Source organism: Nocardia brasiliensis ATCC 700358 (assembly GCF_000250675.2).
GTDB lineage: Bacteria > Actinomycetota > Actinomycetes > Mycobacteriales > Mycobacteriaceae > Nocardia > Nocardia brasiliensis_B.
In genome coordinates this window covers 460556-921928 of record NC_018681.1, presented here as the reverse complement: position 1 = coordinate 921928, position 461373 = coordinate 460556, and the positions used below count along the sequence as shown (strand labels likewise).

General features: G+C 68.0%; 412 protein-coding genes, 6 tRNA genes, 6 pseudogenes and 1 riboswitch (2 of these 425 only partly in view). Of the genes and pseudogenes, 192 read left to right on the top strand and 232 right to left on the bottom strand.

Annotation, left to right across the window (positions count from 1 at the left end):
• The 4 genes and pseudogenes from O3I_RS04145 to O3I_RS04130 all read right to left on the bottom strand — a co-directional run.
• Positions 1–8592 (bottom strand): annotated as a pseudogene (locus O3I_RS04145) (amino acid adenylation domain-containing protein) (its annotated part extends 3600 nt beyond the left edge of the window); the annotation flags it as partial.
• A 226-nt stretch (positions 8593–8818) separates the two neighbouring features.
• Entirely contained in the window at positions 8819–16087 is a 7269-nt protein-coding gene (locus O3I_RS04140; RefSeq protein ID WP_014981638.1) for a non-ribosomal peptide synthetase, read from the bottom strand.
• Between the two features lie 321 nt (positions 16088–16408).
• Entirely contained in the window at positions 16409–17395 is a 987-nt protein-coding gene (locus tag O3I_RS04135) for a LuxR C-terminal-related transcriptional regulator (RefSeq protein WP_014981637.1), read from the bottom strand.
• Positions 17396–17554: 159 nt separating this feature from the next.
• Positions 17555–18382, bottom strand: coding sequence for a M23 family metallopeptidase (locus tag O3I_RS04130; RefSeq protein WP_014981636.1), 828 nt, complete (start codon positions 18380–18382; stop codon positions 17555–17557).
• Between the two features lie 253 nt (positions 18383–18635).
• Between O3I_RS04130 and O3I_RS04125 the strand changes: the two genes are divergently transcribed.
• Positions 18636–19682, top strand: coding sequence for a nitronate monooxygenase (locus O3I_RS04125; protein ID WP_014981635.1), 1047 nt, complete (start codon positions 18636–18638; stop codon positions 19680–19682).
• A 63-nt stretch (positions 19683–19745) separates the two neighbouring features.
• Entirely contained in the window at positions 19746–20138 is a 393-nt protein-coding gene (locus O3I_RS04120) for an SCO5389 family protein (protein WP_014981634.1), read from the top strand.
• A 60-nt stretch (positions 20139–20198) separates the two neighbouring features.
• On the opposite strand, the gene O3I_RS04115 is transcribed toward O3I_RS04120, so the two are convergent.
• The 5 genes from O3I_RS04115 to O3I_RS42370 form a co-directional block, all read right to left on the bottom strand.
• On the bottom strand, positions 20199–21836 hold the full coding sequence (locus O3I_RS04115; protein WP_014981633.1) for a long-chain fatty acid--CoA ligase: 1638 nt from the start codon (positions 21834–21836) through the stop codon (positions 20199–20201).
• Between the two features lie 30 nt (positions 21837–21866).
• Positions 21867–23162 (bottom strand): serine hydrolase domain-containing protein, encoded by a 1296-nt coding sequence (locus tag O3I_RS04110; protein ID WP_014981632.1) that lies wholly within the window; start codon positions 23160–23162, stop codon positions 21867–21869.
• 169 nt (positions 23163–23331) lie between these two features.
• Positions 23332–24399 (bottom strand): cation diffusion facilitator family transporter, encoded by a 1068-nt coding sequence (locus tag O3I_RS04105; RefSeq protein WP_014981631.1) that lies wholly within the window; start codon positions 24397–24399, stop codon positions 23332–23334.
• A 33-nt stretch (positions 24400–24432) separates the two neighbouring features.
• On the bottom strand, positions 24433–24822 hold the full coding sequence (locus tag O3I_RS04100) for an ArsR/SmtB family transcription factor (protein WP_041563370.1): 390 nt from the start codon (positions 24820–24822) through the stop codon (positions 24433–24435).
• A gap of 351 nt (positions 24823–25173) precedes the next feature.
• Positions 25174–26136, bottom strand: a complete 963-nt coding sequence (locus tag O3I_RS42370) for an extracellular catalytic domain type 1 short-chain-length polyhydroxyalkanoate depolymerase (protein ID WP_014981629.1) — start codon at positions 26134–26136, stop codon at positions 25174–25176.
• A 39-nt stretch (positions 26137–26175) separates the two neighbouring features.
• On the opposite strand from O3I_RS42370, the gene O3I_RS04090 reads away from it, so the two are divergent.
• The 12 genes and pseudogenes from O3I_RS04090 to O3I_RS46195 all read left to right on the top strand — a co-directional run.
• Entirely contained in the window at positions 26176–27318 is a 1143-nt protein-coding gene (locus O3I_RS04090) for an acyl-CoA dehydrogenase family protein (RefSeq protein WP_014981628.1), read from the top strand.
• Between the two features lie 82 nt (positions 27319–27400).
• Positions 27401–28870: a flavin-containing monooxygenase gene (locus O3I_RS04085; RefSeq protein WP_014981627.1), complete on the top strand. Its 1470-nt coding sequence runs from the start codon at positions 27401–27403 to the stop codon at positions 28868–28870.
• 75 nt (positions 28871–28945) lie between these two features.
• A complete protein-coding gene (locus tag O3I_RS04080; protein ID WP_014981626.1) occupies positions 28946–29785 on the top strand; it encodes a hypothetical protein in 840 nt (279 codons plus the stop codon).
• Between the two features lie 80 nt (positions 29786–29865).
• The gene (locus tag O3I_RS04075; RefSeq protein ID WP_014981625.1) at positions 29866–31227 is read left to right on the top strand and encodes a S41 family peptidase; all 1362 of its coding nucleotides are present in this window, start codon (positions 29866–29868) and stop codon (positions 31225–31227) included.
• A 104-nt stretch (positions 31228–31331) separates the two neighbouring features.
• Positions 31332–32213 carry an SAM-dependent methyltransferase gene (locus O3I_RS04070; RefSeq protein ID WP_014981624.1) on the top strand — a complete coding sequence of 294 codons (882 nt, stop codon included), beginning with the start codon at positions 31332–31334 and terminating at the stop codon, positions 32211–32213.
• 124 nt (positions 32214–32337) lie between these two features.
• Positions 32338–32410 (top strand) — tRNA-Arg (locus O3I_RS04065).
• A 775-nt stretch (positions 32411–33185) separates the two neighbouring features.
• A complete protein-coding gene (locus O3I_RS44680) occupies positions 33186–33653 on the top strand; it encodes a hypothetical protein (protein WP_141691822.1) in 468 nt (155 codons plus the stop codon).
• Complete coding sequence (locus O3I_RS43535) at positions 33653–35866, top strand: DEAD/DEAH box helicase family protein (RefSeq protein ID WP_141691821.1); 2214 nt, start codon at positions 33653–33655, stop codon at positions 35864–35866. The genes O3I_RS44680 and O3I_RS43535 overlap by 1 nt, the downstream gene beginning before the upstream one ends.
• A gap of 178 nt (positions 35867–36044) precedes the next feature.
• Positions 36045–38174, top strand: a complete 2130-nt coding sequence (locus tag O3I_RS43530; RefSeq protein WP_081593889.1) for an AAA family ATPase — start codon at positions 36045–36047, stop codon at positions 38172–38174.
• A 15-nt stretch (positions 38175–38189) separates the two neighbouring features.
• Positions 38190–38744 (top strand): hypothetical protein, encoded by a 555-nt coding sequence (locus tag O3I_RS04045; RefSeq protein ID WP_167829099.1) that lies wholly within the window; start codon positions 38190–38192, stop codon positions 38742–38744.
• 224 nt (positions 38745–38968) lie between these two features.
• Positions 38969–40001, top strand: a pseudogene (locus O3I_RS04035) (IS3 family transposase).
• 62 nt (positions 40002–40063) lie between these two features.
• Positions 40064–40525 (top strand): annotated as a pseudogene (locus tag O3I_RS46195) (transposase); the annotation flags it as partial.
• Positions 40526–40712: 187 nt separating this feature from the next.
• On the opposite strand, the gene dndE reads toward O3I_RS46195, so the two are convergent.
• The 4 genes from dndE to dndB are packed head-to-tail and all read right to left on the bottom strand — an operon-like array spanning position 40713 to position 45726.
• Positions 40713–41111, bottom strand: coding sequence for a DNA sulfur modification protein DndE (gene dndE, locus O3I_RS04030; protein ID WP_041562405.1), 399 nt, complete (start codon positions 41109–41111; stop codon positions 40713–40715).
• Complete coding sequence (gene dndD, locus O3I_RS04025; RefSeq protein WP_041562404.1) at positions 41101–43095, bottom strand: DNA sulfur modification protein DndD; 1995 nt, start codon at positions 43093–43095, stop codon at positions 41101–41103. The genes dndE and dndD overlap by 11 nt, the downstream gene beginning before the upstream one ends.
• Entirely contained in the window at positions 43082–44602 is a 1521-nt protein-coding gene (dndC, locus tag O3I_RS04020; protein ID WP_051066477.1) for a DNA phosphorothioation system sulfurtransferase DndC, read from the bottom strand. Before dndC ends, dndD begins: the two co-directional genes overlap by 14 nt.
• The gene (dndB, locus tag O3I_RS04015) at positions 44599–45726 is read right to left on the bottom strand and encodes a DNA sulfur modification protein DndB (protein ID WP_051066476.1); all 1128 of its coding nucleotides are present in this window, start codon (positions 45724–45726) and stop codon (positions 44599–44601) included. Before dndB ends, dndC begins: the two co-directional genes overlap by 4 nt.
• An 85-nt stretch (positions 45727–45811) precedes the next feature.
• Between dndB and dndA the strand changes: the two genes are divergently transcribed.
• Positions 45812–46945: a cysteine desulfurase DndA gene (dndA, locus tag O3I_RS04010; RefSeq protein WP_041562403.1), complete on the top strand. Its 1134-nt coding sequence runs from the start codon at positions 45812–45814 to the stop codon at positions 46943–46945.
• A 646-nt stretch (positions 46946–47591) separates the two neighbouring features.
• On the opposite strand, the gene O3I_RS04005 is transcribed toward dndA, so the two are convergent.
• On the bottom strand, positions 47592–47861 hold the full coding sequence (locus O3I_RS04005) for a hypothetical protein (protein ID WP_141691819.1): 270 nt from the start codon (positions 47859–47861) through the stop codon (positions 47592–47594).
• 100 nt (positions 47862–47961) lie between these two features.
• Between O3I_RS04005 and O3I_RS42360 the strand changes: the two genes are divergently transcribed.
• Complete coding sequence (locus O3I_RS42360; protein ID WP_014981611.1) at positions 47962–48921, top strand: HNH endonuclease; 960 nt, start codon at positions 47962–47964, stop codon at positions 48919–48921.
• Positions 48922–48941: 20 nt separating this feature from the next.
• On the opposite strand, the gene O3I_RS03995 is transcribed toward O3I_RS42360, so the two are convergent.
• The 3 genes from O3I_RS03995 to O3I_RS03985 are packed head-to-tail and all read right to left on the bottom strand — an operon-like array spanning position 48942 to position 53518.
• Positions 48942–51098: a 3-hydroxyacyl-CoA dehydrogenase NAD-binding domain-containing protein gene (locus O3I_RS03995; RefSeq protein ID WP_014981610.1), complete on the bottom strand. Its 2157-nt coding sequence runs from the start codon at positions 51096–51098 to the stop codon at positions 48942–48944.
• Between the two features lie 4 nt (positions 51099–51102).
• Positions 51103–52317 carry an acetyl-CoA C-acetyltransferase gene (locus O3I_RS03990; protein WP_014981609.1) on the bottom strand — a complete coding sequence of 405 codons (1215 nt, stop codon included), beginning with the start codon at positions 52315–52317 and terminating at the stop codon, positions 51103–51105.
• A 40-nt stretch (positions 52318–52357) separates the two neighbouring features.
• Positions 52358–53518, bottom strand: coding sequence for an acyl-CoA dehydrogenase family protein (locus O3I_RS03985; protein WP_014981608.1), 1161 nt, complete (start codon positions 53516–53518; stop codon positions 52358–52360).
• Between the two features lie 209 nt (positions 53519–53727).
• On the opposite strand from O3I_RS03985, the gene O3I_RS03980 reads away from it, so the two are divergent.
• The 6 genes from O3I_RS03980 (at position 53728) to O3I_RS03955 (ending at position 58327) form a co-directional block, all read left to right on the top strand.
• On the top strand, positions 53728–54315 hold the full coding sequence (locus O3I_RS03980; protein ID WP_014981607.1) for a TetR/AcrR family transcriptional regulator: 588 nt from the start codon (positions 53728–53730) through the stop codon (positions 54313–54315).
• A gap of 48 nt (positions 54316–54363) precedes the next feature.
• Entirely contained in the window at positions 54364–54699 is a 336-nt protein-coding gene (locus tag O3I_RS03975) for a YciI family protein (protein ID WP_014981606.1), read from the top strand.
• Complete coding sequence (locus tag O3I_RS03970) at positions 54696–55913, top strand: RNA polymerase sigma factor (protein ID WP_014981605.1); 1218 nt, start codon at positions 54696–54698, stop codon at positions 55911–55913. Before O3I_RS03975 ends, O3I_RS03970 begins: the two co-directional genes overlap by 4 nt.
• Before the next feature lie 101 nt (positions 55914–56014).
• On the top strand, positions 56015–56506 hold the full coding sequence (locus tag O3I_RS03965; protein WP_014981604.1) for an SRPBCC family protein: 492 nt from the start codon (positions 56015–56017) through the stop codon (positions 56504–56506).
• 94 nt (positions 56507–56600) lie between these two features.
• The gene (locus tag O3I_RS03960; protein ID WP_014981603.1) at positions 56601–56963 is read left to right on the top strand and encodes a PadR family transcriptional regulator; all 363 of its coding nucleotides are present in this window, start codon (positions 56601–56603) and stop codon (positions 56961–56963) included.
• A 2-nt stretch (positions 56964–56965) separates the two neighbouring features.
• The gene (locus O3I_RS03955) at positions 56966–58327 is read left to right on the top strand and encodes a permease prefix domain 1-containing protein (RefSeq protein WP_014981602.1); all 1362 of its coding nucleotides are present in this window, start codon (positions 56966–56968) and stop codon (positions 58325–58327) included.
• Positions 58328–58370: 43 nt separating this feature from the next.
• Here the strand turns inward: O3I_RS03955 and O3I_RS03950 are convergent, their stop codons facing one another.
• A complete protein-coding gene (locus tag O3I_RS03950; RefSeq protein WP_014981601.1) occupies positions 58371–59246 on the bottom strand; it encodes an alpha/beta fold hydrolase in 876 nt (291 codons plus the stop codon).
• 103 nt (positions 59247–59349) lie between these two features.
• On the opposite strand from O3I_RS03950, the gene O3I_RS03945 reads away from it, so the two are divergent.
• The 5 genes from O3I_RS03945 to O3I_RS03925 all read left to right on the top strand — a co-directional run bounded on the left by O3I_RS03945 (position 59350) and on the right by O3I_RS03925 (position 66603).
• A complete protein-coding gene (locus O3I_RS03945; RefSeq protein WP_014981600.1) occupies positions 59350–62604 on the top strand; it encodes an AfsR/SARP family transcriptional regulator in 3255 nt (1084 codons plus the stop codon).
• Positions 62605–62901: 297 nt separating this feature from the next.
• Positions 62902–64068 (top strand): alpha/beta fold hydrolase, encoded by a 1167-nt coding sequence (locus tag O3I_RS03940; protein ID WP_041562401.1) that lies wholly within the window; start codon positions 62902–62904, stop codon positions 64066–64068.
• 147 nt (positions 64069–64215) lie between these two features.
• Entirely contained in the window at positions 64216–64710 is a 495-nt protein-coding gene (locus O3I_RS03935; protein WP_014981598.1) for a hypothetical protein, read from the top strand.
• 87 nt (positions 64711–64797) lie between these two features.
• Positions 64798–65805, top strand: a complete 1008-nt coding sequence (locus O3I_RS03930) for an adenylate/guanylate cyclase domain-containing protein (RefSeq protein ID WP_014981597.1) — start codon at positions 64798–64800, stop codon at positions 65803–65805.
• Between the two features lie 54 nt (positions 65806–65859).
• Entirely contained in the window at positions 65860–66603 is a 744-nt protein-coding gene (locus tag O3I_RS03925) for an RluA family pseudouridine synthase (RefSeq protein WP_014981596.1), read from the top strand.
• A 12-nt stretch (positions 66604–66615) separates the two neighbouring features.
• Here the strand turns inward: O3I_RS03925 and O3I_RS03920 are convergent, their stop codons facing one another.
• Entirely contained in the window at positions 66616–67263 is a 648-nt protein-coding gene (locus O3I_RS03920) for a TIGR03086 family metal-binding protein (protein WP_014981595.1), read from the bottom strand.
• 86 nt (positions 67264–67349) lie between these two features.
• Here O3I_RS03920 and O3I_RS03915 point away from each other — a divergent pair, with 86 nt between their 5' ends.
• The 3 genes from O3I_RS03915 (at position 67350) to O3I_RS03905 (ending at position 69482) form a co-directional block, all read left to right on the top strand.
• A complete protein-coding gene (locus O3I_RS03915; RefSeq protein ID WP_014981594.1) occupies positions 67350–67787 on the top strand; it encodes a MarR family winged helix-turn-helix transcriptional regulator in 438 nt (145 codons plus the stop codon).
• Positions 67788–67951: 164 nt separating this feature from the next.
• The gene (locus O3I_RS03910) at positions 67952–68731 is read left to right on the top strand and encodes a metallophosphoesterase (protein ID WP_014981593.1); all 780 of its coding nucleotides are present in this window, start codon (positions 67952–67954) and stop codon (positions 68729–68731) included.
• A gap of 73 nt (positions 68732–68804) precedes the next feature.
• Positions 68805–69482: a hypothetical protein gene (locus tag O3I_RS03905; protein WP_014981592.1), complete on the top strand. Its 678-nt coding sequence runs from the start codon at positions 68805–68807 to the stop codon at positions 69480–69482.
• Positions 69483–69494: 12 nt separating this feature from the next.
• Here the strand turns inward: O3I_RS03905 and O3I_RS03900 are convergent, their stop codons facing one another.
• Entirely contained in the window at positions 69495–70553 is a 1059-nt protein-coding gene (locus O3I_RS03900; protein ID WP_014981591.1) for an AraC family transcriptional regulator, read from the bottom strand.
• A gap of 273 nt (positions 70554–70826) precedes the next feature.
• Between O3I_RS03900 and O3I_RS03895 the strand changes: the two genes are divergently transcribed.
• From O3I_RS03895 to O3I_RS03875, 5 genes are all read left to right on the top strand, one after another.
• Positions 70827–72287: a flavin-containing monooxygenase gene (locus tag O3I_RS03895; RefSeq protein ID WP_014981590.1), complete on the top strand. Its 1461-nt coding sequence runs from the start codon at positions 70827–70829 to the stop codon at positions 72285–72287.
• Between the two features lie 32 nt (positions 72288–72319).
• Entirely contained in the window at positions 72320–74449 is a 2130-nt protein-coding gene (locus tag O3I_RS03890) for an ABC transporter ATP-binding protein (RefSeq protein WP_014981589.1), read from the top strand.
• A 34-nt stretch (positions 74450–74483) separates the two neighbouring features.
• A complete protein-coding gene (locus O3I_RS03885; RefSeq protein ID WP_014981588.1) occupies positions 74484–75224 on the top strand; it encodes an energy-coupling factor transporter transmembrane component T family protein in 741 nt (246 codons plus the stop codon).
• A gap of 55 nt (positions 75225–75279) precedes the next feature.
• On the top strand, positions 75280–75951 hold the full coding sequence (locus O3I_RS03880) for a hypothetical protein (RefSeq protein ID WP_014981587.1): 672 nt from the start codon (positions 75280–75282) through the stop codon (positions 75949–75951).
• Between the two features lie 220 nt (positions 75952–76171).
• On the top strand, positions 76172–76825 hold the full coding sequence (locus O3I_RS03875) for a hypothetical protein (RefSeq protein WP_014981586.1): 654 nt from the start codon (positions 76172–76174) through the stop codon (positions 76823–76825).
• A gap of 166 nt (positions 76826–76991) precedes the next feature.
• Here the strand turns inward: O3I_RS03875 and O3I_RS03870 are convergent, their stop codons facing one another.
• The 6 genes from O3I_RS03870 to O3I_RS03845 all read right to left on the bottom strand — a co-directional run bounded on the left by O3I_RS03870 (position 76992) and on the right by O3I_RS03845 (position 83442).
• A complete protein-coding gene (locus O3I_RS03870; protein ID WP_081593888.1) occupies positions 76992–78284 on the bottom strand; it encodes a lipase family protein in 1293 nt (430 codons plus the stop codon).
• A gap of 377 nt (positions 78285–78661) precedes the next feature.
• Positions 78662–78841, bottom strand: coding sequence for an antitoxin (locus O3I_RS03865; protein ID WP_014981584.1), 180 nt, complete (start codon positions 78839–78841; stop codon positions 78662–78664).
• A gap of 100 nt (positions 78842–78941) precedes the next feature.
• Positions 78942–81257 carry an ATP-dependent DNA ligase gene (locus tag O3I_RS03860; RefSeq protein WP_014981583.1) on the bottom strand — a complete coding sequence of 772 codons (2316 nt, stop codon included), beginning with the start codon at positions 81255–81257 and terminating at the stop codon, positions 78942–78944.
• A gap of 51 nt (positions 81258–81308) precedes the next feature.
• Positions 81309–81533 carry an antitoxin gene (locus O3I_RS03855; protein WP_014981582.1) on the bottom strand — a complete coding sequence of 75 codons (225 nt, stop codon included), beginning with the start codon at positions 81531–81533 and terminating at the stop codon, positions 81309–81311.
• 38 nt (positions 81534–81571) lie between these two features.
• Positions 81572–82714, bottom strand: a complete 1143-nt coding sequence (locus O3I_RS03850) for an MBL fold metallo-hydrolase (protein ID WP_014981581.1) — start codon at positions 82712–82714, stop codon at positions 81572–81574.
• Positions 82714–83442, bottom strand: a complete 729-nt coding sequence (locus O3I_RS03845) for an enoyl-CoA hydratase (protein ID WP_041562399.1) — start codon at positions 83440–83442, stop codon at positions 82714–82716. Before O3I_RS03845 ends, O3I_RS03850 begins: the two co-directional genes overlap by 1 nt.
• Positions 83443–83532: 90 nt before the next feature.
• Between O3I_RS03845 and O3I_RS03840 the strand changes: the two genes are divergently transcribed.
• Positions 83533–84648 (top strand): NAD(P)-binding domain-containing protein, encoded by a 1116-nt coding sequence (locus tag O3I_RS03840; RefSeq protein WP_014981579.1) that lies wholly within the window; start codon positions 83533–83535, stop codon positions 84646–84648.
• Positions 84649–84761: 113 nt separating this feature from the next.
• On the opposite strand, the gene O3I_RS03835 is transcribed toward O3I_RS03840, so the two are convergent.
• The gene (locus tag O3I_RS03835) at positions 84762–85619 is read right to left on the bottom strand and encodes an aldo/keto reductase (protein WP_014981578.1); all 858 of its coding nucleotides are present in this window, start codon (positions 85617–85619) and stop codon (positions 84762–84764) included.
• A gap of 228 nt (positions 85620–85847) precedes the next feature.
• Here O3I_RS03835 and O3I_RS03830 point away from each other — a divergent pair, with 228 nt between their 5' ends.
• Positions 85848–86177, top strand: a complete 330-nt coding sequence (locus tag O3I_RS03830) for a FitA-like ribbon-helix-helix domain-containing protein (RefSeq protein ID WP_141691817.1) — start codon at positions 85848–85850, stop codon at positions 86175–86177.
• Positions 86177–86599 (top strand): type II toxin-antitoxin system VapC family toxin, encoded by a 423-nt coding sequence (locus O3I_RS03825; protein ID WP_014981576.1) that lies wholly within the window; start codon positions 86177–86179, stop codon positions 86597–86599. Before O3I_RS03830 ends, O3I_RS03825 begins: the two co-directional genes overlap by 1 nt.
• Before the next feature lie 69 nt (positions 86600–86668).
• On the opposite strand, the gene O3I_RS03820 is transcribed toward O3I_RS03825, so the two are convergent.
• From O3I_RS03820 to O3I_RS03800, 5 genes are read right to left on the bottom strand one after another with little or no spacing between them, the layout of a single operon-like run.
• Positions 86669–88297, bottom strand: coding sequence for a carboxyl transferase domain-containing protein (locus O3I_RS03820; protein WP_014981575.1), 1629 nt, complete (start codon positions 88295–88297; stop codon positions 86669–86671).
• 52 nt (positions 88298–88349) lie between these two features.
• Positions 88350–88952, bottom strand: coding sequence for a GTP-binding protein (locus O3I_RS03815; protein ID WP_014981574.1), 603 nt, complete (start codon positions 88950–88952; stop codon positions 88350–88352).
• Entirely contained in the window at positions 88933–89307 is a 375-nt protein-coding gene (locus O3I_RS03810; protein WP_014981573.1) for a DUF742 domain-containing protein, read from the bottom strand. The genes O3I_RS03815 and O3I_RS03810 overlap by 20 nt, the downstream gene beginning before the upstream one ends.
• 7 nt (positions 89308–89314) lie before the next feature.
• Positions 89315–89728 (bottom strand): roadblock/LC7 domain-containing protein, encoded by a 414-nt coding sequence (locus tag O3I_RS03805; protein ID WP_011207200.1) that lies wholly within the window; start codon positions 89726–89728, stop codon positions 89315–89317.
• Positions 89725–93390, bottom strand: a complete 3666-nt coding sequence (locus tag O3I_RS03800) for a sensor histidine kinase (RefSeq protein ID WP_081593887.1) — start codon at positions 93388–93390, stop codon at positions 89725–89727. Before O3I_RS03800 ends, O3I_RS03805 begins: the two co-directional genes overlap by 4 nt.
• A gap of 316 nt (positions 93391–93706) precedes the next feature.
• Here O3I_RS03800 and O3I_RS03795 point away from each other — a divergent pair, with 316 nt between their 5' ends.
• The 5 genes from O3I_RS03795 (at position 93707) to O3I_RS03775 (ending at position 99633) form a co-directional block, all read left to right on the top strand.
• Positions 93707–95743: an AMP-binding protein gene (locus O3I_RS03795; RefSeq protein WP_014981571.1), complete on the top strand. Its 2037-nt coding sequence runs from the start codon at positions 93707–93709 to the stop codon at positions 95741–95743.
• Positions 95744–95886: 143 nt separating this feature from the next.
• A complete protein-coding gene (locus tag O3I_RS03790; protein ID WP_014981570.1) occupies positions 95887–96279 on the top strand; it encodes a hemophore-related protein in 393 nt (130 codons plus the stop codon).
• Positions 96280–96306: 27 nt separating this feature from the next.
• A complete protein-coding gene (locus O3I_RS03785) occupies positions 96307–97020 on the top strand; it encodes a response regulator transcription factor (RefSeq protein WP_014981569.1) in 714 nt (237 codons plus the stop codon).
• A complete protein-coding gene (locus tag O3I_RS03780; protein WP_014981568.1) occupies positions 97017–98390 on the top strand; it encodes a sensor histidine kinase in 1374 nt (457 codons plus the stop codon). Before O3I_RS03785 ends, O3I_RS03780 begins: the two co-directional genes overlap by 4 nt.
• Before the next feature lie 73 nt (positions 98391–98463).
• Positions 98464–99633, top strand: coding sequence for a membrane protein (locus O3I_RS03775; RefSeq protein WP_014981567.1), 1170 nt, complete (start codon positions 98464–98466; stop codon positions 99631–99633).
• 54 nt (positions 99634–99687) lie between these two features.
• On the opposite strand, the gene O3I_RS03770 is transcribed toward O3I_RS03775, so the two are convergent.
• The 4 genes from O3I_RS03770 to pdxH form a co-directional block, all read right to left on the bottom strand.
• Positions 99688–100047, bottom strand: a complete 360-nt coding sequence (locus tag O3I_RS03770) for an FKBP-type peptidyl-prolyl cis-trans isomerase (RefSeq protein WP_014981566.1) — start codon at positions 100045–100047, stop codon at positions 99688–99690.
• Between the two features lie 44 nt (positions 100048–100091).
• A complete protein-coding gene (locus O3I_RS03765) occupies positions 100092–101405 on the bottom strand; it encodes a citrate synthase (protein ID WP_014981565.1) in 1314 nt (437 codons plus the stop codon).
• 192 nt (positions 101406–101597) lie between these two features.
• A complete protein-coding gene (locus tag O3I_RS03760; RefSeq protein ID WP_014981564.1) occupies positions 101598–102878 on the bottom strand; it encodes an MFS transporter in 1281 nt (426 codons plus the stop codon).
• Between the two features lie 70 nt (positions 102879–102948).
• On the bottom strand, positions 102949–103677 hold the full coding sequence (gene pdxH, locus O3I_RS03755) for a pyridoxamine 5'-phosphate oxidase (protein ID WP_014981563.1): 729 nt from the start codon (positions 103675–103677) through the stop codon (positions 102949–102951).
• 124 nt (positions 103678–103801) lie between these two features.
• On the opposite strand from pdxH, the gene O3I_RS03750 reads away from it, so the two are divergent.
• Both O3I_RS03750 and O3I_RS03745 read left to right on the top strand, forming a co-directional pair.
• Positions 103802–104950 carry a citrate synthase 2 gene (locus tag O3I_RS03750; protein ID WP_014981562.1) on the top strand — a complete coding sequence of 383 codons (1149 nt, stop codon included), beginning with the start codon at positions 103802–103804 and terminating at the stop codon, positions 104948–104950.
• A 70-nt stretch (positions 104951–105020) separates the two neighbouring features.
• Entirely contained in the window at positions 105021–105923 is a 903-nt protein-coding gene (locus O3I_RS03745; protein ID WP_237748249.1) for a polysaccharide deacetylase family protein, read from the top strand.
• A gap of 10 nt (positions 105924–105933) precedes the next feature.
• Here O3I_RS03745 and O3I_RS03740 read toward each other — a convergent pair whose 3' ends face one another.
• Entirely contained in the window at positions 105934–106614 is a 681-nt protein-coding gene (locus O3I_RS03740; RefSeq protein WP_014981560.1) for a hypothetical protein, read from the bottom strand.
• 179 nt (positions 106615–106793) lie between these two features.
• Between O3I_RS03740 and serC the strand changes: the two genes are divergently transcribed.
• From serC to O3I_RS03725, 3 genes are all read left to right on the top strand, one after another.
• Positions 106794–107918, top strand: coding sequence for a phosphoserine transaminase (serC, locus tag O3I_RS03735; RefSeq protein ID WP_014981559.1), 1125 nt, complete (start codon positions 106794–106796; stop codon positions 107916–107918).
• A gap of 211 nt (positions 107919–108129) precedes the next feature.
• Positions 108130–109209, top strand: coding sequence for a septation protein SepH (gene sepH / locus O3I_RS03730; protein WP_041562397.1), 1080 nt, complete (start codon positions 108130–108132; stop codon positions 109207–109209).
• Between the two features lie 438 nt (positions 109210–109647).
• The gene (locus O3I_RS03725; RefSeq protein ID WP_014981557.1) at positions 109648–110391 is read left to right on the top strand and encodes a DUF6928 family protein; all 744 of its coding nucleotides are present in this window, start codon (positions 109648–109650) and stop codon (positions 110389–110391) included.
• Here the strand turns inward: O3I_RS03725 and O3I_RS03720 are convergent, their stop codons facing one another.
• Together O3I_RS03720 and O3I_RS03715 are read right to left on the bottom strand one after the other, a co-directional pair.
• Entirely contained in the window at positions 110392–110676 is a 285-nt protein-coding gene (locus O3I_RS03720; RefSeq protein WP_014981556.1) for a DUF2537 domain-containing protein, read from the bottom strand. It lies immediately after the preceding gene.
• The gene (locus O3I_RS03715; RefSeq protein ID WP_014981555.1) at positions 110673–111473 is read right to left on the bottom strand and encodes a TrmH family RNA methyltransferase; all 801 of its coding nucleotides are present in this window, start codon (positions 111471–111473) and stop codon (positions 110673–110675) included. Before O3I_RS03715 ends, O3I_RS03720 begins: the two co-directional genes overlap by 4 nt.
• A 185-nt stretch (positions 111474–111658) precedes the next feature.
• Between O3I_RS03715 and O3I_RS03710 the strand changes: the two genes are divergently transcribed.
• Together O3I_RS03710 and O3I_RS03705 are read left to right on the top strand one after the other, a co-directional pair.
• Positions 111659–112864, top strand: coding sequence for a GNAT family N-acetyltransferase (locus tag O3I_RS03710; protein WP_014981554.1), 1206 nt, complete (start codon positions 111659–111661; stop codon positions 112862–112864).
• A gap of 68 nt (positions 112865–112932) precedes the next feature.
• Positions 112933–113325, top strand: coding sequence for a YccF domain-containing protein (locus O3I_RS03705; RefSeq protein ID WP_235211108.1), 393 nt, complete (start codon positions 112933–112935; stop codon positions 113323–113325).
• A gap of 1 nt (position 113326) precedes the next feature.
• Here O3I_RS03705 and O3I_RS03700 read toward each other — a convergent pair whose 3' ends face one another.
• The gene (locus O3I_RS03700; protein ID WP_041562396.1) at positions 113327–113764 is read right to left on the bottom strand and encodes a MarR family winged helix-turn-helix transcriptional regulator; all 438 of its coding nucleotides are present in this window, start codon (positions 113762–113764) and stop codon (positions 113327–113329) included.
• A 107-nt stretch (positions 113765–113871) separates the two neighbouring features.
• Between O3I_RS03700 and O3I_RS03695 the strand changes: the two genes are divergently transcribed.
• Positions 113872–114123 carry a DUF2530 domain-containing protein gene (locus O3I_RS03695; protein WP_014981551.1) on the top strand — a complete coding sequence of 84 codons (252 nt, stop codon included), beginning with the start codon at positions 113872–113874 and terminating at the stop codon, positions 114121–114123.
• A 3-nt stretch (positions 114124–114126) separates the two neighbouring features.
• Here the strand turns inward: O3I_RS03695 and O3I_RS03690 are convergent, their stop codons facing one another.
• Complete coding sequence (locus O3I_RS03690; RefSeq protein ID WP_014981550.1) at positions 114127–116184, bottom strand: neutral/alkaline ceramidase; 2058 nt, start codon at positions 116182–116184, stop codon at positions 114127–114129.
• Between the two features lie 125 nt (positions 116185–116309).
• Here O3I_RS03690 and O3I_RS03685 point away from each other — a divergent pair, with 125 nt between their 5' ends.
• The gene (locus O3I_RS03685) at positions 116310–116924 is read left to right on the top strand and encodes a TetR/AcrR family transcriptional regulator (RefSeq protein ID WP_226887073.1); all 615 of its coding nucleotides are present in this window, start codon (positions 116310–116312) and stop codon (positions 116922–116924) included.
• 85 nt (positions 116925–117009) lie between these two features.
• Here O3I_RS03685 and O3I_RS03680 read toward each other — a convergent pair whose 3' ends face one another.
• Together O3I_RS03680 and O3I_RS44410 are read right to left on the bottom strand one after the other, a co-directional pair.
• Entirely contained in the window at positions 117010–119907 is a 2898-nt protein-coding gene (locus O3I_RS03680) for a sacsin N-terminal ATP-binding-like domain-containing protein (RefSeq protein ID WP_014981548.1), read from the bottom strand.
• Between the two features lie 938 nt (positions 119908–120845).
• A pseudogene (locus tag O3I_RS44410) lies at positions 120846–121664 on the bottom strand (DUF3027 domain-containing protein); the annotation flags it as partial.
• Positions 121665–121681: 17 nt separating this feature from the next.
• Here O3I_RS44410 and O3I_RS03670 point away from each other — a divergent pair.
• The 3 genes from O3I_RS03670 (at position 121682) to O3I_RS03660 (ending at position 125069) form a co-directional block, all read left to right on the top strand.
• Positions 121682–122461: a glutaminyl-peptide cyclotransferase gene (locus O3I_RS03670; protein WP_014981546.1), complete on the top strand. Its 780-nt coding sequence runs from the start codon at positions 121682–121684 to the stop codon at positions 122459–122461.
• A 162-nt stretch (positions 122462–122623) separates the two neighbouring features.
• Complete coding sequence (locus O3I_RS03665; RefSeq protein WP_014981545.1) at positions 122624–124492, top strand: MFS transporter; 1869 nt, start codon at positions 122624–122626, stop codon at positions 124490–124492.
• 64 nt (positions 124493–124556) lie between these two features.
• A complete protein-coding gene (locus O3I_RS03660; RefSeq protein WP_014981544.1) occupies positions 124557–125069 on the top strand; it encodes a DUF2771 domain-containing protein in 513 nt (170 codons plus the stop codon).
• A 350-nt stretch (positions 125070–125419) separates the two neighbouring features.
• On the opposite strand, the gene O3I_RS03655 is transcribed toward O3I_RS03660, so the two are convergent.
• Entirely contained in the window at positions 125420–125842 is a 423-nt protein-coding gene (locus O3I_RS03655; RefSeq protein ID WP_014981543.1) for a cold-shock protein, read from the bottom strand.
• Positions 125843–126043: 201 nt separating this feature from the next.
• On the opposite strand from O3I_RS03655, the gene O3I_RS03650 reads away from it, so the two are divergent.
• Both O3I_RS03650 and O3I_RS03645 read left to right on the top strand, forming a co-directional pair.
• Positions 126044–126274, top strand: coding sequence for a hypothetical protein (locus tag O3I_RS03650; protein WP_041562395.1), 231 nt, complete (start codon positions 126044–126046; stop codon positions 126272–126274).
• 405 nt (positions 126275–126679) lie between these two features.
• A complete protein-coding gene (locus O3I_RS03645) occupies positions 126680–127312 on the top strand; it encodes a resuscitation-promoting factor Rpf1 domain-containing protein (RefSeq protein WP_014981541.1) in 633 nt (210 codons plus the stop codon).
• A gap of 74 nt (positions 127313–127386) precedes the next feature.
• Here the strand turns inward: O3I_RS03645 and O3I_RS03640 are convergent, their stop codons facing one another.
• Positions 127387–127575 (bottom strand): hypothetical protein, encoded by a 189-nt coding sequence (locus O3I_RS03640; RefSeq protein ID WP_014981540.1) that lies wholly within the window; start codon positions 127573–127575, stop codon positions 127387–127389.
• A 100-nt stretch (positions 127576–127675) separates the two neighbouring features.
• Here O3I_RS03640 and O3I_RS03635 point away from each other — a divergent pair, with 100 nt between their 5' ends.
• Entirely contained in the window at positions 127676–130078 is a 2403-nt protein-coding gene (locus O3I_RS03635; RefSeq protein ID WP_081593886.1) for a helicase-associated domain-containing protein, read from the top strand.
• A gap of 9 nt (positions 130079–130087) precedes the next feature.
• Here O3I_RS03635 and O3I_RS03630 read toward each other — a convergent pair whose 3' ends face one another.
• Entirely contained in the window at positions 130088–130597 is a 510-nt protein-coding gene (locus tag O3I_RS03630) for an LppU/SCO3897 family protein (RefSeq protein WP_237748248.1), read from the bottom strand.
• Positions 130598–130911: 314 nt separating this feature from the next.
• On the opposite strand from O3I_RS03630, the gene O3I_RS03625 reads away from it, so the two are divergent.
• Positions 130912–131730 carry a hypothetical protein gene (locus tag O3I_RS03625; RefSeq protein ID WP_014981537.1) on the top strand — a complete coding sequence of 273 codons (819 nt, stop codon included), beginning with the start codon at positions 130912–130914 and terminating at the stop codon, positions 131728–131730.
• Between the two features lie 16 nt (positions 131731–131746).
• On the opposite strand, the gene O3I_RS03620 is transcribed toward O3I_RS03625, so the two are convergent.
• The 5 genes from O3I_RS03620 to O3I_RS03600 all read right to left on the bottom strand — a co-directional run bounded on the left by O3I_RS03620 (position 131747) and on the right by O3I_RS03600 (position 136995).
• Positions 131747–133150 carry a M1 family metallopeptidase gene (locus tag O3I_RS03620; protein WP_014981536.1) on the bottom strand — a complete coding sequence of 468 codons (1404 nt, stop codon included), beginning with the start codon at positions 133148–133150 and terminating at the stop codon, positions 131747–131749.
• Between the two features lie 73 nt (positions 133151–133223).
• Positions 133224–133862, bottom strand: a complete 639-nt coding sequence (locus tag O3I_RS03615; RefSeq protein WP_014981535.1) for a LysE family translocator — start codon at positions 133860–133862, stop codon at positions 133224–133226.
• Positions 133863–133925: 63 nt separating this feature from the next.
• The gene (locus tag O3I_RS03610; RefSeq protein WP_014981534.1) at positions 133926–134594 is read right to left on the bottom strand and encodes a DUF3239 domain-containing protein; all 669 of its coding nucleotides are present in this window, start codon (positions 134592–134594) and stop codon (positions 133926–133928) included.
• Between the two features lie 41 nt (positions 134595–134635).
• Positions 134636–136294, bottom strand: a complete 1659-nt coding sequence (locus O3I_RS03605; RefSeq protein ID WP_041562393.1) for a DNA repair helicase XPB — start codon at positions 136292–136294, stop codon at positions 134636–134638.
• 98 nt (positions 136295–136392) lie between these two features.
• Positions 136393–136995, bottom strand: a complete 603-nt coding sequence (locus O3I_RS03600) for a GNAT family N-acetyltransferase (protein ID WP_014981532.1) — start codon at positions 136993–136995, stop codon at positions 136393–136395.
• 107 nt (positions 136996–137102) lie between these two features.
• On the opposite strand from O3I_RS03600, the gene O3I_RS03595 reads away from it, so the two are divergent.
• The 3 genes from O3I_RS03595 to O3I_RS03585 all read left to right on the top strand — a co-directional run bounded on the left by O3I_RS03595 (position 137103) and on the right by O3I_RS03585 (position 139855).
• Entirely contained in the window at positions 137103–138011 is a 909-nt protein-coding gene (locus O3I_RS03595; RefSeq protein WP_014981531.1) for a sigma-70 family RNA polymerase sigma factor, read from the top strand.
• Positions 138012–138079: 68 nt separating this feature from the next.
• Complete coding sequence (locus tag O3I_RS03590; protein WP_014981530.1) at positions 138080–139252, top strand: pyridoxal phosphate-dependent aminotransferase; 1173 nt, start codon at positions 138080–138082, stop codon at positions 139250–139252.
• Positions 139253–139306: 54 nt separating this feature from the next.
• A complete protein-coding gene (locus O3I_RS03585) occupies positions 139307–139855 on the top strand; it encodes a dihydrofolate reductase family protein (protein WP_014981529.1) in 549 nt (182 codons plus the stop codon).
• Between the two features lie 6 nt (positions 139856–139861).
• Here the strand turns inward: O3I_RS03585 and O3I_RS03580 are convergent, their stop codons facing one another.
• Together O3I_RS03580 and O3I_RS03575 are read right to left on the bottom strand one after the other, a co-directional pair.
• On the bottom strand, positions 139862–140554 hold the full coding sequence (locus tag O3I_RS03580) for a trimeric intracellular cation channel family protein (RefSeq protein ID WP_014981528.1): 693 nt from the start codon (positions 140552–140554) through the stop codon (positions 139862–139864).
• Between the two features lie 63 nt (positions 140555–140617).
• Complete coding sequence (locus O3I_RS03575) at positions 140618–141262, bottom strand: LysE family translocator (RefSeq protein WP_014981527.1); 645 nt, start codon at positions 141260–141262, stop codon at positions 140618–140620.
• Here O3I_RS03575 and O3I_RS03570 point away from each other — a divergent pair.
• Entirely contained in the window at positions 141168–141920 is a 753-nt protein-coding gene (locus tag O3I_RS03570; protein WP_237748247.1) for an SAM-dependent methyltransferase, read from the top strand. The two genes, O3I_RS03575 and O3I_RS03570, sit on opposite strands and share 95 nt — an antisense overlap.
• A gap of 56 nt (positions 141921–141976) precedes the next feature.
• Here O3I_RS03570 and O3I_RS03565 read toward each other — a convergent pair whose 3' ends face one another.
• The 3 genes from O3I_RS03565 to O3I_RS03555 all read right to left on the bottom strand — a co-directional run bounded on the left by O3I_RS03565 (position 141977) and on the right by O3I_RS03555 (position 144752).
• Positions 141977–143068 carry a 3-deoxy-7-phosphoheptulonate synthase gene (locus O3I_RS03565; protein ID WP_041562391.1) on the bottom strand — a complete coding sequence of 364 codons (1092 nt, stop codon included), beginning with the start codon at positions 143066–143068 and terminating at the stop codon, positions 141977–141979.
• A gap of 182 nt (positions 143069–143250) precedes the next feature.
• Positions 143251–143721, bottom strand: coding sequence for a carboxymuconolactone decarboxylase family protein (locus tag O3I_RS03560; RefSeq protein ID WP_014981524.1), 471 nt, complete (start codon positions 143719–143721; stop codon positions 143251–143253).
• A 152-nt stretch (positions 143722–143873) separates the two neighbouring features.
• Complete coding sequence (locus O3I_RS03555) at positions 143874–144752, bottom strand: oxidoreductase (protein WP_041562390.1); 879 nt, start codon at positions 144750–144752, stop codon at positions 143874–143876.
• Positions 144753–144921: 169 nt separating this feature from the next.
• Between O3I_RS03555 and O3I_RS03550 the strand changes: the two genes are divergently transcribed.
• Positions 144922–146535, top strand: a complete 1614-nt coding sequence (locus tag O3I_RS03550; protein ID WP_014981522.1) for a (2,3-dihydroxybenzoyl)adenylate synthase — start codon at positions 144922–144924, stop codon at positions 146533–146535.
• A gap of 47 nt (positions 146536–146582) precedes the next feature.
• Here O3I_RS03550 and nbtS read toward each other — a convergent pair whose 3' ends face one another.
• On the bottom strand, positions 146583–147896 hold the full coding sequence (nbtS, locus tag O3I_RS03545; protein ID WP_014981521.1) for a nocobactin biosynthesis salicylate synthase NbtS: 1314 nt from the start codon (positions 147894–147896) through the stop codon (positions 146583–146585).
• Positions 147897–147998: 102 nt separating this feature from the next.
• Positions 147999–148763: a DUF2127 domain-containing protein gene (locus O3I_RS03540; RefSeq protein WP_014981520.1), complete on the bottom strand. Its 765-nt coding sequence runs from the start codon at positions 148761–148763 to the stop codon at positions 147999–148001.
• A 297-nt stretch (positions 148764–149060) separates the two neighbouring features.
• Between O3I_RS03540 and O3I_RS03535 the strand changes: the two genes are divergently transcribed.
• The 3 genes from O3I_RS03535 (at position 149061) to O3I_RS03525 (ending at position 153582) form a co-directional block, all read left to right on the top strand.
• Positions 149061–151523, top strand: coding sequence for a glycerol-3-phosphate 1-O-acyltransferase (locus O3I_RS03535; protein ID WP_014981519.1), 2463 nt, complete (start codon positions 149061–149063; stop codon positions 151521–151523).
• Positions 151520–152992, top strand: coding sequence for an HAD-IB family hydrolase (locus tag O3I_RS03530; RefSeq protein WP_014981518.1), 1473 nt, complete (start codon positions 151520–151522; stop codon positions 152990–152992). The genes O3I_RS03535 and O3I_RS03530 overlap by 4 nt, the downstream gene beginning before the upstream one ends.
• 152 nt (positions 152993–153144) lie before the next feature.
• Positions 153145–153582 carry a DUF6069 family protein gene (locus O3I_RS03525; protein WP_014981517.1) on the top strand — a complete coding sequence of 146 codons (438 nt, stop codon included), beginning with the start codon at positions 153145–153147 and terminating at the stop codon, positions 153580–153582.
• 64 nt (positions 153583–153646) lie between these two features.
• Here O3I_RS03525 and O3I_RS03520 read toward each other — a convergent pair whose 3' ends face one another.
• From O3I_RS03520 to O3I_RS03480, 11 genes are all read right to left on the bottom strand, one after another.
• Entirely contained in the window at positions 153647–154348 is a 702-nt protein-coding gene (locus O3I_RS03520) for a polyprenol monophosphomannose synthase (RefSeq protein WP_014981516.1), read from the bottom strand.
• Between the two features lie 286 nt (positions 154349–154634).
• Positions 154635–154802 carry a hypothetical protein gene (locus O3I_RS45350; RefSeq protein WP_014981515.1) on the bottom strand — a complete coding sequence of 56 codons (168 nt, stop codon included), beginning with the start codon at positions 154800–154802 and terminating at the stop codon, positions 154635–154637.
• 70 nt (positions 154803–154872) lie between these two features.
• Positions 154873–155538 (bottom strand): GAP family protein, encoded by a 666-nt coding sequence (locus O3I_RS03515; RefSeq protein ID WP_014981514.1) that lies wholly within the window; start codon positions 155536–155538, stop codon positions 154873–154875.
• A gap of 90 nt (positions 155539–155628) precedes the next feature.
• Positions 155629–156120 (bottom strand): SRPBCC domain-containing protein, encoded by a 492-nt coding sequence (locus O3I_RS03510; protein ID WP_014981513.1) that lies wholly within the window; start codon positions 156118–156120, stop codon positions 155629–155631.
• Positions 156117–156437: an ArsR/SmtB family transcription factor gene (locus O3I_RS03505; RefSeq protein ID WP_014981512.1), complete on the bottom strand. Its 321-nt coding sequence runs from the start codon at positions 156435–156437 to the stop codon at positions 156117–156119. The genes O3I_RS03510 and O3I_RS03505 overlap by 4 nt, the downstream gene beginning before the upstream one ends.
• 688 nt (positions 156438–157125) lie before the next feature.
• A complete protein-coding gene (locus O3I_RS45345; protein ID WP_156161923.1) occupies positions 157126–157290 on the bottom strand; it encodes a hypothetical protein in 165 nt (54 codons plus the stop codon).
• 299 nt (positions 157291–157589) lie between these two features.
• Positions 157590–158000 (bottom strand): hypothetical protein, encoded by a 411-nt coding sequence (locus O3I_RS45340; RefSeq protein WP_014981511.1) that lies wholly within the window; start codon positions 157998–158000, stop codon positions 157590–157592.
• A 722-nt stretch (positions 158001–158722) separates the two neighbouring features.
• Positions 158723–158796 (bottom strand) — tRNA-Phe (locus tag O3I_RS03495).
• A gap of 58 nt (positions 158797–158854) precedes the next feature.
• Positions 158855–158928 (bottom strand) — tRNA-Asp (locus tag O3I_RS03490).
• 29 nt (positions 158929–158957) lie between these two features.
• Positions 158958–159030: transfer RNA gene (locus O3I_RS03485), tRNA-Glu, on the bottom strand.
• A 95-nt stretch (positions 159031–159125) separates the two neighbouring features.
• Positions 159126–159791 carry a TetR/AcrR family transcriptional regulator gene (locus O3I_RS03480; protein ID WP_041562388.1) on the bottom strand — a complete coding sequence of 222 codons (666 nt, stop codon included), beginning with the start codon at positions 159789–159791 and terminating at the stop codon, positions 159126–159128.
• An 861-nt stretch (positions 159792–160652) separates the two neighbouring features.
• Between O3I_RS03480 and O3I_RS03475 the strand changes: the two genes are divergently transcribed.
• The 4 genes from O3I_RS03475 (at position 160653) to O3I_RS03460 (ending at position 164131) form a co-directional block, all read left to right on the top strand.
• Positions 160653–160725, top strand: a tRNA-Lys gene (locus O3I_RS03475).
• Positions 160726–160888: 163 nt separating this feature from the next.
• Positions 160889–161482 (top strand): DUF937 domain-containing protein, encoded by a 594-nt coding sequence (locus O3I_RS03470; RefSeq protein ID WP_014981509.1) that lies wholly within the window; start codon positions 160889–160891, stop codon positions 161480–161482.
• Between the two features lie 282 nt (positions 161483–161764).
• The gene (locus O3I_RS03465; protein WP_014981508.1) at positions 161765–162733 is read left to right on the top strand and encodes an acyl-ACP desaturase; all 969 of its coding nucleotides are present in this window, start codon (positions 161765–161767) and stop codon (positions 162731–162733) included.
• Positions 162734–163264: 531 nt separating this feature from the next.
• Positions 163265–164131, top strand: coding sequence for an SDR family oxidoreductase (locus O3I_RS03460; protein WP_014981507.1), 867 nt, complete (start codon positions 163265–163267; stop codon positions 164129–164131).
• A gap of 38 nt (positions 164132–164169) precedes the next feature.
• On the opposite strand, the gene O3I_RS03455 is transcribed toward O3I_RS03460, so the two are convergent.
• Positions 164170–165213 carry an AraC family transcriptional regulator gene (locus O3I_RS03455; RefSeq protein WP_167829098.1) on the bottom strand — a complete coding sequence of 348 codons (1044 nt, stop codon included), beginning with the start codon at positions 165211–165213 and terminating at the stop codon, positions 164170–164172.
• 127 nt (positions 165214–165340) lie between these two features.
• Here O3I_RS03455 and O3I_RS03450 point away from each other — a divergent pair, with 127 nt between their 5' ends.
• From O3I_RS03450 to O3I_RS03410, 9 genes are all read left to right on the top strand, one after another.
• On the top strand, positions 165341–166225 hold the full coding sequence (locus tag O3I_RS03450) for a MaoC/PaaZ C-terminal domain-containing protein (RefSeq protein ID WP_014981505.1): 885 nt from the start codon (positions 165341–165343) through the stop codon (positions 166223–166225).
• The gene (locus tag O3I_RS03445) at positions 166222–167421 is read left to right on the top strand and encodes a lipid-transfer protein (protein WP_014981504.1); all 1200 of its coding nucleotides are present in this window, start codon (positions 166222–166224) and stop codon (positions 167419–167421) included. Before O3I_RS03450 ends, O3I_RS03445 begins: the two co-directional genes overlap by 4 nt.
• Before the next feature lie 15 nt (positions 167422–167436).
• On the top strand, positions 167437–167871 hold the full coding sequence (locus tag O3I_RS03440) for a type II toxin-antitoxin system Rv0910 family toxin (protein WP_014981503.1): 435 nt from the start codon (positions 167437–167439) through the stop codon (positions 167869–167871).
• 28 nt (positions 167872–167899) lie between these two features.
• The gene (locus O3I_RS03435; protein WP_014981502.1) at positions 167900–168778 is read left to right on the top strand and encodes an SDR family oxidoreductase; all 879 of its coding nucleotides are present in this window, start codon (positions 167900–167902) and stop codon (positions 168776–168778) included.
• Between the two features lie 183 nt (positions 168779–168961).
• Positions 168962–170104 carry a tRNA dihydrouridine synthase DusB gene (dusB, locus tag O3I_RS03430; protein WP_014981501.1) on the top strand — a complete coding sequence of 381 codons (1143 nt, stop codon included), beginning with the start codon at positions 168962–168964 and terminating at the stop codon, positions 170102–170104.
• A 242-nt stretch (positions 170105–170346) separates the two neighbouring features.
• Positions 170347–172566: an LCP family protein gene (locus tag O3I_RS03425; protein WP_014981500.1), complete on the top strand. Its 2220-nt coding sequence runs from the start codon at positions 170347–170349 to the stop codon at positions 172564–172566.
• 102 nt (positions 172567–172668) lie between these two features.
• Positions 172669–173331 (top strand): phosphate signaling complex protein PhoU, encoded by a 663-nt coding sequence (phoU, locus tag O3I_RS03420; RefSeq protein WP_014981499.1) that lies wholly within the window; start codon positions 172669–172671, stop codon positions 173329–173331.
• A 167-nt stretch (positions 173332–173498) separates the two neighbouring features.
• Complete coding sequence (locus O3I_RS03415; protein WP_014981498.1) at positions 173499–173789, top strand: hypothetical protein; 291 nt, start codon at positions 173499–173501, stop codon at positions 173787–173789.
• Positions 173786–175303, top strand: coding sequence for a hypothetical protein (locus tag O3I_RS03410; protein WP_014981497.1), 1518 nt, complete (start codon positions 173786–173788; stop codon positions 175301–175303). Before O3I_RS03415 ends, O3I_RS03410 begins: the two co-directional genes overlap by 4 nt.
• A gap of 48 nt (positions 175304–175351) precedes the next feature.
• Here O3I_RS03410 and pstB read toward each other — a convergent pair whose 3' ends face one another.
• The 6 genes from pstB to O3I_RS03380 all read right to left on the bottom strand — a co-directional run bounded on the left by pstB (position 175352) and on the right by O3I_RS03380 (position 181428).
• Positions 175352–176128, bottom strand: a complete 777-nt coding sequence (gene pstB, locus O3I_RS03405; protein WP_014981496.1) for a phosphate ABC transporter ATP-binding protein PstB — start codon at positions 176126–176128, stop codon at positions 175352–175354.
• Positions 176129–176147: 19 nt separating this feature from the next.
• On the bottom strand, positions 176148–177047 hold the full coding sequence (gene pstA / locus O3I_RS03400; protein WP_014981495.1) for a phosphate ABC transporter permease PstA: 900 nt from the start codon (positions 177045–177047) through the stop codon (positions 176148–176150).
• Positions 177047–178021, bottom strand: a complete 975-nt coding sequence (gene pstC, locus O3I_RS03395; RefSeq protein WP_014981494.1) for a phosphate ABC transporter permease subunit PstC — start codon at positions 178019–178021, stop codon at positions 177047–177049. Before pstC ends, pstA begins: the two co-directional genes overlap by 1 nt.
• Positions 178022–178121: 100 nt before the next feature.
• Positions 178122–179234 carry a phosphate ABC transporter substrate-binding protein PstS gene (gene pstS, locus O3I_RS03390; protein WP_014981493.1) on the bottom strand — a complete coding sequence of 371 codons (1113 nt, stop codon included), beginning with the start codon at positions 179232–179234 and terminating at the stop codon, positions 178122–178124.
• 243 nt (positions 179235–179477) lie between these two features.
• Complete coding sequence (gene mshD, locus O3I_RS03385; protein ID WP_014981492.1) at positions 179478–180428, bottom strand: mycothiol synthase; 951 nt, start codon at positions 180426–180428, stop codon at positions 179478–179480.
• A 235-nt stretch (positions 180429–180663) separates the two neighbouring features.
• Entirely contained in the window at positions 180664–181428 is a 765-nt protein-coding gene (locus tag O3I_RS03380; protein WP_014981491.1) for a winged helix-turn-helix transcriptional regulator, read from the bottom strand.
• Positions 181429–181622: 194 nt separating this feature from the next.
• On the opposite strand from O3I_RS03380, the gene O3I_RS03375 reads away from it, so the two are divergent.
• From O3I_RS03375 to O3I_RS03345, 6 genes are all read left to right on the top strand, one after another.
• Positions 181623–182423 carry a DUF2993 domain-containing protein gene (locus tag O3I_RS03375; protein ID WP_014981490.1) on the top strand — a complete coding sequence of 267 codons (801 nt, stop codon included), beginning with the start codon at positions 181623–181625 and terminating at the stop codon, positions 182421–182423.
• Complete coding sequence (locus O3I_RS03370; RefSeq protein ID WP_014981489.1) at positions 182420–182896, top strand: thioredoxin family protein; 477 nt, start codon at positions 182420–182422, stop codon at positions 182894–182896. The genes O3I_RS03375 and O3I_RS03370 overlap by 4 nt, the downstream gene beginning before the upstream one ends.
• A 299-nt stretch (positions 182897–183195) precedes the next feature.
• Positions 183196–183714: a DUF4395 domain-containing protein gene (locus tag O3I_RS03365; RefSeq protein ID WP_014981488.1), complete on the top strand. Its 519-nt coding sequence runs from the start codon at positions 183196–183198 to the stop codon at positions 183712–183714.
• Positions 183715–183743: 29 nt separating this feature from the next.
• Complete coding sequence (locus O3I_RS03360; RefSeq protein ID WP_014981487.1) at positions 183744–184577, top strand: sulfurtransferase; 834 nt, start codon at positions 183744–183746, stop codon at positions 184575–184577.
• A gap of 2 nt (positions 184578–184579) precedes the next feature.
• Positions 184580–184885, top strand: coding sequence for a DUF1416 domain-containing protein (locus tag O3I_RS03355; protein WP_014981486.1), 306 nt, complete (start codon positions 184580–184582; stop codon positions 184883–184885).
• A 270-nt stretch (positions 184886–185155) separates the two neighbouring features.
• Entirely contained in the window at positions 185156–185863 is a 708-nt protein-coding gene (locus O3I_RS03345) for an FABP family protein (protein WP_014981484.1), read from the top strand.
• A gap of 1075 nt (positions 185864–186938) precedes the next feature.
• On the opposite strand, the gene cydC is transcribed toward O3I_RS03345, so the two are convergent.
• The 5 genes from cydC to O3I_RS03315 all read right to left on the bottom strand — a co-directional run bounded on the left by cydC (position 186939) and on the right by O3I_RS03315 (position 194271).
• On the bottom strand, positions 186939–188633 hold the full coding sequence (cydC, locus tag O3I_RS03335; RefSeq protein ID WP_014981482.1) for a thiol reductant ABC exporter subunit CydC: 1695 nt from the start codon (positions 188631–188633) through the stop codon (positions 186939–186941).
• Positions 188630–190603 carry an ABC transporter ATP-binding protein/permease gene (locus O3I_RS03330; RefSeq protein ID WP_014981481.1) on the bottom strand — a complete coding sequence of 658 codons (1974 nt, stop codon included), beginning with the start codon at positions 190601–190603 and terminating at the stop codon, positions 188630–188632. The genes cydC and O3I_RS03330 overlap by 4 nt, the downstream gene beginning before the upstream one ends.
• A gap of 4 nt (positions 190604–190607) precedes the next feature.
• Entirely contained in the window at positions 190608–191630 is a 1023-nt protein-coding gene (gene cydB / locus O3I_RS03325) for a cytochrome d ubiquinol oxidase subunit II (RefSeq protein ID WP_014981480.1), read from the bottom strand.
• Between the two features lie 9 nt (positions 191631–191639).
• Positions 191640–193139, bottom strand: coding sequence for a cytochrome ubiquinol oxidase subunit I (locus tag O3I_RS03320; RefSeq protein ID WP_014981479.1), 1500 nt, complete (start codon positions 193137–193139; stop codon positions 191640–191642).
• 211 nt (positions 193140–193350) lie between these two features.
• On the bottom strand, positions 193351–194271 hold the full coding sequence (locus tag O3I_RS03315; RefSeq protein WP_014981478.1) for an aminodeoxychorismate lyase: 921 nt from the start codon (positions 194269–194271) through the stop codon (positions 193351–193353).
• A 183-nt stretch (positions 194272–194454) separates the two neighbouring features.
• Between O3I_RS03315 and O3I_RS03310 the strand changes: the two genes are divergently transcribed.
• The 4 genes from O3I_RS03310 (at position 194455) to O3I_RS03295 (ending at position 197748) form a co-directional block, all read left to right on the top strand.
• Complete coding sequence (locus O3I_RS03310; protein ID WP_041562385.1) at positions 194455–195567, top strand: YgfZ/GcvT domain-containing protein; 1113 nt, start codon at positions 194455–194457, stop codon at positions 195565–195567.
• A gap of 107 nt (positions 195568–195674) precedes the next feature.
• Positions 195675–196415, top strand: coding sequence for an MOSC domain-containing protein (locus tag O3I_RS03305; RefSeq protein WP_014981476.1), 741 nt, complete (start codon positions 195675–195677; stop codon positions 196413–196415).
• On the top strand, positions 196412–197365 hold the full coding sequence (locus O3I_RS03300; RefSeq protein ID WP_014981475.1) for an asparaginase: 954 nt from the start codon (positions 196412–196414) through the stop codon (positions 197363–197365). The genes O3I_RS03305 and O3I_RS03300 overlap by 4 nt, the downstream gene beginning before the upstream one ends.
• Positions 197366–197541: 176 nt before the next feature.
• Complete coding sequence (locus O3I_RS03295) at positions 197542–197748, top strand: DUF3073 domain-containing protein (RefSeq protein WP_014981474.1); 207 nt, start codon at positions 197542–197544, stop codon at positions 197746–197748.
• A 134-nt stretch (positions 197749–197882) separates the two neighbouring features.
• Here the strand turns inward: O3I_RS03295 and O3I_RS45335 are convergent, their stop codons facing one another.
• From O3I_RS45335 to purF, 7 genes are all read right to left on the bottom strand, one after another.
• Positions 197883–198026 carry a hypothetical protein gene (locus tag O3I_RS45335; RefSeq protein WP_167829097.1) on the bottom strand — a complete coding sequence of 48 codons (144 nt, stop codon included), beginning with the start codon at positions 198024–198026 and terminating at the stop codon, positions 197883–197885.
• Positions 198027–198897: 871 nt separating this feature from the next.
• Complete coding sequence (gene purM, locus O3I_RS03290) at positions 198898–199974, bottom strand: phosphoribosylformylglycinamidine cyclo-ligase (protein ID WP_014981473.1); 1077 nt, start codon at positions 199972–199974, stop codon at positions 198898–198900.
• A gap of 225 nt (positions 199975–200199) precedes the next feature.
• Positions 200200–201912 carry an ABC transporter ATP-binding protein gene (locus O3I_RS03285; protein WP_014981472.1) on the bottom strand — a complete coding sequence of 571 codons (1713 nt, stop codon included), beginning with the start codon at positions 201910–201912 and terminating at the stop codon, positions 200200–200202.
• Positions 201909–202904: an ABC transporter permease gene (locus O3I_RS03280; RefSeq protein ID WP_086006260.1), complete on the bottom strand. Its 996-nt coding sequence runs from the start codon at positions 202902–202904 to the stop codon at positions 201909–201911. Before O3I_RS03280 ends, O3I_RS03285 begins: the two co-directional genes overlap by 4 nt.
• Before the next feature lie 92 nt (positions 202905–202996).
• A complete protein-coding gene (locus O3I_RS03275; protein ID WP_237748346.1) occupies positions 202997–204007 on the bottom strand; it encodes an ABC transporter permease in 1011 nt (336 codons plus the stop codon).
• A gap of 122 nt (positions 204008–204129) precedes the next feature.
• Entirely contained in the window at positions 204130–205746 is a 1617-nt protein-coding gene (locus O3I_RS03270; RefSeq protein WP_014981469.1) for an ABC transporter substrate-binding protein, read from the bottom strand.
• Between the two features lie 518 nt (positions 205747–206264).
• Complete coding sequence (gene purF, locus O3I_RS03265; RefSeq protein WP_014981468.1) at positions 206265–207845, bottom strand: amidophosphoribosyltransferase; 1581 nt, start codon at positions 207843–207845, stop codon at positions 206265–206267.
• Between the two features lie 234 nt (positions 207846–208079).
• Between purF and O3I_RS03260 the strand changes: the two genes are divergently transcribed.
• Both O3I_RS03260 and O3I_RS03255 read left to right on the top strand, forming a co-directional pair.
• On the top strand, positions 208080–209348 hold the full coding sequence (locus tag O3I_RS03260) for a YhgE/Pip domain-containing protein (protein ID WP_014981467.1): 1269 nt from the start codon (positions 208080–208082) through the stop codon (positions 209346–209348).
• Positions 209349–209375: 27 nt separating this feature from the next.
• Complete coding sequence (locus O3I_RS03255; RefSeq protein ID WP_014981466.1) at positions 209376–210389, top strand: acyl-CoA dehydrogenase family protein; 1014 nt, start codon at positions 209376–209378, stop codon at positions 210387–210389.
• A gap of 428 nt (positions 210390–210817) precedes the next feature.
• Here O3I_RS03255 and O3I_RS03250 read toward each other — a convergent pair whose 3' ends face one another.
• From O3I_RS03250 to O3I_RS03235, 4 genes are all read right to left on the bottom strand, one after another.
• Complete coding sequence (locus tag O3I_RS03250; RefSeq protein ID WP_014981465.1) at positions 210818–211210, bottom strand: sterol carrier family protein; 393 nt, start codon at positions 211208–211210, stop codon at positions 210818–210820.
• Positions 211211–211259: 49 nt separating this feature from the next.
• Complete coding sequence (locus O3I_RS03245) at positions 211260–212696, bottom strand: serine hydrolase domain-containing protein (RefSeq protein WP_014981464.1); 1437 nt, start codon at positions 212694–212696, stop codon at positions 211260–211262.
• 192 nt (positions 212697–212888) lie between these two features.
• Complete coding sequence (locus O3I_RS03240; RefSeq protein ID WP_014981463.1) at positions 212889–213569, bottom strand: CPBP family intramembrane glutamic endopeptidase; 681 nt, start codon at positions 213567–213569, stop codon at positions 212889–212891.
• On the bottom strand, positions 213566–215305 hold the full coding sequence (locus tag O3I_RS03235) for an alpha/beta hydrolase (RefSeq protein ID WP_014981462.1): 1740 nt from the start codon (positions 215303–215305) through the stop codon (positions 213566–213568). The genes O3I_RS03240 and O3I_RS03235 overlap by 4 nt, the downstream gene beginning before the upstream one ends.
• A 234-nt stretch (positions 215306–215539) precedes the next feature.
• Here O3I_RS03235 and O3I_RS03230 point away from each other — a divergent pair, with 234 nt between their 5' ends.
• On the top strand, positions 215540–215830 hold the full coding sequence (locus O3I_RS03230; RefSeq protein WP_014981461.1) for a YiaA/YiaB family inner membrane protein: 291 nt from the start codon (positions 215540–215542) through the stop codon (positions 215828–215830).
• Between the two features lie 64 nt (positions 215831–215894).
• Here O3I_RS03230 and O3I_RS03225 read toward each other — a convergent pair whose 3' ends face one another.
• Both O3I_RS03225 and purL read right to left on the bottom strand, forming a co-directional pair.
• A complete protein-coding gene (locus O3I_RS03225; protein ID WP_051066475.1) occupies positions 215895–217652 on the bottom strand; it encodes an alpha/beta hydrolase in 1758 nt (585 codons plus the stop codon).
• Positions 217652–219946: a phosphoribosylformylglycinamidine synthase subunit PurL gene (gene purL / locus O3I_RS03220; protein ID WP_014981459.1), complete on the bottom strand. Its 2295-nt coding sequence runs from the start codon at positions 219944–219946 to the stop codon at positions 217652–217654. Before purL ends, O3I_RS03225 begins: the two co-directional genes overlap by 1 nt.
• Before the next feature lie 199 nt (positions 219947–220145).
• Here purL and O3I_RS03215 point away from each other — a divergent pair, with 199 nt between their 5' ends.
• Positions 220146–221471, top strand: a complete 1326-nt coding sequence (locus tag O3I_RS03215; RefSeq protein ID WP_014981458.1) for a glycosyltransferase 87 family protein — start codon at positions 220146–220148, stop codon at positions 221469–221471.
• Here O3I_RS03215 and O3I_RS03210 read toward each other — a convergent pair.
• A complete protein-coding gene (locus tag O3I_RS03210) occupies positions 221420–222718 on the bottom strand; it encodes a M18 family aminopeptidase (RefSeq protein ID WP_041562383.1) in 1299 nt (432 codons plus the stop codon). The genes O3I_RS03215 and O3I_RS03210 overlap by 52 nt on opposite strands.
• Positions 222719–222881: 163 nt before the next feature.
• A complete protein-coding gene (locus O3I_RS42355) occupies positions 222882–223274 on the bottom strand; it encodes a hemophore-related protein (protein ID WP_014981456.1) in 393 nt (130 codons plus the stop codon).
• A 417-nt stretch (positions 223275–223691) separates the two neighbouring features.
• Between O3I_RS42355 and O3I_RS03200 the strand changes: the two genes are divergently transcribed.
• Positions 223692–224687 carry an alpha/beta hydrolase gene (locus O3I_RS03200; RefSeq protein WP_014981455.1) on the top strand — a complete coding sequence of 332 codons (996 nt, stop codon included), beginning with the start codon at positions 223692–223694 and terminating at the stop codon, positions 224685–224687.
• A gap of 737 nt (positions 224688–225424) precedes the next feature.
• Here O3I_RS03200 and O3I_RS46755 read toward each other — a convergent pair.
• Both O3I_RS46755 and O3I_RS03195 read right to left on the bottom strand, forming a co-directional pair.
• Complete coding sequence (locus O3I_RS46755; RefSeq protein ID WP_256656707.1) at positions 225425–225553, bottom strand: hypothetical protein; 129 nt, start codon at positions 225551–225553, stop codon at positions 225425–225427.
• Between the two features lie 1181 nt (positions 225554–226734).
• Entirely contained in the window at positions 226735–227166 is a 432-nt protein-coding gene (locus tag O3I_RS03195) for a MarR family winged helix-turn-helix transcriptional regulator (protein ID WP_014981454.1), read from the bottom strand.
• A 52-nt stretch (positions 227167–227218) separates the two neighbouring features.
• Here O3I_RS03195 and O3I_RS03190 point away from each other — a divergent pair, with 52 nt between their 5' ends.
• A complete protein-coding gene (locus O3I_RS03190; RefSeq protein WP_014981453.1) occupies positions 227219–228295 on the top strand; it encodes a substrate-binding domain-containing protein in 1077 nt (358 codons plus the stop codon).
• 7 nt (positions 228296–228302) lie between these two features.
• Here the strand turns inward: O3I_RS03190 and purQ are convergent, their stop codons facing one another.
• Complete coding sequence (gene purQ / locus O3I_RS03185) at positions 228303–228980, bottom strand: phosphoribosylformylglycinamidine synthase subunit PurQ (protein WP_014981452.1); 678 nt, start codon at positions 228978–228980, stop codon at positions 228303–228305.
• Positions 228977–229213, bottom strand: coding sequence for a phosphoribosylformylglycinamidine synthase subunit PurS (gene purS, locus O3I_RS03180; protein WP_014981451.1), 237 nt, complete (start codon positions 229211–229213; stop codon positions 228977–228979). The genes purQ and purS overlap by 4 nt, the downstream gene beginning before the upstream one ends.
• Positions 229214–229342: 129 nt before the next feature.
• Here purS and O3I_RS03175 point away from each other — a divergent pair, with 129 nt between their 5' ends.
• Positions 229343–229987, top strand: coding sequence for an MBL fold metallo-hydrolase (locus tag O3I_RS03175; RefSeq protein WP_014981450.1), 645 nt, complete (start codon positions 229343–229345; stop codon positions 229985–229987).
• Here the strand turns inward: O3I_RS03175 and O3I_RS03170 are convergent.
• Complete coding sequence (locus O3I_RS03170; protein WP_014981449.1) at positions 229984–231357, bottom strand: dipeptidase; 1374 nt, start codon at positions 231355–231357, stop codon at positions 229984–229986. The two genes, O3I_RS03175 and O3I_RS03170, sit on opposite strands and share 4 nt — an antisense overlap.
• Before the next feature lie 150 nt (positions 231358–231507).
• On the opposite strand from O3I_RS03170, the gene O3I_RS03165 reads away from it, so the two are divergent.
• The gene (locus tag O3I_RS03165; RefSeq protein ID WP_014981448.1) at positions 231508–232911 is read left to right on the top strand and encodes a glutamate decarboxylase; all 1404 of its coding nucleotides are present in this window, start codon (positions 231508–231510) and stop codon (positions 232909–232911) included.
• 55 nt (positions 232912–232966) lie between these two features.
• Here the strand turns inward: O3I_RS03165 and O3I_RS03160 are convergent, their stop codons facing one another.
• From O3I_RS03160 to O3I_RS03150, 3 genes are all read right to left on the bottom strand, one after another.
• Entirely contained in the window at positions 232967–233668 is a 702-nt protein-coding gene (locus tag O3I_RS03160) for a DUF2334 domain-containing protein (RefSeq protein WP_041563342.1), read from the bottom strand.
• 120 nt (positions 233669–233788) lie between these two features.
• Positions 233789–235999, bottom strand: a complete 2211-nt coding sequence (locus O3I_RS03155) for a S9 family peptidase (protein WP_014981446.1) — start codon at positions 235997–235999, stop codon at positions 233789–233791.
• Between the two features lie 86 nt (positions 236000–236085).
• Positions 236086–236484, bottom strand: a complete 399-nt coding sequence (locus tag O3I_RS03150; RefSeq protein ID WP_014981445.1) for a MerR family transcriptional regulator — start codon at positions 236482–236484, stop codon at positions 236086–236088.
• A 46-nt stretch (positions 236485–236530) separates the two neighbouring features.
• Between O3I_RS03150 and O3I_RS03145 the strand changes: the two genes are divergently transcribed.
• On the top strand, positions 236531–237619 hold the full coding sequence (locus tag O3I_RS03145; protein ID WP_014981444.1) for an alkene reductase: 1089 nt from the start codon (positions 236531–236533) through the stop codon (positions 237617–237619).
• A 101-nt stretch (positions 237620–237720) separates the two neighbouring features.
• On the top strand, positions 237721–238764 hold the full coding sequence (locus O3I_RS03140) for a DUF2330 domain-containing protein (RefSeq protein WP_014981443.1): 1044 nt from the start codon (positions 237721–237723) through the stop codon (positions 238762–238764).
• Positions 238765–238768: 4 nt separating this feature from the next.
• Here O3I_RS03140 and O3I_RS03135 read toward each other — a convergent pair whose 3' ends face one another.
• Positions 238769–239002, bottom strand: coding sequence for a hypothetical protein (locus O3I_RS03135; RefSeq protein WP_014981442.1), 234 nt, complete (start codon positions 239000–239002; stop codon positions 238769–238771).
• 179 nt (positions 239003–239181) lie between these two features.
• On the opposite strand from O3I_RS03135, the gene O3I_RS03130 reads away from it, so the two are divergent.
• Both O3I_RS03130 and O3I_RS03125 read left to right on the top strand, forming a co-directional pair.
• Positions 239182–240384, top strand: coding sequence for a sensor histidine kinase (locus O3I_RS03130; RefSeq protein ID WP_014981441.1), 1203 nt, complete (start codon positions 239182–239184; stop codon positions 240382–240384).
• Positions 240381–241052: a response regulator gene (locus tag O3I_RS03125; protein ID WP_014981440.1), complete on the top strand. Its 672-nt coding sequence runs from the start codon at positions 240381–240383 to the stop codon at positions 241050–241052. The genes O3I_RS03130 and O3I_RS03125 overlap by 4 nt, the downstream gene beginning before the upstream one ends.
• Before the next feature lie 24 nt (positions 241053–241076).
• On the opposite strand, the gene O3I_RS03120 is transcribed toward O3I_RS03125, so the two are convergent.
• From O3I_RS03120 to O3I_RS03095, 6 genes are all read right to left on the bottom strand, one after another.
• On the bottom strand, positions 241077–242009 hold the full coding sequence (locus O3I_RS03120; RefSeq protein WP_014981439.1) for an alpha/beta hydrolase: 933 nt from the start codon (positions 242007–242009) through the stop codon (positions 241077–241079).
• Positions 242010–242164: 155 nt separating this feature from the next.
• Positions 242165–242587 (bottom strand): HIT family protein, encoded by a 423-nt coding sequence (locus O3I_RS03115; protein WP_041562381.1) that lies wholly within the window; start codon positions 242585–242587, stop codon positions 242165–242167.
• 257 nt (positions 242588–242844) lie between these two features.
• Positions 242845–243438, bottom strand: a complete 594-nt coding sequence (locus tag O3I_RS03110) for a hypothetical protein (RefSeq protein WP_141691810.1) — start codon at positions 243436–243438, stop codon at positions 242845–242847.
• A 63-nt stretch (positions 243439–243501) separates the two neighbouring features.
• On the bottom strand, positions 243502–244923 hold the full coding sequence (gene purB, locus O3I_RS03105; RefSeq protein ID WP_014981436.1) for an adenylosuccinate lyase: 1422 nt from the start codon (positions 244921–244923) through the stop codon (positions 243502–243504).
• 6 nt (positions 244924–244929) lie between these two features.
• On the bottom strand, positions 244930–245568 hold the full coding sequence (locus O3I_RS03100; protein ID WP_014981435.1) for a TetR/AcrR family transcriptional regulator: 639 nt from the start codon (positions 245566–245568) through the stop codon (positions 244930–244932).
• A 128-nt stretch (positions 245569–245696) separates the two neighbouring features.
• Complete coding sequence (locus O3I_RS03095; RefSeq protein ID WP_041562380.1) at positions 245697–246815, bottom strand: pyridoxal phosphate-dependent aminotransferase; 1119 nt, start codon at positions 246813–246815, stop codon at positions 245697–245699.
• Between the two features lie 183 nt (positions 246816–246998).
• Between O3I_RS03095 and O3I_RS03090 the strand changes: the two genes are divergently transcribed.
• Positions 246999–247988, top strand: a complete 990-nt coding sequence (locus O3I_RS03090; RefSeq protein ID WP_014981433.1) for a M23 family metallopeptidase — start codon at positions 246999–247001, stop codon at positions 247986–247988.
• A gap of 5 nt (positions 247989–247993) precedes the next feature.
• Here O3I_RS03090 and purD read toward each other — a convergent pair whose 3' ends face one another.
• On the bottom strand, positions 247994–249307 hold the full coding sequence (gene purD, locus O3I_RS03085; protein ID WP_014981432.1) for a phosphoribosylamine--glycine ligase: 1314 nt from the start codon (positions 249305–249307) through the stop codon (positions 247994–247996).
• Between the two features lie 161 nt (positions 249308–249468).
• On the opposite strand from purD, the gene O3I_RS03080 reads away from it, so the two are divergent.
• Positions 249469–249846 carry a PH domain-containing protein gene (locus tag O3I_RS03080; protein WP_014981431.1) on the top strand — a complete coding sequence of 126 codons (378 nt, stop codon included), beginning with the start codon at positions 249469–249471 and terminating at the stop codon, positions 249844–249846.
• 30 nt (positions 249847–249876) lie between these two features.
• The gene (locus O3I_RS03075) at positions 249877–250302 is read left to right on the top strand and encodes an HIT family protein (RefSeq protein ID WP_014981430.1); all 426 of its coding nucleotides are present in this window, start codon (positions 249877–249879) and stop codon (positions 250300–250302) included.
• Between the two features lie 465 nt (positions 250303–250767).
• Here the strand turns inward: O3I_RS03075 and O3I_RS03070 are convergent.
• From O3I_RS03070 to O3I_RS03060, 3 genes are all read right to left on the bottom strand, one after another.
• Positions 250768–250839, bottom strand: a tRNA-Thr gene (locus tag O3I_RS03070).
• Positions 250840–250959: 120 nt separating this feature from the next.
• Complete coding sequence (locus O3I_RS03065) at positions 250960–251202, bottom strand: MbtH family protein (protein WP_011207082.1); 243 nt, start codon at positions 251200–251202, stop codon at positions 250960–250962.
• Positions 251203–251372: 170 nt separating this feature from the next.
• On the bottom strand, positions 251373–252206 hold the full coding sequence (locus tag O3I_RS03060; protein ID WP_014981428.1) for an alpha/beta fold hydrolase: 834 nt from the start codon (positions 252204–252206) through the stop codon (positions 251373–251375).
• Positions 252207–252372: 166 nt separating this feature from the next.
• Between O3I_RS03060 and O3I_RS45330 the strand changes: the two genes are divergently transcribed.
• The 4 genes from O3I_RS45330 (at position 252373) to O3I_RS03040 (ending at position 256457) form a co-directional block, all read left to right on the top strand.
• On the top strand, positions 252373–252543 hold the full coding sequence (locus O3I_RS45330) for a hypothetical protein (protein ID WP_014981427.1): 171 nt from the start codon (positions 252373–252375) through the stop codon (positions 252541–252543).
• Between the two features lie 90 nt (positions 252544–252633).
• Positions 252634–254187 (top strand): alpha,alpha-trehalose-phosphate synthase (UDP-forming), encoded by a 1554-nt coding sequence (locus O3I_RS03050; protein ID WP_051066882.1) that lies wholly within the window; start codon positions 252634–252636, stop codon positions 254185–254187.
• A gap of 69 nt (positions 254188–254256) precedes the next feature.
• Positions 254257–254994 (top strand): response regulator transcription factor, encoded by a 738-nt coding sequence (locus O3I_RS03045; protein WP_041562379.1) that lies wholly within the window; start codon positions 254257–254259, stop codon positions 254992–254994.
• Positions 254991–256457 (top strand): sensor histidine kinase, encoded by a 1467-nt coding sequence (locus tag O3I_RS03040; RefSeq protein WP_014981424.1) that lies wholly within the window; start codon positions 254991–254993, stop codon positions 256455–256457. Before O3I_RS03045 ends, O3I_RS03040 begins: the two co-directional genes overlap by 4 nt.
• Here O3I_RS03040 and O3I_RS03035 read toward each other — a convergent pair.
• From O3I_RS03035 to O3I_RS02980, 12 genes are all read right to left on the bottom strand, one after another.
• The gene (locus tag O3I_RS03035; protein ID WP_014981423.1) at positions 256444–256923 is read right to left on the bottom strand and encodes a hypothetical protein; all 480 of its coding nucleotides are present in this window, start codon (positions 256921–256923) and stop codon (positions 256444–256446) included. The two genes, O3I_RS03040 and O3I_RS03035, sit on opposite strands and share 14 nt — an antisense overlap.
• A gap of 2 nt (positions 256924–256925) precedes the next feature.
• Entirely contained in the window at positions 256926–257789 is an 864-nt protein-coding gene (locus O3I_RS43515) for a hypothetical protein (RefSeq protein WP_014981422.1), read from the bottom strand.
• Positions 257786–259213: an MCE family protein gene (locus tag O3I_RS03025; protein ID WP_014981421.1), complete on the bottom strand. Its 1428-nt coding sequence runs from the start codon at positions 259211–259213 to the stop codon at positions 257786–257788. Before O3I_RS03025 ends, O3I_RS43515 begins: the two co-directional genes overlap by 4 nt.
• Positions 259210–260448: an MCE family protein gene (locus O3I_RS03020; RefSeq protein WP_014981420.1), complete on the bottom strand. Its 1239-nt coding sequence runs from the start codon at positions 260446–260448 to the stop codon at positions 259210–259212. Before O3I_RS03020 ends, O3I_RS03025 begins: the two co-directional genes overlap by 4 nt.
• Positions 260445–261701 (bottom strand): MCE family protein, encoded by a 1257-nt coding sequence (locus O3I_RS03015; protein WP_014981419.1) that lies wholly within the window; start codon positions 261699–261701, stop codon positions 260445–260447. The genes O3I_RS03020 and O3I_RS03015 overlap by 4 nt, the downstream gene beginning before the upstream one ends.
• Positions 261698–262765: an MCE family protein gene (locus tag O3I_RS03010; protein WP_014981418.1), complete on the bottom strand. Its 1068-nt coding sequence runs from the start codon at positions 262763–262765 to the stop codon at positions 261698–261700. Before O3I_RS03010 ends, O3I_RS03015 begins: the two co-directional genes overlap by 4 nt.
• Positions 262762–263787, bottom strand: a complete 1026-nt coding sequence (locus O3I_RS03005; RefSeq protein WP_014981417.1) for an MCE family protein — start codon at positions 263785–263787, stop codon at positions 262762–262764. Before O3I_RS03005 ends, O3I_RS03010 begins: the two co-directional genes overlap by 4 nt.
• On the bottom strand, positions 263784–264980 hold the full coding sequence (locus O3I_RS03000; protein ID WP_014981416.1) for an MCE family protein: 1197 nt from the start codon (positions 264978–264980) through the stop codon (positions 263784–263786). The genes O3I_RS03005 and O3I_RS03000 overlap by 4 nt, the downstream gene beginning before the upstream one ends.
• A 4-nt stretch (positions 264981–264984) precedes the next feature.
• On the bottom strand, positions 264985–265836 hold the full coding sequence (locus O3I_RS02995) for an MlaE family ABC transporter permease (RefSeq protein ID WP_014981415.1): 852 nt from the start codon (positions 265834–265836) through the stop codon (positions 264985–264987).
• A 4-nt stretch (positions 265837–265840) separates the two neighbouring features.
• Positions 265841–266605: an MlaE family ABC transporter permease gene (locus tag O3I_RS02990; protein ID WP_014981414.1), complete on the bottom strand. Its 765-nt coding sequence runs from the start codon at positions 266603–266605 to the stop codon at positions 265841–265843.
• Positions 266606–266953: 348 nt separating this feature from the next.
• On the bottom strand, positions 266954–267859 hold the full coding sequence (locus tag O3I_RS02985) for a 3-oxoacyl-ACP reductase (RefSeq protein ID WP_041562377.1): 906 nt from the start codon (positions 267857–267859) through the stop codon (positions 266954–266956).
• A 45-nt stretch (positions 267860–267904) separates the two neighbouring features.
• The gene (locus O3I_RS02980) at positions 267905–268093 is read right to left on the bottom strand and encodes a ferredoxin (protein ID WP_014981412.1); all 189 of its coding nucleotides are present in this window, start codon (positions 268091–268093) and stop codon (positions 267905–267907) included.
• A 155-nt stretch (positions 268094–268248) separates the two neighbouring features.
• Between O3I_RS02980 and O3I_RS02975 the strand changes: the two genes are divergently transcribed.
• Both O3I_RS02975 and O3I_RS02970 read left to right on the top strand, forming a co-directional pair.
• A complete protein-coding gene (locus tag O3I_RS02975) occupies positions 268249–269442 on the top strand; it encodes an acyl-CoA dehydrogenase family protein (RefSeq protein WP_014981411.1) in 1194 nt (397 codons plus the stop codon).
• Between the two features lie 21 nt (positions 269443–269463).
• A complete protein-coding gene (locus tag O3I_RS02970) occupies positions 269464–270567 on the top strand; it encodes an acyl-CoA dehydrogenase family protein (RefSeq protein ID WP_014981410.1) in 1104 nt (367 codons plus the stop codon).
• A 115-nt stretch (positions 270568–270682) separates the two neighbouring features.
• Here the strand turns inward: O3I_RS02970 and O3I_RS02965 are convergent, their stop codons facing one another.
• Positions 270683–272332: an acyl-CoA synthetase gene (locus O3I_RS02965; protein WP_014981409.1), complete on the bottom strand. Its 1650-nt coding sequence runs from the start codon at positions 272330–272332 to the stop codon at positions 270683–270685.
• 60 nt (positions 272333–272392) lie between these two features.
• Here O3I_RS02965 and O3I_RS02960 point away from each other — a divergent pair, with 60 nt between their 5' ends.
• Complete coding sequence (locus tag O3I_RS02960; protein ID WP_014981408.1) at positions 272393–273175, top strand: crotonase/enoyl-CoA hydratase family protein; 783 nt, start codon at positions 272393–272395, stop codon at positions 273173–273175.
• A 53-nt stretch (positions 273176–273228) separates the two neighbouring features.
• Here the strand turns inward: O3I_RS02960 and O3I_RS02955 are convergent, their stop codons facing one another.
• A complete protein-coding gene (locus O3I_RS02955; protein ID WP_014981407.1) occupies positions 273229–273645 on the bottom strand; it encodes a VOC family protein in 417 nt (138 codons plus the stop codon).
• 183 nt (positions 273646–273828) lie between these two features.
• Between O3I_RS02955 and O3I_RS02950 the strand changes: the two genes are divergently transcribed.
• Complete coding sequence (locus tag O3I_RS02950) at positions 273829–274827, top strand: sigma-70 family RNA polymerase sigma factor (protein ID WP_014981406.1); 999 nt, start codon at positions 273829–273831, stop codon at positions 274825–274827.
• Positions 274828–276361: 1534 nt separating this feature from the next.
• Here O3I_RS02950 and O3I_RS02945 read toward each other — a convergent pair.
• Complete coding sequence (locus O3I_RS02945) at positions 276362–277921, bottom strand: acyl-CoA synthetase (protein WP_014981404.1); 1560 nt, start codon at positions 277919–277921, stop codon at positions 276362–276364.
• 18 nt (positions 277922–277939) lie between these two features.
• On the bottom strand, positions 277940–278977 hold the full coding sequence (locus O3I_RS02940; RefSeq protein WP_014981403.1) for an LLM class F420-dependent oxidoreductase: 1038 nt from the start codon (positions 278975–278977) through the stop codon (positions 277940–277942).
• 150 nt (positions 278978–279127) lie between these two features.
• Here O3I_RS02940 and O3I_RS02935 point away from each other — a divergent pair, with 150 nt between their 5' ends.
• From O3I_RS02935 to O3I_RS02915, 5 genes are read left to right on the top strand one after another with little or no spacing between them, the layout of a single operon-like run.
• Positions 279128–280096 carry a Zn-ribbon domain-containing OB-fold protein gene (locus tag O3I_RS02935; RefSeq protein ID WP_041562376.1) on the top strand — a complete coding sequence of 323 codons (969 nt, stop codon included), beginning with the start codon at positions 279128–279130 and terminating at the stop codon, positions 280094–280096.
• 10 nt (positions 280097–280106) lie between these two features.
• Positions 280107–281147, top strand: coding sequence for a lipid-transfer protein (locus tag O3I_RS02930; protein ID WP_041562375.1), 1041 nt, complete (start codon positions 280107–280109; stop codon positions 281145–281147).
• Positions 281144–282310, top strand: coding sequence for a thiolase domain-containing protein (locus O3I_RS02925; RefSeq protein WP_014981400.1), 1167 nt, complete (start codon positions 281144–281146; stop codon positions 282308–282310). Before O3I_RS02930 ends, O3I_RS02925 begins: the two co-directional genes overlap by 4 nt.
• A 5-nt stretch (positions 282311–282315) precedes the next feature.
• Positions 282316–283206 carry a TIGR03619 family F420-dependent LLM class oxidoreductase gene (locus O3I_RS02920; protein ID WP_041563335.1) on the top strand — a complete coding sequence of 297 codons (891 nt, stop codon included), beginning with the start codon at positions 282316–282318 and terminating at the stop codon, positions 283204–283206.
• Positions 283203–283622, top strand: a complete 420-nt coding sequence (locus tag O3I_RS02915; protein WP_014981398.1) for a nuclear transport factor 2 family protein — start codon at positions 283203–283205, stop codon at positions 283620–283622. The genes O3I_RS02920 and O3I_RS02915 overlap by 4 nt, the downstream gene beginning before the upstream one ends.
• 74 nt (positions 283623–283696) lie before the next feature.
• Here O3I_RS02915 and O3I_RS02910 read toward each other — a convergent pair whose 3' ends face one another.
• Entirely contained in the window at positions 283697–284998 is a 1302-nt protein-coding gene (locus O3I_RS02910) for a cytochrome P450 (RefSeq protein WP_424769574.1), read from the bottom strand.
• 97 nt (positions 284999–285095) lie between these two features.
• Here O3I_RS02910 and O3I_RS02905 point away from each other — a divergent pair, with 97 nt between their 5' ends.
• Both O3I_RS02905 and O3I_RS02900 read left to right on the top strand, forming a co-directional pair.
• Positions 285096–286259 carry a steroid 3-ketoacyl-CoA thiolase gene (locus O3I_RS02905; RefSeq protein WP_014981396.1) on the top strand — a complete coding sequence of 388 codons (1164 nt, stop codon included), beginning with the start codon at positions 285096–285098 and terminating at the stop codon, positions 286257–286259.
• A 362-nt stretch (positions 286260–286621) separates the two neighbouring features.
• The gene (locus O3I_RS02900; RefSeq protein WP_011207048.1) at positions 286622–287038 is read left to right on the top strand and encodes a helix-turn-helix domain-containing protein; all 417 of its coding nucleotides are present in this window, start codon (positions 286622–286624) and stop codon (positions 287036–287038) included.
• Between the two features lie 325 nt (positions 287039–287363).
• Here O3I_RS02900 and O3I_RS02895 read toward each other — a convergent pair whose 3' ends face one another.
• The 5 genes from O3I_RS02895 to O3I_RS02875 all read right to left on the bottom strand — a co-directional run bounded on the left by O3I_RS02895 (position 287364) and on the right by O3I_RS02875 (position 291990).
• Complete coding sequence (locus O3I_RS02895) at positions 287364–288374, bottom strand: hypothetical protein (protein ID WP_014981395.1); 1011 nt, start codon at positions 288372–288374, stop codon at positions 287364–287366.
• Positions 288371–288886: an ImmA/IrrE family metallo-endopeptidase gene (locus O3I_RS02890; RefSeq protein WP_041562374.1), complete on the bottom strand. Its 516-nt coding sequence runs from the start codon at positions 288884–288886 to the stop codon at positions 288371–288373. The genes O3I_RS02895 and O3I_RS02890 overlap by 4 nt, the downstream gene beginning before the upstream one ends.
• Before the next feature lie 164 nt (positions 288887–289050).
• Entirely contained in the window at positions 289051–289923 is an 873-nt protein-coding gene (locus O3I_RS42345; RefSeq protein WP_014981393.1) for a hypothetical protein, read from the bottom strand.
• Between the two features lie 331 nt (positions 289924–290254).
• Positions 290255–291166, bottom strand: a complete 912-nt coding sequence (locus tag O3I_RS02880) for an SDR family oxidoreductase (RefSeq protein WP_014981392.1) — start codon at positions 291164–291166, stop codon at positions 290255–290257.
• A gap of 32 nt (positions 291167–291198) precedes the next feature.
• Positions 291199–291990 carry an SDR family oxidoreductase gene (locus tag O3I_RS02875; RefSeq protein ID WP_014981391.1) on the bottom strand — a complete coding sequence of 264 codons (792 nt, stop codon included), beginning with the start codon at positions 291988–291990 and terminating at the stop codon, positions 291199–291201.
• Positions 291991–292072: 82 nt separating this feature from the next.
• On the opposite strand from O3I_RS02875, the gene O3I_RS02870 reads away from it, so the two are divergent.
• The 5 genes from O3I_RS02870 to O3I_RS02850 all read left to right on the top strand — a co-directional run bounded on the left by O3I_RS02870 (position 292073) and on the right by O3I_RS02850 (position 296178).
• Positions 292073–292837 carry an enoyl-CoA hydratase family protein gene (locus O3I_RS02870; protein WP_014981390.1) on the top strand — a complete coding sequence of 255 codons (765 nt, stop codon included), beginning with the start codon at positions 292073–292075 and terminating at the stop codon, positions 292835–292837.
• A 14-nt stretch (positions 292838–292851) separates the two neighbouring features.
• Entirely contained in the window at positions 292852–293736 is an 885-nt protein-coding gene (locus O3I_RS02865; RefSeq protein WP_081593881.1) for a CoA transferase subunit A, read from the top strand.
• Complete coding sequence (locus O3I_RS02860) at positions 293733–294518, top strand: CoA-transferase subunit beta (RefSeq protein ID WP_014981388.1); 786 nt, start codon at positions 293733–293735, stop codon at positions 294516–294518. Before O3I_RS02865 ends, O3I_RS02860 begins: the two co-directional genes overlap by 4 nt.
• Positions 294515–295585 carry an NAD(P)H-dependent flavin oxidoreductase gene (locus tag O3I_RS02855; RefSeq protein WP_014981387.1) on the top strand — a complete coding sequence of 357 codons (1071 nt, stop codon included), beginning with the start codon at positions 294515–294517 and terminating at the stop codon, positions 295583–295585. The genes O3I_RS02860 and O3I_RS02855 overlap by 4 nt, the downstream gene beginning before the upstream one ends.
• A gap of 263 nt (positions 295586–295848) precedes the next feature.
• Positions 295849–296178, top strand: coding sequence for a heavy metal-binding domain-containing protein (locus O3I_RS02850; RefSeq protein WP_202804956.1), 330 nt, complete (start codon positions 295849–295851; stop codon positions 296176–296178).
• Between the two features lie 79 nt (positions 296179–296257).
• On the opposite strand, the gene O3I_RS42340 is transcribed toward O3I_RS02850, so the two are convergent.
• From O3I_RS42340 to O3I_RS02820, 6 genes are all read right to left on the bottom strand, one after another.
• Positions 296258–296644 carry a DUF6188 family protein gene (locus O3I_RS42340; RefSeq protein ID WP_014981385.1) on the bottom strand — a complete coding sequence of 129 codons (387 nt, stop codon included), beginning with the start codon at positions 296642–296644 and terminating at the stop codon, positions 296258–296260.
• A gap of 119 nt (positions 296645–296763) precedes the next feature.
• Complete coding sequence (locus O3I_RS02840; protein ID WP_014981384.1) at positions 296764–297957, bottom strand: acetyl-CoA C-acetyltransferase; 1194 nt, start codon at positions 297955–297957, stop codon at positions 296764–296766.
• A 28-nt stretch (positions 297958–297985) separates the two neighbouring features.
• Positions 297986–298600, bottom strand: coding sequence for a TetR/AcrR family transcriptional regulator (locus O3I_RS02835; protein WP_014981383.1), 615 nt, complete (start codon positions 298598–298600; stop codon positions 297986–297988).
• An 81-nt stretch (positions 298601–298681) separates the two neighbouring features.
• Positions 298682–299425 carry a hypothetical protein gene (locus O3I_RS02830; RefSeq protein ID WP_014981382.1) on the bottom strand — a complete coding sequence of 248 codons (744 nt, stop codon included), beginning with the start codon at positions 299423–299425 and terminating at the stop codon, positions 298682–298684.
• Between the two features lie 250 nt (positions 299426–299675).
• Positions 299676–300470 carry an SDR family oxidoreductase gene (locus tag O3I_RS02825; RefSeq protein ID WP_014981381.1) on the bottom strand — a complete coding sequence of 265 codons (795 nt, stop codon included), beginning with the start codon at positions 300468–300470 and terminating at the stop codon, positions 299676–299678.
• Complete coding sequence (locus tag O3I_RS02820; protein WP_272944302.1) at positions 300467–301672, bottom strand: acyl-CoA dehydrogenase family protein; 1206 nt, start codon at positions 301670–301672, stop codon at positions 300467–300469. Before O3I_RS02820 ends, O3I_RS02825 begins: the two co-directional genes overlap by 4 nt.
• Before the next feature lie 86 nt (positions 301673–301758).
• On the opposite strand from O3I_RS02820, the gene O3I_RS02815 reads away from it, so the two are divergent.
• The 5 genes from O3I_RS02815 to O3I_RS02795 are packed head-to-tail and all read left to right on the top strand — an operon-like array spanning position 301759 to position 307406.
• On the top strand, positions 301759–303312 hold the full coding sequence (locus tag O3I_RS02815) for a FadD3 family acyl-CoA ligase (RefSeq protein WP_014981379.1): 1554 nt from the start codon (positions 301759–301761) through the stop codon (positions 303310–303312).
• The gene (locus O3I_RS02810) at positions 303312–304190 is read left to right on the top strand and encodes an enoyl-CoA hydratase (RefSeq protein ID WP_014981378.1); all 879 of its coding nucleotides are present in this window, start codon (positions 303312–303314) and stop codon (positions 304188–304190) included. The genes O3I_RS02815 and O3I_RS02810 overlap by 1 nt, the downstream gene beginning before the upstream one ends.
• Complete coding sequence (locus O3I_RS02805) at positions 304190–305332, top strand: acyl-CoA dehydrogenase family protein (protein WP_014981377.1); 1143 nt, start codon at positions 304190–304192, stop codon at positions 305330–305332. The genes O3I_RS02810 and O3I_RS02805 overlap by 1 nt, the downstream gene beginning before the upstream one ends.
• On the top strand, positions 305329–306351 hold the full coding sequence (locus O3I_RS02800; protein ID WP_014981376.1) for an acyl-CoA dehydrogenase family protein: 1023 nt from the start codon (positions 305329–305331) through the stop codon (positions 306349–306351). The genes O3I_RS02805 and O3I_RS02800 overlap by 4 nt, the downstream gene beginning before the upstream one ends.
• The gene (locus O3I_RS02795; protein WP_014981375.1) at positions 306348–307406 is read left to right on the top strand and encodes an acyl-CoA dehydrogenase family protein; all 1059 of its coding nucleotides are present in this window, start codon (positions 306348–306350) and stop codon (positions 307404–307406) included. Before O3I_RS02800 ends, O3I_RS02795 begins: the two co-directional genes overlap by 4 nt.
• 111 nt (positions 307407–307517) lie before the next feature.
• On the opposite strand, the gene O3I_RS02790 is transcribed toward O3I_RS02795, so the two are convergent.
• From O3I_RS02790 to O3I_RS02770, 6 genes are read right to left on the bottom strand one after another with little or no spacing between them, the layout of a single operon-like run.
• Positions 307518–307808, bottom strand: coding sequence for a hypothetical protein (locus O3I_RS02790; protein ID WP_014981374.1), 291 nt, complete (start codon positions 307806–307808; stop codon positions 307518–307520).
• A gap of 9 nt (positions 307809–307817) precedes the next feature.
• Positions 307818–307964, bottom strand: coding sequence for a hypothetical protein (locus O3I_RS45325; protein ID WP_167829087.1), 147 nt, complete (start codon positions 307962–307964; stop codon positions 307818–307820).
• 59 nt (positions 307965–308023) lie between these two features.
• Positions 308024–308275 carry a hypothetical protein gene (locus O3I_RS02785; protein WP_014981373.1) on the bottom strand — a complete coding sequence of 84 codons (252 nt, stop codon included), beginning with the start codon at positions 308273–308275 and terminating at the stop codon, positions 308024–308026.
• Between the two features lie 18 nt (positions 308276–308293).
• A complete protein-coding gene (locus tag O3I_RS42335; RefSeq protein ID WP_014981372.1) occupies positions 308294–309808 on the bottom strand; it encodes an ADP-ribosyltransferase in 1515 nt (504 codons plus the stop codon).
• Positions 309805–310113: a WXG100 family type VII secretion target gene (locus O3I_RS46190; RefSeq protein ID WP_014981371.1), complete on the bottom strand. Its 309-nt coding sequence runs from the start codon at positions 310111–310113 to the stop codon at positions 309805–309807. The genes O3I_RS42335 and O3I_RS46190 overlap by 4 nt, the downstream gene beginning before the upstream one ends.
• 29 nt (positions 310114–310142) lie before the next feature.
• A complete protein-coding gene (locus O3I_RS02770) occupies positions 310143–310457 on the bottom strand; it encodes a WXG100 family type VII secretion target (RefSeq protein WP_014981370.1) in 315 nt (104 codons plus the stop codon).
• Between the two features lie 152 nt (positions 310458–310609).
• Between O3I_RS02770 and O3I_RS02765 the strand changes: the two genes are divergently transcribed.
• From O3I_RS02765 to O3I_RS02755, 3 genes are all read left to right on the top strand, one after another.
• A complete protein-coding gene (locus tag O3I_RS02765) occupies positions 310610–311083 on the top strand; it encodes a MarR family winged helix-turn-helix transcriptional regulator (protein WP_014981369.1) in 474 nt (157 codons plus the stop codon).
• Positions 311080–312330, top strand: coding sequence for an MFS transporter (locus tag O3I_RS02760; protein ID WP_051066473.1), 1251 nt, complete (start codon positions 311080–311082; stop codon positions 312328–312330). Before O3I_RS02765 ends, O3I_RS02760 begins: the two co-directional genes overlap by 4 nt.
• Before the next feature lie 73 nt (positions 312331–312403).
• Positions 312404–313156, top strand: a complete 753-nt coding sequence (locus O3I_RS02755; RefSeq protein WP_014981367.1) for a DUF427 domain-containing protein — start codon at positions 312404–312406, stop codon at positions 313154–313156.
• A 7-nt stretch (positions 313157–313163) separates the two neighbouring features.
• Here the strand turns inward: O3I_RS02755 and O3I_RS02750 are convergent, their stop codons facing one another.
• On the bottom strand, positions 313164–314111 hold the full coding sequence (locus tag O3I_RS02750; RefSeq protein WP_014981366.1) for a phosphotransferase family protein: 948 nt from the start codon (positions 314109–314111) through the stop codon (positions 313164–313166).
• A gap of 426 nt (positions 314112–314537) precedes the next feature.
• A complete protein-coding gene (locus tag O3I_RS02745) occupies positions 314538–315458 on the bottom strand; it encodes an AraC family transcriptional regulator (RefSeq protein WP_014981365.1) in 921 nt (306 codons plus the stop codon).
• A gap of 240 nt (positions 315459–315698) precedes the next feature.
• Between O3I_RS02745 and O3I_RS02740 the strand changes: the two genes are divergently transcribed.
• Positions 315699–316109, top strand: a complete 411-nt coding sequence (locus O3I_RS02740; RefSeq protein ID WP_014981364.1) for a cupin domain-containing protein — start codon at positions 315699–315701, stop codon at positions 316107–316109.
• Between the two features lie 221 nt (positions 316110–316330).
• Here the strand turns inward: O3I_RS02740 and O3I_RS02735 are convergent, their stop codons facing one another.
• The 4 genes from O3I_RS02735 to O3I_RS02720 all read right to left on the bottom strand — a co-directional run bounded on the left by O3I_RS02735 (position 316331) and on the right by O3I_RS02720 (position 319238).
• Positions 316331–317266 (bottom strand): NAD(P)H-dependent flavin oxidoreductase, encoded by a 936-nt coding sequence (locus O3I_RS02735; protein ID WP_014981363.1) that lies wholly within the window; start codon positions 317264–317266, stop codon positions 316331–316333.
• A gap of 141 nt (positions 317267–317407) precedes the next feature.
• Positions 317408–317599, bottom strand: a complete 192-nt coding sequence (locus O3I_RS02730) for a hypothetical protein (RefSeq protein ID WP_041562373.1) — start codon at positions 317597–317599, stop codon at positions 317408–317410.
• Between the two features lie 95 nt (positions 317600–317694).
• On the bottom strand, positions 317695–318024 hold the full coding sequence (locus O3I_RS02725; protein WP_014981361.1) for a hypothetical protein: 330 nt from the start codon (positions 318022–318024) through the stop codon (positions 317695–317697).
• Positions 318024–319238: a Rieske 2Fe-2S domain-containing protein gene (locus O3I_RS02720; RefSeq protein ID WP_014981360.1), complete on the bottom strand. Its 1215-nt coding sequence runs from the start codon at positions 319236–319238 to the stop codon at positions 318024–318026. The genes O3I_RS02725 and O3I_RS02720 overlap by 1 nt, the downstream gene beginning before the upstream one ends.
• Before the next feature lie 197 nt (positions 319239–319435).
• Between O3I_RS02720 and hsaA the strand changes: the two genes are divergently transcribed.
• The 4 genes from hsaA to hsaB are packed head-to-tail and all read left to right on the top strand — an operon-like array spanning position 319436 to position 323011.
• Positions 319436–320599 (top strand): 3-hydroxy-9,10-secoandrosta-1,3,5(10)-triene-9,17-dione monooxygenase oxygenase subunit, encoded by a 1164-nt coding sequence (gene hsaA, locus O3I_RS02715; protein WP_014981359.1) that lies wholly within the window; start codon positions 319436–319438, stop codon positions 320597–320599.
• A gap of 8 nt (positions 320600–320607) precedes the next feature.
• On the top strand, positions 320608–321486 hold the full coding sequence (gene hsaD, locus O3I_RS02710; protein ID WP_041562372.1) for a 4,5:9,10-diseco-3-hydroxy-5,9,17-trioxoandrosta-1(10),2-diene-4-oate hydrolase: 879 nt from the start codon (positions 320608–320610) through the stop codon (positions 321484–321486).
• Entirely contained in the window at positions 321486–322391 is a 906-nt protein-coding gene (gene hsaC / locus O3I_RS02705; protein WP_014981357.1) for an iron-dependent extradiol dioxygenase HsaC, read from the top strand. Before hsaD ends, hsaC begins: the two co-directional genes overlap by 1 nt.
• Positions 322392–322444: 53 nt before the next feature.
• Complete coding sequence (gene hsaB, locus O3I_RS02700) at positions 322445–323011, top strand: 3-hydroxy-9,10-secoandrosta-1,3,5(10)-triene-9,17-dione monooxygenase reductase subunit (protein WP_014981356.1); 567 nt, start codon at positions 322445–322447, stop codon at positions 323009–323011.
• A 76-nt stretch (positions 323012–323087) separates the two neighbouring features.
• On the opposite strand, the gene O3I_RS02695 is transcribed toward hsaB, so the two are convergent.
• Positions 323088–323813 carry an SDR family oxidoreductase gene (locus O3I_RS02695; protein WP_014981355.1) on the bottom strand — a complete coding sequence of 242 codons (726 nt, stop codon included), beginning with the start codon at positions 323811–323813 and terminating at the stop codon, positions 323088–323090.
• A gap of 91 nt (positions 323814–323904) precedes the next feature.
• On the opposite strand from O3I_RS02695, the gene O3I_RS02690 reads away from it, so the two are divergent.
• From O3I_RS02690 to O3I_RS02675, 4 genes are all read left to right on the top strand, one after another.
• Positions 323905–324333, top strand: a complete 429-nt coding sequence (locus O3I_RS02690; RefSeq protein ID WP_014981354.1) for a MarR family winged helix-turn-helix transcriptional regulator — start codon at positions 323905–323907, stop codon at positions 324331–324333.
• A 112-nt stretch (positions 324334–324445) separates the two neighbouring features.
• A complete protein-coding gene (locus O3I_RS46750) occupies positions 324446–324547 on the top strand; it encodes a type II toxin-antitoxin system VapC family toxin (RefSeq protein WP_141691805.1) in 102 nt (33 codons plus the stop codon).
• A gap of 185 nt (positions 324548–324732) precedes the next feature.
• Complete coding sequence (locus O3I_RS02680) at positions 324733–325440, top strand: NADPH-dependent F420 reductase (protein ID WP_014981352.1); 708 nt, start codon at positions 324733–324735, stop codon at positions 325438–325440.
• Positions 325441–325487: 47 nt separating this feature from the next.
• A complete protein-coding gene (locus O3I_RS02675; RefSeq protein WP_014981351.1) occupies positions 325488–325853 on the top strand; it encodes a YdeI/OmpD-associated family protein in 366 nt (121 codons plus the stop codon).
• 50 nt (positions 325854–325903) lie between these two features.
• Here O3I_RS02675 and dmpG read toward each other — a convergent pair whose 3' ends face one another.
• Genes dmpG through O3I_RS02655 form a run of 4 tightly spaced genes read right to left on the bottom strand, consistent with a single transcriptional unit; the run spans position 325904 to position 330287 of the window.
• Positions 325904–326941: a 4-hydroxy-2-oxovalerate aldolase gene (gene dmpG / locus O3I_RS02670; RefSeq protein WP_014981350.1), complete on the bottom strand. Its 1038-nt coding sequence runs from the start codon at positions 326939–326941 to the stop codon at positions 325904–325906.
• An 11-nt stretch (positions 326942–326952) separates the two neighbouring features.
• Positions 326953–327864, bottom strand: coding sequence for an acetaldehyde dehydrogenase (acetylating) (locus O3I_RS02665; RefSeq protein ID WP_014981349.1), 912 nt, complete (start codon positions 327862–327864; stop codon positions 326953–326955).
• A 10-nt stretch (positions 327865–327874) separates the two neighbouring features.
• On the bottom strand, positions 327875–328660 hold the full coding sequence (locus O3I_RS02660; protein ID WP_014981348.1) for a 2-keto-4-pentenoate hydratase: 786 nt from the start codon (positions 328658–328660) through the stop codon (positions 327875–327877).
• A gap of 1 nt (position 328661) precedes the next feature.
• On the bottom strand, positions 328662–330287 hold the full coding sequence (locus O3I_RS02655; protein WP_014981347.1) for an FAD-binding protein: 1626 nt from the start codon (positions 330285–330287) through the stop codon (positions 328662–328664).
• A gap of 107 nt (positions 330288–330394) precedes the next feature.
• Here O3I_RS02655 and kstD point away from each other — a divergent pair, with 107 nt between their 5' ends.
• Together kstD and O3I_RS02645 are read left to right on the top strand one after the other, a co-directional pair.
• On the top strand, positions 330395–332104 hold the full coding sequence (gene kstD, locus O3I_RS02650; RefSeq protein ID WP_041562371.1) for a 3-oxosteroid 1-dehydrogenase: 1710 nt from the start codon (positions 330395–330397) through the stop codon (positions 332102–332104).
• 22 nt (positions 332105–332126) lie between these two features.
• Positions 332127–332990, top strand: a complete 864-nt coding sequence (locus O3I_RS02645; protein WP_014981345.1) for a MaoC/PaaZ C-terminal domain-containing protein — start codon at positions 332127–332129, stop codon at positions 332988–332990.
• 39 nt (positions 332991–333029) lie between these two features.
• Here O3I_RS02645 and O3I_RS02640 read toward each other — a convergent pair whose 3' ends face one another.
• From O3I_RS02640 to O3I_RS02595, 10 genes are all read right to left on the bottom strand, one after another.
• The gene (locus O3I_RS02640; protein WP_014981344.1) at positions 333030–333476 is read right to left on the bottom strand and encodes a hypothetical protein; all 447 of its coding nucleotides are present in this window, start codon (positions 333474–333476) and stop codon (positions 333030–333032) included.
• Positions 333473–334747, bottom strand: a complete 1275-nt coding sequence (locus O3I_RS02635) for a DUF58 domain-containing protein (RefSeq protein ID WP_014981343.1) — start codon at positions 334745–334747, stop codon at positions 333473–333475. Before O3I_RS02635 ends, O3I_RS02640 begins: the two co-directional genes overlap by 4 nt.
• Positions 334744–335706 (bottom strand): AAA family ATPase, encoded by a 963-nt coding sequence (locus O3I_RS02630; protein WP_041562370.1) that lies wholly within the window; start codon positions 335704–335706, stop codon positions 334744–334746. The genes O3I_RS02635 and O3I_RS02630 overlap by 4 nt, the downstream gene beginning before the upstream one ends.
• Before the next feature lie 29 nt (positions 335707–335735).
• On the bottom strand, positions 335736–336224 hold the full coding sequence (locus tag O3I_RS02625) for a hypothetical protein (RefSeq protein ID WP_014981341.1): 489 nt from the start codon (positions 336222–336224) through the stop codon (positions 335736–335738).
• Between the two features lie 25 nt (positions 336225–336249).
• The gene (locus O3I_RS02620) at positions 336250–337164 is read right to left on the bottom strand and encodes a DUF4129 domain-containing protein (RefSeq protein ID WP_014981340.1); all 915 of its coding nucleotides are present in this window, start codon (positions 337162–337164) and stop codon (positions 336250–336252) included.
• A 179-nt stretch (positions 337165–337343) separates the two neighbouring features.
• The gene (gene zapE, locus O3I_RS02615) at positions 337344–338318 is read right to left on the bottom strand and encodes a cell division protein ZapE (protein ID WP_014981339.1); all 975 of its coding nucleotides are present in this window, start codon (positions 338316–338318) and stop codon (positions 337344–337346) included.
• A 78-nt stretch (positions 338319–338396) separates the two neighbouring features.
• A complete protein-coding gene (locus O3I_RS02610) occupies positions 338397–338828 on the bottom strand; it encodes a type II toxin-antitoxin system VapC family toxin (RefSeq protein ID WP_014981338.1) in 432 nt (143 codons plus the stop codon).
• Complete coding sequence (locus O3I_RS02605) at positions 338828–339085, bottom strand: type II toxin-antitoxin system Phd/YefM family antitoxin (protein ID WP_014981337.1); 258 nt, start codon at positions 339083–339085, stop codon at positions 338828–338830. The genes O3I_RS02610 and O3I_RS02605 overlap by 1 nt, the downstream gene beginning before the upstream one ends.
• Positions 339086–339137: 52 nt before the next feature.
• On the bottom strand, positions 339138–339581 hold the full coding sequence (locus tag O3I_RS02600; RefSeq protein WP_014981336.1) for an NUDIX hydrolase: 444 nt from the start codon (positions 339579–339581) through the stop codon (positions 339138–339140).
• Positions 339578–340159 (bottom strand): TetR/AcrR family transcriptional regulator, encoded by a 582-nt coding sequence (locus O3I_RS02595; RefSeq protein WP_014981335.1) that lies wholly within the window; start codon positions 340157–340159, stop codon positions 339578–339580. The genes O3I_RS02600 and O3I_RS02595 overlap by 4 nt, the downstream gene beginning before the upstream one ends.
• A gap of 93 nt (positions 340160–340252) precedes the next feature.
• Here O3I_RS02595 and O3I_RS02590 point away from each other — a divergent pair, with 93 nt between their 5' ends.
• Positions 340253–341386: an agmatine deiminase family protein gene (locus O3I_RS02590; protein ID WP_041563327.1), complete on the top strand. Its 1134-nt coding sequence runs from the start codon at positions 340253–340255 to the stop codon at positions 341384–341386.
• A 47-nt stretch (positions 341387–341433) separates the two neighbouring features.
• Here O3I_RS02590 and O3I_RS02585 read toward each other — a convergent pair whose 3' ends face one another.
• Genes O3I_RS02585 through O3I_RS02560 form a run of 6 tightly spaced genes read right to left on the bottom strand, consistent with a single transcriptional unit; the run spans position 341434 to position 348393 of the window.
• Positions 341434–342612, bottom strand: coding sequence for a lipid-transfer protein (locus O3I_RS02585; RefSeq protein WP_014981333.1), 1179 nt, complete (start codon positions 342610–342612; stop codon positions 341434–341436).
• On the bottom strand, positions 342612–343028 hold the full coding sequence (locus O3I_RS02580; protein WP_014981332.1) for a MaoC family dehydratase: 417 nt from the start codon (positions 343026–343028) through the stop codon (positions 342612–342614). Before O3I_RS02580 ends, O3I_RS02585 begins: the two co-directional genes overlap by 1 nt.
• Complete coding sequence (locus O3I_RS02575; protein ID WP_014981331.1) at positions 343025–343963, bottom strand: bifunctional MaoC family dehydratase N-terminal/OB-fold nucleic acid binding domain-containing protein; 939 nt, start codon at positions 343961–343963, stop codon at positions 343025–343027. The genes O3I_RS02580 and O3I_RS02575 overlap by 4 nt, the downstream gene beginning before the upstream one ends.
• Before the next feature lie 33 nt (positions 343964–343996).
• Positions 343997–345166 (bottom strand): acyl-CoA dehydrogenase family protein, encoded by a 1170-nt coding sequence (locus O3I_RS02570; RefSeq protein WP_014981330.1) that lies wholly within the window; start codon positions 345164–345166, stop codon positions 343997–343999.
• Positions 345151–346215 (bottom strand): acyl-CoA dehydrogenase family protein, encoded by a 1065-nt coding sequence (locus tag O3I_RS02565; RefSeq protein ID WP_014981329.1) that lies wholly within the window; start codon positions 346213–346215, stop codon positions 345151–345153. Before O3I_RS02565 ends, O3I_RS02570 begins: the two co-directional genes overlap by 16 nt.
• Before the next feature lie 24 nt (positions 346216–346239).
• Entirely contained in the window at positions 346240–348393 is a 2154-nt protein-coding gene (locus tag O3I_RS02560; protein ID WP_041562369.1) for an acyl-CoA dehydrogenase, read from the bottom strand.
• A 145-nt stretch (positions 348394–348538) separates the two neighbouring features.
• Between O3I_RS02560 and kstR the strand changes: the two genes are divergently transcribed.
• The 7 genes from kstR (at position 348539) to O3I_RS02525 (ending at position 357316) form a co-directional block, all read left to right on the top strand.
• Positions 348539–349174 (top strand): cholesterol catabolism transcriptional regulator KstR, encoded by a 636-nt coding sequence (gene kstR, locus O3I_RS02555; protein WP_014981327.1) that lies wholly within the window; start codon positions 348539–348541, stop codon positions 349172–349174.
• Positions 349175–349591: 417 nt separating this feature from the next.
• Positions 349592–352162, top strand: coding sequence for a trehalose-phosphatase (otsB, locus tag O3I_RS02550; RefSeq protein WP_014981326.1), 2571 nt, complete (start codon positions 349592–349594; stop codon positions 352160–352162).
• Between the two features lie 178 nt (positions 352163–352340).
• Positions 352341–353222 (top strand): metal ABC transporter solute-binding protein, Zn/Mn family, encoded by an 882-nt coding sequence (locus O3I_RS02545; RefSeq protein WP_014981325.1) that lies wholly within the window; start codon positions 352341–352343, stop codon positions 353220–353222.
• 11 nt (positions 353223–353233) lie between these two features.
• Complete coding sequence (locus tag O3I_RS02540) at positions 353234–354166, top strand: metal ABC transporter ATP-binding protein (protein ID WP_051066880.1); 933 nt, start codon at positions 353234–353236, stop codon at positions 354164–354166.
• A 29-nt stretch (positions 354167–354195) separates the two neighbouring features.
• Entirely contained in the window at positions 354196–355032 is an 837-nt protein-coding gene (locus O3I_RS02535; protein ID WP_086006258.1) for a metal ABC transporter permease, read from the top strand.
• A 247-nt stretch (positions 355033–355279) separates the two neighbouring features.
• On the top strand, positions 355280–356458 hold the full coding sequence (locus tag O3I_RS02530; protein ID WP_014981322.1) for an acyl-CoA dehydrogenase family protein: 1179 nt from the start codon (positions 355280–355282) through the stop codon (positions 356456–356458).
• A 48-nt stretch (positions 356459–356506) separates the two neighbouring features.
• Entirely contained in the window at positions 356507–357316 is an 810-nt protein-coding gene (locus O3I_RS02525) for an enoyl-CoA hydratase/isomerase family protein (protein ID WP_014981321.1), read from the top strand.
• A 3-nt stretch (positions 357317–357319) separates the two neighbouring features.
• Here O3I_RS02525 and O3I_RS02520 read toward each other — a convergent pair whose 3' ends face one another.
• From O3I_RS02520 to carD, 6 genes are all read right to left on the bottom strand, one after another.
• A complete protein-coding gene (locus O3I_RS02520; protein WP_014981320.1) occupies positions 357320–357598 on the bottom strand; it encodes a DUF4190 domain-containing protein in 279 nt (92 codons plus the stop codon).
• A gap of 129 nt (positions 357599–357727) precedes the next feature.
• Entirely contained in the window at positions 357728–358711 is a 984-nt protein-coding gene (gene rlmB, locus O3I_RS02515) for a 23S rRNA (guanosine(2251)-2'-O)-methyltransferase RlmB (protein ID WP_014981319.1), read from the bottom strand.
• Positions 358711–360141, bottom strand: a complete 1431-nt coding sequence (gene cysS / locus O3I_RS02510) for a cysteine--tRNA ligase (protein WP_014981318.1) — start codon at positions 360139–360141, stop codon at positions 358711–358713. Before cysS ends, rlmB begins: the two co-directional genes overlap by 1 nt.
• Positions 360142–360206: 65 nt before the next feature.
• A complete protein-coding gene (ispF, locus tag O3I_RS02505; RefSeq protein WP_041563325.1) occupies positions 360207–360674 on the bottom strand; it encodes a 2-C-methyl-D-erythritol 2,4-cyclodiphosphate synthase in 468 nt (155 codons plus the stop codon).
• 8 nt (positions 360675–360682) lie between these two features.
• The gene (ispD, locus tag O3I_RS02500; protein ID WP_014981316.1) at positions 360683–361408 is read right to left on the bottom strand and encodes a 2-C-methyl-D-erythritol 4-phosphate cytidylyltransferase; all 726 of its coding nucleotides are present in this window, start codon (positions 361406–361408) and stop codon (positions 360683–360685) included.
• A gap of 2 nt (positions 361409–361410) precedes the next feature.
• Positions 361411–361899, bottom strand: coding sequence for an RNA polymerase-binding transcription factor CarD (gene carD, locus O3I_RS02495; RefSeq protein ID WP_011206964.1), 489 nt, complete (start codon positions 361897–361899; stop codon positions 361411–361413).
• A 359-nt stretch (positions 361900–362258) separates the two neighbouring features.
• Between carD and O3I_RS02490 the strand changes: the two genes are divergently transcribed.
• Together O3I_RS02490 and radA are read left to right on the top strand one after the other, a co-directional pair.
• A complete protein-coding gene (locus O3I_RS02490) occupies positions 362259–362999 on the top strand; it encodes a hypothetical protein (protein ID WP_041562368.1) in 741 nt (246 codons plus the stop codon).
• Positions 363000–363139: 140 nt separating this feature from the next.
• Positions 363140–364552 carry a DNA repair protein RadA gene (radA, locus tag O3I_RS02485; protein ID WP_014981314.1) on the top strand — a complete coding sequence of 471 codons (1413 nt, stop codon included), beginning with the start codon at positions 363140–363142 and terminating at the stop codon, positions 364550–364552.
• On the opposite strand, the gene O3I_RS02480 is transcribed toward radA, so the two are convergent.
• Positions 364549–365229, bottom strand: coding sequence for a hypothetical protein (locus O3I_RS02480; RefSeq protein WP_041562367.1), 681 nt, complete (start codon positions 365227–365229; stop codon positions 364549–364551). The genes radA and O3I_RS02480 overlap by 4 nt on opposite strands.
• 131 nt (positions 365230–365360) lie before the next feature.
• Complete coding sequence (locus tag O3I_RS02475) at positions 365361–365984, bottom strand: carbonic anhydrase (protein ID WP_014981311.1); 624 nt, start codon at positions 365982–365984, stop codon at positions 365361–365363.
• 90 nt (positions 365985–366074) lie between these two features.
• On the opposite strand from O3I_RS02475, the gene O3I_RS02470 reads away from it, so the two are divergent.
• Positions 366075–366965, top strand: a complete 891-nt coding sequence (locus O3I_RS02470) for an A/G-specific adenine glycosylase (RefSeq protein ID WP_014981310.1) — start codon at positions 366075–366077, stop codon at positions 366963–366965.
• A gap of 175 nt (positions 366966–367140) precedes the next feature.
• Here the strand turns inward: O3I_RS02470 and O3I_RS02465 are convergent, their stop codons facing one another.
• The gene (locus tag O3I_RS02465; protein ID WP_014981309.1) at positions 367141–367884 is read right to left on the bottom strand and encodes an alpha/beta fold hydrolase; all 744 of its coding nucleotides are present in this window, start codon (positions 367882–367884) and stop codon (positions 367141–367143) included.
• 85 nt (positions 367885–367969) lie between these two features.
• Between O3I_RS02465 and mhuD the strand changes: the two genes are divergently transcribed.
• The 4 genes from mhuD to O3I_RS02445 all read left to right on the top strand — a co-directional run bounded on the left by mhuD (position 367970) and on the right by O3I_RS02445 (position 370109).
• Positions 367970–368284 carry a mycobilin-forming heme oxygenase MhuD gene (mhuD, locus tag O3I_RS02460; RefSeq protein WP_014981308.1) on the top strand — a complete coding sequence of 105 codons (315 nt, stop codon included), beginning with the start codon at positions 367970–367972 and terminating at the stop codon, positions 368282–368284.
• 285 nt (positions 368285–368569) lie between these two features.
• Positions 368570–368764 (top strand): CbtB domain-containing protein, encoded by a 195-nt coding sequence (locus tag O3I_RS02455; RefSeq protein ID WP_014981307.1) that lies wholly within the window; start codon positions 368570–368572, stop codon positions 368762–368764.
• A complete protein-coding gene (locus O3I_RS02450; protein ID WP_014981306.1) occupies positions 368755–369576 on the top strand; it encodes a CbtA family protein in 822 nt (273 codons plus the stop codon). The genes O3I_RS02455 and O3I_RS02450 overlap by 10 nt, the downstream gene beginning before the upstream one ends.
• A gap of 35 nt (positions 369577–369611) precedes the next feature.
• Entirely contained in the window at positions 369612–370109 is a 498-nt protein-coding gene (locus O3I_RS02445) for a hypothetical protein (protein WP_014981305.1), read from the top strand.
• A gap of 62 nt (positions 370110–370171) precedes the next feature.
• Here the strand turns inward: O3I_RS02445 and O3I_RS02440 are convergent, their stop codons facing one another.
• The 3 genes from O3I_RS02440 to O3I_RS02430 all read right to left on the bottom strand — a co-directional run bounded on the left by O3I_RS02440 (position 370172) and on the right by O3I_RS02430 (position 371758).
• Positions 370172–370612: an OsmC family peroxiredoxin gene (locus O3I_RS02440; RefSeq protein WP_014981304.1), complete on the bottom strand. Its 441-nt coding sequence runs from the start codon at positions 370610–370612 to the stop codon at positions 370172–370174.
• 176 nt (positions 370613–370788) lie between these two features.
• Entirely contained in the window at positions 370789–371109 is a 321-nt protein-coding gene (locus O3I_RS02435) for a DMT family transporter (RefSeq protein WP_014981303.1), read from the bottom strand.
• Between the two features lies 1 nt (position 371110).
• The gene (locus tag O3I_RS02430) at positions 371111–371758 is read right to left on the bottom strand and encodes an FMN-dependent NADH-azoreductase (protein ID WP_014981302.1); all 648 of its coding nucleotides are present in this window, start codon (positions 371756–371758) and stop codon (positions 371111–371113) included.
• A gap of 135 nt (positions 371759–371893) precedes the next feature.
• On the opposite strand from O3I_RS02430, the gene O3I_RS02425 reads away from it, so the two are divergent.
• On the top strand, positions 371894–372508 hold the full coding sequence (locus O3I_RS02425; RefSeq protein WP_014981301.1) for a TetR/AcrR family transcriptional regulator: 615 nt from the start codon (positions 371894–371896) through the stop codon (positions 372506–372508).
• Between the two features lie 81 nt (positions 372509–372589).
• Here the strand turns inward: O3I_RS02425 and O3I_RS02420 are convergent, their stop codons facing one another.
• On the bottom strand, positions 372590–373441 hold the full coding sequence (locus O3I_RS02420; protein ID WP_014981300.1) for an ABC transporter permease: 852 nt from the start codon (positions 373439–373441) through the stop codon (positions 372590–372592).
• Positions 373438–374331 (bottom strand): ABC transporter ATP-binding protein, encoded by an 894-nt coding sequence (locus tag O3I_RS02415; RefSeq protein WP_014981299.1) that lies wholly within the window; start codon positions 374329–374331, stop codon positions 373438–373440. Before O3I_RS02415 ends, O3I_RS02420 begins: the two co-directional genes overlap by 4 nt.
• Positions 374332–374493: 162 nt before the next feature.
• Between O3I_RS02415 and O3I_RS02410 the strand changes: the two genes are divergently transcribed.
• Positions 374494–375948 (top strand): sensor histidine kinase, encoded by a 1455-nt coding sequence (locus O3I_RS02410; protein ID WP_141692257.1) that lies wholly within the window; start codon positions 374494–374496, stop codon positions 375946–375948.
• Positions 375945–376607 (top strand): response regulator transcription factor, encoded by a 663-nt coding sequence (locus O3I_RS02405; RefSeq protein WP_014981297.1) that lies wholly within the window; start codon positions 375945–375947, stop codon positions 376605–376607. The genes O3I_RS02410 and O3I_RS02405 overlap by 4 nt, the downstream gene beginning before the upstream one ends.
• Before the next feature lie 9 nt (positions 376608–376616).
• Here the strand turns inward: O3I_RS02405 and O3I_RS02400 are convergent, their stop codons facing one another.
• Positions 376617–377258 carry a vWA domain-containing protein gene (locus O3I_RS02400; protein WP_081594270.1) on the bottom strand — a complete coding sequence of 214 codons (642 nt, stop codon included), beginning with the start codon at positions 377256–377258 and terminating at the stop codon, positions 376617–376619.
• Between the two features lie 251 nt (positions 377259–377509).
• Between O3I_RS02400 and O3I_RS02395 the strand changes: the two genes are divergently transcribed.
• Positions 377510–378301 (top strand): LLM class flavin-dependent oxidoreductase, encoded by a 792-nt coding sequence (locus O3I_RS02395; protein ID WP_014981295.1) that lies wholly within the window; start codon positions 377510–377512, stop codon positions 378299–378301.
• A gap of 57 nt (positions 378302–378358) precedes the next feature.
• Here the strand turns inward: O3I_RS02395 and O3I_RS02390 are convergent.
• Positions 378359–378676: pseudogene (locus O3I_RS02390) on the bottom strand (NDP-hexose 4-ketoreductase); the annotation flags it as partial.
• A gap of 5 nt (positions 378677–378681) precedes the next feature.
• Between O3I_RS02390 and O3I_RS02385 the strand changes: the two are divergent.
• A pseudogene (locus O3I_RS02385) lies at positions 378682–380961 on the top strand (ATP-dependent Clp protease ATP-binding subunit); the annotation flags it as partial.
• Positions 380962–381416: 455 nt separating this feature from the next.
• On the opposite strand, the gene O3I_RS02380 reads toward O3I_RS02385, so the two are convergent.
• Positions 381417–382961 carry an MFS transporter gene (locus tag O3I_RS02380; protein ID WP_014981292.1) on the bottom strand — a complete coding sequence of 515 codons (1545 nt, stop codon included), beginning with the start codon at positions 382959–382961 and terminating at the stop codon, positions 381417–381419.
• Positions 382958–383842 carry an SDR family NAD(P)-dependent oxidoreductase gene (locus O3I_RS02375; protein ID WP_014981291.1) on the bottom strand — a complete coding sequence of 295 codons (885 nt, stop codon included), beginning with the start codon at positions 383840–383842 and terminating at the stop codon, positions 382958–382960. The genes O3I_RS02380 and O3I_RS02375 overlap by 4 nt, the downstream gene beginning before the upstream one ends.
• Positions 383843–384105: 263 nt before the next feature.
• Here O3I_RS02375 and O3I_RS02370 point away from each other — a divergent pair, with 263 nt between their 5' ends.
• The 3 genes from O3I_RS02370 to O3I_RS02360 are packed head-to-tail and all read left to right on the top strand — an operon-like array spanning position 384106 to position 393748.
• Positions 384106–391245 (top strand): amino acid adenylation domain-containing protein, encoded by a 7140-nt coding sequence (locus O3I_RS02370; RefSeq protein WP_014981290.1) that lies wholly within the window; start codon positions 384106–384108, stop codon positions 391243–391245.
• Between the two features lie 5 nt (positions 391246–391250).
• A complete protein-coding gene (locus O3I_RS02365) occupies positions 391251–392435 on the top strand; it encodes an FAD-dependent monooxygenase (RefSeq protein WP_041562364.1) in 1185 nt (394 codons plus the stop codon).
• Positions 392435–393748 (top strand): phthiocerol/phthiodiolone dimycocerosyl transferase family protein, encoded by a 1314-nt coding sequence (locus O3I_RS02360; RefSeq protein WP_014981288.1) that lies wholly within the window; start codon positions 392435–392437, stop codon positions 393746–393748. The genes O3I_RS02365 and O3I_RS02360 overlap by 1 nt, the downstream gene beginning before the upstream one ends.
• Positions 393749–393793: 45 nt before the next feature.
• On the opposite strand, the gene O3I_RS02355 is transcribed toward O3I_RS02360, so the two are convergent.
• Positions 393794–394732 carry an esterase/lipase family protein gene (locus O3I_RS02355; RefSeq protein ID WP_014981287.1) on the bottom strand — a complete coding sequence of 313 codons (939 nt, stop codon included), beginning with the start codon at positions 394730–394732 and terminating at the stop codon, positions 393794–393796.
• 202 nt (positions 394733–394934) lie between these two features.
• Between O3I_RS02355 and O3I_RS02350 the strand changes: the two genes are divergently transcribed.
• Both O3I_RS02350 and O3I_RS42330 read left to right on the top strand, forming a co-directional pair.
• Positions 394935–395432, top strand: coding sequence for a hypothetical protein (locus O3I_RS02350; protein ID WP_014981286.1), 498 nt, complete (start codon positions 394935–394937; stop codon positions 395430–395432).
• 9 nt (positions 395433–395441) lie between these two features.
• The gene (locus tag O3I_RS42330) at positions 395442–396578 is read left to right on the top strand and encodes a DUF6545 domain-containing protein (RefSeq protein WP_141692272.1); all 1137 of its coding nucleotides are present in this window, start codon (positions 395442–395444) and stop codon (positions 396576–396578) included.
• Positions 396579–396649: 71 nt separating this feature from the next.
• Here the strand turns inward: O3I_RS42330 and O3I_RS02340 are convergent, their stop codons facing one another.
• The 17 genes from O3I_RS02340 to ftsH form a co-directional block, all read right to left on the bottom strand.
• Positions 396650–397246 carry a DUF1772 domain-containing protein gene (locus O3I_RS02340; RefSeq protein ID WP_014981284.1) on the bottom strand — a complete coding sequence of 199 codons (597 nt, stop codon included), beginning with the start codon at positions 397244–397246 and terminating at the stop codon, positions 396650–396652.
• A gap of 128 nt (positions 397247–397374) precedes the next feature.
• Complete coding sequence (locus O3I_RS02335) at positions 397375–397935, bottom strand: FHA domain-containing protein (protein WP_014981283.1); 561 nt, start codon at positions 397933–397935, stop codon at positions 397375–397377.
• Between the two features lie 295 nt (positions 397936–398230).
• Complete coding sequence (locus O3I_RS02330) at positions 398231–398590, bottom strand: histone-like nucleoid-structuring protein Lsr2 (RefSeq protein ID WP_014981282.1); 360 nt, start codon at positions 398588–398590, stop codon at positions 398231–398233.
• A 115-nt stretch (positions 398591–398705) separates the two neighbouring features.
• The gene (lysS, locus tag O3I_RS02325; RefSeq protein WP_014981281.1) at positions 398706–400205 is read right to left on the bottom strand and encodes a lysine--tRNA ligase; all 1500 of its coding nucleotides are present in this window, start codon (positions 400203–400205) and stop codon (positions 398706–398708) included.
• A 298-nt stretch (positions 400206–400503) separates the two neighbouring features.
• The gene (locus tag O3I_RS02320) at positions 400504–400926 is read right to left on the bottom strand and encodes a rhodanese-like domain-containing protein (RefSeq protein WP_029900679.1); all 423 of its coding nucleotides are present in this window, start codon (positions 400924–400926) and stop codon (positions 400504–400506) included.
• Between the two features lie 8 nt (positions 400927–400934).
• Entirely contained in the window at positions 400935–401558 is a 624-nt protein-coding gene (locus O3I_RS02315) for a cysteine dioxygenase (protein WP_041562362.1), read from the bottom strand.
• 183 nt (positions 401559–401741) lie between these two features.
• Positions 401742–402539 (bottom strand): type III pantothenate kinase, encoded by a 798-nt coding sequence (locus tag O3I_RS02310; RefSeq protein WP_014981278.1) that lies wholly within the window; start codon positions 402537–402539, stop codon positions 401742–401744.
• A gap of 18 nt (positions 402540–402557) precedes the next feature.
• On the bottom strand, positions 402558–402980 hold the full coding sequence (gene panD, locus O3I_RS02305) for an aspartate 1-decarboxylase (RefSeq protein ID WP_014981277.1): 423 nt from the start codon (positions 402978–402980) through the stop codon (positions 402558–402560).
• A 25-nt stretch (positions 402981–403005) separates the two neighbouring features.
• Positions 403006–403935, bottom strand: coding sequence for a pantoate--beta-alanine ligase (gene panC, locus O3I_RS02300; RefSeq protein WP_014981276.1), 930 nt, complete (start codon positions 403933–403935; stop codon positions 403006–403008).
• Complete coding sequence (locus O3I_RS02295; RefSeq protein ID WP_081593879.1) at positions 403935–404936, bottom strand: DUF2520 domain-containing protein; 1002 nt, start codon at positions 404934–404936, stop codon at positions 403935–403937. Before O3I_RS02295 ends, panC begins: the two co-directional genes overlap by 1 nt.
• Before the next feature lie 392 nt (positions 404937–405328).
• Complete coding sequence (locus O3I_RS02290; protein ID WP_081593878.1) at positions 405329–406372, bottom strand: DUF6779 domain-containing protein; 1044 nt, start codon at positions 406370–406372, stop codon at positions 405329–405331.
• 70 nt (positions 406373–406442) lie between these two features.
• A complete protein-coding gene (locus O3I_RS02285; RefSeq protein ID WP_014981273.1) occupies positions 406443–406919 on the bottom strand; it encodes a DUF3180 domain-containing protein in 477 nt (158 codons plus the stop codon).
• Positions 406916–407458, bottom strand: coding sequence for a 2-amino-4-hydroxy-6-hydroxymethyldihydropteridine diphosphokinase (gene folK / locus O3I_RS02280; protein ID WP_014981272.1), 543 nt, complete (start codon positions 407456–407458; stop codon positions 406916–406918). Before folK ends, O3I_RS02285 begins: the two co-directional genes overlap by 4 nt.
• Complete coding sequence (gene folB, locus O3I_RS02275) at positions 407455–407892, bottom strand: dihydroneopterin aldolase (protein ID WP_014981271.1); 438 nt, start codon at positions 407890–407892, stop codon at positions 407455–407457. Before folB ends, folK begins: the two co-directional genes overlap by 4 nt.
• On the bottom strand, positions 407889–408767 hold the full coding sequence (gene folP / locus O3I_RS02270; protein ID WP_014981270.1) for a dihydropteroate synthase: 879 nt from the start codon (positions 408765–408767) through the stop codon (positions 407889–407891). The genes folB and folP overlap by 4 nt, the downstream gene beginning before the upstream one ends.
• 85 nt (positions 408768–408852) lie before the next feature.
• Positions 408853–409458 (bottom strand): GTP cyclohydrolase I FolE, encoded by a 606-nt coding sequence (folE, locus tag O3I_RS02265; RefSeq protein WP_171904449.1) that lies wholly within the window; start codon positions 409456–409458, stop codon positions 408853–408855.
• 222 nt (positions 409459–409680) lie between these two features.
• On the bottom strand, positions 409681–412086 hold the full coding sequence (ftsH, locus tag O3I_RS02260) for an ATP-dependent zinc metalloprotease FtsH (RefSeq protein ID WP_014981268.1): 2406 nt from the start codon (positions 412084–412086) through the stop codon (positions 409681–409683).
• A gap of 451 nt (positions 412087–412537) precedes the next feature.
• Here ftsH and O3I_RS02255 point away from each other — a divergent pair, with 451 nt between their 5' ends.
• Positions 412538–413392: a hypothetical protein gene (locus O3I_RS02255; protein WP_237748244.1), complete on the top strand. Its 855-nt coding sequence runs from the start codon at positions 412538–412540 to the stop codon at positions 413390–413392.
• Between the two features lie 84 nt (positions 413393–413476).
• Here the strand turns inward: O3I_RS02255 and O3I_RS02250 are convergent, their stop codons facing one another.
• Positions 413477–414313: a DUF1266 domain-containing protein gene (locus O3I_RS02250; protein WP_041562361.1), complete on the bottom strand. Its 837-nt coding sequence runs from the start codon at positions 414311–414313 to the stop codon at positions 413477–413479.
• Positions 414314–414441: 128 nt separating this feature from the next.
• Between O3I_RS02250 and O3I_RS02245 the strand changes: the two genes are divergently transcribed.
• Positions 414442–414702: a DUF2277 domain-containing protein gene (locus O3I_RS02245; protein WP_014981265.1), complete on the top strand. Its 261-nt coding sequence runs from the start codon at positions 414442–414444 to the stop codon at positions 414700–414702.
• Here O3I_RS02245 and O3I_RS02240 read toward each other — a convergent pair whose 3' ends face one another.
• The gene (locus O3I_RS02240) at positions 414703–416025 is read right to left on the bottom strand and encodes a PucR family transcriptional regulator (protein ID WP_014981264.1); all 1323 of its coding nucleotides are present in this window, start codon (positions 416023–416025) and stop codon (positions 414703–414705) included.
• Positions 416026–416181: 156 nt separating this feature from the next.
• Between O3I_RS02240 and O3I_RS02235 the strand changes: the two genes are divergently transcribed.
• From O3I_RS02235 to O3I_RS02225, 3 genes are all read left to right on the top strand, one after another.
• Positions 416182–417789 carry an aldehyde dehydrogenase family protein gene (locus O3I_RS02235; protein ID WP_014981263.1) on the top strand — a complete coding sequence of 536 codons (1608 nt, stop codon included), beginning with the start codon at positions 416182–416184 and terminating at the stop codon, positions 417787–417789.
• Positions 417786–418619 (top strand): SDR family oxidoreductase, encoded by an 834-nt coding sequence (locus tag O3I_RS02230; RefSeq protein WP_014981262.1) that lies wholly within the window; start codon positions 417786–417788, stop codon positions 418617–418619. Before O3I_RS02235 ends, O3I_RS02230 begins: the two co-directional genes overlap by 4 nt.
• 426 nt (positions 418620–419045) lie before the next feature.
• Positions 419046–419942: a LysR family transcriptional regulator gene (locus O3I_RS02225; protein ID WP_014981260.1), complete on the top strand. Its 897-nt coding sequence runs from the start codon at positions 419046–419048 to the stop codon at positions 419940–419942.
• On the opposite strand, the gene O3I_RS02220 is transcribed toward O3I_RS02225, so the two are convergent.
• Positions 419943–421418, bottom strand: a complete 1476-nt coding sequence (locus O3I_RS02220) for an amidase (RefSeq protein ID WP_014981259.1) — start codon at positions 421416–421418, stop codon at positions 419943–419945.
• A 126-nt stretch (positions 421419–421544) separates the two neighbouring features.
• On the opposite strand from O3I_RS02220, the gene O3I_RS02215 reads away from it, so the two are divergent.
• The 3 genes from O3I_RS02215 to O3I_RS02205 are packed head-to-tail and all read left to right on the top strand — an operon-like array spanning position 421545 to position 427380.
• Positions 421545–424175, top strand: a complete 2631-nt coding sequence (locus tag O3I_RS02215) for a serine/threonine-protein kinase (protein ID WP_014981258.1) — start codon at positions 421545–421547, stop codon at positions 424173–424175.
• The gene (locus tag O3I_RS42325) at positions 424172–426664 is read left to right on the top strand and encodes a protein kinase domain-containing protein (RefSeq protein ID WP_014981257.1); all 2493 of its coding nucleotides are present in this window, start codon (positions 424172–424174) and stop codon (positions 426662–426664) included. Before O3I_RS02215 ends, O3I_RS42325 begins: the two co-directional genes overlap by 4 nt.
• The gene (locus tag O3I_RS02205) at positions 426661–427380 is read left to right on the top strand and encodes a cyclase family protein (RefSeq protein ID WP_014981256.1); all 720 of its coding nucleotides are present in this window, start codon (positions 426661–426663) and stop codon (positions 427378–427380) included. The genes O3I_RS42325 and O3I_RS02205 overlap by 4 nt, the downstream gene beginning before the upstream one ends.
• Before the next feature lie 10 nt (positions 427381–427390).
• Here the strand turns inward: O3I_RS02205 and hpt are convergent, their stop codons facing one another.
• The 4 genes from hpt to dacB form a co-directional block, all read right to left on the bottom strand.
• Complete coding sequence (hpt, locus tag O3I_RS02200) at positions 427391–427942, bottom strand: hypoxanthine phosphoribosyltransferase (RefSeq protein ID WP_014981255.1); 552 nt, start codon at positions 427940–427942, stop codon at positions 427391–427393.
• 51 nt (positions 427943–427993) lie between these two features.
• Positions 427994–428995 carry a tRNA lysidine(34) synthetase TilS gene (gene tilS, locus O3I_RS02195; protein WP_014981254.1) on the bottom strand — a complete coding sequence of 334 codons (1002 nt, stop codon included), beginning with the start codon at positions 428993–428995 and terminating at the stop codon, positions 427994–427996.
• A gap of 94 nt (positions 428996–429089) precedes the next feature.
• Positions 429090–430169, bottom strand: a complete 1080-nt coding sequence (locus O3I_RS02190; protein WP_041563314.1) for a zinc-dependent metalloprotease — start codon at positions 430167–430169, stop codon at positions 429090–429092.
• Positions 430170–430232: 63 nt separating this feature from the next.
• Positions 430233–431684, bottom strand: coding sequence for a D-alanyl-D-alanine carboxypeptidase/D-alanyl-D-alanine endopeptidase (dacB, locus tag O3I_RS02185; RefSeq protein WP_014981252.1), 1452 nt, complete (start codon positions 431682–431684; stop codon positions 430233–430235).
• Positions 431685–431845: 161 nt separating this feature from the next.
• On the opposite strand from dacB, the gene O3I_RS02180 reads away from it, so the two are divergent.
• A complete protein-coding gene (locus O3I_RS02180) occupies positions 431846–432337 on the top strand; it encodes an inorganic diphosphatase (protein WP_014981251.1) in 492 nt (163 codons plus the stop codon).
• A 75-nt stretch (positions 432338–432412) separates the two neighbouring features.
• Here O3I_RS02180 and O3I_RS02175 read toward each other — a convergent pair whose 3' ends face one another.
• Positions 432413–435463: an AfsR/SARP family transcriptional regulator gene (locus tag O3I_RS02175; protein WP_014981250.1), complete on the bottom strand. Its 3051-nt coding sequence runs from the start codon at positions 435461–435463 to the stop codon at positions 432413–432415.
• Positions 435464–435813: 350 nt separating this feature from the next.
• Between O3I_RS02175 and O3I_RS02170 the strand changes: the two genes are divergently transcribed.
• Positions 435814–437001, top strand: coding sequence for a serine hydrolase domain-containing protein (locus O3I_RS02170; RefSeq protein WP_063632231.1), 1188 nt, complete (start codon positions 435814–435816; stop codon positions 436999–437001).
• A 62-nt stretch (positions 437002–437063) separates the two neighbouring features.
• Entirely contained in the window at positions 437064–438578 is a 1515-nt protein-coding gene (locus tag O3I_RS02165) for an alpha/beta fold hydrolase (RefSeq protein WP_041563312.1), read from the top strand.
• Between the two features lie 41 nt (positions 438579–438619).
• Here the strand turns inward: O3I_RS02165 and O3I_RS02160 are convergent, their stop codons facing one another.
• The 5 genes from O3I_RS02160 to O3I_RS02140 form a co-directional block, all read right to left on the bottom strand.
• Entirely contained in the window at positions 438620–439264 is a 645-nt protein-coding gene (locus tag O3I_RS02160; protein ID WP_029896826.1) for a response regulator transcription factor, read from the bottom strand.
• Positions 439252–440508, bottom strand: a complete 1257-nt coding sequence (locus tag O3I_RS02155; RefSeq protein WP_051066470.1) for a sensor histidine kinase — start codon at positions 440506–440508, stop codon at positions 439252–439254. Before O3I_RS02155 ends, O3I_RS02160 begins: the two co-directional genes overlap by 13 nt.
• Before the next feature lie 34 nt (positions 440509–440542).
• Positions 440543–442357: an MDR family MFS transporter gene (locus O3I_RS02150; RefSeq protein WP_014981245.1), complete on the bottom strand. Its 1815-nt coding sequence runs from the start codon at positions 442355–442357 to the stop codon at positions 440543–440545.
• The gene (locus O3I_RS02145; RefSeq protein WP_014981244.1) at positions 442354–442860 is read right to left on the bottom strand and encodes a MarR family winged helix-turn-helix transcriptional regulator; all 507 of its coding nucleotides are present in this window, start codon (positions 442858–442860) and stop codon (positions 442354–442356) included. Before O3I_RS02145 ends, O3I_RS02150 begins: the two co-directional genes overlap by 4 nt.
• An 88-nt stretch (positions 442861–442948) precedes the next feature.
• On the bottom strand, positions 442949–443770 hold the full coding sequence (locus tag O3I_RS02140; RefSeq protein WP_014981243.1) for a crotonase/enoyl-CoA hydratase family protein: 822 nt from the start codon (positions 443768–443770) through the stop codon (positions 442949–442951).
• Between the two features lie 219 nt (positions 443771–443989).
• Between O3I_RS02140 and O3I_RS02135 the strand changes: the two genes are divergently transcribed.
• From O3I_RS02135 to O3I_RS02125, 3 genes are all read left to right on the top strand, one after another.
• Complete coding sequence (locus O3I_RS02135) at positions 443990–444304, top strand: 2-oxo-4-hydroxy-4-carboxy-5-ureidoimidazoline decarboxylase (RefSeq protein WP_237748242.1); 315 nt, start codon at positions 443990–443992, stop codon at positions 444302–444304.
• 34 nt (positions 444305–444338) lie between these two features.
• Positions 444339–444815: a YbaK/EbsC family protein gene (locus tag O3I_RS02130; protein ID WP_014981241.1), complete on the top strand. Its 477-nt coding sequence runs from the start codon at positions 444339–444341 to the stop codon at positions 444813–444815.
• 126 nt (positions 444816–444941) lie between these two features.
• Positions 444942–445490 (top strand): flavin reductase family protein, encoded by a 549-nt coding sequence (locus O3I_RS02125; RefSeq protein ID WP_014981240.1) that lies wholly within the window; start codon positions 444942–444944, stop codon positions 445488–445490.
• 4 nt (positions 445491–445494) lie between these two features.
• Here O3I_RS02125 and O3I_RS02120 read toward each other — a convergent pair whose 3' ends face one another.
• The 3 genes from O3I_RS02120 to O3I_RS02115 are packed head-to-tail and all read right to left on the bottom strand — an operon-like array spanning position 445495 to position 447601.
• Positions 445495–446094, bottom strand: coding sequence for a Uma2 family endonuclease (locus O3I_RS02120; protein WP_014981239.1), 600 nt, complete (start codon positions 446092–446094; stop codon positions 445495–445497).
• Positions 446091–446228 (bottom strand): hypothetical protein, encoded by a 138-nt coding sequence (locus tag O3I_RS45320; protein WP_167829096.1) that lies wholly within the window; start codon positions 446226–446228, stop codon positions 446091–446093. The genes O3I_RS02120 and O3I_RS45320 overlap by 4 nt, the downstream gene beginning before the upstream one ends.
• 53 nt (positions 446229–446281) lie before the next feature.
• Positions 446282–447601 (bottom strand): aminotransferase class V-fold PLP-dependent enzyme, encoded by a 1320-nt coding sequence (locus O3I_RS02115; protein ID WP_041563309.1) that lies wholly within the window; start codon positions 447599–447601, stop codon positions 446282–446284.
• 48 nt (positions 447602–447649) lie between these two features.
• Positions 447650–447763, bottom strand: a riboswitch (SAM riboswitch).
• Between the two features lie 98 nt (positions 447764–447861).
• Between O3I_RS02115 and O3I_RS02110 the strand changes: the two genes are divergently transcribed.
• The 3 genes from O3I_RS02110 (at position 447862) to O3I_RS02100 (ending at position 454085) form a co-directional block, all read left to right on the top strand.
• On the top strand, positions 447862–448500 hold the full coding sequence (locus O3I_RS02110) for a LysE family translocator (RefSeq protein ID WP_014981237.1): 639 nt from the start codon (positions 447862–447864) through the stop codon (positions 448498–448500).
• Between the two features lie 339 nt (positions 448501–448839).
• Complete coding sequence (locus O3I_RS02105; protein WP_041562360.1) at positions 448840–452757, top strand: Pls/PosA family non-ribosomal peptide synthetase; 3918 nt, start codon at positions 448840–448842, stop codon at positions 452755–452757.
• Entirely contained in the window at positions 452757–454085 is a 1329-nt protein-coding gene (locus O3I_RS02100; RefSeq protein WP_014981235.1) for a M1 family metallopeptidase, read from the top strand. The genes O3I_RS02105 and O3I_RS02100 overlap by 1 nt, the downstream gene beginning before the upstream one ends.
• Here the strand turns inward: O3I_RS02100 and O3I_RS02095 are convergent.
• Both O3I_RS02095 and O3I_RS02090 read right to left on the bottom strand, forming a co-directional pair.
• A complete protein-coding gene (locus tag O3I_RS02095; RefSeq protein WP_041562359.1) occupies positions 454082–454270 on the bottom strand; it encodes a hypothetical protein in 189 nt (62 codons plus the stop codon). The two genes, O3I_RS02100 and O3I_RS02095, sit on opposite strands and share 4 nt — an antisense overlap.
• A 55-nt stretch (positions 454271–454325) precedes the next feature.
• Entirely contained in the window at positions 454326–454790 is a 465-nt protein-coding gene (locus O3I_RS02090) for a DUF2752 domain-containing protein (protein WP_014981233.1), read from the bottom strand.
• Positions 454791–454946: 156 nt separating this feature from the next.
• On the opposite strand from O3I_RS02090, the gene O3I_RS02085 reads away from it, so the two are divergent.
• From O3I_RS02085 to O3I_RS02065, 5 genes are all read left to right on the top strand, one after another.
• Positions 454947–455243 (top strand): hypothetical protein, encoded by a 297-nt coding sequence (locus tag O3I_RS02085; RefSeq protein WP_014981232.1) that lies wholly within the window; start codon positions 454947–454949, stop codon positions 455241–455243.
• A gap of 227 nt (positions 455244–455470) precedes the next feature.
• Positions 455471–456523 carry an alpha/beta fold hydrolase gene (locus tag O3I_RS02080; protein WP_014981231.1) on the top strand — a complete coding sequence of 351 codons (1053 nt, stop codon included), beginning with the start codon at positions 455471–455473 and terminating at the stop codon, positions 456521–456523.
• A 136-nt stretch (positions 456524–456659) separates the two neighbouring features.
• Positions 456660–456947, top strand: coding sequence for a putative quinol monooxygenase (locus O3I_RS02075; protein WP_014981230.1), 288 nt, complete (start codon positions 456660–456662; stop codon positions 456945–456947).
• Positions 456948–457026: 79 nt separating this feature from the next.
• Positions 457027–457479, top strand: coding sequence for a nuclear transport factor 2 family protein (locus tag O3I_RS42320; protein WP_081593877.1), 453 nt, complete (start codon positions 457027–457029; stop codon positions 457477–457479).
• Positions 457480–457528: 49 nt separating this feature from the next.
• Positions 457529–458929: a hypothetical protein gene (locus O3I_RS02065; protein WP_014981228.1), complete on the top strand. Its 1401-nt coding sequence runs from the start codon at positions 457529–457531 to the stop codon at positions 458927–458929.
• 126 nt (positions 458930–459055) lie between these two features.
• On the opposite strand, the gene O3I_RS02060 is transcribed toward O3I_RS02065, so the two are convergent.
• Positions 459056–460333, bottom strand: a complete 1278-nt coding sequence (locus O3I_RS02060; protein ID WP_014981227.1) for an RNA polymerase sigma factor — start codon at positions 460331–460333, stop codon at positions 459056–459058.
• Positions 460334–460348: 15 nt separating this feature from the next.
• On the bottom strand, positions 460349–460768 hold the full coding sequence (locus tag O3I_RS02055; protein ID WP_014981226.1) for a YciI family protein: 420 nt from the start codon (positions 460766–460768) through the stop codon (positions 460349–460351).
• 288 nt (positions 460769–461056) lie between these two features.
• Between O3I_RS02055 and O3I_RS02050 the strand changes: the two genes are divergently transcribed.
• Positions 461057–461373: the 5' end (the start) of an ATP-binding protein gene (locus tag O3I_RS02050; RefSeq protein ID WP_014981225.1), read on the top strand. It continues 625 nt past the right edge of the window; the window shows 317 of its 942 coding nt (coding positions 1–317); the start codon lies at positions 461057–461059; its stop codon lies beyond the right edge, outside the window.

The following is a 461373-nucleotide window of genomic DNA, read 5'->3' as shown; positions in this document are numbered from 1 at the left end:
GTAGTCGGCGTCGTCGATCTGGAACAGCCGGGCCCGGAACGGCACCTCGGTGGTGACGTCGAAACCCGTGGCGACCACGCGGTATACGGCGTCGGCAACCTCCGCCCCGCTGATCCGCGTCGGGGCGAGATCCACTGCGACGTCCGGTACCGCGGCGATGGACTGCACCGGGCCGAGTCCGGATTGCGGATAGGTGGTGCGCAGGATCTCGTGCCGGGCGACCAGATCGGTCACCGCCGCGCCCAGCGCGGCGACGTCGAGGTCACCGGCCAGCCGGATCGCGGCCGGGATGTTGTACACCGAGGATGCGGTGTCGAACTGGTTGAGGAACCACATGCGCTGCTGAGCCAGCGACAGCGGAATCTGTTCCGGCCGTGGGCCTGCCACCAGCGCCTTGCGGCCGCCGCTGCCCGCCTGCTGTGCGACCTTGGCCGCGAGTCCGGCGACGGTGGACGCCTCGAACAGGGTGCGCACCGGGACCCGGGCATCCAGTGCGGCGCCGAGCCGAGCCGCGACCTGGGTCGCCAGCAGCGAATTACCGCCGAGACCGAAGAAATCGTCATCCGCGCCGACCTGCTCGGCACCGAGCACCTCGGCGTACACCGTCGCCACGATCTCCTCGATCGGCGTCGACGGGGCACGGTAAGCCTGTGCCTCGAATTCGGGCTCCGGCAAGGCTTTCCGGTCGAGCTTGCCGTTCGCGTTGAGCGGTAAGGCATCGAGCAGAACGAACGCCGAAGGCACCATGTACGAGGGCAGTTCGGTGCCGAGCGCGGACGTCACCTGCGCCGCATCGACTTCGCCGTCCGCAGGCACCAAGTAGGCCACCAGTCGGTCACCAGTCGTCGGGTCGGACTTCGCGACGACTACAGCCTGCGTGATCTGCGGCAAAGCCAGCAGCGCGGCCTCGATCTCACCCAGTTCGATCCGGAAACCACGGATCTTCACCTGGAAATCGGTGCGGCCCCGGTACTCCAACTCGCCCGCGGCATTCCAGGCCGCCAGATCGCCGGTGCGATACATCCGCACGCCCGGCTCGAACGGGTTGGCCACGAACCGATCTGCGGTCAGATCCGGGCGACCGAAGTAACCGCGCGCCAACTGCGCACCGGCCAGGTACAACTCACCGGACACGCCTACCGGCACCGGCCGCAGCCGCGCGTCCAGCACGAACACGTGGCTGTTCCACGCCGGTCCGCCGACTGGCACCGAAGCCTGATCGTTACGACCGACCCGGTGACTGGTGATCGACACCGCCGCCTCGGTCGGGCCGTACAGGTTGAACAGCTCCACGCGCGGATAGTCGCGCAGGAATCGCTGTGCCAGCCCGCCGGGCAGCGCCTCACCAATCGCCAGCACCCGCCACAGCGAGGTCGGGAAGTCGTTGTTGGCCAAGGCATCCAGCATCGAGGGGACGACGTGCAGCGTGGTGACCCACTCCCGGGCCATCAACTCGTTCAGATACGCCGGATCCTGATGACCATCCGCAGCAGCGATCACCAAACGACCACCACACACCGCCGCCGACCAGAACTCCCACACCGAAAGATCGAACGTCGCCGCAGTCTTCAACAAAATCGCATCAGCAGCATCCAGACCGAACTCGGTCACCTTCCACTGCAACTGATTCGCAATCGCCCCATGCGAAACCGCAACACCCTTAGGACGACCCGTCGAACCCGACGTGAAAATCACATACGCCGTATTCTCCGCACGCAACGGCACGACCCGCTCCGCATCCGTGACCGGCGTGGCAGCGAAACCATCCAGCTCCAGCTCATCGATGCGCACCAAAGGCGCTACATCAGTAACGAACTCAGCCGCGGCATGGGTCAGCACACACACCGGAGCAGCGGTCTCGAGGATGTAGCCCGTGCGCTCCGCCGCGTGATCCGGATCCACCGGCACATACGCACCACCGGACTTCGCCACCGCATACATCGCCACGATCAGATCCACCGAGCGCCGCAACGCCAGCGCAACCCGCGACTCCGGACCCACACCGACCGAAATCAAATACCGCGCAAGACGATTCACCCGCGCATCCAGCTCACCATAAGTGACCTTCTCGCGCCCCCCGTCGGGCAGATCGGTCACCAGCGCGACAGCGCGCGGATCGGCGGCCACCGATGCGTCGAGCAGCGAAGCCAAGGTGGCCGACTCGTCGACCTGCTGTTCGGTGGCGTTCCACCGGGCCAGCACCTCGTCGCGCTCGGCCGCGTCGAGCAATTCGATATCGCCGACCGGCGTCGTCGCGTCCGCGACTACGGCGGCCAGGATTCGGGTGAGCCGCTCGGCGAAGCCCTGCACCGTGGCGGCGTCGAAAAGATCGGTGGCATAGGTGAAGAAGCCACCCATGCCCGCGGGCACGCCGGACTCGTCATAGCTGTCGCCGACGATCAGATGCAGATCGAACTGCGACACCGCGAGATCCGCGTCCAGCCCCTCGACGGCGAGACCGGGTAACTCCAGCGCGGTGCGCGCGATGTTCTGGAACGACAAACCCACCTGGAACAGCGGATGATGCGCCGTAGAGCGCGGCGGATTCAGCACCTCGACCAAACGCTCGAACGGAATATCCGCGTGCGCGAACGCCTGCAGATCGGATTCGCGCTGCCTGCCGAGCAATTCGACGAACGACTCGTCCGATTCGAAGCGGGTCCGGAACACCACGGTGTTGACGAACATGCCGATCAGATCGTCGAGTTCGCGCTCACCACGACCGGCCAGCGGCGTGCCGATGGCGACGTCCGAGGAGCCGGACAGACGGGCGAGCAGCACCGCGAGCGCCGTGTGTACGACCATGAACAGCGTCGCACCGTGCGCCCGGCCCAGCTCCAGCAATCCCGCATGAGTAGCCGCATCGACCCGCACATCCACCCGCGCGCCCGCCATGGACGCGATCGCCGGACGCGGCCGATCGGCAGGCAACTCCAGCCGATCCGGCAGACCCGCCAAGTGCGTACGCCAGAAATCGATCTGTTGCGCCGCAATAGATTCCGCATCGGACTCGTCACCCAGCACCGCACGCTGCCACAACGCGTAATCCGCGTACTGCACCGGCAACGGAGCCCAGCCGGGCGCCTCGCCCGCAGTCCGCGCCGCGTAGGCGACCATCACGTCACGCACCAGCGGACCCATCGAAGAGCCGTCCGCGGCGATGTGATGCACGACGACGGCGAAGACGTAGGTGTCGGCCGTGCCGTCGATCCGGTACAGCGCGACCCGCACCGGAACCTCGTCGGTCACGTCGAACGGACGCGCGGCCAGCGCGTAGACCGCGGTGGCCACCTCGGCCTCGGTCAGCACCTGCGGCGTGACGTCCAGCACGGCACTGCTCGGCGGCAGCACCACCTGGATCGGGCCCGCGTCGGTCGCCGGGTACACGGTGCGCAGCATCTCGTGCCGCGCCACCACATCGCCCAGCGCCGCACCCAGCGCCTCGACATCCAGCGCACCGGTCAACCGCAGCGCGAACGGCAGGTTGTAGGCGGCCGAACCGGCCGAACCGTCATCGGACTGATCGAACCGGTTGAGGAACCACATCCGCCGCTGCGCCAGCGACAGGGGCAGTTCCGCCGGACGCTCGATGCTGCCGAGCGCGACGCCGGGGCGACCGTGCACCTGCGAATCGACCACGGCGGCAAGGCCGGCCACGGTCGGCGCCTCGAACAGCGTGCGCACCGGCACCCGGCCGCCCACCGCGGCGCCGAGCCGCGCGACGACCTGGGTGGCGATCAGCGAATTGCCGCCGAGGGCGAAGAAATCGTCATCGGCGCCGACCCTGGTCAGGCCGAGTACCTCGCCGAACACGCCCGCCACGATCTCCTCGATCGCGGTCGAGGGCGCACGGAATTCCCGTGCGGTGAACATCGGCTCCGGCAGCGCCTTGCGGTCGAGCTTGCCGGACGGGTTCAGCGGGAACTCGTCCAGGACGACGACCGCGGCCGGAACCATATAGGCGGGCAGCGTTTCCGCGACAGCGGTGCGCAGTTCCTGCGGGTCGATCCGGGCGCCCGGCACGGGCACCGCATAGGCCACGAGCTGGTCGCCCAGCGTCGACTGGCTGACCAGCGCGACCGCCTGACTCACCGAAGGCTGTGCCAGCAAAGCGGTTTCGATCTCGCCCAGCTCGATCCGCTGACCCCGGAACTTGACCTGGAAGTCGGTGCGACCGAGGTAGTCGAGCACCATCTCGTCATCGGTCTCCGCGCCGGCGGCCTTGCGCCACAGCACCAGATCACCGGTGCGGTACATGCGCTGTCCCGGGCCGAACGGGTTGGCCACGAACCGATCCGCGGTCAGATCCGGCCGCCCGACGTAACCGCGCGCCAGCTGATCACCCGCGAGGTACAGCTCACCGGCCACGCCCTCGGGCACCGGACGCAAGCGGGCATCGAGCACGTAGACCCGAGTGTTCCACTGCGGCAAGCCGATCGGCACCGAACCGGTGTCCGAGCCGTCCGCGGGCCAGTAGGTCACCGACACCGCGGCCTCGGTCGGGCCGTAGAGGTTGTGCACGTCCGCGTCGGTGACCGCGAACACCGCGTCGACCGTCGCCGGCGGCAGCGCCTCGCCGATCACGAAGATCTGTGCCAGCGTCGGGCACGCGCCCTTCGCGGTGTGCGCCGCGAACATCGTCAGCATCGACGGCACGAAGTCGGTCACCGTCACCGACTGCGCGGCAATGGTTTCCGCGACGTAGGCCGGATCGCGATGGCCGTCCGGGGTCGCGACGACCAGCTTCGCGCCCACCCGCAGCGGCAGGAAGAAGCCCCACAGCGATACGTCGAACGTCGTCGCGGTCTTCTGGAAATAGACGTCGTCGCTGGTCAACGGGTACTCGGCGAGCATCCACACGAGCTGGTTGACGATCGCCGCGTGCGAGACGGCGACACCCTTGGGCCGCCCGGTGGAACCGGAGGTGAAGATGACGTACGCGGGATTCAGCGGCGAGACGGGGCGCAGCAGTTCCGCCGCGCCGACCGGACTGCCCGGGAAGGCCGTGAGGTCGGCAATATCGAGAGCCACGGTGGCCACGCCGTCCGGCAGCGCGGCCGCATCGGCGGAAGTCGTGACCACGCAGACGGGCTGGGCGGTGTCGAGGATGTGCGCGATCCGCTCGGCCGGATGATCCGGATCCAGCGGCACATACGCCCCGCCTGCCGTCACGATCGCGTACATGCCGACCACGAGGTCGACCGAACGCCGAATCGCCAAGCCGACCAGCGACTCCGCGCCCACACCCTGCGAGATCAGCAGGCGGGCGAGCCGATTGACCCGCTCGTCGAACTCCCGATACGTGAGCGTGGTGTCTTCGTCGGCCACCGCGACCGCGTCCGGGTGGGCGCCGACCGCGCGCCGGTAGCCGTCGAGCAGCAGCTCCGGCGCGAGTCGCTGCCGGGTCTCGTTCCACTCGAACAGAATTCGGTCACGCTCGACCAGCGACAGCAGTTCGGCGTCGCCGACCGGGCGGCCGGGGTCGGTCGTCACCGCGCGCAGCAGCCTGCGCAGCCGGGCCGCGAAGCGGGCGATGGTCGCCTCGTCGAACAGGTCGGTCGCGTAGGTGAACATGGCCGACAGACCCGCGTCCGCGCCCTCGTGCGGGGTCACCGTCAGTTGCAGATCGAATTTGGCTGCCGCGCCGTCCAGTTCGAGCGCCGACGCGGACAGCCCGGGTAGTTCCAACGCGGGCTTGTCCATGTTCTGGAAGAACAGCGCCACCTGGAACAGCGGATGATGCGCCTGCGAGCGCACCGGATCGAGCACCTCGACCAACCGCTCGAACGGCAGCTCGACATGGGAGAACGCCGCGAGGTCCACCGTTTTGGCGGCGGCGACCAGCTCGCGGAACGACGCGCCCGGATCGATCTCGGTGCGCAGCACGAGCATATTGACGAACATGCCGATCAGGTCGTCCAATTCGGCTTCGCCACGGCCCGCGACGGGGGTGCCGACGGCGATATCGGTGGTGCCGGACAGCCGGGCCAGCAGGGCCGCGAACGCCGCGTGCACCACCATGAACAGCGAGGCGCCGGTGTCCTGCGCGATCGCGTCCAATCCGGCGCGGATCCGGGCGTCCACCTCGAACACGTGCACGCCGCCCCGACCGGAGGCCAGCGCGGGACGCGGCCGGTCCGTGGGCAATTCGAGCCGGCCGGGCAGTCCGGCCAGTGCGCCGCGCCAGTAACGGATCTGCTCGGCCGCCACGGAGGCCGGATCGTTCTCGTCGCCGAGCATGGCGCGCTGCCACAGCGCGTAATCGGCGTATTGCACCGGCAGCGGGGGCAATTCGGGTGCGTTGCCCGCGCTGCGGGCGAAGTAGGCGAGGGTCAGGTCGCGCGCCATCGGCGCCATCGAGGTGCCGTCGGCCGCGATGTGGTGCGCCACCACGGCGAGCACGTAGTCGTCGGCGCCGACCTCGAACAGCGCCATGCGCAGCGGCACCTCGGCCGCGACGTCGAAACCGGCCACCGCGAATTCGGCCAGTCTGGCCGGCAGGTCGGCGGCCGCGACCTGGGTCACCGCCAGCTCCGGAGTCGCCTGCGCCGCAGGCAGAATCACCTGGTGGCCGGTGCCGTCCAGCGCGGGATAGACCGTGCGCAGGGTCTCGTGCCGCTCGACCAGATCGGCCACCGCCGCACGCAGCGCCGCCACGTCGAGCGCGCCGGTCAGCCGGATCGCGAACGGAATGTTGTTGGCCGCCGAGGCCGTATCGAACTGGTTCAGGAACCACATCCGCTGCTGCGCGAGCGACAGCGGAATATGTTCCGGCCGTGGCATTCGCGTGAGCGCGGCGCGCCCGCCCGCCCCGGCCAGCGGAGCGAGCCGCGCTGCCAGAGCGGCGACGGTCGGCGCCTCGAACACGGTCCTGGCCGGTACCCGGGCGCTGATCTGCGCACCGATGCGGGCCACGACCTTCGTCGCGATCAGGGAGTTGCCGCCCAGCTCGAAGAAGTCGTCGTCGGCGCCGACCGGGACATCGCTGTCCAGCAGCTCGCCGAAGATGTCGGCGACCAGCTGTTCCCATTGCCCGCTCGGCGCCCGGAACTCCTTGGTCTGCAACTGCGGTGCGGGCAGTGCGCGCCGGTCCAGCTTGCCGACCGGGGTCAGCGGGATCTCGTCGAGCATCGTGATCGCGGTCGGCACCATGTGCGCGGGCAGGCTGCGCTCGGCGAGCGCGACGAGTTCGGCGACCTCTACCGCGGCGCCCGGGGCGGCCAGCACGTAGGACGCGAGAATCGTCGACCCGTTCTCCAGCTGATGACCGACGGTGACCGCGAAATCGATGCTGTCGTGCGCGGCGAGCACGGCGTCGATCTCGCCCAGCTCGATCCGGAAGCCACGCACCTTCACCTGGAAGTCGTTGCGGCCCGCGTACTCCAGCCTGCCGTCGGCCACCCAGCGGACCAGATCGCCGGTGCGGTAGAGCCGAGCACCGTTGGGATCGAAGGGGTTTGCCACGAAGCGGGCCGCGCTGAGCCCGGGCCGCTGGTGGTAGCCACGCGCCACCTGCGCGCCCGCGATGTACAGCTCGCCGATGACGCCGTCCGGCACCGGCGAAAGCCGCTCGTCCAGCACGTATTCGGTGATCGCGCGGATCGGCCCGCCGATGGTGACCAGCTCGTCCGGCACCAGCGGCGCACTGATATTCGTCATGATCGTGGTCTCGGTGGGGCCGTACCCGTTGAAGAACTCCCGGGTCCGTCCGTTCGCCACCGGAATAACCCAGCGCCGCACCAACTCCGGCGGGCACGCCTCGCCACCCGCGACCACGACCCGCAATTCGTCCAACCCGGCAGGCTCGACCGACGCCAGCGCGGCAGGCGTGATGAACGCGTGCGTCACACCTGTTCGACGCAGCAGAGCGGCCAATTCTTCGCCGCCGAACACCGTCGGCGCCGCGATCACCATCGTCGCCGCGCCACCCACCGCGAGCAGCAACTCCAGCACCGACGCGTCGAACGAAGGCGACGCGAAATGCAGTGTCCGCGAAGCACTGACGACCTGGTATCGCTCGCGCTGTTCGTCGCAGAAACTCGACAGACCGGCCTGCGTGACGACCACGCCCTTCGGTCTGCCGGTGGAACCGGACGTATAGATGACGTACGCCGGATGTTCGGCATGGAGACGGCCGAGCCGATCCGCGTTGGTGATCGGCTCGGTGGAATAGCGCTCGAGCGAGCGCAGGCAGGACTCGTCATCGATGGCCAGCCACTCGACCTGGCCGGGCAGCTGCGCGGCGGCCGCGCGCGTGGTCAGGCCGAAGACCGCACCGGAATCCTTCACCATGTGGTCGATCCGGTCGGCCGGATAGTTCGGGTCCACCGGGACGAAACCGGCGCCCGACTTGGCCACCGCCCAGACGGCGGTCACCGACTCGATCGAGCGGGGGATGCCGATGGCGACCAGATCTTCCGGCCCGATCCCGCGGTCGATGAGCAGCCGGGCCAACCGGGTCGACCGCTCGTCCAGCTCCGCGTAGCTCAGTTGCGACAGTGTCGCCGTGGCGTCCGCGTAGGTCAGCGCGATGCCGTCGGGGTTCGCCTCCGCGGCGGTCGCCATCAGCTGGGGCAGCGTGATGACCCGCGGTCGTCGGGTTCTGGCGGGGCGGACACGAGTTGGGCGCGTCATGCTCGCACCAACAGGAGTGCCTCTTTTTCCTTGACGTCCCCCACTACGCGAACCATGAAACTCTGCTCATCCTGCCTGTCGAACATGTGAAACCACACCACCATCGGGTGTCGGCGTCGGACAACCCGATCTGAGTGACCATAGTCATGTTTTTTGGGGCTTGCACCCCATACCCGTCGGTCTGCTACCCGACATTCAGAAGATCGCCGAGAGTGGCCACGGTCACCTGCGACCATGCACCACCCGGAATCGGTCCGTCGGCGACCACCACGGCCCGCAGATCTTCCAGGGCCGCCGGGTCAAGGGTATCGAGGCCCGCGGAGTCGGTCAGCAGGTGGCTGACCCACTCGTCCGCGAGCGCCTCGGTCGGCTCGGCGCCGGCCGGGGTGAGCACGATCGCAGCCCCGGACGAACCGGCGGCCACCGCCTCGAGCACCGCGAGTTCGGCGGGCCCGCCGAGCCGGCAGGTCCGTGACTCGAAGGTCAGGTCGGTGCGGGTGCGCAACCGGTCCACCGCCGCGGCCAGCTCGTCGTAGCCGACGGTGCGCGCCCCGACGAAGGCCGGGTCCGAGCCACGCAGCACCCGGGTGCGGTGCGCGTAGGTCACCGGCCGCGGTGATTCGGCCGCGATCTGCGCGGCCACCGCGCGATCGCTCAGTACGAGCCAATCGATCTCGCCCGACTCGTGCACCCGGACGTCGGTGAGGCCCACCTTGACGACCAGCTGTGCCGGCATCGGGTCGTCGACCGAGGACACCGGAACAACTGCGGCCCCGGCCTTGAGCACGGCCCACGTCGCGACGACCGCGTCCACGCCCCGGTCGAGCCGGACCGCGACACCGTCGCCGGGGCCGCAGCCGCGAGCCGCCAGCACCCGGGCCAGGCGCGAGGACCGCGCGTCGAGTTCTTCGTAGGAGACCGCGTCCTCACCGGAGACCAGCGCGGGACCGTCCGGATCGTCCTCCACCACCGCGGTCAGCGCCTGGGTCAGCGCGGTGCCGGTGGTGGTGGGCGCGCCGTCGGCCCGGAACTCGGGCGAGGACTCCGCCGCCGTCCGCACCCGCTCACGCTCCTGCTCGTCCAGCAGGTCGATATCGCCGACGCGCACCTGCGGGTCGGCGACCACCACGGTCAGGATCCGTTCCAGCCTGCGGCACAGCGCCTGCACCGTCGACTCGTCGAAAAGGTCTGTGGCATAGGTGATCGCGGTGATCAGCTCGTCCGGCGAGCCGTCCGGGCGGTGCCGCGGATCGACGTTCACCTGCAGGTCGAACTTCGCCGCGATCTCGCCGCTGTCCAACCCGGCGATGGTCAGGCCCGGCAGCTCCAGCGTCGGCTGCTCGTTGTTCTGGAACGACAGCACGACGCCGAACAGCGGGTTGTACACGGTCGCGTGGCCGGGCAGGACCACCTCGACGATGCGCTCGAACGGGATATCGGCGTTGGCGAACGCCGCCAGGTCGGTCTCGCGGGCCCGATCCACCAATTCGGCGAAGGTCGAGCGTGATTCGACCGCGGTGCGCAACGTGAGCGTGTTGACGAACATGCCGACCAACTCGTCCAGCGCCCGCTCGCCACGGCCCGCGATCGGCGTGCCGATGGCGATATCGGTGCTGTTCGACTGGCGGGCGAGCAGCACCGCCAGCGCGGCGTGCACCACCATGAACAACGTCGAATTGTGTTCGCGCGCAATCCGGACCAGCGCGGCGTGCACGTCGGGCGAGACCGCGAAACCGGTCGAGGCGCCGCGCATCGAGGGCACGGCGGGACGCGGCCGGTCCAGCGGCAGGGTCAGCTCACCGGTCAACCCGTCGAGCTGCCTGCGCCAGTAGGTCAACTGCTGCGCCGCAATGGATTCCGGATCATCGTCGGTGCCGACGACGGCACGCTGCCACAGCGCGAAGTCCGCGTACTGCACCTCCAGCGGCGACCAGCGCGGTGAATTGCCGCCGACCCTGGCGAGATAGGCGGTCACCATGTCCCGGGCCAGCGGCGCGATCGAGGCGCCGTCGGCCGAGATGTGATGCACGACGAGCGCGAGCAGATGCTCGTCCGGCCCGACCGCGAGCAGCAGCGCGCGCACCGGAACCTGCTGGGTCACATCGAATCCGGCGGACAGCAGCGCGGTGATCCGGGCGATCGGATCGGTGGTCTCGACAACCTCGAGCCCACCGGGCAACGCCTCGCCGACCGAGACGATCTGCTGGTAGGCCACCCCCGACGGGTCCGCGGGGTAACGGGTGCGCAGGGCCTCGTGCCGCTCCAGCACATCCGCGACGGCGTTGCGCAGCGCGGGCACGTCGAGCACGCCGCTGAGCCGGATCGCCATCGGAATGTTGTACGCGGGCGAGTCCGGATCGAACTGGTTGAGCACCCACATCCGTTGCTGGGCAAGCGAAAGCGGCACGCGTTCGCCGCGCTGCACCCGGGCCAGCGGCGGGCGGGCGCCCGCGGCCTTGGCGGCGCCGGGCACCACCCGCGCGGCCAGCGCGGCCACGGTGGGCGACTCGAACAGTTCCCGCACAACGAGATTCGCGTCGAGCGCCTCGTTGATCCGGGCGACCACCCTGGTGGCGAGCAACGAGTTGCCGCCGAGCCCGAAGAAGTCGTCGTCCAGGCCGATCTCCTGCGCGCCGAGCAGACCGCCGAACACCTCGGCGACCGCCTGCTCGACCGGCGAACTCGGCGCGCGGAACGCGGCGGTGCTCGCGAATTCCGGTGCGGGCAAAGCCGTCCGGTCCAGCTTGCCGTTGGGGGTCAACGGCAGCGCGTCGAGCACGACCAGCGCGTCCGGAACCATGTAACCGGTCAGGAATTCGCCTACCTGGCCGCGCAATTCGAGCGGGTCGAGCTGCGCGCCGGTGTCGGGCACGACGTAGCCGATGAGCCGATCGCCCGCGTGCTCGTCCGCGCGCACCAGCACCACCGCCTGGCTCACGCCGGGGCAACGCAGCAACGCCGACTCGATCTCGCCGAGCTCGATGCGGAAGCCGCGCAACTGCACCTGCTGGTCGCCGCGGCCCGCGTACTCGAGCGTCGCCTGGCCGCCGAAGCCGACCCAGCGGCCGATATCGCCGGTGCGGTACATCCGGGATCCCGGCGTACCGAACGGGTTCGCGACGAACCTGCTCGCGGCGAGCCCGGGACGACCGAGGTAACCGCGGGACAGCTGCGCGCCCGCGACATAGATCTCGCCCGCGACGCCCACCGGCGCCGGGTGCGTCCGATCGTCGAGCACGTACGCGTCCAGGCCGGGCAGCGCGCGGCCGATGACGCTGGCCGCGTTGTCGGCCATCTGCTCGTCCAGCGACAGGAACGACACGTGCACCGTCGTCTCGGTGATGCCGTACATGTTGACCAGCCACGGCGCGTCCACCGCGTGCCGCTCGTACCAGCGCTGCAACTGGCGCAGGTCCAGCGCCTCACCGCCGAACACCACGTAGCGCAGCGCGAACTTCGCCTGGTCGCCCGGCTGCGCGGCGCGGTCGGCCTCGGCGAGCTGGTAGAACGCCGACGGAGTCTGGTTGAGCACGGTGACCTGCTCGCGAATCAGCAACTCGCGGAACAGTTCCGGCGACCGGGAGGTCAGGTAGTCGACCACGACCACGGTGCCGCCGTTGGCCAGCGCACACCACAGCTCCCAGACCGAGAAGTCGAAGGCGAACGAATGGAACAGCGTCCAGACGTCGGTCTCGTCGAACTCGAACATCATCTGCGTGTTCGCGAACAGCTGCACCACATTGCGGTGCGCGACACCGACGCCCTTGGGCACACCCGTCGAACCCGAGGTGTAGATGACGTAGGCCAGGTTGTCCGGCCGCAGCGGCGCGAGCCGCTCGCCGTCGCGCACCGGCGCGTCGGCGAAGTCGCCGGTCTCCTCCAGCAGGATGACCGGGATATCGCCCGCGGGAATGGATTCCAGCTCGCTCGCGGTGGTCAGGATGCACGCCGGAGCGGCGTCGCCGAGCATGAATTCCAGGCGCTGCGTGGGATAGGTCGTATCGATCGGCAGGTAACCCGCGCCGGCGACGAGCACGCCGAGCAGCGCGACCGGCAGCTCCTCGGTACGTGGAATGGCAACGGCCACCAGAGATTCCGGACCCGCGCCGCGCGCGATCAGGGCCCGCGCGACCCGGTTGGCCCGGCGCTGCAATTCACCGAAGGTCAGCGTGGTGTCGCCGAAGCGGATGGCGCCCGCGTCCGCACGCCGGCGGGCCTGCGCACCGATGAGATCGACCAGCGTCACCTCGGGCACCGCGACGCCGGGGCTGTTCCATTCGTGCAGCACCAGTTCGCGCTCGCCCGGGGCGAGCACATCGATATCGCCGACGGTCACCGTGGCGTCGCTCGCGACCGCGGCCAGGATCCGGCCGAAGCGGTCGGCGAAGTCCTGCACGGTCGCCTCGTCGAACAGGTCGGTGGCGTAGGTGAAGGCCGCGGACATGCCCTCCGGCGCACCGTGCCGGTCGATTCGCTCGACCAGTGCGAGCTGCAGATCGAACTTGGCGAGCGGCATCGCGAGCTCGACCGCCGAGACCGAAAGGCCGGGCAACTCCAGCTCGGTGCGCGCCAGGTTCTGGAAGGTCAGCATCACCTGGAACAGCGGATGCCGGGCCGCCGAACGCGCCGGATCCAGCAGCTCCACCAGCCGCTCGAACGGCACGTCGGCGTGCCCGAACGCCTCGACGTCGATCCGGCGCACCTCGCGCAACAGCTCGTCGAAGGTCGCGCCGGAATCGATATCCGTCCGCAGCACAAGGGTATTGACGAACATGCCGATCAGGTCGTCGAGCGCGGCCTCGCCGCGGCCGGCCACCGGCGTGCCGACGGCGATGTCCCTGGTGCCGGACAGGCGCGACAGCAGCACCGCCAATGCCGCGTGCACCACCATGAACAGCGTCGAATTATGGCTGTGCGCAAGGCGGCTCAGCGCGGCGTGCACCGTACCGTCGATCTCGAAGGCGAGCGTGGCGCCGTGGTTCGACGCCACCGCGGGACGCGGCCGGTCCGCGGGCAGCTCCAACTGCTCGGGCAGCGCGGCCAATTCGGTCCGCCAGTAGGCGATCTGCTTGGCCAGCACCGATTCCGGATCGTCCTCGGCGCCGAGGATCTCGCGCTGCCAGAGCGCGTAGTCGGCGTATTGCACCTCGAGCGCGGGCCATTGCGGCGCGCCGCCGCGAATCCGGTCCAGGTAGGCGGCCATCAGGTCGCGCGTCAGCGGCGCCATCGAGAAGCCGTCGCCCGCGATGTGGTGCACCACGCAGATCAGCACGTGCTCGGTCTCGCCGAGGACGAGCACCCGCACCCGCACCGGTGGTGCGGCGGTCACGTCGAAGCCCGCGGTCACCGCGGCGGCGACCAGTTCCGGCAGACGGTCCTCGGTGGCCTGCTCGACCACGAATTCCGGGACGGCCTGCGGGTCGCCGGCCGGCAGCACCTGCTGGTAGCCCTCGCCGTCGACATCCGGGTACCGCGTGCGCAGCACCTCGTGCCGTTCCGCGAGGTCACGCACGGCCGCGCGCAACGCGTCGAGATCGAGCCGGCCCGAAAGTCGTACGGCGGCCGGAATATTGTTGACCGCGCTGGCCGGATCGAACCGGTTCAGGAACCACATCCGCTGCTGCGCATAGGACAGTGGCACCCGCGCCGGGCGCGGGCGGGCGTGCAGCGCCTGCCCGGCGGCCGAACCCGCGTGCCGCTCCACCCGTTCGGCGAGCGCGGCCACGGTGGTCGCTTCGAACAGCAGCTGCACCGGCACCCGCACGTTCAGCGCCGACCCGATCCGGGCGGCGGCCTGGGCGGCGAGCAGCGAATTGCCACCGAGTTCGAAGAAGTCGTCGTCCGCGCCCACCCGGCCGTCGTCGCCGGCCATGAGCAAGGCGGCGAACACGTCGGCGACGATCTCCTCGACCGGCGTGGACGGCGCGCGAAAAGCCTTGGCGGCGAACACGGGTGCGGGCAGCGCCGCACGGTCCAGCTTGCCGACCGGGGTCAGCGGGATCTCGTCGAGCACCATGATGGCGGCCGGAATCATGTACGCGGCCAGGGATTCTCCGAGGAATTCGGCGAGTTGCCCGGTGTCCACGGTGGTTCCGGCCCGCGGCAGCACGTAGGACACCAGCGCGGTCGCGCCGGAGGGCAGCGTCTTGCCGAGCGTCGCCGCGTAGTCGATGTCCGGGTGCGCGGTGAGCGCGTTGTCGATCTCGCCCAATTCGATTCGGAAGCCACGGATCTTGACCTGGAAGTCGGAGCGGCCCAGGTACTCGATGGCCCCGCCGTCCTCGCCGCGGCGCACCAGGTCGCCGGTGCGGTAGAGCCGCACGCCGGGGTTACCCGTATCGGCGCCGAACGGGCTGGCCACGAAGCGTTCCGCGGTGAGACCCGGGCGGCCGAGGTAGCCCTGGGCCAGCGCGGGCCCGGACAGGTACAGCTCGCCGACCACCCCGGCCGGCACCGGCCGCAGCCGCGAATCCAGTACGAACGCACCGACTCCCGGGATCGCGGTGCCGATGGTGATGAGCTCGTCCGGGGCCAGCTGCGGGGTGCTCGTGGCCAGGATCGTGGCCTCGGTGGGGCCGTAGCCGTTGTAGAACTCGCGCTCGCCCGCCCAGCGGTTGAGCAGTTCCGGGCCGAACTTGTCGCCGGCCACCACCACAACCCGCAGGTCGTCCAGATCGGTCGGCTCGACCGACTCCAGCGCGCCCGGTGTGATCAGCATGTGCGTGACCCGTTCGCGCCGAAGCAGATCCGCGAGTTCGTAGCCGCCGAACACCGAGGGCGGCGCGATCACCAGCGTCGCACCCGCGGAGAACGCGAGCAGCAGCTCCAGCACCGAGACGTCGAAGTTCGGCGAGCACACGTGCAGCACCCGCGAGTCGGCGGTGACGTCGTAGTGTTCGCGCTCGGCGGCCACCAGACCGGCCAGACCGCTGTGGGTGACCACGACGCCCTTGGGCCGTCCGGTCGAACCGGAGGTGTAGATGACGTAGGCCGGGTGCCGCTCGTCCAGCGGGCGCACCCGGTCGGTGTAGGAGATCGGGTGCTCGGGGCGGGCCGCGATGCGCGCGGACTGCACCGGGTCGTCCAGCTCGATCCAATAGACGCCGGTGCCCAGCACCGGGCGATGCGCCGAGGTGGTGAGCCCCACCTTGGCTCCGGAGTCGGACAGGATGTGGTTGATCCGGTCGGTCGGGTAGGCGGGATCCACCGGGACGAACGCCGCGCCCGTCTTCGCGATCGCCCACACGGCGACGACCGATTGCAGGCTGCGGGCGATGCCGATGGCGACCACATCGCCGGGTCCGACGCCGCGCTCGATCAGTTCCCTGGCCAACCGGGACGACTGGGCGTCGAGCTGGCCGTAGGTGAGCTGACGGTCGTCGTCGGGCAGGCCCGACGGATTGAACCGGATGGCGACCTCGGCGGCCGCGGATTCGACGGCGGCGGTCAGCAACTGCCCGAACAGCGGGCTGCCCGACCTGCGGCGACGGCTACCACGAGCGGAACGACGGGCAGTTTCCATTCGAGTGCATTCACCTCTCGCGTCGAGCTAGGACCCGGCCCTGCCCATAACAAGGGCGTATCGTCCGGGGCCAGCGCGGTACCGAGCAATCATATAAGGGACTGATCGGTGTCCACGCGTGCTGTCTTGGATTGATACGGCCCGCCTGGCAGCGGTCCGCGCGCCCCTGGAAGCGCTGTCTTGCCAGATGCCAGGAGTTATATCGGTATCCGACCGGTCTTGTTGCAGGAGTACCCGGATCGGTGAACTAGTTCACAGCCAACCCCGCCGGGTCGCCTGCACCCCGGCCTGGAATCGGGTACTCGCGCCGAGCCGCTCCAGCAGTCGCGCGGTCCGGCGGACCACAGTACGCCGCGACATGCCGAGCCTGCGGGCGATGGTGTCGTCGGTCGCACCGAGACCCATCAGGGTCAGGATCGCGCGGTCGCGTTCGTCGAGGGCCTCCGCCGTCGGGTTCACCGATATCGGGGCGGCCAGGGACCACAACACATCGAACGTTTTGATCAGCAGGTCCAGCGCGGGTGAGCCGGTGATCCGCAAGCCCATGGGGTCCGGGCGACGTTCGTCGACGTGCAGCACCAGGCTAGCGCGTTCGTCGTCACTGATGATGAGTTTGAACGGCGGCTCGGGCAACGTCCGCGCCTGTGCCCCACTGGCATTGGTGGACAGCGCGTGCCGCAGCCGCTCCGGATCCTGATAGATGGTGTCCTGGTAGAGCGTTTGGTAGCGGATGCCTTCGCCGAGCCGACTGCGCTTGAGCTGGAACAACTGTCGCTCACGGTCGAGATCGCTGAGATAGGGCCCGCGCTCGACGACCTTGACGCAGGTGCGCGCGCTGGTCTGCATCTCCTCGAAATCGGCCAGCATTTCCAGCCGTTCGAACACCGGCACCACCGCGCCGTTGCTGCGCGGCGAGCGCCGCACCGAACGGAACGTCTCGCTGAGCCGCGCTGCGGCCGTGTGCATCTGGTTGATCTGCTGCTGCCTGCGCCGAGCTTCGGCCTCCGACAACGATTCCGGGGCGTGGGCGTCCCAGACCACCGGTTCGCCATCGGCCGCTGGCACCCGCACGGCGGCGCGCAGCTCGCACAGCACGTCCAGCGAGGCCGCGGCGGAGTCCTCCGAAACGCCCAGATACTGCGCGATATCGGCGAGGTTCGACCGCGGATGATGCACCAGCACGGCGTAGGTGCGGCCGTGCGGCGATCCCGGCTCGAAGATGTCGCCCAAATCACTCACGGCCGCACCTCGCGCACACTCGGCGCCGCCGTGACCGGACGTGCTGCACTCCACGCTCCCTCGCTCACGAATCGAGCCTAATGACCGATTGGGTCTCGTGGGGAACCCTGCCCGGCAATGGCCGGCGGGAGCGCTGGAATATCAAGCCGGACAGTGGAATCAGTGGGCCGAAGGTCCCCACTGCAGCGGCACGCCCTTGGCCGCGAGATACGGCATCGGGTCGATCTTGCTGCCGCCCCGGTCCCAGATCTCCAGGTGCAGATGCGGTCCGGTGGACTGGCCGCGATTGCCGACGGTGGCGATCACGTCACCGGCATTGACCCGCTGGCCCTCCTGCACGAGCATCTCGTTCACGTGGCCGTACACCGCGGTGGTGCCGTCGTCCTGCAGCACGCGCACCCACAGACCGAAACCGGACGCGGGGCCCGCCTCGATCACGGTGCCGTTGCTGACCGAGTGGATCGGTGCGCCGAGATTGTCGGCGAAATCGAGACCGTAGTGGAATTCGCCCCAGCGGCTACCGAATCCGGAGCTGATCGCGCCGGCGACCGGCCGGACCGCGACCTGCGGGGCGGGCGCGACCTGCTGCTGCACACCCTTGAGGATCTGCTCGGCCTGGGCCAGCGGACCGGCCACCTCCGGCGGCAGATTCTGCAGGCCGAACGGAGCGGCGGCGATGGGCGCGGCGACCTGACTGGCGACCGGCACCTCGGGAGCGGGCGCCTCGGGCGCCGGAGCGGCGGCCTTGGCCTGTGCGATCGGCAGGATGCCGGTGCCCTTCACCACGATGGGGGCGTCTGCCTCGTCACCGTCGTGCGCGCCGGGGAGCAGCGGGCTGGCGACCGCGGGGGCGACCTGGCTCACGGTGCCGATCAGGGCGCCCGCGGCGACCGCGACACCGGCGGCGACCTTCACGCGATCGGCCGCGGTCGACTCGGCGCGATGCCGCGTCGGCCGACCCGAAATATCATCGCCGATGAGGCTCATGACGGTAATGGAACTGGGGCCTACCCGGTGGTGCGACACAGCTGCGTCCTTGCGTCCGAAGAACAGTGGTTCAGCGGAGCCGGGCCGGTCGCGGGGGCCGCCGGTTCGGTAACGATCCGGTGAAGCTTGCGATGTAACGGTTTGGCATCCGTTGTGACGGGAACTCTACCCCGGCGTGACCATTCCGCAACCTTCTGCGCAAAAGACGCAGGTAAACAACGGGTCGGACGTCCAGTAAGCAACACTGGAAGCCGTGATCATCGATGACTTGACCATCCCGATCGTGCTCGCTCCGATGGCCGGCGGCCCCTCGACGCCCGAGCTGACCGCCGCCGTCACCCGGGCCGGCGGCTTCGGCTTCCTGGCCGCCGGTTATCTCAGCGCGGCCGATACCGCCGCCCGGATCGCCGCGACCCGCTCCGCTACCGACGCCCCCTTCGGCGTGAATCTCTTCGTGCCGGGCCCCGCGACCCCCGCCGCCGAGTTCGCCGACTATCTCACCGAGCTCGCCCGCGACAACGAGGTCGGGACCGCCAAGTACGACACCGACGACTGGGACGCCAAACTCGACCTGCTCGTCGCCGACCCGGTCGCCGCCGTCTCCTGCACCTTCGGCTGCCCCACCGCCGCGGAGATCGCCCGGCTGCACGACGCGGGCTCGGAGGTCTGGGTGACCGTGACCTCGCCCGCGGAGGCCGCGATCGCCGTCGAGCGCGGCGCGGACGTGCTCGTCGCGCAGGGCGCGGAGGCGGGCGGGCATCGAGCCACCTTCGTCGACCGGGTCGCCGACGACGCCACCGATCCGCTCGGCCTGATCGCGCTGCTGCAATTGCTGCGCGCGGCGACCGACCGCCCGATCGTGGCCACCGGCGGCCTGAGCACCGGGGCGGGCATCGCCGCAGCACTCGCCGCGGGCGCGGCCGCCGCGCAGCTGGGCACGGTGTTCCTGCGCTGCCCGGAGGCGGGCACCAATCCGGTGCACCGCGCCGCGCTGACGGCGTCGACGCCGACCATGCTCACCCGCGCCTTCACCGGCCGCCGGGCACGTGGCCTGCGCAACGAGTTCATGGCAGAGCACACCGCGACCGCGCCGGTGGCCTACCCGGAGATCCATTACGCCACGGCGCCTTTGCGCGCGGCGGCGCGGTCGGCGGGCAACCCGGACAAGGTGAACCTGTGGGCGGGGCAGACCCATACCCTGGCCCCCGAGCTACCGGCCGGCGAACTGGTCCGCACCCTGGCCGCCGAGACGAAAACCGCACTGAATGCAGCACTTTCGCGGCGAATCCAGGATTGTTGACAACGACTTTCGATTAGAATCGAGACGCATCGCATCAGCCATCCACCCTCGGAGGAGAGCGCTATGTCCCTCGATGTCCCCACCGCACTGCTCGAACGCGCCGAACGCGGCGAAGTCGACGACGCCGATTTCGTCGAATGTGTCCGCAACTCGCTGCCCTACGCCTGGGAAGTCGTCAGCCGGGTCGCCGGTGAACTGCACTCCGGCACAGCCGAATACGCCGACAACGTGGTGCCGCCACCGGACGAGGTGGCCCGGGGCCAGCTGCTGCGCGCCATGGCCTCCGACGCGATCCGCGGCGGGCTGGAACGGCACTTCGGGGTGAAGCTGGCCTTCCAGAACTGCCACCGGGTGGCGGCTTTCCCGATCGCCGCGGTCGGCGGCGAGACCTACAGCACGTTCATCGGCACCAGGGCCCAGCTGCTCAATCAGAGCCCGGAACTGCGTAACTGCTGATCCGTCCGCACAACAGCCCGGCGCGGCAGGCGATTTCGCCGCACCGGGCTGCTGCGGCGTTCAGGACAGGGTGGTGACCGTCAGGTCGCCGTCGGCGTACTGTGCGCGCAGGCGCTTCTTGTCGAACTTACCGACGCTGGTCTTGGGCACCTCGGCGATGAACGTCCACCGTTCCGGCAGTTGCCATTTCGCGAACTTGCCGGACAGGAAGTCGCGCAGTTCGTCGGGCTTGGCCTCCGCACCCTCGGCCAGCACGATCGCGACCAGGGGCCGCTCGTCCCACTTCTCGTCCGGCACGCCGATCACCGCTGCCTCGGCGACGGCGGGATGACCCATCACGGCGTTCTCCAGATCGACCGACGAAATCCATTCGCCGCCCGACTTGATCACATCCTTGGACCGGTCGACCAGGGTGAGATAGCCGTCCGGGCCGATCCGGCCGACGTCGCCGGTGCGCAGCCAGCCGTCGTCGAACTTGTCCGGGTCGACCACCGCGCCGTCCGGTGCGTAGTACGAGCCGGTGATCCACGGCCCGCGAACCTCCAACTCGCCCAGCGCCACTCCGTCGTTGGGCAGCACCGTGCCGTCGTCACCGACCAGCCTGGCCTGCACACTGGCCGGGAACCGGCCCTGGGTGTAGCGGTACTCCCATGCCTCGTCACCGGTCGCGCCGGTCGGCGGGTGCGCCACGCTGCCGAGCGGTGAGGTCTCGGTCATGCCCCAGGCGTGCAGGATCTTCACGCCGTGCTTCTCCTCGAACGCGCGCATCATCGACGGCGGCACGGCCGAGCCGCCGACCACGGCGGTCCGCAGATGCGTGATGTCCTGCGGGTGCGCGGCGAGGCCGGCCAGCACGCCGCCCCAGATCGTCGGCACCGCGGCGGCGAAGGTCGGGCGCTGGTCGGCCATCATCTCCAGCAGCGGACCCGGCTGCAGGAAGCGGTCGGGCATCAGCACATTCGCACCCGACATCAGCGCCGCGTAGGGGATGCCCCAGGCGTTGGCGTGGAACAGCGGCACGATGGCCAGCACCGTGTCGTTGCCGGAGAAGCCCATGCCGCTGGGCGAGCACACCTGCATGGCGTGCAGCCAGTTGGAACGATGGGAGTAGACCACGCCTTTCGGGTCGCCGGTGGTGCCCGAGGTGTAACACATCGCGGCGGCGGAGCGTTCGTCGATCACCGGGAAGTCGTAGGTATCCGGTTGTCCGGCAAGAAGTTCGGTGTAGGAGTGCACCTGCACGCCGTCGGGGGCGGCCAGCGTCGACGCGTCGCCGTTCACCACGATGACGTGGCGCACCGTCTTCAGGTTCGGCAGATACTGGGCGAACATCGGCACCAGGGTGCCGTCGACGAGCACCACCTGGTCCTCGGCGTGATTGGCCACGAAGACGAGCTGATCGGGGAACAACCGGATATTCAGCGCGTGCAGCACAGCACCCATCGCGGGCGCCGCGATGTAGGCGACCATGTGCTCGTTGTTGTTCCACATGAAGGTGCCGACTCGATCGCCGACGCCGATGCCCAGCCCGCGCAAGGCGTTCGCCAGCCGCGCCGCTTCCGCGCCGAGTTCGCGATAGGTCATGGTGCGCACGCCCGTACCGGTCCAGGTGGACACGGTCGAATCGCCGACAAACGTCGATGCGTAGCGCAGCAACGTCGCCAGCGACAAAGGCTCGTCCTGCATAGTGCTCAACATCGGAACTCCTTTTTCTTCAGTGACTTCCACTCAGAAAGCCAAGTCTGTTGCGGGCACCTTCGGAGTCTCCGATGTGATGCCGTAGAGCAGCCCGACCCAGCGCACCAGTTCCGGGTACAGAATCGGTTTGCCGCTGGTGAGCACGGCACACGAGAGCGCGCGTTCCGGGTCGGCCCAGGCGGCGTTGTTGGTGAAACCGAGATGCCCGAAGGCGCGCCGGGTGTCGGGGCCGTACAGGCTCACCACCCGGCCGCCGAGCATCGGGCCGTACCCGAAGCCGAAGTTCATCCCGAGCGAGAGATCGGGTTCGATTCGCGACTGCGGAACCAGCGCCGCCGCAATCGTTTCCGGCCGCAGCACGCGAACGCCGTCGAGTTCGCCGCCGCGCCGGAAGATCTCGTAGAAGCGCGAGAGCTCGTTGGCGGTGCTGACGATATTCGCCGAGGGCGCGACGATACCGAGATAGGCGGGGTCGTTCCCGATCTCGACCGCCTCGGCGAAGGGCATGCCCAGCAACCGTTCCAGCGCCGACGACAACGGTGGCAGCGGCGTCAAGCCGGTCCGGTAGTTCTTCGCGAGCAGCGGGAAATCCGCCGCTGATACACCGTAATTGGTCCAGCGGAAGGACAACGGGCGCAAGATCTCCGTCGCCAGCACGGTGCGGATATCGGTGCCGGTGACGCGGTGCACCACCTCGCCGAGAATGAAGCCGCCGGACAGTGCGTGATAGGACTGGAACCGGCCGGGCGGCATGGTAGGCCGGACCGCGCACAGATTCCGTACCAGCAGTTCACGATCCGCGACAGCCGCGGCGGTCAGCGCATCACGGGGCAGGTTCGCCACCCCGGAACGATGCGCGAGTACCTGCCCGACGGTGATGGATTCCTTACCGTGGCAGCCGTATTCGGGAATGTAGGCGCAGACCGGGGCGTGCAGGTCGATCAGGCCGCGTTCCACGAGCAGATGCACGACGAACGCGGTGACCCCCTTGGAGGCCGAGTAGGTGACGAACGGGGTGCTGGGTGTCGCGAGCACCTTAGGTGCTTCCGGTGCGTCCTCGGGTCCGTTGCCGTGCGCATGACCGAGCGCCCGATCGAAAACGACCTCACCGTGCCGGCGCACACAGACCTGAATGGCGGGATGCACGCCGCTGCGGTAGACCACCTGCATCCGCCGCCAGATGCGCTCCGCGTAATCGGGAGGCAGCCCGAGATCACCCGGATCCGCCTCCGCGCCGATGGTGGCGACCGACTCCGGCTCGTCCGGAATCCGGCTCCGATGGAGCAGGTCAGGCAGCTTCGGGAGGTTCCGGACGCGCGTCAGCATGGTTCACCTAATTCCGACCATGAGCCGCATCACATCGCGAATGCTACCCAACGGTAAACATCCGAGGGCAGTGCTCATCGGGAATGTACTCGGGAGACCAATCGGACAGCACCCGCCTTCAGTTTCGGCAGGTCAGCCGAGACGCGCCGAGCTGACGCCCACGGACCGCTCAGCTCGCGTGCGCCGGATAGGCGTGCACGAGCGCGGTGTCGAGCTTGGGCACGACATGGGTGAGGGTGTGCTCGGCCTCGTGCGCGACCCGATGGGCCTCGGCAAGGGTGATGGTCGGGGCGACGTCCAATTCGACGTCGGCGTGCAAGCGGTGGCCGATCCAGCGCATCCGCACGCTGCGCACACCCTGCACCGCCGGCTCGGCGGCGAGCGCCCGCTCGGCATCGGTCACCAGCCCCGGCTCGACCGCGTCCATCAGGCGATGCAGCACGTCCCTGGCCGCGGTTCGCAGCACCGCGAGGATTGCGACCGTGATGAGCAGACCGATGATCGGGTCGGCGAGCGGGAACCCCAGCGCGACGCCACCGGCCCCGAGCAGCACGGCCAGCGAGGTGAAGCCGTCGGTACGCGCGTGCAAGCCGTCGGCGACCAGCGCGGCCGAGCCGATCCGCCGGCCGACCCGGATGCGATACAGCGCGACGATCTCGTTGCCGAGAAAGCCGATCAATCCCGCGGCGGCGACCCAGCCGAGATGCCCGATCGGCACCGGCTCGAGCACCCTGCGCACCGCTTGATAACCCGCGATCAGCGCGGACAGGGCGATCATCGCCACGACGAACAGCCCCGCGAGATCCTCGGCGCGCCCGAAGCCGTAGGTGTAGCGCCGGGTCGCGGCGCGGCGCCCGAGCGCGAAGGCGATCCAGAGCGGGACCGCGGTCAACGCGTCGGAGAAGTTGTGAATCGTGTCGGCCGCCAAGGCAACCGAGCCGGACACGGCCACCACGAGCACCTGCGCCACGGCCGTCACGCCGAGCACCACGAGGCTGATCTTCACCGCTCGGATACCCACCGCACTGGCGGTCAGGGCATCGTCGACACGGTCGGCGGGATCGTGACTGTGCGGCACGAAGATCTCGCGCAGTACGCCGCGCAGCCCCTTCGGATGCTCGTGCGAATGCGGGCCGCGATCATGCCGATGGCCGAAAGCGGCGGTATGCGTACGTGATTCGCCGTGGTGATGGTGTGGGTGCTGGTCACCGAGTCCGTGCCGGTTCGCGGTATGCACTGCGTCACGCTCCGAGATCTGTTGTTCGGTAACTTATTTCGCTTCGGTTCCGGTCTCCGGCAGCTCGCGTACGACGTCGCCGCGGTGATGCGGCGGGATCCCCGGGCCCGCGTGCTCGGCGTTGTGCACCGCGTCCACCACCAGTTGCCGGACGTGTTCGTTCTCCAGGCTGTAGTAGATGGTCGTGCCGGCGCGGCGAGTGCTGACCAGGCGCGCCATCCGCAGCTTGGTCAGATGCTGCGAGACGGACGGCGCGGGTTTGCCGATGTAGTCGGCCAGGTCGTTGACCGACAGCTCACGGTCGACGAGAGCCCACAGCACGCGAACCCTGGTGGCGTCGGCCAGCATCCGGAAGACCTCGACAACCAGGCCCACCTGATCGTCCGCGAGACGCAGGCGCGGTTCCTGGCTATCTGCATTCATACGCAGATAATAGACCAAGCGAATGCCGCACGGCCACAGGGCATCATCGAGGCCCACCGGACCGGAATGGCGGCGACACCCCCTGCGTGGCCGCCGACATGCCGGTCCGTCCCCTATCGAACCGATAACTGTCTAGTCGCTATGGCGCTAGTGCGCCAGGCGACCGGCCGATCAACACCCTAATGAGACAATCCTGGTCGGCGCGCCGCCTTTCACGGCATCGCAACAAAGCCTGTGACCTGCACGAATACGCCTGTGGCGCACGGCAGTACATACCCCCGGAATGTGCGCTCATCTGCACGTGCATCGCAGGCCGACCGGTCGTCTACGCCCGTTTTCCTGCGATTTCGCTCAACCGCACGCCTGCCGCGGAGCGCCCAACCGGTGTGCCAGCAGGAAACTCATCAACTGCCGTTGCAGGTCGAGACCGCGGGCCGACTGCATCAGCAAACCTCCGCCGATGTGATCCGGCCCGATCGGCGTGCGGAATTCGGCGAGCAGACAGTCGCCCGCGGCGTAGCGCTCGATGGTGGTCGGTACCGGATCGGCGGACGCGGTGACCGTACTCGGCACCGCGGGTACGGCCACGTCACCCGCTCGCGCGTAGGCGCCGAGCCATTGCGTCAGATTGGCCCGCCCGATCGGATACAGGCTGGTCTGATCGGCCAGGTCTTGGAGGAAGAAGCCCGGGACCGGGCGGGCTCGGGCACCCATCGCATCGACGATCGATGTACCGCTCAGATCGGCGGCGAACGTCTTCAGGTCAATTCCGTAGGGGCCGCCCGCCATCGGCGCGATCGCCGCGTACAGGTCCGGATAGCCGGCCGCCAGCACCGTGGACATCGCGCCGCCCGCGGAATACCCGCCGACGTACACCCGTGTGCGATCCAGCCCGAACTCCGCGATCAAGGCGTTGGTGAGATCGGCGATGATCGACGATTCTCCTTGTCCGCGTGACTGATTCGCCGGGTCGAACCAGTTCCAGCAGTACCGTTCGTTGGCTGCCGCGGTCTGGATCGGATAGGCCAGCACGAAACCGAACTCGTCCGCCATCCGGGTCAGCGAGAAGCCGGTGTCGGCCAGCTGACTCTGCGGATCGGTGCAGCCGTGCAGGTAGATCATCAACGGCTTGCCCGCCGTATCTCCCGGCGGCACATGTAGGTAGTAGTCGCGCGTACCCGCCGCGTTGGTGAAGGTCCGCTCAAACGGCGCGGCCTGCGCGGCGGGCGCCGCGGCGATCAGGAACTGCAGACCCAGCGCGAGCAGGGCGAGCAGCACGACCGACAGCCTGCCGCAACGAATACCGCGCACCATCGAGTTCCTTCCGGCCGATCTGGCGTTAGCGTAGGGGGCATGCCAGTGGATCGAATGCTGCCGACGTCCGAGGCTCGGGACCTGCTCGAGCTGACCCGCGATATCGCCGACAAGGTGCTCGAGCCGCGGGTGGTCGAGTGCGAGAAGACGGGCACGTTTCCGGACGGCGTCTTCCCCGCGCTCGGCGCGGCCGGTCTGCTCAGTCTGCCGTATCCGGAAGAGTTCGGTGGCGGCGCCCAGCCCTACGAGGTGTATCTGCAGGTGCTGGAGGAGCTCGCGGCGCGCTGGGCCGCGGTCGCGGTGGCGGTGAGCGTGCACAGCCTGTCCTGCCATCCCCTGTTCACCTTCGGCACCGCGGAACAGCAACAGCGCTGGCTGTCGACCATGCTGTCCGGCGAAACCATCGGCGCCTACAGCCTTTCCGAGCCGCACGCGGGCTCCGACGCGGCCGCGCTGCGCTGCCGGGCCACGAAAGTCGATGGCGGATACCGGATCAACGGCGCGAAAGCCTGGATCACCAATGGCGGCAAGGCTGATTTCTACACACTCTTCGCCCGGACCGGCGAAGGATCACGCGGCATCTCGTGCTTCCTCGTACCGCGCGACACCGAGGGCCTGAGCTTCGGCAAACCCGAAGAGAAGATGGGCCTGCGCGCCGTGCCCACGACCACCGCCGCCTACGACGACGCATTCCTCCCTGCCGAACGACTGGTCGGCGAAGAGGGACAAGGACTTTCGATCGCGTTCAGCGCGCTGGATTCGGGTCGGCTCGGCATCGCCGCCGTCGCAACCGGTTTGGCGCAGCGCGCGCTCGACGAAGCGGTCGCCTACGCCAAGGAGCGGGAAGCATTCGGTCGCCACATCATCGACCACCAGGGCCTGGGCTTCGTGCTCGCCGATATGGCCGCAGCCGTGGATTCGGCCCGCGCCACCTACCTCGACGCGGCCCGCCGCCGCGACGCCGGACTCCCCTACTCCCGTCAGGCCAGCGTCGCGAAGCTGGTCGCCACCGACGCCGCCATGAAGGTCACCACCGACGCCGTCCAGGTCTTCGGCGGCTACGGCTACACCCAGGACTTCCCCGTCGAGCGCTACATGCGCGAAGCCAAGGTCATGCAGATCTTCGAAGGCACCAACCAAATCCAGCGCCTGGTCATCGCCCGCCAACTCGCGGGCAACTGAGCCGCGGCCAACTGGCCGAAAATGTTGATTCGTTGACCGCGGATGTCTTCGGAACTGGGCATTCGAGTCATACGCTCGGAGTATGACTACGCCGTCCATCATCATCATCGGGGCCGGGTTCGCGGGGCTCGGCCTGGCTTTGGAGCTGCGGCGGGCCGGGGTGGACAGCTTCACGATCCTGGAGAAGGCCACGGATCTGGGCGGCGTCTGGCGGGAGAACACCTATCCGGGCGCCGCGTGTGACGTGCCGTCGCCGCTGTACTCGTGGTCGTTCGCACCGAAATCGGATTGGCCGCGCCGCTTTTCGGAGCAGCGCGATATCCACGCCTACATGCGCGCGGTCGCGGACGAGCACGAACTGACCCGGTTCATCCGATTCGGCACCGAGGTGACCGACGCCGAATTCGACGAGTCGACCGGCCAGTGGCAGATCAGCACCGCCGACGGCGCCGAGTTCAGCGCCGACGTCTTCGTGCCCGCCGTCGGCCAGCTCTCCCGGCCCGCCATGCCGAACATCCCGGGCATCGACACCTTCGCGGGACCGGCGTTCCATTCGGCGGAATGGGACCACAGCGTGGAGCTGACCGGCAAGCGCATTGCCTGCATCGGCACGGGAGCCAGTGCGATCCAATACATTCCGCGCATCCAGCCCACGGCCGCGCACCTCACGCTGTTCCAGCGTTCCGCGGCGTGGGTGCTGCCCAAGTTCGACACCGAGTACAGCGATACGCACAAGGCGGTTTTCAAGTATCTGCCGCCGACCCGGCTCGCCGAACGGTTCGCGATCTGGTCGCTGTTCGAGGTGCTCGCCCTCGCGTTGACCGACATCCCGGGCATGAAGACACCGGTGATCGCGCTGGCCGATCGGCACCGGGAACGGCAGGTCCCCGACCCCGAGCTGCGCGCGAAACTGACACCCGACTACGCGGCGGGGTGCAAGCGCGGCCTGTTCTCCAACGAATACTTTCCCGCATTGGCCGAGCTGAACGTCACGGTGGAGACCACCGCGATCGAGGCGATCACGCCGACCGGCATCCGGACCGCCGACGGCGTCGAGCACGAGGTCGATGTCATCGTCTACGGCACGGGTTTCAAAGGCACCGAATTCCTGGCGCCGATGAACATCTACGGCGTCGGCGGTCGCAAGCTGGCCGACGTCTGGGGCGACGCAGGCGCACGCGCCTTCCTCGGCCTGTCCGTGCCGCATTTCCCGAACCTGTTCATGATGTACGGCCCGAACACCAATGTCGGCTCCGGCTCGATCATCTACATGCTGGAATCGCAGGCTCGCTACATCCGTCAGGTGGTGCAGTACCTCACCGACCGGCCGGGCCGGTATCTCGCGGCCCGCGCGAGCACCGAACAGGCCTGGGACGACTGGTTGCAGCGCCGGCTGAAAGATACGCCGTGGAACTTCTGCTCCAGCTGGTATCGCAACGCGGCGGGCCGCATCACCAACAACTGGCCCGGGGCCACCGTGCTGTACCGCTGGAAGACAAGGACTTTCGACACCGCCGACTACGACGAGGCACAGGCCGCGGCGGTGCGCTAGCCGCCACCGCTTTCAGCTGAGTCTCAGCAAGCGCCCAGTAAACTGGACGGTATTCGCCGACCGGCTACAGAAGAGGTGCGCACCGTGTTATGGCTCCTGATCGTCGTGGTCATCGTGGCGGTGGGCGCGCTCGTCTTCGTGCAGGCCCGGCAGCGCACCCAGCGCGCGGCGACCGAACTCGCGGACGCGCTGGCCGACGCCCGCCAGGTCAACGAGCGGCTCGGCGGGCAGATCTACAACCTCAGCGGCACCAACGACGCCGCCAAACAGGCCCTCGTCGACGCCTCCGAGCGGCACGTCGCCGCCGGATCACAACTCGACCAGGCCCGTACACCGGCCCAGGCCCGGCTCGCCAAGCAGACCGCGCTGGAAGGGCTCTACTACACCCAGGCCGCGCGCAGCGCGATGGGCATGGACCCCGGCCCCGCCATCCCCACCCTCGACGGACAGGACACGGCGGGCAAGGTCAGCGAGAACCGGGTCATCGAGCACGAGGGCCGGGAGATCGCGGCCTCGCCGAATCCGTCCGCGGCCACGCCCAACTACTTCCCCGGTGGTCGCGTCGCCGGTCGGCCGGTCCCCGCGGGCTGGTACTCCGAGCCGTGGTGGAAGCCCGCGTTGATCGGCGGAGCGTGGGGCCTCGGGTCAGCCTTGCTGTTCTCGTCGCTGTTCTCCGGGATGTCCGGGATCGGTTATGGCTCACAGGGATTCGAGAGCGGATACGGAGACGGGTATCAGGACGGGTTGGCGGCGGGCGGCGGGCTCGATGCCGGTCCGGGCGGATTCGAAGACGCCGGGTATGACTCGGGGGGCGAATATGGTGGTGACACAGGGGGATTCGACGGGAGCGGTTTCGACGGCGGCGGATTCGATGGGGGTGGGTTCGATGGGGGCGGGTTCGACGGCGGGTTCTGAGCGACGGTAGGGCTGGCTACACCCGGGGACACCTGTCTGCACGGTTGTGATCGAGCGGTCCGATGCCGGACCGTGGTCGAATGACCATGCAGCGCAATCGAACCGCGGCTGTCACGGCCGCGCTGGTGGCAACGGGCGCGATCAGCGCGGCATGCGGACCGGACGACGCGACCGAGTTTCCAGCCGGTTTCTGGCAGGTCGCCGACTACGGCACCACACTCTCGATCCACGGCGACGTGCTCGAAACCTTTCAGGTGACCTCGCTCAGCTGTCTGAAAGACGAGACCGCCACCCGTACGGACGATCCCGCGACCTTTGTCACCGCAGGCAAAGATGTGCTCACCGTGCGCGCGGCAGGCTCGCCCGATCGAGCCGCCCTTCATATCGACGGTTCACCCGGCGACCGCACGCTGCGCCGCCTACCTGTGCTGCCGACGCTGTGCAACGACCCGCAGCAACCGCCCGCCTTCGACGTGTTCTGGCAGACGTTCCAGGAGAACTACCCGTTTTTCGCCGCGAAAGACGTTGACTGGCAACAGGTCCGGGATCGGTTCCGGGATCGCGCGGTGCGCGCCGAACGGCAGGGCGATGACGCCGAACTGTTCACCGTCTTCCGCGACATGATCGCGCCGCTGCACGACGCACACGTGGCGGTCTCCGCCGGTAACCTCGGATTCTTCGGTACCACCCGGCCCGGCACCACGATGCCCGGTCCGTCATTCGACCAGCAGGTCAAGGAACTCGTCCAGCGGCGCGACCTCGCCGACCACCGGCTGACCGAATACGCCAACGGACGCATCAGTTACGCCGACATACCCGGACAAGACCACGGCTACCTGCGAATTTCCGCCTTCAGCGGATACACGGCCGAACGCACCTTCGCCGCCGACAGTGCCGAGCTCGCCCACGCCCTCGATGCGATCTTCACACCGGACAGACTGAGCCGACTGCGCGGACTGGTCCTCGACCTGCGCATCAACGGCGGCGGCTCAGACAGTTTGGGCCTGCAACTGGCCGCTCGCCTCACCGATAGCCCATACTTCGCCTACGCGAAGAAGACACGCAACACCGACCCGCAGCCACTGCGCGTCGAGCCGGCGCCCAACGCTTTCACCGGTCCCATTGCCATACTCACCGGCGGTTCCACCATCAGCGCAGGCGAGACCTTCACCCAGGCGATGCTGGAACGCCCTTCGCGCACAACGCGAATCGGCGAGCCGACGCAGGGCGTCTTCTCCGATGTCATGCAGCGCAGACTGCCCGGCACAAGATACGCGGATTGGTGGTTCGGCCTGCCCAACGAAGAATTCCTGACCTCGGACGGACAGACCTTCGACGGGTCGGGCATCCCGCCCGAGCTGAGCGAGCCCGTCTTCACCGACGAGGAGTTCGCGCGGAATCTCGACTCCGCCTTCGATCGCGCGCTGCGCTGGCTCGGCTGATCTGTCGAACTGCGCAGTCTGCTCTTGACGCCCTGCCGACAACTGTCTCAGACTGTTGATATCGAGATCGGCCGGTGCTTGCCGGCCGCACGTCGGGAGGTTCCATGACGCTGACCACCGCCGATATCCCCGTCGAGGACTTCGGGACCCGATCGTTGCGCTGGGCCCGCGAATGCTACGAATGGGCGAAGGTGCCGCTGCTACCGTCGGGCCAGCGGGTGGGCCGGGTGTACGACGTGCTCGGCCCGCAGAACCTGTTCGGCGAGGACTCGCTGTTCATCAATCTCGGCTATTGGCGCGACAATCCGGCCACCCTCGACGAGGCGAGCCGCGACCTGGCGCGCCTGGTCGGTCGCGAAGCCGAACTCGGCCCCGACGACATCCAGCTCGATATCGGCTTCGGCTACGGCGACCAAGACTTTCTGTGGGCACAGGAATTCGCGCCGCAACAGATCATCGGCATGAACATCGCCGTCGAACAGATCGAGATCGCGACCAGACGCGCCGCCGAACTAGGCCTGACCCAACGCATTCGATACGAATACGGCTCCGCGATCGATCTCCCCCGCGACAACGAGTCCTGCACCAAAGTCACCGCCTTGGAATCGGCCTTCCACTTCCCGTCCTACCCCAAGTTCTTCGGCGAAGCCCACCGCGTCCTACGCCCCGGCGGCAAACTCGTCACCGCCGACATCGTCCCCCGCACCGCTTTCCCGAACCTCGGCGACCACCCACCGTTGGGCAACGTCTTCGACATCCACCGCTACCACCACGCCCTGCAAGCCGCAGGCTTCACCGACGTAGTCACCTACTCCATCCGCCGCCACGTATACACCCCCCTCGCCGACTACCTCACCAAACGCCTCCGCGACCCCGACATGCGCCGCGTCAACCCCGCCCTCCGCCTAGCCTTCAGCCGCCCCGCCCTCACCCTCTGGGGCCCGTGGACCGACTACATCATCGCCGTCGGCGTCAAACCCTCATGATCAGGTGGAACTGGTGGCGCACCCCACTCGCACAACGCCGCCCCCAGTTCCCCCTCGCCAGCGGATGCGGCGTCTCCCACCCCCACCCGGTAGACTCCCGAACGTCCGGGAGCCATCCCGGCCAGCCCTCGTAGCTCAGGGGATAGAGCACCGCTCTCCTAAAGCGGGTGTCGCAGGTTCGAATCCTGCCGAGGGCACAGCAGGGACAGTCATTCCCGCCGGTCGGGCACGGTTTCTGAATTGGTCGAAAATCAGTGGTGACACAAATCCCCAGGTCGCGTGTCGCAGGTTCGAACCATAGGGGGTTGCTGCCAACTAGCACCCCACCTCAGAGCAACTTTTCGAAGTTGCTCGCCAGCCAGTCCGAACCTCCGGCACAGCGCCGTGGATGTTCCAGTGGCCGCTATATCGGCCACCGCGGGTTGATCTTCGCTCGACCCGCGGTGGCCGGTTCAGTCAGCGCGGTATGTGGTGCGGCATTATGGCGCGAGCGGTCCCCGACGAGGTTGTGCGTCCTCTTGTCCACCAACTCATGAACGCCTTCCGGTGCGACCCATCGTCGCGGAAGCGATGGCGTGGGGGAACTTATCCAGATCACAGCGTTCCGCTGGTACTGCCGTGCGGCCCCTTTAGCGAGGGCTATGTGCGAGACGACGCCGGTCCGATGCGATCGTGCGTGGCTGGCTGGCTCCCCTACTCTGACCGCTAAGAATGCGCGTGTCTGCTACGTCCCCGGATCGTGACGCACTGGGTGGTCGACAGACCATGAACACCAACAGTTCGTGCAGCGGCTGCCTCGGCCATGTTGACATCCTCCAGCGCGAGGGTCTGGTTGTTGTCCAACGCGGCCAGATCTACACACTTTCTGCAGGTCTCAGCTAGGACAAGTGGTTGGCCGGGAACGTGATTGTTGGGAATCTGTCGGTGCCAGGGTTTAACATTCATACGTCGCAGAGTGGGAGGGAGCAAGCAGTGTACGAGCAGGCCATCACGGACATATGCGCAGCTGTCGAGACCGCGCGCTCGGGCACAGCCTCGACCTGGGCCGAGATCCTCGCATCCGTCGACTCAGACGATCCCCTTTGTGTATTGCTTGGCGATGTCAAGGTCACCGATCACAATGTCGAGTCGCGCTGCCGTACTAAGCGCGCCCGAAACCTCCTGCGTGCGAACGGCCTCAGCCGACTCGATCGACTGACGGCATTGTCAATACGCGAAGTATGGGCACTGCGAGGATGCGGTCGTCAGAGTGCCATTGATATCTTGGCTGCGGCGCTGATGACACTTGTCGACAACCAACCCGTTCCTGTCGGGGCAGATGTTCCTCTGCCTGGAATGGGCGTCGAAATGGAACTGTCCGAGCGCATCGAGCCTCGTGGTAACGAGATAAACCGTACGTCCGTTTCGGATCCACTACTCCACCTTCTAAAGGGGAGATAGTGGCCGACAACCTGCCTTCATGGGACCCGAATTGGAAACGTCGGTACAATTCCCCTCCCGACGATCTGATCAATAGCTTCTACATACCAGCCTTCGCGCGCTCGCGCAGCTACGACCGCGCCGTCGGGTTCTTTTCTGCGAGCCTTTTGGCTGCTATCGCACCATCAATTGATCGCTTTGTGCTTAATGACGGAGTGATGCGCCTAATAACATCGCCGGCCCACTTGAATGACGACGAACTTGAAGCGATGGGCAAAGGTGAGAATCTGAAGAACGTTCTTAGAGAGGATCTGCGTCGAGCGATCTTGCAACCAATTCCGAACCCTGTGCTGAAAGACCGACTCAAACTCTTGACCTGGATGGTGGCCAAAAGCAGGCTTCAGGTGCGTATCGCTCTACGAAAACATGCGAGCGGGTACGGCCTTTTTCATGAAAAGATTGGTGTTTTCACCGACCATCACGGCAACTGGATGACCTTCACTGGTAGTCCAAACGAAACCATCGGTGGCGCTCGTGTGCATTCGGAATCGTTTCCCCTTCATCGAAGCTGGGCAAACGAGGATCAACTCGCATACGCCGACGAGGAACGATCTCGCTTCGATCAGGTTTGGAACGAACAGGTCGATGGAATCGTGACTTGGAAAGTAAATGAGTGGATCGAAGAGCCGATGCGATCCACTTTCGGGGTACGCGAACCATCGGTTACCAAGGCACGCACAGACGCCATGGACGTGTTGTTCTCTTCGGAGGCGCTGCTCGATGACGTCACATTCGTTCCCTCCTTGCCGGAGGATCTACCGCTGCGTGACTATCAGAAGAAGGCAGTCAATGACTGGCTCCTGGCTGGTGGGCGTGGTACATTCGCAATGGCGACTGGGACAGGCAAGACAGTTACAGCGCTGGCTGCGGCGACTCAGGCTGCGAATCACATCGCAGAGTCAGACCGACCTCTGCTTATCCTAGTGATTGTTCCTTCAGTTGATCTCGTGAGTCAGTGGCGTAACGATGCGGAGAGATTTGGGTTCCGGCCAGCTATCTGTCACGGAGCGCTCAATAGAGGGCAAGAGGAGCACCTGAAGTCGGTATTTTCCGCGGCGCGCTCCCGTCATGGCCGACGGACAGAAATGGTCATCACAACCGCCGACAGTCTGACACCGCGGAACGGGTACGTCGGATCTGCGTCTGATCACTTTCTGCAGCGTCAGTTCGCCCGCCACGGTGGGCACCTGCTAGTTATCGGAGACGAGATGCATTCGCTAGGAACCCCAGCCCGCCTCGCCGCGCTACCAAAGAATGCGACACTTGCTCTGGGACTTTCTGCCACTCCCAAGCGGCACGGCGATGAAGATGGAACCCAGGCTCTCCTAGAATATTTCGGCGATCCAGTGATCTCGATCAACATCAAGCAAGCTATCTATGAGTACAAGGCACTAGTTCCATACGATTACATGCCGTCGCAGATTGAGTTGACCGACGAGGAAACCAAGAAGTATCGACTGATATCGCAAAAGATTGCGACGGCTTTCACTGGCGGTGACGACCAGGCGGCCGAGGCGCACATTCGGGCAAGGACACGACTGATCCAACATGCCACCAATAAGCAACGCTGCCTGCGTGAACTTATGGCCAGTGGCCTCAAGGATCAAACCCACCAAATCATCTACATAGCTGAGGGTAGAGATCCAGAATCCGACTTCTTTCAGCTCGATGAGACGGACAGGATGCTTCGGGAAGAATTCGGCATGCGAGTCGAGCGCTATTACGGCGAGACCGATAGCGGCCGACGTGAAGTACTTCAATCTCGCCTCGCTAGCGGAGATGTTCAGGCACTGCTTGCCATGAAATGCCTCGATGAAGGAGTTGACATCCCGTCCGCCCGTATCGGGATTATCACCGCGTCAACCCAAAACCCTCGTCAATTCGTCCAGCGGCGTGGGCGCCTCCTGCGCCGCGATCCTGAAAATCCGAAGTCGCACGCGATGATCTACGATTTTATCGTGATGCCACCCCGCCCCGACGGAGAACTGTCCGACTCCGAAAAGCGACTCATCGGGGCGGAGCTTTCCAGAGCAGCTGAACTTGCCGAGGCTGCACGTAATCGAGAAGTACTATATGCCGTGATCTCTTGGGCGTATGAATATGGTCTTCACCCTACCGACTATACATGGATGAACCTCACAGATGACGGCGAAATGGAGGAGTGGGTCCAGTGAGCGCCTTTGAGGAGCGCATGTCACAAATCGCTTCGGAACTTAGCCCCGAAGCAAAGGAATTAGCAGCGTTAGTCATTGATGCCGAGCACAAGCGGCGATTCTCAGAGGACCGGAGCGTCCTCCCCGATGAGTTTGCCCACCGAGCCTTGCAACTCGCAAAGGCAAAGGAGGAAGCCCAGTGCAGTTCACCTCGCTAGTGCTTCGGAACTGGCGACCGTTCCATGGAAATCACCGTATCGATTTCTCGGTCGATTCCGAGAAGCCAGTCACCTTGATCCTAGGTCCGAACGGTGCCGGAAAGACCGCTTTACTCAATGCGTTCACATGGGTGCTGTACGGAGAATTCACCGATGGTTTCCAGCAGCCGGAAAGTCTAGTCAACTTCGAAGCAGTCAATGCCGACGCAGCCGCTCAAACATCGGTTGAACTTGTTCTCAAACACGAAGGCGATGAATACTGTGTACGCCGACAAACCGACGCTCATCGTCAAGCTTCCGGCGACTACAGCCTGACGGTAACAAAGAACGGTGAACGTACAGTCGAGGACGATCTTTACCGTATTCTTCCCAAACCTCTCAAAGATCTATTCTTTTTCCCTGCGGAGACATTCGGCAGCGCCAGTGTCCTCGAAGGCGAACGGCCCGGTGAGGGCGCGTCATTGGACATTGGAACGGCAATCCGCTCGCTCCTTGCGGGAGATATTTATGATCGGGCTGTCGATGACCTCCGTCAGGCAATAACCAGCGACGCACTGAAGCCACCGAGGAACTATACAGACAACACCGTCGAGACTGCGCGCAAGAACTGGGAGCAGGCACAAGCCGATCTCAGCGCCTTGGAGGAACGCCGCGATCAACTCCCCTCGATATTGGCTCAGGCACGGGATCAGGCCAGCAAAGCCAAGCATGAGGCAGAAAAATACAATCCGGATGAAATAAAGAAATGGGAACTTGAACTCAGCCGACTCAAGGATCAAGTAGGACAGGCTGAGCAAAGCGTTCGACGGGCCAGTGCCCTGTATGTGGAGCTTTCTCGAAAGGGACATTTCTACTTCAGTCAATATGCAGTAGAACATGCGATCTCTCGACTAGGTGTCGCAGAGAAGTTTGGTCTAATGCCACCAAGGATACACGAGTCCGTATTGAATCAATCGTTGGTGGATGGACATTGTAGCTTGTGTCAGGTAGAACTTACTGATCATGGTCGGGATCGCGTTCATCAGTTGCTCAACCATGTGACGGAGGCGCGGGTCGCTGTCTTGGGTCTAGAAACCAGGACAATGCTTAGGCAATATTTGGAGCGGAGCTCTCGAGAGATCGCAAACCTGCGCGAACAGGTTGGCGCACTCGCAACCGACCTGGTTGTTCCCGGGCCACAACACGATGCAGACATGAGGATGATCCAGTCCGTGCTGCGCATGTGTACTGAGGTGGCAGATCGACGGCTCACAAAAGCAACACGGGAGTTCAGAGAATTCTCGGAGTCCACAGATGTTGCGAGACCTTCGGACGGCGGCAGCCCGATCGAGATTGCGCTCACTCGACAGCGGGCCGTGGTTCTTCTTGAAACCGAGAGCAAAGGCGTTGCTGCCAGGATTGAGGAACAGGCAGAACTTGCGAAAGGATATTTCGAAGACTATACAAAGAAGTCATCAAAATCGGACAGACATAAACGAAAAACTTCGGCGATCGAGATCCTCAATGAGGTGAAGCAGTTCTTTGAGCAAGCTCGTGCGGGATTAAATGAATTCGGCCGTGAAGACTTCCAAAAAGCGATCAATGACACATACTCTGACCTGATAGCTAAACCGTTCGAGATCCGCGTTGGTGACGATTTTGGGATCGCCGTGGGGGCAGCGGGTAAGGGCAACTCTATGCCCGTCTCTCAGTCTGAGAAGGTATTACTCCTGATTGCCTTCCTTGGCGCAATCGCGCGCCTTGCACCACAGTACGAAGAAATCGCGCGCAACAACCAGCAATTACAACGGGCTGGCGTTGTTAGAACGTCTCGGAAGAACGGTTTCCCGGTGGTTCTCGATTCCCCGACCAGCGCGCTGGATACCGAGTATGAAGCCGAGGTCGTCAAAGCCCTGCCCAAACTTCTGCCGCAAGTCGTCATAATCGTCTCTGCTAAGTCGGTCGAAGCATGGGAATCGATTTCTTCGCAAATTGGATGTGTCAGCATCATGGAGTTGACGTCGCACGTGACCAACAATCGAACCGTATCCTGGAGCGGAAAGGATCACCTGTACGGAATTCAGGACGACGGTGTAGATCCCGCGAGGACGCGAATAAACAAGATCGGATAGGAGGGGACTCTTCGGATGGCAAGCGTGTACGTTTATCCCGATCATAAGGATATTCTCGATATTTTGGTAACCACAGGTAAGGCCAAATCTGTGGCCGCGGCAACTAAAACGGGCCCATTCAGCGATATGCGCGATGCGTATGTCTTTGCCGCATCGCTAGCTATCGCAATGAATCGCCGGACCCCATTTGATGAGATGCCGAAATCCAGAAGGGATGCAACTGAGATTCAAGATCGGGTATTCCTTAGGGCGGAAGGAGCGGACGAGATCGCCGGTGCCGTTTCATTGACGAGTGCTGACGCCGACGACATGACCAGGGAGATGCTTCACTCTCAGCTGGACCTCCTCTCGGAGGAGAAAAAGACCGAAAGATTGGCCCTATTGGATCAATATGCGCATGCTGGATTCGATTGGCTTAAAGAACATGCGCGAGACGAGAGTGGTGTACACGATTTGATACTATCGGCCGTTGAGGGCGTGGGGCGTATAGAAAGAGAAATGGGTGATGAGTCCCTGGTGCAAGATCCATTATTGCCCCTCCTAAAGCTGGGTACAGCGGTCATCGAATAGTGATTAGGTCGCAAGACAGTTGCAATTAGGGACTATTCGGTCAGTGTCAACCGATGGCACCGCAGTGATACGGATGCGGCCGCAAGAGTCGCGTTCCATCTCTTCAGTGTCCCGATACGTTCCGGGTGTTCGTATAAGCCAGCACGAACCTCAGAAGGGACTGCTCCCGGTGTGGTTGGTTCCTGATCCGTGAGGACTTCGTCCTCGCTGGAAGGATGTCCACCATGCCCAAGCCGTATCCGGAGGAGTTTCGCCGTGATGTCGTCGCGGTCGCCCGCAAGGGCAACGCGCCGATGAAGCAGGTCGCCAGGGATTTCGGGATCTCAGAAGCGTGCCTTCACAACTGGCTCAAAGAAGCCGACATCGAGGACGGGAACAAGCCCGGCCTGACCGAGGAAGAGTCCGCGGAGCTGCGTTAACTGCGCAAACGGACCTCCTGGTCCTCGAACTGGACTGCCGGGTGCTCGGATTCACTCCACAAGCGTTCTACAGTGGAAGCCGCCTGTCTCACAGCGTGATAGGGATGATGCCCATCTGATCGATGCTGCCCTCGGCATCCATGCCGACGACCCCGCGTTCGGCTACCGCTTCATCGCCGACGAGCTCGGTGATCGCGGCATCCGTGCGGGTGAAAATTGGGTGCGGCGACTGTGCTAGCAGCAGCAGATCTGGTAGATATTCGCCCGCAAACGCGGGCTCAACAGGCGTGCGGGCCCGCCCGTCCATGACGATCTCGTCGCTCGCGCGTTCACCGTGGCAGCCCCGAATCGATTGTGGCTCACCGGTATCACCGAACATCGAACAGAGGAAAGGAAGCTCCATCTTTGCGCGATCAAGGGCTGCCGTTCCAATCGGGGCGTCGGCTACTCGATCGACGAGCGCATTACCGCAGCCCTGGCGGTCGCGGCTCTGCGCAACACGGTCGCGATGCGCGCACCGGTCGCCACCGTGGTCTACTCGGTCAGAGGCAGTCAATTCGTTCTCGACAGTTCGTGGATGGTTTTGTTGGCCACCGGATTACGAGGGTCGATGAGGCGAGTTGGGACATGCGGTGACAACGCCGCGATGGAATGGTTCGTCGCGCTGCTGCAACGCAACGTCCTCGACCCTCGGCACTGGGCGACCCGAGAGGAGCTGCGCATCGCCATCGTCATCCGGATCGAACGGACCTACCACCGCCATCGACGGCAACGCCGACTCGGCCGCCGGACACCAATCGAGTTTGAGACAATCGATCAGTCCGCACTCGCGGCCTGAAACACCCACCCCGCGAGTCAACCGAACTCGGGGCAGTCCCTTACCGAAAACCTGGACTCAGTGAAGGCAAGCGGTATTTGTGTGCGGTCAAGGATGTTTTCTCAAACCGGATCATCGGTTACTCGATCGATTCGAGGATGAAAGTCGCGACTCGCGGTCACCGCGGTGAACAATGCCGTCGCCCGCCGCGGAGATGTCACCGGCTGCATTCTGCACACCGACCGCGGAAGCCGGTTTTGTTCAAGGAGCTTCGTTCACGCGCTCAACCGTTACCGCATGGTCGGATTCCATGGGCCGCGTCGCTGCGGCCGGCGACAACGCCGCGATGGAAAGCCTTTTCAGCCTGCTGCAACGCAACGTGCTGTACTGGCAGCGCTGGGACACCCGCGAACAGTTGCGGATCGCGATTGTCACCTGGATCGGAGCGCACCTACCATCGTGGGCGCCGCTAGGCCCGACACGGCCGGTTGACCCCGATCGAATTCGAGATCATCATGTCCCCAGCGGCCCGGCAAGCTGCATAACCTCCGTCACTCGATCCTGCAGCAGCCCCGATAAGTGGGTTGGGCTGGATATCGGTGCCTGTCAGCTCTCACCCGGCCCCGTCAGGAGGCCGACCCTGACGGGGGCCTCCTGACGGATGAAGATAACCTTGTGGTCCACCGCTCTGGTGCGTAATGGGTGAATGATCCTGCGTGACAGCCTATTTCGCTATCCGGTGGGAGCCGGCTGCTGAGCCATCGCCAGGCCGACGAGCCCGCTTATCGTGGCAAGGTCATCACGTCCGGCAAGATACCCGATCCCGCGGTGTAGGTGCACAGTTAGCACCTGACTCAGCGCTTCTTCTGTATCAGGCAGGCCGTCGCCGGCGCAGCGGGCCTTCAACAATGCCAGATACAGATCGCTGTGTTTGCCGCCGAACACCTTCCAGGTCATTTCGACGTTGGAATCGGTGTTAACCTCGCGAACAAGTGGTGTAGTTGGGTCCTGAAGCGATAGCGCTAATGCCCAGCGGCACAGGACATTCCAGTTCACGATGCCGGTAGTGCGTTTGACTTTGACGAGTTGATCTTTGGCAGGCTGGGACAGGCGCACTGTATTAGGCGACATGGCTCGCTCCTGCGTTCCACCAGTACCCGGGTTCGATTCGGGTTATGAGCTCTTGGTCGTCGTGTACCAGGGTGTAGGTATGGGCAACCGCTGGCTCCAGTTTGCTCAGTAGGTACTCGTCGATCTCTTCATCGGTCGACAACAGCAGCACTTGGTGACTCACATGAGGGAAATAGCGTTCGACGAGGTGCTCACGGTGCCGACTGTCGAGCCGACCAAGAGGTGTATCGATGACGGTCGGTAGTTGGTTGCCGGCGACGCGCGCCAGGCCCCACAGGAGTGCGATTGCCAACAGTTGACGCTCACCGGCGCTCAACCGTGCCGAGGGCATCGGTTCGCCGTCTGCGCCGATGAGGGTGAGTGTGAACTGTTCGGTATCTATCCGAAGGTCTTGCACAAGGCGATCTTTCCGCATCAGCTGGGTGAAGCTGTCCAGCATCGCTACTTCCAGACGGCTGATGTGGCGCTTGAGCAGCGCGTCCCCGAACTGTTCCAGGGTCGCACGGGCGCGTTCGGAGTAGCTGATGATACGGGTGGTGTCCTCTGTCTTGAGAAGAGCCTCGACTCGAGCTTTGTGGGCACGGTCGAGTTCGGTGTCAAGCTGCTCTAGACGATGCCTGCTACGAGCGTGGGTGTCGGTGAGCGCGCGTTCCTTCGACTCCAGTGTGGCGATATTGCGCATGGCGTCGTCGCGGGCGTTCAACACGTCTGCGACTGCTTTTTCATCTGGGACCCCAGTCAGTTGGCGCGCCAAGTCCTCAAGATTTCGTGCCAGATCTTCTTGCTGTGCAAGTAAGTTGCTAGCTTGAGTGTGCTCGTGATCGAGGATCCGATCGACTGTGGCGAGTTCGTCGAATGCTTCTTTCGACAATCGAAGTACAGGATCTACAGCAGCGAGATCGCTACGCTTCTTCCGATCGGTGCTGAGTTTTCGGCGCAGTGAGGTCAGTTCCGTGGTGGGTAGTGTCTCCCCGAGCAGTTCGAGCAGCCATTTGTCCCGGTGAGCAAGTACCTCTCCCACCTGCGCGGCGTTGGCCGACTCTTGTTCGCGGCTTGCCTGCATGCGGACAGCCTCGATCTGAGAGGTCAACAATGCCAATGGCAACGCGCCGGCGGCAAGGCCGCGCAGCTCGTCTTCAACAGCCTTCAGCTTGTTCTTGGTCTCTGTGTGCGTTAGTTCGAGTTCCGTGCGCCGCCGGAACAGTTCGCCGCCTTCCTTGACAAAGGCATTGTTCGCCTTGGTGAGTCGGGCTTTCGCCGAGCTCAGTTGCGCCCGTACGGATCCAGCTTCCTGATAAGCCCTGTCCGAATCGCTCTCGGCAGCGTCACGCTCGCGCTGCAACTCTGCGATGCGCTCAAGAGTCCTCTTGTCATCTTCGTCGGTCCGGCGTTGGCGACGCTGCAAAGCCAGCAAGTCGGTACGAAGCTGCTCCACCGCATTGACACCCAGAAGGGAGTGGACAGCTGATTCGATGACCGACGAGGCCCGATCGGGGTCAGCCAATGTTTCGATCTTTTCGCCGTCGAAGAAGAATAGCGAAGCAACCTCCAACGACAGGATGTCCTCGACGTGATCGGCCCATCCTTCGCTAGAAACCTTACTGTAAACGCCATCGACCAAAACGGCGACAAACTCCCGAACGGACTTACCGGTCACTCGCCACTGCCGCGAAACCTCAAAAATGCGGGGCTCTCCGTCGACGATTGTGGAGAACTCGATTGTCAATCCAGCTCCGTCTGCAGGGTCGGCCTCGCGATTGATTGACTGCCGCAGATACGTCTCATAGGCCAGATTGCCGCGGCCGCTACACCGCGCGCGACTACCATACAACGCTAGTTGGATAGCATCGAGCAGCGTAGTTTTCCCGCATCCATTGAGACCGCCGATTAGCACGATTGGGCGCTGATCAGTAGTGGCCAGTTCGATTGACTGAGTACCGCGATAAGCGCCGAAATCCTGCAGCTTCAAGCTATGCAGAAGCATCGGCGTTCACCTCCATCAACGGAAGCAGCTGCTGGGCTTCAGCGCGTAACTGTGGTCGGTCACGGTTCTCCATGCGCAGCCGATCCCGGTTACGTGCGTAGTCGAGTGCATCGTCTGCATCGGCAAAGTAACCTTTGCGCACGACCTTTTCCAGCGCCTCGAACAGCCCTGACCGTCGTGACATTGTGCGATATCGGCGTTCCACAGACAGGAGCTCCCTCATGGTCGTGAAATGAGTGTCATCGTCCTCACAAAGCTCACGCAGCAATTCCATCTCGTCTGCACCCAGCGTCAGATACGCGTCGAGAGGTTTTCCTGGGAATTTCTCGCCGGTCTCGTCCTCGTAAATTTTTGGCAGAATATCTTCAACCTCATGTTTTTCGAAGATCCAGATTCGGCGAACCTCATGCAATTCGTCCATCGAGATCAATTCGATGTTTCGCAAACCTTCTGGTGCACGCTTGCGAACTTTCGTTTGAGCCTTGAGAAGCTCCCGCAGCCACTTCTCACGGGCCTTCTGGGTGTATGGTCCGTGTACAATTTTGTCTTTGAAAAGCTGAATCGTGCCGTTCATTTTCCGGTATTCCCGATCCTCTTTGTCATCGGGGTTATCCAGATTGTTACGTAAATCCAGCAGCGGTTTCATCCATTTATGCTCGGCGCTGTTATGCACCATCGCGGCCATGGATTTGTCTTGTTCGACGAGCGTGCACGTCCAGCAACCGAAGCGGCTATCCCCACAAGAGGGGGTTGTGCTGTCTACGACGAGCGGGCACTCGGAATCGGCCGAGGCGCCCTGGTACATCGTTAAGAGATCTTTATTTGAGACGCCCCACGGATTGGCGTACTGCATCAAGAACATCCACACCTCGTCGGTGTCCCAGTCCTCGATCGGGCTGTACACCAGAGAGTTTGGCAAATTTCCGTTGGGCGACAGACGATCTCGAACCCGTCGTTTTTCATGCTTCGCCATCACGCGCGCTCGAACTGCACTTTCCTGCTTACGGATTCCCAGCACGAGGATCGCTTCGCCGTGCTGACGCACGACACTTCGGATAAACGCGTTAGATGGCTTGATCTTCAATCGCTCAGTGCACCATCGGAACTTCGGTCGCGGTGCTGGGTAGCCACGGCCGATCAGTCCCACCCAGAATGTGTCTTTGACCTGGGGTGTCAACCGGTGCGAATCGACCGGCAATCCTTGGCTAGCGGCGCTTGAGCGCATCGTGTCCAACGAGGCGGCAACCCAACTTGCTACGACAGGGTTCTCCACGAGCGTGTCTGTACTGATCACGTGCACGGGCTTGGTGCGCTGATCCTCAGGCAGGTCCTTCAACGCAAGCCAGACGAGCTGAAGGACTGCGGTGGAGTCCTTTCCACCGCTGTAGCCGACCACCCAAGGCACTTGATCGGCCGTATACAGTTCACGGATCTCGGCGGTCAGCTCGTCGACAACCTCAGTGAGAGTGCGCCCTTGAAACGGTGCGGGTGTCGCCGAGATAGTCATCGGTCTCCTCGTTCGTCGGCGTCGGATGTGGCGGGTGCCAGCGCATCCATGGATAAGTCGAGGCGCTGACAGAGATATTCCACTGTGGCTACGACATTTTGACGGCCCTTCGAAACGCGGCCGCCTATGATTGCTCTTCCGTTCCAGTCAGAGTTGGAACGGGTCCAGTCCACTTGGCCTAGTGGAGCCAGCCGCGAACTCCACTCATCTGGTTCGAGCGACTCTCGTAACAGATGGTTGCCGACCTCCCCGATGGCATGCAACGCAAGACTGTGGCTGTGTATGAAATCACGGCGCACCTCCGGAGCGGCCAGCTTGCGTTCGCGGACCAGCGCCCACTCCGGGATCAGTGCATCGACACTTTGCCAGAACTGCTCGACCACTTGTCGAGCGGCATCTTGGTCTAGGTCCAGCCCCGCCAACAGTGACAGGTTGCCGGTATGAAGAGCGCTGAGGGTGAACAGCTTCCGAGATCGCGCCGACAGTGTGCTGGTCTCCAGCTCGACATGCCCTTTGAAGACTGGTGACTGGAACGCCAGCAGGCGAGTCAGATACGCCACGCTGTCCCGCTGGTCGTACAGCACACTCAGCGAACGGTCTGGGCGGACGGCGTGACGATTGAGATCAGCGAACATCTGTTGACAGCGCTGCAGACCTGCATCGTGGAAGAACACCACGGCAATCGTATCGTCACCAAGATCTGGGTTCTCTCGCAGGGCTAACTCGATTGCCGCACGCCTGTGCTGGCCGTCATTTATGAGGAACCGTGCAGCCATAGGGATTCGGATCTGGCCGGCACGCATGCCAGTACCTGCATCGGTGATGCTCTCGAAGCACATGTCGCCGTCGATCGACGCGGTCAGCGCGCTGAATACGTAGTCGTCGTGATTGTCCACTAGGTAGCGGACCAGGGCGGGAAGTCTGCCCTTATTGAGCACTCGCTGCGCTCGGACCTCCGCGGGCAGCTCCTCGTCGTCGAACAAGAAGATCTTGGGGATCAGGCGTAGCGGACACATCGACACGTAGTACTCGCGTCCGGCCTGCACACCGCGAATGGCTGGGAAAACGTATTCGAAACCACTCGACGTGGCTGTCTTCACCGCCAGAGGCGTACGTGTGTTCACGCACGTACCCTAACGCACGGCGGACACGTACCTTCGCGATTGCTGTACGTGCCACTGACGGCGTTCGGCACGTACAGTTGCGTGCATGCTCCCGTACCTGGACGCCGCTGCCACCTCACCTGTCGCCCCAAGCGTCGCCGACGTGGTACTGCACTGGATGACCGAAGACTTCGGCAACGCTGGCAGTCGAACCCATGAGTACGGCACACGAGCAAAACGGGAGGTAGGACAGGTGAGGGAGTTGTTGGCCGGACAACTCAACGCCGGGCCTGACGAGCTCATCTTCACCAGCGGTGCTACCGAGAGCAACAACATCGCTATCCTCGGCCTTGCTCCCCATGGCATCGCGACTGATCGACGGCATATTATCGCCTCGGCCATCGAGCACAAAGCTGTCCTGGAGCCCCTTGCCCACCTTGAGTCCCAGGGCTTCGACATCGATCTCGTACAACCCGAACCCGGCGGGCGAATCAGTGCGGAAGCAGTTGCCCAAAGGCTGAGGCCTGACACGCTGTTGGTTTCATTGATGCACGTAAACAACGAGATCGGCACGATCCAACCGGTTGCTGAGCTTGCCGATCTTCTACGTGCGACGCCTACCTACTTCCACGTTGATGCTGCACAGGGCTTCGGCAAGCTCACTGCAGACCTTGTTGGCCCTATCGACATGATCAGCATCAGTGGCCATAAGATCGGCGCCCCCAAAGGGATCGGCGCGCTACTCCTTCGTGAACGCGACTTTGACCAGGTCCCGTTGACCCCGTTGATGTACGGCGGAGGCCAAGAGCAGGGGCTGCGACCGGGAACTCTGCCCGTTCCGTTGATCGCTGGCCTAGGCAAAGCCGCCGAAATTGTCGCTGACGACAACGAGAAGTGGATGGCCTCGGCTCAAGCGTTTCGTCTCCGTCTTCTCGATGCGCTGTCGCGTACTCGCTATCACCTGAATGGCGACCCTGATCACACTGTTCCCCACATCGTCAATGTCTCTTTTGACGCGGTCGACGCGGAAGCGCTGATAGTACGGCTTAAGAATATTGCCGCTGTTTCGACGGGCTCGGCGTGCACCAGCGCTTCGTACACGCCCAGCCATGTACTGGCGGCCCTCAATCTGTCTGACCACGCAGCCAGCAATGGGTTACGGCTGTCGTGGATCCCTGGCCACGTCCAGGATTTTGACCCGGAACCCCTCGCCAACGCCATCCGGGAGTTTCAGGGTTAAACAATCGCGGCGCAAGGACCGAATATCCGTTTCTGTGTGTAACGAAGGCCCGTTGCCAACTGGCACCGCCCCGCTCGACCTTGGATCAGTGGACCCGTGGTCGAAGATCACCGGGAGGAGTCGGTCTGAACGCACACCGATTGAAGGACACCTATCGATGATCGCGGAGCCCGTCTGCGGATCAGCCGATGAAGTCTGAAATCGGACCAACGGCGGAGTTCGAATACCTGATCGTCGACGGCGGCGAGGGCGAGATCCTTGCACGCCGCCAAGCCGATGTGTTGTAGGAGGTCACGAAATGGTGGGCCGCACAGCAGCAGGAATAGAGCATCCGCTGCCCTGGACGGTACTCATGCTAGAAGGCGGATAGCCTCCTGGCGCCTACCGTTGCTCAGGGCAAAATCGGCTTTGATCACCAGTCTTCTTCCACCAAGAAAATACTGGTCAGGCCCGTTCCCACGCTTTCGTGCCCTGCCGAGGGCACAGCGAACGGCTTGCCCCGCCGAATAGCGGACATGGCGTGACAGCATCGCTGACACGCCATGTACTCGTTTCGCATGATGGCTCCCCCAAACCCCCGCGGTTACCATCGCCGGTAGCTCGACCGAATCATGTCGCCTGCCTGGTCATTCGCAGGCGAGTCCCCTTAGATCGAGCGGATCCACAGTTGCCAGCCGCTGCCCTGCTGACCGTAGACGCAGTCAGGCCGGGTGTCGGAGCTGCCGTACCACGCTTGCCACTTTTCCCCCTCGCGCACGCACTCCCCGTGAGTCTGATACTCGCCGATGAACATGCCTTCGGCATTCGCGTTGCCTGCCACCACCCCGACCACAACCAACGCCGCGGCGGAGGCTGCAAATGATCTCCATACATTTCGCATGCCGACCACCATGCCAGAGGCGGGCACCGAATCCATGACCCCAAGATTGGGAGATATTGTCCCATCGGGACGTGGCTAGGCGCTTGCATCGCCGACGGGCCTGGCGGTGTCGGTGCGACGGTCTACAGTCCGCGGTATGGAAGCAGTCGACGCCTCCAGCAGCGTCATCGAAGATTCCGTTGCCATCGGACGGGCCGTGCGCCGTCGTGCTGAGGGGGCTGATGGCAAGCAGCTCAATGCTGAGTTCTCGGTGGTGGCCGACGGGGATGCGTTCTCGCTGATCATCGAGAGTGCCGGTGGCCGGGTCATCGGTAGCGACTTACCGCGCAACAGCGACTACGTGCCGCTGTTCGAACTGTTGCTCGGGCGGTTGCGTGAGCTGGAGGCAGTGATGTCGGGGGCGGAAGTCGTGTCGGCGAACGCGACCAGACTCGAAGCTACTGAACGTCAGCTGATCAGCAGTCCGATCGCGATGGCGAACGTCTCCGACATCGCCCGATTGCGGCTCGACCTCACTCGGGCGCAAGGGCGGGTCGGGCTCACATCGGCCTCGAAAAAGGAGGGCAACAACCGCAAACGGGTGCTGTTGCGCATCACCGTCCCGGACTACGCTGCGTCCGACGCCGAGCAACTCGCGACCGACCTCTCCCGGTCGGGGGCCGCGCTCGTGGCCGAAGCACCGGTGGGCGAGACCGACGGCCATGCCCGCGTCAAGATTCGACGCGAGCAGGCACGACTTCGTCGAATCCTGTGTGGTCCAGGCAAGACCGGTGTCTGTGCACTCTGCGGACACGAGTTCCCGACGGGACTACTGGTTGCCGCGCACATCAAGAAACGGCAGCATTGCACGCCCGACGAACGCCGCGACCTGTCCAACGTGGCGATGCTCGCGTGCACCTTCGGTTGTGACGCGCTGTATGAGGACGGATGGGTCTCTGTCGACGACAGCGGCCAGTTGCTGATCAGCGACGCGGCGACCACACCCGCGGTTCGTGACCGTCTGGCAGCGCTGATGGGTTTGGCCTGCGGTGCACACAAAGTCGGTTCGGAACCGTACTTTGCGTGGCACCGCAGCACCGTTTTCCGCCGCGGGTGAGCGCGCTGGGCGCGTGACCTCTATTCGGTCCGCAGGCTTTCTGGTGCACGGAACCGCGCACCGTAGCGGTCGGCCAACGCCTCTGTGCGGGTGAGGAATTCAGAACGCCCACCCGGATACCCCTGGATGAACTGGCGCACCCCGCCGGTCCAGGCCGGAAAGCCGATGCCGAAGATGGAGCCTATGTTGGCGTCGGGGTCGGCGGAGATGACGCCCTCGTCGAAGCACTTCTGGGTTTCGAGGGCTTGGATGAACATCAGGCGGTCTTGGAGGTCGGTGAAAGGGACGGAAAGTTCGCGGGTGGTGTGGAATTCGGTGCGCAGGGTGTCCCACAGGCCGGTGCGTTTGCCGTCGGTGTAGTCGTAGAAGCCTGCGCCGGCGAGCTTTCCGTTGCGGTCGAAGCGGTCCATGAGGGTCACGATGACCTCGCGGGCGGTGGGGATGGATTCGGCGAGGGTGCGACCTTCGGTTTCGGCTGCGGCGATGGATTCGTCCATGATCTTGCGGATGGTGCCGAAGGACAGTTCGTCGGCGACCTGTAAGGGGGCGGCCGGGTAGCCGGCTTGGAAACCGGCCTGTTCGATGATGGCGGGGTCGATGCCCTCGGCGAGCATGGTCATGGCCTCGAGCAGCCACATGGAGAACACGCGGGTGGTGAAGAAGCCGCGGCCGTCGTTGACGACGATCGGGTACTTCTTGATCGCCAGGGTGTAGTCGATCGCGCGGGCCAGGGCGGCGTCGGAAGTCTTTTCGCCCCTGATGATCTCGATCGGCTGCATGGATTCGACCGGTGAGAAGAAGTGGATGCCGATGAAGTCGGCGGGACGCTGCACCCCCTCGGCCAGGCCGGTGATGGGCAGCGACGAGGTGTTGGAGCCGAGGACCGCGCCGGGCTCGACGATGCCCTCGATCTCCTGGAACACCTTGTGCTTCAGCTCAGGGTTCTCGAAGACCGCCTCGACGACGAAGTCCACGCCGGCGAAATCGGCGGCGTCGGCGGTCGGGGTGATGCGGTCCAGCAGGGACTTCGACTTCGCTTCGGTGGTACGGCCTTTGGCCAGTGCTTTGGCTTCGAGGTTGGCCGAATAGGTCTTGCCCTTCTCGGCCGCTTCGAGCGAAATGTCTTTCAGCACTACCTCGATGCCGGCTTTGGCGGTGACGTAGGCGATGCCCGCGCCCATCATGCCCGCACCGAGAACGCCGACCTTCTTGATCGGCTGCTGCTCGATGCCGGCGGGCCGGGCCGCGCCGCGCTCGACCTGTTGCAGGTCGAAGAAGAACGCCTGGATCATATTCCGGGCCACCTGGCTTTTCACCAGGGAAACGAAGTAGCGCGATTCGATCTTCTGGGCGGTGTCGAAGTCGACCTGTGCGCCCTCCAGCGCGGCGGCCATGATGGCGCGCGGGGCGGGCATCTGATTGTTGCCCTTGAGCTGTTTGCGCAGGTTCGCCGGGAACGCGGGCAGATTGGCGGCGAACGCCGGCGTGGCCGGGGAGCCGCCGGGAAGCTTGTAGCCCTGCACATCCCAGGGCTGGGCGTTCTTGTCCGGGTTGGCCTGGATCCATGCCTTGGCGGCAGGCACCAATTCCTCGACGCTGCCGACGATTTCGTCGACCAATCCGACCTTCAGCGCTTTGGCCGGAGTCATCCGCGCGCCGGTGAGCAGCACCTGCATGAGCGCGTTCTGGATACCGAGCAACCGCACCGCGCGACCGATACCGCCCGCGCCGGGCAACACACCGAGCAGCACCTCGGGCAAGCCGATCTGGTTGCCACGCACCTCCGCCGCGATCCGATGATGGGTGGCCAGCGCCAGTTCGAGGCCGCCGCCGAGGGCCGCCCCGTTGATCGCCGCCACCACCGGCTTGCCGATCGTCTCCAAGCGGCGCAGCTGGCTCTTGAATTCGGTAGTGATCGCCAGTATCTCGGCGGGCTCGGCCGGAACGAGCTGTTCCAGCAGGACATTCAGGTCCATGCCCGCGAAGAAGGTCTTCTTGGCCGAGGTGAGGACGACACCGCTGATGTCGTCGGATTCCGCGTCGATCCGGTCCAGCGCCGCGGTGAGCGACGACCGGAAAGCATCGGTGATGGTGTTGGCCTGGTGGTCCGGTGCGTCCAGGGTCAGCGTGACGATGCCGTCCGCATCCCGGTCCCAGCGAATCGTGTTCTCGGACATGGGTTCAGACCCTCTCGATGATGGCGGCGACACCCATGCCGCCGGCGACGCAGAGTGTGATCAAGCCGTAGCGGCCGTTACTGCGCTCGAGCTCGTCGAGCACGGTGCCGACCAGGATGGCGCCGGTCGCGCCGAGCGGGTGGCCCATGGCGATGGCGCCGCCGTTGACGTTGTACTTGTCGTCGGGAATCCCGAAGTGCCGCTGCACCTTCAGGGCGACCGCGGCGAATGCCTCGTTCATCTCGAACACATCGATCTGGTCGACGGTCAACCCCGCGAGCGCAAGGGCCTTGTCCACCGCCGGAATCGGGCCTTCGAACATGAGCACCGGGTCTGCGCCGCTGGTGACGTAGGAGACGATCCGCGCCCGTGGCACCAGGCCGCTCGCCTCACCCGCGGCCTTGCTACCGACGAGAACGAGCGCGGCGCCGTCCACGATGCCGGAGCTGTTGCCGCCGGTGTGCACATGGTTCACCTGCTCCACGAACGGATACTTCTGCGCGGCAACGGCATCGAAGCCACCGAACTCGCCGATGCCCGCGAACGCGGGCACCAGCTTGCCCAGGTCGGCGACGGTGGTGTCGCTGCGCACATGCTCATCCCGATCGAGAATCGTGACGCCGTTCTGATCGCGCACCGGCACCACCGATTTGGCGAAGTACCCGCCGTCCCACGCCGCCGCCGCGCGCTGCTGCGAGCGCACCGCGAACTCGTCCACTTCTCCGCGCGAGTACCCCTCGATGGTGGCGAGCAGATCGCACGCCACACCCTGCGGGACGAAGTAGTTGTCGTAGGCGGTGGCCGCGTCGTAGGCCATCGCCCCACGGTCGCTGCCCATTTCGACCCGGGACATGGACTCCACGCCACCCGTGATGACCAGCTCCTCGAAACCGGAACGCACACTGGCGGCGGCCATCCCGACCGCCGAGAGTCCCGAACCGCAGAACCGGTTGATCTGCACGCCGCCGACCGTGTCGGGCAGCCCGGCCAGATTCACCGCCGTGCGGGCGATATCCATGCCCTGATCACCGATCGGCGTGACGCAGCCGAGCACCACGTCGGAGATCCGGTTCTCGTCGAGGTCGGGAAACCGCACGCGCAGCTCCTCGATCAGGCCCACCACCAGGGAGATCGGCTTGACCTCGTGCAGCGAGCCGGTGCGCTTGCCCTTGCCGCGCGGGGTACGGATGGCCTCGAAAACGTATGCCTCGGTGGTCATGCCGAGATCCCTTCGATGTCTGATGCGGAGCCGGGGCGCGTCACAGCGACCGCGAGATGATTTCCTTCATGATTTCGCTGGTGCCGCCGTAGATACGGTTCACCCGGGAACCGGTGTACATGGCGGCGATCGGGTACTCCATCATGTAGCCGTAGCCGCCGAACAGCTGCAGGCAGCGATCCACCACCTTGTCGCAGGTCTCGGCCGCGAACAGCTTGGCCATCGACGCGGTGGCCGGATCGTTCTTCCCGTCGATGTACTGCTGAATCGCGTGGTCGACAAGGGTTTTGATGGCCAGCGCCTCGGTCTTGCACTCGGCGAGGGTGAACGCGTTGTGCTGGAACTTGCCGATGGGCCGCCCGAAGGCCTCGCGCTCCTTAGAGTAGCGCAACGCCTCTAGCACCGCCGCCTCGGCCAGCGCCGAGCACAGACTGGCGATGATCAACCGCTCCCGGGCGAGCTGCTCCATCAGCTGGTAGAAGCCCAGGCCCTCTTGCGCGCCAAGGAGATTCGCGACCGGCACCCGCATATCGGAGAAGAACAGCTCACGGGTGTCCTGGGCGTGCTGCCCCATTTTCGCCAGCACCCGGCCCCGTTCGAAGCCGGGCAGATCCTTGGTTTCGGCGACGATGAGCGAGACTCCGGCCGCGCCTTGCGACGGATCGGTCTTGGCGATGATCACCAGCAGATCGCAGTGGGTGCCGTTGGAAATGAACGTCTTCGAGCCGTTGATGACGTAGTGATCACCCTCGCGAATCGCGGTGGTGCGCACCGATTGCAAGTCAGATCCGGTGCCGGGCTCGGTCATGGCGATGGCCAGCACCAACTCGCCGCTGATGATGCCGGGCAGCCAGCGCTGACGCTGTTCTTCGTTGCCGTAGGTGTAGATGTAGTGCGACACGATCGGCGAGTGCACCGAGAAGCCGAAGCCGTTGTCGTGCGCGTAGACCAACTCTTCCTGCACCACGGCCTGCAAGCCGAAATCGCCGCCCGCGCCGCCGAATTCCTCCGGCAGGTCCAGGCCGAGCAGGCCGGCCGCACCGGCCTGGTTCCAGAACTCGCGGTCGACCATGTGCTGCTCGGTCCAGCGCTCACGGTTCGGCACGATCTCTTTGCGGAAGAACTCGGCGGCGTGCTTGCGCAGTTCACGATGCTGATCGGTTTCCCAGGTGGGGCGGTAGTCGGGGAAGAGTGCGGACATCGTTGTTCTCTCTACTTTCCGATCGAGGGAGTTGCGTCATCGCGACAGCCGTTTCCCGGCACGATACATGTGTATCGTAACCCTGTCGGTTGTACTCGCATCTATGTCAGTGGCCGACTTCACACCACACGCGCCGCCGCGTGGCGGAGCGGGCAGCCGGTGCCATTACCCGACGTAAGATCTGCGGACAGTCGACGAACCGAGAGCTGATGCTGAACCCACGGGCAACCAACGATGACCTGACCGCCAAGGCGCGCATCCGCAACGCGGCCATGGATCTGTTCGCCCAGTACGGCGAATCCCGGGTCTCGCTGCGCGCCATCGCCGCCGAGGCCGGTGTCACCCTCGGCCTGGTCCAGCATCATTTCAAGACCAAAGCGGGGCTACGCGACGCGGTGGACCAGCTGGTCGGCGAGTACTTCTATCAGGCCGTGCACTCGATTCCGGGCAGCGGCACGCCCGCCGAGGTGGCGTCCGCGCGCGACGAGGCGGTGCGGGAGATGCTGCGGGAGAATCCCGCCGTGGTGAACTATCTGCGCCGGGCCCTTCTCGAACCGGAGCCCGCGCAGTCACAATTCCTGGAGCGACTGGTGGAACTCGTTCGCTCCGAAGTGGTTTCGCTGCGCGAGGCCGGGCTCGCCTCCACCCGGCGGCGCGAATCCACACAGGTGATCGCGATCCTGGTGCGCCAGCTCGGCGAGCTCTTGCTGGCCCCGCTGATCGACGCGGTCTGGGATCGGGTCGCCGCCCCGGGCGACAGCGCCAAGCCGCACCTGTCGATCACCATCGAGGATTGATCCACGTCTTCCGACGCTGGAACCGGGCGGGTCGGGCATATTGAGGACATGAAATATGTGTTGCTGATCTGCGACGACGAGAGCTCCGCGCCGAGCATGGCCGAGATCGCGGCGGATCCGGCGCATCAGGCCTTCTCGGCGGAGGTCGCGCGGCGCGGTCGCAGCCTGGGCGGCGCGCGGCTGCGACCGGTGGCGACTGCGACGACCGTGCGGGTGCGCGAGGGCGAAACGCTGGTGTCCGACGGCCCGTTCGCCGAAACGAAGGATTTCATCGGCGGCATCGACATCATCGAATGCGCGGATCTGGACGAGGCGATCGAACTGGCGGCGCTGCACCCGTACGCGAGCCGGGGCTGCATCGAGGTCCGCCCCGTGTGGGAATGACTGCGCCGCAAGAAGTTCGGGCCGCGGTTGCCGCGGCTTACCGCGACGAGTGGGGCCAGGTGGTGGCCACGCTCATCGGCTGGACCGGGGACTGGGATCTCGCCGAGGACTGCGCGCAGGACGCGTTCGCCACGGCGCTGACCACCTGGCCGCGCGACGGGATCCCGAGCCGCCCGGGGGCCTGGCTCACCACGACGGCGCGCAATCGCGCGACGGACCGGCTCCGGCGCAACACCGCGACAGCCACGAAGGTGCGCGAGCTCGCGGTGCTGGCCAGGGATCCGCTCGAACCGCACCCGGAAGCAGTGCCCGACGAGCGGTTGCGGTTGATCTTCACCTGTTGCCATCCGGCGCTGCCGTTTCCGGCCCGGGTCGCCCTCACCCTGCGCACGCTGATCGGCCTGACCACCGCGGAGATCGCGAAGGCCTTTCTGACCGCCGAGTCCACGATGGCGCAGCGCCTGGTCCGGGCCAAACGCAAGATCGTCGAAGCCGGTATCCCGTACCGGGTTCCGCCCGCGGAGTTGCTCCCGCAGCGGCTCGCCGCCGTCCTCGCGGTGCTCTATCTGATCTTCAACGAGGGCTACGACGACGCGGACGGTCACCGCGGACTGACCGCCGAGGGCATCTACCTGACCCGGGTCCTGGTCCGGTTGCTGCCCACCGAGCCGGAGGCGCGCGGACTGCTCGCCCTGATGCTGCTGCTCGAGGCGCGGCGCGCGCAACGCACCGACGACGGAATGCTGGTCACGCTCGAACACCAGGACCGGTCCGGGTGGGATCACGCGCTGATCGCCGAGGGCGTGCGGACACTGGACGAAGCCTTGGCTGCCCGGCGACCAGGGCCGTATCAGGTGCAGGCCGCGATCGCCGCCTGCCACGCGACCGCACCCGACGCGGCGGCCACCGATTGGCCGCAGATCGCGGCGCTCTACGGCGAACTCGCCCGGCTGGCGCCGTCACCGGTGGTCGACCTCAATCGCGCGGTGGCGGTGGCGATGGCGGACGACATCCCGGCCGGGCTCGCCCTCATCGAGGAGATCGACGCGTCCGGTCGGCTGGACGGCTACTACCTGCTGCCCGCCGCCAGAGCCGATCTGCTGCGCCGGGACGGCCGCGCCGCGGAGGCCGCCATCGCCTATGAGGCGGCCCTGAAACTGGCTCCGACCAGCGCGGAACGCCGTTACCTGGCCGACCGGCTGCGCACGCTCTGAGACCGCCGCAAAAGATTTCGGAACTTTTTTCGCGCCGATGTCGATCCGGCGCGACCTCCTTCGTCGGTGGGGCGAAACCACCCGATAAGAGAGGTAAGACAATGTCGAACACCGAGCACATGACCGCCACCATGTCCGTCGACCGGACGCCGGACGAGGTCTTCGCCGCCATCACCGATGTGCGCGGCTGGTGGAACGCGAACATCATCGGCGATACCGCCGCATTGCACGACGAGTTCATCTTCAACGACGACTTCGCGTACGCGGGGGAAACCGTCAAGGAGAAGAAGGGCATCCGCTTCAGCCGATTCCGGATCACCGAGGTCGTGCCCGGCCGGCGGATGGTCTGGCACGTCGTGGATTCGTGCCTCACCTTCGTCGATGACCAGCACGAGTGGACCGACACCCATGTCGTCTTCGACCTCGTCCCCACCCCCGGCGGCACCACGCTGAACTTCACCCACGAGGGCCTGAACGCCGAATCCGAATGCTTCGAGTCCTGCTCGCGCGGCTGGACCTTCTACATCACCACCAGCCTGCCGCAACTGATCACCACCGGCACCGGCCAACCCATCCTGCGCTACCACTCCTGACCCCACCTCCGACGCCGCGCCGGGACAATTCCTGGCGCGGCGTCATACCTAGAGCTACTATCCCTAGCAGATCTAGGGTTAGGAGGTGGGTGGCGTGCACATACCCAAGGATTTGGTGGCGGCCTCGGCGACGCCGCTGGTACTGGGCATCTTGGCGCGGCAGGAGAGCTACGGGTACGCGATCCTGAAGCAGATCAGCGAGCTGTCCGGCGGGGAGCTGGAGTGGAGTGACGGGTTGCTGTACCCGCTGCTACACCGGCTGGAACGAATCGAGCACATCGAATCGTTCTGGGACACACCCGAGGGCGGCCGACGGCGGAAGTACTACCGCATCACCGAGCAGGGACGCCGGGAACTGGTCCAGCATCGACGGCAGTGGGCGGCGGTGGTCGAGGCCCTCGACGGGATCTGGCAGCTGGCCCAGGGACCGATGACCGCACGTCCGGCGGAGGCGTAACCATGAGCGCGGACAGCGAACTCGAAGCGCAGATCGCGCAGTGGCGCGGCTACATGCGGCGCAGGCGGGCGGTGGCCACGACCGACACCGACGAGCTGGAAGACCACCTGCGCAGCACCATCACCGAGCTGACCGGTCTCGGCCTGAAACCGGACGAAGGATTCCTCGTCGCGGTGAAGCGGATGGGCAGCCAAGACGAACTGTCCCGGGAATTCGCCCGCGAGCACTCGGGGCGATTGTGGAAACAGCTTGTGCTGACGCCTGATTCGGACTCACCGACCGCGACGGGAGACCGGACGACACTGCTCACCATGGTGGGGTGCGCGGCGGCCGCCGCGGTCGCCATCAAAGTGCCGTCCCTGTTCGGCGCGGGCTTCGACGAGAACCCGGAACTCTATGCCAGAAATATCGCGCTGTTCGGACTCGCGCCGCTCGCAGCGTATTTCGCGATCCGGCGCCGGCTCGATCCGCGCATCGTCGCGGTACTGGCACTGGTGTTCGTGATCGGCGCGGTCGGCGCGAACGCCTATCCGTTGGACAGTTCGTCACAGTCGTTGGTACTCACCGCCATTCACCTGCCGCTGGCACTGTGGCTGGTGACCGGCGTCGCGTATATGGGCGGCGACTGGCGGTCGGACCGCAGGCGAATGGATTTCATCCGCTTCACCGGCGAATGGTTCGTCTACTTCGTGCTCATCGCGCTGGGCGGTGGCGTGCTGACGGCGTTCACCGTCGGCACTTTCAACGCCATCGGTGTCGACGCCGAGGACTTCGTCTCGATGTGGCTGATGCCGTGCGGCGCCGTCGCCGCGGTCGTCGTCGCGGCCTGGCTGGTGGAGGCGAAGCAGAGCGTGGTCGAGAACATGGCGCCGGTGCTCACCAGGGTGTTCACGCCGCTGTTCACGGTCGCGCTGCTGGCGCTGCTGATCGGAATCGGGTTGAGCAGCACCGGGATCGATGTGGATCGCGACGTGCTGATCCTGTTCGACCTGCTGTTGGTCGTCGTGCTCGGGTTGCTGCTCTACGCCATCTCCGCCCGGGATCCCGAAGCCGCGCCGGGATTGTTCGACAGGCTGCAATTGGCGTTGGTGGTCAGTGCCTTGATCATCGATGTGCTGGTGCTCGCCGCCATCACCGGCCGCATCACCGAATACGGTTCCACCCCCAACAAGATCGCGGCGCTCGGCGAGAACGTCATCCTGCTGACCAACCTCGCCTGGTCGGCCTGGCTGCTGTTCGGGTTCCTGCGGCGCAAGCAGACGTTCGCGCGACTGGAACGCTGGCAGACGAGATACCTTGCGGTGTACCTCATCTGGGCCTGGGTCGTGGTGCTGGTGTTCCCGCCGCTGTTCGATTTCCTCTAGTGCCCGGCGAGGTCCGCGCCCGGCGCGCGGACCTCGCCGCGGGTCAGCGGGTCAGCAACGCGCGCAGGGCCGCGGTGACGGTGGCCGGCGACTCTTCGGCCATGAAGTGACCGCAGCTCACGGTGGTGTGCTGCAGGTCGGGAGCCCAAGCGCGCCACAGTGCTTCGGCGTCGAAGCCGAGCGCAGCGCCCCAATCCTGTTGCAGGACCGCCACCGGCATACGGAGCAGGTTGCCCGCGGCACGATCGGCGCGATCGTGTTCGAGGTCGATGCCGGCCGAAGCCCGATAGTCGGCGACGATGCTGGGCACCGCCGCCGCGCACGCACGCAGATAGACCTCGCGGATCGCCGGCGGGATGGCGGCCGGATCCCGCGTCCACGCATCGAGGAAGTACCCGAAGAAGTCGTCGGACGTGGCGGCGATCATCGCCTCGGGCAGGCCCGGCGGCTGCGCCATCAGAAAGAGATGGAACCCGACCGCGGCCGTCACCCCGTGCATGACGTCCCACGTGTCGAGCAGCGGCAGCACGTCGAGCGAGGCGAGGTGGGTGACGGCCTCGGGGTGATCCAGACCGGCCCGGATGGCGACGAACGCGCCGCGGTCGTGCCCCGCCACCGCGAATCGTTCGTGGCCGAGCGCCCGGGCCACGGCGACGACATCCGCGGCCATGGTGCGCTTCGAGTACACGCCGCCGGTCTCGGCCGGCTTGTCGCTGTCGCCGTAACCGCGCAGGTCAGGGCAGATGACGGTGTGATCGGCCGCCAGGTCGGCCGCGACGTGCCGCCACATCAGGTGGGTCTGCGGGAAGCCGTGCAGCAGCACGATCGGACGGCCCGCACCGCCCACCGCGACGTTGAGTTCGACCCCGTCGCCGACGGCGATGCGGCGGTAGTCGAATCCGGTAATCTCCGATGTCATGAGGTGTCCTTCCGATGGTCGCTGGTGACGCCGGACAGTCTTTGCGCCCGCGCTCAGCACCGAATCAGCGTCGACTGAGCGCGGCCGTCGCCGGACCGGTCGCGTGACGCGGCTCAGCTTCCGCGTGCTCGGCCCCATCGGCGCCGAGCGGGCGGGCGAACCGTTACCGCTGAAGGGCCCGCGGCATCGGGCCGTGCTCGCCCGGCTGCTCGTCGCGCACGGGCGCATGGTCACCACGGATCAGCTGATCGATGACCTGTGGGAGCACCCGCCGCGGGGCGCGGTGGGTGCGCTCCAGACGTTCGTCGCAGAACTGCGGCGGCTCCTCGAACCGGGCCGCGCGCCGCGCAGCCCGGCGACGGTGCTGGTCACCGCCACACCGGGCTACGCACTACGCGCCGACACGGTGGACGCGGACGATTTCGGCGCCGCGGTCGGCCGGGCCGCCGAATTGCTGGCAGCCGGCGACAGCGCCGACGCGCTGACGACCCTCGACGGCGCGCTCGCGCTGTGGCACGGCCCCGCCTACGCCGAATTCGCCGAGCAGGGTTGGGCGCGTGCGGAAATCGATCGCCTGGACGGCCTGCGGCAGCTCGCCGCCGAGCACCGTGCGGCCGCGCTGATCGACCTCGCTCGGCCCGCCGAGGCGGTGTCCGGCCTGCATGCGCTGCTCGCCGCACATCCGCTGCGGGAACACGCCTGGCAGCTGCTCGCCCTCGCGCTGTACCGGTCGGGCAGGCAGAGCGATGCGCTGGCCGCGCTGCGCCACGTCCGCGGGCTCTTGCGTACCGAACTCGGTGCGGACCCGGGCCCCGGCCTGCAACAGCTGGAGGCGGACATTCTGGCGCACGCCCCACAGCTGCGGCCCGCCCCTGCGACGATTCGAACTCCCTCGCCCGGAACAGGTTTCCTCGGCCGGAAAGCCGAAATCGACACTTTGCGCAATGCCGCCGCAGTGGTGCGGCGCCGCGGCGTTACCCACCTCGCGCTGCTCTCCGGCGAAGCCGGTTCCGGCAAAAGCTCTCTCGCCGAGACGCTTTCGTCCCTACTGGCCGATGCCGGCTGGCGTGTCGCGCTCGGCGAGAACCCCGCGGATACCGGCGTCCCACCGGGCTGGGCGTGGACGAGGATCCGTGCAGCACTGGCGGACAGCCGATCCGATCCGGATCTGGCAGCGAGCAAGGACGAAAACGGCCCCGCGCCAATGGAATCGGAGACCGATCGGTCGCGCCCTGCCTTCGCGGGGGCCGATCCGGTCGAGGCTCGGTTCCTGTTCCACCGTGCCGCCGCTGCGGAACTGGCGGACGTGGCGCGCCGCGCGCCCGTGCTCTTGGTCTTCGACGACCTGCACAATGCCGGTGCCGAGACACTCGACCTGCTCGCCGCTCTGACCACCAGCCGAACAGCGGGCCCGGTACTCGTCCTGGCGACCTACCGCAGCACGGAGATCGGCACCGAACTCACCGCCCTGCTCGGGAAGGTGGCCCCCACCGAGCCCGTACGGATCTACCTGGGCGGGCTGTCCGAGGCCGACACCGTCGCGCTGGTGCGCGAGATAGCCGGACCAGAGGTCGCGGACAGCCATGGCTCTCGAATTCACCGGCGCAGCAACGGCAATCCGTTCTTCGTCCGCGAACTGGCGCGACTGCTGCGCGACGAAGGGACCACCGCGTTCGACGCGGTACCCGCGGGCGTCCGTGCGGTCATCCGGCATCGGATGGCCGCACTGCCGCCGGCCACGCAGACCGTGGTGCAGCAGGCCGCCGTGCTCGGCGCGGACATCGATCGAGAGGTCCTCCTCGAGGTGTTCGGGGACGCGGAGTCCGCGCTCGACGCGCTGGACCAGGCCATAACCGTCGGGCTGCTCACCGAACTGCCGGACGGCTCCCTGCGCTTCACCCACGAACTGGTCCGCGACACCGTCTACCACGAGATCAGCGGCCCACGCCGAGCCCCGTGGCACGGCGAGATCGGCAGCTTGCTCGAAAAGACCGGCACCACAGACGTTTCCGTCTTGGCGCACCATTTCATCCGAGCACAGAGCCGGGCGACCGCCGCGAGTGCCGCCGCGTACGCGAGCGCCGCCGCCCGCGCGGCCGAACAAGGCTTCGCGCTGGCGGAGGCAGTGCGGCTGTGGCGGGCGGCCCTGGCGGCCTTCGACCGATCGCCTACCCCCGATCTGTCCGCCCAACTGGCCGCGACGACGGGACTCGCGCGGGTGCTGGCGATCACCGGTGCGCTGGATGAGGCGCGGACGTTCCGCCGCCTCGCCATCACCCGTGCCGAACAGCGGGGCGACCCCGCCCTGACCGCAGAGATCCTGAGCGCGTTCGACATTCCCGCCGTGTGGACGACCAACGATGATCCCGAACTCGCCGGGCACATCGTGGCCGCCGCCGAGCGCGCGCTCACGGGGCTGCCCGCCGAGCGTCGCGAGTTGCGGGCCCGGTTGTGTACCACGCTGGCGCTGGAACTCCGTGGCACCACCGATGACCGGGGCGTACGCGCGGCCGCGGCGGCGGAGCGGATCGCCCGGGAACTCGACGATCCCGCGCTGCTGGCCTTCGCCCTCAACGGCCGCTTCATGCACACCTTCCAGCGCACCGGCCTCAGCCCGGAACGGGGCCGGATCGGCGACGAACTCGTGGCGCTCGGCGGCGCACACCGGCTGATCTCCTTCGAGGTTCTCGGCCACCTCATCGCCCTCCAATCGAGCTGTGCCACAGCTGATCTCCGAGCGGCCGCGGATCACGCGGCCGCGGCGGATCGGTTGGCGACCGAATACGAACTACCGATGGTCGGCGTGTTCACGGAGTGGTTCGCGGCCCTGCGTACCGCCCTCACCGGCAGTCCGGCCCAGGCCGAGGCTGCTTACCGCGCGGCGGCCGAAAGCCTCGGCGGCAGCGGCATGCCCGGAGTAGAACGGGGCCTGCTCCCCCTCGCGCTCTGCTGCCTGCGGCTGCGCCACGGACTGCCTATCGACCCGACCGCCACCGAGCAGTACGGGCCATATGAACCGTGGATTCGACCAATAGCCCTGTTGGACAGCGGACTTCACGAGGAGGCCACCAGCGCACTGCTGGCGACACCGGACTCGCCGCACGACCTGCTCTATGAACTCCGCACCTGCCTCACCGCGCGCGCCGCACTCGCCCTGGGCGAAGAAGTGACCATGCTCCGCTGCTACGACCAATTACTACCCGCCGCAACCGAACTCGCGGGCGCGGGTAGCGGAATGGTCACCCTGGAACCCGTCGCGCACTACCTTGCGAACCTCGCGACCGCACTCGGCCGTCCAGCGACAGAGCATCAGCGGCAAGCCCGAGTGCTGGCCGGGCGCATTCAGCAGCAGACCTGACGCGACCGCACAGACAAACGCCGTGCCCGCACGCGCCCACCGTGGGCACGATTCAGTGCACAAGCGACCGGGCGCATCGGTCCCCTGCTGCCGCGTTTGCCCGGCACCTACGACCATCGGACAACCCCGTGGCGCGGCGCGATACCGCACACTCCGGCGCGTTCGAGTCCGCTCGGCACAGCCGCACAGGTAGCGTGGGTTTGCTTACAGTTCGCCATCACACGATGTGGTAGATACACAACCGGCCTAACCTGATCTTCAACTGGACGGTCGTCCAACAAGGTGGAGAGGGTTTCGATGCGCGTTATTCGTGGTTGGAAAAGTTCCGTCGCGGTTGCCACGGCGGCGGCCTGCACCGCACTCGCCCTGCAAGCCACTCCGGCGGTTGCGGAAGCTCCGGGGATGCTGATCCAGGTGACACCGCAGGCCGACGGCTGGCACGGCATGGCCGATGGGTCGGCGATCAGCTACTGGATGACCGGCTCCGACGGCACCCCGAAGCCCGCCAGCGGTGCGCTGTTCGTCCCGCAAGGCACCCCTCCCGCGGGCGGCTGGCCGATCGTCGCATTCGACCACGGCACCACCGGACTCGGGCAGGGGTGCGGCGGCGAATCCGATCCCGGCACCGCGCCCGCCTCGCACTGGCACGAGGAAGAAGACGGGATCATGCAGCATCTCGTCGCCCAGGGCTTCGCCGTCGTGGCGCCCGATTATCTCGGTCTCGGCCTGTTCGACACCGGCCCGCACCCGTACCTCGAGCTGCGCACCGAGGCCACCGCCACCCTCGATCTGCTGCGCGCCGCCCGCTCGGCCCGGCCGGAGCTGTCCGAGACCTGGTCCGTGCTCGGCCTCTCGCAAGGCGGGCAAGCAGCCCTTGGCACCGGCCACCTGCAATCGACCTACGCGCCCGAACTCGACTTCCGCGGGACCGTCGCAGTAGACCCGGAATCCGATGTCGAGAAGGTACTTCCCATTGCGGGGCCGGGCATTCCGACGCTGCCCGGCACCAGCGAAACGCTCGGCTTCTTCTCCAGCATCCTGGCCGGACTACGCGCCGCTCGGCCAGATGTCGACGTGAATCAGTTCCTCAGCCCGCTGGGGCGCACCGTGATCGACGAGATCGGCACCATGTGCAAACCGGAGATCGAAGCCAGGGTGGACGGCCTGGGCATCGGCCAGCTGCTCTCGAAGTCGTTGTCCGACAGCACCCTTCGTGCCGCCTACGACGACTACCTGACGGTGCCGACCGCCGGCTACGACGCCCCGATCCTGCTGCTGGTCAATCTCACCGACACGACGGTCCCGTCCCCGTTGCACGGGACGCTCGCCGCTCAGCTCGCCGCGAACGGAGCCGACTTCCGCACCGTCACGGGCACCGGCACGCACACCCAGCTGAACCCCCAGATGTGGTCTGCCCTCGATGCTTTCCTCGACCACATCAAGGCCACCCCGGCCCAGCGATAGCGGACGTCGCAAGAGCGCCACTGCCCTGCCGGCGCAGGTGATTCGTGCTGAGCACCGCGCTTGGGTAATGTGCTGCGGTTGCGCCGCGTCCGGCGCGACATCGGTTGTCGCACAACCGGTTGTGTGCACCATGGGGAGGACCTCGGCATGCGGAATTTCGCTGCACCGGCCACGGTGGCGCTCGGCGCCCTTTCGATCACTTGCCTCGTCGGCTCGGGAATCGCGGCGGCCGTGCCGGATTCGGTCGAGTCGCTGGAAGTCGGCGACTGCATCAACTATTCGGATCGCTCCGGCACACCCGCCGACTGCGGTTCACTGGAAGCCAACTACCGGCTGGTGGAGAAGACCTACGGCGAATGCAGCGATCCGGCGGCCGACGTGGAGTTCTCCACCGGTGACCGCAATGGCGATGTGTCGCCGACCTATTGCTTCGTCTTCGATTGGCGGGAGGGCACCTGCTACGACTTCACCGGCAACGGCCCGTATCACAAGGTGGACTGCGCGGTGCCCGGCAACGAGATCGGCAGGGTCACCGCGATCCATCAGGGTGTCGCCGATTCCGGTCTCTGCGGGGAACGTGAAGACGCCGTGACGAACCAGCGGTTCCAGCTGACGATCTGCTACGTGCCGCCACGGCGCTGACCGACGCCGCGGCCCGGCCGCTGTGAGGTCACCCAATTGCGACGGCGTTCACACCGGCCGCGGCCGGGCCCGTCGTAAGGTACGGACATGGTGCCCACCGAGAAGTCCGAGCTGGTGCAGGCGGTTGTCGAGGCGTATCTGCTCGACGGCCCGCGGCAGTACACCCGCACCCAGGTCGCCGAGCAGTCGGACAGCACCACGACGCTGACCAAGCGGCTGTGGACCGCGCTCGGCTTCCCGGCCGGACTGGACGACGACGCCGTCGACTACACCGACGCCGATATCGCGGCGGTGGAGAACTTCCGCACCCTCGACGTCCTGTCCTCCGCCGACGCGCGGCAGCAGGCGGCGACGGCGCGCACCCTCGGCCAGGGCATGGCGCGATTGGCGGAATGGCAGGTCGATCTGGTGCTCGCCGAGATCGGCGCACGCATCGCCGCCGCGGATCCGAACGCGGACCCCATCGAAACCGTCCGCGCCGCGACCGAAGGCACCATCGCCACGCTCGAACAGCTCAACAGTTACGCCTGGCGTCGCCACCTCGCCGCGGCGCTGTCGCGTTCGCTCGACCCCGGCACCTCGGCCGGCGAGACCGTGCGCGATCTGGCGGTGGGCTTCGCGGACATGGTCGGCTACACCCGGCTGACCAGGCATCTGCACCCCGACGAGCTGTCGCTGCTGCTGGAGTCGTTCGAGTCCACCACCACCGCCGCGATCACCGAGAACGGCGGCTGGGTGGTGAAGAACGTCGGCGACGAGGTGATGTTCGCGGCCACCAGCGCTGCCGACGCGGCCCGCATCGCGCTGGCCATCCAGGAGTCGACCATGATGGTGGGCGGCACCCCGGAGCTGCGGGTCGCGGTGGCGTACGGGCCGGTGCTGCAACGGTTCGGCGACCTGTACGGCTCGGTCGTGAACATCGCGTCCCGGCTCACCGGTGTCGCACGGCCGGGCACGGTGATGATCGACGACGAGGCCGCCAACGCGCTCGACGGCGAGCCGGAATTCATCGTCAAGAACCTGCGCAGCGTGCGGGTGCGCGGATTCAACCGGCTCCGCCCGCATGTGCTGCGGCGCAACGAGAAGAAGAGCTGAGCCGGGCGCGCAACGGTCCGGCGACCGGCCGTCCGTATCCTCATCCCGGTGGAAATGGACTGGTCCGAGCTGCGCACCCGCTGCCTCGTCGCGGAGGACGACGCGATTCTGGCGTTGCACAAGCCCGCCGGCATCTCGGTCACCGGCGAGCGACACGACACCGATCTCGTCGAACTGGCGGCCGCGGCGGGTGAAACGCTCTACCCGGTGCACCGGATCGACAAGGTGACCTCCGGCCTGATCTTGTTCGCCAAGGAACTCGGTGCGCACGGCCAGTTGACCAGACAGTTCAACAAGCAGACCGCGGACAAGGCGTATCTGGCCATCGTCGAGTCGGCCGGGCTGCCCGAGACCGGGACGCTGGAGCTACCGCTCAGTGTCGGGCGCAAGAACCGGGTGCGGATCGCGGCCCCGCGCGAGTGCATCCAGCGAGTCGGCGACCGCTGGTTCGTCGACGACGCCGACCTGCTCGACACCAAGTCGTACCCGTCCACCACGCAGTTCACCACGGTGCTGCGGCGGGCGGAGCGCACGGTGCTCGCGCTGCGCCCGATCACCGGACGCCGGCACCAGATCAGGGTGCAACTGGCCTGGATCGGCCACCCCATCGTCGGCGATCCCCTCTTCGACAAATCGGGTATCCACGAGCGCACCTATCTGCATTCCTGGCGGCTCGGACTGACCGCATCCTGGCGTACGCCACCGGAACTCGCGCTCGAGGCGACACCGGACGCCGAGTTCTGGCTCCCGGTCGAGGCGACACCCGACGAGGCCGGCCGCATGCTCGCCACCCTTTAGCCACCGCCCGGATCAGTCGCGCGGCCACCGCGGGGAGCGTCCGAGCATGGCGACGATCCGGTCGAGCAGGTCCGTGGTGGACCACGGAACCGCAGGGGCGAAGGCGGCGCCGGGCGCGAGGCGGATCTCGCCCCCGGGAACGGCCGCGGCGACGGAGTAGGCGGCGTCGAGCAGGTCCGCGTCGAACTGCACGGGCAGCCCCAAAGTCTTTGCCACGTCCCAGGAATGGACGACGTAGTCGATGAAATGAAAGCTCACCGCCTGCGCGCCGGAGAACTGGAACTCGGCGCTGAATTCGGCGAGCAGAATCTTCCGGTCGAGCACCGCCGGTTCGGCGAACGCGGCGAGGACGTCCGTCGCGGCGGCCTGATAGCTCGCCACCGGGTCGGCACCGAGCGCGCGGGTCTTCCACACGGCCGGGTCGCCGTCCCCGCGCATCGCCGCGGCGAAACCGTGGTGCTGGGCGATCATGTGCGTCAGCAGGCCGTGCAGGGTCCAGTCGGCGCACGGTGTCGGCTTCCGGAGATCGGCGCCGGTCACCCGCTCGACCAGGGCGACACTGGCCCGCACCGCCTGCGCGTCCAAGGCGACGAGGTCGACCTCCTGCACCAGCGCGTCGAGGGTGCGCAATTCCGTACGGGTATCCGGATCGATGGACATCTCGGCTCTCCTCGCAGATTTCAATTGATAAGCTCATACATATCGTATGCGTGAGCTTATTATCTCGCAAGCAGTACTTTCTACCCATGTCCGAAGCACGCCGACCCGACCTCGCCGCGATGATCGCGCCACTCGGCCGCGCGCTGATGGCGGCGGAACTGCCTGTCCTGCAACGCCATGAGCTGTCGATGTGGGCGTACGCCGTCCTGCTCGGGCTCGGCCGCGAGCCCGTCTACACGCAGGCCGCACTGGCCAAGGCGATCGGCGCGGACAAGACCCGGATCATCGGCGTGCTCGACGAGTTGCAGCAGCGCGAACTCATTCGGCGTGAACCGGATCCGGCGGACCGCCGGGTGAATCTGGTGTCGCTCACCGCCGCCGGACGCGAGCTGCGCGACCGCGCCCAGCGCGATATCCAGGAGCAGGAAGAACACTGGTTGAGCCAGCTGCCCGCGGCCGACCGCCGGGTCTTCCTCCGCTCGTTACAGCGGTTGGCAGCCCTGGTCACCGACGAGCCGAACTGAACGCCGCTATGACCGCCGACACAGACCACCGCGCACGTTTTCGCTGGTGGTGAGCCTCATGGCGACGGTTAAGCCGCAGGTCAACTAGCCTTGTACCGTGTCGCGCACGGGAGGCGGGCACACTCTGACGCAACGGAGCGATCCCCCAGAGAAAGCGAACACCGATGATCTTGGTGGCTCAGGTCAGCGACACCCATTTCGATCTCGGCGCCCGCAACGCCGCCCGGGTCGAGCGGGTGATGGCCTTTCTCACCGGCCTGCGCCACAGGCCGGACGCGATCCTGGTGACCGGCGATGTCACCGATTCCGGCAAACCCGAACAGTACGAGCAGGCCAGGCGCGCCTTCGAACTCGATATCCCGGTGTACGCCATCCCGGGCAACCACGACGATCGCGCGACGTTCCGCAGCGTCCTGCTGGGCACCACTGCCTCGACCGCGCCGATCAACCAGAGCCATCGGATCGGGGATCTCACCGTCGCCCTGCTGGATTCGAGCATTCCGGGTGAGCCGAGCGGCCTGCTCACCGAGGACACCTACGCCTGGCTGCGCGACGTGCTCGCGGCGGCGCCGGCGAACAAGCCGGTGCTGGTGGCCCTGCATCATCCGCCCGCACACCTGTTCAGCCCGATCGTCGACGAGATCGCGCTGGCGGAGCCGGAGAAGCTCGCCGAGCTGGTCGCGGGCGACGATCGCATCATCGCCGTGCTCACCGGTCACGCGCATTCCGCGGCCACAACGACATTCGCGGGCCGCCCGCTGCTGGTCGCACCGAGCACCGCGTCCGTGCTCGGCGGCGAGTGGGAACTGGACCCGCCGGACCACGTGATGGACTACGCGCCGGACCCGGCGATAGCCCTGCATATCATCGACGAAAAGCACGGCCTGACAACCCATTTCCGCAGCGTGCCGATGGGCGGCCGGGTCGGCGTGCCGCCCAGCTGAACCGACGCCGTTTAGCCGCGCCGGGTCCGGGCAGTCGAGGGATAGCAGTGTCCCTCGAGCAGAAGGAACTCCGATGCCGGATCTTGCCGCGTCAGCAGTACGTACCGCCTTCGCCGCCGGAGCCCGGTTGCGGCGGGCCAGGGTCTTTCATCCGAACGGCCTGGCGCTGTCCGGGCGGCTGCGTGCCGAGGGTGAATTCACCACCCTGTTCGGCGAGGGTGACCGCGCCGTCATCGCCCGGCTGTCCAAAGGCGTCGGCACGCCGGGCGGGCTGCCCGATGTGCTCGGCTTCGCCTTCCGGGTGCTCGACAGCCAGGACCGGCCTTGGGATTTCGCGTTGGCGACCACGGGGCGCGGCGCGCTCGGCCGGTTCGTCATCACGCCGGCCCGCGGCTGGGCGCACGCGCGGTACGGCAGCCTGATGCCCTACCGGATCGGAAGCTCGGCGCCCACTTGGTTTTTCGCCGAACCCGACCCGGATCAGCCCACTACGGCCTCGCTGGCCGAACTGCGGGAGTACCTGCGCGACAATGCCCTTTCGTTCGATTTGACGGCCAGCGGCCTCGGCACGCCGACCTTCCGCTTGGCGGAGCTGACCCTGCGCCTCGCCGAACCGCAGGAACATCGGACGGACTTCTACGATCCGATGCTCAACGCCCCGGATGGTGTGGACCTGGTACCCAAAGCCGTGGGCAAGGTACGCGAATTCGCTTACGCGGGAAGCAGAGGCGGTCGCGGCGAAGAGTCCTGACCAGGGCGCAGCTCAGCGACGCAGAGCGCGTTCCCGGCGATAGGCGGCCGGAGTCGCACCGGTCCAGCGTTTGAACGCGTAGATGAAGGTGGACGACTCGGCGTAGCCGAGCCGGATCGCCACATCGCTCACCGAAAGCGGTGTGGTGGTGAGCATTTCCTCGGCCAGCGCGCGACGCACCTCGTCGAGCAGAGCGCGATAGCTGGTGCCCGCCGCGTCCAGGTGACGACGCAGAGTGCGCGTGCTGATATTGAGATCGCGGGCGACGGAATCGATTCCGGGTGGCGCGGTGAAGCCCTCCGACCCGCCGGGCACGAGCAGCGCACGCACCTCGGCGGCGATGCCGGTGCGGGCGCGCCTGCGGTGCACCAGATCCCGGCATTGCGCCAGGCACATGGCCCAGGTCTGCTCGTTCGCCTGGGGCAGCGGCTGATCCAGCACGGCCGGGTCGATGGCGAACAGATTGCGCGGCCGCCCGAAACGCGGACGCACCACCGTGACCTCTTCGATCCGGTCCGCGTATGCCGGTTCCGGGAACCGGAATTCGGCCCTGGCCAGAGGCAACTGCCTGCCGAGCAGATCGCTCATCACCTGATGCATCGCGGTGACGTCGCGCTCCACCAGGAACTGGCGCACATCGGCGGGGATCAGCTCGTCGTGCACCCACGCCACGAATTCGCCCTCGCGCCACTCGGCGACCGGCAGGCAGAAGGTGAAGCTCAGTTCGAGATAGCGCAGCGCGAACGAGATCGCCTCGCCGAGGGTCGGGCTGCTGACGCACGCGAAGCCGAAGATGCCGAAGGTGGTGATCCGATAGCGGCGGCCCACCTCCACCCCCACCGCGGGGCGCGCGGCGAGTTCGCGCACCAGATTGCGGATCACCGCGAGTTCCACATGCGCGGCGATCTGCGCGTCCGGGTCGCGCAGCAACGATTCGGTGAGCCCCGTCCCGGCGAGCATGCGCCCCGCGGGCACGCCGCGCTCCCCCGCGTACGCGACCATCAGCGCCACGCTGGCTATCCCGCGCGGAAAGTTCCAGTCACGGATCCCCGGATCCTGCACCCGTTCCACAGCGCCACACTATGCGGCCTCGCACATCCGTGACTCGCAAGCGCTCCCAGCGGCCTCGCATATTCATGACTCGCAAGCGCTCTAAGCGGCCTCGCACATACGTGACTCGCAAGCGCTCCCAGCGGCCTCGCGCATTCGCGGCTCGCAAGCGCTCCCAGCGGCCTCGCACATACGTGGCTCGCAAGCGCTCTGGACTCTGTGGCCGAATTTGTCGATCGGGTGGGTGGCGGGGACTTAGAGTGGAAGTAACTGCATTCCCGTGAGGAGTGTCACATGGCAGCAGGGCGGCAGCCGTCGGTGGTGATCATCGGCGCGGGGTTCGGCGGGATCGGGATGGCGATCGAGTTGCGCCGCAACGGTTTACCCGACATCACCATTCTGGAGCGGGCCGCGGACCTCGGCGGTGTGTGGCGCGAGAACACCTATCCCGGCGCCGCCTGCGACGTGCCGTCCCCGCTGTACTCGTTCTCCTTCGAGCCGAAGCCGGACTGGCCGCAGCGCTATTCCGGACGCCTCGCCATCCACGACTACCTGCGCGGTGTGGCGGCCCGCAACGGCGTGCTCGACAGCATCCGATTCGGCGCCGACGTGACGCACGCCGAGTTCGACGACGCGACCGGCCGCTGGACGGTACACACCGCGGACGGCACCGCGCGCACCGCGGACGTGCTGATCCCCGCGGTCGGACAGCTGTCCCGGCCCGCCCTGCCGGATATCGCGGGCCTCGACACGTTCGCGGGCCCGGCGTTCCACTCCGCGGAGTGGGACCACACGGTCGAACTGAGCGGCAAGCGGGTCGCCTGTATCGGCACCGGCGCGAGCGCTATCCAGTTCGTCCCCGAGATCCAGCCGCGGGTGGCCGAATTGACGCTGTTCCAGCGCACACCGGCCTGGGTGATCCCCAAGTTCGACACCGATTACTCGCCGGTCCAGCACCGGTTGTTCGCCCGCCTGCCCGGCGCGCTGCTGGTCGAGCGGTTCGGCTGGTGGGCGATCGCGGAGTTCGTCTCGCTCGGCCTGGTGGAGTTCCCGGCCATCGCCCGGCTGGTGGCCCGCATCGCCGAACGGCATCTGCGCAAGCAGGTCGCCGATCCGCGGCTGCGGGCCGAGCTCACCCCGGACTACCCGATCGGCTGCAAGCGCGCCTTGTTCTCCAACGACTACTACCCGGCCCTCACCCAGCCGAACGTGCACGTCGAGACCACCGCCATCACCGAGGTGATGCCCGAGGGCGTACGCACCGCCGACGGCACCGTGCACCCGGCGGACGTGATCATCTACGGCACCGGTTTCAAGGGCACCGAATTCCTCTGGCCCATGGACATCTACGGCCGCGCGGGCCGCAAGCTGTCCGATGCCTGGGCCGAGGGGGCGCACGCGTTCTACGGCATCGCCGTGCCGGACTTCCCCAACCTGTTCCTGGTCTACGGCCCGAACACCAACCTCGGGGTCGGCTCGATCATCTACATGATCGAATCGCAGGCCCGCTATATCCGTCAGGCGGTCGCGCTGCTCGGCGACGGGCGGCGGCTCGAGGTGCGTGCCGACCAGGAGCAGCGGTTCAACGACGCGCTGCAGCAGCGGCTGTCCCGAACCCCGTGGAACTTCTGCTCGAGCTGGTATCGCGACGCCGCGGGCCGGATCACCAACAACTGGCCCGGTTCGCAGACCAGCTACCGCCGTCACCTCCGCAAGCTCGACCCGGCGGACTACACCCTCACCTCCGCAGGCTGAGGCGGGTCGGCGCGGGGTGGCAGACTTGTGCCGTGAGTGGACTGCCGACAGCTGACAAACCGGCCGAGCACGGGCCGTTGCGTCCGATCGAGCTGGCCACCGGCGCGGTGCTCGGCGGCGCCACCGTCGGGCTGGTCACCGTCGGGTCGGTGATCCCGATGGCCGCCGCGCTGAATCTGGTCGCGGCGGTGCCGATGGGGATGATCGCGCACCGGTTCCGGTTGCGCGCACTGCTCACCGCCGCCATCGCGGCGACCCTGGTCACCTTCGTCGCGACCGGGCTGCTCGCCACCATCGGGCTGCTGATGACCTCGACGATCGCGGGCATCATCGGCGTGCAGAAGCGCCGTGGCGGCGGATTCGTGACCGTGTTCGGCCTCTCGGTGCTGGCCGGGCTGATCTGGGGCGCGTTCTCGGTCGGCTTCCTGCAGGTGGTCACCGCGACGCGCAACCTGGTGTTCGACAACATCCGCAACGCCTCACGCGGCATCCAGGATCTCGCGGCGCGCCAATCGCAACTGGAACCGCTCGGCCGCGCCGCCGCGGATATCACCGATTCGGTGCTGCGGTGGTGGTGGCTGTGGGTCGGCGGCGGCGCCGCGCTCGGCATCGTGACCACGACGCTGTTCTCCTGGTTCGTGCTCGGCTCGGTGCTGGACCGGCTGGCCTGGCTGCCCGGCCACGACCGGCTCGACGCGCCGCCGGACGACCGGCCGATCGGGCCGCTGCCGGTGACCTTGCAGGGCGCCGGATTCCACTACCCGGATGCGCAACGCGCGGCGCTGCGCGATATCGACCTGACCGTGGACGTCGGCGAGTTCGTCGCGGTGGTCGGGCACAACGGCTCCGGCAAATCGACGCTGACCCGGCTGCTCGCGGGCCTGCCGCCGACGACCGGCACCGTGCGCCGGCCGGGCTCAGCGGGCCTCGGGCATCCCGGCGGCACCGCGCTGGTCATGCAGCGGCCGGAGAGTCAGACCCTCGGCGTGCTCGTCGCCGACGACGTGGTGTGGGGCCTGCCACCGGAACTCGCGGCCGAGGTCGACGTCGAGGCGCTGCTCGGCGAAGTCGGTTTGGCGGGCATGGGCGCCAAGGAGACGGCGACGTTGTCCGGCGGGCAGCAGCAGCGGCTCGCGGTCGCCGCGGCACTGGCCCGCAGACCCGCACTGCTCATCGCCGACGAGGCCACCTCGATGATCGATCCCGACGGGCGCCGCGAACTCGTCGAACTGCTTGCCGCGCTGCCGAAACGACACGGCATGGCCGTGGTGCTGGTGACCCACCACGAGGCCGACGCCGACGCGGCCGACCGGGTGGTGCATCTCGCGGACGGGCGCGCGGTGGACAGCCTGCCCGCCTGGCCCCGGCCGGCCCGCGCGGACCGGCGCAGGCCGATGGGCGAGACCCTGCTCGAATTACGCGGCGTACGACACACTTACAACCGCGGCACCCCGTGGGAGGCGGCGGCGCTCGACTCCGTCGACCTCACCGTGCGCCGCGGCGAGGCCCTGCTGGTGGTCGGCGGCAACGGATCGGGCAAGTCCACCCTCGCCTGGATCATGGCCGGATTGATCGAACCCAGTTCCGGCCGTTGCGAACTCGGCGGCAAGTCGATCACCAAGCAGATCGGCCGGGTGGAACTGGCCTTCCAGCATTCCCGGCTGCAATTGCAGAAGCAGACGGTCGGCGCGGAGATCGCGGACTGGGGCGGACGGGCCACCGGCTCGGGCGCGGTCGGGCGGGCGCTGGACGCCGTCGGCCTCGATCGCTCGCTGGCGGCCCGCTCGATCGAGGAGCTCAGCGGCGGCCAGGCCAAGCGGGTGGTGCTCGCGGCCATCGTGGCCAGCCACCCGCAGGTGGTGGTACTGGACGAGCCGCTCGCCGGCCTCGATCCCGAAGGCCGCGCCGATATCGTGGAACTGCTTGCACGGCTACGCGATTCGGGCTTGACCCTGATCGTCATCTCGCACGATGTCGAGGACATGTCCGCGGTGTGCGACCGCACGGTGCACCTGCGGTCCGGGCGGCTGCTCGCCACCGAATCGGCGACGGACGTCGCGCCGGTACCGAAAACCCTCGCGCCCCACCCTGATCCGCACCCGGCCGGGCCGGCGTCGCGACCGGGCGACGCGGCGTGGGGTCTAGAGCACGGAGGTCGATGATGGACTACGCCACGACGCGTGCCGAGGTGTGCGGATGAGCCTCGTGCTGTTTCGTCAGGTGCCCGTGGAGAGCCCGGTGCACCGGCTCTGGGCGGGCACCAAGATGATCGCGACCTTCCTGATCAGCCTGCTGCTGATGGTCCTGCCGACCTGGCCGGTGCTCGGCATCCTGATCGCCTTCCTGATCTTCATCGGCGTGGTCGCCCGGCTGCCGCTCGGCACCCTGCCGCGGCTGCCCTGGTGGTTCTGGGCGCTGCTCGTCGCGGGGGCGCTGATCAACCTGCCGGTCGGCGGTCAGGCCCTGCTGCGCTACGCCCAGGTGACGATCTTCGGCCTGATCATGGTGGCCGCGTCCTTCCTCGTCGCCTGGACGACGCCGATGAGCGATATCGCGCCCGCACTCGCCAAACTCGGTGCGCCGCTGCGCAAACTCCGGGTGCCCGTCGACGAGTGGGCGGTAGTCGTCGCGCTCACCCTGCGCGGTCTGCCGCTGCTGATGGACGAGATCCGGGTGCTGCGCGCCGCGCGCAAACTCCGGCCCAAAGACGGCGCGCTCTATCTGGCCACCGAGAACGTGCTGATCGATATCCTCACCGCCGCCATGGCCGTATCCACCCGCCGCGCGGGCGAACTCGGCGAAGCGATCTCCGCGCGCGGCGGCACCGGCGAACTCGCCGCCCATCCCAGCTCGCCGGGACGACGCGACGCCATCGCACTGGCCGTCGTATTCGCCGTGTGCGGCGGCGCGTTCGCCCTCGGCCTCGCGCTGCTCTGAGCGGGCCCGCCCCGCCTCCCGGAAGACGTTGCGCCGACGGGTGATACTGGCCCGAATGAGTGACGACGCGGTACCGGCTTGGCAGCGACGGACCGCCCGGGAGTCCCGGGCGGCGATGTCGGTGGCCGTGCTGGCCATGATCGGGTTGCAGCTCGCGTTGCCGGACCGGTTTCTGCCGGCGCCTGGATGGTTGCTGCCGGCGCTGGAAGGTTTGCTCGTGGTCGTGCTGGCGGTAGCCGATCCGCTGCGCCGCGACCGGGAAGAGAACTGGTTGCGCTGGGGCGGGCTGATATTGGTCGGCCTGCTCGCGATGGCGACCGCGTATTCGGCCTATCACCTGGTCATGGGACTGATCGACGGGACGCTCAGCGACGACCCGGCCCGGTTGCTCGGTTCCGGCGCGGCGATCTGGCTGACCAATGTGGTGGTGTTCGGGCTCGGCTATTGGGAGTTCGACCGGGGCGGCCCAGGCGCCCGGGCAAACGCGCGAAAACCGTTGCCGGACTTCTTGTTTGTCCAGATGCAGAACCCCGAACTGGCAGACCCGGAATGGGAGCCCCAGTTCATGGACTACCTCTACCTGTCCTTCACGAACGCCACGGCCTTCAGCCCGACGGACGTGATGCCGATGACGCGGTGGGCGAAGGCGATGATGATGGCGCAGCCGGGGATCTCGCTCGTGCTCGCGGCCCTGGTCATCGCCCGTGCGGTCAACGTGCTGCACTGAGCCGGAATTGAATAGCCAACGGCTATAACATAATCCGCGTATTTTAAACCGAAAGAATACCCCCTATTTTTGGGGCCAAACGCCTCCGGGGCGGTACAGTTATCTGTGGAGTAGCTGTTGTTTGAATCACATGGTGTCTGCGCACCGCAGTGGGGGAAGGAAATTCGGCGTGCGCAGCGTTCTCCAATGCTTGAAACCTGATGAAGATGGGAACACCCGAATGATTCTCCGCAAGATCACCGCGGCTGCCATTCCTCTCGTCGCGGCGGTCGCCGTCGGCGCGGGCACCTCGTACGCAGCGCCGGCCGCCCCGGCCGCCAACGACATCGGCTATGCGTCGAACCTGGTGGGCGACAAGATCATCACCACGCTCACCGGCGGCTCGTTCGAGGTCGCGGGCGATGCGGTCGCGGTGAAGGACGAGGCAGGCAACACCGTGGTGACCATGCCGCTGGCCTTCCGGCAGGACGGCCTGGAATACCCGCTACCGCACGCGGTGAGCGACGCGGGCCGCACCCTGGAACTAACCGTGGTCAAGGACGCGGCGAAAGCGCGTCCGGTACCCGCGACGGAAATCGCCTCGCCGTATGAGAATCAGCGGGCCCAGGACGCATTTCTCTCGCAATTCGGCATCGCGACCGCGGTCGGCGGTTTCATCGGCACCGCGATCGGCGCGCTGGTCGGCCTGACCGGCATCCTCGGGGGTCCGACGGTGATCGCCAGCGTCCTGGCGGGCGCCGCGATCGGTGGCATCATCGGCACCATCGTCGCCGGTGGACCCACCCTGATCGTCGCGGGCATCGACCTGATCGGCACCCTGACCGCGCCGCCGGGCACCACCAAGTGGATGAACGACGGCAGCCCCAAGAACTGACGCGCACCCACCACGGCGCACATCGGCCCGCTCGGCCGGTGTGCGCCGTGCTGTTTTGCGCGGCAGCGGCTTTCAGTGCGGGCGCGACGCGCACCTTTTCGTGCCAGCAGCGGCGCGTCGCTCGGCGCGTCCGTGCGCGGCACGCGAAAAGGTGCGCGGCAGCCGGCTAGCGCGCGTGGCAACCCCGCGGCACGGGAGCGCCGGCCACCCGGTCGGCGAGGTAGGCCATGGCGCCGAGCGCTTCGCCCGCGGCGGCCGGATTGTGGCCGGGGAGCGGCGAATTCAGATACGTGATGTCGGCGCCCTGTGCGCAGTAGCGGCCCACCAGGTCGGTGAAGCCCGCCGGGGGGATCACGTCGTCGGTGGTGCTGTGGTACAGGTACAACGGCACCGTCGGGGCGGGGTCGCCCAGCTCCTGGCCTGCGGTGGCGGCACGAAAACTGGGGTGGGACAGCAGGTCCGGGACGGCGGCGTAGTCGTCGACGCGGGCGCCCATGTACTTCAGCACCAGATCGGGACCACAGGCGTTCCCGTCCGCGGCCAGCATCGCTCGACCACGATCGTTGAGCAGGTCGGCGACACCGGCGCTCGGCTGGTCCTTGATCGCCGCGAGCAGGATGAGCATGGCCAGGCCCGCCTGGCCGGTACCGTCCACGTGCTTCGCGATGGCGGGCCAGTTCGACGGCAAGCCGCCCGCGGCGATGCCCGCGAATTGGACGTCCGGCGCGTACTGCGGCTGCATCTGCGCCGCCCACAGCGTCGCGAACGCCCCACCCGAATAACCCCATGCGGTGATCGGCGTCTGCGGGCCGAGACCGGCCGCGGGCAACGCGCGCGCGGCCCGGATACCGTCCAGCACACCGTGACCCGCGTTGACCCCGTCCAGGAATCGCGCCTGCGGGCCCTCGTGATCGCTGGTCACCACCGCCCAGCCGCGGCGCAGCGCGTCGGCCATGAACGGGGTGTCGATCAGGGCTTGCGCGCCACCGAGATCGCCGCCGCCGCGCAGCGCGTAGGACGGCGCGCACCGGCTGCCGAGGCTGTCCTCGGCGATCTGATACGACAGCAGCGGCCGCGGTCCCGGCCCGAACCAGGGCAGCATCGGCACCATGACGGTGGCGACGTCCGCGATGGCGGCGCCGCCCGCGTCGGTGCTGCGGTACTTCACCTGCCAGGTCGAAACCGGTAGCGGCAGCCCGAACAACGCGATCTGGCGCGAGTCCACGATCGCGCCCTCGGCGTAGGCGGCGAGGTCGGCAGGGGCCGCGTAGAAGGGGTCGGCGTCCGGGGGCGGAATCTGGGCGTGCGCCGTCCCCGACGGGACGATCGGCGTCGCGGTCAGCAGCGCGGCGGCGGCCACCGATAAGCCGAATCTGAGCAGGGCCGCTCTCCGGGTTCGGGTGGATGTTGCCGCGCCGACGAACGTTGCCCCACTACCGATTCCGCTCGGAGTCGCCATGGCAGGCAACCTACCCTGCCCGCGCTCGCCCCGGCCGGTACTCGCCGGATGTTTCGCCGAAACCCCTAATTCGTTGCCGGACCGACATATTCGGCCGACCGGCCGCGATAGACCGGACACGCCGCGCTCGGCGGCAGCAGGATGGTCGCGCACAGGGCCTCCCCGGGTTCGCCCGGGCGCACTCGCGCACCAGCCGTGACCTGCGCCGATTCACTCGAGCCCCGGGTTGTCCACGGTACTTGCCGGGCGCGGGGCCGGGCAACGGGCATCCTCGGTCAAGGCCGCCGCCGCGCGTGTCCGCCGCCGAAAGATGCTTCGCCCCAACGGGTTCGATGCCGCTTCGGCTGCAGAACGAACTGGACGCCCCGCAGCCGGTCTCAGCCCTCCTTGCGCAGGGCCTTCTTCGCCGCCTCCTGCGCGGAGTCCACCTGCCCCGCGAACTTACCGCCGGTTTTCTGGTCGACGATATCGCCCGCCTTCTCGATGACGGTCTCCACCTTGTCGGCGTTCTGCTGCGCCAGGTCGAGCGCCTTGCCTGCCAGGTTCTTGAAGTCCACCGTGCACTCCTCGTTCTCGCGCTGAGTTCAACCGCGGACTCACCCTACCGAGGCGAACACGTGCCGCGACGGCACGACGAGCGCGAAAACGGTCACACCGTCAGTCCTGCGCGCCGAGCCAGGCCGGGTGCCACAGCCGGCCGGTCTCGGTCCAGTTCATGAACCGCACCGAGCCGCGCAGTTTCGGTGTCACCCACACCGCTTCCTTGCGTTCCTCGGCGGTCAGGTCGTTGTCGAACGGGTTCGTCTTGCGTTCGAGCTTCGCCAACCGTCCCGCCAGCCCCTGCATGTCGGCATCGTTGAAGCCGGTGCCGACCCGGCCGACGTAGATCAGCCTGCCCTCGTACGGAATGCCGACGAGCAGCGACTTGAACTCGCGCGCTTCGCTGCGCCGCCAGCCGCCGACCACCACGTCCTGGGTTCGCCAGTTGCGTTGCTTCACCCAGGAGTGCCCGCGCTTACCCGGCAGATAGACCGAATCCCTGCGTTTGGCGATCACGCCTTCCATACCGTGGTCCTGGCTGTAGCGCACCGCGTCGGCGCCCTCGCCGTCCAGTCGCGGCGGCACCCGCAGCGACGGCGCGGTACCGGCGAGCGCCTCCAGCACCCGGCGCCGGTCCGAATACCGTTTCCGGACAAGCGAAGTGCCGTCCAGGTACAGCACGTCGAAGGCCACGAACACGGCCCGCGCCGCATCCGCTTGCAACAGGCCGAGATTGGCGACACCGTGATCGTCGAACACCACCGCCTCACCGTCGAGCACCACCTCGTGCCCGGCCAGTTCGTCGGCCAGCGGCCCGATCCCCGGGTACCGCGCGGTCACCACGTTGCCTTTGCGGCTACGCAAAGTCATTGTGCCGGAGCTGATCTCCGCGATCAGCCGGAAGCCGTCCCACTTCGTCTCGAAGCACCACTCGTCGGTGTGCAGATCCGCGACGTCGCCGGGGGTCGCGAGCATCGGCGCCAGTCCCCGCGGGAACGGCGCCGGACCGCTGGACACCCTGATGATCCGCCCGGTCGAGGCCGTGTCCGCACCGTTCGGCTCGGGCTCGGCCGCGTCGCCGTGCTGTTCCCGCATCAGGTGCATCAGCCACTGATTGCCGTTGGTCTGGATCAGCGCATAGCGCCCGTTGAGGCGTTCGCCGTGGAATCGGACGATCACCTCGTCGTCCCGCCATTTCTCGGTGACGTAGGTGCCGGAGTCCCAGATCGTCATCTCGCCCCCGCCGTACTGCCCCTTCGGGATCGTGCCGTGGAAATCCAGGTACTCCAGCGGGTGGTCCTCGGTGTGCACGGCGAGGCGGTTCTGCTTCGAGGAGGTGGGCGGTCCCTTCGGCACGGCCCAGCACACCAGCACGCCGCCCCGCTCCAGCCGCACGTCCCAATGCAGCCGCCGGGCATGGTGCTCCTGCACGACGAAGCGACTGTCCTCCCCCGGCACCGGCCGGTCGGCCGGCACGGGCTCGGGAGTGCGCGCCGGATCACGCATCGACCGGTACTTCGCCAAGGCGTCGGGGCCCGACTCCGCCGAGGCGGTATTACGCTGCGGCAGCGCCGGATCCAGCTCGGCGAGCAGGTCGCCGTCGGACTGCCAGCGCGCGAGGACTTCGTCGAAACGCAGGTGCCGCAGCTTTTTCCGGCTCTCCAATTCCCGCCAGCTACGGGGCGCCGCCGCATTCGGCTGCTCCCGCCCGCGCAGCGAATAGGGCGCGATGGTGGTCTTGGACGGGTTGTTCTGGCTCCAGTCGAGGAATACCTTGCCGCCGCGGACGGATTTCGACATGGTGGCCGTCACCAGATCGGGATGCAGCTTCTCCAGATTGCTCGCGACCTGCTTGGCCACCGTCGACGCGCCGCTGCCGCGCAACTCCCGATCCAGCGGGACATAGAGATGAATTCCCTTGCTACCGCTGGTCACCGGGAACGCGCGCAGGCCGATGCCCTCGACCATATCGCGTACCGCCAGCGCGACCTTCGCGCATTCGGCCAGCCCGGCGCCGGGCCCGGGATCCAGGTCGAACACCAGCCGGGTGGCCGGCCCTCGCTCGTCATCGTCGAAACGCCATTGCGGCACATGAACTTCCAGGGCCGCCTGCTGGCCGAGCCAGGCCATCCCCGCCTCGGATTCGATCAGCGGGTAGGTGACCGTGCGATCGGAGTGCCGGACGGTGCGTCGCTCGATCCAGGACGGCGCGTGCGACGGAAGGTTCTTCTCGAAGAAGGAGGGTTCGTCGACGCCGTTGGGCCAGCGCTTCCTGGTGACCGCTCGACCGGCGATATGCGGCAGCATGGCGGGCGCGATCGCCGAATAGTAGGCGATGACTTCACCTTTGGTGGTGCCGGTGGCTGGATACAGCACTTTGTCGAGGTTGCTCAGCTCAACCTCGATACCCCCGAAGTTCCGGCGGGCGGCCATGACAACGAGTTTAGAGGCGGGGACCGACAGAAACCGGGTCCCCGCCGCTCATCAGCCCTGCGGACCCGGCTGCTCGGGGGTACCCGGCTGTTCCGGCGGGACCGCCTTCTTGGCGGCCTCCTTGCCCTTCGCGATCTTGTCCGAGTACTTGCCCTGCGTCTTCTGGTCGATGAAGTCACCGCCCTTGTCGATCGCGTCGTTGATCTTGTCGGCGTTCTTGGCTGCCGCGTCCTTGCCCTTGCCGACCAGGCCCTTCAGAGTATCGGCGAAGCTCATAGCGTTCGATCCTTTCCGTAGCCCACTAGCACGAGTGTTCACCCCACATCTTCCCACCACGAATCCCGTGCGGGTGCCCCATCGGGATCGACCCGCTGACCAGGCATCGGAACGGCGATCGTGGTGCCGGCCCGCTCCGCCGCCGCGACCATCCGGCGCACCGGCTCGGACCAGCCGTGGAAGGCGAGGTTGAAGGTGGCCCAGTGAATCGGCACCAGCAGGCCGTAACCCGCGTTGCCGACGCACAGATCGGCGTGCGCGCGTACCGCCTCCTCCGGATTCATGTGCACGTCACGCCACCGCTCGTCGTAGGCGCCGATCGGCAGCAGCGTCAGATCGAACGGGCCGAGCGCGGCACCGGCGTCGGCGAACGCCTTGGTGTAGCCGGTGTCGCCGCCGAAGTACGCCCGCCGGGTCGGGCCGACGATCGACCACGACGCCCACAGCGTGGTGTTGCGTATCAGTCCGCGGCCGGAGAAGTGCCGCGCTTCGGTGCAGGTGATGGTCAGATCCGCGTCCGCGTGCGCCCGGCCCAGCGCGGACATCGAAACCGAACCGCCCCAATCCAATTCGATGATCCGATGCTCGGGCACGCCCCAGTGCCGCAGATGCGCGCCGATGCCGATCGGCACCAGGAACGGTGCGGTCTGGCGCAGCACGAGTTCGCGGACGGTGTCCTTGTCCAGGTGGTCGTAGTGATCGTGCGAGATGATCACCGCGTCCACCGCGGGCAGGGCGGACAGCGGCGTCGGCACCGGGTGCATCCGAGTCGGCCCGACCAGGGCGGACGGCGAAACCCGTTCGCTCCACACCGGATCGGTGAGCACCCGGTAACCGTCCACCTCGATCAGCGCGGTGGCGTGCCCGTACCAGGTGACGGCCAGTTCGGCGGCCGCCGCGGGCAACTGCGGTGTCTGCAACGGGATCACTCCGGTCGGCCGGCCCGCGTTGCGTTTGGTGAGCGCCGAAACCAGCAGGGACGGCGCCGATCCCGCCGCGATCTGACTACTCGGCTCGGTGTTGTGGAACTGGCGGTCGCGGTAGGTGGTCGCGCCCGTCGCGTACGGCTGGATGGCCGAGATCGAGGCGCCCATCGCGGAGGGGATACCCCACGCCGCGCGCACCACCCAGGTGAGACCGAGCGCCCCAGCCGCCCAACCCATGATGCCGCGAATGCTCATCATCGCCCCACAAATTTCGCGGCACGCTTCTCTTGCCTGGCCAGGCGCCCCTCCTGGGCGTCGGCGCTGCTCCACGCCGCCTCCAGGGCGGCGCGCTGCTGCGCGGTGTCCGGCGCCCTGGTGCCGTCGTCGTTGAGCACCAGCTTCATGTGCCGCAGCGACAGCGGCGCCAGCGCGGCGATCTGCTTGGCCCAGGACTGCGCGTCGGCGAGCGAGCCGAGCCGGTTCGCGAAGCCGAACGTGTAGGCGTCGGCCGCGGTCACCGAGTCCGCGCCGAGCAGGATGGTCCGGGCGGGACCGCCGCCGATCAGCGAGACCAGCCTCGTCATCGTCCAGCGATCCACCGAGATGCCGAGCTTGGCCGCGGGCACCGCGATGTAGGCGTCCGGCTCCAGCACCCGCAGATCCGAGGCCAGCGCCAGCTGCACGCCCGCGCCGAGCGCGCCGCCGTTGATCGCCGAGATCACCGGGATCGGCACCGACTCGATGGTGTGCAGCATGTCCATCAGGCCGCCGAGGAACTCCTGCGAGTAGACCCCGGACAGGTCCGCGCCCGCGCTGAAGATGGGACCGCGCCCGGTCAGCACGAGCACCCGTGCGTCGTCGGCGACGGCGGCGAGGACGGCTTCGCGCAGCAGCGTGATGAGTTCGAGGTTCAGCGCGTTGCGCCGCTCCTCGCGCTGAAGTTCGATGGTCACTACGTCACCGTCTCGGCTAACTCCGAGCATGCGACCTCCCCAACTGAGCGATCCGTCTGGTTACATTCACTTTGCCACAGCGGACGGCACACTTCGTTGAAGCCGATACGATCATCGGCTGTGCCGACAGACTTCGACATCCTGGTGATCGGCGCTGGTCAGGCGGGACTGTCGGCCGGTTATCACCTCCAGCGCCTCGGGCTACGCCCCGAGCAGGACTTTCTCATCGTCGACCATTCGCCGGGACCCGGTGGGGCCTGGCAGTTCCGCTGGCCATCGCTGACCCTGACCACCGTGAACCGGGTGCACGACCTCCCGGGCATGTCGTTCGCCGAGACTTTGCCGCCCGGCTCGGAGTCGGCGCCCGCGGCGACCGCGGTGCCGCACTATTACGAGCTCTACGAGAAGCGATTCGACCTGCGCGTGCGTCGGCAGGTCTCGGTAACTGTCGTGTGCGACCGCGCGGCGGACGGCAGCCCCGCCGAGCACGGGCCGGTGCTCAACGCCGAAACCGGCACGGCCGGAACCCTTCGGGTACGCGGCCTGATCAACGGCACCGGCACCTGGGAACGTCCGTTCATTCCGCGCTATCGCGGGGCGGAGACCTTCACCGGACGCCAGCTGCACACCCACGACTACCGCACCGCCGCGGAGTTCGCGGGCCGGCACGTGGTCGTGGTCGGCGGCGGGATCTCGGCGGTGCAGTTGCTCGACGAGATCTCCCAGGTCACCTCGACCACCTGGGTGACGCGCACGGAACCGATCTTCCGCGAGGACTCGTTCGGCCCCGAGGACGGGCGCGCGGCGGTGGCGAAGGTGGAGGACCGGGTGCGCCGCGGGCTACCGCCCGGCTCGGTGGTCTCGGTCACCGGGCTGCGTCTCGACGACCGGCTGCGCGCTGCCCAGGCGCGGGGTGCACTGCATCGCCTGCCGATGTTCGACCACATCGAGCCGGACGGGGTGCGCTGGGCCGACGGGACCTTCCAGCACGCGGAGGTGATCCTCTGGGCGACCGGATTCCGCAGTGCCCTGGACCATCTGGCGCCGCTGCGCCTGCGCGGCCCCGGCGGCGGCATCACCATGACCGGGCGGCTCGCCACCCAGGTCGCGAAGGATCCGCGCATCCATCTGATCGGCTACGGGCCGTCCGCCAGCACCATCGGCGCCAACCGGGCCGGGCGCGCCGCGGCCGCCGAACTCACCCGCTACCTGGGGATTGGGCGCGGATCGGACTGATCAGTCGTTCGAATCGCACCGGAGCGCGCACTGGGTGACCTCCAGTACGGGCCGTCCGCGGCACCGAATCACGTTGACGCCCATCACCTGTGCGCCGCTCGGCGCGCAGGTGCTCAGCCGTCGAGACCGGCGGCGAAGGTGTCGGGGTTGTCGCCCACCCGGCTGTCGGTGTTGAGCGCGTTGATGGCGTCCACCTGGTCGCGGGACAGTTCGAAGTTGAAAACGTCGAAGTTCTCCGCGATGCGGGCGGGCGTGACCGACTTCGGGATGACGATATTGCCGAGCTGCAGATGCCAGCGGATGATCACCTGGGCCGGCGTGCGGCCGACCGCGCCGGCGATCGAGGCGATGGTCTGATCGTCGAGCATGCTGCCCTGACCGAGCGGACCCCACGCCTCGGTGGCGATGGCGTTGGCGGCGTGGAACGCGCGCAGCTCGCGCTGTGCCATCCGGGGATGTAACTCGATCTGGTTCACGGCGGGGATCTCACCGGTTTCGGCGATGAGCCGCTCCAGGTGCGCCTGGGTGAAGTTCGAGACACCGATCGAGCGCACCCGTCCCTGCGTCTTCAGTGCCTGCAACGCGCGGAAGGTGTCCACGTAGCGGTCGGCGGCGGGGACCGGCCAGTGGATCAGATACAGGTCGAGGTACTCCAGGCCGAGCCGCTCCAGGCTGGCGTCGAACGCGCGCAGCGTGGAGTCGAAACCCTGGTCGGCGTTCCACACCTTGCTCGTGACGTAGATCTCGTCGCGCGGCAGGCCGAACTCACGAATCGCGCGGCCGGTGCCCGCTTCGTTGCCGTAGACCGCCGCGGTGTCGATGCTGCGGTAGCCGGCCTCGAGCGCGGCGGTGACGGCCTGCGAAACCTCGTCGTCAGGCACCAGGAAGACGCCGAAGCCGAGCTGCGGAATCACATTCCCGTCGTTGAGGACGATCGAGGGAACGGCGGAGGTCTCGCTTCTGAAGGTCACCCTGCGACGGTAGAAGTGCGGCGGCGAGCCGTCAACGCTGCCCCCTGGCGTGTTGTCTCCATGTTTGCTGTCCCACCTGCGGGTTCACCGCGGCGAACAGTGACCCCCGCGACAGGGCTCCCTCCGACAGATCCGAGCCAGGGATGACGACCGCATCACAGCCCGCGGCACCGCGTCGACCGAAAAATGTTGAGCGCAGATTGAGGGCGTCACGCTATCATTGGGTGCATGGCGACCACCAAGACCCCGAAGGCCAAGGCGAAGGCTGCCAGAACAGTTCGTAAGTCGACCACGACAAACCTCAATGTGCGCAATCTGGACCCAGCGATCAAAGCCGCCATTCAGCAGCGGGCCAGCAGCAACGGACGGTCCATGGAGGCGGAGGTGCGGGCGATTCTCACCCACGCCGCCGATGAAGACACCAGCCAGGCTCCCGTGGTCAACCCACTCTCGGGTGCGGCCCTGCTGGGACGCCTAGCACAGCTGCGGGAAGCACTGGACGGGGAAGTGCCAGAAATCGGTGCGCGGCACGAAGATTCGAAAGATCCGGCGGAGTAGTGCTGATCCTCGATACGAATGTGATCGCGGCAGCGATGGTTCCCGAAAAGAACCCGGTCGTCGCGGCGTGGCTGGCTACGCTCCCAGGCTTTTACACGACATCCATCACCGTTATGGAAGTGGCCAAGGGCGTCTATCCGATGGCAGCAGGACGCAAACGTGACACGCTGATGGCGGCTTCCGACGCCGTATTCGCACCGCTCGTGCAGGCCGATCGCATCCTCAACTTCGACTACTCCGCGGCGTTCTGTTACGCCTATTTGATGGCGAAGCGGCCGAAACCCAGTGCGGGTGAGGTAACCGACGCCCAGATCGCAGCTATCGCCTTGGCGCATGATGCCGTATTGGTGACGCAGAACGTAAAGGACTTCGTCGGACGCGGTGTCCGGGTTTTCGATCCATCCACCGGCACCGAACACTGATGGATGTCACACTGCCCTACCTGGGCGCTGCCCCACGATAAGCAAACGGAGCTAGGGCCGCCCCCGAGTTCACCGGGGGAGGCCGAGGCGGCGGTAGCGGTGGTGGCGGGCGGCGCGGAGGTCGGCGGGCGGGCGGGTGCGCAGGTGGGCCAGTTCGGTGGCGATGGCGGCGACCATGCGGCGGGCGAAGTCCACCGGTTCGTCGGCGGCGTCGGGGAATTCGGGGACGATGCGGTCGACCACACCGTCGGCGTGCAGGTCGGCGGCGCGGATGCGTTGGGCGCGAGCGAGTTCGGCGGCGTGCTCGGTGTCGCGGTAGACGATGGCGCTGGCGCCCTCGGGCGGTAGCGGGGCCAGCCAGCCGTGGGTGGCGGCCAGGACGCGGTCGGCCGGAAGCAGCGCCAGCGCGCCGCCACCGGTGCCCTGGCCGAGCAGGACCGAGACCGTCGGTGTGTCCAACGTCACGAGATCGGCCAGGCAGCGCGCGATCTCGGGCGCCAGACCGCGCTCCTCCGCCTCCTTCGACATCGCGGCGCCGACCGTGTCGATGACGAGCACGAGCGGCAACCGCAACTCTTCGGCAAGCGCCATGGCTCGGCGCGCTTCGCGCAGGGCGGCCGGCCCCATAGCGTATTCGCCGAGCTGCCCGGTCCGGTCGTGCCCGAACACCACACACGGCTGACCACGGAACCGCGCCAGCGCGTGCACGACCGTCCGGTCCGACTCACCCTGCCCGGTACCGCTCAACGGGACCCGCTGCGTCACCTGCCGCAGCAGATCACGAATGCCAGGCCGGTCCGGGCGGCGCGAGATCAGCACCGACTCCCACGCCGAAGCGGCTCGCTCCGAGAGCGCCGCTGCCCCAACCGGACTCGGCACCGGGGCAGGATCAGCGGCTTGCCCGGACGTCGCCGTGGTCGCGACATAGTCAGGCCCCAATACTCGTTGCGGTTCCGCCGCAGTGGAATTCATCGCATCGATCTGCGTTTGTGACGGGATAACCTTCACCACAACGCTTTCCGGCGCCACCACTCCGCTGAACACACTCAACGCGCGGTGGGCGATGCGCCGGAAGACGGTGACGGTCACCGCCCCGTCGATAACGCCTCGGCGATAAAGGTTTTCGGCGGTCTGCACGCCCTCCGGGAACGGCTGCCCGTACAGGGCCTGGTACACACGCGGCCCGAGGAACCCGATCATCGCACCGGGCTCGGCAAAAGTCATGTGCCCCAACGAACCCCACGAGGCGAAAACGCCGCCCATGGTGGGGTCACGCAGATAGACCAGATACGGGTGGCCCGCCGATTTGTGCGCGGCGACCGCGCCCGCGATCTTCACCATCTGCACGAAGGCGACGGTGCCCTCCTGCATACGGGTGCCACCGGAGGTCGGTGAGGCGATGAGCGGCAACCCGAGCTCGGTGGCGCGCTCGACGGCGGACACGATCCGTTCCGCCGCGGCGACGCCGATCGAGCCGGCGAGAAAGCCGAATTCGCAGGCGATTACGGCCACTCGACGACCACGCAGCATTCCCGCGCCGGTGAGCACCGATTCATCGGTGCCCGCCGCGACCGCTGCCTGTTGCATGTCCTCGCGGTACCGCGGGGTGGCGGCCACCGTGACGGGTGGCCGATCCCAGCTGACGAACGAGGCGGGGTCGAGCAATTGTCCGAGCAGCTCGCGCGCCGAAATCCTCACCGGGTGAGACTAACCAGTCGGCACCGGTGCCGAGGCGACGCCGCGCGAGTGCTCAGTAGCCCTGCATCACCTTGCGCAGGGCGTATTCGGTGAGCGCGACCAAGGCCTGCTTGGCCGGCTCGCGACGCCGGGCGTCGATGGACAGGATCGGCACATCGGCAGGCACCGCGAGGGCCTGCCGGATGTCCTCGATCGGGTAACGCGGCGCGTCGTCGAACTCGTTGAGCGCCACCAGGAAAGGTAGGCCGCGCGCTTCGAAGTAGTCGACGGCCGCGAAGCTGTCCTCGAGCCTGCGGGTATCGACCAGCACCACGGCGCCGATGGCGCCGCGGATCAGGTCGTCCCACATGAACCAGAATCGGTACTGGCCCGGCGTACCGAAGAGGTACAGCACCAGATCGTCGGCGAGGCTGATCCGGCCGAAGTCCATCGCCACGGTGGTGGTCGACTTCATCGGAATGCCGGTCAGGTTGTCGATTCCAGTACTGGCATTGGTCACCAATGCCTCGGTGCGCAGCGGAACGATCTCCGAGACAGCACCGACCATCGTGGTCTTCCCGACACCGAAGCCACCCGCGACCACGATCTTCGCCGACGTCGGCTTGCTGGTACGGGTGTCGACCTGCGCCGTCGAATCAAATACGCCGGAGTCCACTGAGAACCCTTTCGATCAGCTCGCGACGTTCATCGTCGCTGGAATCGTCTTTCAAAGTTGCCGAAACGCGCACATGCCCGGCCTCGATCAGGTCGGCGACCAGCACACGCGCCACCCCGATGGGGATACCCAATCGGGCTGCTACCTCGGCAACGGACGGCGATTCTCTGCACAACTCCACGATTGACGTCTCGATGTTGGTCAGTTCGAACTGCCGCTCCAGGGCGACCGGATGCGATGCGACGAGCGCCTCCAACGCCAACTCGACCGCGGGCCTCGTTCGGCCGGCGGTCAACGAGTATGGGCGGACGAGACTCGGCTCGGCGCTCCCCACGCGGTGATCTTCTATGTCCATCCCACCATCAGGAACCCATCGTGACGCGTGGCGTGGCCTGAACCGTCTGGCCCACACGCTCGACCAACAGCGCCATCTCGTACCCGACCTGACCGATATCGCATGACGTATTGGTCAGCACCGCAAGGTACGAGCCGTCGCCGACTGCCATGAGTAGCAGGTAGCCGTGCTCCATCTCGACGACGGACTGCAACACGGTGCCGCCCTCGAACAGGTTCGAAACGCCGACCGAGAGGCTGGCCAGTCCGGCGGTGACGGCCGAGAGCTGCTCGGCGCGGTCGACGGGCAGCTGAGCGCTCGCGGCCATCAGTAGGCCGTCAGCCGAGACCAGGACGGCATGGGCTACGCCAGGAACCTCGTTGGCGAAGTTCGAAACCAGCCAATCCAGCTGACGATTCGTACCACCTAGATCGGGGTTCATCGGTCTCCTTTATCTCCGGTTAGGTTCATTGCTCTCATTGCGCGGCCATCCCGGACGCCTTGCTGGTGACGACTCAAGCTGGACCTGATTGTTTCTGGATCGCGGCTCGGTGCCCGTTCCACCGCACCGTTGACGGCGCCCGGGACCAGCCTTCCGCCCGGATTGCGTTGCGGCAACCCGGCCGCCGTCTTCGTTTCTGCCTGTGCCTCGCTCGCCCGCCGGGCCGCCTGCCACCCTTCATCACCCGGTGATTCGAAGGAAGCGGCCACTTGGGATCGATCCATATTGGGGTCTGACAGCCACGCGGACATCATTTCCGCGAAAATTGGTGTCCCGCCCATCACCGAATCACCGGTGTCGACCGCGGGCTGCAGCCTGGTCTGGAAGAACGACGCCGTGCGGCCCGGGTTGGCCCGGTAGCTGTGCCGGCCCGGATCGCCGCCGGTCGCGTCCGCGTCGCCGGACGGTTCCTCGATGCCGCGGCTGCGCGGCGAAAGGCCGATGCCGGGCGAGGATTCGCGTTGCGGCAGACCGTCGCCGCCCGGCTCACGCTGGGGCAGATTCGGCGGCACCTGCGAACCCGGTTGCCGTTGCGGCAGCCCGGTCGGCGTCTCACGCTGCGGCAGGCTCGTCGCCGCCGCATGCCGGGACGGCAGCCCACCGGTATTCGAATCACGTTGCGGCAAAACGTCCCCGCTCGGATCACGCTGCGGCAGACCGCTGGAGCTCGAATCACGCTGCGGCAGACCACCTGCGCTGGGATCGCGCTGCGGCAGACCGGAGCTCGGCTCACGTTGCGGCAGGCCACCGGCAGCGCTCTCGCGCTGCGGCAAGCCACCCGCACTCGGATCACGTTGCGGCAGGCCCGAGCTCGGCTCGCGCTGCGGCAAGCCACTCGCACCGGCCGCACGCTGCGGCAGACCACTCGCGCTCGGATCGCGCTGTGGCAAGCCACCGGAAGCACTTTCCCGCTGCGGCAGGCCGCCCGCGCCCGGCTCCCGCTGCGGCAAGCCGGAACTCGGCTCCCGCTGCGGCAGGCCGTTGGCGCCCGCCTCGCGCTGCGGCAGGCCCGGCGAGGGCGCCGCCGACGGACGCTGTGGCAGCCCACCGGCGTTCGGATCGCGCGGGGGCAACCCTTCCCGTTGCGGCAGGCCGTTCGGCCCCTGACGGGGCGGCAGGCCACCGGCATTCGGCTCACGCTGCGGCAGCCCACCGGCCGCGCTCTCGCGCTGTGGCAGGCCGTTCTCGCCGCGCTGGCGCTGCGGCAAGCCGCCGGGCGGCTGGGAGAGTCCGCTGATGCTCGGCTGCGGCACACCGTTGGTGCCCGGCTGCCGCTTCGGCAGTTCGCCCGAATTCGGATCGCGCGGCGGCAGACCCGTCACGGTCGGTTCGGCGGGCGCGCCCGGCGGCCGCGGCGGACCGCCCGGGTTGAGGTTGCGCTTGGGTAGGTTCGCGGCGGCGAGCTTGCCCCGCTGCGGGCCACTGGACTGCTGCTGACCGGGCGCGGGCCGCAGGGTCGGCCCCTGCGCGTTGCCCTGCGTCGCGGCCATATTGCTGCCCGGCTGCCGTTGCGGCAGCCCGCCCGCGGCCGGGATCGGCGTGCTGGGCGACGTGTTCGGCTTGCTGACCGGGATCGGCCCGCTCACCCCGGGATCGACGGTGACCATGACGTTGCCGCCGGGGGTGCGGGTGATCGCCCGCATCTGCATCGACGACGGACCGGCCGGGCGCGTGCGTTCGGGGGTCTGCGGCGACGGGGTGACGGGCTGGGCCGTGATCGGCTTGCCCGCGACGATCAGCCCCACCGGGACGTGCACGGTCACGGTGACGCCGGGATCGCGCGCGGTGTCGAAGGTGGGCCGCAGCCGCACGGTGAGACCGTGCCGCTCGGCCAGCCTGCCGACCACGAAAAGACCCATGTGCCGGGCGGTGTCGGGACCGGGCTCGGCGGTCTGCTCGAGCCGTCGGTTGATATCGGCCATCTCGGCGGGTGGCATACCGATACCGCGGTCGGCCACCTCGATGAGCATGCCCTGATCGTGCGCCTGCGCGAAGGTGAACTTCACGTCGGTCTCCGGCGGGGAGGCGCGCAGCGCGTTGTCCAGCAGCTCGGCGAACAGGTGCGCCATATCGGAGGCGGCGGGCTCGACCAGCGAACCACGCGGGGTGGCACCCAGTTTCACCCGCTCGTAGTCCTCGACCTCGGAGATCGCGGCGCGCAGCACGTCGGCGATCTCGACCGGCGCGGACTTGGCGCGACGCTGCCGGGTACCGGCGAGGATGAGCAGGTTGTCACCGTTTCGCCGCATGCGCGCGGCGAGATGGTCCAGCCGGAACAGGTTTTCCAGCAGGCGCGGGTCCTTCTCGTCGTACTCCATCGCCTCGATCAGGCTGAGCTGATGATCGACGAGCGACTTGGAGCGCCGGGCCAGCGTCTCGAACATGTCGTTGACCTGCGAACGCATCTGCGCCTGGTCGCTCGCCAGACGCAGCGCCTGACCGTGGATGTCGTCGACGGCGCGAGCCAGCTGGCCGATCTCCTCGGTGCTGCGCACCGGCATCGGTTCCAGCGGTACCTCTTCCGGGGACGCGCCGTTGCGGAGCTGGGAAACCTCGTGCGGCAGGTCGCTTTCGGCGACCCGCAGCGCGGCGAGCCGCAGCCGGTGCAGCGGCACGATCATCGAGCGCGCCACGAACACCGCGAGCAACAGCGCGGCGAGGATGGTCGCGACCACGACCGCGGTGTAGGTCCAGGCGTCCCGCTGTGCGGTGGACACCAGGGAGTTCATCGCGCTGTCGATATCTTTGGTCGCCCGGCTCACCACGAGTTCGTAGACCGCGAGGCTGTCGGTCAGCGACTTCTTCAGGTCACCGACCGGAATCCGCCCCGCCTGCGACTCCGGGCTGCTCAGCAGTGCCACTCGGGTGTCGATGCCCGCGCGCAGGTCGGCGATCGACGTGTCGCCATCCGCGAACCGGTGCGACAACACGCTGAGCAGCGAACGCTCGGTGTTGGCGGCGGTGAGGAAGCCCTGCACGCCGGCGGTCGGATTGCGCAGCACCTCGGGGAAGGCGGCGACCTCGCCGACCAGCGTGGCGCGGGTGTTGAGCGAGTCGACCAGCCGCAGTTTCGCGGTGTCGACCGCGGTATCGCTGACCTGGCCGACCGTCGTCTCGACGATCCGCACGCTGTCGTTGCGGACCCGGTCGATCAGTCCGATGGCGTCCGAGGTCGGCGTGGTGCTGACGTTCTTACCCTGCGCCCGAACAGCTTTGGCCTGGGTGAGCATGCTGTCCAGCGCCGCGCGGGCGCCGGCGACACCGTTGAGCCGGTCGGCCGATTTCTCCGCGTTGGCGATCGCCTTGTCGAGATCGGCGAGGTTCTGATCGGTCACCACGGACACATTCGGCGCGACCGCGATCATCTGGGAACCGACGGTCGTCGCCGTCTGCGCACTCAGCGCGGTGACCGCAGGGATCGCCCCGACGTTCTCCGCGACCCCGGCAAGCCGGCTCGAATCCGCGAACTCTGATGAAATCCTGGACACGCCGAGCCCTACCGCGACCGCCAGCGGAACGGCCAGGACTGCCGTTACCTTCCAGCGCAGGTCCCAGTTGCCGAGCGCCCAGCGCCTTCTGCCGGACCTAGCGGCGTCACGCATCTCCCACTCACTTTCCAAACTGGCCCCAACCACGCGCCATCAGCGAACCTCCACACGCATACTGGCTCGACAGGCGGAGCTGGCCGAGAACTGCGGCTGGCCGAGAAATTGCGTCTACGACGGCCCAAATAAGTGACATCAGATTCTAACGGATCAATAACTTCTTGGGTGACTCCGAGTCAGGCTGCGCCCCTTGACCTGCCCGTTCCAGGCAAAACCAATGGTCACAACACCATCCCGGGCGTCGCGTGAAGTCTGCCACAATCAACCAGATCTATCGAGGCGGGCATCGAGGCGAGGCTAGGGAGTCACGGGTTTGAACGTGCGGCACGAGTACCGACCGGTCTATCAGACCAGCTTGGTCGATCCCGCCGAGTTCTGGGCTGGTGCGGCTGAAGCGATCGACTGGGACGTACCGCCGACCCAGGTCGTCGACACCGCCGCACGGCCGGTGGCCAGATGGTTTCCCGACGCTCGCCTGAACACCTCCTTCAACGCCCTCGACCGGCATGTGCGGGAAGAGGGGGGCCTCGCGAATCAGCCCGCCTTAATATACGACTCCGCTATGACCGGCACCAGAGGCGTTTTCACCTACGCCGAACTGCTGGAAAAGGTAGCTGAGTTCGCGGGCGCGATGCGCCGAATCGGCGTTGTCGCAGGCGATCGCGTGGTCATCTACCTGCCGATGATCCCGGAAGCCGTGATCGCGATGCTCGCCTGCGCGCGGATCGGCGCGGTGCACTCGGTGGTGTTCGGCGGCTTCGCCGCGCCGGAGCTCGCGGCCCGCATCGACGACGCCGAGCCGGTGTTGATCATCACAGCCTCGGGCGGCCTGGAACCGGGCAAACAGCTCGAATATCCGCCGATTGTGTTGCAGGCCTTGGACCTCGCCACCACCACCGCACCGCGCACGGTGATCGTGAAGCAGCGCGAGCAGTTCCGGACCATCCATTTCCCCGCCCCGCAGGCCGCCACGGAATCACTACCGAGTTCCACCCAGACCATCGCCGCGCAATGGCTCGATTGGGACGACGCTGTCCGCGGTGCGACACCGGCCGATCCGGTGTCGGTCGCCGCCACCGATCCGCTCTACATCCTCTACACCTCGGGCACCACGGGGAAACCCAAAGGGGTGGTACGGGACAACGGCGGACACGCGGTTGCCCTCGCCTGGTCCATGCGCAACATCTACGACATCGGACCGGGACAGGTGATGTGGACGGCTTCCGACGTCGGCTGGGTCGTCGGCCATTCCTACATCGTCTACGCGCCGCTGCTGGTCGGCGCGACCACGCTGCTCTACGAGGGCAAGCCGGTCGGCACCCCCGACGCGGGCGCGTACTGGCGCGTGGTGGCCGAGCACAATGTTCGCGTACTGTTCACGGCCCCGACCGCGCTGCGCGCCATCCGCAAGGCCGACCCGGACGCCGCGCTGGCGCACCGCAACGATCTCTCGTCGCTGCGCGCGCTGTTCTGCGCGGGCGAGCGCCTCGATCCCGCGACCTATGCCTGGGCCGAGGAGGTGCTGCTCGCCGGGCGCACGGACTGCCCCGTGGTCGATCACTGGTGGCAGACCGAGACCGGCTGGCCGATCTGCGCGAACCTGCTCGGCCTGCAACAACTTCCGATCAAGGCGGGCTCGGCGTCGGTGCCGGTACCCGGTTACCGGCTGCGCGTGCTCGACTCCGAGGGCAACCCGGTGGCGCCGAACACCGAGGGCAACATCGTGATCGGGCTGCCGCTGCCGCCCGGCACGCTGACCGGCCTGTGGCACGACGACGAGCGCTACAAGCGCTCCTATCTCTCCGCCTACCCGGGCCACTACCTCACCGGCGACTCCGGCTACTTCGACGACGACGGCTATCTCTACGTGCTCGGCCGCAGCGACGACGTGATCAACATGGCCGGGCACCGGCTCTCGGCGGGCAGCATCGAGGCGGCCATCGCCGGTCACCAGGCCGTCGCCGAATGCGCCGTGATCGGCCTGCCGGACGAACTCAAGGGCCACCGGCCACTGGCCTACGTGGTGCTCAAGTCGGGTGTCGAAGTGGACCCGGCGCAGCTGCGCGACGAACTGATCGAACGGGTCCGCACCCAGATCGGCGCGATCGCGACCCTGCACGACGCCGTCATCGTGACCGCGCTGCCGAAGACCCGCTCCGGCAAGATCCTGCGCAAGACGATCCGGCAGATCACCGCCGGCGAGACCTACGACGTGCCGTCCACCATCGAGGACCCCGCGGTGCTCGACGCGCTGGAGACACAGATCCGGGCGGCCCGGCCGCTGGACGGCCCGGGGCCGACGCCCGACCAGGCACCGGTCGCCACGCCCGACGTCGGCTCCCCCGCCTGATCCGTCACTCGCGAAAAATCCACTGTGCCTTGGTGATCGACCGCTACTCAGAGATTCCTTAAAGAACGTTCAAACGGGGGCCAGTGTGACGGCCTAGCGTCGAGGGCGCTGAAAGCAACCCCTCGATGCTCTGGAGGCAACACATGAAGCGTTCCGTTGGTCGTCCCGCCGTCGCCGCACTCGCCGCGGGCGGACTGGCCACCGTGGCCCTGTTCCTCAGTCCCGCGATCGCGGCCGCCGATCCGATGACGCTGGCCGGGCCGCTGCTCGAGTCGGACTGTACGTTCGCGCAGGTCGACGCCGCACTGCACGACAAGGCGCCGCAGCTGGCCTCGATCCTCGACTCGAACCCCGCGCAGAAGGCCGAGCTGCAGCGCAAATTCGATCAGCCGGTCGAACAGCGCCGCGCGGATCTGCAGCGCGCCCTCGCCGAGAACCCGGACGCGGCCGCACAGGCCGAGAACGATCCGCGCGCGGCCGGACTCGCCGAGACCATCCGCCAGGTCGCCGCGACCTGCCACAACTACCCTGCCTGAAGTCCCGGCGGAGCGGGTTAGCCCAAAATGGACGCTGTGACACCTGCTTCTACACCGACCGTCCTCGTCGTCGATGACGACGAGGACGTGCTCGCGTCGGTCGAGCGCGGGCTGCGGCTGTCCGGGTTCCACGTGCTCGTCGCGCGGGACGGGGCGCAGGCGCTGCGCAGCGTGAACGAGCACGCGCCGGACGCGATCGTGCTCGATATGAACATGCCGGTGCTCGACGGCGCCGGGGTGGTGACCGCGTTGCGCGCGATGGGCAACGAGGTGCCGATCTGCGTACTCAGCGCCAGAGCCTCGGTGGACGACCGTATCTCGGGGCTGGAGTCCGGTGCGGACGACTATCTGGTGAAACCGTTCGTGCTCGCCGAACTCGTCGCGCGGATCCGGGCGCTGCTGCGCAGGCGCACCGACACGCCCCCGCCCGCGACGCCCGGCGCGATCACCGTCGGACCGCTCGAGGTCGATGTCGCCGGGTATCGCGCCCTGCTCGACGGACACGAAATCGAGCTCACCAAAAGGGAATTCGAGCTGCTGTCCACGCTGGCCCGCAATGTCGGCGTGGTGCTGAGCCGGGAACGGCTGCTGGAACTGGTGTGGGGCTACGACTTCGCCGCCGACACCAACGTGGTCGACGTGTTCGTCGGCTACCTGCGGCGCAAGCTCGAAGTGGACGGCGCGCCCCGGCTGCTGCACACGATCCGCGGGGTCGGCTTCGTGCTCCGGGCACCCAAATGACGGATGCCGCGGCGCCGAAAACCCGTCGGCTGCGGGCGTTTTCGTTACGCACCCGGGTCGCGGGCGCGGCCGCGGCGGGGGCGATCGTGATCGTCTCGGTGATCAGCGTGATCAGTATTCGCGCGATCGAGCGCAACAACGTGCAGCAATCCGATCAGCAGCTCGCGATCGCCGCGCGCATCGTGCTGGTCGAACCGGTCATCGCGATCCGCTTCATCAGCCTGCTGCCCGGACTGACCAACGACATCGCGGTCACCGTCCGCGACGGCGGGGGCGTCACGGCGAGCACGCCGACCCAATTGCCCGATCTGACACCGGGTTCGCGCACCATCCCGGTCGCGGGGACGCCGTACCGCATCCTGTCGACCAGCGAGAACCAGCCCGCGGACCGGGTGGTGTCGATCGGCATCCCCGCCGCGTCGGCGGCCGAGGCGACGGCGGAGCAGCGCCGCTGGGTGCTGGCGGGCGCGCTGCTCGCCATCGCCGCCGCGGCCGCGCTCGGCTGGCTGCTCGCCGGGCGCGCGGTGCGCCCGATCGTGCGGCTCACCCGCCAGGTCGACGCGCGCAGCGCGCTGCCCGACCCGCACAACCCGCAGACACCGGTGGACGGCTCGGGCGTGCGCGAGGCGGAAAAGCTGGCGGACGCGGTGAATACGATGCTCGAGCGGGTCGACGAGGCGCAGTCCGCGACCGCCGCGGCGCTGGAGACCGCACGGGATTTCGCGGCGGTCTCCGCGCACGAGCTGCGCACCCCGCTCACCGCCATGCGCACCGATCTCGAGGTACTGCGCACCCTGGACCTGGACGAGGCCCAGCGCGCGGAGATCCTCGGCGACCTGCAACGCAGTCAGGGCCGGGTGGAGACCACGCTCGCGGCCTTGGAGCGCCTGGCCACCGGCGATCTCACCCACGACCGCGATCACGTCGCCACCGATGTGGGCGACCTGTGCGACCAGGCCGCACACGATGCCATGCGGCACTTCCCCGGTCTCACCGTGCGCATCGACAGCGACGCCGAGCTGGTGACCCGGGGCCTGCCCGCCGGGCTGCGCCTCGCGGTGGACAACGCGCTGGCCAACTCGGCCAAACACGGCCGAGCCACCCAGGCGCTGGTCACCGCGCATCGGGCACCGAACGGACATATCGTCATCAGCATCGACGACAACGGCCGCGGGATCCCCGAGCACGAACGGCAGGCCGTGTTCGATCGGTTCTTCCGTGGCAGCCAGGCGAGCAAGGGCGGTTCCGGCCTCGGCCTCGCCCTCGTCGCGCAGCAGGCCCAATTGCACGGCGGGCGCGCCTATTTCGACGACGGCGCGCTCGGCGGCGTCCGCCTCGTGCTCGACCTGCCAGAACGCAGCGCGCACTGACGGTCCGCTGTCCTTAGCGAACTCTCATAGAACAGCCATGGGCGCGGACGGATCCGAGTTCTAGGGTCGGGCTGTGATCAGAAAACGCGCCCGCTGGGCTCTTCTCGCCGTTGCTCTCGTCAGCGCTGGCGCGCTCGGCGCCGGTATCACCGCCTGCGGTGGCTCCGACCGCGGCCCGACCGGGATCGCACTGGTCAACGCCGATACCGGACCGACGGGCGCGAAGGTGGTGAAAGCGCTCGAGGACGCGGGCGGCTACGAATGGACCGCGGCGACGGCCGGCGAAGCGAACACCGACGACTACGCGGCGGTGATCACCCTGCCCGCCGACCTCACCGAATCGATGGGCACCCTGGCCGGTGCGCAGCCGCGCCGGGCCAAGGTCACCGTGGCCACGCACAAGAACGCCGACAGCGAGCTGGTGCACGGCGCGGTGACCGAGGTGACCCACCGGGTCGGCGCGCTCGGGGTCGACGCCGCGCTGGCGGCGGTCGCACAGGCGCGTTCGCAGATGACCCAGGTGCAGTTCACCACCCAGCTGCTGAAGGCCGGGGTGAACGCCGCGGCCGCCGGCGCCGACCAATTCAGCTCGGGCGCCGACCAACTCCTCGGCTTCCTCGACTTCGCGAAAGAGGGCTCCGCACAGCTCACTTCGGCCATCGCGCTGCTGAACTCGACCGTGGACGGGGCCGCGAAACAGGCGAACGAACTGGCCACCGCACTGGATTCGACCGGCATCACGATCGCGCAGGTGGAGCAGACCGCGAACACGGTGAACTCCGGCCTGGATCAGATCATCCCGCTGCTGCGCGCGCTCCCCTTCGCGAACGATCCGGCGCTGGCCGACATCATCAAGAAACTGGAAGGCCTGCAGAACATTTCGGGCCAGGCGGGCTCGCAGCTGACCGGCCTCGGCTCGCTCGTCGGCGGCGCGGTGGACCCGAACACCGATCTCGGCACCCTGCTTCGCACCGTGGTCGACCGATTGACCAGCGCCAGTGCGCAATTGAACGAGGGCGCGAAGCTGGCCGAGGGCCTGCCCAAGCTGGCCGACGAGGGCGGCGCCCAATTGGTCAGCGCCATCAGCCAACTCACCGGCGGCGTCAGCCAGTTGCAGACCATCGTGAACAACCTGGGCACCCAAACCGACAAGGCCTTCGCCGCCCTCCCACAACGCAGCAGCACCCAGCAGTCCGCCCTGGCCCTCGCCCTGACCGACCCGGTCGAGATCGTCCGGCAGTAGAAACGCCGGTGGCCCATACCCCTTGACGGGATATGGGCCACCGGGCGCGACGGATCAGTTGGCGTCGAGCAGGTCGATCACGAAGACCAGGGTCTTGCCCGCGAGCGGGTGCCCGGCGCCCGCGCCGCCGTAGGCCAGCTCCGGCGGAATGGTGAGCTGCCTGCGGCCGCCGACCTTCATGCCCGGGATGCCGTCCTGCCAGCCCTGGATCAGGCCGCGCAGCGGGAACGTGATGGATTCGCCGCGGTTCCAGGAGGAGTCGAATTCCTCACCGGTGTCGAATTCGACGCCGACGTAGTGCACCTCGACGTTGCCGCCGGGCACGGCTTCCTTGCCTTCACCCTCGATGATGTCCTTGATCACCAGCTCGGAAGGCGCGGGGCCGCCCTGGAACTCGATCTCCGGCTTGGTCATTCGGGTTATCCCCTTCGTTGGTGGATGGTGGGTTCTACTCGGTACTACTGACGATTGGTGATCTCGCGGTAGTCGCGCGCACCGTAGCCGGTGTAGATCTGCCGCGGACGGCCGATCTTCAGCGGTTCGCTGTGCATTTCGCGCCAGTGCGCGATCCAGCCCGGCAGCCGGCCCATGGCGAACAGCACGGTGAACATCCGGGTGGGGAAGCCCATGGCCTTGTAGATGACGCCGGTGTAGAAGTCGACGTTCGGGTACAGGCGACGCTCGACGAAGTAGTCGTCGGTGAGCGCGGCTTCCTCCAGCGCCTGCGCGATATCGAACAGCTCGTCGTTGCCGAGCTTGTTCAGGATCGCGTCGGCGTGCTTCTTGGCGATCGCGGCGCGCGGGTCGTAGTTGCGGTAGACGCGATGCCCGAAGCCCATCAGCTTCACGCCGTCTTCCTTGTTCTTGACCTTGCGGATGAACTCGCGAACATCGCCGCCCTCGGACTTGATGCCGTCGAGCATCTCCAGCACGGCCTGGTTCGCGCCGCCGTGCAGCGGGCCCCACAGCGCGTTGATGCCGCCGGACACCGAGGTGAACAGGTTGGCGTCGGAGGAACCGACGAGCCGCACGGTCGAGGTGGAGCAGTTCTGCTCGTGGTCGGCGTGCAGGATGAGCAGCATGTCCAACGCCGCGGCGACCTCGGGGTCGACCTCGTAGGGCTCGGCCGGGAAGCCGAAGGTCATCCGCAGGAAGTTCTCCACCAGGCTCAGCGAGTTGTCCGGGTAGAGGAACGGCTGGCCGACCGACTTCTTGTACGAGTAGGCCGCGATGGTGGGCAGCTTGGCCAGCAGCCGGATGGTGGACAACTCGACCTGCTCCGGGTCGCGCGGGTCCAGCGAATCCTGGTAGTACGCCGACAGCGCGTTCACCGCGGACGAGAGCACCGGCATCGGGTGCGCGTTGCGCGGGAAGCCATCGAAGAAGCGCTTCAGATCCTCGTGCAGCAGGGTGTGCCGGCGGATCCGGTCGGTGAAGTCCTCCAGCTGGGCCTGCGACGGCAGCTCGCCGTAGATCAGCAGGTAGCTCACCTCGATGAAGGTCGAGGACGCGGCGAGCTGGTCGATCGGGTACCCGCGGTAGCGCAGGATGCCCGCCTCACCGTCGATGTAGGTGATCGCCGACTTGGTGGGGGCGGTGTTCATGAACCCCGGGTCGTAGGTGACGTACCCGGTGCTGGCGAGCAGCTTTCCCAGCTCGATCCCGTCGTTGCCCTCGGCGGCCTTGGTGACCGTCATCGGGAATTCCCCGCCGGGATAGGTGAGTACCGGCTTGGCGTCTTCGTCGACGTTGATGATGTTCTCAGCGGGCACGGAAGGATCCCTCTCAGGCTAGAACCGTAGGCATCGTCGCGGTCGGCGCACGATGCACTTGTCTCAACGCTAGACGTTCACCGACCCGGACAACCACGGAGGGTAGTCCTGGGGAGGCTCACAATCACTTCCCGGCCAAGTGAGGTCGGCCAAGGCCATCGCACCACAGTTGCCAGGAATTCGCAGGAGGCTTCACGCCACTGTTTCCGCATGTGCGCGGCCCACCCGGTATCGGACGAATGCCGGGAACGCCACCGCCGCGAGCACCACGCCGACCACGACCAGTCCGCCGCCACCCGCGGCCGCCACAGCAGTACCCAGACTCGCGGCCGCGAAACCGTGGGCAACATCACCGATCCGCGGCCCACCTGCGACAACCACGATGAACACGCCCTGCAGCCGGCCGCGCATCTCGTCGGTGGCCACCTGCTGCAGCATGGTGACCCGCAACGCCGCCGAGACCATGTCGACCGCACCGCCGAACGCCGAGCAGAGCAGCGCGATCCACAGGCCGGCCCCCAGGCTGAGGCCGTGTCCGGTGAAACCGACGGCGAGGCCGAAGCCGACCATGGCCAGGCCCCACAGGGCGATGCAGATGAGCACGGCCAGTCCCTGCCGCCGGATCCGCGGAATCCACCCCGAGAACACCCCGCCCAGCACCGCACCCGCCGACATGGACGCGAACAGCAGCCCGAGCGCGACGCCGCCGGTAGTCGGATCGCCGAAGGTCTCGTGCGCGATCTGCGGGAACAGCGCGCGCGGCATGCCGAACACCATCGCGATCACGTCGACGGCGAACGACGCGAGCAGCACCCGCTGCGTCGCCAGATATCCGAAACCGTCCAGCACCGTGCGGAACCCGGCCTTGCGGGCCGATCCGGTCGGCGGCAGCGCGGGCAGCCGCCAGACCGCCCACAGCGTGGCCAGCAGGAAGACGGCGTCGATCAGATAGAGCATGGACAGCCCGATGACCGGGATCAACGCGCCCGCGAGCACCGGTCCGGCGATCGCGCCGAACTGCATCACCGTCATGCTGAGCGAATTCGCCGCCGCCAGTTGATCTTCGGGCAGCAGGCGGGGAATGGTCGCGCTGCGCGTCGGCTGGTTCACCGCGAAAAAGGCCTGCTGCACCGCGAACAGGCCGAGCACCACCCACACGTTGTCCAGGCCCGCGGCGGCCTGTAGCCAGAAGGCCAGCACGGTGAGCCCGGTGCCGGTGTTGGTGATGAGCATCAGCTTGCGCCGGTCCATCACGTCGGCCAGCGCGCCGCCCCACAGGCCGAACACGATCAGCGGCACCAGGCCGAACAGCCCGGCCAGACCGACGTATCCGGAGCTGCCGGTGATCTGGAAGATCTGCTGCGGCACCGCGACGACGGTCAGCTGGGCGCCGATCATCGTGACGATGCCCGAGGTCCACAGCCGCCGGAAGTCGCTGTGGCGCAGGGGCGCGGTGTCGGCGAGCAGCTTCACCGGGCGCACTGTAGCGAGTCGAACCCGGTTGTCACGATTGGATATTGATCACCCGCGCCACGGGAATAAATCACGGCTGTAGTCGGTCGACCGTCATCGTTTCGTCTCGAATGAGCACCCGGATGCGGTTGTGCAGCCTGCCGCGGCGACCCTGCCAGAACTCCACCTCGTCGGGACGCAGCAAGAACCCGCCCCAGTGCGGTGGCACCGGAATGTCGTCGACGGCGGCGAACCGCTCGACCGTCTCGGCCATGATCCGATCCAGCTCGGCGCGCGAGCCGATGGTCTTGGACTGGTGCGAGGCCCACGCACCGAGCTGCGAGTCGCGCGGGCGGGAACGCCAGTACACGCCGGTGGTCTCGGCGCCGACCCGCTCGATCGCCCCGCGCACGTGCACCTGCCTGCCGAGCGCGGGCCAGACGAAGGTGGCCGCGGCGAACGGGACGGCGGCGAGCTGGCTGCCCTTGGCCGAGTCGTAATTGGTGTAGAAAGTCACACCTTCTGGTGAAAGTCCCTTGCAGAGGACCGTCCGGGCGACGGGCCGCGGCGCGCCGCTCGTCAGTGCCACCGTGGCGAGCACCATGGCGTTGGGCTCCGCGACACCGACCGCGGTCGCTTGCTCGATCCAGTGGCGTAGCAACGGTTCCCAGCCGCCGGCCAGCCAGGTTTCGTCCAGATCGACGTCTTCGCCACTGCCGAACGGGGCACCGCCGTAGTCGACTCGCATCGCCGCGAGATCGGGGGTCGGCAGGAATCCGGCCGCTTCCTGTCCGCCAGATGAATTGTCCAGGTCACGCATGGGGCAGACGTTACTCCGCAGTAGCAAGGAGCTAAGGTTTTAGTGATCGGCATGTACTCGGCGAGCCTTGCTACCCCTCTTCGACGAGCATCATGCGGCCCGAAGTGCAAGGAGAAGTCACAGCATGACCACCACCCCCGCGGTGCCTACTGGGCAGACCGCCGTACCCAGTGATTTCGTCAGCGGCCTGGAGGGCGTGGTGGCTTTCACCACCGATATCGCCGAACCCGACAAGGACGGCGGTGCGCTGCGCTACCGCGGCGTCGATATCGAGGACCTGGTCGAAGGCCGGGTGACCTTCGGTGACGTGTGGGCCCTGCTGGTCGACGGTGAATTCGGTCGCGGCCTGCCACCCGCCGAGCCCTTCCCGCTGCCCGTGCACACCGGTGACGTGCGCGTCGACGTGCAGGCCGGTCTGGCGATGCTCGCGCCGATCTGGGGTTACCAGCCGCTGCTCGACATCGACGACGAGACCGCGCGGGACAACCTGGCCCGCGCCTCGGTGATGGCGCTGTCCTACGTCGCGCAGTCCGCGCGCGGCATCTACCAGCCCGCCGTGCCGCAGAAGCAGATCGACGAGTGCACCACGGTCACCGAGCGCTTCATGACCCGCTGGAAGGGCGACCCGGACCCAAAGCACACCGAGGCGATCGACGCCTACTGGGTGTCCGCGGCTGAGCACGGCATGAACGCCTCCACCTTCACCGCCCGGGTGATCGCCTCCACCGGCGCCGACGTCGCGGCCTCGCTGTCCGGCGCGATCGGCGCCATGTCCGGCCCGCTGCACGGCGGCGCGCCCGCGCGCGTGCTGCCGATGATCGAAGGCGTCGAAAAGTCCGGCGACGCAAGGGCTCTGGTCAAGGGCATCCTGGATCGCAAGGAAAAGCTGATGGGCTTCGGGCACCGGGTCTACCGGGCCGAGGACCCGCGGGCCCGCGTGCTGCGCGCCACCGCGAAGCGGCTCGGCGCCCCGCGCTACGAGGTGGCCGCCGCACTGGAGCAGGCCGCACTGGCCGAACTGCGCGAGCGTCGCCCGGATCGCGCCATCGAGACGAACGTGGAGTTCTGGGCCGCGGTGATCCTGGACTTCGCCGAGGTGCCCGCGCACATGATGCCCGCCATGTTCACCTGTGGCCGCACCGCCGGGTGGTGTGCGCACATCCTCGAGCAGAAGCAGCTCGGCAAACTGGTCCGGCCCGCCGCCATCTACACCGGCCCCGGACCGCGCCGCCCCGAGGACGTCGCGGGCTGGAGCTCGGTCCGGCACGCGTAGTCCCGCGGCCGTCGCACGCACGAGCCGAATGCCCTGCACCAGTGGGGCGTTCGGCTCGAGTAGCATCCCCGTGACGTCGAGAGAGAGCGGACGGATGGTGGAAGAGGGAATGTCGCGGCGGCGGATGCTCGGTTTGGGCACCGCGATGGCCGCCGGTTTCGTCGCCACCGGATGCTTTACCGCCCAGCGTGATACGACCGCGGCGCCGAGTTCCCCCGAGACCGCGTCCCCGCCGGGCGACCGGGTCGTCGTCTCGAAAGCCGCTCCCCCGCCGCCGGACAACTCCCCGGCCGCGGTCGCCGCCCGCTACGCCGGCGTCCAGCCGCAGCAGTGGGGCGTGGAGATGGCAGGCATCACAAGCACTTTCGCGGCCGCGGGCAAGCAGATGGCATTGACCTTCGACGCCTGCGGTGGGCCGGGTAACAACGATATCGATCAGTCGCTGATCGATTTCCTGGTCGCCCAGCGGATTCCGGCCACGCTGTTCCTGAACAAGCGCTGGATCGATGCCAATCAGGGGCGGGCGGCCCAGTTGGCCGCGAACCCCCTGTTCGAACTGGCCAACCACGGTGTGGCACACAAGCCGCTGTCGGTGACCGGCCGGGCGGCCTACGGGATCACGGGCACCGGCTCGGCACAGGAGGCGGCCGACGAGGTCTGGGCCAATCACGAGCGGCTGTCCGGCCTGCTCGGCCGCCCGCCGCGTTTCTTCCGCGCCGGCACCGCGCACTACGACGATGTCGCCGTGCGGATCGTGCGGGAAATCGGCGAGACCCCGCTCGGTTTCAGCATCAACGCCGACTACGGCGCCACCGCCTCCGCCAAGCACGTCGAGACCGCGATGAACGCCGCTGCGCCGGGGGCGATCTCGCTCGCGCACATGCACCGGCCACAGTCGGGCACCGGCGCGGGCATGATCGCGGCGCTGCCGACCATCCGCGCGATGGGCTTCACCTTCGTCCACCTCCCCTGACGGACACCGGTCAGTCCTCGCCGAGCGAGGCGGCCCAGTCCACGGCGACGGACTCGCCGTGGTCGACGGTGAAGAAGGCGACCTCGAGATGCTGGCCGAGATCGACCAGACCGATCGCGGCCAACGGCACCGGCTGCACGAGCCGGACCAGCCAGGGCGTCGGCTCGTCCCAGGCGCGCACCTCCAGATCCAGCCGCAGCACCGGATCGTCGCGCCCGGAGTAGTCCGCCGCCACCGGGGTCGCCGCCAGCACGGTCGCGTCGGCGCGGCGTCCGTCGGCGAGGATCTTGGCGATGCCGGCCCGCCCGGTCTCCGCGAAATCCGGTACGTAGAGCACCAATCGGTCCCGGTCACCCGGATCTATGCGGCAGCACACCACATCTGCGGGTTGCATCCATTCGAGATCGGCCGCGGACACCCGCTGGCGCACCCGGGTCTCGTACGGCGCCGTGCCGTCCACCAGCACCCGGACCCAGAACACGTGCTCCGGCTCGCGCCGCGAGGTGGTGCTCGAATCCGGCTCGCCCGCCTTCGAACTCGGCCGCACGCCCAAAATCGTTGCCGAGCCGAGTGCTCCGCGTATCAGCAACTCGCGCCGCGCCGCGTCCGAGATCGCCCCCACCCGTAGCCCGAAGGTGCGTGACCGGCGACCGCGCAGTCGCCACCCCGAGCTCGCCGACGCCATGTTCATGGGCGCAAAGGTTAGCTGGAGTGTGCCCGGCGACACAGCAATACCACCGCAACTCGAGCACGCCGCGGGAAATCCGGCAGCCGCTCGGGCGCGGCCGGGCCGAGCCCGGTCCGTGGCTTCGAGCACAGCAGCCCACCCGCACTGACAGAGCTGGTCCGACACGCTTTACCCTGTTCGGCATGACCACTGCGTTCCCGACGATTCCCGACGACCTCAAGCCCGCCGACGGACGGTTCGGTTGCGGCCCCTCCAAGGTGCGACCGGAGCAGTTGCAGTCTCTGGTGAGTGTCGGCGCCTCGGTGTTCGGAACGAGCCACCGGCAGAAGCCGGTGAAAGATGTGGTCGCGCGGGTCCGTTCGGGGCTACGCGAACTGTTCACGCTGCCCGACGGCTACGAGGTGGTGCTCGGCAACGGCGGCACCACGGCCTTCTGGGACGCGGCCGCGTTCGGCCTGATCCGGGAGCGCTCGCTGCATCTCACCAACGGTGAGTTCAGCTCGAAGTTCGCCTCGGTCGCCAAGGGCAACCCGTTCATCGGCGATCCCATCGTGGTCTCGTCCGAGCCGGGCAGCGCCCCCGAACCGGTGTCGGATCCGGCGGCCGACCTGATCGGCTGGGCACACAACGAAACCTCCACCGGTGTCGCCATTCCGGTGCAGCGTCCGGCCGGTTCGGAGCACGCGCTGATCGCCATCGACGCCACCTCGGGCGCGGGCGGCCTGCCGGTGAACATCGCCGACGCCGACGTCTACTACTTCGCGCCGCAGAAGTGCTTCGCGGCCGACGGTGGCCTCTGGGTCGCGCTGATGAGCCCCGCGGCGCTGGCCCGGGTCGAGGAGATCAAGGCCTCGGGTCGCTGGACGCCGGAGTTCCTCTCGCTGCCGGTCGCGATCGACAACAGCACCAAGGATCAGACCTACAACACCCCGGCGCTGGCCACGCTGCTGCTGTTCGCCGACCAGATCGAGTGGATCAACGGCAACGGCGGCCTGGATTGGGCGGTCAAGCGGACGCTGGATTCCTCGTCGCGGCTGTACAACTGGGCCGAGTCGAGCGAATTCGCCACGCCGTACGTCACCGACCCGGCGCATCGTTCGCAGGTCGTCGGCACCATCGACTTCGCCGATTCGGTCGACGCGGCCGCGGTGGCGAAGGTGCTGCGGGCCAACGGAATCGTCGACACCGAGCCCTACCGCAAGCTGGGCCGCAACCAGCTGCGCGTCGGCATGTTCCCGGCGATCGACCCCGAAGACATCAGCCAGCTCACCCGGAGCATCGACTGGGTCGTGCAGAATCTGGGCTGACACACCGGATTCGACGCGCTCCGCACACGTGACACGCCACACATGACACGCCGTGGAGCGCGAAGCTTCAACTCGAACAGAGCAGATTAGCGGGGTGCGGAGGTCTCCGCGGAGATTTCCGCCCCGCGTGTCCTGCCCCACGGATCCCAGAAGTGCACTACTGTTTCGGAAAGTGGGCGGTGTCGCGAGTCGACGCGGTAAGGAGGTAACGGTGCGTGAACTTCGAGTGATCGGGGTGACGCCCGACTCCACGCACATCGTGTGTATCGACACCGAGTCCGGCGCGAAGTACCGGCTGCCCGCCGACGACAAGCTACGAGCCGCAGCACGCGGAGACCTTGCCCGATTCGGCCAGATAGAGATCGAAATGGAAGCAACTATGCGTCCTCGCGATATCCAGGCTCGAATCCGCGCCGGCGCCTCCGTCGAACAGGTCACCGCCGAGTCCGGCATGCCGGCCAGCCGCGTCGAGCGGTTCGCCTACCCGGTGCTGCTGGAACGCGCTCGCGCCGCCGAACTCGCCCAGAAGGCGCATCCCGTCCGCCCCGACGGCCCCGCCGTGGAAACCCTCATCGACGTCGTCACCGCGGCCTTCACCGAACGCGGGCACAACATCGAAGGCGCCGAATGGGACGCCTGGAAGGACGAGAAGGGCTTCTGGGTCGCCCAATTGCAGTGGCAGAACGGGCGTTCCGAGATCGCCGCGCACTGGCGCTACCAGCCGGACGCGCACGGCGGCTCGGTCTCCCCGCTCGACGACCCGGCCTCGGACCTGATCGATCCCGACTTCGGCCGCGCGCTACGCGGTCTCGCGACGATCCTGCCCGCCGAGGCCGAGACCCCCGAACCGCAGCCCGAGCCGGTGGCCGAACCGCGCCCGGCCCCGGCGGCGCCGCCCACCCGCCCCGCCGCCCGCCAGCAGGGCCAGCCCACGCTGGACGAATACTTCGAGCAGCGTGCGGTCGCGGCCGGTGGCAGCAGCACGCCCGCCATCACGGCGGGCGCACCCGCGGCTCCCGCCGCGGCGACCACCACCACGCCCGCCGCCGCGAGCCCCGCGCCGAGCACGCCTGCGCCGAGCCCCGCCGCGTCGACCGCCGACAGCACCGCGGACACCGCCCCGCCCGCACCCGCCGCACCGAAGGCACCGGCGGCGAAGGCACCGGCGGCCGAGGAAGCACCGGCCAAGCCCGCCAAGGCCCCGGCCAAGACGGCCCGCACCAAGCGCGGCAAGGCGCCCATGCCGTCCTGGGAGGACGTGCTGCTCGGCGTGCGCAGCTCAGGTCACTGACGCACCCGCCCGTCTCTCTCGCGTATTCAGGACCCGCCGAGAACGGTTGGCGCGTTTCGTTCAAAAGCTGCAGCGCGATGTTTCGCACTCCGCGCGCGCGTGTCGCTCGGCTGACACGCGCGTGACGGCGGGATGCGCGCGGCGAGCGCTCCGCCGCACTCGAGTTCAGTTTCGTAGGTCGCCCGTCCGGCCGAAATCGGTTTGCTGAGGCCGAGGCTGGTTTGCTGAGCCCCGCGTAGCAACATATTTCGCGGCGCGCGGGCGTGTTCCGGGACCGAAGGACGGTCCGGAACCGCGCACGGCAGGTAGATTTTTAGTGTGTGATCGACGGCGTGCCAGGCATCGGACGAGACACCGACGCGGTGAATTGTTCGACACCCCAGTGCGTTGCTCGAAGTTCGCGGAGCTGATTCGTGCAACCATCGGGAGGTGCCGGAAATGCTATCGAAAGCTTCGTCGCTCTGGTACGTCGACGCATCCGACCCGTTGACGGTACTGCGCGCCAATCACGACCCGGATCCCGATGCCGCACTGGCGCTTGCCAAACAGTTGCACAGCGATCGCGACGTCCTGCCGATCATGGTCGGCACGCTGGCCGGCTGCGCGGGCCCGGACCTCGACGAGGTCTACATCGGCTGCTACCCCGGGGTGACCGTGGTGTGCTCCGCGCAGGCCGCCCGCATCCACCCGACCGAGCTGCCGGAGCTGCTGGTGCGGCCGCTGGCCTCCGAACACACCTACCTGGTGTCGTTCGACACCGCGCACGGGTGGGGCGCGTTCGCGCATTGGGAGCGTGGCGAATTCCGCCGGGCGTTCAGCTCCAGCCGAGTCAACATCCTGGAGGACGAGGGCCTCCCCCTGGTGTGGGAACGCCCGTACTGGGCCGGCGAGCACCCGGTGCGCTGGCAGGCCGGTGAACTCCCCGACCCGCAGACCCTGCCCTTCGATCCGCCCGACTTCGCCGACGCCGCGAACAACGAATGGCTCGGCTTCCACTACCGCGCACCGGCTCCAGCGGGCGCGCTGGTGCCCGGCGACGTGGCGGTGTGCGGATTCACGCTCTACCCGAAAGGGCAGGCGCCCGACCCGGCCACCCTGGTACCGCCCGAGGAGGAACCGGACGACGTCCGCCCCCGGCGCGGCCTGTTCGGCTGGCTCCGCGGCTCCGACCGCGTGTCCTGATCAGCTCGCCAGGCCACCGAGCAGCAGCACCAACCAGCCGAGCCCCACCCCGGCGACACCGCCGAGCACCACCCATCTGGTTACCGGGGCCTCGCGCAACCGCCAAGCGGTCGGCGCGGCACCGCCGGCCGCGACGACGTTCACCGCGAACGCGAGCAAGGGGTGCACCTCGGCGAGCGCCCGCCCGAACGAATACACCGCGGTCGCGCTCAGCAGCGCGACCATGATCGTGACGGTCAGCCCGGCACCCCACGGCGCCGGGCTCTGGGTAGGCGGATAGGTCACGTTCGAACCCGCTCGTAGAAGGCCATGGCCGCGGCGGTCGCGACATTGAGCGAATCGGTGCCCGGCGACATGGGAATTCGCGCGCGCACATCGGTGGCCCGCATCGCTTCCTCGGTCAGCCCCGGTCCCTCGGCACCGAGCAACAGTGCCACACGCTCCCCTGTCATCGCGGTGGCCAGGTTCATCGCCGCCCCGTCGGGTGTGAGGGCGATGATCTGGAATCCTTTGCGCCGCAGTATATCCAGACCATCCGGCCAATCCGGCACCGAAGCGAACGGCACCCGCAGCACGTGCCCCATGGAGACCCGCACCGCGCGCCGGTACAGCGGGTCGGCGCACCGATCGCCGAACAGGATCGCCTCCGCGCCGAGTCCGGCGGCGTTGCGGAACATCGCGCCGAGGTTCTCGTGGTCGTTGACGCCCTCGAGCACCGCCACCGTGCGCGCGTGCGCGGTGACCTCGTCCAGGCTCAGCGGCGCCGGCCGCCGCGCGACCGCGAGCACGCCGCGATTGAGGTGGAACCCGACCACCTCCGCCATCACCTCGGCCGAGGTCCGGTAGTACGGCACCGCGACATCGGCCAGCTCGCCGGCGAGTTCCACGCGGCGCTTGTCCACCCCGAACAACGCCGTCGGAGTGAACCGCGAAGCCAGCATCCGCTGGACCACCACCACCCCCTCGGCGATCACCAGGCCACGCCGCCCGGGCAGATCGGGCCGGCGGTCGGCGGAGTTGAGGTCGCGGAAGTCATCCACCCGCGGATCGGCGGGGTCATCGATATCGATCACTTCGGCCACGGCTACATCCTGCCCGTCCGGGCTACCGCGTGGCGCGACCGGTGTCCGATCCCCGCTACCCGATGCGCCGGAGGCGGGTGTCGTCCCGCGCTCGCGACGCCGCGCGAACACGGTGGCCGTGCGCCGCGGGAGACCCGGGCGAAAATCGAGTGCGTGGCGCGCTCGGCGCGTGGGAGGGTGCAACGATGACGTTGACTGACGGCATCACTATCCGCTCTGCCACCGAGGACGATCTGACTTCCATCAGGACGCTGGTGGCGACCTCGTTCGGCGCCTACGGGCCCGCGGGCTTCCGCGAACACAGCAGGCAGTTGTTCCCGCCGGCCGACGCGATCGTCGCGGTCGACGACGGCGTGGTGGTCGGGCATGTGAAATCGCGGCGGATGACGGTGACCGTGCCGGGCGAGCGGGCGGTGGACGGCTGCGGGATCGCCGCGGTCGGTGTGGCGCCGACGCATCGGCGGCGCGGAATCCTGCGGGCGATGTACACCGAGCAGCATCGGCGCACCGAGGCGGCCGGGCTGGCGCTGACCCTGTTCACGGCCAGCGAGGGCAGCATCTACGGGCGGTTCGGCTACGGACCGGCGGTGCGGGAGAACGCGGTCTCCATCGATCGGCGCTTCGCCGAATTCCGGCCCACCACACCGGATCCGGGCGGCGTGCTGCTCGCCGAAGCCGCCGAGGTCACCGAGCACGTCGAGGCCGTGTACGACAGGTGGCGCAGGTTCACCCCCGGCGTGCAGGTGCGGCCGGCGGCATCATGGGCCATGCTGTTCGCCGATCCGGAGCCGGTCCGCGACGGCGGCTCAGAGCTTTTCGCGTTCACCCATCCGGACGGCTATGCGCTGTACCGGAATCACTTCACCGAGTCCGAGCGGACCGTCGACGTGCTGGAGCTGCGGGCGGTCACCGCCGAGGCGCATGCCGCGCTGTGGCGGGCGCTGCTCGGACTGGATCTGGCGCAGCGGGTGAAAGCCGTACTGGGCGACAATGATCCGCTGCCGTACCTGCTGACCGATCCGCGGCTGGTGCGCACCACGAACCGCGAGGACGGACTGTGGTTGCGGCTCATGGACATTCCCGCGGCCCTGACCGCGCGCACGTACCAGCGAGACCTGGAACTCGTGCTGGCGGTACAGGATCCGTTCCGCGACGCGGGCGGCACGTTCGCCCTGCGCGTCCGCAACGGTATCGCCGAATGCGCGCCCACCACCCGCGCCCCGGAGATCGAACTCGGCATCGACGTGCTCGCCAGCATGTACCTCGGCGCCTATCCGGCCCGAGTCTTCGCCGCCGCCAACCGGCTCCAGGCCAAGGACCCCGCTGATCTGGCCGCCCTGCAGGAAGCCTTCGGCACCGACCGCGACGCGGTGCTCGGCTGGTTCTTCTGAACCCGGCCGGAGCACACGGCCACGTGTGCTCCGGGCCGAGTGCTGGCATGCTGGTGGGTGTGAAGCCGATTCAGCTCGTCCTCAACATCCTCTGGTTGGTGTTCGTCGGTTTCTGGATGGCATTGGGCTACATCCTGGCCGGCGTCATCTGCTGCATTCTGATCATCACGATCCCGTGGGGCATCGCGTCGTTCCGGATCGCCGCCTACGCGCTGTGGCCGTTCGGCCGCACCACGGTGGAGAAGCCGGGCTCGGGCGCGGGTTCGCTGGTCGGCAATGTCATCTGGTTCATCGTCGCGGGCTGGTGGCTCGCGCTCGGCCACCTGCTGACCAGCATCCCGCTGTTCATCTCGATCATCGGAATCCCGTTCGGCTGGGCCAACCTCAAGCTGATTCCGCTGTCGCTGTTCCCGCTCGGCCGCGACATCGTCGACAGCGACCAGCCGTTCGGCGCGCGCTGAGTTATTCGGATTCGTCGACGATCTGCTTCATGATGCCGACCGCACGGGTCAGCACCACGACCTGATCCTCGGTCAGGCCCGAAAGCTGCTCGGTCATCCAGGCTTCCCTGGCGTTGGTCTCGTCGGCGATCAACGCGCGGCCCGCCTCGGACAGCGACACGATGATCTGGCGGCCGTCGGTGGGGTGCGGTTTGCGCTCGACCAGACCGAGATCGGTGAGCGAGGCGATGACTCTGGTCATCGACGGCGGCTGGACGCGCTCCTTCGCGGCAAGCGCACCCGGGGTCATCGCACCGTCCCGAGAAAGGGTCGCGAGGGCGGACAGCTGGGTCAGCGAAATCTGCGCGTCGGCACGTCGACCACGCAGATGACGCGTCAGCCGGACCACCGCCAGCGAGAGTTCACCGGCGAGGGTTCGAACATCGGATGGCGTTGTCACAGAGGTGAACGATACGGGACCGGTGGCCGACGGACCGGCGTTCTCGCCGGTACGCGCACAGCCGCAGCCACATCGGCGGTGCGCGGGCCGCCCGGCACGCCGCCGTTATGCTGGATGACGTGACTCAGAACGTGCCGCAGATCCCGCCGCGGCTGACCGATCCGCGGCCCGTGCTCGCGGTCGGCTGCGCGCTCTGGCTGATCGCCACCGTGGTGGTGTGGGCCGGGGGCGATCGGTGGGCGTCGGTGCTGCCGGTCTGCCTGATGGGACTGGTGGTCGGCGGGCTCGCGCTCGGGATCTTCCTCATCCAGCGACGCGGTGCGCGGCGCGGCGACAAGGGCGCGCAGACCGGGCTCTGAGCGTCAGCCCACCTCGAAGTCGTTGCTGGTGCCCGTGAACGGGTGCAGCGCGCCGTCGGGGCTCAGGCTGTCGGCGTAGTGCTGCAGCCGGTAGCGGCCCGGCGTGGCGTCGGCCGGGATATCCCAGGTGAACCGCGCGACGGAGTCCGCGGCACCGCGCTTGCTCCAGTAGAACTTCACCGCCCACTCGCCCTCGTTGGCCACCCGGATCCAGTCGCCCGCGGAACTCTGCCGCTGCACCTCCAGGAAGGTGCCGTTGCGGCGCGGGTTGTGTTTCGGGTGGGCCGAGACGAATTCGGCGACGACCTGGGCGCCCGCGGCGTATGCCGGTGCGGGCTGGGTCAACACGTCGCCGAAGGTCCGGCCCGGCGGGGTGGTGTCCGGCCCGGCACCCGGCTGGAAGTTGGGTTGCAGGTGCGACACGTCGCGCGGGGCGGGCCCGCGCGGCACCTGCTGCCTGGCCGCGAACGCCGTTGCCAGCCTGGTGAATTCCTGCTGATACGCACCGAGGGTGTAGCGGCCGAACAGCGTCGAGGCGCCCTCGTATTGCTGCGCGTCGTATTCCTCAGGGGTGGTGACATATTCGTGGTAGGCGTTCGCGTAGCCCTGCATGAGGACCTGTTCCAGCCCGACGCCGAGCGCGTCCGCGACCGCCCGGCGTACCCGCAGCCCGGCGGTGATGGTGAATTCCCCACCGGCGGCGGCCAAATAGAGCTCACCGATCCGGACCAACTGGATCGGCAGCACGTTCGGCACCCAGGCCACCGGCGGCAGCAGGCCGAGCGGCGCGGCGATCGCCTTGGGCGCCTGGGCATCCGCGAGCCACGCGGGTGCGGGCGCGTTCGGGTCGCCCAGCGCCTGCAGGAACGGATTGCGCACCCCTTCCGGGATGGGCACACCCGGCAGTCCCGGACCGTCCTCGATGCTGCCCGCGATGAGCGAGACGCCCGCGGCGGCGGGCGCGGTATGCCGGGGCTGCCCGTCCGGGGTGAAACGGCCGTCGACGGCGATATCTGCCAGGTCGATGTAGCAGAGCAGCGCGTCGACCGGTCCGCTGGTCGAGCGGGCCTGGGCCAGCGCGTCTTTCGACGCCCGGTACTGCCGCTCGCCGATGATGCGGGTGTTCTCGAACTCGTCCTCGGTGGGTCCGGAGCCGGGGCGCAGGTTCAGGTTCGGCGACATGTCGCCCGCGTTGGTCTGTGCGAAGGCCGCGACGAAGCCGGGGTCGCCGTCGAGGTAGCGGACGCCGTGCTCGAGATGCTCGTAGGAGAACGCCGCGTAACCCTTGTTGTCCGCGCTGATCAGCCGATTCTGGTTGGTCATCGAGGTGTTGTGGGTGGCGAACCAGGTGATCGCGCCGACCTGTCGACCGCCCTTGACGAGCGACAGCACCGTGACCGCCGGGTCGATGGCCTCGGGAAAATGTTGTTTGTCGGCAATCGGATTGAGTTCCCAGGCCACCCTGGACCGATTGACGCTCGCGTCGTGCAGTTCGCCGCGCCCCAGCGCCAGGGCGCCGGGACCGAGATCGGCGTGCGCGGCCGCGACGGCCTCGACGATGCCGTTCACCTCCGCGTCGTACACCTGCTGCTGAAAACCCATGATGGACAGGTTGTATGCGTAATCGTTGCTGGAGCCGCCACAGGTCGCGTGCGAATGCGTCGAAGTGAGCAACACGTTCTGTTCGGTGTATTGATCGCCGAAGCGGCGCGCGAGTTCGGCCAGGACGCCACGGTGCACGGACTGGAAAATCATGCCGTTCTCGGCCACCACGAACACGATTCGCCTGCCGCCCGCACCGATGATGAACGCCCTGGCCCGCGGACGCAGGTGGATGCCGGCGGTCTGCTGCTCGAACTGGGAATAGCCCATCATTCCGCATTCCGCCGCCGGACCGGTGATGTCGGAGAGGCCGACACCGATCTCGTAGCCGCCGGAATCCGGTGCCGCGGCGGCCCGCGCGCCCGAGCGCTCGGCCAGGACAGGCACCGTGGCCGCGGCGGCCAGCGTTGCCGAACCGACTACGGTTCGGGCCAGAACGGTTCTGCGCGACAGCGGCATACACGTCTCCTTCGATCCTGATGGCAGCGAACCACACAACTGGTCACTCGTCCAGTCCAGATTTTTCGACCAGCGAATTGACTGCACGCGCCTAGAGCGCTTAACTCCCTGAGGTGTCCTCCCGATTGAGCGTCGAAGAAAGACGGGCCCACCTTATCGAGGCCGCGATCGGTCTTGCCGAAAAAAAGGGCGTTGCGGGCGTGACCACGCGCGATGTCGCCCAGGCGGCGGGCGTCTCGCTGGGTGTGGTCCATTACTGTTTCGAAAACAAGGACGCGCTGATGACCGAGCTGGTCAAGGCGTTGTCGATGGAATTACGAGATTCCGTCGACGCCAATGAAACAGTGTGGCAAGACGTCGGAAGTGGAAAAGAAGCGCTTCAAAAATTGATCCGCGCGGGACTGGAACTCATGTGGCTCAACATTGAGGCAACCCCGGAACGTCAGCTACTCACTTACGAAACAACAACTTACGCACTGCGCGAAGGCGAGCAAACTCCCGCCAAACTCGCGATCGCGCGCGAGCAGTACAACTTCAACGACTCCACCGTCGCCGACATCCTCGAGCACGCGCGCGACGCGACCGCCAACACCTGGTCGGTACCGCTGCCCTCCCTGAGCCGGTTCACCCTCAACGTGATCGACGGGGTGGTGCTGCGCTGGCTGGTGGACAACGACAGCGAGGCCGTCCGCGCCCAGCTGGATCTGCTCAGCCAGATGATCGCGGAGTACGCGTCCTGAACCTGGTGCGGCACAGTAGTTCTCGCGCAATCTGAGTTCCCGCATACCGCGCGGAGTCGGGTGCGGGAACCGGATCGTGCGTGCACTACCGCGGTGCGCTCGCGTGCACCGTCGTGCCCTCGCGCCACCACGGGACCGTTGTCGTGCGCTCGACCGCGCCGTGCAGCCGCACGGTCAGCTCGTCGTGCAGCACCAACTCCCCGTCCTGCGGCGGCAGCGAAAGAAGCTGGCGCAGGACGACTCCGAGCGGCTCCGCGGACCACGTGGTGCGCCGGCCGGAACTCACCACCTCAGCGGTGACCGCCCCCGAGACCAACGGCAGATCGAGCAGCGCGGCCAGCGCGGGCGCGGTCTCGGCGACACCGACCACCAAGCGGTCCGGCGGCAGCGCGAGGCCGAACCACGGCTGATCGAGCACCAGTGCGTCGGCCGGATCGATGACAGCGCCGGACAAGGCGCGCACCCGGTCGGGCAGCTCGAGCTCGGTGAGCTCGAGCCGATCGGCGGCCACCGCGGCGGCCAATCGCGCGTGGGTCCGCGAAATGACCTCGGGCGTAGGCGTATTCGCCGGATCGGCGAGCGCGTCGAGCAAGGCCGCGGCCAATTCGAGCGTGATCACCGCCGGATCGGCGAGCAGGGCGCGGATCGCGGCGGCGTCCTCCGCGAGGCCGGGGACGGCGAAAGTCGGCAGCAGGCCGTCGAATTCGGTGTCCTCGGGGTGCCGGAGCAGGCCGAGCGGAGTACCCGAGATCCGGGCGTGGGTACGCAACCACCACGCGGTGTAGCCGTCGTGATCGGTGAGCAGTCGCCGGGTACGCGGCGCGGACGCCAGCTGCCACAACGCTTCCGGCCAGGCGTCGTCATCGATCAGGTCGAGGTCGCGGACCGCGGCCAGCTCCCGCGGCTCCTGCGCCAGCGTCGACCACCAGCTGTCCTCGTCGTCCAGGTCGTGATCGGGCCCGGTCGGATCGGACTCGACGACCAAGCTGAAATCCCAGCCGACCCGCACGGCCCGAAGCGCTTGCGCGCCATAGTATTCCACCATGGCGGCGTCGACCGTATGGAACGGCGAATCCGCCACCAGCAGTTCGCGCAGCGGCGCGTCGGGCAGCAGCAACTCGTCCGCGGGGTGCAGCGCTCCGTCCGCATCGGGCAGTTCGAGCAGGCCGAGCCAGGTCGGCAGGGCCGCCGCGTCGGCATGGGCGGCCAGGCGCAGCACCGCGTCGACCGTATCCGGGTCGTCCGGGTGATCCTCGAGTTCGGCGCGCAGGTCCGGCTCGCGCAAAAGATCCTCGACGGTGGCCGAACGCGCACCCAGCCGGGCCAGCAGCGGATGCGCGGCATCCGGATGCACCAACCTGGCCCAGTGCACCGGGATCGCGACCTCGAGCTGGTCGTCGAGCACCGTCGTGCGCGGCCCGGTCACCAGGCGCCCGTCGGCCAGCGGGACAGCGAGCGCGCCCAGCTCCTCGGCGGCCAGCGGGTCCGCCACGAACTGCTCCAGCGCCTCATATAGTGCGTACCACCACCGCGGCGCCCGCTCCAGACCGCTGGACAATTCCGCCAGTCGAGCCAACCCGACCCGATGCACGTCGAGCACGCCCAGCGCCTCGGCCTGCCCTTGCCCCGACAACTCGGGAATCACCAAGGGCCCGATCACGTCATCGAGCAATCCCGCCAATTCCCCCGTGAGCCCGGTGAACACACTCGCCCGCGTAGGTACCGCGACATCCGAGATGGGCGCACTGGGCAGGTCGAAAAACGCTGAGTCGTCCGGAGTTTCGGTGGTCGGGTGTTCCTCGGTCGCGGGGTCCAGCGGTACAGGGTCGAATGCGACGGCAGCGTCCTCGGTGCTCGTGGAGAGGACGGGAAGCCAGGGGTTGGTTCGGAGTTCACGGATCGCCGCCTCGCGGAGGAGGGCGTCGGCTTCGCTGCGGGCGAAGGCGGGACTGGGGACGAGCACCAGTCGGTCGCGGGGTGGCAGCACGCGAGCGAAATCGGCATAGCCAGTGGCCAATTCGGCGACGCGGGCACCGGGCAGCAGACGGCGGCGATCCGGCTGCATCGGAATGTCCGCGATCAGCAGCGCGGGTAGCGACAGTTCCTCATCGGAGCGGGTCGGGGCGCGCAGCACGTCGGGGGCGACGGCGACCGGCCTGCCATTGCGGATCGGCAGCAGCCAACGGGCGCGCGGCGTGCGGTAGGACCACCAGACCCGGCGTTCGTCAGCCGGGCCGTCGACGCGGACCTCTTGGAGACCGTCACCGAGATCGGCGGTGCGGCTGGAGAATTCCGCGGTTTCGACGGTAATGCTTTGCAGCGCAGGCAATTCCAGCAGTAGATCGGCCGCTTCGGCGTGCATTCCCGTGAGCAGCGCGGCGGCGTCCACCGCTGGGCGCAGCGCGAGCACCACCTCGGTGTCGAAACCGTCAGCGGGTTGCGCATCACTCGGCCAAGCGAGCCGCAAGGCGGGCGGTGCCAGCGCCTCCGCGCCGGGTTCGCCCTGCGCCAGCTGATCCGCGGTGCCGGCGAGATCGCCGGACCGCAACGCGTCCCGAGTGCGCGCGCGGGAGAACAGGAGCGAGCCTGTGGTGGAACGCAGTTCGATCTCGTCGCTCACCGCGAGCACCGCGGTGAAGCCCACCCCGAAACGTCCGACATCCGCCGCATCGGACTTCCCGGACGCGCGCAGCGCGGTCAGCGCGTGCACACCCGAGACATCCAGCGGCGCACCGGTATTGGCGACATGCAGCACCGAACCGTCGAGCCATACCCGCAACCGGCCCGGCACGCCCGCCTTGGCTGCGGCGTCCGCGGCGTTCTGCGCCAACTCGGTCAGCAGCCGGTCGCGATAACCGGCGCGAACCAGATCCGCCTCGGTCGCCGCGTCCTCGCGCAGCCGGGTCGGCGAATCACGCCATGCGGCAAGCACGCCCGCCCGCAACGCGGCAGTACCGAACGGATCGGCCGCCCCGCCGCTCACCCCTGTCGCGATGACTCGTCCGCCCCACCCTCGACCGTGTCACCCCGCTGCTCAGCATCCGGACCTTGAGCCTCGAAACCGGCATTGGCAGAACGACCTTCGTCGCCACCCTGCTCGACATCCGAAGCGACGGCACCACTCTCGACAGCCGAAACCTCAGCACCTGCATCCGATACCGCATCGGAACCCCGAGCATTCGAACCGGCACCGCTGTCGTCGGCAGTCGAGGCATCGTCGGCCGCTACCGCTTCCGCGATTTCGGCAGCGCTCGCGGCCGGCTCGTCCCCTGCACCGACCACCGCCTCCGGCGCATTCCCGGCACCCGGCGCAGTCGGCTCCGCGGCGGGAGCACCGACCGCAGGTGACACCTCGCTGACCGGCGCGATCGGTTCCGCGACGCCCGTCGCCTCGTCTGCCGCAGCATCCGCCGTTGCGGCCAAAGGCTGCGTCTCGCCGCCGGACGCGAGCGACTCTGCGGCCACCGGCGCATCGGACACGGCTCCAGCGTTCCACGCAGCGCGAGCCGAGTCGGCCGCACCAGCCGAAACGATCTCCGCGCCAGCGGATTCGGCGTACGCACGCGCCGACTCGGACGCCACCGCCGCAGCCGTGCCGTCGGCGACAACTGCGGCCACAGCGTCAGCCGTGGGCTGCGCGGCGATCGCTTCCGAGGTCGCGGCGGACTCGCCCCCCGTGGCCGGCTCGTCGGCGGGCGGTGCCGCCTCGGCTTGCCGCGCGCCAGCGGGTTCTTCCGATCCGCTGGCCGAAACAGCTTCCGCACCGGCGGGTTCCGCGTCACCGTGCGGCGACGCCACGGGCACCTCGACGGTCGGTTCGCCGTTCGCGACAGACGAGGCGGCCGGCTCGGTATCCGGAGTTCCCGGAACGGAAGCCGGTTCGGGCGCACTGGCGTCGCCGGTCGTCGTGGCCGAGTCCACCGTCCCGGCAGCACCTTCCGCGGATTGCGCAGGCGTGGCGGCGGGTGTTTCGTCCGCGGGGGCTTGGCGCAGGTCCGCGGTCGGGAACAGTTCGACCGCGGCGTCGTCGTAGGCCTCGTAGAGGGGGGAGCCGCCGCCGGTGGGGGCGACGGTGTCGGAGTGGGCGCCGCAACCGTAGGCGGCGTGCACGACCCGTCCGTCGGCGCCCATCGCGTTTCCGCAGACGCCGAAGGCGGCGCGCAAGGAACCGGCGAGCGGGAGGTAGAAACCGCACAGGCCGCAGGTGGAGGGGGCGGCCTTGGCCATCTCGGTGTCGGGGCCGTATTCGGCGTGCCAGCGTTCAGCGGCGTCCGCGCGCCCCTCGAGGCTCAGCACCTGGGTGCGGCCGAGGCCGACCTCGAGGGCGACCTCGTCGACGACCGGGTCACCGTTGGCGACGTAGCCGGGCACCAGGCGCGGGTCGTTCGGCGGCGGGGCCAGCAGGTCACCCGGGGCCAGGTCGCCGGGCCGGATCCGCTGATCCCACGGCACGAAGTCGGGCGCGACCAACGCGTCCGGACCGGGCAGCAGCGCCGACTCGCTGACGGTCGCGTACTCGGCCGTCGGCGGCGCGGCCACCACGACCGCCCACTGCCAGCCGCGATAGCCGGGCAGGGTGGCTTCGAAGCGATGGGTCGCCGCGCTCTCGTCCTCGGCAGCCACGCCGAGATGCGCCCCGACTCCGGCTGGTTCCAACTCCAGGAGCGCACGGCGGGCCAGATCGACGGCGTCGGCCAGAATCGGCCGGACGCCGGACTCAGAAACAGAAACTGCGCTCACCGCCTACATTTTGCCGTATGAAACGCAATCGGCGTTCGTTGGCTGTCGGTCTGCTGGTCGGTCTGGTCATCTTCAGTGGCTGTGGCGCCGCACAGGAGGCCACACCCGAGCTGAAGATCGAGGTCGTCGCCGTCAGACCGCATGACCCGACCGCCTTCACCCAGGGCCTCGAGATCGACGGCAACGTGCTCTACGAAGGCACCGGACTCTCGGGCGCGTCGAGTGTGCGCGCGACGGACGTGCACACCGGCGAGCAACTGGCCAGGACCGATCTCCCCGCCCCCTTCTTCGGCGAGGGCCTCACCGTCGCCGGGGACACACTGTGGCAGCTCACCTGGCAGGAGCACACGGCTTTCGCGCGGGATCCGGTCACCTTGGCCGAACGCGCCCGGGTGCCGTACGAGGGCGAGGGCTGGGGGCTGTGCACAAGAAATGGCCGGCTGGTCATGAGCGATGGCACCGACACACTGACCTTCCGTGATCCGGTCACCTTCGCGCCGACCGACTCGATCCGGCTGACCAGCCACCAGAGCGCCCGGCTCAACGAGCTCGATTGCGCCGAGGACGGTTCCGTCTACGCCAACGATTGGCCGACCGACACGATCCTGCGCCTCGATCCCGACTCCGGTGAGGTGCTCGCGCGCATCGATGCGAGCGCGCTGTATCCGGCGGCCGCCCGGGTACTCACCGGCAGCGACGCGCTGAACGGGATCGCACAGCTGCCCGGCACCGATCGATTCCTGCTCGCGGGCAAGAAATGGCCGAGCATGTTCGAGGTCCGCTTCGTGCCCGCCTGAGTCCGGCGGCGCGACGAGTTCACCACGATTTCGGTTGCGCTTCGCCGGATCGGGCAGCCTGCGGGTATGCATTGTCGTTTGCGACGCGACAAACGTCACCTTCCGCCGACACCTTCGAGCGCGAGTGAACGCCCAGCAGCGAAGTACGACAGAATTGAGGATGTGACTACTCCCCGCGAACCTTCCGGTCCCGACCGTGATCGGTGGGACGGTGGGGAGTATCCGCCGATCGAACGGCATCCCGGATTCGACCGGTATCCGCCGCCGAACTCGCCGACGCGCCGCGGTCCGTTGCCGCCGCTGGATCCCGATCGGTTCGGCGGATCGCAGGCCGAGACCAGGCGGCATCCGGCCGCGGCGGCGGGGCAGCAGGATCCGCCGGGGCGGGCACCGCGCCGCGTCTTCCCGCATCGCCCGCAACCGCCGCACGGACCGGAGCCGGAGCTCGCCGCGCCGCCCCCGCCGACCAAGCCGCTCCCCGAACAACCGGAGACCGCCGACGCCGGCGCCGAACCCGCCCAGCCCGGCCCGCAGCGGGTACCGCGCAAGCTGACGGTCACCCGGGTCGCCGCGATGCGCGGCCGCGAACTCACCGAGAAGGGCATCGCCACCTTCCAGCGCGCGGCGAAGGCCGACGGGGCCGACAAGTCCGGTCTGACCGCCCTCACCTATGCGACGATGGCCAACTTCGCCCTCGACGCGGCGGTCGCGGTCGCCCTCGCCAACACCTTGTTCTTCGCCAGCGCAACCGCCGAGAGCAAGACGAAAGTCGCGCTGTACCTGCTGATCACGATCGCGCCGTTCGCGGTGATCGCGCCGCTGATCGGGCCGATGCTCGACCGGCTGCAGCACGGTCGGCGGGTGGCGCTGGCCACCTCGTTCGCGTTGCGCGCCGTCGTCGCGGTGGTGCTGGTGCTCGAATTCGACAGCTGGGCACTGTATCCGCTCGCCCTGTGCATGATGGTCGGCAGTAAATCGTTCTCGGTGCTCAAGAGCGCGGTGACGCCGCGCGTGCTACCGCCCGATATCGACTTGGTGCGCACCAACTCTCGGCTCACTGTGTTCGGCTTGGTGGGCGGCACGATCGGCGCTGGTGCGATCGCGGGCATTGCCGCGATGGCCGCCGGGTCCAACGGCGCGTTGATCTTCGCCACGCTGATCGCCTGTGCCGGAACCTATCTGAGCCTGCGCATCCCGTCCTGGGTGGAGGTCACCGAGGGCGAGGTGCCCGCTACGCTGAGCTATCACGGCCCCGACGCGCACACCGAAGTGCTCTCGCCGGACAAGGAATCCGCGGTGCCGCCGCGCAAACGCAGGCAGCCGCTGGGCCGTTCGGTGGTGACCGGCCTGTGGGGCAACAGCGCCATCCGCGTGCTGACCGGGTTCCTCACCTTCTACATCGCCTTCGTCGCCAAGGCCACCGAGCACCGCCCGGTGCAGCAGGCCGCGATGCTCGGCGTGGTCGGCGCCGCCGCCGCGATCGGCAACTTCGCGGGCAATGCGACCGGCGCCCGGATCAAGCTGGGCAGGCCGTCGCTGATCGTGCTCGGCTGCACGGCGGCTTGTGCCCTGGTCGCGCTGTTCGCCACGTTCACCAACAACCTGCTCGGCGCCGCATTGGCCACCCTGGTCGCGGCGGGCACGAGCGCGCTGGCGAAGGTGTCGCTGGACGCGCTGATCCAGGACGATCTGCCGCCGGAGTCGATCGCGTCCGGCTTCGGCCGGTCCGAAACCGTGTTGCAGCTCAGCTGGGTGGTCGGCGGCGCGGCCGGCGTGCTGCTGCCGACCGACTACTGGAAGGGCTTCGCGGTGATCACCGCGGTGCTCGTGGTCGGGTTGGTGCAGACCTTCGTCAGCTACCGTGGCCATTCGCTGCTGCCCGGTCTCGGCGGAAATCGCCCGCAACACGCGGAACAGGAAGTTCCCGCGACCAGGCCGATGCCACAGACTTCGAACGCGTACCGCAAGCCGGGGGCTGCCGGGGGCGAAACGACACATATCCAACGAGGGATAGGAGATCCCAGCCAGTGAGCGAGCGAACCTTCGACCCAGCGGCCGCGCCGACGGCAGGCCCGCGCCGCGGCGAGGCAGCGGCGTGAAGCGGCTCAACGCGCGCACCGTCGTGGCCCTGCTCGGCGCCGGACTGCTCGTCGTCACCGTCGCCTTCGTCGGCGTGCTCGTCGTGCTGGTCCGCAACGCGGACGAGAAAGACCCGGTGATCACCGCCTACGCGCACGGCAAGACCGTCACCGTCGAGCCGTACGTGTATTGCTCGGTGCAGATGGCGGATTGCCACTACGGCGAGACCGTGCAGCTCGTGGTGCCGCCGAACTACCCGCTGCAGCTCTCGCTGCCGAAGCAGATCGCCGAAGCGCCGTGGCTGGCCCAGGTCGTCTACGCGCTGCCCAACGGGGAACGAGTCGATCGCGTGATCAGCCACACCAACTACCCGCAGGGCGCCATGGCCGTCACCATCGAGTCCCGCCCCGAACCGGACCTGCGCCTCGTCGGCCTCGAACTGCAACTGCCGATCCTGGCCAAGGACAAGGACACCGGCAAGGAGTTCTACCTCCCGCACGCCGCCTGGTCCATCAGCACGGCCCCGTAGAGCGCGGCCGACCAAAGTCGGCAGCGCCGCACCACTCATCGCCGCCAGCACCACCACGGAGCGAGTCTTACCAGCGCCCACCCACTCACCGCCGAACAGCACCACGACAAAGCGAGTCTTACGAGCGACCGTCCACTTACCGCCGTAACAGCACTACGACGAAGCAAGTATTGCGAGCGACCGCCCCTCACCGCCGAACAGCACCACCACGGAGCGAGTCTTACGAGCGACCGTTCGCGGCCGTCTCGCGTCTCAGCTGTCGAAGCGCATGCGCCGCAGGCGCGAGTCTCGACAGCTGAGACGCGAGACTAAGGGGCCGCGAACAACGCCGCGGCCACGCGGCCAACAATTCAGTGATCGAGTTCGCGCGCGACGGCGCGGACGACCTCTGAGATGCGTTGCGCGGTCTTGCGATCGGGGTAGCGGCCCTTGCGCAGGTCCGGCTGTACCGTCGCCTCGAGCAGGGTGATCATGTCCTCGACCATGCCGTGCAGTTCGTCCGGCGTGTGCCGGCGCGCGACGGGCTCCTTGCGGGCACGCTCACGCTCTTGGCCCTGCCGGACCGAGGGCGGCGCCTCCAGCAGTTTCAGGCTCAGCGCCTGCGGGCCACGACGGCCTGCGGCCATGCCGAATTCGACGCGCTGCCCGGGCTTCAGTCCTTCGACGCCATCGGGCAGCGCGGACGACCGGACGTAGACGTCCTCCCCCTCGTCCTGGGAAAGGAAGCCGAAGCCCTTTTCGACGTCGTACCACTTCACCCTGCCGGTCGGCACTGCGCTCACCCGTTCATCATCGAAAACTCGGACCCCGACGGCCCGAGCACACTGGTCCACGGAACCCGCTGTGGCACAGCGCCACGAGCAGGTTCTTTTCTCTTTGCGAAAAGAACGCGCCCTGCAGGGATGCGGGACGCGAGTGCCTACGAGTCTACCCCGGTGCGAATAACGCAAGCACATCAGTTTTACGGTCGTGCGGTGACGAACCCTTCCGCTCCGCCCCCGCCGCGCAAGCCGGGTGACTGGTTGCTACAGGTCGCGCTGAGCCTGTTCGCGCTGGGATTGCTGGCGATCTTCGCGATCTTCCTGATCCCGGTGCTGTCCGACGCGACGCCGGGGCTGTGGCTCTACTTCGGCGCGATGCTCGTGCCGCTGGGCCTGCTGGTCGCGGTGGTCTACGCGCTGCGCGCCGGTCGGCGTTCGCGCTGACCCAACCGCGTCCGACCGCCGGGGTACGAACCGGTTACCCGAGCCTTTCGTTACCGAATCCCAGTTGTGATCCTCGTCACATAACGGGGAGGTCACGGACCGGTGACGGCCCGACACTGGCCGGACGGCACTGCTTCTAGCTGCGGAGAAGGTCTTTCGCCCGCTCTGATACCGCACCGAGACCCGCTCGTACACGCCGGTTACCAAATGGTGATTTTTCGCCGGGATCGACGTACGGTCTTATCCAGCCGGGACGACCGGCTACCACCGGCCCGCCGCACCGAACCTCGCCCCGCGGGTACCGGACCCCCGACGGAAACGTAGGGGCGAGGGCGGGCATGACGACCTCTCAGTCCAGCCCGATCGATGACCTCGCAGGTGCGCCGAGAGGAAGACGAACCCGATATGAGTGGACGCCATCGCAAGCCAAGCTCGACCGGTCGCACGGTAGCCAAGGTCGCCGTGACCGGCGCGATCATGGGCACCGCAGGTGTGGCCCTCGCAGGCAACGCCAGCGCGGCACCCGACTCCGACTGGGATCGCCTCGCACAGTGTGAGGCCGGCGGTAACTGGGGCATCAACAACGGCAACGGTTTCCAAGGCGGACTTCAGTTCTCGCCCAGCACCTGGAAGGCCCACGGCGGCGGCGAGTACGCGGCCAACGCCAACCAGGCCACCCGCGAACAGCAGATCGCGGTCGCCGAGAAGGTGCTCGCCTCGCAGGGTTGGGGTGCCTGGCCCAGCTGCTCGGCCAACCTCGGCCTCAGCAGCGCCCCCACGCCGCGCTCCGCGCCCACCACCAGCGAAACCCCGCGCTGGAACCCCGAGCCCGCGCCGCAGGCCGCTCAGGCCGCGCCGGACAGCACTCAGGAAGTCTTCAACGCGGTCGACCGCGCCCTCGCGGTCGTGCAAGGCCAGGGCGTCCAGGTGCCCAAGGAAGCCTTCGACTTCTTCAACGCCGCCAAGGCCAGCGGCACCAAGCTGGACCCGAACATCGTGAACTTCTACGAGGCCAACAAGGGACTGCTTCCCTCCTGAGGTACTCATGAAGAAGGGCCCCACATCCTCGGATGGGGGCCCTTCTTCGTATCTGCGGACTTTCCGTCCGGAGATCAGCGGTTGATCACCGTGTTCGGGTGCATGTAGGGCAGCTGATCCGCCGGGACCGGAAACTCGGTGTCCTCACCGTACGGCGAGAGCCCACCGGAACGGGTCGACGAGAGTTCGGTGACCGCGTGGTCACCATCGGCGACCTTGGGCCAACCGTTGTCGACATACGGTTTCTTCGATTTGTTCACCACGGCCCCCATTCTGGCATGTCCCGCTCGCCGAGCAACTTCGCCGCTGCCTATTAGGCTGGTAAGGATCGGCATGAGACGAAACGACTGATCTCGGGAGCACATGGGTAACTCGTCGGGCACGCCCGAAACCAAGCCAAGCACCGAACCACCGGCCCGCAGCGCAAGTCCCGGGGCACCCGGGACCGGCAGAAGTCGCGGAGAGGCGGGCAAGCCCTCGACCTCCCTTGCCAGCTGGCTCGGTGCACGTAGTGATGCCCAATTGGTGACGCTGCTCGAACTCCGGCCCGATCTGGCCGTGCCGCTGCCGTCCTCGATGGCGGTGCTCGCCGCGCGCGCCGAGCAGCGTGCCTCGGTGCTGCGCGCCACCGACGACCTGGACACCCTCGATTTCGCGATCCTGGAAACCCTTGCCGTGCACGGGGTGACGCGCACCGAGAGCAACGGCGCGCCGCTGCGCCGCGCCGAGTTGCACGTGCAGCTGAACGAACGCGTGAGCGCGGCGGCGATCGACGCGGCGCTCACCAGGTTGACCGATCGCGCGCTGGTCTGGCTCGTCGAGGACGAACTGCATCTGGTCACCGCGGCGGTCGAGGCGCTGCCGTGGCCGATCGGCAGCACCACCGAGATCCCCGACGCTCTCACCGAACCCGAGGTACGCGCGGCGCTGCCCGAGCTCCCCGCCGCCGCCAGGGCACTGCTGGACAAGCTGGCCACCACGGGCCCGCGGGGGCGCACGAAGGATGCCGCACCGGGCACCCCGGCGGACCGGCCGATCCAGCAGCTACTCGCCCGCAGACTGGTGCACCGCATCGATGACGAGACGGTGGAACTGCCGGTCACGGTCGGCCAGGTGCTGCGCAACGAACCCGTGACGCACCCGCACGCGTTGACCCCGCCCAAGCCGAAAGCCAAGAAGCACACCTCCGCCGAGGTGAACGCGGTGGCCGCCGGTGAGGTGGGTGAGCTGCTGCGGCACTGCGCCGCGATCATCGACGCGCTCGGGCAGGCGCCCGCGCCCGCGTTGCGCGCCGGCGGACTCGGCGTGCGCGAATTGCGCCGCGTCGCCAAGCAGACCGGGATCGACGAGCCGCGCGCCGGTTTGCTGGTCGAGCTGCTGGCCGCCGCGAAACTGATCGAAAAGGGTTTGCCGGACCCGCCGCCGGAGCTCGATTCGACCGACGATTTCTGGGCGCCGACCCCTGCCGTGGAGGCGTGGCTGGAGGCTCCGCTCGCCCGGCGCTGGGCGGCCCTGGCCATCGCCTGGCTCGAATTGGACCGGATGCCATGGATGATCGGCATGCGCGACGCCAACGACAAACCGCTCGCGGCGCTCGCGCTCGAGCTGCGTAACCCGCACGCGCCGCGCGACCGCCACGCCATCCTCGGCCTGCTCGCCGAGTATCCGTCCGGCAGTGCCCTCCCGCCCGCCGATATCGGCCGGGTGCTCGCGTGGCGACAACCGCGCTGGCGCAGGCACTTCCGGCTCGAGGCGGTCGAGCACACCCTTGCCGAGGCGGCCGCGCTCGGCTTCGTCGGGCGCGACGCGCTCGGCTCCGCGGCGCGGGCGCTGCTGCACGGCGAAGCGAGCAGCGCGGCCGACGCCGAGGCGGAGATGGAGGCGGCGCTGCCCGCCCCGGTCGACCATGTGCTGGTCCAAGCCGATCTCACGGTGATCGCGCCCGGCCCGCTGACCGCCGAATTGCAGCATCGGGTCGCACTCGTCGCCGATGTCGAATCCGCGGGCGCCGCAACGGTTTACCGGATCAGTGAGACCTCGGTGCGGCGGGCGCTCGACGCCGGCTTGACCGCGGCCGAACTGCACGCGCTGTTCACCAAGCACTCGCGGACGCCGATTCCGCAGGCGCTCACCTACCTGATCGACGATGTGGCGCGGCGGCACGGGCAGCTGCGGGCGGGGATGGCGCAGTCGTTCCTGCGCAGCGACGACCCGGCCCTGCTGGCCCAGGTGCTGGCCGCACCGGTGGCGGGCACGCTGGCGCTGCGCGCGATCGCGCCGACGGTCGCCATCGCGCAGGCGCCGCTCGGCGAGGTGCTCGAGCAGCTGCGGTCGGCCGGTTTCGCACCCGCGGGCGAGGATTCGGCGGGCGTCATCGTGGATCTGCGGCAGCGGGGCGCGCGGATTTCCATCCGGCCCAATGCCAGGCAGCCGTGGCGGCCGACGCCGCCGAGCACCGAACAGCTGGAGCTGCTCGTCACCGAGCTGCGAGCGGCCGAACGCGCTACCAGTGCCCGCTCGGCGCAAGCGGTCCGCACGGACGGCACCCGGACCAACACCGCCGCGACGCTGGCGCTGCTGCAATTGGCGGCGCGGGTGCGCCGGCCGGTCAATATCGGCTACGTGGACGCGCAGGGCGTCGCGACGCAGCGCGTGGTGGAGCCGCTCAAGGTGGGCAACGGCCAGCTGGATGCGCTGGACCCGGTGACGGGGGCGATCCGGCACTTCACGTTGCACCGGATCGCATCCGTCGCCCTCATCGAATGATCGAAGGGATCAGGCCTGCGGCTTGGCCAGGCAGAAGGTGATCTTCGGCGCCTCGGAGATGAGCCGGAAGCTGGTGGCGTCCGCGCCGCACAGCAGTTCGTCGGCCTCGCCGTCGATCCGCTTCACCACCTTGAACGTCGCCTCGCTGGACGTGCAGGCCACGTGCTTGTACCCGGTGGTCGTGCTCTCGTTGTAGCAGGCGTCCTGCTTGAAGTTGGGCGCGAGGCACAGGAAAGCGGTGGTGCCGCCGCCCAGGGTCTCCTCGTAGGAGGTGTAGTCGGTCGCGCACTCGACCTTCTTGTCGTTCGACTGCGCGACCTTGTACACGGCCTTCTCCGACGAGCAGTCGATCGGCTCGGTCTTGGCGTCGGTGGACGATCCCGTGATGACGTTGATGCAGTCGCCGACCTTGGCCTTGGCCGTGTCGGACTTGCTCGCGTCCTTGGCCGCGGAACAGCCGACCACCGTGACCACTACCGCGGCCACCGCTACGAGGGCGAGCACCACACGTGCCAGCAACCTCGCTCCTGGAAACTTCACCTGAAAACCTCTCTCACCGAACACATTCACGCCGGTCGCGAACGCGGTGAGAATACCCGGACGCTCAGCACGCCCGCATCAACTCCAGGGTTGACACCCCCGCCTCGGCTCACCAGATGGTGCCCCACATGCCGAGCAGCGAGTAGCCGAGGATGCTCGGGAGCAGACGGCCGAGCAATTGGAGTCCAAAGTAATTCACTAGCAATGCCTTTCGCGCATGACCACAACGTGGACACTCGTCCGATACGTGGTCTCTGTCGGTTCCTGCGAGCAAGTCGTTACGCTTGGTCAGTATGACCCTGGACGACATCGCCGTCGACCTGTACGGGCTCCCGCCGAACGAGTTCGTGCCGGCGCGCACCGCCCAGGTCAAGGCAGCCAAGGACGCGGGCGACAAGGAACTCGCGGCCGCGATCGGCAAATTGCGCAAACCGACGGTCACCGCGTGGACGGCGAACCTGCTGGCCCGGGCGGTGCCGGACGAGGTCGAAGCGCTGTTGCACCTGGGTGCGGCGTTGCGCGCCGCCCAGCAGCGGCTTTCCGGCGACGAACTGCGCACCCTCACCGGACAGCGCCAGCAGGCGGTCAACGCGCTGGCGAAGAAGGCGGGCGCGCTGGCGGCCGAGCAGGGGCACCCGGTGAGCGAGAACGTGCTGCGCGAGATCGGGCAGACCCTGACCGCGGCGCTGGCCGACCCGGAGGTCGCCGACCGGGTACGCACCGGCACCTTGGCCACCGCGCAGACGTACTCGGGCTTCGGTCCGTCCGGCCCCGGACTGGTGGCGGTCGACGATCCCCCGGCCGAACCGCCGCAGGACACCGCGGCCGACGACGACGCGCGCCGCGAACTGGACGACGCGCTGGAGGCGCTCGAGTCCGCCCGCGCGGCAAAGGATTCCGCCACCGACGAGGCCGAGCAGGCGACGAACCGACTGGGCGAGATCGATTCCCGGATCGCCGAGTTGAAAGACGCGCTCGCGCACGCCGAGCAGGAGCGTCAGTTCGGCCGTACCGCCGAACGCGCGGCGCAGGACCAATTACGTTCGGCGCAGCGACAACTCGACCGGGTCGAGCGGTGGGTGGCGCGGGCCCGCGAGCGCGTCGCGGACTGAGGACAGCGGTGCGGCCTCAGCCGCGCAGGCTGCCCGGATAGAGGTACTCGTCCGGCGGCGGCGTGGCCTGATCGAGCCACGCGTCGAAGAAGCCGGTGAGATCCGTCGACGACTTGGACTGCACGAACTTGCGGAACTCCGGCATCGACGCGTTGCCGTAGGCGTGATTCGCGTTGAATTCCCTTACCGCGCCGAAGAACACGGCGTCGCCGAGTTGCCTGCGCAGCGCGTGCAGGAACAGCGGGCCGCGGTAATAGACGGAGGTGAATTCGTTACCGGCGCCCGGGTTCGCCAGTGGGATCTGCCAGAACTCGTTGTTGCCCAGGTACTTCTGCAACGTCTGGCGATACTCCGCGTCGACGTCCTTGCCTTCCTTCTGCTCCGGCCACAGGTAGTCGGCGGTGTAGCTGGCGAAGCATTCGTTCAGGCAGATATCGGACCACTGGCGCACCGACACCGAATCACCCCACCACTGGTGGGCGATCTCGTGCACCACGGTCGGCAGGTCGGTCCACGGCGCGTAGATCGGCCGGGTCTGGGTCTCCAGCGAGAACATGATGTCGGCGTCCACGTAGATGCCGCCCGAGGTCTCGAACGGATAAGGGCCGTACAGACTTTCGATGAAGTCGAGGATTTCCGGCAGCCGCTGCTCGGTCTCCCGGTTGCGTTCGGCCTCCGGAGCGAAGGCACTGATCAGCGGGGTGCCGTTGGCGCGGCGCTGCTCCAGGAAGCTGAACTTGTCGATCGCGACCGTGGTCAGGTAGCCGACCACCGGCTGGTTCACCGCCCAGCTGACCGTGCGCCGGTCACCCTGCACCGCGTCCTGCGTGCGCAGGCCGTTGGAGACCACCTCCCACTCCGCCGGGACGGTCGCGTGCAGCGCGAAAGTCGCCTTGTCCAGCGGCGTGTCGTTGAGCGGATACCAGGTCGAGGCGGAGTGCGGCTCGCCCGCGGCGAACGCGCCGCCGCTCGGCGCGTAGGTCCAGCCGTCGCCCTCGGTGTTCTCGGCGGTGCCCGCGTAGTCCACGGTGACGGTGAACGGCAGGCCGGGCAGCAGCGGCAGCATCGGGGTCACAGTGAGTTCGTGCTCGCCGTTGCGGGCGAACGACGCGGGCAGGTTGTTCACCGAGACCATGCGCACGTCAGGGCCCGCGAAATCCAGGTTGAACATGCGCAACGCCTGGGTGGCGACGGCATCGATCCGGGTGGACCCGGTGAGTTGATGAGTCGGCGGGTCGTACTCGATGGTGACGTCGTAGTGGCGGGCGTCGTAGCCGCCGTTGCCGTCCAGCGGGTAGTACGGGTCGCCGAGACCCGGCGCACCGACGGTCGGATCGGCGGGCGGCTGGGCCGCGGCGGGCACCGAGGCGGTGACGAGCGCTCCGGCGATCGCGGCACACACCAAGCCGGCGAACCTCATTCGCACACCACCCCTTTTCCGCCACCGGGACCTTCGGTACGGGCGTACCGAGCCCCGGTGGATGGTAGCCGGTTCAGTCGGCGCTGCCGGTCAGCGCCACCGACGCGCCGAGGCCGACGATCATCATCCCGCCCGCACCGCCGACCGCTTCCAACCTGCGCGGCGAGCGCGCGAACCACGACCGCGCCGAGGCCGCCAGCAGCGCCCACGCGCTGTCGCACACCACCGCGATGGCCAGGAACAGCGAACCGAGAATCAGGAACTGCAGTTGCAGCGAGCCGGCCGCCGGATCGGCGAAGTGCGGCAGGATCGCGGCGAAGAACACGATCGCCTTCGGGTTGGTCAGCCCCACGATCACGCTCTGCCGCAGCACCTTCGTGGTGGGCACGGCCGGAACCTCGGCGCCCAGCGCGGCGCGCAGCGACTTGCGCTCCCGGATCGCCTGGATGCCGATGTAGATCAGATACAGCGCACCGGCGAACTTGACCACCGCGAGCGCCAACGCCGACGCCATCAGCAGGGTGCCGAGCCCCACCGCGACCAGGAGCAGCACGAAGAAGACGCCGAGGCAGTGCCCGGCCACCGAGAGCAGCGCCGCGCGCCGGCCGAGGGTCAGCGCCCGCCCGATGGTGAACAGCACCCCGGGGCCGGGCACGATGATGAGGACGACCGCCGCGGCCAGAAACGCCAGCAGGTTGGACAGTGGGACCATCTTCGGAGTCTATGCGCTGTCGCAACCCGAATTAAGGGAGATCACAACCGGACTCGTCGCCGGTCAGGAACCCAGGTCGCCGGGCAGCTGATGCGGATCGAGCAGCAGGCGCCGGGCCGGAGCCCGGCGCACCTTGTCGGCGAGGGCGAGATTGTCGGTGAGCAGCCGCCATTCGGCGTCGCTGATCGCGTCCCGCGCGCGTTCGATGACGGCTTCGTCGGTGGTGCCCCAGGCGATGGGCATCGCGCTGACCGACTGCCAGCGCTCCCCGACCTGCCGCGGCGCCCGATCGGTGCGCACCGCGACCGCGGGCACCCGCTCGCCCGCTTTCGCCGCATGCCCTGGCAGCGAGCGGACCTTACGGATGACCAGCGCATAGTGCGAGACGGTGGCGCCCGGCTTGGCCACGTCGACCAGCGCCAGCAGTACCACGCCGGACGGGTAGGTCTCCGAGATCACCGCGGGCACCAGCTCGCCGTCGGCATACAGCTTGTCCATACTGGCGTGTCGCGAGGTCCAGACGGCCACCCACACCGACACCACCGCGCCGAGCACGAACGCGACCGCCAGCAGATAGGCCCACGGATGGTCGAGCCAGATCAGATAGGCCGCACCGGTGGTCGCGATGATCCCCGCCGCGATCGCCATGACGCGCAGCCGTCGCTGGTCGGCGAACACCTCGTTGACCGCATGGGCATGTTTGCGGTCGACCGGGAATTCGAAGCGTCGCACGTCCCTATTCCTAGCACAGCTTGCGGAGGAATTGCCTCCGCTTATCCGATGGCCGGACCGAGCAGATCATCTGCGTCGGTGATGCGATAGGCATACCCCTGTTCGGCGAGAAAACGCTGGCGATGCGCGGCATATTCGGCGTCGAGGGTGTCCCTTGCCACCACCGAATAGAAGTGCGCTTGGCCGCCATCGTGTTTCGGCCGCAGCAGCCGACCGAGGCGCTGCGCCTCCTCCTGACGGGAACCGAACGTACCCGAAACCTGCACCGCGACCGACGCTTCCGGCAGATCGATGGAAAAGTTCGCCACCTTGCTCACCACCAGCACGGGAACCTCACCCTGCCGGAAGGCTTCGAAGAGCTCTTCTCGCTCTTTGGTTTTCGTCGAACCCTGGATCACCGGGGCGTTGAGCGCGGCGCCCAATTCGTCGAGCTGGTCCAGGTACGCGCCGATCACCAGCGTCGGCGCGTCCGCGTGCTTGGCCAGAATCGACTGCACCACCGGTATTTTCGTGTGCGCGGTGGAGCACAGCTTGTAGCGCTCCTCCGGCTCCGCCGTCGCGTAGGCCATCCGCTCCGCGTCGGTGAGCGTCACCCGCACCTCGACGCAGTCGGCCGGGGCGATCCAGCCCTGGGCCTCGATGTCCTTCCACGGCGCGTCGTAGCGCTTCGGGCCGATCAGCGAGAAGACATCGCCCTCGCGGCCGTCCTCCCGGACCAGGGTCGCGGTCAGGCCGAGGCGCCGACGCGACTGCAGGTCGGCGGTCATCCGGAAGACCGGCGCGGGCAGCAGGTGCACCTCGTCGTAGATGACCAGGCCCCAGTCGCGGCTGTCGAACAGTTCCAGGTGCTTGTACTCGCCCTTGGTCCGCCGGGTGATCACCTGATAGGTGGCGATGGTGACCGGGCGGATCTCCTTGCGCTCGCCCGAGTACTCGCCGATCTCGTCCTCGGTGAGCGAGGTGCGTGCCAGCAGCTCGCGCCGCCACTGCCGACCGGCCACGGTGTTGGTGACCAGGATCAGCGTGGTCGCCTTCGCCTTGGCCATCGCGGCCGCGCCGACCATGGTCTTGCCCGCGCCGCACGGCAGCACGACGACGCCGGACCCGCCCGCCCAGAACGAGTCGGCGGCCAGCTCCTGGTAGTCGCGCAGATGCCACTTGTCGTCGCCGTAGTCCAGCTCGATGGGGTGCGCTTCGCCGTCGACGTACCCGGCCAGGTCCTCCGCGGGCCAGCCGATCTTCAACAGCATCTGCTTGATCCGCCCGCGCTCGGAGGCGTGCACGACCACCGTGTCGTCGTCCAGCCTGGCGCCGAGCATCGGCGCGATCTTCTTGTGCCGCAGCACTTCTTCCAGCACCGCGCGATCCAGGCTGACCAGCGTCAAACCGTGCGCCGGATGCTTGACCAGCTGCAGCCGTCCGTACCGGGCCATGGTGTCCACCACGTCCACCAGCAGCGGCTGCGGCACCGCGTACCGGGAGAAGCTGACCAGCGCGTCCACCACCTGCTCGGCGTCGTGCCCCGCCGCCCGCGCGTTCCACAGCGCCAACGGCGTCACCCGATAGGTGTGCACGTGCTCCGGCGCCCGCTCCAGCTCGGCGAACGGCGCGATGGCCTGCCGCGCCGCATCGGCCAACTCATGGTCGACCTCCAGCAGCAACGTCTTGTCACTCTGCACAATCAGCGGACCGTCCGTCACAGCCCCTCCTCGCATCGATTCCCCCTATTCTTCCTGAACCCCCCGACACCCGCCCACCGCCGGTACCCCTGACCACGGGAATCTGGGGTGGAGCGGGGTTAGTGGGTGCCTGGGGAGGGCTCTAGGGTGCGGTGGAATTCGGCGGGCCAGTCGGCGACGGGGCCCGAGGGGTCGGTGTTGAGGCGGGCGGCGAGCCAGTGGTCGCGGCGGCGGCCGCGCTGCAGGCTGCCGAGCCGGGACAGGCCCTCGTAACGGAAGCCGGTGCGGCGGACCACGGCGGCCGAAGGATAGTTGCCGACGAACGCCCGCCAGCTGATGCGTTGCAGTGCGAGCCGGTCGGGCCGGAAACCGTAGTCGCAGACCAGCGCGACGGACTGGGTCATCAGGCCGCGCGAGCGGGCCCGCGGCGCCAGCCAGTAGCCGATCTCGGCGGACGATTCGTCGCGTTCACCGAGACCGATCATGCCGACGACCGGGCCGTCCGCGCGCTCGCGCACCGCCCAGGTCGGGCTCTTGCCCGCCCAACCGGGTCCGACGATGTCCTCGATGAAGGTCTTCGCGTTGTCGCGGGTGTACGGCACCGGAATGGTCACCCATTCACCGATGGACGGATGCTGACAACACTCGGTGATGGCGTCGATGTCCTCGCTCGTGGGGATCGACAGCCACACCGTTCCGTTCGTCAGCGCTTGTGCATCCATCGAGTCATGTTGTCATGAACAGCGCGGACAGTTCACCGGGTTTCGCGCGCGTCGCCCGGACGGCACCGGGGTAAACCCCGTCTAGGACAGATCGTAGAATCGTCTCGATGGTTGCCGCTCTGCTTGCCGGACAGTTCGAATCACATCGAGCGCATCTGCTCTCGGTCGCGTATCGGCTGACGGGCAGCGTCGGCGACGCCGAGGACGCCGTGCAGGAGAGCTGGCTGCGCCTGGCGGGAGCGCATCAATCCGAGATCGACGACCTGCGCGCCTGGCTGACCACCGTGGTGAGCCGGATCTGCCTGGACCGCTTGCGCAGTGCCGCGGTGCGCCGGGAAAGCTATGTGGGGCAATGGCTACCGGAGCCGGTGGTGACCGGCCGCGCCGGCTCGAGCATGCCGGACCCGCTGGAGATCGTGGTCCGCCATCAGGACTACCGCCTCGCGGCAATGGTGGTGCTGGACAGCTTGACTCCGCCCCAGCGCGTGGCTTTCGTACTGCACGAAGGGCTTTCGGTGCCGTTCACCGAGATCGCGCAGTTGCTCGACGTCTCACCCGAGGCGGCCCGCCAGCTCGCCGTACGGGCGCGCAAGGCCGTGGCACACACCCCGCCGCCGGTGCCCGACGCCGAGCACGAGGCGGCCGTGCACCGCTTCCTGGACGCGTTGGGTTCGGGTGACGTGCGCGCGGTTGCCGCTGCGCTGCACCCGGATTCGATCGTGATCGGCGACGCCGACGGCACCACGTCCACCGCGATCAACGTCTTGCGGGGCGCGGACCGGATCGCGCGGTTCTACCTGGGCATCGTGCGCAAATACGGCATGACGCCCGACGTGACGGACCCGCTGTTCACCGCCGAACTCGTGTCGGTCAACGGACAGCTCGGCGTCGCGGTCACCGCGGCGGACGAGGACCGCCCGGCGCGGGTGATCGGATTCACCATCCGCGACGGACTGGTCTGGGGCACCTACGACCTGGCGAACCCGGCGAAACTCACCGGCGTCCGGCTGGGCTGAGGCAACCCCCTACCGTTCGCCCCTCATCCGGCGGCCTGCCTCGGCGGCGAATTCACTACGCTGCGGATATGCCTCCGCAACCCGCCACCGTTGCCCGCCTGCGCCCGTTCGCCGCCACGATCTTCGCCGAGATGACCGAGCTCGCGGTGCGCCACGACGCGGTCAATCTCGGCCAGGGTTTCCCGGACACCGACGGGCCCGCGGGGATGCTCGAGGTGGCCCGGCAGTCCATCGCCGACGGCCTCAACCAGTACCCGCCGGGCCGCGGCAGGCCCGAACTGCGCCGCGCTATCGCCGCCGACCGAGCCCGCCGCTACGGCACCGAGTACGACCCCGAGAACCAGGTGCTGGTGACGGTCGGCGCGACGGAGGCGATCGCCGCCGCCATCCTCGGCCTGGTCGAGCCCGGTGCGGAGGTGGTGCTGATCGAGCCGTACTACGACTCTTACGCCGCGGCGGTCGCGCTGGCCGGCGCCCAGCGGCGCACCGCACGCCTGGTCGCCGACGGCGACCGCTTCGTGCTCGACCTGGACAGCCTGCGCGCGGCCGTCACCCCGGCCACCAGGATGCTGGTGGTCAACTCGCCGCACAACCCGACCGGCACCGTGCTCGGCCGGGCCGACCTACAGGCCATCGCCGAAATCGCTTGCGAGCACAACCTTCTGGTGCTCACCGACGAGGTGTATGAGCACCTGGTGTTCGACGGCACCGAGCACATCAGCCTGGCCACGCTGCCGGGCATGGCCGAGCGCACCGTCGTGGTGTCCAGCGCGGCAAAGACTTTCAACGTCACGGGCTGGAAGATCGGCTGGGCGTGCGGCCCCAAGGAATTGATCGACGGCGTGCTCGCGGCCAAGCAATTCCTGACCTTCGTCGGCGGCGGACCCTTCCAGCCCGCGATCGCGCACGCCCTGAACAACGAACTGGATTGGGTCATCGGGCTGCGCGAAGACCTGTCCGCCAAGCGACTTCGCCTCTCCGCCGCGCTCGCCGACACCGGTTTCGCCGTGACCTACAGCGCGGGCGGCTATTTCGTGTGCGGCGACATCACCCCGCTCGGCACGGCCGACGGCCTGGCCTTCTGCCGCGAGCTGCCGAAACGGCTCGGTGTCGCCGCGGTGCCGCTCAGCGTGTTCGCCGACGACACCGCCGCGTGGAACCATCTGGTGCGCTTCACCTTCTGCAAGCGCGACGAGACGATCGATGAGGGTGTGCGCCGACTGCGTGCGGGCACGCGCTGATCAGGAAGAAAACCTTGACACACCCTGTCAGTATTCGCTGGCAGGGTAGGTCGCATGGTGACGCAATACTTCACGGCGACGACCCTCGACGGCTATCTCGCGGACGAACACAACTCGCTCGACTGGCTGTTCACGGTCGCGGGCGCCGACGAGATGGCCGAGCACAATGTCGACGAATTCATCGGCGGCGTCGGTGCGATGTGCATGGGCGCGACCACCTACGAGTGGATCCTGGCCAACGACGAACCCGAGAACTGGCACAAGTCCTACGGCGACCTCCCGTGCTGGATCTTCACCCACCGCGAGCTGCCCACGCTGCCGGACGCGAACCTGCGTTTCGTATCCGGCGCGGTCGAGCCGGTGCACCGGGACATGGTCGCGGCGGCCGGCGATCGCAATGTCTGGGTGCTCGGCGGCGGTGAGCTGGTCGGTCAGTTCGCCGACGCCGGCCTGCTGGACGAGATCATCGCGGGCGTCACGCCGGTCACCCTCGGCGCCGGTGCGCCGCTGCTGCCCCGGCGCATTCTCTCCGACCGGCTGGAACTCGTCGATGTCACCCGGATCGGACAGTTCGCCCAGCTGACCTATCGACTGACGTCCTAGACAGGGCTAGGTGAGATGCCCGCGTGGTTCCGGTCGCCGGCGCGCCTGCGGCGCACGCCAGCGGAAGCGCAGTGCGAGAAGGCGAAACCCGATGGCGCCCAGCGCCGCCAGCGCACCGGTCCACGCGTGATACAGCTCGAAATGCAACAGCACCGCGGTGCAGATCGCGCCGAGCAGCGCGGGCACGGCGTAGATCTGATCGGGCCGAAGCACATTCGGCGTCTGGCCGCCGAGCAGGTCGCGGATGACACCGCCGCCGATCGCGGTGACCAGGCCGAGCAGCGCCGCCGACGGAGCACCGGCACCCGCGGTATAGGCGACGACAGTGCCTGTCACACAGAACAATCCGAGGCCGAAGGCATCGGCTACCTCGAGCGGTCCTTTGGTGAGCCGGCGCGGCGGATGCCAGAAGAAGATCACCAGCGCGGCGAGCAGGGCGGTCCACAGATAGCTCAGGTCCACGAAGGCGGCGGGTGGGGTCCGCCCGATCAGCAGGTCGCGGATGACACCGCCCCCGAGCGCCGTGCTGCACGCCAGCACGACGATTCCGAAGATGTCGAAATCCCGGCGCACCGCGAGCAGCGCACCCGAACTCGCGAACGCGAACACCCCGAACAGCTCCCCGAGATGCTGCACCGCACCGACCGCCGAGCCGAAATACCCGGCCAGCGCCACACTCTCAGCACCGAATTGCACCATGCCGCTCACCGTGCCACACCCGGCCACGTTCGGCCGCCCGCCACGAGCGGCCGAACGAGCAGGTCAGGCCGGGGTGGGCCGTGCGCGGTCGGTGGCGACGAGGACGGCCATGAGACCGAGCACAGTGCCCATGAGGTAGCGCTGCACCCGCAACCAGAGTGGCCGACCGGCCAGGAAAGTCGCGATGCCGCCCGCGCCGAGCACGATCAATCCGTTCACCGACAACGCCACCACGATCTGCACCACGCCCAGGACAAGGCTCTGCAACCAGACCTGTCCGTGCTCGGGCACCACGAACTGCGGGATCAACGCCATGTACAGGATCGCGATCTTCGGATTCAGCAGGTTCGTGAGGAACCCCATCGTGAACAGCCGGCCGGCCGGATCCGGGGCCAGGGCCGTCGGCGCGAAAACCGAGGTCCCACCCGGCCGCAGGGCCTGCCACGCCAGCCACAACAGGTATGCCGCGCCCGCCAGCTTCACCGCCAGATACAGACCGGGCACCACCGCGAATACCGCCGTGATCCCGACGGTAGCCGCGACGAGGTACACCCCGAATCCCGCCGCGACACCGCCGAGCGAGACCAGTCCGGCCCGCCTGCCCTGCGCCACCGTGCGCGACACCAGATACATCATGTTCGGCCCCGGCGTCAGTACCAGTCCCAATTCCACCGCCGCCACACCCAGCACTGCCGTCATTTCGATCACCCTGCCGATCCTTGTCGAGCGCAAGCACCGCGTCGCGGTCCACTTGTCGGTCGCTGGCCTTTCGACCGGCGCAAACGACGAACAGTGGCCGCGTTCCCGTCGTACATTGCGAACCATGGCTGACGACCGGCGGTTCACGTGGATGGCCGAGGTCATGGGCGTTCGGCCCACCGACCTGATACTCGAAATCGGCCCTGGGTCGAGCAAGTCGATCGCCTATCTCGCCGCGCGGGCGACCGACGGACGCGTCGTGGGCATCGATCGTTCCGCGACAGCGATCCAGCGTGCCTCGAAAACCCATGCAGCGCTGATTGATTCAGGGCAGGTCCGACTGGCGCAGACTGGCCTCGCCGATCTCGACCCAGCCCAGTTCCTAGCCGAGCATGCCTGCGGTGCAGCGGGTTTCGACAAGATACTGGCGGTCAACGTCAACGTGTTCTGGACAAAGCGACCGCTCGCCGAACTCGCGCTGCTGCGCCGGCTGCTCGCGCCCGCCGGCACGCTGCATCTCTTCTACGGTTACGGCACACCGGAAGCCGAGAGCAGCAGCCCGAAACCCGCACCCGGCAAGCTCCGCGACTATCTCGCCGACGCCGGGTTCGGCGTGCACGTGGTCACCGCCGGCGACCTGCTCGGCATCCTCGCCACCCGGGCCTGAGATCGACGGCCCGGCTGCCCGCGCATCCTTGCGGGCAGCCGAAACCGGCACGGCTGTCAACGATTACGGCGCTCCGCGACCGCATCGGCCAAGCGATCGAGCTGGCCGGCGGTGGTCTCCCAGTCCAGGCAGGCGTCGGTGATGGACTGCCCGTAGGTGAGGTCGGCGGCCTTACCGAGGGTGAGGTCCTGCCGGCCCGCCACGAGGAAGCTCTCCAGCATCACTCCGACCACGCCGGGCTCGCCCGCCGCCAGCCGCTCGGCGATATCGGTCACCACGTCGACCTGTTTGTTGTGGTCCTTGTTGCTGTTGCCGTGACTGGCGTCGACCACGAGCCGCTGCGGCAGCGCCGCCTTCTCCAACCGCAGGCAGGCCTCGGCCACCGAGGCGGCGTCGTAGTTCGGGCCGGTGCTGCCGCCGCGCAGAATCACATGGCAGTCCGGGTTACCGGTGGTGCGGATCAGCGCGGCCCGGCCGTCGAGATCGGTACCCGGGAACACATGGCTGGCCGCCGCGGCGCGGACGCCGTCCACGGCCACCTGCACGTCACCGTCGGTGCCGTTCTTGATGCCCACCGGCATGGACAGGGCGCTGCTCAGCTGCCGATGCACCTGGCTGGCCGCGGTGCGCGCGCCGATGGCGCCGTAGGAGACCAGGTCCGCGATGTACTGCGGGGTGATCGGATCGAGGAACTCGCACGCCACCGGCAGCCCGAGCGCGGTGATGTCGACCAGCACCTTGCGGCCGATGCCGAGGCCGGTGTTGACGTCGAAGGAGCCGTCCAGGTGCGGATCGTTGATCAAGCCCTTCCAGCCGAGCGTGGTGCGGGGCTTCTCGAAGTACACCCGCATCACCACGTGCAGCCGGTCGTCGAGTTCGGCCGCCTTGGCGGCCAGCCGACGGGCGTAGTCGAGCGCCGCGGCGGGATCGTGCACCGAGCACGGGCCGACGATCACCATGAGGCGATCGTCGGCGCCGTTCAGCACGTCGACGGTGGCGGCGCGGCCCTTGCGGACGGTGTCGGCCAGCTCGTCGGTGATCGGGTGCACGCGACGGACCTCGGCGGGCGAGCGCAGCGGGCTGACGCTCATCGTGCGTTGGTCATCGAGGTCGCAATGCCGGGGGTCTATGTCGGCAGCTCGTGTCATTGTCGTGGGTTCCTTTTCTTCGGCCGACCCACGGACGTGAAACCCCGTCGAGCCGGTCCATATCCGGCTCGGGGTGGAATGTCGTCAGCGCATGTGGTTGCCGCAGACCAGCCCACCCAGGGCCGGCTTGCTAAACCAGAAATACGCGCGCTGCACGTCGGCGACTGTACCAGGTCGGGAATTCACCCCCATTGACCCGGGGTGTAGTCGCCCGCGGGCGTGCGGGCGATGACGTTCATCCGGTTCCAGGCGTTGATCATCGCGATGGCGGCGATGAGCGCGGCGACCTGGTCCTCGTCGTAGTGCTTCTGCACCTGCTGCCACACCTCGTCGCTGACGCCGCGGCCGTCGCCGATCCGGGTGGCCTCCTCGGTCAGCGCCAGTGCGGCGCGCTCGGCATCGGTGAAGACGGTGGCCTCGGGCCAGGCCGCGACGAGATTGAGCCGCACCGAGGTCTCCCCGGCGTGCGCGGCGTCCTTGGTGTGCATGTCGGTGCAGTAGCCGCAGCCGTTGATCTGGCTGGCCCGGATCTTGACCAGCTCGTAAGTCGCTGCGGGCAAAGTGGATTCGGCGACCACCCGGCCCGCCGTGTTGAGGCGCTTGACGAAGCTGGCGGCGACGCGGTTGCCGAAGAGGTTGAAGCGAGCGCTCATGATGTCTGCCTTCTTTCTGATTCGTGCCGTACTGGGCGGTTCACAGAGAGGACGACGCAGCGCCGCGAGGTGTGACACCGTTCGAGGAGTGATGTGGACCACTCCCCGTCGACACCGGCAGATGCACCTTGTGGTGGCAGACGATGCGGACCCTACCTGCCGAAGTCGTAGCTGACGCCGGTCAGTTTTTCCGACAGCTCCCACAAGCCACGCGCGACGCCCTCGTCCCGAGATGCCCTGGACGAACCCGAGACGCCGGGGTAGCCGCGCAATCCGCCGAACTTGGTCGGGCCGTAGTAGCCGCCCGGCTGGACCTCCGTGGTGGCGACGTACAACGTTGGCAGCGCGCCCATTTCGGCGCTCTGTGCGAGCACCCGGTTGCCGAGCCACATCACCCGGCCCTGGATCGACTCGGTGTGCGACTGCAATTCGGTCGAGGCGTAGCCGGGATGCGCGGCGACCGAGATCGTCGGCGAACCCGCCGCGGCGAGCCTGCGCTGTAGTTCGTAGGCGAACATCAGGTTGGCCAGCTTCGCCTGGCCATAGGCCAGCCAACGCTGGTACTTGCGGCGCTCCCAGTTCAAATCGTCCAGGTCGATCTTGCCGATCACGTGCGCACCGCTGGCCACGGTGACCACCCGCTGCGAGATCTTGGGCAGCAGTAGCCCGGTCAACGCGAAATGCCCGAGATAGTTTGTGCCCACCTGCATTTCGAAACCGTCGGCGGTGCGCTGCTCGGGCAGCGCCATCACCCCGGCATTGTTGATCAGCACGTCGGCGCCGTCGGTGGCCGCGGCGAACTCGCGGATCGAGGCCAGGCTCGCGAGATCCAACCGGCGCACGACCGCGCGCTCCCCCAGTTCCGCGGCCACGCGCTCGCCCTTGGCCACGTTCCGGCAAGCCAGCACCACCTGGGCCCCGGCCCGGACGAGCGCCCGTACCGTGACGGCCCCCAGCCCGCTGTTCGCGCCGGTCACGATGAACGTGCGTCCGGTCTGATCGGGCATGTCCGAGGTATCCCACCTGCTCATAGCCGAGAAGTCTAAACGGATTCGCGGCCTTTCCCGAGGGTCGCGCGAGCCGCCGCGGCGGCGGTCAGAGCCTTCGTAGCAGCGCCGACCGCGGTGAGATAGGGTTGCCTAACCTACAAGCCGAGATCCTCCATCCACGCTCGGCTCGAGTTATCTGTGAGGCAAGGCCGTGACTTCGACATCCACCACGCATCGCGCGGGCTACGTCGGCTTCCCCACCGAAGCCGCCGACGCCTACCGCGCCGCCGGATACTGGACCGGACGCCCGCTGGCCGACCTGCTGCGCGACACCGCCCGGCGGCATCCGCACCGGCCCGCGCTGCTCGACGCCGAACAGACGCGCAGCTACGCGTGGCTCGACGCGGAGGCCGACCGGATGGCGCACGGCCTGCTCGCCCTCGGCATCGCGCCGGGCGACCGGGTGGTGGTGCAGCTGCCGAACGTGCCGGAGTTCTTGACCGTGCTCTTCGGCGCACTACGCGCGGGCATCATTCCGGTGCTGACGCTGCCCGCCCACCGCCGGGCCGAAATCGAGCATCTGGCAGCACTTTCCGAAGCCGTCGCCTACATCATCGTGGACCGGCTCGGCGACTTCGACTATCGCGAACTGGCCGACACGGTGCGGGCCGCGGTACCGACACTGCGCCACGTGCTGGTGGTCGGCGAGCCCGGCGCCGGAACCGATCTGGCCTCGGTGCCCCGCGCGGGCGAGACGCTGCCGGAGATCGATCCGAGCGATATCGCGCTGATGCTGGTCTCCGGCGGCACCACGGGTCTGCCGAAACTCATCGCGCGCACCCACGACGACTACGCCTACAACGCCACCGCGAGCGCCGCGATCTGCGAACTCACCGAGGACGACGTCTACTTGGCGACCTTGCCTGCCGCACACAACTTTCCGCTCGCCTGCCCGGGCATCCTCGGCACCGTGAGCGTGGGCGGCGCGGTGAGCTTCGTCACCGACCCCAGCCCGGAGAACGCCTTCGCGGCGATCGAACGACACCGGGTGACCGTCACGGCCGTCGTCCCGCCGCTGGCCCAACTGTGGTGCGCCGCAACCGAATGGGAGGAAGCCGACCTGAGTTCGCTACGGCTGCTCCAGGTGGGCGGCGCGAAGCTGGCCGAGGTCAACGCGCGCGAGGTCACCCCCGCGCTCGGCGCCACGCTGCAGCAGGTGTTCGGCATGGCGGAGGGCTTGCTCAACTACACCCGGCTCGATGACGACACCGAGCTGCTGTGCACCACACAGGGCCGGGCACTCTCGCCCGACGACGAGATCAGGGTGGTGGACGCGGACGGCAACGACGTGCCGCCCGGCGCGGAGGGCGAGCTGCTGACCAAGGGCCCCTACACGATTCGCGGCTATTACCGCGCGCCCGAGCACAACGCCCGCGCCTTCACCCCCGACGGCTACTACCGCAGCGGTGATCTGGTGCGCCGACTGCCGAGCGGTCACCTGATCGTCTCCGGACGAATCAAGGACGTGATCAATCGCGGCGGCGAGAACATCTCCTGCGACGAACTCGAGGAGCACCTGCTCGCGTACCCGGCCGTGCGGCACGCCGCCGCGGTCGGACTGCCCGATCCCACGCTCGGCGAAAAGGTCTGCGCCGTCCTCGTCGTCGACGGCGATATGCCGACCCTGGCCGAGATCAAGACGTTCCTCATCGACCGCGGTCTGGCCACCTACAAACTGCCCGATGTGCTCCGCCGCGCGGACACGCTGCCCGTCACCGCCGTCGGCAAGATCGACAAGAAGGTGCTGCGCGGCCTCGAGGGGTGAGACAGCAAACGGGCAGTACACCTTTCGGTGTACTGCCCGTCGGATTGTCAGGCGCGCACTACGTAAGGCGCGATGCTGCCGAGCTTTTCGCAGGTCTCCTCGAACTCCCGGTCCGGGCGCGATTGCCCGACGATGCCGGCGCCGGCCCGCAGCCAGGCGCCTTCGGTGTTCTGGTACACGGCGCGCAGCACCAGGGTGGCCTCCAGCGCACCGGTGGGCGAAACCGTCACCACCGCACCGGAATACAGACCACGCGCGTCGTGATCGAGCCGGAACACCGAATCGATGCCCTCACGCTTGGGAATGCCGGAGGCGGTGACCGACGGGAACAGCACCTCGAGCGCGTCCCAGCTGGATCGGTCGGCGGCCAGGCGGCCGCGCACCGTGGAGGCGAGATGCTGCACGCTGCCACGCTCGCGCACCACCATGAAATCGGAGACCGCGGGGGTGCCGGGATCGGCCACGGCGGCAATCTCCGCGAACGAGGTGCGCACCGAAATGGCGTGCTCCACGATCTCTTTCGGGTCGCTGACCAGGTCGGCCCGGGCCGCCATGTCGACCGCTTCGCCACGGCCGAAGGCGCGGGTGCCCGCCAGCGGTTCCGTGGTCACCACCCGGTTCTCGTCGACCGAGGCGACCAGTTCGGGGCTGAAGCCCGCCGCCTCGAGCCCGCCCAGGCGGAGCAGGAACGAGCGCGCGGGAGTGTTGTTCGCCCGGCCGAGGCGGTAGGTCGCGGGCACGTCCACCACGAACGGCAGATCGACCTTCCTGGAGAGGATGACCTTCTGATACCGGCCCGCCTGGATCTCACCGACCGCCTCGGCGACCCGGTCCCGGTAGCCGGTCGGATCGATCCGGACATCGGCGGGATGCGCCTGCGGCAGTTCGGATTCCTGCGATTCGGCGATCAGGCTGTGGATATCGCCGGTCTCGGTCGGGGTGGCGCCGGACACCCGGACGCCGTAGGCGCCGACCCGGACCTCGATCCGGGGAATCATCAAGTGCGCCACCGTCGTCCGGGGATCCAGGTGCTCAGTCGCCTCGAAGGCCCAAGCGCAGAACTCGAATCCGATCCAGCCGTAGGCGTTGCGACCGGCCAGCGGCAGCGCGCGCAGCGCCGCGTCGATGACGGTGGCCGGGCGGCCTTCCCACTTGCTGGTGGTCGTCTTCCCATCCCAGGTGACCCGCAGCTCTTCGACGTCCAATTCGATGCCGCCGATCGGATCGGCGGCGAAGACCCATTCGCCCGGGCTCTCGTACATGACGTACTCACCGAACCGATCTGCCCCCGCCAGTCGGGACATCGCTGCCGCCGGATCGGTTACATACTCCACCCGCAAGCGTTCGTCCGTGGTCGACAACGATCCTCCAAAGCTCAAAACTGGCTGACTTGGAGGTAAGGTTAGCATTACCTGATTCAAGAAGAGCTGTGCTGGCGAACACAGCCGGGGACCCACGGAAGCCTAGTTCGCCGGTACCGCCAAGGCCGAACGCTCGACGCTCAGCAAACTCTCTGCACTGTGCTCGGCGTGGTAAGCGGCGCCGCCGCCGCGCAACCCGAACAGTCGCTTGGAGTAGAGCAACCAGACCACCGCGACGATATTGATCAGCAACGCGCCGATCCGCAGCACGGTGATCTTCTCGGTCAACTCGTAGATCTCCAGTGGCAGGAACAGGCTCGTCGCGACCACCGCGAAATACTCACCCCAGCGTTTCATCAACCACAGGCCGGTCGCCTCGATCACCTGCAGCCCGGCATAGACGAAAATCCCGACCGCCACCCACAGCAGGGTCGTGTTCGACAGGGAGAACGCCTCATCGATGAGGTGCACGATCTTCGACCGGTCGATGTCCCAGCCGAGTTGGTCGGCCAGCGGGCGCAACAGCGGCAGGTCCTGGTCGAACGCCGCGCGCATCGTCTCGCGCGAGGAACGGAACTTCAGCACCCCGAACGCGGCGGCCACCAGCACCAGGCCGCGCAGCAGACGTTCGATCGCCAAGGCACGCATCAGCCAGCGATCCCGCAGCAGTCGCCCGCGCGGCACCTCCGGCGCGTGATCGGCCGGCCCGGATCCCACCGGGTCACCGGGCACAAAGGTGCCACAGCGCAGGCAGCGCCACGCCACCCCCGCCACGGTGTCGACGCGCAGCCGCGCCGCCAGATCCGGTTCATCCGGCTGGTAGGTGTAGTGGCCGTGCCAGCCGCACGCGCGCAACGCCCAGTCCATCCGCGCAGCCTAATTCGGCTCGGGGAGATAGCGCCGGATGCGCGCGGCAGTTCGATCCCGGCCAAAGCGAACAAACTTGCGACCTGGCCACGCCGCAGCGACCTATGATCCTGTCCAACACACGTTTCCCGGCCCGCAACAGCTGACCACGTAGGAACATGGGTAACTCACCGGGTACGGGCCGAGCCGAATCCGCTGCTGACCGCCGGGCGCCGACGCAACGGCCGGGGCCACCCGGGTCTGGCTCGAAGCCCCGGGGAGGCGGAACGAGATCTTTTCAATCGGAGGGAACCGGTCATGATCGAGCACCGTGGCGGGTCGCCCGCGGATATCCAGCGAGCGTCGGCGCCGGAATCGGTGGTGGCCCTGGTCGACGCGGCGTCCGCGGTGGAGCGCGAGCTGATCGGGAACTGGCTCAACGACGGTGGCCTCGCCGGTGAGTTCGGCAGCACCGCGCCGGTGACCCAGCTGGATCTGGACGCGGGCGCAATCGCCACCCGTTTGGTCGGCCGACACGACGACCCGCTCGTGGTTCCGGTGCGGGTGCTCTGGTTGCCGCCGGAACGTGACGGCGTGCGCCGCATCACCTTCGCCGATATGGCCCTGCTCACCAATCCGCGCAAGCCGAACCGGCTCGCGCAGCGCAAACTGGTCGGCCAACCCAACCGGCACGTGGTGCTCACCGGGCAGCCCGCGCTGCTCAGCGAGTTGCGCACGAACAATCCCGAAGCCGCGGCGCTGTTCGCGAAGGGCAGCGCCGAACCCTTCGCGCGCGCCATCGTGCGCGCCGCGGTCGTCGCGTTGGAGCGCGCCGAACGCACCGTCATCGGCGACCGCTACAAGGTGCCCCGGCTGGTGGCCGAGGAGATCCTCGACTCGCCCGACTTCCTGCGCAGACTCGAACTCATCGCCGACCAGATCGGCGCGAGCCCGCACGAGGTGTACCGCCGCGCGGAAAAGGCGCTGAACGAACTCGTCGCCGCGCAGAGCAGATTGGTCTCCGACCTGTTCACCCAGGCGATGCGGCCGATCCACGCCTCGACCTGGAAGGTGGATTCCGACGATTCCGGCCTGGCCGGTCTGCGCGACCTGAACCGCCGCTTCCCGCTGGTGTTCCTGCCTTCGCACCGTTCCTACGTCGATGCGTTCGTGCTCGGTGATGTGCTGGCCCGCAACGACTTCCCGCCGAATCATGTGATCGGCGGGGCGAACCTCAGCTTCTGGCCGATGGGCCCGATCGCCCGGCGCACCGGCACCGTGTTCATCCGCCGCAGTTTCGGCGACGACGAGGTGTACAAGGCGGTGGTCGAGGAGTACTTCGCCTATCTGCTCGCCAAACGATTCAACCTGGAGTGGTACTTCGAAGGCGGGCGCACCCGCACTGGCAAGCTGCGGCCGCCGCGCTACGGGCTCCTGAATTACCTTGCCTCGGCGGTGCGTTCACATCGGGTCGAAGACGTCATGCTGGTTCCGGTATCGATCACCTATGAGCGGCTGAACGAGCTGGGCGCCATCGCCACCGAGCAGGTGGGCGGCAAGAAGAAGCCGGAGGGACTCACCTGGCTGGCGCGTTATGTACGCAGCCAACAGCATTCGGCCGGGCACGTGTACGTCCGCTTCGGCGAACCGCTGTCGGCGCGGGATCGGCTTGCCGCGCACGGCGATCCGCTCACCACCCCGCCGCTGACCATTCCGCTGCACCGCACCGAGCCCGCACCTCCGGGGCACACCGAACTCGGGCAGGGCGAGCCCGACGCACCCGAGATCGCCGAACTGGAGCGCAAAGCCGTGCAGCGGCTGGCGTTCGAGATCGCGGTCGGCATCAACGCGGTCACCCCGGTCACGGTCAACGCGCTGGTCACCCTCGCACTGCTCGGCGTGCACGAGCGCGCACTCACCCTGGGCGAGGTCCGCACGGTGCTCGCGCCGGTGCTCGGCTACATCGAGAAACGCGACCTGCCGCACGGGGAACTCGCCGCGTTGCGCGACGATCAGGGCCTCGCCGTGGTGCTGGAACAACTCTCGCTGGCCAAGGTCGTCACGGTGTATCGCGGCGGACTGGAGCCGGTGTACTCGATCGAGGCGGGCGCACACCTGGAAGCCGCGTTCTATCGCAACAGCGCGGTGCACTGGTTCGTGCACCGCGCCATCCTCGAACTGTCCATCCTCGCCGCGCTGGACAGCGACGGCGCCGACCAGCTGAGCACCGGCTGGGACGAGGCGTTCCGGCTGCGCGACCTGCTGAAGTTCGAGTTCTTCTTTCCCGAGCGCGCCGAGTTCGCCGAGCAGATGACCGCCGAGATGCTGCTGCTCGATCCGGAATGGCACAGTCACACCAGGGAGAACACGCTGGGTTCGGAGGTGATGACCCGGCTCACCGACTCCGGATTCATGATGGCGCACCGCGTGCTTCGCTCGTTCTTCGACGCGCAGCTGGTGGTCGCCGAACGATTGGCCGCGCGCGATCCGGAGACCGAGATCGACCGCAAGCAACTCATCGCCGAATGCGTCGCGGTGGGCAAGCAGATGATGCTGCAGCAGCGGTTGCACAGCCCGGAATCGGTGTCCACCGAACTGTTCACCAGCGCACTGAAACTCGCGGACAACTACGGCCTGCTGGATCATGTGTCGGACGACTCGGCCAAGACCAGGGCCGAATTGACCGAGCGCCGGGTGGAATTCGCGGACCGCCTGCGCACCATCGGCACCCGCATCTCGCAGGCCGCCGCCCTCGATCCGTCGAATCGGGCGCTGCGGTGAACTCGGGAGTTTCAGGGGAACCGAGCGTTTCGACTGACCCGAGCGTTTCAGGGGATCTGGACGCGGAACTCGCCGCGATCCGGTCCGGGCCGCAGGGTGCACAGATCGCCGCGATCTTCGATTTCAGCGGCACCGTGATCGCCGCTCCGCCGGCACCGGGCCCGTTGCGGCGGTTGTTCCGCGGCCGCGATATCGCGAATGCCCTGCTGCGCGGCATCCGCGGCGGCACCACCGACGGCGCGTACGGCCGGTGGCTGCACCAGCTCGCCGAAGCGTCGGCGGGCCGACCCGAGGCGGAATTGGACGAACTCGGCGTGCGGCTGTTTCGCGAGACCACCTACGAATACCTGTATCCCGAAGCGTGGCAACTGATTCGAACGCATCAAGCGGCCGGCCACACCGTGGTGCTGGCCAGCTCACTGACCCGCTTCCAGGTGGCACCCGCGGCGGCGGCGCTCGGTATCGAGCATGTGCTGTGCACGCCGATGGCGGTGCAGGACGGCATGCTCACCGGCTACGCCGACGGGAAAACGCTGTGGCGCAACAGTAAAGCCGCGGCGGTACGCGAGTTCGCGGCCGACCACGGACTGGATCTCGAACACAGCTACGGCTACGCGGACAGCGACGCGGACCTGCCACTGTTGGCGCTGGTCGGTCATCCGGTAGCGGTGCATCCCGACCCACGGCTCGCCACGACGGCCGCGGAAAACCGGTGGCCCGTCTTGCACTTCGCAGCCCGGCAGGCTGCCCGGCCGACCGACTATCTGCGCACCACCGCCGGTTTCGCCGGACTGCTGGGCGGCGCGTTCTATGGTGTCGCGGCGAAATCGGCCACCAAGGACCGGCAGCGGATGGCCGACGCGCTGATGGCGCACGCGGCCGGTAACACCTTGCGCATCACCGGTGTTCAGCTGCGCGTGCTCGGCGCGGAACATGCCCGCTCGCCGCGGCCCGCGGTGTTCCTGTTCAACCATCAGAGCCAGTTCGACATCATCATCGTCCCCGAGGTGCTCGGCGGTGGCGTCACCGGCATCGGCAAGAAGGAGCTGACCCGCAACCCGATCTTCGGACCGCTGATGCGCTTCGTCGGTGTGACGTTCATCGACCGCTCGAGCACCAGTGCGGCCAAGGCCGCCCTCGCACCTGTCGTCGAGACGTTGCGCGGCGGGCTGTCGATCGCCGTCGCGCCCGAGGGAACCCGTTCCTACACACCGGAGGTCGGCCCGTTCAAGAAGGGCGCGTTCCATATCGCGATGCAGGCCGGCGTGCCGGTCATTCCGATCGTCATTCGCAACGCGGGCGAGATCTGCCGGCGCAACGCGATGGTCGCGCGCCCGGGCATCGTGGATGTCGCGATCCTCGAGCCGATCGATGTCAGCGACTGGGATCTCGCGGATCTGGACGCCAAGGTATCCGAGGTTCGTCAGCGCTACGTGGACCTACTGCTGGACTGGCCGCAGCCGGACTGAACACGCGCGAACATCGGGGGGCCGCAACACATTCCGCTACGCCGCAAACCGGGGTGTGATCCAGGCCACGGCCGATCGATTTGACCTGAACAATTGTTCAGGTTTCACCATTGTTCTCAGCACCAAGCACAGCTTCGGATGAGGAGAACATCATGACCATCGCGCAATCCACCACAGCGGCCCTGCGTATCCCGGCCGTCAACCGCCCCATCGCGATCCTCGGCAGCGTCGCGGTCGCGGTCGTGATCAACCTCGGCGTGTGGCTGCTCGGCCTGGCGGCGGGCGGCTCCTTCGACGTGGTCGAGAAAGGCGTCACGACGCACCTCGGCATCGGCTCGGTGATCACCTCGTCCGCGGTGCCGCTGTTCATCGGCATGACGCTGGCCGCGCTGGTGTCCTACTTCTGGGCCGGCGTGCTGCGAGTGGCTCAGGTGGTCGGCGGCGTGCTCGCCATCGCGACCATCGGCCTCACCGTCGCCGCCACATTCGACACCGTGACCACCATCGCGCTCTCGGTCATGCACGTCGTGCTCGCCCCGGTGGTCGTGCTCGGCCTGGAGGCGATGCGCCAAGGTCTGGCACAGCGCTGACCGCCCGCGAACGGCACAGGGCCCCGCATCCACCGGATGCGGGGCCCTGCTCGGTATCCGCGATCTAGACCGAGCGACCGAAGAGCAGCTTCCACGGCATCAACGCCGACTCCAGCTGCACCTTCAGGCTCATCTTGGAGGCACCGAGGGTGCGCTCCTCGAAACGGATCGGCACCTCGGCGATCTCGATGCCCTGCTTGACCGTCCGGTAGTTCATCTCGACCTGGAAGGAGTACCCGTTGCTGCGGATCGAGCCGACCTCGATGGCGCGCAACGTGTCCGCCTTCCACGCCTTGAAGCCCGCGGTGGCGTCCTTCACGTGCAGCCGCAGGATCAGATTCACATAGAAGTTGGCCCACGCCGACAGCGCTTTGCGGTACCACTTCCACTCCTCGGCGGTCGACCCGCCGGGCACGTAGCGCGACCCGAGCACGACGCCCGCGTCGGTGGTCGACAGCTTCTCCAGCATGGCCGGAATCACCTCGGCCGGATGCGACAGGTCGGCGTCCATCTGGATGACCACGTCCGCGCCCTCGTCCAGCGCACGGGTGATCCCGGCGATGTAGGCCCGGCCGAGGCCGTCCTTCTCGGTCCGGTGCAGCACGCCCACCACATTCGGCAGCTCGACGGCCAGCTTGTCGGCGACCTCACCGGTGCCGTCCGGTGAATTGTCGTCGACCACGAGCACGTGCAGGTCGGGCACCGGCAGCGCGGTCAGCCGCGCCACCGCCACCGGCAGATTTTCCCGCTCGTTGTAGGTCGGCACAACAACGGTAACCCTCAAGGGTCGCCCTCCCTGCTGATCCTGGTCCGGCTCGCAGCCCACGTCAGGACCACCGAGCACTCGTCTGATTCGAGAAAACCGTACTTGATCGTGCTGAAGCGGACCTGAGTGGATATACCTGGACGCCAGGACTTCGCGCCCGTACCGCCAGGTCTCTAGATCACATTCACCGGGCGTTTTCCGCCTCGCCCCGAACCCGCGGATCGACGGTGCGCGCGGGATCACTTGCCGCACACCGGACTAGCTTTGCGGCGGCACCACCGTCAGGTCAGTCGCCGTCGCTCGCGTCGGCCTGCGCGTTGCGCGCCTTGACGATCTCCAGGGCTCGTTCCGCGGTCGCCTGATCCGGATACGGCCCCATCCGATCCTGGAACCAGCACTGCCGGCCCTTCTCGGCCCGCTTGTGCTTCAAGCAGTAGTACCAGCGCTCAGCCATGCCCCCAGCATTCCACCTACTTCGCCCGCTCAACGGAATTTCCGAGATCAGTCCCGGCGTGTGAGCACATTCACCACAGGTGCACGAGCGCATCGAACACGAGGACTATGCCGAAGACCACGAAAAGAACGCGCAGCACGCGCGGCACGTGACGGGTCAAGAAGCGGACGATGGCGCGGTAGACGCGTCTGGCCCGGGGCGTCCGGCGCAGCGACAGCGACAGCACCAGCAGCGGCGGCAACAGCGCGAGCGCACAGTAGGCGACCACGAGCAGCGGCCAAAACGATGGGTGCCGAGCCGAGATCATGGCCAGCCCGGCCAGATACGGGACCGCGGTCGGCGCCTGCGCCAGACCGATCGCCATCCCCACGAAACCGAACAGCCACGGTCTTCGACGCAGTGTCGAGGCCCACGCGGGCGGCTCGTCGCGCGTGGTCACCGGGACTCGGCTGAGCGCGATCAGCACCACGCCCAGCACCAGCTCGCCCCAATATCGCACCGCCGGTGTGAGTTCGAACGACACCAGCTCGGTGAGGAAGGTCAGGCCGAGCACCGTGCAGATGCCGAACGCGGTGGTGACCGCGAAAACCCCTGCGATGAAACTCAATCCGCCCGGCACCGGAGACCGGCGGCCCAGACGACTGTCGGCCACCACCGCCGTGGTCAACCCCACCAGCAGCACGTCGAGCGAATCCAGCAGCGCGAATCCGGCGAGCGCGAGCAGGAGAGGCACCATGACCGGCCCAGCCTACGGGAGCCGGCGCAACCCGCGGCCGGGCCTCGAGCAGGGCATGCGATGCGCGCCCATGGTGCACGGGGCAGCGGATCAGGCGATCGGCGGGCCGGACTGCGGACCGATCAGCGGCTCGAACACGGCGGAGTAGGCCTCGAAGCGCGGCTTCCAGTCGCCGGGTTCCAGGCCGGCGAGCTGATCGAGGCAGGCATCCCAGCCCGCGGCATTGCGGGCCGCGGCGTCCGGCGCCAGTTCGTTGACGAGCACCAGGTGCGTGCCACTGCCGTGCGGCGCCAACTCGAAACGCAGACGCTCGTCGCCCCAGCTGAACGCCAAGAGCTTCGGCTCGTCGACCGCGAGCACCTCGCCGTCGAGCGTCAGTCCGCTCTCGTCACCGAAATCGAAGCCGATCGTCGCGCCGACCCGCCACACCCCGCCGGTCACCTGCACGTCACACGGGAACCACGCGCGCAGCTGTTCCCGGTCGGTCAGCGCCTGCCACACCACCGGCGGCGGATCGACCAGCTCCCGCTCCAACCGCACCGCGGGTCGTTCGCCGTCGGTCCGTAACTGGGCCTCGGTCATGATCGTCTCCTCCGATCGAGATGCTCTTCGAGTAGATCCAGATGGGTGTGCCACATCCGGCGATACGGGGCCAGCCAATCGTCCAGTTCCACCAGCGGTTCCGGCCTGATCCGGTACAGCCGGCGCTGTGCGTCGACCCGCACCTCCACCAGCCCCGCCTCCTTCAGCACCCGCAGATGCTTGGACACCGCCGGCTGACTGAGCCCCAACTCCGCCACCAACGCCCCCACCGGGGACTCCCCCGCCCGCAACACCTCCAGAATCGCCAGCCGATTCGGTTCGGCCAGCACTTGGAAGACAGTCGCCGCGGTCACCAACTCATAGTCCTCCCCAGTTATATAACTGTCAAGGCATACAATCCTTCGGATACTCCGCTCGGGCGACGCAGGGACTCAGCGGACACTCGATCCCAGCCGATCGGAGCCGCCACCGAAGACCAGGCCGACCGAACAGGTGCGCCGTGAGATCAGCTGGCGCTGTTGAGCTTCCGGCAAGCTGCTACCGCCACCGCACGCAACCCACGCACCATTCGTGCGCATGGCGGTCGAACTGCCACACGCCTACCCGCAGAACCTCGTCCGCGCTGCAGGCAACTCTTTCCGGCGGCGTGACAGCAGCGACACCCGTCACCATCCGCTGAGCAGCCACACGGGCGGGCAAGGCCTCGGCCGGGCCCGCATACGCCATTCGGGCGATTGCCCTACGCGACGCTCGTCGTCACCCGAGCCGGGCTGTCGCACGCGCACAGACAGGACCTCGGCCGGCCGCGCACATCCCGTTCAGGCGTTCACGATGCAGCGCGGTATCCCCTTCCAGCGTCCGCGATCTCAGCGATGCGCACCATCGTGGCCGGGCTGTCGCACGGGTAACCGGTAGGGCCACGGGCGGGCGCCTTCCGACGTCTGCGATTTCCGCGGCGCTCGTCGTCAGTCGAGGCGGGTTGTCGCCTGCGTCCCGGTAGGGCCTCGGGCGGGGCTCAGGCATCCCTTTCGGGCGTCTGCGATTTCAGCGGTGTTCGTCGTCGGTGGCGGCGGGTTCCTCCGGGGGATGGCGCGGCACCACATCGATCTGGACCGACCCTGCGCGGACCGACCGCAAAATCAACCCACAGACCACGAGCAGAACTCCGACGATCACCACAAAGATCACGATGTTGCCAACCATGGTCACGCCCTCCGACAACCTCCGGCCAGTGCCTCGATCCTAGACACCGCCGACGCTCGACCCCCTGGACCTCACCTTTCAGCCTTGGATCGTCAACCGGTGAGCCCCACCCGACCCTTTCGAACGTGACGACACTCCGACCACTCGGAACCCCCTCAGTGACGGGGGATTTCGGCCACCACGCCGCGTCGTGTCCTGCCCGACACGCCAAGGCACATCCTGGTCGACTGATCACGAGGAAATAGTGGCGGCATCGGCCGAGAGACCACCGCCACCATTTCCTCGTGATCGACTGACCAGCTGCGCTAACCCAAGCTGACCACCTTGGCCGTGCCGGATATCACGGTGTCGGTGGCGTCGACCAACGCCATCCGCACCTGTACCGTCTGCCCGCGCTGGATCGGCTCCGGCGACCCGTCCACCCCGGCCACGATCACGACCGCCGACTGCGGACTCCCGTCACAGACGACACCGGTCTCCGTACCCGTGGCCGACGGACCCTCCGCCTGCGGATCCCCCACCATCACCTTGATCCCGACCACCCCCGCAGAAGCCTCACACCTGTAGTCGGCCCCCACATTCGCCGGCCCCACCCCCGTGATCTCGATGCTGTTTTCAGCGAAGGCCGGAGCCGCCGTCACCGCCAGCCCCACCCCCACCGCCCCGACCACACTCACCACAAACGCAGCACGCCGATAGTTCCGAATAGTCACCATGGATCCATTCCTCCTGAGTGTTGGAAGCAGATCGCGGAACACACTCGAAATCAGGTACGGCCCAAACCGCACCCCCCTCATGATTCCCCACCCCCACAAAAACCAACCAGTACTTCAAAAACCTCCCCCGATCGCACAGCCGAATCGCACGGAGCCGGATCGAACGGCGGAAACCAGAGTCCAACGGCAAGAGTCCGACACCGAACACGAGAGGCGAGTCTGTCTGCGGGAGCGGTCATCCACGGAAGCGTGATCCGACTACGAGGGCAGGTCCCGAGCACGGAGGCGCCCCGATTGGAGGGGGATCCAGCGACAGGAGGGTCAACTGCATGGAAGGGGTCCAGCGACAGGGAACGGGTCCGCCTACGGGAGGCGCCCGGCTACGCGAGGCACCTGGCTACGCGAGGGCGGTCGGCTACGCGAAGAACGGTCGAGCAACGGGAGGGCCGGTCGAACAACGGAAGCGGGGCCCGACTACGAAGGGTCCGGCGGCGGGAGCGCGCCCGGCCACGAGAGGCGGGTCCGGCTACGGGAGTAAGCCCGGCTGCACGAGAAGGTCCAGCTACACGAGAAGGCCCAGCGACGGAGGAAGGTCCGGCTACGGAAGCCGGGGTCCCGGGGGCAAAGCCCTCCGGGCGGGTGTGGGGTTGCACCCCACAAAATGAAAAAGACGAGGGAACAAAGCGTGCGCCCTTTGCACGCAGCGTTCCCTCGTTTCCGAGTGGCCAGGGCCGGGATCGAACCGGCGACCTTCCGCTTTTCAGGCGGACGCTCGTACCAACTGAGCTACCTGGCCGCAGGCACCCGAGTTGAATGCCATACGCGAAACGCCGGATTGCTCCGGCGCTCACTTGCGACCCTGACGGGACTCGAACCCGCGACCTCCGCCGTGACAGGGCGGCGCGCTAACCAACTGCGCCACAGGGCCTTGCTGTGCTTCCAACGATCCGAAGACCGTACCCCCTACGGGATTCGAACCCGCGCTACCGCCTTGAAAGGGCGGCGTCCTAGGCCGCTAGACGAAGGGGGCTCGTCTCCGGATTTCTCCGGAACCGGCTTCAACGGCTGTCCGTTGGGAGCCCGGTTAGCTTATGACAGACCGGACTCGTTAACCAAACCGGCTGGTCAAAGCCCCAAACTGAGCTCTTCGAGGCGGGCTTGGGTGCGCCAGCCGTCGTTGCGGAACTTCTCGGCCCATTCGGGGGTGGCCATGGACTCGATGACCACTTCGAGCGCTTCCTCGAATCGGGTCCGCAGGTCGATCCCGGTGCCGTGGGCGTCGACCAGGTAGCGCTGGCCGGCCAGGGCGGCGACGAGGGTTCGGGTGAACCGATCGGCGTCGGCGCCGGGCCGTAGTTGTCCTTGGTCGATGGCGCGGACGGCGAGCGCGCGGGTGGCGCGCCCGAGTATTCGCCCGCCGCCGGATTGCACGTCCCGATAGAAGTCGGGTTCGATGATCAACCGGTATTCGGCCTGCACGATGATGTCGTGCTCGAGCCGCAATGCCATCTCGTCGATCATGCCGTGCAGGATGTCGAGGGGTCCGAGATCTGTTCGCGCGAGCCAGCGCTCGGCCGAGGCGCGGTAGCGCTCGACCGCCGTCTCGAGGACCGCGCGCGCGAGATCTTCCTTGGAATCGAAATGGAAGTACATGGCGCCCTTGGTGGCACGCGACCCTTCCAATATGCGGTTGAGCGATGCAGCGGCATAGCCGCTCTTCCCGAACTCAACGGCGGCGGACCTGATAATCGCCGCACGTGTCCGGCGGGCCCGCTCTTGCTGCCGTGCCATGCTCGAAACGCCTCCGAAGCCTACTCGCCGCCAAACAGCCACCCCCAAAGGAACGGGCCCTTGGCGCGAAGTTATGAGTTTTATCAATACTTCAAACCGGGTTTTCGCCCAGTTTCAAACTTTCGGTACGAAAACTTGCGAAAAACCTGAAACACACCAGCTGGTATAGTTTTCCTGCCCGGGTGCGCTGCAGGGGGTGCGCACCCGGGCATTTCTTCGTCTCGGATCTGCCTCCTGCGGCGTCGTCTCCAGGGAAGCCACGATCGGCCGGACCGGTCGCGACAGATTCGGGCACATCAGCGATAAGTCGAATTCCGAATCCCCGAACAGGCCGGCGATTCTTCCGGAATTCATCAAGTTGTCACCGTACCCGGAAACCCCATCCGACACGCGGCAAACCGACGAGTCAGGTAACCAACTACTCAGGTTTACTGTTACAGCAAACATCGTGCAACCTGGAGCGGGGCGGCGCATGGTCGCCCAATTCGCCAGCGTCGCAGCAACGTTCACCCGCGTGGACCGGCCGGCCGGAACACCGGCGGGCACCCGCGGCCCACCCGCTCACCATCCGGGCCGGCCCCGACGGGCTCGGGGCATGCACCCCCGGCAAATCCAAAGACATTGCTAGCCAACATGATTGGATGGTAGCCAATTCCGGCCACAATGAACAAAGTTGGGTGCCAAATGTTTACCGCCGAGATCGCCCGCCGAGCTCCGCGCGTTACTCGGCGCCGCAACAGCTCTCGGCATCCGGTCGCCACTACTGTCCCGCGCCCGCGATCGGGCGGCTTCGCACACCCGCCACGCGCCCCGCTCCCCCATTTGGGCCTTCCGCGCCGCGCCTACTACACTGCCCACCGCGCCCCTATAGCTCAGTTGGTAGAGCTACGGACTTTTAATCCGCAGGTCGTAGGTTCGAGCCCTACTGGGGGCACACGTCGGGCGCCCGGTCACACCGGGCGCCCGCTCTCGTCTGTGGACCCGGCACGGGTGTGACCAACGCGCCCGGCGCGGATACACCCCACTCGCCTCGAGCCGTCCCTTACTGTGAGCGCGACCCGGACAAACCCGGGTCGTCCCTCGACAAGGCGGAGCCGATGACTTCCTTCGATGATTTGCTCTCCCAGGTACCTATCGCCCAGATCGCCGAGAAGCTCGGCGTCGACCAGAACACCGCGACAGCGGCGGTCAGCGCGGCCCTGCCGACGCTGCTCGGCGGACTGCAGGCGAACGCGACCAAACCCGAAGGCGCGGCGTCCCTGGTCGACGCGCTGGACAACCACGGGGAACTCGTCGAGGGCGAGGGCACGGTCGACATCGACAAGGTCGACGTGAACGACGGCTCGAAGATCGTCGAGAACGTCTTCGGCACCGAGAAGAACACGGTGATCAGCGCGCTCGGCGCGACCGAGGGCACCGGCGGCAACGACCTGATCGCCAAGCTGATGCCGATCCTCGCTCCGATCGTGCTCGCGTATCTGGCCAAGCAGATGACCGGCGGCGGCGGTGCCGCGGCGCCGCAGCAGCAGACCCAGGCCGGCAACGGCGGTATCGGGGACATCCTCGGCGGCCTGCTCGGCGGCAGCGGCAAGAGCGGCGGCATCGGCGGCGCGATCGGCGAGGCGCTGGCCAAGAATGCCGGCGGCGCACTGGGCAACGTGCTCGGTGGCCTGTTCGGCGGAAAGCGCTGACCACTCGGCGCATGCGCGACGCGACGGCGTGTGCGATGCAGCACGCCGCGCTAACACCGGTCGGCCCGCGGCGATAATCCCCTCGCTGCGGGCCGACGCCATACACTCGGAGGTGGCCACCGAACGCCGACGATGGCGTATGACGTGCATCACGGGGCGTCAACAGGCATTCGGATGCGTTTCGCATCACACCTACGGTGCCGTAAGGTATGGCCGCACGGCATCGGTCTACCTTGGGGGGATGACCTGCACGACCGGACGCACAGACTGAAGGGTTCATACATGGCAAGGGATCTGACTCAACTCGAGCTTCTGACGGAGTTGGAGCCGGTTGCCGAAGAGAACGTCAACCGGCACCTCTCCCTGGCAAAGGAATGGCATCCGCACGACTACGTCCCGTGGGATGAAGGCCGCAATTTCGCCGCACTCGGGGGTATCGACTGGGATCCGGAGCAGTCCCGGCTGAACGAGGTCGCGAAGGCGGCCATGATCACCAATCTGCTGACCGAAGACAACCTTCCGTCGTACCATCGCGAGATCGCCGAGAACTTCTCGCAGGACGGCGCGTGGGGCACCTGGGTCGGCCGGTGGACCGCCGAGGAGAACCGGCACGGCATCGTGATGCGGGACTACCTGGTGGTCACCCGCGGCGTCGACCCGGTCGCGCTCGAAGAAGCGCGAATGATCCACATGACCAACGGCTTCGCCTCCCCCACCGAGGCCGACGCGGGCTTCCTGCACTCGGTCGCGTACGTGACCTTCCAGGAACTGGCCACCCGAGTGAGCCACCGCAACACCGGCAAGGTCTGCGACGACCCGATCGCCGACCGCATGCTGCAGCGCGTCGCGGCCGACGAGAACCTGCACATGATCTTCTACCGCAACATGTGCGGCGCCGCCCTGGACCTGTCGCCGGATCAGGCGATCGAGGCGATCACGTTGATCCTGGAGAACTTCCAGATGCCCGGCGCCGGTATGCCGAACTTCCGCCGCAACGGCGTCCTGATGGCCAAGCACGGCATCTACGACCTGCGCCAGCACCTCGAAGAGGTGGTGCAGCCGGTACTGAAGAAGTGGAACATCTTCGACCGCACCGACTTCACCGCGCGCGGTGAGGCGGTCCGCGAGCGGCTGGGCCTGTTCCTGGACAAGCTCGGCAAGGACGTGCTGAAGTTCGAGGAACAGCGCGACCGCATGCTGGCCCGCGAGGCCGCGAAGGCCGAGCGCCAGATGGCAAGCACCGCCAGCTGATCCAGCGCAACAGATCTCACGCCGCCGCCCGGATTCCGGGCGGCGGCGCGCTTTTGTCCGGCTAACTCCGCGCACCGCATTTATCTAGTTCGAAGGTTTATTGCGTCGAACATTCTCCGCGCGGCCCGGCCGACATTCCCGGTGGCGCACATACCCGGCGGTTTCCGCGCGACCTGCATTCGCGTTGTGACATTCCCCTGGTCAGAAACCCACGCGGTAGTTACACAGGCCCCGCGGTGGTATTCGATGCGCCGCACCGGTCGACTAATCGGCGGAAATGGCGGTCGCTCGCTCGCAGTTTTTCGGCAGGCGATATCCGCGACCACCCGATGATTTCGCTGCCTGCCCGGCACCGGCTCGGACTTGCGCGCGCCCCGCCGCGAGCACTGGTCCGCCGCACCGTGATCGAACGAATCCGCCGACCGGCAGGCCGGAAAAGACCGACACTGAGAACAGCGCACCGTACCTTCGCTCCGGGCGTGCGCAGGCCGGTGCGTGCTCGAACGTTCACGAAAGAGGAAGGCCGGGAACATGACCAGTGCACCGAAGGGCGAGGTCTCGCTCGCCGGAAAGGTCGTCGCGATCACCGGCGGCGCCCGCGGCATCGGCCGGGCCACCGCGGAGGCGTTTCTCGGTGCGGGCGCCGCGGTGGCGATCGGCGATATCGACGTGGAGCTGGTCGCCAAGACCGCCGCCGAACTCGGCGCCGATCCGGGCGCCACGATCGTCGGCCTGCCGTTGAACGTCACCGACCGCGAGTCGTTCGCCGCATTCCTAGACACGCTCGAAAAGGCGCTCGGGCCGTTGGATGTGCTGGTCAACAATGCGGGCATCATGCCGACCGGACTGTTCGCCGACGAGGACGAGGCGATGACGGATCGGATCCTCGACATCAACCTGCGCGGCGTGATCCACGGATCCCGGCTGGCCACCCGGCGTTTCCTGGCGCGCGGCAGCGGCCATCTCATCAATATCGCGTCGCTGGCCGGGACCCAGGGCTTTCCCGGACTGGCCACCTACTGCGCGACCAAGCACGCCGTGGTGGGTTTCACCGCGGCCCTGCACCTGGAGATGAAGGAGCACGGCGTGCACGTCTCGGCGGTGCTGCCGGGCATCGTGCGCACCGAACTGTCCGCGGGCGCGAACATGCCGAACTGGATCGAGCCGATGACCACGGTGGACCCCGCCGATGTCGCACAGGCGATCGTGCGCACGGTGGCGAAGGAGAAGCCGCTGGTGACGGTGCCGCGCAGGTTGGCCGCGATCATCAAGACCGCGCAATTGCTGCCCTATCGCGCCCAGCTGGTCGTCGCGCGAATCACCGGGGCGACAACGGCTTACGCGCAGCCCGACCCGGTGATCAGGGAGCGCTACCACCGTCGGCTGCGCGGTCAGTAGCGTTTGCCGGACCGCGAGAACAGCTGTCCCGCAACCGTTCAGCGTTGTTCGGCGGCGCCACGGTAGGAGCCGGGCGGGCTGCCGGTCCAGCGGCGGAACGCGCGCCGGAAGGCGCTGGGTTCGGAGAAGCCGAGCCGGGCCGACAGCGCCTCCACCGTCTCCTCGCCCCGCACCAGGCTCGCCACCGCGGCGTCACGCAGGATGTCCTCACGGATCTGGGTGATCGAGGTGGCTTGCTCAGCGAGCTTGCGGCGCACCGTCTGTGGGCTCATCGCAAGCCGCTTGGCCACCTCGTCGGCGCTCGGCCAGCGCTCGCCCGCGTCGCGGTCACCGCGCAGCCCGCGGGCGAGAATCTTGCGCACCTGCTCGGCGAGTGAACTGCCGTATTCGCGGCGGGAGAGCACGTCGGTGGGCGCGTTGCGGGTCCAGGCGATCAGCTCGTCCTCGGTGCGGGTGATCGGCGCCGCAAGCAGGTCACTGGCGAAGGTGAGCGCCGCGATGGGCGCGTCGAAAACGAGCGGGGCGTCGAAGACGAGGGCATAGTCGTCGAGGTTGCGTGGCCGCGGATAGGGGAACTCGACCTGCCGCAACGGAACTCGGCGGCCGATGCCCCAGGCGATCGTCCGGTGCACCCCGGCGAGCAGGAACGTAGTCAGTAACTCGTTGCCCTCGGCCACCTCCCGGGTGTCGGGGGTGAAGCGGGTGTTCGCGTCGGTGGTGGTCATCGTCATCGGCGGCAGACCGGGCAGCAGGCGCCGATATTCGAAGAACCGCTCGATCGCCGCCCCGAGATCCGCGCAACCGATCAGCCCGAAGCCGACCAACCGAATGGATCCGCGCGGTAGCGGCGCCGGACCGAGACCGAACAATTCGTCGTCGCTGATCCGCCAGAGTTCACGCACGGTGGTGGCCATCTGATCGACGGTCACCCGGGCGCGATCCTGGGCGAGCAACTCCGGCGCCACCCCCACGCTGCCGAGCAATTGCTCGAAGTCGACCTCCTGCCGGGCGGCGGTGACGACGGCGGCCCGCACGAAGTCGATCGGCACCGTCCTGGCCGTCACCCCTACCTCCTGCGTCACCGGTCGAAGCGAACCTACCAGGCCGGATGCGCTGAGCGCGGCGGTCACAGAACGCGCGCAGCACGGTCATCCCGGCCACGCGCCCGGGTTCCTAGCGTGGGTTGTCGAGCAACGACCAGGAGGCCGAATGCAGGGACAGCAGACGGACGGGACGGATTTCGACCTCGAGCGGCTCGGTAGCTGGTGCGCGACCGACACCTTCGAGGTGACCCGAGAGCGCGCCATCGCCTATGCCGCCGCGACCAACGATCCGATCGCCGACCACATCGCGGGGATATCCGCGCCACCGGTCTTCGCCGTGGTGCCCGTCACCGCGCTGATGGCCGATGCCGCGATGTCGGTGGTGCCGGACGAGCTGATGCTGCAGATCCTGCACGGCGAGCACGATTTCCGCTTCCATCGGCCGATCGAGCCGGGTGAGACGCTGGCGGTGCGGGCACGGCCGATCGGGATCGAGGGCAAGGCGTCGGGGGTGGTCGTCACCGCGCACCTCGAGACGCACAGCGTCGACCGCGGCGACCTCGTCAACGAGCAGTATTTCGTCGCATTCTTCCGCGGCGGCACGTTCGACGGGCGCCGCGGCGAGCCGAGCCCGGCGCACGCCTTCGACGAGCGGTTACGCACCCGGGCGCCGGACTGGACCGCGGCGCAGACCTTCGACGCCGACCAGACCTTCCGCTACGCCGAGGCCGCGGGCGATCCGATGCCGATTCACCTCGACGACGATTTCGCCAAGGCGATGGGCCTGCCGGGCATCATCGTGCACGGCCTGTGCACCATCGCGTTCGTCTCGCACGCGTTGCTCACCCGGATCAGCCCGGAGGCTCCGGCCCGGCTGAAAAGACTTGCGGTGCGCCTGAGTTCGCCTGCCCAGCCCGGCCAGACCATCAGCACCTCGGCCTGGTCGGCCGGTCGCGGCCGCTACGTCTTCGAAACCCGATCCGACAGCGGCAAGTTCGTCATCCAGGACGGGCTCGCCGAATTCGCGCACGCACAAGAGGAAACGACATGACCAACAGAGTCTTCGTCATCGGTGTCGGCATGACGAAGTTCGAGAAGCCGGGCCGCCGCGAAGGGTGGGACTACCCGGCGATGGCGCGGGAGGCGGGCGAGCACGCGCTGGCGGATGCGGGCATTCGCTACGACCAAGTGGCCGAGGCGTACGTCGGCTACGTCTACGGCGACTCGACCAGCGGACAGCGCGCCATCTACGAGCTCGGGCTGACCGGCCTGCCGGTGGTCAACGTGAACAACAACTGCTCCACCGGTTCCTCGGCGCTCTTCTTGGCGGCCAAGGCGATTCGCGGCGGCGAGGCCGACTGCGCCATGGCGCTCGGCTTCGAGAAGATGCAATCGGGTTCGCTGGAGGCGGGTTTCACCGATCGGGAACAGCCGCTGCTGCGCCACATCGAGGCGCTGGCGCAGCTGCGGGACTTCGCGCTGCCGGTGGCACCGTGGATGTTCGGCGCGGCCGGCGTCGAACACATGGAGCGATACGGCTCCACCCGAACGCATTTCGCGAAGATCGCGGAGAAGAACCACCGGCACTCCGCGAACAACCCGTACGCGCAGTTCCAGAACGCGTACACGCTCGACGAGATCACCGCGGCCAAGATGGTTTACGAGCCGCTCGGGCTGACCAGATTGCAGTGCTCGCCGACCTCCGACGGTTCCGGCGCGGCGGTGCTCGCGAGCGAACGCTTCGTCGAGGAGCACGATCTCGGCGCCCGCGCGGTCGAGATCGTCGGGCAGGCCATGGTGACCGACCTCGAATCCAGCTTCGCCACGAAGACGGCACGGTCGCTGGTCGGCGTCGACATGACCGCCGCCGCAGCCCGAAAGGTCTACGCGCAGGCCGATATCGGACCCGACGATCTCGACGTGATCGAGTTGCACGACTGCTTCTCGCCCAACGAGTTGCTCACCTACGAGGCGCTCGGCCTGTGCGGTGAGGGCGAGGGGCACAAGCTGGTGGACGCCGCGGACACGACCTACGGCGGTCGCTGGGTGGTCAATCCCTCAGGTGGCCTCATCTCCAAGGGCCATCCGCTCGGCGCCACCGGACTCGCGCAATGCGCCGAACTCACCTGGCAGCTGCGCGGCGACGCGGCGGCCAGACAGGTCGCGGGCGCGAAAGTCGCTCTCGCACACAACATCGGCCTCGGCGGCGCCGCCATCGTCACCGCCTACCGGCCTGCCGACCGCTGAAAGGACGTACCCGCAATGGCACTTGCCAAGGTATCCAAGGAGTTTCCCGTCGCACCGGACCGGGTGTGGACGGTGCTGACCGACCCGCACCGCTTCGAGCAGTGGCTGACAGTGCACACCAAATGGAAAGAGCTGCCGCCCGCGCAGCTGTCCGCGGGCGCGACCATGACCGAGGTGCTCTCCATCATGGGGATGGCCAACACGATCACCTTCACCGTCGTCGACTACGACGCCCCCAACACCACGAAGTTCTCCGGCACCGGCATGGCGGGCGCGCAGATCAGCTTCACGCTGACCGTGACGCCCCAGGGCGACAACAACTCTCTGGTCACCATCGACGCCGAGTTCATCAGCCAGATGATGGTCGGTGCGATCGGCGGGGCGATCGAACGCGCCTCGACCCGGGAACTCGACGCCTCGCTCACCAAGCTCGCCGGCCTGCTCGCCTGACCGGATCACCCGCATCGAAAGGAACGACATGGGTTCGCTGGACGGACGCGTCGCGATCGTCACCGGCGCGGGCCGCGGCATCGGCCGCGCGCACGCGCTGCTGCTGGCCGCGGAAGGCGCCGCCGTCGTGGTCAACGACCTCGGCGGCGACAACGAGGGCATCGGCGCCGACGCCGGTCCCGCGCAACAGGTGGTCGACGAGATCGTCGCGGCGGGCGGTCGCGCCGTCGCCGACACCGCGAGCGTCGCCGACTGGTCGGGCGCGAAAGCCCTTGTGGACCAGGCGATCACCACCTTCGGCGGAGTGGACGTCCTGGTCAACAACGCGGGCATCCTGCGCGACGCGTTCATCGCCGCGATGGACGAGACGCAGTGGGACGCGGTGCTCGCGGTGCATCTGAAGGGTCATTTCGCGGTGCTGCACCACGCCGCCGCGTATTGGAAGGCAGAGTCGAAGGCGGGCCGGCCGGTCGCCGCTTCCGTGATCAACACCGCCTCGGCCTCGGGCACCTTCCTGCCGAACCCCGGCCAGGCCAACTACGGCGCGGCCAAGGCGGGCATCGCCGCGTTGACCCAGGTCGCCGCGCTCGAGCTGGAGCGATACGGCGTGCGCGCCAACGCGATCGCGCCCGTCGCCCGCACCCGGCTCACCCTGGCCACGCCGGGTATGGGCGCGATGTTCGCCGAGGAGGTGCCCGCGGGCGAGTTCGATGCCTTTGCGCCGGAGAACATCTCACCCCTCGTCGCCTATCTCGCCCAGGAGAAGTGCCCGATCACCGGCAAGGTCTTCGCGGTTCAGGGCGGGGCCATCTCGGTGCTCGCCGGCTGGACCGCCGCCGCGACGATCGAGACGGGCGGGCCGTGGGAACTCGCCGACCTGGCCGACCGGCTGCCGGATCTCGGCTGATCGGGCGTGCGCGTCCGCCGGGCGGCAACCGGCGGGGCGCGCACCCGGTGTGACATACGGCACAATCCGCGTACGCGGCCGCTCGCCACCGCTGGGCGCGGGCCCGCAGCACCCGGCCCGAGCAGCGAAAACGACCCGACCAGGCCGCTCACGTGCGGAAATGAGACACTGGACGGCGTGACGATGACTACCGAAGCGACGAGTGCACTGCGGATCGGGCCGTATCCGGTCGATCCGGCGGTGGTGCTCGCGCCGATGGCGGGCATCACGAATCTGGCGTTCCGCAAGCTGTGCCGCGAATTCGGTAGCCCGACCTCGATCTATGTCTGCGAGATGATCACCGCCAGGGCGGTGGTCGAGCGCAACGAGAAGACGCTGGACATGATGTCCTTCGACGCGGACGAGTCGCCGCGCTCGATGCAGCTCTACGGCGTGGACCCGGCCACCCTCAGCGAGGCCGTGCGGATCATCGTCGGCGAAGGCTGGGCCGATCACATCGACATGAACTTCGGCTGCCCGGTGCCCAAGGTCACCCGGCTCGGCGGCGGGGCCGCGCTGCCGTACAAGCGCGCCCTGTTCAGCCGGATCGTGCAGGCCATGGTGCGTGCCGCCGAGCCGGCGGGCGTGCCGGTGACGGTGAAGTTCCGGATCGGCATCGATGACGAGCACCTCACCTACCTGGACGCCGGGCGGATCGCCGAGGCCGAGGGAGCGAAAGCGGTTGCGCTGCACGCCAGGACCGCCGCACAGCGCTACTCCGGCCAGGCGGACTGGACGGCCATCGCCCGGCTGAAGGAAGCGGTCACCACGATCCCGGTGCTCGGCAACGGCGATATCTTCTCCGCCGCCGACGCCGTGCGCATGATGGACGAAACCGGCTGCGACGGTGTGGTAGTCGGTCGCGGCTGCCTCGGCCGCCCGTGGCTGTTCGCGGAGCTGCAGGCCGCGCTGCGCGGCGAGCCGCTGCCTGCGGCGCCGAACCTGGGCCGGGTCGGCGAGGTGCTGTACCGGCACGGTGCGCTGCTGTCGGAACACCTCGGCGAGGACAAAGCGATGCGCGACCTGCGCAAGCACATGGCCTGGTACCTGATGGGCTTCCCGGTCGGCGCCGACCTGCGCCGCGCCTTCGCCACCGTGTCGCGGCTCACCGAGCTGGAAGACCTTGTGGGCCAGCTCGATCCGACGGCCCCGTTCCCGAAGGACGCCGAGGGGCCGCGCGGTAGACAGGGCTCCCCCGGCAAAGTCGCGCTGCCGCATGGCTGGTTGGACGATCCGGCGGATCCCGCGGTCCCGCAGGGCGCCGACGTGATGCACAGCGGTGGCTGAACCCGCCTGAACTGGGCGAGCAGACCCGCGAGAGGCCACGCGCATCCCGCTGCGGACAAGCGAAGAGACACAACGGAAGTAGACAAAGACCGGCCGGTCGGGCTAAATCGTGATACTCCCGACGGGGAGCCTGTTTCGCACTCGGGTGGCCCGCCGTGGCGGAATCGTTATCATTGCGGAATCGGTCAAGCCGGTCGAGTACGGCCCGAGGCGGCGACGTAGACGAAAAGCGAGGTTCGTTGGTGGGTGACGATCGGCACGGGCGTTCGCCACGGCCCGGAGATCGCGCCCCGTGGGAGCGCTATCCCACGGCGGATGACACCGAACGCGACGGTTCGCGGACCTCGCGACGATCCCGGCATACCGACGCCTCCGCCGATCCCGGCGCCGCCCCGCTCACCGTGCAGGATCTGGTCGAGAAGGTCGACAACGAGCGCACCGGCCGCCGACGGCGGCCCGCACAGGCCCCCGCCGCACCGGCCCCCGACAATCGGCGCACCCCGCCCGCGGACCCGACCGTGCAGCGCCAGGCCGAGCCACCCCGCCGTCCCGCCGAACCGCAACGCCGCCAGGAGCCGCCGCGTGCGCCGGACACCACCGGCCGCAGGCAGGTGGTGGCTCCCCCGCCGAACCGCCGACCGGCCGAACCGCCGCCACGCCGCCCCGCCGAACCACCCACCCGGCGCGCCGACGCGCCGCCGCCGCGCACCGGCAGCACCCCGGTCGCCCAGGACATCGCGGGCACTCCGGCAGCGCGCACCCCGAATCGGCGCGGCCCGGCCGAGGAAACCCGAGCCGTACCCAAGGCGCGGCCGAAGCCGGAGACGGCCGAAGAGGTCACCGATATCCTCCCGCCGCTCGACGAGCCCACCCGGGCCAAGCGCAAGAAGACCGGCGAAGACGGTGCCGCCCCACCCAAATCGGTCGGCGCGGCCCCGCTGTCGCGGCTGGCCGCCAGCAAACAACGTCGCAACAAGCGGCTGCGCGTCGTAGGCCGCAGCACCCTGGTGGTGTTCGCGGTGATCTGCCTGCTCACCACCGGTGGCGGCTGGAGCTATCTGCGCTCCACCGGCAACAGCTTCACCCAGATCTCGGCGATCGACGACAACACCGAGGACGTCGTCGACTCGAACGCACAGCTCGGTGACGAGAACTATCTGCTCGTCGGCACCGACACCCGCGCGGGTGTGAACAGTCAGGTCGGCGCGGGCACGCTCGACGATGCCGAAGGCTCCCGCGCGGACACCGTCATGCTGGTGAACATCCCCAAGAACCGGTCGCGCGTCGTCGTGGTGTCGTTCCCCCGCGACCTGGACGTGACCCGGCCGCAGTGCAACGGCTGGGACAACGAAAAGGTCCAGTACACCAGCGAGGTCTACCCCTCGGCGATCGGTGACAAGCTGAACGCGGTCTACGCGCTCGGCGGACCCAAGTGCCTGTTCACCACGATCCAGCGGATGACGGGCAGCGCGATCAATCACTTCATCGCGATCGATTTCGCGGGCTTCGAGGCGATGGTCGACACCATCGGCGGCGTCGAGGTGTGCGCGCCGAAGCCGATCAACGACGAGGTCCTCGGCACCGTGCTGGAGAACCCGGGCAAGCAGATGGTGACCGGGCAGACGGCACTGAACTACGTGCGCGCCAGGCACGTCTACGGCGAGGAACGCAGCGACTACGACCGGATCAATCGGCAGCAGCGCTTCATGGCCTCGCTGCTGCGCGGCGCGCTGTCGAGCAAGGTGCTCTTCGATCCGGGCAAGCTGAACAGCTTCATCCAGGCGTTCACCAAACACACCTGGGTCGACAAGGTGCAGCCCGCGGATCTGCTCACGCTCGGCCGCTCGCTGCAGAAACTGGACGCGGGCACGGTCACCTTTCTGACCATTCCGACCGCGGGCACCACCTCGTACGGCAACGAGATCCCGCGCGAACAGGACATCAAGGCGATCTTCAAGGCGATCCGCGACGACCAGCCGCTGCCCGGCGAGAAAAAGGTGACGCCCGCCCCCGGGTCGATCCCGACCCCGCCGCCGTCGCCGCCGAAGCTCACCGCGGTCGATCCGAGCACCGCCTCGCTGCTGGTGTCCAACGGCTCAGGCGTATCGGGCGCCGCGCAGCGGGCCGCGACGAAGCTCGGCAACCAGGGCTTCCAGATCTTCAACACCGGCAACTACTCCGGCGGCAGCGAACTCACCTCCAAGGTCCGCTTCGGCGCGGGGCAGGAGGCCGCGGCGGCCACGGTGGCCAGCACCATCCCCGGCGCGCTGCTGGAACCGGCGACCGATCTCGGCGGCATCATCGAGGTGGTGATCGGCGGCGACTTCACCGGAACGGTCAAGGCGCCCACGCCGGTCGGCGACCCGATCCCGGACGTGACGGTCAGCACCGGGCCTGCGACGCCGGTCACGTTGCCGTCCGATCTGGAACACGTGAACGCCGCGGACGAGACCTGCAAGTAGGGGTTGTGCGCTACCTGCGGTAACACCGATACGGGCCATCGGCACCGGGCATTCACCCACCGTTCGTGACTTGGACAGCGCTGGGAACTAATGTCTGATTTCATGCGTGTCATCTACAACGAGCAAATGGCAGATCTCGCCCAGCTGCTGGGCGAGATGGCCGGTCTGGCCGGCTCGGCCATGGACCGGGCCACCCAGTCACTGCTCCAGGCCGACCTCGCTCTGGCAGAGCAGGTGATCACCGAGTCCGACCGGATCGCCGAGCTGATCCAGGACGCGGAGGAGCGCGCGTTCGCGCTGCTGGCCCTGCAGGCGCCCGTCGCGGGCGATCTGCGCCAGGTGGTGAGCGCGATCCAGATCGTGGCCGACGTCAACCGGATGGGTGCCCTGGCGCTGCATGTGGCGAAGGTGGCCCGGCGGCGGCACCCGAATCACGCACTGCCCGAGGCGGTCAACGGCTACTTCGCCGAAATGGGCCGTATCGCGGTCAATATGGGCGCGGGCGCCAAAGAGGTGCTGGAGACCCGCGACCCGGAGCGCGCCGCGCAGCTCAACGAGGACGACGAGGCGATGGACGATCTGCACCGTCACCTGTTCACGCTGCTGATGGACCGCGACTGGAAGTACGGTGTCGCCGCGGCCGTCGACGTCACCCTGCTCGGCCGCTACTACGAGCGCTTCGCCGACCACGCCGTCGAAATCGGTCGCCGGGTCATCTTCTTGGTCACCGGTGTCCTGCCCCCGGACCCCGACGCGGAGGGCTGAGCGAGCGGTTTGCCTGCCGCCGGCGGTGGCAGGCAGCTCGGCACTGCCGTATCACGCTGCCAGTCTTGCTTTTACGTCGTAGATCAGTAAAAAATCGTCCTTACAGCCGAGCGCAGGACTTCGGCTGTACCTGCCGCTAGGGAGTTGCGGCACGAAGGGGACAGCAGATGAAGGTCGATCCGGCAGAGTTGCGCGCGTTAGCCGCATCGATGGACAAGATCAGCGGCGAGATCGGCGGGCTGAAGGCCCTCGCCGCCGACACGTTGAGCACCGCACTGCCGGGCTCGACGATCAGCAGCGCGCTTTCCGGCGGCGCACCGCAGATCGAGGCGGCCTGGCTGCGAATGGCGCAGCGCTGCAAGGCCGTATCCAATATCGCCAAGGGCGGCGCCGGTAACTACGAGGTCACCGACACCGACTTCCGGGACAAGCTCAACGCGGCGGGCAGCGATCGATGAGAAGCGGCGACCAGAGCGTTCCGACGCTGAGCCAGGTGCAGACGGAATGGAAGCCGTGGCTGCTCAACGACGCGGGCGCCGAAATCCGTACTCGCAACGCCGAATTCGTCACCATGATCGACGGCACCGTCACCCAGATCAGGGAGGCCGGGTCGCACTGGAGCGGTGACGCGTATTACGCCGCATACGACCGGGTCGCCGGCGACCGGGACAACGGGAACAAGGTCGCGCAGGAGACCGAGACCTTGGCGCAGGCCCTGGTCGACGGCGGAACCACGCTGACCGGTTACCGGCAAGCGTTGCTGGACAAGGTGACCGAGGCCACCGCGGCCGGTTTCACCGTCTCCGAAGATTGGCAGGTCACCTCGTCGGGTGACAGCTCCGGCAGTGACGACGAGAACCTGCAAACCCATCAGACCGCGATCACCACCGCGCTCAACGAGATGCTCGGCACCCAGGCCGGCATCACCACCGCGATCGAAACGGCCAGCGCCGCGGTGAAAACGCGCGGCGAGCAGCTCGGCGACGGTGATCCGATCGACAACAGCGACTCGTTGCTCAGCGGGGCCCCGAAGTCGACGCTCACCCAGGAGCAGGTCGAGGACGATCCGACGACGGCGAAGGACGAGTCCCAGCCGGACACGCAGCCCGCGGGGACCAACCCGAGCAAGCTGACGGAGGTCTCCGAGAAGACGAACGAGGAGCCCAAAACCGCGTCGCCTGCGTCCGAGGACCCGAAGGCCGCGGCGCCTGCGTCCGAGAAACCGGAATCCGAGAAGCCGGCGTCCGATAACCCCGAATCCGAAGTGCCCGCAACGGACACCTCGACCAGCAAGCTCACCGACCTCAGCACCTGGAAGGTCTCCGACCTCACGTCCGTGGCCTCCGCGATCACCTCGGTCACCGGCAACATCCCCACCCTGCTCGAATCGGTCGGCAAGCTCGACGACAATCTCGCCGATATCGTCAAGGCGGGTGGCGAGGCGGGCAAGAACCTCATCGAAGCGTCGACGACCGGTATCGAGAAGATCGTCGACGCGGTCGACAACAATGCTGCCGCGCCGGCGAATACACCGTCGCAACCCGCCGGCGACGACCCCACCTACACCGACCAGCAGCCGAAGACTCCCGAGAGCACGGACCCGGAGGACAAGACCGACGGCAAACAACCGGACCCCAAGGCCGGCGACAACCCGGAAGCCAAGCAGGAAGACAAGCCCAACGCCAAGCCCGCGGAACCCGGCACCACCGCGCCGAAGCCGGACACCACAGAACCGAAGCCGGACACCGTCGCACCGAAATCCGTTACCCAGCCCCAGAGTTCGCTGATGGACCCCGGCACCACCAGCCCCGCGTCCTACCCCGCCGCCCAGAACCCCTCCACCACCACATCCCAGGGCAGCAGCCTCTTCGGCCTCCCCTCCCCCACCCGCGGCGACACCGACCAGGAACACCAGGCCAACAACTACGTCCCGCAATTCGTCCAGGACGAAGTACCGGCACCGGCCGAATAGCGAAAGGCCCGCACCGGACGGTGCGGGCCTTTCGTTTTATGCCGGGGTTTATCCGAAGCGGCCGGAGATGTAGTCCTCCGTGGCTTTCTGGCCCGGGTTGGAGAAGATCTTCTCGGTGTCGTCGATCTCGATCAGGCGGCCGGGCTTGCCCTGCGCCTCCAGGTTGAAGAAGCCGGTCTGGTCACTCACGCGGGCAGCCTGCTGCATGTTGTGCGTGACGATGACGATGGTGAATTCCTTCTTCAGCTCGGTGATCAGGTCCTCGATCGCCAGCGTGGAGATCGGGTCCAGGGCCGAACAGGGCTCGTCCATCAGCAGCACGTCGGGCGAGACCGCGATCGCGCGGGCGATGCACAGCCGCTGCTGCTGACCACCGGAGAGGCCGCCGCCCGGCTTGTCCAGCCGGTCCTTGACCTCGTTCCAGAGGTTCGCGCCGCGCAACGAGCGCTCGGCGACCTCGTCGAGTTCCTTCTTGTTGCGCACGCCCTGCAGCTTCAGCCCGGCCACCACGTTGTCGCGAATCGACATGGTGGGGAACGGGTTCGGGCGCTGGAACACCATGCCGATGGTGCGGCGCACCCCGACCGGGTCGATCTGCGAGCCGTAGATGTCCTCGCCGTCCAGCAGCACCGCGCCTTCGACGCGCGCGTTGGGCGTCACCTCGTGCATGCGGTTGAGCGAGCGCAACACCGTGGACTTACCGCAACCCGACGGGCCGATGAAGGCGGTGACACTGCGCGGCAGCACAGTGAGGTCGACATCGGCGACCGCGTGGAACTTGCCGTAGAAGATATTCAGATCTTTGACGTCGATCCGCTTGGCCATCTCAGTTATCCGTTCGCTTCTATCGGTTCCGCGTGAGCAGCTTGTTGACGACCGCGGCCGCCGCGTACAGCAGCGCGATGAGCAGGATCAGCGTCAGCGCCGCGCCCCACACGCGCTCGCGGCCCGCCGCCTCCGGGTTCGACAGCTCCTGGTAGATGAGCAGCGGCAAGGAGGCCATGTTGCCGTCGAAGAGGTTGGTGTTGATCGACTTGCTGTAGCCCACGAGCACGAGCACAGGGGCGGTCTCGCCCATCACGCGGGCGAGCGCGAGCAGGATGCCGCTGATCATGCCGGGCAGCGCGGTCGGCACCACGATCCTGGCGATGGTCTTCCACTTGGGCACGCCGAGCGCGTAGGACGCTTCCCGGAGTTCATCCGGCACCAGCTTCAGCATTTCCTCCGTGCTGCGCACCACGACCGGCAGCATCAGCAACACCAGTGCCAGCGACACCGCGAACGAGCTCTGAGGTGCGCCGAGAGTGGCGATCCAGAGCGCGAAGATGAACAGGGCCGCGACGATCGAGGGCACACCCGCGAGGATGTCCACCATGAAGGTCGTGGTCTTGGCCAGCATGCCGCGGCCGTACTCGACCAGGTAGATGGCGGCCATGATGCCCAGCGGCACCGCGATGACCGCGGCGATCGCAGACTGCACGATGGTGCCGTAGATGGCGTGGTACACACCGCCGCCGGCCTGGTCCGGCAGGATGCCCTTCTGCGACTTCTGCCACCAGTCGATCGAGACGATCGACTCGAAGCCCTTGCTCACCACCATGATGAGCACCCAGGCCAGTGGGATCAGCGCGATGGCAAAGCAGAGCCAGACGATGCCGGTCGCGATATGGTTCTTGACCCGGCGTCCGGTGCTGATGTCGCGGAAGGTCGGCGCCTTGATCGGCTTGTCGAGCGTTGCAGTCATTACCCGTTCACCCTTCCGCCCGCGACCAGCCGCGCGAGCGCGTTGACCACGAAGGTCAGCGCGAACAGCACGAAGCCTGCCGCGATGTAAGCGCCCGTCGGCAGCGGCGAGCTGAATTCCGAAGCCGCGGAGGCGATCTTCGATGCGAAGGTGTAGCCGCCGTCGAACACCGACCAGTGCCCGGCCTGCGCCGAAGTGCGCAGCACGACCAGCACCGCAATGGTCTCACCGAGCGCTCGGCCGAGGCCGAGCATGGATCCCGCGATCACGCCGCTGCGGCCGTAGGGCAGTACGGTCATCCGCACCATCTCCCACTTCGTGGCGCCGAGCGCGTGCGCGGCCTCGATATGTGCGGGCGGCGTGAGATTGAAGACCTCACGCGAGACCGAGGTGATGATCGGCAGGATCATTACCGCAAGCACCACGCCCGCGGTGAAGATAGTGCCGCCACCGGCGATCGAGACATTGCCGTCGGAGAAGAGGAACAACCAGCCGAGCTTGTTGTTCAGGAACTTCTGCACCGGCTCCAGCTGCGGGGCGAGCACCAGAAAGCCCCAGAGACCGAACACGATCGACGGCACTGCGGCCAGCAGGTCGACCAGCATCGCGAACGGCCGGGCCAGTACCTTCGGCGCGTAATGGGTGAGGAACAGCGCGATGCCGACACCGATCGGCACCGCGATAACCAGCGCGAAAATCGAACTCAGCACCGTGACCATGAACAGATCCCGGATGCCGAACCGTAGGTGGTCGGCGTTGCTGGTGTTGAACTCGGTGCTGGTGAAGAAGTTCGCGTCGTTCGCCATGACCGAGGGCACCGCGCGGATCAGCAGGAATAGCGCGATCAGCGCGATGGCGGCGACGATGATTGCGCCCGATGCCGTGGCGAGAGACCGGAAGATGGTCTCGGCCCGATGGCTCTGGGCTGGTCGAACCCTTTTGGCTGGTTCGTCGGTGCTCGGTTCACTCGGCATGGGGGCTTTGTCTCCGGCCGCCCGCCGGCCCGCCGGATCGGAATCCGACGAGCCGGCAGCGGTCACCTCAGGGTGCACGGTCATGGCTGCAACTGTGCGATCAGGAGATGGCGTTGATCGCGGTGGTCAGACGCGTCTTGAACTTGTCGGGGATCGGGACGTAACCCGCCTCGTCGAGACCCTTCTGACCGTTCGTGGTCGCCGAGGTCAGGAACGCCTTGACCGCCTTGGCGGTGTCGGCGTCCTTGTACTTCGAGCAGACGATTTCATAGGTGGGCAGGATGATCGGGTAGGCACCCGCTTCGGTCGGCTTGTAGAACGAGCTGGTGTCGAGCACCAGGTCGTTGCCCTCGCCCTTGATCTTCGCGCTGTCGATGGCCTTGCCCGCCGAGGCCGTGTCCAGCTTCACCGGCGTCTTGGAGGCCGAGGTGACGATCTGCGCGATGGACAGGTTCTGCGCCTTCGCGAACGACCACTCGTTGTAGGTGATCGAGTTCTTGGTGGCCTTGATGGCGGCCGAGGTGCCCTCGTTGCCCTTCGCGCCCTCGCCGACACCGCCGGTGAACGCCTTGCCCGCGCCCTTGCCCCAGGCGCCGTCGGAGGCGGCGTCGAGGTAGAGCTGGAAGTTGTCGGTGGTGCCCGACTCGTCGGAACGGAAGATCACGGCGATCTTGTCGCTCGGCAGCTTCGCGTTCGGGTTGAGCGCCTTGATCTCAGGGGCGTCCCAGGTGGTGACCGCACCGTTGAAGACCTTGGCGGCGGTCGGGCCGTCCAGCACGAGGTCGGTGACGCCGTCGATGTTGTAGGTCACGGCGATCGGGCCGAACACCGTCGGCAGGTTCCACGCGGGGGCGCCGCAGCGGTCCTGTGCCTTCGTCGGCTCGTCCTTCTTGGCGCTCAGCGGGGAATCGGAGCCACCGAAATCGGTCTGGCCGCCGATGAATTCGTTGACACCCGCGCCGGAGCCGCTCGAGGTGTAGTTCAGGGTGTTGCCGTCGCAGTTGGCCTCGTAGGCGGCGATGAAGCGCTCCATCGCGTTCTTCTGCGCCGACGAACCGCTGGCCTTGAGCGCCTTCTTGCCGCCACAGGCGACATTGGAGTTGGCGGTGTCGCCGTTGCTGCTCGACGTGTTGTCATCACTGCCACATGCGGCGAGGCCCATGACACTGACCGCCAGCACACCAACGAGGGCGCTGCTGCGCTTGAGATTCACTATTCCTCCGGAAAGGCGTCCTACTCGTCCGGTCCCTCACCTGGCCCGGACGGGTGATGTGGGTGCTGTTCGCGGGGAACCTGCGCACCAGGCAGCCGTGGGCTGCCCACCAATCAACGTAAAGTCATGTGGTTGACAGTTGGACCGACCTGAGTGAACGGCGGGTGAACAGGCAAGCGCGATTGGGGCGTTATGTGTGACATTAGCCCCAGTTTTACTCAGGCGCCTCCGGCACGCCTTCCGCTATTCAGCTGACACGGCCGAATACGCCACATCGACATGCGCCGGCGCGAACCCCAATCGGGTGTAGGTGTGCACGGCCGCGGTGTTGTCCGCCTCGGTGTAGAGCAACACCTCGGCAAGGCCGCGATCACGCAGCTGACGCAGCCCCGCCAGGGTCAGCAGCCGACCGAGTCCGCGCCCCTGCGCGGCCGGGTCGATACCGACCACGTACACCTCACCCACCGGCGGGTTCTCGTCGTAATGCACCTTGGTCCAATGGAATCCGAGCACCTGCTCAGGAGTGGCCGGATCGGTGGCGAGGAACAGTCCGGCGGGGTCGAACCACGACTCGGCGCGGCGCGCGGCGATATCGCGTTCGGTCCAGCCGCCCTGCTCGGGGTGCCAGGCGAAGGCGGCGTTGTTCACCCGCAACAGTTCGGCGTCGTCGGCGGGGCCCGCGTAGGTCCGGATCGTCACGTCGGCACGCTCCGGCAAATCCGGTAGCTCCGGCGTTGCCAGGGCTCGTCGCATCTGCCACAACTCACGCGCGGTGGCGAGGCCGAGCCGGGCCGCGACGGCCTGCGCGGCGGGCAGGTTGCCGTGCGCCCACACCCGGGTGCCCGCCCCGCCCTCGGCGAGCGCGGCCGCGACCAATTCGGCGCCGATGCCCTGGCCGCGCGCCGCCGGATCCACCGCGACCTCGGCCATGGCCGGGTGCTCACCATGCGCCGGAACGAGATTCGCGTAGCCGGTGACCAAGTCGTCGCGGGTGGCGAACAGGTGCCGGGCGGAGGCATCCTCGGCCGCGTTCAGGGACAGGACCGCCTGTTCGGAGACGGGGGCGACCCCGTCGGCGGCGGTGGCCCGGTCGAGCAGTTGCCGGATCGCTGCAGCGGTGTCCGCGTCGACCTGCGCCGACCACGGTGTCGACCCGGCACCGCTTGCTCGGTCTGCTTGCCGGCGCTCGCTCACTCGGTCCCCATTTCTGCACTCGGACAACGTCATTGCTTTCAGCTCAACACCGCGGACGCAGCGAACATTTCGCGACCGAGCACGGCCGGCGCCACATGGCGAAACCCTGCGGAGGCGGCTGAACTCCACACGAACGCATAATGACGCATCGGTGTTTCGGATCCGATCGGCGCCGAACTCACTGCACGGCGCCGAAATAACTGCACAGCGCCGAACTCACTGCGCGGTACCGAACTCACTGCACAGAGCCGTTGACCGGCGCCAGCGGTGCGTCGTCGGTGCCCTCGGCCTCGTCCTCCGGCAGCGGCGCGGACTCGCCCTTGCTCGCGGACCGGGACGGACGCACCGCCTTGTAGCCGACGTTGCGCACGGTGCCGATGAGCGACTCGTACTCGCTGCCGAGTTTGGCGCGCAGGCGGCGCACGTGCACGTCGACGGTCCTGGTGCCACCGAAGAAGTCGTAGCCCCAGACCTCCTGCAGCAGCTGCGCCCTGGTGAATACCCGGCCCGCGTGCTGCGCGAGGTACTTCAGCAGCTCGAATTCCTTGTAGGTCAGGTCGAGCGGGCGGCCGCGCAGTCGCGCGGTATAGGTGCCCTCGTCGATCACCAGTTCGCCCAGGGTGATCTTGCCCGTGTTCTCCGGACTCGCCACGCCGCCGTTGCGCCCGACGAGCAGGCGCAGCCTGGCATCGAGTTCCGCCGGGCCGGTGCCGGGCAGCAGGATGTCGTCCAGACCCCAGTCCGCGTTCACCGCGACCAGGCCACCCTCGGTGAGCACCGCGACGACCGGAACAGAGGACCCCGTGCTGCCGAGCAGCCGGCACAGCCCACGCGCAGCCGCCAGATCGGTGCGGGCATCGACCAGTGCGACATCCGCGGTACCCGCTTCGAGCAGGGAGGACACCTCGGTGGGTGCGGGGCGCACGTTGTGCGCCAGCAACGCCAGCGAAGGCAACACCGACTCGGGATCGGGGTCGGAGGTCAGCAGGAGCAGCTCCACAAGCTCTCCTCCCATCTCATAGCTCCGAGGACTACAGCCGCATTGCCGGGGCCACGTCGCTGATCACAGGTAATCGGATGCAAGATTAGCGTGTGAACCCCGATGACCTCGCCATCCGGGTTGCCGACGCACCCCGGCAGATATGTCTGATACCGGAAATGCACCGTCGCACCCGCCCCCGTTAAGGTTCACCAATGCGCAAGCTCATCATCGGGCTGCTGATTCTCGCGGGACTGGCAGTGGTCACTGATTTCAGCGTCGCGGCCTATTCGGAGTATCGGGTCTCGCGCGCGCTGCGCCAGGGCGCCGACCTCGCCGCCGAGCCCTCGGTGGCCATCAGCGGCGTCTCCTTCCTCGCTCAGGCGGTCAACGGCCGCTACGACAACGTCGTGATCAGGGCCAGCGGCAAGCGGCCCGACATTCGCGGGGAGTTCGAGATGGAGGCGACGCTGACCGGCATGCGCATCCCGCTGCGCGACCTGGTCGACGGCAGCCTGCGCAATGTGCCGGTGGAGCGAGTGGACAGTTCGCTGCGGATCGGGCCGACCGAACTCGGCCAGCTGTTCGGCATTCCCGACCTGCAGGTGAAAGGCCCGCCCGCGGACAAATCCGACGGCACCGGCGGCTCGGGCGGCACCGGAATGACCGCGACCGACGGTGTGCTTTGCCTCACAGGCACTTTGCCCGAATCGCCCGGTGCGCAATTCGGCGGTGAAAACGTCGCGGTGCGTGCCGAATTGGCGCTCGACGGCGGTCAGGTGCGGGTCACCGCGACCGGTTCGTGCAAAGACACCAACACCTCGACCATTCCGGTGGCGATGCTGCCGGAGGCCGATCGACCGGCAGTGCTCGCGCGCTTCACCCGTACTATCGACATCAAGGAATTGCCGTTCGGTGTCCAGCCCGCGAAAGTCCGTGCGGACGGCGGCTGGATCGTCGTCCAGGGCAAGGGTGTGAACGTCACGATCGACCTCGACCGATTGCAGCGACCATGATCGAAATCACAATTCTGGCAGTGGTGTTGCTGGCCGCTTTGGCGGTGGGCCTGCTGCTGCGCCGGCGCGACGGCAAGGTCCGCGCCGCCGATCCGCGGCCTCGCGCATTCGCGACTCGCAAGCGCTCCGACCTCGAGACCGGCTCCGCGCGTGCCGATCTGCTCGCGTCCGTCGGCGTGACCGGTACCGGCCCCGCCGTGCTTCATTTCTCCGCCGACTGGTGCGGGCCCTGCGCCGCGGTGCGCCGGGTGGTCGCCGATGTGACCGGGCAACTGGCCGAATCGCCGCAGCCGCCGCTGGACATCGAGATCGACATCGACGCCGAGCCGGTGCTCGCCAAGGAACTCAACGTGCTCTCGCTGCCGACCACGTTCGTCTTCGATACCGAAGGGCGCGAACGTTTTCGGATCTCCGGCGTGCCGAAGGTGACCGATCTGCGCTCCGCACTGGAGCCGCTCACCGTCGCCGCCTGAGCAGGCCGTGTAGGCGGCTTGACAGGTTCACCGGATCCCTGTGACGAACCCGGGGTCCAATTCTCCCGCCCAATTGGGTAAACTGCTTTCGTGCTTTCCAACCACGAGCTGATGCTCACCCGACGCCGCACGGTTGATCTGTGCCGCCTCGGTGGTTGTTGCTGCCTGTGCCGCTGAGCGGTCGGCTTTTCCGGATTTCCTGACGCCGACCTTCGTCCGCCGCGCGAGAGATCTCTCGATCCCCCGGCGAACTGGCCAATTTCCAGCCATCAGTCGCATCCAGCGCAGGAGTACGCACAATGTCCACCGAAATTCGTAATACTTCGCAGAATCAGTCAATTCCGCAGGGACAGGTAGATGTTCGCGGCCCGCGTTTCGCCGCCTGGATCACCACCGCCGTCCTGGCCCTGGTACTGATCGCCGCCATCTTCTCCCCCATCGCGGCCGCGGTGCTGATCGCCGTTCAGGCGGTCGTCTTCGCGATCGGCGCCGCCTACGGCCCGCGTAAGCACCCGTACGGCCGCATCTACGCGAAATTCGTCGCGCCGCGCCGGGCCCCGACCACCGAAACCGAGCCGGTGCCGCCGCTGAAATTCGCGCAGCTGCTCGGCCTGGTGTTCGCGGCCGTCAGCCTGCTGGGCTTCGCGCTCGGCTCCACAATCGTCGGCGCGGTGTTCGCCGGCTTCGCCCTGTTCGCGGCGTTCCTGAACGCGGCGTTCGGGATCTGCCTGGGTTGCCAGATCTACCCGCTGGTCGCCCGTTTCCGCCGGATAGCTGCACCAACTGGCGGTGGTCCGGGGTCCCCGGCACCGAACTGACCCTGCAAGTCATCTCTGAAAGGAACAACATGGCTCGCTCCGATGTCCTGGTCTCCGTGGACTGGGCCGAAGAGAACCTCAACGCCCCCGGCGTCGTCTTCGTCGAGGTCGACGAGGACACCTCCGCCTACGACGGTGGCCACATCGAGGGTGCTGTCCGGCTCGACTGGAAGAAGGACCTGCAGGATCAGGTTCGTCGTGACTTCGTGAACCAGGAGCAGTTCTCCGATCTGCTCTCGGCCCGCGGCATCTCGAACGACGACGAGGTAGTCCTGTACGGCGGCAACAACAACTGGTTCGCCGCGTACGCCTACTGGTACTTCAAGCTGTACGGCCACAACAACGTCAAGCTGCTCGACGGTGGTCGTAAGAAGTGGGAGCTCGACGGCCGCCCGCTGTCCACCGCCGGCGTCAACCGTCCGGCCACCCAGTACAAGGCCGCCGCCCCCGACGTCTCGATCCGTGCCTTCCGGGACGAGGTCATCGCGGCCATCGGCACCAAGAACCTGGTCGACGTCCGCTCGCCCGACGAGTTCTCCGGCAAGATCCTGGCCCCCGCGCACCTGCCGCAGGAACAGAGCCAGCGTCCCGGCCACATCCCCGGCGCCATCAACGTGCCGTGGAGCAAGGCCGCGAACGAGGACGGCACCTTCAAGTCCGACGCCGAACTCACCGAGATCTACAAGGAAGCCGGCCTCGACGGCGAGAAGGACACCATCGCCTACTGCCGCATCGGCGAGCGCTCCTCGCACACCTGGTTCGTGCTGCAGGAGCTGCTCGGCCACAGCAATGTCAAGAACTACGACGGGAGCTGGACCGAGTACGGCTCCCTCGTCGGTGCACCGATCGAATTGGGAGCGTAATCATGTGTGCAGCACCTACCCAGGGTCAGGCCATCCCCGCCGGTGTCGACGTGGAGAAGGAAACGGTCATCACCGGCCGCGTCCTGAGCACCGACGGCCAGCCGGTGGGCGGCGCGTTCGTGCGCCTGCTCGACGGCAACGGTGATTTCACCGCCGAGGTCGTCGCCTCCGGCACCGGCGACTTCCGCTTCTTCGCGGCGCCCGGCGCGTGGACCGTGCGGGCACTCTCCTCGGCCGGCAACGGCTCCGCGGAGATCCGCCCCGACGGCGCCGGAATCCACCCGGTGGACGTCGCGGTCGCCAAGTAAGAAACCGTACGCAGCAAACGGCCCCGGTGCTTCCCCTCACTATGAGGAGAACCACCGGGGTCGTTTGTGTACGCGGCCGCGGGAGTCGTTAGACTCCAAATGTGGTCCTCTTCTTCGAGATTCTGCTGGTGGCTGTCGCCGTCCTCATCGGATGGTTCGGCCTCTACGTCTTCTACCGGCTGTTCACCGAGTCATGAGTGAGCGAAGCGAGCGAATCATGTCACAGCGTGCCTCGCGCATGCCTGAGGTGAGCGCCAGCGAGGCTCAGGCATGAGTGAACTCGCGAGCGAGGGTTCCAGTCCAGCCGAGCGAGCGAGTGAACAACTGAACGGCAACGGTTCGGCGGATCCGGCTCCCCGCCGCAGCGGTGACGCGGCCGTGTCCGAGGCTGCCGAGCGCGCCAAGTCGACCGGTGCGCGCAACATCCCCGGTCTCCCCGACCTGCCATTACCCGAGGACACCGCGAACCTGCGCCTCGGCCCCGACCTGAGTTCCTCCATGCTCGCCCTGCTGCCCATGGTCGGCGTGTGGCGTGGCGAGGGCGAAGGCAACCACCCCGAGCGTGGCGACTACCGCTTCGGCCAGCAGATCATCGTCTCCCACGACGGCGGCGACTACCTGGCCTGGGATTCCCGCTCCTGGGTGATCAACGCCGACGGCAGCTACGGCGGCCCCGACCTGCGCGAGAGCGGTTTCTGGCGCGTCGGCATCGACGGCAACGACGAGGTCATCGAACTGCTGCTGACCCACAGCACCGGCATCGTCGAACTCTTCTACGGCGAAGCCCTCACCCAGTCCTCCTGGGAATTGGCCACCGACGTGGTCATCCGCAGCCAGTCCGGCATCGTCGTCGGCGGCGCCAAACGCCTCTACGGCATCGTCGAAGGCGGCGACCTCGCCTACGTCGAAGAGCGCGTCGTAGCCGACGGTCCGCTCGAACCGCGCCTCTCCGCCCGCCTCCAGCGCTACATCGGCTGAGCGGTTCTCCTGTACAACCGCTCACCAGGTACCGGCGGCGGGCCCTTCCCGCACGATGCCGCCCTAGTTACCTGGTGATCACCTGACCAGCACGCCACCGGCGGGTCACCGTGTCGCGCACGCGGCCCGCTTTCACAGACCATCCACACGGTTCACAGCCCTCAGAAGCCCTGTGAACCGTACAGACCCTCTGTGGACCTCCGCTTCAAACCTGCCGCGCCACCGCAGCACCCGCGCCGCAAGCGGAGGGTGCTGAAGCCGGTGCCGAGCAGCACGCGACAGCGGTCGCAGCACCGGTAGCCGTAGGCACCTTTCACGACCTGCTTCAGGCCCACCACACCACCGGCGGCCTGAACCACCACACTCCGCTAGTCAACCGAACTCGGGGCAGTCCCAACCCCAAGCGTGTCGCGCACGCGCCCCCGCCTTCACAAACCATCCACACGGTTCACAGCCCTCACAAGCCCTGTGAACCGTACGCATCCTCTGTGGACCTCCGCTTCTGGCCCGCCACACTGCTCGCAGCCCCGCGCCGCAAGCGAAGGGCGCGCCGAAACTGGTGCCGAGCGGCACGCGATAGCGGTCACAGAGCGCGGTAGCCGTCTGCCACCCTCCGCGGACCTCCCGCTTCCAACCTGCCGCAGCACCCGCGCCGCAGGCGTGGGGCTCCCCGCAACTGGCACACACGACGCGCCCGGACCCTCGCGCCGCAGGCGTGGCACACACCGCAACTGGCACACACCACACCGCCCGCACCTTCGCGCCACAGACGCGCCGCTCGCCGCAACTGGCACACACCACAGCAGCCGCAAGCCCGCGACAGCAGGCCCACCAATCACCCACCCCAAAACAGGAACGACCCCCGAGCCATATCGCGGGTGTAAACACCTGCGCGATCCCGATCGGACAAGACCGGGGGCTCGGGGGCCGGGTGGCTGCCTGGTATTCGCTCAGCGCTCGCGCGAACGGAGACCGTTGCAGCGGTGGCGCTAGCGGACAGCCACCTCACGAGTCCTATGAACATACATTCTTCGAACCACCTCCTTCCTTGTGTAAGAACGAATTTAGCGAGGAGTCAGCGGGTCGGCAACGGAATTTCTCGGTGGGCGGAAACGGTGCCCGCCTGGTCCGGAAAATGCGTCGTCACCTGGCCTGATGCGTCTACACGGACGATCACGTCGGCGCGGTGGCCCGCCGGGAGCTGATGTGTGACGACGACCACAATTCGGTCGGGTTCCACCAGCCCGCTCTCGGCGTCCAGCAGGTCGCGCAGCAACTGTGCCCCAGCGTCGGCCTCCAGGTGCTCGGTGGGTTCGTCGAGCAGCAGCACCCGCGCCGGCGACACGAGTGCCCGGGCGAGCAGAATTCGACGACGCTGCCCACCGGACACCGCAGCCGCACCGCCGATGAGATCCGTGTGCACACCGTCCGCCAGCCCGTCCAGCCATTCACCGAGACCCACTGTGCGCAAAGCTTTCTCGGCGTCGGACACACTGAGATCACCGCATCCGACCCGCAGATTCTCCAACACCGAAGTACCGAACAGATGCGCGTCCTCCGCAAAGAACGTGACCCCGGGACGCGGAGTTTCGAACAACCCGGCCCACCGCATGAGCAACGTCGTCTTCCCAGATCCGCTGGGCCCCACCACCGCAACCCGACGCCCCACCGGAACCTCCGAAACCACCTGCGCCGACGCACTATCCGACGAGTCACAACGAGCGGCGGAACCTTGACGGTGGACCTGCATTTCGTCGAGTTGGGTCAGGCGGTGCAGGGCGGCGCGGGCGGTGGTGAGGGATTGGGCCGCGGCGGGGAGTGGGCCGACGGCTTCGAATGCCGACAGTGGGAGGAGGACCAGGATGGTGAGCGCCATCGGTGTCATGGCGCCAGGGGTGCCGCCGGAGGGCCCGTAGAGGGTGATGCCGATCAGCAAGGCGCCCAGCACACTTGCGCCGATGGCGAGCGGTGTGGCCGCGGCCGACCAGGCACTGCGCGCCGCTGCCTTGTCCTCCGCGGCGACCGCGCGCCGCGAGGCTGTGGCAGCGGCGGCGAGCGCGGCGTCGAGGCGGCCCGCCACTCGCAGTTCGGCTGCGTGATCGAGCACGGTCAACGACTGGGCAGTGAACTCGGCCCGGTCTGCTCGCACCGCGCGTTCCGCGTCACGTGCGGCCCGAGCCGACAGCCAGGGTGCCGCTACACCGGAAAGTGCCAGCGCCCCAGCCAGAATGGCCGCGGCCGCCACCGAGATGGTGGCAAGCAGTCCGATCGCCACGAGCGAAAGCACCACGGCCACCGCGACGGGCACGAACACCCGTACCACGACCGCGCCGAGATCATCGATATCGCTGCCCGTTCGAACGAGTAGATCACCGCGCCGCAGCGCCGTAGCGCTCCCTCCTTGCGCCGCCGAGTCTTTCGAACGCGTCGGCCGATGCAACCAGAAGTCCGATCGCGCCAGTGTGCGATACACCGTGGTGCGAGCCGTCGTCATCGCCCGCAACGCCACATCGTGCGTCGCCAACCGTTCCAGGTACCGGCACAGCCCCCGCGAAATGCCGAGCGCCCGTACGGTGACCACCGCGATACTCAAATCCAGCACCGGCGGCATCTGCCATGCCCGCGCGATCAACCAGGCCGCCAACGCCGCCAACCCGAGCCCGCTCCCGAGCGCCAGCACTCCCCACCCCACCGCAACCACCACACGCCACCGCGACAACCCCAGCAACGCCCACATCCGCCGCAAATCCCCCACCAACGCCCCGCTCATCCCCGCACCTCCGTCAGGGCGTTCGTGGCGGCGCGGACTGGGATGACGTGGTCGGCGGCGGCCAGGACGGTGGGGCGGTGGCCGATGAGGATGACCGTGGTGCCGGCGCGGGCTCGTTGGCGTAGTGCGGTGAGGACCGCGGCTTCGCTGTCGGTGTCGAGGTGGGCGGTGGGTTCGTCGAGGAGCAGGATCGGGCGGTCGGCGGCGAGAACCCGAGTGAGGGCGAGACGTTGGCGTTGGCCGAGGGAGAGGCCGACGCCGCCGAAGCCGACCACGGTGTCCCAGCGGTCGGGCAGTTCGTCCAGCACTGCGTCGAAACCGGTGGCGACGCAGGCGGCTTCGAGATCGTCCACGACCCGTGCGGCCCCGTGCGCCGCGGGCTTCTCCGCTTGCGCGCCGAACAACTCGAGGTTCTCCCGGAGTGTGCCCGGCACCAGCACGGGCCGCTGCGGCAACCAGGCCACCCGCGCCCACCACGCGGCCGAATCCAGTTCCCGCACATCGACCCCGTCGACCGTCACCGCCCCGCGATCAGGCTCGATCAACCCCAGAATCGCCTGGACCGCCGTAGATTTCCCGCTCCCGTTGGCCCCGGCGAGCACCGTCACCTCCCCCGGCCGACACACCGCAGACAACCCCTCGGGCGCGAAACCCCCACGCGCCCCCACAGACAACCCCCGCACCTCGACCACCCCGCCAAACCCTGTCACCCGCCCGCTGTTTTGACCCGCCAGCCCGACTTCGTCCACATCCGAACGCCCGCTCGAAGCATCACGAACCTCGACACCACCCGCATTCGGCCCGCTCCGCTGACCAACCGCAGCAAACGTCCCGGGCTTGTCGACCACCGCCGAAGAGTCACTTGCCTGCGCCGAATCACTTGCGCCGCACTCCGATTCGAGGATCGCGAAGGCGCGGTCGGCGGCGGCCATCCCGTCTTGGGCGGCGTGGAATCGTTCGCCGACCATGCGGAGCGGGAGGTAGACCTCGGGGGCGAGGATCAGCGCGACCAGGCCCGCGTACAGACTCATTTCGCCGAAGACCAGGCGTAGGCCGATGGAGACGGCGATCAGAGCGACGCTGAGTGTCGCGAGCATTTCCAGCACCATGGAGGAGAGGAAGGCGATGCGGAGTGCCCGCATCGTCCGCTGCCGCAGCGCATCGCCCAGCTCGCGCACCCTGGGCACCATGGTGGTCCGGCGCAACTCGATGGAATCCGGCGCATCCGCTTCGGTTGCGCCAGAGCGGACTCCACGCCCGCCACCCATTCGCCTCGAGCCATCACTGATCCGATCAGCCGATGCCCCACCGGTTTCCCGTCCCAACGCGCGCAACGTCGGCATCCCGGCGAACAGGTCGAGCAGCTGATCGGACAGCCGGGTGGTCGCGGCGAGTGTCGCCTCGGCCCGGCCTTGGGTGAGCAGTCCGATGAGGATCATGAAGATCGGGATGAGCGGCAAGGTGACGATCACGATCAGACCCGAGATCGGATCGTGTATCGCGATGACGGCCAACACGATCGGCGGTACCAGCACGGCGAGCAGCAGCGCGGGCAGGTAGCCGGTGAGGTAGCCGCGCAGCCCGGACAACCCGGTGCCGACGACGACCGCGAGTTCTGTTCTGCGGGTTTCGAGTTCACGTGGCGGCAGCTGCGCACCGGCGGTCAGCACCGCGGTTTCCAGCTCCGCGACCACGCCGGCTCCGGCCCGGTGCCCGAGCCGCGACTGCCACCAGATGGCGAGCACTCGCACGCCGAGAACGACTGCGAGCACCAGTATTTCGGTGCTCCACGCGCCGAGCGTGCGCTGGCCGGGTGCGGTGACGACCCCGGCCAGCACCCGGGCGAGCAGGACCGCCGCGACGACGATCGATCCGGTGATCACCAGTGACAGCAGCACACTCAGCACCAGGTAGCGGCGGGCCGAGCGCGCGTACCGCCACAGGCGCGGGTCGACAGGCGGTCGAGCCATGAGCTCAGTCCTTCAGCGAAAGCCCGATGGGCGCGGGGATGTGGTCGACGGTGATCCGTTTGCGGAACACCCAGTAGGTCCAGCCCTGGTACAGCAGCACCACCGGCGTGACCAGAACGGCGGCCCAGCTCATCACTTTCAGCGTGTACGGCGTGGACGACGCGTTGTGGATGGTCAAATCGAACGCGGCGTCGATGGTGGAGGGCAGCACATTCGGGAACAGCGAGCCGAACAGCAGCGCGGTCGCCGCCGCCACCGTGACGGCGGTGCCCGTGAAAGCCCAGCCGTCCCGGTCCGCGTACACCGCGACGCCCGCGCCGATCAGCCCGAGCACGGCCAGCCCCAACGGAATCCAGGTCCACCCGGTGCCGTAAGCCAGCTGCGTCCAGACACCGAAGACGCCGACGACCACCGCGGTGGGCACCAGTAGCAGCTTGGCGGTGCGCTGCGCGTCGGCCCGCACCTCGCCGCCGGTCTTCAGACCGAGGAAGACCGCCCCGTGCAGAGCGAACAGCAGTCCCGTGGTCAGTCCGCCGAGCAGGGCGTAGGGTCCGAGCAGATCCCACACCGAACCGGCGAACTGCTTCTTCTCGTTCAACGGCACACCGCGCACCACGTTCGCGAAGACCCAGCCCCACGCGAGTGCCGGTATCCAGGAACCGATTCCGATGCCGAGGTCACAGCGCGCCCGCCAGCGCGGGTCGTCGATCTTGCCGCGGTATTCGATCGCGCAGATCCGCAGGATCAACGCCACCAGCAAGAGCAGCAACGCCAGGTAGAAGCCGGAGAACAGGCTGGCGTACCACTCGGGGAAGGCGGCGAACATGGCACCGCCCGCGGTGATGACCCAGACCTCGTTGCCGTCCCAGACCGGCCCGATCGTGTTGAGCACCACCCGCCTTCGGGTGTCGGAGCCCTTGCCGAGGATCGGCATCAGCATGCCGACGCCGAAGTCGAACCCCTCGAGCACGAAGTACCCGGTGAACAGCACCCCGATCAGCACGAACCAGAACTCTTGCAAACTCATCGTCGGCTCCTAGTAGGCGAACGAAAGTTGTTCGACGGCAGGCTCTTCGCCGGAGCGTCCGGCCGGCCCCGCGGGTTTGTCCGGCCCCGAGCCGGTGGGCGGGCTCGCGGCAGGCTGCTCCGGCCCGTGCACCACGTAGCGCCGCATCAGGTAGAACCAGACGACGGCGAGCGCGCCGTACAGCAGCGTGAAGGTGATCAGCGAGAACAGCACCACGCCGGGCGAATGGTTGGACACACCCTGCTGCACGGTCAGCCGCAGGTTCGGGTCGCCGGTCGGGTTGGGCGCGACAACCCAAGGCTGCCTGCCCATTTCGGTGAACACCCAGCCCGCGCTGTTGGCCAGGAACGGCGTCGGGATGGCGAGCAGGCTGAGCCAGGCGAACCAGCGCTGGTTCGGCACACGTCCGCGCCGGGTGAGCCACAGTCCGGCCAGCGCCAGCAGGGCCGAGCCGGCCGCGAGGCCGATCATGGCGCGGAACGACCAGTAGGTGACGAACAGGTTGGGACGGTAGTCACCGACACCGTATTTCGCGTTGTACTCCTGTTGCAGGTCGACGACGCCGGGCAGGGTGACGTCGCTGAACTTGCCTTTGGCGAGGTAGGGCAGCACGCCGGGCACCTCGAGCACGTGCGTGACGCTGTCGCAGTTGTTGTGCGTGCCGACGGTGAGGATGGAGAAGTCCGGGTCGGTCGCGGTGTGGCACAACGATTCCGCCGAGGCCATCTTCATCGGCTGCTGTTCGAACATCAGCTTGCCCTGCGTGTCACCGGTGAGGAACAGCGCGCCCAGCGAGACGAGCATCACCCAGATGCCGACCAGCGCGGCGGGCCGCCACATGGTGCGCGCCTCGGTGATTTCCGCGGCGTCACCGGTGCGTGCCTTGCGCACCATCCACCAACCCGCGATACCGGCGACGAAAGTGCCTGCCGTGACGAAGGATCCGGCGACCACGTGCGGAAAGGCCGCCAGCAGTGTGTTGTTGGTGAGCACCGCGACAATGCTCTCGAGTTCGGCGCGCCCGGTTTCCGGGTTGAACCGCGCCCCGACCGGGTGCTGCATGAACGAGTTGGCCGCGACGATGAAGTACGCCGAGGCGTTCACCCCGATGGCGACCATCCAGATCGCGGCCAGGTGCGCGAGTTTCGGCAGCCGGGACCAGCCGAAGATCCACAGGCCGAGGAAGGTCGATTCCATGAAGAAGGCCACCAGGCCTTCCAGCGCGAGCGGTGCGCCGAACACGTCGCCGACGAAGCGGGAGTATTCGCTCCAGTTCATGCCGAACTGGAATTCCTGCACGATGCCGGTGGCGACGCCGAGCGCGAAGTTGATCAGGAACAGTTTGCCGAAGAATTTGGTCAGCCGGAGCCAGTGCTCCTTGCCGGTGATCACCCACGCGGTCTGCATGGCGGCGACCAAGGGCGCGAGGCCGATGGTCAGCGGCACCAACAGGAAGTGGTAGACGGTCGTGATGCCGAACTGCCATCGCGAGATGTCCAGCGCGTTCACCTTTGAACCTCCTGCCGGTCTACGACATGTCGTAGTAAGACTACGCCGGAGGCAGGGCTGAGCAATGCGTCGTAGGCCACGACACACCGGGCCTTTCGGCCCCGAACAGGCATTTTCCGAGTTCGGGCGCGCCGGACCGCGCCTCGATTAGACGGAGATCACCTCGGCGGCGTCGGCTGCGGGCAGGCAACCGCACGCGTGCAGGCAGTAATCACCAGTCGCCGATGGCACCCGCCCGCTCGACACCGCGGTCCACCAGATCGATGATCTCGGCCGCGTTGTCCGGCGCCGACATCCGCAGGCCGTCCAGCGAATTCACCCGCGCCGCGAGCGAGATGCTGGACAGCAGCCAGATGCTGTCACAGGTCAGCAGGTCCGCGGTGAACAGCGACTTGTAGATGCACTCCCACCCGGCCTTCTGCGCCTCGGCGAACAGCGCGCGCTGGGTGACGCCCGGCAGCACACCGTTTTTCGCGGGCGGGGTGAGCAGCTGCTTGTCCCGCGCGATCACCACGGACGAACGCGGCCCCTCGAGCACTCGGTTCTCGGTGCTGGTGAAGATCACGTCGTCGGCGCCCATCCGGGCCGCGAAACGCAGCGCCGCCATATTGGAGGCATAGGAGAGCGTCTTCGCGCCGAGCAACTGCCAGGGCGCGGCCTGCGCGAGGTCGATCGAGATGCCCCGGGACAGGGTCACCACCGCGACGCCCTCGGTACGCGCCTTCTGCACCCGATCGGGCACGGGCAGCACCAGCACGTAGGCGGTCGGCACGGGCACCGCGGCCGCGAGATCACCGGAGGTCACCTTCTCCGCGACTCCGGACAGCTCCGAATCGCGCCCGCGGGTGAGCACCAGCCGCATCACGCCCTCGCGATCGGCGCCCCACTCCTTCGCGGCCCGCTCCACCGCCGCACGCCACCGCCCTAGTTCCGGCTCCGGCAGATCGAGCGCCTGCGCCGAGCGGCGCAGCCTGCCTAGGTGGAATTCGATCGCGCACGCGTTGCCCGCACGCACCAGTACCGTTTCGAAAATACCGTCGCCTCGCAGAAGCCCGATATCGTCCGCATACACCAACGGCGCGTCCGCGTCCCGGACCGCGCCGTCGAGTGAGACAAGAACCCGATCTACCATGCGTCGAGACTAGGCGGTGTTGGTTGGTCGCGCTTAGGTCACGGCAGACTTCGGTCCATCTTTTACCGCGGGTCGCGCGGGGTTCATCACCGCGTCGTCGCCGCGCCGCCGAGATGGTGCCGCGAACGCGTTCCGCGAGCCCCGGTTCGGGCACCCACCGCGGACCCGGCCTACAGTAGAAACGTGTCCGTGGTCGTTGCACCCAGCCCCATCCTGTCTACTCCGGGAGCCGTCGCGGGAGCGCCCGGTTCGCCGGATGCCGCCGTGGCGTGGCATTACGGTGACCCGCTCGGCGAACAGCGGGCGGCCGTGCAGCGGGCCGCGATCGTCGATCGCTCGCATCGATTCGTGCTGAGCATCGCCGGCGCCGAGCGGCTGACCTGGCTGCACACCATCACCAGCCAGCACATCGCGGCCCTCACCGAAGGGCAGTCCGCGGAAAGCCTCGACCTCGACCTCAACGGCCGGGTGCTGAACCATTTCGTGCTCACCGAACTCGACGCCACGGTGTGGATCGACACCGAAGGCGACCGCGGCCCCGCACTGCTGGAGTTCCTGCGCAAGATGGTCTTCTGGGCCGACGCGCAGCCCGTCGAAGCCGAGCACGCCGTACTCAGCCTGCTCGGGCCGAACGCGCCCGAGGTGCTCGCCGCGCTCGGCGTCGACTCCGTGCCCGGCGTCTACGAGGCCGTGGCGCTGCCCGGCGGCGGTTTCGTGCGGCGGATGCCGTGGCCGGTCGCCGACTCCTTCGACCTCGTGGTTCCGCGCGCGGAACTCGCCGACCGGTGGCGCGAACTCGTCGCGGCGGGTGCCGCGCCGGCCGGCATGTGGGCGTTCGAGGCGCTGCGGGTCGCCGCCGTGCGCCCGCGAATCGGGCTCGACACCGACGACCGCACCATCCCGCACGAGGCCCGCTGGATCGGCGGCGTCGCCGAGCACGGCGCGGTGCACCTGGACAAAGGCTGCTATCGCGGGCAGGAGACCGTGGCGCGGGTGCACAATCTCGGCAAACCGCCGCGGCATCTGGTGCTGCTGCATCTCGACGGATCGGCCGACGAACGGCCGGCGGCAGGTGACGACGTCACCGCGGGCGGGCGGGCGATCGGCCGCCTCGGCACGGTGATCGACCACTACGAACTCGGCCCGATCGCGCTCGCGCTGATCAAACGCACGATCCCGGTGGACACCCAGCTCACGGCCGGCCCGGCGGCCGCGGCCATCGACCCCGACTCGGTACCCGCCGACGACTCACCGCAGGCGGGCAGGCTCGCCGTCGACCGGCTGCGCGGCCGCTGACCCACCGATGTCGATCGAATTCCGAAGGGGCGCAAGCCGCATGGCGCTGCGCCACCGTGCCGGCAGCGCGCACCCACCGACCAGAACACTCCGCGAAAGGAGCGTCCATGCGACCCGGTGACACCGGCGAAGTGCTCGCGGTGTGCGTGGTGCACGCCGAGATCGAGGTACCCACCCGGGTCGGCCGCTCCGCCATCGACAAGCGACCGCGCCCGGACCGCGTTCCGGTGCGGGCGCTGGGACTCGACGGCGACCACGTCTGCGACACCGCCCACCACGGCGGCGTACACCAGGCGGTCTACGCCTACGCCGACGAGGACGCCCGGCGCTGGGCCGGCGAACTCGATCGGGAGTTGCCCGCGGGCTGGTTCGGCGAGAATCTCCGTGTGTCCGGATTGCCGATCAGCGACGCGGTTTTCGGCGCCCGCCTGAGCATCGGCGACACCTTGCTCGAGGTCAGCGCGCCCCGCGTGCCGTGCGCGACGTTCCAGCATTGGAGCGGAGAAGCCCAGTGGGTCAAGCGGTTCACGCTGCGCAGCGACACCGGCGCCTACTTCCAGGTGCTCACCGAGGGCACGATCGGCGCGGGCGACACGGTGACAGTGCAGCATGTGCCCGATCACGGCGTCACCGTCCGTGACCTGTTCACCGGCCAGGATCCGGACCTGCTGGCCATCCTGCTCGCCGCGGAACCGAGCATCTCCGACGATGTGCGCATGCAGATCGAGCGGCACGCGCGCCGACACGCGAACACCGCACGTGCCGCGCAGCGCCGGGCCGGCACGGCCACCGATCCCGGCGTCGCCGACCGGCACGCCGCCGAACTCGACACGGGAGCACAGCTGTGAGTGTGGATCTGGTCGAAGTAGTCCGCTCCGGTTTCCGCGAGTGCGTGCACCGCGGCTCGGTGGTGATCCTCGATCCCGCGGGTGAGCCGACGCTCGCCCTCGGCGAGGTGCATCTGCCGATCTTCCCGCGTTCCACCAACAAGCCGATGCAGGCGATCACGTTGCTGCGGCACGGATTCGAACCACTCGACGACGCCGAACTCGCCATCGCGACCGCCTCGCACTACGGCGAACCCGATCACGTCGCACTGGTCCGCCGGCTGCTCGACCGGTTCGGTTTCGACGAGAAATCCCTCGAATGCCCACCGGACCTGCCGGTCGACGACAAGGCGCGGGCGGCCGTGCTGTCCGGGCCGCAGGAACCGCGACGGATCTACATGAACTGCTCCGGCAAGCATGCCGCGATGCTGGCGACCTGCGCGATCAACGGCTGGCCGACCGAGGGCTACCTCGACGTCGCGCATCCGCTGCAGCAGGCGGTCATCGCCACCGTCGCCGACCTGACCGGCGAACCCGAGACCGATCTCGGCATCGACGGCTGCGGACTGCCGATCATTCCGGTCTCGCTGGTGAACCTGGCCCGGGTGTTCGCCACCATGGCCACTGCCGCACCGGACGCGCCGGAGCGGCGCGTCGCCGACGCCATCCGCGCCCATCCGCGAGTGATTTCGGGCACCAACGCACCCGATTTGTCAGCTATGCAGGCCACCCCCGGACTCGTCTGCAAGATCGGCGCGGACGGGGTGCACGCGGGCGCGCTACCCGACGGCACCGCCTTCGCCTACAAGATCGACGACGGCCACGACCGCGCCCGAATGCCCCTGACGCTGGCCATTTTGCATCGAATCGGGGTCGATTGGACCGACGCGCATGCCGAGTTGGCGGCCCCGGCGGTACTCGGTGGCGGCGCTCGCGTCGGCGTCATCCGAGCGATTCCCGGAGTGCTGTAGCCGCCCCGGTCAAGGGCGACAACCCGGCAAACGGAACCTCTTCGGGAGTTCTTCACCCACTCCTGGAAGCGAGACCGCCGGACACACGCTAAAGTGTCTGTCAGGAAGAGTATTAATTCGAACGGGGCCGCCAACCAAACCCCAGGCCGCCCCGCAGTGACGCGAGGGGGTCAGCCATGGGCCGTGGCCGGGCTAAGGCAAAGCAGACCAAGGTCGCACGCGAGCTGAAGTACAGCAGCCCGCCGAGCGACTTCGCGAGCCTTCAGCGCGAGCTTTCGGGCAGCCCCAACTCCCAACGGAGTGGTGTGCTGTCCGATGAGCACAACGCGGACGAGTCCTCTACCCGTTGGGAAGAGGACGACTACGACGACTGGCGCCGCTGACTCGAAGCAACGCATGAAGGGGGAGGTCGCGTGCCTCCCCCTTCAGCCGTTGCCCAGTGTCGACGGCCTCCGCCGAAAAGCCTTACAACACACCAGCGTCCCGCATCCGAGCGATGCGGGACGCTGCGTTGATTTCACGATGCGCCGAGCGCTCGGGTCAGCACACCGGACGAGGTGAGTTCCCACTCCGCCGCGGGGCTCATCCCGCCGAGCATCTGACCTCCCTGCCGCATCCCGAAGCCGAGCCAGGCCAAGCCAGGCCAGCCAAGCCAAGCCAAGCCAAGCCAAGCCAACGAGGATTCGACCCGACATCCGCAGCGCGCGGCCACACAGCACCAGCCTTGGGCACCGCAACCCAGCGGGCACCGGCACCACGTCTCCCGCGCACATCTCGACGTCCCGCGCACATCTCAGCGCCCCCGCGCACATCTCAGCGTCCCGCGCGCGAAATAGTCGAACAATTCGCGCGCGGCACGACAAAACGTGCGCGGCACAACAACAAACGCCACCCAAGCACCCGCCCACGGGAGCGAGGGCGCCAAGCGGCAGCACACCCGGGCACCCCGCACGCATCTCAACCTCCCGACGCACACCTCAGCGCCTCGCGTACATCTCAGCGCTCCGCGCACACCTCCTCCAACCGCTCGCGAAATAGTCGAACAATTCGCGCGGCACGACAAACGTGCGCGGCACAACGGCGACGCCTCCGGCACAACACAACGTCACCCAGCCCGCCCTTGCCTACGGGAGCGGGGGCGCCGGGAGGCGGCACACCCGGGGCACCCGCGCATCACAACCGCCGCGCGCATCTCAGCGCCCCGCGCACATCTCGACGTCTCGCGCACACCTCAGCATCCCGCGCACATCTCAGCGTCCCGCGCGCGAAATAGCCGACTATTTCGTGCGCGCCGCACCAAAACGTGCGCGGCGATCGAATGGGCGAGGCTGACGGGGCTGTGAGGCCACGGGCACGGGGCACGCGGCACGCGGCACGCGGCACACGGCACACGGCACACGAGCGTCTGCCCGGTGCATCACAGGGGTAGCTGCGGCGCACCGGGCAGGGGGCTTGCGTTCGTGTTCAGATGCTCTGCGAGACGGGCCGACACAGCACGTGCGGCGGACGCATGGTCGGCCGGACGCGAACCCTCAGAAGCGCGGGTGTTCGCCGACGAGGACGGCGCGCAGGGCGTCGCTGTCCTTGGCTTTCTTGACGGTGCCCAGGGTCCAGCATTCGATGTGGCGGGCGGTCAGGACGGCGAGGGCGCGGTCGACGTCTTCGGGAGCGACGACGGCGACCATGCCGACGCCCATGTTGAACGTCTTCTCCATCTCGGTCCGCTCCACCCGGCCGCGCTGCGCGATCATCTTGAAGACCGGCGCGGGGTTCCAGGTGCCGCGATCCAGCTCGGCGACCATGCCGGCGGGCAGCACGCGGCCGAGGTTGGCGGCGAGGCCACCGCCGGTGACGTGGGCGAAGGTGCGCACATCGGTTTCGGCGATCAGGGCCAGGCAGTCCTTGGCGTAGATCTGGGTCGGCTCGAGCAGTTCTTCGCCGAGGGTCCGGCCGAACTCCTCGACGTGCCCGGTGAGCGACATGCGGTCGATGTCGAGCAGCACCTTGCGGGCGAGGCTGTAGCCGTTGGAGTGCAGGCCCGAGGAGCCCATGGCGATCACCACGTCACCGGGACGCACCCGGTCGGGGCCGAGCACCGCGTCGGCCTCGACGACGCCGACGCCGGTCGCGGACAGGTCGTAGTCGTCGGCATCCATCAGGCCGGGATGTTCGGCGGTTTCGCCGCCCAGCAACGCGCAACCGGCCCGCACGCAGCCTTCGGCGATGCCGGAGACCAGCTCGGCGACCTTCTCCGGGACGACCTTGCCGATGGCGATGTAGTCCTGCAGGAACAGTGGTTCCGCGCCGCACACCACCAGGTCGTCGACGACCATCGCGACCAGGTCCAGTCCGACGGTGTCGTGCTTGTCCATCGCCTGCGCGACCGCGATCTTGGTACCGACCCCGTCGGTGGACGCGGCGAGCAACGGCTCGCGGTAGCCACCCTTCAGTGCGAACAGCCCGGCGAATCCGCCGAGGCCGCCTTGCACCTCGGGTCGGCTCGCCTTCTTCGCCAATGGCCCGAACAACTCGACTGCGCGGTCACCTGCCTCGATGTCCACGCCTGCCGCGGCGTAAGAGGCACCACCACTGGGGGTCTGTTCAGTCATTTTCGGGGAAAGCTCCAAACCGAATCGGCGGATAGATGCCTGCTCACGCTACCGGAGACGAATAACAGCCCAGCACCGGTATTGCTTCGTGCTGCCCGCCTCTCGGCGTCTTTTACCGCTTGCCGGCGCCGCGGGACTTGACAACCTTGCCGGTGGTCGCGCCCCGCGGCGCCGTCGACGGATGACCGGCGAGTTACCCAGTTGCGTGGGAAATCACTCGCCAGATTATCCCGTCTGCACCTCGACGTCGTCGATCTCGGTGGCGAACAATCCGGCGCTGGCCGCGCGCCGGCGCCGCTGCTCCACCGGATCGGGCACCGGCACCGCCGCGACCAGGCGCTGGGTGTACTCCTCCTGCGGTGCCCGCAGAATGCGATCCCGGTCACCCTGTTCCACCACCGCGCCGTTGCGCAGCACCACGATCCGGTCGGCGAGCTGATCGACCACCGCCAGGTCGTGGCTGATGAACAGGCACGCCCAACCGCATTCGCGCTGCAGCTGGCCGAACAGCTCGAGCACCGCGGCCTGCACGGATACGTCCAGCGCGCTGGTCGGTTCGTCGGCGACGAGCAGATCCGGGTCCAGCACGAGCGCCCTGGCCAGGCTGGCGCGCTGCCGCTGGCCGCCGGACAGTTCGTGCGGGTACCGGCGTTCGGTGCCCGCGGGCAGTTGCACGTCGTCGAGCAGCTTGCGGACTCGCGCCTTGATCTCGGCCGAGCTGCCCGCCTGGTGCACGATCAGCGGTTCGGCGACGCACTCGCCGACGGTGAGTCGCGGATTCAGCGAGCTGGCCGGGTCCTGGAACACGAACCCGAATCGCCGCCGGATCGGCCGCAGTTTGCGCCCGGACAGTCCGGCGATGTCCTGCCCGCGCACCTTGACCACACCCGAGGTGGGGCGTTGCAGCGCGGCGACGCAGCGGCCGATGGTCGACTTGCCGGAACCGGATTCGCCGACCAGTCCGAGGGTTTCGCCCGGTCCGATGCGCAGGTTCACCTCGTCGACCGCGCGGAACGGCGGCCGTCCGAACGAGCCGGGGAACTCGACCACCAGATCGCACACCTCGAGCACCGGCTCGGCGGTCGTGTCGACCTCCTTCGCCGGTCCGTGTGCCAGCTGCTCGGTGCCCAGGTGCGGGACGGCCGCGAGCAGTGCCCGGGTGTAGTCCGCTTTCGGGCTGGCGAACAGCTCGTCCACCGGCGCCTGCTCGACCACCTTGCCGTTGCGCATCACCACGACGCGGTCGGCCAGGTCGGCCACCACGCCCATGTTGTGCGTGATCAGCACGATGGCGCTGCCGATCCGGTCGCGCAGATCGCGCAGCAGTTCGAGGATCTCGGCCTGCACGGTCACGTCGAGCGCGGTGGTCGGTTCGTCGGCGATGATCACCTTCGGCTCGCAGGCGATGGCGATGGCGATCACCACGCGCTGCTTCTGCCCGCCCGAGAGCTGGTGCGGGTAGTAGTCCACCCGATGCTCGGGGTCGGGCAGGCCGACCATGCGGAGCAGTTCGACCGCGCGCGCCTTCGCGTCCTTCTTGCTCATGTCCGAATGCGCGCGCAGCGCCTCGCCGATCTGGAAGCCGACGGTGAACAGCGGGTCGAGCGCGAGGCCCGGCTCCTGGAACACCATCGAGATCGCGCCGCCGCGCAGGGCAGTGAGCTGCCGTTCGTTCATCGAGGTGATGGTCTGGGTACCGAGGGTCACCAGACCGTTCACCCGCGCGGTCAGCGGCAGCAAGCCCATCGCCGTGCGCGAGCTCACCGATTTGCCCGAACCGGATTCGCCGACGATGGCGAGCACCTCGCCCGGATACACCTCGTAGGACACGTCTTTGACCGCGTACACGGGTCCGGCGTCGGTGGCGAAGGTGACCGACAGCGATTCGATGGACAGCGCGGGACGATCCCGCTCGGCCACCGGTACCGACTTGGTCATGACGTCTCCTTCCCGGCGGTGCCGTCCTTCGTCAGCCCGACAGCGGGCTCGGCTCCGGCTGTCGCCGTGGCACTTTCGGGTTCGGTGGCGGACTCGACGGTGATCGCGTCACCCGGTGCCGCCGAGACGGCGCGACGGGTCCGCAGGATCGGGTTGAGCACCTCGTTGAGGCTCTCGCCGACCAGGGTCATGCCGAGCACCACGAGCACGATGGCGAAACCGGGGAAGATGCCGGTCCACCAGATGCCGTTGGACACGTCCGACAGCGCCTTGTTCAGGTCGTAGCCCCATTCGGCGGCCTGGGTCGGCTCGATGCCGAACCCGAGGAAGCCGAGGCCGGCCAGCGTCAGGATGGCCTCGGACCCGTTCAGCGTGACGATCACCGGCAACGACTGGGTGACGTTGGCGAAGATGTGCCGGAACAGGATTCGCGCCGTCGACGCCCCGGTCACCCTGGCGGCGTCGACATAGGGTTCGTTCTTCACCGCGACCGTCGCGTTGCGCACCACGCGGAAGTATTGCGGCACGAAGACGGCCGTGATCGCCACCGCCGCGGACAGCACGCCGCCGAAGCTGGTGGAGCGGCCACCCGCGACCACGATGGACACCACGATCGCCAGCAGCAGCGTCGGGAAGGCGTACATCGCGTCCATGAACAGCACGAGCACCCGGTCGAACCAGCGGCCGAGGTAACCCGACAGCAGGCCGAGCGGCACGCCGATGAACAACGAGAGCACCAGCGAGATCACGATCACGAACAGCGCGGTGCGCGCACCCCAGATCACCCGGGAGAACACGTCCTCACCGCGCACCGACGTGCCGAACCAGTGGTCGGCCGAGGGCGCCTGCTGCCGGACGAAATCCACGCCGTCGGCGGCGCTTTGCGCGAAACCGTAGGGCGCGATCAGCGGCGCGAAGACGGCCGCGAGCACGAAGATCGCGACCAGCGCCAAGCCGAGGATCAGCGTCGCGCGTTGCAGGCCCGCGGTCATCGAGAACAGCCGCAGGCCGGGCAGGCGACGGCGGGCCGACGGCGGCACCGGCGGGGTCACCACCGGCTCGTTGAGCAATTCCGGTGCGGTCATCAGAACCTCACCCTCGGATCGATCAGTGCCACAAGGGCATCCACCAGGAAGCTCATCAGGGCGATGAACACCGCGATGAACGCGACGATGCCCTGCACCGCGACGAAGTCACGGGCCGAGAGGTAGGTCGCGAGCTGGTAGCCGAGACCCTTCCACTCGAAGGTGGTCTCGGTGAGCACCGCGCCGCCGAGCATCATCGCGATCTGCATGCCCATCACGGTGACGATCGGAATCATCGCGTTGCGGAACGCATGTCGTCCGGTGACCACCCGCTGAGACAGGCCACGAGCCCGGGCCGCGTCCACGTAATCCGAACGCAGCGTCTGGATCAGATTGATCCGCACCAGGCGCAGGAAGATGCCCGCGGTGAGCAGGCCGAGCGCGATCGCGGGCAGCACAGCGTGTTTCAGGACGTCGCCGATGTATCCGGCGTCGCCGTAGAGGATTCCGTCGACCAGCATGATGTTGGTCTTCGGCGAGACGTGCTGCAGTTGCAGTTCCACGTTGGTGCTCGCGCGGCCGGCCACCGGCAGCCAGCCCAGCTTGACCGCGAACACCAGCTTGAGCAGCAGACCGACGAAGAACACCGGCGCCGCGTAGGCCAGGATCGCGAACAGCCGAAGTCCGGTGTCGGACACCGAATCACGGTGCGTCGCCGCGTAACGGCCGAGCGGGATGCCGATCGCGAACGCGACGATCAGCGCCCAGAACATCAGCTCCAGCGAGGCGGCGCCGTAGGTGGTGATCACCTCGCTGATCTGCCGATTGTCCTGGGAGCGGCCGAAATCGCCGCGGAACAGGCCGGAGATGTATTCCCAGTACTGGGTCAGGATCGGCCGGTTCAGCCCGGCCGCCTCCTTGCGGGCCTCGATCTGGTCCTGGGTCATCCGGCCACCCATGGCCGCGCTGATCGGGTCACCGGCCACGCGCATGAGGAAGAAGACCACGGTGGCGAGAATCCACGCGGTCACCGGAATCAGCAGCAGGCGCACGCCCAGGTAGCGGAGCAGCGCGAGCTGGCGAGAATCACTCCCGCCCTTCCTTTTTCGGGGCACGCCGAAGCGCCGGGCCCGGGCCGGCGCTGGCTTCGTTTCTGGAGCAGCTATCGTCCCGGGCCCGGCTTCGCCGGATGTCACTTGCTCAGCACCGTGTAACGGAACTTGAAGGACGCGTCGAGTGTCTCCTCGACACCCTGCACGTTCTTGCCCGAGACCGCGATCTGCTTGCCGGACAAGAGCGGAACGATCGGCAGATGGTTCTGCGCGAGGTCACGCTGCACGTTCTTCAAGATCTCCATGCGCTTGGTCTTGTCGTTCTCCGTGGTCTCCGCGGTCAGCTGCGCCGAGATGCTCGGATCCTCGAAGTGCGACTGCAGGAAGTTGTTCGGGCCGAAGAACGGGGTCAGGTAGTTGTCCGGGTCCGGGAAGTCCGGGAACCAGCCGAACTGGTAGAGCGGGTAGGAATCCCGGGCGCGCTCGCGCTGGTAGCTCACCCATTCGGTGGACTGCAGGTTGACCCGGAACAGGCCGCTGGCCTCGAGCTGCGACTTGATCGCCGCGTATTCCTCGGAGCTGCTCGAACCGTAGTGGTCCGGGTTGTACTGCAGGTTCAGCTCGACCGGGGTGGCGACACCGGCGTCGGCGAGGAACTTCGCCGCCTTCTCCTTGCTCGGATCGGCGCCGTAGATGTCCTTGAACGGCTCGGTCGCGCCCGGAACACCCTGCGGCACAGACGAGTACGCGGGCAGGTAGGTGTTCTTGTACACGCCCTTGGCCAGCGCGGCCCGGTCGACGGTGGACGCGAGCGCCTTGCGCACGGCCAGCTTCTGCTCCGGCGTGCCGCCCGGCATGGTGTTCATGTTGAACACGATGTAGCGCAGCTCACCGCCGGGGCCCTCGTGCACGGTGACCTTGCTGTCGCCGCGCAGCGACTCGATATCGGTGGGAGTCAGCGACCGGTACGCGACGTCGAGCGACCCGTTCTGCAGGTCGAGCTTCATGTTGTCGGTGGTGGCGTAGTACTTCGTCGACACCGTCTTGGACTTCGGCGTGCCGAGGATGCCGTTGTAGTCCGGGTTCGCCTTGTACTCGACCAGCTTGTTCTTGTCGTAGCTGGCGATGGTGTACGGGCCCGAGTAGCCCTTGGCCTTGACGACCTCCTCGTCGGCCATCACCTTGTCCGCGGCGTACACCTTCTCGTCGACGATCGGGCCGGCCTGGGTCGGCAGGATCGCGGGGAAGGTCTGGTCGTTGGCGACCTTCAGCGTGAAATTGACCGTGCGGTCGTCCGGGGCGTCGGTCTTCTCGAGGTTGCCGAGCAGCGACGCGGGACCGTTCGGGTCATTGATCTTGACCATCCGGTCGAAGGAGAACTTGACGCTCTTGGCGGTCAGTGGGTTGCCGTTGGCGAACTTGAGGCCCGGCTTCATGGTGCAGCTGTACACCGTCGGGCTGGTGAACTCGCACTTCTCCGCGGCGTCCGGCTTCGGGGTCGCGTCGCCGGGCGCGAAGTTCAGTACGTACTGGTAGAACTGCGTTTCCGCGACCAGGGAGCCGTTGTCATAGGCGGCCGCCGGGTCGAGCGAGAAGATTTTGTCCGTAGTGCCGGCAAGCAAGCCACCACCGTCACCACCATCACCGGTCCGGCCCGAACCGCAGCCGGCCAAGGCGGACGCCACCAGCGTCGCCAGGCCGACGGCCGCGATAGTTCGCGTCCGGGTCCGGCCCCCAGGTGTTTTCGAAACCAACATCAGGGCCCCACTTCTCGAGCGCCACACCGCGTTGTCCTGGATCGCAGGCCCGGTGCGGACACAATTGAACATCCGATCTGACGGGCACCGTACCCACGAACCATTTCCGGCACGTTGCGTTTTCACAGAAAAGATTGCCGGGACGTGAGCCAGCGTTGCAAATAGTGCATCACAGGGGCCAGATCACCGGACGAATGTCCAGGTTCTGGCTAGAACGTCCGATTCCGCGTCTCGAAGACGCCACTGTTCCCAACTGGACAAAACACCGGGAAACATGCGGCGCGCGAATTCGACTCGCCGAAAGTCCGCGACCCGGCAAGCGCGCACCTCAGCGCGCCGGCCGACGATCGTCGCGGGAAATAGATCCGCCCCGGAAACACCCCGCGCGGTGTCGGGGTTACCGGCACTCGCCTGAACAGTCGATCAGGGACACTGCGCAGCCGTGCCGAACCGGCCGGAAAAGCAACGAGGCGAGCCACCGGAGTGGACTTCGCCTCGCTTGCGGAAAAAGAGATGGACTACGGGCGGCTGAGCGCGCTGGCGTTGGCGTTGTCGGCCAGCAGGGCCGCCTCGGACTGGCCGGTGAGCATGCCCTCCAGCACGTTCTTGCCGATGGCCGCCTCGGTGGGCAGCGGGATCGGGTAGTGGCCGTCGAAGCACGCACAGCACAACCGCGAGCGCGGCTGCTCGGTCGCGGCGATCATGCCCTCGGTGGAGATGTAGCCGAGGGTGTCCGCGCCGATCGAGCGGCGCACACCCTCCACCATCTCGTCGAAGCTGCCCTCCGCGCCGGAACCGTTCGCGATCAACTCCGCGGGCGAGGCGAAGTCGATGCCGTAGAAGCACGGCCACTTCACCGGCGGCGACGCGATCCGGACGTGGATCTCCAGCGCGCCCGCCTCGCGCAGCATGCGGATGAGCGCGCGCTGGGTGTTGCCGCGCACGATCGAATCGTCCACCACGATCAGGCGCTTGCCGCGGATCACCTCACGCAACGGATTGAGCTTGAGCCGGATGCCGAGCTGCCGGATGGTCTGGCTCGGCTGGATGAACGTGCGCCCGACATAGGCGTTCTTCATCAGGCCTTGGCCGTAGGGCACGCCGGAACCCTGCGCGTATCCGACCGCCGCCGGCGTGCCGGACTCGGGCACCGGAATCACCAGGTCGGCCTCGACCGGATGTTCCTTGGCCAGGCGGCGACCGATCTCCACCCGGGTGGCGTGCACCGAACGGCCGGAGATCGCGCTGTCCGGCCTGGCCAGGTACACGTACTCGAAGACACAGCCCTTGGGCTCGGGGTTGGCGAACCGCATCGAGCGCACGCCGTCGGCGTCGATCGCCAGCAGTTCGCCGGGCTCGATCTCGCGGACGAACGCGGCGCCGACGATGTCCAGGGCCGCGGTCTCACTGGCAACAACCCAGCCACGGTCGAGCCGGCCGAGGCACAGCGGGCGCACGCCGTGCGGGTCCCGCGCGGCGTAGAGGGTGTGCTCGTCCATGAAGGTCAGGCAGAACGCGCCCTTCAAGGTCGGCAGCAGTTCCATCGCCGCCTGCTCGATGCTCGAATCGGCGGAGGCATGCGCGAGCAGCGCGGTGATCACGTCGGAGTCGGAGGTCGCGGCGATCGGCTGCGGGCGGCCGTTCGCCACCGTCGCGCCGATGAGTCCGAGTTCCCTTGCCCGGCCCGCCAATTCGGCGGTGTTGACGAGATTGCCGTTGTGGCCCAGGGCAAGTCCGGAGCCGACCGAGGTGGTGCGGAAGATCGGCTGGGCGTTCTCCCAGGTCACCCCGCCCGTGGTGGAGTAGCGGCAGTGCCCGACGGCGATATGGCCCGGCATGGCGGCCAGCGTCTGCTCGTCGAAAACCTGACTGACCAAACCCAGGTCCTTGAAGACCAAGATCTGCGAACCGTCGGAGACCGCGATGCCCGCCGCCTCCTGACCGCGATGCTGCAGGGCGTAGAGCCCGTAGTACGTGAGCTTCGCCACGTCCTCGCTCGGGGCCCAGACACCGAACACGCCACACTCTTCGCGTGGCTCGTTCTCGTCCTGATCGGGGGTGGCGGATGTGCTTACGACCGGCAGTTCGGCGTTGGTCACCGTTTGCTCCCTGTTCGGGCGGGCTGGGGGCGATTTCATTCTACGGGTGAAACTTCGTTCGCGATCACTCGCCACCGCATCCGGACAGCAATCGAGCACGCCACAGGACTCGGCGCAGGCGGGCCGGTAACTGTTACCGTGCCTGCCGTGACGACTACCGACAGCGCGGACACCGGCGGCGGAGCGGGATCGAACACGGCGGGAACGGGACCGCAGCGCCGGCCATGGGCCCGTATGGTGCTGTTTCCCATCTCCGTGCTGACCCTGCTGACCGCTCTGCTCGGCATCATGTATCTGGATTACGTCGTCGATCCGGAGAAGAACCTGCACGACTTTCCGATCGCCCTGGTGAACCAGGATGTGGGCGATGTCGTCAAGAAGGCCGACGGGCAGCAGCAGGTGAACTTCGGTGCGCAGATCACCGAGGCGCTGCGCACCGGGGTGCCCGCGGACAAGGTCGACCTGCATGTGATCAGCATCAGCGAGGCCGAACGGCAACTGCAGGCCGGCAAGGTCTACGGCGCGATCGTGATCCCGAGCGACTTCAGCAAGCAACTCGGCAATCTCGGTATCGGAAGCGTGATCCCCGGCGACCTGGAGCGCCCGATCATCACGTTGCAGACCAATCCGCGCACCGGCGCGTTCGGCACCCAGATCGTGTTGCGGGTCGGCAATCAGGCGCTGACCGAAGTGAACAAGCAGGTCGGCAAGCAGCTCACCGATCAGGTGAACGAACAGCTGAAACCGCAGCCCGGCGGGCCGCCCGCGCCCGAACTGTCCGGCGCGACCCGGCTGGCGATCGCCGACCCGGTGAAAGTCGTCGTCCAGCAGTATCGCCCGCTGCCCGACGGCACGGGCCAAGGCCTGTCCGCGTTCTTCTACGCGCTGCTGTTGCTGCTGGCCGGCGTGGTCGGCGCGATGGTCATCCACACGATGATCGACGCCCAACTCGGTTTCATTCCCACCGAATACGGGCCGTGGTACGTGCACTATCCGCCGACGCCGATCTCCCGCTTCCGCACCCTGCTGATCAAGTGGGGCGTGCTGGTGGTGACCGCGAACATCGTCTCGGCGGTCTTCCTGATCGTCGGCAAGATCCTGGACATGCCGATCGATCATCCGCTCGCGCTCTTCCTCTACAGCGCGCTCGCCATGATCGCCGTCGGCGCCACCGGGTTGTCCATGCTGGCCGCGATCGGTTCCGCGGGCCTGCTGGTGAACCTGATCCTGTTCATCATCCTGGGCCTCCCGTCCTCCGGCGGCACCGTCCCGATCGAGGCGACCCCGCAGTACTTCGGCTGGCTCGCCTCCTTCGAACCGATGCACCAGGTGTTCCTCGGCATCCGCGCCATCCTGTACTTCGACGCGAATTTCGAAGCGGGCCTGTCCCGCGGCGTCTGGATGGCCGTCCTCGGCCTTGCCATCGGCCTGGCCTTCGGCGCCGCCATCACCCGCTTCTACGACCGCAAAGGCCTGCACCGCACCAACCGCGTCGAAGCCTGACCGGCAGCGGGCGCGAAGATGATGCCTATGCCATCGTGGATCGAACGGGCCGAGCAGGTGGCCGACGAGGTGCTCGCGCCGCAGGCGCAGACCGCCGACCAGGACGGGGAGATTCCGCGGGCGCACTTCGATCGGCTGGCCGAGGCCGGGTTCTACGGTGTAGCACTCCAGGACGACCTGGATCCGGCCACGTTCACCGAGGCCGCCGAGATCCTGATCGCGGGTTGTTTGGCGACGGCGTTCGTCTGGGCGCAACATCACGGGGTGGCCCGACGGGTCAGCGTGTCGCCGAATCACGAACTGCGCGAACGTCTCACCGCCGACCTGCGGGACGGGCGGCTCCGCGCCGGTGTCAGCTACGCCGGCGCTGCCGAACCGCCGTCGCTCGTCGCCCGCCGCACGGCGGGCGGCTATCTGCTCGACGGGACCGCACCGTTCGTCAGCGGCTGGGGCATGGTCGACCTCGTCGGGGTGATGGCACGGGACAGCGCCGACGAGAACGCCCTGATGAGCGTCGTCGTGCCCGCTGTCGAAGGGCCGCAGCTGCGGGTGCGGCAGATCCCGTTGGTCGCCGCGAACGCGAGCCGAACCGTGACCGCGACCTTCGACGGTCTGTTCGTCCCGGACGCCGACGTCGACACCTTGGTTCCGCTGCAGAAGTTCCATGACGCCGCCGCTATTGCCGTGTGGCGCAACGGTTCACTACCGCTAGGCCTCGTCCGGCGGTGCGTCGCCGAACTGGAAACGCTGGGGGCCGACCATGCGGCGCTGTGCGAAGAAGCGGTGCTGACCCGAAAAGAATTGGACGCGGGACTCTTTGGGCAAACCGACCTGTTCGTCGCACGCGCCCGCGCCTCCGAGTTGGCCTTACGCGCCGCCGCAGCCCTGATGACCGCGACCGGCAGCCGCGGCATCGTTACCGGTTCCACCGCCGAACGCACCCTCCGAGAAGCAACATTCACCCTGGTCTTCGGTTCCCGCCCGCCCATCAAAACCGCACTCTTCGACCACCTCACCGGGACCGCCGCCGGACAACCCTGACCAACCTCGGCTCACCAAACCCCTTGCCGCTGATCGCTGTGGGGCCGGTCCCGAGCGAAACGGGCGATCAGGAGCCGGTGCGCGGCTTCGACTGCGTAGTTGCCGGCCCCGGAAGAACGTACTGCCACGACCGCAGCGAACCTACAATCCTTGGCGTCCAACAACATCCGAGCGCAGCCGCATTCAGTAGTCAGTACGCGACTTCAGGGCGCGGTTGCCCGCCGCGAAAGAGTGCCGGCCGCTTCGGCGGCGATATCCAACAGGCCGATGGCCACCGACAGCCCAGCCCGGCGGTTCAATCCGCGGCGAGGCGGGTGATCAGCAACCTATGGCTCCTTCGGGGCACCGTGGCCCGACACGTAGAGCTGAAGTTCACGGCGGCGGCGAAATCCAAACGCCCGGGCTAACGGCGGCTGAGCCCAGTGGGTTCAATCCGCGGCGAGGCGGGCGATGGGGAGCCAGTGGGCTACTTCGGGGGCGCGGTTGCCGGAGGCAGTGAGGGTGCCGGAGGTGACGGCGGTGGCGAAATCCAGGAGGCCGGTGGCGAGCAGTAGCCAAGTGCGGGGATCGGTTTCGACGACGTTCGGGGGTGTGCCTCGGGTGTGGCGGGGGCCCTCGATGCATTGGACCGCGACGAACGGTGGCACCCGGACCTCCACCGAGTGGCCGGGTGCCGAAGCGGCCAGTGTGCGGGCCGTCGCGCGGACCGCCGCGGCGAGTTCGGTGCGCGCAGGCGCTGTCGCCGATTCATCCCGCAACCATTCGCTCACCGCATCCACCGCCGACCGCAACTCGGCCGGACTCACCGTCTGACGTGCCACCCCACCGACATTACCGACGGACCTCCACTCCCGATCCGACGCCCTGCGTTCAGGGGGTGGGGAGTTTGGGGGTGGCGCGCATGCCTACGTAGCAGGCTTCGGTGCCGTCGGTGAGGGTGCTGAAGACGACGGGCATGTAGTCCTCGCTGAAGGAGGGGCCGGCGCCGGAGGCGGCGAAGACGGTGGGCGAGACGGGGGTGAGGTCCATGCTCAGGGGCGGGGACATGTCCTTCATGTCGTCGACGAATTCGTAGAGCATGTGCGCGGATCCGTCGGCGCGCTTGCTGACCGTGATCACGACACCGGCTCGCCGGTAGGTGCCGACGAACGGCGCGATGTCCGCCTGCACCGGCGGGTCGGCCGGGCCGAATGCTTCCGGCACCCGCACCCCGGCCAGATCGCCGAGCAGCTCACGGAACAGCGCCGCGTAAAGCTGGCGGGCGCCACCGCCATTGGTGAGCAGCGCGACCGCCACCCCGGCCTCGGGGACGACCCGCAGGTACGCGTACTGGCCGATCGCGGCACCGTCGTGGCCGAATCCTTTGATGCCGTCCCAGTCGTACAGGGTCCAGCCCAGACCCCACCCGTCCGCGCTGACCGACCACTTGTCCGGCACATCCACCACCTGATCCTGCATCGCCGCAACGGCTTGCGCGGACAGCAGCGCGGTGCCGTCGGGGGCACGACCACCGTCCAGGTGCAGGCGGGCGAACCGCACCATGTCGCCCGCGGAGGTGATCACCCTGGCCATCGGCGCGACCGAGCGCGGCATGATGTCCCACTCCGGCGCGGGTTCGGGGTAGGCCCCCGGCGCACCCAGGTGGCTCATCGCGGTGGGGAACTTCAGCGCCTGTTCCGGCAGTGTCACCAGATGGTCCAGGCCGAGCGGCGTGGCGATCAGATCCTGCAGTGCCTGGTCGAAGGTGGTGCCGGTGATCACCTCGATGATGCGGCCGAGCACCACGTAGCCCAGACTGCCGTAGGACATTGCCGTTCCCGGTTTGCAGTCGAGCGCGACTTCCCTTGCCGCCGTGACGTATCGGGCGAGGCAGTCGTCGCCGCGACCGCCGTCGAAGTTGAAGTCGTTGGTCACGCCGCCGGTGTGGCTGAGCAGCTGACGCACCGTGATCTGCTGGGTGGCTTCGGCATCCGGCGTCGCGAACTCGGGCAGCACCTCGATCACGCGGGCGTCGAGGTCCAGCTTGCCCGCATCCGCGAGCCGCACGATCATCGTCGCGGTGTAGACCTTGGCGACCGAACCGCACAGGAACACCGCGTCGGTGGTGACCGGTACGCCGGTGCCGCGATGCAGTACTCCGCTGGCGATTTCGTGGATTTCACCGTCGACCAGCACGGCCAGCGCCGCGCCGGGCACATGGTGCGTAACACGTAGTTCGTCCAGCCGCTGCTGCCAATGCGCCAGGGGGAACGCATCTCCATCCAGCTTCCGGCCACCCTCGACGCCTCGGTTCACCGTGTTCGACATGTCCTTCTCCTGCTCTACTTCCAGTCGGCGCGTACGCCGTTGTTCGTTGCGAACACTGTACGCATGCAGGAACGTTGTACGCAAGAGTCATCGCAGAAGCATCAAAAATGGCCAGTTCACAGCCGATTCAACGGAATTCGGCGATCACAAACCGCCCGACCGGCAACACACGCCGGCGCAGCGCTGAACGCGCTAGCGGTCGCCCCCGGCAACCAGCCCATTCGGCGACAGCCGCGCCTTGCCCTGTCCGAAGGACGGTCGCCGAGCCAGTTGCGGCGCGATGGCACCACCCGCATTCGTGGCGAGATGCAGCAGCGCCGGAGCCGTGGCGCTCGCGGTACGTCGGCGGAGCCAGCCGAGCACGAAACCGCCCGCGGCGGTGGCGGCTACCGTCACCGCAACGCTGTCCCCCGCGGCCCGCGCCGGATGGACATGCCAGAAGCCGAAGGCCGATGAACCCACCACGGCTCCGGCGATCGGACCGAAAGCATTGTCCAGCAGGGGTTCCAACGTCGCACGGAAGATCAGCTCTTCGCTGTACACCGTGCCGATCGGAATATGCACACCGGCCCATTCGGCGATCGGTATATCCGGTGCTCGATCAGCGGCCGCCGCCAAACCTTTGCGCGCCGACGGAATCGTAAGGGCCACACCATAACCGGCGGCAACCAGCGCAGCCGACACCGCGCCGTAACGAAGACCCTTCGCGGAGAACCAATCAGGCACACCCTGAAAGGCAACCGCGTAAGCCGTCGCGAATCCGGCGTTCGCTGCGGTCCGCCCCCGCACTCCGAGCCCGAGACCGGGCAGCACAAGATTGCTCCAAGCCAGCGGAATCCCGATGGCGGCAACGGCTTTCGGCAAACGGCTCATTTGATCTTCCGTTCGAAATCCTCGGCGGACTCGATCTCCGCCCTGATCCGGTCCGACATCGCCGCCGACCAGTCCGGCGGCGCCGCCACCGCCGCCCAGCCGTCCAGCACGAGACTGCCGTAGCGGTGCCCGTGCCCGTCGGTGACGCCCTGGGCGTTGGTGAGGTCGGCGGCGACCTGCCAGAAGGTGACGAACGGCCACCAGCGCATCTGCGAGGAGACATCGGAGCCGCGCGGCTCCGACAGCCAATCCGGTTGCGAGAAGATGAGATCCGTCGACCACCAGACGATCGGGTCCGAGGCGTGTTGCAGGTAGGCGATGCGCGGCGGTCGCCATTCGGTGGACGGGCGCGCGAGATCCGCACTGTCCGAGGCGAATCGCACGACCAGCCCGTCCGCATAGACCGGTTCGACCTCGCGTGAGCCGGGATCGCGCCGCGAAACGAACTGTTCCCACAGCCGATTCGAGTTCGGCGGCCCCACCCAGAGCGCGCCGTCCACCTTCGTCCGCAGGTCGGCGAGCCCATCGAACGCCGCCTCGGAGCCCTGCGAGCCCAGGCTCTCCCCGTAGACCAGCAGCTTCGGCCGCTGCTGTTGCGGGCGCGCGCTCCAGTGCCGATACACCGCGTCGAACAGCTCTTTTCCGGCCGTCGCGGCCTTGCCGCGGTCGGCCAGGAACGACAGCACGCTCGGCAGATACGAGTACTGCGTGGCGATGATCGCGCTGTCGCCGCCGTACATGTACTCGATCGCCCCGGCCGCCATGGCATTGACCCAGCCGGTGCCGGTGGTCGTCACCACCACGAGCACCTTGCGATCGAAGGCGCCGGTGCGTTCGAGTTCGGCGGCCGCCAGCTCGGCTGGTTCCTCACCGTTCTCAGCCGACTCCAGCCCGACGTAGGCGCGGATCGGCTCGCGCGCGGGCTTGCCGGTCACCTCGCTGATCTTGCTCGCGGTCGGGCCGTGCGAGACGAACCACCGCCCCTCGAACCCGAGGGTCTCCCATTTGGCCAGTGACGCCGGACTGCCGGAACGTTCCGGTTGGGTCGGCTGGACCGCATTCGTCGAGGTGTGGTCGTTGCGCACGCTGAACGCCGAATTGGCCACGGCGAAGAACGCCCGCGAGGCCACGCCGTTGAAGATCGTCACGGTCAGCACGACGAGCACCAGGAAGCCGGCGGCGGGCGCCAGCTCGCGCGGCACCCGAACCCACCGGTTGAGCAGCCGCGCCAGGAACAGGATGGTCTCGCGCACCGTCCGATACGCGGCCACCACGGCCGCGCCGACCGCCATGCTCAGCAAGCCGGTGCGCAGATAGGCCGGTGTCGTGGTGCCCTCCATGCCCATCAGCGCGGTGATCTCGCGCTGCCAGCGCGCCGACTGCACCAGCATCAGTGCCGCACTCAACGCGGCGGTGAACAGGATCGCGGACTTCACGGCGTAGCGCACCCAGGTGGGCGGCGGCGGAAGGAACTTCTGCAACCGCGGCCGCACCCACAGCCGGAACAGCCACTCGAGCAGACAGCCGACGCCGTAGCCGAGCGCGGCGTTGACACCGCTGATCAGGCCCTGGAACAGCCAGTCGCGCGGCACCAGCGACGGCGTCACCGACAGCGCGAAGAACAACGTCGCGAACACCAGTCCGACATAGTTCAGGTCGATGACGTCTTCCACGCGCCGCACGACGACGACGCCGCGCGTGCGCAGCTTCGTCAGGGTGGAGGCGGTCTCTAGCACGAAACTCAGCGCGTGCGGAGGTCGGCCGCGAGCAGTTCCATAGCGATCATCATCGCAACAGTATGGCGGTCCGGTTCCGCCGGCGAGCGTTGGCCAGGCCGCCACACGGCGTATCGACACAGATCACACCCGCCTGCACCGGTCGTCTCGCGCAGCGGCGGGTCGGCAACTACCCAGGATGCTCGAGTAGTTGTACACGGTTGTGCGGGTACGCGTGTCGCCAGAATTCTTGGCATGAGCACTCCCAACGCACAGCCGAAGACCACCTCGGCCTTCGTCGCCCAGGCCGCGATCGCGTTCGGCGTCAGCTTTTTCGGGGCGGGCGCGGGCATTCTGTATCTGCCGCTGGACATCTGGCAGCGCAGCTTTCTGGCGATGAGCCTTCTCTTCCTGGTCACCAGCACCTTCACCTTGGCGAAGGTGGTGCGGGACCAGCACGAAGCCGCGACCGTACACGGTCGCATCGATCAGGCACGGATGGAAAAGCTGCTCGCCGAGCACGATCCGTTCAACACCATTGCCTGATCCCGCTCCTGGGCGGGCCCGGTGACGAGGGGTCCTGGCCCGCCCAGGCCAGCGGATCAATCCGTCATTTGAGTGAGCGTTCCCGAACGGCCGACTCCGCCAAGTAGTTTCGGATCCGATCCGAGAGATCGGCGGTCCAGTCCGGCGGCTGCGCGATCGCGGCCCAGGCGTCGAGCACCAGCGTGCCGTAGCGATGCCCGTGCCCGTCGTTGACGCCCTGCGCATTGGGCAGATCGGCGGCGACCTGCCAGAACGTGACGATCGGATACCACGCCATGGTCGGCGACACATCGGAGCCACGCGGCTCGCGCAGCCAATCCGGTTCGCTGAACAGCAGATCCGGCGACCACCACACCACCGGATCGGACGCGTGCTGCAGGTAGGCGACGCGCGGTGTCAGCCAGGTGCTCGACGGCTGCCACAGATCACCGCGACCGTCCGCGAAGCGCACCACGAGGCCGTCGGCGTAGGTCGGCAGGACCTCGGGGGACCCGGGATCGCGCCGCGCGACGAATTCACTCCACAACCGGTTCGAGTTCGGCGGCCCCACCCACAGCACGCCGTCGGTCCGGTTGCGCAGGTCGGCGAGACCGGAGAACGCGCCTTCGGCCCCCTGCGAGCCGAGGCTCTCGCCGTAGACGAGCAGCTTCGGCCTGGCCTCGGCCGGCCGCGCCGACCAGTGCTCGTACACCTTGTCGAACACCAGCTTTCCCATCCGGGTCGCCTTGTCCTTGTCCGACAGGAAAGACAGCACGCTGGGTAGATACGAGTACTGGGTGGCGACGATCGCGCTGTCGCCGCCGTACATCATCTCCACGGATTCGGCGCTGGTCGAATCGACCCAGCCGGTGCCGGTGGTGGTCACCACGACCAGGACCTTGCGGTCGAAGGCCCCGGTGCGTTCGAGTTCGGCGACGGCCAGTTCGGCTTGCGCCTCGGGACCGTCCGCCGATTCCAGGCCGGTGTACACCCGGATCGGCTCCTTGGCCGGTTTGCCGGTGACCTTCTCGATATCCGCGGCGCTCGGCACGTAGGAGACGAACCATCGCCCCTCCGAGCCGAGGGTCTCCCACTTCGCCGATGAGGCCGGGCTACCGGATCTTTCGGGCAGCTGCGGTTGCGTGGCATTGGGCGAGGTGTGGCTGTTGCGCACGCTGAACGCCGAATTCGCCACCGAGAAGAAGGCTTTCGCCAGCACGCCGTTGAACAGCGTGACGGCCACGATGGTGACGATCAGGAAGCCGAGCGGCATGGCCAGGCGGCGCGGGACGTGCACCCACTTCGTCAGCTCGCCCGCGACCCACCGCACCAGCCAGCGCACCGCCCGGAACACACCGATCACCAGCGCGATCACGGCCGCGCTCAACGCACCGGTGCGCAGGAAGCCGCTGGTCGTGATGTCGTCCATGCCCATCAGCTGGGTGATCTCGCGCTGCCAGCGCGCCGACTGCACCAGCATGAGCACCGCCGCGAGCAGACAGCCGAGCAGCACCACCACTTTCACCACCGCGGGCAGCCAGGTGGGCAGGTCCGCCAGCACCTTGGTCACCTGCTCGGGCAGGCGCGGCCGAATCCAGCTGCGGTACATCAACTCGAGCAGACAGCCGACGCCGTAGCCGATGGCCGCGTTGACGCCGCCGATGAGACCCTCGAACAGCCAATCCCGCGGCAGCAGCGAGGGTGTCAGCGACAACGAGAAGAACAGCGTCGCGACGACGAGACCCACATAGTTCGGGCGAAAGAACCGCTCGACGGCGCCGACGACCCGGCCGGCGCCATCGCGCACACGTACTACTGAGACCGCTCCAGCCTCAGCCGTCATCAGAGCGCACTTGCTCCGAACAACTTCGGCAGCGTGCCCTCGTGCGCGGCCCGCAGCTCGTCCATCGGGACGGAGAACTGTCCTTGCACCTCAACCGAATCCGCGCCCTGGTCGACCACGCCGATGCGCACCCACGGCAGTTCGCGGGCGGTGCACATCTTGGTGAACCGGGTCTCCTCCGAGCGCGGCACCGCGACGAGCACCCGGCCCGCCGATTCGGCGAACAGCGTCACGAACGGATCGGCGTCCTCGGGAAGCAGGATGCGGCAACCGGTTTCACCGGCCAGCGCGGCCTCCACGACGGCCTGGATCAGGCCGCCCTCCGAAAGGTCGTGCGCGGCACTGATCATGCCGTCGCGCGAACCCGCGGTGAGCACCTCGGCCAGCAGCTGCTCGCGCGCGAAATCGACCTTCGGCGGCACACCGCCCAGGTGATCGTGCACGACCTGGGACCAGATCGAGCCGCCGAATTCGTCGTGGGTGTCACCGAGCAGGATCAGGGTCTCGCCCGGCTCCAGCCCGAGCCCGGTCGGGATGCGCCGGTGCACGTCGTCGATGACGCCGAGCACGCCGACCACGGGGGTCGGCAGGATGGCGGTCTGCCCGGTCTGGTTGTAGAAGCTCACATTGCCGCCGGTGACCGGAATGCCCAGCGCCACACAGCCGTCCGCGAGGCCGCGCACGGCCTGCTGGAACTGCCACATCACGCCCGGATCCTCCGGCGAGCCGAAGTTCAGGCAGTTGGTGACGGCCTTCGGGGTCGCGCCGGTGGTGGCGACGTTGCGGAACGCCTCGGCCAGCGCGAGCTGCGCGCCGGTGTAGGGGTCCAGCTTGGTGTAGCGGCCGGACGCGTCGGTGGCCAGCGCGATTCCGCGCCCGGTCGACTCGTCGATCCGGATGACGCCCGCGTCGGCGTGCTCGGCGAGCACGGTGTTGCCGCGCACGTAGCGGTCGTACTGCTCGGTGATCCACTTGCGGCTACACAGCTGCGGGCTGGCCAGCATCTGCAGCAGCGTGGCGCGCAGCTCGTCGCCGGTCTTCGGGCGGCTCAGCTTGTCGGTGCTGTCGGCGATCAGCGCGTCCTGCTCGTCCGGGCGCTGCACCGGGCGCTCGTACACCGGGCCCTCGTGCGCGACGGTACGCGGCGGAACGTCGACCACGGTCTCGCCGTGCCAGGTGACGATCAGCCGGTCGCCGTCGGTGACCTCGCCGATCACCGTGGCGAGGGTGTCCCACTTGCGGCACACGGCCATGAACGCGTCCACGTTCTCCGGGGTCACCACGGCGCACATGCGCTCCTGCGATTCGCTGGAGAGCACCTCGGCCGGGGTCATCCCGGTGGCGCGCATCGGCACCCGGTCCAGCTCGATACGCATGCCGCCGTCGCCCGCGGCCGCCAGTTCGGAGGTGGCGCAGGACAATCCGGCGCCGCCGAGGTCCTGGATGCCCACCACCAGCTTGGCCGCGTACAGCTCCAGACAGCACTCGATGAGCACCTTCTCGGTGAACGGATCGCCCACCTGCACGCTCGGCAGCTTCTTACGGCCCGTACCCGATTCGTCACCGGAGAAGGTGTCCGAGGCGAGCACGGAGACGCCGCCGATGCCGTCCAGGCCGGTGCGCGCACCGAACAGAATGATCTTGTTGCCGGTGCCGGAGGCGAACGCCAGGTGCAGATCCTCGACCCGCATCACGCCCGCGCACAGCGCGTTCACCAGCGGATTGCCTTGGTAGGAGGCATCGAACACGGTCTCGCCGCCGATATTCGGCAGGCCGAGCGAGTTGCCGTAACCGCCGACTCCGCGCACCACACCGTCGACCACGCGCCGGGTGTCGGCCGCGTCCGCGGCGCCGAAGCGCAGCTGATCCATCACCGCGATCGGGCGCGCGCCCATCGCCATGATGTCGCGCACGATGCCGCCGACGCCGGTCGCCGCGCCCTGGTAGGGCTCGACGTAGGACGGGTGATTGTGGCTCTCCACCTTGAAGGTGACCGCCCAGCCGTCGCCGACGTCCACGACGCCCGCGTTCTCGCCGATGCCCGCGAGCATCGAGGCCCGCATCTGCTCGGTGGTGGTCTGGCCGAAGTAGCGCAGGTGCACCTTCGAGGACTTGTAGGAGCAGTGCTCGCTCCACATCACCGAGTACATCGCCAACTCGGCGTCGGTCGGCCTGCGGCCGAGAATGTCCTTGATGCGGGCGTACTCGTCGTCCTTCAGACCCAGCTCTTTATAGGGTTGCGGCACGTCGGGAGTTGCTGCGGCTGCGCTGACGGTGTCGACCTGCGAAGTCACGGGGTACCAGGGTCCTTTCGGGCCGGGAGCGCGAAGCTGGGGATTCGCCTGGAAGTTTAGCCGTCACGGTTCGTGGGCACCGGGCCGCATACACCTCACGCCCGGTTCGCCGTTTTCCTGTGCGCCCGGTCACAGCCCGCAGGGGTGGCAACGCGCGCCGACGCGGGTCACACCGTCCCACACAGTTACTCTGGGCCCCGTGAACGAACGATCGGGGATCGCGGATTCCGCTGAGCCGGTTGTCGCGAAGGCCGGGCCGGTTGCCGAGCACGACGGGCAGGATGGCACCACCACCGAGTCGACTGCCCAGGTGCGCGTTCCGCTGTCCGGTGACCAACTGCGCTGGCTCCTGCTCGCCATCGGCCTGTTCGCCGCGTCCGCGGTGCTGTCGCTGGCCGTGCACTGGTGGTCCGGCTACATCGATCTTCAGGTGTACCGCAACGGTGCCCGGGTCTGGCTCGACGACGGCGAGCTGTACGGCCCGATGCCGCCGGTGGCGGGCATCGGCCTGCCGTTCACCTATCCCCCGCTGGCCGCGCTGTTCTTCGCCCCGCTCGCGCTGATCGCGCTGCCGGTCGCCGAGGTGATCGTGCTGACGAGTTCGCTGGCGAGCCTGGCCATCACGCTGTGGCTGGTGCTCGCGCGGATCCGGCCGGGGCTGCCCAGGGCCACCATGTGGACACTGGTGATCGGCGCGGTCGCGCTGCTGCAAACCTTCGAACCCCTGCGCCAGACCTTCGGTTTCGGCCAGATCAACCTGGTGCTGATGGCCGCCGTCACGCTGGATTGCCTGGTGCGCAAGCCGTTCTGGCCGCGCGGCATGCTGATCGGCATCGCGGTGTCGGTGAAGCTGATCCCCGGCGGGTACCTGCTGTACTTCCTGCTGCGCAAGGACTGGAAGGCGGCGGGCACGCTGATCGTCTCGGCGATCGCCGCGGTGGGGCTGGGTTTCCTGTTGTTCCCGAGCGATTCGACCGAATACTGGTTCCACACGCTGGCCGACACCGGCCGGATCGGCCCGCCCTACTTCGCGGGCAACCAGTCGATCAAGGGTATGGCGTTCCGGCTCGGACTCCCCGACTCGGCGGCCACCGTGCTGTGGATCGCGCTGTCGCTGGTCGCGGTCGCGCTGGCCGCGGTCTGGATGCGCAGGCTGATCGACGCGGGCGCCACCGTGGCCGCACTGCTGGTGAATGCGGCCGCGGTGCTGCTGGTTTCGCCGGTCTCCTGGTCGCACCACTGGGTGTGGATCGCGCCCGCCGCGGTGGTGACCGCGGACGTGATCGTGCGCGGCAAACGTTCGCCGGTGTTCCTCGGCTGCGTCGGCGCACTGACCGTCATGTTCCTGATCGGACCGCAGTGGTTGCTGCCGCACTCCGACGACAAGGAACTCGACTGGGCGTGGTGGCAGCAGCTCATCGGCAGCAGCTATGTGCTGGCCACCCTCGCCGTCTTCGTCGTCGCCGTGCTCACCTACCGCCCGGTGACGGCGGGCGTGAGGAAGGCGGCCAGCGCCGCGGCATAGGCGGGCACGTCCGCGGCGCCCATCACTTCGCGTGCCGAATGCATCGCCAGCTGAGCCGCGCCGACGTCGACCGTCGTGATGCCGGTGCCCGCGGCCGTCATCGGGCCGATCGTCGAGCCGCAGGGCAGATCGGCGCGATGCACGTAGCGCTGCAACGGAACTCCGGCCTGCGCGCAGGCCAGTGCGAACGCGCCGGCTCCGGCCGCATCGGTGGCGTAGCGCAGATTCTGGTTGACCTTGAGCACCGGCCCGCCGTTCACCGCGATCCGGTGCGCGGGCTCGTGCCGCTCCGGGTAGTTCGGATGCGTCGCATGCGCCATATCGCCGGAGGCGACCACCGAATCGGCCAGCGAGGCAAGGTATTCGGTGCGGTCGCCGCCGCGGGTGAGCACGATCCGTTCCAGCACGCGGGGCAGCAGATCGGACTGGGCGCCGCGATCGGACTGGCTGCCGACCTCCTCGTGGTCGAACATGACGAGCACCGGAATCGCGGCCCCCGGCTCGGCCACCGCGGCGAGGAAGGCCTGCAGGCCGGCGTAGCAGGTGCCCTGGTTGTCCAGGCGTGGTGCGCTGACCAGATCGAGGTCGCGGCCGACGATCCGGCTCGGCGCCAGGTCGTGCGTCATCAGTTCCCAGCCGAGCACCGCGGCGGGGTCGAGATCGGCGTGCTCGGCGACGAATTCGAGGAACGAGCGCGGCTCGCGGCCGACACCCCATACCGCGTTCACGTGCCGCTGCGGATCCAGCGCGACGCCCTTGCGATCGTCGGACAGGTGAATGGCCAGCTGCGGCACCCGCAGAATCGGCTCATCGATGCGAACCAGCTTCTCGCGCACCGCATCTCCGTCGCGCACGCTCAGTCGCCCGGAGATCCCGAGTTCGCGGTCCAGCCAGGAATTCAGCCACGCGCCGCCGTAGGGCTCCAATCCGACCAGTTGCCAGCCCGCGGACGCCAGATCCGGATGCTGTTTGACGCGCAGATTCGGGCTGTCGGTGTGCGCGCCGACCACTCGGAACGGCGTCACCCCCGCGGCATCGGCGGCGGACCAGGCGATCAGCGAACCACCGCGCACCACGAAATGCTTACCGGACCCGTCCGCCGGCCACGGGTCCGCCTCGGCCAGCCGGGTGAACCCGGCGGCTTCCAGTTCCGCTGCCACCGTTCGGCAGACGTGGAAGGGCGAGGGCGAGTCGTCGACGAACGCGCACAATCCGGTGGCCGTGGCAGCAGTAGTGGAAACGGGCATGCCTGCGATCCTAGGCACGCGTGCACCGCGGCGATGGACAGCCGACCCGCCGGGGGTCGGGCGAGGGCAGGGCCGGTGGCGTCCCCGCCGAGGCGCGAACGCCGACCTGCCCACCCACTGTCCGTCGAACAGCGCGAGTGCCCGAGTAGTTCCTAGCGCGAAACTACGACTGCGGGAACGACTTGCAGGAAGTGCTGATCTTCGTCATCTTGTCGCCCAGGTCCGGGCTCATGGCGTCGAGCGGGGTCTCCACGCCACTCTTCTTCTGCGCGGTGAACTCCTGGAACGTCTTCACCCGCACGTCGGTCGGCATGTTGTAGGCCGCCTCCAGCGCCATTTTCTGCACCGGCGAGGCGTCGAGCTTCGCGGCCATCTCCGGCGCGTCCTGATGGATCGCGGCGTCGATCTGCTTGAAGGAGCATTCCGAGCTCAGCAGCGGAGCGAGATCGTCGATCATATCCGCCGCGGCAATTCCGGTGCCGAACAGCGAGGCGCCGGCGGCGATACCGGTGATGGCGAGAGAAGCGAAGGCGTAACGCGGGTTGAGCATCTTCATGAATTCACCCTTCGGAGAGCTCGATCGGATGTCGGGGCTGAATACCCCGGCGCAGATGGTACCCAAGGACTTCCATGAAGTACCAAGTGCGTCCGATTCGCACCCGGATATGTACGCGCATTCGCGGCCGGACGTGGCGAATTACCCCGGAGATTTCCACCGCGGACGACCGGCGGCCGTTGGTGCGGCGAAGAACGTTGCGCCCCTTGGCAGCTTCCGGAACCCCGCCTGTGACAACTGACCAGTTTGTCGAGGATTCTACGTAATTCGGACATTGCTTCGTGTCGCCGCATGTGCGATCCGAACGGCGTGCTAAAAGCTTGTCCTATGAATTGGAGCGTAAACGCAGAAGCACACAACTCCCGCAGATCACGTTCCGTAGCCTCCATCGCGGCGACCGGACTGCTCGCCTGCGCTATGACCGCACTGGGTGTATCGGCGGCAACGGCCGACCCGGCCACCGATGCAAAACTGCTGACCACTTCGGTTACCGCGCCGGATGGATCTCGGATAACCGACACAGAGACCATCGACGACCGCAATATCCGACTTCAGGTTTATTCTGCGGCGATGGACAAGACCTTTCCGGTCGAAATCCAGCGCCCCGCCGATACGTCCAAGCCGCGCCCGAGCCTGTATCTGCTGAGCGGTGCGGGCGGCGGTATCGACATCGCTTCCTGGCAGGCGCAAAGCGACGCCCGCGCGTTCATGGCGGACAAAAACGTGAACCTGATCCTGCCGATCGGCGGGATGTTCAGTTACTACACCGACTGGATCAAGGACGATCCGGTACTCGGCCGCAACAAATGGAAGACCTATCTGACCGAAGAGTTGCCGCCGATCATCGATGCGGCACTCGGCACGAATGGCGTGAACGGCATCGCGGGCATCTCGACCTCCGCGACCACCGTGCTCGCACTGCCCATCGCCAAACCGGGTCTCTACAACGTGGCGGCCGCATACAGCGGTTGCGCGCAGACCAGCGACCCGCTCGGTTCGCGATTCGTGAAGTTCGTCGTCGACGGATACGGCGGCGCCAGCCACGAGAACATGTGGGGGCCGACCGGTTCCCGGGAATGGGTCGCCAACGACCCCTACGTCAACGCGGAAGGCCTGCGCGGCACCGAACTGTATATCTCCTCCGGTAATGGCATGCCGGGTCGTTACGACACCCTGGACGGACCGCATACGCAGCCCGGCCCGAACGGTCTGGCCAATCAGATCATCATCGGCGGTCTGATCGAGGCGGCCACGGCACACTGCACCCAGAATCTGAAGACGAAACTGGATTCGCTGGGCATTCCGGCCACCTTCACCATCCACGACACCGGGACGCATTCGTGGGGCTACTGGCAGGATGAGCTGAAGCTGTCCTGGCCGACCCTCGCGCACGGCATGGGCGTGCAGGAGTAGTTCCCCACCACCGATAGTTCGACGGTCCGGAGGACCGGGTGTGGCCTGTGTACGGGCCGCCCCGGTCCTCCGATGCGTCTGGGGGCCAACAGGTTACGCGACCCGAAGGAGAACCGCGGCGCTGCGGCGATCAGCGCTGTGCGCACGGAAGACGTCCCCGGGCACCCGAAAGCCGGCCGCGCACGATATGCCCCGCACCGGTGGTATTCGAGCCCCGCGTACGCCCCCACGACCGGCACCCGCCGGATGCCCCGAGCTACGTCGTCGGGAGCCATTCGCACCGCCCTGAAATGAACAGAATCTATTTCACTGTTCGGCTACAGCAATCCCCGGGAGACAAACTTCGCCGGATAAAAAGAAGCGTGCCGGACGCTGCAGTCGTCCGGCACGATTTCGTTCTGTGCTGACTGGATCAGTAGCCAGTCAGAGGTGACAACTAGACGACGGCGACGATGATTCCGAGAATCACGCCCAGGGCCGCCACGGCTGCACCCAAGAAACTACCAACACCGGGCAGAAGCATTGTTCCTCCTGTTTGTCGGTCTAACCACTGTCGGAAAAGTAGTGATGATGCCAGCTCAGTGGCATTCAGTCTGTCGAACTACCTCGACGTATCGAATGCTCGTCGAGGACGCCTCGCAGTCGAGGCGATGCAGATTTCAACAGGCTCGGAGACTCCAGCTGGAAGTAGTCCGATTCCTCATGAAGCCCGGCACGATGAAGCCGGGCGGCGCCAACTAGATGACGGCGACGATGATGCCGAGAATCACGCCGAGGGCCGCAACGGCAGCACCCAAGAAACTACCAACACCGGGCAGAAGCATTGTTTCTCCTGTTTGTCGGTCGATCCATTGATTGTCGAACATCCTCGATCACACAGAATTCGGATCGAGGGCGCCTCAGAGGCGAGGCGGTGGCGATCTCAGCTAGCAGTGCCGAAGGCGCTGACTAGATGACCGCGACGATGATCCCCAGAATCACACCCAGGGCCGCGACGGCTGCACCCAGAAAACTACCAACACCGGGCAGAAGCATTGTTCCTCCTGTTTGTCGGTTGAACCATTTAATCGAGCAGCGGCGATCATGCCACTCTCGATTTCAGAATGTCAAACCATCTCGGCCGGAGAGGAAATCGGCCGAGGATCGCCTCGGACGAGAGGCGGGGGAGAGCTCAGCCAGCTGGGAAGCTAGATGACCGCGATGATGATGCCGAGGATCACGGTAAGAGCCGCAATGGCAGCACCGGCCATACTTCCAACCACGGGCAGAAGCATTGTTCCTCCTGTTGTCGGTAGAGCTAGTGATCGCACAGCGACGGAGTGCCGCTGCGGATATCAGAGATGTCGAACTACCTCGACATTTCAGGAACTTAGCCGAGGTCGCCTCACACCGGAGGCAGTTTCACGAACTCGGTCCGAACGGAGTGCTAGATGACCGCGATGATGATGCCGAGGATGACGGTAAGCGCAGCAATAGCGGCACCGGCCATACTTCCAACCACGGGCAGCAGCATTGTTCCTCCTGTTTGTAGGTCGATCCATGGATGACTTAGCGCACGTGATCATGCCAACTGTCACGTGGCGCGTGACGATCCGACCCGGCGTGTCGGGAAATTAAACGAAGTCGCCTCGCTCCGGACTTCATTTAAATAGAATTTGGCTACTCCATAATTAACTGGTCGGTCGTCCGACCAAATCAATGCTCAACCCGCACAACCCAATCCGGCCGATGGCAACACAACCGGCCGGCCGAGCCCGGCCTGCCGCTGTGCCGACAAAAAAGGAAAGATGGACGAGTTAGTCGCCCGGGGCGGGCCGATGGCTCCAGCGGGCCGACAGACCCCACGGCGGCACCGCCGAGCCGCAGCCGCGCCCGGCTATTGCGCGGCCGCAATGAACGGCCACTCACATGGCCGCGAAACAATCCGCGATTCGGTTCGAATGCCCGGCACCGCCGGTTAGTTCCGGGTGGAACGGTTTGGCGGACAAGCGAAGACACCGCCGATCACAGATCGGACGTTCTGGACATACATCGGATGAATGCGCGCTTACCCCGGATTCACGGAAACGAGTTCCAGCAGTCGCATGAGGTCCGCATAACGGCGCGCACCGATCCGGGCGCGCAGTTCCTGTTCCGCGCGCGCCTCTTCGGCGCGCACCGACGCGACGAGTTCCGCGCCGAGCCTGCTGAGCCCGATCAGGATCCGCCTGCGGTCGTCCTGTGCGGCGAGCCGGAAGATCAGACCGCGCTCGGCCAGGTAGTCCGCGTGCCTGGTCGCCGAGGACGGCGCCAGCTGTGACCTGGCCGCAAGCTCGCTCATCGTGATGCCGGTCTCGCTGGAGAGATTCGACAGCATCGACCACTGATCGGCCGTGAGCTGCCTGGCACACAGTGCTGCGTCCAAGTGACGCAGCCAACCGCGTTCTGCGGCACGCAGCGCACCATGCAGCGTCGAATATCCGCTTACAATGGTCGTCATTGTTATTTCCTGCCTGCCATGAATTTCGCTCGAACGAGAAGAAGAGTACCGAATGTCAGCGTTCGGCGAGAGCCCCGAGGGCACTATCGAGATCCTGAACATCGTTCCGATGCAGGGTCCCGGCGGTATCGTGGCCCCCTCGTGCGACGCGGCGATTTCGCTGGCCGTCGACGAAATCAACCGGGGCACAGGAATTCTCGGTCGCGAAATTCGTACTACGAATATCGACGGCGGCAGGCCGCCACACGAGGTGGCGAGCGAGGTTTCCGCCCTGCTCGCGACCGGAATGGTGGACGCGATCACCGGCTGGCACACCTCCGCGGTGCGGCTGGCGGTGGCGCGAGCGACCGCGAGCCGGGTGCCCTATCTGTTCGCCACCGGGCACGAGGGCCTGCCGGACGAACTGCCCGGCGTACTGATGCTGGGCGAGCATCCGGCGGGGCAGACGCTGCCCGCCGTGCACTGGCTGGCGCGCGAACACGGCATCCGGCGCTGGGCGATCATCGGCAACGATTACATCTGGCCGCGGGAATCGGCCAAGGCGATCCGCAACAGCCTGGCCGACCCCGACGCCATCGTGCTCGAGCGGTTCGTGCCGCTCGGTTCGCCCGATTTCGGCGACTTCCTCTCCCATCCGGCGCTGGATCAGGCCCAAGGCGTGATGATCCTGATGGTCGGCGCGGACGTGTCCCGGTTCAACCGGCAGTTCGCGGCGACCGGCCGCGCGGCCTCGCAATTGCGGATCAGTCCGGCGGCGGACGAGAACGTCCTGCTGGCGGGCGGCCCCGGGGCCAACCACAACTTCTATGTGGCATCCAGCTTTTTCATCGACGAGCGTTCACCGGACGGGCGCGAACGGGTGGCCCGCTATCGCAAGCGGCACGGTGAATTCGCCCCCGCGCTGACCAGTTTCAGCAATATGACCTACGAGGCCATCCACACCCTGGCCGGGCTCGCGCACGCGGTCGGCTCACTGCGCGTGCCCGAAGTCCTCGGCGCGCTGGACCACGGGGTGATCCTGGAGACCCCCGGCGGCCAGCGCGCCTTTCAAGGCAATCAGGCGATCCAGCACGGTTTCATCGCCCGCGCCGACGGCGTCGAATTCGACATCGTCGATCGCATCACCTGACGGCGGATCAGGCCGAGACGAGGGTGTCCAGCACCGAGAGGAACAGGCCGAGGCCGTCGTCGCTCGGGCCGGTGAGCGGCTCGGTCGCGTGCTCGGGGTGCGGCATCAGGCCGACGATGCGGCCGTCGGCCGAGGCGATGCCCGCGATGCCGCGCTGCGAACCGTTCGGATTGTCACCGGCGTAGCGGAAGACCACCCGGCCTTCGCCCTCCAGCTCGTCCAGCACGGCGGTGGACGCCTGGTAGCGGCCCTCACCGGACTTGAGCGGGATGAGGATCTGCGCACCCGCCTCGTACCGTGAGGTCCACACCGTGGCCGCCGATTCCACCCGCAGCCACTCGTCGCGGCAGATGAAGTGCAGACCTTCGTTGCGGGTCAGCGCGCCGGGCAGCAGGCCGGCCTCGCACAGCACCTGAAAACCGTTGCAGATGCCCAGCACCGGCAGGCCGGACTGCGCCGCGCGCACGACCTCGCCCATCACCGGGGCGAACCGGGCGATCGCGCCGGCGCGCAGGTAGTCACCGTAGGAGAAACCGCCCGGCACGACGACCGCGTCGACCTGCTTCAGATCCGCGTCCGCGTGCCACAGGCTGACCGCCTCGGCGCCGGACAAGCGCACCGCGCGGGCCGCGTCGACATCGTCGAGCGTCCCCGGAAAGGTGATGACTCCGATCCGCGCCGTCATGGCAGGCGAACCACCTTCCACTCCTCGATCACGGTGTTGGCCAGCAGCGATTCGGCGATCTGCGCGAGCTCCGCGTCGCCGACACTGTCGTCGACGTCGAGCTCGAATCGCTTGCCCTGCCGGACATCCGAGATGCCCTCGAATCCCAGGCGCGGGAGTGCACCGACGATGGCCTGTCCCTGGGGGTCCAGGATCTCGGCCTTCGGCATCACCTCGACCACGACTCGTGCCACGCGTTGCTCCTCAAGTGGGGTGGGGGGTTACCTCAGCAGCGTAGTTGTGCTGGTTGCCCGCGGCACCTCCGGGGTCGGCCAAGATTCGCGGGCGAGGGCCGTGGACCGCGCCGCGCCTAACATGGCGCCATGCGCATAGCCCACTTCGGCCACTCCTGCTTACTCGTCGAGTTGCACGGCAAGAAGGTGCTCTTCGATCCCGGCACGTTCTCGCACGGCTTCGAGGGTCTCACCGGCCTGGACGCGATCGCGATCACCCACCAGCATCCCGACCACATCGACCCGAACCGGATCGAGGCGCTGATCGAGGCCAATCCGGGGGCGCGGCTGCTCGCCGATCCGCAGACCGCGCAGCAGCGCGGCGAACAGTGGGAGGCGGTGCACGCCGGCAACGTGCTCGCGCTCGGTGACCTGCGGATCACCGGTGGTGGCGGCAGGCACGCGGTGATCCATCCGGAGCTGCCCGTGGTGGACAACACCGTCTTCCAGCTGGGCACCCCGGACGATCCGGCGCAGCTGGTGCACCCGGGTGACTCGCTGTGGGTGCCGCCGGTCCCGGTCGGCGTGCTCGCGCTGCCCGCGGCCGCGCCGTGGATGCGGCTCAGCGAGGCGGTGGACTACCTGCGCGCGGTGCGGCCGCGCACCGCGCTGCCCATCCACTACGGCATCATCGAGCCCGCCGCGCAGGGCATCTACTTCGGCAGGCTGGCCGAAATGGGGCCTGCCGAAACAGAATTCACCGTGGTGGAGCCGGAAGACCAGCGCGAGTTCTAGCGCGCCCGCCGGGCCTGCTCGGCGTAGTCGAGCAGGAACAGCGCCTCGGCCAGGGCCATGTGCTCGATCTCGCTGGGATCCACGCTCTCGTTCGGCGCGTGGATCAGCGCCTTCGGTTCCTCGACGCCGAGCAGCATGATCTCGGCGGCCGGGTAGGTGTCGGCGAAGACATTGCACAGCGGGATCGAGCCGCCCTGCCCCTGCGTGGTGGTGGGGCGGCCGTAGGAGGCGGTCAGCGCCGCCTCCATCGCCTCGCGCGCCGGTCCGCCGCTGCTCGATCGGAACGCGGCGCCGACGCCTTCGAGTTCGATGGTGAGCTTCGCGTTCCACGGCGTGTTCGCCTCGAGGTGCGCGACGAGCGCCTTGTGCGCCTGCTCCGGATCGGTGCCCGGCGGGATGCGCAGGTTGAGCCGCGCCCGCGCGGACGGCTGCACGGCGGCGGCCGACCCGACCACCGGCGGCGCGTCGATGCCGAGCACGGTCAACGCGGGCCGGGCCCACAGCATGTCGGCGATCGTGCCGTCGCCGGTGCACTCGACGCCGGGCAACAGGCCTGCGTCGCTACGGAATTGGTCTTCCGGGTACTGCACGCCGGTCCAGCGCTGATCGTGCTGCAGTCCCGCGACGGTGGTGTTGCCGTGTTCGTCGCGCAGCGAGGCGAGCAGATGGATCAAGGCCGCGAGCGCATCCGGGGCGGCGCCGCCGAACATGCCGGAATGCAGTGGGCTGGTCAAGGTTTCGACGGTCACCACCACATTCACGTTGCCGCGCAACGTCTCCGTCAGCGTCGGCACCCCCGCGGCGAAGTTGCCGCAGTCGCCGATCACGATCGCGTCGGCGCGCAGCAGCTCCGGGTTGGTCTCGACGAACCGCTCGAGGCCGCCGGTGCCCTGCTCCTCGGATCCCTCGGCGACCACCGTGATGCCCAGCGGCAGGTCCGGTCCCACCGCGCGCAGCGCGGTCAGATGCATGACGATATTGCCCTTGCAGTCCGCGCTGCCGCGGCCGTACCAGCGGCCGTCACGCTCGGTGAGTTCCCAGACCGGCGAGTGCCAGGCGGCGCCGTCCAGCGGCGGCTGCACGTCGTAATGGCAGTACAGCAGCACGGTCGGCGCGCCCTCGGGTGCCGGACGCGCGGCGATGACCGCCTTGCTGCCGTCCGGCGTCTCGTGCAGGCCGACCCTGGTCAACCCCGCCGCGGCGAACGCGTCCGCCACCCACTGCGCGGCACGGTCGCATTCCTCCGGCGGGAACTGCCGTGGGTCGGCCACCGATTTGAACGAAACCAGCTGTGTCAGATCGGTTTTCGCCTGTGGCATCAGCGCGGCCACGGCCGCGCGCAGTTCGGCGGTACGAGAATCGTCGGTCACCCGTCCACTCTGGCACGAACAGACCGGTCCACCGAGTGAAATATCGCGCACCGGCCGATTCGTGTCGCCGCGCCCCGCGCCGCGTGTGTGATTCTGGTACCCGAGCACAGTTCGGTACCAGCACGCGAGCCGACCCTCCGGAGGCAGCCGATGTCCGAGACCCCCGACTCCGACGACCTGTTCGCACTACCCGGGATCAACCGGATCGCGCCGCGCGGCGGTTTCCCGCAGCACGAACTGCTCCCCCAGGTCGCCTACGAGATCGTGCACGACGAACTGCTGCTCGACGGCGTCTCGCGGATGAACCTCGCGACCTTCTGCACCACCTGGTCCGACGACACGGCGCGCAGGCTGATGGCCGAGTCGCTGGACAAGAACATCGTCGACAAGGACGAGTATCCCCAGACCGCCGAGCTGGAGCGGCGCTGCGTGCGGATGATCGCCGACCTGTGGCACTGCCCCGATCCGGCGGGTACGCACGGCACCTCGACCACCGGCTCCAGCGAGGCGGCGATGCTCGGCGGCCTGGCCGCGAAATTCCGCTGGCGGCAGCGCGGCGGCACCGGCACACCCAATTTCGTCTGCGGCCCGGTGCAGGTCTGCTGGGAGAAGTTCGCGCGGTATTTCGACGTCGAGATCCGGCAGGTCCCGCTAAGCGGTGACCGGCTGACGTTGCACCCGGACGAGGTCGCTGCGCACTGTGACGAGCGCACCATTATGGTGGTGCCGACATTCGGACAGACCTTCACCGGTCTGTACGAGGACGTCGCCGGGATCAGCCGCGCGCTGGACCGGGTGCAGGAGGTGAGCGGCCTGGACATCCCGATCCACGTGGACGCCGCGAGCGGCGGGTTCCTGGCCCCGTTCACCGCGCCCGACCTGGTCTGGGATTTCCGGCTGCCGCGGGTGAAATCGATCAACGCCTCCGGGCACAAGACCGGGTTGGCGCCGCTGGGCGCGGGCTGGGCGATTTGGCGCGAGGCCGCCGATCTGCCTGCCGAGCTGATCTTCGATGTGGACTACCTGGGCGGCAGCGTCGGTACCTTCAATCTCAATTTCTCCCGGCCGGGCGGACAGGCGATCACCCAGTACTACGAATTCATCCGGCTCGGCCGCATCGGCTACACACGGGTGCAGTCCGCGAGCTACCGCGCAGCCCGGAAACTGGCCGCGGGGCTGCGCGAATTCGGCATCTTCGAGCCGATCCACGACGGCGACCCGCGACACGGGATCACCGCGGTGTCGTGGCGGCTGACCGGCGACCCGGGCTTCAACCTCTACGACCTGTCGGATCGACTACGCAGCCGCGGCTGGTTGATCGCCGCCTACCCGTTGCCCGCGCACCGGGAGAACGAGATCATCATGCGGGCGGTGATCCGGCACGGCTTCACCGTCGACATGGCCGACCTACTGCTCGCCGACTTCGACCGCTGCGTGAAACAGCTTGCCCGGCATCCGTTCTCGACCTCGCTCACCCGCCAGGAAGCCGGCGGGTTCACCCACAGCGCGACAGCGCAGGTGCCGGACCCGAAACGGGACACGCACCCGGCCTGAGCTTTTCGCGCGTCGCCGCCCGCGTTACGCCATGGCGGGCGGCGACGCCGGTGCGTTACGCCGCGCGTGCGATCGCGGGCGACTCCCACCGATAGACGGCGCCTACGGCACCGTGGAACAGCGCGAGGTCGACGGCGTCGAGCATGGCCTGGCGGGGGCCGGAGCGCTCCAGCTGGGCGGCTGAAACCGCAAGGCGCAGTAGTCCACCGCGCCGCGCCGTGCGGGCGGCGCCCATCACCAGCGCGCGACACCACCACGGTTCGGCGCGGAAACCCTCGCCGATGCCGTACACCCGGACCTTCTGCGCCACATTGCTTTCCAGATCCAAGATGGAGGTCAGGCCGAGCGCGACGCGGAAGCCGAGCTCCGGCAGCACCTCCAGGGCGCCGGCCGAGGCGTCCCAGCGCGGCGCCGCGAACAGCCGGGTACGCAGTTCCACCTGCTCCATCACCCGATCCGCCGCGGTGAGCCGCAACTTCGCCTCGTGCCGTGGCAGCGTGGCGAATTCGGCCCGGCGGCGCTTGGTCGCCGCCTGGTCGTAGCCGTGCAGCACGATGGCGTCACCACGGGCCCGCCTGCCGCGCAGCCAGGCCTGCGTGGCGGGGTCCTCGGTCAGGCGGTACTTGCCCTTCAGCCGGGGCGCCACGAGCAGCGATAGCGGTACACCACGCTGGTCCATCGAGGCGGCGAACTCGATCGCCGCGTCCCGGGTGGTGTCCCTGATGCCGGAGATCGAGACGATCAGCTCAGCGTTCATGAACCTACGATGCCAGCGACAGATGTATTCGACGTGCAGGTCGGGTGACCGCGCGACGAACAGCACCGGGCAAGGGCGCTACCTGCGGTGCGGCCGATCCGGCGGCCGCACCGCGCGCGGTCACGCGCCGGCGAGACCCACCCGGTCCAGCACCCAGGCGTACTCGAAGGCGACTTCCTTCCACTTCTCGTACCGGCCGCTGACCCCGCCGTGGCCCGCGCTCATCTCCGTCTTGAGCAGCAGTTGCGCGTCACCGGTCTTGGTCGCCCTGAGCTTGGCGACCCACTTGGCCGGTTCGACGTAGAGCACCCGGGTGTCGTTGATGCTGGTGATGGCGAGGATGGCCGGGTAGTCCTTGGCCTCGATGTTCTCGTAGGGCGCGTACGACTTCATGTAGTCGTAGACGTCCTTGTCCGCCAACGGGTTACCCCACTCGTCCCATTCGATGACCGTCAGCGGCAGCGACGGGTCCAGGATCGAGGTGAGCGGGTCCACGAACGGGACGTTCGCCAGGATGCCCGTGAACAGCTCGGGGGCCAGGTTCGCCACCGCGCCCATCAGCAGGCCGCCGGCGCTGCCGCCGTCGGCGATCAGCCGATCCGCGGCCGTGACGCCGGTGTCGATCAAATGCCGGGCGCACGATACGAAATCGGTGAAGGTGTTCTTCTTGGTGAGCGTCTTGCCGTTCTCGTACCAGAGCCGGCCCATCTCGCCGCCACCGCGGACGTGCGCGACGGCGAACACCATGCCGCGGTCCAGCAGGGACAGGCGCGAGACCGAGAAGGACGGATCCATGCTCGCCTCATAGGAGCCGTATCCGTAGAGCAGCAACGGTTTCGGGGCGTCCAGCGGGACGCCTGGAGCGCTTGCGAGCCGCGAATGCGCGAGGCCGCCCTTTTTCCAGACCAGCGAGATCGGGATCCGGGTGCCGTCCTCCGCTACCGCCCAATCACGATGCTGCTCATAGTCGTTCGCGTCGTACCCGCCGAGCACCGGCTGTTCCTTGCGCAGCAGCAGGTCGCCGGTGGCCGGCACGTAGTCGAACACCTGCACCGGGGTGATGAACGAACTCAGGCCGATGCGCAATGTCGGTTGCGCCCATTCGGGATTCGCGCCCGCGCCGACGGAGAACAGCTCGAGGTCGAAGTCGAGTTCCTTGCGCTCACCGTAGCCGCTTTCGGTGAGCGGCCAGACCGTCACGCGGGTGAGCGCCTCGCGCCGGTAGCTCAGCACCAGGTGATCGGCGAACGCGTCGACATCCTCGAGCCGCACGTCGTCGCGATGCCCGATCAGCAGGGTCAGGTTCGACGGGTCGGCCACGGGTGCGTCGGCGAGCACGAAGTTCTCCGCCTTCACGCCGTCCACGACGTCGTTGTGCAGGATCAGGAATCGATCCTCGCCGCCCACCACCGCGTGCTCGGCCGAATATTCGACCCCCTCGCGGCGCGGCAGGATCACCCGGAACTCGCCCTCGGGGTTGTCGGATTCGAGCACCCAGCCCTCGGTGGTGATCTTGGAACCGACCCAGATCATCAGGAACTTCTCCGAGCGCGTGGAAACCACGCTCACCCAGTACCGCTCGTCCGGCTCGTGGAACACCTTGACGTCGGCGTCCGGCGCGGTGCCGAGCCGGTGCCGCCACACGGTGTCGGGCCGCCACGATTCGTCGACCGTCTGATAGAAGACGTGCGTGCCGTCCAGCGACCAGGTCGCACCCGGCGCGGTCTCGGCGACCTCGTCGGGCAGCAGGTCACCGGTGCGCAGGTCCTTGAAACGCAGCACGTACCGCTCGTCCCCGTTGGTGTCCACGGAGTAGGCGAGCAGGTTGCCGTCGTGACTGATCGAGTACGCGCCGAGCGCGAAGAAGTCGTGGCCCTCGGCCAGCACGTTGCTGTCCAGCAGGATCTGCTCGCCCGGCACCTCGGTACCCGCCTCGAGCTGCGGCGGGGTCCACGCGTCGATGCCCTCGGCGTCGGCCGCGATCGGACAGCGGCAGTGCACTCCGTACTGCTTGCCTTCGAAGCTGCGCGAGTAGTACCAGTAGTCGCCCATGCGAGTCGGCACCGACAGGTCCGTCTCCTGGGTACGCGACTTGATCTCGTCGAAGATGCTGTCGCGCAACCCGGCCAGGTGCGCGGTCTGCGCCTCGGTGTAGGCGTTCTCCGCCTCTAGGTAAGAGATGACCTCCGGGTTCTCCTTGTCCCGCAGCCATTCGTATTCGTCGACGAACACGTCGCCGTGGTGCGCGCGTTCGGTGGGCACCGTCTTGGCGATCGGCGCGGCCACCCCGCCCAGGTCTGAGATCGTTCCGGTACCACTGTCGAGAGCCATGCGCTCCACCGTAGCGGCGCGCGTATCGTCCGTCCCGGCAGGACCCGGCCTGCCCGCTGATCAGCGGGGACACTCCGGCCTTTCGGTCAGACCTCCGCTGATCCCGCGTTTCCCCGGGGCATCGTGGCGTGATCGGAGGCGGCGTGGATGACGCCGTCGAGCACCTGCTGGGTGCTCTGCAGATCACGCAGCGCCTGTTCGATCCGGCGGCGTTCCTCGGTGAGCCGTTCCAACAGCAACGGCGTGGCCGTCGCGTTGGGCGTGCCGTCCACATCGTTGATGCACGGCAGCAATTCGCCGATGGTGTCGCTGTGCAGACCGGCCGCGAACATCTCCTGGATGCGGCGCACGCGCTCGACGGCGGCGGCGGGGTATTCCCGCTGTCCACCGGAGGTCCGCGTCGCGGCGAGCAGCCCCTTGGTCTCGTAGTACCGCAGCGACCGGACGCTCACGCCGGTCTGCTCGGCCAGTTCTCCGATGCGCACAATCGCTCCTTGACCTGACACCGATGTCAGGTTTTACGGTACAGGAATGAGGCTGCTGACCGAATACCGCGATCCGAAACTCACCACCCCCAACCGCATCGTGATGTCGCCGATGACCCGGCTGCGCACCCAGCCCGACGGCGCGCCGACCGCCGACGTCATCGACTATTACGCCCAGCGGGCGACGGCGGGGCTGATCATCACCGAGGGCCTCTGGCCGCATTCGACCGGGCAGAGCGAGGCGTGGTCGCCCGGTCTGCACACGGAGCGGCACGTCGCGGCCTGGCGCCAGGTCACCGACGCCGTGCACGCGCGCGGCGGCCGCATCTTCGCCCAGCTCATGCACGGCGGACGCAAAGGGCATCCGCTTGCGCGCATCGACGGTTCCTGGCCTGCCGGTCCGTCCGCCGTGGTGGACGAGGACCGGGTGCACCTGATCGCGGGCGGCAAGGCCGACCCGATCACGCCTGCCGCGTACGACCACGACGGCATCGCCGCCGCCGTGGCGCAGCATGCCCACGCGGCGCGCAACGCGATCGACGCCGGCTTCGACGGTGTCGAGATCCACGGCGCCAACAGCTATCTCATCCACCAGTTCCTGGCCGACAACACCAACCTGCGCACCGACGAGTTCGGCGGCTCGCATGCCAACCGCATGCGCCTGCCGCTGGCCATCGTCGACGCGGTGGCGGGCGCGATCGGCGCGCAGCGCACCGCGATCCGGCTCTCCCCCGGCAATCCGCAGTTCAACATGTACGAGGCCGATCCGGGACCGCTCTACCGGAGGCTGGTCACCGAACTCGATCGGCGCGACCTCGCCTACCTGCACCTGATCGACAACGACGACTACCCGGCGCTCGCCGACCTGCGGCCGCGCTGGCACGGCACGCTCATCGCCAATATCGGCGAGAACCGGGAACCGACCTCCGCCGCGGGTGCGGAAGCTGTGCTCGCGCGCGGCCTCGCCGACCTGGTGTCGTTCGGTCGCGCGTTCATCGCCAATCCCGATCTGGTGCACCGCATTACCCACGATCTGCCGCTGGCCGACCTGCGCGAGGACGGGCTGTACGGCCGCACGGCCGAGGGTTACAGCGACTATCCGGCATTTGCGGAGAGCGTGGCACGCAGCGCGTGAGCCCGCGCCGGACGCTCAGTGCTATCGGCGAGCCGCGAAGTTGAATCGGCGTGTCGCCCTGACGAATCGGCGTGTCTGCGTCGTGTCGTAGGGTTGCGATTATGCGTATCGCCGTTGCCAGCCGGGTAGCCGTCGCCGCGGCGATACTGTCCGCGGTGGCGGGGCTCGGCGCGGCGAGCCCGGCCGCGGCCACCGGCGGCGCACTCGCGGTACCCCCGGGACGGCAGGCTTCGATCGCCACGGAAACCGCGTTGCTCAGCTGGGACGGCAAACGCGAGACTCTGGTTTTCGACCTGAATCTGCTGGCGGACACCGACAATGCGGTGCTCGTCGTCCCGACGCCGAGCCGGGCCAGTCTGGAGCCGGTCGCCGAAACCACCTTCGTCGACCTGAATCGACTGACCCTGCCCGAGATCGTGACCGAGCGCCGCTGGTTCGGCGCCGGCGCGCCCACCGGCGCATCCGACGGGCCCTATCAAACGACGCTGGAAGACTTGACAGGTCCGTTAGAGACGTTTCACTTCACCGGCGCGCAGCTCGCCGACATGCGAACGTGGTTGGCCGCCACCGGTTACGCACTCCGGCCGGAAGCGAATACCGCACTCGATGAATACGGCAGGGACGGTTGGTCGTTCGTCGCGATCCGGCTCACCCGCCCCGGCTCGACGACCGGGACGCCGTCGTTGACGGGGCGGATCGATCCGATCCGCTTGAGCTTCGCGACCGAACGACCCGTCTACCCGATGCGGATCTCCGGCACCGCGCCACAGCGGTTGCAGTTGTATGTGCTGAGCGACCACCGCATGACACGTTCGGACCCCGACGCGACGACGCAGACCGTCGATGTGGAGTTCGCCGGACGCATCGCCGACACCAGCAACCCGACGCTGACCGGTATGGCGGATAGCGGACGGAACTACCTGACGAAGATGTCGGTCGCGATCACGGACCCCTCGAACCGGACGACCGACTTCACCTTCGCCGCCGCACCCACCGACGACGAGGTCCGCGGCCGGCTCACCGTGCTCGAACCCGTGGAATTCCTGGGCATGCCCGCCGGACCGGTGATCCTCGCACCCGCGACGGCAGCCGCGGCGCTGGTGCTGTTCGCGCTGTTCCGCACGTTGCGCAGACAGCCGAAGTGACAGATCAACCTTCCAGTACCTTCACCTTGTCGTTCGCCCGGCCCGCGAGGATCGCGCCGAGCGCCGCCAGCACGACGAGCCCGGCCAGTTCGCCGAGCCAGCCGCCCGGCACCCAGTCGAACAGGCCCCACAGCTGCGATTTCCGGTGATCGATCAGCAGCCGGATGACCGCCTGTGCCGAGGCGACCAGCACGACCATGCCGACGATCTGCACGCCGATCCACGCGTTCTTGCCCATTCCGGTCTTCCTTTCGTCGCTGTGCCCGGTTCAGACACCCCGGGTGCCGTCCTCATGGTTCGCCGCACACCCTGAACCGCGCATCGGTCATCGGTCGGGCGCGGGTTCATCCTTTGGTCGCTCGCGATTCGCCCTGCAGAGCGATGCGCGCGCCGACGACCCCCACATAGAGTCACCTCATGTCCAGCGCTCCCCTGTCGTCGGCACCGCCGCTGCGGTGGTGGTCGCACGCCTGGCGGCTGGCGGTGGCGGCGCTGATCGGCGGGCTGGCCTGGAACACCTCCCAGGTCGAGATGGCACCGCTCGACGGCATGCAGCTGGCCTGGTTCCGCGTGGTCGATCCGCTGCTCGGCGTGGCCTGCATCCTGCTCACGCTGCTGCGGCGCCGGTACCCGGTGACCATCGCGGCGATCGTGACGGTGGTGTCCACCGTGTCGGTGACCGCGAACGGCGCGGCCGCCCTCGTCCTGTGCTCGCTGGCCACGCGCAGGCGGTACGCCGAGACGATCGCGATGTCGATCGTCTGCATCGGCACCGGCTTGCTCACCGACACTGTCTTCTATCCCAAACGCCCTGACATCCAGCCGGATTGGTACGGGCCGACCGTGCTCACGGCCACCGTTGCCGCCATCGTCGCGATCGGCTTCGCAGTGGGCGCACGCCGAGATCTGGTGTGGTCGTTGCGTTCCCGAGCCGAAACCGCCGAACGTGAGCAGCACGCGCGCGCCGCCGAGGCCCGGCTGCTGGAACGCAACCGCATCGCGCGGGAGATGCACGACGTACTGGCGCACCGGATTTCGGTGGTGGCGATGCACGCCGGGGCGCTCGGCTTCCGCACCGACCTGACCAGGGAACAAACCGCGGCGACCGCGAAAACCATTGCCGAGAACGCCCATCTGGCGCTGCAGGAGCTGCGCGAGGTACTCGGCGTGCTGCGCGCCGACACCGCGCTCGACGACACCCCGGAACCGCCGCAACCCACCCTGGCCGACCTGGAGCGGCTGGTCGCCGAAGCCCGCGCGACGGGCATGGACGTGTCGATCACCGACACCACCACCGCCGAACTCCCCGCGACCAGCGCCCGCACCGCGTATCGCATCGCCCAGGAGGGGCTGACCAACGCGCGCAAACATTCACCCGGCGCGCCGGTGCGGGTGCGCATCGACGGCGGCCCCGGTGGCGACCTGACCGTCGTCGTCGGCAACGCCGCCGCGCGAGCGCCCGGGCTGTCCATCCCGTCCTCCGGATACGGCCTGCTCGGTCTCACCGAACGCGCCGAATTGGTCGGCGGCACCCTCGATTACGGACCGGACCCGGCCGGCGGGTACCGCCTGCGCGCGGTGCTGCCCTGGCCCGCCGCCGTCAGCACAGGTGAGCGATGACCGCGCCGATCCGCGTGGTCGTCGTCGACGACGAACCGCTGGCCCGCTCCGCCTTGACGCTGATCCTCGGCGGCGATCCGGAGCTGGCACTGGTCGGCGAGGCCGCCAACGGTGAACAGGCGCTCGCCGTGGTACGCGAGCAACGACCCGATCTGGTGCTGATGGACATCCGGATGCCGGTACGCGACGGACTCGACGCCACCCGCGAACTGCTGAGCCGCGCCGATCCGCCGCGCGTGGTCGTGCTGACCACCTTCGACGCCGACGAGATGGTGTTGCAGGCGTTGCGCATCGGCGCGCACGGATTCCTGCTCAAGGACACGCCACCCGCCGAGATCGTCAGCGCGATCAAACAGGTCGCGGCGGGCAAGCCCATGCTGTCGCCCAGCGTGACCGCGCAGCTGATCTCGGTGGCCACCGCCGCACCCAGCGCGGACGAGGCGGCTCGCGAGCCGGCCCGCCGTGCCCTGGCCGTCCTCACCGATCGGGAACGCGAGATCGCCGAAGCCATCGGACGCGGGCTGTCCAACTCCGATATCGCCAAAGAACTACACCTCAGCGTCGCCACGGTGAAGTCGCACATCAGCAGACTGCTCACCAAGCTCGGCGCGGAGAACCGGGTGCAGATCGCGATCCTGGTGCTCACCGCGGGCCGCCCCGGCACGTGATCCGCTGGGCCGCAACGGAACCGGTCAGGCGCCGATGGCAGGCGCGATGGTCGGCCATGACGCGTGCAAAGTGTCCTGCCAGTACGACCAGGAGTGAGTTCCGGTGGGGCTGTAGTCGACTCGGGCCGGAATGCCCAGGGCGCGCAAGCGTTGCTCGAAGGCGACCACACAGGTGTTGACGCCGACCTCGACCGGGCCGCCGAGGAAAATGTTCTCAGCCAGTTGCGGTTTGATCTCCAGCTCGTGCGGTCCCGGCAGGCCGGTGCCGGACGAAAGGTAGATCGTTTTGCCGCGCAGATTCTCCACCAGCAGCGCGGGATCGTGTTCGGCCCACGCCGGACTACCCGGCGGACCCCACATGTTCACCGGATTCCCGCCGCGGTTGGCGATCGAGAACATCGTCGCGCCCATCGCCAAACCCGTGTCGGGACAGGCGCTGTAGCCCGCGACCGCGCGATACAGCCACGGCTTACGGGCGGCGAGAATGAAGGCCGCGTTGCCGCCCATGGAGAGCCCGCCGATGGCGTTGACGCCGTTGCCGTTGAACGCCGCATCGATCAGCGGCGGCAGCTCCTCGGTCAGGAACGTTTCCCAGCGGTAATGGCCGAAGCGGGGATCGTCCTGCTGCCAGTCGGTGTAGTAGCTGGCCTGGCCGCCGACGGGCAGCACCACATTGACGCGCGAACCCGCGAAGAAATGCTCCGCGTCGGTCGCGTTCGTCCAGGTGCTCTGGGTCAGTCCGGGGTCGAGCCCGTCCAGCAGGTAATAGGTCGGCCGGGCGCCGCCGCCGGCCGGATGCAGCACTTGCACCTGGATGGTCCGGCCCATCGCGGGTGAATCGATGAACAGCGCCGCACGGGTGGGCGTCATGCGGTCGATGCGCTCGATCTGCGCGGCCGCCGCCGTGCCGGAACCCACCACCGTGGGTACGGCCAGGCCCAGCGCCAAGGCCAGCACTGACACAGCAACCGATGTTCGCCGCACGTCCCCACCTCCATCACCGCAAGACAATGACCTTCAAGGTAACTCACAGCAAGACGGGACGGAAGAGATCTTGATTCCGGGCTTCTATTCAGCAAACTGTCCGGTATGTATGCGCTACACCCGGCGGCTCAGCGCTCGAGTGCCCCACGGATCGACCCGGCCAGATAATCCAGATCGGCGCGCGGCGGACTGGTCGGGCGGCCACGCAAACCGAATCCGTCCCCGAGTGTCCGCGGAATGACGTGCAGATGCACATGGAACACCTCCTGCCCCGCCGTAACCCCGTCGGCCAGAAAGAAATTCACCCCGTCGCAGCCGACCTCGCTGACCCGCAACGCCGCCGCCACCCGCTGCCCCACCTGAAACAGCTTGCCGCCCACCACCGGATCCAGCTCCGCCAGACTCCGCGCCGCCACCTTCGGCACCACCAGCACATGCCCCGGCGTCATCGGCCGAATATCCATGAACGCCAACACATCGTCGTCCTCGAAGACCCGGCTCGCCGGAGCCCGCCCAGCCACAATGTCACCAAAAATCGTGTACGGATTCACCGCAGCACCCTAACCCCACCCCATCCCACCCCAGCGAAATCCGCTACCGCCACACCCTGCCGACCGGCCATACTGCCACCAGCTCCTGGCACTAGCCGGGAGAAGTGAACCCGGCTCTTCACCGGACGGTGGGCAGTCGGGTTTCGCGCTATCTGCGGCACTCCACCTCGAAGATGTGCTGCGGCCGCGGGCAACATGATTCAAACGACTGGCCCCCTCTCGACAACCTGCTGTAGCATCAGTCATAGCTTCTGGCACTAGCTGGAAGAAGTGGACCCGGGTCCTGGCCGGACGACCAGCATCCGGGTTTCGCGCTGCAGTGGGGGCTTATTCACGTCGAATACCAGTCGGACGAGGGGCATGATGGTCAACCGCCATCGCCCTCCGGCGCCGAAGGCCCACGCCGCGGCGTCTGCCCACCACAGGCACGGCTCCGTATGGGGCGGCATGTGGGCGTATTGCAGCTCGGCAGACGCCTTACGAAGCGCGGTCGCAATGGACTGCCGATCGCGTTGGTCCTGATTCTCCCGAGACTCGATGACCAGCCGAGCAGCCTTGATCTCGACCAGATCAGTGACCAACTCCGTCATACAGCTGTGCCGCACACTGACCTCGCGACCACGCCCTTCATAGATGGCAACACCCACTCCAACACACTGGGCCATGGCCGCGATGATGTGCCGCTGCCGCTGTTCCGACTCGTCGTTGAAGTGCCAGCGCCGCTGACCGGGTAAACAGAAGCTGCGCACCAGCGCCCGCGCACGGTGCAGTTGCTCGCCGCGTATCAGGACCGCGCAGAGAATGTACCTGTCCCGGCGGATCGATTCGTCCACGAAGGCGTGAATGGCCACCGTGGGACGATAGCGGTCGCCCATGACAACCGCGATCGAATTCCGGCGAAATCGTTGCTCTCGCTACAGGATTGGCGAGGGGGTGTAGCGAGCCGCTTCGGGGTTGGCGTCGACGAGTTTCTGGACGGCCGCGATGACATCGGAGACCTGGGCCTCGGCGGCGCCGATGAAGGCGGACTTGTCGGCGAGGGCGGTGTCGAGGGCGGCGCGGTCGAGCGGGAGCCGCTCGTCGGCGGCGAGGCGGTCGAGCAGATCGGGTTCGCGGCCTTGTTCGCGCATGGCGAGGGCGACGGCGACGGCATGCTCCTTGATGACCTCGTGCGCGGTTTCGCGGCCCACGCCGGTGCGGACCGCGGCCATCAGGATCCGGGTGGTGGCCAGGAACGGCAGGTAGCGGTCGAGTTCGCGGGCGATCACGGCCGGGTAGGCGCCGAATTCGGCGAGCACGGTGAGGAAGGTTTCCATCATGCCGTCGATCGCGAAGAACGCGTCGGGCAGTGCGACGCGGCGCACCACCGAACAGAACACGTCGCCTTCGTTCCATTGCGCGCCGGCCAGTTCGGCGGCCATCGAGGCGTACCCGCGCAACACCACCTGCAGTCCGTTGACCCGTTCGCACGAGCGAGTGTTCATCTTGTGCGGCATCGCCGAGCTGCCCACCTGGCCGGGCTGGAAGCCTTCGGTGACCAGTTCGTGCCCGGCCATCAGCCGGATGGTGTGCGCGAACGAGGACGGACCGGCGCCCACCTGCACGAGCGCGGACAGCACATCGTGGTCGAGCGAGCGCGGATACACCTGGCCGACGCTGGTCAGCACGTTCGCGAACCCGAGATGCCGCGCGACCTGCTGCTCCAACCGGGACAGCTTCGCCGGGTCGCCGCCGAGCAGGTCGAGCATGTCCTGGGCGGTGCCCATCGGGCCCTTGATTCCGCGCAGCGGATACCGCTCGATCAGCTCACGCACCCGGGTGAGCGCGATGAGCAGTTCGTCGGCGGCCGAGGCGAACCGTTTGCCCAGCGTCGTGGCCTGCGCGGCGACATTGTGCGAGCGTCCCGCCATCACCAGGGTCTGATATTCGGCGGCCCGCTCGGCCAGCCGGGCCGCGACCGCGACACCGTGCGCGTACACGTGCTCGAGCGAGAGCCGGATCTGCAGCTGCTCCACGTTCTCGGTGAGGTCGCGGCTGGTCATGCCCTTGTGCACGTGTTCGTGCCCGGCCAGCGCGTTGAACTCCTCGATACGCGCCTTCACGTCGTGGCGGGTGACCCGTTCCCGTTCGGCGATGGACGCCAGATCGACCTGCTCGAGCACACGCTCGTAATCGTCGAGTACGCCTGCGGGAAGGTCGATTCCGAGTTCCGACTGCGCCCGCAGCACCTCCAGCCAGAGTCGCCGTTCGAGCACGATCTTGTGTTCGGGCGACCACAGCCGCACCAGTTCGGGGCTGGCGTAACGGGTGGCGAGGACGTTCGGAACGAGAGTCACGTCTGGTCAGTCTAATGTGCGGAAACGGTCCACTTGCTGGGGCGTCGCCGGGGCGACGATGTCGATCACCTCGAGCAGGGCGCCGCGCGCCATCCGGCGGGGTTCGGGGTCGAGTTCGGTGAGTGCCGCGACCACCGCGCCGTCCACCACGGCGACCAGTCTGCGGAGTTGTTCGGGCCGGACGAGCCGATCGGAGCGGCGCAGCACGTCGGCGAGCAGTTCGTCGAGCTGGGCGCGCAACCGTAGCTGCACCTCCCGCAGCTCGGGGTGCCGCGCCGAGGCGACCGAGCGCTCGTAGCGGGCGATCAACTGCCCGCGCGCGCCCTCGTCGTGCCCGTCGGTGCCCACCAGCAGATCGAGCACCAGATCGACGGTCGCCTCGGCGCCGCGGCGGCGGTGACTCACCTCGCCGACCCGGCGGCGCATGGCGTCGAGTTCCACGTTCCCGCTGAATTCGACCGCGCGCGCGATCAGGTCTTCCAGCGATTCGAAGTAGTAGGTGGTCGACGCCAAGGGAAGGTCGGCGCGGGTCGCGACCGAACGGTGCCGCACTGCCTCGAATCCGCCTTCGAGCAACAACTCGGCGGCAGCAGCTACCAAAGCCTGGCGACGCCGTTCGCCTTTCGGGGTCGTCGCGGTGATCACCGTGCCATCGTGCCAGTCGTCATCAGTTCTTCCAGGGGAAATCAGCGAGGAAAAGCAACCATCGATGTTTTACCGTATCCGCGCGGTCATGGTGTCGAACTGCGGAAAGTTGTTGCCGTACACGACGATCAGACTGCGAGATAGTGCCCTAGACGAAGCAGCGCCGCCTCGATGTCGGCGGTGGCGCCCGCGAAGGAGAACCGCACTGTCCGATTTCCGTGCACCGTATCGAAGTCCAGGCCGGGCGCGAGCGCGACCCCGGTGTGGTCGAGCACGTCGGCGCACCAGGCGCGCGCGTCGTCGGTGAGGTGACCGATATCGGCGTAGGCGTAGAACGCGCCGTCGGCCGGGGCCAGGTCGGTGATGCCCAGTTTCGGCAGCCCGTCCAGCAGCAACTGCCGGTTGAGCGCATAGCGCCGCACGTGCCCGTCGAGTTCGGCTTTCGCCTCGGCACCGAACGCGTGCAGGGCCGCGTACTGCGAGATGGCCGGCGGGCACACGGTCAGATTGGAGGCGAGCCGCTGCAACGCGGGGCGCAACCCGGCCGGGGCGAGCATCCAGCCGAGCCGCCAACCGGTCATCGAGAAGTATTTGGAGACCGAGCCGATGACCACCGACTCCCGCGAGGTCTCCCACGCGGACGAGGTCGCGGTATCCGCACCCGCGTAGGTGATGCCGTGATAGATCTCGTCGGAGATGAGCAAGGTGCCGTGCTCGTCGCACCAGCGCGCCAGCGCCGCGAGTTCGGCGGGCGCGATCATGGTGCCGGTCGGGTTCGCCGGACTCGCGACGACCAGCCCCGCCGGCGGTTCCGGCAACGCCTCCAGCATGGCCACGGTCGGCTGGAACCGGGTCTCCGCGCCGCAGTCCAGTTCGACGACCCGGCAGCCGAGCGCGGTGAGGGTGTTGCGGTAGGCCGGATAACCGGGCCGGGCCACCACGACGGTGTCCCCCGGGTCGAAGGCGGCCAAGAAGATCAGGGAGAACGCACCCGACGATCCGGTCGTGATCACGACATCGTCCGGGTCCACCGGGTAGCCGTAGGTCACGGTGTGGTGCGCCGCGATCACCTCGCGCAGCGGGAGGATGCCGAATGTCTCGGTGTAGCCGAGCAATTCGGATTCGATCGCGGTTCTCGTCGCGCGCAGCACCGGCGCGGGTGCGGGCGTCGACGGCTGGCCGGCGGCGAGTACCAGCACATCGCCGTGCGTTCTGGCCCGTTGCGCCGCAGCTTTCCAGACATCCATCACGTAGAAAGGTGGAATGGTCGACCGGCGAGATTCTCTGGACACCCGCAAGACGCTAGACGGTGTCCCCCGACGGCAGCGCGCGGCTGCCGGGCTTTCGTCTCGTCGCGCAGACTCCGCCGTCTCCCGTCGTCGTGCCTGCCGGTCCTGCACGCGGCCGCGACCAGGGTTATGGTCGCTTTGATGCTCGAGAATGCTCGACGAGCCGGCCTCGACCGGGTGCGCGGAGTGGGCGGCATCGTGGTCATTCCGCCGGATTGGCGTGCCCGGATGCGGGAGAAACCCGTCCGGGGCATCCGCGTGCTGTTCGATCGAGTGAAACTAGGTGAGCTGCTGCGACACCGGCCCGACCCTCGGGAACTGTGGCGGCGACGGGCCGAGTTACCCGAACTGTGGGCACAGCGGCGACCCGATCGGGACAAACTACTCGCGCTGCTGCGCAAGCATCGCGTGCTGCTGGCCGGGCTGGCGGCCACCGCCGTGTTCGCCGCGGGCGACACCGCCTACACCGGCACCATCAGCGATCAACTTCCCGACGTGGACCACGTACAGCGCGTGGCGGTGGCCTATCCCTTGCAGATGCAGACCACACCACCCTCGGTACGCCGCTACCTGAACGCCATCGCCAACGGTGAACGCCTGCGCGAACAAGCCGTGGTGGCAGCCGCCGCGCGAGCCACCCTGGAGCGTGCCAAGGCCGAAGCCGCCGCCGCGGCGGCGGGCGAATACCAACCGTGGATGGCGGGCGGCACCCTCCCGAATCCCGGCGCGGTGCTGCCCGGCATGGGCGGTTTCGTCATGCCCGCACGCGGCGTGTTCACCTCCGGGTTCGGTTCGCGCTGGGGCACCTTCCACAACGGCATCGACATCGCGGGCCCGATCGGCACGCCGATCTACGCGGTCGCCAACGGCACCGTCATCGACGCGGGCCCCGCCGAAGGATTCGGGCTGTGGGTGCGCATCCGGCACGACGACGGCTCGATCACCGTGTACGGGCACATGTACGACTTCTTCGTGTCCCGCGGCGAGCGCGTCCCCGCGGGTATGCAGATCGCGCGCATGGGCAACCGCGGCGACTCTACCGGCCCGCACCTGCACTTCGAGGTCATCGTCGGCGGTCAGCACGTGGACCCCCGCCAATGGCTGGCGGTGCACGGCCTGAACTTCGGCTGAGGCCGCTACGCCTCCCGGGTCTGGCCCGAATTCGCGGAGGCGCGGTCCGGCACGGCGATGCGGTCTTCCACCGCGGCGAGACCGATATCGGTGCGGTAGTGACTGCCCGGCAGCTTGATCGCGGTGATCCGCGCGTAGGCGTTGGTTCGCGCCTCGGCCAGGTCGGCGCCCACACCGACGACGTTGAGCACCCGGCCGCCCGCCGAGATCAGCGCGCCGTCTTCGCGTAACGCGGTGCCCGCGTGCAGCACCGCCGCGGTGTCGTCGAGCGCACCGTCACCGGCGCCGGAGATCACATCGCCGATGCGCGGGCGGCCCGGGTAGTTCTCGGCCGCGACGACCACCGTGATCGCCGAACCGTCCCGCCAGCGCGGCGGCTCGACCTCGGCCAGGGTGCCGGTCGCGGTGGCGTTGAGCAGTTCACCGAGCGGGCTCTCCAGCAGGGCGAGCACCGCCTGGGTCTCGGGATCGCCGAAGCGGCAATTGAATTCGACCACGGCGGGCCCGGCGACCCCCATCGCGAGGCCCGCGTACAGCAGTCCGGAGAAGCCGCTGCCGCGCCGAACCAGTTCGGCGGCAACGGGTTTCACCACGTCTTCGACAATCGCGGTTACCGCGTCCGGGGACAGCCAGGGCAGCGGTGTGTACGCGCCCATGCCGCCGGTGTTCGGACCGGTGTCGCCGTCACCGACCCGCTTGTGGTCCTGCGCGGGCAGCAACGGCACCACCGTCTCGCCGTCGACCAGACAGAACAGCGAGACTTCCGGCCCGTCCAGGAACGATTCCAGCAGCACCGGATGGCCCTGTTCGAGCAGTTCGGCACCGTGATCGCGGGCCGCCGACCGGTCGGCGGTGACCACCACGCCCTTGCCCGCGGCCAGGCCGTCGTCCTTCACCACCCAGGTCGGGCCGAAGCGGTCCAGTGCCGCGTCGAGGTCGGCGGGATTGTCCACGATCTCGCTGTGCGCGGTGCGCACCTCCGCCGCCGCCATCACATCCTTGGCGAAGGCCTTCGAGCCCTCGATCCGCGCGGCCGCGGCCGACGGGCCGAAACAGGCGATACCCGCGGCCCGCACCGCGTCGGCCACACCGAGCACCAGGGGCACCTCGGGACCGATCACCACCAGGTCTGCCGCCACGTCGGTGGCCAGCGCGACCACGGCCTCCGCGGAGCACGGATCAACCGGCCGGGTCTGCGCGTGCTGGGCGATGCCAGCGTTGCCCGGGGCGGCGACGATCCCCGTCACCGCGGGGTCCCTGCGCAGCGCAAGGACGAGGGCATGTTCACGGGCTCCGGAACCGATGACGAGTACGCGCACGGCAGACAGCTTAGGTGAAGCCGCAGGAAGCCACGCCTCGGCTCATGAACGATAGGCGACCATCGAATATCAGCTTCGCGACGCGCATCATGGAAGGGGGACGGTTCCGGCATACCGCCGCGGGCCTGCCACACCCAGATCGTGCGAAGGACGGGGAAACGATGGGCCTGATCGACGGAATCATGGGCAATGCCGGACGGATCGATCCCGGTCGGGCACAACAGGAATACGCGAAACTGATGGGTGAGGGCGAACAGATCTATGCCGCGTACCTGCTGGTGCGTGACGCCATCCTGTTCACCAATCGCCGCCTGATCCTGGTCGACAAGCAGGGCATGACCGGACGCAAGGTGAGCTATCACAGCATTCCGTACCGGGCGATCACGCATTTCTCGGTGGAGACCGCGGGCACCTTCGATCTGGACGCCGAGCTCGCCATCTGGATCTCCGGCAATCCCGATCCGTTGCAGAAACGGTTCAACCGTCAGGTGGACATCTACGAGGTGCAGGGCATCCTGTCGCACTTCGTGTCGGTGTAGTCCGCGCCGGGCCGGACTAGTCTGCGCTGTATGGCTTCTGTCTTCAGCGCGATCATCGCCGGTCAGCTCCCGGGTCGATTCGTGTGGGAGGACGACGAATTCGTCGGCTTCCTCACGATCGCCCCGGTCACCACGGGACACACCCTCGTGGTGCCCCGCAAGGAGATCGATCAGTGGCAGGACGTCGATACCGAGACGTTCGCCAGGTTGACCGCCGTCGCCCAGAAGATCGGGCAGGCGGTGCGGCAGGCATGGGATGCGCCGCGCGCGGGCCTGCTCGTCGCCGGACTGGAGGTGCCGCACCTGCATGTCCATGTCTTCCCGGCGTTCACCATGGGCGACTTCGACATCTCGGGCGCGGACACCGACCCGTCGCCCGAATCCATGGACGACGCACAGATCAGGATCAAGCAGGCGCTGCGCGACCTCGGCTACGGAGCGAACGTGCCCGACTGAGCCCGTCGCACATGATGTTTGACCCAAGGGTGGCCGGGCGCCGAAACAGGTTGCCTGGTCACCCTTTTCGGCGCCTCGGCCGACTCTTCCCGCGGCGGCCACACCGGCAACCCGTAGCCCTCCGGCATCCGCTCCAGTTCGTCACAGATGTCGTTGATCAACTGACTCGTGCTCGGGCGCATCGGTTTTCCCCTCCGTTTCACACGCGGTCGACCCCAACCGCTGCCACCACAACTACCAGGCAGGTACGACAACTCTCGCCGCCGTCTTGCCCCCAATACGTCCGCGCCCTACCCGAGCACTACGTCCGCACCATGTCCCAAGCACGCCGATAGGCGCGCCGAAACCGACGCGCCTATCTACTCGGAGCCCCTTGTCAGGATTGAACTGACGACCTTTCGCTTACAAATCAGGCAGGGCCTCTACCGACCGAACGAGCGCGCCGTTACAGACGCGCTCGTCTCGAGCCCCCTGTCAGGATTGAACTGACGACCTTTCGCTTACAAGGCGAGTGCTCTACCACTGAGCTAAGGAGGCGGGTCCGCTCGAAAGCGGTTGCCATCATAACCGGGCACGCCGACTGCGTGACACCGGCATTGCGGTGTCACGCAGACGGCGATCGATCAAATGTCCCGGCGCAGTATCAGATACCGCGGATCAGGACTGGGCGCCCTGGCGGGCCGCATCGTCGGCGGCCATCGCGTCACGCAGGCTCTTCGGACGCATATCCGTCCAGTTCTTCTCGACGTACTCGACGCAGGCGGCCCGGCTGTCCTCACCGAACACAACACGCCATCCGGCCGGGACCTCCGCGAAGGCGGGCCACAGGGAGTGCTGCTCTTCGTCGTTGACCAGGACGAAGAAGCGGCCGTCTTCGTCATCGAAGGGGTTGGTGCTCAATTTCACCTCACTGGATACTGGCGCTATGTACGGGACCGCTCGTGGTTCACCCGGCACAGGCCCGATGAACCGAGGTTCCACGGACGTCCGCACCGTTAGAGTCCCGAGCGTAGTTTCGACCCTAGCAAGGCAGACGTTACGCCTGGGCGGTTACCTCTGGCGGTGAGAACTCAGCTCGCGAAAAAATCAAGCAGGATCTTGTTGACCGTTTCCGGCTGTTCCAGGTAGCCGAAGTGGCCCGCATCGGGGACTTCTTGGTAGCGCGCACCGGGAATCACCTCGGCAATCTCCCTGGACAGGTAGGGCGGGATCATCCGGTCGTCGGCGAAGCCGACGGACAGGCACGGCACGGTGATCGCGCGGTAGGCCTGCACCCGCTCGAAGTCGTGATCCATCCGGCGCTGGGCGCGGATGCCCGGCGGCACCGGGCCGCCGGTGAATTCGAACAGGTCGAGCCAGTCGCGGGCCGAGTTCGGTTCGGCCATCGTCGCGGGCGAGAGGTTCATCACGGCGGTCACCGCGGCCTCGTACTTGGCCGGCAGCTTGACGCCGCCGGCGTCGAGTTCGTGTTCGCCGAGCGAGAGGGTCTTCTGGAACTGGTCGAGCCGCCCGTGGCCGGCCATGAAGACGGCCTTGCGCACGAGTTCGGGCCGGGCCAACGCCAATTCCTGAGCCACCCGCGCACCCATCGAGGTGCCGACGACCAGCGCCGGGCCCTCGTCGAGCAGTTCGATCAGCCCGGCGGTGTCGGCGACCAACTGGTCGATCGTCATGCCGTCGGCCGCCTCGTAGGAGGGCGCGATGCCGCGGTTGTCGAAGGTGCAGACCCGGTAGCCGGCGGCGACCAGTGCGGGCACCTGGTGCAGTTCCCACACCCGCCCGGGGCTGCCGGTGCCCATGATCATGACCACAAGCGGCCCCGACCCCTTGACATCGGTACCCCGCGCACGGTCACCTTTGACCTGGTAGTTGAGGGAAATTCCGTTCACCGTGGCCAGCGGCATATCGACCCTTTCGTGGAGTTGCTGCTGTCCCCCACGGTATAGGGGCGAGCGGGGGCGGCACACCCGGCCGGGGGCCGGTGTGACGCGGGTACCACCCGCTCCTGGCGGCGCCAGATACCATTGACTATTCGCACGTACGAGCGTAGTGAACCGGGAGGACTTGAAGATGGCCGCGAAGGGCAGCGCGAACGACATCGCGGACGATGATCTGGAACCACTGGCCGACGAGACCGCACGACAGGCTCAGCGCGTGGTCGCCGCCTATGCGGAGGACGCCGACGAGTGCCGGATGCTGTTGTCGATGCTCGGCATCGGCCCCAGCTCCCGGGTCGAATAACCCGTACTTATCTTCGACGCCAACGGCGACGTCGAGCTACCCAGATCCTGTGGGACCCAGCGACGCGCAAAGGATGCGTGAGTGGACCAGATGACTTCGTCCGACGGCTCCGAACCCGCCCTAGAAACCCCCGCCGACAACTCGCAAACCCCCGTCGGCCCCGCCGAATCCGGTTCCGGCTTCGTGGTGGTGGCCAATCGGCTTCCGGTCGACCTGGAGCGGCTGCCGGACGGGACGAGCCGGTGGAAACGCAGCCCCGGCGGCCTGGTCACCGCGCTGGAACCGGTGTTGCGCAACAACAAGGGCGCGTGGGTCGGCTGGGCCGGGGTGCCGGACGCGGATGTCGATCCGATCATCGAGGACGGCCTGGAACTGCATCCGGTGCCGCTGTCGGCGGAGGAGGTCGCCGACTATTACGAGGGCTTCTCCAACGGCACGCTGTGGCCGCTGTATCACGATGTGATCGTGCGGCCGGTCTACGACCGCAAGTGGTGGGCCGCCTACGTCACGGTGAACCGGCGCTTCGCCGAAGCGACCGCGAAGGTGGCGGCGGAGGGCGCCACCGTCTGGGTGCAGGACTACCAGTTGCAGCTGGTGCCCAAGATGCTGCGCATGCTGCGGCCCGATCTGACCATCGGTTTCTTCCTGCACATCCCGTTCCCACCGGTCGAGCTGTTCATGCAGATGCCGTGGCGTACCGAGATCGTGGAGGGTCTGCTCGGCGCCGACCTGATCGGCTTCCATCTGCCCGGCGGCGCGCAGAACTTCCTGTATCTGGCGCGCAGGCTGGCGGGTCAGCCGACGTCGCGCGGCACCATCGGCGTCCGTTCCAAACTCGGTGTCGTACAGGTCGGCTTCCGTACGGTGCGGGTGGGCGCGTTCCCGATCTCGATCTCCTCCGCCGAGCTCGACGAGCATTCGCGCCGTCGTTCGATCCGCGAGCGGGCCGCGAAAATCCGTGCGGAGCTGGGCAATCCGAAGACCATCCTGCTCGGTGTCGACCGGCTGGACTACACCAAGGGCATCGATATCCGGCTCAACGCGCTGGAGGAGCTGCTGCTCGAGCAGCGGATCGATCCGGCGGAGACGGTCATGGTGCAGCTGGCCACGCCGAGCCGGGAGCGGGTGGAGAGCTACATCCAGATGCGCGGCGATATCGAGCGCCAGGTCGGCCGGATCAACGGCGAGTTCGCCCGGGTCGGCTACCCGGTGGTGCACTACCTGCACCGTCCGATCCCGCGGGACGAGCTGATCGCCTTCTTCGTCGCCGCCGACGTCATGCTGGTGACGCCGCTGCGCGACGGTATGAACCTGGTCGCCAAGGAGTACGTCGCCTGCCACAGCGGCCTCAACGGTGCCCTGGTGCTGAGCGAATTCACCGGCGCGGCAGCCGAATTGCGCCAGGCCTATCTGTGCAACCCGCACGACCTGGACAGCGTGAAGGACGCGATCGTCTCCGCGATCGAGGACGACCGCGACACCAAACGCCGCCGGATGCGCTCGCTGCGCCGGCAGGTGCTCGCCCACGACGTGGACCGCTGGGCCCGCGCGTTCCTCGAGGCCCTGGCCCAGGATCAGGTCGCGGGCAGCGCCCTGCTCTCCGACGACGACGTCTACCCGGAGGAACGTCAACCCACCCGCTGAATTCCGTTCACAGGAATCACCCAGGTTTGGTCCAGCGACTTCGCAGGAGGATGACGGACCATGAAGCCCATGAGTGGTGCGCCTGCGGAGCAGGCACCCGAGGCGCGGGTGCTGGTGGTAGACGACGAGCCGATGATCGTCGAACTGCTCGCGGTCAGCCTGCGCTACCAGGGCTTCGCGGTGGACACCGCGGCCGATGGCGCGCAGGCGCTGGACAAGGCGCGCACCTTCCGGCCGCAGGCGCTGATCGTGGACGTGATGATGCCGGGCATGGACGGGTTCGGCCTGTTGCGCCGGCTGCGCGCCGACGGCATCGACTCCCCCGTGCTGTTCCTGACCGCGCGCGACGAGATGCAGGACAAGATCACCGGGCTCACCCTCGGCGCCGACGACTACGTCACCAAGCCGTTCAGCCTGGAGGAGGTGGTCGCACGGCTGCGGGTGATCCTGCGCCGGGCCGGGCACACCGCGCCGCAACGGGATAATTCGCGGCTCCGGTTCGAGGACATCGAGCTGGACGACGACACGCACGAAGTGTGGAAGGCGGGCGAGCCGGTCGCGCTGTCGCCCACCGAATTCACGCTGCTGCGCTATTTCATGGTCAACGCGGGCACCGTGCTGAGCAAGCCGCGCATCCTGGATCACGTGTGGCGCTACGACTTCGGCGGTGAGGTCGGCGTGGTCGAGACCTATGTGTCGTATCTGCGCAAGAAGGTCGACACCGGCTCCGAGCGGCTCATTCACACCCTGCGTGGCGTCGGCTATGTGATGCGCGCACCGAGCCGCAGCCGGTCGGCCGGGAAATGAGCCTGGGGCGGATCGGGAGGATTCGCGCCAAGGCCGCCGCCGCGCTGTCGGCCGTCCCGTTGCGGGTGACCTTGATGGTGGTGCTCGTGCTCACCGCCGGGCTCGGCCTGCTCATCTCGGGCGCGGTGGTCACCTCCGGGCTCGAGCAGTCGCTGACCAACCGCACCGATCAGCAGTTGCGCGAAGGCGTGATCGAATGGTCACGCCGGGCCCGGATGCCACCGCCGCCGGTGCTGCCACCGGACCCGCGGCACGCGCCGAGCCAGTTCTACGTGCATTCCACCAGCACGGACGGCCGGACGTTCTTCATCAAGGCTTTCGGTGTCGAGGGTGAGCCCGCGCTGCCGGAGAATTTACCGCGGGGACCGATCACCGTGGGTTCGACGGCCGGCGGGCCGGTCCAGTGGCGAGCGTTGACGCTGCGCGCCCCGGACGGCACCACGACCGTGGCGCTGCCGCTCACCCAGAACAACGACACCGTGCATCGCCTGGTCGTGCTGCAACTGGTCGTCGGGCTGACGGTGCTGGCCGCGCTCGCACTGGTCGCCTATTTCGTCATCCGGCGCAGCCTGCGCCCGCTGCGCCGGGTCGAGAGCACCGCCGCCGCGATCGCCCGCGGTGACCTGTACAGACGAGTTCCGGTGCGCGGCACCAACACCGAGGTCGACAGCCTGTCCCGGTCGCTGAACGGCATGCTCGCGCAGATCCAGCAGGCCTTCGCCAAGACCGAGGCATCCGAGGCGGCCGCCCGGCACTCCGAGGCGAAGATGCGCCAGTTCATCGCCGATGCCAGCCACGAATTGCGCACCCCGCTCACCACCATTCGCGGTTTCGCCGAGCTGTATCGGCAGGGCGCGACCGGCGAGCCCGATCTGTTCATGGACCGCATCGAACGGGAGTCCCAGCGGATGGGCATCCTGGTCGAAGATCTGCTGATGCTGGCCAGGCTGGACGCCCAACGTCCGCTGGAACAGGGGGTGGTGGATCTGCTCGCCGTGGCCAGCGACGCCGTGCACGGCGCCCGCGCCTTGGCCGCGGCGGCCGATCCGGCGGGTCCGCGGCGGCGCATCGAACTCGAAATACAGTCCGGCGAGGGCACTCTGGAGATCGTCGGCGACGAGACCCGGCTCCGTCAGGTGCTGACCAACCTGCTCAACAACGCACTCACGCACACGCCGCCGGAGGCCGCCGTCGCGGTCCGGCTCACCCCGACCGCCGACGACATCGTGCTGGAGGTCGCCGATACCGGCCCCGGCCTGCCACCCGAGGAGGCCGAGCACGTCTTCGAACGCTTCTACCGCACCGACGGCTCGCGCACCCGCAGCAGCGGCGGCACCGGCCTGGGCCTGTCCATCGTCCAGGCGCTGGTCACCGCGCACGGCGGCACGGTGCGCGTACAGAGCGTCGAGGGCATCGGCACCACGTTCACGGTCCGGCTGCCGCGCGGGCTCAGACCGGCGTGACCTGGTCGACCAGCCAGCGGTCGCCGTCCTTCTGCACCGTCGCCTTGACTCGGCTGCCGGTGGTGGTGCCCTGCGGTGAATCCTTGCTGGTGGTCACCTGATTGACGAACAGCAGCACGACCACCTCGGACTTGTCCGCGGACACGATGCCGGCCGCCTGGGTGGTGGCGTGCACCGTGAGCTGCTTCTCCTTCGCACCGGGCGCGATCGCCTGGGTGATCAGCTTCAGATAGTCGTCGCGGAACTTCGGCGACAGGTTGTCGGCCGCCTTGGGCAGTTCCTTGTCCACCGTCTGATAGTCGTAGGTGAACATCGCCGACACCGACCGATCGGCCGCGGCCACCGCGTCCTTGCGGGCCTGTTCCGCCCGATCGTCGTTCCAGATCCGGAATCCGTTGACGCCGAGCACGATCAGTGCCGCCACCGCGACCACACTCGCGCCCGCCAACAGGATCTTGCTGCGCATTGTCATCCGACGAACTCCACCTTGGATGCGGTCAACCCGGCGTCGCCCCGGCTCACGGTGATCCGGAAACGGTAGAGCCGCGTCTGCGGGCCCTCCTGGCCCGCGTTGGTCAGGGTCTGCTTGACCGCCACCAGCACCTGCGCCGAGTCCACGTCATCGCTTTCCAGTGCCGCCTCGACGACCTCGCCGTTGGAGACGATCTTGGCCTGCTGCACGACATTCAGGAACGGATCGACCCGCCCGTCGAACTCGCTCTTGAACTGGCCCGAGGCCACCGCGAGGATCCGATCGATGTCCTGCTTGGCCGAATCGGCGCGGATGGTGGTCAGATTCAGGGCGGCCTGCCTGGCGGTCTGCACGAATTCGGTGCGCCGCTCGTCGCGGGCGTCGATCGAACGAGCTTTGACCACCGACAGTCCCGCACCGACCACCAGCGCGAGCACCAGGACGGCGGCCGCCGCGAAGGCGAGGATGCGGCCTACGCCGCGACGCGACTTCGACTCGGTCGTGTCGGCCGGCGACGCATCGGGCTCGATTGCGCTCGTACTCGTTGTTTTGCCGAGTTCCACGGTTTCGACGTCCGCCGTCTTATTATCTGCAGTTTCGACGGTGGCCGCCGTGCCGGTTTCGGCGTCGGCCGCCGTGCCTGGATCGATTGTTCCGGCGTCCGCGACCACGGCGTCGTCCGGCGTCGGCACGCGGTCGCTCCCGGGACCGGACGACGCCGCACGCACCGGCACACCGGCCTTCGCCGGTTCGGCCGGTATCGATGTCACACCGGGAGCCGCCGACTCGTCGGCCGGTGGCCCCACCGAGCGCACGGCACGTCGCCGGGTGCGCCGCTGATCTCCGTTGCTATCAGTCATCGTTGCTGCTCCTCGAGCATCGCCTGCCAGCTCGACGGTACCGTGCCCGAACCGCTCGGTCCGATATCGCCCTGTCGGTACGTGCGTCCGTCCGGACCGATGTACTGACCGGTGGACGGGTCGTAGGATCGCGCGGCCGCCGGTGTCCCGGTGCCGTACGCGGCGGGTGCGGTCTGCGCCGGAACCTCCGCGGGCGGCGCGGCGGCGGGCGCCACGGGCTGTACGGGGCCGAACGGCGGGTTGTTGCCCTCCGGAACATAACCGGTGCGGCACAGTTCGGGCGTCGGCGCGCGACGACCGGGGAATTCCGCGCACGGCGTATTGCGGATGCCGCGCACCTGGATCGGCGAGTCCTGCGGCACCTTGCAATACAGGCCACGCGGTGAGGGCAGCGAATCGAGTTCGCTCGGCGAGCGCCATTGATCGGTGGGCAGGAATCCGGTGGTACACGCGGGCGGATCGTTGACCACGGTCCCGAAGTCGACCATGGCGCCGTACTCCGCGGGTCCGCGGATGACCGTCCGCAGCGCCGCGATCAGCGGCGGGAACACCACCAGAAGTTGTTCCAGCCCAGCGTGATACGTCACGCCGACCTGTCCGGTGCTGACCAGGTTGTTCAGCAGCAACGGCAGGGTCGGTCGCAAAGATTCGAACTGCGCGTTCACCCGCTGCATCGCCGAGGGGCCCTCGTGCAGCACATTGCGCAGCGAAACATCATGTGCGCGTAGCTGATCGGTCACCGTGGCGAGGTCACTGGTCCACGACCGGATCGCGGCGTCGGACTGGATCTGGGTATCCAGCAACGGCCCGATCTGGTCGAGCAGCTTCTTCGTCGGTTCCGCGTTGTTCTGTGCCTCCTGCACCAACAGCGACGCCGAATCGATGAACCGCTGCAGATCCGGGCCCGCCCCGTTGAACGCCTTGAACGCCTCGTCGATCACCTGTCGCAGGCGGGTGTCGGCCACGCTGGACAGCAATCGGTCGGACTGGTCGAGCAAGGTACCGACATCCTGCGGCAACTTGGTGCGCCCCACCGGAATCACCGAACCGTCGGCCAGGTTGCCGCCGACCGGACGTTCCGCGGGAATCAGATCGACGTACTGCTCACCGACCGCCGAAACGCTGCGCACCCAGGCGTTGACGTCCGCGGGCACCTTGTAGTCGCTGTCGATGGACAGGTGCGCCTCGACCCCCGTCGTGGTCAACCGGACATCCTGCACCACACCGACATTCGTGCCGCGGTAGGCGACATTGGCGGTGGGATAGAGACCACCGGTCGCGGCCAGCTGCACCGTGACGTCGTAGCGCCCGATGCCCAGCATCGCGGGCACCTTCACATACACCCCGCCCATCACCACCAGGCCGATCACCGTCAAGATGGCGAAGATCGCGAGCTGCGTGCGGACGAATCTGGTCAGCGTCATCGGCCCGGGCCCCCTTGTGGCGCAGTGTTTCCCGGCAACGGCACGGTCAGGCCCGGGATCGCGGGCAAGCCGGGGATGGGCGGCAGGCCGGGCAGCGCGGGTGCGGGCTGTCCGGCGGGCGGCGGTGGCAGCAGCGGTCCGGTCGCCGGATTGCCTGCCTGCGTAGCGGTATCCGGGGCGAAGCCGCCGACCACGCCTTCGACACCGCCGAAGCGGCCGCCGAGCGGCGTGCCGATCAACCAGTTGTTGTCCAACCGCTTCCCGGTGAGGTCGACCGTGATGAACAGGTTCAAGTAGTCACCCTTGATCGCCTTGTCCAGGTTCTTCATCGGGAACGGGAAGGTGGGGACGATCTTCAGCGCCTCGACCAGGTTCATCCCGGTATCGGCCAGCGTCTCCAGCACCGGTGCCAGACTGCGCAGGTTCGCCTTCAGGTTCTCACCGCTCGTGGTGATGATCCGGTCGGTGACGTCGCTGAGGTCGCCGAGGGCGCTGATCGCCGCGGTGATGCTCGCACTGCGGTCGGCGAGCACGGCGAGCGCGGGATGGATCCGCTCGATCGCCCTGGCGACCACGTCGCGCTGCTGAGCGAATTGCCCACCGAGCCGGTCGAGTCCGCTCATCGCCGCGATGATGTCGTTGCGCTGCTTGTCCAGTCCCGTGGTCAGCGTCTCGAGCTGGGGCAGCAGGTCGCGGATGTCGTTCTCGCGCCCGGTCAACGCCGAATTCAGTTCGCGGGTGATCGTCTCCAGCTGGGAGATGCCGCCGCCGTTGAGCACCACCGACAGCGAGGACAGCACCTGCTCTGTCGTCGGGTAGGCGCCCGCGCGGTCCAGCGGAATCACGTCTCCGCCTTTCAACTGTCCCTGCGCAGCGGTATCGGTGGGAGCGGCGAGCTCGATGTGATTGCTGCCGAGCAAGCTGGTCTGCCCGATCTTGGCGACGGCATTGGCCGGCAGGTGCACATTCGGATTCAGCGAGACGGTGACCAGCGCGTGCCAGCCCTCCACCTCGATGTTCGACACCGTCCCGACCGTCACGTCGTCGACCCGCACCGGCGAATTCCTGGTCAGCGTGGTCACATTCGGCATCTGGATGCGCACCTGGTACGCGCCGTCCATCGTGCCTTCGGTGCCCGGCATCGGCAGCGAGTTCAAGCCGTCCCACTCGCAACCCGAAACACCGAGCAGCACAGCGAGACCGAGCACCATCGTCGTCATCCGGCGCGGCATCATCGTCCCCCTCCCGGAATGGCCAGTCCGGCAAGGCCTTCCGGCACAGTGACCGGCGGCGGGCCCGGTGCGGGCGCCTGCTCGGCCAGACTCGGCGGGCTGAACTTCAGCTGCTCCGGGAACGCGTGCACACCGGTCGCCGGGTTCAGCAGGATCGGCGCGTAGTTCATGGCGAGCGAACTGATCACCGGCGCAAGGTATTGCGCGCAGAGATCCGCGGAGCGATCGGACTGGTTGATCTCCAGCGCGCGCACCGAACCGCACAGGAAGCCGAGCGGATCGGCCGTATTGTTCAGCGCCACCGCACCGGTGAGCGTGCCCTGGGCGGGCTTGTAGATCTGGTAGAAGTTCACCAGCGCGGTCGGGCCCGAGTGCAGCACCCGCTCCAGCTCCGGTTGCTTGTCCACCAGGATCTGGGTGACGTCGGCCAGCCGCTGCACGCCCTCGGTGAGCTCGGCGCCGCTGCCCTCCAGAAAACGCTTCACATCGGCCAATGCGGTGTCCAGATTGTCCAGTCCCGCACCGAGTTCCGCGGAGGCGCCGGCCAGCACCGAGGAGACCGAGGCGAGCCTGCCGCCGAACTGCACGATCTGTTCGTTGCTCGCCGCGAGCACATCCACGAACTTCTGCAGGTTGCGAATGGTGCCGAACAGGTCGGTGCGTCCGTCGGAGAGGGTGTTGAGGGTGGCGGACAGTTCACGCAACGTGTCGCGCAGTTTCTGCCCGTTGCCGTCCATATTGTCCGCGGCGGTGTTGACGAAGCGCCCGAACGAGCCCTGCGAGTCGTCGCCCACCGGGCCCAAAGTGGTTGCCAGCTTGGAGAGTTCGGCCTTGATGTCGTCCCACTCCACCGGCACCGCGGTGTGCTCGATCGGAATCTGCGCGCCGTCGCCCATTTTCGGGCCGCCGGTGTAGGCAGGCGCCAGCTGGATGAACCGCGCCGAGACCAGCGACGGCGAGATGATCACCGCGCGGGCGTCCGCGGGCAGGTCGATCCCGCGATCGATGGTCACTCGCACCTTCACCCGGTCCTTGCCGGGATCGATCGAATCGATCCGGCCGACCTTCACCCCCAGCACCCGGACCTCGTCGCCCTTGTACAGGCCCGAGGTCGAGGGGAAGTACGCGGTGATGCTGGTCGTGCCGAGCCGCGTGATCCCGGTGTACGCGCCGAACGCCACCAGCGCGACCACCACGGCGCCCGCGACCACGACCGCCCAGCGAGGCACCTTTTTCGCCTTGTCCATGAGGGTCATCGCGGTGGCTCCTGAATCGACGGGCCGATCGACGGCGGTGCCGGATGCGTGAAGATGTTGCGCAGGTCATCGGGCAGATGCTCGGGCCACACCAGCGCGTCCACCAGGCCCTGCAGCTGGGTGCTGGTGGCGTTGACGACATAGGCGTTGAACCACGGGCCGTTGCCGACCTGCTCGCCGAGGGCCGCGGCGTACGGGCCGAGATTGTCGAGCGCGTCGGACAGGTTCTGCTTGTTGCGTTGCAACAGGCCGAGCACCGAGTTCAGTTTGTCCAGCGCCGGTTTCAGCTGCGCCTCGTTGTCGTTGACCAGACCGGACAGCTGCTTGGCCACCTCGTTGACGTAGACGATCAGCTGCCCGATCGCGCCGCGCCGCCGGTCCAGCTCGCCGAGCAGGTTGTTGCCGTCCAGCAGCAGCATGTTGATCTGGTTGCTGCGGTCGGCCAGGATCTTGGTCACGCTCTGCGCCCGGACCAGCAGATCGGACAGCGCCTGGTCGCGCGCATTGATGCTGCGGGACAACGCCGTTACCCCGTCCAGCGCCGCGCGCAGCGGGGCGGGAGTGTCGGCGAAGGTCGCCGAGAGGGTGTCGAGTGTCTTGTCCACCTGCTCGAGGTCCAGCCCTTGCACGGTGCGGCCGAGATCGCCGAGCGCGTCGTTGAGCGAGTACGGAGAAGTGGTGCGGTCCAACGGAATCGTGTCGTCGCGCCGCAGCGCGCCCGGCCCGGTCGGCGTCAGCTCGAGCGACTTGCGGCCGAGCACGGTGTTGGTCTTGATCGCGGCAGCGGTCTTCTGGCCGAGCACGATCGACTCGTCGAGGGTGAAACGCACCAGCACCTTGTCGCCGTCGAGATGCACGCTGTCCACCCGGCCGGTACGCACCCCGGCCACCTGGACCGGATCGCCGGGCAGCAGTCCGCCGGCGTCGGCGAAGAACGCGGTGTAGTTCGCGCCGCCGCGGATGAACGGCAGCCGCTCGAACTGCAAGGCCGACAATGCCACACACACCGCGACCACCAGGCCGACGATGCCGATGGTGACGACACGGGATCGCTGCTCGTTCATTCGGGCGCACACCTTCCGGTCGTCTGCTTGCCCGGCAGGTTCACCTGCAACGGCTGCCCGTCCGGCCCGTCGACGAGCAAGTTGGTCCCGCAGACGTAGAGCTGCAGGAACGAGCCGTAGGCGCCGATGCGGATGAGCTTCTTGTAGGTGTCGGGCAGCCGGTCGAGCACCCATTGGATGGTGTCGGAGCCGTCGTCGAGATTGCTCGACAGCCGCCCGGTCTGCTCGATGGTGGAGCGCAGATCGGGTCGCGCTTGCGCGAGCAGGTCGGTCAGATCCCTGGTGGCCCCGGCGATCCGCGGCAACGCGTCCCCGATCGGATCGCGGTCGGCGGCCAGATCCGTGATCAGGCGCTGCAATTCATCGAGTGTGGTGGCGAACTGGTCGCCGCGCTGATCGATGGTCTGCAACACCGTGTTCAGGTTGTTGATCACGTTGCCGATCAGTTCGTCACGGTCGGCCAGCGTCTTGGCGAAGGAACCACCACTGTTGAGCAGCGAGACCAGCGTGCCGCCCTGGCCCTGGAAGATCTGGAGCAGCGCGCTGGTCAGATCGTTCACCTGCGCGGGATCGAGGCCGCGCAGCAACGGCCGGAACCCGCCGAGCAGCATGTCCAGGTCGAGCGCGGGCGCCGTCTTGTCCTTGTCGATGGTGCCGCCGTCCCGCAGCACGTCCGCGGCGCCCGGGCCCTCCAGCAGCTCCAGATACCGGTCACCGACCAGGTTTTCGTAGCGGATGGTGGCCCGGGTGCTGGTGAGCAACCGGTACTTGCGGTCGACGTCGAACTCGACGTGCGCCAGCTTGTCCTTACCGACCCGCACCGAGGAGACCGAGCCGACCGGCACCCCCGCGATGCGCACCTTGGCCCCGGGCAGCATGCCCGACGAGCTGGTGAACACGGCGTGGTAGCCGTGCTCCCTGGCGAAGCGCATCTGGCTGAAAACGACCGTCAGCCCGGCGAAAACCAGCGCCATCACCAAGGTGAAGATGGCCAGTTTCACGGTCGTCGCGGTGTTCTTCACAGTGCGTCCACCCCCGGCAACCCGGCGAACAGCAGCTGGAACACCTTCGGCGCCGAGTTGGGCTTCACGAAACCCGTGTTGGGCACGTACGGAGCTCCCTGATTCGTGTCGGTGACGACGTAGTCGGCATGACTGTTCGGCACCCGGTCGACCACGCCCTCGCAATGCGGGCCGCCGGTGGCGTTCACCTTCGGCAGGTCGTCCGGGTAGGTGTAGGGCTTGGCGCCGAACATGAAGTTGGTGTTCATCCCGATACCGGGCAGCACGCCGCCGAATACCCGTTCGGCCAGCGGCATCATCGGGCCGAGCGCGTTGATGATGCAGCCGAGCGCGGGGTTGTATTCGAACAGCAATTGCGTGGTGGGCCGCAACAGATCCAGCGCGGTGCCGAGGTTGCCCTCGTTCTCCTTCAGCACCGACCCAGTGGTGTCGGCCAGGCCGACCAGGTTGGCCAGCACGTCGTCCAGGCTCTGCTGCTCATCGACCAGCGCGCGGCTGGTGACGGTGGCGTTGTCCACGGTGCGCAGCAGATCGGGCGCCGTGTCCGCGTACAGGTCGGTGACCTGACCGGTCTGCACCAGATCCTGTTGCAGGGTGGGCAGATACGGGTTGATATCGCGCAGGTAGGCATCGCTGCGGGCGAGCAGGTCACCGAGCTTCTCGCCGCGGCCCTGCAACGCGGTACCGAGCGCGGACAGCGTCGCGTTCAACTTCTCCGGCTCGACCTTGGCCAGCACGTCGGACAGGTGCTGGAACAGCGTGTTGAACTCGACGGTCACGTGCTGCACGCTCACCCGCGCACCGGGTTTCAGCGAGGTCGCCGAAGGCTGTTCGGGCACCGTGAAATTCACATACTTCGCGCCGAAGACGGTGGTGGAGCGGATATCTACACCCGCGTTCGCCGGAACCAATTTCAGCTGATCGGGATTCACCGCCAGTTTCAGACTGGCGCCCTCGGCGGTCTGCTCGATCCCGACGACCCGGCCGATCTCCACGCCGCGCACCTTCACCTTGGCGTCCGGGTCGAGTACCAGGCCGCTGCGCGGCGCATCGACCATGACGGTCGCCGTCGAGGTGAAACCACCGACGAACATCAGCAGCGCGATCGCGACGATCGCCACCATCGCCAGCACCATCGCGGCTCCGGCGAGCTTGAACCCGAGCGCGTTTCGCAATTTCGTCGAATCCGCCATATCGCTATCCGGAGAGGTGGAAGTTGCCGGAGGTGCCGTAGATGGCCAGCGAGATCAGCAGTGTCACCGTGACCACCGCGACCAGCGAGGTCCGCACCGCGTTGCCGACCGCCACGCCGACCCCGACCGGGCCGCCCGCGGCGTTGTAGCCGTAGTAGGTATGGATGAGCATGACCGCCAGGGCCATGAAGATCGCCTGCGCGAACGACCAGAGGATGTCGCTCGGGATCAAGAAGGTGGAGAAGTAGTGGTCGTACACACCCGCCGACTGCCCGTAGATGACCACCGTGGCGAACCGGCTGGCCAGGAAGGACGCGATCACGGCGAGCGCGTACAGCGGCACGATCGCGATCATCCCGGCCAGCACCCGGGTGCCGACCAGGTACGGCACCGGTCGGATGGCCATGGACTCCAGCGCGTCGATCTCCTCGGCCACCCGCATGGCGCCGAGTTGCGCGGTCGAGCCGGCGCCGATGGTGGCGGCCAAACCGATGCCGGAGATGACCGGGGCGGCGATGCGGACATTGATGAAGGCCGCGAAGAATCCGGTGAGCGCCTCGACGCCGATATTGCCGAGCGAGCTGTAGCCCTGCACCGCGATGGTGCCGCCGGCGAACAGGGTGAGGAAGCCGACGATCACCACGGTGCCGCCGATCACCGCCAAAGCACCGCTGCCCATGCTGATTTCGGCGATCAATCGAATGGTCTCGGTCCGATAGTGGGTGAGCGCGCGCGGAATTGCCCCCAGCGCCTGCGCGTAGAACACAGCCTGTTTTCCGACAGAATCGAGCGAGTCCGACATCCGACGCACCCGTCGAACGGTACGCGGGAAGCGGGATTCGATCACGAAGGCCATGCGGTCACCGCGCCGTGAACTTGATGCCTACCGCGGTGACCACCACGTTCACGACGAACAAAGCCATAAAGGCGAAGACGACGGTCTGATTCACCGCATCACCGACACTCTTGGGACCACCTTTGACATTCAAACCCAGATAACAGGCCACCAGCCCGGCGATCAGCCCGAACAATCCGGCCTTCACTTCCGAGATGATCAATTCGGGCAAATGCGTCAGCAGCGTGATGCCGTTGACGAACGCGCCGGGGTTCACGTCCTGCAGAAACACCGAGAAGAGAAATCCGCCGACGATGCCGATGGTGCAGACCAGGCTGTTGAGCATCAACGCGACGAACATCGAGGCGAGCACGCGCGGCACCACCAGTCGCTGCACCGGGTTGATACCGAGCACCCGCATCGCGTCGATTTCCTCGCGAATCGTGCGGGCGCCCAGGTCAGCACAGATCGCGGTGGCTCCGGCACCCGCCACGATCAGCACCGTGACGATCGGCCCGACCTGGGTCACCGCGCCGAACGCCGCGCCCGCGCCGCTGAGATCGGCCGCGCCGATCTCGCGCAACAAGATGTTGAGGGTGAAGCTCACCAAAACCGTGAATGGAATCGCGACCAACAGCGTCGGCACGATCGAGACCCGTGCGATGAACCAGGACTGGTCGATGAACTCGCGCCATTGAAATGGCCTGCGCACGCTGGCGCGTGCGACTTCGGCAGTCAGTTCGAAGAACCCGCCGACGGCCCGCAATGGCACGGCAAGGACCTCGTTCATCTACGAACCTCCTTGCTCAGAACCCGCGTACAACCTCACGGCACGATTCTTCACCGAGGCCGCACCGCCTCATTGATTAGAACACGTTCACAACGTTGCCGGAAGATGTTTGTCACTTTTGAACTGCACTTTTTAGCTGCATCGGCATATAAATCTGGAACGGGTGTCAGAGAGATTGATCCCACCTTTGTGAGGCGGAGCACATCTCGACACCCAATGTCTACCAAGTGCCGGACCCTTGATCAACAGTTGGTCGGTTGATCAGCAGTTCGTGTCGAGTGGGTCTTGCAGATGCCGATCCTCGCTGCGCATGTTTCGCGCCGGAGATCGGGCGGCGACGCTGCGGGCTCAGCCGAGATCGAGCAGCGCCGAGGCCGAGAAGGTCTGCCCGGCAGGACGTTCGGCGAAGTAGCCGCCGAGAGTGGCCGCGAGATCGCCCGGCGCCCATTGACCATCCGCGGCGTCGAACCGTTGCTCGACGACGGGCGCGGCCATGAGCGCCACCATCGCGCCGTAGACCACGAACAGCTGACCGTTCACCGCGTCGGCGGCCGGGGACGCGAGATAGGCGACGAGCCGGGCCACATGGTCGGGAGACAGTGGATCGACCGCACCCTCGGGCGCGGCGCTGAACACCGCTTCGGTCATCGCGGTCCGCGCGCGCGGCGCGATCGCGTTGGCGCGCACGCCGTAGCGCGCCAGTGCCCGCGCCGCCGACAACGTCAACGCGGTGATGCCCGCCTTGGCGGCGCCGTAATTCGCCTGCCCCTCCGGGCCGAGCAGACCGGCCTCCGACGAGGTGTTGATCAGCCTGCCGTACACCGGCGCGCCGGCCGCCTTCGACTTGCCGCGCCAATAGGCCGCGGCATTGCGGGACAACAGGAAATGCCCACGCAGGTGTACCGCGACGACGGCGTCGAAATCCTCGTCGGACATGTTGAACAGCATCCGGTCCCTGGTGATCCCGGCATTGTTCACCACGATGTGCACGCCACCGAAGGCTTCCTCGGCGGTGCGGATCAGCGCGTCCGCGGTCGCGCGTTCGGCGATGCTGCCCGCGACGAACTCGGCCTTGACGCCGAGCGCGCGGAGCTCGGAGAGGGTGTCGGACACCGCATCCGATTCGGCCAGGTCGTTGATCACCACCGAGGCACCGGCACCGGCCAATGCGAGCGCCTCTGCCCGCCCCAGCCCGGCGCCCGCTCCGGTCACGATCGCCACTCGTCCGGCCAGGCTCACATCTACATCGTCCACGGGGCCGACCCTAGAACGTGTTCCAGCCGATGGCAAGGGACCATTTCACTGGAGCCGCAGCGCCGCTTTCGGGCATTGCGCGACCGCGTCCTCGACGTCGGCGACGCGGTCGGCGGGCACCTCGGCCGCCAGAATGTGCAACTGGTCTTCGTCATCGAGTTCGAACACGTCGGGGGCGATTCCGACACAGATTCCGTTCGCCTCGCACTGATCCAGATCGACGCTTACCTTCATGAGAACTCCTTTACCGCGATCCTTGGCGAACCCTAACAAGCCGGTACCGCCGCAGGTGGCGCTATCGACCGGATTCAGTAGCAATACTGGAACATGTTTCAGTCGGTATGCAATGATCGGGTGCACCCACATCGAGAAGGCATGAGGTATTTGCCATGCGCATTGCGTACACGCCGCAGCAGGAGGAGCTACGCGCGGAGCTGCGCGACTACTTCGCGCGACTCATCACCCCCGAGCGGCGGGCCGCGCTCAGCGCGCAGACGGGCGAGTACGGTCAGGGCACCGTCTATCGCGACGTCGTGCGGGAGATGGGCCGCGACGGCTGGCTGACGCTGGCCTGGCCGAAGGAATACGGCGGTCAGGACCGGTCGACGATGGATCAGCTGATCTTCACCGACGAGGCCGCGATCGCCGGCGCCCCGGTGCCGTTCCTGACCATCAACTCGGTCGCGCCGACGATCATGCACTACGGCAGCGAGGAGCAGAAGCGCTTCTTCCTGCCCAAGATCGCCGCGGGTGAGCTGCACTTCGCCATCGGCTACTCCGAACCCGGTGCGGGCACCGACCTGGCCAGCCTGCGCACCTCCGCGGTGCGCGACGGCGACGACTACGTGATCAACGGCCAGAAGATGTGGACCAGTCTGATCGCCTACGCCGACTACGTCTGGCTCGCGGTGCGCACCGACCCGAATGTCAAGAAGCACAAGGGCATCAGCATGCTCATCGTGCCGACCACGGCCGAGGGCTTCTCCTGGACCCCGGTGCACACCATGGCGGGGCCGGACACCAGCGCGACCTACTACCAGGACGTCCGGGTGCCCGCGAGCGCACTGGTCGGCCAGGAGAACGGCGGCTGGGCGCTGATCACCAACCAGCTCAACCACGAGCGGGTCGCGCTCACCTCCGCGGGACCGCTCGCGCTCGCCGTGCGCCAGACCGTCGACTGGGCGCGCAATACCAAGGCGGGCAACGGCTCCCGGGTCATCGACCAGGAATGGGTTCAGGTCAACCTGGCCCGGGTGCACGCGAAGGTCGAATACCTGAAGCTGCTGAACTGGGAGATCGCCAGCCGGGCCGACGCGGGCGGCGACGCGGCGCCCCGGCCGTGGGACGCCTCCACCTGCAAGGTGTACGGCACCGAGCTGGCCACCGAGGCGTACCGGCTGCTCATGGAGGTACTCGGCCCGCAGGCCTATCTGCGGCAGGACTCCCCCGGCGCCGAACTGCGCGGACGGCTCGAGCGGATGCATCGGGCCGCGCTGATCCTGACCTTCGGCGGCGGCACCAACGAGGTGCAGCGCGACATCATCGCGATGACCGCCCTCAAGCAACCCGCCGCCGCGCGCTGATCCGGAAAGCAGAGAGCCGACATGGATTTCACTCCCACCGAAGCCCAATTCGATCTGGCCCGGCTGACCGGCGAGGTGTGCGCCAAACTCGTCACCGCCGACCGGCTGCGCGAACTCGACAAAGCCGACGAACGATTCGACGCGGCGCTGTGGAGTTCGCTCGCCGACACCGGCGTGCTCGCGGCGGCGCTGCCGGAGTCCGTCGGCGGCGGCGACTTCGGCGTCCTCGAGCAGACCGCCGTGCTGCGCGAACTCGGCAAGTCGCTCGCCGCCGTGCCGTACCTCTGGTCGATCGTGGTCGGCGCGGGCGCGCTGGCGCGGTTCGGCGGTGCGGCGCAACAGGATCGGGCGACCCAGGCGGGCGCGGGCCAGGTGATCCTGACCGCGGCGCTGACCGAAGAGCACAACTGGGATACGGCCAGGCCCACCACCGTCGCGGTCGAGGCGGACGGCGGCTGGCGGCTCACCGGCGTCAAAACCACGGTGCCGGTGGCCGATCGCGCCGAGCGCATCCTGGTCCCGGCCACCGTCGCGGGCGGGCCCGCGGTCTTCCTGGTCGATCCCGCCGCGGCGACGGTGACCGCGCAGCAGGTCGTCGATCGCAGCCCCGAGTACCTCGTCGAATTCGCCGATGCCCCAGCCGAATTGGTCGGCACCGTCGAACAGGGGGCCGAGATCCTGGGCTGGCTGCTGACCCGGGCCTGGCTCGGTCTCAGCGCACTCCAGCTCGGCACGGTGGAGCGCGCACTCGACCTGGTCGCCGAATATGCCCGCGAGCGGGAACAATTCGGCAAGGCAGTGGGCAGCTTCCAGGCCGTGGCCCAGCGGCTCGCCGACGCCTACATCGACGTCCAGGGCCTGCGTCTGGCGGTCACCCAGGCGGCCTGGCAGCTGTCCGAGGACCTGCCGAGCGCCGCCGCCGTGCACACCGCCAAATTCTGGGCCGCCGATGCGGGCCACCGCGTAGCGCACACCGTCGTGCACATTCACGGCGGCGTCGGCATCGACCGCGACCACATCGTGCACAACTACTTCACCGCCGCCAAACACAACGAATTCGCCCTCGGCGCCGCCACCGACCACCTCCGCGCCCTCGGCGCCCTCCTCACCACCAACCCCACCTGACCCACCCCCGAACGGCCCGCCGATCCGGCGGGCCGTTCTTGTCTGCGCGGGCCGGAAGGCACCACACCGAGGGCCGCCACGGTATCCGTGGCGGCCCTCGGTATGCGCTCGCGGCTTACTTGGTACTTGCTTCTGCGTGCTCGTCGGCGGGGCGTTCGTCGGTTTGGGCTTTGGCCCAGCGGTAGTCGGGCTTGCCGGCGGGGTTGCGCTTGATCTGGTCGACGAACCAGAGGCTGCGAGGGAGTTTGTAGGGGGCGATCTCCTGGGTGAGGACGGGGCGCAGCTCCTCGAGGGTGGGGCGCTTGTCGCCGCGGCACTGGACGACGGCGGCGACGCGCTGACCCCAGCGTTCGTCCTCGACGCCGACGACGAGGGCGTCGAAGACCTCGGGATGGCATTTCAGCGCACCCTCGACCTCTTCGGGGTAGATCTTCTCGCCGCCGCTGTTGATGCTGACCGAACCCCGGCCGAGCATGGTGACCGTGCCGTCCTCCTCGACCCGCGCGTAGTCGCCGGGGATCGAATAGCGAATCCCGTTGAACTCCTTGAACGTTGCCGCGGTCTTGGCCTCGTCCTTGTAGTAGCCGACCGGGATGTGGCCCTTGCGCGCGATGAGCCCGACCTGCCCGGAGCCGGGCACCACCGGATTGCCGTCCTCGTCGAGCACCTCGGTGGCGGCGTCGATCTTCACCCGCGGACCACCGGTGTGGTTGGCGCCCTTGGCGATTACCGACAGCCCGCCGAAACCGGTCTCCGAGGACCCGATGGAATCGGTGATCATCCGGTTGGGCAGCAGTTCGAGGAACTTGTCCTTGAGTGTCGGCGAGAACAGCGCGGCGCTGCTGGCGATCACGTACAGGCTCGAAAGATCGTAGGGTGCACCGGTTTCCGGGTTCCCCTCCAGTAGCGCGTCGACCATCGGCCGGGCCATCGCGTCGCCGGTGATGAAGATGAGGTTGATCTTGTGCCGGTCGATGTGCTGCCACACCCCGTGCCCGGTGAACTCGGGGATCATCACGGCCTTGCCGCCGTCGAAGAGGCTGTGGAAGGTCGCCGTCTGCGAGCCACCGTGGATCATCGGCGGAATCGGGAACCGCACCATCTGCGGGTTGCCCGCGCCGAGCTTGGACTGATGCCACTCGTCCTGGACGTATTCGCCGGTGAGGAAGTTGATACCGCCGCCGAGCACCCGCCACCAGTCCTCGTGCCGCCACATCACGCCCTTCGGCAGTCCCGTGGTGCCGCCGGTGTAGAGCATGAAGATGTCGTCACCGGAGCGTTCACCGAAGTCACGCTCCCCCGACGCGGCGGCCAGCGCGGCCTCGTATTCGACCGAATCCGCTGCGGTCGCGGTGCTGCCGGTCGTATCGTCGTCGACAACGATCACCGTCTTCAGCAGCGGCGTTTTCGGGAGCACCCCGTCCACCCGATCGCTGTAGCGGCGCTCGTGAATCAGCGCGACCATGTCCGAATTGTCGAAGATATATTGCAACTCGTTCTCGACGTATCGGAAGTTCACGTTGACCATCACCGCCCGCGCCTTGAACACCGCGACCATGGCCTCGACGGCCTCGATCGTGTTGCGCGAGTAGATGCCCACCTTGTCGCCCGGCTGAACACCATGTTCGAGCAGGTAGTGAGCCAGTTTGTTGGCGCGCTCCTCCAGCTGGGCGTAGGTGACCTCACGGCTGTCGTCCGCGAGCGCGACGCGGTCGGGCATCAGGTCGATGGCGTGTTCGACAAGGTCCGCTATGTTGTAGCTCACAGCCCTAAAATAGAACGTGTTACTGTTCCTGGCAAGGTTCGAAAGTCAGGAGATTCGCCGATGCCACACTGTCTCGTCGAGAAACGCGATCATGTCCTGATCGTCACGATGAATCGCCCCGAGGCGCGCAACGCGCTCTCGGCCGAAATGATGGCGATCATGCGTGACGCCTGGGACCAGGTGGACAACGATCCGGATATCCGGGTCGCGATCCTGACCGGCGCGGGCGGCGCGTTCTGCGCGGGCGCGGACCTGAAGGCGATGACCGCGCAGCATCCCGGCGATTCCTTCGCGGGCGGCGGCTGGGACCTGTCGAAGATCGAGGCGCTGCTGAAGGGCCGCAGGCTCACCAAGCCGTTGATCGCGGCGGTCGAGGGCCCCGCCATCGCGGGCGGTACCGAGATCCTGCAGGGCACCGATATCCGGGTGGCCGGTGAAAGCGCGAAATTCGGTGTGTCCGAAGCTCGCTGGGGACTGTTCCCGCTCGGCGGGTCCGCCGTGCGACTGGTCCGCCAGATCCCCTACACCGTCGCCGCCGACATCCTGCTGACCGGCAGGCACGTCACCGCGGCCGAAGCGAAGGACATCGGCCTGATCGGGCACGTGGTCCCGGACGGCGGCGCGCTCGACAAGGCCCTCGAGCTCGCGGCCCAGATCGCCGCCAACGGTCCGCTCGCGGTGCAGGCCATCCTGCGCACCATCCGGGAAACCGAGGGCATGCACGAGGAAGAGGCGTTCCAGATCGACGCGAAGCTCGGCATGGCGGTGTTCAAGTCCACCGACGCCAAGGAGGGCCCGAAGGCGTTCGCGGAAAAACGCAAGCCGACCTTCACCGGTAGCTGAAAACAACACGCCCCCGGTACCTTTCGGTGACCGGGGGCGTTCGCACGGCGAATTCAGCCGGCCGGGTAGGCCATCCAGAACGGCTCCCACTGGTGACCGTCGGGATCGATGAACGTGCGGCTGTACATGCCGACCTGTTCCTCTTGCGCCCGCTTCTCCGCGTTGACCTCCTCGGTGCCGCCCGCGGCCAGCGCCGCGCCGATGTAGGAGTCCACCTCGGCGACGCTGGTCAGCGCCAAACTGTAGGAGGCGCCGATCTTTTCGGTGGTTTCGGCCACCGGGCGGCGACAGAACGTGGTGAAGAACTGTCTGGTCAGCAGCATGATGCAGATGTTGTCGTCGATCACGATGCAGGCCGCGTTGTCGTCGGTGAACTCCTGATTGACCTTCCAGCCGAGCGCCTCGTAGAACTTCTTCGACCGATCCAGATCGGCGACGGGGAAGTTGAGAAAAATCATCCGGCTGCTCATGTGTCGGTCCCTTTTCGTAGTCCGCCTGTTTTCTGCGCATCTATGAAGACGACGCGCAGGCCCGGAACTCATCGCTGAGCGGGCGATGTGACCGGGCACACGGCCCGCTGCGCGATCTTGAAAACGCAGGTAACGGACATTTGGGTCTGGGATGTGTCGGTGGGCTGTGGCAGGGTGACACCCATGAACGACTTGTCCGGCCACACCGCCGGCCTCGCTCCCGACGTCCTCGAATCCTTCGAGAAGCACCGCCGGGAATTGTGCGCTTACGCCTACCGCATGCTCGGCTCCTCGTTCGAGGCCGAAGACGCGGTCCAGGAAACCTTCACCCGCGCGTGGAAGTCCTACGACTCGTTCGAGGGTCGCGCGAGCCTGCGCTCCTGGCTGTATCGAATCACCACCAACGTCTGCCTGGACATGCTCGACGGCCCGCAGCGGCGGGCCAGGCCGATGGACCTGTCCGGTCCGTCACGACCGGACTCGCCGCTCCCCGCACCCCAGCCGGACTACGTCTGGATCGAGCCGATCCCGAACGCTCTGGCCTTCGGTGCCGACCCGGCCGACCACGCCTCGGCCAAGGACACCCTGCGGCTGGCCTTCGTCGCCGCCTGCCAGCACCTGCCCGCCACCCAGCGGGCCATCCTGATCATGCGCGAGGTGCTGCGGTTCTCCGCCAACGAGACCGCCGAAGCCCTCACCATGTCACCCGCGTCGGTCAACAGCGCGCTGCAGCGGGCCAGGGCGACCATGTCCAAGGTGCAGCCGACCACCTCGGACAACTACGACGAGTCCGACGACGACCAGCGCAAGCTCGTCGACAACTTCGTCAAGGCCTTCGAGGCCTACGACATGGACACCCTGACCTCGCTGCTGAAAACCGATGTGGCGCTGTCCATGCCGCCGATCGAACTGTGGATCTCCGGCCCGGAGAACGTGGTCGCGTTCATGCTCGGTCACGGCAGCGGTTGCCGCGACTCCCGGATGATCCGCCTCGAGGGCGCCAACGGTCACCCCGCCTTCGGCCACTACAAGCCGAGCGGCGAGCCCGGCGTCTGGGTCCCCTGGTCGATCACCGTCCTGGAACTCGACGGCGACACCATCTCCGGCCTCAACTTCTTCCTCGACACCGACAAGCTGTTCCCCCTGTTCGGCCTGGCCCCCGAACTGCGCGAAGCGGTGTAAGGTTCCGCCGCTCCCGGAAGGTATGGGGCAGACGGCGTGGTGCCCAGCTCGTTGCGGGCTGGGCATTGCGGCCCTGCGCTCGCGCGAATACCGCGGCAGAGACGGCGTAGAGCGCCGCAACCTGGAAATGCGCGCCACCGCAGTAGGCCCCGACCTCGCCCGCTGCACCGCGCAGGTAACCCGCTGGTCCCTGTGCGCGCGGGTACACCCCTTGCGCCGCACGGGTCTTCGGCTGCCGCGCGCGTCTTCACGCGTGCCACGCGATGAACTTGCCGGGCGACACACCGGGAGGGTCATGAAGACGCACGCGGGAGCGCTCCATTGGCACCAGCAGCCCCCGCCGGACACCCACCCGACGCTGCCGCGCGCACGTTTTCGCACCCCGCGCACGTTTTCGCGCCCCGCGCGACGACTTGCCGAGCGACACACCGGGAGGCTGACGAAAACGCGCGCGGGAGCAATCCATTAGCACCAGCGGCCCCCGCCGGGCACCCACCCGACGCTGCTCCCGCCGCACGTTTTCGCACCCCGCACGACGACTTGCCGAGCGACGCACCAGAACGCTGGCCGAGACGCGCGCGGGAGCAATCCGTTAGCACCAGCACGCCTCGCCGGACACCCACCCGGCGCTGCCGCGCATGTTTTCGCGTCCCGCACACGTTGTCGCGCCCCCGCGCGACGACTTGCCGGACAACACACCGCGAGGCTGGCCAAGACACGCGCGGGAGCAATCCGTTAGCCCAGCAGGCCCCGCCAGACACGCACCCGGCACTCCCGCGCACTTTTTCGCGCCCCGCGCGACGACTTGCCGGGCAACGCGCCGGAAGGCTGGCGAAAACGTGCGCGCGACGCCTAACTGCCGCAGCGGGTCTCGCCTCCGCGGCGCTGCGCCGCGCACGTTTTCGCGTCCCGCGCACGTTTCGCACCGCGCACGACGACTTGCCGGGCGACACGCTGGAAGAGCCGCGAAACCGCGCGTGGGAGCAGTCCGTTAGCCGCAGCAGGCGCCACCAGGCACCCGCCCGACGCAATGCTGCGCAGGTCTTCGCCCCGCGCACGCTTTCGCGCCTCGCACGACGACTTGCCGCACAACACACCGGAAGGTCACGAAGACGCGCGCGGGGGCATTCCGTTAGCCGCAGCAGGCGCCACCGGGCACTCGCCCGGCGCAGCGCCGCGCACGTTTTCGCCCCCCCGCGCGACGACTTGCCGAGCAACGCGCCGGAAGGCTGGCGAAACGTGCGCGCGACGCCCCAACTGTCGCGCGGGTCTCGCCTGCGCGGCGCTGCGCCGCGCACGTTTTCGCACCGCGCGCGACGACTTGCCGGGCGACACACCGGAAGGGTCGCGAAGACGCGCGCGGGGGCGCGCTCCGTTTACACCAGCAGCCCCCGCGGGGGCACGCATACGATGCTGCGCCGCACGGAATCTCGCGTGCCGCGCGGAATCTCGCGTGGAGCGCGGAATCTCGCGTGCCACACGGCATCTCGCGCGGCCAGACGACGCGACAGGCGGAGGGCGCGGGGCGGGTCCGCTAGGGGGCGGGTACGTAGTGGTCGCGGAGTTTGCGCTTGTAGAGCTTGCCGTTGGGGTCGCGGGGGAGTTCGGGGAGGTAGTCGATTGATTTGGGCATCTTGTATTTGGCGAGTTGGGTTGCGGCGAAGGCCAAGAGTTCGGCGGTGAGGGCGTCGTCGCCTTCGATGCCGGGGGCGGGTTGGACGACGGCTTTGACTTCGGCGCCCCAGTCGGGGTGCGGGATGCCGAAGACGGCGACGTCGGCGACCTTGGGGTGGGTGACGAGCACGTTCTCGATCTCGGCGGGATAGATGTTCACGCCGCCGGACAGGATCAGGTCGGAACGACGGTCGTGCAGGTAGAGGTAGCCGTCCTCGTCGAGGTGGCCGATGTCGCCGACGGTGAACAGGTCACCGACGCGGGAGTCCTCGGTTTTGGCCTTGTCGTGGTGGTATTCGAAACTCGAAGCGCCCATGCGCATGTAGACGAGGCCGGGTTCACCGGCGGGCACCTCGGTGCCGTCTTCCTCGCTGAGCACCTTGATCACCGACCAGGGCCAGGCCTTGCCGACCGAGCCGGGCTTGCGCAGCCAGTCGGTGCCGTTGATCACCGTGCCGCCGCCCTCGGTGGCCGCGTAGTACTCGGTGACCGTCGGACCCCACCAGTCGAGCATCTGTCGTTTGGTTTCCTGTGGGCAGGGGGCCGCGCCGTGCACCATGCTGCGCAGCGAGGAAACGTCGTACTTGGCGCGCACCGCCTCGGGCAGGGCGAGTAGCCGATGGAACTGGGTGGGCACCATGTGGCTGTGCGTCACCCGGTACCGGTCGATGAGCCGCAGCATTTCCTCGGCTTCCCACCGATCCATCAGAACGAGCTTGTGCCCCAACTGGATCGAGATGGTCGCGAAGTTCAACACGGCCGTGTGATAGAGCGGCGAGCCACAGATGTGCACGTGCTCGTCGTACGGCGCGAGCTCGAACAAACCGAAGAAGGCCGTAGTGTGCGGCGGCACGACGTCGGGGTCGGCGCCGGTGAGCGGTCGGCGAACACCCTTGGGCCGCCCGGTGGTGCCGGAGGTGTAGAGCATCGGCGCGCCGGTGCTGCGGTCGGACGGACGGCCGGTGTCGGCGGCCCCGAGCCAGGCCACCGAGCGGAAGCCTTCGATCTCGCCGACCGAAAAGCGTGCCGTGGCAGGCAGTTTCGCTTCATCGGCCGCGGCGGTCGCGGTCGCGGCAAAGCGGTCGCTGGCCAGGAACGCCTTCGCCTCGCTGTCCTGGAGGATGTAGGCGACTTCGGGGCCGGTCAGGTGCCAGTTCACCGCGACGATGTACAGCCCGGCCTGGTAGGCCGCGAAGTAGGCGGCGACCGCCTCCGTGCAGTTGTGCACCATGCTGACCAGCACGTCACCGGTTTTCAGGCCGAGCCCGCGCAGGCCGGTGGCGTATCGGTCGGCGAGCGTGGCCAATTCGCGATACGTCACCTCCCGGCCCGCCGGATCGACCAAGGCGATGCGATCCGGTTCGGCTTCGGCGATGTTCCACAGACCGAGAATTTTCGTTGACTCCTGCGCCGTCATCATTCGAATCTAGAACGTGTTCTACATATCGACAAGGGGGGCGAGGCGACGTAATTGCTCGACGTCCGCCGCGGACACCAGCATCATGGTGACCCCGGCCGCCTCCCACACCTTCAGTTGTTCGCGCACATGCGCCTCGTCGCCGATGATCGCGGTATCGAGAATCATTTCGTCCGGCACGACGGCGGCCGCCTCGGCCTTTTTGCCCGCCTGGAACAGCCTGCCGATCTCGTCGACCTCGCGTTCGTAGCCCATCCGGCGGTAGACCTGCGCGTGGAAATTCTGCTCCGGCGCGCCCATCCCGCCGATGTAGAGCGACATGACCCAGCGCATCCGCTCGAGTTCGCTCGCGGCGTCGTCGGTGATCACCACCTGACAACTCGCGGCGATCTCGAAATCCGCCCGCGACCGACGCGCACCCGCCCGGGCGAAGCCCTCGTCGAGCCAGTCGTTGTACATGTTCGCCAGCCGCGGCGCGTAGTAGATCGCGAGCCAGCCGTCGGCGATCTCCGCGGTGAGCGCGACGTTCTTCGGCCCTTCGGCACCGAGCCAGATCGGCAGATCCGCACGTAACGGGTGCACGATCGGCTTGAGCGGCTTACCGAGCCCGGTCGCCCCCGGACCCGCGTAGGGCAGCGGGTAGTTCGGCCCGTCGTTGGTCACCGGCGCCGCCCGCTCGAGAATGCGCCGGATGATCCCGACGTATTCGCGGGTCCGCTGTAGCGGTTTGGCGAACGGCTGGCCGTACCAGCCCTCGACGACCTGCGGCCCGGATACGCCGAGCCCGAGCACGGCCCGGCCGCCGCTGAGGTGATCCAGGGTCAGCGCGTGCATCGCGGTCGCGGCCGGCGTGCGCGCCGACATCTGCACGACGGAGGTGCCGAGCCGGACCCGTTGCGTGGCCGAACCCCACCAGGTCAGCGGGCCGAACGCATCCGAGCCCCACGATTCCGCCGCGAACACGGCATCGAAACCGGCTGCCTCCGCCGCCAGCACCAACTCCCCCGCGTGCTGCGGCGGCTGCGCCATCCAGTACCCGAGTTGCAATCCGAACTTCATGCTCGACCCTTTCCGACCGACCTCCGAGCAGTTTGCACAGCCCGTCACCGACACCGCATCTTGCCAGCAGAATAAGAACCTGTTCTACTCGACATTGTGACTCAGGGGAATACCGCATCCGGCGTAATCGCGGATGAGAGAGGGTCGGATTTGAACACCACCGCACCTGATGTACTCAGTGCGCCCCTACGGGTGCAATTCGACTACACCCGGTCCGTCGGACCGACGATCGGCAAGTTCTTGACCGCCCTGCGCGACCGCAAGATCGTCGGGGTGCGCGGCACGGACGGCCGGGTGCTGGTGCCGCCGCCCGAGTACGACCCGGTCAGCGCGGAGCCGCTCACCGACTTCGTCGACGTGGCCGCGGTCGGCACCGTCGAATCGTGGACCTGGGTACGCGAACCGCTGCCCGGCCAGCCGTTCGACCGGCCGTTCGCGTGGGCGCTGATCCGGCTGGACGGCGCGGACACCACGCTGCTGCACGCCGTCGATATCGCGGCGCCGGAGGACATCCGGACCGGCATGCGGGTGGCCGTCCGGTGGGCCGCGGAAACCAGCGGCAGCATTCATGACATCGCGTGCTTCGTGCCGGGCGAACAACCGGAAGCGACCACCGAAGGCACCGAGACGGGCGGCGATCCGATCTCGGTCATCACCACACCGGTCGACCTCAGCTACAAGCACACCGCGTCGCCGCAGGAGACCGTCTACCTGCGCGGACTCGCGGAAGGCAAGCTGCTCGGCGGGCGCACCGACGCCGCGGGCAAGGTGTACTTCCCGCCGCGCGGCGCCAATCCGACCGACGGCAGGCCGACCGACCAGACCGTCGAGCTGCCCGACCGCGGCACCGTCACCACGTTCTGCATCGTCAACGTGCCGTTCCTCGGCCAGCGGATCAAGCCGCCCTATGTCGCGGCGTACGTGCTGCTCGACGGCGCCGACATCCCGGTGCTGCACCTCGTACTCGGTTGCGAGGCAAGCGAAGTGCGGATGGGTATGCGGGTCGAGGCGGTGTGGAAGCCGCGCGAGGAGTGGGGCTTCGGGCTGGAGAACGTGGACCACTTCCGCCCCACCGGCGAGCCGGATGCCGACTACGAGACCTACAAGCACCACCTCTGAGAGGCCCACGTTGACTGACCACGGAACGGATATCGCGGTCGTGGGCTTCGCCCACGCGCCGCACGTGCCGGAGACCTTCGGCACCACCAATGGCGTCGAGATGCTGGTGCCCTGCTTCCAGCAGCTCTACAGCCGGCTCGGCATCACCAAGTCCGATATCGGCTTCTGGTGCTCCGGCTCCTCGGATTACCTTGCCGGACGCGCATTTTCGTTCATCTCGGCGATCGACGCGATCGGCGCGGTGCCGCCGATCAACGAGTCCCACGTGGAGATGGACGCGGCCTGGGCGCTGTACGAGGCCTGGGTGAAACTGCGCTCGGGGCAGGCGGAGACCGCGCTGGTGTACGGCTTCGGCAAGTCCTCGGCCGGCACGCTGCGCCAGGTGCTCACCATGCAGCTAGACCCGTACCTGGTGACACCGCTCTGGCCGGACGCCTGGTCGATCGCGGGTCTGCAGGCCCGGGCGGGTCTGGACGCGGGGCGTTGGACCGAACAGGACATGGCCGCGGTCGCCGCAGGCGATGACGGCGACGTCGAAAGCCTGCTCGGCACACCGTATGTCGCCGATCCGCTGCGCGCCCACGACATCGCGCCGGTCACCGACGGCGCGGCGGCCATCGTGCTCGCGGTCGGTGACCGCGCGCGCGAACTGTGCGAGCGGCCCGCCTGGATCACCGGTATGGCGCATCGGGTGGACACGCCGAATCTCGGCGCCCGCGACCTCACCGTCTCCCCCTCGACCGCGGCTGCGGCACAGGCGGTTACCGGTGGCGACACGAGCGGCTTCGATATCGCGGAGCTGCACGCGCCGTTCAGCCATCAGCAGCTGATCCTCACCGAGGCGATCGGCCTGAAGAACGGGACCAAGGTGAACCCGTCGGGTGGCGCGCTCGCCGCGAACCCGATGTTCGCCGCCGGGCTCGAACGCATCGGTTTCGCGGCCGAGGCGATCATGGGCGGCACCGCGAATCGTGCACTCGCCCATGCCACCAGCGGCCCCGCGCTGCAGCAGAACCTTGTGACAGTCCTGGATTCGGAGGCGAGCCGATGACCAATCCCGCTGCGGTGCTCGGCACCGGCCAAACCCATCACGTGACGAAAAGAACCGATGTATCGATGGCGGGCATGTGCCGCGAGGCCATCGACCGCGCGCTGGTCGACGCGGGCCTGACCATCGCCGATATCGATGCCGTGGTGGTCGGCAAGGCTCCCGATCTGTTCGAGGGCGTCATGATGCCCGAGCTGTATCTCGCGGATGCGTTGGGCGCCACCGGAAAACCGCTGTTGCGCGTGCATACCGCGGGCTCGGTCGGCGGATCCACCGGAGTGGTCGCCGCCAACCTGGTGCAGGCCGGCGTGCACAAGCGCGTACTCGCGATCGCCTGGGAGAAGCAGTCGGAGTCCAATGCCATGTGGGCACTGTCGATTCCGGTGCCGTTCACCATGCCGGTCGGCGCGGGCGCGGGCGGTTACTTCGCCCCGCATGTGCGCTCCTACATCCGGCGCTCGAACGCGCCGAGCCATATCGGCGCGATGGTCGCGGTCAAGGATCGGCGCAACGGCGCGAAAAACCCTCTCGCCCACCTCAAACAGCCCGATATCACGCTCGAATCCGTGCTGGCGTCGCAAATGCTGTGGGACCCCATTCGTTTCGACGAGACCTGCCCGTCGTCGGACGGCGCCTGCGCCATCGTGATCGGCGACGAGGAAGCGGCGACCGCGGTGGAGGCGACCGGCAAGAAGGTGGCCTGGGTGCACGGCACCGCGATGCGCACCGAGCCGACCACCTTCGCCGGACGCGACCAGGTGAACCCGCAGGCCGGTCAGGACGCGGCGGCCGCGCTGTGGCAGGCCGCCGGAATCACCGACCCGCTCAACGAGATCGACGTCGCGGAGATCTACGTGCCGTTCTCCTGGTTCGAGCCGATGTGGCTGGAGAACCTCGGCTTCGTGCCGCAGGGCGACGGCTGGAAGCTCACCGACAAGGGAGAAACCGAGATCGGCGGCATTCTGCCGGTCAACCCCTCCGGTGGCGTGCTCTCCTCGAACCCGATCGGCGCGTCCGGGCTCATCCGGTTCGCCGAGGCGGCCAAGCAGGTCATGGGCCGCGCCGGCGCGTACCAGGTGGAAGGAGCCCGCAAGGCCGTCGGCCACGCCTACGGCGGTGGCTCCCAGTACTTCTCGCTCTGGGTCGTCGGCTCGGAGCGGCGATGAGCCCACTGCAGTTCACCCTCGGCATCGCGCTCAGCCCCCTGGAGCAGTTGCCGGAACTGGCGAAAACCGCTGAGGAGTGCGGCTTCTCGTCGGTCGCGCTACCGGACTCGCTGTTCTACATGCAGTCCGCGGCGGCGAAATACCCTTACACCGCCGACGGGAGCAGGTTCTGGGGTCCGGAGACACCCTGGGTCGACCCGTTGATCGGGGCGACCGCGATGGCCATGGCGACCAGCCGAATCCGGTTCTACACCAATGTGCTCAAGCTCGGCTCGCGCAATCCGCTGTTGCTGGCGCGTCAGGTGGGCTCGGTGGCGGCCATGTCCGGCAACCGGTTCGGCTTCGGTGTCGGCATCGGCTGGGCGCCGGAGGAATTCGAATGGTGCGGCGTGCCGTACGCGCGCCGCGGGGCCCGGGTCGACGAGATGATCGAGGTCATCAAGCTGGTACTGGGCGGCGGCATGGTCGAATACCACGGCGAATTCTTCGATTTCGATCCGTTGCAGGTCAGCCCGGCCCCGACCGAGCCGGTGCCGTTCTATATCGGCGGGCACACCGAGGCGGCGCTGCGCCGGGCGGCCCGGGTCGGCGACGGATGGGCCTCGGCGATGATGACCTACGACGAGCTGCGCCGGACCATCGGCAAGCTCGACGCGCTGCGCGCCGAATTCGGCCGGGGCACCGAACCGTTCGAGATCCAGGCGGTGTGCGTCGACCGGTTCGGCCGGTCGGGCTATCAAGATCTGGCCGATGCCGGTGTCACCGATGCGATCGTGGTGCCGTGGCTGATGGACGGCATCGGCTTCGACGGCGAACTCGCCGCCAAACAGGACTCGCTGCGCCGATTCGCCGCGGCGAATATCGAAGACCCGATCGTCGCGGAGGTACCGGCATGACCACCACCACCGACCATCCCGCCCGCACCGCCGGGCTCGCGTCGCAGGCCGCGGTGCGCGCCCGGGACAAGGCGGCCTGGGTCGCCCTGTTCGCCGAGGACGGCATCGTCGAAGATCCCATCGGCCCTTCCGGTTTCGATCCGGAAGGCAAGGGCCACCGCGGCAAGGAGGCGATCGCGGCGTTCTGGGACAAGGCGATCGCGCAGACGACTTCGATCGAGTTCCTGTTCGGTGACTCGTTCGCGTGCGGGAACGAGATCGCGTTCACCGGCACCATCCGCAGCACGCTCGGCGGCCATCGGATCGACGCCGACGGGGTGTTCACCTACCGGGTGGACGAGACCGGCAAAATCGCCGCGCTGCGCGCATTTTGGGAGGTCGACCGCGCCATGGCGACCGCGAAGAAGGTCGACTGACAGACCGACCGGCGAAAGGCCCTCGGACCGGAGTGGGGACTACCGGGCCGAGGGCCTTTGTGGTTTCGGTGCGCTCAGTGCGCGACCGGGCAGGTCTTGTAGTCCACCGGGAATTCCTTGATCCCATTGAGCCAGCCGGAACGCAGCCGCTTCGGGTCGCCGAGCTTGGTGATGTCCGGCAGATGATCGGCGATGGCGTTGAAGATCAGGTCCACCTCGAGCCGGGCCAGGTTCGCGCCGATGCAGAAGTGCGCGCCGGTGCCGCCGAAGGACAAGTGCTGGTTGTCCTTTCGCAGGATGTCGAACTTCTCCGGCTCGTCGAAGACGTCCTCGTCGAAGTTGGCCGAGCGGTACAGCATGACTACCCGCTCGCCCTTCTTGATCTGCACGCCGCCGAGCTCGGTGTCTTCCAGCGCGGTCCGCTGGAAGGAGGTGACCGGCGTGGCCCACCGGATGATCTCGTCGGCGGCGGTGGCCGGGCGCTCCTTCTTGAACAGCTCCCACTGCTCGGGGTGCTCCATGAAGGCGTTCATGCCGTGCGTGATGGCGTTACGAGTGGTCTCGTTGCCGGCCACGGCCAGCATGATGACGAAGAAGCCGAACTCTTCCTCGCTCAGCTTGTCGCCGTCGACGTCGGCCTCGATCAGCGTGGTGACGAGGTCGTTGGCCGGGCATTCCTTGCGTGCGGCGGCCATTTGGTATGCGTAGCCGAGGATTTCGGCCGAAGCCATGACCGGGTCCGCGTCGTTGTCCGGGTCGTCGTATCCGGTCATGTCGTTGGACCAGGTGAAGACCTTCATCCGATCCTCCTGCGGCACCCCGATCAGCTCGGCGATCGCCTGCAACGGCAGCTCGCACGCGATCTGGGTGACGAAGTCGCCGCTGCCGGATTCAGCCGCGGCCTTGACGATCGATTCGGCCCGCGCCGAAAGTTCCGCGCGCAGACCGTTTATCGCACGCGGGGTGAAACCGCGGGAGATGATCTTGCGCAGCTTGGTGTGCTCCGGCGCGTCCTTGTTGATCAGCACGAAGCGCTGCAGTTCGATCTGTTCGCGGGTGATGTCGTCGTTGAAGCGCGGGATCGCGGTGTTCTCGTAGGTGGAGAACACCTCGCTGCGCCGGGACACCTCTTTGACATCGGCGTGCTTGCTCACCACCCAGAAGCCCTCGTCGTGGAAGCCACTGACCTCGGCCGGTTGCGGATTCCACCAGACCGGGGCGGTTCGGCGCAGTTCGGCGAACTCCTCGACCGGGACTCGTTCGGCATAGATGCCGGGGTCTGTGACGTCGAATCCGTCCGGCAGATTCGGCCGGACATTCCGAGGGTCTACCACCAGATGTCTCCTTCGACAAACTGAAACACGTTCTATAATCATTGAAGCATAGGCGGCAGTATCAGGAAAGAAACCGGACAGAACCGCCAGAAACATCCCTGAACTCGTTACAGTTTCTGTCCCATACGAAAGGTTGGACATGGGCACACCCGTCATCGTCGAGGCCGCGCGCACCCCCATCGGCAAGCGCGGCGGCTGGCTGTCCGGCCTACACGCCGCGGAACTGCTCGGCCTCGCGCAGCGCGGGCTGCTGGAACGCGCCCATCTGGACCCGGCACAGGTCGAGCAGGTGATCGGCGGCTGCGTCACCCAGGCGGGCGAACAGTCCAACAACGTGACCCGCGTCGCGTGGCTACACGCCGGACTGCCCTGGCAGGTCGGCGCGACCACCATCGACACCCAGTGCGGTTCGGCCCAGCAGGCCAATCACCTCGTCGCCGGGCTCATCGCCACCGGGGCGATCGATGTCGGCATCGCCTGCGGCGTCGAGGCGATGAGCCGAGTTCCGCTGGGCGCCAACGTCGGCGAGCACGCGGGCGCGCGCCGGCCGGCCTCCTGGAACATCGACCTGCCCAATCAGTTCGAAGCGGCCGAGCGGATTGCCAAGCGGCGCGGCATCACTCGCGCCGACGTCGACGAGTTCGGCGCTCGCTCACAGCGCCTGGCCGGCCAGGCCTGGGCCGAGGGCCGCTTCGACCGCGAGGTGCTCACGATCACCGCCCCGGCGGTGGACAAGGAAGGCAACGCGACCGGCGAGAAGCTGGACGTGTCACGCGACCAAGGCCTGCGGGAGACGACGGTCGAGGGACTGGCCAAGCTGAAGCCGGTGCTCGAAGGCGGCGTACACACCGCGGGCAGCTCCTCCCAGATCTCCGACGGCGCCGCCGCGGTCCTGCTGATGGACGAGCAGGCGGCGCAGCGAGCGGGCCTGCGGCCGCGGGCGCGGATCGTCACCCAGGCCCTGGTCGGCTCCGAGCCCGAGTTCCACCTCGACGGACCGGTGCAGGCTTGCACGCGCCTGCTGGAGCGTTCCGGGATGAGCATCGGCGACATCGACCTGTTCGAGATCAACGAGGCCTTCGCCTCGGTCGCGCTCTCCTGGGCCTCGGTGCACCGGCCGGACCTGGATCGAGTCAACGTCAACGGCGGCGCGATCGCGCTGGGACATCCGGTCGGCTCGACCGGATCCCGGCTGATCACAACGGCTTTGCACGAACTGGAGCGCACCGGCAACAGCACCGCGATGGTGCTGATGTGTGCCGGTGGCGCATTGGCGACAGGCACCATCATCGAGCGTCTATAGGGTGTTCAACTCCACGAAACGGGTTTGTTGAACGTTCATCCCCCAGGCTCGAAAACGTGTCGTACGCCACACATGAGTGAGCTTCGTCAACTAGATGAGACGTCAGCTATCTTTCCGCTATCATGGGTGTCGCGGGGAAGACCTCCAGGACGGGCCAGAACCGGTCCGTACCTCGGCTTCTCGAGAGCCGTTGGGGTGACCCGCAAACGCAACGGTCCCAGTACCTTCGCCCAACCGGCACCTAGAAGCTTCAAGGAAATCCGGAATCAGGCGTAGGTTTTCAGTTACTGAGCCGCTAATATCAATGATACGTATCCGAGATAACGACTGTTAGTACAGCGAAGGGAATTGGGCGGCTCACAATGGCTGATTTCGCGGCGCGGCTGAACAAGCTGTTCGAAACCGTGCATCCCCCGGGGCGTAAGCCGCACACCAACGCGGAGGTTGCGGCTGCGCTGACGGCCTCCGGACATCCGATCTCGAAACCGTACCTGTCGCAGTTGCGGTCGGGACAACGGACGAACCCGTCCGATGAGACGGTGGCCGCCCTGGCGAAGTTCTTCAAGGTCAAGCCGGACTACTTCTTCAACGACATCTATGCCGCCAAGATCGATCACGATCTGGAGTTGCTGTCCCAGCTGCAGGGCTACGGACTGCGACGGCTGTCGAGTAGAGCGTTCGACCTGTCCGAAGAATCACAGAACCTCCTCACCTCCATGGCGGAGAAGTTGCGGGCAAGCGAAGGCTTGCCCGAAATTCCTCCGGATGGAACCGAATAGGTTCACTTGCACGAAGCACAGTGCGACCCCACGGGTCGCACTGTGCTGTGTTATGCGTTCACACCCTGGACAATGCATGATTGCGCGCCCCGGGTAATAGGGGCTTGCCCTGTCAAGGGTGCTTGCGGTATCCGATCGCGCGCACGCGCGGACCCGCATTCGACTATCTCGGAACAGACTGCCGCACCGGTTATCCCGGACCCCTGATTTTGTGCATGCTTCGATAAGTCAGCGTTCACCGGGGCAGAACTCGACCCCGAGCCCGCAACGCGGATCCCGGGGCGACTACAGGTGCACCAAATACCGGCGGAACAGACCGCTTAGCTCAATTTCGGGCGTGCTCCAGGCTTGTCGCGTCATATGCCCGCGCGATGGCCTGGACCCAGCCGCGCGGACTAATGCCCTCCGGCGGAGCAATCCACCGCGCATCGATAGCCACATCGCCCAACGGGTTTCTCGCCCACTCCGCCACCGTGCCCGCCCGCTCCGCGATCGACCGCGGCGGCGGGGCCACCGCGGCGAGCACCACGCCACCGCCGGACTGGAGATACAGCGCGTCCATGATCTGGGCCACTTGATCGGAAGCTCGTAGCTGAGTCGAGGTACCGGTCTGGTCATGCGCGACGACTTCGGGGAAGCGCCCGACCATGATCTTGTGCAAGAGCCGAATCTGGCGCAGCAGCACCCGCGCTCGCACCCAGAGCTCCACCACGATCCAGACCGCGCCGAACGCGATCAGCAGACTCGCCGCCTCCCAGGCCGGCCACGCCCAGGTCGGATTCCCCGGCGCGACTCGCGGCGTATCGTTGAACGCGCGCCGAACCTGAAGCGCCGCAAGCACTGCGACGACCGCGGTGCCCGTGGTGTAGATCGCGATACCGCGGCCGAGCGTAGTCCAGTCGAGGTTGCGCAGACCGGTGATGACGATGAACACCGCGCCGAAAGCGACCACCTCCCAGCCGAAGGTGAACGACCACGCGATCGTCGCGGCCACCGCGAACAAGCCGAGGCTGTAGATGACCAGCGCGACCTGGCGCAGGTTCCGGCGCGACACCACCGGCCAGGCGGCCGAGGCCACCACCGAGGTGGCCGTCACGAAGGCGATCCACGCGGACACCACGACGCCGTCGGAAAGCCACCCGGCGTGCACGCCACCCGGCAGCAGGTTGTCGATCGCCACCGCGATCTCCGGCACCGCCACGGTTGCGGCCAGCGCAACGGCGGCGACCGCGATCACGATGGCCACCCGGGCCGTCGTGGCCGGCTTCACCAGCACGCGCCCCACCCGGGCGCCTGCCGCCATCCAGACCAGCAGTGCCGTCAACCAGAGGGTCATCCCAGCGCCTCATCGAATCGAAGGACCGAGACGCCTGCGCCTCGGCTGTTGAACACCCGGAGCCGGGTCATCAGCATGGCGGCGAAGGTCTCCGCCTCCCATTCGGCGAGCTCGTCCGCGCCGTCGTCGACGATCTGCTGGTGCGCCCGCTGGCTCAGCATGTAGGCGATCAGGTCGTCGCTGGCCTCGAGCGTCACCTCGGGCGCGGGTGCGCCCTCGTGATCGAACACGATATGGCCGAGTTCATGCGCGAGCGTGTGCTCGCGGCTCGGCAGCGATTCAGCCAGCACGATCACGTCCCGATCGGGATAGAACCGGCGCTGACCGCATACGCCGGGCCCCAAATGCGCACTGGCGATTTCGATTTCGCGCCGCCGCTCGCTCGCGATGGCGAGCACGACCTCGTCCAGCGTCGTGGCGTCGGAGTCCGCGGCCACCGCGCACACGGCGTCCACGGCCGCGGCCACCCGACGGTAAGACCGCGAACTGCTCTGCGTCTTCGACTCACTCATGCCCGCACCTCGCTGGCGCTCGGCTCCGGCATGCGCGACGCACGCTGTGACACGATTCGATCGCTCCACTCACTCATGCCTGCACCTCGCTGCCGCTCGGCTCCGGCATGCGCGACGCACGCTGTGACACGATTCGTTCGCTCCGCTCACTCATGCCACACCCCTCACGGCCTCGGGAAGAACATGGCACGGGCGGCGTCGACTCGGGCCTGTGCGGCCGAGGCGCCCTGGAAGCTGACCGCGCCGGAACCCGCGCCGGCGAGGCCGAGCGCGATCAGGCCGCCGATCACCGAGAGCAGCTTGGGTTTCGGGAGCCCGTCGTCGGCGCTCGTCGGGCGCACGTCGGGGTTGGGCTTGGCGGGCGAGGCCTGCGGCGGCGCCGCTGGGGCGGGCGGTGCGGGCGGCGGCACGGCGGCCGGGGCCGCGGCGGGCACCGGGGCGAGCACGGGCAGCGGGATGGCCGGTAGCACCGGCGAGGGCACCGGCGGCACCGCGATCGGGGGCAGCACCGGGGCGGGCGGGGCTGGAATCGGGATCAGCAGCAGGAGCAGCGGAGCCGCGGAACCCACCGCGGCCGAACCCACCGCCGCGGAACCGACTGCGGCAGAACCGGTTGCGGCGGAACCGACACCCGCGGACCCGACACCCGCAGAGCCGACACCAGCGGAACCTACCGCCGCGGACCCGACACCGGCCGAGCCCACCGCGGCCGAACCGGTGGTGCCGACACCGACACCCGCCGAACCGACTGCGGCCGAACCCGTTGCGGCGGCGCCTAATCCGGCCGACCCGGTCGCGGCGAGCGCGGCCGAGCCGGAACCGAGTACGACACCGAGCCCGGCCGAACCGCTGCCGAGGGTCAGTCCGAGTCCGGCCGAACCGGAACCGAGCACGATGCCCAGCCCCGCCGACCCGGCCGCAGCCGCAGACCCGCCGGCGGCGGAACCACCGGCCGCCGCGGAGCCGGCCGCAGCCGAACCGCCGGCCGCCGCGGAGCCGGTCGCCGAACCGGTACCGATCGCGGGATTGGTGGGCACCGCGCTGACGTCACTGGGCTGTCCGGGGACCGAAAGGGGGTACCAGGGACCGCCGGTGTCATATGGCGGCGGAGCGGGGTCCAGGGCGCACTGGGGGCAGCCTCCGACGGGCTGTGCCTCGGCCGCTACCGGGCCCAGTAGCGCGAAACCGGCCACGGTCCCCGCTACTGCAAGCACACGTAACGTGCGACCAACGGCCATGCGTCGAGCCTTCCCCTCATTTGCAAAGCGCAGAACTTCCCCGGTCACGACGCTCACACGGGATTTTTAACGGACGGGGGCCATAGTAAACCCCTATCGTTACCTGCGCAGAAAGAAGGGTGGTGCCAGGTCAGGCCCCGTACACCGGTTCGGGCGGCATCCCCTTGGCAATCAGGTCGGCCACCACCGGGCCGAGCTCGGCCGGATCCCACCGTGCGCCCCGGTCCACCGCGACGCCGTGCCGCCACCCGTCTGCCAAGGCCACTTTACCGCCCTCGACCTCGAACATGCGGCCGGTGACGTCCTTGGACTGTGCGCTGCCGAGCCAGACGACCAGCGGAGAAATGTTCTCCGGCGCCATCGTGTCGAAGCCGGCGTCGGGCCGCGCCATGGTCTCGGCAAACACCGTTTCGGTCATCCGGGTGCGCGCCGCCGGTGCGATGGAATTCACAGTGACGCCATAGCGCGCGAACTCCGCGGCGGCGGTGAGTGTGAGACCGGCGATACCCGCCTTGGCCGCGCCGTAGTTGCCCTGACCGACGCTGCCCTGCAGGCCGGCCCCGGAGCTGGTGTTGATTATGCGGCCATCGACCGGCCGACCGGCCTTCGACTCGCCGCGCCAGTACTCGATCGCGTGCCGCATGGTGACGAAGTGGCCCTTGAGATGCACGCGGATGACCGCGTCCCATTCGTCCTCGCCGAGATTGACCAGCATCCGGTCGCGCACGAAACCGGCATTGTTCACCAGCACGTCCAGCCCGCCGAAGGTGTCCACCGCCTGACGGACAAGGCGTTGCGCGCCTTGCCAATCCGCGACGTCGTCGCCGTTGGCCACGGCCGCGCCGCCGAGCGCCTCGATCTCCGCGACGACCTGCTCGGCGGGCGTCTCCCCCGTCGCCGCGCCGTCGAGCGCCGAGCCGAGATCGTTGACCACCACCCGCGCCCCGGCGGCGGCGAAGGCGAGCGCGTGCGCCCGGCCGATACCGCGGCCCGCACCGGTCACGATGACGGTGCGTCCTGCGCAGATCTGCTCGGTGTCCATACCTGTGTCCTCTTCGTGTGGGTCCGATGTGTTCAGGACTGCTGCCGGCCTGCGTCCGCGGTGGACGCGGCGAGGAAGGCCGGGCGTTCGCCGCCGCCGTGTACGAGCAGGCTCGCCCCGCTGACGTAGCCGGCCAATGCCGAGGCCAGGAAGACCGCACAGCGGCCGATATCGTCCGGGTGGGCCATCCGCCCCAGCGGGATGGTCTCCCCCACCGCGTCGATGCCGTCCTGGTCGCCGTAGTGCAGCTGGCTCAGCTCGGTGACCACCGGTCCGACGACGAGCGAGTTGACCCGCACCTTGGGTGCCCACTCCACGGCGAGCGAGGCGGTCAGGCTGTCCATGCCCGCCTTGGCCGCGCCGTAGGCCGCGGTGCCCGGCGACGGGCGGTGCCCGCTGACGCTGGAGATGTTCACGATGGAACCGCCGCCCGGCTGCTGCTGCATCACCGTGTTGGCGGCCTGGGCGACCAGCAGCGGCGCAAGCAGATTCAGCTCGACGATCTTGGCGTGGAAGTTCTTGCTCGCCGTGTCGGCGAGAGCGAAGGGCGCGCCACCCGCGTTGTTGACCAGGTGGTCGAGGCGGCCGTGCCGCTCGACGACGGTGTCCACCAGTCCCTGCACCGCGTCCGCGTCCCGGACGTCGCAGGGCAGGAACTCGATGGCGCGGCCGTCGACCTCGATCGGGGCCTCGGCGGGACGCCGGGCGCAGGCGATCACGGTCGCACCCGCCGCGAGGAACGTCCGGCTCACCCCGGCGCCTACGCCGCGGACGCCGCCGGTCACCAGGACGACGCGATCGACCAGATCGATTTCGAGTGTCACCGTGCTAACCTACCAAGCAACTGCTTGCTTTGCCACTGTGTTGGATTAATCACGAGCCGAGCTACTCACGATGGGATAGGCGATGGGGATCAACCGTCACTCCGAATCAACCGGCATCACCGTGGTCACGGTCGACTACCCGCCGGTCAACGCGATACCGACGGACGGCTGGTTCGCCATCGCCGACGCGCTGCGCGAGGCCGGGCGCGATCCGGAGACCCGGGTTGTGGTGCTGCGCGCGGAGAATCGCGGTTTCAACGCCGGTGTCGATATCAAGGAGATCCAGAGCAAGCCCGGCCATCAGGCGCTGATCGACGCGAATCATGGTTGTTTCGAGGCGTTCGCGGCGGTCTACGACTGCCCGGTGCCCGTGATCGCGGTGGTCCAGGGCTTCTGCCTGGGCGGCGGCATCGGCCTGGTCGGCAATGCCGACGTCGTGATCGCTTCCGACGACGCCACTTTCGGACTGCCCGAGGTGGACCGCGGCGCGCTCGGCGCGGCCACCCATCTGTCCCGGCTGGTGCCGCAACACCTGATGCGCGCTCTGTTCTATACGGCGAGCACCATCACCGCCCAGCAGCTGCAGCACTTCGGCTCGGTGTACCAGGTGGTGCCCCGTGCCGAACTCGACGCCGCGGCAATGGAAGTCGCCAAGAACATCGCCGCCAAGGACGGCCGGGTGATCCGTGCGGCCAAACGCGCGCTCAACGGTATCGACGGGCAGGACGTGCACCGCAGCTACCGCTACGAACAGGGATTCACCTTCGAACTCAACCTCGCCGGTGTCGCCGACGAGATCCGCGCCCGGTTCGACGACGACCTGGCCGCGCGCAAGGCCGAGAAATAGGGAGTTCAGAACTCATGCGAGACAAGCGAATGTCGCTCGACGAGGTCGTCGGCGAGCTGCGCAGCGGAATGACGCTCGGCATCGGCGGCTGGGGTTCGCGGCGTAAGCCGATGGCGCTGGTGCGCGCCATCCTGCGCTCGGACCTCACCGACCTGACCGTGGTCAGCTACGGCGGGCCGGATCTCGGCCTGCTGTGCTCGGCCGGGAAGGTACGTAAGGCGTACTACGGGTTCGTCTCCCTGGATTCGCCGCCGTTCTACGATCCGTGGTTCGCGCACGCGCGCACCACCGGCGCGCTGGTGGCCCGCGAAATGGACGAAGGCATGCTCAAATGCGGACTGGAGGCCGCCGCCGCCCGGCTGCCGTTCCTGCCGATCCGGGCCGGGCTCGGCTCGGACGTGCCGAACTTTTGGGACGGCGAATTGCGCACGGTCGCTTCGCCCTATCCCGACGCCGACGGTCGCACCGAAACCCTGATCGCGATGCCCGCGCTGAATCTCGATGCGGCGCTGGTGCATCTGAACCTCGGTGACCAGCACGGCAACGCCGCCTACACCGGTGTCGACCCGTACTTCGACGATCTGTACTGCCTGGCGGCCGAGCGCCGGTACGTCTCGGTCGAGCGCATCGTCGACACCGACGAGCTGGTGAAAACCGTGCCGCTGCAATCGCTGCTGCTCAACCGGATGATGGTGGACGGGGTGGTCGAGGCGCCCGGCGGGGCCCACTTCACCCTCGCGAGCGACAGCTACGGCCGGGACGAGAAGTTCCAGAAGCACTACGTGCAGTCGGCGAAGACCCCCGAGACGTGGCAGCAGTTCGTCGACAAGTACCTGGCGGTCTCCGAAGACGAGTACCAGGCCGCCGTCCGCGAGTTCGCACAGGAGGCCCAGAAATGACCGCAGCGCAAGGCGATTCCGTAGCGGGTACGGCCGAGACCTGCACCCGCGCCGAGGTGTGCGCGGTGGCCTGCGCGGAGATCTTCAGCGGCGCGGGCGAAATCATGGCCAGCCCGATGTCACCCATGTCGATCATCGGCGCGCGGCTGGCGAAGCTCACCACCGAACCCGACCTGCTGCTCTCCGACGGCGAGGCGCTGCTTTTCGCCGGGACTCCGCCGCTCGGTGGGAAAGCGCCGATCGAGGGGTGGATTCCGTTCCGGAAGGTGTTCGACGTGGTCGCCTCCGGGCGGCGGCACGTGGTGATGGGCGCCAATCAGATCGACCGGTACGGCAATCAGAACCTGTCCGCGTTCGGCGCCTTGCAGCAACCCACCCGGCAGATGTTCGGGGTCCGCGGTGCGCCGGGCAACACCCTCAATCACGCGACCAGCTATTGGGTTTCGCGGCACACGAGCCGGGTCTTCACCGACCAGGTCGACATCGTCTCCGGCGTCGGCTACGACAAGGTCGATCCGGCGAACCCGGCGTACCGGTTCCACCACCTGCACCGGGTGGTGACCAACCTCGGCGTCTTCGACTTCACCGGTCCCGGCCACACCATGCGGGCGCGCAGCCTGCACCCCGGCGTCACCGCCGCCGAGGTCGCCGAGAACACCGGGTTCGAGATCGACGGTCTCGCCGAGGCGGGTGAGACCCGGCTGCCGACCGCCGAAGAACTGCGGTTGATCCGGGACGTGCTCGACCCCAAGAAGATCCGGGAAACCGAGGTGCCGGCATGAGCGCGCCCACGCCGCGCTTGCGCACCGCACTGACCGAGCTGGTCGGCATCGACCATCCCGTGGTGCAGACCGGCATGGGCTGGGTGGCCGGGCCCAGCCTGGTCGCGGCCACGGCCGAGGCGGGCGGGCTGGGCATCCTCGCCTCCGCCACGATGACCTATGCGGAACTCGAGGCGGCGATCGCGAAGACCAAGGCGCACACCGCGAAACCGTTCGGTGTGAACATCCGCGCCGATGCCTCGGATGCGCCCGAACGCATCGACCTGCTGATCAGCGAGAAGGTCGCCGTCGCGTCGTTCGCTTTGGCGCCCAAGCAGGAACTCATCGCGAAGCTGAAAGATGCGGGCGTGGTGGTGATCCCGTCGATCGGCGCGGCCAAGCACGCGGTGAAGGTGGCGTCCTGGGGCGCGGACGCGGTGATCGTGCAGGGTGGTGAGGGCGGCGGGCACACCGGGCCGGTGGCGACCACGCTGCTGCTGCCCTCGGTGCTGGACGCGGTCGATATCCCGGTGGTCGCGGCAGGTGGGTTCTTCGACGGTCGCGGGCTGGCCGCCGCCCTCTCCTACGGGGCGGCGGGCGTCGCGATGGGCACCCGCTTCCTGCTCACCCAGGAGAGCACCGTGCCGGACGCGGTCAAGAAGGAATACCTCACCCGGCAATTGCAGGACACCGTCGTCTCCACCAAAGTCGACGGCATGCCGCACCGGGTGCTGAACACCGAACTGGTGCAGCGCCTGGAACATTCGGGTCGCGCCCGTGGGCTCGCCGCGGCGGTCGCCAACGCGGCGAAGTTCAAGAGCATGACCGGTATGAAATGGTCCACCCTGGTGCGTGACGGGCTGTCCATGCGAAAGGCCAAGGACCTCAGCTGGTCTCAGGTCGTCATGGCGGCCAATACGCCGATGCTGTTGCGCGCCGGGCTGGTCGAGGGCAACACCGGAGCGGGCGTGCTCGCCGCCGGTCAGGTCACCGGCATCATCGAGGACCTGCCCACCTGCAAGGAGCTGATCGATCGGATCGTCGCCGACGCGGTCGGCCGGATCGAGGCGTTGCAGAAGAACCTCTGAACACCTACCGCGAATGCCCCGTTCCCGCCGGGAGCCGGGGCATTTCGCGTGCTCAGGGCTTATCGGCCGGTTCAGCCGGCACGCGTTGCCACCGGGCGGGCAAACTGCTGTGGTGGTCGAGTTCGCCCGGCCCGTACGATCCGCTCATGAACCAGCCGATGCCGCCGCAACAACCGCACTACCCGCAGCAGCAGCCCGGGTTCCAGCAGCCGCCGCCGGGATACCAGCAACCTCCGCAGCAGCAGCCGGGCCCGCAGTTCCCGATCCTCGTCTCCACCATGAACGACGTGCCCGGCCACCGGGTCGTCCGGGTGTTCGGTGAGGTCGCGGGCCTGACCGTGCGCAGCCGCGGCCTCGGCTCGAACCTCGCCGCCGGCTTCCGTTCCCTCGGCGGCGGCGAGATCACCGAATACACCCAGCTGCTCTACCACTCCCGCCACGAGGCGATCATGCGAATGTGCCAGCACGCCATGTCCTTCGGCGCCAACGGCATCCTCGCCATGCGCTTCGACTGCAACGAGATCGCCAACACCATGAGCGAAGTAGCCGCCTACGGCACCGCCGTCCTCCTGGAACCCGCCGAGAAGAACTGACCTCCCCCGATTTCCGCATCCGGTCGCACTCGCTTCCGGAATGCGGGAAATAATCGCGACGCGACGGTCATCCTCACCGCTATTTGTTCGCCGACCAGATGGCGAATTCCCCACCCGGCGTGCAGATCACGCGTGACCCATCTCTTCCCACAATCCCCCATGCCTCATAGTCTTTGTCGATGGGAACATGGATGGCAGCTCCAGAACTGAACTCGAGGATCAAGCCATCGCTTTCGCTAGCATCTGCTCGCGTGACCACGGAGCCGATGAGAGATTCGAGCTCAGCGGCCACTACGGCATAGTCGTTGGAGGGGGCTTGCAGCACACTCCCGGTCGACGTTCGGAACGTCAGCTCACCCTCGATCTGCAATTCGAAGGTATCCGGCTCGCCGAATCGAATCGTCGCCGTGGCACCACGAACTACAGCTGCCACCGGCAATCCTTCGATCTGCAATAGCAATTCCATTCTCACCAACCTCGAGGTTTCGGGTACATACCCCGCGATTGTGCGAGATCGGCGACCGTTCCGGCAGCGCCCCCTGGACGGTGGCGCGTTTCGACCACCGCCGGGGAGCACGAGCAGGATCAGTGGGGGAGGCGCTCGATGATGGTTACGTTGGCGGTGCCGCCGCCTTCGCAGATGGTGAGGAGGCCGTAGCGGCCGTTGCGGCGTTCCAGTTCGTTGAGGAGGGTGGCGAAAAGCTTTGCGCCGGTGGCGCCGAGGGGGTGCCCCAGGGCGATGGCGCCGCCGTTGACGTTGACCTTTTCGGGGTCGGCACCGGTTTCCTTCAGCCAGGCCAGGACGACGGGGGCGAAGGCCTCGTTGATCTCGATGACGTCGATGTCCTCGATAGTGAGACCGGTCTTTTCGAGCGCCCACTTGGTGGCCGGGATCGGCGCGGTGAGCATGAAGATGGGGTCGGCGCCGCGGGCGCTGACGTGATGGATGCGGGCGCGCGGGGTCAAACCGTAAGTCTCGACGGCCCAGTCGGAGGCGAGCAGGGTGGCGCTGGCGCCGTCGGAGATCTGGCTCGCGACGGCCGCGGTCAACGGGCTGCCCTCGGCCAGCGGCGGCAGCGACGCCATCTTCTCCAGGGTGGTCTCGCGCGGCCCCTGATCGATCCAGAAATCGCCGACCGGCACGATCTCGCGATCGAAACGGCCGTTCTTGATCGCGTCGCGGGCCCGCTCGTGGCTGCGCAAAGCCCAGCGCTCCATGTCTTCTCGGCTGATGCCCCACTTCTCGGCGATCAACTGGGCGGCACGGAACTGCGTGACCTCGGCGGTGCCGTAGCGGTGGTCCCAGCCGGCGGCGCCGACGAACGGCGACTCGAAGCCGTACTCCTTGCCCGCGTACATGGCGGCGGAGATCGGGATGGCGCTCATGTTCTGCAGGCCGCCCGCGACGATCACCTCGGCGGTGCCGCTCATGATCGCCTGCGCACCGAAATTGATGGCCTGCTGGCTGGATCCGCACTGCCGGTCGACGGTGACGCCGGGTACCTCTTCCGGGTATCCGGCGGCCAGCCAGGCGGTCCGGCCGACGTTGCCGGCCTGCGGGCCGACGTTGTCGACACAGCCGACGATCACGTCGTCGACATTGCCCGGGTCGATCGAGTGGCGATCCAGCAGCCCGCGCAGCGCGGCGGCGCCGAGGTCGGCCGGGTGCACGGCGGCGAGGGCGCCGCCGCGCTTACCGACCGGTGTGCGCACCGCATCGATCACGTAGGCGTCCCGCAGCGGGGTGTAGGGGCGGCGGGGAGCGGAGGGTGCAGACATCGGAGTACTCCTACGTGATGTGCTCGGCCTAGCCGTTTTCGGAGGCGGTGAGCCCGTCGAGCACGATGGTCAGATACTGCTTGGCGAGGTTGTCGACGGTGATCGGGCCACCGGGCTGGTACCACCGCACCGCCACCCACACCGTGTCGCGCAGGAACCGGTACGCCAGCTCGACGTCGATCTCGGGCCGAAAGCTGCCGTCCTGCACGCCGTTGGTCAAGACGCGGTGCCACAGCTCGCGGAATTCGCGGTTGTAGTCGGCGATGTAGGTGAACCGTTCGGCGGTGCGCAGCCGCTTCGCCTCGGCCTGATAGATCGCCACCGCGGCGTGATGCCGGTCGAAGGACTGGTAGGACGCGATCACCAAGGCTTCCAAGGTGTCTCGCGAGCTGAGCCCGGCGGCGACGATCTCGCGGTAGTGCCCGAACAGGTCGTCCAGGAACCCGCGCAGGATCTCGTCCACCATCGACTCCTTGGAATCGAAGTGGTGGTAGAGGCTCCCGGATAGAATCCCGGCCGCGTCGGCGATATCGCGCACGGTGGTGGCGCGCAGTCCGCGTTCGGCGAACAGTTCGGCCGCCAGCGTGAGCAGTTCATTGCGCCGTGCTGATTTCGAAGCGTCGGGTGCCGTCACACCGGCCATAATACAACCAAGCGTTTGCTTGGTACAGACCGGCACGCGGGTAGGCGGTGGATCACCGCTGCGCTGGGTCCCGCGGACCGATCAGCGCACCGAATAACGCAGGGGCGAGGACACCGATAGGTCCGCGAGCAGCCGGTCGCAGATGACCACCGGCGCCACCCCGGCTCTGGCCATGCGCGCGACCAGCGCCAGCCGTCTTTCGCAGCTGTCCCATTCGACGGTGAGCTGGCCGCGGCCCGGCCCCGCGTCCACGGTCGCCATGACGCGCGGCGGACCGGAGGGCACCGGCTCTTCGATCAGCTTGAGCACCATGCCGCGCTGCCACGCCTGGTAGGTATCCATGTCGGCGCCGATCACCAGCTTGTCGGTGGCGGCGCACAAACCCTGCGCGATCTCCTCGTCGAAGGCGACGCGGTCGAGCCGGAACTTGCGGCACTTGGCCACCACGTCGAGCAGGTCCGCGCGCACCTCGCACAGCAGCGCGGCCTGGCGATGCCGGCGCCGATCCTGTTCGGACTCCTCGGCGGACAGCTCGTGCGGGTCGGGTTCGAGACCGATCTGTTTGGCTCGCTCGTGATCTCGGGCCAGGTCGGCCCGCAGCGCGCCGCGCGGATCACGGGCCACCGCGGCCTCATCGATCGCGAACTGCTCGAGAATCTGTGCGGCACGCATCGCGGTCGCACGTTCGGAGGTGTGCTCGATCAACTCGGCGCCGAGGGTGAGTGCGGCGAGCACCAGGCTGTCCAGCCTGCGCCGAGCCAGCACCACTTCGCGCACCAATTCGAGTTCCAGTTGTTCGCGGGCAGCTGGGCTATCAAGGCCCATAGCCATCGCCCCTTTGGAGAGTGCGGGTTCCGATCTCAACCAGCATGGCACAACCCGGCGACATCTGCCGTCGGCTTTTCTACCTGATCAGCCGCCCATTTGCCGGAGGTGCGCCGAAGCTCGCCCGCGACCGCGCTCTCGCGTGCTCGACGGTCCGTCCAGTCCGTCCCGACCGGACTGTTCCGGGCCGCGAGCCACCGGTCGGCTACCCGATGCGAACCGGGGCGCGCGACCTCGAAATCGAAGCAGCTCAGGCTCGTTGGCTACTGACCGACACCACCTCACCGGTCAGGTATGTGGTGTAGTCGCTGGCAAGCATGGCGATGGTGGCCGCGACCTCCCACGGCTCGGCGGCCCGGCCGAACGCCTCGCGTTCGGAGAGCCGGTCCAGCAGTTCGGTCGAGCTGACCTTGTCCAGGAAAGCGTGCCGCGCGATGCTGGGCGCGACCGCGTTGATCCGGACCCCGAGTTCGGCAGCCTCGACGGCACTGCACCGGGTCAGCGCCATCACGCCGGCTTTGGCCGCGGCGTAGTGCGCTTGGCCGTGCTGCGCGCGCCAGCCGAGCACGCTCGCGTTATTGACGATCACGCCACCGTGTCCGGCGGCCCGGAAGTAATTGAGCGCCGCGCGCGTGCAGCGGAAGGTGCCGTTGAGGGTGATGTCGAGCACGCGATCCCACTGCTCGTCGGTCATGTCGACAACCGGCGTCTCCCCGCCGAGGCCGGCGTTGTTGACCATGATGTCGATCCGCCCGATCGCCTCGCCCGCTCCGGCCACCAGCGCGTTCACCTGCTCAGTGCGCTGCACGTCGCAGGCGATCGAGGCGACCTTGCGGTCCGGGAATTCGGCCGCGAGCTCGGCCGCCGTCTCGGCCAAACGCCGCTCGTGCCAATCGGAGACGACCACATCGGCGCCCTCCGCGAGCAGCCTGCGCGCGGTGGCCGAGCCGATGCCGGTACCCGCGGCCGCGGTGATGACGGCGGCACGGCCGGTGAGCAGGCCGTGTCCCGGAACCGGCTGCGGCGCGACGGAGAGGTCGGTCATCCTCGTGCCTCACGCGGTAGGCCGAGCACCCGCTCGGCGATGATGTTGCGCTGCACTTCGTTCGAACCTCCGTAGATGGTGTCGGCGCGGGTGAACAGGTACAGCCGCTGCCATTCGTTCAGATCGTCCTCGTCGGCCACCAGGCCCGCGGGTCCCAGCACGGCCATCGCCAGTTCGCCGAGTCCGCGATGCCAGTTGGCCCACAACAGTTTCGCGACCGAGGCCTGACCGCCGTCGGTGACACCCGCACCCTGCATGGTGCGGATGGCGTGTGCGCGCAGCACCCGCAGGCCGACCCAGGCGCGATCGATCCGCTCCGCGATCAACGGGTCGGCTGCGGCGCCGGTGCGCCGGGCCAAGGCCTCGACATCGGCCAGTTCTCTGGCGAACCGGATCTGCTGGCCGAGCGTGGAGATGCCCCGCTCGAATGTCAGCGTGCCCATGGCGATCCGCCAGCCATCGCCCGGTTCGCCGACGACCAGATCGGCGGCGGTGCGCGCGTCGTCGAAGAAGACCTCGTTGAACTCCGAGGTGCCGGTCAGCTGGATGATCGGCCGCACATCGATGCCTGGCTGTTTCATCGGAACAAGCAGGTAGGACAGGCCGTGGTGGCGGGTGGAACCGGGTTCGGTCCGGGCGATCACGAAGCACCAGTCGGCGACGTGGGCCAGTGACGTCCAGATCTTCTGCCCGTTGATCGACCATTCGTCGCCGTCGCGGCGGGCCGAGGTGGTGATCGCGGCCAGGTCCGAGCCCGCGCCGGGCTCGGAATACCCCTGGCACCACAGTTCGGACACGGTGCGGATACCGGGCAGGAAACGATCGCGCTGCGCCTGGGTGCCGAAGGCGAGCACCGTCGGTCCGAGCAGTTCTTCACCGACATGCGAAACCCGCGCGGGCGCATTCGCTTTCGCGTACTCCTCGTGGAAGATCACCTGCTGGCGCACGCTGGCCGCCCGGCCGCCGTATTCTTCCGGCCAGCCGAGGCAGGTCCAGCCGGCCGCGGCGAGATGCCGGTCCCAGGCGAGGCGCTCGTCGAACGCCTCGTGCTCGCGGCCCGGCCCGCCGAGTCCGCGCAGCTCGCGGAACTCGCCGTTCAGGTTGTCCGCGAGCCACTCGCGCACGTCGGCGGCGAATTGCTGGTCCGCGCTCGCGGAAAACCGCCCGCCCGAACCGGCGGTATCGGATTCTGAGGTCTGGATCGCACCCACGCCGGTAGGGTACCCTACCAAGCACTTGCTTTGTAGGGCGCGCACATAAGTGCCCTGCACGAACGGTAAGGACAACCGTGACAACCCCTGCACAGACGACACCGCTGGCGCTGCGGCATGCCGCGCAGACCTTCGGCGCCGCGCCCGCGCTCGCCGACGGCGCGGTCCCGCTGGACTGGACGCAACTGCACGCCGCGGTCCTGGACGTGGCGCGGGCGCTGATCGCGCGCGGTGTGCAAGCCGGCGACCGCGTCGCGATGTGGGCGCCGAACACCTACCACTGGGTGGTCGCCGCGCTCGGCGCGCACTACGTCGGCGCCGCTTTGGTGCCGTTGAACACCCGCTATGTCGCCGCGGAGGCCGCGGACGTGCTGGCCAGAGTGGACGCGCGGGCACTGTTCATCGCCGGAACTTTCCTCGGGCGCGATCGCCTGGCCGAATTACGCGCGACCGCACCGGATCTCAGCATCGAGACAGTGGTCGTCATCCCGGTCGAACCGGACACCGCGACCACCGACGCCACCGCGTTCGACTGGTCCGAATTGGCCGGGATCGCGGAGAAGGCCACGCTCGCCGAGGCCGAGGACCGCGCGTCGGCGGTCCGGCCGGACGATATCGCCGACATCCTGTTCACCTCCGGCACCACCGGACGCAGCAAGGGCACGCTCGTGGCGCACCGTCAGGCGCTCGCGGTGGTCCGAGCCTGGGCCGAATGCACCACACTGCGCGGCGACGACCGGTATCTCGTGGTGAATCCGTTCTTCCACAACTTCGGCTACAAGGCGGGCATCCTGGCCTGCCTGGTCACCGGCGCCACGATCGTGCCGCAGGCGGTCTTCGACGTGCCCGTCACGTTGCGGCTGATAAGCGAAGAGCGGATCACCGTCCTGCCCGGCCCGCCGACGATCTATCAGACGATTCTCGACCACCCGCAACGTGGCGACTTCGACCTCGGCACGCTGCGGATCGCGGTGACCGGCGCGGCGACCGTGCCGGTGGTGCTCATCGAACGGATGCGCGAGGAACTCGACTTCGACATCGTGCTCACCGCCTACGGCCTGTCCGAAGCCTCCGGGTTCGGCACCATGTGCCGCACCGACGACGACGCGGCGACCATCGCGGGCACCTGCGGCCGGCCGATCGCGGAGTTCGAACTGCGCCTCGCCGACGACGGCGAGGTGCTGCTGCGCGGGCCGAACGTGATGCTCGGCTACCTCGACGACCCCGAAAGCACCGCCGCCGCCATCGATTCCGACGGCTGGTTGCACACCGGCGACATCGGCACGGTCGACGAGCGCGGCTATCTGAAGATCACCGACCGACTCAAGGACATGTACATCTCCGGCGGATTCAACGTATATCCGGCCGAAGTCGAGCAAGCCCTCGCCAGGTTGGACGGCGTGGCCGAATCCGCGGTCGTCGGGGTGCCGGACACCCGGATGGGCGAGGTGGGCAAGGCTTTCGTCGTCCGCAAGGCAGGCGCGACGCTCACCGAAGAACAGGTGCGCGCGCACGCCACCACCGTGCTGGCCAACTTCAAGGTGCCGCGATTCGTGGAATTCCGCGATCAGCTGCCCTACAGCGCCGCCGGGAAAGTGCTCAAGCGTCAACTACGTGAGGAGATTTCGTGATGTCGGAACCGGCTGTCCCGGACGAAGGGGAAGTCGTCACCTACGAGGTGCGCGGCCGCGTCGCGATCGTGACGCTGAACCGGCCGGACTACCGCAACGCGCAGAACTCGGTGATGACCTACGCGCTCGACGCCGCGTTCGAACGAGCCGTCGAGGACCCCGAGGTCGGGGTGATCGTGTTGGCGGGCAACGGAAAACACTTCAGCGCCGGCCACGATATCGGCACGCCGGGCCGCGACCACCACGTGCGCTATCCGAACAAGGCGACGCTGTGGTGGGATCACGTCGACAAGACCGGCGGCGATCAGCGTTTCGCGCGCGAGCTCGAGGTCTACCTCGGCATGTGCCGGCGCTGGCGGGAGATTCCCAAGCCGACCATCGCCATGGTGCAGGGCGCGTGCATCGCGGGCGGGCTGATGCTCGCCTGGGTGTGCGATCTGATCATCGCGTCCGACGACGCGTTCTTCTCCGATCCCGTTGTACGGATGGGAATTCCGGGCGTGGAGTACTTCGCCCATCCGTGGGTGATGGGACCGCGCGCGGCGAAGGAGTTCCTGTTCACCGGCGACCGATTCGGCGCGGCCCAGGCCAAGGAGTGGGGCATGGTGAACCGGGTCGTGCCCCGCGCGGAACTGGAGACCGAGACGCTGGCGCTGGCCGAGAAGATCGCCACCATGCCGCGCTTCGGTCTCGCGCTGACCAAGAAGGCGGTCAACCAGGCCGAAGACCTGATGGGCATGCGGGCCGGGATGGACTCGGTGTTCGGCCTGCACCACTTCGCGCACGCACACAACGCCGAAGTCGGCGCGGATTCGCTCGGCGGCATGAACGCCAAGTCGATGAAGGCCACCGCGACCGGCGAGAACGGGGCGAAGTAGTGGACCTCGAGATCGACCAGGCGACACAGGAATTCCAGGCCGAAGTCCGCGACTTCCTGGCCGCGCAGAAACCCGCGCAACCGCTCCCCTCGATGGACACCAAAGCGGGGTTCGAGGCCCACCGCGCGTGGGAACGCACCCTCGCCGAGGCGCGCCTGTCCGTGGTCGCGTGGCCGGACGAGTACGGCGGCCGCGACGTGTCGCTGCTGGAGTGGGTGCTGTTCGAGCAGGAATACTACGCGGCGAACGCGCCGGGCCGGGTGAGTCAGAACGGCATCTTCCTGCTGGCGCCAACACTTTTCGAGCACGGCACCACCGAGCAGCTGGACCGGATCATGCCGCGGATGGCGCGCGGTGACGACATCTGGGCCCAGGCCTGGTCCGAACCCGAAGCGGGCAGCGACCTCGCGGGCATCCGGTCGACCGCGCGGCGCACCAGCGGCGGCTGGCTGCTGAGCGGGCAGAAGACCTGGAGTTCCCGTGCGGCGTACGCGGATTGGGCATTCGGCCTGTTCCGCAGCGACCCCGAAGCCGAACGGCACAAGGGACTGACCTACGTCATGTTCCCGCTCACCGCCGACGGCGTTTCGGTCCGGCCGATTCCCCAGCTGGACGGGGAGCCCGGTTTCGCCGAGATCTTCCTCGACGAGGTGTTCGTGCCCGACCGTGACGTGATCGGCGCGCCAGGCGAAGGCTGGCGGGTCGCGATGAGCACCTCGAGCAACGAGCGCGGGCTGTCCCTGCGCAGCCCGGGACGGTTCAGCGCGACCGCGCAGCGACTGATCGACCTCTGGCTGGACCAGGGTGACCAGGCCAACACCGCGCAGCGAGATGCCGTGGTGGACGCCTGGATCGGGAGCGAGGCCTACCGCCTGCACACCTTCGGCACCGTCACCCGGCTCAACGAGGGCGGCAAGCTCGGCGCGGAATCGTCGATCACCAAGGTGTTCTGGTCCGAACTCGATATCGCGATGCACGAGACCGGACTCGACGTGCTCGGCGCCGCCGCGGAACGCTCCGGGCCGTGGACCGACGGCTACCTGTTCTCGCTTTCCGGCCCGATCTACGCGGGCACCAACGAGATTCAGCGCAACATCATCGCCGAGCGGCTGCTCGGACTACCGAGAGGAAGCAGCCGATGAGGTTCGCGCTCAGTCCCGAACAGCTCGACTTCGGCGGCAGCGTACGCAAGCTGCTCGACGCCGGGCGCACGCCGGCGGCCGTGCGCCATTGGGCGACCGGTGATCCGCGGCCCGGCCGCGCGCTCATCCGGCAGCTGGCCGGGGCCGGTGTGCTCGGTCTGGCCATCGATGACGAACACGGCGGGGTCGGGGCCGAACCGATCGATCTGGTGGTGGCGTTCATCGAACTCGGCCGGGCCGCCGCGCCCGGACCGCTGATCGAGACGGCGGCCGCGATACCCGCTCTCCTGCAAGCACTCCCCGACAGCGAACCCGCCGCGCGCTGGTTGCCCGGCCTCGCCGAAGGCAGCGCGCTGGGCACCCTCGCGTGCACCCCGCCGGAACAGAGCAGCGTCGCGCTGGACGCCGACACCGCCGAAGTGGTGCTGATCGCCGACGGCGCGCGGCTGTCCACCGCGCAACGCACCGGAACCATCCGATCGATCGACCCGGCTCGGCGGTTGTTCACCGTCGCGGCCGACGAACCGGTCGCCGAGGGCGACGCGGTGCGCGCGGCCGTGGCCACCGCCTTCGATACCGGGGCGCTGGCCTGCGCGGCCCAGCTGCTCGGCGCGGGCCGGGCATTGCTCGACGCCACCACCGGATATGCCAAGCAGCGCAAGCAGTTCGGCAAGCCGATCGGCGAGTTCCAGGCCGTCAAACAGAAGCTCGCCGATGTGCTGATCGGGCTCGACCTGGCCGAACCGCTGCTCTACCGCGCCGCCCTCACCATGGCGACACCGACCCGCGGGCGCGACGTCTCCGCGGCCGTGATCGCCTGCGGTGATGCGGCCTACCGGGCTGCGCGCGCGGCCCTGCAGGTGCACGGCGCGATCGGTTACACCGCCGAATACGACCTTTCGCTGTGGCTCACCCGGGTCACCGCGCTGCGCTCCGCCTGGGGCACAACAGATCTGCATCGCGGCCGGATCGCCCGCGCGTTGCGCGACGAGGCGACGGCCGAGCGAGGAACGGCATGACGAATACCGAACACCAGGAGTTCACCGCCTCGGTGCGCGCACTGCTCACCAAGCACGCCGGATCCGCGGCGGTGCGCAAGGCGATGGACACCGAACTCGGCTACGACCCCGCGCTGTGGCGGCTGCTGTGCGAGCAGATCGGCGTCGCGGCGCTGGCCGTGCCCGAGGAGTACGGCGGGATCGGGGCGAGTTTGGTCGAATCCCTGCTGGTGGTAGGCGAACTCGGGCGCACCCTGGCCGGGGTGCCGATGCTCGGGTCCGCCGTGCTCGGCGCACAGGCCGTGTTGCTTTCCGGCGACGCCGAGGCGTGCGCGCGGCTCCTCCCCGACGTCGCGGAGGGCACCCGGACGTTGGCGGTCTGCTGGGCGGGCGAAAACGGCTGGGACGAAGCCGGAGTCCGCGAGGCGGACGGAAAGCTCACCGGTACCGCGCATTACGTGCTCGACGGCGTGGCTGCCGACACCCTCCTCGTCGTCACCGCGAGCGGCCTCTTCGAGGTTCCGGCGGACGCGGCGGGCGTAACGCGGCGGACGGTGCCCACCATGGATCCGACCCGAAAACTGAGCAGCATCACCTTCACCGAGGTGCAAGCGCGCCGCCTCGGCACCGGCGACCCGGTCGCCGTCCGCACGCGACTGCGGGAAATCGCTTGGGCCGCAATCGCCGCCGAGCAGGTGGGGGCCGCCGAACGCTGCCTCGAGCTGACCGTCGACTACACCAAATCCCGCGTCCAATTCGGCCGCGCCATCGGCAGCTTCCAAGCACTCAAGCACCGCATGGCCGACATGTACGTGCTGCTGGAATCCGCCAAATCCGCCGCTCAGGCCGCCACCCTCGCGGTCACCGACCAGTCCCCCAGCGCCGCCGAAGACGTCTGGGTCGCCCGCCTGCACTGCTCCGACGCCCTCACCACCATCGTCGCCGAAACCGTCCAACTACACGGCGGCATCGCCATCACCTGGGAACACGACGCCCACCTCTTCTTCAAACGCGCCCACGGAGACGCCCACCTCTTCGGCACCCCACCCCGACCCATCCCCCCGCTTTCGGCGTGAGCGAGGTTCCCGCACCCGTTCCGTGTTCCCGCACCCCGACTTGCCGGGAGACACGCCGGGTTCAGAACAACGAGGGGTGCGGGAACGGGCACTCGTCAACCTGGGTGCCGGTTACTGGCGCTGCTCGCCGTCCGTGGGGATCCGATGTTGTCCGCTGCTGTCATCGGCAGGTGGTGCGGGAGGTGCGTACCGGGTGCTGTCGTCCCAGTCGGCATCATCATTCCAGTCCTCGTCCCCGAAGCGGCTCGACAGATGGATACGTTTCTCGGGTGGCACGGCCTCGCGCCGAGCGTTGAACTCGGCCCATCCCGCCGCGATTTCTGCATCCCGCTCTGGGTCGCGTGGAGGCAGTCCCAACTCTTCGCGGCTGCTGAACTTGCGGCCTTTGTAGTACTCGGCCATCGGTTCCCCCTACAGGATCTCGTTCATGTGGATGATGATTCGCCCGCTCGGATCGTTCCCCACGACCTGGCGGACATCGAAGTCGGTTCCGGACTTGGGCCGGTCGAATGCGGCCTCAGGCGTGCGTGACGCGGAGGTGAAACCGAGCTCGGTCACGATGTCACCTCGGTTGAACTTCCCTGCCCTCGCGATGCGGTCGGACGCTATACAGGAACCTATCCCCAGTACTCTCCGCGTTTCTTCCGTTCCTCCACATCGGCCCAATAGGCGGCTTCGTCGGCCGTCCCTATCTTGTCCTCATCGCCGAATCGATCCCGCAGATGAATTTGTTCTTCCGGCGGGACCGCGTCGCGAGCCCGATCGAACTCCTCCCACCCCCGCCGCTGTCGCTCCAGTTCTTCCGGGGGAATTTCATAAGTGGATTCCTCGGGCGTCCGAAACGTCTTTCCGTTGAACTTCTCAGGCATCGCGATACTCCCCTGCCGTTATCGAGGTATTTCTGACATACGAATGATGAGACGACCGTCCTGCTCGAAGCGATCCGTTACCTTGAACGGCGTTCCGCTCTTGAACAGCACTTCCAGTTCTTGCGGTGCGGTCGAATGGTGACCGATATAGCGGCCGTCGGTCGACCAGATCCGGAACTCGACCGGACGATCCTTCGCCGCGGCGGGAGTCGCCGAGGACGAGGTGAAAGCATCCTCAGTGACCTCGCTCCCCTTTTCATATTTGGCCAGCTCCTCGGCGGACAAGTCCGTACGTCGAGTGACCGGGCCGTCATACTTCGGCAACTCGTCGAGCACGCGGTTGAGCTCGTCCACCTGCGCTTGCTGAGCCGGGGTCAGCTTTTCGCCACTACGCAACGCTCCGTTGATCTCGCCACTTGACCCGGTGTACCGGCCGATGATGTCCCGGTCTGCTTGTGACAGTTCTGTGCGGGGAACACCTGGTGGGTGCTCGATCTTCGGTAAGACCACATCGGCAGGTTTCGGGGGCGGGTCCGCCTTCGGCTTCAACTTCCCCGCCGGGCCCAATTCCTCCAACCGTTCGCATTCGCGGACGTGGCGGGCCAGGTCTTGGTCGAATTTCACGCCGGCGGCGATGCGGCGGCGGGTCTGCCACTGCTCGATGATGAGGCGCATGGGGCGGGCGTAGCGGGCGCAGATGGCGGCGGCGCCGGCGACGCCGATCGCGGCGCCTGCGCCGAAGGTGATGAAGGAGGAGGCGACGGAGATGGCGGCGGTGATCGCCAGCTCTTGGATTAGGGCGTCGCGCACCATTTCGAGCTGTTGTTTGAGCAGGTCGCGGAGTTCGTCGAGGGCGGCGCGGTGGTCGCGGCACGATTGGGCCAGGTCGCCCATGGCGGTGAGCGCGGCCTCGGCGGCGGCTTTCAGGGCGCGGAGATCCTCGTCGATGAACTCGACCTCCGGCGCGGCCACGTCCTGGAACGCGACCGCGGCGGCCTCGAGGATGGCCGGAAACCCTGCCGCGCCTTCGGCATTGCGGGCCGCATCCCAGGTCAATGCCGCGTTGGAAATGGTGGTGGCGTTGCCGTCGGGCACGGTGAGCCCGATCTTCTCGACCAGACCGAGGCCTTCGTCGAGCAGGCCGCTGCCTGGTCCTCCCGCCGACGGCAGTGGGACTCGGCAGTTGAGGACCGGGTACATCGGGGTCGGCGGTTTGACCGGTGCGGGCCCGGCGTCGATCGTGGCACCGTGCTCATCGAGCGCTCGCTGGTAGCCGCAGTTGTTGAGCACGATGGCATAGGCGTGCGCCGCCGAAGCCACCTTGGTGACCATGGCCAGGATGTCCTTGGCCCGCTGGTCGTAGCTCTTGCCCCACTCCTTGCCGTCGGTGTACGAGCCGGCCATGTCGGTGGCCTTGGCCATTTCCGGCCAGCGGGCATCGATCGCCGACCACCAGGCTGCGGCGCCGGCCGCGATCTTGGTGGCGGCGTCGTAGTAGACGGCGGTGTCGACGTCGAGGACCGTGCCGGTCATTGCGCGGGCCCGCCGCGTCCCAGGGCGGAGAGGATGGTCACGGTGCCGTCCGCGTAGGAGGTCCGGGCCGCGGCGGCGGCTTGATGCATCTTCGCCAGGCCCGCGGCGATCTCGCCGGCCGCGGTGGTCCATTCGGCGTGCGCGGTGGCGTGCGCGTCGGCCGATTTGCCGGACCAATTGCGCTGAACGGCGGCGATACGCTCTTCGACCTCGCGCAGCGTCTCGGTGACGAACTCGTCCAGACCGCCCAATTTCGCCGTCACCGCTTCGATATGAGCCAGGTCGGCCCGATACTGTTCGGCCATTTCTGTGGTCCCCCTTCGGTTTCGATGACTCAGGGCAGATCCAGCGAGCTCACCGCCGTGGCAGTCCCAGTGTCGGTGACTTGGCTGCGGTCGACCACCACCCCGAGCAGTTCGGCCATGTCGGCGAGGGCCTCGAACACCGACAGGGCGGCGCGATGGGTTTCGTCCCAGGCGGCGGCGTAGGCGGTGGCGGCGGTGCCGTGCCAGGTCGTCATCAGCCCGTCGACCTCGGCCGAGCCGGATCGCAGACCTGCGACCAGGTTGGCGGCGGCCTGCTGGACGTAACGCCCGGCATCGGTCACTTCGTCGGGCACCAGGGCGAAGGTAACGGCGGGGTCGGTCACGGTGCGGCTCCTCCCGGGGACTTGATGAAAAGCTACCGTCGGGAAGCAGCGGGCGCATAGCCGCCTCGGCTGGGGCCGACGCCGACCGGGCCTTTTCGAGTCGTGATCGGGTTCACGATACTTACATAGTTAGCTTATGTAATAATATTCTGGTGCAGCGTGCTCAGGAAACCACAGCGGATGACATCGTCGTCGATCTACTCGTGACCGCGGGCAGGCTCACTCGGCTGGCCGGGGTGATCAGCCGCGACGACCTGCCGCGAGCCGTATTGCGCGCGCTCGCCGTGCTCGACGAGCACGGCGCGGTGCGGGTGAGCGAGTTCGCCAGGATCGATCGGTGTTCGCAACCGGCGGCAACGACGCTGATCGGGCGACTGGTCGCGGACGGATTCGCGACCCGGCGCAGAGACCCGGACGATTCCAGGGCGGTCGTCGTCGAACTCACCCCGGCCGGGCGCACTCGGCTCACCCAGGCGCGTCAAGCCTTCGCGACCGCGCTCACCACCCGGCTCGAAGGCTTCGACACCGCGCGGCTCGCGCAACTGGACACCGATCTCAACGAACTGCTGGAGGCCCTGAAAACGGCTACGCGACAGCAACATCCGATATCGAGGGAACATCGATGAGTAGCACTTTGGCACCTGACCGCGCCGTGGGCGCGGACCCCACCGAACCCACCCGGCAGCCGAAAGCCGTTTGGGCCGTTGCCTTCGCGAGCGTCATCGCGTTCATGGGCATCGGACTGGTCGACCCCATCCTGAAACCGATCGGCGAGCAGTTACACGCCTCGCCCTCGCAGGTGTCGCTGTTGTTCACCAGCTACATGCTGGTGACGGGCGTGGCCATGCTGATCACCGGCGTGGTGTCGAGCCGGTTCGGCGCGAAGAAGACGTTGCTGGCCGGGCTGGCCATCATCATCGTGTTCGCGGCGCTGGCCGGAATGTCCAGCACTGTCACCCAGATCGTCGGTTTCCGCGCGGGCTGGGGTCTGGGCAACGCCCTGTTCATCGCGACGGCGCTGGCCACCATCGTCGGCGCGGCCAGCGGCGGCGTCGCCCGCGCGATCATCCTCTACGAGGCGGCGCTCGGCATCGGCATCGCCACCGGCCCGTTGCTCGGCGGCGTGCTCGGCGGAATCAGCTGGCGTGGACCGTTTTTCGGAGTGTCCGTGCTGATGGCCGTAGCGCTGATCAGCATCGTGACGCTGCTGCCCGAGGGACCGAAGCCGACCCACCACACCTCGATCGCCGCGCCGTTCCTGGCGCTTCGGCACCGCGGACTGCTGACCGTCAGCCTCACCGCGCTGCTCTACAACTTCGGTTTCTTCACCCTGCTCGCCTACACCCCGTTCCCACTGGACATGGGCACCTACGCGATCGGTTTCATCTTCTGCGGCTGGGGCGTGCTACTCGCACTCGCCTCGGTCTTCCTGGCGCCGCGCCTGCAGCGGCGGTTCGGATCGCTGCCGATGATGGGCCTGTCGCTGGGGCTGTTCGCCGCCGATCTCGCGGTAATGGCGGCGTTCGCCGAGCACAAGCCGGTGCTGATCGCCGGGACCGTGCTCGCCGGACTGTTCCTCGGCGTGAACAACACCCTGATCACCGAGGCCGTGATGATCTCCGCGCCGGTCGAGCGGTCGACCGCGTCGGCGGCCTACAGCTTCGTGCGCTTCGCCGGTGGCGCGGCCGCGCCCTACCTGGCGGGCAAGCTCGGTGAGCACAGCATCGCGCTGCCGTTCTGGGTCGGCGCCGCCTGTACCGCAGGCGCGGTGCTCGTCCTGCTCGCCGGTCGCGCGGCGCTCGCGCACATCGACGAGCACGATCCCGCGCCGCACAGCGTCGACGAGGCCGAGGCGATCACCGTCGGCGACTGAGATTTCCGCTACGCACGGCTGCTCGAATCCGTACCCCGGATTCAGGCAGCCGTGCCGCGTACCCTCGGGTGGTATGGGCGATACGCAGCGCGGCCGGGTGAAGATCGAGACGAGCCAGAAGCGGGTGCGGGTGTTCCTCGGCGGCCGCGTTGTCGCCGATACCGCGCATCCGGTGCTGGTCTGGGAGAGCCCGCACTATCCGACGTACTACCTGCCGGTCGCCGACCTGCACGCGAAACTCGAGCCGACCGGCAGCACCCGCCACTCCCCCAGCCGCGGCGACGCGGCGGAATACGACGTGGTCGTGGACGGCACCACCGCACCGGCGGCCGCGCTGCGCTACCACGACTCCCCGCTGCCCGAGCTGAACGAGCTGGTCCGGCTGGAGTGGAACAAGATGGACGAATGGTTCGAGGAGGACGAGCCGGTCTACGTCCATCCGCGCGACCCCTACACCCGGGTCGATGTCCTCGGCAGTTCCCGGCACGTGCGCGTGGAAATCGACGGCGTCACCGTCGCCGATTCGCATTCGCCCCGCATCCTCTTCGAAACCGGCCTTCCCGCAAGGTATTACCTGCCGATGACCGACGTCCGGATGGATCTGCTGCACCCCTCGGACACGCACACCAGCTGCCCGTACAAGGGCACCGCGGACTACTGGACCGTCCGTGTCGGCGAGCAGGACTACCAGGACTACGTCTGGGGCTATCGCACGCCACTACCCGAGAGCCAGAAGGTCGCCGGCCTGGTCTGCTTCTACAACGAGAAGGTCGACATCTATCTCGACGGCGAACTCCAGGAACGCCCGCGCAGCCCGTTCAGCTGAAACCCGCTCAGCGGTAGCCGGTGAGGCCGTCGGCGAGTTCGTCCGCGTCACCGTCGCGGTGGGCGTCGAGAGCTTGTTGGAGGGCGAAAGTCCCTCGGATGGTGGCTATTCGGACGGCGAGGTCGTCGGCGGGCGCGGTCATCCGCAGGATCGTGTCGAGGACCCTCTCGCCGTAGCTCGCGGCGATGGCGGCGAAGTCCTCGGCGGGGTCACCGAGGCACACGCCGTCCCAATCGACGACGCCGCAGAGTATCGGGTCATGAGTTTCGTTGTCCCACAGCAGGTTTTCACCGCCCAGGTCGCCATGCACGACGGCCTCGGTGCGGTGCGGCAAGGCACCGAGCGCGGCGAGTTCGCGATCCGCGCGGGCGCGTCCGGCGGCTTTCATCAGCGGATACAGTTCGGCACGGACGTCGTCGGCGAACCGTGTCCAGCGGTCGGCGGGTGTCGTCGGCAATGCCGAGTGTTGGTCGGCTCCGGCTGCGGACAACGCAGATAGGAGGGCATGGCATTGCCGCGCAACCGATTCCGCGGCACGCACATCGCGCAGCACCGTCGCCGCCAACGGTTCGCCGCTGACCCGCGTCATGACCAGGTACGGCGGGTCGTCGGACACGTCCACCAGCCGCGGCACCGCTATCCGGGGCCTGTTCACAGAGGTTGTCTGCAGTTCACAGAGGGACTCACCGCACGACACACCGGTGCTCGGTGCAGAAGGTCTGTGACCCCGAAATTCCTGCGCCGCAACCAACTCCAGCCCCGCGACGGCCCGCAACGCGGCCGCACGCAGCGGGAGCCGCGCCGCGGCGGCCGCCGTGCGGGCCAGACAGACCACCCGGTCGGCACCGATCACCAGGTAGTGGAACTGCCCTTCGCGCACCGTCAGCTCGGACACTCGTGCACCTGGCAGCACACCCTCCAGTAACTCCCGATGTTCCTCGATCACAGCGTCCACCCGTCCACTCTTGCCGGTAGCGCACCCCACCACCACCGATTTCCCGCACCCCTCCTGCCCTTTCGCACGCGTTTCCGCATGTCGGAGCGAGTGCGGAAAGTCAGAAGAGGTTCGGGAACCGATCAACGCGCGAGAAACCCTCCTCGTGGGACGCCGAATGGCGCGCGGCGAGCGAGAAACCGGTCAGCTCGCGAGGAGCCGGTCAGCGCAAAGCGAGCTCGCCGCAAGCTGGCCAGCTTGCGGCGAGCTGGTCGGAGTGTGCGGAGCCCATCAGCGCATGAGGCCAACCAGCACGCGGGAAGCCGACCGGCACGGGGCGAGCCGGTCGAGGCGCGAAGCCGGTCAGCGCGTGGCGGGCCGGAAGGGCACGGGGCCGGTCAGCGCGCGTGGCGCCTGCTGCGCGGGAAGCCGGTCAGCTCGCGGGGATCAGACTGCGACCAGGGGTGGTTTGTCGGCGGCGGTGCGGTATCGGCCGGGGGCGAGGCCGTATTCACGCTTGAATGCTTTGGCGAAGGCGAATTCTGAGGTGTAGCCGACTTTGCGGGCGATGGCGCCGAGCGAACCGTTGGTTTCGCGCAGGAGGCGGGCCGCGGTGAGCATGCGCCATCTGGTGACGTAGGCGAGTGGTGGTTCGCCCACTGTGGCGGAGAAACGGCGGGCGAGGGTGGCGCGGGAGACGCCGGCGACCTCGCTCAGGTCGGGGACGGTCCACGGGCGGGCCGGTTCTTCGTGGACCGCCCGGAGCGCTGCGGCGACCGCCGGGTCCGCGAAAGCGCCTGCCCAGCCGGAGGTTCGGGCACCGGCCTGCTCTTCGAACCAGGCGCGCAGGACGAACAGGAGCAGCATTTCGAGTAGTGCGGGGACCGCGGCGTCGCTCCCCTGGCGCGGTTCGGCGATCTCCGCGGCGAGCAGGTCGACCGCACCACGCAAGGCCGGATGCCGGCCGGGACGCGCTGGGAGATGGATGAACTCGGGCAGCTCGTCGAGCAGCGGATGACTACGCTGCCTGCCGAGTTCGTAGGCGCCACAAAGCAATGCGGTCCGCACGCCGGGGCCCTGGATTTCTCGCGGTTCGCCGGGGCGCGCGGTTTCGGTGACGGCGCTGTCCAGCCGGTCGATCAGGACGTGATCGGCGCCCCGCGGCATGAAAACCACGTCCCCGGCCCCGAGCGCCATCGGTTCGCCCCCGGCGGGCGGCACCAGCCAGCACGAACCCTGCAGCACCACATGGAAACCCGCACCCGGGACAACCGGATAGCGACGTCCCCACGGCGCATGCCGGACAAACATGCCGGAGGTCGGGCTACCGGTCCGGATCGCGGCGATGGTTTCACTGAGCACGTCCACTCTCGCACCATAGCGCTCCCGCACTGAGCGTTCGAAACATAGATTAGAGCGATACAGCCATTGGAAGTCTCAGGCAATCGCCATAGATTGCCACCCATGACAACAGGATCGCCTTCTACGGCATCACCGGCGGTTACGGCCGCACCGAGCTGTACTGTAGCGCGACCGGTCCGCCCTGGTCACGCCATTTTCCACGCGTGCAACCGGCGCGCCCGCCCATGATCAGGCATAGTCGGAACAGTGACAGACACCCGACCCGAACTCGCCGCCACGTTGGACCTCGCCCCGCACCCGGAGGGCGGCTGGTTTCGCGAAACATGGCGCAGCGCTGTGGAATTCACCCCCGAAGGCTATGCGGGCAGCCGCGCCAGTGCGACCGCGATCCACTTCCTGCTGTTCCCCGGCGAACAGTCCGCCCCGCATACCGTGCGCTCCGACGAGCTGTGGCTGTGGCATCGCGGCGGGCCGCTGGTGCTGAACATCGGCGGCGAGGAGGTCATCCTCGGCCCCGAAGTGGAGCGCGGACAGGTGTTGCAGGCTGTCGTGCCCGGCGGGGTCGTCCAGGCCGCGCGCCCCGCGAGCGACGAATACGTCCTGGTCAGCTGCATCGTCTCGCCCGGCTTCGATTTCGCCGACTTCCACATGGATTGACCTCGGTCGCCGACGAACTCACGGCAGGCCTGCTCGACCAGTGCCGTGTGGGTCGACCTCGATCGCCGTCGACCTCGCGGCAATTCTGCTCGGCGAGTGCGGATGGGTCTCGGTCGCCGACGAACTCACGGCAGGTCCGCGCGACCGGTACCGCGCGGATCGACCTCAGTCGCCGACGAACTCACGGCAGGTCCGCGCGACCGGTACCGCGCGGATCGACCTCAGTCGCCGACGAACTCGCGACGGGTCCGCTCGACCAGCGCCGCGACGCCGAGGATCTCACCGACCCCGGAGGCGGAATGCCCCGCACTCCAGACGTCGGTCCAGTTCTTCGGCGCGTCGGCGCCGGCGAAGTGGGCCGCGAGGTCGAAGGTGCCGGCGCGTAGCGCGGCGACGTCGATGCCGAGCGCCCGCATCGAGCCCGCCAGCATGTTGGTCGGCAGGCCGGTGAAGGCGGAGGTGAGCACCACGTCGTCGAGGCCGGAGGCGGCCACCAGCTCCTTGTGCGCGGGGTCGGCCATGCTCTCGGCCGTCGCGAGGAACTTGGTGCCCATGTAGGCCAGGTCCGCACCCAGTGTAATCGCGGCGCGCAACGCGACGCCGTCGGCGACCCCGCCCGCCAAAACCACCGGTCCGTCGAAGAATTCGCGCACCGCGCGGACGAAAGCGAACGGATTGGCCCAGCCGGTCTGCCCGCCCGCGCCGGCGGTGAGCAGGATCAGCCCGTCGGCGCCGCATTCGAGCGCGCGCACCGCGTGGTGCACCGACGCGACGTCCGCGAGCACCAGCGAGCCGACCTCGTGTAGCGGCCGCACCACGTCGCGCGGGGTACCGACCGAGGTGATCACGATCTCCCTCGGCTGCTCGCACAGCGCCCGCAGGTCCGGCTGCAATCGGGCGTTCCCCGGATGCACGATCAGGTTCGCCGCGACGGGAGCCGGGCGCGCTCCGCCGGCGGTCAGCGCGGCATCGATCTCGGCCAGCCACTGTGACAGTTGTTCCGGCGTACGGGCATTCACCGTCGGGAACGAGCCGATCACGCCCGCCCGGCAGGCCGCGATCACCAGCTCCGGCCCGGAGACCCGGAACATCGGCGCGGCGATCAACGGGACCGTCAGCCGTGCGGTGAGTTCGGCGAACCTCACGTCATCGGACATCTGTGCCCCCTTCCGGAACAGCTATGCCCGGACACTAAAGCAACCGGCGGGGCGAGAAGAAGCCGCGCGACACCGCTTTGGCGGTGTGCCCATAGAACGGCAGGGGAACTCGGCAGATCGCCCTGCCCGAACCGGCATTGCTCAAGAGACCGCTTGCAGGTCCGCGAGTAGCTGCGCGTAGTGCGCGCAGAGCAGCGTGATCTCGTTGCCGTGCTCGGCGCGCAGGCGCTCGAGATTTTGCACCCGGCGCTCGTGCAGGACGTCGGTCACCCGTTGAGAGAACTTCAGGCCCACCGGCGCGGTGCCGTCGTCGAACAGCTGACCGCGGTGCATGAACGCGTCCCCGCAGTGCAACTGCCAGCGATCGCCCGGCTGGACCGCGACACCGCTGTGCCCGCGCGTGTGTACCTGGCCGAGCGTCCGCCGACCTACTCCGGCACCTCGAGCACGCCCTCGTCCACGGCCCACTTGATGGTCTTCTCCAACTGTGCGCAGGTGTCGGGGCGGCCGGGCTGCGCACCGTTCTTGCTGAGTTCGGCGAAGACCGGGCAGTGCGTCTGCGGTGGTTCGGTCCACTGGACCGAGGTCTGGTGCGCGCTGCTCTTGCGCACCAGCACTTGGCTCTGGCAGGCCTGGCACCGCAGCGGTGTCAGGCCCTGCTCCAGATAGCGCTGCTTGTCGACCACCGTCTGGGCGCGCACTTCGGCCTGCCGAGCGGGCTGATCGGCGAAGTCGGGTGCTTTCGCCCAGCGGACCATCAGACCCCGGCCTCCGCCTGCTTGCCCTCGGCCTCGTCGGCTTCGCGCTTGCGTCGCAGGTTCTCCGCGACCTCGGCCTCCCACGCCTCGTTCGCCTTGGTGGTGTCCACCTCGAACTCGAAGCGCTGCGTCATCTTCTCGGTGACGTCGGCCGCGTCCACGTAGAACTGGTCGTACCAGCGGCGCAGCTGGTACACCGGGCCGTCTTCCTCGCACAGCAGCGGGTTCTCGACCTTGGACTTGTGCTTCCAGATCTCCACGTCCTGCAAGAAGCCGACGCTGATGCCCTCGGTCATCTTCGCGGCCAGCTTGTCGGCCATCTCGCCCTCGACGCCCTGCGGCTTCTCCAGCGTGATGCCCCACTGCAGGACGAAGGAGTCCTGGGTGACCGGGTAGTGGCAGTTGATCAGGACGCTCTTGACCTCGTAGCCGCTGTAGATGTTGATCAGCGGATTGATCATGTAGGACGGCCCGAAATAGGACGCTTCCGACTTGAGCAGGGTGTCGCCGCCGTACTTGGACGCCATCCCGATGTCCGGCCTGCCCTTGGTCTCCAGGAACTGGGTGGCGATATGCCCCTCGAAGACGTTCTTGAAGTAGGTCGGGAAGGCGAAGTGGATGTAGAAGAAGTGCGCCATGTCGACCACGTTGTCGATGATCTCGCGGCAGTTGGCGCCCTCGATCAGCATCGAGTTCCAGGTCCAGTCGGTCCAGCCGCTGTCGAGCTGCTCGGTCGGGTTGCCGTCCGCGTCGGTGTACGGGCCCTCGATGTGCGGGATCGTCACCTCCGGCGGCGGCTGGCTGCCCTCGAAGTCCTGCCAGACGAACAGCTGTCCGTTGCGTTCCAGCGTGGTCCACTTCCGGGTACGTGCGAGCGGGGGCACCCGCCGGCCGTACGGGATCGCGGTGCATTTGCCGTTCGTGCCGGACCAGCGCCAGTCGTGGAACGGGCAGGCGATGTCGTCACCCTTGACCTCGCCCATGCTCAAGTCGCCACCCATGTGCCTGCAGTAGGCGTCGAGCACGCGCAGTTCACCGAAGCTGTCGGCCCAGATCACGAGCTTTGTGCCGAAAACGTTGACCGCGTGCGGTTTCCCGTCGCGGAACGTCTTGGCCAGGCCGAGGCAATGCCATCCCCGTGCATAACGGGTGGGTGCGGTGCCGACATCTAGCTCCCGGACCTTCGCACCGCCCCCCTGTGGGGTAACTGCCATCGCGAATCCTCCTCCTTCTGTACTAGAACACGTTACAAAAATGTCGCGTTCCATGCCAGCGATTCCGGTCACTTCCTGCACATGTCCATCAATGCGGCGGGATCAGCACCCGTTCTCGACATAAATAGGAACCTGTTCTAGTCTCAGAGGCAAATGACTACCGGTTATCAATCGACCAGGCAGGAGCAGGTCCCGAGATGACGCAAGAAGTGACCGAACGGGTCGACGCGCTGTTGCCGACACTGCGCGAGCGCGCACAAGAAGCCGAGGACCTGCGGCGCATCCCCGACGAGTCCATGAAGGCCCTGCAGGAAACCGGGTTCTTCCGGTTGCTGCAGCCCAAGCAGTGGGGCGGGCACGCGGCCGACCCGGTCGTCTTCTACGACACGGTGCGCAAGATCGCCAGCGCCTGCGGTTCCACCGGCTGGGTGGCCGGCATTGTCGGCGTACACAATTGGCACCTCGCGCTCTTCGCCCAGCAGGCCCAGGAAGACGTCTGGGGCGAGGACACCGAGGTGCGGATCTCCTCGTCCTACGCCCCGATGGGCGCGGGCGTGGTGACCGACGGCGGCTACCTCGTCAACGGCGCCTGGGCCTGGTCCTCAGGCTGTGACCACGCCACCTGGGCGGTGCTCGGCGGGCCGGTGATCAAGGACGGCAAGCCGGTCGACTTCGGCAGCTTCCTCATCCCGCGCGACGACTACCGCATCGACGACGTCTGGAACGTGGTCGGCCTGCGCGGCACCGGCTCGAATACCGTTGTGGTGAAGGACATCTTCGTCCCGTCGCACCGGTTCCTCAGTTTCCGCGCGATGAGCGAGATGAAATCGCCCGGCCTGGAACAGAACACGGACCCGGTGTACAAGATGCCTTGGGGCACCATCCATCCCACCACCATCTCCACGCCCATCGTCGGCATGGCCTACGGCGCCTACGAGGCGCACGTCGAGCACCAGGGCAAGCGGGTGCGCGCGGCCTACGCGGGCGAGAAGGCCAAGGACGATCCGTTCGCCAAGGTGCGCATCGCGGAAGCGTCCAGCGATATCGACGCGGCCTGGCGGCAGCTGTCCGGCAACGTCGCCGACGAATACGCGCTGCTCGCCGCCGGTCAGGAAGTACCGTTCGACCTGCGGGTGCGGGCGCGACGCGACCAGGTGCGCGCCACCGGGCGCTCGATCGCCGCGATCGACAAGCTCTTCGAGAGTTCCGGCGCCACCGCGCTCGCGAACGGCACACCACTGCAACGCTTCTGGCGTGACGCGCACGCGGGCCGGGTGCACGCCGCGAACGATCCCGAGCGGGCCTACCTGATGTACGGCACGCACGAATTCGGACTGCCCGTCACCGACGGCATGGTGTAGGAGCTGCCTTGACTTCAACCGTGGCACTGACCGCCGAATCGACCTCGCGGTACGCCCAGGTGCGACCAGACCTCAAACTGCACTATCACGAGGCGGGCGTCGGCAACGGCCCGACGATCGTGCTGCTGCACGGCGGTGGTCCCGGCGCGTCCTCCTGGTCGAACTTCGCCCGCAATATTCCGGTGCTGGCGGAGCACTTTCACGTGATCGCCGTGGATCAGCCCGGCTACGGCCGCTCGGACAAGCCCACCGAGCATCCGCAGTACTTCGTGCACAGCGCTTCGGCGCTGAACGATCTGCTCGACCATCTGGAGATCACCGGACGGGTGCACCTGCTCGGCAATTCGCTCGGCGGCGGGGCGGCCGTGCGATTCGCGCTCGACTATCCCGAGCGCGCCGGAAAACTCGTGCTGATGGGCCCGGGCGGGTTGAGCAACAATCTTTTCGCGCCCGATCCCACCGAGGGCGTGAAGCTGCTCGGCAAGTTCAACTACGAGCCGACCAGGGAAAACCTGGAGGCGTTCCTGCGCATCATGGTCTTCGACCAGTCGCTGATCACCGACGAGCTGATCGAAGAACGGTTCGCCTCGGCGAGCACGCCCGAAGCGCTCGCCGCGACCCGCGCGATGGGAAAGTCCTTCGCCAGTGCGGATTTCGAGAAGGGCATGCTCTGGCGCGACGCCTACAAGCTGCGCCAGCCGGTATTGTTGATCTGGGGCCGCGAAGACCGGGTCAACCCGCTCGACGGCGCGCTCATCGCGACCAAGGTGATTCCGCGGGCACAGTTGCATGTGTTCGGCGGCTGTGGACACTGGGCACAGTTGGAGAAGTTCCACGAATTCAACCGACTGGCCATCGATTTCCTGGCCGGTTCCAAGGAGAAGTGATGGGGATTCGATCACTGGCGTATCTGCGCATCGAGGCGACCGACATGGCCGCCTGGCGGGAATACGGACTCAAAGTGCTCGGCATGGTCGAAGGCAAGGGCACGAACCCGGACGCACTGTACCTGCGTATGGACGAATTCCCGGCCCGGCTGGTGATCTCGCCCGGCGAACACGACCGGTTGCAGATCTCCGGCTGGGAAACCGCCAATGCCGAAGAGCTGCAAGATATCCGAACCCGGCTCGAAGGCGCGGGCGTGCCCTACAAGGAAGGCACCGCCGCCGAACTCGCCGACCGCCGGGTGTACGAGCTGATCCGCTTCGACGACCCCTCCGGGAACACCCTGGAGGCGTTTCACGGTGCGGCGCTGGAACATCGGCGCGTGGTCAGCCCGTACGGGCATCGGTTCGTCACCGAGGAGCAGGGGCTCGGTCACGTCGTGCTCAGCACCAAAGACGACAAGGCGGCGCTCGAGTTCTACCGTGACGTGCTCGGCTTCCGGTTGCGGGACTCCATGCGGCTGCCACCGCAGATGGTGGGCCGCCCGGCCGACGGCGAACCCGCCTGGCTGCGCTTCTTCGGCTGCAACCCGCGGCACCATTCGCTCGCGTTCCTGCCCATGCCGACACCGAGCGGCATCGTGCACCTGATGCTCGAGGTGGAGAACGCCGACGACGTCGGCCTGTGCCTGGATCGCGCGCTGCGCAAGAAGGTTCGGATGTCGGCGACGCTCGGCAGGCACGTCAACGACAAGATGCTCTCCTTCTACATGAAGACGCCCGGCGGTTTCGACGTCGAATTCGGTTGCGAGGGACTCGAAGTCGACGACCACGACTGGATCGCGCGGGAATCCACCGCGGTGAGCCTGTGGGGGCACGACTTCACCGTCGGGCAGCGTCCGCAGTGACCGGCGAGAGGACGGCGGACGGCGGCGTGGGCGAACACGAGGTGCGCGACACCATGGCCCACCCCGAGATCGACGGCAGGCAGTTCCGGAATGTGCTCGGGCAGTTCTGCACCGGCATCACCGTGATCACCACCTTCGACGAGGCGGACGCGCCGATCGGTTTCGCCTGCCAATCCTTCGCCGCCCTCTCCCTGGACCCGCCGTTGGTCCTGTTCTGCCCCACCAAGGCGTCACGCTCCTGGGCGGCGATCGAGCGCTCCGGCCGCTTCTGTGTGAACGTCCTGGCCGAAGAGCAGCGAGAACTGTGCGCCCGCTTCGGTTCCCGCGAACCGGACAAGTTCGCCGGCGCCGCCTGGCACGCTTCCCCGCGCACCCTCCCCGTCCTCGACGACGCCCTGGCCACCATCGAATGCACGGTGGACCGGGTCGTCGACGGCGGCGACCACTACATCGTCATCGGCCGCGTACAAGCCCTCTCCGAATCCACCGCCACCGGCCGCCCCCTCCTCTTCTATCGCGGTCAATACAGCGCCATCGAGCCCGACAAAACCACGCCCGCCCCTTGGCGCGCCGACCTCGAACACTTTCTCACCACCACCACGCTCGACACCTGGTTGTGAGGAAGCACCGCGAAAACCTGTGCCGGACAAGGTGACACATCGCCAGTCCGGGCGCAGGTTCACGCGGCGACTCGGCTCAGAACAGTCCTCCACCCGCATGGACGGTTTCGCCTGTGATCCAGCCGCCCGCCGCGGAGGCCAGGAAGGCGACGATGCGGGCGATATCGTCGGGTTCGCCGATGCGACCGAGGGGCGTGTCGGCGATGATCTGTCCGGTCAGCTCCGGGCTCCGTACCGCCGCCAGTGCCTCGGTCTTTATCGCGCCCGGCAGCACGTTGTTGACGGTGATGCCACGGGAGCCGAGTTCTTTCGCCAAGACCCGCACCAGCTCCTCGGCCGCGGCCTTGCTGGCGCTGTAGAGACCGGAGCTGGGACGATGCGTCGCCGTCACTCCGGATGAGACGACAACGATCCGGCCGTTGTCCCGCAGACGGTTCGCGGCTTCACGCAACGCAACGAACGTGGCCCTGGTGTTGATCGAGAACATCAGCTCGTAGTCGTCGTCGGTCGCCTCGGCGATCGCGGCGAATCTGGCCGTGCCGACGTTGTTCACCAGCACGTCCACGCCGCCGAACCGCTCCTCGGCGCTGTCGAACAAGCTCCGCAGCTGTGTCGGGTCGGCCACGTCCGCCGGTACCGCGAAGCCGCGCCCGCCCGCCCTCTCGATCGTGTCGACCACCTGCGCTGCGGCGGATCGGTTCGACTGGTAGTTGACGACGACCGAGGCGCCCTCAGCACCCAATCGCTCCGCGATGGCCCGCCCGATCCCGCGGGATCCTCCGGTAACGATCACGACCGGCATAACGCCTCCCCAATTAGTCCATTAGATAGATAGTAGAGATGCTCAACTAAATTGTTGAGGGTGTCAACAGTTGGTTCCCTAAACTTGTCTCGTGACGATCGAAGAGCAAGAGCTGTCGGCCGCCTTCTCGGCGCTGAATCGCGAGGTCAACGCGCTGTACCACTTGATCGCCCGGCGGTTCGGCTTGACCATGCAGCAGGCCGAACTGCTGTGCCGGCTACACGGCGAGCCACCGTCTTTCGGCGAGCTGGCAAGCGCGCTGGGCTGCGACAAGACCAACGTCACAGGCCTGGTAGACCGGCTCGAGCGCCGAGGCTACGTGTCCCGGCAAACCGATTCCGCGGATCGCCGGGTAACTCGGGTCATCATCACCGAACAGGGCCGAACGATGGGCTCCGACATCCGGGACGCCTTCGAACAAGAACTGCGCACCCGCCTCCCCCGCCCCGACCGAGCCCAGCTGGTCGCCCTCCTCCGCGCCTCAGCAACCGCATTGGCCGACAGCCGCCCCCAGAGCTAGCCCGGGACACGATCCACTGCCCTTCGATGACAACGCGGCGACCCGCTACGGCACGCTGGTCGCACTGACACTTGCGTCGCAACGCGATTGGCGCCCGCGCAAGATGGACCTGATGATCGCGGCCATCGCTTCGTCGCGCGGATTGTCGCTGTCCACCCGCAACAGCGCCGACTTCCGCGGCCCGGAAAGCATGGTGGAGATCGCCCCCGTGTAGCCCGCATGCAGCGGGCCGCTTTCCTTGATGGTACGTATGTACCTAAAGCGACCTTTGCCACACTCCGCAAACAGTCGGCAACTTGTAAGGTACAAATGTACCTAGCAAGGCTTCGCGTCCGTGGGCGCCGCGCTCGGCGGTGCCGACCCGACGACATCGAGTTCCGTGACGAGAAGGAGTACGGCATGAAGATCGCAGTTCTGGGAACCGGCGAGGGCGGCAGGCTGCATGCCGCGAAATTGGCCGAGCTGGGTCACGAGGTGGTGCTGGGCACCAGGGATCCGGCGGTCACGCTGGCCAGGACCGAGCCTGATCGGATGGGCAATCCCCCGCTCAGTGAATGGACGGCGGCACACCCGCAGATCCCGGTGCGCACCTTCGGCGAGGCGGCCGCCGCTGCGGACCGGCTGGTGATCAATGGCATCGACGGCGCCAGCGCGGTCACCGCGCTCAGCGGTATCAGCGAAGAACTCGCGGACAAGGTACTCATCGATTACGGCGTGCCCTACAACTACACCGAGCACGGCCCCTACCCCTGGCCCACGCCATGGGGCGCGATGCCGAGCTTCACGGTGCTGGACACCGACAGCCTCGGTGAGCAGATCCAGCGCGCGTTACCGGATACCAAGGTGGTCAAGGCTTTTGTCACGCAGGAGCAGGCGACCGTGGTCGATCCGGCGACCGTCAACGGCGGTGACCACACCATGCCGATCTCCGGCAACGACAGCACCGCCAAAGCCGCCGTCACCGACCTGCTGCGGTCCTACGGCTGGACCGACGTCCTCGATCTCGGCGACCTCGTCGCAGCCCGCGGCCAGGAGATGTACGCCCACCTGCACTCTGCCCTCGGCTTCGCGCTCGGCGGCCACTTCGGCATCAAAGTCGTGCGCTGATTCTTAAGTGCTCATTCGGTGCGCACTTATGCGCGGAAGATGAAGGCATGAGCAGCACCGAGATCATCACCTGCACCGACCTCGCGCAGTGGGAGCACTGGCTCAGCGCGAATCACGATGCGGCACAGGATGTATGGCTGAAGATCGCCAAGAAGAGCGCGGCGGGCTCGACGATCACGATTTCCGAAGCCCTCGACGGGGCACTGTGTTTCGGGTGGATCGACAGTCATCGGCGGAAGTTGGATGCGGAGTACTACCTGCAGCGGTACTCGCCGCGGCGCGCCAAAAGTCCGTGGTCGCGGATTAATGTCGGCAAGGCGGGCGCACTGATCGCCGCCGGGCGGATGCGGGCGGCGGGGCTCGCCGCGATCGCGGCCGCACAGGCCGACGGGCGCTGGGCAGCCGCGGCATGACAACGGGCCGTGGCCGGTGACTCGCACCGGCCACGGCCCGGAGGCGCCGATCAGACGGTGACCGCCGCCTGCTCCCGCTGCAATTCCAGCGCGATGTCGATCAACTGATCTTCTTGTCCGCCAACCAGTTTCCGCTTGCCGGCACGGACCAGCATTTCCGCGGCGGAGACACCGTAACGCTCGGCCTGCCGCTCGGCATGCTTGAGGAAGCTGGAGTAGACCCCCGCGTAGCCCATCATCAGCGAAGAGCGGTCGAGCAGGCATTCCTGCGGCATGGCGGGCCGGACCACGTCCTCGGCGGCGTCGGCGATCGCGAAGAAGTCGATGCCGGTACTGATGGCGAGCTTGTCGCACACCCCGACCAGCGCTTCGACCGGGGTGTTGCCCGCGCCCGCGCCGAAGCGCCGCGCACTACCGTCGATCTGCGTGGCGCCCGCGCGGATCGCGTAGATCGAGTTGGCGACGGCGAGGTCGAGATTCTCGTGACCGTGGAAGCCCACCTGCGCGTCGTCACCGAGTTCGGCGACCAGCGCGGCCACCCGGTCGGTGACCTGATCCAAGACCAGCGCGCCCGCGGAGTCTACGACGTAGACACACTGGCAGCCCGCGTCCGCCATGATGCGCGCCTGCTTGGCCAGCACTTCGGGCGGCTGCGAATGCGACATCATCAGGAACCCGACGGTCTCCAGGCCGAGTTCGCGCGCCAGCCCGAAATGCTGGATGGAGACGTCGGCCTCGGTGCAGTGGGTGGCGATCCGGCAGATCGACGCGCCGTTGTCCTGGGAGATCTTGATGTCTTCCTTGACCCCGACACCGGGCAGCATCAGCACCGCGATCTTGGCCTGCTTGGCCGTCTCGGCGGCGATCGTGATCAGTTCCTGCTCCGGCGTTTTGGAGAAGCCGTAGTTGAACGACGAGCCGCCGAGGCCGTCGCCGTGGGTCACCTCGATGACCGGCACGCCGGCCCCGTCCAGGGCGGCGACGATATCGCGCACCTCGGTGGCGGTGAACTGGTGCCGTTTGTGATGGGATCCGTCGCGCAGCGAGGTGTCAGTGACGCGGATGTCGAGTTCTGCTGAGTAGCCCATGTTTTCGCTCCTTACACCCGGGCCGCGCGGACTTGACCGGCGAGTACCTCGCCGACCCTGGTCGCGGCGGCGGTCATGATGTCGAGGTTGCCCGCGTACGGGGGCAGGAAGTCACCCGCGCCTTCGACCTCGACGAATACCGAAACCTTCGCCATGCCACCGGAAATCACCGACGGCGGATCGAACTGAGGGTCGTTGAGCAGCCGGTACCCGGGCACGTACTGCTGGATGTCGGCGACCATGCGCTGGATCGACTCGGTGATCGCGTCGGTGTCGGCATCCTCGGGGATGGCGCAGAAGATGGTGTCGCGCATGATCATCGGCGGCTCCGCCGGATTCAGGATGATGATGGCCTTGCCGCGCTGCGCGCCGCCGATGGTCTCGACCCCACGACTGGTGGTCTTGGTGAACTCGTCGATATTGGCCCGGGTGCCGGGGCCCGCGGACACCGAGGACACGGACGCGACGATCTCGGCGTAGGGCACCGGCACGACCCGGGAGACGGCCGCGACGATCGGAATGGTGGCCTGGCCACCGCAGGTGATCATGTTGACGTTCGGCGCGTCCAGATTCGCGCCGAGGTTCACCGGCGGCACCACGGCGGGGCCGACGGCGGCCGGGGTGAGATCGACCGCGCGGATACCCGCCTCGGCGTAGCGCGGGGCGGCGGCGCGATGCACGTACGCGGAGGTGGCCTCGAAGATCAGCTCGGGCAGCTCGGACTGCCCGAGCAGCCAGTCCACGCCTTCGGCCGAGGTTTCCAGGCCGAGCCCCCTGGCCCGCTTCAATCCCTCACTGTCCGGGTCGATCCCGATCATCCACCGCGGCTCGATGGTGGTCGAGCGCAGCAGTTTGTAGAGCAGATCGGTACTGATGTTGCCGGACCCGACGATCGCGGCGGTGACGGTCCCAGTCTCGGACACCACAGGCCTCCTAAATGAATTGCAAACGGACAGAGCCGAGCCCGGCGAACTCGGCATGGAATGCGTCGCCCGGCCGGGCGTCGATGGCGCGGGTGCAGGAGCCGGGCAGCACGATGTCGCCCGCTTTCAGCCGCACCCCGAAGCTCGCCACCTTGCGCGCCAGCCAGGCCACGGCGATCACCGGATCGCCGAGCACGGCATCGCTGCGTCCCTCGGCCACCGTCTCGCCGTTGCGGGTGAGCACCGCGTCGATGGACTTGATGTCGATGTCCTTCGGGGCCACGCGTTCCGGACCGAGCACGTATCCCGCGGAGGACGCGTTGTCGGAGATGGTGTCCATCAACCCGATGTTCCAGTCCTTGATCCGCGAATCGATCAGTTCGATGGCGGGGGCGAAAGCGACTGTCGCGGCGAGCACGTCGGCCTCGGTGCAGTCCGCGCCGGGCAGGTCGGCGCCGAGCACGAAACCGACCTCGACCTCGACCCGCGGGAACAGGTAGCGCCCCGCCTCGACGGGAACGTCTTCGTAGACTTCCATTTCCGCGAGCAGGTGACCGTAGTCGGGCTCGTCGACGCCCATCATCTGCTGCATGGCCTTGGACGAGAGGCCGACCTTGTGGCCGACCACCCGGGCGCCCGTGTCGAGCCGGCGCCGGATGTTGATCAGCTGGATCTCGTAGGCATCGACCACGTCGATGTCCGGGTACCGGCTGACCAGCGGGTCGATCGGCACCCGGTCGCGTTCGGCGCGCTCGAGTTCGTCGGCGAGTTCGGTTCGTACCCCGTCGGACAGCACGCTAGTTTCCTTCCGCTGTTGCTTGATCGGACGCCGGGACTTGTACGCCTGCGGCGGACCGGCCGGCCCGTCGTCCGGAGAAAATGCAGTCGGCCAGCGACAATCCGCTGACATAGGACTCCGAGCAGATGCCGACCGCGGTCCGCCCGGCCGCGTAGAGACCCGGAATGTCCATTCCGGCAGTCGATTTCACCGCACCGGTGTGCTCGTCCACGACGACGCCGCCGAGGGTGAGCATCGGGCACGGATTGGTCAGGCTCGGTTTGATGCCCACATCCAGCAACCAGTACGGCCCGGTGCGGACCGGTTCGGTGAATTCGGCGGGCTTGCCGACCGGATCGGGGGTGCCGAGTTCGATCGCGGCGTTGTGCGCGGCCACCGTGGCGCGCAGACCCGCGGGATCGATGCCCGCTTTCGCGGCAACGGCTTCCAGCGTCGCACCGCGAATCGCGCTGCGCCGCATCGCCTCGAACTGGCCGCGCTGGAACCAGGCGCCCTGCTTACCGATCTGGGCGATCGCGGTCCGCATCAGCGCGTCGTCGGCGAGCAGCCAGCCCTTGCCGTCGTGGTCGGCGATCAGCGCCTGCCCCACCGCGGCGCCGTACCTCGTCTCGTCGATCACCCGGCGACCGGCCGCGTCGACCAGCAGCGCACCGGTGAAGGCACTGGGCGGCAAGAGGAATCGCCACGCGGAGACGTTGCCCATCCGATCGGTGGCCGCACCCGCCTGCTGCGCGAGCAGGATGCCGCTGCCGTCGTCACCGGTGGTGCCGAGCGCGAGTCCGCCGCGATACGCGGGCGCGTATTCACGCACCATCGCCCGGTTCGCGATGAACCCGCCGGCACTGAGCACCACGCCGCGCCGGGCGAGCACGCGAATCGTGCTGCCGTATCGGCGATCCAGCCGGGTCAGCTGCCGTTCCAGCGCGGCACGCAGCGGCGGGTAGTAGATGCCGGGCTTGGCGGCGACCTTCGCCATCCGGGTGTACCGTTCGCGCACCCGGCCGGGTGCGTCGCGCAGCGTGCGGCATTCCACGCCGAGCACCGTGCCCGCGTCGTCGATGATCAGTCGCGTTGCCTGCGTCAGGGTTTCGACCCGGACACCGAGCCGGGACGCGGCCGCCGAGAGCGGTCCCGTCAGCTGCTTGCCGGAGGTACCCTTGCCCTTGACTCGATGCCCGCGCTGCGCCGCCGGGATATCCCGGAACGCACCGGAGATTTCGCTGCCCGAGTAGTACAGGTAGTAGCTGTCGTTCGGGTAGGACGTCTTGTACGGGCACAGCGACGCCTCGAACGGAACGCCATGCTCGCGCAACCACTCGATCATCGCCGGGCTCTCCGCCACGAAGCGGCGCAGGGTCTGCGGGGTCACCGCGGCGCCGACCTCGCGCTCCAGATACGCGAGCATCGCCTCCGGCGTATCGGCGACACCGGCCTCGCGCTGCACCGACGTGCCGCCGCCGGCGTAGATGATGCCGCCGGACAATGCGGAGGCCCCGCCGCCCGCGAAACGTTCCAGCGCGAGCACCTGCGCACCGTCGGCCGCCGCTTCCAGCGCGGCCGCGGCGCCTGCCGCGCCGAAGCCGACCACCACCACGTCGGCAACCAGGTCCCAATCGAACCCCATGTACTTCACTCCGGCCTTAAAACTGAAACGAGTTTCCTCGACATATCGGACGCCGAGTGGGTCTTCTGCCACATAAATATAGACCAACGGCAGCCACACTCTATAACGTGTTCTACATGATTGATCGGGAATACGACGTGGTCGTGGTCGGCAGTGGCGCCGCGGGGATGACCGCCGCCCTGACCGCCGCCCACCACGGGCTGAGCGTGGTGCTCATCGAGAAGGCCGCGCACTACGGCGGGTCGACCGCGCGCTCCGGCGGTGGCGTCTGGATCCCCGGCAACAAGGCGCTGCTCGCGTCCGGCCGGCCCGACGACCGCGAGGTGGCCCGCAACTACCTGCACAGCATCATCGGGAACGTGGTGCCGAAAGAGCGGATCGACACCTATATCGATCGCGGTGCGGAAGCCTTCGACTTCGTCCTCGACCACACCCCGCTGAAGATGAAGTGGGTGCCGGGCTACTCCGACTACTACCCCGAGGCGCCGGGCGGGCTCGGCGAGGGCCGCTCCTGCGAGCCCGCTCCGTTCAATGCCAAGGTGCTCGGCGCGGAACTGGCCAATCTGGAACCGCCGTACGCCAAGGCGCCGCTGAACGTGGTCGTCATGCAGGCCGACTTCGTCCGGCTGAACCTGATCCGCAGGCACCCGAAGGGCATCATGCGTGCCATGCGGGTCGGTGCGCGCACCTACTGGGCCAAGTTCACCGGCAAGCACATCCTCGGCATGGGGCAGGCGATCATCGCCGCCATGCGCAAGGGCCTGCTCGACGCGCAGGTGCCGGTGCTGCTGAACACCCCGCTGACGGGGCTGGTGGTCCGCGACGGCGTGGTCACCGGCGTCGAGGCCGAACACGAGGGCAAGCCGGTCACCATCGGCGCGCGCTACGGCGTGGTGCTCGGCACCGGCGGTTTCGAGCACAACGCCGAACTGCGCACCAAGTATCAGCGTCAGCCGATCACCACGGAATGGACCACCGGCGCGGCCGCCAATACCGGCGACGGCATCCTCGCGGGAATGTCCGCGGGCGGCGATGTCGGCTTCATGGAGGACGCCTGGTGGGGTCCGACCATCTTCAAGGGCGGGCGGCCGTGGTTCGCGCTGGCCGAGCGGAACCTGCCGGGCACCATCATGATCAACAGCGCGGGCAAGCGTTTCGGCAACGAGTCGGCGCCGTATGTCGAGGCCGTGCACACCATGTATGGCGGCGAGTACGGCCAGGGCGACGGGCCTGGCGCGAACATTCCGGCCTGGCTGGTCTTCGACCAGCGCTACCGCAACCGCTACATCTTCGCCGGATTGCAACCCGGCCAACGCTTTCCGTCCCGCTGGATGGAGAACGACAACATCGTCAAGGCGGACACGATCGAGGAGCTGGCCACCAGGATCGGTGTTCCCGCAGCCGATCTCGCGGCGACCGTCGCCCGGTTCAACACCTTCGCCGAGACCGGCAAGGATGCCGATTTCGGGCGCGGCGACAGCCACTACGACCGCTACTACGGCGATCCGACGGTGAAGCCGAATCCGTGCCTCGCCGCCCTGGTGCAGGGCCCGTTCTACGCCGCCAAGATCGTGCCGGGCGACCTGGGCACCAAGGGCGGCCTGGTCGCCGACACCGCGGGCCGGGTGCTGCGCGAGGACGGGACCGCGATCGCCGGACTGTATGCCTCGGGCAACTCCTCGACCCCGGTGATGGGCCACACCTATGCCGGGCCCGGCGCGACCATCGGCCCCGCCATCACCTACGGCTACCTGGCCGTGCTCGATATCGTGCGGAACAAATCCGAGCAGCCCGCGCAGACCGGCGCCGAGGCGTAATCCGTGTCGCTGATCCACGTTGATGCCCATCGATCCGAAAATCGCTCTCGGAGCCGAACTTCCGAGCCGCGAGTTCGCCTGGACCCCGTCCGATGTGCAGCTGTATCAGCTGGGCCTCGGCGCGGGCACGCGATGGACCGATCCGGCCGAGCTGCGCTACCTGGACGACCGCGCACCCCAGGTGCTGCCGACGTTCGCGACCGTCGCGCCGACCCTGCACGAGACCGAACCGCCGCGGGTCAGCTTTCCCGGCATCGACATCGATCTGGCGAAAGTGGTGCACGGCCACCAGGAGGTGGAACTGCACCGGCCCATCCCCGCGGCAGGCAAGGCCACCAGCAAGGGGCGGATCACCGAACTCTGGGACAAGGGCTCGGCCGCGGTGGTGGTGCAGGAGCAGTTGGTGATCGGCTCCGACGGCGAGCCGCTGTGGACCGCGCGCTCGTCGATCTTCGCCAAGGGCGAAGGCGGCTTCGGCGGCGAGCGCGGACCGAGTACGAAGGCCGAACTGCCCGAGACGGCACCGGATTTCGAGGTGACCACCCCGACCCTGCCGCAGCAGGCGCTGCTCTACCGGATGTGCGGTGACCGCAACCCGCTGCACTCCGATCCCGAATTCGCCCGTGCCGCCGGGTTTCCCGCGCCGATCCTGCACGGCCTGTGCACCTACGGCATCGTCTGCAAGACGGCCACCGACACCGTGCTCGGCGCGGCGGCCGAGCGGGTCACCGGATTCCGCGCCCGCTTCGCCGGCGTGCTCTACCCGGGTGAGACGATCCGCACCCGGATCTGGCGGCAGGACAACGAATTGGTCATCGCCGCAACGGTCGTCGAACGCGACGACGCACCTGTGCTCAGCGATGTGCGGCTGCGCTTCCGCGGCTGAGCGGATCCGGTTCCCGCACCTGGACTCCGGGTGCGGGAATCAGGACGTGCGCGGCTGGGTACGCGCCCGGCGGATCGCCGCGCCCTGCACGATCATGGCGTAGAGCAGGATCACCAGCACCGGTGCGGCGAGCGGCGCCCACGGCACCCGGATCGGCACCAGTGCCGCGCCGACGGCCACGGCGGCGAAGCCGACCGCGCCCGCCACCGAGGGCACCGTGGTCGGCACCACCCCGTGCGGCGCGGTGACGGTCGCGGTGTTCAACAGGTACGCGGTGGCCACCAGACCCATTGCCGCCGCGGCGAGTACGCCTGGGTCCGCGAGTACGAGCACGCCGACCGCCACCAGCACGGCGGCCACGGCGAACGGGCGCAACCACCAGCCGAGCGCGACCAGCACGAGGGCGGGCCCGGCGGCCCACGGTTCCAGCAGGGCCACCGAGGTGACCAGCAGGACGCCGGACAGTACGGCGAGGAATCGGGTCATCGGCGCACTCGCACGGTACGGCGGTGCTCCGGGAGCACCCGCATGATCTGATCGAGCCGGGTGTCGGCAGGCCAGGCCACGATATCGACGCCGACGGTGCCCATGTCGCGGTACATCGAGGCCCGCTCCAACTGCCACATCTTGGCCAGCGTGGGGTCGAGGTCGTCGCGAAACGGCGTGCCGCGCAGGACATCCACGACCACCACCACGTGCCCGCGCTTGCGCAGATCGATCAGCGCGAGCGCGAACTGGGTGTCCAGCAGCGTGGAGAAGGCGACCACGATGGCGCCCAGCGGCACGGCCGCGTGCGGCGCGAGCGTGCCGGTGGTCGGGATGTGTTCCTCGCCGACACCGAGCACGGTGTCCACGACGCGATAGAACTGCCTGCGCCCGATATCGGGACGCAACCAGCGCGGCTCCTGCCCGAGGCACACCACGGCGGTACGGTCGCCGGCCTGCAGGGTCGACTGCACCACCTGCGCCGCACCCCGGACCGATAGTTCGAGCGAATCCGTCGCCGGACCCGGCGCCTGCTGCGAGGTGTCCACCAGCACAACGACATCCGCGGACCGGTTGGTCAGCCGCTCGGTGACGTAGAGCCGGCCGCGCCGGGCGCTCACCGGCCAGTTCACGATGCGCAACTGATCACCGGGCGCGTACGCCCGGATGTCGGCGTACTCGACGCCGGGACCGAATCGCCGGGTCAGATGGGTGCCGAGGCGCTCGGGAAGTTCGGTGCGCGGCAACCGCATCCGCTGTGGATCGGTGATCGGATAGACGAACAGCTGCCCGGCGGGCAGCACCGCGGTGGCCACCGCGAGACCGGCCGGGCTCAGCGCGGACACCCGCACGGACACCGGATAGCGGCCCCAGCGGTCCGCAGACAGGGCCAGCCGCAGCCCGGCGGGCGCGGCGCCGGAATCGCTGGACTGTTCGACCTCGATGCCGAGCGCGTCGGTCTGCGCCGGTGTCAGCCGCAGCAGTGCATGCCCCTGCTCGACGAAGGCGGCGACGGTGAGCACCACCTCCTCGGATTCGAAGCAGCGCAGCGTGCCGCCGCCGTCCACCTGGATCCTGGTGCTCGACTGCTGCCACGGCGCGGTGGCGAGCACCCCGAGCAGCGGCGCCGCGAACACGACCAGCTGCCAGCGGCCGAGCACCACCGCGAGCACCAGCGCCACGGCGGCGCACACCGCGAGCATGAAGACCAGCGGTGCCGGGCGCCACCGCAATTCGGCCTCGACCGCGGTGCTGGCGTCGCGATGTCTCATGTCACGGTCGCGCGGGGAACCGGGAGGCGGCGTAACAGCTCGGTGATCACGTCCTCGCCCCGGATGCGGCGCACCCACATCTCCGGCCGCAACGTGATCCGATGCGCCATCGCCGGAATCGCCAGCGCCTTCACGTCTTCCGGGATCACGTAGTCGCGGCCGAGCAGCAGCGCCCTGGCCCGCGACATCTGCACCAGATCGAGTTCCGCGCGCGGACTCGCCCCGACTTCTACCTGAGGATGGCCGCGGGTGGCTCCGGCCAGCGCCACCACGTAACTCACCACATCCGGATGCACCGTGACGTATTCGACGGATTGCCGCATCTCCAGCAGCCCGTTCGCGTCCACCACCTGGCCGACCTGCGGCGTGGTCGCACCGCGCTCGAGCCTGCGCCGGATCATCTGCGTCTCGTCGTGTTCGGAGAGATAGCCGAGCCGCAACTGGATCGCGAAGCGATCGAGCTGCGCCTCCGGCAGCGGATAGGTGCCCTCGTACTCGATCGGGTTGTCGGTCGCGAGCACGATGAAAGGCTGTGGCAGCGGGAAGGTTTCACCATCGATGCTGACCTGCCCCTCGGCCATCGACTCCAGCAGCGCGGCTTGGGTTTTCGGTGGCGTGCGGTTGATCTCGTCGGCGAGCAGCACATTGGTGAATACCGGACCGCGCCGGAAGGTGAAGCGGCCGGAGTTCATGTCGTAGATCGTCGAACCGAGCAGGTCCGCGGGGAGCAGGTCCGGGGTGAACTGCACCCGGGTGAACTGCAGGCCGAGCGCGGCGGCGAACGATCTGGCGATCAGTGTCTTACCCAGGCCGGGTAGATCTTCGATCAGCACGTGACCGCCGGCCAGCACCGCGATCAGGATCAGCTGCATCTCGTCCCGTTTGCCCACCACCACCCGGGAGATCTCTCTGAGCACGGCGTCGCTGCGCTGGACCGTGACATCCATCGGCATTGTCATCTGTGTACCCGCACTTGCCTCAACCCATTTCACATTCTCTGCAGGCGGCTCAGGATCTCGTCCAGTGCCGCCCGGCCCGGTGCCCTTGTGGTCTGATCACGCAATGCCGAGTTGGCCGGGTCCACCCAGCGCCACAGCTCGGGTCCGAACAGATGGATCCCGGCGGCCTCGGTGGCGCGGCGGTTCTTCGCCACCCGCTGTCCGCTGGACAGCTCGAACTCCTTGGCCAGCAACGGCCGCAGGTGCCGGTCCCAGTCCGCGCGGGTGCCCTCGGCACGGTCGGCGAGCATCTGGGCCCTGGCATGCCAGCGGCGCAGCATCTCGGCGGGACCGTTCTCGATCTCGTCGATCTCGTCGAAGGTGCGCGGCTCGCCCCGGTCGAGCAGCGACCAGACCAGCCAGGCCAACGCGAGCGCGACCGGGATCGCGACGGCGAACAACATGATGCCGCGCGCCTTTTCGAAGGTCACCAGCTCGATCACGGCGATCACCACCGCGGCGCCGAGGACAACGGCCATACGATTCAAACTGCCTCCCGCTCTCTCATGCTGCCTCCCCTTGCAGATCCGCGAGGACGATCCGCAGAAGCTGCTCGGCCCGCATCCGCTGCCATTCGAGCATCGCGTGCGGGCTGAATCTGGCCTCCTCGAACAGGGCGACCAATTCCCGGGCGGAAGCGTCGTGCAGCGCGCCGCGCTCGAACGCGCGGGCGAGCACCTCCATGGGGGTATCCGAAACCAGTGGTGCGGCAGCGCGATCGAAGGCAAGCCCGCGTTCCATCGCGACGTAGCAGGCGATGATCGCGGTCCGCGGGTCCTGGCCCGGCACATTCATTGCGGCCAAACCCATTTCGGCGGCCCTGGCCAGCGAGTCCACCGCGGTGGGCGGCACGGCGACCAGCGGCGGCGGCGCGGGCGCGGGCCGGCGCCGGGACGCGACGGTGACCACGACGAGCCCGGTCAAGGCGACGACGACCAGTGCGATCGCCGCGACGGCGGTGAGCAGGAACGCGGTGCCGGTCAGTTCCGCGGGCGTGGCGCCGGGGTCAGGTGCGCTGGTGGCGAATTCGTCCGGGGGCCGTCCGGGGTTCGGCGCCTCGGCGGGGCTGGGGGGCGCACTGTCGTCACCGCCGACACCCACGAAGAAGATCGCGGAGGCGGCGGAGAGGATCGTGGCCAGTACAGCGAGGCCGGCGAGCACCAACAGCCCGACCCGGCCGAGACCGCCGCGCGGCCGGTCGGCGTCGCGGTCGGGTTCCGGCATGGCCAACGGCAGCCGATGCTGGCTCGCTATCACGCCCGCGAGCAGGATGACCATGGACACGGTGAGCAGCACCGGCATCAGGGCCACCGACAGGGCCGAGGGCGGCGCCGGGTGGTCGCGGGATTCGGACACCCCTGGGATGTATCCCCGTAACGCGAACGCGGCAAACGCCAGCAGCGTGATCAGAACGATCACGCGCAATATCGGCGATCGCGCCCCGGCCACTGATTACCACCAAACCTGAGTACTGCACAAAACAGCCACATAGTTACATGCCGAGCGGTCCGCTCGGGATGGAATCGAATACTTCGGAATTGATCCTCTTTATCAATGAATCCCGCTGCTCAGGGGCAGGTCGCCGGTTCATTGCACAACTATCCGACGGGAGAAGCCACCAATTGGGAAAGTTCACAAAGTCGGCTGGCGAGCCGGGAAATATCGGGGATGTCGTGTACACCGTCTACCAACTCCGGCAAAGGCACCCGCGCCGCGATTCCGAGCTCCCGATCCGCGTCGTAGAGCACATCGACCACATTGACGAAACGCATTGTCCAGTCCGGTGGCACCTCGGACAAACGGGGCACATCCACGATGGTCCAGCGCCGAAAGCGTTGCGCCAGTGCGACATAGTCGGAGGCCGCGGTGGGAGTGCCGCAGAGCGCGGCGAATTCGATCTCCAGGCCGTCACCATCGGTTTTCCTGGCCTGGATGGTCCGCGCGCCGATCGGCACCGGGACCGAAGCCACCGGCGCGGGTTGCGTGGCGGCGCGCTCGACCAAGTACCGCCCCGCCGCGAAACCGGAACGGCCGCTCGCGGATCCGCGGCCGCCTCGGGTGCGGTAATCCAGCGGACCGTCCAGCGATACCACGTCCAGGTGCGCGGTGATGCGGGCGATCGTCGGCAGGAACCGTTCGTGGAACAACGGATTGGGCAGTAGCTGCGCGGGCGGATAGTTCGAGGTGACCACCAGCACGACGTGGCGGGCGAACAGCGCGTCGAGCATGCGCGCGATGAGCATCGCGTCGCCGATGTCGTGCACGTGGAATTCGTCGAAACACACCAGCCGGGCCTCGCCCAGCAACGTGGCGACCGCCTTGTCGATCGACCCGGACGCATGCGCCGCCGCATGCAACTGGGCGAAGAACTGATGAAAGTGGAAGCGGCGCTTACGCTCCGAGCGCACCGCGGCGAAGAAGCGATCCATCACCATCGTCTTGCCGCGCCCCGGCCTGCCGTGCAGATAGATCCCCCGATGCCACCGCACCGGCCGCCCGCGCCGGTCCACCAGTTCCGCCAGGCGTTGCGCCGCCCGCGCCTGATCCGCGTCGAGCACTAATTCCGCCGCCATCGTCGAACCTCCTCACCCACCACATTTGTGGCCGGGAGCAGCGAAAGCTAGCCAACGTGACGGGTTCGACAGCGCGGCTCAGGCGATGACCGAAGGCAGCCAGGGATCCAAGATCGACACACCAGTCGGCTCGAAATCGCGAACATTGCGGGTCGCGACGGTCATCCGGTACTCGAGCGCGGTGGCAGCGATCAGCGAGTCCCGAACAGAGCGAGTCTCCGGCACATTCAGCTGTGCACAACAGCGAGCCACCGGCACGTCGACCGGCAAGACGCGGTCGAGGAACGTCGGCAACACCTGCGATTCCAGCCAGTCCCGCAGGATGACCCCCTGCGCTGCGTCACGGCGCTCGACTCGCAGAACACCGACCTCCAATTCCTGAACGGTGATGGCCGAGATGAACAGTTCGGTCACCGGGTTCTCCGCAGCCCAGGTCACCACGTTCTTATCGGCCTTGCCCGACTTGGCCTTCCGCAACTCGGAGACCACATTGGTGTCGAGGAGGAACATCAGTCGAGATCCGCCCCGCGAGCATGTTCTCCCGGCTCGGGAAGATCCAGATCGATATCCGGTGCGTCCTCCGGCAGGCTGAGCAAGTCGACGATCGTCATGCCACCTCCCGTAAGTCGTTGGTAATCCTCATAACTCAAAAGCACATGCACCGGACGCCCCCTATCCGTGATGATGACCGGCCCACTCGACGTGGCCCTCTTGGCTCGACCGGTGTCCTGATTGAACTCCCGGCTCGTCATCGTGGTCGCCGCCATCGACCCTCCTCAGCAGCTATGTAGGAATGTTACTACATTGGTCCGCGGTCTGCTACTTTTCGGCAGTCCACCCGCGCTCACTGTAGGTGGCACCGGTGGTCAGGGCGCTGATGCCTGCGGTGGGATAGGCGATGATGTCGGCGGGGAGGGCGCCGAGGGGGAACCAGCGCAGTTCGTAGCACTTGTCCGGCTCGCGGTTGACCGGCTCACCGCGCCAGGTCCGAACCTCGAAGAAGAGACCGAGTCGTGGCTCGTGTCCGTTGCCGATGACGTGCGCGGTGTGGACGTGGCGTAGGTCGGCCGGGTCGATGTGGACGCCGATCTCCTCGTTCGCCTCGCGTACCGCCGCGGCGGTCGCCGACTCGCCGACCTCGACCTTGCCCGCCGGGAGATGCCAGCGGCCGTCGAATTCGTCGGCGCCGCGCCGCTTGCTGAGCAGCAACCGGCCGTCCCGGATGAGCAGGACGTGCGCGTCCACGAGATGCCGGGTGGTCACGCGACTCCGACCCGGCCGAGTTCGAGAGCGATGGCGCCGCAAACCAATTCGCGGGCGCGCGGGAGCTCGAGCGAGCCGCTCAGCCAGCGCATGCTGAGCCCCTCGACCAGTGCGGTGAGCCGTTCGGCCACATCGCCGGGAACCACCTCGACATCGACGAGACCGCGCTCCTGCGCCGTGCCGATCACTTCGCTCAGGTAGCCGTTCCAGCGCGCCGTGGCCTCGCGCAATTGATCGCGGAGTTCGGGCTGGAAGATGGCGGCGGAGCAGTACTCGCCCCACGCGATGCTGTTCTCCACCACCACCGGCAGGTCCTGCAATTCCAGCAGCAGCACCTGTTCGAGATGGCCGACCGGGTCGGCGTCGGCGTCGATCTCGGCGTCGGTGTAGCGCTCGGCGCGGGTGCTGATGAAGTCCAGGGTCTGCGCGAGCAGGCCGGCTCTGTCCTTGAAGTGGTAGTAGATCAGCGAGGTGGAGACACCGGCCGCCTCGGCCAGCTCCTCCACCCGCAGGCCACGGATACCGCGCTGCGCGACCACGCGGGCGGCCGACTCCAAGATCGAATCACGACGAGACATGGGGTCAATGGTACAGTGCAATCCTGACTAAAATTTTAGTCAGGATTCTCGCCCAGAGATCACCGACTATCGGAGCCCGTTATGGAGAACCCCATGTCTCGCCGTTCTGTGTTCAGCGTCCTCGCGGGGGCGGGTCTGCTCGCCGCGGGCATGTCGGCGTGCGGCTCGTCGGAACCGTCCGCGACCGCGACGCCGACCCCGGAACCCGCCGGTCCCGGCGGCCGTTTCGGCGCCGAATGGGAGAGCCACGCCCGCACCTATATGTCCTGGCCCGCGCAGGCCGCGATCTGGGGGAACTATCTCGGCGACGTGCGCAAGGACATCGCCGGACTGGCCCGCGAGATCGCCGAGTACGAGTATGTGGTCATGCTGGCCAGGGCCGGCCAGGTGAAAGACGCGCAAAAGCAGTGCGGCAGCGGCGTCGAGGTGATCGCGCTCGAGGTCGACGACCTGTGGGCCCGCGACACCGTCCCGGTCTTCGTCGAACAGGCGGGCAAGGTCGTCGGCGTCGACCTGCACTTCAACGGCTGGGGCAACAAGCAGCCGCATCCCAACGACGGCCCGCTCGGCCGGAACCTGCTGTCGCGCTACAGCATTCCCAGCTACTCGGCGCCGTTCGTCGCCGAGGGCGGCGCGTTGGAAACCGACGGCCAGGGCACGTTGCTGGTCACCGAGAGTTCGATCGTCAACGACAACCGCAACCCGGGCAAGAGCCGCGACCAGCTCGAAGCCGAGCTGAAGCAGACCCTCGGCATCGAGAAGGTGATCTGGTTCGAGGGCGTGCGCGGCGAGGACATCACCGACGCGCACATCGACTGCCTGGTCCGCTACATCGCGCCGGGAGTCGTGCTGCTGGACAAGCCTTTCCCCGGTGCGCCGGCCGACTCTTGGTCGCGTTCCAGCGATCAGGCCCGGCGTGTGCTGGCGGAGGCGACCGACGCGCGTGGCCGCAAGCTCGAGGTGATCGATCTGCCGCAGCCCGATCCCGACCGGATCACCGGCGAGGGCGACGAATTCGTGTCCAGCTACGCGAACTTCTACATCGCCAACGGCGCGGTATTCCTGCCCGAGTTCGGCGACCGCGCTGCCGACGATCGCGCGCAGGGCATCCTGCGCGATCACCTGCCGGGCCGCGACGTCGTCCCGGTGCCGATCGACGAGATCGCCGCGGGCGGCGGCGGCATCCACTGCTCCACCCACGATCAGCCCGGCAAGCCGGAGCACTGACGCACATCCGTTGGCCCCGCGCGTTTTCGGGGCCAACGGAAGCGGGATCAGTTGGCGCTGAGCACCAATCCCGACGTCGGCACGCCGGTACCAGCCGTGACCAGGATGTTCGTCAGGTCGTCCACCGGGTTCACCGACGTGCCGCGAATCTGGCGGACCGCCTCGGCGATACCGTTCATGCCGTGGATGTAGGCCTCGCCGAGCTGGCCGCCGTGGGTGTTCAGCGGCAGCCTGCCGCCGACCTCGATGGCGCCGTCGGCGATGAAATCCTTGGCCTCACCGCGCCCGCAGAACCCGAGCTCCTCCAACTGCATGAGCACGAACGGGGTGAAGTGGTCGTAGAGGATCGCGGCCTGCATGTCGTCGGGCCGCAAACCACTCTGTGCCCAGAGCTGGTCGCCGACCAGACCCATCTCCGGCAGGCCGTCCATGGCGTCGCGGTAGTAGCTCGTCATGACGTACTGGTCGGCGCCGGAACCCTGTGCGGCGGCGGCGATCACCGCGGGTCGCTGCGGTAGGTCGCGGGCCCGTTCGACGCTGGTCACCACGATCGCCACCCCGCCGTCGGACTCCTGGCAGCAGTCGAGCAGGTGCAGCGGTTCGGCGATCCAGCGCGAATTCTGGTGGTCCGCCAGGGAAATCGGCTTGCCGTAGAAGAAGGCGGCCGGATTCACCGCGGCGTGCTTACGATCGGCCACCGCGACCCGTCCGAAATCCGCACTGGTGGCGCCGTATACGTGCATGTAGCGCCGGGCCACCATGGCCACCTGCGCGGCGGGCGTGCCCAAGCCCTGCGGATAGGACCAGCCCGCGTCGATGCCCGAGGAGGTCGGGGCGGTCGCGAGCGCGGTGGAGAACTGACCGAACCGGGACACCGACCGCTCGTTGAAGGCGCGATAGGCCACCACCACATCGGCGATGCCGGTGGCCACCGCCATGGCCGCCTGCTGGATCGTGGCGCAGGCCGCGCCGCCGCCGTAACCGATGTGGCTGAAGAACTTCAGCTGCGGGATGCCCACCGCCCTGGCGACCGCGGCCTGGGTGTTGGTGTCCATGGTGAAGGTGGTCAGGCCGTCGACGTCACCGGGCGTGAGACCGGCGTCGGCCAGCGCGGCATTGACCGCCTCGGCGGCCAGGCGCAGTTCGCTGCGCCCGGAGTCCTTGGAGAAATCGGTGGCGCCGATGCCGACGATGGCCGCGCGCCCGGCGATGCTCTGGGTGGTCATCAGGCCGTCCTCCGGTAGGCGATGACGACTTTCGCCGTCACGTGGTCGCCGAGGCTGTCCCGGCCCACCACGTCGATATGGATGTCGTCGCCGTCGAGTGCGGTGACCGTGCCGGACAGGGTCAGCGTGTCCCCGGCGTACAGCGGCACCCCGAGGCGCAGCGAGATCGACTTCAGCACGGCGCGCGGTCCGGCCCAGTCGGTGACGAAACGCTGCACGATGCCGGTATCGGTGAGGATGTTGACGAAGATGTCCTTGGAACCGCGCGCGACAGCCTTGTCCCTGTCGTGGTGGACATCTTGAAAGTCCCTGGTAGCCAACGCGGTACTGATCACGAAGGTGGGATCGGCCTCGATCACCAGCTCGGGCAGCGCGGTGCCGACCTCGACCGAGGTCGGTTCGGCGGTCGTCGTCACGCGATCACCTGCCAGACCGGCAGGGTGGTGTCCTCGTCGAGCCGCTCGAACTCGACCCGGACGGGCAATCCGACCTCGACCGCATCGGGCTCGATACCGCGCAGTTCGCCGAGCATCCGCACTCCTTCCGCCAATTCGACCAGCGCGACCACGAACGGCAGTTGCCGCCCCGGCACTTTCGGCGCGTGGTGCACGACATAACTGAAAACGGTGCCCTCGCCCGAGGCGACCACGTAGTCGGTCTGCTCCGACTTGTCCTTCCACAGGGCCGGGATCGGCGGATGCCGCAGCGAACCGTCGGGCAGCTGCTGAATCCGCAGCTCGCCCGCTTTCGTGCCCTCCCAGAAGAATTCGGTGTCCCAGGAGACCAGCGGTTTGACCCGGTCGCCGGCCGGGGCCTGCGCCGCGGTACCGGTGCCCGGCGCGAATTTCAGCAGCCGGAACAGCATTTCGGCGACCAGCTCGTCACCGACGTGCCAGCTGGTCAGGAAGGTGACGAACCAGCCCTCGCCCAGCGCGGTGCGCTTGGGACCGCGGATATCGGAGAGCCGGCTGGTCGCGGTCACCTGCTCGCCGACGTTGAGGTACCGGTGGTAGGTCTGCTGGCAGTCGGTGGCGACGACGGAGGTGAAACCGGCCGCGTCGAGCAGCTCGACCGCCTTGCCCATCGGATCGTCGGCGGGCCGGAATCCGTTGAGCCCGAACATCGTCCACACCTGAGCCATGGCCGGCGGGGCGACGATGCCGGGATGGCCCGCCGCCTTGGCGGCGGCCTCGTCCACGTAGATCGGGTTGGTGTCGCCGAGCGCCTCGACCCAATTGTTGATCATCGGCTGGTTCACCGGGTCGCGCGCGAGGCGGCGCGCGCAATCCCCCTCGGCCTTGATCCGTTCGGCTGCGGCGACTATCGCTTCCGGACTGGTGGTTTCCGGCACGCGCGGCTCCTTCTCGACTAGCTGTGGCTATGGCTATCTGGGTACTCGCGGCAGGTTCAGCCCGGCGGTGGCGACCAATTCGCGCATCACCTCGTTGACGCCGCCGCCGAAGGTCACCACCAGGTTCTGCTTGGTCCGCCGGTCCAGCCAGGTGAGCAGTTCCGCGGTGCCCGCGTCGGCCGGATCGCCGTAGCGCCCGACGATCTCCTCGGCGAGCCGACCGGCCTCCTGCAACGACTCGGTGGAGAAGACCTTGGTCGCCGAGGCGTCCGCGATCACACCGTTGGGGTCGGGATCCGCACTGGCCGAGGTCGCGGCCACCTGCCAGTTCAACAGCTCGTTCAACCGGACCATGGCATGGATGCGGCCCAGCGAACGGCGCACCTCGGTCTCGCCGAGCACCCCGCGCGGCTGCGCCCAGGCCCGCACCCGGTCGTAGAGTTGCTCGATCTTGCCGGACGGACCGAGGCCGACCCGCTCGTGATTGAGCTGCGTGGTGATCAACCGCCAGCCCTTGTTCTCCTCGCCCACCAGCATGTCGGCCGGCACCCGGACGTCGTCGAAGTAGGTGGCGTTGGTGTGGTGCGCGCCGTCGCAGGTGATGATGGGCGTCCACGAATAGCCGGGGTCGGTGGTGTCCGCGATCAGGATGGTGATGCCGCGGTGCCGCGACTCGACCGAGCCGGTGCGGCAGGCCAGCCAGATGTAGTCGGCCTCGTGCGCGCCGGTGGTGAAGATCTTCTGCCCGTTGACAATCCAGTCGCCCGAATCGTCGCGCACCGCAGCGGTGCGCAGCGAGGCCAGGTCCGTGCCCGCCTCGGGCTCGGAGTAACCGATCGCGAAATGAATGTCGCCGGAAAGGATTCCGGGCAGGAACTGGCTCTTCTGCGCCTCGGTGCCGAACTGCTGCAGGGTCGGGCCCACGGTCAGCAGCGTGACCAGCGGCAGCGGCACGTCCGCGCGCACCGCCTCGTTGTAGAAGATCTGCTGTTCGAGCGGGCCGAAACCCTGCCCGCCGTACTGTTTGGGCCAGCCGACGCCTAGCCAGCCGTCGCGGCCCATCCGGCGGACCACGGCGCGATAGGCGTCGCCGTGCCGGTTCACCGACATCGCCGCCTCTTCTTCAGGGGTGACGAGATCGGCGAAGTACGAACGCAATTCGTCGCGCAGCCGGCGTTGCTCGGTGGTCAGGTCGATGAACATCTGGCCCCCAATCGATCTAGTCGGAACGATGCGCCGCCGAGCCAGCGAGCGATGTCCTTGGCTTGTGAGTAGTAGCGGTGCATCGGGTGGGTGATGTCCACGCCGAGCCCGCCGTGCAGGTGATGACACTTCTGCATGGCGGCGGGCAGATCCGCGGCCACGCTGTAGGCGAGCACGTCGAGATCGTCGTCGATCCGTTCCTGATGCTCGGGGCTGGAATCATCCTGCGCCAGAGCCCAATTCGCCGATACGGCGGCCACATGCAGGGTGCGCGACACGACGTATAGGTCGGCGATCTGCTGGGCGACGGCCTGGAATTCGGCCAGCGGCCTGCCGAATTGCCGCCGGGTGCGCAGATGTTCGGCGGTGAGCACGAGCGCGCCCTTCAGCAGCCCGTCCGCGACGGCGCCGATCGAGGCGACGGCCAGCCGGTGCAGCTGCGCGAGGCCGCCCGGCAACAGCTGCTCCGCCGGGATCTCCACGCGATCGAGCCGCACGGTGCACTCCGGAATCCCGCCCGAGACCGGCGACGGCACCCGGATCACCCCCTTTGCCGCCGAATCGACAAGTGCGATACCGGAATTGGTCGGAATCAGGAGCCAGCGCGCCTGCTCCGCGTAGGGCACGGCGATCTTGTGACCGGTGATCCGCACCGAACCGCCCTCGACCACCGCCGCCGTCTCCGGCTTGACCGCGAACGGCGCGGCGGGCTCACTGAGCGCCGCGGTGAGCACCGCACCCTGCGCCACCTCGGGGAACACCCGCTCGGCGAGCGCGTCGGGCAGCAGCGACAGCAGCGGCAGCACGCCGAAACCCAGCGTCGGCAGGGCGGGCACCGCGACCGCGTCGGTCGCCAGCTCGGTGAGCAGCACCGACACCTCGGGCAGGCCCATGCCGTCGCCGCCGAACCGCTCCGGCAGCGCCACCGAGAGCAGCCCGCTCTCGACCAGACTCGGCCACAACGCGATATCCCGGGCCGGTTCGCGCTCCAATAAACTCACGACGACCTCGGCCACCGCGTCCTGACCTTCGTCCCTGGTGAAGTCCACGCTTTACTCCAGTTGACTCGTCGACTAGCTGCCGGCGTCGCGAGGTAGCCCGAGGATCCGCTCACCGGCCACGGTCAGCAAGATCTGTTCGGTACCCCCTGCGATCGATAAACAGCGTGTGAGCAGGAATTCTTTTACCACCTCGGCGTCGTGCGCACCGGTGGGACCTGCCGTCTCGGCAGCGAATTCCGCGACCGCCTGCCGATGCCGGACGCCGACGAGTTTGCGCACGCTGCTCTGTGCGCCGGGATCGCCGCCCGCGAGCATCGCGACCGCCGCCCGCTGCTCCAGCAGGAGCCCGGCGATCGCCTCGGCGACGAACCCGCCGAGCCGGTCGTTGGTCAGCTCCGCACCGGGGCCGGTGGCCGGAAGTTTCGCGATCAGTTCCTCGAGCGCGGGACCGATTCCGTTGCCGCCCATGGCGACCCGCTCGGTCGACAGGGTCGAGCGGGCGATCTTCCATCCGTTGTGCAGCGCGCCGACCAGTGCGTCGTCCGGCACGAAGACATCGTCGAGGAACACCTCGGTGAACCGGGCCTCGCCGGTGATCTGCACCAGCGGGCGCACCTCGACCCCCGCGCTGTGCATATCGACCAGGAAGTAGCTGATGCCGCGGTGTTTCGGGGCCTCGGGATCGGTGCGGGCCAGGCAGATACCCCAATTGGCCTTGTCGCCCAACGAAGTCCAGACCTTCTGGCCACGCAGCACCCAGCCGCCGTCCACCTGCTTCGCGGTGGTGCGCAACGCGGCCAGATCGGATCCGGCCTCGGGCTCGCTGAACAGCTGGCACCAGACCACCTCGCCGCGCAAGGTCGGCCAGGCGAACCGTTCGACCTGTTCCGGGCTGCCGTGCTGGAGCAGCGTCGGCACCGCCCAGCCGCCGATCGCCAGATCCGGCGCGGCGAGCCCGGCCCGGCGCAGTTCCTCCGAGATCAGCAGGCCGGTCATCGGATCGGCGCCACGCCCGAAGGGTTTCGGCCAGTGCGGCATGACCAGACCGGCCTCGACCATCGCGTCGCGTTGCCGGTCGGCGGGCAGCGCCGCGATCTGGGCCACCTCGGCGGCCAGTTCGCCGGCCCGATCGTCGTCCACGGTGGCCACGCCCTCGGCCGCGAAGACCCGGTCGGCCCCGGTGGTGCGCCGGTGCCCGGCGCGGGTCAACTCGGTCACCCGGGCGCGCCAGTGCGCCGAGCCACCGAGCAGTTGCCGCAGGGCCACCGCGCGACGCAGGTAGAGATGCGCGTCGTGCTCCCAGGTGAAGCCGATGCCGCCGAGCACCTGGATGCAGTCCTTGGCGGTCTCGACGGCCGCGTCCAAGGCGATCGCGGCGGCGATCGCGGCCGCGATCGGCAGCTCCGCGCCGCCCTCGTCCACCGCGGCGGCGGCGTCGGCGGCCACCGCGCGGATCAGTTCGGTCCGGCAGAGCATCCACGCGCAGATGTGCTTGACCGCCTGGAACGAGCCGATCTTGCGACCGAATTGCGCCCGCACCTTGGCGTATTCGACCGCGGTGGTCAGGCACCAGCCGGCCAGCCCGGCCAGTTCGGCAGCGGCCAGCACCACCAGCAGATCCTCGACCGCGTGGGCCGGGGTGAATATTTGTTCGGCGGGCACCCGCACGTCGGCGCAGTGCACCCGCGCCAGCGGCGTGCTCAGGTCGAGCGGCGCGAGCGGTTCCACGCGCAGGCCGTCGGCGTCCGGCGGCACCAGCACCCAGCGCCGCCCGCTCGGGGTCGAAACCGGAAGCAACACGGCGGTTTCCGGTGCCGCGCCGAGTACCGCGTCCCAGGAACCGGTGAGCGACAACGCGTCCGCGGCGGCGGGTACAGTGACCTCCGCGCCGACAAGGACGTCCAGCGCGACACCGCACGGTTGCCGCTCGTCGAGCCGCCCCGCGGTGATCAGATTGGCCAGCGCCGTACTCAGCACCGGCCCGCCGACCAGATCGTGCGCGGCCTGCTCGAGCAGCACGGCCAGGTCGGCCACCGAACCGCCGGCACCGCCCGCGTCCTCGGCGACGGCGACCCGGAAGATGCCGAGCTCGGCGAGACCGGGCCAATACGCGCGCCAGAAGGCGCTCGGATCGGTCCGCATTGTTGCAATCGGACGGGCCGATCCGGCCCATCCGCGCATCGACTCCTGGACGGCTTTATGCTCGTCAGTGGTGGCGATGGTCACACTCCGTACCGCCTTCCCGGCGTGACTCCCACACCTAGAACATGTTCTAATATCCTAGCTGTGCGGAAGTCAAGAGACGACCGCGGAGCCCGAACCGCCGCCCAGGCCAGTACCGAAATGACGTTTCCGGAAAGGACTCCTATCCATGGCCAGCCCCTCCCGATCGCAGCCGACCGACTCGAGTCCGGCGCCGGTCGCCACGCTGAGTGAGGACGAGCTGAGTTCGGCCGCGCAGCGGGAACGCCGCAAGCGGATTCTGGACGCGACCCTGGCACTGGCCTCCAAGGGCGGATACGACGCGGTGCAGATGCGCGCGGTGGCCGAACGCGCCGATGTCGCAGTCGGGACGCTCTACCGGTACTTCCCCTCGAAAGTGCACCTGCTGGTGTCCGCGCTCTCGCGCGAGTTCGAGCAGATCGAGAGCAAGCGCAAGCCGCTTGCCGGGCAGTCACCGCAGGAGCGCATGCACCTGCTGCTCACCCAGATCACCCGGATGATGCAGCGCGACCCGCTGCTCACCGAGGCGATGACCCGCGCGTTCATGTTCGCCGACGCGTCCGCGGCCGCCGAGGTCGATCGGGTCGGCAAGGTGATGGACCGGCTGTTCGCCCGCGCCATGAACGACGGCGAACCCACCGACCGCCAGCTCGCCATCGCCCGGGTGATCAGCGACGTCTGGTTGTCGAACCTGGTGGCCTGGCTGACCCGGCGCGCCTCGGCGACCGACGTGACCGAGCGCCTCGAGCTCACCGTCGATCTGCTGCTCGGCGAGAACTCCTAGTTCCCCGCACTGGGAAATTTCGGCGCGCTGCGCGACATCGCCCAGCACCGGACAGCCGACGCATATCCGGCAAAAATCCGGACCGTCGGCCTGCTCGTGTGGAAAATCACACCCGAAAACGACGCACCGCCGGAACTCCGCAACGGTGCCCGTTCGCCGTCGCGGTCTGCGGGTTAGCGCGAGTTTTGCGGGAGCCGTGCCCGAGCCACGGCGCGTCCGCGTGATCGCAGCGCATGCGTCGCGGTCATCGATCGCCGCCGTTCGGACCCGAATCCCGGCGGCGGCGAGCGAGATCGGCCCGACGCGCGGAAAATCAGACACAACGCACGCATAGCGGCGGGCGTCGGTGCGGCGAATTCAACCCAGTATTGTTCTGCCCGCCCCTGAAAAAACTCCTCCGATCACTAGGTTGGATGCGTGAGCGCACAGGATTTGCCACTGGAACTTCGTCGTGCACTGTCGACGGTCGCGCGCGTGCCACGACTCTTGGTCGCCTCGGACTACGACGGGACGCTTGCGCCCATCGTGTCCGACCCGGCCAAGGCGTTTCCGCACCGGGAATCGGTGAGCGCGTTACGCGCGCTCGCCGGGCTCACCGGTACGACCGCGGCGGTCATCTCCGGCCGTGCACTGCGCGACCTCGCGGCGCTCTCGCGCCTGCCGGTCGAAGTGCAGCTGATCGGTAGCCACGGCTCGGAATTCGACGTGGGCTTCGTGCACGCGATCGACAACGACGCCAAACACTTACTGCAAGAGGTGCAGACGGCGCTGACCCAGGTCGCCGCCGAGAACCCGGGCGTGACGGTCGAGATCAAACCGGCCAGCGTCGCATTGCACGTGCGCAACGCGAGCCCGGAGATCGGGCACCGGGCGCTGACCCAGGTCAGACAGGGCCCTGCCTGCTGGTTCGGTGTGCAGGTGACCGAGGGCAAGGCCGTCATCGAGCTGGCCGTGGTGCAGACCGACAAGGGCACCGCCCTCGACACCATCCGCCACCAGCACGGCGCGTCCGCCGCGGTGTTCCTCGGCGACGACGTCACCGACGAGAAGGCCTTCCGCGTACTGTCCGGCCCCGATCTCGGCATCAAGGTCGGCGAGGGCGAGAGCCTGGCCAAGTACCGCGTCGAGAGCACCGAGGACGTGTCGTGCGCACTGGCCTTCCTACTCGAGGAGCGGCGCACCTGGCTGGCCGGCGCGAGCGCGCCCCGGATCGAGCGGCTGACCATGCTGGCCAGCCCCCGCTCGGTGGCGCTGCTGACCCCCGACGCCACGGTCACCTGGTTCTGTCACCCCGAACCGGATTCGGCCGCGGTGTTCGCGCATCTGCTCGGCGGTCCGCAGGCCGGTCACTTCACCATCGAGCCGGAACGCGCGGGCCTGCCGCTCTCGCAGCGCTATATCGACAGCACCATGACCGTCGAAACCCGCTGGGCGAGTTTGCAAGTGGTCGACTATCTGCCGCATGACGTGGCGCCGACCCGGACCGACCTCACCCGGGTGATCACCGGCGACGCGCGCGCGGTGGTGACCTTCGCGCCGCGGCCGGAATTCGGCCAGGTGCCGGTGACCATCGAGGCGGACGCGAACGGGCTGCGGGTGCTCGGCACCAACGATCCGATGGTGCTGCGCTCCCCCGGCCTGGAGTGGCAGATCGTCAGCGACGGCACGCACGACTCCGCGCGCGCCGTGGTCGATCCGTCGCAGGGCCCGATCGTGCTCGAGATGCGCTGTGGCACCTCCGATCTCGGCCCCGCGCAGACCGCGGAGCTGGAACGCAGGCGCGCCGCGGAGGGCTACTGGTCGCAGTGGGCGGGCACGCTGGACCTGCCCTCGCTGAAGCCGGATCTGATGAAACGTTCGGCACTGACGCTGCGCGGGCTCGTGCACGCGCCGTCGGGTTCCATCCTGGCCGCGGCGACCACCTCGCTGCCGGAAGACATCGGCGGCGTGCGCAACTGGGACTACCGCTACTGCTGGCTGCGCGATGCCTCGCTCACCGCGCAGGCGCTGGTCTCGCTCGGCTCGCTCGGCGAGGCCGAGGAGTTCCTCGACTGGGTGCACCGCGTGCTGGAGACGCTGCCCGGTCCGGAACGGCTGCACCCGCTGTACACCCTGTACGGCGAGACACTGCCGCCGGAAGCCGTGATCGATCAGCTGCCGGGGTACGCGGGCTCGCGCCCGGTGCGCGTCGGCAACGCGGCCAACATGCAGGTGCAGTTGGACGTGTTCGGCCCGATCGTCGATCTCATCGCGAGCCTGGCACACGCACGTGAACTCAAGGGCATCACCGACCCGGCCCGCGCGCTGCCCGACGCGGACTGGGAACTGGTGCGCGCCATGGTTTCCGCGGTGCAGCGGCGCTGGCAGGAACCCGACCACGGCATCTGGGAGATCCGCGGCAACCCGCGCCATCACGTGTACTCGAAGGTGATGGGCTGGATGACCATCGATCGCGCGCTGACGCTGGCCCAGAAGTTCGGCCGCGAGGTCGATCCGGCCTGGGCGGTGCTGCGCGAGACCATCGCCGACGAGGTGAAGACCAAGGGCTGGAACGACGAGGTGCAGTCGTTCACCGCCGCCTACGACGGCACCGACCTGGACGCGGCCACCCTGCACATCGGGTTGAGCGGACTGATCGATCCGTCCGATCCGCGCTTCGCCGCGACCGTGGTCGCGACCGAAGCCGAATTGCGCAGCGGCTCAACGGTGTACCGGTACCACCACGACGACGGCCTGCCCGGCGGCGAGGGCGGCTTCCACCTCTGCGCGGCCTGGCTGGTCGAGGCGTACCTGCTGATCGGCAAGCGTTCGGACGCCGAGGCGCTGTTCGCCCAGCTGGTCGACGTGGCCGGACCGACGGGACTGCTCAGCGAGGAATACGATCCGGTTGCCGAGCGTTCGCTCGGTAATCACCCGCAGGCCTACAGCCACCTCGGTCTGCTGCGGTGTGCGCAGTTGCTCGGGCAGCCGGTGGAGGCCCTCGTTTAACCGGTCCTTCGTGGCTTTTCCGGGCCCGTCGGCCGCCGTCAGCGCACGGCAGTCGGCGGGCCCGGCTCGTGTCGGCGGCGCGCAGTTGCTAAAGTGAAACAGAAACCATTTCCATTAAGCTGCGCTGTATCACCCGCTCGAGTGCGTCACCAGCTGTTATGCGTTCCAGGAGTGCCGCGTGAAGACCCGACTCGCCCGCAGACTCGCAGGTATCGCCGTCGGAGTGGCCACCGCGGTCACGCTCACCGCCTGCGGCGGCACCGAGGATTCCGGCACACCGTCGGTCATCGCCTCCACCAATGCCTGGGGCAATATCGCCACCGCGATCGCCGGACCGGACGCTAAGGTCGAATCGCTGATCAGCGACCCGACCGCGGACCCGCACTCGCACGAGACCTCCGCCGTGGAATCGGCGAAACTCAGCGACGCCGACCTGATCGTCTACAACGGCGGCGGCTACGACGAATTCGCGGAGAAGGCCGTCGCGGGCAAGAGCAAGCGCACGGTGGACGCCTTCGCCCTGCGCGCCGACCAGAGCGACGAGAACGAGCACGTCTTCTACGACCTGAAGACGGTCGGGCTGGTGGCCGACAAGATCGCGACCGAACTGGGCGCGCTGGATCCGGACCACGCGCCGGGGTACACCGAGCGGGCCACCGCCTTCAAGGACAAGCTCGGCGCGATCGTCGCGATCGCCGCCAAGGTCGCCGCCGAACACCCGAAAACGCCTGTGCTGCAGACCGAACCGCTCGCGCACTACCTGTTGCTGACCGCAGGAGCCGAGGACCGGACGCCGCACGAGTTCCAGGAGGCGATCGAGCAGGAGACCGACCCCGCGCCCGCCGCGGTGGCCGCTACCCGGGAACTGTTGACCGGCAAGCAGGTTCGCGCGCTGATCTACAACGTGCAGACCCAGGACAAGATCACCAAGGAGCTGCGCTCGATCGCCCAGTCCGCGGGCGTTCCCGTCGTCGAGGTGACCGAAACCCTGCCGGACGGAGTGGATTACATTCAGTGGCAGACCAAGAACGCCGAAGCGCTTGCCGCGGCGTTGCGTTGACCACCACCGCCATGCCTCAGGGAGCCGCGCTGACCGAACACACCGAACCGGCGCGGGCGACCGCGAACGACGTCTCGGCGGTGCGGCTCGACGGCGCCCGCCTGTCGTACGGCGACCGGACACTCTGGCAGGACCTGGATCTGGCGGTGGCTGCCGGTGAATTCGTCGCCGTCCTGGGCCCCAACGGATCGGGCAAGACCTCGCTGCTGAAGGTCCTGCTCGGCCAGCAGGGACTCAGCGCGGGCACCGCCGCGATCGCGGGCGCGCCCGCGCGCACCGGCAATCCCGATATCGGCTATGTGCCGCAACAGAAGACGATCGACGCCGGGGTGCAGCTGCGCGGGGTCGACCTGGTCGGGCTCGGCGTGGACGGGCACCGCTGGGGCCTCGGGCTCCGGTCGCGCGCCGAACGCAAGCGCAAGGTGGCCGCCGCGATCGCCGACGTCGGCGCGCAGCGGTTCGCGCACGCGCCGCTGGAGACGATGTCCGGTGGTGAACAGCAGCGGCTACGGGTGGCGCAGGCACTGGTCGGCGACCCGAAGGTGCTGTTGTGTGACGAGCCGCTGCTCAGCCTGGATCTGGCGAACCAGCGACTGGTCGCGGAGCTGATCGACAAACGCCGCCGCAGCCACGACACCGCGGTGCTTTTCGTTACCCACGAGATCAATCCCATTCTGCCGCTGGTCGATCGGGTGCTGTACCTGGTGGACGGCAAGTTCCGGGTCGGTACGCCGGACGAGGTGATGACCTCCGCGGTGCTGTCGGAGCTGTACCAAACGGAGGTGGATGTGCTGCGCGTGCGGGGGCGGCTGGTGGTCGTCGGCACCGGGGACACGATGGATGCGCTCGGCAGCGCAGGCGCGCACTGCCACGGCGAGGCCGGTGCCGATATCGGCTCGGGCACAGCGGTTTCCGACTCTGACGCAACCGGGGTCCGCTCGTGATCGACAAGCTGTCCGGCGTCTTGTCGAAGATGTTCGACTTCGGCACCACCGCGAACCTGCTCTCCTACGACTTCGTGCAGCAGGCGGTGCTCGCCGCCGCGCTGCTGGGTCTGCTCTCCGGCGTGATCGGTCCGCTGATCATCAGCAGGCAGATGTCGTTCGCGGTGCACGGCACCAGCGAGCTGTCGCTGACCGGCGCCGCGGCGGCGCTGCTCGCCGGGATCGGCGTCGGAGTCGGCGCGATCGCCGGCTCGGTGGTCGCGGCGGTGCTCTTCGGCTTGCTCGGAACCCGTGCGCGCGAACGCGATTCGGTGATCGCGGTGGTGCTGTCGTTCGGGCTCGGCCTGTCCGTGCTGTTCCTCTGGCTCGGCCCCGACCGTGCCGGATCGAAGTTCTCGCTGCTCACCGGGCAGGTCGTCAGCGTGGGCAACGGCGGCCTCGGCCTGCTGGCCGCCTGCACCGTCGGCGTGCTCGCGGTGCTCGCGATCGTCTACCGCCCTTTGCTTTTCGCCAGTTCGGACCCGGAGGTCGCGGTGGCGCGCGGCGTGCCGGTCCGCGCGTTGTCCATCGTGTTCGCGGTACTGCTGGGCATCACCGCGGCGTTCGGCGTCCAGATCGTCGGCGCGCTACTGGTACTCGCACTCCTGATCACGCCCGCCGCCGCAGCGGCGCAACTGACCGCCGACCCGGTCCGGGCGACGGTGCTGGCCGTGGTCTTCGCCGAACTCGCGGCGGTGGGCGGCATCCTGCTCTCGCTGGCCCCCGGCGTCCCGGTCTCCACCTTCGTCACCACGATCTCGTTCCTGATCTACGTGATCTGCCGAGTCGTCGGCACCCGCCGCCGCGCGCTGGCCCGCGTCCGCTGACCTTCCCCGCACCCTTCCGTCTTCTCACACCCGCTACGGCAGGTCGGAGCGGGTGCGGGAGCGCGCAAAGGGTGCGGCGGTGGAAATATGGCCGGAGATCTCTACGCGTACGCGCCGCGCGGTGCCTACGTTCGGGTGACGGCCCCGGCCGGCGGCCGCCCACCCATTGAGGGCGGGTGCCTTCAGTCGCTCTAGCTGGGTTTCGTATGCTCGAACGCACGCACCCCCGAACGATTGGTGACCAACGATGATCGACTTCTCGATTCCCGCCGAGCTCGCCGCCGAACGCGATCGGGTTCGCCGGTTCGTCATCGACAAGATCGTTCCGTTCGAGCGCGATCCGCGCCTGACCGCGCACGGGCCGACCGACGAACTGCGGCAGGAATTGGTCGAACTCGCGCGGGCCGAGAAGTTGCTGACCGTGCAGGCGCCGGAAGCGCTCGGCGGCCGCGGGCTCAGCCACATCGAGCAGGCGGTGCTCTACGAGGCCGCGGGCTGGTCGACCCTCGGCCCGATCGCGATGAACTGCGCGGCGCCCGACGAGGGCAATATGTTCCTGCTGTCCAAGGTCGCGAACCCGGACCAGGTAGAGCGCTACCTCGCGCCGGTGGTCGCCGGACATCAGCGGTCGGTGTTCGCGATGACCGAGCCGGACGGCGCGGGCTCGGACCCGGCACAGCTGGCCACCACCGCGACGTTCGACGGCGAGAACTTCACCCTCGACGGCCGCAAGTGGCTGATCACCGGGGCCAACGGCGCCAAAACGTGGATCATCATGGCCCGGCTCGCCGAGAACCCGCACCTGCCCGCGGGACCGACCCTGTTCCTCACCGACGGCGATCAGCCGGGCATCGTGATCGAACGCACCATGAACACGATGGACCGCAACTACGTCGCCGGGCACGGCGTGGTCCGCTTCGACAACCTCACGCTGCCGAAATCGGCGCTGCTCGGCGAGGCCGGGCAGGCCCTGCGCTACGCCCAGCTGCGGCTGGCCCCGGCCCGGCTCACGCACTGCATGCGCTGGCTGGGCGCGGCCGAACGCGCGCAGAGCATCGCGGTCGAGCACGCGCGCACCCGGACCGCGTTCGGCAAGCCGATCGGCGAGCACGAGGGTGTGTCGTTCATGTTGGCGGACAACGAGGTCGCGCTGCACCAGTGCCGGCTCACCATCTGGCACGCCTGCTGGCTGATGGATCAGGGCGAGAAGGCGCGGCACGAGAGCTCGATCGCCAAATCGTTCGTCTCCGAGGAACTCTTCAAGGTCGCCGACCGGTGCGTGCAGGTCTTGGGCGGGATCGGCATCAGCGACGAGACCGTGGTCGAGATGATCTTCCGGGACATCCGCGCCTTCCGGCTCTACGACGGCCCGACCGAAGTCCACAAATACGCCATCGGTCGCAAGGTGCTGCGCACGGTCCAGTAGCCGGGAATCGACCTGCTCGCCAAATTGAACAGAGCTAACATCGCTGGCATGAGTTCGGAATTGCTCGTCGATGTCTCCGGCGGCATCGCCGTGCTCACGCTCAACAGACCCGCTCAGCAGAACGCCTTCACTCCCGCGATGGCCGACGAACTGAGCGCCGCGCTACAGCGATGCGACGCCGAAGACGCCATTCGCGCCGTCGTGATCACCGGCACCCCGCCCGCCTTCTGCGCGGGCGCGGATCTGTCGAGTCGCGTCGGCGACGTGAGTGCGACCATCGACCCGCCGCCGTGGCGGGTGCGCAAACCGGTGATCGCCGCGGTGAACGGCCACGCGGTCGGCCTCGGCCTGGCTCTCGCGCTGCAATGCGATCTGCGCTACATGGCCCGCGATGCCGTCTACGGGCTCAACCAGGTGCGGCGCGGCGTGCTCGCCGACGGCTACGCGCACTGGACCCTGCCGCGGTTGATCGGCATGGCGAACGCCGCGGACATCATGCTGACCGGGCGCACCTTCGACGGTGACGAAGCCAAGGCGATGGGCCTGACCAACGCCTGCCTGCCCGGCGGCGAGGTGCTGCCGATGGCGCTGGCCGTCGCGCACGACATCGCCAACGGGTCCGCGCCGCTGCCGGTGGCGATGTCCAAGCGGCTGCTCTGGGAAGGGCTCGGTATGAGCCCGGCCGTGGTCGGGCAACTGGAGTCCGACCTCAACCAGCACGTCGGCAAGAGCATCGACGGCGACGAGGCGATGGCCGCGTTCAAAGAACGCCGCCAGCCGAAATGGACCGGCAGCATCAGCACGGAATGGCCGGCCTGGGACGAGCGACCGGACCAGGAACGGCCGAGCCTGGACTGAGGCTTAAGCGTTGCCGCCCAGCAGGATCAGCAGGAACAGGATGGCGAAGATGATCATCAGGATGGTGCCGATGATCCCGAGGATGTACCCGACCATCACCTGAACGCGGCCGCCGTAGGCGCCGTGCGACTGCTCGATCTGATCCAGTGCGCGCTTGCCCATCGCCCACGCCACCGGGCCGAGCACGCCACAGCAGAACACGCTGGCCGCCCCGAGTGCGAGCACCGCCGTCGCGTTCGGATGCTCGACCGGGTTGCCGATCGGCTGATTGGGTATCACCACGAGCCGAATTCTACGGGGCCGTCGGACAAGTGCGCGGCTATTGCCGGTTGCGGTGCGCCACCGGGTGTTTCGCCGTTACGGGCCCCGAAGCCGCCGCGACCCCGCCGATCAGCGACGCCGCAGAACCGCTCAGGAGCGCCGCTGGCGGGCGATCTCGGCGAGCACGACGCCCGCGGCCACCGAGGCGTTCAGCGACTCGACCGGACCCGCCATGGGGATGCCGAGGATGGCGTCGCAGTTCTCGCGTACCAGCCGGGACAGGCCCTTACCCTCCGAGCCGACCACGATGACGGTCGGTTCGCGGCCGTCGAAATCGTCGAGGGTGGTGTCGCCGCCCGCGTCGAGACCGACCACCTGGATCCCCTGGGCGGCCCAATCCTTCAGCGTGCGAGTCAGATTCGTGGCCCGGGCGACCGGCAGCCGGGCCGCGGCGCCCGCACTCGTGCGCCAGGCGACCGCGGTGACGCTCGCGCTGCGCCGCTGCGGAATCAGCACGCCCTGACCGCCGAACGCGGCGACCGAGCGGATCACCGCGCCGAGATTGCGCGGGTCCGAGATGTTGTCCAGTGCGACGAGCAGCGCGGGCTCCGCCGAATTGCGCACCTGGTCCAGCAGATCGTCGGGATGGCTGTACCGGTACGGCGGCACCTGCAAGGCCAGGCCCTGATGCATTCCGTTGGCGCTCAACCGATCCAGATCGGTGCGCGGCACCTCCAGGATGGAGATGCCCGCGTCGGCGGCCAGCTTCACGCTCTCGGTCAGCCGCTCGTCGTTCTCGGTGCCGACCGCCACGTACAGGGCCGCGGCGGGCACGCCCGCACGCAGACACTCGACTACCGGGTTGCGGCCGAGCACCATCTCCGGGCCGTCGTCGTTCTTGCGACCGGCCGGACGTCCCGGGCCGCCGCCGCGCGGCCCGCCACGACCCGCCGCGGCCGCCTTCGCGGCAGCGGCGGCCCGCTTGGCGGCGGGATGCTTGGTACGCGCCTCGGCGGGCGGGGTCGCACCGCGCCCCTCCAGCCCGCGCCTGCGCTTACCACCGGAGCCGACGACGGCGCCCTTCTTCGTGCCGCCCTTGCGGATCGCACCACGGCGCTGCGAATTGCCTGCCATCAGTCGGCCTTTCCAGGTTGTTGCGCGTCCGGCGGCGAGTGCTGCGCAGCGGCAAGGGCCCACTCGGGACCGTTCGGTGTGTCGGTGACCTCGATTCCGGCTGCCTGCAATCGATCGCGGGCGGCGTCGGCACTCGCCCAATCCTTCGCTGCTCGCGCCTGCTGGCGGCGGTCGAGCTCGGCGCGCACCAGCACGTCCAGCGCGCCGATCGCCGCCGATGAGTCGCGCGGGGTGAACCAGTGCGGATCCAACGGGTCGACACCCAGGATACCGAGCATCGCGCGCAGCTGTCCGGCCAGGTCCCGCGCGCTGTCCACGGCGCCGGACTCCAGCGCCTTGTTGCCCTCGTGCACCACCCGGTGGATCTCGGCCAGCGCCTTCGGCACGGCGAGATCGTCATCGATGGCGGCGGCGAACGCGTCGGTCCACTTGCCGACCGGGATATCGCCCGCGCGATCGGTGGTGCGATGCACGAACGCCTCGATGCGCTGATAGGTCTGGGCCGCGTCGTGCAGCGCCTTGTCCGAGTACTCCAGCATCGACCGGTAGTGCGCGCTGCCGAGGTAGAACCGGAGTTCCACGGCGCGAACCTGTTTGAGCACGTTCGGCACCGAGAGCACGTTGCCCAGGGACTTGGACATCTTCTCGCCGCCCAGCGTCACCCAGCCGTTGTGCAGCCAGTAGTTCGCGAACCCGTCGCCCGCGGCCTTGGATTGGGCGATCTCGTTCTCGTGATGCGGGAAAACGAGATCCATTCCGCCGCAATGGATGTCGAACTCAGAGCCGAGATAGAACTCGGCCATCGCGGAGCATTCCAGGTGCCAGCCGGGGCGGCCGGGCCCCCACGGCGACGGCCAAGTCGGTTCACCGGGCTTCGCGGCCTTCCACAGGGTGAAGTCGCGTGGGTCACGCTTGCCCTCGCCCGCGCTCTCGCCTTGGTGCACGTCGTCGAGCCGGTGCCCGGACAGGCTGCCGTATTCGGGGTAGCTCTGCACGTCGAAGTAGACGTTGCCCGCGGAGGCGTAGGCGTGCCCGCGCTCGATGAGGCGCTGCATCATGTCGACCATCTGCGTGATGTGGCCGGTGGCCCGCGGCTCGACCGAGGGCGGCAGCACGCCGAGGGTCTCGTAGGCGTTGTCGAAGGCGCGCTCGTAGGTCGCGGCCCACTCCCACCACGGCCGGCCCGCCTCGGCGGCCTTGTTGAGAATCTTGTCCTCGATATCGGTGACATTGCGGATGAACCACACGTCGTAGTCGTGCGCGAGGAGCCAGCGGCGCAGCACGTCGAAGGCGACGCCGCTGCGCACATGGCCGATGTGCGGCTCGCCCTGCACGGTGGCGCCACACAGGTACACCGAGGCACGGCCAGGGACCAGGGGCGCGAATTCGCGCGTGGTCCGCGTGTCGGTGTCAAAGAGGCGCAATGTCACGGCGTTCGATCCTAGCTGGTAGACAAGCCTGTACACGGACCCGGCTCAGGTCCGCCGGAGCGGGGTCAGCGACAGGCTTGTAGCAGGGCGGTTGCTATCGCGGCAACGCCCTCGCCGCGGCCGGTGAGGCCGAGTCCGTCGGTGGTGGTGCCCGATACCGAGACCGGCGCACCGAGTAGTTCGCCGAGCACCTGCTGGGCCTCGGCTCGACGCGGGCCGATCTTCGGCCGATTGCCGATCACCTGCACCGCCGCGTTGACGATCTCGAAACCGGCCTCGCCGAGCAGCCTGCGCACTTCCTTCAGCATGGCGGCGCCGGAGACGCCCGCCCATTCCGGGCGGCCGGTGCCGAAGACCGCGCCGACATCGCCGAGCCCGGCGGCGGAGAGCAGTGCGTCGCAGAGCGCGTGCGCGGCGACATCGCCGTCGGAGTGCCCGGCGCAGCCGTCATCGCCCTCGAAGTGCAGGCCCGCCATCCAGCAGGGGCGGCCCGATTCGATCGGGTGCACGTCGCTACCGATGCCGACCCGCATGCCGTCGGTCATCGCGCGACCGCCCGGGGACGGTCCGCACCGTCGAGCACGGCGTGCGCGAGCACCAGATCGAGCGGCGTGGTGATCTTGAAAGCCAGCGGATCGCCGGGGATGGTGCGCACCTGGGTGCCGAGCAGTTCGACCAGCCCGGCGTCGTCGGTGGCTTGCACGCCCTCGGACAGATAGGCCGAGCGCAACAGCTCGCCCGCGAAGCCCTGCGGCGTCTGGATGGCGCGCAGTTGCGCACGATCGGGGGTACCGGTGACCGCGCCCGCGGCATCGACCGACTTGATCGTGTCGGCGACCGGCAACGCGGGAACGACGGCGAGATGGCCGGCGCGCAACTCGGCAGCGACCCGGGCGATCAGCCCGGGTGGCGTGAGTGCGCGCGCGGCATCGTGCACCAGGTAGTAAGCGGCCTCGGGTGCGGCGGCGAGGCCGGCTCGCACCGAATCGATGCGCTCGGCGCCGCCGACGACCACGTGTACCGAATCCGAGGGCGGCAGCAGGGCAACGGCGCTCTCGACGAATTCGGCGGGAACCATAACGATGATCCGGTCGACCGCGCCGGAGGCCAGGAGACCTTCGACGGCGAGCCGGACCATAGGGCTGCCGCCGACCGGGACGAACGCTTTGGGTGTGGCTTCACCCAGGCGGACGCCGCGACCGGCGGCAGGCACCAAAGCAACGACGGTTCCGTCGGTGAGACGAGCACCGTTGTCGAATGTGTTCACGGTCAGGAAGCCGCGGCGAGGACCTCGTCGAGCAGCGTCTCGGCCTTGCCGTCATCGGTGCCCTCGGCAAGCGCGAGTTCACCGACGAGGATTTGCCGGGCCTTGGCGAGCATGCGCTTCTCGCCGGCGGACAGCCCGCGATCCTGCTCCCGACGCCACAGGTCACGAACGACCTCGGCCACCTTGTTCACATCGCCGGAGGCGAGCTTCTCCAGGTTGGCCTTGTAGCGGCGGGACCAGTTGGTCGGCTCCTCGGTGTGCGGCGCGCGCAGAACCTGGAAGACTCGATCGAGACCCTCCTGGCCGACGACGTCACGTACGCCGACGTATTCGGCGTTCTCAGCGGGAACCCGAACAGTCAGATCGCCCTGGGCGACCTTCAGGACCAGATACTCTTTTTGTTCACCCTTGATGGTGCGAGTCTCTATAGCTTCGATCAGCGCCGCTCCGTGGTGGGGGTAAACGACGGTGTCTCCGACCTTAAAAATCATGTGTCCCGTGCCCCTTTCGATGTTCACAGTTTAACATGCGACTCGGTAACGGCGCGATCAACCATGCAGGTCAGGGCCACAACGAGGCAACCTCAGGGCTTGACAAGACCCGGTCGGTGTGCATTATGTTGTGCCAGAACGGGTTAACTCCCCGCATTGTGCCCGCGCTCAGCCGCGAACATCGCTGGCAGCACGTCCGCAACCGGTCGGCACTCGATCGAGTTGTTACCAACCGCCCGCGAGTCGCGAGCCCCGGGTCCCGGTCCGCCGGACGAACTACTACGCTCCCTAGTTATTAACTCCCTAGCGGAGTGAGCCCGGTCGACATGGAGGGACAACCCGTGACTGCCCTGAAAGCTGTGACCGCCTTGCAAAAGGTGCGCCGTCGCATGGTGCCGGTTGCCGCACTCGCCGCCGGAGCGGCGATTGCACTGACCGGCTGTAGCGCGGGTCAGATCTCACAGACCGCGGACCAGGTGGCCGCGATCAACGGCAACCACGCGGACATCGGCAAGATCGCGCTGCGCAACGTGCACATCGTGTTCCCCGCGCACGGCTCCGAGTACACGAACGCCAAGGGCGGCAAGGCGCTCATCGCGCTGTCCATCGTCAACAACAGCCCGTCCGTGCCCGACGAGCTGACCAGCATCAGCACCGACCTGGGCACGGTGAAGATCACGCCGGCGGCCGGTCAGTCGACGGTGGCGCTCGCCCCGCAGCAGACCGTGGTCGCGGCCGCCGCCGCGCCGAGCGCGCACGGCGCACCGGCCGGTGATACGCACGCGGCGCCCGCCACGGCCAAGCCGACCACCTCGGGCGCGCCGAGCAGCACGCCCGCGCCGGCGGATGCGCACGGCACCGGTGAGCACGCGACCGAGCCCGCCGTCTCCGACGATCCGGCGGCCAAGCCGATCCTGATCGAGATCACCAACCTGAGCAAGGACATCGGTCCGGGGCTCACCTACACCGTCACGTTCAACTTCAAGCAGAACGGGACCGTCCAGGTGCAGGTGCCGGTGGACGCGGGCGTCGTGACCGAGCGGCACGAATCGGACAAGTCCGGCCCGGCCGAGGCCGAGCACAAGGGCGGCGGGCACTAAAAAAGCCGTCCAGACCCCCTGACGAAACGGCTGTCGCACCCAACGGTGCGGCGGCCGTTCGCATTCCGCGGTGCGGCCACGGCACGGCTCCCCCGGCGTCGGCTGCCGCCGTTGTCGGAGGCGATCCGTATGGTGCGCATGTGGCCAAGACCAAGTCGATCTTCCGGTGCTCCGCCTGCACGCACGAGGTCGCCAAGTGGGTGGGCAAATGCCCCGACTGCGGCGCCTGGGGCACGATCGACGAGGTGGCCGTCGCGGCGACCGGCGCGGGCGCGCCCGCCCGGCGCGCGATGCTGCCGAGTACCGCCGCCGCCCCCATCTCCAGCATCGATTCGCAGATCACCAAGGCCCGTCCGACCGGCGTGAGCGAGCTCGACCGGGTGCTCGGCGGCGGCGTGGTGCCGGGCTCGGTGGTGCTGTTGTCCGGCGAGCCGGGGGTCGGCAAGTCGACGCTGCTGCTCGAGGTCGCGCACCGCTGGGCCCGCCAGCACGACGCGCGCTCGCTGTATGTCACCGCGGAGGAGTCGGCGGGCCAGGTCCGCCTGCGCGCCGACCGCACCGGCGCGGTGCACGAAAGGGTCTATCTCGCAGCGGAATCCGATCTCTCCGTGCTGCTCGGTCACGTGGAACAGGTGCGCCCCACCCTGCTCGTGGTCGACTCGGTGCAGACCATGCTCGCGCCGGAGGTGGACGGCGTGATCGGCGGCGTCACCCAGGTCCGCGCGGTGACCGCGGCGCTGACCTCGCTGGCCAAGGCCAGCGGCATCACCGTGCTGCTGGTCGGGCACGTCACGAAGGACGGCAATGTCGCGGGCCCGCGCACGCTGGAACACCTCGTCGACGTGGTGTTGCAGTTCGAGGGCGACAAGAACTCGACGCTGCGCATGGTGCGCGGCATCAAGAACCGCTTCGGCAGCGCCGACGAGGTCGGCTGTTTCGAGCTGCACGAGGACGGCATCGCCTGTGTCGACGATCCGTCCGGCCTGTTCCTGCACCACCGCACCGATTCGGTGCCTGGCACCGCCGTGACGGTGGCGATGGACGGCAAGCGACCCTTGGTCGCGGAGGTGCAGGGCCTGACCGTGGAGACCGAGATCCCGAACCCGCGGCGCGCGGTGAGCGGCCTCGACTACAACCGGGTCGCCATGGTGCTCGCCGTGCTGCAGAGCCGGGGCAAGGTGTTCATCGGCAAGTCCGACGTCTACGCGGCCACCGTCGGCGGCATGCGGCTGCTGGAGCCCGCCGCCGATCTGGCCATCGCGCTGGCCATCGCGAGCGCCAACTCCGAGGTGGCGATTCCGGCGGGCTGGGTGATCCTCGGCGAGGTCGGTCTGGCCGGTGAGGTGCGCAAGGTGACCGGGCTGGAACGCAGGCTGGCCGAGGCGGAGCGCCTCGGTTTCACCACCGCCCTGGTGCCGCCCGGCTACGCACCGCTGAAACGGGGCGGCATGAAGATCCACGAGGTCGCCGACGTGCGCGCGGCCATCCGGATCACCGGCACCCGCAAGAAGCGGGAGAAGCCGGAGCCGAAGGAGACCGCCCCCGACTTCTAAGCGGGCGTCAGGTTGAACGGCTCGGGCGAGCTGTGCAGCGACCCGAACTGGGCCACCACCTGGTAGGCGCCCGCCGGAACCGGCACCCGCTCGCCCACACAACCCTGCTGCGAGGTCGTGCCCGACCAGCGCACCGTGAACAGCGCCTGCTCACCGGGCTTGAGGTTGCGCGCGTTCGACTCGTCGACCGGGGAACAGTCCGAACTGGTCCAGAACCGGCGCTGGCCGTCCAGGGACAGCACCGAGGCCTGGATCTGCGCCGAGTTCATGTCCCGCTGGCACTGCGTGCTGGAGATGTTGGTGATGACCATGCGGAAGTTCGGCTGCTCGCCGACCCGATACGTCGGCTGGTCCACGCTGATCTTGATCGCCAGCGACTGGTCGGGGCACTGGCCCGCGGCGGGTTCGTTCGACGCGGGCGCCGCACTGGTCGAGGGCGGCGCGCTGGATTCGGCGCTGCCGGACGGTTTCGGCGTCGAGGGGTCCGCGGTTTTGCTCGGCACCGAGGTGGACGAGCCGGCCGCGACGGGCTTCGAGTCACCGGGCGAGTCGCCGCCGCGGGATACCGTGAGCACCAGCCAGATCACCAGCGCCAACGCCACGACCAAGGCCCCGATCGCCAACGCGCGACGACGCCAATAGATCTCCGGTGGCAGCGGTCCATTCGGTTCCAGCACGCCTCAACGGTAAGGGCACGGTCGGGCGCAACGACTCAGGGCCGCGGCGTGTCGGCCCGGACCCGGCCGGAGTGCCGGGTGAATTCCGGGCCGCACGCTGCGGCGACGTGGGTCGGGACGGCGGCCGGGAGCTAGGCGAGTTCGCCGATGTTGCCGACGACGCGGTGCAGTTTCACCTTGCCCTCGGCGAGTTTGTATGTGACACAGGCGATCGCGAGTTCGCCGGCCGCAATGCGCTGGGAGATGATCATCGACCGCTGCATGAGCAGCTTGCTGGTTTCCACCACGTGCCTGGCCTCCATCTCGTCGACGGAGGAAAGGCCTTCGCGGCGGCCGACCAGGATCGACGGCGTGACCCGCTCGACGACGCTGCGGATGAACCCGCCGGGCACCTCACCGCCGTCCAGTGCGTCGATGGTGGCCTTCACCGCGCCACAGCTGTCGTGCCCGAGCACCACGATCAGCGGCACGTCCAGGACCTGGACGCCGTACTCGATCGAGCCGAGCACGGAACTGTCGACCACGTGGCCCGCGGTGCGCACCACGAACATGTCGCCGAGTCCCTGGTCGAAGATCAGCTCGGCCGCGACCCGGGAGTCGCCACAGCCGAACAGGATCGCGGACGGGTGCTGGCCGCTGACGAGCTTGGCTCGGTCGGCCGCCCCCTGACTAGGATGCAGCAGCGTGCCGGTGACGAAGCGATCGTTGCCTTCTCGCAAAGACTTCCAGGCACTGATCGGATTTGAATCAGGCATACCGACCATTGTGCACAACGCTTGTGTTACCAGCGAGTTCGATTGGTTACAGATCGGCTAACACCGACCGGCGACAGTAAGACAGGAATCGTGAGGAAAGCCCCGAACAGTATCGATGCGGACGTGTTGCTGGACTGGTACCAGGAAACCGCGCGGGATCTGCCGTGGCGCCGGGCGGGCGTCACCGCCTGGCAGATCCTGATGAGCGAGATCATGTTGCAGCAGACCCCCGTGGTCCGGGTCGAACCGATCTGGCGGGAGTGGGTGGCACGCTGGCCGGTCCCGTCGGCGATGGCGGCGTCCTCGCAGGCCGAGGTGTTGCGGGCGTGGGGCAAGCTCGGCTATCCCCGGCGCGCGCTGCGGTTGCACGAGTGCGCGCGGGTGCTCGCCGCCGAACACGGTGACGTGGTCCCCGCCGACGTCGAGGTGCTGCTGGGGCTGCCCGGCATCGGCGCCTACACCGCCCGGGCGGTCGCGTGCTTCGCCTACGGGCAGCGGGTTCCGGTGGTGGACACCAATGTCCGGCGGGTGGTCGCGCGGGCCGTGCACGGTCGCGCCGAGGCCGGCAACCCCTCCTCACGCGATCTGCCCGAGACCGAGGCCCTGCTGCCGCAGCAGATCGACCGGGCGGCGGTGTTCTCGGCGGCGCTGATGGAACTCGGGGCCGTGGTGTGCACCGCCCGTACCCCCGACTGCGCCCGCTGCCCCTTACCGGCCTGCGCCTGGGTGAGCGCGGGCCGCCCGGTCTCCGAGGTGGTCCGGCGCACGCAGAAATACGAGGGCACCGACCGTCAGGCCCGCGGTCGCCTGCTCGATGTCCTGCGCGACGCCACCGGGCCGGTCGAACAGGTCCGGCTCGACCTGGCCTGGCCGCGCGATCCGGGCCAGCGCGCTCGCGCCCTGGACTCTCTGCTCGTCGACGGTCTCGTCGAACAGACCGCCGACGGGCTGTTCGCACTGGCGGGCGAGGGCGGCGTCTGAGCCGCACAACGCTGGCCCGACGCACGCCCTCCGGCTGCGGGCGACTTCCTGAACCGCACCCCGCTGACCCGACGCACGCCCTCCGGCTGCGGGCGACTTCCTGAGCCGCACCCCGCTGACCCGACGCACTCTCTCCGGCAACGAGAGCGGGTGCAGAAAGGCGGCACAGGTGCGGCTACCCGAGCACGCGCCGCAAGAAGCGCTCGACCTCGGCGCGGTAGGCGGCGGGTTGGTCGTCGTGCACGAGATGTGCTGCGCCCGAGACGATCACGTGCCGCGCGTCGGGATGCGTGGCGGCCATCCGCGCCATCTGACCGGGCGGGGTGATGGTGTGCTCGCCCTCCAGCAGCAGCGCGGGCACGCGCAGGGCCTGCCATTGCGACCAGAAGTCGCGGGTGCCCCACTCTTCCGAGATGTCGCGGAACGTCTCTACCGAACCGTGTAACCGGTAGCCGTCCGGCCCGTGCTCGAAGGAGTTCAGGAAGTACCGCCCGGCCACCGGCCCGAAGAACGCGAGCACGGCGTCCTCGTCCGGGAACGGCTGCGGCCAGGCCTCGATCATGGCGGCCCAGCCCGCCGCGGTCCGGCCGGTGAAATCCGGTGCGATGTCCTCCACCACCAGCGCGCGCACCCGCTCCGGATAGGTCGCGGCGAACACCCACCCGTGCAGCGCCCCCATCGAATGCCCGATCACCACCATCGGTTCGGTGATGCCCGCGGTCGCGGCGGCCAGATCGGCGACGAACGCCTCGGTGGTCAGCTCGGCCGGGGCCGGTCGGCCGTGGCCCGCGGCGTCGAAGGTGAACACGTGGCCGTGGCCGCGCAGCCAGTCCAGTTGGTCGTGCCAGGTCCGGGCACTGCCCATCAACCCGTGCAACAGCAGAATCGGGACGCCCGCGCCACCTTCGTCGTGCAACACGCTCCAGATTGTGCCGTGCCGCTGTGCGCCCGGCCCCGAGCAGGCTCATCCCCGGCCCGGCCGCGCGGGTCGTATTGTCGAGGCCATGGCTGTTGTGAAGATCAACGCGATCGAGGTTCCCGAGGGCGCGGGCCCCGAGTTGGAGAAGCGGTTCGCCCACCGCGCGCACGCGGTCGAGGGCTCGCCGGGCTTCCTCGGCTTCCAGCTGCTGCGGCCGGTGGCCGGCGAGAACCGGTACTTCGTTGTCACCCAGTGGGATTCGGAAGAGTCGTTCGCGGCGTGGCGGGACGGGCCCGCTCGCGAGGCGCACGCCGGCGAACGCCAGAAGCCGGTCTCCACCGGTGCGTCGCTGCTGGAATTCGAGGTCGTGCTCGACATCGCGGGCAAACCCGCCATCTGAGCGCGGTCCAACTCGGGGCCCAGCGACTCGCCCGAGGCCGGGACGCGGTCGTCGCTGGTCGTGTTGACGGCGGCCGCCTCCAGGTGTCACAGTTCGAATGACAAAACGCGAGGGTGATGCGGTAATTCCGGTGTGATTCCGGAGCGGTCGCGCCACTGTGTTCCATGCACCGGGTCATCGGGTGCCGGAAAGCCAGACACCGGCACCTTCGCGCCGACCACTCGACGGGACGCGGAAAAGCGCAGGCGGACACGGTCCGATCGGCGCATCCCAAGGAGGACTCGCATGGCTATCGCGCATTCGCCGAGCCGGGCAAACGATTCACTGGCCACTGTGCTCATCACAGTCGGTGTCGTTCTTCTCGCACTACTCACGCTCTACCTGGTCGGTTTCGATCAGGGTGTCATCTCGCGCAGCGGGATGTATCTGCACGAGTTGATGCACGATGGACGCCACCTGCTGGGGCTTCCGTGCCACTGAACTCCCACACTGCTCCTCCCCTCACCGGTTCCCTGAAAACCCTGCTGCTGCGTGGCCTGCTGGCCGGTCTCATCGCCGGTCTGCTCGCCGCCACGGTCGGTTACTTCGTCGGCGAACCGAAGGTCGAGGCGGCCATCGCCATCGAAGAGGCCGCTACCGCGCCGCCCGCCGAGCACGCGCACGGCGCCGAACCGGAAGCCACCGGCGGACATTCGCACGGCGACGAGGAAGAACCACTGGTCAGCCGCGCCGGGCAGAAGGCAGGCCAATTCCTGGCGCTCGGTCTGGCCGGGCTCGCGCTCGGCGCGATCTTCGCCTCGGTCGCGCACTTCGCGCGGCGCTACACCACCCTCGGCGGGCCGGCGCTCGCGCTCGGCCTCGGGCTCGGCGGCTGGGCCGCGATCGTGGCGGTGCCGTTCTTCAAATATCCGGCGAATCCGCCCGCGGTCGGTGATCCGGACACGATCAACGAACGCACCCTGCTGTGGGTGGCCGCCGTCGCGCTCGGCTTCGTTGCCGTCGGCGCGGCCGTCTACGCGTTCAAACTGCTGCGGGCGCAACCGAGTACGCTGCGGCTGATCGGCGGGCTCGCCGTTTTCGTACTGATCACCGCGCTGGGCTACATCCTGTTGCCCGGTATCGACGAGGTGAAGACGGACTTCCCGGCGAGTCTGCTGTGGCAGTTCCGGGTGGCTTCGCTCGCCGAGACGGCCACGCTGTGGGCCTGCCTGGCCCTCGGCTTCGCCGCGCTCACCGAATTCGCCTCGCGCACTGATACTCCGGTACGAGAGCCGGTCGCTACCGCGGGCTGATCCGCAGCGGGAGAACGCAGGGCAGTGTCGGTGTCATGACCGGCACTGCCTTTTCCGTTTGGCCAGCACACCTGCGTTCGGACGCTCCCGCCGCGCCGCCGCGCCCCGTGCGCGTCGCCTTCGTCGGCCTCGTCACCGCCCTGCTCGCCGGGGTCGGCGAGGGAATCCTGCGCGCCGCACTGATTTTGGAGCGGAACGAGGCCGATGTCGCGGGCGTCACGTCCGGGCTGGCCGTGCGCCTGGCAATCTACTTCGTCGTGCTCCTGGTCGCCATCCGGATGTCGGCCGGTGCCCGCTGGGCGCGGCTGGTGCTGACCTTCGGCATCGGCGTGGTCGGCTTGGCCTCGCTGATCATCGAGCCGCTCGCGGCCCTGCTGTCCGCGGACCGGTTCGGCGATCTCTTCGACCACCTCGACGCCGAGTCGGCCGTGATCGGACTGCTCCGCGCGATCCACGTGCTGGCGGTCCTGGTCGCCATTCCAGCGATGTATCACCCGGCTGCTCGCCGCTTCTTCGCTCGCTCCGGCGCATAAGCGTTGGGACAGCACCCGACTGCCCCGGTTCGGCAGCACCGAACCGGGGCAGTCGCGCGTTCTCAGGCCAGGGCGGCGTCGAGGGTGATGTGGTCGACGCCCGCCAGCGCCTTGCTCACCGGGCAGCCCGCCTTGGCGGCCTCGGCCGCGGCGGCGAACGCGTCGGCGTCGATGCCGGAGACCTTGCCGCGGACGGTCAGCTTGATGCCGCTGATCCGGAAGCCGCCGGCCGGGTCGGGGCCGAGGGTGACGTCGGCAGAGACGTCCAGGCTCTCCGGCGTGCCGCCCGCATTGCCGATCTGGGCCGACAACGCCATCGCGTAGCAGGACGAGTGCGCCGCCGCGATGAGCTCCTCCGGGCTGGTGGTGCCGTCGGCCTCCTCGGCGGAACGCTTCGGGAACGACACGTCGTACTTGCCGACGCCCGAGCTGGTCAGCTCGACCTGCCCCGAGCCTTCCTGCAGAGAGCCGGTCCAGGCAGTACGCGCGCTACGTGTAGGCATCACGGTCCTTTCGGTGAATTCTGATCGATTCCGATGCGGCACCGAGCCTAGCCAGTCCGCCCCGCCACGTCTTCAGGTCCGACTCGAGTGCCGCGGACGCAGGGCCGAGGAATTGCGGTTCCGCGCCGAATATGCCGAATCCACGCCAAATCGGTTGCGGTGCCGACGCATTGACCTCACTCCGGGTTGGTGACCCGGGCCAGGACGATCCCGCCGATGATCATCGACAGCGCCAGTGCGCGGCCCGCGCTGAACGGGTCCTTGTGCACCACGATGCCCAGCCCGATGGCACCGACCGCGCCGATGCCGGTGAACACGGCGTACGCGGTGCCGACGGGCAGCGTCTGCATGGCGCGCGAGAGCAGGTAGACGGCGGTCGCGCCGAGCACGAAGCAGAGCACGGTCGGCACCGGGCGGGTGAAGTTCTCCGTCGGTTTGATGCTCTGCGACCAGACGATCTCGACCAGTCCGGCGAGACCGAGGACGACCCAGTTCATGTCAGTACTCCTTTGCCAGATCACGCGCCGCCTCGAGGGCCCGGGTGTAGGACTCGTCGTGCTTGTCGCGCAGGTGGGCCAGCGCCGGATCCTGGCGCGCGTTGGCCAATTCGGCGTTGACGAAGACCGTGTCGTGCACGGCGAAATGACCCGCGAAGAAGTCGCGCAGGAAACGCTCCTGATAGTCGTAGGCGGCTTTGGGCGCGCCCGGCACGTAGCTGCCGCCGCGCGCGGTGGTCACCACGAAACGGCTGTGGCCCAACGACATTCGCGGGAACGTCACCTGGTCCAGCCAGGCCTTGAGCGAGGCGGGGATCGAGTAGTTGTACATCGGGGTGCCGATCAGGATCACGTCCGCCGCGAGCACCTCGGCCAGCAGCGGTCGCACGATCTCCCATGCGGCGGCTTGCGCGGGCGAGCGCACCAGATCGCCCAGGGCATAGAGATCGGTGCTTTCCTGCCGCAGCACCAGATCGCACAGCTCGGTCCACGCTTCGTCGATGAACGGGACCGGCTCGGCCGCCAGATCCCGGTAGCGGTACTCGCCGTGCGGGTGCTGCGCCTGCCATGCGGCGGCGAACGCGGCGCTGACCTCCCGGCTGATCGAACGGGTGCGTGCGCTCGCGTCCAGGTGCAACAAGCTGCTCATTTTTCGGACCTCACTCGGCGCTCTCGGCACCTGTCGAAACTTAAGTGGACGACATGTCCACTTGATGGCGAGATCGACTGTAGCGACAACTGGACATGTTGTCCACTTATTCGGAAATCGAGTACAGTCGGCAGCATGACCAGCCATCCGGACCTGCTCAGCGGGCAAGCGGCCGTCCCCGCCGCCCCACCGGAGCGCGCGGACGCCGCTCGCAATCGGGCCAAGGTGCTCGCCGCGGCGGCGGAGCTGTTCGCCACCCGCGACCCGCGCACGGTGACCATGGACGACATCGCGAAGGCGGCCGGCGTCGGCCGCGGCACGCTGTATCGGCGCTACCCCGACCGGAATTCGATCGCGGTCGCCCTGCTCGACGAGCACGAACGGGCATTGCAGGAGCAGCTGATCGGGGGCGAGCCGCCGCTGGGGCCCGGTGCGCCGCCCGCCGAACGGCTGGCCGCGTTCTACGTCGCGATGGTCGAAATGCTGGACGCACATGCCGATCTCGTGCTCGGCGCGGAGACCGGTGGGGCTCGCTTCGCGACCGGGGCGTACGGATTCTGGTCCGCACATGTGCGAGCGCTGTTGCGGGAGGCGGGGATTCGAGAGCCCGACGCGCTGATCGATCCGCTGCTGGCGCCGCTGTCGGCCGAGGTGTTCCAGCAGCAGCGCGGTCGCGGCCTCAGCTCCGCGCGGATCGCGGAAGCGCTGTCCCGGCTCGCGCACGCCGTGCTGCGCCCCGCGGACGACTGAGCTGCGTCGCCAGGACGCTCTGGCCCCACAACGATGAAAGCCGTTGGCGGGCAGTCCGCCAACGGCTTTCGACTCGAACGGTCACACCAGGTCGCGCCTGCGCATCGAATACACCGTCCCCGCCACGAACAGCGCGATATAGATCGCCAGCACGATCAGCGCTTCGGTGCGGGACAAAATGTCGAGCACGCCGGGCGTCCCGGCCCCGACCGTCCGCATCGCGCCGGCCAGCGACCCAGCGGCGGTCCCGGGCAGGTGATCGGTGAGCACCGCGATCGGCGCGAAGATGCCTGCCACCCCGCGAAGCAGGTTCTCCACCACCAGTACCCACACCAGCCCGAGACCGACCGCGAGCGCAGGTCCGCGCGCGAGGGCCCCGATCAACGCGCCCGCCAGCGTCCACATCCCGAGAATCACGACACCGGTGAGCACCCCGAGCGCCGACTGCCGCAGCGAAGGCAGTGCGAGCGACTGCCCCTGGGTGGCACCGATCAACGACGCCACCCCGATGTCCACCACGAACGCGGTGAGCACCAGCGCGAGCACCACCACCAGCAGGCTCACCAGCACGCCGCCCACCGCGTTGATCCGCGAAGGCCCCTGGGTGAACACGGTTTTCCAAGTCCCCCAGCCATATCCGCTGCCGGTGGTCAGCGCGCCGAGCACCAGCATCAGCGCACCGCCGAACATCGCCATGCCCTGGGTGAAGACGCCGGGCACCGCGGCGGGCAGCATCTGTTGCAGCAGTAGCTCTCTGGGCAGTCCGTTCGACATCCGGCCGGACTCACCCGAGGTATAGGCGAGGTAGTTGAACAGGTACGAGAACGTCAGATTCAGCAGGATCCAGGTGCCGAGGATGATCCAGAACGCGGGCCACTTCCGCAGCCGCAGCGCCTCGGCCCGCGTGCTCGAAATCAGGTCTTTCATCGTCATTGTCCGCTCGTCATCTCGAAAAACACTTCCTCCAGCGACTTTTCGTCGCGTCGCAGTTCCAGCAGGTCGGCGCCCGCGTCGATCACCGCACGCGCCACCGCGGGCGCGGTGCCGTCGACGCCCTCGATCCGGATGCCGCTCGCGGTGAGGATCGCGGCCCGCTCGCCGACCACGCCGCGCACGGCCGGGAAGGCCACCTCCATCGGCTCGGCGCGCAGCAGAAGCGATGAGGCGCCGCGCAATTCGGCGACAGTGGATTCGACGAGCAGCTTGCCGTGTGAGATCACCCCGACCCGATCGCAGATCTCCTGCACCTCGCTGAGCATGTGACTCGACAGCAGTACGGTGTGCCCGTCGCCGGCCAGCGCGGTGATCAGTTCCCGCATCTCCGCCATGCCCTGCGGATCGAGGCCGTTCGTCGGCTCGTCCAGGATCAGCAGATCCGGCCGGCCGAGCAGGGCCGCGCCGACGCCGAGCCGCTGCTTCATGCCGAGCGAGTACGTGCGGAACTTGTCGTCCGCGCGGTCGGCCAGTCCGACCCGGTCCAGCGCGTCCTCGAGGTCGTCGCGGCCGAGACCACGGTATTTCGCCAAGACCCGCAGGTTGTCCCGGCCGGAAAGGTACGGGTAGAAGCCGGGCCCCTCGATGAGCACACCGATTCGGCGCACCACCGCCGGCGCACCGGGTGCGTGCCCGGCCACGGTCGCGGTGCCGGCGCTCGGCCGGATCAGCCCGACCAGCATGCGCAGCGTGGTCGTCTTGCCCGCGCCGTTCGGCCCGAGAAAACCGTAGATCTCGCCGGCCGCCACGCGCATGCGCACGTCGTCGACGGCGACGTGTTCGCCGTAGCGTTTGGTCAGCCCGTCGGTGACCACGATCGAATCTCTCATGCCACTGAGCATTCGCCGTGCCCCCGGCCCGCCACATCCGTCCCGCGGCGACGTTGCGGGTACGTAAGCCGCACTACGCTGCTGCCTTACCTGAGCAATACGTAGCGAGGCGGACGCCGTTCGGCCGACGAGCCGAATAGGCTGCTGCGGGTGAGGACAAGCATGACGAGTCGAGGCTCACTGGGCTGGGATTGGGGTGTGGCGCTCGTCGTCGCCGCGCTCCAGATCGTCGGCGGCACGTTCGCGAACATGAGAATCGGCGAGAATTCGCTCGGGGTAATCGGTTACGCGCTACTACTCGCCGGACCCGTCGCGCTGATCTGGCGACGCGCCCATCCGGTGCCGGTGCTGCTGATCGCGCTCGGCGCGTGCATCGCCTACCTGTCGCTCGGGTACGGCTACGGGCCGATCTTCCTGTCGCTGATCATCGCGTTCCTCACCGCGGGAAGCATCGGATCACGCTGGTGGACCTACCCGTTGGTGCCGCTCGGCTATCTGGTGCTGGCCTGGCCGGTGCCCGAACTGTTCGGGCGCGGCGCCAACGTCTGGCAGATCTTCGCCCTGATGGCGTGGCTGGTGGTGCTGCTGTGCGCCGCCGAGGGGATCCGGCAGCGCAAGGTCGTCCTGATCGCGCGCAGACAGCGCGCCGAGGCCGCCCGCCGCGACGAGGAGGCACAGCGGGAGCGGCGGGCCGGCGAGGAGCGGCTCGCGATCGCCCGCGAGCTGCACGACGTACTGGCGCACAGTCTTTCGCTGATCAATGTGCAATCGTCGGTCGCGCTGGAGCTGTTCGACAAGAAACCGGAACAGGCCGCGACCGCGCTCGACGCGATCAAGACGGCGAGCAGGGACGCACTGGCCGAAGTGCACACGCTGCTGCACTCGATTCGCTCCGGCGGTCCGGTCGCGGGCGAATCCGACAGCGAGGCAGCCGAATTCGTGCAAGAGCCGCCCGCACCGAATCGGCGGCGGCCGGGCCGCGGCTGGACCACCCGCAATGCCGGTGGCAGCGGACGGGTTCCGGCCGAGGAGCACGAATCCGGTGGTGCGAGCAGGGAATCGGAGGCGGACGCGCCGCGCCCGGCGGCACCGCGTGCTCCGGCACCGAGCATCGGCGACCTGGACGCGCTGCTGCAACGGGCGCGCGCGGCGGGACTCGCGGTGGACACCAAGATCATCGGAACGCCGCAGCAACTGCCCAGCGTGATCGACGTGGCAGGCGCGCGGATCATCCAGGAGTCGCTGACGAACGTAGTGCGCCACGCACCGGGCGCGCAGGCCTCGGTGACCGTGCGCTACGCGGCGCAATCGGTCGACATCACCGTCGACAATTCCCGGCCCGCGTCCGCCACCCCGAAATCGGGCCCCGGCGGCGGCAACGGCATCCTCGGCATGCGCGAGCGCACCCACGCGCTCGGCGGTGCGCTCACCGCGGGCCCCCGCCCGAGCGGCGGCTTCCGCGTCGCGGCCCGACTGCCCTTGCAGCCCATGGAACCGAGCGACCGCAAGCCGCCCGTCCCCCGCCCGGAAGACACCGCGCGCCCCGACAACGTCCGCCCGATCCGCCCCGGCGACCGAACCGCCGGTCAACCGAGCGCGGACGAGGTGCGCCCATGAGCATCCGGGTTTTGGTGGCCGACGATCAGGCGCTGGTGCGGGGTGGGTTCGTGGCGTTGCTCGCCGCGCAGGACGGGATCGAGGTGGTGGGGGAGGCGGACAACGGGGAACAGGCCGTGCGGATGACTCGCAGCCTGACGCCCGACGTGGTGCTGATGGACATCCGGATGCCGATTCTGGACGGTCTGGCCGCGACCCGCATGATCGCCGAGGATCCCCAGCTGGCCGCGGTGCGGGTGGTGGTGCTGACCACCTTCGAGCTGGACGAGTACGTCTTCGAGGCGATGCGCGCCGGCGCGACCGGCTTCCTGGTGAAGCACACCGAGCCCGCCGACCTGGTCCGGGCGGTGCGGGTGGTGGCGGCCGGGGACGCGCTGCTCTCCCCCGGCGTCACCCGGCGGTTGATCGCCGAATTCTCCGCGCACGCGAAAACCCCACCGCCCGCAACACTTTCCGAACTCACCGAGCGCGAGCGCGAGGTGATGGTGCTGGTCGCGGAGGGTCTCACCAACGCCGAGATCGGTGCGCGGCTGTTCATGAGCCCCGCCACCGCGCGCACGCACGTCAGCCGGATCCTGATGAAACTCGGCGCCCGCGACCGCACCCAGCTGGTGGTCATGGCCTACGAGTCCGGCCTGGTGCGGCCGGGCTGGCAGTAGACGCGCCGCTCAGCTGCCCGGGTTCGCCTCCTGCCGTTCGGCGTCGGTGAAGCCGCGCCCCGGCGCGCCCGGCGCGCTCTGCAACCGCGCGGAGTAGCGGGACGCGGAGCGGAAGACTGCCGAAACACCCTGCGGCGCAGCGGCGTAGGTGATCGAGGAGCCGGGATCGAAGCCCATGCCGGTGCCGATCTCGACCGCGTCCATATTGGCGCCGAGGAACAGGAACTCCCAGCTGTACACCTCGCGCTGCTGCACGATCAGCGATTTCACCGCCGCGTGCGACCATTCCCGGCTGGAGTTCTCGTGACCGTCGGTGAGCACGACCACGATGACCGTGCCCGGCCGTTGATCTTCCGGGCGCCTCGACAGCTCGGTGCCGATATCGGTGACCAGCTTGCCGACCGCGTCGTAGAGCGCGGTCATCCCGCGGGGTTGCAACTGCAGCGGCGGAACCTCGGCGAGCGGCTTGTTCGCGTAGAGACATTCGTATTCGGTGTCGAACTGCGCGAGGGTCACCTCGATCGTCTTCGGCACTTCGCGCTGCTGCTCGAGGAACGCGGCGAAACCGCCCTCGGTGTCGGTTTTGATCGACTGCATCGAGCCGGAGCGGTCCAGCAATACAGCGATCAAGGTCAGATCTGGATTTGTCATACGCACCCCCGCGGTCGGTGTATCGAACCCCATCCAACGTACGCCGATCCGCTCGTCCACCGCGCGAGTCGAAGCTCGGGACGTCCGCGAACGGCAACCATCGAGCAGCCTGCGCACCGTGACCCGCCCGGCACTGCGGCAAACTCGGAGCACTACCCGCATCGGCCGCGATCGCGTACGCGCGCAGGCGTATATCGACCGGGGACGCGCGGCCGATGTCACGGTACGGTCTCCCGGCGCAGGCTTGGCGCATGAAATTCGCCATCGTCCTCATCCCGCGCTCCGGTACCGAGTGGGTCCGGTCCGTGCAAGCCGCCGAACGGCAGGGCTACGCGACGATCCTGCTGCCGGACACGCTCGACACCCCGTCGCCGTTCCCGGCGCTGGCCGCCGCGGCCGCCGTCACCGGCACCATCCGGCTGCGCCCGAACGTGCTCGCCGGACCACTGCGCAACGCCGCCGCTACCGTCCGGGAAACCGCGGCGCTGCAACTACTTTCGGATGGACGCTTCGAACTCGGCATCGGTTCCGGACGGCCCGGCGCGAGCGCCGAAGCCGAACAGCTCGGCCTGCCATGGGGATCCGCGGCAGCCCGGCGCGCACAGTTGGCCGACACGGTGGCCGCGGTCCGCGCGGCGGTCGATCCCGCGCCGTCGGTCATCGTGGCCGCCAGTGGCCCCCGGATGCTGGCCGCCGCAGCCGAATTCGCCGACCGGATCCTGCTCGCGGCGGGACCACAGGTCACCGAGCCGGAACTGGCCGACATGGTCCGTATCGTCCGCGACCACACCGACCGTCCGATTGCCTTCAGCCATCAGCTGATCGGCATCGGCGACCGGCTGCCCTACTGGACCAGCACCCGCCTCGGCCACACGACCGGCGCGTTGCGCGCAGCGGGCGCGGCGGGCGTCCTCGACGCCGATCCGGCCGCCGCCATCGAGACACTGGAAACTCGCCGCGAAAAGTACGGCATCGACGAGGTGATCGTCCCCGGTGAGATCGCGGACGCCTTCGCGCCGGTGCTCACACACTGGTCGCCCTAGCACGAACGACGCGAAAAGGCCCGCCTCCCAAGAGAAGGCGGGCCTTTCGTGGTGCTCTTACTCGCCGACGGCTTCCGCGGAACCTTCGGTCGCGCCGGTCAGCACGACTTCGGGCTTGTCCTCGGTCTTGTCGCCCTTGGTCAGCTTCGCCTTACCGGTGAAGGTGAACTTGGCGTCCTCGCCGGAGCCTTCGCCGTCCCAGCCTTCGACGTCGACCACGATGGTCTGGCCGGGGCCGATCTCGCCGAAGAGGATCTTCTCCGAGAGCTGGTCCTCGATCTCGCGCTGGATGGTGCGCCGCAGCGGGCGGGCACCGAGCACGGGGTCGAAGCCGCGCTTGGCCAGCAGCGCTTTGCCCTGCGGAGCCAGCTCGATCGGCGATGTTCGAGAGGTTCACCGACCGTGCGAGGCGTGTCGTTGTCCTGGCCCAGGAAGAGGCCCGGATGCTCAACCACAACTACATCGGTACCGAGCACATCCTGCTGGGGCTGATTCATGAGGGTGAGGGTGTCGCGGCCAAGTCGCTGGAGTCGCTCGGGATTTCGCTCGAGGGGGTGCGTAGCCAGGTGGAGGAGATCATCGGGCAGGGTCAGCAGGCTCCGTCTGGTCATATTCCGTTCACCCCGCGGGCGAAGAAGGTTTTGGAGCTGAGTCTGCGGGAGGCGTTGCAGCTGGGTCATAACTACATCGGTACCGAGCATATTTTGCTGGGTCTCATCCGTGAGGGTGAGGGTGTGGCGGCGCAGGTGCTGGTCAAGCTGGGTGCTGATTTGAATCGGGTGCGTCAGCAGGTGATCCAGTTGTTGTCGGGGTATCAGGGTAAGGAGCCGGTGGAGTCGGGTTCGCGGGGTGAGGCGGGTACGCCGTCGACGTCGCTGGTGCTCGATCAGTTCGGCCGTAACCTGACTCAGGCGGCGTTGGAGGGCAAGCTGGATCCGGTGATCGGGCGCTCGAAGGAGATCGAGCGGGTGATGCAGGTGTTGAGCCGGCGCACCAAGAACAATCCGGTGTTGATCGGTGAGCCCGGTGTGGGTAAGACCGCGGTGGTGGAGGGTTTGGCGCAGGCGATCGTCAATGGTGAGGTGCCTGAGACGCTCAAGGACAAGCAGCTCTACACCTTGGATCTGGGTTCGCTGGTGGCGGGTAGTCGTTACCGTGGTGATTTCGAGGAGCGTTTGAAGAAGGTCCTCAAGGAGATCAACACGCGTGGTGACATCATCTTGTTCATCGATGAGCTGCACACGTTGGTGGGTGCCGGTGCTGCCGAGGGTGCGATCGATGCGGCCTCGATTTTGAAGCCGAAGCTGGCGCGTGGTGAGTTGCAGACCATCGGTGCGACGACGCTGGATGAGTATCGTAAGTACATCGAGAAGGACGCGGCGTTGGAGCGGCGGTTCCAGCCGGTGCAGGTCGGTGAGCCCACGGTGGAGCACACGATCAACATTCTCAAGGGTTTGCGGGATCGGTATGAGGCTCATCATCGGGTGTCGATCACCGATGGTGCGCTGGTGGCCGCGGCGACGCTGGCGGATCGGTATATCAATGATCGGTTCTTGCCGGACAAGGCGATCGATTTGATCGATGAGGCGGGTGCGCGGATGCGGATCCGCCGGATGACCGCGCCGCCGGATCTGCGGGAGTTCGACGACAAGATCGCGGATGCGCGCCGGGAGAAGGAGTCCGCGATCGATGCGCAGGACTTCGAGAAGGCTGCCCGGTTGCGGGACAAGGAAAAGCAGCTCGTCGCCAAGCGGGCCGAGCGGGAAAAGCAGTGGCGTTCCGGTGATCTGGATGTGGTCGCCGAGGTCGATGACGAGCAGATCGCCGAGGTGTTGGCGAACTGGACCGGTATTCCGGTGTTCAAGCTGACCGAGGAGGAGACCACCCGGTTGCTGCGGATGGAAGATGAGCTGCACAAGCGGATCATCGGCCAGGAAGACGCGGTCAAGGCGGTGTCGAAGGCGATCCGGCGTACGCGGGCGGGGTTGAAGGACCCGAAGCGCCCGTCGGGGTCGTTCATCTTCGCCGGTCCTTCGGGTGTGGGTAAGACCGAGTTGTCCAAGGCGCTGGCGAACTTCTTGTTCGGTGATGACGACGCGCTCATCCAGATCGATATGGGCGAGTTCCATGACCGGTTCACCGCATCGCGGCTCTTCGGTGCTCCTCCCGGCTATGTCGGGTACGAGGAGGGTGGTCAGCTCACCGAGAAGGTGCGGCGCAAGCCGTTCTCGGTGGTGTTGTTCGACGAGATCGAGAAGGCACACCAGGAGATCTACAACACCCTGTTGCAGGTCCTCGAAGACGGCCGGCTCACCGACGGTCAGGGACGCACGGTCGATTTCAAGAACACCGTGCTGATCTTCACCTCGAACCTGGGCACCTCCGATATCTCCAAAGCGGTCGGGTTGGGCTTCACCCAGTCCAACGCCGAGGGCTCGAACTACGAGCGGATGAAACTCAAGGTCAACGACGAACTCAAGAAACACTTCCGCCCTGAGTTCCTCAACCGCATCGACGACGTCATCGTCTTCCACCAGCTCACCACCGACCAGATCGTGCAGATGGTCGACCTGATGATCGGCCGCGTCGCCAAACAGCTGAAGAACAAGGACATGGTCCCTCACTCTCCTGCTTCCGACATTCTGGCAACAGACGCCGCAGTGTGCTGTGTAACAACCGTGGGCGTCAGCCTGCCATGAAGCCCGGGGGTCGTGGCCCCCGACTCCACTCTAGTTGCCGGGGGATACTGCCGCCGCCAGTCCACCCTATTGGCGACCGGCGTCAGCACGGTCATTCACTCATAACGTGAGCGTTGCATGATTCGTTTCCGACAAGGTTTTGCCCTCAGCGAACAGATGAAAACGTGGCAACCCGAACGTCCGTGCACAGTTCCCGGCCGACCACGGTCACCGCACCGCTGCTCGCCCCTCGCCTGGTTGCTCGTGGCACGACGGTTCGGCGTGAGGTCGACCTGCGGGATCGGTGTCACCGGCGGGTCTGGCCGCTCGCTTCCACCCTACGGGAACCGACCGGTCGACGGTGGGGACAGCAGGCGTCCGACGAGCGCGCGACGGCCTGCCCGCCGCGCCCTCCCGACCCGGGCAGGCCGTGCCCGTCAGCGCTTGCCCACCACGTCGAGCGGTGCGGCCGCCGTGTCGTGCCTGCCCTCGCGCCATGGCAAACCGAACGCAACCAGCAGCGCACCGGCCCCGGTCGCGATCGCCGCCGTCATCGACGTCCAGAAGATCGCACCAGAGAACGCCGCCCGCACCGCGTCATATGCCTGCTCCCGCAGCTCGGGGATCGGGATCCGCCGAGCCACCTCCAAACCACCGACCACCGAGGACACCGCGGCGTCGGCGGCCTCCGGCGGCAGGCCGGCGCCCTCCACCCGCGGCCGGATCGCCGACGAATAGTTCGAGGCCAGCACCGACCCGATGACCGCGACGCCGAGCGCGCCGCCGATCTCGCGCGTCGTGTCGTTGATCGCGGCGCCGACCCCCATGTCCGCCTCCGCGAGGTTGGACATCAGCAATTCGGTGGCGGGGCCCTGAACCAGGCCGAGTCCCGCGCCCATCACCAGCGTCACCGGCAGGATCACGCCGACGTAGGAGGTGTACTCGTCGGAGTAGGCGGCCACGATGAACCCGCCGCAGAAAATGGCCAGACCGAGCACCACCGGTGCGGCGGTACCGAAGCGGCGGCCCGCCCACATGCCCACCGGTGCGGTCAGCGCGACGCCCAGCGCGTACGGCAGCGCCCGCACACCCGTCTCCAGCGTCGAATATCCGCGTATCGCTTGGAAATACAGTGTGAAGAAGAACACGAAGCCGAACAGCGCGAAGAACGCCACCGAGATCGCCGCCGCCGGAATGGCGAAGCGGCGGTGGGTGAACAGGCGCACGTCGAGCAGCGGATACGGCACCCGCAACTGCCACCAGACGAACACGGCCAGCGCGAGCACCGCGCCCGCGCCACCGGCCAGGGTCACCGGCGCGGTCCAGCCGTGCCGCGGCGCCTCGATGATCGACCAGACGAGCAACGTCACGCCGAGCACCGAGAGCACGAGCCCGACCGCGTCGAGCCGAGAGGGGTTGTCTGCCTTGGCTTCCGGAACCCACAGGACGGTTCCGGCGAAGGCGAGCACGGCCACCGGCACGTTGATCCAGAACACCGAATGCCAGCTGAAATGCGCCAGCAGCCAACCGCTGACCAGCGGCCCGCACGCGATCGCGATGCCCGCCACCCCGGCCCACAGCCCCACCGCGATCGAACGTTCTCGCTTCTCCGTGAACAGGACGGTGACCAGCGCGAGCGTCGCGGGGAACACTGCCGCGGCGAAGACGCCGAGCACCGCTCTGGCCGCGATGAGCGCGCCGAGCGAGTCCACCGAGGCCGCGATCGCCGAGACGACCCCGAAGCCGGCCATGCCGATGAACAGCACCAGCCTGCGTCCGTATCGATCACCCAAATTTCCTGCGGCTAGCAGGAATCCGGCGAAGGTCAGGGTGTAGGCGTCGACCGACCATTGCAGCCCGCTCACGCCCGCGCCCAGCTCCCGGCTCAGGGTCGGCAAGGCGATGTTGATGATCGTGTTGTCGATCACCACGAGCACCTCGGCCAGGCAGAGCACCGCCAGGCCGAGGTAGCGGGTCCTCACCTAGCGGTCGCCTTGACGAGCACCGTGTCGAGCACGCTGTCCGGCAGCAGGCGCGAGGCGAAAGTCGCTGCCCACGAGTCGATACCGACCCGGTAGCGCACCTTGGGACGCTGCGCGGTCATCGCATGCGCCACCGCGGCGGCGAACTGGTCCGGTTTGGTGCGGCTGGCTTTCGCGCGGCGGTCGTTCATCGCGACGAACGCGGTGAACGGCTTCCGGTAGACGGCCGCGACCTCGGGCGAGGACTCGCCGAGGATGCGCTCCGCGGTGTCGGAGACCTTGTCCCAGATCGGGGTGAGAATGGCGCCCGGCTCGATCACCGACACGCTCACCGACTGCGCGGCGAGCTCCCGGCGCAGCGAATCGGACAGGCCCTCTTTGGCGAATTGCGAGGTGGCGTAGACGCCCAGGAACGGCGAGGCAACCCGCCCGACACCGGAGCTGACATTCACGATCCGGCCCACCGGGCCACCCGCCGACCGGCCCGCGCGCAGCAGCGGCAAGAATGCCTGCGCCATCGCCATCGCGCCCACCACGTTCACCTCGAGCTGATAGCGCAGGTCTTCCGCGGAAACGCATTCCAGCGGGGCCGAGACGCACACGCCCGCATTGTTCACCAAGCCCAGCAGCCCTTGTTCACCACACGTTTCGGTGACTTTTTCCCGGGCTGCCGAAATCGCCGCCGCCGAGGTGACATCCAGTTCGAGCGGGATCAGGTGTTCGGATTCGTTTGCCAAATCTTTCGCAGCTTCTTTCGATCGCACACCGGCGAAAACTGTGAATCCGCTGCGTGCGAGATGAATTGCGGCGGCCCGACCCAAACCGGACGACGCTCCGGTCAGTACGACGGCACCACGCGCTGTTCGATCACTGGGTTGCATATCCACCTCATCTACGTCAAACCATCTGCCGCCCAACGTGAAACAAGTCACGATCCCGAGTCTCGGGGCTTGCTACGCACGGGCACCACCCGCCAAGGTATGCATAACGGTGGGGTGCCGCAAACTGGGCAGCAAATGTGCGCAATGGGGCGCGGGGCGGGGACGACGCTGCCGAATTTCTCGTGGCAACGCCGGCTTTCGTGCAGATGGGACGCATTTCAGCGGCCGATTTGTGCAGTGCGCCAAATGCTAGAGAGGCTTCGATGATCGACCGTTCCCATTCGTCCCTTCACCCGACGAAAAGCTGGCCGCTGACCGCTTATCAGCGCGACATCATGGCCATCGCCTCGCGGCACCCGGATCTCCCGATCGTCCAGGCGGCAGGCTACAGCCATATCGAGCAATCGGTCGATATCGCGCGGATCACTCGCTGCATCGAACTCGCATACCTCCGCAACGACGCACTGCGACTGCGCATCACGACCGTCGACGGCGAACTCCGGCAACATCTCAGCGACGACACGCCCGAGGTAGAGGTGCTGGACTTCAGCACAGCGCCCGATCCCGAGCAGGCCTGCCAGGAGTGGATGCTGGCCGCCAATCGCCGTGTCGTCCCGGCCGACACCCAGATGCTCCGGTTCGCCGTCCTCGTCGACGGCCCGGACTCGTTCTACCTCTTCGGCCGGATGCATCACGCGGGCGGCGACGGCTGGGCACTGAACATCGTTACGGGACAGATCATTACCGAGTACGAGAGCGAGGCGCCGACCGAGACGCTGCCGCTCTACCAGATGCCGTCGTACCTCGCCTACGCCGAGCGAACGGCCGAGTATCAGGCAACGCCGGGCTGGTCCGCCGATCGCGACTGGTTCGTCGACTATCTGGCCGACGTGCGGCCCGCCCTGTTCCCCAGGACCGCGACGCTGGACACCGTCGAGCGCGGTATGCACTCGCTGCGGCTGGACCGCGAATTGGTGAACGGGCTACGCGCAACGGGTATTTCGCTGTTCTCGGTGACCTCCGCGGCGATCGCCGCCTATCTGGCGATGACGCACCGGACCGACGAGGTGGTGCTGGGCGTGCCGATGTTGAACCGGAACACGCCCGAGGAGATGCTCACCGTCGGTGACTTCACCAATGTGGTGCCGCTGCGGGTGCGGCTGACGGGCACGCCGACGCTGCTGCAGGTGGCCGCGCAGATCGTCGCCGAGGTACGAGAACTGAAGAAGCGCCAGGGTTTTCCGTACGGTGACATCGTGCGCGCGCTCGCCGAGCGGCACGCCATGGTGCCGACGCTGTTCGACGTCACCTACTCCTACAACCGGATGCCCTCGGCCGACCATATCGAGCGGCTGATGGAACGCTCCAAGTTCTTCTCCGCGGGCACCGTCGCCGAGGCGGTGAATATCGTTGCGGTGGAGCATGAACGGGACGGCACCGTGGATCTGCACGTCTTCGACTCGCGAGATGTGTTCGACGAGAACTTCCCGATCACGGCCGCCGTCCGGCAGGTCGGTGGGCTGCTCCGCGCGGCACTGGCCGCGCCGGACGCGCCGATCGCGGAGTTGGACTGGCTGCCTCGACCCGATCGCGCCGCGCTGGAATCCTTCGAACACGGCCCCGACGCCGAGTTCCCCGACGCCACGCTGGATCAACTGTTCGCCGCGCAGGCGGCGCGTACCCCCGATGCCGCCGCGGTGCTGTCCGACGCCGGCACACTGACTTTCGGGCAGTTGCGCGACAAGGCCGACCGGCTGGCCGCCGAACTGCTCCGGCGCGGAGTACAGCGCGACGAGCGGATTCCGATCGTGCTGCCCCGCTCCCCCGAACTGCTGATCGCGATCCAGGGCGTGCTGCGCGCGGGCGCCGCGTACGTCCCGATCGATCCCGGCTACCCGGCCGACCGGATCGCCACGGTCATCGCGGAGAGCGGCGCGCGGTTCGTCATCACCACGCCCGAGCTGGACGAGTCGGCTACACCGGGACCGATCCGCCGGATCCCGGTGCACCAGCAAGCCGCCGCACTCGACGAATCGCCCACCGCCCCATCGGATCTCGCGTACGTCATCTTCACCTCCGGTTCCACCGGCAGGCCCAAGGGTGTCATGGTCGAGCATCGGTCGGTGGTGAACCGCCTGACCTGGATGCAGCGGCGGTATCCGCTGGACGCGACCGATGTGATCCTGCAGAAGACCCCGGCCACCTTCGACGTCTCGGTGTGGGAACTGCTGTGGTGGTCGATGACCGGCGCCGAGGTGGCGCTGCTCGGCCCGGACGGTGAACGCGATCCACGCCGGATCATCGACGCCATCGCGGCCCACGGCGTCACGGTGCTGCACTTCGTGCCGTCGATGCTCGGCCCGTTCCTGGCCGAGCTGAGTGCCGATCCGGCTGCGCTCCAGCGTGTTTCGACCCTGCGCCGGGTGTTCTGCAGCGGTGAGGCGCTGCCGGCCGAGCTGGTGTCGCGCTTCGCGCAGGTGTTCGCCGGAACCACGCGGGCACCCCAGCTGGTCAACCTCTACGGGCCGACCGAAGCAACCATCGACGTCTCGTACTTCGATTGCCCGGCCGACCCGGCGGCGTTGCCGGTCGTGCCGATCGGCCGCCCGATCGAGAACATCGCGCTCTCGATCCGCGACGCCGCGGGCAACCGCGTCCCGGCGGGGGTGCCGGGCGAGCTGAACATCGCGGGTGTCGGTGTCGCCCGCGGGTACCTCGACCAACCGGAACTCACCGCGGCGGCCTTCGTCCCGGACCCGGCGGTGCCGGGCGGGCGCCGGTACCGAACCGGCGATATCGCCCGCTGGCGCGCCGACGGCACCATCGAATACCTGGGCCGCACCGACGATCAGGTGAAGATCCGCGGCAACCGGGTGACCCTCGGCGAGGTCGAGAACCAGTTGCTCGGCGCACCCGGTGTGCGGGCCGCCGCCGTGCTCGACCGCCCCTCGGACACCCACGGCGCGTACCTGGTCGGCTATTTCGTCGCGGAGCAGGCGGGTGGCGCGACCGCGGACACCGTGGCCGCGCATCTGGCGGCCCGCCTGCCCGGTTACCTGGTGCCGAGCCGTTTCATCGAACTCGACGCCATTCCGCTCACCGCCAACGGCAAGGCGGATCGCCGCGCGCTGGTCGCCGCCGAGGCCGCCGCGCGCGGTGCGGGCGCCGGGCAGCCGCGCAACGCCACCGAGGCGGCGCTCGTCGAGATCTGCGCGCAGGTGCTCGGCGCCCCGATCGGGGTGCACGACAACTTCTTTACCCACGGCGGTGACTCGATTCTGGCGCTCGCACTGCGCACGGCGGCCGAGCAGCGTGGCCTCTACCTGGACGTGGACCTGCTGTTCGCCACGCCGACCATCGCTGAACTAGCCGCGCAGGTGAGCGCGGCGCCGCCGGCCGAAGCGGATCGGGTGGCCGAGCCGTTCGAACTGCTTCCGCTCGTCGATCGGGCGGCCCTGCACGCCGCGGCGGACTCGTTCCCGGCGACCTCGCTGCAACTCGGCATGCTCTTCCACGCCGCGGAGCGCACCGATTCCACGCTCTACAAGGATGTCTTCCGGTACCGGCTCGCGATGCCGTGGCAGGAGGATCGGTTCCGCGCCGCCTTCGACCGGCTGGTCCACCGCCAGCCCGCGCTGCGCTCGGCGTTCGACCTGACCGGATACTCGGTGCCGCTGCAGATCGTGCGGCACCGCGTCGAGGACGCCCTCTCGGTGGCACCGGCCGGCGAGGCGGCGCAGATCGACGAATATGTCGAGCAGCGCAGGCATTTCGCTTACGACATCCGTAGCGCGCCGCTGTTCCACCTGCGCGTCTACCACGCGGACGAGCGGGTCGAACTGGTGCTCAGCTTCCACCACGCCATCCTGGACGGCTGGAGCGTGGCCAACCTGATGCGCAGCCTGCTACAGGATTATTTGAGCCATCTGGGTTTCGCGCTGCCGGCGGTCGCGGCGGATCCGTTGCCGACCACGGTGCTCGCCGAGTACGCGAAGATCGAGCAGCAGGCAGCCGACGATCCCGCGCACCGGACCTACTGGCGCGAGTTCCTGGACAACGCGAACCCGACCGCGCTGCCGTCACTGCTGCAGCACCTGCCGGACGACGGCCCCGCCGTCCGCCCGCAGACGACCCTGCTGCTGCCGCGCGGATTACAAGCCGCCGCACAACGTTTCAGTTCCGAGCACCAGGTCCCGCTGAAGTCGCTGTTCCTGGCCGCGCACTGCCTCGCCCTGCGGGCGCTGACCGGGCAGGACGACGTGACCACCGGCGTGATCGGGCACGGCAGGCCGGGCCGGGCGGACGCGGAATCCATTGCGGGGCTGTTCCTCAACACGCTGCCGATGCGGCTCGACGACAGCGCGGCGACGTGGTTCGACGCCGTGGACCAGGTGGCGCGGCGCGAGCGCGAGAGCTACCCGCACCGGCGCTACCCGCTGCGGTCGATCCTCGCCGATCGCGGCGCCACGGTGTTCGAGACGGCGTTCAACTTCGTCAACTACCACGTCTTCAGCGCGGTCACGGCGGTCGACGGCCTCGAGTTCCTCGGCTTCGACGCGCGCGAGGAGACCAATTTCCCGATGCTGCTCACCGTGGCCACCGATCCGCGCGACGGCCGGATGCTGGTCCGGGTGGACGGCGACACCTCGCTCACCGAGCAGCAGTGTACGGCGCTCGCGACCGCGTGCCTGCGGCTGCTCAGTTGCATTGTCGCCGAACCACATGCGGCGATCGATGTCGGCGCCGACCGCGCCAACGCCCGAGATCTGGCCCAGCTGATCGCGGATCAGGCTGCCCGGCAGCCGGATTCGATCGCCATCCGGTCGCAGTCGCACAGCTGGACCTACGACGAGCTCGCGTACCGCGTCGAGGTGATCGCGGGCAAGCTCGCCGCGCTCGGTCTGCCGCCGCAAGCTCGGATCGGCGTGCTGATGCGGCGCAGACCGGAACTGATCGCCACCGTGCTCGCGATCGCCAAGGTGGGCGCGGTCTGCGTCCCGCTGGACGTGAACTATCCGCCACAGCGGCTGCGCTCGATGATCGAGCGCAGCACACCGGCCCGGATCGTCGCCGACGCCGAATACGTCGACCTGGTCCCGGATCCAGGGCTGCTGCTCACCGCCGACACGCTCACCGACGGCACCGGCGAGCCCGTGGGCCCGCTGCCGGTGGTGGCGCCGAACGCCCCCGCCTACGTGCTGTTCACCTCCGGCTCCACCGGCGAGCCCAAGGGCGTGGTGATGCCGCACCGCGCGCTGGCCAACCTGGTCGAGTGGCAGAACAGCGCGGAGTCCGGCACCCGGGCCATGAGCACCATGCAGTACGCGCCCCTGAGCTTCGACGTTTCGTTCCAGGAGATCTTCGCGACGCTCACCGCGGGCGGTCTACTGCGCCTCGCCGACGCCGCGCATCGCTCCGATCTGACGGCGCTGCTCGACACCGTGATCACCGAGCGGGTGCAACGGCTGTTCCTGCCGTTCGTGGCGTTGCAAGCGTTCGCGGAAGCCGCGATCGCGACCGGTCGCTACCCCACCGACCTGGCCGTGATCGTCTCCTCCGGTGAGCAGTTGCGGATCACCCCCGAGATCCAGAAGCTGCTGGCCGCGGTTCCCGGAGTGCTGCTGGAGAATCAGTACGGTCCCACCGAAACCCATGTCGCGCTCAGCTATTCGATGCAGGGCGCACCGGACCGGTTCCCGGCGCTGCCGCCGATCGGACGTCCCATCGCCGGGGCCGAGGCATACCTGCTCGATCATCGGCTGCGGCCGGTGCCGACCGGTATCGAGGGCGAGATCTATCTGGGCGGCGCGGCCCTCGCCGCCGGTTACGAACAGCGCGGCGACCTGACCGCGCTGCGCTTCGTGCCCGCCGGGCCGAACGGCGAGATCCTCTACCGCACCGGCGATCTCGGGGTACGCCTGGCCTCCGGCGATGTGGTGTGCCGCGGTCGGGCGGACAGCCAGGTGAAGATTCGTGGCTTCCGGGTGGAACCGGCCGAGGTGGAGTTGCAGATCGCCGCGCTGGCAGAGGAATTCCCGGGCATCGCCGAAACCGCGGTGGTGGCACGAGAGTTCGGCGGTATCGACGCGGTCTTGACCGCCTTCCTCGTCGGGGACGAACTCGGTACGGAAGTCGCGGCGCTGACCGACCGGCTGCGTACCGTGCTCCCGGTGCATATGGTGCCGGCCCAATTCGCCTGGCTCGACGAACTACCGAAGACGCCGAGCGGCAAACGCGACGACAAGGCGCTGCGGGAAATGCGGCTCGATTTCGCCGCGGATACCCCCGAATACCTCGCACCGCGCGACGAGGTGGAGGCCGCCGTCGCGGAGATCATGGCCGAATTCGCCGGTATCCCCGCCATCGGCGCCGATCAGAACTTCTTCGCCGCGGGCGGCACCTCGGTCGGCGCCATGCGGGTGGTACTGAGCCTGAATCGGCGCTGGGACACCGAGATTCCGCTGGACACGTTCGTGAGCACGCCGACCGCGGCGGCGCTCGCCGCGATCGTGCGCAACGACGGACGCCGGGCTTTCGATCCGTTGGTCACCCTGCGGGCCGACGGTGCGGGCGCGCCGCTTTTCCTGGTGCACCCGATCGGCGGAAACGTGCTGTGCTACTTGGCTTTGACGAAGCATCTCCCCGCGGATCGGCCGGTGTACGCGTTGCAGGCGGCGGGTGCGGATGTCGGTAGCGAGCCGATCCGGTCGATGACGGACATGGCCGCCTCGTATCTCGCGGCGATCCGGCGCGTCCGTCCCGAAGGGCCGTATCACGTCGCCGGATGGTCGTTCGGCGGCTATGTCGCGCTCGAAATCGCCAGGCAGCTACCGAAATCCGAGGTCGCCAGCGTCACGCTGCTCGACACCATCGCGTTGCGGCCGGGCGAACGCGCGCCGATCAAGAAACAGGCGCAGATGAAGTGGTTCTTCCTGGAACTGCTCTGGTACGCCCGCGGGGCGGCGGCCGCGGAGTTCGAGTTCGACGAGGACATCGAGGACACCGACGAGCTGTTCGACCGGATGCTGACCGAGGCGATCGCCGTCGGCATCCTGCCGCCGGGCAGCTCCGCCCGCTCGATCCGCAGGCTCTACGACGTCTTCGAGGCCAATTCCGCTGCGGCGCGGGACTACCGGCTCGAACCACTCGACCGGGACGTCACGCTCCTGCGCGCGGAACAGGGCCTGCCGCCCGGTGTGGACATCGCGCACCAGATCGTCGGCACCATGTTCGACAGCGACTCCAACGGCTGGGCGGACTACGTCGAGGGCGCGCTCGAGGTCGTTTCGATCCCCGGCGATCACCTGAACATGATGATCGACCCGCATGTGCGGACGCTGGCCGAGAAGCTCTCGGCCAGCCTCGACACGGCGGAATCTGCTACGAGTACGGCAAGGCGGTAGGACGAATGGGAACAACGAAAGCGATTGTGCTCGGGGCGGGTATCGGCGGCCTGACCGCCGCGGTCGCGCTGCGCCGGGTCGGCGTCGAGGTCGAGCTCTACGAGGCGGCGACCGAGCAGCGCAAGACCGGCACCGGCCTCGGGCTGGCACCGAACGCGACGGCCGTGCTCGCCGCGCTCGACCTCGACATCACCACCGTCGGGCAACCCCTGCGGACCTTCGAACTGCGGACCGCGGCCGGAAAGCCGCTGCGCGAGTTGCCGATCGCGGCGATCACCGCCGAACTCGGCCATCCGGTGGTCAGCATCCACCGCAACGAGCTGATCGAGACGCTGCGCGCCGCGGGTGGGCCGCATCCGATCACCTACGGCGCCAAGGCGACCGGGTACACGGTTCGCGCGGACGGCGGTGTCGAGGTGGCGTTCGCCGACGGGCGGGTGGCCACCGGTGATCTGCTGGTCGGCGCGGACGGCATCCGGTCGACCGTGCGCGCCCAGTTGCAAGGCGAGCAGCCGGTGAGCGAGTACGGCTACCTCTGCTGGCTGGCGATCATCCCGTTCCGGCATCCGCGGATGACCGAGGGGTACGCGGGCCACTACTGGGGGCCGGGTCAGCGCTTCGGGCTCATCGATATCGGCGGTGGCCGCGCCTACTGGTGGGGCACCAAGAACATGCCCGTCGATCAAGCCCGGGAGTGGCAGGGCGGCAAGGACGAGATCGTCGCCGCGTTCGCGGGCTGGGCGCCGGAGGTGCGCCAGGCCATCGAGGAGACCGATCCGGGCGCGATCGTGGCGGTACCCGCCCAGGACCGGCCGTTCTCGGACCGGTGGGGCGAGGGACCGGTGACGCTGCTCGGCGATGCCGCGCACCCGATGCTCACCAGCCTCAGCCAGGGCGCGGGTTCGGCCATCGAAGACGGCTACGTGCTGGCCCAGTCCCTGGCGGGCGCCACCGATATCGTTGCGGCGCTGCGGGACTACGAGACCAAGCGCATTCCCCGGACGAAGCAGCTGGTCGCCGATTCGCGGCGGCTGAGCATGACCGAGCAGCTGGCCAACCCGGTGGCGGTCGGCGCCCGGGATCTGGTGCTGCGCTTCGCGCCCGCCTCGGTGGTCAAACGCGTGAACATGGAACCGATGCGCTTCACCGTCGACCCGCTGCCCGCGCGGGTGCAAGGCAGCGTGGACTGATGCCCGGCACATCGTCGCGCCCGCTGAGCCCGATCGAACGCTGGTACTGGATTCTCGACCAGGTCTCGCCGCTGAACGTGGTCTCCCGGGTCCGGGTGCACGGCGCGCTCGACGCCACGCTGCTGCGTGCCGCGGCCGACGCGCTGGCCGCCCGGCACCCGTTCCTGCGCGTCGCCATCGCCGCCGCCGACGACGGCACCGACCCGAGATTCGTCCCGACCGCCGCGCGGATCGAGGTGCGCACGATCACCGGCGACGACGCGACCTGGGCCCGCGAAGTCGACGAGGTCGAACTCGCGACCGGCACGGACTGGGCGAGCGGACCGCTGGCGCGCGTGCTGCATGTCGATCTCGGCGGGGACCACGATGTGGTGCTGGTGGTGTCCCATGTCATCGCGGACGGCACCTCGGCGCTGCGCTTGCTCCAAGACTTGGTGACCTACGCCGAAGCCGCACAGCGCGATCCGGCTCCGGTCACGAGCCTGGCCACCTTCGATCCGCCGGAAGCGCGACTGCCCAAGAAATTCCGGGGTGCGATCGGCGCGGCACGGTCGATGCGGGTCGCGCTCGCCGAGGAACTGCGGATGACCGCGGCCCGGCCGAAGCGACTGGAAGCACAAGCGGCCGTGGAGCCTTCGCGGCGACGCACCCGGTTCCTCCGACGGGAACTGAACGGCGACGAACTCGACCGGCTGGCCGGCGCGTGCCGGGCCAAGGGCGTATCCGTGCACGGTGCGCTGAGCGCCGCGTTGGCGGCCGCGATCGGGGAACAGATGACACCAGGCCAGGCGGGCAAACTGGCCATCGGCTCACCGGTCGATTTCCGCGGCGAGTTGCAGCCGCCCGTCGGGGCGGACGAAGCGGGCGCCTACGTGTGCACGCTGCCGACGGTGCTGCCCTTCGGACCCGCCGTCGACTTCTGGGAAGTCGCCGCACAGACCAACAGGGACCTGCGCGAGCGCGCCGCCGCGAGTCAGCATTTTGCGCTGGTCTCGATGCTCGGCGTGGTCACGCCGAAGTCGTTGGGGCACAGCGGCAAGACCATGAAGATGGCCGAACAGCGCGGGCCGGGCAATATCTGCCTGTCCAATATCGGCCGGTTCGACTTCCCCGACCGCGTCGGCGCGTGGACCGTCTCCGGCGCCCAGTTCATCGCCGGTATCTCGATGAGCGGCTACTACGTGGGAACGGTGAATTCCAGTCACGGGCAGCTGTTCTGGAACTTCACCTATATCGAGGACATCGTGTCCGAGCAGCGTGCGGTGCGCATCGCCGACGACGCACTGGACCTGCTGCGCAAGGCGATCGCCTGATCGGTGCGCACGCTGCCCGCTCGAGTCGAGCGGGCAGCGGTACGCCTATCCCGTGAACGGCGGGATGAATTCACACGGCACGGGGCGAGGGTGCGCCGGGTCCAGCGCGTTCAGCACATACGCCGCCGCGCGGGGACTGCCCGCGACACCGGCGTGCTCGGAGTAGTCGTCCGAACACCCCTGCTGCACCACGACATTCGTGGCGTTCGGCGCCGGTACCAGTCCGGCGGTGTACGGCACCACGATCTCGTCGTAGCGGGTCGCGATATTGGTGTAGGTGACGTTCGGGTGGTAGACGCCGTCGGCGTTCAGCGCCAGCAGGAAGTCCGAGTCGCGCACCGCCTGACGGCAGGCCTGGCACAGCGATCCGACCATCACATCGAACGCGGGCCCGGCGCCCAGACGCTTGCTGAAGGCCGCGATGTCCCCGGTGGCAAGCACATTCGAGCCCAGCCACGGCGGCGCGAGGGCGACCAGCTTGCCGACCTTGTCCGCACCGCCCAGTCGCTTGACGTAGTAGTTGCCGATGAGGTTGCCCTGCGAGTGTCCGACGATGTCGACCCGCTGCGCACCGGTGGCGGCGAGCACCCGGTCGACGAACGCGGCGAACTGCGGTCCGCTCTGTTCGATCGGCAGCATCCCGCCGAGGGCCGAGATCGGCCACGGCAGGTCGTAGGCGCCGAAGGTGAGGGAATACACGCAGTAGCCCTGATTGGCCAGCAGCGGGGCATACACGCCCCAATTCGTCTGCGCGCCACCGCCTGTGCCGTGCGCGAGAACGACCGGGTCGGGGTGCGCGGCGCTCGGGCGGCAGGACCAGTCGTTGCTGCCGGGCAGCGAACCGCCGTGATTCAGCAGCTCGTTCGGGATGCCCGCGAAGAAGTTGTAGTCGACCGGGTAGTCGGCTCGCGCGGGGCTCGCGGTGACCGTACACAGCGCGGCGAGCAGGACGACGAGTAGGGAAAAACCGGGAATGTGCCGCACGGGGGCCTCCAGATCTAGAACGTGTTACAGAAAATACCGCAGGCGGTGTCTCAGTCGGGGCGAGTCGCGAAAGTTGGTGCGGCTCGGACCTACGCCGCCGAAACGTGATGGTCGAGCCGCCGCGGCGACCGGTAAAGTTCGGCACAGACGGCGATTGTTTGTCCCGACGTCCGATTGCGGCCCAGCAGTCGAACAAAGAGGCATGGTGCGATTCAGACAGCGAGATCCGGCGACCGAACAGGTCCATCAGCTGGTGCGGACGCTCGCGTTGCCGCGTACCTGGCGGCGTGACACCTTCCTCGAACAGGTGGCCGCGCTGGTGGGCAAGCGAATTCGGTTGCTGCCACTGGCCGCGGAGGTGGCCGGGCAACTGCCGTGCGGGCTGGTGCTCGAGCGCGCCGACGATGTCGTGATCGCCTACGACGCGACCGGCTCGGAGTACCACGCCGATCACATCATCCTGCACGAGGTGGGGCACCTGCTGCTCGCGCACGGCGGGCGGCGATCCAGCGCACCGGACGCGGCCGTGCAGATCCTGTTCCCCAACGTGCGACCGGAGACCGTGCTGCGGGTGCTGCACCGCGGCGACTACGACGATCTCGCCGAACGGCAGGCCGAACTGTTCGCCTCGCTCATCATGTCCACGGCGCGGGCCGGGACGTCCGAATCACCGCTGCGGCGTGTGCTTTTCCGGGACTGAGTGTCCAACGTGCTGCACTCGTCGTGGCCCACCGCACTGTCCGCGCCGCTCGTCGGCGGTGCGCTGGCGCTGGCCGCGGTGCGGGCCTTCGTCTTCCGCGCGACCCTGCTCGAACGTCAGGGCACCCTCGTGCTCACCGGTCTGGCCTGCTCGGCCGCGCTGCGGGAACCGACCTGGCAGCGCTGGCTGACAACGGCCTCGGGCGGCCGCCTCTCGGCCGCGCTGCTGTTCCAGCTCACGATCTGTGTGCTGGTGTTCGTCGCGGCCCTCACCATCGTGACGCTCGGCGCGGTGCTCGGCGAAACCCCGCCGCTGCCCGCGTTGCTCGGCTTCGCACTGATCTGCTGCGGTGCCGGTCTGGCCTTCGGCAGCCGCGCCAGGACCGCGGGTCTGCTGATCGAGCAGGACGTCGGCTGGCACGCGACCGGATTCTGGCTCTCGCTGTGCCCCTTGATCTTCTGGATGGACACGCTGCTCGTCCGGATCGGCCTCGCGGAGCTACGAACGAGCACCGACCGGCGCGGTCTCGTGGTGCCCGCGATGGCGCTCGGGGTGGTCGGCCTGCACGTCGTCAGTTTCGTCTGGGGCCCGCTCTCGTGCGCGTACCAGCTGAACGGAATACCGAGCGTCTTCACCAGGATTCAGATCGCCACCGATCGTGACTTCGCGCTCTATCAGCTGACGCTGTTCACCGCGGTCATGGCCATTCCGGTAGTCCTGCACGCCGGCGCCCGCCTCGGCCTGGACTATCCGTCTCGGTGCCGGCGCCGGCTGTTACCGCTGTGGTCGGACCTGACCGCCGCGTGCCCGGAGTGCGTCTATCACGACCCGGTCTCGCCCGGCCTCGGCAACCGATTCCTGCTGCACCGCACGGTGATCGAGATCCGCGACTGCCTGCGCATCCTGGCACGCTACGACCTGGCTACCCCGGCGGGGCCACCTTCGAGCCGAGATCCCTTGGAGCGGTACGCCGTTCAGCTGGCTCGCGCCTGCGCGGCCAAAAGGCGCGGCGTGCGGCCGGTCGGCGCGACGGTGCCGCTGCCCTCGTCCGCCGAGGACGTCGAGGGGGAAATCGCCGAACTCACCCAGCTGGCGAAGCGGTGGGGCCCGGCTTGCAAAGCCGTAGCCGCCGAGGCGGTTCGCTGAACCGACGACGACCCCGCCGGACCCGGGTCGAGCGGGTGGCGGGGTCGTCGAACCTGGTGCGGCGGTTGGCCTCAGCCCTGACGGTAGGCCGCGACACCGGGCTGGCCGGGGAACTGCCCCTGCGCCGCCTGCGGTCCGGTCGCCGCCGGGCCCGCCGCGGCGTTCGCCTTGCCGTGCTGGATGCCCGCGACGAACAGCGCGCCGCACAGCACCAGGAAGGCCAGCGTGTGCAGCACCGCGCGGACGATGTTCCAGCGGACCCAGACGGCTTCGAAATCGGCCCGCACAGCGGCCAGATCGGCGATCTGGGCGACGTCACCGGCGGCGGCGAGCTGATTGTTCAGCGGCACGTTCAGGCCGGAGGTGACCGCGAAGGCGATCACGTTGATCACCAGGCCGACACCGATCCAGAGCAGCACCGTGCGCTGGTCCTTGCCCAGGTGCAGCAGCGCCGCGAGGATCGAGAAGCCGACGGTGCCCAGGAACCCGATCATGAACACCGGATTGATGATGACCACGTTGATCTTCTGCATCACGTCGATCATCGTGCGGTCGTCGGTTCGGTTCAGCGCGGGCATCACCGAGTTCGCGTACCCGTAGAAGAGGCCTGCGATCAGGCCCGTGGCCAGCGTGGCCAGCACCAGGGCGATGAGACGTGCGGCGGTCATTGTTCCTCCTGTGCGAAACCCGACCGGAGCCCTCATCGCTCCGGTTCCTGGTTCTCAGTCAAGCCGGTTCGGACACGGCTATCCATGGCCGAGAAGCTCGGCCGACTAAGCAATCGTCTACGGAACTCTCACAGGTCCCGATCGGAGATGAGGCCGCTTTGAATCGCCAGAAACGCCAGGCGGACCCGTTTCGCGTTCTGCGGCAGATCCTCCACCCCGAACTTGCCGAACAGCACCCGCAGGTGGGTCTTGATCGCGTCGACGCTGAGGAACAGCTCCTCGGCGATCTGCTGGTTCGACGCGGGGGTGGCGAAGGCCGCACCGTTCTTGTACGGGCGGCACAGCGCGATCAGCACCGAACGCTGGGTATCGGTGAGCTGACTGGTGGTGGGCGTGGAACCGGTGGAGGTGCGGGTGATGTCGTCGGCCACGCCGCCGAAATCGTGGAAGGACACCCGCGAGGTACCGACCCGGATGACATCCCCCGCCATCAGCCTGCGCCTGCCGACCAGTCGGTCACCGTTGACGAAAGTGCCGTTGCGCGAGAGACCGTCGTCGACGATGGTCCACTGGGCGCCGAGATATTCGATCGCGGCGTGCAGGCGGGACACCTCGGCGTCCCAGGACAGGGCGAGGTCGGCCTGCGGGGAGCGGCCGATCGTGATGCGCTCCTGCTCGGGCGTCAGCATGAACTCCTGCTGCCGTCCCGTGTCATCTTGGAATCGCAAAAATGATCCGACGAATCCAGTCACTGCGCCGATACCTCGCCTCTCCATACCGCCAGTGACCGTTGCACGTTTCCATGGTGCCGTGTCCTGGAACTACGAGCAAGATCGAGCCGCGCGCCACGCCGGACCGCGTGTCCGCCGGCGCCGCGGCAATATCCGCTGCCTATGAACGACGACGGGACCGCAACCGCTAAATACAAGACCGCCGCCCCGACGTCGCACGATTCGCGGGGGCGGCGGTGTGAAAAATACGAAACTAACCCTTGGCGGCCTTGTTGTACGCGTCGGTGATGTCGGCGGAGATACGGCCCCGCGCGGACACCTTGTGCCCATTCCGACGTGCCCAATCACGAATTGCCGCGCTTTGTTCCCGGTCGATCGAGACCCGGCCCTTGGGGGCACCCGTCGCGGTGGCGGCGGCCTTGACCCGGCGCCGGCCACTCACCCGGCGTGCGCTCGAAACCCACTCCTCCAGCCCGTCGCGCAGCTTCGCGGCATTTGCCGACGACAGGTCGATCTCGTACGACACACCGTCGATCGCGAACTCGATGGTCTCGTCCGCGATGGACTCACCATCGACATCGTCGATCAGGCTAACGGTGACCTTCTTTGCCATGAGATGAACGTCCTCTCGAAATCGTGCGACCCGCATACTAGGCCGATTACCCGAGGCAAGAATACCTCGAATTCCCAAATTTCCAAGACGAGGCCGAGATTTTGCAATCAGCTCGTCAGCGAGTGACCGGTCGCACAATTGGGAACAGTATTGTTTCCCGGATTCCGAGACCCGTCAACGCCATCAAGAGACGATCGATTCCCATACCGGTACCAGTGGTCGGCGGCATGCCGTGCTCCATCGCGGCAAGGAAGTCCTCGTCCAAGGCCATGGCCTCGTCGTCGCCCTGGGCGGCCAGCCGGGCTTGATCCACGAAGCGCTCGCGCTGGATCACCGGATCCACCAACTCCGAATAGCCAGTAGCCAACTCGAAGCCACGGACATACAGATCCCACTTCTCGGTGACGCCCGCAGCGGACCGATGTTGCCTGGTGAGCGGTGATGTCTCCACCGGGAAGTCACGCACGAAAGTCGGCGCGTACAGCTTGTCGCCGTACTGGTGTTCCCACAGTTCCTCGACAAGTTTGCCGTGCCCATAGCCCTTGCCCTCGGGAATTTCCAGACCGACCCGATCGGCAAGCGCGCGTAATTCGGCTATCGAAGTTTCCGGTGTCACGGAGACGCCGAGGGCGTCCGAGAGAGACGGGTACATCTCCACCGTCGCCCACTCACCGCGCAGGTCGTATTCGGTGCCGTCGGCGAGGGTCACTACCTGGGTGCCGAACACCTCCTGGGCGACTTCCTGTACCAATTCCCGGGTCATCCGCGCGGAGTCGTCGTAGGTTCCGTACGCCTGGTACGTTTCCAGCATCGCGAACTCGGGGGAATGCGTGGAGTCCGAACCCTCGTTGCGGAAGTTCCGGTTGATCTCGAAGACCTGCTCGAGTCCGCCGACCACACAGCGCTTCAGGAACAGTTCCGGCGCGATACGCAGGTAGAGATCGATATCCAAGGCATTGGAATGGGTGACGAACGGCCGGGCCGCCGCGCCGCCGTGCAGCGTCTGCAGCATCGGCGTCTCCACCTCGAGGAAACCGCGGCGCTCGAGCGCGTTACGCAGCGCGCGCACCACCGCGATCCGGGTGCGCGCCATTTCCCGGGCCTCGGGTCGCACGATCAGATCGACATAGCGCTGCCGGACCCGCGACTCCTCGTTCATCTCCTTGTGCGCCACCGGCAACGGTCGCAGCGACTTGGCGGCCATGAACCAGGAATCGGCCATGACGCTCAATTCACCGGTTCGCGAGGAGATCACCTCGCCGTGCACGAAAACGAAGTCACCGAGGTCCACATCGGCCTTCCAGGCCGCCAGCGCGTCCGCGCCGACGCCGTTCAGGCTGATCATCGCCTGCAACTTGGTGCCGTCGCCCTCCTGCAGCGTCGCGAAACACAGTTTGCCGGTATTGCGCATGAATATGACGCGTCCGGCGACACCGGCCTGCAGACCGGTCTGGGTGTCGGCGGCGAGATCGGGATATGCGGCGCGAATTTCGGCGAGGGTATGCGTCCGCGGCACCACCACGGGATACGCGTCACCGCCGGCCGCGAGCAACCGTTCCCGCTTCTCCTTGCGAATCCGGATCTGCTCGGGGGCATCGTCGGCCTCGGGGGCCACGGCAGGCCGCGAATCCGATGCGGGATCGCTGGAGGGGGAAGTGTTGGCGGTGCTCACATCCAACAACCCTAGCGTGCATCGGAAATCGTTTTGCGGGCCGCCCGCCCCGGTACCGCGTCCGGAGAAGGTCCCGGCCACGGCACTAACGCGCGAGGTAACACCGGCGGCCGCGGAACGGGCCGGCGCGCCTGCCGGATTTGTGCGGTACCGCGCGGTCCGGAATTGCCGCCACGGTGCGGCGAGCTGCGAAAACTCCTGGCGGCCCGAATCTTTCGAGCTGGAAGCGATTACGCCATAATTACAGCGAGGCGAGCGCGGCGACCTCGCGGGCGAAGTGCGGCGCGCGCATTCCGATGTGCAGCAGCCCCGCCGCCTTCAAGGCGTGGAAACCGCCGACCAGGTCGGTGGCCCGGCGCAATCCCAGTTGCTGCAGGGAGGCCGCGGCGAGACTGGAGGTATAGCCCTCCGAGCAGGCGATGATCCATTCGATCTCGTGATCGGTGGCCAGCGCCAGGCGCGCGGAACTCGACGGGTCGAGCCGCCATTCCAGCACATTCCGCTCGATCACCAGCGCGCCCGGCAGGGCGCCTTCGCGCACCCGCTGCGCCTGCGGCCGGATGTCGACCAGAATCGCGCCGCGGGCGAGGGCCTTCGGCAATTCGAAAGCGTAGATCCGGGTCAGTTGCGCCCGGGCGTTGTCGAGCATCTGATCGATCGTCAAATGTTCCATTACATATCACCTTCGGGCTGATCGGTGAGAACGGTTCGGGAGCGCCGCAGGGTGCCGTGGCCGGTGACCTCGTAATAGGACATGGCGGTGAGCGGCGGCGAATACGCGTGCACGCTGAGCGTCGGTTCGAGCAGTGCCGGATCCGTCGCGGCGGCGTCGGCGGTGCTGGTCACGGATTGGGCGGGGGCGCGCATCACATCGTGCACCCAGCCGATCGGAAACGACGCCTGATCACCGGCGGTGAGGATGCGGCGGCGCAGTTCGGTGCCGTTCCAGCGAAATTCCGAAAGGGCGCCACTGAGCACCGTCAACGCGCCCAGCGAGCCGGCGTGATCGTGCAATTCGGTGGATTTCCCCGGCGTCCAGCTGATCAGCCAGACATCCACCTCGTCATCGGCGAGCAGCCGGGCCGCCCAGCGTTCGTCGGCGGGCCAGATTCCGTTCGCGGGAAGCAGGTGGTCGTATCGACCGGCCAGTACGTCTTCGGCGCCTTCGTCGGTCAACCGCAACAGGTCGGCGGGACGCAGCCGCGTCGGTAATGCGGAAGCCACGGCACGATCGAGCGGCGGGGTAGCCGAAAAGTCGTCACGTGCGGAGGAAAGGGAAAGAACAGAAGAACGCATGAGCGAATCTCCAGGAGTTGGTGAACGGTCGAGGGCAGATGGTCAGCCTCGAACGGTCGAGGCCAGATCAGCCTCGACAACACTCCTGGGTGCGCACGCGAAAATACACAGCGGTGAGTGTATCAGTACCGGACCCGGACTCGGCAAGTCCGATCCGGTGCGACGAATCCGACACTCCGGAACTCAGGCGGCACCCTTGCGACGTTGGTTGCGCTCGTATACGAGGCGCAAGCCGGTCAACGTCAGATAGGGGTCGTGATCTTCGATGGTTTCCGATTCCGGGACGATCAACGGCGCGCTCGGGCCGGTCGCCACCACCGCGACATCGTCGCCGGCGAAAGCCTCGAACTCGTCCCGAATCCGGTCGACCAGTCCGTCCACCATCCCGGCGAAACCGAAGACCGCCGCGGACTGCATACATTCCATGCTGTTCTTGCCGACCACCGAACGCGGCCTGGTCAGCTCGACCCGGCGCATCGCGGTGCGTTCGACCACGGCCTCCATCGAAATCTCCACCCCGGGCGCAATGATGCCGCCGAGGAATTCGCCCTTGCCCGACACGAGATCGACGCAGATGGCCGTGCCGAAATCGACGACGATCGTCGGCGACGAATAATGCTGATAGGCGGCCAGGCAGTTCACGATCCGGTCCGCACCCACCTCTTTCGGGTTGTCCACCAGCAGCGGAATGCCCGTGCGCACCCCGGGTTCCACCAGCACGTGCGGCACCTGACCCCAATACTGAGAGAGCATGGTGCGCAGTTCCCGCAGCACCGGCGGCACCGTGGACAGCGCGGAAACTCCGATCACCTCGTCCAGCTGTGCACCGATCAGGCCGCGCACCTGCATGGCGAATTCATCGGCGGTCAGCAACGGATTGGTATGGATCCGCCAGTGCCGCACCAGTTTCGAATGCGCGCCGCTGCCCGAGAAAAGCCCGAGAACGATATGGGTATTGCGGACGTCGATCGTCAGCAGCATCTCATGCCCGCCGGTTGCTCAGCCCGCGAAGGACAGGGATCGCGGCGAGGTCAATCCGGAACCCTCGGGCGCGTGCGCGGGGTCCGAACCGAGTTCAACCGGTCGATTGCGCTCGTCCACGAAAACCACCTTCGGGTCGTATTCCGCGATTTCCTGCTCATTCATCTGCCCGTAGGCGATCAGAATGACGAGATCGCCGGGATGCACCAGATGAGCGGCGGCGCCGTTGATTCCGATCACGCCCGAACCGCGTTCACCCGCGATGACATAGGTCTCCAGGCGAGCGCCGTTGTCGATGTCGACGATGCAGACCTGTTCGCCCTCGAGCAGATCGGCGGCATCGAGCAGGTCCTGGTCGACCGTGACCGAACCGACGTAGTGCAGGTCGGCGTGGGTCACCGTGGCGCGGTGGATCTTCGACTTCATCATGGTGCGCAGCATGGCGTCGCCCTTTCGTTGGTGCGGGTCAGGCGGGCTGGGAGGTCCGGGTGGCGGAAACGTTGGGATGGCCGTCGATCGGCGCGCCGAGCGTGACGGCGGTGTTGTCGATCAGCCTGGTCTGGCCGACCCTGGCCGCGACGAGCAACCGGGCATTACCGGTCGTGGGCGCGGGTTCCAGGTTGGCCGAACGCAATTCGAGATAGTCGACGTCGACGCCGGACGCGGCGTCGAGCACCTGACGGGCCGCGGCGAGCACCGCCTCGGCGCCCAGACCGCCCGCGTGCTTGCCCGCCGCCAGCGCGGCCGACAACGCGAGCGCCGATTCCCGTTGCGCCGCATCGAGAAAACGGTTACGAGAGGACATGGCGAGCCCGTCCGGCTCGCGCACGGTCACCACGGGCTTGATCCGGACGTCGAAGTTCAGGTCGCGGACCAGCTGCCGGATCAGCGTCAGCTGCTGATAGTCCTTCTCGCCGAAATACACCTCGCTCGGCCGGGCGATCTGCAGCAGCTTCGCGACGACGGTCAGCATGCCCGCGAAATGAGTTGGCCTGCTTGCTCCTTCGAGCTCCGCGCCGATCGGGCCCGGCTGCACAGTGGTGCGCGGGCCGTCCGGGTACATATCGGACACGCTCGGCGCGAACACCAACTCGACACCCTCCGCGCGCAACAGCGCCACATCGGCGTCCAGGGTGCGCGGATACTTGTCCAGATCCTCGTTCGCGCCGAACTGCAGCGGATTGACGAAAATCGAGACGATCACGACCTGATTGGTCTTCTTGGCCTGGCGCACGATCTCCAGATGCCCCTCGTGCAGCGCGCCCATCGTCGGAACCAGCGCAACGGTGCGGCCCACCCCACGCAGCGCATTGGACACCTGGGTGAGCACGGCCGGATCGTGGTGCACGGTCAGCTCGCCCGGCTTGAAAGCGCCACGTAATTTCGGATCGAACATCAGCGCCCTTTCAGCAGCTCGATGACAGCGGGATTGGTGCCCGCGCGTTCGGCGGTGCGCAGCGACAGCGCGCGGTAGCCCTCGGCCAAGCGGGGATCGACGGATTCGAGCGCACGCAGATGCGCGGCCACCGCATCGGCGTCACCGCGTGCGACCGGCCCGGTCAGCGCGGACTGACCACGCCGCAACGCGTTGTCCAACGCGGCCGACGCCAACGGAGCCAGCAGTCGCTCGGCCAGCCCGTTCGGCTGATCATCGACCACCTGCTGCCCGAGCAGACCCGGCCCCGACAGGGCGACGCGCAACGCGGCCACCGCGTCCACGATCACCGTGACCAGGTGATTGCTGCCGTGCGCGAGCGCGGCGTGATACAGCGCGCGATGCTCTTCCGGCACCCGCACCGGCTCGCCACCCATCTCGATCACCAGCGCCTGCGCGATGGCGTAACCGATCTCGTCGGCGGCGGTGATACCGAAACACGCGTTGCCGAGCCGGGTGATGTCCTCGTCGTGCCCGGTGAAGGTCATCGCCGGATGAATAGCCAGCGGTAGCGCACCGACCTCGGCCAGCGGGGCGAGCACGCCGATACCGTTCGCACCCGACGTGTGCGCGACGATGGTGCCCGGCCGGACCGCCTTCGCCGACGCCAAACCGCGAGCCAGCCCCGCGAGCTCGGTATCGGGCACCGCGAGCAGCAACAACTCGCTGCGCACAGCCACATCCTCGACCGGCAGAATCTCCGAATCGGGCAACCGGGTCCGCGCCCGGTGCACCGACGCATCGGAAATGGCCGCGGTACCGAACACCACATGTCCGGCGCGCTCGAGTGCCACACCCAGCGCCGAGCCCACCCGGCCCGCCGAGACGATGCCTACCGTGAGGCGTGCGGGAGCAGGGTCGTAACTCGAAGGCGCGTCGTCAGAATTAACGCTTCTCGAGGTCAACGTTGTCCTCTCGATGTCGTTCCAGTCCCGCCATGCGGGTACCGGACGTTTCGCCATCGAGAATATCGGCCCGACGTTTGCCGATGCCACGCCCCTAGGCAGTGATATTCACCGCAGTGCTTTTGGCCGCGCGGGCGCGGCGGGGTTCGCGGCCCCTTTTGTCTCGTGTCTCAGCTGTCGAGACTTGCGCCTGCGGCGCGTGCGCTTCGACAGCTGAGACACGAGACGGCCGCGAACGGTCGCTCGTCGGGCTCGCTCCGTTGTGGTGCTGTCGGAGAGGCACAGTTACGCCTGAGTCCGACGTTCACGCGGCAGCCTTGCCCGCAGGCTTGCTCCGTTGTGGTGCTGTCGGGGAGGAAAGCTTCGCCTTCGGTCGACTTCGCCAGGGTTGTTCTGGAGTGGTCGGGCTTGTTCTTCGGCGCAGCAGATGTTAGCTGCGGGCGCGTGATTTACCGGCGGTCGCGGCTTTGTTCCTCGGATTGGAGGTTGGCCATGATTTCGGCTACCGAGAGGCGGCGTTCGGGGGTGGCGGAGTCGGTGTCGGGTTCGGCGCGCCTGCGTCGGCGGGAGCTGGCGGTGCCGACTGCCGGGGACGTGGTGGTCGGCCAGGCGGAGGGGCGGGTCGACGGGGTGGACGCGATCGGCCATGGGGTGACCGGGGGCTTGGGCGCGGGGGGCGGGGTCGGCTCGGGGTCGGGGGTTTGCTCGACAACCGGGCTCTCGGTGAAGGCGTCGGCCCAGCCGTGGGAAGCCGCGGCGGCATCCTCATCGGCGGGTTCGGCGGGCTCGACAGGCTCGGCGGCGATATTGATGTCGGTGATCTCGGCATCGGTCTCGTCGTCGAGGGAGACCACCGAGGTCTCGGCGGTGACCGGATCGTCGAAGGGGCTGGCGAAGGCCGGCGGCTCGGGATGGTCGGGGGTGAAGACGGGGGTGACGCTGCTGCGTGGTTGCTGGTTGGGGCCGTAGGACCAGACTCCGGCATTCGTGGAGCTATTGTTCGCCGGGTCGCCGACCGTGCTCGTCAGCTCCTGGATCCGGGTCGCGTCGGCGCGCAACGCGGGCCGCTCCATCAGCAGGTCACCGTCGAAAAGTCGCTGCAGACTCTGCCGGAGCACGGTGAGTTCGGCGCGCAACGCGGCCAGTTCGGCGGCGTCGGCGCCCACTTCCTCCCGCACTCGGGCCTCGAGCCCGAGTTCGAATTCGCGGCGCGCGGTGACCTCCCGCTCGAGCTGCAACTCATAAACCGTCTGCAGGTCACGCACCTTGGCTTTGTCGATCGTCGCTTCTTTGCGGTACCGCGTCGCGGCCAATGCCCCGATGACGGCCGCCCACAGCGCCGCCACCAGACCGATCCGTACGTACTGCAGGCTGTTGCTGAAGATCAGGAAAACGCTGGCAACCAGCCCGAGCAGAATCAACACGCCGATGAAGAATTTTCCCGCGTCTTCCCGTCGGCGACGGGAAGTGCTGGTACGAGAGGGTGAAACCATGCACGCCAGGGTAGCTTGATCGTCTCCCCGCGCCCACAGTCTCGTCCGGTGATTCCGCCGATAATATTTGCTAAGTAGTAGCGGGGTCGTCGGTCGGGTCCTCCGGAGCCCGGCAGCAATACTCGAGCCACAGGGCCGCAGCAACCAAAGCCACCCCCGCCAGCATCCCGACGATCGCCCCGGGACTGTCCGCCGCGGCCGCGCCGAGCGTGCCGCGCTGCGGGAAGACCCAGCAGAGGAAGCCGAGCCAGACACCCGCCGCGATCGAACCGACCTGCAACGAGGCCTTGGCCAGCGCGACCGCACGGGCGGCGGTGATGGGATGCAGCTGATGCCTGCCGTTGCCGAGGTCGTTGTCGTTGACCCGGGACCGGATCACGAACGCCAGCACCGCCTCGATCGCGGCCACCGGATACAGCGAGGCGCCCGCGAAGATCGAGATCGGCGGAAAACTGTTGTAGGCCATCCGCGTCGCGATCCAGGCGACGATCGCGGCGATCACCACGTTCGCGACCAGGTCCAGCACGCGCGTCGGCTTCAGTTTCATCTGACCGGCCCTTCGGCGGTCAGCACGAGATCGGTGCGGTGCACGCCCGCGCGGTCGGCCGCGGGCAGCTCGGCCAGCAGGTCGGCGATCCGCCGCGCGCCGCCGTCGACCTCGAGCGTCGCGTCCGGTTCGAGATCCCGCCACGGCATGAGGACGAAGGCCCGCCGGTGCGCCTGCGGATGCGGCAGCGTGAGCACCGGGTCGGTGCTCGAACGCGCCACGAGTCCGTCCCCGGACCGTTCGGCACACCAGATCACGTCGACATCGAGCGTCCGTGGGCCCCAGCGCACTTCGCGGACCCGCTCGGCGGCCTGCTCGAGGGCCTGACCGCGGCGCAGCCAGTCCAGACAGCCGAGCTCCGGATCCTCGGCCACGACAATGGCATTGAGATAGTCGTCCTGCTCGACTCCGCCCCAGGGCGCGGTCGAGTAGACCGGTGACACGGCGACGACGCGGTCGCCGAAGCCGTGCACGACGCTGCGCAGGTGCGCGAGCCGGTCGCCCAGATTCGAACCGACGGACAGGACGGCGCGACTCATTCCTGCTGCTCCTCGCGGTGTCGCGCAGCGACGACCCGGACATCGGCGAAGGTGTGCGGGATGGGCGCGGAGGGCTTGTGCACCACCACCTCGACGGCGGTGATCCGCGGATCGGTCATCACGTCGTCGGCGATCTCGGACACCACGGTCTCGATGAGATTGCGGGGCGGGCCCTCGATGATCCGCACGGCATTGTCGGCCAGCTCGCCGTAGTGCACCGTGTCGGCGATGTCGTCGGTGGCGACGGCGCGCGCGAAATCCACCCACACGGTCAGGTCGACGACGAACTCCTGGCCGTCGCGCCGCTCGTGCTCGAACACCCCGTGATAGCCGAACGCGCGCAGGCCGCGCAGTTCGATCCGGGTCGCGCCGCGGCCGATCGGCGCATCCTGCCGCGCCGCCGGGCGCGCGGCGTCGGTCCGGGTTCCACTCATCGATGCGCTCCTAGCGAGCTCGGCCTGCCCGCGCGTGCCGCGGCCGCGCGCTGCCAGGTGTCGGTAACGGTGATGGCGTCCAGCGAAGCGCGCACGTCGTGCACGCGTACCCCCCACGCGCCGTGCATGGCGGCCAGCGCCGAAATCGTCGCGGTGGCGGTCTCGCGCCCGTCCGGCGGCCGCGGACCCGAGTCGCCGGCGAGCAGCGCGCCGAGGAAGCGCTTGCGCGAGGCGCCGATGAGCACCGGCAGACCGGCCTCGACCAGTTCCGGGAGCGCGCCGAGCAGATCCCAGTTGTGCTCGGCGTTCTTGGCGAAGCCGAGCCCCGGGTCGAGAATGAGCCGAGCCGGGTCGACGCCCGCGGCGACCGCGAGGTCGACCTGGCCGGCGAGTTCGGCGCGCACCTCGGCGACCACGTCGTCGTAGTGATCGGCCGGGCCGGTGTGCCGGTAGTCGGCCCCCGCCCGCCAGTGCATCAGAATCCACGGGACCTCGGCCGCGGCAACGACTTTCACCATATCGGGGTCGGCACGACCGCCGGACACGTCGTTCACCACCGACACTCCGGCCGCCAGGGCGGCCTCGGCCACCCCGGCCCGCATGGTGTCGACGCTGGTGGGCACGCCGGCGGCGACCAGGCCGCGGATCACCGGCACCACCCGGCCCGCCTCGGTGTCCGGATCGACCCGCACCGCACCCGGCCGGGTCGATTCGCCGCCGACGTCGATGATGTCGGCGCCTGCCGCGTACAGCTCGACGCCGTGCGCGATCGCGACTTCCGGATCCAGATAGCGCCCGCCGTCGGAGAACGAGTCGCTGGTCACGTTGACGACGCCCATCACCACGCAGTGGCGGCCGTCGCGCGCGAAATTCATGATGCGGCCTCGCACCGGACGCCCGCCGTCGCGCCGAGCCGGTGGCTCGTCCGCCGGCCCGCGCGCACGCTCATCCGGGATCCGCTCACTTGCGCAGAATGAGGTCGAGGGCCTCGGCACGCGAAGACGGACTCGACTGCAGCAGGCCGCGCACCGCCGAGGTGGTGGTGCTCGCGCCCGGCTTGCGGATACCGCGCATCGCCATGCAGAGATGCTCGGCCTCGACCACCACGATCGCGCCGCGCGGATCCAGCTTGCGCATGACGGCGTCGGCGATCTGACTGGTCAGTCGTTCCTGGACCTGCGGACGCTTGGCGTAGAGGTCGACCACGCGGGCCAGCTTGGACAGTCCGGTGACCCGGCCGTGCTTGCCGGGGATGTACCCGACGTGCGCGACCCCGTGGAACGAGACCAGGTGATGTTCACAGGTGGAGTACAGCGGGATGTCGCGGACCAGCACCAGTTCCTGATGCCCCTCGTCGAACGTGGTGTTCAGCACCGCGTCCGGTTCGACGTAGAGCCCGGCGAACATCTCGCGATAGGCGCGGGCGACCCGCGCGGGGGTGTCGACCAGTCCGGGCCGGTCGGGATCCTCGCCGACCGCGATCAGCAACTCCCGGACCGCGGCTTCGGCTCTGGCCTGGTCGAACGGTCTACCGGTCTCCAGCGCGACCAGCTCGGGGCCGGTCACACCGTTGGCCGACCCGGTTTCCGCGGCACCGTCCGGATCGGCGAGCGCGTGACCGCCGAGGTGATTGTTGGCCGACAATCGAGGACACCTCCAAAATCTCGGGTGCCGGCAATCATTCGGCACCCCGGTGGTCGAGCCTAATCGGCACTGCTCCTGACGAGCGCGATAGGCCCGGAGACGACAGCTCGCCCGGCCGCGAGGCCGGGCGAGGCCGCCCGTGGGTCAGTGCCGACCGTTCGGTCCATCCCACTCATTGTTCTCGCCCTCACCGTTCTGGTTCGGGCGGCCCTGCTCGTCGTAGCCGGGGCGATCGCCGTAGCTGCCGCGACGGTCGTAATTGCCGTCCTGCGGACCACCCTGCGGTGGAGCCCACTGCTGGTGGCCACCGCGCTGCGGCTGTTCGGTCCAGCCGCTGGGCTGACCGGACTGCTGCTCTTCGCGCGGCGGCCAGCCGGGCGCCGACCAACCGGCCGGAGCGCCGTAGTCCGGACGCGAGCCGTGCGTGCCACCCCGCTGTGGATAGCCGGGCGCGGGCGCCTGCGGCAGCGGGTAACCGGTCGCGGGCTGCGCCGGGTAGCCGTACTGCGGCTGGGCGTGATAGCCACCGTCATCCGGGTAGCCGTTGGCGGGCTGGCCCTCCCGGGCCGCCCCCGCGGGCAGCGGTGCGGGCACCTGCTCCGGCGGCGGCCACGGCTCACCGCGTTCGAGCGCCAGCTCGCCCGGGGTCTTGACCGGCGGCTTGCTGGACGGGACGCGGTCGCCGAAGTCGTTGAACGCGGTGATCCGGGGCCGCTTCTCCACGGTGGCGAGCAGCGTCTCGAGTTCCTTGCGGTGCAACGTCTCCCGCTCCAGCAGCGCCGTTGCCAGCACGTCGAGCACGTCGCGGTACTCGTTGAGGATGGCCCACGCCTCGGTGTGCGCGGCCTCGATCAGGTTGCGCACCTCCTCGTCGATGGCGCCAGCGACCTCGTGCGAGTAGTCCGAACTCTGGCCCATCGAACGGCCGAGGAACGGATCGCCCGCCTCCTGGCCGTAGCGGACCGCGCCGAGGCGCGCGCTCATGCCGTATTCGGTGACCATCGCGCGGGCGATCTTGGTCGCCTGATCGATATCGGAGGACGCGCCGGTGGTCGGCTCGTGGAACACCAGTTCCTCGGCCGCGCGGCCGCCCATCGCCATCACCAGGCGGGCGATCATCTCCGAGCGGGTCATCAGGCCCTTGTCGTCCTCGGGCACCGTCATGGCGTGGCCGCCGGTGCGGCCGCGGGCCAGGATGGTCACCTTGTAGACGGGCTCGATATCGGGCATCGCCCAGGCGGCCAGTGTGTGCCCGCCCTCGTGGTAGGCGGTGATCTTCTTCTCGTGCTCGCTGATGATCCGGCTCTTGCGGCGCGGACCGCCGACCACGCGATCCACCGACTCCTCGAGCGATTCGCCGGTGATGACGGCGCCGTTCTCCCGCGCGGTGAGCAGCGCGGCCTCGTTGATCACGTTGGCCAGGTCGGCGCCGGACATGCCGACCGTGCGCTTGGCCAGGCCGTCCAGGTCGGCATCGGGCGAGATCGGCTTACCCTGCGAGTGCACCCGCAGGATCGCGCGACGGCCCGCCAGATCGGGGTTGCCGACCGGGATCTGCCGGTCGAACCGACCGGGCCGCAGCAGCGCCGGGTCCAGGATGTCGGGCCGGTTGGTGGCGGCGATCAGGATCACGCCGGTGCGGTCGCCGAAGCCGTCCATCTCGACGAGCAACTGGTTCAGCGTCTGCTCACGCTCGTCGTGGCCGCCGCCGAGGCCCGCGCCGCGCTGGCGGCCGACCGCGTCGATCTCGTCGACGAAGATGATGCAGGGGCTGTTCTGCTTGGCCTGCTCGAACAGGTCGCGCACGCGGGACGCACCGACACCGACGAACATCTCGACGAAGTCCGAACCGGAGATGGTGAAGAACGGCACACCCGCCTCGCCGGCCACGGCGCGCGCGAGCAGCGTCTTACCGGTGCCGGGCGGGCCGTACAGCAGCACGCCCTTGGGGATCTTCGCGCCGAGCGCCTGGTAGCGCACCGGATTCTGCAGGAAGTCCTTGATCTCGTAGAGCTCTTCGACCGCCTCGTCGGCGCCGGCCACATCCGCGAACGTGGTCTTGGGCATGTCCTTGGACAGCTGTTTGGCCTTCGATTTGCCGAAGCCCATCATGCCGCCGCGGCCGCCGCCCTGCATGCGTGCCATCACGAAGATGAACAGGCCGAGCAGGATGATCATCGGCAGCACGAACAGCAGGATCTGGGTGAGCCAGCTCTCCTGCTTGACCACGGTGTTGTAGGGCGCGCCCGAGTTCTTCACGGCGTCGAAGACCTGGCTGGAGGTCTCGCTACCGCCGGGATACTTCGCGATGATCTTGCTCTCGCCACTGGTCGCGTCGTTGCCGTTCTTCAGTTCGATGCGCAGCTGCTGCTCGCGGTCATCGATCTGGACGTTCTTGACGTTGTTCTTGTCGGTCAGCTGGCTCAAAGCGACGGATGTGTCGACGTTCTTCCAGCCGCGCGTGTCATTGCCGAAGTAGCTGAACGCATAGATCACGAGCAGAATGCCCGAGACTATGGCCAGGGTGCGAAACACTGTCTTGCGGTTCATAGAGCGTCGGCCGGCCGGCCAGTCCTTTCCGGTGTCTCCGGTTCGTGCAAGCGATGCGTCGGGCGCGTCCGGCTCCGGGAGGGTTCGGATGCGGACATGCCACGTTACCGCGTACGGTCTAGTCGATACATCGCGCAGTTCGGCTGCAGGTGCAGTTAAAGAGGTAAACGGCGAAGGGACGTCGGTGGTTCCCGAAGTCCTCCGGCTGTGTTACTCCAAGTGGTCACAATCATGGCATGTTCGGCCTATCGTGAGCGACGACACAACACCGCGGTGCGAGCGACGGGCGCGAAGGCGGTAGCTTGCGTAACCACGTAGTGCCCCGCGAGCACCGCAAATCCAACAGAGCGCAGGGGGTATGGACATAGTCGAACTACGGACACCCACAGCGATAGTGCGTCACGGTCGCGGGAGATTGATCGTCCTGCGGCCGGGATCCGATGGTGAGCGGGTGCTCGACGTACCGGTTTCGGACCTGTTGAAGGTCCGGCTGAACCGGCGCGCCGACGACGCGGTGGTCATCGAGATCTACCTGAGATATCCGACGCCGGTGCTGACCGGGGTGCCCGCAGACCGTACGCCGTTACCGGTGCTCATCGCCGAGCACGATGTCCCGGCCGCGAGCGAGATCGTGGACCGGATCAACAGCCAGATCCTGTCCACGCAGCGCATCGATGTCGCAGCGCCGGATCTCAACCCGCCCGCACCGAGCTGGGGCAAGTCCGGGCCGACCCGGGCCGACGTGGAGCGCGCGGTACGCCGGATGGCGCCGCACCGCGAGGCCAAGGCGGCGATAGCCGCGCTGCATCGCTATGTCACGCCGGACGAGTACGTGCTGGAGACCGCGATCGCGGTGGCGCACGCGCCCGCGGGCAGCGGTTCCGGCCTGCTCGCCGCGACCACCGGCCGGCTGCTGTTCATTTCCATCGGTGCCGGCAGCCGCTACGCGCACGAGTTGCCCATCCCGGCGGTGCTGTGGGCGCGCAATACCGACGGCACGCCGGTAGCGGCGGGCGAGATCGGCTCGCCCCGTGGCGAGGCGGGCATGGAAGTGCACGACGGCAACGTCACGCTACGTTTCACCGGCGCGGACCGGGCCGACACCGAGCGCGTCACGCTCGCGGTGAACTTCGCGGTCCGCCGCGATTCCGCCGACGGTGCCGCGGGCCCGGCCGATCCCGGTGTGGCACAGCTGTATTCGGAGTGGGAACTGCTGGTCGAACGGCACTCGCTCGGCATGGTCGACGACGCGCAGTTCCAGCGCTACGGCCGCGGCATCCTCCGGTCGCTACCCGACGGCGGGTAGCGACCAGGGGGCCGGGCGGCCAGGAAGCCGATCGATCGGGAGGCTGGTCGATCCGGACGGCCGGGCGATCGAAGGTGTCGGCGATCAGGCTTGCGCGACGGGCATCGGCGTGAGGCTGATGCGCCGCCAAGGGCTGGTCGGGCGCATCCACAGGCGCAGCAGTTCCATCCGCCGGTCGACCCCGCCGTTCTTCAGTTCCGCCAGGTCTTCGCAGGCCTGCCAGTACGTCCAGCCGGTGAGGTACGCGTCGCCGAATTGGCGCCAGTTGCGGTACTTGGCCTGCGCGATGGGCAGGGCCCGCGCGAGGTAGTCCCAGGCCAGATCCGCGTCGAGGTAGCCGGCGGTGAAGGCCATCCGCGCGACCGCGACCACCCGGGCCAGGTCCCAGGCGTGGATATCGCTGGGCAGCGGGCGGGCCAGATGATCGGTGAAGCCGATCTTGATCGCCTGGGACCAGATGTCGTAGTCGCGGACCAGCGCCTCCGGATTGTCCATCCCGCGGAACGACCCGACCTGGCGCAGGAAGGCGCGGTGCCGATCGGCCCGCTCGCCGAAGCGGTCCCGCTCGCTGGCGTTGATCGAGGCCATCACCAGCGGGTGGACCAGCGCGTAGAGCGGCGCGTGCATGCCGTCCAGCAGCTGCTCCATGGAGGCCTGCGCCTCGGTTCCGTCGGTGATGCCCCAGGCGCCGGTGAGCGTGTCGATGGCGAGTTCCCGGCGGTCGCCGAGCGGATGCTCGCGTTCGGGGCCGAGCAGCAGCGCGTCGTGGAAGGCGTCCCAGCGGGCCGAGTAGAACGCGCCGAGCGCGAGCGCCCGTAACTCGTCGTCCGCGACCGCCGCGCCGGACCAGTGGTCCTCTTCGCGCTGATCCAGCTCGTCGTACGGGAAGGTCGTCAACGTGGGTACACCGCGGGCAGGCATGTGCCCGAGTCTATTGGCCGTGCCTGCGGCGCGGTGTCGTTCGCCGCGGCGCGGTCGCCGGACGTCCAATTTCGGCCGAGGAGTTTCTTGCCCTGCCGCATACCCGGCCAGAGAGCTACTGTGCTCGCATGAGTAGCAACATCACCCTCCTTCGTGGCCTGGAACCTGCCGCTACCGAGCAGGAAATCTATGCTGCCGCACTGCAGTACGTGCGTACGGTCGGTGGTGTGTCCGGCCTGAGCTCCACGACCAAGGCCGCCGTCGACAAGGCCGTTACGGCCATCGCCGCGGCAACCACCCAGCTGCTGGCCGACCTACCGGATCGTCCGGCCGTCGCGCCGACCGAACCGCCGCTGCGGCGGGTGGCCGCGGGCGAGGCGGCCGAGTGATCATCCGGTAGGCAGAGCGGCCGCGCCGTAGGCGGCCACGCAGGCCAGCGCCAGTTCCAGCGGCAAGCTGCGCTGTTCGATCGGATGGCCGAGCAGTTCCTCGATCCGCTGGATCCGGTAGCGCACCGTGTTCTTGTGTACGCCGAGCAGTTTCGCCGTGGCCTCCGGGCTGCGATGACTCGTCAGGTAGGCGTGCAGCGTCGCGCGCAGTCGCGCCGCGTTCGCGTCCGAGCCGGACAGCGCGCGCAACTCCCTGGCGATCAGACCGCGCATCGCCACTTCGTCGGCGCCCGCCAGATAGGCGATCTCCACGTCGCGATAGCCGATGACGCGGTCCGGACCGGCCGGGCCCCGATCGGCGACCTGCCTGGCGGCGACCGCCTCGCGATGGCTCTGCCGGAATCCGGCGAGCTGCCCCGCCGGAACCCCGAACGCGACCCGGACCGGCGCGTCGACCAGTCCGGCGGCGATCCGCCCGAGCGCACCGGGCTCCCCCGCGTCCCCTCGGCTGCCCTGTCCCCCATCGGAATTCGGCCCATCACCGAGCCCGGCCCAAGCCCACATGCCGCTGGAGCCGGACGCGACGGTGAGCAGCCTGCTGCTGCCGAGGCCCGCGGCGACCCGCGTGGCGACTCGTTCCAGCAAACCGATGACTTCGCCGTCACCGCTGCCCGATTCGCCCTCGTCGGTCCACAGCACGAACGCGACGTGGCGCTGACCGAGCCGGTAACCGAGCCGGGCCGAGGCCAGGTCGGCGTCCAGATCGTCGCCGGCGAGCAGCGCGCGGATGGTCTCGGTGCGCCGGTTGAGCGCGGCCCGCATGACCCGCTCGCGCTCCTCCATGTAGGTCTCGGTGAGCAGTTCGACCGAGGTGCTCACCCATTTCGTCGAGCGCTCGAACATCCGCAGCATCACCGCCCGCTCGATCTCCTGCGGGGCCTGGCGCTGATCGATCGCGTCGGTCATGTAGTCGAGCACGCCCTCCATGCCGACGTGGTAGGTCCGTAGCAGCACGCGCAGCTCGAATCCGCGCCGCGCGATCGTCCGCGCGAACGCGTGCGCCTCCTCCGGAATCGTGAATTCATAGGTGTCACTGGTGATTCCGCTCAACATCAGCCGGGCGTGCGCGCGGGTGCTCGCGGCGAGGTCGCGGCGCATGTCGCGATCGGCGAGTTCGGGCACGCGCGCGACGATCGTGCTGTCGAGGCGCGCCACGATCTGCTCGAGCGTCTCGGCCCGCATCGTCTCGTAGACGTATTCGGCGAGCCAGTCGCGGACCACCTCGAGATCCGCCCCGCCCTGACTCGGTGATACGCCGGTCACATGCCCTCCGATTTGTACTTCGAACACAAAAAAGATCAATCCAGTTGACAAACTGAGCCAAGAAACTCCCTTGCAATTGTGCCAACATCATAGTTCAGTGGCGCCTTTCACATCCCGCCACACGGTTCACAGCACAACGTCAGTGGGAGAACAACCGTGACCAACACCGAACCAGCGAAAAAAGCGCAGGCGCGCAAGGCGACCGCGAAGAAGCCCACTCCGGCGCCCGCCCCCACCGTCATCGAGGTGCGCAACCCCGGGACCGGCGAGCTGGTCGGCACGGTTCCCGCGGTGTCCGCCGACGAAGTCGCGGCGAAGGTGCGTGAGCTGCGCCTGTACCAGCCGGAGTGGGAGGCGATCGGCGCCGACGGCCGCAAGGAATGGCTACTGAAACTGCAAGACTGGCTGATCGACAACACCGAGCGGATCGCCGACGTGGTGCAGTCGGAAACCGGCAAGCCACGGGTGGATTCGCTCATCGACCCGGCGTTCGCGACCGATCTGGTCGGCTACTACGCGCGCCGCGCGGCGAAGTTCCTCAGCGACGACCATCCCTCCCCGCACAGCCCGCTGGCCCGGGTCAAGAAGCTGACCACCGCGTACAAGCCGTACCCCGTCGTCGGGGTGATCACGCCGTGGAACTTCCCCCTCGCCATGCCCGCGCTGGACGTGTTCCCCGCGCTGGCCGCGGGTGCCGCGGTGATCCTGAAGCCGTCCGAGGTGACGCCGCTGTCCGCGCTCGAATTGGCAAGGGGCTGGGCCGAAATCGGCGCACCGCCGGTCCTCGCGGTGGTCACCGGGGCGGGCGCGACCGGCGCCGCCGTGGTCGAACACGCCGACTACATCCAGTTCACCGGCTCGACCGCGACCGGCCGCCGGATCGCGGTGGCCTGTGCCGAACGGATGGTGCCCTACAGCCTGGAACTGGGCGGCAAGGACCCGGCCATCGTGCTCGCCGACGCCGACCTCGACCGCGCCGCGCACGGCATCACCTTCGGCGGCATGTTCAACTCGGGCCAGGTCTGCATCTCGGTGGAGCGGGTGTACGTGGAGGCGCCGGTCTACGACGAATTCGTGGCCAAGCTGACCGCGAATGTCAAAGCGCTGCGCCAGGGTTTGGACGATCGCGAGTCCGCGCACGACGTGGGTGCACTGGCCAACGAGAACCAGGCGACGATCGTGCAGCGCCACGTCGACGAGGCCGTCGCGGCCGGCGCGAAGGTGCTCACCGGCGGCAAGCGAGCCGGGTTCGGTACCGCGTTCGAGCCGACCGTGCTGGTCGACGTCGACCACACGATGTCCTGTATCACCGAGGAGACCTTCGGCCCGACGCTGCCGGTCATGAAGGTGGCCGACGAGGCGGAAGCCATTCGGCTGGCGAATGATTCGATCTACGGGCTGTCCGCCTCGGTGTGGACCGGCGACAAGGAGCGGGGCGAGCGGATCGCCCGGCAGCTCAACGCGGGTGCGGTCAACATCAACGACGTCTTCAGCAATCTGTTCAGCTTCGCGCTGCCGATGGGTGGCTGGAGTCAGTCCGGTGTCGGCGCGCGCTGGGGCGGGGCCGACGGCGTCCGCAAATACTGCCGCCAGCAAGCGATTACGACGCCGATCCTGCCGACCCAGCAGAAGGAGCTGTTCTGGTTCCCGTACCAGATGCCGAAGCTGCTGTTCGCGGTCGGCGCCATGCGCGCGGCCGGCGCCCGCGGTCTGCGCCGCATCGACATTCCGGCTGTTCTGAAACTCAAGGGAGGCAAGAAGTGAGCGACTCTTCGAAGATCCGCGGCAAGGTCGTTGCCATCACGGGTGGAGCCCGTGGCATCGGGCTGGCTACCGCCACCGCGCTGCGGGCGCTCGGCGCGAAGATCGCGATCGGCGATATCGACGAGAAGACGGTGAAAGAGTCGGGCACCACGCATGGTTTCGAGTACTACGGCAAGCTCGACGTGACCGATCCGGCCTCGTTCGAGGCCTTCCTCGACGAGGTCGAGCGCACCGTCGGCCCGATCGACGTGCTGATCAACAACGCGGGCATCATGCCGACCGGGCGGCTGGTGCACGAACCGGATCAGATCACCCGCCGGATCCTGGACATCAATGTCTACGGTGTCATCCTCGGCTCCAAGCTGGGTCTGACTCGTATGCTGCCACGCAAGAGCGGCCACATCATCAACATCGCCTCGCTGGCGGGCGAGAGCCACATCCCCGGCTTGGCCACCTACAACGCCAGCAAGCACGCGGTGCTCGGGTTCACCGACACGCTGCGCGAGGAGTACCGCGAGTCCGGTGTGCGCTTCTCCTCGGTGCTGCCGACGCTGACCAACACCGAGCTCGGTTCGGGCGTCACCCCGCCCAAGCTGCTGCGCCCGGCGGAGCCGGAGGAGATCGCCGCCGCCATCGTCGGGCTGATCGCCGCGCCCAAGTCGAAGGTCCGGGTGACCGCGGTGGCGGGCCTGCTGGCGCAACTGTTCGGCATCCTGCCGGACGCGGTCGGCGACACCGTGGCCCGTGCGCTGGGTTCGGGTCGCGCGTTCCTCGACGACGTCGACACCGATCAGCGCAAGGCGTACGAGGATCGCGCACGCAACGTCTGAATCGCCCGGCAGACGAGCGCTGTGGGCCCCGGCTTCACCCGGGCCCACAGCGCTTTTTTGCGCGTCCGCAAACCTTTCTGAGCGGTCGGTCAAACCATAATGTGACGAAAATCACTATAGAGGGTACAAATGACTCCACGGCGGCCAGAAGCAGGCCCTCAGCGGACGACCAGCAACCGGTCGGTCGGTCTTTAGCTCAACTTGATGTTGCGCGAAATCGGCCATTCATGCTGGTCTAGTGACCGATTGATCTTTGCCGCCACCTGAGCGGCGGTATGCCGATCATTCGCGGAGGCGGTGGTGCGCCACACCATCACAGGCAATATGCTGTCTCTAACAAACCTGTCGAATGTTTTGGTACCCGTATCCGAACTTTCTGGCTTGATAAGGCTGGAAATTCAGGACTGATTCTGATAGCAAGGGGCTATGGACCCGCATTTGCGCGACCTGCGGTATTTCGTCGCCGTCGCTGAGGAACTGCACTTCACCAACGCCGCTCAGCGGCTGCACATCGCTCAACCCACCCTGTCGCGTCAGATCCGGCAGCTGGAACGCCAGCTCGACGTGGTCCTGTTCGACCGCAACCAGCGCAGCGTCGCCCTGACCGTCGCGGGCAAGGAACTACTCGAGGGCGCGCGCAAGATCCTGGAGCTGTGGGAGATCACCAACGTCTCGCTGCAGGAGGCCGGCGAGGTGCTGCGCGTCGGCATCCAGTCCGCGCTCGGGCGTGGGCTGCTGAACGATCTGGAGAGCGCGAGCGGCCATCGGCTGGCCCTGCACGCGGCGTCCTGGACCGACCCGTCCAGCGGCCTGTCCGGCCGCCAGGCCGATCTGGCGCTGGTGTGGCTGCCGCTGCCCGACCCGAACCGCTACCGCTGGCAGGTGCTGCGCACCGAGCCGCGCTGGGTGCTGCTGCCGGAGAACCATCCGCTGGCCGATCAGGAGACGATCGAGTTCACCGATCTGCTCGACGAGCCGTTCGTCGCGCTGCCCACCGAGGCGGGTGCGGTCCGTGACTTCTGGCTCGGCAACGACGCGCGCAGCGGACGGCAGCCGAAGATCGGCGCCGAGGCGGCGACCCCCGAGGACAAGCTGGAGGCCGTGAGCCTCGGCCTCGGCGTCTGCCTGCTGGCCGAGAACAACGTGCCGATGTACCGCTGGCCCGGGCTCACCGCCCGCCCGGTGGCCGGCCTCGCGCCGTGCGAACTCGCCGTCGCGTGGCGGGCCGACGACACCCGGCCGACCATCCTCGAATTCGCCGGTCGCGCGGTCGACGGCGGGTTCTCGGTACAGCAGCCGCAACCCGTCGTCAGCGCCTCCTGATCAGTTGATCGTGCGCCGCCACGGGTGCTGCGCTTCCAGCTGTGCGGACAACCGCAGCAGAGTGGATTCGCTGCCCGGCGGACCGGCCAGCTGAGCGGCCAGCGGCGTTCCGACATCGGGGTGCATGCCCATCGGGAGCGAGGCGGCGGGCCAGCCGACCAGGTTCCACAGCGGGGTGAAGGGGGAATACCGCGCGCAGGCAAGGACATTGGCCAGCCAGCCGCGGCGATGCCAGGCCCGCGCCTTGGGCGGCGGGCCGGCGAGCGTGGGCGTGATCACCACGTCGTAGCGTTCGAAGAATTCGAGCAGGCGCGCCTCGACCCGATCGACCTGGCTCTGCCGGACCAGGCGTAGTCGGGTGACGGTGCGACCGAGTGCGAGATGCCGTCGGGTACGCGGCTGTAGTCGGTCGGGCTGGGGTAGCGCGGCGGCCTCCCGCGCGCCGACGGCCAACCAGCGCAAGAAGATCCAGAGCAGCGCGTCACCGTAGGGCAACGCGGTCGGTTCGACCAGATGCCCCGCGGCCGCGGCCACCGAGGCGGCGGTGCGGGCGGCGTTGGTCCACTGGCGGTCGACCGGGAACAAGCGAAGTGGTGGGGCCACGGCTAGTCCGATGCGTAGTCGGCCCGGCGGCTCCACCTCGGCTAGGTCCGGGCGTGCGGCCAGCACCGACAACGCCAGCGCGGCATCGCCGACTGTCGTTGCGAACACACCGTTTTCGATCATGCCGGACCAGTCGTCGACGCCGATCTGGGCGGGCACCGTGTGGTGTCCGGGCTTGAAACCGTAGACGCCGCAGCAGGCCGCGGGCGCCCGCACCGAGCCGAGTCCGTCGCTGCCGTGCGCGATCGGCACCAACCCGGCAGCGACCGCGGCGGCCGCCCCACCCGACGCACCGCCCGCACTGCGCGCGACGTTCCACGGATTACCGGTGATCCGGTCCGGGGTGTCGGTGGTACCCCACAATCCGAGTTCCGGCACCGTGGTCAGCCCCACGATCACCGCGCCCGCCGCGCGCAGCCTGCGCACCACCGCGTGGTCGTCGGCGACCGGACGGGCATCGGTGGCGGCCGAACCGGACCGCATCGTCTCACCCGCCACCGCGATGTGGTGCTCGATCGAGATCGGCACCCCGGCCAGCGGCAGCACGTCCAGGTCGGCGCGCTGCTCCAGCGCGCTCGCCTCGGCCCTGGCCTTGTCGGTGCGAATAACGCTGAACGCATTGGTGTTCCGGTGCTCGGCGACGATCCGGGCGAGCGTGGCGTCGACCGTCTCGCGCGCCGTCAGCGAGCCGTCGCGCACGCCCGCCGCGAGCGCCGCGGCCGGCCCGCGGTTGCCGTCCGGGTGTTCCTCGACCGGCGCCACGGATCTGACCGCCGGCGCCGGGGCGTGGCCGACCCGCGGCCGTTCAGCCGCCGGGCGCTGTGCTGATGTCTGTGCCGAACCGTCCGCCACCGCTGTGGCCTTCTCGAACATGTGCTGGTCGTCCCCCGTCGCATCGTCGTCGAATTCGGGTGATCGCTGTTCAGCCGCAAGTTATCATTCCGAATACTGCACGGGGGATGATGACATCGGGTGTGGCGGAAAAATTAAGGTCCGAGAATGAGTGCCGAGTCCGATAGAAGTACTTCCGATTATGGCGATCCGGCGCTGGGCACCGAATTCAGCGCGGTGGCAGCCTTCTCCGCGGCCTGGGAGGATGCCGCGGGCACCGCGGGCAAGCAGCCGCCGCGGATCGCGGAGTTCCTGCCCGACGCCCGGACCCTGCGCACGGCGGCACTGCTCGAACTCATCCGGGTCGACCTGCGGCATCGCTGGCTGCGCCGCACCGTGCTCGACCCGGACGCGCCGGAACGCGCCGAACCGCGACCGCGCAAACGGCTCGCCGAATATTGCCGCGAATTTCCCGAACTGCAACCGAAAAGTATCCCGGCCGGACTGGTGTACGAAGAGTTCGTCATCCGCAGGCACAGCGGTGAACGCGTGGATCCCCGGGATTGTCTGCGGGAATATCCGGACCAGGCGGCGGAACTGCGGGACCTGCTCAACGCCGACGACGTCGAGCAGAGTACGCGGCGGGCGGTGCTGGAAGATTCCACACTGGCCGCGCTGGACCGCACCCGAACCGCCTTCGCCGAGAGCGGATTGAACCGAACCGTCGCGTCGACCCGTAGTTCAGAAGTGACGCGAGCGAGCACGGACCTGACCGGGACGGCGACCGCCGTGCCGACCACGATCGGCACCGGTCCCGGCCGCTACGACGCGCTCGACCGGATCGAAATCGGCCAGCGGATCGACGATTTCGACCTGCTGACCGGTCTGGGCAGCGGCGCGTTCGCACGGGTCTTCCTGGCCCGGCAGCGCTCACTGCAACGGCTGGTCGCGGTGAAGATCTCCACCGATCACGGCACCGAACCGCAAACGCTGGCCCAGCTCGACCACGACTACATCGTGCGGGTCTTCGACCAGCGGGTACTCGATTCCGGCAGCAGTGCCGCGCGCCGGCTGCGGCTGCTCTACATGCAGTTCCTGCCCGGCGGCACGCTGCTCGGCGTGCTGCGCTGGGTGCGCGCCACCCCGCCCGCCGAGCGCAGCGGACGGCTGCTGCTGGACGCGGTGGACGCGGCCATGGAGGAGAAAGGCGAGATCCGGCCGACGGATTCGAGCGTGCGGGCCGAGATCGCCACGCTCAGCTGGCCCGAGACGGTGGCCTGGCTCGGGCGCAGGCTGGCCGAGGCGCTGGACTACGCGTCCGCGCACGGAGTACTGCACCGGGACGTGAAACCGGCGAACGTGCTGTTGACCGCGGAGGCGGTGCCGAAGCTCGCCGACTTCAACATCAGCTTCAGCCGCAATGTCGAAGGCACCAGTCCGGTGGCCTATTTCGGCGGCTCGCTGTCCTACATGTCGCCCGAGCAGCTGGAGGCCTGCCATCCCGGATTCGGCCGCAGCGCGGCCGATCTGGACACCCGCGCCGATATCTACTCGCTCGGCGTCGTGCTCTGGGAACTGCTCACCGGCGCGAAACCGTTCGACGACAGCACCGCGGGTGCGGACGCGCACGGCGACGACACCACGCTCGAGGCGATGCTGGAGCGACGCAGCGCGGGCGTGGAAGCCGCGGCGCTGGAACGGATTCCCGCCGACTGCCCGGCGGCGCTGCGCCGGGTGCTGCTCACCTGCCTGGCGCCGGAGCGGACGATGCGCTGGGCCAGCGGGGCGGTACTGGCGCGGCAGCTGGAGCTGTGCCTGGACGCGCGGGCCCGCGAACTCGTCGACCCGGCGCCGACCAGTTGGCGACTGCGGCTGCGCCCGTGGCGGCTGCTCGTCGCGGCGCTGGCCGTCGGGCTGCCGAATGTGCTTGCCTCGCTGTACAACATCCAGCACAACCAGCACCTCATCATCAACCGGCTGAACGAGGACGCGCAGCACAGTTTCGGCATCATCACCGGCGTGGTGAACGCGGTGGTCTTTCCCGCGGGTATCGCGATCCTGCTGTACATGTCGCGGTTCCTGCTCACGGTGCCGCACGGGCTGGCCAAGGGTCGCCGATACGATCCCGAAACCCTGCGCCGGACCAGGCGCGACGCGCTGCTGCTCGGGGATCGTGCGGTGGCCGTGGCGTTTTCGCTCTGGGTGGTGGCGGGGGTGACCTTCCCGATCGCGTTGCAGCTGGTGACCGGGGACCTGCCCGCGCGGGCGATCGTGCACTTTCTCGCGTCACTGGTGGTGTGCGGCGCGATCGCGGTGGCTTATCCGTTCTTCCTGCTGACCTTCTATATGGTGCGCTGCATCTACCCGTTGTTCCTGCGGCACGGCGACATCAGCCCCGAGGACGCGATCTGGCTGCGCGGGCTCGACCGCCGCTGCAACGGCTATCTGGCGGTCGCCGCCTCGGTGCCGTTGCTCGCGGTGGCCGGGGTGACCTTCCTGCCGCCCGCCGACATTCCGATGGTGATCTTCGCGGTGCGCGTGCTGTGCGTGGGTGGCATCATCGCGTTCGTGGTGTCCTACCTGCTGTTCCGCGCGCTGGAGGCGGATCTGCGGGCGCTGGAGCGGGTGGTCGCGCCCGGGTCCACGGGGTCCGATTCCGGCGCGGAACCCGCTGCGGCAGTGCCGGATTCCACGGTGCCGGTGGCCGATTCCACGGTGGCAGTGGTCGACTCCACGGTGGCAGTGGTCGACTCCACGGTGGCAGTGGTTGATCCCGCTGTGCGGGAGCCGCGCACGTGACGGCTTCGCGGGCCGACGCGATCGCCCGGTTCGCCGCCGATTGGCAGCGCAGCCTGCGTGACGACCGGCTCGAACCGCCGCGGATCGCGGACTACGTGCCGGACGGCGCCCAGACCCGGCTGGCCATCCTGACCGAGCTGTTGCGCATCGACCTGCGCGAACGCTGGGGACGCGCCGCCGCTCTCGGCAAGCGGATCACGGAGTACCGCAAGGAGTTTCCGGAGGTCGAGCAGAGTCCCGACCTGGCCGACCTGGTCTGCGCGGAGTTCTCGGCCCGGCGCCGCCACGCGCCGCTGCCGGTCGCGGAGTTCATCGCGGAGTACCCCGAATTCGCCGACGAGATCCGCCGGCGCCTCGCCGCGTTCGACGTCGCCGACAGCACAGTGGATTTCGGTACGGCGGAATCGGCCGCCGCCGTCGCCGCGCTGGCCGAACTCGCCCCCGGCCGGCGCATCGACGACTTCGATCTGCTGACCGACCTCGGTGCCGGAGTGCTCGGCCGAGTATTCCTGGCCCGGCAGCGATCCATGCAACGCCTTGTCGCGGTGCGCCTTTCGGCAGGCCGCGCGAGCGCACCGCAGACCATGGCGCAGCTGGATCACGCCCACATCGTCCGCGTGTTCGATCAGCGATTGCTGCACACCGACGCCACCGCCGGGATCTTCGAGGAAGGCTGGGCAGCAATCGACGACGACAGCACCATCGCCCGGCGTCCTGACCCGGACGATCACACGATCGCCGACCCACCCGACCTGACCGGCAATACAGTCGCCGGGCCACCCGGCCTCGATGACCACACCGTCAAGGCGGCCGACCGCGAACCGGGCGGAGATCCCACACACCGCTCCATGGACCCCGCGGGGAACGGCGCTGCCGCTGTTCGCGCGCATACCAGGCCGGTGCACTCGATGCTCGACGCGGCCGCGCCGCGGCTGGTCTATATGCAGTACCTGCCCGGCGGCACCGCGCTCGGCGTGCTCGAGCAGCGCCGCCGCGGCCCCGAGTCCGCCGGCGGGGCCCTGCTGCTGCGGGCGGTCGACGCGGCGATGGAGGCGAAAGGGGAGATCCGGCCGTCGGATTCGAGTGTGCGGGCCGAGATCGCGGCGCTGAGCTGGCCGGAGACGGTGGCGTGGGTGGGCAGGCGGTTGGCCGGCGCACTGGATCACGCCGCGCATCTCGGCGTGCTGCACCACGACATCAAACCGGCGAATGTGCTGTTCACCGCCGAGGGCGTGCCGAAGCTGGCCGATTTCGCGCTGCGCGCATCCGGCCCGACCGCCGGTGCGGCGAATCCTGGTGAGCTAGAAACGGATTCGCTGCGCTACCGATCCCCCGAACAACTGGCCCGCCTGCTCGATCCAGCGGCCCCCGCACCCGGAACACGCAGCGACCTCTATTCACTCGGCCTGCTGCTGTGGGAAATGCTCACGGGCACACACCCGTTCGACGACCAGCCGCGGGCGGGCGAGGCACGGCCCGACGCCCTCGCGCGCATGCTCGAAGCCCGCAGGGCGGGTCTGCCCGACACCGCGTCGGCGCAGTTGCCCGCCGATACCCCGGCGGCGCTGCGCCGCGTCCTGCTCGACTGTCTGCGCGCCGAACCGAAACGCCGCTGGCGCAACGGCGCCGAGCTGGCCGGGCAGCTGGATCTGTGTCTGGACGCCCGCGCTCGCGACCTGGTCGACCCGCCGCCGACCAGCCTGCGGTTCCGGGCCCGCGGCTGGCTCATCCCGGTGGCGGCGCTGTGCGTCGGCGTGCCCAACGTGCTCGCCAGCTGGTACAACATCCAGCTCAACCAGTCGCTGATCATCGATCGGCTCGCGGCGGCCGATCAGGAGAAGTTCTTCGCCGTCGGCCTGATCAACAATCTGATCTCCTTTCCGCTCGCGGCCGTCCTGCTCATCGCGCTCAGCCGCAGGCCGCTGACCGTCTCGTTCCGATTGGCCCGTGGCCGTGAGTATTCCGCGCGCACGCTGGCCAAGGCGCGACGCGACACCCTGCTGCTCGGCGACTGGGCGGTGCTGGTGCCGTTCGCGATGTGGATCATCGCGGGCGTGGCCTGGCCGCTGGCCCTGGCCGCCAGCGGCGTCTCGCTCCCACCGGGGACCTTCCTGCATTTCTTTGCGGCACAGCTCGTTTGCGCCGCCATCGCGCTGGCCTATCCGTTCTTTCCGGCCATGCTCTTCGCCGTACGGGTGGTGTATCCGCAACTGCTGGTGCGCGGCGGCGTCGGCCCGGGCGACGAGCGTCAGCTCCGAAATCTGGCCCGGCGCGGCAACTTCTATCTCGGCGTCGCGGCCTCGGTGCCGTTGCTCGGGGTGGTCGGCGCGACCTTCGTCGATGCCGCCGATCTGGGATTGGTCATAGTTCCGGTGCGCTTACTCAGCGTCGGTGGCATTCTGGCATTCGTGGTTACCTACCGGTTGTTCCGCTGGCTGGAGGCCGATCTGCTCGCCTTGGCGCGGGCCATCCCGCAGCGGCAGCGATGACCTCGCCGCGGCCGCTCGGGCGGCTGGTGAGCCTGTCGCATGTGCACGATCCGGCCACGACGCCGCTGTATCCGGACGATCCGGAGTTCCGCACCGATATCGTGGCGACGGTCGCCAACGACGGCTACTACCTGCGCTACATCCAGCAGGGTGAACACACCGGAACCCATTGGGGCGCACCGATCCATTTCCATCCCGACGGTCTGGGCGCCGATCAATTGGAGCTGGACGACCTGCTGCTGCCCGCGGTGAAGATCGACGTGCGCGACCGCTGCGCCCACGACCGGGACTACGCGATCTCGATCGCCGATCTGAAGCAGTGGGAAGCGCGGCACGGCCGGATTCCGAACGGCGCCGCCGTCGTCGCGTGGACCGGCTGGGATGCCAAGTGGGGCACCCCGGAATTCCTCGGCACCGCCGAATCCGCCGAACACCAACCGGGTTTCGCGCTGGACACGATGGAATGGCTGCTGCGCACCGGGCGACTGGGCAGGCGCGGCGCGCTCGGTATCGATACGTTCGGGCCCGACCTCGGCACCGACCACACCTACGCGGTCTCGAAACTGCTGTACCGCGAGCACCGGATCAGCCTGGAATGCCTGGCCAACCTCGCCGCCCTACCGGCGACCGGTGCGTGGATCCTGGTCGGTGCGCCGCTCTACCGCGACGGTTCCGGCTCTCCCGCAACGATCTTCGGGATACTGCCGGGCACCTGACGGGCTGGGGTCAGGAGTAGACCTTGGGATCGAGGGTGCCGATGTAGGGCAGGTCGCGGTAGCGCTCGGCGTAGTCGAGGCCGTAACCGACGACGAACTCGTTCGGGATGTCGAAGCCGACATGCGCGACGTCCACGTGCGTGCGTAACGCGTCCGGCTTGCGTAACAGCGTGACCACTTCGAGCGAGGCCGGGTTGCGGGTGGAGAGGTTGCGCTTGAGCCAGGACAGCGTCAGGCCCGAATCGATGATGTCCTCGACGATCAGCACATTGCGGCCCGCGATGTCCTTGTCCAGGTCCTTCATGATGCGCACGACACCGGAGGACGAGGTGGACGAGCCGTACGACGAGACGGCCATGAACTCCATCTGGGTCGGGATCGGCAGCGCCTTGGCCAGGTCGGTCATGAAGAAGATCGCACCCTTGAGCACGCCCACCAGCAGCAGATCGCCCTCGGGCGCGCCGGGTGGATAGCGCTTGGCGATGAGCTCGGCCAGCTCCTGGGTCTTGGTGGCGATCTCTTCCTCGGTGATCAGCACCGACGCGATGTCGTCCCCGTACACGTCAGCTGTTCCCTTCTGGTTTTCGCTCCCGGACGGCCGACCCATTATGTGTCATCGGCCGCTGCGCAGACGCAGTGTCAGCCTGCCATGTTCGCGCGCCGCGACCAACCTGCTACCCCCGGTTCCGCCGCCGACCGCCACCCCACCCTGGCCGCGCCAGTCCGTGACCAGCTCGTCCACCGCGCGTAAATGCTTGCCCGTCAGGGCTTTCGCGCCACCTTCGAGCAACCATGCCCGGATGGTCCGGCGGCGCAGTGCGGCCGGCGCAGTGGCGAGGGTCTCGATGACCAGGGCACCGCCATCACTCGCGGTGTCCAGCAGCTCCCCGGCAAGCGCGTCCAGCACGGCGCCGTCGTCGCGCAGCTGGGCGGCGGTGCGGGCGAGCGCCTCGGCCGCGCCGCCGCCGAGCACGTCCTCCAGCAGCGGCAGCACCTCGGTGCGCAGCCGCACCCGGGTGAATTCGGGCGCGTGGTTGTGCGGGTCTTCGTGCGGGGTCAGCCCGGCGTCGGCGCACAGCTGCCGCGTCGTCTCCCGTCGCACCTCGAGCAAGGGCCGTCCCCAAGGTTCGGCCCACTCGGTCATCCCCTGGATGGACCGCCCGCCCGACCCGCGCGCCAAGCCGAGCAACACGGTTTCCGCCTGGTCGTCGAGCGTGTGCCCGAGCAAGACCGGCAGTCCGGCGCGAGCCGCGGCCAATGCCGCGTACCGAGCCTGCCGTGCCGCCGCCTCGAGCCCGCCCGTGCCGCCGACCGCCACCGGCAGGATTCGGGCCGAGCGGCAGCCGAGGGCCAGCGCCGTCGCGGCCGCGGCCGCGGCGACGGCGTCGGACCCGGGCTGCAGTTGATGATCGATGACGAGGGCGTCCACCGCGTCCATCTCGATGACCGCCGCCGCGGTCAATGCCAGCGAGTCCGCCCCGCCGGACAGTGCGACGGCGACCTCGGACCCGCCGTGCGCGGCACGCCACGCGCGCACAGCGCGTCGTACCGCCAGCGCCGCCGCCGTCTCCGGCAGACGGCGCGGCTCCGCCGCTCCGGCGTCCGCGCGACCCATACGCGCACCCTACGGGTTCGCGCACCCGTTCCGTCTTCCCGCACCCGCTGTGCCATGCCAGAACGGGTGCGGGAAGACGGAACGGGTGCGGGACTCAGCCCAGGACGCGCGACACCCAGCGTTCGGGAGTCTCGATTTCGTCTGTGCGCGGGAGGGTTTCGGCGTCGGTCCAGATGGTGTTGAACTCGGTCATGCCGACCCGGCCGACGACTTCGTCCACGAACTTCTTGCCGCGGACGTACTGGGCGACCTTGGCGTCCACGCCCAGCAGCGCGCGCATGATGCGCTGGATCGGGTTGGTGGGCCGCTTGCGGCGCTGATCGAAGGCCGAGCGGATCTGCTCGACGGAGGGCACCACGGCGGGCCCGACCGCGTCCATGACGTGATCGGCGTGGCCCTCCAGCAGCGTGCCCAGCATGAGCAGCCGGTCGAGCGCCTCGCGTTGCGGCGGGGCCTGAGTGGCGCGCAGCAGGCCGACCACGCCACGGGTGGCCGGGTCGTCGGGCACGGTCCCGCGGCGGCGGTCGCGAACCTCCTCGAGCAGCCGCGACAGCACCTCGTTGAGCGGCTCGTCCCCGACCTCGCCGAGCACCTCGACGTTGGTGCGCATGTACTCGGCCAGCCAGGGCGCCGAGGAGAACTGCACCCGGTGGGTCACCTCGTGCAGGCAGACCCAGAGCCGGAAGTCGCTGGGCGAAACGCCGAGCGCCCGCTCCACCGCCATGATGTTCGGCGCGACGAGCAGCAGGGTGCCGTCGGGGCCGGTGAACGGGTCGTACTGGCCGAGGATCGCGGTGGACAGGAAGGCCAGCATCGCGCCCGCCTGCACGCCCGCCGGTTTGCCCTGCAACAGCCCGCGTTCGGCGCTCGTACCGTCGCTGCCGGTGAGCTGGGCCATGGAATCGGCGGCGGCCGCGATCCAGCCGGGCCGGTCCACGATCCGGGCGGCGGGCACCGGCTGATCGTCGAGCAGCCCGCTCACCTCGCGGACCGGGCCCTCGGCCCGCACCGAGGCCGCGGCCAGCTCGGCGACGACCTGTTCGGCCGAGTAGCGGGAGGTCCGCGGGCCGGCGGGCACCAGGGCGGCGCCGGTCTTCGCCGCGAGGCGCCAGTCGACCGCGCCGGAGAATCCGGAACGTCCCTTCGTCTGCTCGACCGCGGTACCGGTCGGCATCACCGCGTCCGCCGCACCGGTACCGGCCGGGTCGGAACTTTCTCCGTGCATGTCAACCACCCGTCACGAGCATCCACAGTTGCGTAGCGTGCCCGCGATCGCGTCGAGCGCGGGCCTGCTCACCTCCGGCGGTCGATCGTTCGACATCAGCGCGAAAGTCAGCACCCGGCCGTCGGCGTCGAGCACATACCCGACCAACGCGCTGGACACCGACAGAGTTCCGGTCTTGGCCCGGACGAACCCGGCGGCCTGCCGGTTGTGGTCGACATAGCGGCTGGTCAATGAGCCGGTCGCGCCCGCGATCGGCAGGGCGTCCAGCAGCGGCGCCAAAGTGGCGGCGAGCCGGTCGTTCTCGGGCCGGGCCATGGTGCCCGCGGGCTGCACCGCGCTGCTCGCGCCGGGTTTGGCGGCGGTCGCCACGACCCGGTCCAGCAGCCGCGCCGGAATCCGGTCGTCGACCGAGAGTCCGCTGTTGTCGTGCATGTCCAGACCGGTCAGGTCGAAGCCCGCCTTGCCCAGGGCGGTGTTCACCGCGGCGACCGCACCGCTGAACGACGCCTCGCCGCCGGTGGCGACGGAGATCTCGCGCCCGACCGCCTCGGCGAGGATGTTGTCGGAGTAGACCATCATGTCGCGCAACCGGTCCCGCAGCGGTGCCGAGCGCACGCTCGCGACCTCGGCCGCCCCCGGCGCGGCGGTGCCGATTCGCACCCGGGCCGGATCGAGGCCGAGTTCGGTGGCCAGCCTGCGTCCGGCGTCCAGCGCGGGCGTCGGGGTGCGCGGGGAATACTCCACGAGCGGCTGCAACCGGCCGCCGTCGATCATCACCGGCTCCATCGGCGCGATCGAGCCGTCCCCGATATCGATCGGATCCCAGCCCTTCGCCATGGACGGCCCGGTATAGGCCGAGATGTCCACCACGATGGTGTCGACCGCGCGGCCGGAGTTCTTGATCTGCGACACCAGATCGGCGACCTTGGCGCCGTTCGGGTAGTACCCCTTGCCTTCCGGCTCGGCCGTCAGCGTCGGATCACCACCGCCGACGAGCACCAGTTCGTTCGGCGCGGCACCGGCGACCACCCTGGTGATCAGCCGATGGTCGGCCGGCAGGGTGAGCAGCGCCGCGGCCGTGGTCAGGATCTTCGCGGTGGACGACGGGATCATCGGCTTGCCCGGGTCGCCGCTCCACAGCACCGTCGCGCTGTCGGCGTCGGTCACCTGTCCGGCGAAGGCGCCCAGATCCGGATTGCCGATCACCGGCGCGAGCGCGGCCGCGATACCGGCCGGGCTCGGCGCGGGCGCGTTGGACGGCGCGGGCGCGACCTGCGGGAAGGGCCGGACCGGCGTGGGCGGGGCCGCGACGGTGAGTCCACCGTGGCGGAATTCGTCGGTCCACGGTTTGACCGTGAGCAGCACTCCTGTTCCTGCCGCGAGCAATACGGCGAGTGTGACGCCGAACGCGATCCAGAGATTGCGGCGCCGCCGGTTGGCCAAGCCACCTTTGTTCTTACCCACCACTGACCGCAGCTCTCCTCGACTGATCTCCGCAGCAGCCGCCTGCCGCACCCATGTCCCCGCCGACCACACTATCCTCGTTGCGCAACCGTTCCCTTGAACAACCTGGCGAGTCGGCAGTCGCGACTGCTCATGCTCATAGATGCACCGAAGGAGATGGCGTGGAGTTCGACGTCACCATCGAGATCCCCAAGGGCTCTCGGAACAAGTACGAGGTCGATCACGAGACCGGACGGGTCCGGCTCGACCGGCACCTCTACACCTCCATGGTCTACCCCGCCGACTACGGCTACATCGAGAACACCCTGGGCGAGGACGGTGACCCGCTGGACGCGCTGGTCCTGCTGCCCGAGTCGGTGTTCCCCGGCTGCCTCATCGAGGTGCGTCCGGTCGCGATGTACAAGATGGTCGACGAGGCCGGCGGCGATGACAAGGTGCTGTGCGTGCCCGCGGGCGACCCGCGCTGGGAGCACATCCAGGACCTGAAGGATGTGCCCGAGTTCGAGCTGGCCGCGATCAAGCATTTCTTCGAGCGGTACAAGGACCTGGAGCCGGGCAAGTACGTCAAGGGCTCGGAGTGGGTCGGCCGGGCCGAGGCCGAGGCCGAGGCCGAGGCCTCGGTGCAGCGGTTGAAGGACCAGGGCGGCCACTGAGCCGGAACCGAAGCGGGCAGCCGGATCGTCCGGCTGCCCGCTTTCGCGTTGTGGCGCAGGCTCGTTGAACCACGCTCACGCATCAGTGGCGCGAGTGCGCCGCTCGGCCCGTTCGGCCATCACCTCATCCAGGTGCTCGCGCAGCAGCGACAGGATCGGCGCCTCCACCTCGCCGTCGAGCCGCTCGTGGGTGAAGTGCGCGTCCTCGATCGAGGCGAAAGTCTCTGCCGCCGAGCGGTATACGCAGTACGCCTGATGGGTTCGCCCGAGCGCCTGCAGGATCAGCCCGTGCATCACCAGCACCCGCGCCCGGCTCAACGGTCCGATGGCGCGATTGAGCGTGCGCACGGCCGCTTCCGCGATCGGTTCGGCCTTGACCAGCTCGCCCGCCATCATGTGCACGTGCGCGAGCCGCGCCAACGCCCAGCCCTCGCGCAGTTCGACGCCGCTGAGCTGGGCCAGCCGCACCGCCTCGTTGCACAGCTCGATGGCCTGCGCGTGGTCGCCCTGAAAACTGCGGCACACGCCGAGTTCGTGGGTCGCCATCGCCTCCAGCGCCGCGTTGCCGATCTTCGCGGCGAGCGTCTTGGCGGTAGTGGCTCGCTCCTGCGCCTCGACGAATTCGCCTGCGTCCGAGAGGGTTTTGGCGATGTGCACCAGGCTGGCGCATTCCACCGCGGGATCGCCGACCCGCTGCGCCAGCCGGATCGCACGCTCGCCGTGCGCGATCGAGGCCGCCGTCTCGGTGCCCATCCGGGTCGAGGAGGCCAGCAACTGCGCCGCGAACGCGACCAGCCGCACGTCGCCCGGCGTGGCACCGCCCAGCGACAGCGCGATGCGCTGATGGTCGCGGCCCTGCCGCAGCGTGCCGAGCGAGTAGCTGAAGATCGAGCCCAGCGTCACCCGGATCCGGCATTCGACGCGCCGGTCCCCGGCCCGCAGCGCGGCGTCGAGCAGCTTGTTCAAGGCCCGGGACAGCTCCTGGCTGTGCGGGCCGCCATCGATCAATTCCGCGGTGGCCCACGCGATGTCGGCGGCGGCGGGCAGGGCCGCACCGCCCACCCGCGCGGCCTGCTCGTACAGCGAGATCAGGTTCGGGCGCTCCGCATCGAGCCAGTACTGCGCGGCGATGGTGTCCACGAACGAAAGGCCCTGCGCGACAGTCGCACCGAGATGCTCCGACAGCGTCGTACCCGGATTGCACACCACCATCAGGTTTTTCATGCTCGCCAGGTAGAAGTCCAGCAGGCGGATCAACGCGTCCGCGGCCGGCTCGTCGGCGGCCTGATGCAGCTCGCGGGCGAACAGGCGCGGCAGATCGTGATAGGTGTAGCGGCCCGGCGCGCTGGTCTCCATCAGATTCAGGTCGACCAGCGACTCGCACAGCTCCTCGACGAGCATCCGGTCCGAGCCGAGGACCGCCGCCGCGCCGTCCAGCGAGATCTGCGCGACCTCGGGCACCGCGAGCATCCGGAACGCCCTGGCCTGCGCGCAGTCGAGCTGGTCGTAGCTGAGCCGGAACGCGGCCTCGACCGCGAGGTCACCACTGCGCAGCGTGCCGAGCCGCTGCTGCTCGTCGACCAGCCGCTCGGCCAGGCTGCTGATGGTCCACTGCGGCCGGGCCGCGAGCCGCGCGCCGACGATCCGGACCGCCAGCGGCAGCCCACCGCACGCGTCCAGCACGCTGTCCACCGCGGCCGGCTCGGCGGCGACCCGCCGCAGCCCGGCGATCCCGGCCAGCAGCGTGCGCGCCTCGGCGCGCGCGAGCACGTCCAGCCGCACCCCGAGAATACCTACGACACAGGGCAATTCGGGCATAGACGAGCGGCTCGTGATCAATACCGCCGAACCCGGAGTGCCGGGAATCAGCGGCGTGACCTGATCGACGTCGTGCGCGTTGTCCAGCACGACGAGCACCCGCTTGCCGTCGAGGAAGCTGCGGAACTGACCCGAACGCTCCGCCAGCGTCGGCGCGATCTCGCCCTCCGGCACCCCGAGCGCACGCAGGAAGTCGCCGAGCGCGTCGGCGGCCGGGGTGGCCCGCCCGGCCGGGTGGCCGCCGCGCGCCTGCGCGAAGCCGTGCAGGTCGACGTGCAGCTGCCCGTCCGGAAACCGGTCCCGCACCAGGTGACCCACGTGCACCGCGAGCGCGCTCTTGCCGATGCCGCCCATGCCGCCGATCACGCACACCGGCACCGCGGAACTGTTTGCGCGGGTGAGCCATTCGCTGATCGCGCGCACCGTATCGGCCCGGCCGGTGAAGTCCACGACATCGGCGGGCAGCTGCGCGACCCGGGTGACCGCGCGCCGCTGCGGACGCACCGCCGCCGGGTTGCGCACCGTGGCGAGGTGTGGCGCGGTCAGGTCCGCGCGCAGAATGCGCTGGTGCAGCTCGGTCAGCTGCTGGCCGGGTTCGATGCCGAGCCGGTCGATGAGCGCCTTGCGGGTCTCGGCGTACACCGCGAGCGCCTCGGCCTGGCGGCCCGCGTGGTACAGCGCGGTCATCAGCAGGCCGCGGGTCTGCTCGCGCATCGGATGCTCGGCGCAGAGCGGGGTGAGTTCGGCGATCACCTCGGTGTAGCGGCCGAGCCGCAAATCCAGCTCGATCCGCTGCTCCAGCAACGCGACCCGGCGCTCGATCAGCTGGGTGCGCTGGCGATCCGCGTAGGGGCCGGGCAGTCCGGCCAGTGGCGTGCCGGACCACAGGCGCAGCGCGGCGTCGAGCCGTTCGCGGACCTGCTCGACCGAATGCGGCTGCTCGGCGCCGGCCCGCTCCTGCTGCACCTCCAGCAGCAGATCCTCGACCATCTCCACGTCGACCGCGCCGGGGTCGAGCCGCAACGCGTAGCCGCCACCGAACCCGACCAGCACCGTCGCGGGCGCGCCGGACGGGCGGTCCGGCTCGAGCGCGCGGCGCAGATGCAGGATGTGATTGCGCAACGCGCCGATCGCGCTCGGCGTCGGATGCTCCCCCCAGACGCCGTCGATGAGTTCGGGCACCGTCGCCGACCGTCCACTGCGCAGCAGCAGCGCTGCCAGCAAGGCTCTGCGTTGCTTCGACCCGAGATCGAGCTCCAGGTCATCGCGCCACGCACGCACCTCACCCAGCACAGCGAACTTCAGCATGCGGCCCTCTCTCTCCGACCGTCGGACGTCCGGCTTCGAAGGTAACCAATCGTCCGACGTTCGCGGCAACCTCGCCCAACTATCGGACGATGAGCCACCAATGATCCATCGCCACAGATACCGCATCAAACCGAGGATTCCGTGAGTTTTCGGTGACGAACAGCTGATCGGATGCTGATGTCCCGCCCACAGACGGGCGATGGTGGTGCTGGCACCACCATCGAAGGCCCGTAGGCGTTACCCGAAATCCGGGTGCGCGCGGCATGGGCGCGACCTCCCGGAATTCCTAGGCTCGAAACCGTCGCGGAGCACCGATGCCTCCCGACTCGAACAGGAGGACAACACTGCTCATGAACCCATTTCGGCGCAATGGCGGAAAGGCGGCCCTATCGGCCCTCGTGGTGGGCGCGGTGCTCGCCGCGGCCGCGTGCGGCGGGGAAACATCGGTGACGACACCGACCCCCGGCAGCGCGGCGCCGCCCGCACTCGCCGCCGCGCTGGATCGTGTGGTGCAGAGCGGGATTCCCGGGGTGCAGGTCGTCCTCGACGGTCCCGGCGGGCATCGGGTCTACACCGCGGGCGTCGGCGACATCGGCACGGGTGCGCCGTTCCAGGACGACGCACTCGTCCGGATCGGCAGCAACACAAAGACTTTCGTCGCGACGTTGGTGCTCCAGCTGGTCGCCGAGGGCAAGGTGGACCTGGCCGCGCCGATCGAGCGCTACCTGCCCGGCGTGGTGCAGGGCAACGGCAACGACGGCAACCGCGTCACGGTGCGCCAGCTCTTGCAGCACACCAGCGGTCTGCCCGACTACCTCGGCCGAGGTAACGGCACCAGCATCGAAACGGACGGCCCGGCTCAGCTCGCCCCGGACGAAGACGCCATCCGGACACAGCATTTCGAGGCCGCCGAGCTGGTCCGCAACGCGATGACCATGCCGCCGAACTTCGAGCCCGGCGCGAAATCGGTGTACACCAACACCAATTACCTGCTGCTCGGCATGTTGATCGAACGCGTCACCGGACGGCCTTACACCGACGAGATCAATAGCCGGATCATCGCCCCGCTCGGCCTGAAGTCCACCTACTCCCCTGCCTCGGGCGAGCGCACGCTGCGCGATCCGCATCCGCGTGGCTATCACGTCCGCGAGGGCAAGCGGATCGACTTCACCGAGCTGGACCCGTCCTGGGGCGGTGCGGCGGGCGCGATGGTCGCCAGCAACACCGATCTCAACACGTTCACGGTCGCCCTGCTGTCCGGAAAGCTGTTGCCGCCTGCGCAATTGGCGCAGATGCAGCAGACGGTGCCGTTCGACCGGATGCCGGGCGCCGGCTACGGCCTCGGTCTGATCCATCGGACGACCTCGTGCGGCAAGGACGTCTGGGGCCACGGCGGCAGCATCCCCGGATTCGGTACCCGCAACAGCGCCACGGCCGACGGGAAAGCAGTGGCCGTGGCGGTGAACCAGCTGCCGACCTCGGACGAGTCGTCCGAGCTCATCGAGGCCGTGCTCGACACCGCACTCTGCGCTCAGTGACCACACAGCTACCTTCTCCGCACCCGATTTCGGTGCGGCCGAACGACATCGGAGGATCGACCGTGAACCGCACCCGCAGGCGCACCGCCGTCGCGAGCGTCGCCGCCGGGCTGGCGCTCTGCGCCGGCCTGGCCGGCTGCACCGGCACCGACGCCAACGCCGAACCCCCTGCGCTGGAACGCTTCTACAGCCAGCAGCTCGACTGGAAGGCCTGCGACGACCCGAAACTCGCTCAGGCGGGCGGGCAGTGCACCGATGTCACGGTGCCACTGAATTACGCTGAGCCACAGGGCGCCACCACCACGGTCGCCATCTCCCGGCTCGTGTCTCCGGAACCCGCGAAACGACGTGGCGTCATGCTGTCCAATCCTGGCGGCCCCGGCGGCCCCGGGCTCGACTTCATGCTCGGCGTCCGCGAGGCGATGACGCCCGACGTACGCGCACAGTACGACCTCATCGGCATGGACCCGCGCGGCATCGGGCGCTCCGCGGCGATCAACTGTCACTGGCCGCGCGGCTTCGCGTTGGAGTCGGCCGGTGTCGACGCCGCGAGTTACGCCGAATCCGTGGCCACCCAAGCGGATTTCGCGGCGCGCTGCGCGGCGACCGAGGCGGCCAGGCTGCCGCACATCAGCACCCGCAACACCGCGCGGGATATGGACGTGATCCGCGGCGCGCTCGGCGTCGACAAGATCAGCTACTTCGGCACCTCGTACGGCACCTACCTGGGTGCCGTGTTCACCCAGATGTTCCCGCAGCGCAGCGACCGGATCGTGCTGGACAGCGCGGCGAATCCGGACACCTACGGCCCCGTCGGCATGATGCAGGCCATGGGTCCGGCGAACGAGGCCGCACTCGATCTCTGGGCCGACTGGGCCGCCGCGCACGACGGCGAGTACCACTTCGGCGACTCCCGCGCCGCGGTGCGGGCCACCATCGTAGATCTGATCCAGCGATCGGCACGGCAGCCGATTCGGTTGGGCGAGTTCGAAGTCGACGATCACATCGCGCCGATGCTGCTGTTCGTCGGGCTGGACGATGTGCGCAACTACGAGATGCTGGCAGGTCAGGTAAGCCAGCTCCGCGATGCGGCGAACGGTATGCCCGTGCAACCCGACGACACGCTGCGGGAAGGCCTCGAGCACATTTTCAAGCCGGTCGACCAGGACGGTTCACCGCAGATGGCGGTGCTGTGTGGTGACGTCGCCGCGCCCCGCGATCCGGCGTTCTACTTGCGCAATATCGAGGCGGCCCGGGCGAGCCAGCCGGTGTTCGGCGCGTTCGCCAACAACATCACCTCGTGCGCGTTCTGGGCGCCGCCGCTGGAACCGCCTACGGTGGTGGACAATTCGGTGCCGAGCTTGATCCTGAACTCCACCGGCGACACCCGCACCGCATATGAGGGCGCGCGCGTGCTGCATCAGAAGATGACCGGCTCGGCGTTCGTCACCCTGCAGGATGTGCCGATCCACTACATCTTCGGCCGCTACCCCAACACCTGCGCGTACGGCGCGGTGAACGCGTACCTGCGGGACGGCACGCTGCCCGCCACCGAACTCACCTGCAAGGCGGACTAGGCCGGACGCGTGAAGGCCTGAACCCGTACGGGTTCAGGCCTTCACGCGTTCAGGTAGGCCAAGACCGCGAGCACCCGGCGATGCCCGACCTCCTCGGTGGACAGCCCCAGCTTCGCGAAAATGCTCCGAATATGTTTGTGCACCGCGCCTTCGCTGACCACCAGCCGCTCGGCGATGGTGCCGTTGTTGTGCCCCTCGGCCATCAAGGCGAGCACCTCCCGCTCCCGTGCCGTCAGCGCGGCCAGCGGGTCGTCGGCTTTGCGCCGCACCAGCAGTTGCGAGATCACCTCGGGGTCCATGGCGGTGCCGCCCGCCGCCACCCGGCGCAGCGAGTCGAGGAACCGGTCCACCTTGCCGACCCGTTCCTTGAGCAGATAGCCCACCCCGCCCAGGCCGTCGCCGAGCAGTTCGGCGGCGTAACTGTCCTCCACCCACGACGACAGGACCAGCACCGGCAGGCCGGGATGCAGTTCGCGGGCGCGCACCGCGGCACGCAGCCCGTCATCGGTGAACGTCGGCGGCATCCGGATATCGACCACCACCGCGTCCGGGCGGTCCGCGGCCACGGCGGCGAGGAAGTCGTCGGCATTGCCGACCGCGGCGACCACCTCGATCCCCGCGGTGCTGAGCAAGAGCACGAGCCCCTCCCGCAGCAGGGCGTCGTCCTCGGCGATCATGACCCGCACGGCAACTCCACCCGCAACACAGTAGGGCCACCCGCCGGGCTCGTCAGCACCATCCGTCCGTCGAGCGCCTCGGCACGGCGGCGGATGCCGGCCAGCCCGCCGCCATAGGTCTCGACCGCGCCGCCGACGCCGTCGTCGCGGACCTCGATGGTCAACAGCTCCGGTCGGCCGCCGAGCGCCACGGTGATGCCCTCGGCGCCGGAATGCTTGGTCGCGTTGGTGAGTGCCTCCGTGATGACGAAGTAGGCGGCGGCCTCCACCGCGGCGGGCTGCCTGCCCACATCGGCCAGCTCGAGCACACACGGGATCGGGCTGCGCGCCGCGATCGCCGACACGGCGCTCACCAGTCCGCGATCCGACAGCACCGGCGGGTAGACGTTGCGCACCACATCGCGTAGTTCGGCGAGCGCGGCGGTCGCGGTGTCCTGGGCTTTGCGCACCAGTTCGTGCGCCGCCGCCGGATTCTGTTCGCGCAGTTGATCGGCCAGCCCGAGCTGCATGATCACCGCCGCGATCCGGGCCTGCGCGCCGTCGTGCAGGTCACGTTCGATCCGGCGCAGTTCCGCGCCGTGCGCGTCCAGCGCGGCCGCCCTGGTCGCGGTCAACGCGGCGACCCGATCGGCGAGCACCACCCCTTCGGCGGGGCCGAGCAGGGCGCGGGCCAGCAGCGCCTGCCACCGCGCCACCACCGGGACCAGCAGCGTCAAGCTGATGAGCGGCAAGGTGAGCGCAGCGCTCAGCCATGCCGAGGGCCACGAGTCCACCGCGTAGCCGAAGGTCATGAACTCCCCCGGCGGCAGGTGCTGCCACAGCGCCGGTGTCGCCAGCTGAACGAGCACCGACACCGGCAGCGCGACGGCGAAAATGCCCAGATAGATGCCGGTCAGACCGTGCGCGATGAGCCAGGCCACGTCCCGGCGGTTCGCCGGATCGGTGACCGCCGTGCGCACCCGCAGGCGCAGGCCGCCGACGAGGGGCTGATAGCTCTCCTCGATCGGCGTGCCGAGTCGCTGTGCCGCCCTGCGCCGTTCGAACGAGACCAGCGGCCGGACCACCCGGATCGCCTCCGGCACCGCCGGGATGCCGACCCCGATCAGGCAGAACGCGAGCACCAGGAGCAGGCCGATCACCGCGAGCATCGCGGCCAGCGAGGTCACGCTGCCGACCGCCAGGTACCCGATCGCACCCGGCAACAGCCGCAACCGCGCCAGCGCGGAACGCAGGACCTCTTTCACCCTCGTCATGCTGTCAGAACATCAGTCCGCGAGCCGCGGGCGGTCACGCAGAGCCGGGGCCGTCCGCCGGACGCCCGGCCGCGTCGTCCCGCGCGCCGCCGTGCTCCGGCGGATCGATGACCTCTCCGCCGCCGAGTACCAGTCCCACCTGATCGACCACGCGGGCCTCCTCGGCCGAGACGCTCTCACCGTTCTCCGCGGCCGCCGCAGCGTGCGCCGCCTCGATACCGCCCGTCATCCGCAGCGGCACCTCCCGCCAGAACAACACCAGGATCAGCGCGATCAGCGCGACACCGGTCGCCGACAGGAACACCGTCGACATCGAATCGGCGAAGCCGATCTTGAACGGCCGGGCCAGGTCGGGGCTCAGCTGCTGGATGATCGAGCTGTCCTTCAGCACCTGTCCCGCGGCCGAAGTGTCCTGCGCGAGCAAGCCTTTCGCCAGCGCGGCATCGGCCGGGTTGCTGCTGCGCGCACCCTCGACCACCGCGTGCTGGAACTGCGGATCGGCGGCGGCGCTGCGCATTTCGTCCGAGATGTTCGGGGTCAGCTGCGCGAACAGGATGGACAGGAACACCGCGACACCGAGCGTGCCGCCGATCTGCCGGAAGAACGTGGCCGCCGCGGTCGACACGCCCATGTCCTTGGGCGGCAACGCGTTCTGCAGGGCCAGGGTGAGCGGCTGCATCAGGTTGCCCAGGCCGAAACCGGTGCACGCCATGAAGATCATCGCGAGCCACAGTGGGCTGTCGGCGGTCAAATAGTGCAGCAGGAACAAGCCGAGCGTCAGCATGGTCGCGCCGATGATCGTGAAGGCTCGGTAGCGGCCGGTCCGCGAAATCAACTGGCCGGACACGACAGAACCGGTCATCAGGCCGAGCACCATCGGCAGCATCTGCAGGCCGGCCAGCGTCGGGCTCGCGCCGCGCACCACCTGCAGGTACTGCGGCAGCAGCGAGATACCGCCGAACATGCCCGCGCCGACCACGAACGAGATCACCACGCCCAGTGCGAAAGTGCCGTTCTTGAAGATCCGCAGCGGGATCAGCGCCGCGTCCCGCAGGTTCTTCTCCACCAGCACGAAGCCGATGATGCCGAGGCCGCCGATCACGTAGCAGGCAATGGAACGGCCGCTGCCCCACCCCCATTCGCGTCCCTGCTCGGCGACCACGAGCAGCGGGGCCAGGCCGATCGCGAGCACCAGCACGCCCCACCAGTCCACCCGGTCGGTCGACTTGGGCCGCTTGGGCAGCTTCAGCACCCGCGACACCACGGCCAGCGCGATCAGGCCGATCGGCACGTTCACCAGGAACACCCAGCGCCAGCCGCTGACGCCGAGAATCGTCTGCTGTCCGGCGAGCACGCCGCCGAGCACCGGGCCGATCACGCTGGACGTGCCGAACACCGCCAGGAAGTAGCCCTGGTATTTGGCGCGTTCACGCGGGCCGACGATATCGCCGAGGATGGTGAGCGCCAACGACATCAAACCGCCCGCGCCGATGCCCTGCACCGCGCGGAACGCCGCGAGCTGATACATCGACTGGGCCATCGTGCACAGCAGCGAACCGACGATGAAGATCGCGATGGCCAGCATGAAGAACTGCTTGCGGCCGAACATGTCGGACAACTTGCCGTACAGCGGGGTGGCCAGCGTCGCGGTGATCAGGTAGGCGGTGGTGGCCCACGCCTGCATCGAGTAGCCGTTGAGGTCGTCGGCGATGGTGCGGATGGCGGTGGAGACGATCGTCTGATCGAGCGCTGCCAGCAGCATCCCGAGCATCAAACCGCTCAGGATCACCAGGATCTGACGATGGGTGAAAGCCGGGGGCGCTGCCGCGGTCGGCGCTGCTGCTGTCATTGGTCGTTCTCCGTCTCGGTCAGGGCCTCGTCCCAGTTGCGGCGCATGGCGGCGATCATCTCCGGTCGCGTTCGCTCGAAATCGTCGACGAACTGCCGGAGCAACTCGGCGAACTCGACCCGGGTCTGCGGTGCCCACTTCGCCATCACCTTGCTCAGGTTGTCGTTGCGGCGTCGGCGGATCTGCTCCGCGACGGCGCGACCGCGTGCGGTGACCACGAGCACGGTCGCCCGGCCGTCCGCCGGGTCGGCCTGCCGCTCGACGAGTTGCCTGCCGACCAACTGGGCCACCTGACGACTGACCGTCGACGCGTCCGAGTGCAGTGCGGCCGCGAGTTCGCCGGAGCGCATCGGCCCGTCGAAACACAGCCGGATCAGGGCGCCGAACGCGGCGGGGTCCAGCCCGTCTTTGGTCCACGTGCCGATCTGGGCCGCGGTGCGGTCCCGGATCCGCTGCAAGCGGGTGAGTTGCATCGCGATCGTGTCGATCGTCTGGTCGTCCACAGCCTCACCTTTGCTTGCATCAATCAACTAGTTGCGCGATGCAAGTATGCAGACGGAACCGGAACTGGGGCAAGCGATAAACGACGCTTTACTCGCCCTTGAACTCAGGAGCCCGCTTCTCGAACACGGCCTTGATCGCCTCGGTGAGATCCTCCGACGGCAGGAACGCGGAGTTCCACGCGGACACGTAACGCAGTCCGGTGGCGACCTCGTTCTTGGTGCGCTGATCCAGCACATCCTTCACACCCTGCACCACCAGCGGCGGGTTCGCGGCGATCTCGCGTGCGGTGGCGTGTGCCGCGTCCAGCGCCGCAGCCTGATCGGCGAACACGTCGTTGACCAGGCCGATCTTCTCCGCGCGGGCGGCGTCGATGTCCTTGCCCGTGTACGCCAGCTCGCGCAGATGTCCCTCGGAGATGATGCCGGGCAGCCGGTGCAGCGAGCCGATATCGGCGACGATCGCGACCTTCGCCTCGCGCAGGCTGAACTTCGCCTCGGCGCTCGCGTAGCGGATGTCGGCGGCGGCGATCAGGTCCAGACCGCCACCGATGCACCAGCCGGAGATCGCGGCGATCACCGGCTTGCGGCAGTCCGCCACCGCCGTCACCGCACCCTGCATCTTGCGCAGCTCAACCAGGAATTCGGTGCGCGGCGCGGCCAGCGCGCGATCGCCCAGCAGCGGGCCGAACATGCCGCTCATCGCGGGCAGATCGAGGCCGTAGGAGAAGTGCGGGCCCGAACCCGTCAGCACGATCGCGCGCACCTCCGGATCCGCGTCCAGCCCCTGGAAGATCTCCGGCAGCTCCCGCCAGAAATCCGGGCCCATCGCGTTGCCCTTGCCGGGACCCGTCAGCGTCACCTGCGCGACATGGTCTTTGATCTCGACGGTAAATGCCTGCCAGTCAGTCATTTGTACAGCGTATTCCAGAGGGCGGGAGACGAACACACCTCGTCCGGTCCACTCCCCTGACGCTTTGACCGCGAAGCTCGCCGCAAGGTGCCGCGTGCGGCGTAAATCCTGTTAAAGGTGCGCAAAATTGTTGCGAGGCAGTAGTTCCTAGCCGGCCGTGCGCGGATCATGGAACCAAGTCATCGAACCTCACTTTTCGGCTCGGAGGCCACTGTGTTGATGCATCAGGGAATCGGTCTCGACCGGTTCAACCAATTTCCCCGCGCCCGCGCGATTCACGCGCTCTTCGGCTGTTGCGGCAATGTCACCTGGGCGACCGAACTCGCCGACGCCAGACCCTTCCCAGATCGGGACGCGCTGCTGGCCACCGCGGACATCGGCCTGCTCGCGCTCTCGCCGGGCGATCTGGATCGGGCGTTCGAAGCGGTTGCGCACGAACAGGTCTCGGAGCACAGCGTGTCCGAGCTGGCACGTTGCACGCACGCGCGCATCGCCCAACTGCTCGGGCCGAGCGAGGGCTATCCGGAATACTGACGCATTCCCCGCGAATCGCTCTACTCTGGTTTTCATGCGCAGGTCGACATTGCCACCGATCGCCTGCCGAGTCGCGGACACCCTCATCGCCCGAGGCCATCACGGTGTCATCGTGACCCAGCCGGCACCGACACCCACTGTCGCCGACGCGGCGCGCGCACTCGGCGTCGAGGTGGGGGCCATTACGACTGCGACGGTGTTCCTGCTGGACGAGGACCCCGTGCTGCTGCTGGTCTCCGGCGCGCACGAGGTGGACCTGGCCGCCACCGGCACACGGCTGGAGGGCACGCTCACCGCAGCGCCTGCCGAGCTGGTCCGGCAGGTGACCGGGCAACCGCTCGGCGGAGTCGCCCCGGTCGGCCATCCCACCAACCTGCCCACCTGGGTGGATTCGGAGCTGTCCCGGCATCGCGAGGTGTGGGCCGCGGGCGGTCATCCGAACACTGTGTTCCGCACCTCTTTTCACGAGTTGGTGCGCATCACCGCCGGGCTGCCCATCGAGGTCGTATAGGCAGCGCGCGCACCGGCTTTCAGCAACACGATCGGGGTGTCATGCGGTGCGCGAGATCGACTTTTCGCGCAGAAACCCCCGGGCGGGGGAACGCGAAGCGGACGAACCCGGCGTAGGTTGGCTTAGGTGACCGAGGCTGAACGACCCGTGGATTTCCAGATCCCCGATGATTTGAGCGGGATCACCGCCGAGCAGTTCCGCGCGTCCATGCGGCACTATCCGGCGGGCGTCACCGTGGTCACCTTGAATTCGCCGAACGGGCCGATCGGTTTCACCGCGACGTCGTTCGCCTCGTTGTCGCTGGCGCCGCCACTCGTCTCGTTCAATATCGCGCACACCTCGTCCAGCCTCACCGCACTGCTGGACGCGGGCTCGGTGGTCATCCATTTCCTCGGCGAACACCAGCGCCACATCGCCCAGCGCTTCGCCCGCACCGCCGACGAGCGTTTCACCGACCGTGCCCTCTGGACCACCCTGGACACCGGCGAACCCGTCCTGCACGGCACCCCCATCTGGCTGCGCGCCACCATCCACCAACTGATTCCCCTGGGTGACCACACCCTCGTAGTAGGCCTGGTCACCCGAGTCCACGACAACACCAACGAATCCCCCGCCGCCGCCCCCCTCCTCTACTACAACGGCCGCTACCACCGCCCCACCCAACTCGGCGACTGAGCGGCTAGCTTCCGTCCAGTTCGGCGAAGGAAACCTCCATCGGAAACGGATCGGTCAAGCGCAGGAAGTCCTGATGGGTCTCCGCGAGCCGGTACGTCTTGCTGGCCCAATCGAGCCGGTACTCCTGCACGATTTTGACCCGGCGTTCGACATCCAGATGAACGACGAGGTAGATGGGGATGCCTTCGTTGGCGTACTCAGCCCGCTTGTCGACCGTATCGGTGTATTCCGAGCCCGGCGACACCACTTCGACGACCAGCAGCGCGTCAGCGGTCGTCAGTTTCCGGTCCTCGTCCACACATCGGTGCAGCACGACGTCGGGCCGTCGGAAGGAGAACCCGGGACTACCCGGCCGACTCTGGACATAATGCATCTCGAAGTCCGTGACGACTCCGGTGCAGGGCTCGGTCGGCTTGGCCGACTCCAGGCTGTTGGCCAACCGGCGAGCGACGTTGTTGTGTTGAAAGCTGCCGCTCCGACAGAAGATGACGTGACCGTCCACGACCTCGATCTGTTTACGAACGTCCACGGGCAGCGCCGCGTATCCCTCTTCGGTGATGAGCAGTGCGCGCGGATCGGTAGCCCATGCGGGCAAGGTGGTCATCGGTGCTTGCCGCCGTTCAGTCGAACCTCGCGATCGCGCATGTAGGACAACCGAGCGGCCTCGTACGCCGCGGCGAACCCTGGTTCTGCCGCTCGACGATCCCGCACGTCCGCCCACTCCGTCCGCTCAGCCATGCCGTAGATGCTATAGACCGGCAAAGCCAACCGGACCGACAACTTGTCGTCGGTCAGTCGATGAGGCAGGGGGCGGCGCCGGTGGGGGCTTGGGAGGTGAAGGGGCGGGTTTCGGGGGTGGGGTTCCAGAGGCCGTTGGTGATGGCGTAGTTCCAGGCGGGGCCGGTTCGGACGAGGGTGGCTACGGCGTCGATCAGGCGGTCGACCTGGGCGGGAGTGGTGCCGAGGCCGATGCTGGCGCGGAGCGCGCCGTCGAGGTCGAGGCGGGCGAGCAAGGGGTGCGCGCAGAAGCGGCCGTCGCGCACGCCGATGCCGTGTTCGGCGGACAGGTAGGCGGCGACGTGGCCGGGGACGAATCCGTCCAGGGTGAAGGCGACGATGCCGACGGTGTCGGGGCTGTCGTGCCAGATGCGCAGCAGGCGCACGCCCGCAATCGCGGCGAGGCCCTCGCGCAGCCGATCGGCGAGTCGGTGTTCGTGCGCGGCAAGGGTTTCGGCGTCGATCTCACAGAGCGCGTCACAGGCGGCGGCGAGCGCGGCGGCGCCGAGCACGTTGGGCGAACCGCCCTCGTGCCGCTGCGGCGCGGCCGCCCACTCGACACCGGTGGTGCTGACCTCGCGGACCGCACCACCACCGGCCAGGTACGGCTCGGCCCGGTCGAGCCAGTCCCGGCGACCGACGAGCACGCCCGCCCCGAACGGCGCGTACAGCTTGTGCCCGGAAAAGGCGACGTAGTCGATCCCGGTGTCGCGCAGGCTGATTCGACGATGCGGAGCCAGCTGGGCGGCGTCGACGAGGATGCGGGCGCCGCACTGGTGTGCCACGGTGGCGAGGCGCTCGAGCGGCAGCACCTCGCCGGTCACGTTGGACGCGCCGGTCACCGCGAGCAGCGCGGCGGGCTTGCTGCACAGCTCCGCGACCAACCGGCCGATGGTCTCCTCGACGGTCGCCGCGGCCTGCACCACCCGGCGTCCGTGCCGGGTCCAGGGCAGCAGGTTGGCGTGATGTTCGATGTCGAGCACCACGGTGTCGCCGGGCACGCAGGACGCGAGCAGGTTCAGCGAGTCGGTGGTGTTGCGGGTGAACACCACGACCTGGTCGTCGGCGGCGTCCAGGTAGCGGGTCACCGAGCCGCGCGCGGCCTCGTAGCACTCGGTGGAGATGCGCGAGGCGTAGCCGGCGCCGCGGTGCACGCTCGCGTAGAACGGCAGCAGCTGCTGCACGCGGTCGGTGACCTGGGCCAACGCGGGTGCGCTCGCCGCGTAGTCGAAGTTGGCGTAGGTGGTGGTTCCGCCCTGGACGAGCGGCACCCGCAGGTCGTCACCGGAAACCCGGGCGAGGGCGGCACAGGTCTGGTCCACAACAGCAGTCATCACGAAAATCCCGTCGGCTCTGGGACCCATGATCTGGAAGATTCATCGAGTCCGCGCTTGCCGCACCCGGTCGGGCGACGGCCCGGTCGTCACCCGGAGCACCCCACCGCGGAGGAGGGTTGCCGACCAGCAAGCCGGGGCTGAACGCTGGTACTCATGACCTGTCCCGAGATTGACAGACACCGCCCCGCCCTGTCAACACGCGCCCACACCGCCGAAAACACCTTGCGCGGACGCCGACCGAGGACCAGATTCAGGAAATGTCGCTTTCCCTGCTGCTGAGCTTCATCGGCGTATGCGTCCTGCTCTCGATCACCCCGGGCCCGGATTCGTTCCTGGTGCTGCGCTTCTCGATCGTGGACGCGCGACCGGGGATCGCCGCCGCGATCGGCTCGGCAGTGGGCGGCATCGTGTGGGCGGTGGTGGTCGCGGCGGGCGTCGCGGCGCTGCTGGAACAGTCCGCGACCGCGTATCGCATACTCAAGGTGGTCGGCGGAATCTACTTGGTGTACTTGGGAATTCGCGCGCTGCTGGAACAGCGCCGGGCGCGCCGGGCCGGCCTGCACGGCGACGACGCGGCGCAGGCCGCGGCGGGCGCCCGCGCGTCGGTTCGCTCGGCGTTCACCGCGGGTCTGGTCTCGTGCATGTTCAACCCGAAAGTGGGCCTGTTCTATCTCGCCGTGCTCCCCCAGTTCCTCACCGAGGTCACCTTCGCCAACACCTTGGCGCTCGGCGCCGTCGAATCCTCGATCGCCGCGGTAGAGATGGTGCTACTGGCCCTGGTCGCCTCCCGCGCGGTCGCGCTGCTGCGCCGGCCGAAGATCCGGGAGCGTCTCGAACAGGCCAGCGCGGCAATCCTGGCGACCCTCGGAATCGGCACGGCGGCCTCCGCGGCCTGATCCCGAGCGCCCCGAAACGCTCTGAGCTGCAAGATCACCAAGCCGATGAGCGGAATCACATCGCTGTGACCACCCGGCCGTAGCGATCGGCCAGCGAACCCGCCGGACAGCCCGCCCACCAGCGGTTGCTTCGGCGTGTCCACTGGAAATCGCCTCGACCTGCAACGACTCCGCCCGGCCCGCGGCACCCGGCAACCACGCCGGTGAACAACAAACGTCGACAACCCCGAGTACCGTGGACAACTGGTCACCGTGGTGTTTGCCCACTGGTAACCCAGCTATGACACAACAAGACCAGGAAAGTGCGAGGCAGGTCGAATGGGAGGTGGGCAGGGCGTCATGCTCCAGCCACAGGTTGATGCGACGGTGGATCCCCTGCTCCGCGGCACGCACACACCGCAGGCCCGGACTCTCGTCGATATTCTGACCGCGACGGCCCTCGCGCATCCAGACGCGCCCGCCATCGACGACGGCGACGTGGTGCTCAGCTACCTCGAACTGGTCGTCGAGATCGAGCAGACCATGGCGCGCCTCGCCACCGCGGGCGTGCGACCGGGCGACCGGGTGGGCGTGCGGATGCCGTCGGGTTCCCGGCAGCTGTATCTCACCATCCTGGCGGTGCTGTACGCGGGCGCGGCCTACGTGCCGGTCGACGCCGACGACCCGGACGAACGGGCCCAGCTGGTATTCGGCGAGGCGCAGGTCACCGCGATCGTCACGGCCGCGGGCATCGAGACCACCGCCGCCGGAATCCGTGCCGCCGAAGACAATTCGCTCAGTCCGAGCGAGAGCACCCTGCCCACGCCCGCCGACGACGCGTGGATCATCTTCACGTCCGGCTCCACCGGGACACCGAAAGGTGTTGCGGTCACCCACCGTAACGCCGCCGCCTTCGTCGACGCCGAGGCGAACCTGTTCCTGCCGGACGCGCCGATCGGCCCGGGCGATCGAGTGCTCGCCGGGCTGTCCGTCGCGTTCGACGCGTCCTGCGAGGAGATGTGGCTGGCCTGGCGCAACGGCGCCTGCCTGGTGCCCGCCCCGCGCGACCTGGTGCGCACCGGCGCCGACCTCGGTCCGTGGCTGGTGCGGCGGGAGATCAGCGTGGTGTCCACTGTGCCGACCCTGGCCGCGACCTGGCCCGCCGAGGCGCTGGACGCGGTCCGGCTGCTGATCTTCGGCGGCGAGGCGGTACCGCCCGAACTAGCGGAACGTCTTGCGGGCAAAGGTCATTCGGAGCGCGAGGTGTGGAACACCTACGGCCCGACCGAGGCGACCGTGGTCGCGTGTGCCGCCCTGCTCGACGGCGAGTGGCCGATCCGGATCGGCCTGCCGCTGGACGGCTGGGACCTCGTGGTGATCGACGCCAACGGAAACCCGGTGGGCGAGGGCGAATCCGGCGAGCTGGTGATCGGCGGCGTCGGCCTGGCGCGCTACCTCGATCCGGCCAAAGACGCCGAGAAGTACGCCCCGCTGCCCTCGGTCGGCTGGGACCGCGCCTACCGCAGCGGCGACCTGGTCCGCAACGACAGCGCGGGCCTGGTGTTCCTCGGCCGCGCCGACGACCAGATCAAACTCGGCGGCCGCCGCATCGAACTCGGCGAGATCGACAACGCACTGCAACACCTGCCCGGCGTCACCGGCGCCGCCGCCGCGATCCGAAGCACCAAGGCGGGCAACAAGATCCTGGTCGGCTACCTCACCGGACCCGGCCCCGACTTCGACCTCAAAGCCGCCAGAGCCCAGCTCACCGAACAGCTTCCGGCCCCGCTGGTGCCCCGGCTCGCGGTCGTCGCCGAACTGCCGACCCGCACCTCCGGCAAGGTCGACCGCAACGCGCTGCCCTGGCCGCTGCCCAACAGCGCCGACGACGACGAGCACAACGATCTGACCGGCACCGCGCAGTGGGTGGCCGGACTGTGGGATTCGATCCTCGGCGGCGAAGTGGTCGATCTCGACGCCGACTTCTTCGACCTCGGCGGCGGTTCGCTGGCCGCCGCGCAACTGGTCACCGCGCTGCGCGAACGCTATCCACAGATCACCGTCGCCGATCTCTACGACCACCCGCGCCTCGGCGCACTGGTCGAGTTGCTGGAGCAGAGCACCCCGGCCGTCGCGGTCGAGGAGCGCGTGGTGCGCCCGACGCCGTTGCGCGCCCAGGCGATCCAGGTGCTGGCCACCGTCCCGCTCACCACGCTGACCGGTCTGCAGTGGCTCACCTGGCTGGCGATCGTCGGCAATATCGCCGCCTGGTCCGGCTCGCTGCCCTGGCTGCCGCAGCTGTCCTGGTGGTGGACGCTCGTCGCGTTCCTGCTCTTCATCTCCCCGATCGGCCGGATGGCGATCTGTGTGGCGGGCGCGCGGGTGCTGCTGCGCGGCGTGCGACCGGGTCAGTATCCGCGCGGCGGCTCGGTGCATCTGCGGTTGTGGGCCGCGGTCCGCCTCGCCGAGGCCAGCGGGGCCGAAAACCTTTCCGGCGCACCATGGATGGTGCCGTTCGCCAGGGCGCTCGGCGCGAGGATCGGCAAGGGCGTCGACCTGCACACCATCCCACCGGTCACCGGCATGCTCGAACTGGGCGACGGGTGCAGCGTGGAACCCGAGGTCGACCTGTCCGGCTATTGGATCGACGGCGACGTCGTGCACATCGGGCCGGTCGTCGTCGGCCCCGGCGCGGTCGTCGGTTCCCGATCGATCCTGTTGCCCGGCACCAGGATCGGCAAGAACGCGGAGGTCGCGCCGGGCTCCGCGGTATCCGGCAAGGTCAAAGCGGAGCAGGAGTGGGCGGGCTCGCCCGCCGTGAAACTCGGTAAGGCCCAGCACCGCTGGCCCGCGCATACACCCGACCGGGCGGCGCACTGGGTGGCCATTTTCGGCATCACCTCGATGGCGTTGGCCGCGGTGCCGATCCTCGGGCTCGGCGCGGGCGGGCTGTTCATCGCCTGGTTCATCCGCGACACCCGCACGCTCGCCGGTGGATTGGGCCGCGCGTTCGCGATCCTGCCGGTGGCGACGCTGCTCAGCCTCGGCGTGTACGCCGCGATCACCATCATCCTGGTGCGGCTGCTCAGTTTCCGCCTGCGCGAGGGCTATCACCCCGTGCGCAGCCGGACCGGCTGGCAGGTGTGGTCCACCGAGCGCCTGCTCGACGCGGCCCGGACCTTCCTGTTCCCGCTGTACGCGAGCCTGCTCACGCCGATCTGGCTGCGCCTGCTCGGCGCGAAGATCGGCAAGAACGTGGAAGCCTCGACGGTGCTGCTGCTGCCCAAGTTCACCGTCGTCGCCGACGGCGCGTTTTTGGCCGACGACACCATGATCGCCAGTTACGAACTCGGCGGCGGCTGGCTGCGGATCGGCGAGGCCAAGGTCGGCAAGCGCGCCTTCCTCGGCAATTCCGGCATGACCGCGCCCGGTCGGCGGGTACCGAAAAACGGTCTGGTCGCGGTGCTTTCGGCCGCGCCGTCCAAGTCGAAGGCGGGCTCGTCCTGGCTGGGCAGCCCGCCCGTCCGGTTGCGCCGCGCACCGGAAAGCAGCGACACCGCACGCACTTTCGATCCGCCGCCGCGATTGCGGGTGGCGCGCGGCATCATCGAGACGTGCCGGCTCATCCCGGTGCTGGTGACTTTCGCGATCGGGCTCGGCGTGCTGTTCACCCTGGCCTGGCTGGCGCACACCGTCGGCCACCTGCCCACCGCACTGCTCAGCGGCGTGGTGCTGCTGGCCGCGGGCGCGGTGGCCGGCGCGAGTTCGGTGGCCGCGAAATGGGCGCTGGTCGGCCGGATCGGGACCGAGGAGCATCCGCTGTGGAGCTCGTTCGTCTGGCGCAACGAGGTCTCCGACACCTTCGTGGAAACCGTTGCGGCGCCATGGTTCGCGCGCGCCGCGACGGGTACTCCGGTGCTGAATCTGTGGCTGCGCGGCCTCGGGGCCGAGATCGGCCGCGGGGTATGGTGCGAGTCCTATTGGCTACCGGAGGCGGACCTGGTGACACTCGGTGACGGCGCGACCGTGGAACGCGGCTGCGTCGTGCAGACTCATCTCTTCCACGACCGCATCATGTCCATGGACACCGTCACCCTCGGAGCCGGCGCCACGCTCGGCCCGCACTGTGTCGCGCTGCCCGCGTCCACCATCGGCGAGGGCGCGACCATCGGTCCCGCCTCGCTGGTCATGCGTGGCGACACCGTGCCGCCGTCCACCCGCTGGTGGGGCAATCCGATCGCGCCTTGGTTCCGCGGCGACCCCGGAGCTGCCTCCTGATGCCGGGCAAGTTCTACGAAGAGCCCATCGATGATTACTTGCCGCAGAACGGAAACCGAGGCTATCGGGTTTCGCGGTACGAGCTGGAGCTGACCTACAAGGTCGCGAGCAATCGGTTGACCGGGCGGGCGGCGATCACGGCGGTGACCACCGCCGTACAGCCGCGGTTCGCGCTCGACCTCTCCCAGGCGCTCACCGTGTCGAAGGTGTTCGTCAACGGGGCCAAGGCCGCGAAATACGTGCACCAGCGCGGCAAGCTGACGATCACGCCCCAGCAGCGGATCCCCTCTGGCGGTGCGCTGTCGCTGGTCGTGCAGTACGGCGGCACACCACGACCGGTGCGCGGGCCGTGGGGCGAGGTCGGCTGGGAGGAGCTCACCGAGGGCGCGCTCGTCGCCAGCCAGCCCAACGGGGCCGCGTCCTGGTTCCCGTGCGACGACCACCCGAGTTCCAAAGCCAGCTACCGGATTTCGATCACCACCGACACCCCGTACTACGCGCTGGCCAACGGCACGCTGCTGCGCAAGCAGATCAAGGCCAGCCAGACCACCTGGGTGTACGAGCAGGTGGAGCCGATGTCGAGCTATCTGGCCACCATTCAGATCGGGGCGTATCAGAAGCACCGCATCGGTGCGGCGCAGGGCGCGGTGCCGATGCAGGCCGTGGTGCCGCCGCGGCTGCGCGCCAACTTCGAACACGACTTCGCCCGGCAGCCGCAGATGATGGAGCTGTTCACCGAGCGGTTCGGGCCCTATCCGTTCGAGGGTTACACCGTGGTCGTCACCGACGACGAGCTGGAGATTCCGATCGAGGCGCAGGGCATCTCGATCTTCGGCGCCAACCACTGCGACGGCAGGCGCGGCGCGGAACGACTGGTGGCGCACGAGCTGGCACACCAGTGGTTCGGCAACAGCCTGACCATCCGGCAGTGGCGCGATATCTGGCTACACGAGGGCTTCGCCTGCTACGCCGAATGGATCTGGTCCGAAGCGGCGGGCGGCCCCACCGCCGATCAGCTCGCCCGCGGCGTGCGGCACAACCTGGCCAGGCAACCGCAGGACATCATCGTCGGCGACCCCGGCCCGCAGCGGATGTTCGACGATCGGGTGTACAAGCGTGGCGCCCTCGCCCTGCATGCCTTGCGCTTGGAGCTGGGCGATACCGCGTTCTTCGATCTGTTGCGCGAGTGGACCATTCGTTATCGGCACGGTTCGGTCACCACCGAGGAATTCACCGACCTGGCCGGGCATTACAGCCGGGTGCCGCTGCGTGCGCTGTGGGACAGCTGGCTGGGCGCCAAGCCGCTGCCGCAGCTGCCGCCCGCCTAGAACACCAGGTAGCGCGACGCGAGTTCCTCGACGAGCGGATCGTCGTCGGACACGCTGTCCAGCGCTTCGAGATCGGATTCGACCGAGACCTGACGTGGGTCGTCGTGTTCGGTGTCGGGCGTGCCGTCCTCGGCCAGTTGGCGCTGTAGCTTCGCGCGGACACGGTCTTTCAGCGAATCACTCATGATCTCAGCTTGCCCGGTGCCGGGCGATCGAACCACGCACGCCGCGCCGCACCGGCTAAACCGGGGTGAACCAGGTGCCCCAGGGCGTATTTCGCAGCACGGTGTAGGCCGTGAGCAGCGCGAAGAAGGTCCACATCGTCACGCCATTGATCGACGGCAGCCGCATCTTCTGCCCGCGCCAGGCCTGCCGGGTCCAGTCACCTACCCACAGCACGAAGGCCAGTACCAGGGGAATCGCGAGCAGATTGCTGTGCAACGAGTCGAGCAGGTTGCCGTCGGTGAGGTTGTGGATCGCCCGCATGCCGCCGCAGCCGGGACACCAGTACCCGGTCAACGCGAAGACGGGACAGACGCCATAGGAACCCTCGACGTGCGGATCCCGCACGTGCAGCAGCACACCGAGCCCGACACCGACGCCCGCGACCAGCAGCGGAACTCCGACGCCGCGCCAACCGGACCGGGACGGGTGCGGGGCTCCCTCATGCGCCGCCGGTTCCGGTGCGACGTGCGTGCTTTCCACAGCACCAACCGTAACCGGGGTGCGCCGGCCGCCGCCACCACGGCAACGCACCGGGGGCAGAACGATTCTCGGCCCGCTTCGCACCGATGATCACGATCCGGCCGCTTCAAGATCGAATATGGTCACCGTTTCCGCAGGTAGAGTAGAATTCCGCCTGTGGATGCCGCTGGTTCTGCCCGGCTCGGCCACCGCGCGACGAGCGCCGCTCGCAGGCTCGAATTCGGGCATGTGGGGCAATGGTCCGCAGCCCGGCACCACGATCTCGACGACAACAACTGTGCCCCGACGGTCGCGGTCGAGATCGATCCCGGTGACGGATCCTCACTCGTGGTTTTCGTCCCGGCCGACGACCGGGGTCTGCCGAGCGCCTTCCAGCCCGACGATCAGGTGTGCCTCGTGCTGCCGGAGGGCATCGCCGCGGTGTACCCGCCGGTCGACCCGCGGCTCGCGTAAGTCGTTACAGGATCGCCACTTTCAGAGGCTAACGGCGCAGTACCGGTTGGGCGATGAACCCACTGAACACCCTCTTTTACGCGACTTTATTTGTGAAGAGAGACAGTGTCACTGCACTGGTTTACGGGTATTACTCCCGATGAGCCAGAATTTCCGCCGCGGTGCGCTTGCACTAGCAAGCACTGAGCTTGCACTGTACTGTGGCGGCAGACACAAAGGAGTGCTCGATGCTGGTGAAGTCGATGAAGACGCTGGCGGACGCCCGAAACGGCGCACTGACCGCCGCCTACCGTGCCGGATTGCGATCCCGCACCTTTCGCACCGCGTCCCTGAACACCCCCACCGCCCCGCACGCGGTCATCCCGGTGACCACCGTCGACGGCGCGCGGCTGCGGGTGCACACCTACGGCCCCGCCGACGGCGACGTCATCGTGCTGATCCACGGCTGGAGCTGCAGCATCGAGTACTGGAACCCGCAGATCAACGCGTTCGCGGACCGCTACCGGGTGGTCTGCTACGACCAGCGCGGACACGGCGAGAGCCAGCTCGGCAAGCGGATGCCGAGCCGGGAAACCCTCGCCGACGATCTTGCCGCGGTCCTCGACGCCGTCCTGCGGCCCGGTCAACGCGCCGTGCTCGCCGGACACAGCATGGGCGGCATCACGATTCAGGCCTGGGCCGCGCACTACCCCGAACAGGTACAGCGCCGCGCCGCCGCGGCCATCCTGCTGAACACCACCTCGGGCAATATCCGCTACGACACCGATCTGCTGCCGCTGCTGAACAAGCAGCTCGTCGTGCAGAACAAGCCGATCACCCTGCTCGGCGCTCCGGTGCGGATGCCGACGATCCTGTCCGAGGCGGTGCTCACCTCGCCGGTTCCACTGCCCGGCGGCCTGCTGGCAGGTGCCATTCTGAAGGCGCGCGTGATGTGCAAGCACGCCACGGCCGACGAGGTGAACTTCTCGCTGGGCATCGTGCGTTCCTGTCGCCCGCTCACCCGCGGCAGGCACGCCGCGGCGCTCGCCGATATCGACGTCAGCGACGCCGCCGCGCATCTCACCGTGCCGACCACCGTCATCGCGGGCACCTACGATCACCTGCTGCCGGAACGGATGTCCCGGCGGATCGCCGACGACCTGGCCCGAACCGGCCACCTCGCCGCGTACCACAGCTGGCCCACCGGACATCTCGGCAATATCGAAGCCGCCGACAAGTTCAACGAGGTCCTCGCTGCCGTCGCCGAGCAGGCCCACCTGCCGGCCGCCGCCGCGGGCTGACCCCGGCTGTTCTCCTGAGCCGGTCAACGGCGCCCGGCTCAGGAGCACCGATTCCCGGCGCAGCGATGAGTCCCTCGATCCCACGGCGTCCTTACTGCTGAACGCGTAAGCACCCTTGGGAGAAGAGGTTCAGCGAGTGTTGATCATCGCCGGTCACGCCAGAGTCGATGCCGACCAGCGCGACGCCTATGTCGCCGCATTCCAGGACATGATCCGCCGGTGCCGCGCCGCCCGCGGCTGCCTGGACATCGCCATCACCGCCGATTCGGTCGATCCGTCCCGCGTGAACATCTTGGAACGCTGGGACAACCGGGAGAACCTCGAGGCCTGGCGTGCGATCTCCGACCCACCGCAGACCGGCATCCCCTTCGACGCGGACGTCATGGAATACACCGTCGGCTCGGCCCGTCCGCCGTTCGGCTGAGGTGCACCGATCCGGCGATCGGCCGTGATCTGAACCACTATACGAACGATCGTTCGCGCTTATTGTTTACGCTGGGGGCATGACTTCCATTGACGTTCGAGTTGACGAAGATCGGGACCGGATGCGCGCAGTCATCGAGACCTTCTACGACCGCACCTCCGCCAAAGACATGGCCGGCGTGCTCGACCTGTGCACCGACGATCTGCGGATGCGCATCCCGTTCGATCCCGTGGTGGCCGTCCGCGAGGTGAACGGAAAAGAGGTACTACGCGACATCTCCCAGCAGGCTTTGCAGATGTACGACTCCTACCGACAGATCGTGACCTCCATCGAGCCGATGCTCGACCCGAACGTCTGGCTGGTGACGGTCAAGGGCGATCTCGTGGTGCGCAGCACCGGCCTCCCCTACCGCAACGACTACCTCACGGTCTTCCGCTTCCGGGACGGCAAGATCGCCGAATGGGTCACCTACCACGACCCGATCCGCCAGCTGGTCGCGTTCGGTGTCGACCGGCTACCACCCGCCGAGTGAGTCGCCCCAGAACTAGGGGCACCACCTGCCGAGTGCTAGAACGGCGAAGGTGCAGATCTTCCGTACCACCGGGTGTGCCGCCGCCGGGCACCCCGAGTTCACCGTGGTGTTCGCCGAGCAGCCACCCTCACCCTTGATCATCGGCTGGATGCTGGACATGCTCGAAAAGGCTGTGACGCAGGGCAGCAGCCTCTCCGCGGGAATGCTTTTCCCGCTCGGATGGCGGGTGCTCCGCATCATCGACCGCCAGGACGGGACGCTCGGCCTCGAAGAGCGTGTGGTCGCGGATTTCTGGGAAGAGCACGTCGATCAGGCCATGGGCGATCTGTGGTGGCAGACCGCGGCGGCCGCGAAACTCGGCCTGCCCGTTGAGCTCTCGTCCATCGGCGAGGAGCAAGCCGCCGCCGTGCAGTCGTGCGCCTACTCCGCCGGGCTGCTCATTCTGAACCGGCTCGGTCCGGATTCACCGCAACACGGCAGCTGGTCGGTGCACTGCGGCGTGGACCACGAGCACGGGGACTGGACCCATATCGACCTGCACCAGCTCGCGGTGGCATTTCCGTTCGTCACCCAATTCCTCGCGCTGCCAACGGAAACCGGGCTGCTCATCGAACGCGACCGGGTCGAGGAGACCGGCGGCCTGGTGGCCGAGGTGGCGTATCAGGACATGCTGCGCACCACGGAGGGCGGTGTGCACTTCGGTCCGGCGCCCGCGCCGCTGGACCTGGAACTGCAGGTGCGCTTCGCGATCGGGCAATCCGCCCCGGGCCTGTATCGCACCACGATCGGCTACCAGCACGGGCATCCCGAGATCGTCGCCCGGCTCAGCGAACCCGCGATACCGGATATCGATGACGTGCTGGTGGACCTCGTCCTGGACGATCTACAGCATGCCATCGCGGACGGAGCACGTTTCGCGCCCGGTCACACCGTCCGCGCCGGGTGGCGCACGCTGCGCGTGGTGCAGCGGGCCGACGGCCTGCTCGGGCTGCACGAACGGGTATACGCCGACATGTGGGAGGAACACGTCGAACTCACCTTGCGCGAGACCTGGTACCAAAAGGAGGTCGCGGCGAGCCTCGGTTTGACCGAACGCCTGGACTTTCCGGCGGAGCACCAGTCGGCGGCCGTCGCGTCCTGCGTGCACGATCGACTGCCCGCGCTCGTGCTCGCCCGCGACGAGACCGACGATATCCGCGCGTCGGGCTGGCGGGTCCATTGCGCACAGGACCACCAACACGATGCGTGGTCAGCCCGAACCCTCTGGGAATTAACGGATTTCGCACCATTCGCGACACAGTTCCTCGCGCTTCCGGCAACCACGTCGCTGACCGTCGAGGCGCCGCACACCACCCCCTCGGGCCGTATCCGCACCCACATCACCCTCGGCGGCCGTCATCTGGTCCCCAATCCCGGCTCCTACCTGGCGGTCCTCAACGCGGCGTCGTAGCGTGCGCCGCGCCCGCACACCTGGACAGCGATCACCGGGTACCGACGGGGCGGCGCGCTCTGCATCGACGCCGCCGGCCTCTCGACCGTTGCCGCCGACCGCCACAGGGTGATCAACCGCCCGGCTCTAGTCCAAGGAGGCGAGTTTGCCCGCCAGCACTTCGCGCTCCCGGTCGTTGCCGCACAGCTCGATCGCGCGTGCCAACTCGGCCCGCGCTTCCGCCGTCCGGCCGAGCCGGATCAGTAGTTCGCCGCGCACGCTCGGCAGCAGGTGCGAATCCGAAAGCCCTGTCGCGGAACGTAATTCGTCGACGATGGGGAGGGCCACGGCCGGCCCCTTCGCCATGGACACCGCCACCGCCCGGTTGAGCTCGACCACCGGCGAGGGCGCGAGCCGGCCGAGGGCCTCGTACAGCAGCACGATGCGCTCCCAGGACGTTTCCTCGACAGACGTGGCGACAGCGTGACATTCGGCGATCGCGGCCTGCAGGCCGTAGGCGCCGAGCCCCCGCCCCGCACGCGCCGCGCGTTCCAGGGCCGCGCGGCCACGACCGATCGCGGCGTGATCCCAGCGCCGACGATCCTGCTGCTCCAACAGGATCGGCTTGCCGTCGGGTGCGGTGCGGGCCGGGAACCGGGCGGCAGTGAGTTCGAGTAACGCCAGAAGTCCTTGCGCCTCAGGCTCGTTCGGCATCAGCCGGGCAAGAATCCGCGCCAATCGCTGTGCTTCGCCCGCGAGGTCGAACCGGATCAGGTCGCGTCCGGAACTCGCCGACGAGCCCGCGGTGAAAATCAGGTACACCACGTTCAGCACCGAACCGAGGCGCGCGGCCCGCTCCGGCCCCGACGGCACCTCGAATCGCACCTTGGCCGCGGCCAAGGTCTTCTTCGCGCGGGTGATCCGCGCCTGCACCGTCGCCGTCGGCACCAGGCACGCCTTCGCGATCTCGTCACTGTTCAAACCGCCGATCACGCGCAGCGTCAACGCTATTCGCGCGTCCCGCGACAGCGTCGGGTGGCAGGAGATGAACATCAGCGCGAGCACGTCGTCATCGATCTGGTCCGGATCCCACAGCACGTCGTCGGCGGTCTCGAGGACTTCGCCGCCTGAGACCGCACCGCCCTCGCCCAGATCGCGGGCGAGGGCCGCATACCGCTCATCGAGGGCGGAACGCCTGCGGAACCCATCGATGGCCCGCCGCTTGCCGACGGTCAGCAACCAGCCCGCGGGATTGCCCGGCACCCCGTCGCGCGGCCAGGTCACCAGCGCCTCAGCCAGTGCCTCCTGCGCCAGGTCCTCGGCGAGCGCGAAGTCCCCGGTGTAGCGCGCCAAGGCGCCGACGATGCGCGCGGATTCGATCCGCCAGACCGCGGCGACGGCCGCCCGTCCACTACGTTCGGCCATCACCCGCCGTCCCGCTCAGAGCTGGCCGGTGGCTTCGCGCCACGCCCGCTCCTTCTGAATCCACTCGTTGTCCTGCGGGAATTCATCGATCGAGGAGACGCGCCGGATTTCGGTCTTGAAGCCCGGTCCGGCCATCGGCATCCGCTTGGCCCACTCGATCGCCTCCTCCTTGGACGCGACATTGAGAATGTAGAACCCGCCGAACAGCTCCTTGGTCTCGCCGTACGGGCCGTCGGTGATGATCGGCGTCTCCGACGAATAGTCGACCACCACGCCCTCGGCCGGGTCCTCCAGCCCCTCGGCCGCCAGCAGCACCCCGGCGCGGATCATCTCCTCGTTGAACCGGCCCATGACCTCCAGCATCTCGTCGAAGTCGACCTCGCCCATCTTCGCGTAGCCCTCGTCCGTCGCCCGCATCACCAGCATGTACTTCATGATTCCGTCTCCTCGGTCATCATCCCGGGCCCCTTCTGGACCCTCTCATCCCTAGGTCGAACGGGGAGCGGTCTCGATCGACACGTCCGCAAAAGTTTTTCCGGATGCCTTCGGGCTCGCCGCCGGGCGCAGCGGTGCACGCCCTGCGTGTCGTGCTCGAACCTGTTGCGGAAGAAGTGCTTTCAGCGCCTAGGAGCCGTCCCGTATGCGCACGCGGACGCCGGTCGAGTACATTGTCGCGGCCAGCACGAATATGAATGTCGTTACCGATACGAGAGGAGTGTGGCGGTGAAGATCGCCTTCGTCGGCAAGGGTGGCAGCGGTAAGACGACCCTGTCTTCGCTGTTCATCCGGCATCTGGTCGAGCGCGGGTTGCCCACCGTGGCGATCGATGCGGATATCAATCAGCATCTGGCGGCCGCGCTGGGTGCCGGGGAAGAAGAGTCACTGACCCTGCCGACCCTCGGCGCACACCTGCCCCTGATCAAGGACTATCTGCGCGGCGACAACCCTCGGATCGCCACCGCCGACGCGATGATCAAGACCACGCCGCCGGGTTCGGGCTCGCGGCTGCTGCGCGTCGTCGAGGAGAACCCGATCTACGC

What these genes read in the sequence shown, in the direction of transcription:
- O3I_RS04130 (WP_014981636.1), bottom strand. Translation starts at nt 18,382, where the DNA reads ATGAGCCTCATCGGCGATGATATTTCGGGTCGGCCGACGCGGCATCGC.
- O3I_RS04120 (WP_014981634.1), top strand. Translation starts at nt 19,746, where the DNA reads ATGTCCCTCGATGTCCCCACCGCACTGCTCGAACGCGCCGAACGCGGC.
- O3I_RS04115 (WP_014981633.1), bottom strand. Translation starts at nt 21,836, where the DNA reads ATGTTGAGCACTATGCAGGACGAGCCTTTGTCGCTGGCGACGTTGCTG.
- O3I_RS04110 (WP_014981632.1), bottom strand. Translation starts at nt 23,162, where the DNA reads ATGCTGACGCGCGTCCGGAACCTCCCGAAGCTGCCTGACCTGCTCCAT.
- O3I_RS04100 (WP_041563370.1), bottom strand. Translation starts at nt 24,822, where the DNA reads ATGAATGCAGATAGCCAGGAACCGCGCCTGCGTCTCGCGGACGATCAG.
- O3I_RS42370 (WP_014981629.1), bottom strand. Translation starts at nt 26,136, where the DNA reads ATGGTGCGCGGTATTCGTTGCGGCAGGCTGTCGGTCGTGCTGCTCGCC.
- O3I_RS04090 (WP_014981628.1), top strand. Translation starts at nt 26,176, where the DNA reads ATGCCAGTGGATCGAATGCTGCCGACGTCCGAGGCTCGGGACCTGCTC.
- O3I_RS04085 (WP_014981627.1), top strand. Translation starts at nt 27,401, where the DNA reads ATGACTACGCCGTCCATCATCATCATCGGGGCCGGGTTCGCGGGGCTC.
- O3I_RS04075 (WP_014981625.1), top strand. Translation starts at nt 29,866, where the DNA reads ATGACCATGCAGCGCAATCGAACCGCGGCTGTCACGGCCGCGCTGGTG.
- O3I_RS04070 (WP_014981624.1), top strand. Translation starts at nt 31,332, where the DNA reads ATGACGCTGACCACCGCCGATATCCCCGTCGAGGACTTCGGGACCCGA.
- O3I_RS04045 (WP_167829099.1), top strand. Translation starts at nt 38,190, where the DNA reads ATGGCAAGCGTGTACGTTTATCCCGATCATAAGGATATTCTCGATATT.
- dndE (WP_041562405.1), bottom strand. Translation starts at nt 41,111, where the DNA reads ATGTCGCCTAATACAGTGCGCCTGTCCCAGCCTGCCAAAGATCAACTC.
- dndD (WP_041562404.1), bottom strand. Translation starts at nt 43,095, where the DNA reads ATGCTTCTGCATAGCTTGAAGCTGCAGGATTTCGGCGCTTATCGCGGT.
- dndC (WP_051066477.1), bottom strand. Translation starts at nt 44,602, where the DNA reads ATGACTATCTCGGCGACACCCGCACCGTTTCAAGGGCGCACTCTCACT.
- dndA (WP_041562403.1), top strand. Translation starts at nt 45,812, where the DNA reads ATGCTCCCGTACCTGGACGCCGCTGCCACCTCACCTGTCGCCCCAAGC.
- O3I_RS04005 (WP_141691819.1), bottom strand. Translation starts at nt 47,861, where the DNA reads ATGGATTCGGTGCCCGCCTCTGGCATGGTGGTCGGCATGCGAAATGTA.
- O3I_RS42360 (WP_014981611.1), top strand. Translation starts at nt 47,962, where the DNA reads ATGGAAGCAGTCGACGCCTCCAGCAGCGTCATCGAAGATTCCGTTGCC.
- O3I_RS03995 (WP_014981610.1), bottom strand. Translation starts at nt 51,098, where the DNA reads ATGTCCGAGAACACGATTCGCTGGGACCGGGATGCGGACGGCATCGTC.
- O3I_RS03990 (WP_014981609.1), bottom strand. Translation starts at nt 52,317, where the DNA reads ATGACCACCGAGGCATACGTTTTCGAGGCCATCCGTACCCCGCGCGGC.
- O3I_RS03985 (WP_014981608.1), bottom strand. Translation starts at nt 53,518, where the DNA reads ATGTCCGCACTCTTCCCCGACTACCGCCCCACCTGGGAAACCGATCAG.
- O3I_RS03980 (WP_014981607.1), top strand. Translation starts at nt 53,728, where the DNA reads ATGCTGAACCCACGGGCAACCAACGATGACCTGACCGCCAAGGCGCGC.
- O3I_RS03975 (WP_014981606.1), top strand. Translation starts at nt 54,364, where the DNA reads ATGAAATATGTGTTGCTGATCTGCGACGACGAGAGCTCCGCGCCGAGC.
- O3I_RS03970 (WP_014981605.1), top strand. Translation starts at nt 54,696, where the DNA reads ATGACTGCGCCGCAAGAAGTTCGGGCCGCGGTTGCCGCGGCTTACCGC.
- O3I_RS03965 (WP_014981604.1), top strand. Translation starts at nt 56,015, where the DNA reads ATGTCGAACACCGAGCACATGACCGCCACCATGTCCGTCGACCGGACG.
- O3I_RS03955 (WP_014981602.1), top strand. Translation starts at nt 56,966, where the DNA reads ATGAGCGCGGACAGCGAACTCGAAGCGCAGATCGCGCAGTGGCGCGGC.
- O3I_RS03950 (WP_014981601.1), bottom strand. Translation starts at nt 59,246, where the DNA reads ATGACATCGGAGATTACCGGATTCGACTACCGCCGCATCGCCGTCGGC.
- O3I_RS03940 (WP_041562401.1), top strand. Translation starts at nt 62,902, where the DNA reads ATGCGCGTTATTCGTGGTTGGAAAAGTTCCGTCGCGGTTGCCACGGCG.
- O3I_RS03935 (WP_014981598.1), top strand. Translation starts at nt 64,216, where the DNA reads ATGCGGAATTTCGCTGCACCGGCCACGGTGGCGCTCGGCGCCCTTTCG.
- O3I_RS03930 (WP_014981597.1), top strand. Translation starts at nt 64,798, where the DNA reads ATGGTGCCCACCGAGAAGTCCGAGCTGGTGCAGGCGGTTGTCGAGGCG.
- O3I_RS03925 (WP_014981596.1), top strand. Translation starts at nt 65,860, where the DNA reads ATGGACTGGTCCGAGCTGCGCACCCGCTGCCTCGTCGCGGAGGACGAC.
- O3I_RS03920 (WP_014981595.1), bottom strand. Translation starts at nt 67,263, where the DNA reads ATGTCCATCGATCCGGATACCCGTACGGAATTGCGCACCCTCGACGCG.
- O3I_RS03915 (WP_014981594.1), top strand. Translation starts at nt 67,350, where the DNA reads ATGTCCGAAGCACGCCGACCCGACCTCGCCGCGATGATCGCGCCACTC.
- O3I_RS03910 (WP_014981593.1), top strand. Translation starts at nt 67,952, where the DNA reads ATGATCTTGGTGGCTCAGGTCAGCGACACCCATTTCGATCTCGGCGCC.
- O3I_RS03905 (WP_014981592.1), top strand. Translation starts at nt 68,805, where the DNA reads ATGCCGGATCTTGCCGCGTCAGCAGTACGTACCGCCTTCGCCGCCGGA.
- O3I_RS03895 (WP_014981590.1), top strand. Translation starts at nt 70,827, where the DNA reads ATGGCAGCAGGGCGGCAGCCGTCGGTGGTGATCATCGGCGCGGGGTTC.
- O3I_RS03885 (WP_014981588.1), top strand. Translation starts at nt 74,484, where the DNA reads ATGAGCCTCGTGCTGTTTCGTCAGGTGCCCGTGGAGAGCCCGGTGCAC.
- O3I_RS03880 (WP_014981587.1), top strand. Translation starts at nt 75,280, where the DNA reads ATGAGTGACGACGCGGTACCGGCTTGGCAGCGACGGACCGCCCGGGAG.
- O3I_RS03875 (WP_014981586.1), top strand. Translation starts at nt 76,172, where the DNA reads ATGATTCTCCGCAAGATCACCGCGGCTGCCATTCCTCTCGTCGCGGCG.
- O3I_RS03870 (WP_081593888.1), bottom strand. Translation starts at nt 78,284, where the DNA reads ATGGCGACTCCGAGCGGAATCGGTAGTGGGGCAACGTTCGTCGGCGCG.
- O3I_RS03860 (WP_014981583.1), bottom strand. Translation starts at nt 81,257, where the DNA reads ATGGCCGCCCGCCGGAACTTCGGGGGTATCGAGGTTGAGCTGAGCAAC.
- O3I_RS03855 (WP_014981582.1), bottom strand. Translation starts at nt 81,533, where the DNA reads ATGAGCTTCGCCGATACTCTGAAGGGCCTGGTCGGCAAGGGCAAGGAC.
- O3I_RS03850 (WP_014981581.1), bottom strand. Translation starts at nt 82,714, where the DNA reads ATGAGCATTCGCGGCATCATGGGTTGGGCGGCTGGGGCGCTCGGTCTC.
- O3I_RS03845 (WP_041562399.1), bottom strand. Translation starts at nt 83,442, where the DNA reads ATGCTCGGAGTTAGCCGAGACGGTGACGTAGTGACCATCGAACTTCAG.
- O3I_RS03830 (WP_141691817.1), top strand. Translation starts at nt 85,848, where the DNA reads ATGGCGACCACCAAGACCCCGAAGGCCAAGGCGAAGGCTGCCAGAACA.
- O3I_RS03810 (WP_014981573.1), bottom strand. Translation starts at nt 89,307, where the DNA reads ATGGACATAGAAGATCACCGCGTGGGGAGCGCCGAGCCGAGTCTCGTC.
- O3I_RS03805 (WP_011207200.1), bottom strand. Translation starts at nt 89,728, where the DNA reads ATGAACCCCGATCTAGGTGGTACGAATCGTCAGCTGGATTGGCTGGTT.
- O3I_RS03800 (WP_081593887.1), bottom strand. Translation starts at nt 93,390, where the DNA reads ATGCGTGACGCCGCTAGGTCCGGCAGAAGGCGCTGGGCGCTCGGCAAC.
- O3I_RS03790 (WP_014981570.1), top strand. Translation starts at nt 95,887, where the DNA reads ATGAAGCGTTCCGTTGGTCGTCCCGCCGTCGCCGCACTCGCCGCGGGC.
- O3I_RS03785 (WP_014981569.1), top strand. Translation starts at nt 96,307, where the DNA reads ATGGACGCTGTGACACCTGCTTCTACACCGACCGTCCTCGTCGTCGAT.
- O3I_RS03780 (WP_014981568.1), top strand. Translation starts at nt 97,017, where the DNA reads ATGACGGATGCCGCGGCGCCGAAAACCCGTCGGCTGCGGGCGTTTTCG.
- O3I_RS03770 (WP_014981566.1), bottom strand. Translation starts at nt 100,047, where the DNA reads ATGACCAAGCCGGAGATCGAGTTCCAGGGCGGCCCCGCGCCTTCCGAG.
- pdxH (WP_014981563.1), bottom strand. Translation starts at nt 103,677, where the DNA reads ATGCGTGACCTGGACAATTCATCTGGCGGACAGGAAGCGGCCGGATTC.
- O3I_RS03750 (WP_014981562.1), top strand. Translation starts at nt 103,802, where the DNA reads ATGACCACCACCCCCGCGGTGCCTACTGGGCAGACCGCCGTACCCAGT.
- O3I_RS03740 (WP_014981560.1), bottom strand. Translation starts at nt 106,614, where the DNA reads ATGAACATGGCGTCGGCGAGCTCGGGGTGGCGACTGCGCGGTCGCCGG.
- serC (WP_014981559.1), top strand. Translation starts at nt 106,794, where the DNA reads ATGACCACTGCGTTCCCGACGATTCCCGACGACCTCAAGCCCGCCGAC.
- O3I_RS03725 (WP_014981557.1), top strand. Translation starts at nt 109,648, where the DNA reads ATGCTATCGAAAGCTTCGTCGCTCTGGTACGTCGACGCATCCGACCCG.
- O3I_RS03710 (WP_014981554.1), top strand. Translation starts at nt 111,659, where the DNA reads ATGACGTTGACTGACGGCATCACTATCCGCTCTGCCACCGAGGACGAT.
- O3I_RS03695 (WP_014981551.1), top strand. Translation starts at nt 113,872, where the DNA reads ATGCTGGATGACGTGACTCAGAACGTGCCGCAGATCCCGCCGCGGCTG.
- O3I_RS03690 (WP_014981550.1), bottom strand. Translation starts at nt 116,184, where the DNA reads ATGCCGCTGTCGCGCAGAACCGTTCTGGCCCGAACCGTAGTCGGTTCG.
- O3I_RS03670 (WP_014981546.1), top strand. Translation starts at nt 121,682, where the DNA reads ATGAAACGCAATCGGCGTTCGTTGGCTGTCGGTCTGCTGGTCGGTCTG.
- O3I_RS03645 (WP_014981541.1), top strand. Translation starts at nt 126,680, where the DNA reads ATGAGTGGACGCCATCGCAAGCCAAGCTCGACCGGTCGCACGGTAGCC.
- O3I_RS03635 (WP_081593886.1), top strand. Translation starts at nt 127,676, where the DNA reads ATGGGTAACTCGTCGGGCACGCCCGAAACCAAGCCAAGCACCGAACCA.
- O3I_RS03625 (WP_014981537.1), top strand. Translation starts at nt 130,912, where the DNA reads ATGACCCTGGACGACATCGCCGTCGACCTGTACGGGCTCCCGCCGAAC.
- O3I_RS03620 (WP_014981536.1), bottom strand. Translation starts at nt 133,150, where the DNA reads ATGAGGTTCGCCGGCTTGGTGTGTGCCGCGATCGCCGGAGCGCTCGTC.
- O3I_RS03615 (WP_014981535.1), bottom strand. Translation starts at nt 133,862, where the DNA reads ATGGTCCCACTGTCCAACCTGCTGGCGTTTCTGGCCGCGGCGGTCGTC.
- O3I_RS03600 (WP_014981532.1), bottom strand. Translation starts at nt 136,995, where the DNA reads ATGGATGCACAAGCGCTGACGAACGGAACGGTGTGGCTGTCGATCCCC.
- O3I_RS03595 (WP_014981531.1), top strand. Translation starts at nt 137,103, where the DNA reads ATGGTTGCCGCTCTGCTTGCCGGACAGTTCGAATCACATCGAGCGCAT.
- O3I_RS03590 (WP_014981530.1), top strand. Translation starts at nt 138,080, where the DNA reads ATGCCTCCGCAACCCGCCACCGTTGCCCGCCTGCGCCCGTTCGCCGCC.
- O3I_RS03585 (WP_014981529.1), top strand. Translation starts at nt 139,307, where the DNA reads ATGGTGACGCAATACTTCACGGCGACGACCCTCGACGGCTATCTCGCG.
- O3I_RS03580 (WP_014981528.1), bottom strand. Translation starts at nt 140,554, where the DNA reads ATGGTGCAATTCGGTGCTGAGAGTGTGGCGCTGGCCGGGTATTTCGGC.
- O3I_RS03565 (WP_041562391.1), bottom strand. Translation starts at nt 143,068, where the DNA reads ATGACACGAGCTGCCGACATAGACCCCCGGCATTGCGACCTCGATGAC.
- O3I_RS03560 (WP_014981524.1), bottom strand. Translation starts at nt 143,721, where the DNA reads ATGAGCGCTCGCTTCAACCTCTTCGGCAACCGCGTCGCCGCCAGCTTC.
- O3I_RS03555 (WP_041562390.1), bottom strand. Translation starts at nt 144,752, where the DNA reads ATGAGCAGGTGGGATACCTCGGACATGCCCGATCAGACCGGACGCACG.
- O3I_RS03540 (WP_014981520.1), bottom strand. Translation starts at nt 148,763, where the DNA reads ATGGACTGGGCGTTGCGCGCGTGCGGCTGGCACGGCCACTACACCTAC.
- O3I_RS03535 (WP_014981519.1), top strand. Translation starts at nt 149,061, where the DNA reads ATGATCGAGCACCGTGGCGGGTCGCCCGCGGATATCCAGCGAGCGTCG.
- O3I_RS03525 (WP_014981517.1), top strand. Translation starts at nt 153,145, where the DNA reads ATGACCATCGCGCAATCCACCACAGCGGCCCTGCGTATCCCGGCCGTC.
- O3I_RS45350 (WP_014981515.1), bottom strand. Translation starts at nt 154,802, where the DNA reads ATGGCTGAGCGCTGGTACTACTGCTTGAAGCACAAGCGGGCCGAGAAG.
- O3I_RS03515 (WP_014981514.1), bottom strand. Translation starts at nt 155,538, where the DNA reads ATGGTGCCTCTCCTGCTCGCGCTCGCCGGATTCGCGCTGCTGGATTCG.
- O3I_RS03510 (WP_014981513.1), bottom strand. Translation starts at nt 156,120, where the DNA reads ATGACCGAGGCCCAGTTACGGACCGACGGCGAACGACCCGCGGTGCGG.
- O3I_RS45340 (WP_014981511.1), bottom strand. Translation starts at nt 158,000, where the DNA reads ATGGTGACTATTCGGAACTATCGGCGTGCTGCGTTTGTGGTGAGTGTG.
- O3I_RS03480 (WP_041562388.1), bottom strand. Translation starts at nt 159,791, where the DNA reads ATGGCACGGCAGCAAGAGCGGGCCCGCCGGACACGTGCGGCGATTATC.
- O3I_RS03470 (WP_014981509.1), top strand. Translation starts at nt 160,889, where the DNA reads ATGACTTCCTTCGATGATTTGCTCTCCCAGGTACCTATCGCCCAGATC.
- O3I_RS03465 (WP_014981508.1), top strand. Translation starts at nt 161,765, where the DNA reads ATGGCAAGGGATCTGACTCAACTCGAGCTTCTGACGGAGTTGGAGCCG.
- O3I_RS03460 (WP_014981507.1), top strand. Translation starts at nt 163,265, where the DNA reads ATGACCAGTGCACCGAAGGGCGAGGTCTCGCTCGCCGGAAAGGTCGTC.
- O3I_RS03450 (WP_014981505.1), top strand. Translation starts at nt 165,341, where the DNA reads ATGCAGGGACAGCAGACGGACGGGACGGATTTCGACCTCGAGCGGCTC.
- O3I_RS03445 (WP_014981504.1), top strand. Translation starts at nt 166,222, where the DNA reads ATGACCAACAGAGTCTTCGTCATCGGTGTCGGCATGACGAAGTTCGAG.
- O3I_RS03440 (WP_014981503.1), top strand. Translation starts at nt 167,437, where the DNA reads ATGGCACTTGCCAAGGTATCCAAGGAGTTTCCCGTCGCACCGGACCGG.
- O3I_RS03435 (WP_014981502.1), top strand. Translation starts at nt 167,900, where the DNA reads ATGGGTTCGCTGGACGGACGCGTCGCGATCGTCACCGGCGCGGGCCGC.
- dusB (WP_014981501.1), top strand. Translation starts at nt 168,962, where the DNA reads ATGACTACCGAAGCGACGAGTGCACTGCGGATCGGGCCGTATCCGGTC.
- phoU (WP_014981499.1), top strand. Translation starts at nt 172,669, where the DNA reads ATGCGTGTCATCTACAACGAGCAAATGGCAGATCTCGCCCAGCTGCTG.
- O3I_RS03415 (WP_014981498.1), top strand. Translation starts at nt 173,499, where the DNA reads ATGAAGGTCGATCCGGCAGAGTTGCGCGCGTTAGCCGCATCGATGGAC.
- O3I_RS03410 (WP_014981497.1), top strand. Translation starts at nt 173,786, where the DNA reads ATGAGAAGCGGCGACCAGAGCGTTCCGACGCTGAGCCAGGTGCAGACG.
- pstB (WP_014981496.1), bottom strand. Translation starts at nt 176,128, where the DNA reads ATGGCCAAGCGGATCGACGTCAAAGATCTGAATATCTTCTACGGCAAG.
- pstA (WP_014981495.1), bottom strand. Translation starts at nt 177,047, where the DNA reads ATGACTGCAACGCTCGACAAGCCGATCAAGGCGCCGACCTTCCGCGAC.
- pstC (WP_014981494.1), bottom strand. Translation starts at nt 178,021, where the DNA reads ATGCCGAGTGAACCGAGCACCGACGAACCAGCCAAAAGGGTTCGACCA.
- O3I_RS03375 (WP_014981490.1), top strand. Translation starts at nt 181,623, where the DNA reads ATGCGCAAGCTCATCATCGGGCTGCTGATTCTCGCGGGACTGGCAGTG.
- O3I_RS03370 (WP_014981489.1), top strand. Translation starts at nt 182,420, where the DNA reads ATGATCGAAATCACAATTCTGGCAGTGGTGTTGCTGGCCGCTTTGGCG.
- O3I_RS03365 (WP_014981488.1), top strand. Translation starts at nt 183,196, where the DNA reads ATGTCCACCGAAATTCGTAATACTTCGCAGAATCAGTCAATTCCGCAG.
- O3I_RS03360 (WP_014981487.1), top strand. Translation starts at nt 183,744, where the DNA reads ATGGCTCGCTCCGATGTCCTGGTCTCCGTGGACTGGGCCGAAGAGAAC.
- O3I_RS03355 (WP_014981486.1), top strand. Translation starts at nt 184,580, where the DNA reads ATGTGTGCAGCACCTACCCAGGGTCAGGCCATCCCCGCCGGTGTCGAC.
- O3I_RS03345 (WP_014981484.1), top strand. Translation starts at nt 185,156, where the DNA reads ATGAGTGAACTCGCGAGCGAGGGTTCCAGTCCAGCCGAGCGAGCGAGT.
- cydC (WP_014981482.1), bottom strand. Translation starts at nt 188,633, where the DNA reads ATGAGCGGGGCGTTGGTGGGGGATTTGCGGCGGATGTGGGCGTTGCTG.
- O3I_RS03330 (WP_014981481.1), bottom strand. Translation starts at nt 190,603, where the DNA reads ATGGCTCGACCGCCTGTCGACCCGCGCCTGTGGCGGTACGCGCGCTCG.
- cydB (WP_014981480.1), bottom strand. Translation starts at nt 191,630, where the DNA reads ATGAGTTTGCAAGAGTTCTGGTTCGTGCTGATCGGGGTGCTGTTCACC.
- O3I_RS03315 (WP_014981478.1), bottom strand. Translation starts at nt 194,271, where the DNA reads ATGGTAGATCGGGTTCTTGTCTCACTCGACGGCGCGGTCCGGGACGCG.
- O3I_RS03305 (WP_014981476.1), top strand. Translation starts at nt 195,675, where the DNA reads ATGCGACCCGGTGACACCGGCGAAGTGCTCGCGGTGTGCGTGGTGCAC.
- O3I_RS03295 (WP_014981474.1), top strand. Translation starts at nt 197,542, where the DNA reads ATGGGCCGTGGCCGGGCTAAGGCAAAGCAGACCAAGGTCGCACGCGAG.
- purM (WP_014981473.1), bottom strand. Translation starts at nt 199,974, where the DNA reads ATGACTGAACAGACCCCCAGTGGTGGTGCCTCTTACGCCGCGGCAGGC.
- O3I_RS03285 (WP_014981472.1), bottom strand. Translation starts at nt 201,912, where the DNA reads ATGACCAAGTCGGTACCGGTGGCCGAGCGGGATCGTCCCGCGCTGTCC.
- O3I_RS03280 (WP_086006260.1), bottom strand. Translation starts at nt 202,904, where the DNA reads ATGACCGCGGGCCTGCAACGCGCGACGCTGATCCTCGGCTTGGCGCTG.
- O3I_RS03270 (WP_014981469.1), bottom strand. Translation starts at nt 205,746, where the DNA reads ATGTTGGTTTCGAAAACACCTGGGGGCCGGACCCGGACGCGAACTATC.
- O3I_RS03260 (WP_014981467.1), top strand. Translation starts at nt 208,080, where the DNA reads ATGGTGCTGTTTCCCATCTCCGTGCTGACCCTGCTGACCGCTCTGCTC.
- O3I_RS03255 (WP_014981466.1), top strand. Translation starts at nt 209,376, where the DNA reads ATGCCATCGTGGATCGAACGGGCCGAGCAGGTGGCCGACGAGGTGCTC.
- O3I_RS03245 (WP_014981464.1), bottom strand. Translation starts at nt 212,696, where the DNA reads ATGTCGAACACGGTGAACCGAGGCGTCGAGGGTGGCCGGAAGCTGGAT.
- O3I_RS03240 (WP_014981463.1), bottom strand. Translation starts at nt 213,569, where the DNA reads ATGAGCCGTTTGCCGAAAGCCGTTGCCGCCATCGGGATTCCGCTGGCT.
- O3I_RS03230 (WP_014981461.1), top strand. Translation starts at nt 215,540, where the DNA reads ATGAGCACTCCCAACGCACAGCCGAAGACCACCTCGGCCTTCGTCGCC.
- O3I_RS03225 (WP_051066475.1), bottom strand. Translation starts at nt 217,652, where the DNA reads ATGACGGCTGAGGCTGGAGCGGTCTCAGTAGTACGTGTGCGCGATGGC.
- O3I_RS03210 (WP_041562383.1), bottom strand. Translation starts at nt 222,718, where the DNA reads ATGCCCGTTTCCACTACTGCTGCCACGGCCACCGGATTGTGCGCGTTC.
- O3I_RS42355 (WP_014981456.1), bottom strand. Translation starts at nt 223,274, where the DNA reads ATGAAGATGCTCAACCCGCGTTACGCCTTCGCTTCTCTCGCCATCACC.
- O3I_RS03200 (WP_014981455.1), top strand. Translation starts at nt 223,692, where the DNA reads ATGACCGCACTGGGTGTATCGGCGGCAACGGCCGACCCGGCCACCGAT.
- O3I_RS46755 (WP_256656707.1), bottom strand. Translation starts at nt 225,553, where the DNA reads ATGTTCGACAATCAATGGATCGACCGACAAACAGGAGAAACAATGCTT.
- O3I_RS03195 (WP_014981454.1), bottom strand. Translation starts at nt 227,166, where the DNA reads ATGACGACCATTGTAAGCGGATATTCGACGCTGCATGGTGCGCTGCGT.
- O3I_RS03190 (WP_014981453.1), top strand. Translation starts at nt 227,219, where the DNA reads ATGTCAGCGTTCGGCGAGAGCCCCGAGGGCACTATCGAGATCCTGAAC.
- purQ (WP_014981452.1), bottom strand. Translation starts at nt 228,980, where the DNA reads ATGACGGCGCGGATCGGAGTCATCACCTTTCCGGGGACGCTCGACGAT.
- O3I_RS03175 (WP_014981450.1), top strand. Translation starts at nt 229,343, where the DNA reads ATGCGCATAGCCCACTTCGGCCACTCCTGCTTACTCGTCGAGTTGCAC.
- O3I_RS03165 (WP_014981448.1), top strand. Translation starts at nt 231,508, where the DNA reads ATGTCCGAGACCCCCGACTCCGACGACCTGTTCGCACTACCCGGGATC.
- O3I_RS03160 (WP_041563342.1), bottom strand. Translation starts at nt 233,668, where the DNA reads ATGAACGCTGAGCTGATCGTCTCGATCTCCGGCATCAGGGACACCACC.
- O3I_RS03155 (WP_014981446.1), bottom strand. Translation starts at nt 235,999, where the DNA reads ATGGCTCTCGACAGTGGTACCGGAACGATCTCAGACCTGGGCGGGGTG.
- O3I_RS03145 (WP_014981444.1), top strand. Translation starts at nt 236,531, where the DNA reads ATGAGGCTGCTGACCGAATACCGCGATCCGAAACTCACCACCCCCAAC.
- O3I_RS03140 (WP_014981443.1), top strand. Translation starts at nt 237,721, where the DNA reads ATGCGTATCGCCGTTGCCAGCCGGGTAGCCGTCGCCGCGGCGATACTG.
- O3I_RS03135 (WP_014981442.1), bottom strand. Translation starts at nt 239,002, where the DNA reads ATGGGCAAGAACGCGTGGATCGGCGTGCAGATCGTCGGCATGGTCGTG.
- O3I_RS03130 (WP_014981441.1), top strand. Translation starts at nt 239,182, where the DNA reads ATGTCCAGCGCTCCCCTGTCGTCGGCACCGCCGCTGCGGTGGTGGTCG.
- O3I_RS03125 (WP_014981440.1), top strand. Translation starts at nt 240,381, where the DNA reads ATGACCGCGCCGATCCGCGTGGTCGTCGTCGACGACGAACCGCTGGCC.
- O3I_RS03095 (WP_041562380.1), bottom strand. Translation starts at nt 246,815, where the DNA reads ATGGATGTCTGGAAAGCTGCGGCGCAACGGGCCAGAACGCACGGCGAT.
- O3I_RS03090 (WP_014981433.1), top strand. Translation starts at nt 246,999, where the DNA reads ATGCTCGAGAATGCTCGACGAGCCGGCCTCGACCGGGTGCGCGGAGTG.
- O3I_RS03080 (WP_014981431.1), top strand. Translation starts at nt 249,469, where the DNA reads ATGGGCCTGATCGACGGAATCATGGGCAATGCCGGACGGATCGATCCC.
- O3I_RS03075 (WP_014981430.1), top strand. Translation starts at nt 249,877, where the DNA reads ATGGCTTCTGTCTTCAGCGCGATCATCGCCGGTCAGCTCCCGGGTCGA.
- O3I_RS03060 (WP_014981428.1), bottom strand. Translation starts at nt 252,206, where the DNA reads ATGCCGCTGGCCACGGTGAACGGAATTTCCCTCAACTACCAGGTCAAA.
- O3I_RS45330 (WP_014981427.1), top strand. Translation starts at nt 252,373, where the DNA reads ATGGCCGCGAAGGGCAGCGCGAACGACATCGCGGACGATGATCTGGAA.
- O3I_RS03050 (WP_051066882.1), top strand. Translation starts at nt 252,634, where the DNA reads ATGACTTCGTCCGACGGCTCCGAACCCGCCCTAGAAACCCCCGCCGAC.
- O3I_RS03045 (WP_041562379.1), top strand. Translation starts at nt 254,257, where the DNA reads ATGAGTGGTGCGCCTGCGGAGCAGGCACCCGAGGCGCGGGTGCTGGTG.
- O3I_RS03040 (WP_014981424.1), top strand. Translation starts at nt 254,991, where the DNA reads ATGAGCCTGGGGCGGATCGGGAGGATTCGCGCCAAGGCCGCCGCCGCG.
- O3I_RS03035 (WP_014981423.1), bottom strand. Translation starts at nt 256,923, where the DNA reads ATGCGCAGCAAGATCCTGTTGGCGGGCGCGAGTGTGGTCGCGGTGGCG.
- O3I_RS43515 (WP_014981422.1), bottom strand. Translation starts at nt 257,789, where the DNA reads ATGACTGATAGCAACGGAGATCAGCGGCGCACCCGGCGACGTGCCGTG.
- O3I_RS03025 (WP_014981421.1), bottom strand. Translation starts at nt 259,213, where the DNA reads ATGACGCTGACCAGATTCGTCCGCACGCAGCTCGCGATCTTCGCCATC.
- O3I_RS03020 (WP_014981420.1), bottom strand. Translation starts at nt 260,448, where the DNA reads ATGATGCCGCGCCGGATGACGACGATGGTGCTCGGTCTCGCTGTGCTG.
- O3I_RS03015 (WP_014981419.1), bottom strand. Translation starts at nt 261,701, where the DNA reads ATGACCCTCATGGACAAGGCGAAAAAGGTGCCTCGCTGGGCGGTCGTG.
- O3I_RS03010 (WP_014981418.1), bottom strand. Translation starts at nt 262,765, where the DNA reads ATGAACGAGCAGCGATCCCGTGTCGTCACCATCGGCATCGTCGGCCTG.
- O3I_RS03000 (WP_014981416.1), bottom strand. Translation starts at nt 264,980, where the DNA reads ATGGCGGATTCGACGAAATTGCGAAACGCGCTCGGGTTCAAGCTCGCC.
- O3I_RS02995 (WP_014981415.1), bottom strand. Translation starts at nt 265,836, where the DNA reads ATGGCCTTCGTGATCGAATCCCGCTTCCCGCGTACCGTTCGACGGGTG.
- O3I_RS02990 (WP_014981414.1), bottom strand. Translation starts at nt 266,605, where the DNA reads ATGAACGAGGTCCTTGCCGTGCCATTGCGGGCCGTCGGCGGGTTCTTC.
- O3I_RS02980 (WP_014981412.1), bottom strand. Translation starts at nt 268,093, where the DNA reads ATGAAGGTAAGCGTCGATCTGGATCAGTGCGAGGCGAACGGAATCTGT.
- O3I_RS02975 (WP_014981411.1), top strand. Translation starts at nt 268,249, where the DNA reads ATGCGCATTGCGTACACGCCGCAGCAGGAGGAGCTACGCGCGGAGCTG.
- O3I_RS02970 (WP_014981410.1), top strand. Translation starts at nt 269,464, where the DNA reads ATGGATTTCACTCCCACCGAAGCCCAATTCGATCTGGCCCGGCTGACC.
- O3I_RS02960 (WP_014981408.1), top strand. Translation starts at nt 272,393, where the DNA reads ATGCCACACTGTCTCGTCGAGAAACGCGATCATGTCCTGATCGTCACG.
- O3I_RS02955 (WP_014981407.1), bottom strand. Translation starts at nt 273,645, where the DNA reads ATGAGCAGCCGGATGATTTTTCTCAACTTCCCCGTCGCCGATCTGGAT.
- O3I_RS02950 (WP_014981406.1), top strand. Translation starts at nt 273,829, where the DNA reads ATGAACGACTTGTCCGGCCACACCGCCGGCCTCGCTCCCGACGTCCTC.
- O3I_RS02945 (WP_014981404.1), bottom strand. Translation starts at nt 277,921, where the DNA reads ATGATGACGGCGCAGGAGTCAACGAAAATTCTCGGTCTGTGGAACATC.
- O3I_RS02940 (WP_014981403.1), bottom strand. Translation starts at nt 278,977, where the DNA reads ATGAAGTTCGGATTGCAACTCGGGTACTGGATGGCGCAGCCGCCGCAG.
- O3I_RS02925 (WP_014981400.1), top strand. Translation starts at nt 281,144, where the DNA reads ATGACCAATCCCGCTGCGGTGCTCGGCACCGGCCAAACCCATCACGTG.
- O3I_RS02915 (WP_014981398.1), top strand. Translation starts at nt 283,203, where the DNA reads ATGACCACCACCACCGACCATCCCGCCCGCACCGCCGGGCTCGCGTCG.
- O3I_RS02910 (WP_424769574.1), bottom strand. Translation starts at nt 284,998, where the DNA reads ATGATTATAGAACGTGTTTCAGTTTGTCGAAGGAGACATCTGGTGGTA.
- O3I_RS02905 (WP_014981396.1), top strand. Translation starts at nt 285,096, where the DNA reads ATGGGCACACCCGTCATCGTCGAGGCCGCGCGCACCCCCATCGGCAAG.
- O3I_RS02900 (WP_011207048.1), top strand. Translation starts at nt 286,622, where the DNA reads ATGGCTGATTTCGCGGCGCGGCTGAACAAGCTGTTCGAAACCGTGCAT.
- O3I_RS02895 (WP_014981395.1), bottom strand. Translation starts at nt 288,374, where the DNA reads ATGACCCTCTGGTTGACGGCACTGCTGGTCTGGATGGCGGCAGGCGCC.
- O3I_RS02890 (WP_041562374.1), bottom strand. Translation starts at nt 288,886, where the DNA reads ATGAGTGAGTCGAAGACGCAGAGCAGTTCGCGGTCTTACCGTCGGGTG.
- O3I_RS02880 (WP_014981392.1), bottom strand. Translation starts at nt 291,166, where the DNA reads ATGGACACCGAGCAGATCTGCGCAGGACGCACCGTCATCGTGACCGGT.
- O3I_RS02870 (WP_014981390.1), top strand. Translation starts at nt 292,073, where the DNA reads ATGGGGATCAACCGTCACTCCGAATCAACCGGCATCACCGTGGTCACG.
- O3I_RS02865 (WP_081593881.1), top strand. Translation starts at nt 292,852, where the DNA reads ATGCGAGACAAGCGAATGTCGCTCGACGAGGTCGTCGGCGAGCTGCGC.
- O3I_RS02860 (WP_014981388.1), top strand. Translation starts at nt 293,733, where the DNA reads ATGACCGCAGCGCAAGGCGATTCCGTAGCGGGTACGGCCGAGACCTGC.
- O3I_RS02855 (WP_014981387.1), top strand. Translation starts at nt 294,515, where the DNA reads ATGAGCGCGCCCACGCCGCGCTTGCGCACCGCACTGACCGAGCTGGTC.
- O3I_RS42340 (WP_014981385.1), bottom strand. Translation starts at nt 296,644, where the DNA reads ATGGAATTGCTATTGCAGATCGAAGGATTGCCGGTGGCAGCTGTAGTT.
- O3I_RS02840 (WP_014981384.1), bottom strand. Translation starts at nt 297,957, where the DNA reads ATGTCTGCACCCTCCGCTCCCCGCCGCCCCTACACCCCGCTGCGGGAC.
- O3I_RS02835 (WP_014981383.1), bottom strand. Translation starts at nt 298,600, where the DNA reads ATGGCCGGTGTGACGGCACCCGACGCTTCGAAATCAGCACGGCGCAAT.
- O3I_RS02830 (WP_014981382.1), bottom strand. Translation starts at nt 299,425, where the DNA reads ATGGGCCTTGATAGCCCAGCTGCCCGCGAACAACTGGAACTCGAATTG.
- O3I_RS02825 (WP_014981381.1), bottom strand. Translation starts at nt 300,470, where the DNA reads ATGACCGACCTCTCCGTCGCGCCGCAGCCGGTTCCGGGACACGGCCTG.
- O3I_RS02810 (WP_014981378.1), top strand. Translation starts at nt 303,312, where the DNA reads ATGTCGGAACCGGCTGTCCCGGACGAAGGGGAAGTCGTCACCTACGAG.
- O3I_RS02800 (WP_014981376.1), top strand. Translation starts at nt 305,329, where the DNA reads ATGAGGTTCGCGCTCAGTCCCGAACAGCTCGACTTCGGCGGCAGCGTA.
- O3I_RS02795 (WP_014981375.1), top strand. Translation starts at nt 306,348, where the DNA reads ATGACGAATACCGAACACCAGGAGTTCACCGCCTCGGTGCGCGCACTG.
- O3I_RS02790 (WP_014981374.1), bottom strand. Translation starts at nt 307,808, where the DNA reads ATGGCCGAGTACTACAAAGGCCGCAAGTTCAGCAGCCGCGAAGAGTTG.
- O3I_RS02785 (WP_014981373.1), bottom strand. Translation starts at nt 308,275, where the DNA reads ATGCCTGAGAAGTTCAACGGAAAGACGTTTCGGACGCCCGAGGAATCC.
- O3I_RS42335 (WP_014981372.1), bottom strand. Translation starts at nt 309,808, where the DNA reads ATGACCGGCACGGTCCTCGACGTCGACACCGCCGTCTACTACGACGCC.
- O3I_RS46190 (WP_014981371.1), bottom strand. Translation starts at nt 310,113, where the DNA reads ATGGCCGAACAGTATCGGGCCGACCTGGCTCATATCGAAGCGGTGACG.
- O3I_RS02760 (WP_051066473.1), top strand. Translation starts at nt 311,080, where the DNA reads ATGAGTAGCACTTTGGCACCTGACCGCGCCGTGGGCGCGGACCCCACC.
- O3I_RS02755 (WP_014981367.1), top strand. Translation starts at nt 312,404, where the DNA reads ATGGGCGATACGCAGCGCGGCCGGGTGAAGATCGAGACGAGCCAGAAG.
- O3I_RS02735 (WP_014981363.1), bottom strand. Translation starts at nt 317,266, where the DNA reads ATGTCCGATGACGTGAGGTTCGCCGAACTCACCGCACGGCTGACGGTC.
- O3I_RS02730 (WP_041562373.1), bottom strand. Translation starts at nt 317,599, where the DNA reads ATGCACCGCGGTCAGCTGTTCGACGACGGCACCGCGCCGGTGGGCCTG.
- O3I_RS02725 (WP_014981361.1), bottom strand. Translation starts at nt 318,024, where the DNA reads ATGGTCCGCTGGGCGAAAGCACCCGACTTCGCCGATCAGCCCGCTCGG.
- O3I_RS02720 (WP_014981360.1), bottom strand. Translation starts at nt 319,238, where the DNA reads ATGGCAGTTACCCCACAGGGGGGCGGTGCGAAGGTCCGGGAGCTAGAT.
- hsaA (WP_014981359.1), top strand. Translation starts at nt 319,436, where the DNA reads ATGACGCAAGAAGTGACCGAACGGGTCGACGCGCTGTTGCCGACACTG.
- hsaC (WP_014981357.1), top strand. Translation starts at nt 321,486, where the DNA reads ATGGGGATTCGATCACTGGCGTATCTGCGCATCGAGGCGACCGACATG.
- hsaB (WP_014981356.1), top strand. Translation starts at nt 322,445, where the DNA reads ATGGCCCACCCCGAGATCGACGGCAGGCAGTTCCGGAATGTGCTCGGG.
- O3I_RS02695 (WP_014981355.1), bottom strand. Translation starts at nt 323,813, where the DNA reads ATGCCGGTCGTGATCGTTACCGGAGGATCCCGCGGGATCGGGCGGGCC.
- O3I_RS46750 (WP_141691805.1), top strand. Translation starts at nt 324,446, where the DNA reads ATGATCGCGGCCATCGCTTCGTCGCGCGGATTGTCGCTGTCCACCCGC.
- O3I_RS02680 (WP_014981352.1), top strand. Translation starts at nt 324,733, where the DNA reads ATGAAGATCGCAGTTCTGGGAACCGGCGAGGGCGGCAGGCTGCATGCC.
- O3I_RS02675 (WP_014981351.1), top strand. Translation starts at nt 325,488, where the DNA reads ATGAGCAGCACCGAGATCATCACCTGCACCGACCTCGCGCAGTGGGAG.
- dmpG (WP_014981350.1), bottom strand. Translation starts at nt 326,941, where the DNA reads ATGGGCTACTCAGCAGAACTCGACATCCGCGTCACTGACACCTCGCTG.
- O3I_RS02655 (WP_014981347.1), bottom strand. Translation starts at nt 330,287, where the DNA reads ATGGGGTTCGATTGGGACCTGGTTGCCGACGTGGTGGTGGTCGGCTTC.
- O3I_RS02645 (WP_014981345.1), top strand. Translation starts at nt 332,127, where the DNA reads ATGCCCATCGATCCGAAAATCGCTCTCGGAGCCGAACTTCCGAGCCGC.
- O3I_RS02640 (WP_014981344.1), bottom strand. Translation starts at nt 333,476, where the DNA reads ATGACCCGATTCCTCGCCGTACTGTCCGGCGTCCTGCTGGTCACCTCG.
- O3I_RS02635 (WP_014981343.1), bottom strand. Translation starts at nt 334,747, where the DNA reads ATGAGACATCGCGACGCCAGCACCGCGGTCGAGGCCGAATTGCGGTGG.
- O3I_RS02630 (WP_041562370.1), bottom strand. Translation starts at nt 335,706, where the DNA reads ATGACAATGCCGATGGATGTCACGGTCCAGCGCAGCGACGCCGTGCTC.
- O3I_RS02625 (WP_014981341.1), bottom strand. Translation starts at nt 336,224, where the DNA reads ATGGCCGTTGTCCTCGGCGCCGCGGTGGTGATCGCCGTGATCGAGCTG.
- zapE (WP_014981339.1), bottom strand. Translation starts at nt 338,318, where the DNA reads ATGGCGGCGGAATTAGTGCTCGACGCGGATCAGGCGCGGGCGGCGCAA.
- O3I_RS02610 (WP_014981338.1), bottom strand. Translation starts at nt 338,828, where the DNA reads ATGTTCCTCCTCGACACCAATGTGGTCTCCGAGTTGCGGAAGGCCAAG.
- O3I_RS02605 (WP_014981337.1), bottom strand. Translation starts at nt 339,085, where the DNA reads ATGGCGGCGACCACGATGACGAGCCGGGAGTTCAATCAGGACACCGGT.
- O3I_RS02595 (WP_014981335.1), bottom strand. Translation starts at nt 340,159, where the DNA reads ATGTCTCGTCGTGATTCGATCTTGGAGTCGGCCGCCCGCGTGGTCGCG.
- O3I_RS02590 (WP_041563327.1), top strand. Translation starts at nt 340,253, where the DNA reads ATGTCTCGCCGTTCTGTGTTCAGCGTCCTCGCGGGGGCGGGTCTGCTC.
- O3I_RS02585 (WP_014981333.1), bottom strand. Translation starts at nt 342,612, where the DNA reads ATGACCACCCAGAGCATCGCCGGGCGCGCGGCCATCGTCGGCATCGGC.
- O3I_RS02570 (WP_014981330.1), bottom strand. Translation starts at nt 345,166, where the DNA reads ATGTTCATCGACCTGACCACCGAGCAACGCCGGCTGCGCGACGAATTG.
- kstR (WP_014981327.1), top strand. Translation starts at nt 348,539, where the DNA reads ATGGCCAGCCCCTCCCGATCGCAGCCGACCGACTCGAGTCCGGCGCCG.
- O3I_RS02540 (WP_051066880.1), top strand. Translation starts at nt 353,234, where the DNA reads ATGCCTCAGGGAGCCGCGCTGACCGAACACACCGAACCGGCGCGGGCG.
- O3I_RS02535 (WP_086006258.1), top strand. Translation starts at nt 354,196, where the DNA reads ATGTTCGACTTCGGCACCACCGCGAACCTGCTCTCCTACGACTTCGTG.
- O3I_RS02530 (WP_014981322.1), top strand. Translation starts at nt 355,280, where the DNA reads ATGATCGACTTCTCGATTCCCGCCGAGCTCGCCGCCGAACGCGATCGG.
- O3I_RS02525 (WP_014981321.1), top strand. Translation starts at nt 356,507, where the DNA reads ATGAGTTCGGAATTGCTCGTCGATGTCTCCGGCGGCATCGCCGTGCTC.
- rlmB (WP_014981319.1), bottom strand. Translation starts at nt 358,711, where the DNA reads ATGGCAGGCAATTCGCAGCGCCGTGGTGCGATCCGCAAGGGCGGCACG.
- ispF (WP_041563325.1), bottom strand. Translation starts at nt 360,674, where the DNA reads ATGCGGGTCGGCATCGGTAGCGACGTGCACCCGATCGAATCGGGCCGC.
- carD (WP_011206964.1), bottom strand. Translation starts at nt 361,899, where the DNA reads ATGATTTTTAAGGTCGGAGACACCGTCGTTTACCCCCACCACGGAGCG.
- O3I_RS02475 (WP_014981311.1), bottom strand. Translation starts at nt 365,984, where the DNA reads ATGCCTGATTCAAATCCGATCAGTGCCTGGAAGTCTTTGCGAGAAGGC.
- mhuD (WP_014981308.1), top strand. Translation starts at nt 367,970, where the DNA reads ATGGCTGTTGTGAAGATCAACGCGATCGAGGTTCCCGAGGGCGCGGGC.
- O3I_RS02455 (WP_014981307.1), top strand. Translation starts at nt 368,570, where the DNA reads ATGGCTATCGCGCATTCGCCGAGCCGGGCAAACGATTCACTGGCCACT.
- O3I_RS02445 (WP_014981305.1), top strand. Translation starts at nt 369,612, where the DNA reads ATGACCGGCACTGCCTTTTCCGTTTGGCCAGCACACCTGCGTTCGGAC.
- O3I_RS02440 (WP_014981304.1), bottom strand. Translation starts at nt 370,612, where the DNA reads ATGCCTACACGTAGCGCGCGTACTGCCTGGACCGGCTCTCTGCAGGAA.
- O3I_RS02435 (WP_014981303.1), bottom strand. Translation starts at nt 371,109, where the DNA reads ATGAACTGGGTCGTCCTCGGTCTCGCCGGACTGGTCGAGATCGTCTGG.
- O3I_RS02430 (WP_014981302.1), bottom strand. Translation starts at nt 371,758, where the DNA reads ATGAGCAGCTTGTTGCACCTGGACGCGAGCGCACGCACCCGTTCGATC.
- O3I_RS02425 (WP_014981301.1), top strand. Translation starts at nt 371,894, where the DNA reads ATGACCAGCCATCCGGACCTGCTCAGCGGGCAAGCGGCCGTCCCCGCC.
- O3I_RS02420 (WP_014981300.1), bottom strand. Translation starts at nt 373,441, where the DNA reads ATGACGATGAAAGACCTGATTTCGAGCACGCGGGCCGAGGCGCTGCGG.
- O3I_RS02415 (WP_014981299.1), bottom strand. Translation starts at nt 374,331, where the DNA reads ATGAGAGATTCGATCGTGGTCACCGACGGGCTGACCAAACGCTACGGC.
- O3I_RS02410 (WP_141692257.1), top strand. Translation starts at nt 374,494, where the DNA reads ATGACGAGTCGAGGCTCACTGGGCTGGGATTGGGGTGTGGCGCTCGTC.
- O3I_RS02405 (WP_014981297.1), top strand. Translation starts at nt 375,945, where the DNA reads ATGAGCATCCGGGTTTTGGTGGCCGACGATCAGGCGCTGGTGCGGGGT.
- O3I_RS02400 (WP_081594270.1), bottom strand. Translation starts at nt 377,258, where the DNA reads ATGACAAATCCAGATCTGACCTTGATCGCTGTATTGCTGGACCGCTCC.
- O3I_RS02395 (WP_014981295.1), top strand. Translation starts at nt 377,510, where the DNA reads ATGAAATTCGCCATCGTCCTCATCCCGCGCTCCGGTACCGAGTGGGTC.
- O3I_RS02375 (WP_014981291.1), bottom strand. Translation starts at nt 383,842, where the DNA reads ATGCAACCCAGTGATCGAACAGCGCGTGGTGCCGTCGTACTGACCGGA.
- O3I_RS02370 (WP_014981290.1), top strand. Translation starts at nt 384,106, where the DNA reads ATGATCGACCGTTCCCATTCGTCCCTTCACCCGACGAAAAGCTGGCCG.
- O3I_RS02365 (WP_041562364.1), top strand. Translation starts at nt 391,251, where the DNA reads ATGGGAACAACGAAAGCGATTGTGCTCGGGGCGGGTATCGGCGGCCTG.
- O3I_RS02360 (WP_014981288.1), top strand. Translation starts at nt 392,435, where the DNA reads ATGCCCGGCACATCGTCGCGCCCGCTGAGCCCGATCGAACGCTGGTAC.
- O3I_RS02350 (WP_014981286.1), top strand. Translation starts at nt 394,935, where the DNA reads ATGGTGCGATTCAGACAGCGAGATCCGGCGACCGAACAGGTCCATCAG.
- O3I_RS02340 (WP_014981284.1), bottom strand. Translation starts at nt 397,246, where the DNA reads ATGACCGCCGCACGTCTCATCGCCCTGGTGCTGGCCACGCTGGCCACG.
- O3I_RS02335 (WP_014981283.1), bottom strand. Translation starts at nt 397,935, where the DNA reads ATGCTGACGCCCGAGCAGGAGCGCATCACGATCGGCCGCTCCCCGCAG.
- O3I_RS02330 (WP_014981282.1), bottom strand. Translation starts at nt 398,590, where the DNA reads ATGGCAAAGAAGGTCACCGTTAGCCTGATCGACGATGTCGATGGTGAG.
- O3I_RS02315 (WP_041562362.1), bottom strand. Translation starts at nt 401,558, where the DNA reads ATGCGTTCTTCTGTTCTTTCCCTTTCCTCCGCACGTGACGACTTTTCG.
- O3I_RS02310 (WP_014981278.1), bottom strand. Translation starts at nt 402,539, where the DNA reads ATGCTGCTGACGATCGACGTCCGCAATACCCATATCGTTCTCGGGCTT.
- panD (WP_014981277.1), bottom strand. Translation starts at nt 402,980, where the DNA reads ATGCTGCGCACCATGATGAAGTCGAAGATCCACCGCGCCACGGTGACC.
- panC (WP_014981276.1), bottom strand. Translation starts at nt 403,935, where the DNA reads ATGTTCGATCCGAAATTACGTGGCGCTTTCAAGCCGGGCGAGCTGACC.
- O3I_RS02295 (WP_081593879.1), bottom strand. Translation starts at nt 404,936, where the DNA reads ATGGCGAAACGTCCGGTACCCGCATGGCGGGACTGGAACGACATCGAG.
- O3I_RS02290 (WP_081593878.1), bottom strand. Translation starts at nt 406,372, where the DNA reads ATGGTTTCACCCTCTCGTACCAGCACTTCCCGTCGCCGACGGGAAGAC.
- O3I_RS02285 (WP_014981273.1), bottom strand. Translation starts at nt 406,919, where the DNA reads ATGAAACTGAAGCCGACGCGCGTGCTGGACCTGGTCGCGAACGTGGTG.
- folK (WP_014981272.1), bottom strand. Translation starts at nt 407,458, where the DNA reads ATGAGTCGCGCCGTCCTGTCCGTCGGTTCGAATCTGGGCGACCGGCTC.
- folB (WP_014981271.1), bottom strand. Translation starts at nt 407,892, where the DNA reads ATGAGTGGAACCCGGACCGACGCCGCGCGCCCGGCGGCGCGGCAGGAT.
- folP (WP_014981270.1), bottom strand. Translation starts at nt 408,767, where the DNA reads ATGAATTTCGCGCGCGACGGCCGCCACTGCGTGGTGATGGGCGTCGTC.
- ftsH (WP_014981268.1), bottom strand. Translation starts at nt 412,086, where the DNA reads ATGAACCGCAAGACAGTGTTTCGCACCCTGGCCATAGTCTCGGGCATT.
- O3I_RS02250 (WP_041562361.1), bottom strand. Translation starts at nt 414,313, where the DNA reads ATGCCTGCCCGCGGTGTACCCACGTTGACGACCTTCCCGTACGACGAG.
- O3I_RS02245 (WP_014981265.1), top strand. Translation starts at nt 414,442, where the DNA reads ATGAGTAGCAACATCACCCTCCTTCGTGGCCTGGAACCTGCCGCTACC.
- O3I_RS02225 (WP_014981260.1), top strand. Translation starts at nt 419,046, where the DNA reads ATGGACCCGCATTTGCGCGACCTGCGGTATTTCGTCGCCGTCGCTGAG.
- O3I_RS02220 (WP_014981259.1), bottom strand. Translation starts at nt 421,418, where the DNA reads ATGTTCGAGAAGGCCACAGCGGTGGCGGACGGTTCGGCACAGACATCA.
- O3I_RS02215 (WP_014981258.1), top strand. Translation starts at nt 421,545, where the DNA reads ATGAGTGCCGAGTCCGATAGAAGTACTTCCGATTATGGCGATCCGGCG.
- O3I_RS02205 (WP_014981256.1), top strand. Translation starts at nt 426,661, where the DNA reads ATGACCTCGCCGCGGCCGCTCGGGCGGCTGGTGAGCCTGTCGCATGTG.
- tilS (WP_014981254.1), bottom strand. Translation starts at nt 428,995, where the DNA reads ATGGGTCGCGCGGACGCCGGAGCGGCGGAGCCGCGCCGTCTGCCGGAG.
- O3I_RS02190 (WP_041563314.1), bottom strand. Translation starts at nt 430,169, where the DNA reads ATGCCGACCGGTACCGCGGTCGAGCAGACGAAGGGACGTTCCGGATTC.
- O3I_RS02175 (WP_014981250.1), bottom strand. Translation starts at nt 435,463, where the DNA reads ATGCTGAAGTTCGCTGTGCTGGGTGAGGTGCGTGCGTGGCGCGATGAC.
- O3I_RS02170 (WP_063632231.1), top strand. Translation starts at nt 435,814, where the DNA reads ATGAACCCATTTCGGCGCAATGGCGGAAAGGCGGCCCTATCGGCCCTC.
- O3I_RS02155 (WP_051066470.1), bottom strand. Translation starts at nt 440,508, where the DNA reads ATGACGAGGGTGAAAGAGGTCCTGCGTTCCGCGCTGGCGCGGTTGCGG.
- O3I_RS02150 (WP_014981245.1), bottom strand. Translation starts at nt 442,357, where the DNA reads ATGACAGCAGCAGCGCCGACCGCGGCAGCGCCCCCGGCTTTCACCCAT.
- O3I_RS02140 (WP_014981243.1), bottom strand. Translation starts at nt 443,770, where the DNA reads ATGACTGACTGGCAGGCATTTACCGTCGAGATCAAAGACCATGTCGCG.
- O3I_RS02135 (WP_237748242.1), top strand. Translation starts at nt 443,990, where the DNA reads ATGCATCAGGGAATCGGTCTCGACCGGTTCAACCAATTTCCCCGCGCC.
- O3I_RS02130 (WP_014981241.1), top strand. Translation starts at nt 444,339, where the DNA reads ATGCGCAGGTCGACATTGCCACCGATCGCCTGCCGAGTCGCGGACACC.
- O3I_RS02120 (WP_014981239.1), bottom strand. Translation starts at nt 446,094, where the DNA reads ATGACCACCTTGCCCGCATGGGCTACCGATCCGCGCGCACTGCTCATC.
- O3I_RS45320 (WP_167829096.1), bottom strand. Translation starts at nt 446,228, where the DNA reads ATGGCTGAGCGGACGGAGTGGGCGGACGTGCGGGATCGTCGAGCGGCA.
- O3I_RS02115 (WP_041563309.1), bottom strand. Translation starts at nt 447,601, where the DNA reads ATGACTGCTGTTGTGGACCAGACCTGTGCCGCCCTCGCCCGGGTTTCC.
- O3I_RS02110 (WP_014981237.1), top strand. Translation starts at nt 447,862, where the DNA reads ATGTCGCTTTCCCTGCTGCTGAGCTTCATCGGCGTATGCGTCCTGCTC.
- O3I_RS02105 (WP_041562360.1), top strand. Translation starts at nt 448,840, where the DNA reads ATGCTCCAGCCACAGGTTGATGCGACGGTGGATCCCCTGCTCCGCGGC.
- O3I_RS02100 (WP_014981235.1), top strand. Translation starts at nt 452,757, where the DNA reads ATGCCGGGCAAGTTCTACGAAGAGCCCATCGATGATTACTTGCCGCAG.
- O3I_RS02095 (WP_041562359.1), bottom strand. Translation starts at nt 454,270, where the DNA reads ATGAGTGATTCGCTGAAAGACCGTGTCCGCGCGAAGCTACAGCGCCAA.
- O3I_RS02080 (WP_014981231.1), top strand. Translation starts at nt 455,471, where the DNA reads ATGCTGGTGAAGTCGATGAAGACGCTGGCGGACGCCCGAAACGGCGCA.
- O3I_RS42320 (WP_081593877.1), top strand. Translation starts at nt 457,027, where the DNA reads ATGACTTCCATTGACGTTCGAGTTGACGAAGATCGGGACCGGATGCGC.
- O3I_RS02060 (WP_014981227.1), bottom strand. Translation starts at nt 460,333, where the DNA reads ATGGCCGAACGTAGTGGACGGGCGGCCGTCGCCGCGGTCTGGCGGATC.
- O3I_RS02055 (WP_014981226.1), bottom strand. Translation starts at nt 460,768, where the DNA reads ATGAAGTACATGCTGGTGATGCGGGCGACGGACGAGGGCTACGCGAAG.